At 62.1% G+C, this 446,638-nt stretch carries 458 protein-coding genes, 3 tRNA genes, 1 other RNA gene and 3 pseudogenes (1 of these 465 running past the window's edge); 230 read left to right on the top strand and 235 right to left on the bottom strand.

The window, feature by feature from the left end; genetic code table 11:
• The 9 genes from PMI07_RS04555 to PMI07_RS04515 form a co-directional block, all read left to right on the top strand.
• Positions 1-117: the final stretch of a feruloyl-CoA synthase gene (locus tag PMI07_RS04555; protein ID WP_007770589.1), read on the top strand. 1,740 nt of this gene lie to the left of the window's left edge; 117 of the gene's 1,857 nt are visible here — the last part of the coding sequence; its start codon lies beyond the left edge, outside the window; the stop codon is at positions 115-117.
• Positions 114-875, top strand: a complete 762-nt coding sequence (locus PMI07_RS04550) for an SDR family NAD(P)-dependent oxidoreductase (protein ID WP_007770587.1) — start codon at positions 114-116, stop codon at positions 873-875. The genes PMI07_RS04555 and PMI07_RS04550 overlap by 4 nt, the downstream gene beginning before the upstream one ends.
• A gap of 6 nt (positions 876-881) precedes the next feature.
• On the top strand, positions 882-2,489 hold the full coding sequence (locus tag PMI07_RS04545) for an acyl-CoA dehydrogenase family protein (protein WP_024163556.1): 1,608 nt from the start codon (positions 882-884) through the stop codon (positions 2,487-2,489).
• Between the two features lie 94 nt (positions 2,490-2,583).
• Complete coding sequence (locus PMI07_RS04540) at positions 2,584-3,492, top strand: LysR family transcriptional regulator (protein WP_007774168.1); 909 nt, start codon at positions 2,584-2,586, stop codon at positions 3,490-3,492.
• A gap of 200 nt (positions 3,493-3,692) precedes the next feature.
• Positions 3,693-5,030 (top strand): FAD-dependent oxidoreductase, encoded by a 1,338-nt coding sequence (locus PMI07_RS04535; RefSeq protein ID WP_007774167.1) that lies wholly within the window; start codon positions 3,693-3,695, stop codon positions 5,028-5,030.
• 10 nt (positions 5,031-5,040) lie between these two features.
• Entirely contained in the window at positions 5,041-6,312 is a 1,272-nt protein-coding gene (locus PMI07_RS04530) for an aconitase X catalytic domain-containing protein (protein WP_007774166.1), read from the top strand.
• Positions 6,312-6,758, top strand: a complete 447-nt coding sequence (locus tag PMI07_RS04525; RefSeq protein WP_007774165.1) for a DUF126 domain-containing protein — start codon at positions 6,312-6,314, stop codon at positions 6,756-6,758. Before PMI07_RS04530 ends, PMI07_RS04525 begins: the two co-directional genes overlap by 1 nt.
• Positions 6,759-6,839: 81 nt before the next feature.
• Entirely contained in the window at positions 6,840-7,580 is a 741-nt protein-coding gene (locus PMI07_RS04520; RefSeq protein WP_007774164.1) for an SDR family oxidoreductase, read from the top strand.
• A gap of 73 nt (positions 7,581-7,653) precedes the next feature.
• Positions 7,654-8,700, top strand: a complete 1,047-nt coding sequence (locus PMI07_RS04515) for an NAD(P)-dependent alcohol dehydrogenase (protein ID WP_007774163.1) — start codon at positions 7,654-7,656, stop codon at positions 8,698-8,700.
• On the opposite strand, the gene PMI07_RS04510 is transcribed toward PMI07_RS04515, so the two are convergent.
• The 11 genes from PMI07_RS04510 to PMI07_RS04460 all read right to left on the bottom strand — a co-directional run bounded on the left by PMI07_RS04510 (position 8,701) and on the right by PMI07_RS04460 (position 21,066).
• Positions 8,701-9,405: a ParA family protein gene (locus PMI07_RS04510; RefSeq protein WP_007774162.1), complete on the bottom strand. Its 705-nt coding sequence runs from the start codon at positions 9,403-9,405 to the stop codon at positions 8,701-8,703.
• A 116-nt stretch (positions 9,406-9,521) separates the two neighbouring features.
• Entirely contained in the window at positions 9,522-10,604 is a 1,083-nt protein-coding gene (locus PMI07_RS04505) for a chemotaxis response regulator protein-glutamate methylesterase (protein ID WP_007774161.1), read from the bottom strand.
• Between the two features lie 3 nt (positions 10,605-10,607).
• Complete coding sequence (locus tag PMI07_RS04500) at positions 10,608-11,471, bottom strand: CheR family methyltransferase (RefSeq protein ID WP_007774159.1); 864 nt, start codon at positions 11,469-11,471, stop codon at positions 10,608-10,610.
• A 47-nt stretch (positions 11,472-11,518) separates the two neighbouring features.
• Positions 11,519-12,010, bottom strand: a complete 492-nt coding sequence (locus PMI07_RS04495) for a chemotaxis protein CheW (protein WP_007774157.1) — start codon at positions 12,008-12,010, stop codon at positions 11,519-11,521.
• Positions 12,010-13,932, bottom strand: coding sequence for a methyl-accepting chemotaxis protein (locus PMI07_RS04490; protein WP_007774155.1), 1,923 nt, complete (start codon positions 13,930-13,932; stop codon positions 12,010-12,012). The genes PMI07_RS04495 and PMI07_RS04490 overlap by 1 nt, the downstream gene beginning before the upstream one ends.
• Positions 13,933-14,116: 184 nt before the next feature.
• Entirely contained in the window at positions 14,117-15,928 is a 1,812-nt protein-coding gene (locus PMI07_RS04485) for a methyl-accepting chemotaxis protein (protein ID WP_007774147.1), read from the bottom strand.
• 185 nt (positions 15,929-16,113) lie between these two features.
• Positions 16,114-17,820: a methyl-accepting chemotaxis protein gene (locus PMI07_RS04480; protein WP_007774146.1), complete on the bottom strand. Its 1,707-nt coding sequence runs from the start codon at positions 17,818-17,820 to the stop codon at positions 16,114-16,116.
• Between the two features lie 24 nt (positions 17,821-17,844).
• A complete protein-coding gene (locus tag PMI07_RS04475) occupies positions 17,845-18,360 on the bottom strand; it encodes a chemotaxis protein CheW (protein WP_007774145.1) in 516 nt (171 codons plus the stop codon).
• Positions 18,357-20,375 (bottom strand): chemotaxis protein CheA, encoded by a 2,019-nt coding sequence (locus PMI07_RS04470; RefSeq protein WP_024163555.1) that lies wholly within the window; start codon positions 20,373-20,375, stop codon positions 18,357-18,359. The genes PMI07_RS04475 and PMI07_RS04470 overlap by 4 nt, the downstream gene beginning before the upstream one ends.
• On the bottom strand, positions 20,372-20,740 hold the full coding sequence (locus PMI07_RS04465) for a response regulator (RefSeq protein WP_007762553.1): 369 nt from the start codon (positions 20,738-20,740) through the stop codon (positions 20,372-20,374). Before PMI07_RS04465 ends, PMI07_RS04470 begins: the two co-directional genes overlap by 4 nt.
• Entirely contained in the window at positions 20,737-21,066 is a 330-nt protein-coding gene (locus PMI07_RS04460; RefSeq protein WP_007762558.1) for a hypothetical protein, read from the bottom strand. Before PMI07_RS04460 ends, PMI07_RS04465 begins: the two co-directional genes overlap by 4 nt.
• A gap of 336 nt (positions 21,067-21,402) precedes the next feature.
• On the opposite strand from PMI07_RS04460, the gene PMI07_RS04455 reads away from it, so the two are divergent.
• The 6 genes from PMI07_RS04455 to PMI07_RS04430 all read left to right on the top strand — a co-directional run bounded on the left by PMI07_RS04455 (position 21,403) and on the right by PMI07_RS04430 (position 28,644).
• Positions 21,403-23,136, top strand: coding sequence for a hypothetical protein (locus PMI07_RS04455; RefSeq protein ID WP_051484077.1), 1,734 nt, complete (start codon positions 21,403-21,405; stop codon positions 23,134-23,136).
• A gap of 164 nt (positions 23,137-23,300) precedes the next feature.
• Positions 23,301-23,708 carry a 30S ribosome-binding factor RbfA gene (gene rbfA / locus PMI07_RS04450; RefSeq protein WP_007762563.1) on the top strand — a complete coding sequence of 136 codons (408 nt, stop codon included), beginning with the start codon at positions 23,301-23,303 and terminating at the stop codon, positions 23,706-23,708.
• Between the two features lie 12 nt (positions 23,709-23,720).
• On the top strand, positions 23,721-24,650 hold the full coding sequence (gene truB, locus PMI07_RS04445) for a tRNA pseudouridine(55) synthase TruB (RefSeq protein ID WP_007762566.1): 930 nt from the start codon (positions 23,721-23,723) through the stop codon (positions 24,648-24,650).
• Positions 24,651-24,805: 155 nt separating this feature from the next.
• Positions 24,806-25,075, top strand: coding sequence for a 30S ribosomal protein S15 (gene rpsO, locus PMI07_RS04440; RefSeq protein WP_007762572.1), 270 nt, complete (start codon positions 24,806-24,808; stop codon positions 25,073-25,075).
• A 338-nt stretch (positions 25,076-25,413) separates the two neighbouring features.
• Positions 25,414-27,546, top strand: coding sequence for a polyribonucleotide nucleotidyltransferase (gene pnp, locus PMI07_RS04435; RefSeq protein WP_007762575.1), 2,133 nt, complete (start codon positions 25,414-25,416; stop codon positions 27,544-27,546).
• A 90-nt stretch (positions 27,547-27,636) separates the two neighbouring features.
• Entirely contained in the window at positions 27,637-28,644 is a 1,008-nt protein-coding gene (locus tag PMI07_RS04430; protein WP_024163554.1) for a class I SAM-dependent methyltransferase, read from the top strand.
• A gap of 7 nt (positions 28,645-28,651) precedes the next feature.
• Here PMI07_RS04430 and PMI07_RS04425 read toward each other — a convergent pair whose 3' ends face one another.
• The 5 genes from PMI07_RS04425 to fabA form a co-directional block, all read right to left on the bottom strand.
• Complete coding sequence (locus tag PMI07_RS04425) at positions 28,652-29,047, bottom strand: type II toxin-antitoxin system HicB family antitoxin (RefSeq protein ID WP_007758180.1); 396 nt, start codon at positions 29,045-29,047, stop codon at positions 28,652-28,654.
• A gap of 9 nt (positions 29,048-29,056) precedes the next feature.
• Positions 29,057-29,239, bottom strand: a complete 183-nt coding sequence (locus tag PMI07_RS33920; RefSeq protein WP_007758179.1) for a type II toxin-antitoxin system HicA family toxin — start codon at positions 29,237-29,239, stop codon at positions 29,057-29,059.
• 79 nt (positions 29,240-29,318) lie between these two features.
• Positions 29,319-30,125 carry an enoyl-ACP reductase FabI gene (gene fabI / locus PMI07_RS04420; protein WP_007758177.1) on the bottom strand — a complete coding sequence of 269 codons (807 nt, stop codon included), beginning with the start codon at positions 30,123-30,125 and terminating at the stop codon, positions 29,319-29,321.
• A 4-nt stretch (positions 30,126-30,129) separates the two neighbouring features.
• Positions 30,130-31,353, bottom strand: a complete 1,224-nt coding sequence (fabB, locus tag PMI07_RS04415) for a beta-ketoacyl-ACP synthase I (RefSeq protein WP_007758175.1) — start codon at positions 31,351-31,353, stop codon at positions 30,130-30,132.
• 47 nt (positions 31,354-31,400) lie between these two features.
• Complete coding sequence (fabA, locus tag PMI07_RS04410; RefSeq protein WP_007758174.1) at positions 31,401-31,916, bottom strand: 3-hydroxyacyl-[acyl-carrier-protein] dehydratase FabA; 516 nt, start codon at positions 31,914-31,916, stop codon at positions 31,401-31,403.
• Positions 31,917-32,232: 316 nt separating this feature from the next.
• On the opposite strand from fabA, the gene irrA reads away from it, so the two are divergent.
• The gene (irrA, locus tag PMI07_RS04405) at positions 32,233-32,649 is read left to right on the top strand and encodes an iron response transcriptional regulator IrrA (protein ID WP_007758173.1); all 417 of its coding nucleotides are present in this window, start codon (positions 32,233-32,235) and stop codon (positions 32,647-32,649) included.
• 6 nt (positions 32,650-32,655) lie between these two features.
• Here the strand turns inward: irrA and PMI07_RS04400 are convergent, their stop codons facing one another.
• Positions 32,656-33,312, bottom strand: coding sequence for a trimeric intracellular cation channel family protein (locus PMI07_RS04400; protein ID WP_007758172.1), 657 nt, complete (start codon positions 33,310-33,312; stop codon positions 32,656-32,658).
• Between the two features lie 116 nt (positions 33,313-33,428).
• Here PMI07_RS04400 and PMI07_RS04395 point away from each other — a divergent pair, with 116 nt between their 5' ends.
• The gene (locus tag PMI07_RS04395; RefSeq protein ID WP_007758171.1) at positions 33,429-33,905 is read left to right on the top strand and encodes a hypothetical protein; all 477 of its coding nucleotides are present in this window, start codon (positions 33,429-33,431) and stop codon (positions 33,903-33,905) included.
• Between the two features lie 18 nt (positions 33,906-33,923).
• Here the strand turns inward: PMI07_RS04395 and PMI07_RS04390 are convergent, their stop codons facing one another.
• From PMI07_RS04390 to PMI07_RS04375, 4 genes are all read right to left on the bottom strand, one after another.
• Positions 33,924-34,712, bottom strand: coding sequence for a YdcF family protein (locus PMI07_RS04390; protein WP_007758169.1), 789 nt, complete (start codon positions 34,710-34,712; stop codon positions 33,924-33,926).
• An 18-nt stretch (positions 34,713-34,730) separates the two neighbouring features.
• Positions 34,731-35,447: a YoaK family protein gene (locus PMI07_RS04385; RefSeq protein WP_007758168.1), complete on the bottom strand. Its 717-nt coding sequence runs from the start codon at positions 35,445-35,447 to the stop codon at positions 34,731-34,733.
• A 110-nt stretch (positions 35,448-35,557) separates the two neighbouring features.
• Positions 35,558-36,769: a TIGR03862 family flavoprotein gene (locus tag PMI07_RS04380; RefSeq protein ID WP_155956373.1), complete on the bottom strand. Its 1,212-nt coding sequence runs from the start codon at positions 36,767-36,769 to the stop codon at positions 35,558-35,560.
• Between the two features lie 16 nt (positions 36,770-36,785).
• On the bottom strand, positions 36,786-40,412 hold the full coding sequence (locus PMI07_RS04375) for a hydantoinase B/oxoprolinase family protein (protein ID WP_007758166.1): 3,627 nt from the start codon (positions 40,410-40,412) through the stop codon (positions 36,786-36,788).
• 202 nt (positions 40,413-40,614) lie between these two features.
• Here PMI07_RS04375 and PMI07_RS04370 point away from each other — a divergent pair, with 202 nt between their 5' ends.
• Genes PMI07_RS04370 through PMI07_RS04355 form a run of 4 tightly spaced genes read left to right on the top strand, consistent with a single transcriptional unit; the run spans position 40,615 to position 44,110 of the window.
• Positions 40,615-41,199, top strand: coding sequence for a TRAP transporter small permease (locus tag PMI07_RS04370; RefSeq protein WP_007758165.1), 585 nt, complete (start codon positions 40,615-40,617; stop codon positions 41,197-41,199).
• 3 nt (positions 41,200-41,202) lie between these two features.
• Complete coding sequence (locus PMI07_RS04365) at positions 41,203-42,516, top strand: TRAP transporter large permease subunit (protein ID WP_007758164.1); 1,314 nt, start codon at positions 41,203-41,205, stop codon at positions 42,514-42,516.
• Between the two features lie 34 nt (positions 42,517-42,550).
• A complete protein-coding gene (locus PMI07_RS04360) occupies positions 42,551-43,531 on the top strand; it encodes a TRAP transporter substrate-binding protein (protein ID WP_037085202.1) in 981 nt (326 codons plus the stop codon).
• Positions 43,532-43,585: 54 nt separating this feature from the next.
• Complete coding sequence (locus PMI07_RS04355; RefSeq protein ID WP_037085199.1) at positions 43,586-44,110, top strand: winged helix DNA-binding protein; 525 nt, start codon at positions 43,586-43,588, stop codon at positions 44,108-44,110.
• Here PMI07_RS04355 and PMI07_RS04350 read toward each other — a convergent pair.
• Positions 44,107-44,931: an alpha/beta hydrolase gene (locus tag PMI07_RS04350; protein ID WP_007772198.1), complete on the bottom strand. Its 825-nt coding sequence runs from the start codon at positions 44,929-44,931 to the stop codon at positions 44,107-44,109. The genes PMI07_RS04355 and PMI07_RS04350 overlap by 4 nt on opposite strands.
• Positions 44,932-45,138: 207 nt before the next feature.
• Between PMI07_RS04350 and PMI07_RS04345 the strand changes: the two genes are divergently transcribed.
• From PMI07_RS04345 to PMI07_RS04310, 8 genes are all read left to right on the top strand, one after another.
• Positions 45,139-46,764, top strand: a complete 1,626-nt coding sequence (locus PMI07_RS04345; RefSeq protein ID WP_024163552.1) for an AMP-binding protein — start codon at positions 45,139-45,141, stop codon at positions 46,762-46,764.
• Between the two features lie 142 nt (positions 46,765-46,906).
• Positions 46,907-48,043 carry an ABC transporter substrate-binding protein gene (locus PMI07_RS04340; protein ID WP_007761467.1) on the top strand — a complete coding sequence of 379 codons (1,137 nt, stop codon included), beginning with the start codon at positions 46,907-46,909 and terminating at the stop codon, positions 48,041-48,043.
• Between the two features lie 9 nt (positions 48,044-48,052).
• Entirely contained in the window at positions 48,053-48,976 is a 924-nt protein-coding gene (locus PMI07_RS04335) for a branched-chain amino acid ABC transporter permease (RefSeq protein ID WP_007761468.1), read from the top strand.
• Between the two features lie 10 nt (positions 48,977-48,986).
• Positions 48,987-49,958, top strand: a complete 972-nt coding sequence (locus PMI07_RS04330; protein WP_155956393.1) for a branched-chain amino acid ABC transporter permease — start codon at positions 48,987-48,989, stop codon at positions 49,956-49,958.
• Positions 49,951-50,700, top strand: coding sequence for an ABC transporter ATP-binding protein (locus PMI07_RS04325; protein WP_007761472.1), 750 nt, complete (start codon positions 49,951-49,953; stop codon positions 50,698-50,700). Before PMI07_RS04330 ends, PMI07_RS04325 begins: the two co-directional genes overlap by 8 nt.
• A complete protein-coding gene (locus PMI07_RS04320; protein ID WP_037085195.1) occupies positions 50,697-51,383 on the top strand; it encodes an ABC transporter ATP-binding protein in 687 nt (228 codons plus the stop codon). Before PMI07_RS04325 ends, PMI07_RS04320 begins: the two co-directional genes overlap by 4 nt.
• 2 nt (positions 51,384-51,385) lie before the next feature.
• Positions 51,386-51,898, top strand: coding sequence for a MarR family transcriptional regulator (locus tag PMI07_RS04315; RefSeq protein ID WP_007761478.1), 513 nt, complete (start codon positions 51,386-51,388; stop codon positions 51,896-51,898).
• Between the two features lie 40 nt (positions 51,899-51,938).
• Complete coding sequence (locus PMI07_RS04310; protein WP_007761480.1) at positions 51,939-52,868, top strand: glutaminase; 930 nt, start codon at positions 51,939-51,941, stop codon at positions 52,866-52,868.
• 49 nt (positions 52,869-52,917) lie between these two features.
• On the opposite strand, the gene PMI07_RS04305 is transcribed toward PMI07_RS04310, so the two are convergent.
• The 4 genes from PMI07_RS04305 to PMI07_RS04290 form a co-directional block, all read right to left on the bottom strand.
• Positions 52,918-54,435: a tripartite tricarboxylate transporter permease gene (locus PMI07_RS04305; RefSeq protein WP_007761483.1), complete on the bottom strand. Its 1,518-nt coding sequence runs from the start codon at positions 54,433-54,435 to the stop codon at positions 52,918-52,920.
• 22 nt (positions 54,436-54,457) lie between these two features.
• Positions 54,458-54,952: a tripartite tricarboxylate transporter TctB family protein gene (locus tag PMI07_RS04300; protein WP_007761486.1), complete on the bottom strand. Its 495-nt coding sequence runs from the start codon at positions 54,950-54,952 to the stop codon at positions 54,458-54,460.
• Positions 54,949-55,893 carry a tripartite tricarboxylate transporter substrate binding protein gene (locus PMI07_RS04295; RefSeq protein ID WP_007761489.1) on the bottom strand — a complete coding sequence of 315 codons (945 nt, stop codon included), beginning with the start codon at positions 55,891-55,893 and terminating at the stop codon, positions 54,949-54,951. Before PMI07_RS04295 ends, PMI07_RS04300 begins: the two co-directional genes overlap by 4 nt.
• Before the next feature lie 235 nt (positions 55,894-56,128).
• Positions 56,129-57,145 (bottom strand): ABC transporter substrate-binding protein, encoded by a 1,017-nt coding sequence (locus PMI07_RS04290; protein WP_245277102.1) that lies wholly within the window; start codon positions 57,143-57,145, stop codon positions 56,129-56,131.
• A 234-nt stretch (positions 57,146-57,379) separates the two neighbouring features.
• Here PMI07_RS04290 and PMI07_RS04285 point away from each other — a divergent pair, with 234 nt between their 5' ends.
• From PMI07_RS04285 to PMI07_RS04275, 3 genes are all read left to right on the top strand, one after another.
• On the top strand, positions 57,380-57,889 hold the full coding sequence (locus tag PMI07_RS04285) for a DUF1993 domain-containing protein (RefSeq protein ID WP_007761494.1): 510 nt from the start codon (positions 57,380-57,382) through the stop codon (positions 57,887-57,889).
• An 83-nt stretch (positions 57,890-57,972) separates the two neighbouring features.
• Positions 57,973-58,650 carry a response regulator transcription factor gene (locus PMI07_RS04280; protein ID WP_007761495.1) on the top strand — a complete coding sequence of 226 codons (678 nt, stop codon included), beginning with the start codon at positions 57,973-57,975 and terminating at the stop codon, positions 58,648-58,650.
• Positions 58,647-60,059: a sensor histidine kinase gene (locus PMI07_RS04275; protein ID WP_007761497.1), complete on the top strand. Its 1,413-nt coding sequence runs from the start codon at positions 58,647-58,649 to the stop codon at positions 60,057-60,059. Before PMI07_RS04280 ends, PMI07_RS04275 begins: the two co-directional genes overlap by 4 nt.
• A 178-nt stretch (positions 60,060-60,237) precedes the next feature.
• Here PMI07_RS04275 and nagA read toward each other — a convergent pair whose 3' ends face one another.
• From nagA to PMI07_RS04255, 4 genes are read right to left on the bottom strand one after another with little or no spacing between them, the layout of a single operon-like run.
• Entirely contained in the window at positions 60,238-61,398 is a 1,161-nt protein-coding gene (gene nagA, locus PMI07_RS04270) for an N-acetylglucosamine-6-phosphate deacetylase (protein ID WP_007761500.1), read from the bottom strand.
• A complete protein-coding gene (locus PMI07_RS04265; protein ID WP_007761508.1) occupies positions 61,395-62,426 on the bottom strand; it encodes an SIS domain-containing protein in 1,032 nt (343 codons plus the stop codon). The genes nagA and PMI07_RS04265 overlap by 4 nt, the downstream gene beginning before the upstream one ends.
• A gap of 17 nt (positions 62,427-62,443) precedes the next feature.
• On the bottom strand, positions 62,444-63,208 hold the full coding sequence (locus PMI07_RS04260; protein ID WP_007761515.1) for a GntR family transcriptional regulator: 765 nt from the start codon (positions 63,206-63,208) through the stop codon (positions 62,444-62,446).
• Positions 63,205-64,092: an N-acetylglucosamine kinase gene (locus tag PMI07_RS04255; RefSeq protein WP_007761525.1), complete on the bottom strand. Its 888-nt coding sequence runs from the start codon at positions 64,090-64,092 to the stop codon at positions 63,205-63,207. The genes PMI07_RS04260 and PMI07_RS04255 overlap by 4 nt, the downstream gene beginning before the upstream one ends.
• Positions 64,093-64,300: 208 nt before the next feature.
• Here PMI07_RS04255 and PMI07_RS04250 point away from each other — a divergent pair, with 208 nt between their 5' ends.
• From PMI07_RS04250 to PMI07_RS04225, 6 genes are all read left to right on the top strand, one after another.
• The gene (locus PMI07_RS04250) at positions 64,301-65,215 is read left to right on the top strand and encodes an N-acetylmuramic acid 6-phosphate etherase (protein WP_007761527.1); all 915 of its coding nucleotides are present in this window, start codon (positions 64,301-64,303) and stop codon (positions 65,213-65,215) included.
• Positions 65,216-65,241: 26 nt separating this feature from the next.
• Positions 65,242-66,510 carry an ABC transporter substrate-binding protein gene (locus tag PMI07_RS04245; RefSeq protein ID WP_024163551.1) on the top strand — a complete coding sequence of 423 codons (1,269 nt, stop codon included), beginning with the start codon at positions 65,242-65,244 and terminating at the stop codon, positions 66,508-66,510.
• A gap of 196 nt (positions 66,511-66,706) precedes the next feature.
• Positions 66,707-67,657, top strand: coding sequence for a sugar ABC transporter permease (locus PMI07_RS04240; protein ID WP_007773654.1), 951 nt, complete (start codon positions 66,707-66,709; stop codon positions 67,655-67,657).
• Positions 67,658-67,671: 14 nt separating this feature from the next.
• A complete protein-coding gene (locus PMI07_RS04235) occupies positions 67,672-68,511 on the top strand; it encodes a carbohydrate ABC transporter permease (RefSeq protein ID WP_007773655.1) in 840 nt (279 codons plus the stop codon).
• A 181-nt stretch (positions 68,512-68,692) separates the two neighbouring features.
• Positions 68,693-69,754 (top strand): Gfo/Idh/MocA family oxidoreductase, encoded by a 1,062-nt coding sequence (locus PMI07_RS04230; RefSeq protein ID WP_007774668.1) that lies wholly within the window; start codon positions 68,693-68,695, stop codon positions 69,752-69,754.
• A gap of 26 nt (positions 69,755-69,780) precedes the next feature.
• Positions 69,781-70,782 (top strand): ABC transporter ATP-binding protein, encoded by a 1,002-nt coding sequence (locus tag PMI07_RS04225; protein WP_007774671.1) that lies wholly within the window; start codon positions 69,781-69,783, stop codon positions 70,780-70,782.
• A 2-nt stretch (positions 70,783-70,784) separates the two neighbouring features.
• Here PMI07_RS04225 and PMI07_RS04220 read toward each other — a convergent pair whose 3' ends face one another.
• The 6 genes from PMI07_RS04220 to PMI07_RS04195 are packed head-to-tail and all read right to left on the bottom strand — an operon-like array spanning position 70,785 to position 77,324.
• Positions 70,785-71,684 carry a PfkB family carbohydrate kinase gene (locus tag PMI07_RS04220; RefSeq protein WP_007774673.1) on the bottom strand — a complete coding sequence of 300 codons (900 nt, stop codon included), beginning with the start codon at positions 71,682-71,684 and terminating at the stop codon, positions 70,785-70,787.
• Positions 71,681-72,721: a sn-glycerol-3-phosphate ABC transporter ATP-binding protein UgpC gene (gene ugpC, locus PMI07_RS04215; protein WP_024163550.1), complete on the bottom strand. Its 1,041-nt coding sequence runs from the start codon at positions 72,719-72,721 to the stop codon at positions 71,681-71,683. The genes PMI07_RS04220 and ugpC overlap by 4 nt, the downstream gene beginning before the upstream one ends.
• Positions 72,721-74,235: an argininosuccinate lyase gene (argH, locus tag PMI07_RS04210; RefSeq protein ID WP_007755463.1), complete on the bottom strand. Its 1,515-nt coding sequence runs from the start codon at positions 74,233-74,235 to the stop codon at positions 72,721-72,723. The genes ugpC and argH overlap by 1 nt, the downstream gene beginning before the upstream one ends.
• 15 nt (positions 74,236-74,250) lie before the next feature.
• Positions 74,251-75,093: a carbohydrate ABC transporter permease gene (locus PMI07_RS04205; protein ID WP_007755469.1), complete on the bottom strand. Its 843-nt coding sequence runs from the start codon at positions 75,091-75,093 to the stop codon at positions 74,251-74,253.
• Entirely contained in the window at positions 75,090-76,043 is a 954-nt protein-coding gene (locus PMI07_RS04200; RefSeq protein ID WP_007755472.1) for a sugar ABC transporter permease, read from the bottom strand. The genes PMI07_RS04205 and PMI07_RS04200 overlap by 4 nt, the downstream gene beginning before the upstream one ends.
• 15 nt (positions 76,044-76,058) lie before the next feature.
• Positions 76,059-77,324 (bottom strand): extracellular solute-binding protein, encoded by a 1,266-nt coding sequence (locus PMI07_RS04195; RefSeq protein WP_081760634.1) that lies wholly within the window; start codon positions 77,322-77,324, stop codon positions 76,059-76,061.
• 249 nt (positions 77,325-77,573) lie between these two features.
• On the opposite strand from PMI07_RS04195, the gene PMI07_RS04190 reads away from it, so the two are divergent.
• The 3 genes from PMI07_RS04190 to PMI07_RS04180 are packed head-to-tail and all read left to right on the top strand — an operon-like array spanning position 77,574 to position 82,180.
• Positions 77,574-78,800 (top strand): ROK family protein, encoded by a 1,227-nt coding sequence (locus PMI07_RS04190; protein WP_024163549.1) that lies wholly within the window; start codon positions 77,574-77,576, stop codon positions 78,798-78,800.
• Positions 78,801-78,818: 18 nt separating this feature from the next.
• Positions 78,819-81,221 (top strand): PIG-L family deacetylase, encoded by a 2,403-nt coding sequence (locus PMI07_RS04185; RefSeq protein ID WP_024163548.1) that lies wholly within the window; start codon positions 78,819-78,821, stop codon positions 81,219-81,221.
• On the top strand, positions 81,218-82,180 hold the full coding sequence (locus PMI07_RS04180; protein ID WP_007773723.1) for a DMT family transporter: 963 nt from the start codon (positions 81,218-81,220) through the stop codon (positions 82,178-82,180). The genes PMI07_RS04185 and PMI07_RS04180 overlap by 4 nt, the downstream gene beginning before the upstream one ends.
• Before the next feature lie 100 nt (positions 82,181-82,280).
• Here PMI07_RS04180 and PMI07_RS34735 read toward each other — a convergent pair whose 3' ends face one another.
• The 3 genes from PMI07_RS34735 to PMI07_RS04165 form a co-directional block, all read right to left on the bottom strand.
• Complete coding sequence (locus PMI07_RS34735) at positions 82,281-82,457, bottom strand: hypothetical protein (protein ID WP_155956372.1); 177 nt, start codon at positions 82,455-82,457, stop codon at positions 82,281-82,283.
• A gap of 139 nt (positions 82,458-82,596) precedes the next feature.
• Positions 82,597-82,672, bottom strand: a tRNA-Ala gene (locus PMI07_RS04170).
• Between the two features lie 168 nt (positions 82,673-82,840).
• Entirely contained in the window at positions 82,841-83,230 is a 390-nt protein-coding gene (locus PMI07_RS04165; protein ID WP_007773726.1) for a TIGR02300 family protein, read from the bottom strand.
• Positions 83,231-83,480: 250 nt separating this feature from the next.
• Between PMI07_RS04165 and PMI07_RS04160 the strand changes: the two genes are divergently transcribed.
• From PMI07_RS04160 to rpsA, 3 genes are all read left to right on the top strand, one after another.
• Entirely contained in the window at positions 83,481-84,122 is a 642-nt protein-coding gene (locus PMI07_RS04160) for an FMN-binding negative transcriptional regulator (RefSeq protein ID WP_024163547.1), read from the top strand.
• Positions 84,119-84,778, top strand: a complete 660-nt coding sequence (gene cmk / locus PMI07_RS04155) for a (d)CMP kinase (RefSeq protein WP_007759763.1) — start codon at positions 84,119-84,121, stop codon at positions 84,776-84,778. Before PMI07_RS04160 ends, cmk begins: the two co-directional genes overlap by 4 nt.
• Positions 84,779-84,919: 141 nt before the next feature.
• Positions 84,920-86,626, top strand: a complete 1,707-nt coding sequence (rpsA, locus tag PMI07_RS04150) for a 30S ribosomal protein S1 (RefSeq protein ID WP_007759771.1) — start codon at positions 84,920-84,922, stop codon at positions 86,624-86,626.
• A gap of 78 nt (positions 86,627-86,704) precedes the next feature.
• Here the strand turns inward: rpsA and PMI07_RS04145 are convergent, their stop codons facing one another.
• From PMI07_RS04145 to PMI07_RS04135, 3 genes are all read right to left on the bottom strand, one after another.
• Positions 86,705-88,441: a hypothetical protein gene (locus tag PMI07_RS04145; RefSeq protein ID WP_037085180.1), complete on the bottom strand. Its 1,737-nt coding sequence runs from the start codon at positions 88,439-88,441 to the stop codon at positions 86,705-86,707.
• 142 nt (positions 88,442-88,583) lie between these two features.
• A complete protein-coding gene (locus PMI07_RS04140; protein ID WP_024163546.1) occupies positions 88,584-89,627 on the bottom strand; it encodes a hypothetical protein in 1,044 nt (347 codons plus the stop codon).
• A 169-nt stretch (positions 89,628-89,796) separates the two neighbouring features.
• Positions 89,797-90,420: a ribonuclease D gene (locus tag PMI07_RS04135; protein WP_007766328.1), complete on the bottom strand. Its 624-nt coding sequence runs from the start codon at positions 90,418-90,420 to the stop codon at positions 89,797-89,799.
• Between the two features lie 493 nt (positions 90,421-90,913).
• Here PMI07_RS04135 and PMI07_RS04125 point away from each other — a divergent pair, with 493 nt between their 5' ends.
• The 4 genes from PMI07_RS04125 (at position 90,914) to PMI07_RS04110 (ending at position 95,278) form a co-directional block, all read left to right on the top strand.
• Positions 90,914-92,665, top strand: a complete 1,752-nt coding sequence (locus tag PMI07_RS04125; RefSeq protein WP_007766329.1) for an alkaline phosphatase — start codon at positions 90,914-90,916, stop codon at positions 92,663-92,665.
• Positions 92,666-92,751: 86 nt separating this feature from the next.
• Entirely contained in the window at positions 92,752-93,216 is a 465-nt protein-coding gene (locus PMI07_RS04120) for a hypothetical protein (RefSeq protein WP_007766331.1), read from the top strand.
• 2 nt (positions 93,217-93,218) lie between these two features.
• A complete protein-coding gene (locus tag PMI07_RS04115; protein WP_007766348.1) occupies positions 93,219-93,908 on the top strand; it encodes an ABC transporter ATP-binding protein in 690 nt (229 codons plus the stop codon).
• Positions 93,905-95,278 (top strand): ABC transporter permease, encoded by a 1,374-nt coding sequence (locus PMI07_RS04110; protein WP_007766354.1) that lies wholly within the window; start codon positions 93,905-93,907, stop codon positions 95,276-95,278. The genes PMI07_RS04115 and PMI07_RS04110 overlap by 4 nt, the downstream gene beginning before the upstream one ends.
• Here PMI07_RS04110 and PMI07_RS04105 read toward each other — a convergent pair.
• The 9 genes from PMI07_RS04105 to rimP form a co-directional block, all read right to left on the bottom strand.
• Complete coding sequence (locus PMI07_RS04105) at positions 95,275-96,264, bottom strand: Ldh family oxidoreductase (RefSeq protein WP_007766356.1); 990 nt, start codon at positions 96,262-96,264, stop codon at positions 95,275-95,277. The genes PMI07_RS04110 and PMI07_RS04105 overlap by 4 nt on opposite strands.
• Before the next feature lie 52 nt (positions 96,265-96,316).
• Positions 96,317-97,348 carry an energy transducer TonB gene (locus PMI07_RS04100; protein WP_007766357.1) on the bottom strand — a complete coding sequence of 344 codons (1,032 nt, stop codon included), beginning with the start codon at positions 97,346-97,348 and terminating at the stop codon, positions 96,317-96,319.
• Positions 97,345-97,860: a TonB system transport protein ExbD gene (exbD, locus tag PMI07_RS04095; protein ID WP_024163545.1), complete on the bottom strand. Its 516-nt coding sequence runs from the start codon at positions 97,858-97,860 to the stop codon at positions 97,345-97,347. The genes PMI07_RS04100 and exbD overlap by 4 nt, the downstream gene beginning before the upstream one ends.
• Before the next feature lie 6 nt (positions 97,861-97,866).
• Positions 97,867-98,958, bottom strand: coding sequence for a tonB-system energizer ExbB (exbB, locus tag PMI07_RS04090; protein ID WP_197032463.1), 1,092 nt, complete (start codon positions 98,956-98,958; stop codon positions 97,867-97,869).
• Between the two features lie 340 nt (positions 98,959-99,298).
• Positions 99,299-100,057 carry a 2-dehydro-3-deoxy-D-gluconate 5-dehydrogenase KduD gene (kduD, locus tag PMI07_RS04085; protein ID WP_037085504.1) on the bottom strand — a complete coding sequence of 253 codons (759 nt, stop codon included), beginning with the start codon at positions 100,055-100,057 and terminating at the stop codon, positions 99,299-99,301.
• A 605-nt stretch (positions 100,058-100,662) separates the two neighbouring features.
• Entirely contained in the window at positions 100,663-103,488 is a 2,826-nt protein-coding gene (gene infB, locus PMI07_RS04080) for a translation initiation factor IF-2 (protein ID WP_024163543.1), read from the bottom strand.
• Between the two features lie 100 nt (positions 103,489-103,588).
• Positions 103,589-104,293: an RNA-binding protein gene (locus PMI07_RS04075; protein WP_007756425.1), complete on the bottom strand. Its 705-nt coding sequence runs from the start codon at positions 104,291-104,293 to the stop codon at positions 103,589-103,591.
• On the bottom strand, positions 104,290-105,906 hold the full coding sequence (nusA, locus tag PMI07_RS04070; protein WP_007756426.1) for a transcription termination factor NusA: 1,617 nt from the start codon (positions 105,904-105,906) through the stop codon (positions 104,290-104,292). The genes PMI07_RS04075 and nusA overlap by 4 nt, the downstream gene beginning before the upstream one ends.
• Before the next feature lie 66 nt (positions 105,907-105,972).
• Positions 105,973-106,563, bottom strand: a complete 591-nt coding sequence (gene rimP, locus PMI07_RS04065) for a ribosome maturation factor RimP (protein ID WP_007756431.1) — start codon at positions 106,561-106,563, stop codon at positions 105,973-105,975.
• A 222-nt stretch (positions 106,564-106,785) separates the two neighbouring features.
• On the opposite strand from rimP, the gene PMI07_RS04060 reads away from it, so the two are divergent.
• Positions 106,786-108,438: an MFS transporter gene (locus tag PMI07_RS04060; protein ID WP_051484076.1), complete on the top strand. Its 1,653-nt coding sequence runs from the start codon at positions 106,786-106,788 to the stop codon at positions 108,436-108,438.
• Here the strand turns inward: PMI07_RS04060 and PMI07_RS04055 are convergent, their stop codons facing one another.
• Together PMI07_RS04055 and recR are read right to left on the bottom strand one after the other, a co-directional pair.
• Positions 108,439-109,707, bottom strand: coding sequence for a lytic murein transglycosylase (locus PMI07_RS04055; RefSeq protein WP_024163542.1), 1,269 nt, complete (start codon positions 109,705-109,707; stop codon positions 108,439-108,441).
• Between the two features lie 323 nt (positions 109,708-110,030).
• Positions 110,031-110,636, bottom strand: a complete 606-nt coding sequence (gene recR / locus PMI07_RS04050) for a recombination mediator RecR (RefSeq protein WP_007769406.1) — start codon at positions 110,634-110,636, stop codon at positions 110,031-110,033.
• A 52-nt stretch (positions 110,637-110,688) separates the two neighbouring features.
• Between recR and PMI07_RS04045 the strand changes: the two genes are divergently transcribed.
• Entirely contained in the window at positions 110,689-111,300 is a 612-nt protein-coding gene (locus PMI07_RS04045) for an MOSC domain-containing protein (protein ID WP_007769408.1), read from the top strand.
• Here PMI07_RS04045 and PMI07_RS04040 read toward each other — a convergent pair.
• The 4 genes from PMI07_RS04040 to ffs form a co-directional block, all read right to left on the bottom strand.
• Positions 111,297-111,908, bottom strand: a complete 612-nt coding sequence (locus PMI07_RS04040) for a LysE family translocator (protein WP_007769409.1) — start codon at positions 111,906-111,908, stop codon at positions 111,297-111,299. The two genes, PMI07_RS04045 and PMI07_RS04040, sit on opposite strands and share 4 nt — an antisense overlap.
• Positions 111,909-111,937: 29 nt before the next feature.
• Positions 111,938-112,261 carry a YbaB/EbfC family nucleoid-associated protein gene (locus PMI07_RS04035; protein ID WP_007769411.1) on the bottom strand — a complete coding sequence of 108 codons (324 nt, stop codon included), beginning with the start codon at positions 112,259-112,261 and terminating at the stop codon, positions 111,938-111,940.
• Between the two features lie 18 nt (positions 112,262-112,279).
• The gene (locus PMI07_RS04030) at positions 112,280-114,166 is read right to left on the bottom strand and encodes a DNA polymerase III subunit gamma/tau (RefSeq protein ID WP_024163541.1); all 1,887 of its coding nucleotides are present in this window, start codon (positions 114,164-114,166) and stop codon (positions 112,280-112,282) included.
• An 86-nt stretch (positions 114,167-114,252) separates the two neighbouring features.
• Positions 114,253-114,349, bottom strand: an RNA gene (ffs, locus tag PMI07_RS33915) — signal recognition particle sRNA small type.
• An 86-nt stretch (positions 114,350-114,435) separates the two neighbouring features.
• Between ffs and PMI07_RS04025 the strand changes: the two genes are divergently transcribed.
• The 4 genes from PMI07_RS04025 (at position 114,436) to PMI07_RS04010 (ending at position 117,266) form a co-directional block, all read left to right on the top strand.
• Positions 114,436-114,843, top strand: coding sequence for an HIT family protein (locus tag PMI07_RS04025; RefSeq protein WP_007769494.1), 408 nt, complete (start codon positions 114,436-114,438; stop codon positions 114,841-114,843).
• Positions 114,840-115,817 carry an NAD(+) diphosphatase gene (gene nudC, locus PMI07_RS04020; protein ID WP_007769496.1) on the top strand — a complete coding sequence of 326 codons (978 nt, stop codon included), beginning with the start codon at positions 114,840-114,842 and terminating at the stop codon, positions 115,815-115,817. The genes PMI07_RS04025 and nudC overlap by 4 nt, the downstream gene beginning before the upstream one ends.
• Positions 115,818-116,129: 312 nt before the next feature.
• Entirely contained in the window at positions 116,130-116,825 is a 696-nt protein-coding gene (locus PMI07_RS04015; protein WP_024163540.1) for a YafY family protein, read from the top strand.
• Between the two features lie 69 nt (positions 116,826-116,894).
• The gene (locus PMI07_RS04010) at positions 116,895-117,266 is read left to right on the top strand and encodes a VOC family protein (protein ID WP_007771138.1); all 372 of its coding nucleotides are present in this window, start codon (positions 116,895-116,897) and stop codon (positions 117,264-117,266) included.
• A 172-nt stretch (positions 117,267-117,438) separates the two neighbouring features.
• Here PMI07_RS04010 and PMI07_RS04005 read toward each other — a convergent pair whose 3' ends face one another.
• The 3 genes from PMI07_RS04005 to PMI07_RS03995 all read right to left on the bottom strand — a co-directional run bounded on the left by PMI07_RS04005 (position 117,439) and on the right by PMI07_RS03995 (position 119,988).
• On the bottom strand, positions 117,439-118,221 hold the full coding sequence (locus PMI07_RS04005; RefSeq protein ID WP_007771143.1) for a DUF5677 domain-containing protein: 783 nt from the start codon (positions 118,219-118,221) through the stop codon (positions 117,439-117,441).
• Positions 118,222-118,339: 118 nt separating this feature from the next.
• The gene (locus PMI07_RS04000; protein WP_007771144.1) at positions 118,340-119,203 is read right to left on the bottom strand and encodes a prephenate dehydratase; all 864 of its coding nucleotides are present in this window, start codon (positions 119,201-119,203) and stop codon (positions 118,340-118,342) included.
• A gap of 11 nt (positions 119,204-119,214) precedes the next feature.
• Positions 119,215-119,988 (bottom strand): 3-deoxy-manno-octulosonate cytidylyltransferase, encoded by a 774-nt coding sequence (locus PMI07_RS03995; RefSeq protein ID WP_007771146.1) that lies wholly within the window; start codon positions 119,986-119,988, stop codon positions 119,215-119,217.
• 153 nt (positions 119,989-120,141) lie between these two features.
• Here PMI07_RS03995 and PMI07_RS03990 point away from each other — a divergent pair, with 153 nt between their 5' ends.
• Complete coding sequence (locus PMI07_RS03990; RefSeq protein ID WP_007771148.1) at positions 120,142-120,723, top strand: cytochrome c family protein; 582 nt, start codon at positions 120,142-120,144, stop codon at positions 120,721-120,723.
• An 86-nt stretch (positions 120,724-120,809) separates the two neighbouring features.
• On the opposite strand, the gene PMI07_RS03985 is transcribed toward PMI07_RS03990, so the two are convergent.
• The gene (locus PMI07_RS03985; RefSeq protein WP_037085173.1) at positions 120,810-121,754 is read right to left on the bottom strand and encodes an AEC family transporter; all 945 of its coding nucleotides are present in this window, start codon (positions 121,752-121,754) and stop codon (positions 120,810-120,812) included.
• A gap of 377 nt (positions 121,755-122,131) precedes the next feature.
• Between PMI07_RS03985 and PMI07_RS03980 the strand changes: the two genes are divergently transcribed.
• Positions 122,132-123,124: an adenosine kinase gene (locus tag PMI07_RS03980; protein ID WP_007771153.1), complete on the top strand. Its 993-nt coding sequence runs from the start codon at positions 122,132-122,134 to the stop codon at positions 123,122-123,124.
• A 56-nt stretch (positions 123,125-123,180) separates the two neighbouring features.
• Here the strand turns inward: PMI07_RS03980 and PMI07_RS03975 are convergent, their stop codons facing one another.
• Entirely contained in the window at positions 123,181-123,723 is a 543-nt protein-coding gene (locus PMI07_RS03975; RefSeq protein WP_007771155.1) for an SH3 domain-containing protein, read from the bottom strand.
• A gap of 253 nt (positions 123,724-123,976) precedes the next feature.
• Here PMI07_RS03975 and PMI07_RS03970 point away from each other — a divergent pair, with 253 nt between their 5' ends.
• Positions 123,977-124,981, top strand: coding sequence for a D-glycerate dehydrogenase (locus PMI07_RS03970; RefSeq protein ID WP_007771160.1), 1,005 nt, complete (start codon positions 123,977-123,979; stop codon positions 124,979-124,981).
• On the opposite strand, the gene PMI07_RS03965 is transcribed toward PMI07_RS03970, so the two are convergent.
• The 3 genes from PMI07_RS03965 to recF are packed head-to-tail and all read right to left on the bottom strand — an operon-like array spanning position 124,982 to position 127,420.
• A complete protein-coding gene (locus PMI07_RS03965) occupies positions 124,982-125,452 on the bottom strand; it encodes a GNAT family N-acetyltransferase (protein WP_197032462.1) in 471 nt (156 codons plus the stop codon).
• 14 nt (positions 125,453-125,466) lie between these two features.
• On the bottom strand, positions 125,467-126,252 hold the full coding sequence (locus PMI07_RS03960) for a molybdopterin-synthase adenylyltransferase MoeB (protein ID WP_007775195.1): 786 nt from the start codon (positions 126,250-126,252) through the stop codon (positions 125,467-125,469).
• Positions 126,253-126,295: 43 nt separating this feature from the next.
• On the bottom strand, positions 126,296-127,420 hold the full coding sequence (recF, locus tag PMI07_RS03955) for a DNA replication/repair protein RecF (RefSeq protein WP_007775193.1): 1,125 nt from the start codon (positions 127,418-127,420) through the stop codon (positions 126,296-126,298).
• Between the two features lie 393 nt (positions 127,421-127,813).
• On the opposite strand from recF, the gene PMI07_RS03950 reads away from it, so the two are divergent.
• The 3 genes from PMI07_RS03950 to PMI07_RS03940 all read left to right on the top strand — a co-directional run bounded on the left by PMI07_RS03950 (position 127,814) and on the right by PMI07_RS03940 (position 130,140).
• Positions 127,814-129,313 (top strand): globin-coupled sensor protein, encoded by a 1,500-nt coding sequence (locus tag PMI07_RS03950; protein ID WP_007775190.1) that lies wholly within the window; start codon positions 127,814-127,816, stop codon positions 129,311-129,313.
• Positions 129,314-129,383: 70 nt separating this feature from the next.
• The gene (locus tag PMI07_RS03945) at positions 129,384-129,941 is read left to right on the top strand and encodes a cupin domain-containing protein (protein WP_007775186.1); all 558 of its coding nucleotides are present in this window, start codon (positions 129,384-129,386) and stop codon (positions 129,939-129,941) included.
• Positions 129,934-130,140 carry a SlyX family protein gene (locus PMI07_RS03940; RefSeq protein ID WP_007775183.1) on the top strand — a complete coding sequence of 69 codons (207 nt, stop codon included), beginning with the start codon at positions 129,934-129,936 and terminating at the stop codon, positions 130,138-130,140. The genes PMI07_RS03945 and PMI07_RS03940 overlap by 8 nt, the downstream gene beginning before the upstream one ends.
• A 15-nt stretch (positions 130,141-130,155) precedes the next feature.
• Here the strand turns inward: PMI07_RS03940 and PMI07_RS03935 are convergent, their stop codons facing one another.
• A complete protein-coding gene (locus PMI07_RS03935; RefSeq protein WP_024163538.1) occupies positions 130,156-131,334 on the bottom strand; it encodes a low temperature requirement protein A in 1,179 nt (392 codons plus the stop codon).
• A gap of 101 nt (positions 131,335-131,435) precedes the next feature.
• Complete coding sequence (locus PMI07_RS03930) at positions 131,436-132,038, bottom strand: TetR/AcrR family transcriptional regulator (protein ID WP_007754309.1); 603 nt, start codon at positions 132,036-132,038, stop codon at positions 131,436-131,438.
• A 171-nt stretch (positions 132,039-132,209) separates the two neighbouring features.
• Here PMI07_RS03930 and PMI07_RS03925 point away from each other — a divergent pair, with 171 nt between their 5' ends.
• The 3 genes from PMI07_RS03925 (at position 132,210) to PMI07_RS03915 (ending at position 134,316) form a co-directional block, all read left to right on the top strand.
• Entirely contained in the window at positions 132,210-132,458 is a 249-nt protein-coding gene (locus tag PMI07_RS03925) for a hypothetical protein (RefSeq protein WP_007754307.1), read from the top strand.
• 61 nt (positions 132,459-132,519) lie between these two features.
• Complete coding sequence (locus PMI07_RS03920) at positions 132,520-133,128, top strand: LysE family transporter (RefSeq protein ID WP_007754304.1); 609 nt, start codon at positions 132,520-132,522, stop codon at positions 133,126-133,128.
• A gap of 204 nt (positions 133,129-133,332) precedes the next feature.
• Positions 133,333-134,316 (top strand): carbon-nitrogen hydrolase family protein, encoded by a 984-nt coding sequence (locus PMI07_RS03915; RefSeq protein WP_007754303.1) that lies wholly within the window; start codon positions 133,333-133,335, stop codon positions 134,314-134,316.
• Between the two features lie 66 nt (positions 134,317-134,382).
• Here PMI07_RS03915 and dnaJ read toward each other — a convergent pair whose 3' ends face one another.
• The 3 genes from dnaJ to PMI07_RS03900 all read right to left on the bottom strand — a co-directional run bounded on the left by dnaJ (position 134,383) and on the right by PMI07_RS03900 (position 140,167).
• Positions 134,383-135,516, bottom strand: coding sequence for a molecular chaperone DnaJ (gene dnaJ / locus PMI07_RS03910; protein WP_007754302.1), 1,134 nt, complete (start codon positions 135,514-135,516; stop codon positions 134,383-134,385).
• Positions 135,517-135,613: 97 nt separating this feature from the next.
• Positions 135,614-137,515, bottom strand: coding sequence for a molecular chaperone DnaK (dnaK, locus tag PMI07_RS03905; protein WP_007754301.1), 1,902 nt, complete (start codon positions 137,513-137,515; stop codon positions 135,614-135,616).
• A gap of 195 nt (positions 137,516-137,710) precedes the next feature.
• On the bottom strand, positions 137,711-140,167 hold the full coding sequence (locus tag PMI07_RS03900; protein WP_007754299.1) for a transglycosylase domain-containing protein: 2,457 nt from the start codon (positions 140,165-140,167) through the stop codon (positions 137,711-137,713).
• Positions 140,168-140,365: 198 nt separating this feature from the next.
• Between PMI07_RS03900 and PMI07_RS35290 the strand changes: the two genes are divergently transcribed.
• The 7 genes from PMI07_RS35290 (at position 140,366) to PMI07_RS03870 (ending at position 142,809) form a co-directional block, all read left to right on the top strand.
• A complete protein-coding gene (locus PMI07_RS35290) occupies positions 140,366-140,539 on the top strand; it encodes a hypothetical protein (RefSeq protein ID WP_007754297.1) in 174 nt (57 codons plus the stop codon).
• 150 nt (positions 140,540-140,689) lie between these two features.
• Positions 140,690-140,872 carry a hypothetical protein gene (locus PMI07_RS03895; protein ID WP_007754295.1) on the top strand — a complete coding sequence of 61 codons (183 nt, stop codon included), beginning with the start codon at positions 140,690-140,692 and terminating at the stop codon, positions 140,870-140,872.
• A 119-nt stretch (positions 140,873-140,991) separates the two neighbouring features.
• A complete protein-coding gene (locus PMI07_RS03890; RefSeq protein WP_007754289.1) occupies positions 140,992-141,192 on the top strand; it encodes a hypothetical protein in 201 nt (66 codons plus the stop codon).
• A 132-nt stretch (positions 141,193-141,324) separates the two neighbouring features.
• Positions 141,325-141,567 (top strand): hypothetical protein, encoded by a 243-nt coding sequence (locus PMI07_RS03885; RefSeq protein ID WP_007754288.1) that lies wholly within the window; start codon positions 141,325-141,327, stop codon positions 141,565-141,567.
• A gap of 92 nt (positions 141,568-141,659) precedes the next feature.
• Positions 141,660-141,857 carry a hypothetical protein gene (locus PMI07_RS03880; protein WP_007754287.1) on the top strand — a complete coding sequence of 66 codons (198 nt, stop codon included), beginning with the start codon at positions 141,660-141,662 and terminating at the stop codon, positions 141,855-141,857.
• Positions 141,858-142,150: 293 nt separating this feature from the next.
• Positions 142,151-142,363: a hypothetical protein gene (locus PMI07_RS03875; RefSeq protein WP_007754286.1), complete on the top strand. Its 213-nt coding sequence runs from the start codon at positions 142,151-142,153 to the stop codon at positions 142,361-142,363.
• A gap of 74 nt (positions 142,364-142,437) precedes the next feature.
• Positions 142,438-142,809, top strand: a complete 372-nt coding sequence (locus PMI07_RS03870) for a hypothetical protein (protein ID WP_007754282.1) — start codon at positions 142,438-142,440, stop codon at positions 142,807-142,809.
• Here PMI07_RS03870 and PMI07_RS03865 read toward each other — a convergent pair.
• A complete protein-coding gene (locus PMI07_RS03865) occupies positions 142,806-143,291 on the bottom strand; it encodes a YbaK/EbsC family protein (protein ID WP_007754265.1) in 486 nt (161 codons plus the stop codon). The genes PMI07_RS03870 and PMI07_RS03865 overlap by 4 nt on opposite strands.
• A gap of 470 nt (positions 143,292-143,761) precedes the next feature.
• Between PMI07_RS03865 and PMI07_RS03860 the strand changes: the two genes are divergently transcribed.
• Complete coding sequence (locus tag PMI07_RS03860) at positions 143,762-143,971, top strand: cold-shock protein (protein ID WP_007754264.1); 210 nt, start codon at positions 143,762-143,764, stop codon at positions 143,969-143,971.
• A gap of 490 nt (positions 143,972-144,461) precedes the next feature.
• Here the strand turns inward: PMI07_RS03860 and PMI07_RS03855 are convergent, their stop codons facing one another.
• From PMI07_RS03855 to PMI07_RS03835, 5 genes are all read right to left on the bottom strand, one after another.
• Entirely contained in the window at positions 144,462-145,850 is a 1,389-nt protein-coding gene (locus PMI07_RS03855) for a M20/M25/M40 family metallo-hydrolase (RefSeq protein ID WP_024163537.1), read from the bottom strand.
• A 176-nt stretch (positions 145,851-146,026) separates the two neighbouring features.
• Positions 146,027-147,211, bottom strand: a complete 1,185-nt coding sequence (gene arsK, locus PMI07_RS03850) for an arsenite efflux MFS transporter ArsK (protein WP_081760632.1) — start codon at positions 147,209-147,211, stop codon at positions 146,027-146,029.
• A 4-nt stretch (positions 147,212-147,215) separates the two neighbouring features.
• Positions 147,216-147,644, bottom strand: coding sequence for an arsenate reductase (glutaredoxin) (gene arsC, locus PMI07_RS03845; protein WP_007774873.1), 429 nt, complete (start codon positions 147,642-147,644; stop codon positions 147,216-147,218).
• Positions 147,641-148,339, bottom strand: a complete 699-nt coding sequence (locus PMI07_RS03840; RefSeq protein ID WP_007774874.1) for an MIP/aquaporin family protein — start codon at positions 148,337-148,339, stop codon at positions 147,641-147,643. Before PMI07_RS03840 ends, arsC begins: the two co-directional genes overlap by 4 nt.
• Before the next feature lie 5 nt (positions 148,340-148,344).
• Entirely contained in the window at positions 148,345-148,701 is a 357-nt protein-coding gene (locus tag PMI07_RS03835) for a metalloregulator ArsR/SmtB family transcription factor (RefSeq protein ID WP_007774875.1), read from the bottom strand.
• A 42-nt stretch (positions 148,702-148,743) separates the two neighbouring features.
• Here PMI07_RS03835 and PMI07_RS03830 point away from each other — a divergent pair, with 42 nt between their 5' ends.
• Positions 148,744-149,265 carry a DUF6428 family protein gene (locus PMI07_RS03830; protein ID WP_024163535.1) on the top strand — a complete coding sequence of 174 codons (522 nt, stop codon included), beginning with the start codon at positions 148,744-148,746 and terminating at the stop codon, positions 149,263-149,265.
• A gap of 33 nt (positions 149,266-149,298) precedes the next feature.
• Here PMI07_RS03830 and PMI07_RS03825 read toward each other — a convergent pair whose 3' ends face one another.
• Entirely contained in the window at positions 149,299-149,730 is a 432-nt protein-coding gene (locus tag PMI07_RS03825; protein WP_007761574.1) for a MarR family transcriptional regulator, read from the bottom strand.
• Between the two features lie 415 nt (positions 149,731-150,145).
• Here PMI07_RS03825 and polA point away from each other — a divergent pair, with 415 nt between their 5' ends.
• Positions 150,146-153,136 carry a DNA polymerase I gene (polA, locus tag PMI07_RS03820; RefSeq protein ID WP_007761573.1) on the top strand — a complete coding sequence of 997 codons (2,991 nt, stop codon included), beginning with the start codon at positions 150,146-150,148 and terminating at the stop codon, positions 153,134-153,136.
• Positions 153,137-153,145: 9 nt separating this feature from the next.
• On the opposite strand, the gene PMI07_RS03815 is transcribed toward polA, so the two are convergent.
• From PMI07_RS03815 to phnG, 16 genes are all read right to left on the bottom strand, one after another.
• Complete coding sequence (locus tag PMI07_RS03815; protein WP_007761572.1) at positions 153,146-153,442, bottom strand: hypothetical protein; 297 nt, start codon at positions 153,440-153,442, stop codon at positions 153,146-153,148.
• Between the two features lie 91 nt (positions 153,443-153,533).
• Complete coding sequence (gene phnN, locus PMI07_RS03810; protein ID WP_007761571.1) at positions 153,534-154,121, bottom strand: phosphonate metabolism protein/1,5-bisphosphokinase (PRPP-forming) PhnN; 588 nt, start codon at positions 154,119-154,121, stop codon at positions 153,534-153,536.
• Positions 154,121-155,260, bottom strand: coding sequence for an alpha-D-ribose 1-methylphosphonate 5-triphosphate diphosphatase (locus PMI07_RS03805; RefSeq protein ID WP_007761564.1), 1,140 nt, complete (start codon positions 155,258-155,260; stop codon positions 154,121-154,123). Before PMI07_RS03805 ends, phnN begins: the two co-directional genes overlap by 1 nt.
• Complete coding sequence (locus tag PMI07_RS03800) at positions 155,257-155,970, bottom strand: DUF1045 domain-containing protein (RefSeq protein ID WP_007761559.1); 714 nt, start codon at positions 155,968-155,970, stop codon at positions 155,257-155,259. The genes PMI07_RS03805 and PMI07_RS03800 overlap by 4 nt, the downstream gene beginning before the upstream one ends.
• A 112-nt stretch (positions 155,971-156,082) precedes the next feature.
• Positions 156,083-157,426: a phosphonate ABC transporter, permease protein PhnE gene (phnE, locus tag PMI07_RS03795; protein WP_007761557.1), complete on the bottom strand. Its 1,344-nt coding sequence runs from the start codon at positions 157,424-157,426 to the stop codon at positions 156,083-156,085.
• Positions 157,426-158,406 carry a phosphonate ABC transporter, permease protein PhnE gene (phnE, locus tag PMI07_RS03790; RefSeq protein WP_007761555.1) on the bottom strand — a complete coding sequence of 327 codons (981 nt, stop codon included), beginning with the start codon at positions 158,404-158,406 and terminating at the stop codon, positions 157,426-157,428. Before phnE (PMI07_RS03790) ends, phnE (PMI07_RS03795) begins: the two co-directional genes overlap by 1 nt.
• A 71-nt stretch (positions 158,407-158,477) precedes the next feature.
• A complete protein-coding gene (gene phnD, locus PMI07_RS03785) occupies positions 158,478-159,389 on the bottom strand; it encodes a phosphonate ABC transporter substrate-binding protein (RefSeq protein ID WP_007761547.1) in 912 nt (303 codons plus the stop codon).
• 81 nt (positions 159,390-159,470) lie between these two features.
• A complete protein-coding gene (gene phnC / locus PMI07_RS03780) occupies positions 159,471-160,328 on the bottom strand; it encodes a phosphonate ABC transporter ATP-binding protein (RefSeq protein WP_024163534.1) in 858 nt (285 codons plus the stop codon).
• 114 nt (positions 160,329-160,442) lie between these two features.
• Complete coding sequence (locus PMI07_RS03775; RefSeq protein ID WP_007758027.1) at positions 160,443-161,060, bottom strand: DapH/DapD/GlmU-related protein; 618 nt, start codon at positions 161,058-161,060, stop codon at positions 160,443-160,445.
• Complete coding sequence (gene phnL / locus PMI07_RS03770; RefSeq protein WP_007758029.1) at positions 161,057-161,767, bottom strand: phosphonate C-P lyase system protein PhnL; 711 nt, start codon at positions 161,765-161,767, stop codon at positions 161,057-161,059. The genes PMI07_RS03775 and phnL overlap by 4 nt, the downstream gene beginning before the upstream one ends.
• A 68-nt stretch (positions 161,768-161,835) precedes the next feature.
• A complete protein-coding gene (gene phnK / locus PMI07_RS03765) occupies positions 161,836-162,612 on the bottom strand; it encodes a phosphonate C-P lyase system protein PhnK (RefSeq protein ID WP_007758030.1) in 777 nt (258 codons plus the stop codon).
• Positions 162,613-162,853: 241 nt separating this feature from the next.
• Positions 162,854-163,735 (bottom strand): alpha-D-ribose 1-methylphosphonate 5-phosphate C-P-lyase PhnJ, encoded by an 882-nt coding sequence (locus PMI07_RS03755; RefSeq protein WP_007758036.1) that lies wholly within the window; start codon positions 163,733-163,735, stop codon positions 162,854-162,856.
• Between the two features lie 30 nt (positions 163,736-163,765).
• Positions 163,766-164,035: a hypothetical protein gene (locus PMI07_RS34730; protein WP_007758037.1), complete on the bottom strand. Its 270-nt coding sequence runs from the start codon at positions 164,033-164,035 to the stop codon at positions 163,766-163,768.
• Positions 164,032-165,141: a carbon-phosphorus lyase complex subunit PhnI gene (locus PMI07_RS03745; protein WP_007758038.1), complete on the bottom strand. Its 1,110-nt coding sequence runs from the start codon at positions 165,139-165,141 to the stop codon at positions 164,032-164,034. Before PMI07_RS03745 ends, PMI07_RS34730 begins: the two co-directional genes overlap by 4 nt.
• A gap of 91 nt (positions 165,142-165,232) precedes the next feature.
• Positions 165,233-165,835, bottom strand: a complete 603-nt coding sequence (phnH, locus tag PMI07_RS03740; RefSeq protein ID WP_007758040.1) for a phosphonate C-P lyase system protein PhnH — start codon at positions 165,833-165,835, stop codon at positions 165,233-165,235.
• Positions 165,835-166,308: a phosphonate C-P lyase system protein PhnG gene (phnG, locus tag PMI07_RS03735; RefSeq protein WP_007758041.1), complete on the bottom strand. Its 474-nt coding sequence runs from the start codon at positions 166,306-166,308 to the stop codon at positions 165,835-165,837. The genes phnH and phnG overlap by 1 nt, the downstream gene beginning before the upstream one ends.
• A gap of 84 nt (positions 166,309-166,392) precedes the next feature.
• Here phnG and phnF point away from each other — a divergent pair, with 84 nt between their 5' ends.
• A complete protein-coding gene (gene phnF / locus PMI07_RS03730) occupies positions 166,393-167,133 on the top strand; it encodes a phosphonate metabolism transcriptional regulator PhnF (protein ID WP_007758043.1) in 741 nt (246 codons plus the stop codon).
• 4 nt (positions 167,134-167,137) lie between these two features.
• Here phnF and PMI07_RS03725 read toward each other — a convergent pair whose 3' ends face one another.
• The 7 genes from PMI07_RS03725 to mepA form a co-directional block, all read right to left on the bottom strand.
• Positions 167,138-167,416: a type II toxin-antitoxin system mRNA interferase toxin, RelE/StbE family gene (locus PMI07_RS03725; RefSeq protein ID WP_007758045.1), complete on the bottom strand. Its 279-nt coding sequence runs from the start codon at positions 167,414-167,416 to the stop codon at positions 167,138-167,140.
• The gene (locus PMI07_RS03720; protein ID WP_007758046.1) at positions 167,413-167,694 is read right to left on the bottom strand and encodes a hypothetical protein; all 282 of its coding nucleotides are present in this window, start codon (positions 167,692-167,694) and stop codon (positions 167,413-167,415) included. The genes PMI07_RS03725 and PMI07_RS03720 overlap by 4 nt, the downstream gene beginning before the upstream one ends.
• 63 nt (positions 167,695-167,757) lie before the next feature.
• Positions 167,758-168,393, bottom strand: a complete 636-nt coding sequence (locus PMI07_RS03715; RefSeq protein WP_007758047.1) for a 2,3-bisphosphoglycerate-dependent phosphoglycerate mutase — start codon at positions 168,391-168,393, stop codon at positions 167,758-167,760.
• 24 nt (positions 168,394-168,417) lie between these two features.
• Positions 168,418-169,236, bottom strand: a complete 819-nt coding sequence (dapB, locus tag PMI07_RS03710) for a 4-hydroxy-tetrahydrodipicolinate reductase (RefSeq protein WP_007758048.1) — start codon at positions 169,234-169,236, stop codon at positions 168,418-168,420.
• A gap of 176 nt (positions 169,237-169,412) precedes the next feature.
• A complete protein-coding gene (locus PMI07_RS03705; protein WP_007758049.1) occupies positions 169,413-170,435 on the bottom strand; it encodes a glucokinase in 1,023 nt (340 codons plus the stop codon).
• Between the two features lie 8 nt (positions 170,436-170,443).
• Complete coding sequence (locus tag PMI07_RS03700; RefSeq protein WP_007758050.1) at positions 170,444-170,824, bottom strand: methylglyoxal synthase; 381 nt, start codon at positions 170,822-170,824, stop codon at positions 170,444-170,446.
• A gap of 120 nt (positions 170,825-170,944) precedes the next feature.
• On the bottom strand, positions 170,945-172,003 hold the full coding sequence (gene mepA / locus PMI07_RS03695; protein WP_007758051.1) for a penicillin-insensitive murein endopeptidase: 1,059 nt from the start codon (positions 172,001-172,003) through the stop codon (positions 170,945-170,947).
• Between the two features lie 245 nt (positions 172,004-172,248).
• Here mepA and PMI07_RS03690 point away from each other — a divergent pair, with 245 nt between their 5' ends.
• From PMI07_RS03690 to pncB, 9 genes are all read left to right on the top strand, one after another.
• The gene (locus PMI07_RS03690; RefSeq protein ID WP_245277101.1) at positions 172,249-174,039 is read left to right on the top strand and encodes an extracellular solute-binding protein; all 1,791 of its coding nucleotides are present in this window, start codon (positions 172,249-172,251) and stop codon (positions 174,037-174,039) included.
• Between the two features lie 145 nt (positions 174,040-174,184).
• On the top strand, positions 174,185-175,270 hold the full coding sequence (locus PMI07_RS03685; RefSeq protein WP_007758055.1) for a microcin C ABC transporter permease YejB: 1,086 nt from the start codon (positions 174,185-174,187) through the stop codon (positions 175,268-175,270).
• Positions 175,270-176,418 carry an ABC transporter permease gene (locus PMI07_RS03680; protein WP_007758056.1) on the top strand — a complete coding sequence of 383 codons (1,149 nt, stop codon included), beginning with the start codon at positions 175,270-175,272 and terminating at the stop codon, positions 176,416-176,418. Before PMI07_RS03685 ends, PMI07_RS03680 begins: the two co-directional genes overlap by 1 nt.
• Positions 176,419-176,481: 63 nt before the next feature.
• A complete protein-coding gene (locus tag PMI07_RS03675) occupies positions 176,482-176,778 on the top strand; it encodes a hypothetical protein (RefSeq protein ID WP_007758058.1) in 297 nt (98 codons plus the stop codon).
• Positions 176,778-177,275, top strand: a complete 498-nt coding sequence (locus PMI07_RS03670) for a type II toxin-antitoxin system VapC family toxin (protein WP_007758060.1) — start codon at positions 176,778-176,780, stop codon at positions 177,273-177,275. Before PMI07_RS03675 ends, PMI07_RS03670 begins: the two co-directional genes overlap by 1 nt.
• Positions 177,272-178,900, top strand: a complete 1,629-nt coding sequence (locus PMI07_RS03665) for an ABC transporter ATP-binding protein (RefSeq protein WP_007758062.1) — start codon at positions 177,272-177,274, stop codon at positions 178,898-178,900. Before PMI07_RS03670 ends, PMI07_RS03665 begins: the two co-directional genes overlap by 4 nt.
• Positions 178,901-178,927: 27 nt before the next feature.
• Entirely contained in the window at positions 178,928-179,878 is a 951-nt protein-coding gene (locus PMI07_RS03660; protein WP_024163533.1) for a glyoxylate/hydroxypyruvate reductase A, read from the top strand.
• Between the two features lie 81 nt (positions 179,879-179,959).
• Positions 179,960-180,289, top strand: coding sequence for a hypothetical protein (locus tag PMI07_RS03655; RefSeq protein ID WP_024163532.1), 330 nt, complete (start codon positions 179,960-179,962; stop codon positions 180,287-180,289).
• Positions 180,290-180,454: 165 nt separating this feature from the next.
• Positions 180,455-181,759 (top strand): nicotinate phosphoribosyltransferase, encoded by a 1,305-nt coding sequence (pncB, locus tag PMI07_RS03650; protein ID WP_007756698.1) that lies wholly within the window; start codon positions 180,455-180,457, stop codon positions 181,757-181,759.
• 84 nt (positions 181,760-181,843) lie between these two features.
• Here the strand turns inward: pncB and PMI07_RS03645 are convergent, their stop codons facing one another.
• Entirely contained in the window at positions 181,844-182,242 is a 399-nt protein-coding gene (locus tag PMI07_RS03645) for a DUF1236 domain-containing protein (protein WP_007756697.1), read from the bottom strand.
• A 322-nt stretch (positions 182,243-182,564) separates the two neighbouring features.
• Between PMI07_RS03645 and PMI07_RS03640 the strand changes: the two genes are divergently transcribed.
• From PMI07_RS03640 to PMI07_RS03630, 3 genes are all read left to right on the top strand, one after another.
• Positions 182,565-183,422, top strand: coding sequence for an alpha/beta hydrolase (locus PMI07_RS03640; RefSeq protein ID WP_007756696.1), 858 nt, complete (start codon positions 182,565-182,567; stop codon positions 183,420-183,422).
• Between the two features lie 97 nt (positions 183,423-183,519).
• Entirely contained in the window at positions 183,520-183,915 is a 396-nt protein-coding gene (locus PMI07_RS03635; protein ID WP_007756695.1) for a response regulator, read from the top strand.
• A 99-nt stretch (positions 183,916-184,014) separates the two neighbouring features.
• Positions 184,015-185,022: an NAD-dependent epimerase/dehydratase family protein gene (locus tag PMI07_RS03630; protein ID WP_007756694.1), complete on the top strand. Its 1,008-nt coding sequence runs from the start codon at positions 184,015-184,017 to the stop codon at positions 185,020-185,022.
• A gap of 21 nt (positions 185,023-185,043) precedes the next feature.
• Here the strand turns inward: PMI07_RS03630 and PMI07_RS03625 are convergent, their stop codons facing one another.
• Positions 185,044-186,471 carry a mannose-1-phosphate guanylyltransferase/mannose-6-phosphate isomerase gene (locus tag PMI07_RS03625; RefSeq protein ID WP_007756693.1) on the bottom strand — a complete coding sequence of 476 codons (1,428 nt, stop codon included), beginning with the start codon at positions 186,469-186,471 and terminating at the stop codon, positions 185,044-185,046.
• 31 nt (positions 186,472-186,502) lie between these two features.
• Complete coding sequence (locus PMI07_RS03620) at positions 186,503-187,927, bottom strand: phosphomannomutase (RefSeq protein WP_007756690.1); 1,425 nt, start codon at positions 187,925-187,927, stop codon at positions 186,503-186,505.
• 237 nt (positions 187,928-188,164) lie between these two features.
• Between PMI07_RS03620 and PMI07_RS03615 the strand changes: the two genes are divergently transcribed.
• Positions 188,165-188,494 (top strand): hypothetical protein, encoded by a 330-nt coding sequence (locus PMI07_RS03615; protein ID WP_007756688.1) that lies wholly within the window; start codon positions 188,165-188,167, stop codon positions 188,492-188,494.
• Positions 188,495-188,952: 458 nt separating this feature from the next.
• On the opposite strand, the gene PMI07_RS35945 is transcribed toward PMI07_RS03615, so the two are convergent.
• Complete coding sequence (locus tag PMI07_RS35945) at positions 188,953-189,081, bottom strand: hypothetical protein (RefSeq protein WP_280949761.1); 129 nt, start codon at positions 189,079-189,081, stop codon at positions 188,953-188,955.
• 296 nt (positions 189,082-189,377) lie between these two features.
• Positions 189,378-190,132, bottom strand: a protein-coding gene (locus PMI07_RS33910; protein WP_155956368.1) for an IS5 family transposase whose coding sequence is annotated in 2 segments (ribosomal slippage) — positions 189,378-189,799 and positions 189,799-190,132 — 756 coding nt in all. Because the reading frame shifts where the segments join, the coding sequence is not laid out codon by codon here.
• A gap of 1,009 nt (positions 190,133-191,141) precedes the next feature.
• Here PMI07_RS33910 and PMI07_RS35560 point away from each other — a divergent pair.
• From PMI07_RS35560 to PMI07_RS03580, 5 genes and pseudogenes are all read left to right on the top strand, one after another.
• Positions 191,142-191,561 (top strand): annotated as a pseudogene (locus tag PMI07_RS35560) (transposase); the annotation flags it as partial.
• Positions 191,562-191,665: 104 nt separating this feature from the next.
• Positions 191,666-191,848: pseudogene (locus PMI07_RS03595) on the top strand (transposase domain-containing protein); the annotation flags it as partial.
• Positions 191,848-192,015, top strand: coding sequence for a hypothetical protein (locus tag PMI07_RS35555; protein ID WP_024163529.1), 168 nt, complete (start codon positions 191,848-191,850; stop codon positions 192,013-192,015). The pseudogene PMI07_RS03595 and the gene PMI07_RS35555, both read left to right, overlap by 1 nt.
• A gap of 249 nt (positions 192,016-192,264) precedes the next feature.
• Positions 192,265-192,612 (top strand): hypothetical protein, encoded by a 348-nt coding sequence (locus PMI07_RS03585; RefSeq protein WP_155956367.1) that lies wholly within the window; start codon positions 192,265-192,267, stop codon positions 192,610-192,612.
• A 60-nt stretch (positions 192,613-192,672) separates the two neighbouring features.
• Entirely contained in the window at positions 192,673-193,890 is a 1,218-nt protein-coding gene (locus PMI07_RS03580) for a hypothetical protein (protein WP_007761832.1), read from the top strand.
• Positions 193,891-194,018: 128 nt separating this feature from the next.
• Here the strand turns inward: PMI07_RS03580 and PMI07_RS03575 are convergent, their stop codons facing one another.
• The 6 genes from PMI07_RS03575 to PMI07_RS35935 all read right to left on the bottom strand — a co-directional run bounded on the left by PMI07_RS03575 (position 194,019) and on the right by PMI07_RS35935 (position 197,911).
• Entirely contained in the window at positions 194,019-194,306 is a 288-nt protein-coding gene (locus PMI07_RS03575) for a hypothetical protein (protein WP_007761829.1), read from the bottom strand.
• Between the two features lie 72 nt (positions 194,307-194,378).
• Complete coding sequence (locus tag PMI07_RS33905) at positions 194,379-196,085, bottom strand: IucA/IucC family C-terminal-domain containing protein (RefSeq protein ID WP_155956366.1); 1,707 nt, start codon at positions 196,083-196,085, stop codon at positions 194,379-194,381.
• The gene (locus tag PMI07_RS34725) at positions 196,058-196,846 is read right to left on the bottom strand and encodes a hypothetical protein (protein ID WP_007761827.1); all 789 of its coding nucleotides are present in this window, start codon (positions 196,844-196,846) and stop codon (positions 196,058-196,060) included. The genes PMI07_RS33905 and PMI07_RS34725 overlap by 28 nt, the downstream gene beginning before the upstream one ends.
• A 26-nt stretch (positions 196,847-196,872) precedes the next feature.
• Complete coding sequence (locus PMI07_RS03565; protein ID WP_037085142.1) at positions 196,873-197,118, bottom strand: hypothetical protein; 246 nt, start codon at positions 197,116-197,118, stop codon at positions 196,873-196,875.
• Between the two features lie 134 nt (positions 197,119-197,252).
• Positions 197,253-197,486 carry a transposase gene (locus tag PMI07_RS35940; RefSeq protein ID WP_280949763.1) on the bottom strand — a complete coding sequence of 78 codons (234 nt, stop codon included), beginning with the start codon at positions 197,484-197,486 and terminating at the stop codon, positions 197,253-197,255.
• A gap of 200 nt (positions 197,487-197,686) precedes the next feature.
• Positions 197,687-197,911, bottom strand: coding sequence for a transposase (locus PMI07_RS35935; protein WP_280949760.1), 225 nt, complete (start codon positions 197,909-197,911; stop codon positions 197,687-197,689).
• Positions 197,912-198,112: 201 nt separating this feature from the next.
• Between PMI07_RS35935 and PMI07_RS03555 the strand changes: the two genes are divergently transcribed.
• From PMI07_RS03555 to PMI07_RS03535, 4 genes and pseudogenes are all read left to right on the top strand, one after another.
• Positions 198,113-198,826 carry a hypothetical protein gene (locus tag PMI07_RS03555; protein WP_007758265.1) on the top strand — a complete coding sequence of 238 codons (714 nt, stop codon included), beginning with the start codon at positions 198,113-198,115 and terminating at the stop codon, positions 198,824-198,826.
• 56 nt (positions 198,827-198,882) lie between these two features.
• Positions 198,883-199,752 carry an OmpA family protein gene (locus PMI07_RS03550; RefSeq protein ID WP_155956365.1) on the top strand — a complete coding sequence of 290 codons (870 nt, stop codon included), beginning with the start codon at positions 198,883-198,885 and terminating at the stop codon, positions 199,750-199,752.
• 243 nt (positions 199,753-199,995) lie between these two features.
• Positions 199,996-201,065 (top strand): annotated as a pseudogene (locus PMI07_RS36025) (EH signature domain-containing protein).
• A gap of 75 nt (positions 201,066-201,140) precedes the next feature.
• Positions 201,141-201,650, top strand: coding sequence for a hypothetical protein (locus tag PMI07_RS03535; protein WP_007758270.1), 510 nt, complete (start codon positions 201,141-201,143; stop codon positions 201,648-201,650).
• A 218-nt stretch (positions 201,651-201,868) separates the two neighbouring features.
• Here PMI07_RS03535 and PMI07_RS03530 read toward each other — a convergent pair.
• Positions 201,869-201,958, bottom strand: a tRNA-Ser gene (locus PMI07_RS03530).
• Positions 201,959-202,180: 222 nt separating this feature from the next.
• Here PMI07_RS03530 and PMI07_RS03525 point away from each other — a divergent pair.
• The 9 genes from PMI07_RS03525 (at position 202,181) to deoA (ending at position 211,136) form a co-directional block, all read left to right on the top strand.
• Positions 202,181-202,507, top strand: a complete 327-nt coding sequence (locus PMI07_RS03525) for a hypothetical protein (protein ID WP_007758272.1) — start codon at positions 202,181-202,183, stop codon at positions 202,505-202,507.
• Positions 202,508-202,865: 358 nt separating this feature from the next.
• Positions 202,866-203,858 carry a BMP family ABC transporter substrate-binding protein gene (locus PMI07_RS03520; RefSeq protein WP_007758274.1) on the top strand — a complete coding sequence of 331 codons (993 nt, stop codon included), beginning with the start codon at positions 202,866-202,868 and terminating at the stop codon, positions 203,856-203,858.
• 75 nt (positions 203,859-203,933) lie between these two features.
• Positions 203,934-205,457: an ABC transporter ATP-binding protein gene (locus PMI07_RS03515; RefSeq protein WP_007758275.1), complete on the top strand. Its 1,524-nt coding sequence runs from the start codon at positions 203,934-203,936 to the stop codon at positions 205,455-205,457.
• 91 nt (positions 205,458-205,548) lie between these two features.
• Positions 205,549-206,652 (top strand): ABC transporter permease, encoded by a 1,104-nt coding sequence (locus PMI07_RS03510; protein ID WP_007758278.1) that lies wholly within the window; start codon positions 205,549-205,551, stop codon positions 206,650-206,652.
• Positions 206,653-206,656: 4 nt separating this feature from the next.
• Positions 206,657-207,628, top strand: coding sequence for an ABC transporter permease (locus PMI07_RS03505; RefSeq protein ID WP_007758279.1), 972 nt, complete (start codon positions 206,657-206,659; stop codon positions 207,626-207,628).
• A 3-nt stretch (positions 207,629-207,631) separates the two neighbouring features.
• The gene (locus PMI07_RS03500) at positions 207,632-208,039 is read left to right on the top strand and encodes a cytidine deaminase (RefSeq protein ID WP_024163528.1); all 408 of its coding nucleotides are present in this window, start codon (positions 207,632-207,634) and stop codon (positions 208,037-208,039) included.
• Between the two features lie 10 nt (positions 208,040-208,049).
• The gene (locus PMI07_RS03495; protein WP_007758800.1) at positions 208,050-208,838 is read left to right on the top strand and encodes a purine-nucleoside phosphorylase; all 789 of its coding nucleotides are present in this window, start codon (positions 208,050-208,052) and stop codon (positions 208,836-208,838) included.
• A gap of 212 nt (positions 208,839-209,050) precedes the next feature.
• Positions 209,051-209,821: a deoxyribose-phosphate aldolase gene (gene deoC, locus PMI07_RS03490; RefSeq protein WP_007758799.1), complete on the top strand. Its 771-nt coding sequence runs from the start codon at positions 209,051-209,053 to the stop codon at positions 209,819-209,821.
• A gap of 4 nt (positions 209,822-209,825) precedes the next feature.
• Positions 209,826-211,136, top strand: coding sequence for a thymidine phosphorylase (gene deoA, locus PMI07_RS03485; RefSeq protein WP_007758797.1), 1,311 nt, complete (start codon positions 209,826-209,828; stop codon positions 211,134-211,136).
• Here the strand turns inward: deoA and PMI07_RS03480 are convergent, their stop codons facing one another.
• The 7 genes from PMI07_RS03480 to PMI07_RS03450 all read right to left on the bottom strand — a co-directional run bounded on the left by PMI07_RS03480 (position 211,137) and on the right by PMI07_RS03450 (position 216,558).
• Positions 211,137-211,652: a TIGR02281 family clan AA aspartic protease gene (locus tag PMI07_RS03480; protein ID WP_007758795.1), complete on the bottom strand. Its 516-nt coding sequence runs from the start codon at positions 211,650-211,652 to the stop codon at positions 211,137-211,139.
• Positions 211,653-211,776: 124 nt separating this feature from the next.
• Entirely contained in the window at positions 211,777-212,406 is a 630-nt protein-coding gene (gene upp, locus PMI07_RS03475; protein ID WP_007758794.1) for a uracil phosphoribosyltransferase, read from the bottom strand.
• 62 nt (positions 212,407-212,468) lie between these two features.
• Complete coding sequence (locus tag PMI07_RS03470; protein ID WP_007758793.1) at positions 212,469-213,485, bottom strand: adenosine deaminase; 1,017 nt, start codon at positions 213,483-213,485, stop codon at positions 212,469-212,471.
• Positions 213,482-214,702: a phosphopentomutase gene (locus PMI07_RS03465; protein ID WP_024163527.1), complete on the bottom strand. Its 1,221-nt coding sequence runs from the start codon at positions 214,700-214,702 to the stop codon at positions 213,482-213,484. The genes PMI07_RS03470 and PMI07_RS03465 overlap by 4 nt, the downstream gene beginning before the upstream one ends.
• 113 nt (positions 214,703-214,815) lie before the next feature.
• A complete protein-coding gene (locus PMI07_RS03460; RefSeq protein ID WP_007752684.1) occupies positions 214,816-215,409 on the bottom strand; it encodes a TadE/TadG family type IV pilus assembly protein in 594 nt (197 codons plus the stop codon).
• A complete protein-coding gene (locus PMI07_RS03455; RefSeq protein ID WP_007752689.1) occupies positions 215,409-216,047 on the bottom strand; it encodes a TadE/TadG family type IV pilus assembly protein in 639 nt (212 codons plus the stop codon). The genes PMI07_RS03460 and PMI07_RS03455 overlap by 1 nt, the downstream gene beginning before the upstream one ends.
• Before the next feature lie 100 nt (positions 216,048-216,147).
• A complete protein-coding gene (locus PMI07_RS03450) occupies positions 216,148-216,558 on the bottom strand; it encodes a pilus assembly protein N-terminal domain-containing protein (RefSeq protein ID WP_007752691.1) in 411 nt (136 codons plus the stop codon).
• A gap of 399 nt (positions 216,559-216,957) precedes the next feature.
• On the opposite strand from PMI07_RS03450, the gene PMI07_RS03445 reads away from it, so the two are divergent.
• The 9 genes from PMI07_RS03445 (at position 216,958) to PMI07_RS03405 (ending at position 225,834) form a co-directional block, all read left to right on the top strand.
• The gene (locus PMI07_RS03445; RefSeq protein WP_007752693.1) at positions 216,958-217,146 is read left to right on the top strand and encodes a Flp family type IVb pilin; all 189 of its coding nucleotides are present in this window, start codon (positions 216,958-216,960) and stop codon (positions 217,144-217,146) included.
• Between the two features lie 124 nt (positions 217,147-217,270).
• Positions 217,271-217,786 (top strand): prepilin peptidase, encoded by a 516-nt coding sequence (locus PMI07_RS03440; protein ID WP_037085473.1) that lies wholly within the window; start codon positions 217,271-217,273, stop codon positions 217,784-217,786.
• 112 nt (positions 217,787-217,898) lie between these two features.
• Positions 217,899-218,708: a Flp pilus assembly protein CpaB gene (cpaB, locus tag PMI07_RS03435; protein WP_007752698.1), complete on the top strand. Its 810-nt coding sequence runs from the start codon at positions 217,899-217,901 to the stop codon at positions 218,706-218,708.
• A gap of 58 nt (positions 218,709-218,766) precedes the next feature.
• A complete protein-coding gene (locus tag PMI07_RS03430) occupies positions 218,767-220,263 on the top strand; it encodes a type II and III secretion system protein family protein (RefSeq protein WP_245277100.1) in 1,497 nt (498 codons plus the stop codon).
• A gap of 6 nt (positions 220,264-220,269) precedes the next feature.
• The gene (locus PMI07_RS03425; protein WP_007752704.1) at positions 220,270-220,989 is read left to right on the top strand and encodes a pilus assembly protein CpaD; all 720 of its coding nucleotides are present in this window, start codon (positions 220,270-220,272) and stop codon (positions 220,987-220,989) included.
• 21 nt (positions 220,990-221,010) lie between these two features.
• Positions 221,011-222,306, top strand: coding sequence for a Flp pilus assembly protein, ATPase CpaE (locus PMI07_RS03420; RefSeq protein WP_007752706.1), 1,296 nt, complete (start codon positions 221,011-221,013; stop codon positions 222,304-222,306).
• Positions 222,307-222,321: 15 nt separating this feature from the next.
• A complete protein-coding gene (locus tag PMI07_RS03415) occupies positions 222,322-223,821 on the top strand; it encodes a CpaF family protein (protein WP_024163526.1) in 1,500 nt (499 codons plus the stop codon).
• A 12-nt stretch (positions 223,822-223,833) separates the two neighbouring features.
• Positions 223,834-224,847 (top strand): type II secretion system F family protein, encoded by a 1,014-nt coding sequence (locus tag PMI07_RS03410; protein WP_007752532.1) that lies wholly within the window; start codon positions 223,834-223,836, stop codon positions 224,845-224,847.
• Between the two features lie 12 nt (positions 224,848-224,859).
• Complete coding sequence (locus PMI07_RS03405) at positions 224,860-225,834, top strand: type II secretion system F family protein (protein WP_007752534.1); 975 nt, start codon at positions 224,860-224,862, stop codon at positions 225,832-225,834.
• Positions 225,835-226,134: 300 nt separating this feature from the next.
• Here PMI07_RS03405 and PMI07_RS03400 read toward each other — a convergent pair whose 3' ends face one another.
• Positions 226,135-226,971 carry a tetratricopeptide repeat protein gene (locus tag PMI07_RS03400; RefSeq protein ID WP_037085129.1) on the bottom strand — a complete coding sequence of 279 codons (837 nt, stop codon included), beginning with the start codon at positions 226,969-226,971 and terminating at the stop codon, positions 226,135-226,137.
• A gap of 141 nt (positions 226,972-227,112) precedes the next feature.
• On the opposite strand from PMI07_RS03400, the gene PMI07_RS03395 reads away from it, so the two are divergent.
• The 9 genes from PMI07_RS03395 (at position 227,113) to PMI07_RS03355 (ending at position 237,110) form a co-directional block, all read left to right on the top strand.
• Complete coding sequence (locus PMI07_RS03395) at positions 227,113-228,507, top strand: leucyl aminopeptidase family protein (RefSeq protein ID WP_024163524.1); 1,395 nt, start codon at positions 227,113-227,115, stop codon at positions 228,505-228,507.
• Positions 228,508-228,592: 85 nt separating this feature from the next.
• Positions 228,593-228,934, top strand: coding sequence for a MarR family winged helix-turn-helix transcriptional regulator (locus PMI07_RS03390; RefSeq protein ID WP_007773593.1), 342 nt, complete (start codon positions 228,593-228,595; stop codon positions 228,932-228,934).
• A gap of 36 nt (positions 228,935-228,970) precedes the next feature.
• Complete coding sequence (locus tag PMI07_RS03385) at positions 228,971-229,831, top strand: NlpC/P60 family protein (RefSeq protein ID WP_024163523.1); 861 nt, start codon at positions 228,971-228,973, stop codon at positions 229,829-229,831.
• A gap of 92 nt (positions 229,832-229,923) precedes the next feature.
• The gene (locus tag PMI07_RS03380; protein ID WP_007770880.1) at positions 229,924-230,286 is read left to right on the top strand and encodes a hypothetical protein; all 363 of its coding nucleotides are present in this window, start codon (positions 229,924-229,926) and stop codon (positions 230,284-230,286) included.
• Positions 230,287-230,442: 156 nt separating this feature from the next.
• Positions 230,443-231,591: an isovaleryl-CoA dehydrogenase gene (locus PMI07_RS03375; RefSeq protein WP_280949762.1), complete on the top strand. Its 1,149-nt coding sequence runs from the start codon at positions 230,443-230,445 to the stop codon at positions 231,589-231,591.
• Entirely contained in the window at positions 231,591-233,198 is a 1,608-nt protein-coding gene (locus PMI07_RS03370; RefSeq protein WP_024163522.1) for a carboxyl transferase domain-containing protein, read from the top strand. Before PMI07_RS03375 ends, PMI07_RS03370 begins: the two co-directional genes overlap by 1 nt.
• A gap of 240 nt (positions 233,199-233,438) precedes the next feature.
• Entirely contained in the window at positions 233,439-235,454 is a 2,016-nt protein-coding gene (locus tag PMI07_RS03365) for an acetyl/propionyl/methylcrotonyl-CoA carboxylase subunit alpha (RefSeq protein WP_024163521.1), read from the top strand.
• Entirely contained in the window at positions 235,447-236,304 is an 858-nt protein-coding gene (locus PMI07_RS03360; protein WP_007757946.1) for a hydroxymethylglutaryl-CoA lyase, read from the top strand. The genes PMI07_RS03365 and PMI07_RS03360 overlap by 8 nt, the downstream gene beginning before the upstream one ends.
• Positions 236,304-237,110 (top strand): crotonase/enoyl-CoA hydratase family protein, encoded by an 807-nt coding sequence (locus PMI07_RS03355; protein WP_007757945.1) that lies wholly within the window; start codon positions 236,304-236,306, stop codon positions 237,108-237,110. The genes PMI07_RS03360 and PMI07_RS03355 overlap by 1 nt, the downstream gene beginning before the upstream one ends.
• A gap of 46 nt (positions 237,111-237,156) precedes the next feature.
• Here the strand turns inward: PMI07_RS03355 and PMI07_RS03350 are convergent, their stop codons facing one another.
• From PMI07_RS03350 to PMI07_RS03335, 4 genes are all read right to left on the bottom strand, one after another.
• On the bottom strand, positions 237,157-238,113 hold the full coding sequence (locus PMI07_RS03350; protein WP_037085122.1) for a tripartite tricarboxylate transporter substrate-binding protein: 957 nt from the start codon (positions 238,111-238,113) through the stop codon (positions 237,157-237,159).
• A gap of 82 nt (positions 238,114-238,195) precedes the next feature.
• Positions 238,196-239,071, bottom strand: coding sequence for an amidohydrolase family protein (locus PMI07_RS03345; RefSeq protein WP_007757940.1), 876 nt, complete (start codon positions 239,069-239,071; stop codon positions 238,196-238,198).
• A gap of 19 nt (positions 239,072-239,090) precedes the next feature.
• Complete coding sequence (locus PMI07_RS03340; RefSeq protein WP_007757938.1) at positions 239,091-239,744, bottom strand: TetR/AcrR family transcriptional regulator; 654 nt, start codon at positions 239,742-239,744, stop codon at positions 239,091-239,093.
• A 138-nt stretch (positions 239,745-239,882) separates the two neighbouring features.
• Positions 239,883-241,817 (bottom strand): FAD-binding monooxygenase, encoded by a 1,935-nt coding sequence (locus tag PMI07_RS03335; RefSeq protein ID WP_007757936.1) that lies wholly within the window; start codon positions 241,815-241,817, stop codon positions 239,883-239,885.
• A 124-nt stretch (positions 241,818-241,941) separates the two neighbouring features.
• Between PMI07_RS03335 and PMI07_RS03330 the strand changes: the two genes are divergently transcribed.
• The gene (locus PMI07_RS03330) at positions 241,942-242,430 is read left to right on the top strand and encodes a MarR family transcriptional regulator (RefSeq protein WP_037085464.1); all 489 of its coding nucleotides are present in this window, start codon (positions 241,942-241,944) and stop codon (positions 242,428-242,430) included.
• Positions 242,431-242,581: 151 nt separating this feature from the next.
• Positions 242,582-242,833, top strand: coding sequence for a hypothetical protein (locus PMI07_RS03325; protein WP_007770498.1), 252 nt, complete (start codon positions 242,582-242,584; stop codon positions 242,831-242,833).
• Positions 242,834-243,864: 1,031 nt separating this feature from the next.
• On the opposite strand, the gene PMI07_RS03320 is transcribed toward PMI07_RS03325, so the two are convergent.
• The 4 genes from PMI07_RS03320 to PMI07_RS03305 form a co-directional block, all read right to left on the bottom strand.
• Positions 243,865-244,812 (bottom strand): flagellin, encoded by a 948-nt coding sequence (locus PMI07_RS03320; RefSeq protein WP_007770495.1) that lies wholly within the window; start codon positions 244,810-244,812, stop codon positions 243,865-243,867.
• Positions 244,813-245,027: 215 nt separating this feature from the next.
• The gene (locus PMI07_RS03315; protein WP_007770493.1) at positions 245,028-245,258 is read right to left on the bottom strand and encodes a type II toxin-antitoxin system CcdA family antitoxin; all 231 of its coding nucleotides are present in this window, start codon (positions 245,256-245,258) and stop codon (positions 245,028-245,030) included.
• 55 nt (positions 245,259-245,313) lie between these two features.
• On the bottom strand, positions 245,314-247,140 hold the full coding sequence (gene lepA / locus PMI07_RS03310) for a translation elongation factor 4 (protein WP_007770491.1): 1,827 nt from the start codon (positions 247,138-247,140) through the stop codon (positions 245,314-245,316).
• A gap of 82 nt (positions 247,141-247,222) precedes the next feature.
• Positions 247,223-248,476, bottom strand: coding sequence for an MFS transporter (locus PMI07_RS03305; RefSeq protein ID WP_007770489.1), 1,254 nt, complete (start codon positions 248,474-248,476; stop codon positions 247,223-247,225).
• Between the two features lie 174 nt (positions 248,477-248,650).
• On the opposite strand from PMI07_RS03305, the gene PMI07_RS03300 reads away from it, so the two are divergent.
• The 3 genes from PMI07_RS03300 (at position 248,651) to PMI07_RS03290 (ending at position 250,279) form a co-directional block, all read left to right on the top strand.
• The gene (locus PMI07_RS03300) at positions 248,651-249,226 is read left to right on the top strand and encodes an XRE family transcriptional regulator (RefSeq protein ID WP_197032459.1); all 576 of its coding nucleotides are present in this window, start codon (positions 248,651-248,653) and stop codon (positions 249,224-249,226) included.
• A gap of 31 nt (positions 249,227-249,257) precedes the next feature.
• Positions 249,258-249,779 carry a GNAT family N-acetyltransferase gene (locus PMI07_RS03295; protein WP_007770480.1) on the top strand — a complete coding sequence of 174 codons (522 nt, stop codon included), beginning with the start codon at positions 249,258-249,260 and terminating at the stop codon, positions 249,777-249,779.
• Positions 249,780-249,916: 137 nt separating this feature from the next.
• Positions 249,917-250,279, top strand: coding sequence for a hypothetical protein (locus PMI07_RS03290; protein ID WP_051484087.1), 363 nt, complete (start codon positions 249,917-249,919; stop codon positions 250,277-250,279).
• Positions 250,280-250,377: 98 nt separating this feature from the next.
• Here the strand turns inward: PMI07_RS03290 and PMI07_RS03285 are convergent, their stop codons facing one another.
• The 3 genes from PMI07_RS03285 to PMI07_RS03275 all read right to left on the bottom strand — a co-directional run bounded on the left by PMI07_RS03285 (position 250,378) and on the right by PMI07_RS03275 (position 253,422).
• Positions 250,378-251,451, bottom strand: coding sequence for a hypothetical protein (locus PMI07_RS03285; RefSeq protein WP_007770477.1), 1,074 nt, complete (start codon positions 251,449-251,451; stop codon positions 250,378-250,380).
• A 113-nt stretch (positions 251,452-251,564) separates the two neighbouring features.
• Positions 251,565-252,779, bottom strand: coding sequence for an MFS transporter (locus PMI07_RS03280; RefSeq protein WP_007770476.1), 1,215 nt, complete (start codon positions 252,777-252,779; stop codon positions 251,565-251,567).
• A gap of 34 nt (positions 252,780-252,813) precedes the next feature.
• Positions 252,814-253,422: a TetR/AcrR family transcriptional regulator gene (locus tag PMI07_RS03275; RefSeq protein ID WP_007770474.1), complete on the bottom strand. Its 609-nt coding sequence runs from the start codon at positions 253,420-253,422 to the stop codon at positions 252,814-252,816.
• Positions 253,423-253,611: 189 nt separating this feature from the next.
• Here PMI07_RS03275 and PMI07_RS35285 point away from each other — a divergent pair, with 189 nt between their 5' ends.
• Both PMI07_RS35285 and PMI07_RS03270 read left to right on the top strand, forming a co-directional pair.
• The gene (locus PMI07_RS35285; RefSeq protein WP_007770472.1) at positions 253,612-253,782 is read left to right on the top strand and encodes a hypothetical protein; all 171 of its coding nucleotides are present in this window, start codon (positions 253,612-253,614) and stop codon (positions 253,780-253,782) included.
• Between the two features lie 198 nt (positions 253,783-253,980).
• Entirely contained in the window at positions 253,981-255,195 is a 1,215-nt protein-coding gene (locus PMI07_RS03270) for an MFS transporter (RefSeq protein WP_007770470.1), read from the top strand.
• A 61-nt stretch (positions 255,196-255,256) separates the two neighbouring features.
• Here PMI07_RS03270 and PMI07_RS03265 read toward each other — a convergent pair whose 3' ends face one another.
• The 6 genes from PMI07_RS03265 to PMI07_RS03240 form a co-directional block, all read right to left on the bottom strand.
• A complete protein-coding gene (locus PMI07_RS03265) occupies positions 255,257-255,478 on the bottom strand; it encodes a hypothetical protein (protein WP_007770467.1) in 222 nt (73 codons plus the stop codon).
• 41 nt (positions 255,479-255,519) lie between these two features.
• Positions 255,520-255,762, bottom strand: coding sequence for a 30S ribosomal protein S21 (rpsU, locus tag PMI07_RS03260; protein ID WP_007770465.1), 243 nt, complete (start codon positions 255,760-255,762; stop codon positions 255,520-255,522).
• Positions 255,763-255,811: 49 nt separating this feature from the next.
• Positions 255,812-256,099 (bottom strand): hypothetical protein, encoded by a 288-nt coding sequence (locus PMI07_RS03255; protein WP_007770463.1) that lies wholly within the window; start codon positions 256,097-256,099, stop codon positions 255,812-255,814.
• Positions 256,100-256,225: 126 nt separating this feature from the next.
• Positions 256,226-256,435 carry a cold-shock protein gene (locus tag PMI07_RS03250; protein WP_007770461.1) on the bottom strand — a complete coding sequence of 70 codons (210 nt, stop codon included), beginning with the start codon at positions 256,433-256,435 and terminating at the stop codon, positions 256,226-256,228.
• Positions 256,436-256,806: 371 nt separating this feature from the next.
• The gene (locus PMI07_RS03245; protein ID WP_007770459.1) at positions 256,807-257,913 is read right to left on the bottom strand and encodes a TRAP transporter substrate-binding protein; all 1,107 of its coding nucleotides are present in this window, start codon (positions 257,911-257,913) and stop codon (positions 256,807-256,809) included.
• 145 nt (positions 257,914-258,058) lie between these two features.
• Positions 258,059-258,787 (bottom strand): SDR family oxidoreductase, encoded by a 729-nt coding sequence (locus tag PMI07_RS03240; RefSeq protein ID WP_024163519.1) that lies wholly within the window; start codon positions 258,785-258,787, stop codon positions 258,059-258,061.
• Between the two features lie 167 nt (positions 258,788-258,954).
• On the opposite strand from PMI07_RS03240, the gene PMI07_RS03235 reads away from it, so the two are divergent.
• Positions 258,955-259,848: an AraC family transcriptional regulator gene (locus tag PMI07_RS03235; RefSeq protein ID WP_024163518.1), complete on the top strand. Its 894-nt coding sequence runs from the start codon at positions 258,955-258,957 to the stop codon at positions 259,846-259,848.
• Positions 259,849-259,905: 57 nt separating this feature from the next.
• On the opposite strand, the gene PMI07_RS03230 is transcribed toward PMI07_RS03235, so the two are convergent.
• Positions 259,906-261,012: a TRAP transporter substrate-binding protein gene (locus tag PMI07_RS03230; RefSeq protein WP_007751818.1), complete on the bottom strand. Its 1,107-nt coding sequence runs from the start codon at positions 261,010-261,012 to the stop codon at positions 259,906-259,908.
• Positions 261,013-261,250: 238 nt separating this feature from the next.
• Here PMI07_RS03230 and mbfA point away from each other — a divergent pair, with 238 nt between their 5' ends.
• Positions 261,251-262,234 (top strand): iron exporter MbfA, encoded by a 984-nt coding sequence (mbfA, locus tag PMI07_RS03225; RefSeq protein ID WP_007751820.1) that lies wholly within the window; start codon positions 261,251-261,253, stop codon positions 262,232-262,234.
• Positions 262,235-262,389: 155 nt separating this feature from the next.
• Here the strand turns inward: mbfA and PMI07_RS03220 are convergent, their stop codons facing one another.
• The 3 genes from PMI07_RS03220 to PMI07_RS03210 all read right to left on the bottom strand — a co-directional run bounded on the left by PMI07_RS03220 (position 262,390) and on the right by PMI07_RS03210 (position 265,660).
• A complete protein-coding gene (locus PMI07_RS03220; protein ID WP_007751822.1) occupies positions 262,390-263,970 on the bottom strand; it encodes a histidine kinase dimerization/phosphoacceptor domain -containing protein in 1,581 nt (526 codons plus the stop codon).
• A gap of 140 nt (positions 263,971-264,110) precedes the next feature.
• Positions 264,111-264,635 carry a transglutaminase-like cysteine peptidase gene (locus tag PMI07_RS03215; RefSeq protein WP_245277099.1) on the bottom strand — a complete coding sequence of 175 codons (525 nt, stop codon included), beginning with the start codon at positions 264,633-264,635 and terminating at the stop codon, positions 264,111-264,113.
• A gap of 221 nt (positions 264,636-264,856) precedes the next feature.
• A complete protein-coding gene (locus PMI07_RS03210) occupies positions 264,857-265,660 on the bottom strand; it encodes an alpha/beta hydrolase (RefSeq protein ID WP_007751825.1) in 804 nt (267 codons plus the stop codon).
• Between the two features lie 180 nt (positions 265,661-265,840).
• On the opposite strand from PMI07_RS03210, the gene infC reads away from it, so the two are divergent.
• The 8 genes from infC to PMI07_RS03170 all read left to right on the top strand — a co-directional run bounded on the left by infC (position 265,841) and on the right by PMI07_RS03170 (position 272,102).
• Positions 265,841-266,377, top strand: coding sequence for a translation initiation factor IF-3 (gene infC / locus PMI07_RS03205; RefSeq protein ID WP_081760628.1), 537 nt, complete (start codon positions 265,841-265,843; stop codon positions 266,375-266,377).
• Positions 266,378-266,573: 196 nt separating this feature from the next.
• Positions 266,574-266,777 carry a 50S ribosomal protein L35 gene (gene rpmI / locus PMI07_RS03200; protein ID WP_007751830.1) on the top strand — a complete coding sequence of 68 codons (204 nt, stop codon included), beginning with the start codon at positions 266,574-266,576 and terminating at the stop codon, positions 266,775-266,777.
• 39 nt (positions 266,778-266,816) lie between these two features.
• Positions 266,817-267,221, top strand: coding sequence for a 50S ribosomal protein L20 (gene rplT, locus PMI07_RS03195; protein ID WP_007751833.1), 405 nt, complete (start codon positions 266,817-266,819; stop codon positions 267,219-267,221).
• 129 nt (positions 267,222-267,350) lie between these two features.
• Positions 267,351-268,433, top strand: a complete 1,083-nt coding sequence (gene pheS, locus PMI07_RS03190; RefSeq protein WP_007751836.1) for a phenylalanine--tRNA ligase subunit alpha — start codon at positions 267,351-267,353, stop codon at positions 268,431-268,433.
• A gap of 17 nt (positions 268,434-268,450) precedes the next feature.
• Positions 268,451-268,687, top strand: a complete 237-nt coding sequence (locus PMI07_RS03185) for a DUF4160 domain-containing protein (RefSeq protein ID WP_007751838.1) — start codon at positions 268,451-268,453, stop codon at positions 268,685-268,687.
• Complete coding sequence (locus PMI07_RS03180; protein ID WP_007751839.1) at positions 268,647-268,943, top strand: DUF2442 domain-containing protein; 297 nt, start codon at positions 268,647-268,649, stop codon at positions 268,941-268,943. Before PMI07_RS03185 ends, PMI07_RS03180 begins: the two co-directional genes overlap by 41 nt.
• A gap of 39 nt (positions 268,944-268,982) precedes the next feature.
• Entirely contained in the window at positions 268,983-271,406 is a 2,424-nt protein-coding gene (gene pheT, locus PMI07_RS03175; RefSeq protein WP_007751841.1) for a phenylalanine--tRNA ligase subunit beta, read from the top strand.
• Between the two features lie 78 nt (positions 271,407-271,484).
• Positions 271,485-272,102, top strand: coding sequence for a hypothetical protein (locus PMI07_RS03170; RefSeq protein WP_007751843.1), 618 nt, complete (start codon positions 271,485-271,487; stop codon positions 272,100-272,102).
• 15 nt (positions 272,103-272,117) lie between these two features.
• Here the strand turns inward: PMI07_RS03170 and PMI07_RS03165 are convergent, their stop codons facing one another.
• The 3 genes from PMI07_RS03165 to PMI07_RS03155 all read right to left on the bottom strand — a co-directional run bounded on the left by PMI07_RS03165 (position 272,118) and on the right by PMI07_RS03155 (position 274,561).
• On the bottom strand, positions 272,118-272,477 hold the full coding sequence (locus PMI07_RS03165; protein ID WP_007751845.1) for a nuclear transport factor 2 family protein: 360 nt from the start codon (positions 272,475-272,477) through the stop codon (positions 272,118-272,120).
• Positions 272,478-272,553: 76 nt separating this feature from the next.
• Positions 272,554-273,549 carry an aldo/keto reductase gene (locus PMI07_RS03160; RefSeq protein ID WP_007751846.1) on the bottom strand — a complete coding sequence of 332 codons (996 nt, stop codon included), beginning with the start codon at positions 273,547-273,549 and terminating at the stop codon, positions 272,554-272,556.
• Positions 273,550-273,610: 61 nt separating this feature from the next.
• On the bottom strand, positions 273,611-274,561 hold the full coding sequence (locus PMI07_RS03155; protein WP_007751847.1) for an aldo/keto reductase: 951 nt from the start codon (positions 274,559-274,561) through the stop codon (positions 273,611-273,613).
• Between the two features lie 191 nt (positions 274,562-274,752).
• Between PMI07_RS03155 and PMI07_RS03150 the strand changes: the two genes are divergently transcribed.
• Positions 274,753-275,739: a Gfo/Idh/MocA family oxidoreductase gene (locus PMI07_RS03150; protein ID WP_024163517.1), complete on the top strand. Its 987-nt coding sequence runs from the start codon at positions 274,753-274,755 to the stop codon at positions 275,737-275,739.
• On the opposite strand, the gene PMI07_RS03145 is transcribed toward PMI07_RS03150, so the two are convergent.
• Genes PMI07_RS03145 through PMI07_RS03130 form a run of 4 tightly spaced genes read right to left on the bottom strand, consistent with a single transcriptional unit; the run spans position 275,736 to position 278,186 of the window.
• The gene (locus tag PMI07_RS03145; protein WP_007751849.1) at positions 275,736-276,101 is read right to left on the bottom strand and encodes a hypothetical protein; all 366 of its coding nucleotides are present in this window, start codon (positions 276,099-276,101) and stop codon (positions 275,736-275,738) included. The genes PMI07_RS03150 and PMI07_RS03145 overlap by 4 nt on opposite strands.
• A gap of 7 nt (positions 276,102-276,108) precedes the next feature.
• Positions 276,109-276,471: a transporter gene (locus PMI07_RS03140; protein WP_007751850.1), complete on the bottom strand. Its 363-nt coding sequence runs from the start codon at positions 276,469-276,471 to the stop codon at positions 276,109-276,111.
• Positions 276,472-276,480: 9 nt separating this feature from the next.
• A complete protein-coding gene (locus tag PMI07_RS33465) occupies positions 276,481-277,179 on the bottom strand; it encodes a class I SAM-dependent methyltransferase (RefSeq protein ID WP_007751852.1) in 699 nt (232 codons plus the stop codon).
• Positions 277,176-278,186 carry a glycosyltransferase gene (locus PMI07_RS03130; RefSeq protein WP_024163516.1) on the bottom strand — a complete coding sequence of 337 codons (1,011 nt, stop codon included), beginning with the start codon at positions 278,184-278,186 and terminating at the stop codon, positions 277,176-277,178. Before PMI07_RS03130 ends, PMI07_RS33465 begins: the two co-directional genes overlap by 4 nt.
• A 126-nt stretch (positions 278,187-278,312) precedes the next feature.
• Here PMI07_RS03130 and PMI07_RS03125 point away from each other — a divergent pair, with 126 nt between their 5' ends.
• Complete coding sequence (locus PMI07_RS03125; RefSeq protein ID WP_024163515.1) at positions 278,313-280,166, top strand: hypothetical protein; 1,854 nt, start codon at positions 278,313-278,315, stop codon at positions 280,164-280,166.
• A 19-nt stretch (positions 280,167-280,185) separates the two neighbouring features.
• Here PMI07_RS03125 and PMI07_RS03120 read toward each other — a convergent pair whose 3' ends face one another.
• From PMI07_RS03120 to PMI07_RS03110, 3 genes are all read right to left on the bottom strand, one after another.
• Positions 280,186-280,416 carry a hypothetical protein gene (locus tag PMI07_RS03120; protein ID WP_007756785.1) on the bottom strand — a complete coding sequence of 77 codons (231 nt, stop codon included), beginning with the start codon at positions 280,414-280,416 and terminating at the stop codon, positions 280,186-280,188.
• A gap of 137 nt (positions 280,417-280,553) precedes the next feature.
• Positions 280,554-280,826, bottom strand: coding sequence for a hypothetical protein (locus PMI07_RS03115; protein ID WP_007756782.1), 273 nt, complete (start codon positions 280,824-280,826; stop codon positions 280,554-280,556).
• Positions 280,827-280,844: 18 nt separating this feature from the next.
• The gene (locus tag PMI07_RS03110) at positions 280,845-281,108 is read right to left on the bottom strand and encodes a hypothetical protein (RefSeq protein ID WP_007756777.1); all 264 of its coding nucleotides are present in this window, start codon (positions 281,106-281,108) and stop codon (positions 280,845-280,847) included.
• A gap of 303 nt (positions 281,109-281,411) precedes the next feature.
• On the opposite strand from PMI07_RS03110, the gene xseA reads away from it, so the two are divergent.
• Positions 281,412-283,019 (top strand): exodeoxyribonuclease VII large subunit, encoded by a 1,608-nt coding sequence (xseA, locus tag PMI07_RS03105; RefSeq protein WP_007756772.1) that lies wholly within the window; start codon positions 281,412-281,414, stop codon positions 283,017-283,019.
• Positions 283,019-283,612, top strand: coding sequence for an NAD(P)H-dependent oxidoreductase (locus PMI07_RS03100; protein WP_007756771.1), 594 nt, complete (start codon positions 283,019-283,021; stop codon positions 283,610-283,612). Before xseA ends, PMI07_RS03100 begins: the two co-directional genes overlap by 1 nt.
• Positions 283,613-283,662: 50 nt before the next feature.
• Here PMI07_RS03100 and PMI07_RS03095 read toward each other — a convergent pair whose 3' ends face one another.
• Genes PMI07_RS03095 through PMI07_RS03085 form a run of 3 tightly spaced genes read right to left on the bottom strand, consistent with a single transcriptional unit; the run spans position 283,663 to position 285,550 of the window.
• The gene (locus PMI07_RS03095) at positions 283,663-283,950 is read right to left on the bottom strand and encodes an addiction module antidote protein (RefSeq protein WP_007756770.1); all 288 of its coding nucleotides are present in this window, start codon (positions 283,948-283,950) and stop codon (positions 283,663-283,665) included.
• Positions 283,950-284,246 (bottom strand): type II toxin-antitoxin system RelE/ParE family toxin, encoded by a 297-nt coding sequence (locus PMI07_RS03090; RefSeq protein WP_007756769.1) that lies wholly within the window; start codon positions 284,244-284,246, stop codon positions 283,950-283,952. Before PMI07_RS03090 ends, PMI07_RS03095 begins: the two co-directional genes overlap by 1 nt.
• A gap of 50 nt (positions 284,247-284,296) precedes the next feature.
• Positions 284,297-285,550, bottom strand: coding sequence for an aminopeptidase (locus PMI07_RS03085; protein ID WP_007756768.1), 1,254 nt, complete (start codon positions 285,548-285,550; stop codon positions 284,297-284,299).
• 79 nt (positions 285,551-285,629) lie between these two features.
• Here PMI07_RS03085 and PMI07_RS03080 point away from each other — a divergent pair, with 79 nt between their 5' ends.
• Positions 285,630-286,442 (top strand): hypothetical protein, encoded by an 813-nt coding sequence (locus PMI07_RS03080; RefSeq protein ID WP_155956363.1) that lies wholly within the window; start codon positions 285,630-285,632, stop codon positions 286,440-286,442.
• A gap of 26 nt (positions 286,443-286,468) precedes the next feature.
• Here the strand turns inward: PMI07_RS03080 and PMI07_RS03075 are convergent, their stop codons facing one another.
• Genes PMI07_RS03075 through PMI07_RS03065 form a run of 3 tightly spaced genes read right to left on the bottom strand, consistent with a single transcriptional unit; the run spans position 286,469 to position 288,208 of the window.
• Entirely contained in the window at positions 286,469-287,356 is an 888-nt protein-coding gene (locus tag PMI07_RS03075) for an MBL fold metallo-hydrolase (RefSeq protein WP_007756765.1), read from the bottom strand.
• Positions 287,357-287,364: 8 nt separating this feature from the next.
• Positions 287,365-287,838, bottom strand: a complete 474-nt coding sequence (gene ybaK / locus PMI07_RS03070; RefSeq protein WP_007756763.1) for a Cys-tRNA(Pro) deacylase — start codon at positions 287,836-287,838, stop codon at positions 287,365-287,367.
• Positions 287,839-287,854: 16 nt separating this feature from the next.
• Entirely contained in the window at positions 287,855-288,208 is a 354-nt protein-coding gene (locus PMI07_RS03065; RefSeq protein ID WP_007756762.1) for an ArsC family reductase, read from the bottom strand.
• 175 nt (positions 288,209-288,383) lie between these two features.
• Here PMI07_RS03065 and PMI07_RS35280 point away from each other — a divergent pair, with 175 nt between their 5' ends.
• Together PMI07_RS35280 and PMI07_RS03060 are read left to right on the top strand one after the other, a co-directional pair.
• The gene (locus PMI07_RS35280; RefSeq protein ID WP_007756761.1) at positions 288,384-288,548 is read left to right on the top strand and encodes a hypothetical protein; all 165 of its coding nucleotides are present in this window, start codon (positions 288,384-288,386) and stop codon (positions 288,546-288,548) included.
• A gap of 147 nt (positions 288,549-288,695) precedes the next feature.
• Positions 288,696-290,123: a methyl-accepting chemotaxis protein gene (locus PMI07_RS03060; RefSeq protein ID WP_348626230.1), complete on the top strand. Its 1,428-nt coding sequence runs from the start codon at positions 288,696-288,698 to the stop codon at positions 290,121-290,123.
• Positions 290,124-290,243: 120 nt separating this feature from the next.
• Here PMI07_RS03060 and PMI07_RS03055 read toward each other — a convergent pair whose 3' ends face one another.
• On the bottom strand, positions 290,244-290,903 hold the full coding sequence (locus tag PMI07_RS03055) for a 2'-5' RNA ligase family protein (RefSeq protein ID WP_197032458.1): 660 nt from the start codon (positions 290,901-290,903) through the stop codon (positions 290,244-290,246).
• 275 nt (positions 290,904-291,178) lie between these two features.
• On the opposite strand from PMI07_RS03055, the gene PMI07_RS03050 reads away from it, so the two are divergent.
• Positions 291,179-291,736: a methylated-DNA--[protein]-cysteine S-methyltransferase gene (locus PMI07_RS03050; RefSeq protein ID WP_007756537.1), complete on the top strand. Its 558-nt coding sequence runs from the start codon at positions 291,179-291,181 to the stop codon at positions 291,734-291,736.
• A gap of 3 nt (positions 291,737-291,739) precedes the next feature.
• Here PMI07_RS03050 and PMI07_RS03045 read toward each other — a convergent pair whose 3' ends face one another.
• From PMI07_RS03045 to PMI07_RS02980, 14 genes are all read right to left on the bottom strand, one after another.
• Positions 291,740-292,330 carry a YqaA family protein gene (locus tag PMI07_RS03045; RefSeq protein ID WP_007756534.1) on the bottom strand — a complete coding sequence of 197 codons (591 nt, stop codon included), beginning with the start codon at positions 292,328-292,330 and terminating at the stop codon, positions 291,740-291,742.
• 69 nt (positions 292,331-292,399) lie between these two features.
• Complete coding sequence (guaA, locus tag PMI07_RS03040) at positions 292,400-293,977, bottom strand: glutamine-hydrolyzing GMP synthase (RefSeq protein ID WP_007751706.1); 1,578 nt, start codon at positions 293,975-293,977, stop codon at positions 292,400-292,402.
• A 61-nt stretch (positions 293,978-294,038) separates the two neighbouring features.
• Positions 294,039-294,692 carry a 5'-methylthioadenosine/S-adenosylhomocysteine nucleosidase gene (locus PMI07_RS03035; protein WP_007751704.1) on the bottom strand — a complete coding sequence of 218 codons (654 nt, stop codon included), beginning with the start codon at positions 294,690-294,692 and terminating at the stop codon, positions 294,039-294,041.
• Positions 294,689-295,138, bottom strand: coding sequence for a PaaI family thioesterase (locus tag PMI07_RS03030; protein WP_007751702.1), 450 nt, complete (start codon positions 295,136-295,138; stop codon positions 294,689-294,691). Before PMI07_RS03030 ends, PMI07_RS03035 begins: the two co-directional genes overlap by 4 nt.
• Positions 295,139-295,210: 72 nt before the next feature.
• Positions 295,211-295,663: a TspO/MBR family protein gene (locus tag PMI07_RS03025; RefSeq protein ID WP_007751700.1), complete on the bottom strand. Its 453-nt coding sequence runs from the start codon at positions 295,661-295,663 to the stop codon at positions 295,211-295,213.
• A gap of 37 nt (positions 295,664-295,700) precedes the next feature.
• Positions 295,701-296,783 carry a DUF1513 domain-containing protein gene (locus tag PMI07_RS03020; protein ID WP_007751697.1) on the bottom strand — a complete coding sequence of 361 codons (1,083 nt, stop codon included), beginning with the start codon at positions 296,781-296,783 and terminating at the stop codon, positions 295,701-295,703.
• A 4-nt stretch (positions 296,784-296,787) separates the two neighbouring features.
• Entirely contained in the window at positions 296,788-297,891 is a 1,104-nt protein-coding gene (locus tag PMI07_RS03015; protein WP_007751694.1) for an imelysin family protein, read from the bottom strand.
• Positions 297,891-299,429: a di-heme oxidoredictase family protein gene (locus PMI07_RS03010; RefSeq protein ID WP_024163512.1), complete on the bottom strand. Its 1,539-nt coding sequence runs from the start codon at positions 299,427-299,429 to the stop codon at positions 297,891-297,893. Before PMI07_RS03010 ends, PMI07_RS03015 begins: the two co-directional genes overlap by 1 nt.
• A gap of 51 nt (positions 299,430-299,480) precedes the next feature.
• Positions 299,481-300,758: an imelysin family protein gene (locus PMI07_RS03005; protein WP_007772697.1), complete on the bottom strand. Its 1,278-nt coding sequence runs from the start codon at positions 300,756-300,758 to the stop codon at positions 299,481-299,483.
• Positions 300,759-300,892: 134 nt separating this feature from the next.
• A complete protein-coding gene (locus PMI07_RS03000; RefSeq protein ID WP_024163511.1) occupies positions 300,893-302,182 on the bottom strand; it encodes an RsmB/NOP family class I SAM-dependent RNA methyltransferase in 1,290 nt (429 codons plus the stop codon).
• Positions 302,183-302,279: 97 nt separating this feature from the next.
• Positions 302,280-302,690 (bottom strand): septal ring lytic transglycosylase RlpA family protein, encoded by a 411-nt coding sequence (locus tag PMI07_RS02995; protein WP_051484075.1) that lies wholly within the window; start codon positions 302,688-302,690, stop codon positions 302,280-302,282.
• A 382-nt stretch (positions 302,691-303,072) separates the two neighbouring features.
• Positions 303,073-303,945, bottom strand: coding sequence for an SDR family oxidoreductase (locus PMI07_RS02990; protein WP_007767882.1), 873 nt, complete (start codon positions 303,943-303,945; stop codon positions 303,073-303,075).
• Positions 303,945-305,120, bottom strand: coding sequence for a tRNA epoxyqueuosine(34) reductase QueG (gene queG / locus PMI07_RS02985; protein ID WP_024163510.1), 1,176 nt, complete (start codon positions 305,118-305,120; stop codon positions 303,945-303,947). The genes PMI07_RS02990 and queG overlap by 1 nt, the downstream gene beginning before the upstream one ends.
• Positions 305,101-305,793: a glutathione S-transferase family protein gene (locus PMI07_RS02980; protein ID WP_007775165.1), complete on the bottom strand. Its 693-nt coding sequence runs from the start codon at positions 305,791-305,793 to the stop codon at positions 305,101-305,103. The genes queG and PMI07_RS02980 overlap by 20 nt, the downstream gene beginning before the upstream one ends.
• Positions 305,794-305,949: 156 nt before the next feature.
• Between PMI07_RS02980 and PMI07_RS02975 the strand changes: the two genes are divergently transcribed.
• Positions 305,950-306,756 carry an undecaprenyl-diphosphate phosphatase gene (locus PMI07_RS02975; protein ID WP_007763310.1) on the top strand — a complete coding sequence of 269 codons (807 nt, stop codon included), beginning with the start codon at positions 305,950-305,952 and terminating at the stop codon, positions 306,754-306,756.
• A 43-nt stretch (positions 306,757-306,799) separates the two neighbouring features.
• Here the strand turns inward: PMI07_RS02975 and PMI07_RS34720 are convergent, their stop codons facing one another.
• From PMI07_RS34720 to PMI07_RS02960, 3 genes are all read right to left on the bottom strand, one after another.
• Positions 306,800-306,952: a hypothetical protein gene (locus PMI07_RS34720; RefSeq protein WP_007763306.1), complete on the bottom strand. Its 153-nt coding sequence runs from the start codon at positions 306,950-306,952 to the stop codon at positions 306,800-306,802.
• A gap of 259 nt (positions 306,953-307,211) precedes the next feature.
• Positions 307,212-308,192, bottom strand: a complete 981-nt coding sequence (locus tag PMI07_RS02965) for a complex I NDUFA9 subunit family protein (protein WP_007763297.1) — start codon at positions 308,190-308,192, stop codon at positions 307,212-307,214.
• A 102-nt stretch (positions 308,193-308,294) separates the two neighbouring features.
• Entirely contained in the window at positions 308,295-308,582 is a 288-nt protein-coding gene (locus PMI07_RS02960; RefSeq protein ID WP_007763294.1) for a DUF1330 domain-containing protein, read from the bottom strand.
• A 65-nt stretch (positions 308,583-308,647) separates the two neighbouring features.
• On the opposite strand from PMI07_RS02960, the gene PMI07_RS02955 reads away from it, so the two are divergent.
• Entirely contained in the window at positions 308,648-309,700 is a 1,053-nt protein-coding gene (locus PMI07_RS02955; RefSeq protein ID WP_210164776.1) for a right-handed parallel beta-helix repeat-containing protein, read from the top strand.
• 3 nt (positions 309,701-309,703) lie between these two features.
• Here the strand turns inward: PMI07_RS02955 and pyrF are convergent, their stop codons facing one another.
• The 4 genes from pyrF to dnaN all read right to left on the bottom strand — a co-directional run bounded on the left by pyrF (position 309,704) and on the right by dnaN (position 312,820).
• Entirely contained in the window at positions 309,704-310,396 is a 693-nt protein-coding gene (pyrF, locus tag PMI07_RS02950) for an orotidine-5'-phosphate decarboxylase (protein WP_007763280.1), read from the bottom strand.
• A complete protein-coding gene (locus PMI07_RS02945) occupies positions 310,393-310,986 on the bottom strand; it encodes a histidine phosphatase family protein (RefSeq protein ID WP_007763278.1) in 594 nt (197 codons plus the stop codon). Before PMI07_RS02945 ends, pyrF begins: the two co-directional genes overlap by 4 nt.
• Positions 310,987-310,988: 2 nt before the next feature.
• Positions 310,989-311,582: a phospholipid N-methyltransferase PmtA gene (pmtA, locus tag PMI07_RS02940; protein WP_007763276.1), complete on the bottom strand. Its 594-nt coding sequence runs from the start codon at positions 311,580-311,582 to the stop codon at positions 310,989-310,991.
• A 119-nt stretch (positions 311,583-311,701) separates the two neighbouring features.
• Positions 311,702-312,820 carry a DNA polymerase III subunit beta gene (gene dnaN / locus PMI07_RS02935; RefSeq protein WP_007763274.1) on the bottom strand — a complete coding sequence of 373 codons (1,119 nt, stop codon included), beginning with the start codon at positions 312,818-312,820 and terminating at the stop codon, positions 311,702-311,704.
• A gap of 269 nt (positions 312,821-313,089) precedes the next feature.
• On the opposite strand from dnaN, the gene rsmI reads away from it, so the two are divergent.
• The 9 genes from rsmI to PMI07_RS02890 all read left to right on the top strand — a co-directional run bounded on the left by rsmI (position 313,090) and on the right by PMI07_RS02890 (position 322,110).
• The gene (gene rsmI / locus PMI07_RS02930) at positions 313,090-314,007 is read left to right on the top strand and encodes a 16S rRNA (cytidine(1402)-2'-O)-methyltransferase (protein ID WP_007763271.1); all 918 of its coding nucleotides are present in this window, start codon (positions 313,090-313,092) and stop codon (positions 314,005-314,007) included.
• A complete protein-coding gene (locus PMI07_RS02925; protein WP_007763268.1) occupies positions 313,994-314,377 on the top strand; it encodes a YraN family protein in 384 nt (127 codons plus the stop codon). Before rsmI ends, PMI07_RS02925 begins: the two co-directional genes overlap by 14 nt.
• A gap of 123 nt (positions 314,378-314,500) precedes the next feature.
• Positions 314,501-315,829 (top strand): sn-glycerol-3-phosphate ABC transporter substrate-binding protein UgpB, encoded by a 1,329-nt coding sequence (ugpB, locus tag PMI07_RS02920; protein ID WP_007763265.1) that lies wholly within the window; start codon positions 314,501-314,503, stop codon positions 315,827-315,829.
• Between the two features lie 66 nt (positions 315,830-315,895).
• Positions 315,896-316,780, top strand: coding sequence for a sn-glycerol-3-phosphate ABC transporter permease UgpA (ugpA, locus tag PMI07_RS02915; RefSeq protein WP_007763261.1), 885 nt, complete (start codon positions 315,896-315,898; stop codon positions 316,778-316,780).
• Positions 316,781-316,789: 9 nt separating this feature from the next.
• Entirely contained in the window at positions 316,790-317,638 is an 849-nt protein-coding gene (ugpE, locus tag PMI07_RS02910; protein WP_007763258.1) for a sn-glycerol-3-phosphate ABC transporter permease UgpE, read from the top strand.
• Between the two features lie 2 nt (positions 317,639-317,640).
• Complete coding sequence (locus PMI07_RS02905) at positions 317,641-318,741, top strand: sn-glycerol-3-phosphate import ATP-binding protein UgpC (RefSeq protein ID WP_007763254.1); 1,101 nt, start codon at positions 317,641-317,643, stop codon at positions 318,739-318,741.
• A gap of 109 nt (positions 318,742-318,850) precedes the next feature.
• Positions 318,851-319,354 (top strand): cupin domain-containing protein, encoded by a 504-nt coding sequence (locus PMI07_RS02900; RefSeq protein WP_007763253.1) that lies wholly within the window; start codon positions 318,851-318,853, stop codon positions 319,352-319,354.
• A 75-nt stretch (positions 319,355-319,429) separates the two neighbouring features.
• Positions 319,430-320,380, top strand: coding sequence for a glutathione synthase (gene gshB, locus PMI07_RS02895; RefSeq protein WP_007763252.1), 951 nt, complete (start codon positions 319,430-319,432; stop codon positions 320,378-320,380).
• 194 nt (positions 320,381-320,574) lie between these two features.
• Positions 320,575-322,110, top strand: a complete 1,536-nt coding sequence (locus PMI07_RS02890) for a YifB family Mg chelatase-like AAA ATPase (protein WP_024163509.1) — start codon at positions 320,575-320,577, stop codon at positions 322,108-322,110.
• 261 nt (positions 322,111-322,371) lie between these two features.
• Here PMI07_RS02890 and cysK read toward each other — a convergent pair whose 3' ends face one another.
• Entirely contained in the window at positions 322,372-323,340 is a 969-nt protein-coding gene (gene cysK / locus PMI07_RS02885; RefSeq protein WP_007761892.1) for a cysteine synthase A, read from the bottom strand.
• 130 nt (positions 323,341-323,470) lie between these two features.
• On the bottom strand, positions 323,471-323,941 hold the full coding sequence (gene dut, locus PMI07_RS02880) for a dUTP diphosphatase (protein ID WP_037085430.1): 471 nt from the start codon (positions 323,939-323,941) through the stop codon (positions 323,471-323,473).
• 98 nt (positions 323,942-324,039) lie between these two features.
• Between dut and PMI07_RS02875 the strand changes: the two genes are divergently transcribed.
• Positions 324,040-325,623, top strand: a complete 1,584-nt coding sequence (locus PMI07_RS02875; RefSeq protein WP_007761890.1) for a peptide chain release factor 3 — start codon at positions 324,040-324,042, stop codon at positions 325,621-325,623.
• Between the two features lie 14 nt (positions 325,624-325,637).
• Here the strand turns inward: PMI07_RS02875 and PMI07_RS02870 are convergent, their stop codons facing one another.
• Entirely contained in the window at positions 325,638-326,582 is a 945-nt protein-coding gene (locus PMI07_RS02870; RefSeq protein ID WP_007761888.1) for a threonine/serine dehydratase, read from the bottom strand.
• A gap of 62 nt (positions 326,583-326,644) precedes the next feature.
• Complete coding sequence (locus PMI07_RS02865) at positions 326,645-327,538, bottom strand: LysR substrate-binding domain-containing protein (protein WP_007761886.1); 894 nt, start codon at positions 327,536-327,538, stop codon at positions 326,645-326,647.
• Between the two features lie 111 nt (positions 327,539-327,649).
• On the opposite strand from PMI07_RS02865, the gene PMI07_RS02860 reads away from it, so the two are divergent.
• Entirely contained in the window at positions 327,650-328,357 is a 708-nt protein-coding gene (locus PMI07_RS02860) for a glutathione S-transferase family protein (protein ID WP_007761884.1), read from the top strand.
• Positions 328,358-328,453: 96 nt separating this feature from the next.
• On the opposite strand, the gene otsA is transcribed toward PMI07_RS02860, so the two are convergent.
• Together otsA and otsB are read right to left on the bottom strand one after the other, a co-directional pair.
• Entirely contained in the window at positions 328,454-329,830 is a 1,377-nt protein-coding gene (gene otsA, locus PMI07_RS02855) for an alpha,alpha-trehalose-phosphate synthase (UDP-forming) (RefSeq protein ID WP_007761882.1), read from the bottom strand.
• A 17-nt stretch (positions 329,831-329,847) separates the two neighbouring features.
• The gene (gene otsB, locus PMI07_RS02850; protein ID WP_037085085.1) at positions 329,848-330,663 is read right to left on the bottom strand and encodes a trehalose-phosphatase; all 816 of its coding nucleotides are present in this window, start codon (positions 330,661-330,663) and stop codon (positions 329,848-329,850) included.
• Between the two features lie 194 nt (positions 330,664-330,857).
• On the opposite strand from otsB, the gene PMI07_RS02845 reads away from it, so the two are divergent.
• Positions 330,858-331,652 (top strand): class II glutamine amidotransferase, encoded by a 795-nt coding sequence (locus PMI07_RS02845; RefSeq protein ID WP_007761877.1) that lies wholly within the window; start codon positions 330,858-330,860, stop codon positions 331,650-331,652.
• Between the two features lie 3 nt (positions 331,653-331,655).
• Here the strand turns inward: PMI07_RS02845 and coaBC are convergent, their stop codons facing one another.
• A complete protein-coding gene (gene coaBC / locus PMI07_RS02840; RefSeq protein WP_007761876.1) occupies positions 331,656-332,861 on the bottom strand; it encodes a bifunctional phosphopantothenoylcysteine decarboxylase/phosphopantothenate--cysteine ligase CoaBC in 1,206 nt (401 codons plus the stop codon).
• Positions 332,862-332,988: 127 nt separating this feature from the next.
• On the opposite strand from coaBC, the gene PMI07_RS02835 reads away from it, so the two are divergent.
• Complete coding sequence (locus PMI07_RS02835) at positions 332,989-333,348, top strand: hypothetical protein (RefSeq protein ID WP_007761872.1); 360 nt, start codon at positions 332,989-332,991, stop codon at positions 333,346-333,348.
• Positions 333,349-333,570: 222 nt separating this feature from the next.
• Entirely contained in the window at positions 333,571-334,131 is a 561-nt protein-coding gene (locus PMI07_RS02830) for a glyoxalase superfamily protein (protein ID WP_007761867.1), read from the top strand.
• 12 nt (positions 334,132-334,143) lie between these two features.
• Here PMI07_RS02830 and PMI07_RS02825 read toward each other — a convergent pair whose 3' ends face one another.
• On the bottom strand, positions 334,144-335,016 hold the full coding sequence (locus PMI07_RS02825) for a LysR family transcriptional regulator (RefSeq protein WP_024163508.1): 873 nt from the start codon (positions 335,014-335,016) through the stop codon (positions 334,144-334,146).
• 158 nt (positions 335,017-335,174) lie between these two features.
• On the opposite strand from PMI07_RS02825, the gene PMI07_RS02820 reads away from it, so the two are divergent.
• Positions 335,175-336,377 (top strand): MFS transporter, encoded by a 1,203-nt coding sequence (locus PMI07_RS02820; RefSeq protein ID WP_245277084.1) that lies wholly within the window; start codon positions 335,175-335,177, stop codon positions 336,375-336,377.
• On the opposite strand, the gene PMI07_RS02815 is transcribed toward PMI07_RS02820, so the two are convergent.
• From PMI07_RS02815 to ubiE, 4 genes are all read right to left on the bottom strand, one after another.
• A complete protein-coding gene (locus PMI07_RS02815) occupies positions 336,374-337,150 on the bottom strand; it encodes a hypothetical protein (RefSeq protein ID WP_007774596.1) in 777 nt (258 codons plus the stop codon). The two genes, PMI07_RS02820 and PMI07_RS02815, sit on opposite strands and share 4 nt — an antisense overlap.
• Positions 337,137-338,510, bottom strand: a complete 1,374-nt coding sequence (locus PMI07_RS02810; RefSeq protein ID WP_024163506.1) for a hypothetical protein — start codon at positions 338,508-338,510, stop codon at positions 337,137-337,139. The genes PMI07_RS02815 and PMI07_RS02810 overlap by 14 nt, the downstream gene beginning before the upstream one ends.
• Before the next feature lie 171 nt (positions 338,511-338,681).
• Positions 338,682-340,244 (bottom strand): 2-polyprenylphenol 6-hydroxylase, encoded by a 1,563-nt coding sequence (gene ubiB / locus PMI07_RS02805; RefSeq protein WP_007763385.1) that lies wholly within the window; start codon positions 340,242-340,244, stop codon positions 338,682-338,684.
• A 4-nt stretch (positions 340,245-340,248) separates the two neighbouring features.
• Positions 340,249-341,025 (bottom strand): bifunctional demethylmenaquinone methyltransferase/2-methoxy-6-polyprenyl-1,4-benzoquinol methylase UbiE, encoded by a 777-nt coding sequence (ubiE, locus tag PMI07_RS02800; protein ID WP_007763383.1) that lies wholly within the window; start codon positions 341,023-341,025, stop codon positions 340,249-340,251.
• Between the two features lie 152 nt (positions 341,026-341,177).
• On the opposite strand from ubiE, the gene mutM reads away from it, so the two are divergent.
• From mutM to PMI07_RS02770, 6 genes are all read left to right on the top strand, one after another.
• Positions 341,178-342,056 carry a bifunctional DNA-formamidopyrimidine glycosylase/DNA-(apurinic or apyrimidinic site) lyase gene (gene mutM, locus PMI07_RS02795; RefSeq protein WP_007763380.1) on the top strand — a complete coding sequence of 293 codons (879 nt, stop codon included), beginning with the start codon at positions 341,178-341,180 and terminating at the stop codon, positions 342,054-342,056.
• A gap of 49 nt (positions 342,057-342,105) precedes the next feature.
• A complete protein-coding gene (locus PMI07_RS02790; protein WP_007763377.1) occupies positions 342,106-342,879 on the top strand; it encodes an enoyl-CoA hydratase in 774 nt (257 codons plus the stop codon).
• Positions 342,880-343,068: 189 nt separating this feature from the next.
• Positions 343,069-343,335 (top strand): 30S ribosomal protein S20, encoded by a 267-nt coding sequence (gene rpsT / locus PMI07_RS02785; protein WP_007763374.1) that lies wholly within the window; start codon positions 343,069-343,071, stop codon positions 343,333-343,335.
• A gap of 855 nt (positions 343,336-344,190) precedes the next feature.
• Complete coding sequence (gene dnaA, locus PMI07_RS02780) at positions 344,191-345,756, top strand: chromosomal replication initiator protein DnaA (RefSeq protein WP_037085078.1); 1,566 nt, start codon at positions 344,191-344,193, stop codon at positions 345,754-345,756.
• Positions 345,757-345,761: 5 nt separating this feature from the next.
• Positions 345,762-346,379 carry a LysE family transporter gene (locus tag PMI07_RS02775; RefSeq protein WP_007763369.1) on the top strand — a complete coding sequence of 206 codons (618 nt, stop codon included), beginning with the start codon at positions 345,762-345,764 and terminating at the stop codon, positions 346,377-346,379.
• 9 nt (positions 346,380-346,388) lie between these two features.
• Positions 346,389-346,982, top strand: a complete 594-nt coding sequence (locus tag PMI07_RS02770) for a class I SAM-dependent methyltransferase (protein ID WP_007763367.1) — start codon at positions 346,389-346,391, stop codon at positions 346,980-346,982.
• Positions 346,983-346,993: 11 nt separating this feature from the next.
• Here the strand turns inward: PMI07_RS02770 and hemW are convergent, their stop codons facing one another.
• Genes hemW through rph form a run of 4 tightly spaced genes read right to left on the bottom strand, consistent with a single transcriptional unit; the run spans position 346,994 to position 349,989 of the window.
• The gene (gene hemW, locus PMI07_RS02765) at positions 346,994-348,187 is read right to left on the bottom strand and encodes a radical SAM family heme chaperone HemW (protein ID WP_007763366.1); all 1,194 of its coding nucleotides are present in this window, start codon (positions 348,185-348,187) and stop codon (positions 346,994-346,996) included.
• A gap of 6 nt (positions 348,188-348,193) precedes the next feature.
• Positions 348,194-348,838, bottom strand: a complete 645-nt coding sequence (gene rdgB, locus PMI07_RS02760; RefSeq protein ID WP_007763365.1) for an RdgB/HAM1 family non-canonical purine NTP pyrophosphatase — start codon at positions 348,836-348,838, stop codon at positions 348,194-348,196.
• An 8-nt stretch (positions 348,839-348,846) separates the two neighbouring features.
• Positions 348,847-349,254 (bottom strand): VOC family protein, encoded by a 408-nt coding sequence (locus PMI07_RS02755; protein ID WP_007763364.1) that lies wholly within the window; start codon positions 349,252-349,254, stop codon positions 348,847-348,849.
• An 18-nt stretch (positions 349,255-349,272) separates the two neighbouring features.
• A complete protein-coding gene (rph, locus tag PMI07_RS02750; protein ID WP_007763363.1) occupies positions 349,273-349,989 on the bottom strand; it encodes a ribonuclease PH in 717 nt (238 codons plus the stop codon).
• Positions 349,990-350,165: 176 nt separating this feature from the next.
• Between rph and hrcA the strand changes: the two genes are divergently transcribed.
• Together hrcA and grpE are read left to right on the top strand one after the other, a co-directional pair.
• Positions 350,166-351,245, top strand: a complete 1,080-nt coding sequence (hrcA, locus tag PMI07_RS02745) for a heat-inducible transcriptional repressor HrcA (protein WP_007763362.1) — start codon at positions 350,166-350,168, stop codon at positions 351,243-351,245.
• A gap of 116 nt (positions 351,246-351,361) precedes the next feature.
• Entirely contained in the window at positions 351,362-352,003 is a 642-nt protein-coding gene (gene grpE / locus PMI07_RS02740; RefSeq protein WP_007763361.1) for a nucleotide exchange factor GrpE, read from the top strand.
• A 138-nt stretch (positions 352,004-352,141) separates the two neighbouring features.
• On the opposite strand, the gene ptsN is transcribed toward grpE, so the two are convergent.
• The 6 genes from ptsN to lptC form a co-directional block, all read right to left on the bottom strand.
• Positions 352,142-352,606 carry a PTS IIA-like nitrogen regulatory protein PtsN gene (gene ptsN, locus PMI07_RS02735; RefSeq protein WP_007763357.1) on the bottom strand — a complete coding sequence of 155 codons (465 nt, stop codon included), beginning with the start codon at positions 352,604-352,606 and terminating at the stop codon, positions 352,142-352,144.
• Between the two features lie 77 nt (positions 352,607-352,683).
• Positions 352,684-353,259 (bottom strand): ribosome-associated translation inhibitor RaiA, encoded by a 576-nt coding sequence (raiA, locus tag PMI07_RS02730; RefSeq protein ID WP_007763351.1) that lies wholly within the window; start codon positions 353,257-353,259, stop codon positions 352,684-352,686.
• Between the two features lie 248 nt (positions 353,260-353,507).
• Positions 353,508-355,064, bottom strand: coding sequence for an RNA polymerase factor sigma-54 (gene rpoN / locus PMI07_RS02725; protein WP_024163505.1), 1,557 nt, complete (start codon positions 355,062-355,064; stop codon positions 353,508-353,510).
• Positions 355,065-355,245: 181 nt separating this feature from the next.
• A complete protein-coding gene (gene lptB / locus PMI07_RS02720; RefSeq protein ID WP_051484084.1) occupies positions 355,246-356,028 on the bottom strand; it encodes an LPS export ABC transporter ATP-binding protein in 783 nt (260 codons plus the stop codon).
• A gap of 36 nt (positions 356,029-356,064) precedes the next feature.
• Entirely contained in the window at positions 356,065-356,619 is a 555-nt protein-coding gene (locus PMI07_RS02715; protein WP_007759839.1) for an LptA/OstA family protein, read from the bottom strand.
• Between the two features lie 12 nt (positions 356,620-356,631).
• Positions 356,632-357,300, bottom strand: a complete 669-nt coding sequence (gene lptC / locus PMI07_RS02710) for an LPS export ABC transporter periplasmic protein LptC (protein ID WP_007759837.1) — start codon at positions 357,298-357,300, stop codon at positions 356,632-356,634.
• 204 nt (positions 357,301-357,504) lie between these two features.
• Between lptC and sppA the strand changes: the two genes are divergently transcribed.
• From sppA to PMI07_RS02695, 3 genes are all read left to right on the top strand, one after another.
• Positions 357,505-358,461, top strand: coding sequence for a signal peptide peptidase SppA (gene sppA / locus PMI07_RS02705; protein ID WP_007759835.1), 957 nt, complete (start codon positions 357,505-357,507; stop codon positions 358,459-358,461).
• 26 nt (positions 358,462-358,487) lie between these two features.
• The gene (locus tag PMI07_RS02700; protein ID WP_007759833.1) at positions 358,488-358,787 is read left to right on the top strand and encodes an integration host factor subunit beta; all 300 of its coding nucleotides are present in this window, start codon (positions 358,488-358,490) and stop codon (positions 358,785-358,787) included.
• A 103-nt stretch (positions 358,788-358,890) separates the two neighbouring features.
• The gene (locus PMI07_RS02695) at positions 358,891-359,226 is read left to right on the top strand and encodes a lipopolysaccharide assembly protein LapA domain-containing protein (protein WP_007759831.1); all 336 of its coding nucleotides are present in this window, start codon (positions 358,891-358,893) and stop codon (positions 359,224-359,226) included.
• A 16-nt stretch (positions 359,227-359,242) separates the two neighbouring features.
• On the opposite strand, the gene PMI07_RS02690 is transcribed toward PMI07_RS02695, so the two are convergent.
• Complete coding sequence (locus tag PMI07_RS02690; protein ID WP_007759830.1) at positions 359,243-359,698, bottom strand: carbon monoxide dehydrogenase subunit G; 456 nt, start codon at positions 359,696-359,698, stop codon at positions 359,243-359,245.
• A gap of 206 nt (positions 359,699-359,904) precedes the next feature.
• Between PMI07_RS02690 and PMI07_RS02685 the strand changes: the two genes are divergently transcribed.
• The 5 genes from PMI07_RS02685 to PMI07_RS02665 all read left to right on the top strand — a co-directional run bounded on the left by PMI07_RS02685 (position 359,905) and on the right by PMI07_RS02665 (position 365,158).
• The gene (locus PMI07_RS02685; protein WP_037085071.1) at positions 359,905-361,005 is read left to right on the top strand and encodes a class I SAM-dependent methyltransferase; all 1,101 of its coding nucleotides are present in this window, start codon (positions 359,905-359,907) and stop codon (positions 361,003-361,005) included.
• Entirely contained in the window at positions 361,002-361,862 is an 861-nt protein-coding gene (locus tag PMI07_RS02680) for an RNA methyltransferase (RefSeq protein ID WP_007759824.1), read from the top strand. Before PMI07_RS02685 ends, PMI07_RS02680 begins: the two co-directional genes overlap by 4 nt.
• Entirely contained in the window at positions 361,859-362,350 is a 492-nt protein-coding gene (gene lspA, locus PMI07_RS02675; protein WP_007759822.1) for a signal peptidase II, read from the top strand. Before PMI07_RS02680 ends, lspA begins: the two co-directional genes overlap by 4 nt.
• Positions 362,351-362,404: 54 nt before the next feature.
• Positions 362,405-364,186 carry an ATP-binding protein gene (locus tag PMI07_RS02670; protein ID WP_007759820.1) on the top strand — a complete coding sequence of 594 codons (1,782 nt, stop codon included), beginning with the start codon at positions 362,405-362,407 and terminating at the stop codon, positions 364,184-364,186.
• A gap of 99 nt (positions 364,187-364,285) precedes the next feature.
• Positions 364,286-365,158, top strand: a complete 873-nt coding sequence (locus PMI07_RS02665; protein WP_007759818.1) for a GNAT family N-acetyltransferase — start codon at positions 364,286-364,288, stop codon at positions 365,156-365,158.
• A 41-nt stretch (positions 365,159-365,199) separates the two neighbouring features.
• Here PMI07_RS02665 and PMI07_RS02660 read toward each other — a convergent pair whose 3' ends face one another.
• From PMI07_RS02660 to PMI07_RS02650, 3 genes are all read right to left on the bottom strand, one after another.
• Complete coding sequence (locus PMI07_RS02660; protein ID WP_007759816.1) at positions 365,200-365,589, bottom strand: type II toxin-antitoxin system VapC family toxin; 390 nt, start codon at positions 365,587-365,589, stop codon at positions 365,200-365,202.
• A complete protein-coding gene (locus PMI07_RS02655) occupies positions 365,586-365,843 on the bottom strand; it encodes a type II toxin-antitoxin system prevent-host-death family antitoxin (protein WP_007759814.1) in 258 nt (85 codons plus the stop codon). The genes PMI07_RS02660 and PMI07_RS02655 overlap by 4 nt, the downstream gene beginning before the upstream one ends.
• Positions 365,844-365,908: 65 nt before the next feature.
• Positions 365,909-368,206, bottom strand: coding sequence for an NADP-dependent malic enzyme (locus PMI07_RS02650; protein WP_007759812.1), 2,298 nt, complete (start codon positions 368,204-368,206; stop codon positions 365,909-365,911).
• 197 nt (positions 368,207-368,403) lie between these two features.
• Between PMI07_RS02650 and mutS the strand changes: the two genes are divergently transcribed.
• From mutS to murJ, 4 genes are all read left to right on the top strand, one after another.
• Positions 368,404-371,052: a DNA mismatch repair protein MutS gene (gene mutS / locus PMI07_RS02645; RefSeq protein ID WP_081760648.1), complete on the top strand. Its 2,649-nt coding sequence runs from the start codon at positions 368,404-368,406 to the stop codon at positions 371,050-371,052.
• Between the two features lie 162 nt (positions 371,053-371,214).
• The gene (locus tag PMI07_RS02640) at positions 371,215-372,246 is read left to right on the top strand and encodes an AraC family transcriptional regulator (RefSeq protein WP_007759808.1); all 1,032 of its coding nucleotides are present in this window, start codon (positions 371,215-371,217) and stop codon (positions 372,244-372,246) included.
• Positions 372,247-372,357: 111 nt separating this feature from the next.
• A complete protein-coding gene (locus tag PMI07_RS02635) occupies positions 372,358-375,195 on the top strand; it encodes a [protein-PII] uridylyltransferase (RefSeq protein WP_007759805.1) in 2,838 nt (945 codons plus the stop codon).
• 24 nt (positions 375,196-375,219) lie between these two features.
• Positions 375,220-376,788, top strand: coding sequence for a murein biosynthesis integral membrane protein MurJ (gene murJ / locus PMI07_RS02630; RefSeq protein ID WP_007759804.1), 1,569 nt, complete (start codon positions 375,220-375,222; stop codon positions 376,786-376,788).
• On the opposite strand, the gene PMI07_RS02625 is transcribed toward murJ, so the two are convergent.
• Positions 376,785-377,225 (bottom strand): DUF882 domain-containing protein, encoded by a 441-nt coding sequence (locus PMI07_RS02625; protein WP_007759802.1) that lies wholly within the window; start codon positions 377,223-377,225, stop codon positions 376,785-376,787. The genes murJ and PMI07_RS02625 overlap by 4 nt on opposite strands.
• Positions 377,226-377,596: 371 nt before the next feature.
• Between PMI07_RS02625 and PMI07_RS02620 the strand changes: the two genes are divergently transcribed.
• The 16 genes from PMI07_RS02620 to trmB all read left to right on the top strand — a co-directional run bounded on the left by PMI07_RS02620 (position 377,597) and on the right by trmB (position 391,686).
• Positions 377,597-378,004 (top strand): VOC family protein, encoded by a 408-nt coding sequence (locus PMI07_RS02620; protein WP_007759800.1) that lies wholly within the window; start codon positions 377,597-377,599, stop codon positions 378,002-378,004.
• 88 nt (positions 378,005-378,092) lie between these two features.
• A complete protein-coding gene (trpS, locus tag PMI07_RS02615; RefSeq protein WP_007759799.1) occupies positions 378,093-379,157 on the top strand; it encodes a tryptophan--tRNA ligase in 1,065 nt (354 codons plus the stop codon).
• A gap of 135 nt (positions 379,158-379,292) precedes the next feature.
• Positions 379,293-379,772, top strand: a complete 480-nt coding sequence (locus tag PMI07_RS02610; RefSeq protein ID WP_007756068.1) for a universal stress protein — start codon at positions 379,293-379,295, stop codon at positions 379,770-379,772.
• A gap of 115 nt (positions 379,773-379,887) precedes the next feature.
• Positions 379,888-380,454 (top strand): NifU family protein, encoded by a 567-nt coding sequence (locus PMI07_RS02605; protein ID WP_007756066.1) that lies wholly within the window; start codon positions 379,888-379,890, stop codon positions 380,452-380,454.
• 18 nt (positions 380,455-380,472) lie between these two features.
• On the top strand, positions 380,473-381,138 hold the full coding sequence (gene tsaB, locus PMI07_RS02600) for a tRNA (adenosine(37)-N6)-threonylcarbamoyltransferase complex dimerization subunit type 1 TsaB (RefSeq protein ID WP_007756064.1): 666 nt from the start codon (positions 380,473-380,475) through the stop codon (positions 381,136-381,138).
• A gap of 17 nt (positions 381,139-381,155) precedes the next feature.
• On the top strand, positions 381,156-381,650 hold the full coding sequence (locus PMI07_RS02595) for an N-acetyltransferase (RefSeq protein WP_037085416.1): 495 nt from the start codon (positions 381,156-381,158) through the stop codon (positions 381,648-381,650).
• A 41-nt stretch (positions 381,651-381,691) separates the two neighbouring features.
• Positions 381,692-382,120 carry a Fur family transcriptional regulator gene (locus PMI07_RS02590; RefSeq protein ID WP_007756061.1) on the top strand — a complete coding sequence of 143 codons (429 nt, stop codon included), beginning with the start codon at positions 381,692-381,694 and terminating at the stop codon, positions 382,118-382,120.
• Positions 382,117-382,920, top strand: coding sequence for a 1-acyl-sn-glycerol-3-phosphate acyltransferase (locus PMI07_RS02585; protein WP_007756058.1), 804 nt, complete (start codon positions 382,117-382,119; stop codon positions 382,918-382,920). Before PMI07_RS02590 ends, PMI07_RS02585 begins: the two co-directional genes overlap by 4 nt.
• 43 nt (positions 382,921-382,963) lie before the next feature.
• The gene (miaB, locus tag PMI07_RS02580) at positions 382,964-384,376 is read left to right on the top strand and encodes a tRNA (N6-isopentenyl adenosine(37)-C2)-methylthiotransferase MiaB (protein ID WP_007756055.1); all 1,413 of its coding nucleotides are present in this window, start codon (positions 382,964-382,966) and stop codon (positions 384,374-384,376) included.
• A gap of 24 nt (positions 384,377-384,400) precedes the next feature.
• Positions 384,401-385,456, top strand: coding sequence for a PhoH family protein (locus tag PMI07_RS02575; protein WP_007756049.1), 1,056 nt, complete (start codon positions 384,401-384,403; stop codon positions 385,454-385,456).
• 18 nt (positions 385,457-385,474) lie between these two features.
• Positions 385,475-385,984 carry an rRNA maturation RNase YbeY gene (ybeY, locus tag PMI07_RS02570; protein WP_007756047.1) on the top strand — a complete coding sequence of 170 codons (510 nt, stop codon included), beginning with the start codon at positions 385,475-385,477 and terminating at the stop codon, positions 385,982-385,984.
• 9 nt (positions 385,985-385,993) lie between these two features.
• The gene (locus PMI07_RS02565; protein ID WP_007756043.1) at positions 385,994-387,172 is read left to right on the top strand and encodes a hemolysin family protein; all 1,179 of its coding nucleotides are present in this window, start codon (positions 385,994-385,996) and stop codon (positions 387,170-387,172) included.
• 102 nt (positions 387,173-387,274) lie between these two features.
• The gene (gene lnt, locus PMI07_RS02560) at positions 387,275-388,882 is read left to right on the top strand and encodes an apolipoprotein N-acyltransferase (RefSeq protein WP_024163504.1); all 1,608 of its coding nucleotides are present in this window, start codon (positions 387,275-387,277) and stop codon (positions 388,880-388,882) included.
• Between the two features lie 152 nt (positions 388,883-389,034).
• Positions 389,035-389,454, top strand: a complete 420-nt coding sequence (locus PMI07_RS02555) for a helix-turn-helix domain-containing protein (RefSeq protein ID WP_007758684.1) — start codon at positions 389,035-389,037, stop codon at positions 389,452-389,454.
• A gap of 186 nt (positions 389,455-389,640) precedes the next feature.
• Positions 389,641-390,900: a methionine adenosyltransferase gene (metK, locus tag PMI07_RS02550; RefSeq protein ID WP_007758682.1), complete on the top strand. Its 1,260-nt coding sequence runs from the start codon at positions 389,641-389,643 to the stop codon at positions 390,898-390,900.
• 84 nt (positions 390,901-390,984) lie between these two features.
• The gene (trmB, locus tag PMI07_RS02545; protein WP_007758681.1) at positions 390,985-391,686 is read left to right on the top strand and encodes a tRNA (guanosine(46)-N7)-methyltransferase TrmB; all 702 of its coding nucleotides are present in this window, start codon (positions 390,985-390,987) and stop codon (positions 391,684-391,686) included.
• A 4-nt stretch (positions 391,687-391,690) separates the two neighbouring features.
• Here trmB and PMI07_RS02540 read toward each other — a convergent pair whose 3' ends face one another.
• The 4 genes from PMI07_RS02540 to rmuC form a co-directional block, all read right to left on the bottom strand.
• Positions 391,691-391,948, bottom strand: a complete 258-nt coding sequence (locus PMI07_RS02540) for a DUF1150 family protein (RefSeq protein WP_007758680.1) — start codon at positions 391,946-391,948, stop codon at positions 391,691-391,693.
• A 44-nt stretch (positions 391,949-391,992) separates the two neighbouring features.
• Positions 391,993-392,421 (bottom strand): Hsp20 family protein, encoded by a 429-nt coding sequence (locus tag PMI07_RS02535; protein WP_007758679.1) that lies wholly within the window; start codon positions 392,419-392,421, stop codon positions 391,993-391,995.
• A 324-nt stretch (positions 392,422-392,745) separates the two neighbouring features.
• Complete coding sequence (locus PMI07_RS02530; protein WP_007758678.1) at positions 392,746-393,645, bottom strand: ribokinase; 900 nt, start codon at positions 393,643-393,645, stop codon at positions 392,746-392,748.
• A 49-nt stretch (positions 393,646-393,694) separates the two neighbouring features.
• The gene (gene rmuC / locus PMI07_RS02525) at positions 393,695-394,900 is read right to left on the bottom strand and encodes a DNA recombination protein RmuC (RefSeq protein WP_051484074.1); all 1,206 of its coding nucleotides are present in this window, start codon (positions 394,898-394,900) and stop codon (positions 393,695-393,697) included.
• Between the two features lie 111 nt (positions 394,901-395,011).
• Between rmuC and def the strand changes: the two genes are divergently transcribed.
• From def to truA, 3 genes are read left to right on the top strand one after another with little or no spacing between them, the layout of a single operon-like run.
• A complete protein-coding gene (gene def / locus PMI07_RS02520; protein WP_007758674.1) occupies positions 395,012-395,527 on the top strand; it encodes a peptide deformylase in 516 nt (171 codons plus the stop codon).
• A gap of 58 nt (positions 395,528-395,585) precedes the next feature.
• Complete coding sequence (fmt, locus tag PMI07_RS02515) at positions 395,586-396,521, top strand: methionyl-tRNA formyltransferase (RefSeq protein ID WP_007758670.1); 936 nt, start codon at positions 395,586-395,588, stop codon at positions 396,519-396,521.
• Positions 396,521-397,285: a tRNA pseudouridine(38-40) synthase TruA gene (gene truA, locus PMI07_RS02510; RefSeq protein ID WP_007758667.1), complete on the top strand. Its 765-nt coding sequence runs from the start codon at positions 396,521-396,523 to the stop codon at positions 397,283-397,285. Before fmt ends, truA begins: the two co-directional genes overlap by 1 nt.
• Positions 397,286-397,299: 14 nt before the next feature.
• Here truA and PMI07_RS02505 read toward each other — a convergent pair whose 3' ends face one another.
• From PMI07_RS02505 to dapD, 4 genes are read right to left on the bottom strand one after another with little or no spacing between them, the layout of a single operon-like run.
• Positions 397,300-397,896: a hypothetical protein gene (locus tag PMI07_RS02505; RefSeq protein ID WP_007758665.1), complete on the bottom strand. Its 597-nt coding sequence runs from the start codon at positions 397,894-397,896 to the stop codon at positions 397,300-397,302.
• Positions 397,897-397,929: 33 nt separating this feature from the next.
• A complete protein-coding gene (locus PMI07_RS02500) occupies positions 397,930-398,541 on the bottom strand; it encodes a hypothetical protein (protein WP_007758663.1) in 612 nt (203 codons plus the stop codon).
• On the bottom strand, positions 398,525-399,721 hold the full coding sequence (dapE, locus tag PMI07_RS02495) for a succinyl-diaminopimelate desuccinylase (protein ID WP_007758661.1): 1,197 nt from the start codon (positions 399,719-399,721) through the stop codon (positions 398,525-398,527). The genes PMI07_RS02500 and dapE overlap by 17 nt, the downstream gene beginning before the upstream one ends.
• Positions 399,722-399,730: 9 nt before the next feature.
• Positions 399,731-400,585 (bottom strand): 2,3,4,5-tetrahydropyridine-2,6-dicarboxylate N-succinyltransferase, encoded by an 855-nt coding sequence (gene dapD, locus PMI07_RS02490; RefSeq protein WP_007758659.1) that lies wholly within the window; start codon positions 400,583-400,585, stop codon positions 399,731-399,733.
• A 136-nt stretch (positions 400,586-400,721) separates the two neighbouring features.
• Here dapD and PMI07_RS02485 point away from each other — a divergent pair, with 136 nt between their 5' ends.
• Positions 400,722-401,588, top strand: a complete 867-nt coding sequence (locus PMI07_RS02485; RefSeq protein WP_007758653.1) for an LOG family protein — start codon at positions 400,722-400,724, stop codon at positions 401,586-401,588.
• 73 nt (positions 401,589-401,661) lie between these two features.
• On the opposite strand, the gene PMI07_RS02480 is transcribed toward PMI07_RS02485, so the two are convergent.
• On the bottom strand, positions 401,662-402,318 hold the full coding sequence (locus PMI07_RS02480) for a hypothetical protein (protein ID WP_007758651.1): 657 nt from the start codon (positions 402,316-402,318) through the stop codon (positions 401,662-401,664).
• 110 nt (positions 402,319-402,428) lie between these two features.
• Positions 402,429-403,142, bottom strand: a complete 714-nt coding sequence (locus PMI07_RS02475) for a pyrimidine 5'-nucleotidase (RefSeq protein WP_037085403.1) — start codon at positions 403,140-403,142, stop codon at positions 402,429-402,431.
• A gap of 105 nt (positions 403,143-403,247) precedes the next feature.
• Between PMI07_RS02475 and PMI07_RS02470 the strand changes: the two genes are divergently transcribed.
• Entirely contained in the window at positions 403,248-404,150 is a 903-nt protein-coding gene (locus tag PMI07_RS02470; RefSeq protein WP_007758648.1) for a DMT family transporter, read from the top strand.
• A 71-nt stretch (positions 404,151-404,221) separates the two neighbouring features.
• Positions 404,222-404,998, top strand: a complete 777-nt coding sequence (locus PMI07_RS02465) for an isocitrate lyase/phosphoenolpyruvate mutase family protein (protein ID WP_024163503.1) — start codon at positions 404,222-404,224, stop codon at positions 404,996-404,998.
• Position 404,999: 1 nt separating this feature from the next.
• Here the strand turns inward: PMI07_RS02465 and PMI07_RS02460 are convergent, their stop codons facing one another.
• Positions 405,000-405,788, bottom strand: coding sequence for a hypothetical protein (locus tag PMI07_RS02460; RefSeq protein WP_007771512.1), 789 nt, complete (start codon positions 405,786-405,788; stop codon positions 405,000-405,002).
• An 84-nt stretch (positions 405,789-405,872) separates the two neighbouring features.
• A complete protein-coding gene (gene argB, locus PMI07_RS02455; RefSeq protein WP_007771514.1) occupies positions 405,873-406,760 on the bottom strand; it encodes an acetylglutamate kinase in 888 nt (295 codons plus the stop codon).
• Between the two features lie 351 nt (positions 406,761-407,111).
• Here argB and PMI07_RS02450 point away from each other — a divergent pair, with 351 nt between their 5' ends.
• Positions 407,112-407,669 (top strand): fasciclin domain-containing protein, encoded by a 558-nt coding sequence (locus PMI07_RS02450; RefSeq protein ID WP_007771517.1) that lies wholly within the window; start codon positions 407,112-407,114, stop codon positions 407,667-407,669.
• Between the two features lie 80 nt (positions 407,670-407,749).
• Here the strand turns inward: PMI07_RS02450 and yihA are convergent, their stop codons facing one another.
• The 4 genes from yihA to rpmH form a co-directional block, all read right to left on the bottom strand.
• Positions 407,750-408,397, bottom strand: a complete 648-nt coding sequence (gene yihA, locus PMI07_RS02445) for a ribosome biogenesis GTP-binding protein YihA/YsxC (protein WP_037085400.1) — start codon at positions 408,395-408,397, stop codon at positions 407,750-407,752.
• Between the two features lie 154 nt (positions 408,398-408,551).
• A complete protein-coding gene (gene yidC, locus PMI07_RS02440) occupies positions 408,552-410,357 on the bottom strand; it encodes a membrane protein insertase YidC (RefSeq protein WP_007771521.1) in 1,806 nt (601 codons plus the stop codon).
• Positions 410,357-410,749: a ribonuclease P protein component gene (gene rnpA / locus PMI07_RS02435; RefSeq protein ID WP_007771523.1), complete on the bottom strand. Its 393-nt coding sequence runs from the start codon at positions 410,747-410,749 to the stop codon at positions 410,357-410,359. Before rnpA ends, yidC begins: the two co-directional genes overlap by 1 nt.
• A gap of 28 nt (positions 410,750-410,777) precedes the next feature.
• Positions 410,778-410,912 carry a 50S ribosomal protein L34 gene (gene rpmH, locus PMI07_RS33895; protein ID WP_080719113.1) on the bottom strand — a complete coding sequence of 45 codons (135 nt, stop codon included), beginning with the start codon at positions 410,910-410,912 and terminating at the stop codon, positions 410,778-410,780.
• Positions 410,913-411,423: 511 nt separating this feature from the next.
• On the opposite strand from rpmH, the gene PMI07_RS02430 reads away from it, so the two are divergent.
• The 3 genes from PMI07_RS02430 to PMI07_RS02420 all read left to right on the top strand — a co-directional run bounded on the left by PMI07_RS02430 (position 411,424) and on the right by PMI07_RS02420 (position 415,337).
• Positions 411,424-413,451 (top strand): methyl-accepting chemotaxis protein, encoded by a 2,028-nt coding sequence (locus PMI07_RS02430; protein ID WP_037085061.1) that lies wholly within the window; start codon positions 411,424-411,426, stop codon positions 413,449-413,451.
• A 240-nt stretch (positions 413,452-413,691) separates the two neighbouring features.
• Positions 413,692-415,122 carry a HAMP domain-containing sensor histidine kinase gene (locus PMI07_RS02425; protein WP_245277098.1) on the top strand — a complete coding sequence of 477 codons (1,431 nt, stop codon included), beginning with the start codon at positions 413,692-413,694 and terminating at the stop codon, positions 415,120-415,122.
• Positions 415,123-415,260: 138 nt separating this feature from the next.
• A tRNA-Arg gene (locus tag PMI07_RS02420) sits at positions 415,261-415,337 on the top strand.
• A 65-nt stretch (positions 415,338-415,402) separates the two neighbouring features.
• Here PMI07_RS02420 and PMI07_RS33890 read toward each other — a convergent pair.
• Both PMI07_RS33890 and PMI07_RS02415 read right to left on the bottom strand, forming a co-directional pair.
• The gene (locus tag PMI07_RS33890) at positions 415,403-415,615 is read right to left on the bottom strand and encodes a hypothetical protein (protein ID WP_007766124.1); all 213 of its coding nucleotides are present in this window, start codon (positions 415,613-415,615) and stop codon (positions 415,403-415,405) included.
• Positions 415,616-416,053: 438 nt separating this feature from the next.
• Positions 416,054-416,971: a LysR family transcriptional regulator gene (locus tag PMI07_RS02415; protein WP_007766125.1), complete on the bottom strand. Its 918-nt coding sequence runs from the start codon at positions 416,969-416,971 to the stop codon at positions 416,054-416,056.
• Positions 416,972-417,090: 119 nt separating this feature from the next.
• On the opposite strand from PMI07_RS02415, the gene PMI07_RS02410 reads away from it, so the two are divergent.
• The 6 genes from PMI07_RS02410 (at position 417,091) to PMI07_RS02385 (ending at position 422,218) form a co-directional block, all read left to right on the top strand.
• Complete coding sequence (locus PMI07_RS02410) at positions 417,091-417,723, top strand: pyridoxamine 5'-phosphate oxidase family protein (protein ID WP_007766126.1); 633 nt, start codon at positions 417,091-417,093, stop codon at positions 417,721-417,723.
• Entirely contained in the window at positions 417,720-418,190 is a 471-nt protein-coding gene (locus PMI07_RS02405; protein ID WP_007766127.1) for a nuclear transport factor 2 family protein, read from the top strand. Before PMI07_RS02410 ends, PMI07_RS02405 begins: the two co-directional genes overlap by 4 nt.
• 35 nt (positions 418,191-418,225) lie before the next feature.
• The gene (gene mug / locus PMI07_RS02400; RefSeq protein ID WP_007766133.1) at positions 418,226-418,768 is read left to right on the top strand and encodes a G/U mismatch-specific DNA glycosylase; all 543 of its coding nucleotides are present in this window, start codon (positions 418,226-418,228) and stop codon (positions 418,766-418,768) included.
• Between the two features lie 73 nt (positions 418,769-418,841).
• Positions 418,842-420,377 (top strand): glycosyltransferase family 39 protein, encoded by a 1,536-nt coding sequence (locus PMI07_RS02395; protein ID WP_155956362.1) that lies wholly within the window; start codon positions 418,842-418,844, stop codon positions 420,375-420,377.
• 81 nt (positions 420,378-420,458) lie between these two features.
• On the top strand, positions 420,459-421,166 hold the full coding sequence (locus tag PMI07_RS02390) for an SDR family oxidoreductase (RefSeq protein WP_007766140.1): 708 nt from the start codon (positions 420,459-420,461) through the stop codon (positions 421,164-421,166).
• A gap of 14 nt (positions 421,167-421,180) precedes the next feature.
• Positions 421,181-422,218 (top strand): 4-hydroxyproline epimerase, encoded by a 1,038-nt coding sequence (locus tag PMI07_RS02385; protein WP_007766157.1) that lies wholly within the window; start codon positions 421,181-421,183, stop codon positions 422,216-422,218.
• A 4-nt stretch (positions 422,219-422,222) separates the two neighbouring features.
• On the opposite strand, the gene PMI07_RS33460 is transcribed toward PMI07_RS02385, so the two are convergent.
• Entirely contained in the window at positions 422,223-423,149 is a 927-nt protein-coding gene (locus PMI07_RS33460; RefSeq protein WP_007766160.1) for a tetratricopeptide repeat protein, read from the bottom strand.
• Positions 423,150-423,380: 231 nt separating this feature from the next.
• Between PMI07_RS33460 and pyrC the strand changes: the two genes are divergently transcribed.
• From pyrC to PMI07_RS02360, 4 genes are all read left to right on the top strand, one after another.
• Positions 423,381-424,424, top strand: coding sequence for a dihydroorotase (gene pyrC / locus PMI07_RS02375; protein ID WP_007766161.1), 1,044 nt, complete (start codon positions 423,381-423,383; stop codon positions 424,422-424,424).
• A gap of 120 nt (positions 424,425-424,544) precedes the next feature.
• Complete coding sequence (locus tag PMI07_RS02370) at positions 424,545-425,723, top strand: GGDEF domain-containing protein (protein WP_007766163.1); 1,179 nt, start codon at positions 424,545-424,547, stop codon at positions 425,721-425,723.
• Positions 425,724-425,807: 84 nt separating this feature from the next.
• Positions 425,808-426,503, top strand: a complete 696-nt coding sequence (locus PMI07_RS02365; protein ID WP_024163501.1) for an orotate phosphoribosyltransferase — start codon at positions 425,808-425,810, stop codon at positions 426,501-426,503.
• Positions 426,504-426,579: 76 nt separating this feature from the next.
• A complete protein-coding gene (locus PMI07_RS02360) occupies positions 426,580-427,506 on the top strand; it encodes a carbohydrate kinase (protein WP_007773739.1) in 927 nt (308 codons plus the stop codon).
• A 59-nt stretch (positions 427,507-427,565) separates the two neighbouring features.
• On the opposite strand, the gene pgi is transcribed toward PMI07_RS02360, so the two are convergent.
• The 3 genes from pgi to PMI07_RS02345 form a co-directional block, all read right to left on the bottom strand.
• Complete coding sequence (pgi, locus tag PMI07_RS02355; RefSeq protein WP_024163500.1) at positions 427,566-429,191, bottom strand: glucose-6-phosphate isomerase; 1,626 nt, start codon at positions 429,189-429,191, stop codon at positions 427,566-427,568.
• Between the two features lie 88 nt (positions 429,192-429,279).
• Entirely contained in the window at positions 429,280-430,494 is a 1,215-nt protein-coding gene (locus PMI07_RS02350; RefSeq protein WP_024163499.1) for an alpha/beta hydrolase, read from the bottom strand.
• Positions 430,495-430,662: 168 nt separating this feature from the next.
• Complete coding sequence (locus PMI07_RS02345; protein ID WP_007757994.1) at positions 430,663-432,360, bottom strand: long-chain fatty acid--CoA ligase; 1,698 nt, start codon at positions 432,358-432,360, stop codon at positions 430,663-430,665.
• A 274-nt stretch (positions 432,361-432,634) separates the two neighbouring features.
• Between PMI07_RS02345 and PMI07_RS02340 the strand changes: the two genes are divergently transcribed.
• Entirely contained in the window at positions 432,635-433,027 is a 393-nt protein-coding gene (locus PMI07_RS02340) for a PRC-barrel domain-containing protein (RefSeq protein WP_007757992.1), read from the top strand.
• 100 nt (positions 433,028-433,127) lie between these two features.
• Complete coding sequence (locus PMI07_RS02335) at positions 433,128-434,240, top strand: hypothetical protein (RefSeq protein ID WP_007757989.1); 1,113 nt, start codon at positions 433,128-433,130, stop codon at positions 434,238-434,240.
• Positions 434,241-434,245: 5 nt separating this feature from the next.
• On the opposite strand, the gene nadE is transcribed toward PMI07_RS02335, so the two are convergent.
• The 3 genes from nadE to PMI07_RS02320 are packed head-to-tail and all read right to left on the bottom strand — an operon-like array spanning position 434,246 to position 437,059.
• Positions 434,246-435,244: an NAD(+) synthase gene (nadE, locus tag PMI07_RS02330; RefSeq protein ID WP_024163498.1), complete on the bottom strand. Its 999-nt coding sequence runs from the start codon at positions 435,242-435,244 to the stop codon at positions 434,246-434,248.
• Positions 435,241-436,794: a class I adenylate-forming enzyme family protein gene (locus PMI07_RS02325; protein WP_007755269.1), complete on the bottom strand. Its 1,554-nt coding sequence runs from the start codon at positions 436,792-436,794 to the stop codon at positions 435,241-435,243. Before PMI07_RS02325 ends, nadE begins: the two co-directional genes overlap by 4 nt.
• A gap of 10 nt (positions 436,795-436,804) precedes the next feature.
• Positions 436,805-437,059: an acyl carrier protein gene (locus PMI07_RS02320; RefSeq protein WP_007755272.1), complete on the bottom strand. Its 255-nt coding sequence runs from the start codon at positions 437,057-437,059 to the stop codon at positions 436,805-436,807.
• A 157-nt stretch (positions 437,060-437,216) separates the two neighbouring features.
• Here PMI07_RS02320 and xth point away from each other — a divergent pair, with 157 nt between their 5' ends.
• Positions 437,217-437,990 carry an exodeoxyribonuclease III gene (xth, locus tag PMI07_RS02315; RefSeq protein ID WP_007755274.1) on the top strand — a complete coding sequence of 258 codons (774 nt, stop codon included), beginning with the start codon at positions 437,217-437,219 and terminating at the stop codon, positions 437,988-437,990.
• Here the strand turns inward: xth and PMI07_RS02310 are convergent.
• On the bottom strand, positions 437,987-438,826 hold the full coding sequence (locus PMI07_RS02310; RefSeq protein WP_007755277.1) for a GNAT family N-acetyltransferase: 840 nt from the start codon (positions 438,824-438,826) through the stop codon (positions 437,987-437,989). The genes xth and PMI07_RS02310 overlap by 4 nt on opposite strands.
• 24 nt (positions 438,827-438,850) lie before the next feature.
• Positions 438,851-439,801 carry a D-2-hydroxyacid dehydrogenase gene (locus PMI07_RS02305; RefSeq protein WP_007755280.1) on the bottom strand — a complete coding sequence of 317 codons (951 nt, stop codon included), beginning with the start codon at positions 439,799-439,801 and terminating at the stop codon, positions 438,851-438,853.
• Between the two features lie 135 nt (positions 439,802-439,936).
• Here PMI07_RS02305 and PMI07_RS02300 point away from each other — a divergent pair, with 135 nt between their 5' ends.
• Positions 439,937-441,043 carry an NAD(P)/FAD-dependent oxidoreductase gene (locus PMI07_RS02300; RefSeq protein WP_155956386.1) on the top strand — a complete coding sequence of 369 codons (1,107 nt, stop codon included), beginning with the start codon at positions 439,937-439,939 and terminating at the stop codon, positions 441,041-441,043.
• Positions 441,044-441,214: 171 nt separating this feature from the next.
• Here the strand turns inward: PMI07_RS02300 and PMI07_RS02295 are convergent, their stop codons facing one another.
• Positions 441,215-442,141 (bottom strand): dihydrodipicolinate synthase family protein, encoded by a 927-nt coding sequence (locus tag PMI07_RS02295; protein WP_007755285.1) that lies wholly within the window; start codon positions 442,139-442,141, stop codon positions 441,215-441,217.
• Positions 442,138-442,845 carry a ribonuclease activity regulator RraA gene (locus PMI07_RS02290; protein WP_007755288.1) on the bottom strand — a complete coding sequence of 236 codons (708 nt, stop codon included), beginning with the start codon at positions 442,843-442,845 and terminating at the stop codon, positions 442,138-442,140. The genes PMI07_RS02295 and PMI07_RS02290 overlap by 4 nt, the downstream gene beginning before the upstream one ends.
• A gap of 163 nt (positions 442,846-443,008) precedes the next feature.
• Here PMI07_RS02290 and PMI07_RS02285 point away from each other — a divergent pair, with 163 nt between their 5' ends.
• From PMI07_RS02285 to PMI07_RS02265, 5 genes are all read left to right on the top strand, one after another.
• Positions 443,009-444,040, top strand: coding sequence for a uroporphyrinogen decarboxylase family protein (locus tag PMI07_RS02285; RefSeq protein WP_007755291.1), 1,032 nt, complete (start codon positions 443,009-443,011; stop codon positions 444,038-444,040).
• Between the two features lie 231 nt (positions 444,041-444,271).
• On the top strand, positions 444,272-444,979 hold the full coding sequence (locus tag PMI07_RS02280; RefSeq protein ID WP_007755295.1) for an alpha/beta hydrolase: 708 nt from the start codon (positions 444,272-444,274) through the stop codon (positions 444,977-444,979).
• A complete protein-coding gene (locus tag PMI07_RS02275) occupies positions 444,976-445,329 on the top strand; it encodes an extradiol ring-cleavage dioxygenase (RefSeq protein WP_007755298.1) in 354 nt (117 codons plus the stop codon). Before PMI07_RS02280 ends, PMI07_RS02275 begins: the two co-directional genes overlap by 4 nt.
• On the top strand, positions 445,322-446,164 hold the full coding sequence (locus PMI07_RS02270) for a class III extradiol dioxygenase family protein (protein ID WP_007755301.1): 843 nt from the start codon (positions 445,322-445,324) through the stop codon (positions 446,162-446,164). The genes PMI07_RS02275 and PMI07_RS02270 overlap by 8 nt, the downstream gene beginning before the upstream one ends.
• Positions 446,154-446,495 carry a YciI family protein gene (locus PMI07_RS02265; RefSeq protein WP_245277082.1) on the top strand — a complete coding sequence of 114 codons (342 nt, stop codon included), beginning with the start codon at positions 446,154-446,156 and terminating at the stop codon, positions 446,493-446,495. Before PMI07_RS02270 ends, PMI07_RS02265 begins: the two co-directional genes overlap by 11 nt.
• The last annotated feature ends 143 nt before the right edge of the window (positions 446,496-446,638 follow it).

Genomic DNA, 446,638 nt, shown 5'->3' with positions numbered 1-446,638 from the left:
ACCGACAAGGGGTCGATCAACCAGCGCGCCGTGCTCGCCCACCGCGGCGATCTCGTCGAGGAACTGTATGCCGATGCGCCCGGCGTGATCAAGGTTGGCAAGGAGCTGGCGGCATGAGGATCGAAGGAACAAGCGCTGTCGTCACAGGCGGCGGATCCGGTCTCGGCGAAGCGACGGCCAGGCTGCTAGCGAAACTCGGGGCCGTGGTGCATGTCTTCGACCGCAACCAGGCGGCGGCCGAGAAAGTTGCGGGCGAGATCGGTGGCGTGGCGCTCTCTGGAGACGTGACCAGCGAGGACGATGCGGCCAAGGCACTCGACGTTGCGGCCAAGGCCGGTGATGGCTTGCGCATCCTCGTCAACTGCGCCGGAATCGGCACGGCGGGGCGCATCGTCGGCAAGAACGGCCCGATGCCGCTTGCCGATTTCGAGCGGGTGATCCGCGTCAACCTGGTCGGCACGTTCAACATGCTGCGGCTTGCCGCCGAGCGCATGTCGGGCTTGCCGGAGCGGGAAGACAAGGCGCGCGGCGTCATCGTCAACACGGCCTCGGTCGCCGCCTTCGAGGGACAGATCGGCCAGGCGGCCTATGCGGCCTCCAAGGGCGGCATCGTTTCCCTGGCCTTGCCGGCGGCGCGCGAATTCTCCCGTTTCGGCATCCGCGTCAACACGGTCGCGCCCGGCATCTTCCTGACGCCGCTGCTCTACGAGCTGCCGCAGGAGGCGCAGGATAGCCTTGCTGCCGCTATCCCCTATCCTTCGCGGCTCGGCGATCCCGGCGAATTTGCCGACGCGGTGCGGTTCGTGATCGAGAACCACTATATCAACGGCGAAGTGATCCGGCTCGACGGCGCGCTGCGCATGCAGCCGCGGTGACCGATCATGTCCTTCGCGGATCAGGCCGACCGGACACTGGAACTTCTCGCCCTGACGCCGGGCTGGCACCGGCTCAAGGAACTCCGCGAGGATTGCGACGACGAGACGGTCGCCGCGATCGTCGAGGAGGCGGCGAGTTTTGCCGAGGGCGTGCTGGCGCCGCTGAACGCGGTCGGTGATCGGATCGGTGCTCAGGTCATTGGTGGGCGGGTGAAGACGCCTGACGGTTTTGCCGATGCCTTCCGGCAATATGCCGAGGCCGGTTGGCTCGGCATGGACGTCGCCGAAAGGTTCGGCGGCCAGGCCGTGCCGCTGACATTGCACGCCGCCTGCGCGCCGCTGTTCGAGCGCGCCTGCGTGGCGCTGATGATGGCCGCCGGCTCGACACGGGCGGCCGCGCATCTTCTGGCGGAGGCCGCCGATGAGGCGACCGCGAAGGAATGGGTGCCGAAGCTTGCCGCCGGCGCATGGGCGGCCACCATCTGCATTTCCGAACCCGAGGCGGGTTCCGATGTCGGCCGGTTGCGCACCAGGGCCGAGTTCAACGATCGCGAATGGCTGATCACCGGCCAGAAGATCTGGATCTCCTTCGGCGACCACGACATGGCGGACCGCATCGGCCACTGCCTGCTCGCCCGCACCAACGACCAGCCGGGCACGCGCGGCATCAGCCTCTTCCTCGTGCCGAATCTGATCGACGGCGAGCCGAACGGCGTTTCGGTCGACCGGATCGAGGAGAAGATGGGTCTGCACGGCTCGCCCACCTGCGCCATGCGGTTCGAAGGCGCCAGGGGCATCATGCTCGGCCGCGAAGGCCGCGGCCTGCCGCAGCTTTTCACCATGATCGAGCTCATGCGGCTGCTCACCGGCTGCCAGGGGCTGGGCATCGCGTCCGCCTCGGCCGACATTGCCGAGGACTATGCCAAGGAGCGCCGCCAGGGCGGCCGGCCGGACCAGCCGCCGGTGCCGATATCGAGCCATCCGGATGTTCAGCGCCAACTGCATGAGATCCGCAGCGCCACGGAAATCCTGCGCGCGGCCATTCTGGAACTCGCCACGTCGATGGATATCGCCCGGCTGGAGCCCGAAACCGGGCTGGAGGATTTTACCGGCTGGATGTTGCCGCTGATCAAGAATTTTGGCGCGGCGGCCGGCTTCGAGACCGCGAATGCGGCGATCCAGGTGCTCGGCGGCGTCGGCTACAGCCGCGACTGGCCGCTCGAACAATACCTGCGCGATGCCCGCATCATGACCATCTACGAAGGTACGACGGGCATGCAGGCGCTGGATTTCCTGACCCGCCGCCTCTGGCGAGACGAGGGGCGGGGGCTAGCGCTGTTCCTGGAGAAGGCGCGTGATGAGATCGACGCCTATTCCGCCGAACATCCGCAGGCTTCCGAGACCGTTCTGGCCGTCCTCGACGGCTTCGAATTGTTGAGCGGCCGGATGACGGCGCTGCAATCCGATCCCGATGCGGCCCTCTACCGCGCCGACAGCTATATGCGGGCCGCCTGGGCGGCCGTTTCCGCCTGGATGGCGCTGCGCATTGCTGAAACCAGGGCGGTGGAAAGCCTTTCTGCGCAGTTTGCATTCCATAGCGCACGCTGCGTCTGAGCCGATCGCCTGCGCGTCATGTGGCCGAGTTGCGAAACCGCGGAAAATATGTGCGTGATGCCGGTTAGGATTTTTTCTCGAAACGAGAAAGACAGTGAACATACTTCTCGACATCGGCGCCTTCCTGGCAACGGCCCGCGCCGGCAGCTTTTCCGCCGCCGGGCGTGACCTGGGCGTCGCGACCTCGGTCATCACCAAGCGGGTCAAGCGGCTCGAAGAGCATCTGAACACCCAGCTTTTCGTGCGCACCACAAGGCGGCTGGCCCTGACGCTCGATGGCGAAAGGCTGAGGCCCCGCCTGCAGCTCCTGGTCGGCGAGATCGAGGAGACGCTGGCCACACCCAATACCCATGAACTGGGCCTGACCGGCTCGCTGCGCATCAAGGCGCCGACGACGCTGACCTCGATGTTCTTCGGGGATATCTGCGCCGCCTTCCAGGCGGTCAATCCGCGGGTGAAGATGGAGATCGTACTGATCGATCGCTCGGTCAATCCGCTCGAGGAAGGGTTCGACGTGGCGATCGGCGCGCTGCCGCAATCCTACGCCTACGTGATTGACCACCCGCTTTGCCCTTATCCGCGCGTCCTCTGCGCATCGCGGGATTATCTCGCCAGCCGCAAGCTGCCGAAGATGCCGACGGAACTGGTCGGCCACGCGTGCATCACTTTCCACACGATCGGCACGACCTGGACCTTTCAGATGGAGACAAGCACGCTCAATGTCGAGATCACCTCGAATTTCACCGCCAATGACAGCCGCGTCCTGCTCGCCGCCGCCCGCCAGGGGCTGGGATTGGCGATTCTGCCGAGATTCCTCGCGCAGTCGGATCTCGATAGCGGCATCCTCGAAGAGGTGATGCCGGAATTTCCGGTCGAGCCGCTCTGGGTCAAGGCCTCCGTGCCCAGGATCAAGATGAACAAGGTCGTGGTATCGGAGTTCGTATCCTACGTGCAGAAACGGTTCGCGGAAGGGGTGCCGGATCAGGTCATTCCGATGTTCTGAGAAGACCTCAGAGCGTGTCGGAAGCTTTCCGCGTCGGGGCTCACCATTCTGTCTGACGCCGAGCCGCGTGGATTTCTGGCCGTTACCTTTCTCGAAACAAGAAAGCTGATCGCATCACTTGCCGGGTTCAAGGCGAGGCGGCTTAGGTTACGATCATCCCCAAAGCGCCGGGAGGGCGCTGCGCTGTAGGGGAGGCTTCCATGGCGGAAACGCTGAGCAGGGAAACGCGGATCGTCAGGCGCGAGAAATCGGCGCCGTTCCGCAAGCTCAAGGCGGATATCTGCGTTGTCGGCGCCGGCATCGCAGGGATTTCGGCCGCACTCGAAGCTGCCAGGCTCGGCCGCAAGGTGGTGATCGTCGATGGCCAGGCGGCGCTCGGCGGCCAAGCGGTCAACTCGATCATCGCCACGTTCTGCGGCCTGTTTTCGAACGGCACGCATGGCTACCAGTTCACCTATGGCATCGCCGACAGGCTGCTCGCCCATCTGGAATCCCAGGACCAGTCGATCTATTACCGCCACGGCCCGAACACGACGGTCGTCTATTACGACGAAGTCGTCCTCGGCCGCTGGATGGAACAGAGCATTCTGGAAGCCGGTATCGAGGTCGTGCTCGGCGCACAGATCCTCGACGTGCATGTCGAAGGCCGCCGCGTCGTCCAGACCGATTTCATGACCCGTTACGGCGGCGTCTCGATCGAGGCGACCGGCTGGGTCGAGGCGAGCGGCGATGCGGCGCTCGTCTGGCAGGCCGGTTTCGCCTGTCGCCAGCCGGAAAAGGGCGGCGTCTTCGGCACCCAGATGGTGGTGCTCGAAAATATCGACGAAGCCAGACAGCCGACCCGCTACGAGATCGGCGACCGGATGAAGGAAAAGGCGGCCAACTACGGCCTGCTGCGCCGCGAAGGCCTCGGTTTCACCATTCCCGGTCGCGGCATCGCCGCCATGAACATGACGCATGTGGAAACCCCGCTCGATCCGGTCGAGGCTTCGAAGAAGGCGCTCGAAGGCAAGGATCAGGCGGCCCGAGCCGTGGAATTCCTGAAGACGGAATTCCCGGAATGCTTCGGCAATGCCCGCATCCGCTCCTTCGGCCTGCCGGGCATCCGCCAGACCCGCTGGATCGCCGGCAGCCATCACCTGACCGTCGACGAGATCAAGGCCGGCACCAAGTTCGACGACGCGGTCGCCCGCACCGCCTGGCCGATCGAACTGCATGACCACGGCGACGGCCATCACTGGATCACCTTCGACGAAGAGCACGCCCATTACATCCCGCTCGGCAGCCTGACGCCGGGCGAATGCGACAACATCGCCGCCGCCGGCCGCTGCGTCGATGCGGATTCGGCAGCGCTTTCGAGCATCCGCGTCATGGGCCCCTGCATCGCCATGGGCATGGCCGCGGCCAACGCGCTCGACCTTGCCGGAACCGGCAGCGTGCACCAGATCGATCGCGATGCACTGCGCGAGCGGGTTTCCGACAACGTCGAAAAGAAGCATTATCGCTGGACCGGCGCGGAAACGCGCGCCGCATCGTGAGGAGGGTCCGATGAATCTGACAGATCACGAAAAGGCCATGTATGACGGCGAGCACGGCCGCGCCAAGGCGCGCGCCATGGACCTGCTTGTCCGTTACGGCGAAGCGCTCGGCGCCGAACGGCTGGTCGAGACCAACAATGTCGCCGGCGCCTTCAATGCCTCGACCCCCTCGGTGCAGGCGATTGCCGAAAAGGGCATGGAGCACGTCTATTCCGAGCTGAACCTCGACAGCGACGAAGTCGTGGATGTGCCGCACATGGTGGCGCATACCTGCCAGCTGATCACCGGCATCGACAACGACAACTGGGAACTGCAGGGCGTCGACAAGTCGCTGGTCGACATGCAGCGCGCCAACGAGAAATACCTGGGGCGGCGCGGCGTCAACATGTTCGCCACCTGCACGCCCTATCAGGTCGGCAACGTACCGGTGAAGGGCGAACACTGCGCCTGGATGGAATCGTCCGCCGTCATCTACTGCAATTCCGTGCTCGGCGCCCGCACCAATGTCGAGGGCAAGGAAAGCACGGGCGCTGCAGCGCTCACCGGCCGCATTCCCTATTGGGGTTTCCACATCACCGAAAACCGCCGCGGCACCCATCTGGTCGAGCTCGATATCGAAGTCGACGACATGATGGATTGGGGCCTGCTCGGCTACTACATCGGCGAAGTGATCGGCGAGGAGATCCCCGTGCTGAAAGGCACCGGCCGCCAGCCCGACCTCATCAAGCTCAAGCATTTCGGCGCAGCCGCCGCGTCGTCGGGCGGGGTCGAGATGTACCATATTCCGGGCATCACGCCGGAAGCGGATTCGATCGAGGAAGCCTTTGGCGGTCGCAAGGTCAAGGGCACGTTCCGCTACGGTGCCAAGGAGCGGCGCGAGACCTACGAGAAGCTGCAGAGCTCGACCGAAAAAAAGGTCGATTTCATCATGCTCGGCTGTCCGCACAATTCGATCGACCAGATGGCGCTGATCGCCCATATGCTGGAGAACAGGAAGATCCATTCGGACGTGCAGCTCTGGGTGCATACGCCGCGTGCGATCAAACAGGTCGCCGAGCGCAACGGCTATATCGACACCATCCGCGACGCCGGCGGCGTTGTCATGAGCGACACCTGTCCCGCCATTTCCCGCCGTCTGCCGGCGGGGACCAAGGTCATCGCCACCGATTCCGCCAAGCAGGCGCATTACCTGCCGGCGATCACCGGCGTACAGGGCTGGTTCGGCTCGGTCAGCGATTGCGTCGATGCGGCCCTGACCGGCCAGTGGAACGGGAGGGTCTGATGGATATCGCAGCCGAAGCAAAACCCGAGACGATCGAACTCAAGGGCCGCAAGGTGGTGGCCGGCCGCGCCGAGGGCGAGGCGCTTGTCACCACCGAAACGATCTCCGGCTGGGGCGGCATCAATGAGCGCACCGGCACGGTGATCGAGCGGCGGCACGAGATGCGCGGCGTCTCCTTCGCCGGCAAGATCCTTGTCTTTCCGGGTGCCAAGGGCTCGTCCGGCTGGTCGGCCTATTTCCATATGACGCGATTGAACGGCGTCCAGCCGGCGGCGATGATCTTTACGCGGATGACCACCAAGATCGCGCTCGGCGCCGTCGTCACCCGCGTTCCGGCGATCACCGAACTCGATCAGGACCCGCTTTCGGTGATCGAGACTGGTGACTGGGTCGTGGTCGATGCCGATGCCGGCACGGTGACCGTGACCAGGAAATCTCGGAGGTGATATTCTCTCCGGCAAGCATGCCACTCGACGGCTGGGCCGATAGCCGACTATAAGGTCTACCATCACAGGTGGGAGGCAGGCATGTCGAAAGTAGCGATCGTAACCGGCGCGGGCTCGGGCGTCGGCAGGGCCGTGGCCCTCGGGCTTTTGAAAGCAGGCTATAGGACCGTACTTGCCGGCAGGCGCGAGAGCGAGCTGCGGGGCACGGCGGAACTTGCCGGCGGCGAGTCGCTCGTCGTGCCGACGGATGTCACCGATCCGGCCGCCGTCGACGCTCTGTTTGCGGCAACGCAAAAGGCCTATGGCCGGCTGGACCTTCTGTTCAACAATGCCGGCCGCGGCACGCCGGCCGTTCCGATCGACGAATTGCCGCTCGAAACCTGGCGGGCGGTCGTCGACCTCAACCTCAACGGCGCCTTCTATTGCGCCCGCGCCGCCTTCGGCATGATGCGGCGGCAGGCGCCCGGCGGCGGACGGATCATCAATAACGGATCGATCTCGGCCCATGTCCCGCGCCCCTATCAGGCCGCCTACACCGCCACCAAACACGCCATCACCGGCCTGACCCGCCAGATCGCGCTCGACGGGCGCGCGCTGAACATCGTCTGCGGCCAGGTGGATATCGGCAATGCCGATACGCCGATGACGGTGCGGATGAAAGAAGGCGCATTGCAGCCCGATCTTACGACTGCAGTGGAGCCCGTCATGGACCCGAAACACGTGGCCGATGCGGTGCTCTACATGGATGGTTTGCCGCTGGAGGCCAATGTCCTGTTCATGACGGTGATGGCAAACGGCATGCCTTACGCCGGACGCGGTTGAGAGCGCCCCAGGTCGCCTTGATCTCGCCCCGAAACTCGGCCAGCGTAAGAAGATGATCGGAAGGAGACATCCCATGCAGCAGGCCCTGGTGCTCGAGAAAAAAGACGTCCTCTCGCTGCGGGAGATTGAGCTTCCGACGGCAGTCGGTCCGGGTGACGTGAAGATCGCCATCGATACGGTCGGCGTCTGCGGCAGCGACGTCCATTATTATACCCACGGTGCCATCGGTCCCTATGTGCTGCGCGAGCCGATGGTGCTCGGGCATGAAGCGGCCGGCATCGTCATCGGGGTCGGCAGCGAGGTTAAGACCCTGAAGGTCGGCGACCGCGTCTGCATGGAACCCGGCGTGCCGAACCTTTCCTCGCGCGCCTCCAAGCTTGGTCTCTACAACGTCGATCCAGACGTCCGTTTCTGGGCGACGCCGCCCATCCACGGCGTGCTGACGCCTGAAACCATCCATCCAGCCGCCTTCACCTACAAACTGCCCGACAATGTCTCCTTTGCCGAAGGCGCCATGGTCGAGCCGTTCGCGATCGGCATGCAGGCCGCAAGCCGCGCCCGTATCCAGCCCGGCGATGTCGCCGCGGTGATCGGAGCCGGCCCGATCGGCATCATGGTGGCGCTGGCAGCACTTGCCGGCGGCTGCGCCCGCGTCTTCATCTCGGATCTGAGCCCGGACAAGCTGAAGATCGCCGGCCAGTATCCGGGCATTATCCCGGTCAACATCACCGAACGGCCCTTCGCGGAAGTCATCGCCGAGGAGACCGGCGGCTGGGGCGCGGATGTTGTGTTCGAGGCGAGCGGCAGCCCGAGGGCCTATGCGGGCATGCTGGACCTGGTGCGGCCGGGCGGCGCCTTCGTGCTGGTCGGACTGCCGGTCGAGCCGGTGCCGTTCGACGTGGCGAGCGCCATCTCCAAGGAAGTGCGCATCGAAACGGTGTTCCGCTACGCCAACATCTTCGACCGGGCTCTGGAACTGATCGCCTCGGGCAAGGTCGACCTGAAGCCGCTGATCACCGGCGTCTTCGATTTCAGGGATTCGATCAAGGCCTTCGAACGGGCCGCAGCCGGGCATCCCTCGGACGTCAAGCTGCAGATCGTGCTGAACGGCAAGGCCTGATCAGGCAGCGCGGACGAAGCGCTTCGACAGCGAAGCCGGCTTGTGAAGCGGCACGCGGCGGAGCATTTCGAGCGCGAACAGGCGGGCGTTCTGCCGGGCCTTGTCGAGATTGCTGATGCGGTTCTCGTCCATCGTGTAGAGCGTGCCGCCGAGATCGAAAATGTCGCGGAAGGCGGCGCGCTCGATGATCGGCGTGTCGAGCACTTCGACCTTGCGTTCGGCAAGCAGCATCTTGACCGCGAGCAGCGCGCGGGTGGTGACCATCGAATTGACGCGGGTCAGCACGACCGAATGCGGCACGCGAAGATTGGCCTTTTCTTCGAGATAGCGCAGCAGTTCGAGCACGTTGGCGCCGCCCTGGGCATCCATGGCGCAGCCCTGGATCGGGATCAGTACGTGGTCCGAAAGGCCGATCGCCTTGGCGAGCAGCGGGCTCTGCGCACCCGGCAGGTCGAGCACGAAATAATCGGTCTTGTGGCGGTTCTCGGCAATATGCCGGTCGATCGAGGCCTGCGTCACGTAGGAGATGACGTTGAGCTTGTCGTTGTGCGGCGAGAGCATGTGCCAGCGGGTGATCCAGTATTGCGGATCGGCGTCCAGGATGGTGACGCGGTAGCCTTGCTCAACGAGTTCGGTTGCAAGCAGGAGTACGGCGGTGGTCTTGCCCGCTCCGCCCTTGGTGTTGGCAAAGGTAATGACTGGCATCGTGGGTCCCTGTCCGGCTACGAGCGTCAAATCGCTCTCTCACCGCACCCTCATGATGCGTTGCCCTATTCTTGCCAAACATGGTTAACGAGGGGTGAAAGTTTAGATGGCAGATCTTACCGTCGGCGATCGGCGGCGAGGATTTCGCGGGCGATCTGTTCGAGCGACACGACCTTTTCGACCCCGCCATGGGCGATCGCCTCTTTCGGCATGCCGAAGACCACGGATGACGCTTCGTCCTGGGCCACCGTATAGGCGCCCGCCTGGTGCATCTCGTTCATGCCGCGGGCGCCGTCGTCGCCCATTCCGGTCATGATCACGCCCATGGCGTTGGCGCCGGCCGCGCGCGCGGCGGACCGGAACAGCACGTCGACGGACGGGCGATGGCGGCTGACGAGCGGGCCCGAGCGGATCGAAACCTCGTAACGCGCGCCGCGCCGTTCGAGCAGCATGTGTTTGTCGCCGGGGGCGATCAGCACGTGGCCGCGCAGCACCGGATCGCCGTCGGCTGCTTCCTTGACCTCGACTTCGCAGAGGCTGTTGAGGCGTTTGGCGAAGGCGGCGGTGAACTTTTCCGGCATGTGCTGGACGATGACCATGCCGGGAGAATTGGCCGGCAGGGCTTCGAGAAGCTCGCGCAGCGCTTCCGTTCCGCCGGTCGAGGCGCCGACGCAGACGACCATTTCGGTGGTCTTCGCCATGGCTCCGACCTTGGGCGGCGGAAGCACCGCATCGGCCGTGAGCTTGGCTGTCGTGCTGCCCTCGCCAATGCGCGACGGCCGCAATCGGCCGACCCGTGCGCGCGCGGCTCCCTTGACCGCGGTGCGGATCCGCTCGCCGGATTCGGCGAGATGGTCGGCCGCGCCGATCTTCGGTTTCAGGATGACGTCCACGGCGCCCGCTTCGAGCGCCTGCATCAGCGTTTCCGAGCCGCTTTCGGTCAGCGACGAACACATCACCACCGGAATCGGATGCTGCGACATCAGCTTGCGCAGAAAGGTGATGCCGTCCATCTGCGGCATTTCCACATCGAGCGTGATGACGTCGGGGATTTCCTCGCGCAGCTTTCGTGCCGCCATGAAGGGATCGCTGGCCGCCCCTATGACTTCGATATCCGGGTCCGCCGACAGGACGGCTGTCAGGGTCTGGCGGACGCTTGCGGAATCATCGATGATCAGAACTCGGATTTTGCCGCTCATGGTTCATACCCGCTTGAACACAGTATTGGCCACCTGCCGGATCGGCAGATCGAAGCCGGTCACGGTTTCCGAATGACCGATGAACAGATAGCCGCCAGGAAGCAGGGCTTCGCAAAGGCGCGACAGCACATGCTGCTGGGTCGGCTTGTCGAAATAGATCAGCACGTTTCGGCAGAAGATCATGTGCATCAGGTCGCCGACGGGATAGGCCTCGTCCATCAGGTTCAGCCGGGCGAAGCCGACGCGGGAGCGCAGTTTCGGCGAAATTCGCATCTCCTGCCGCCGGTTGTCGGATGGACGCATGACGTATTTGCTCATCATGTCGGCGGGCACGGGCGCCAGGAGTTCGCTCTGATAGATGGCCCGCTGGGCCTTCTGCAGCACGTCGGTCGACAGGTCGGTGGCAAGCACGAAATAGTCCCGTTCCGGCGCGGACGAGCTCAGAAATTCCGAAAGCACCATGGCCATCGTATAGGGTTCGGCGCCTGTCGAGCAGGCGGAGCTCCAGGTGCGGATGCGCCGGTCGGCATAGGTTTTCACGATGTCCGGCAAGGCCGTCTTCACCATGTATTCGAAATGCTTCGGCTCGCGGAAGAAATCGGTCTTGTTGGTGGTCACCGCGTCGATCAGGAAGATCGACTCCGCCTCGATGCCGCCGTGCTTGAACAGATAGTCGCAATAGCTGTCGAAAGTCGGCATGGCCGTGACGCGCAGGCGCCGGCGAAGCCGCCCCTCCAGCATGGTCATCTTGCTGTGCGGCATCTTGATGCCGCTATAGTCGTAGATGTACTTGGCCAGCAGGTCGAAGTTGCGCTTGCTCAGCCTGTCATCGAGCGGCTGGCTCCTCAATGCTACATTCACGCGCATACCCCCGTGCAACGAACCTATTCAATGACGCGATTTTTCCGGATCGCTCACGCGACCTGCGACTGAGGCCCCACATCGGCGAGTGCCGATCCGGAATCCGAAAACAGCCGTGCAAGGTCAACGACGACGACGAAGCCGGTCTCCCGGCGCACCACGCCGGCGATATAGTCGGAGCGCCAGCGCACGCCGATATCCGGCGCCGTCTCGATCTGCTCCTTGCGGAACGGTACGACCTCGAAGACCCGGTCTGCGACGAGGCCAAGCACCAGGGCGCGATCGGCGACCGGCACGTCGAGCACCAGGATGCGCGTATGCGGCGTTTTGACCGTTCTCGTCATGCCGAGGCGAAGACGAAGGTCGATCACCGGCACGCCCTGTCCGCGTACATCGCGCAGGCCGAGCAGATATTCGGGGCCGTGCGGAATCTTGAACGGTTCCTCGTGGTCGAGGATCTCGCGGACCACCTCGACGGGGACCGCGAAAATCTCATCGCCGAGGCTGAAGGTTACGAACTGGGATTCGGAGGATATGCCTGCCATTACGCGCTCTCCCTGAAGTCGTCGTCGTCCGCATCCGGGCCGCCCATCGACAGGTCGAGGGCAAAGCCTTTCACGCGGGCCTGTTGTGCTGTGACTGAATGCCCGGCCGGATAGGCCTTGGGCGTCGGCTGGGGTCTGGATTTCGCCGGTGCGGGCTTGGCGGCCGGGGCCGGCTGGCTCCGCTGCCTGGATCCGGCGCGGTCGACCTTGAAGAAGGCGATCGAGGCCTGCAGTTCTTCCGCCTGGGCGGCAAGTTCTTCCGAGGTTGCCGACATCTGTTCGGAGGCGCCGGCATTCTGCTGGGTCACCTTGTCGAGCTGCTGGATCGCTTCGTTGATCTGGCTGGCACCGATATCCTGCTCGCGGCAGGCGGCGGAGATTTCCGACACCAACTCGGCCGTCTTGTGGATGTCCGGCACCAGCTTGTTGAGCATTTCGCCGGCGTCCGTCGCGACCTGTACCGTTTCGCCCGAAAGCGCGCTGATTTCAGCGGCGGCAGCCTGGGACCGCTCGGCGAGCTTGCGGACTTCCGAGGCGACGACCGCAAAACCCTTGCCGTGTTCGCCGGCACGGGCAGCTTCCACCGCGGCGTTCAGGGCGAGAAGGTCGGTCTGGCGGGCGATTTCCTGGACGATCGAGATCTTCTCGGCGATCGTGCGCATGGCGCCCACCGCGCGGCCGACGGCCTGGCCGGATGCTTCGGCATCGCGGGACGACTGGCGAGCGATCTTTTCCGTCTGGGCGGCGTTATCGGCGTTCTGCTTGATGTTGGCCGCCATCTGTTCCATCGAGGCGGAAGCCTCCTCGGCCGACGATGCCTGTTCGGTGGCACCCTGGCTCAGCTGCTCCGAGCTTGCCGAAAGTTCCTGGCTGCCCGACGAGACGTTGTTCGATGCCGCAAGTGCATCGGCGACGACGCCGCGCAGGCGTTCCACCATGCTCTGCAGCGCAAGCCCGAGAATGTCCTTGTCGGACAGCGGCTTCGGCGAAATGGTCAGGTCGCCATTGGCGATCTGGTCGGCGACATGCGCCGTGGTGCGCAGGTTGGTGACCATGCTCTGCATGGCGAGCCCAAGCGTATCCTTGTCGGACAGCGGCTTGGCGTCGACGGAAAGGTCGCCTTCCGAGATGCGCTCGGCAATCGCCGCCGTATTGCGCAGATTGCCGGTCATCACGTTGACGGTATCGATCAGGTCCTTGACCTCGTCATTCGTCCTGACCTCGACCTTCTGGTTGAGATCGCCGATTGCCACTGCGTTGGCGACGGATGCAATCTTCTTGAGGCCATTGTTGATGCCGAGCGTGATCCAGAAGGCGGCGCCGATGGCGAGCAGGACGGCGGCGATCGAGGCGACGCTCAGGACCATCATCGTCGTGGAGAACAGATCCTGGTTCGCCTTCTCGGTATTTGCCATGCCCTTGCGCTGGATATCGAGGAGAACCTTGATGGCCTCGCCCATATCGGCGGTCATGGTGCGCAGATCGCCCATGGAGAGCGCCAGAGCGCCGGCTTGGTCGCCGCGTGCCTGGATAGCCTGCAGCTCGTCGGATCTCTGCTGGAACTGCTTGCCGATCGTCAGCAGCTTTTCCCAGTAGGGCTTGCCCTCCGCAGAGGCGATCGAAAGCCCTTCCTGAACGGCTTTGAACATCAGTTCCGTGTTGCCGTCCGCTTCCTTGTGGAATTTCGCGGCATCCGCCAGGTTGGTGGCCAGCAGCGCGTTTTTCTGAGCGCGTACCGCATCGACCTCGGCCACATTGGCAGTGAGCGCAAGTTCGAGACGGCGGACGGGGCCGTCGACCATCTTCGTGCTGGCCTCGTTGAGGTTGCCGAGGCTCAGGCTGCCATAGACCGCGATGCCAACCAGCAACAGCGTCAACAGGGCGAAAGCCAGTCCCAGTTTCAGTTTGATCGTAAACCGCATCTTAAATCTCCCAAATCCTTGAAAAAAGACGACAAAGCTGCCTTAAATTTCTGAGATGCGATCGAAAAAGTCCGACCGTAAGGCCGATAAGCCGGCAGCGGGGACTTCTTCGTTGTTCGCACCAACGCAGTGACGCTGGCTGTCGCGGGGCCGCTTGGCGGCCCGCTCAATGGTCGGGAAGCGCTCAGGCGCTTTCCCGGAAATCGTCGTCGTCAGAATCGGGGCCACCCATCGAAAGATCGAGGGCAAATCCCTTGGCGCGTGCCTGCTGGGCTGCGACGGAATGGCTGGCCGGCCGGGACGCAGAAGCTTTCGATGGCTGTTTTGCGCCGAGCTTTGCGGCTGCGTGAACCTTGGAGCCCTGCTGTGTCCGAGCCTTCGCGTTGGCGCGTTCGACCTTGAAGAAGGCGATCGAGGCCTGCAGCTCTTCCGCCTGGGCGGCAAGTTCTTCCGAGGTCGCAGACATTTCTTCCGAGGCGCCAGCATTCTGCTGGGTCACCTTATCGAGCTGCTGGATCGCTTCGTTGATCTGGGCAGCACCCACATCCTGCTCGCGGCAGGCGGCGGAAATTTCCGACACCAGTTCGGCCGTCTTGTGGATGTCCGGTACCAGCTTGTTGAGCATCTCGCCGGCTTCCGTTGCGACTTGCACCGTTTCACCCGAAAGCGAACTGATTTCGGCTGCCGCTGCCTGGGACCGTTCGGCAAGCTTGCGGACTTCCGAGGCGACGACCGCAAAACCCTTGCCGTGTTCGCCGGCACGGGCGGCTTCCACCGCGGCGTTCAGGGCGAGAAGGTCGGTCTGGCGGGCAATTTCCTGGACGATCGAGATCTTCTCGGCGATCGTGCGCATGGCGCCGACCGCACGGGAGACGGCTTGGCCACTGGCTTCCGCGTCCTTCGACGATTGGCGGGCGATCTTTTCCGTCTGGGCGGCGTTATCGGCGTTCTGCTTGATATTGGCTGCCATCTGCTCCATCGAGGCAGAAGCCTCCTCTGCCGAGGAAGCCTGCTCGGTGGCACCCTGGCTCAGCTGCTCCGAGCTCGCGGAAAGTTCCTGGCTGCCGGACGAGACGTTGTTGGCGGCTGCAAGCGCATCGGCAACGACACCGCGCAGGCGTTCGACCATGCTTTCGAGGGCGAGGCCCAAGGTATCCTTGTCGGAAAGCGGCTTCGGCGAGACGGTGAGGTCGCCGTTCGAAATCTGGTCGGCGATGGTTGCAGTGTTGCGCAGGTTGCCGGTCATCACGTTGAGGGTGTCGACCAGATCCTTGATTTCATCATTGGTCTTGATCTCAATCTCCTGGTTGAGATCGCCGATCGCCACCGCATTGACGGCATCCATGATCTTGCGCAGCCCTCTGCCGATACCGAGGGCGATCCAGAACGCCGTCGCCGCTGCCGTGATGACGGCCACCGCGGCAATCGAGATCATCAGGCTGCGGGTGGTCCAATAGGTGGCTTCGGCTGCATCATTGGCCTTCTGCATCCGGTCGCGGTTGATTTGTACGGATTCATCCAGCTGCGCGGTGAGTTCCGTGACCGTCTTGCGGCTTTCTCCGGCCGAGAGGGCGACTGCTTCCTGCATATCGCCGCGCTTGACGGCCGCGTCGACCTTTTCGTTCGCAGCGTGATTGGCAGTCGCGAGTGCCCGCGTTTCATCCCAGAACTGCTTCTGGTCCGATGACGCGGTCGACGCCAGTTCATTCAGCAAGGTCGTGAACTGCTGTTCCAGCTTGTCACCGTCGCTATAGAACTTTTCGATCTCCTGCGGCGAGGTGGCGAGCAGCATGTTCTTCTGCGCGCGAATGCGATTGAGCGACAGGATGTTCATCTGCTGGATTTTATCGAGCCGCGTCGCCGCGACCTCGGTGACGTAGGTCATGGCTTCATTGGCGGCGCCAAGACTATATATCCCATAGCCAGCCGTACCAACCAGCATGCTGACAAGAAAGCCGAAAGCCAATACCAGCTTGGCCTTGATCGTAAATCGCATAGCCCTATCCCCTCAAGGCAGTGATGTGCATCAGTTCAGTGCTTCCTCCCGAAAGGGGGGAAGCGGTGAAACGAGAAGACCGATACATTCACCCTTCTGCGATAGTCCGGCCATCCGGCCGTTCTCCCGCTTACATGCGGAAGACGATCCCGGTTCCTGTCAGCCCGGGATCATGTTCACTTGTCTCAGGCGCTTTCGCGGAAGTCAGCGTCGTCGGCGTCCGGCCCGCCCATCGACATGTCGAGGGCAAAACCCTTGGCGCGGGCTTGCTGGCTGAGCACCGAATGGTCGGCCTTGTGAGACTGCTGTGCCGCCGGGCGGTGCATCTGGGCCGGTCTCGAAACCGGCTTGTGGACGGCAGCGGTAGCCGGAGCCCGCTTGGCCGGCTTTTTGCCGCCGGCCTGATCGACCCGGAAGAAGGCAATCGAGGCCTGCAGTTCTTCAGCCTGCGAGGCAAGTTCTTCCGAGGTCGCCGACATTTCTTCCGAGGCGCCGGCATTCTGCTGGGTCACCTTGTCGAGCTGCTGGATCGCTTCGTTGATCTGGCTGGCACCGATATCCTGCTCGCGGCAGGCGGCGGAGATTTCCGAGACCAGTTCCGCAGTCTTCTGGATGTCCGGCACCAGCTTGTTGAGCATTTCGCCGGCGTCCGTCGCGACCTGTACCGTATCTCCGGAAAGCGCGCTGATTTCAGCGGCGGCAGCCTGGGACCGCTCGGCAAGCTTGCGGACTTCCGAGGCGACGACCGCAAAACCCTTGCCGTGTTCGCCGGCACGGGCGGCTTCCACCGCGGCGTTCAGGGCGAGAAGGTCGGTCTGGCGGGCGATTTCCTGGACGATCGAGATCTTCTCGGCGATCGTGCGCATGGCATGGACGGCGCGGCCGACGGCCTGGCCGGATGCTTCGGCATCGCGGGACGACTGGCGGGCGATCTTTTCCGTCTGGGCGGCGTTGTCGGCGTTCTGCTTGATGTTGGCCGCCATCTGCTCCATCGAGGCGGAAGCCTCCTCGGCCGACGATGCCTGTTCGGTGGCACCCTGGCTCAGCTGTTCCGAGCTTGCCGAAAGTTCCTGGCTGCCCGACGAGACATTGTCGGATGCGGCGAGCGCATCGCCGACGACGCCGCGCAGGCGCTCGATCATGGTGTTGACATAACCAAGCAGTTCGCCGATCTCGTCCTTGCTGGTGATCGTGGCAAACTTGGTCAGGTCACCGTCGGCGACGTTCTGTACTGCCGTCACCGCGTTGCGCAGGCCCCTGTTGATCGAAAGGGCGATCCAGAGGGCGGCCAGCACCGCGATCAGGAAGGCGGCGCCTGCGACCGAGATCATGATCAGGCGGGTCTGGGCATAATCCGCATCCGATTGTTCGTCGGCATCACCGAGTCGGCTTTCTTCGAGCTTGACCACGTCGTTGAGCAGGGCGTCGATATCGTTGGTGACGGAGCGTGCCTCGTTGGTGGAAATACGCAGCGCGGAGACTGTATCTCCGCCCAGCATCGAGGTGCGGATGCGGTCATCCTGCTTGCGGAACTCCGTCGTGAAACCGGCAAGCTTGGCCCAGAGGGCTTTGCCCTGCTCGGTTGCGCGGGCCTCGACCGATTTGAACGTTTGATCGAAAGCGCGGCGAGCCTCGTCGCTCTTCGAGATATATCCCTGCATCTCGGCAGGGTTTGCCGCCAGAAGCAGGTTTTTCTGCTGGCGGATCTGCTGGAGCTGCTCGTTGTTGAGGTTCTGAGCCAGTTTCAGGCGCAGGGCCGGCCCCTGCAGCACATTTTCGAGCGTATCGTTCAGGCTGCCGAGGCTGAAGATGCCGTAGGTGGCAGTCGCCAGCAGCATGACGATAATGAAACCGAATGCCGAGGCCAGCTTAAGCTTGATTGAAGCGTGCATTTTCTGACTCCATCGAAGGGGTGGTCAACCGTGGGAAGCCCCGGTCGCGGAATGGTCGTGTTGGGCGGAGAAGATCACCTGAAGATTGGGGAGGATGATGAATTCCGCCCCCCGCTTGACGAGGCAATCGATGAAATCCGGCCGCCAGCGCATGCCCACGCTCGGCGGCGGCTCGCCGGCGGCGCGGAGCAGGGTCGTAACTTCATGCACTTTGTCTGTACGGATGCCCGCAAGAACCGGTTCGCCATCGATGTTGATCGAGATGACGATGATCCGGCTGTCGATTGTCGGCTTCGTCGCTTCCATGCCGAATGCAAGCCGGATGTCGGCAAGTGGAATGACCTTGCCCCGGAAGTTGATGACGCTGCCGACGAAGGCTTTTGCGCCGGGCACCATGGTCTCGGGCAGGAGATCGAGGATTTCCTGTACGCTCACGGCTTCCAGCGCGAACATCTCGCCGGCGATGTCGAATGTCAGGACTTCCAGCTCTTCGCGGCCGTCCCAAAGGTTTTCGGAGATCTTTCTGACTGCTTCGTTCATCCGGCCGCGCGCAGATGCGCCTCCTGTTGTTGTCCTTCCGCCACGAGATGGCCGACGTCGAGGATCAGCGCCACGTCCCCGTCGCCGAGGATGGTCGCGCCCGAGAAGGTCGCGACGTCATGGTGCAGTTTCGACATGCCCTTGATGACGGTCTGGTGATCGCCGATGATCTGGTCGACGACCAGGCCCACCCGTTCGGAACCCGTCGAGATGACGACCACCTTCTGGAAGGGATCCGGCTTGGTGCCGGTACGGAAGAGGTCGCGAAGCCTGAGGAACGGCACGAGGCTGTCGCGTAGCGAGATGAAGCTGCGGCCGCGCGAACGCATGTCCTCTTCGATCGAGAGCTCGAGGCATTCCTCGACCGCCGAGAGCGGAATGACATAGCGGCCGGCGCCGACCCGCACGAGCAGGCCGTCGATGATGGCGAGCGTCAGTGGGATGGCGAGCGAGATCTCGGAACCCTTGCCCGGATGGCTTGCGACGTTGATCGTGCCGCGCAACGCGTCGATCGTCCGCTTGACCACATCCATGCCGACACCGCGGCCGGAGAGGTTGGTGACCGTCTGGGCCGTCGAGAAGCCGGGCTGGAAGATCAGCTGGTAGAGCTCCTGGTCGGTCAGGTTGGCGTTCGGCGCAATCAGACCCGAGGATTCCGCTTTGGCGCGCACCCGTTCCTTGTTGATGCCGCGTCCGTCGTCCTTGATGGTGATGATGACTTCGCCGCCCTGCTGGCGGGCGGAAAGCAGGATGTGGCCCGCTTCCGACTTGCCGGCCGCAAGGCGTTCCTCGGGCGTTTCGAGACCGTGGTCGCAGGAGTTGCGCACCAGATGCACCAGCGGATCGGCGAGGCGCTCGATGACGCTCTTGTCGACTTCCGTGGTTTCGCCCTCGGTCACCAGCTCGATCGTCTTGCCGGTTTCATGCGACAGGTCGTGCACCAGCCGGCGGAAACGGCTGAAGAGATGGGCGACCGGCACCATGCGCAGGATCATCATCGTGTCGCGCAACTCGCCGGAAAGGCGTTCCACGTCTTCCGAGACGGCCCGCAGCTGCAGATCGCCGCTGCCGCCTGCAAGCTGGCTGAGGCGCGACTGGGCGATGACGAGTTCGCCGACCCGGTCCATCAGCTCGTCGAGCTTTTCGGCGGGGACGCGGACGTTTTCGGAGGCCTTGTTCTGCTTTGCCTCGACAGGAGCCGGAGCGATCGGCGCAGGTGCCGCCGCCTGCGGGGCGGCAACCGGTGCCACCGCAACAGGCTGGGCGGGCTGGGGTGCCGCAGCCGGGGCTTCGGTCCTGGCCGGCGTCTTGGCCGCGGCAACTGGCACGTCCACCGTGACGACGTCGAGCTGCATCTCGTCCATGACGAAAATGAACACGTCGTCGATCGCCGAGCGCGGTTGGGTGGTCAGAAGCTCGACTTCCCAGGAGATATAGAGATCGGTCGGGGCCAGCAGGTCGAGCGATGGGATGGCGGAACGGTCTGCCACGATCGTGCATTCGCCAAGCTCGCGCAGTTCGTCGAGAAGCGGCAGCGGATTGGTGCCGTTTGCCATCGCGTTCTGCGGCAGGCTGAAGCGGATCTTGAAATGGTTCTGACCCGGCGCAGCCTTGGCGGGGCTGCCCGCACCCGGGCTGTTGGCGCCATCGACGGCGGCGCGCAGGTTGGCGAGAAGCGCTTCGCCGGTTGCCTCATGGTCGCCATTCGGCGTGTCGACCAGGGCACGCATGTGATCCTTGGCTTCCAGAACTGCGGTGACCAGTTCCTGGGTTGCCGGAACCTCGCCCTTGCGGACGCGGTCGAAGGCCGTTTCGCAGTGATGGGTGAAAGCGGCAAGGGCATCGAAGCCGAACATGGCGCCCGAACCCTTCAACGTGTGGAGGCCGCGGAAGACCGCGTCCACCTGATCCTTGTCGCCGAGGTTTACGTTCAGGTCGAGAAGCCCTGCTTCGATCTGTTCCAGAAGCTCGGCCGCTTCTGTCCTGAAAACCGCGATAGGATCGGGAAAGCTCATTTGCCAAGCACCTTTCGGACGATCTTGACCAGGCTTTCCGGGTCGAAAGGCTTGGTGAGCCAGCCGGTGGCGCCGGCGGCCTTGGCTTCCTGCTTGATGTCGTTGTCGGATTCCGTGGTCAGGAAGATGACCGGAACGCCCATATGGGCCGGCATCTTGCGCAGCTCTCGGATCATCGTCAGGCCGTCCATGTTCGGCATGTTGAGATCGGTGACGATCAGGTCGAACTGGCTGGCGCTGAGTTTGGCGATCCCGTCCATGCCGTCGACGGCCTCGGTGATCTGGTACCCGGCATTACTGAGCGCGACGCGCGTCGTCAGCCGGATGCTGGCGGAATCGTCGACTGTTAGGATGCTGGCGCTCATTGAATTCCCCCTTGATGAAGCCAGAATTTAAGGTCTTCAGCGGACATTCCTTCGAGGAAGCCGCTGCGCTTCAGGACATCGAGCGTTGGCCCGCTGGCGGGACGGGCCAACGCGATGTGTTTTCCGGCTGAACCGGCATAGATGCGTGCCGCTTCCATGAGTTGGATGAAGCTGATGTCCACTTGGCAATCATCGTCGAGTTCGATGGTTGCGGACGCAGTCTTGTCGAGAAATTGCAGCATTTCCTGCTGGACAATGGTGATTGCGCGAACGGTCAGGTTCTGCGGCAGGCGAAGATAATCCCCTTTAACATCGGAAGCAGGCATTCTTACCTCAATATATTTCCGAAAAAGCTGAAATAGCTGGCTAAATTTGGACTTACATCGTTAATCACGAGTTAATCCGCCATGGCGACTTTTCGCGAAACAATACTGATAGGTTGTATTTCGCCTCGCTTGGGGGCGGAAACATTAACCACAAGTCGCAAATGGGAATGCCGGATTCTACGGGAATTAACTCCTCGTCGCTCAGAGTGTTCTCACGCAGGACGGAACCATGCCACGAACTCGCTGGTGCGGGGCTGTCCCAAAACAACACAGACGAGTTCATCGTCGCGATCTTCAGCAGGCAGAGGTCCCGCGGGACCCGAAAGGTGAGGCAAAGTGGCTGTCAGGGCATCCATTTTCAACGTTGCAGAGAGTTCGACAGGCGTGTTCGCCTTTGTCGACCGGATGGAAACGGCACGCTCGCGTATCGAGGAACGCTTTCTCGATGGCGGGGCCGCACTTCTGTCGATCCTCGACGTGCTGAACAAGCTGATTGCGTCCCTCGACCAGTTGACCGGTTCGCTGGATGAAGGAACGGCCAATGCCACGATGGCCGAGCTGAAGAGCACGGTCGAGCGCCTGTCCCACCTGACCCGGCTCGAATCCGGACGCCAGGTCGGCTTCCAGGAAATTGCCTGCGCCGAGCGGAAGCTCCGGCCACAGATCGAGGACATGCAGGAAACGCTGCGCTATCTGCGCACGTTCGCCGTGACCGCCAAGATCACCGGCGCCGGCATTGCCGATTTCGCCGGCTTCGCGGAGGAAATCCTCGCAAGGATCCAGGAAGGATCACGCCAGGTCAACGATCTGGCCGGCAAGCTGAGTACGCTCGGTCACGGCCTGGGCCCAGTGATGACCAAGGGAAAGGCGATCCTCGCAAGCTATGACGAAACGGTGCCGCAGATCGTTTCGGGTCTTTCCAACGGTGCAACGGAGATCGGCAAGCACCGCAAGCTGCTTGTAGAACGCGCCGCGAGGGTACGTGCCGTCGCCGGCGGCATCCAATCGAAGCTCGCCTCGACGCTGTCGGCCATGCAGGTCGGCGACATTACCCGCCAGCGCATCGAACATTGCCAGTCGAGCCTGCGCATCCTTTCGGAATATCTGGAGTCGCCGGACGCCGCGGGGCTCAACGGCGACCAGCGCGAAAGCCTGTCGCTGATCATCCGCAAGCTCGTGTCGTTGCAGCTCAATCAATCCATCGCCGATTTCGATCGTGATACCGCAAAGATCGTCGCCATCGTCGCAAGCTTCCGGTCCGATCTGTCGCAGATCGAGGCCCTGCGCGCGACGATGACCGATACCGGCAGCGGCGACAACGACAATGCGATCCGGCAGCTCGAGAACGGCGTGGCCGCCGCCCGCGGCGCCGTGCGCGAAATCGAGGATGTCGCCCACCATGCCAGCGAGCTCAGCCGGTCGACCAGCGATACCGTCCGAGAACTTCTCGAGGGCATCAGCACGGTCAAGGTCGTGCGCACCGATATCCATTACATGGCGCTCAACACCAACCTGCGCTGCAGCAAGATCGGGGAAGAGGGCAGGGCGATCAACGTCGTGACCGCCGAACTGCGCAACTTCGCAGCGGCCCTCGATGAAACGGCCGAAAAGATCCTGACCGAGCTCCAGACACTCGAAATCGCCGCCAACAAGCTGACCAGCGTGCAGGCTGAAGAGGGCGAACAGAGCCTGGATCAGCGCCTTGAAAATGCGCTTGAAAACATCCGCTCCGTCGGCGACCGGATGGATGCCCAGATGCTGGCGCTCGGCGATCAGAGCAGGACAGCTGTCGGCGAAATGGATATCTCGCTCGCCCGGTTAAACTTCAACGCCGAACTCGGCGAAGTGCTGCGCTCCTGCGCCAACGAGATGGACCTTCACGAGGACGTCTTCGAAGCGCCGGGTCTCGAAGGGGCGCTTGCCGAAGTTGGTGGACGCATTGCCCGTCTTTATACCATGGTGACCGAACGCGAACTGCATGCCGCAGTGCTTGGCACCGCGCCGCCGGTGGAAGCCGCCGCCGTCGCAACCACCATGTCGGACGACGACATCGACGACGCCCTGTTTTGATGGGCGGGAGCCGGTTGGGAGCTGCATTCGGCAGCCCAGCCTGTTAAGATAAAGCGAAGGCGGCGCCTTGACCTTTGGGCGCGCCTGGGTCATGTGACCGCCTTTGCTGACGCAGCGCTTGGAATACGGGACGAACCCCGCAAGTGCTCTAGAAGAGAAACACAATGAGCAAGCCAACATCCTCGGCGCCTTCCCAGCGCATGCTTCGCGTTGGCGAACAGGTCCGCGCCGCCATAACCCAGGTCCTGCAGCGCGGCGAAGTGCGCGACGACCTCATCGAAAAGACCGTGATCTCGGTGTCCGAAGTGCGCATGTCGACGGACCTGAAGATCGCAACGGCCTATGTGACGCCCCTCGGCCTGCCGGATCATGCGGCGGTCATCGAGGCGCTGAACCGCAACGCCAAATACATCCGTGGCCGTATCGGCGGCCAGCTTCGGCAGATGAAATACATGCCGGAAGTCCGCTTCCGTGACGATACCAGCTTCGACAACTACAAGAAGATCGATGAGCTGCTGCGCTCGCCGGAGGTCCAGCGGGATCTCGACGGCGATAGTGAAGACAAAGAATAATCAAGAGAACGCATGTCCAAACCCCGCAAACCAAAGGGCCGCCCGGTTTCCGGCTGGCTGATCCTCGACAAGCCGATTGATTTCGGCTCGACCGAAGCCGTCTCCAAGATCAAGTGGCTGTTCAACGCCCAGAAGGCCGGCCACGCCGGCACGCTCGATCCGCTCGCCTCGGGCATGCTGCCGATCGCGCTCGGCGATGCGACCAAGACCGTGCCCTACGTCATGGACGGCCGCAAGATCTATGAATTCGCCGTCAGCTGGGGCGAAGAGCGCTCGACCGACGACCTCGAAGGCGAGGTGACGGCCTCCTCGGACACGCGTCCCGACGAACAGTCGATCCGCGATCTCCTGCCGAAATATACCGGCACGATCAGCCAGATCCCGCCGCAGTTCTCTGCCATCAAGATTGCCGGCGAACGCGCCTACGACCTCGCCCGCGACGGCGAGACGGTCGATATCCCTTCCCGTGAAGTGGAGATCTTCCGGCTGACGCTGCTTGGCGTGACCGCCGACAAGGCGCATTTCGAGGTGGAGTGCGGCAAGGGCACCTATGTGCGCGCGCTTGCCCGCGATTTCGGCCGGGACCTCGGCTGCTACGGCCATATCTCCGAATTGCGCCGCACCTTTGTCGCGCCGTTTGCCGAGGAAAAGATGGTGCCATTGGCCGATCTCGTGGCGCTCGAGGAAATCGAGGACCGCGAAGAGCGCCTGGCAGCGCTCGATGCATTCCTGATCGATACTGCCGAAGCCCTTTCCAGCCTGCCGCACCTGCCGATTACCGACGACCAGGCTCACCGGCTGAAGATGGGCAATCCGGTCATCCTGCGCGGGCGCGATGCACCGCTTGCGGAGGCGGAGGCCTATGCGACGGTCCGCGGCAAGCTGATCGCCATCGGCGAGATCGGTCAGGGCGAATTCAGGCCGAAGCGGGTGTTCGGCTGAGCGAAACATCCGCTCTTCCAATCCGGGCATGAATGGTTTATAGGCAGCGCCAGCAAGAAGGCGGCCTCTGGCACTCATTTTGCGTTCACGGCCAATGCTGGACGACATCCCGGCCTTTGGCGTCCCTGTTTCCTCTCAAAAGAAAGGATCATCCGATGTCGATCACTGCCGAGCGTAAGACTGCGCTGATCAAGGAATATGCAACTGTCGAAGGCGACACCGGTTCTCCGGAAGTCCAGGTTGCGATCCTGACCGAGCGCATCAACAACCTGACCGAACATTTCAAAGGCCACAAGAAGGACAACCATTCCCGTCGTGGCCTGCTGACGATGGTTTCGAGCCGCCGCTCGCTTCTTGACTATCTCAAGAAGAAGGACGAAGGCCGCTATACCAAGCTGATCACCAGCCTGGGCATTCGCCGCTAACAAATCTTCCGGCGGGACTGGCAACAGTGCCCGCCGGACGCCTTTTCGGGCCTGGTCCCGATGAAACGCTGGAACCGTGCCCTGAGACCTGCACGGTAAAAATCCCGGCGGACCCGGATGGGCCGGATCTGCCAAACAAACCGTTGACCTGTCATGGGGCAGGATTGCCGGATGCTTTCGGCCAAAGCCCTCGGGGCTTTAGCCGCGGCTCCTTTTGAGGAGACCGAAAACGCAAAGCCTCCCGTTGTCTTGCCCATGATGTGTCACATTGATTGCGGTCGACTGTGCGCTGCGCCCGATATCGGCGATGCGTGTGCTCCCGCATTGAAGGACAAGACATGTTCAATACACATTCCGTCGAAATCGAATGGGCAGGCCGCCCGCTGAGGCTGGAAACGGGCAAGATCGCCCGCCAGGCTGACGGCGCGGTTCTGGCCACCTACGGCGAAACCGTCGTTCTCGCGACCGTGGTATCCGCCAAGGCTCCGAAGCCGGGCCAGGACTTCTTCCCGCTCACCGTCAACTACCAGGAAAAGACCTATGCCGCCGGCAAGATCCCGGGCGGCTATTTCAAGCGCGAAGGTCGTCCGAGCGAAAACGAAACCCTCGTTTCCCGCCTGATCGACCGCCCGATCCGCCCGCTGTTCCCGGAAGGCTACAAGAACGACACCCAGGTCGTCGTCACGGTTATCCAGCATGACCTCGAGAACAACCCGGACATCCTGTCCATGGTTGCCACCTCGGCGGCACTCACCCTTTCCGGTGTTCCCTTCATGGGCCCGGTCGGCGGCGCCCGCGTCGGTTACATCAACGGCGAATACGTCCTCAACCCGCATCTCGACGAGATGGACGAGTCGGTTCTCGACCTCGTCGTTGCCGGCACCCAGGACGCCGTCCTGATGGTTGAATCCGAAGCCAAGGAACTCAACGAAGACGTCATGCTCGGTGCCGTCATGTTCGGCCACCGCGGCTTCCAGCCGGTCATCGACGCGATCATCAAGCTCGCCGAAGTCGCCGCCAAGGAGCCGCGCGAATTCGAACCGGAAGATCATTCCGAACTCGAAGCCGAAATGCTGCAGCATTTCGAAGCCGAGCTTCGCGAAGGCTACAAGATCACCCAGAAGGCTGACCGGTACGCTGCCGTCGACGCCGTCAAGGCGAAGGTGAAGGCCCACTTCTTCCCGGAAGGCGTCGAGCCGAAGTACAATGCCGAAGTCATCGGCGCCGTCTTCAAGCACCTGCAGGCGAAGATCGTTCGCTGGAACATCCTCGACACCAAGAGCCGTATCGACGGCCGCGACCTCGAAACCGTCCGTCCGATCGTCTCGGAAGTCGGCATCCTGCCGCGCACCCACGGTTCGGCCCTCTTCACCCGCGGCGAGACCCAGGCGATCGTTGTCGCCACCCTCGGCACCGGCGAGGACGAGCAGTACGTCGACAGCCTCACCGGCATGTACAAGGAACGCTTCCTGCTTCACTACAACTTCCCGCCCTACTCGGTCGGTGAAACCGGTCGCATGGGCTCCCCGGGCCGCCGCGAAATCGGCCATGGCAAGCTCGCATGGCGCGCCATTCGCCCGATGCTGCCGACGGTCGAGCAGTTCCCCTACACGCTGCGCGTCGTCTCCGAAATCACCGAGTCCAACGGCTCGTCTTCGATGGCGACCGTCTGCGGCACCTCGCTCGCTCTGATGGACGCAGGCGTGCCGCTCGCCAAGCCGGTTGCCGGTATCGCCATGGGCCTCATCCTCGAAGGTGAGCGTTTCGCCGTTCTCTCCGACATCCTCGGCGACGAAGACCACCTCGGCGACATGGACTTCAAGGTCGCGGGTACTGCCGACGGCATCACCTCGCTGCAGATGGACATCAAGATCGCCGGCATCACCGAAGAGATCATGAAGGTCGCGCTCGGTCAGGCACAGGGCGGCCGCAAGCACATCCTCGGCGAAATGGCCAATGCCATCACCGAGAGCCGCGGCCAGCTCGGCGAATTCGCACCGCGCATCGAAGTGATGAACATCCCGGTCGACAAGATCCGCGAAGTCATCGGTTCGGGCGGCAAGGTCATCCGCGAAATCGTCGAAAAGACCGGCGCCAAGATCAACATCGAGGACGACGGCACCGTCAAGATCGCTTCGTCTTCCGGCAAGGAAATCGAAGCGGCCCGCAAGTGGATCCACTCGATCGTTGCCGAGCCGGAAGTCGGTGCTATCTATGAAGGCACGGTCGTCAAGACCGCCGACTTCGGCGCCTTCGTGAACTTCTTCGGTGCCCGCGACGGCCTCGTGCACATCTCGCAGCTCGCTTCCGAGCGCGTTGCCAAGACCCAGGACGTCGTCAAGGAAGGCGACAAGGTCTGGGTCAAGCTGATGGGCTTCGACGAGCGCGGCAAGGTTCGCCTGTCGATGAAGGTCGTTGACCAGGCCACCGGCCAGGAAGTCAAGAAGGCTGAAGGCGAAGCCGCCGAATAAGGCCCTCTTCCTTCCGAGACATCGAGGCGCGGAAGCTCTTCCGCGCCTTTTGTTTATCTGCTGTTACGAGACGAACCCACGAGACGAAATATGAGCCGAGACGCCGTCAAAACCCTGTTCCACCCCTTTGACACCGAGGCAGTTCCCATGCCTGGCGAAGGCGAGCGTGTGCTCTTCCTGGGGGCGGAGGCGGGCAACGCCCTGCCTGAGGGGTTTGCTGCCGAGATCACCGCGGTACAGTCGTTCCGGCCTCTGTTCCGTGGCCTGAGCGAAGGCGCGTTTCCCGAGGCCGAGGGTGACGGCTACGACTTTGGACTGGTGCTCTGCGGCAAGCATCGCGGGGAGAATGAGAACCGCGTAGCAGAGGCCCTGGAGCGCGTCAGGGCGGGCGGCGTGATCATTGTGGCCGGCGGTAAGGAAGATGGCATCCAGCCGCTCCGCAACACGCTGCTGAAGCTCGGCATCGAACTCGACTACACGCCGAAATACCACGGCGTCGCCGTGTGGTTTGCCCGGCCCACCGATGCCGAGGCGGCGATCAAGGCGCTGAAGAAATCGACCGTCGTGATCGACGCCCGGTTTGAAGCAGCGCCCGGCATGTTCTCCCACGAGCGCGTGGATGCAGGCTCGGAACTGCTCGCAGGCCGCCTGCCGGCCGATTTCGACGGCAATGCCGCCGATTTCGGCGCGGGCTGGGGTTATCTGTCGGTGATGCTGGCGGAGAAGTCGAAGCGGGTGAACCGCATCGATCTTTTCGAGGCCGATTACCAGGCGCTGGAATTTGCCAAGCGCAACATCGCGCGCAACTGCCCGGACCTCAATGCCCGCTTCTACTGGCAGGATCTCGGCGCCGAGCCGCCAAAGGAAAAATACGATCTCGTCATCATGAACCCGCCTTTCCACGAGACGCAGGCGACCGATCCCGAACTCGGCAAGACGATGATCCGCACCGCCGCCGCGGCGCTCAAGAACGGCGGCCGCCTGATGCTGGTCGCCAATCGCGGCCTGACCTACGAACCAGTGCTGGCCGAAGGTTTCCGCGAGAGCGGTGAAACTTGCCGCAATGCACGGTTCAAAGTGCTGTGGGCAAAGAAGTAAGCCGACTCTAGGCCGCTTCGATATCCTTGCGGGCGGCGCTGGCCAGGAAGGCTGAGCGCGTCAGCCCGCGCTCCTTTGCGGCAGCGTCGATCGCGTCGAGCATGCCTTTTTCGAAAGTCACGTTGGCGCGCACGACACGCGTATCATCCTCGATGAACGGAATGCGCGCCAGGAACGCGCCCTTGGCAAGCTCTGCGCGGATCTCGCCGCGTGACATCAGCTCTTGATAGGAAGAGGGGGCCGGCAAGACGTCATCTTCCGCCCAGAGCCGAAGTGCTTCGATCGCGTTTGCAGTCAGGTCGTCCTCGATATCCGCCGCGGAGAAAACCGACGGCAGGTCCGGGAAGCTGATGCCGAAGGCGCTGCCACTGTCTTTATGTACGAGCGCGATGAAGTATTTCATCGATCTACCTCAAACCCATCCTGCCTGCTTGGCAATCGCAAGCGCGGTCCCAACAGGTAAATCTTTCTTCGGGTGCGGAACGATGATCGTTTGCGGGCCCTTGCGAAGCTTGTGGTGCGAGCCTTTTACAGAAACGAGTTCGTAACCGTCGCGCTTCAGCCTCGCGATGATCTTGTGACTGTTCCGCTCCACGGGCACACCCTTGCTATGCGAAGAAGATAGCGCGAGTGAGATGGGTAATCAAGATGCGCATAATAATGCGCATCTTGATTTATTCCGAATCCGCGTTCCGCAGCCGGTCGAGGCTCGGAAGCGACGTGATATTATACCCCGCGTCCACATAGTGGATTTCGCCCGTTACGCCGTGCGACAGGTCCGAGAGCAGGTAGAGTGCGGAACCGCCGATATCCTCGATGGTCGCGGTGCGGCGCAGCGGGGCGTTCTTCTGGTTCCAGGAATAGATCGCGCGAGCATCCGAAATGCCGGCGCCGGCAAGCGTGCGCACCGGGCCTGCCGAGATCGCGTTGACGCGGATGTCGCGCGGGCCGTAATCGGCCGCAAGATAACGCACCGAGCTTTCCAGCGCCGCCTTGGCGACACCCATGACATTGTAGTTCGGGATCACCCGCATCGAGCCGCCATAGGTAAGTGTCAGGATGGCGCCGCCATCCGTCATCAGGTCGGCTGCCCGCTTGGAGATTTCCGTGAAGGAGAAACAGGAGATCACCATCGTGCGGCTGAAATTGTCGCGTGTCGTGTCCGCGTAGAGGCCCTTCAGCTCGTTCTTGTCGGAAAAGCCGATCGCGTGCACGACAAAATCGAGCTTGCCCCAGCGTTCCTTGATCGCCGCGAACGTCGCGTCTACCGAGGCGATATCCTCGACATCGCAAGGCACGACGAAATCCGAATTGAGCTCGGCGGCGAGCGGCTTGACGCGCTTGCCGAGTGCTTCGCCCTGGTAGGTGAAGGCGAGTTCCGCACCCTGCGCGGCGACAGCTTTCGAGATCCCCCAGGCAATAGAGTGATTGTTGGCGACCCCCATGATCAGGCCGCGTTTCCCCTGCATGATTCCGGTCATGGAATTACCCGTTAAAGCGCTGGAAGACGAGCGTGGCGTTGGTGCCGCCGAACCCGAAGGAATTGGAAAGGACCGTATCGATCTTGGCGTCGTCGATGCGATTGCGCACGATCGGAACGCCTTCGAATTCTGGATCCAGGTTTTCGATATGGGCGCTTTCGCCGATGAAGCGCTCCTGCATCATCAGAAGCCCGTAGATCGATTCCTGCACGCCGGCGCCGCCGAGCGAATGGCCGGTCAGCGACTTGGTCGACTGGATGTGCGGGATCTTGGTCCCGAAGACCTGGCGGATCGCGCCGATTTCCTTGCTGTCCCCGACCGGCGTCGACGTGCCGTGGGTGTTGATGTAGTCGACATCGCCCTTCACGGTCGCAAGCGCCTGGCGCATGCAGCGGATAGCGCCTTCGCCCGACGGGGCGACCATGTCGTAACCGTCCGACGTCGCGCCGTAACCGACGATTTCCGCATAGATCTTCGCACCACGCGCCTTGGCATGCTCGAGCTCTTCGAGAACCAGCACGCCCGCACCGCCGGCGATGACGAAACCGTCGCGATCGACGTCATAGGCGCGCGAGGCCTTGTCGGGATCGTTGTTGTACTTGGTGGACATGGCGCCCATGGCGTCGAACAGGTTCGACATCGTCCAGTCGAGGTCCTCGTGGCCGCCGGCGAACATCACGTCCTGCTTGCCCCACTGGATCATCTCGGCGGCATTGCCGATGCAGTGCGCCGATGTCGAGCAGGCGGACGAGATCGAATAGTTGACGCCGTGGATCTTGAACCAGGTGGCAAGCGTCGCCGATGCCGTCGATGACATCGCCTTCGGCACGGCGAACGGGCCGATGCGCTTCGGGCTGTTGTTCTTGAGGGTGATCTCTGCGGCTTCGATGAGCGTGCGGGTGGACGGTCCGCCCGAACCCATGATGATCCCGGTGCGCTCGTTCTCGCCGATGTCCTTGTCTTCGAGACCGGAATCGGCGATCGCCTGTTTCATGGCGACATGGTTCCAGGCGCCGCCCTGGCTGAGGAAGCGCATCGCGCGGCGATCGACCAGCTCGGTCGGGTCAAGCGTCGGCCTGCCCCAGACCTGGCACTTGAAACCGTGCTCGGCAAAATCGGGAGAGAAGGAAATGCCGGACTTCGCCTGACGCAAGGATTCGGTGACTTCGGCGGCGTCGCTCCCGATCGAGGATACGATACCGAGACCCGTTACAACTACCCGTCTCATCTCATCAAAACCTTTTCTGCTCGTTCTGCTTTGGCCGGGACGCCGGATCAGGCGGCCTTTTCCTTCGACAGGCCTACACGAAGGTCGGTTGCCTGGTAAATGGTTTCGCCATCTGCCTTGAGCCAGCCATCCGCGGTGCCAAGCACCAGACGACCGCGCATGACGCGCTTGAAGTCGATGCCATATTCAAGCAGCTTGGTGTCTGGGCGTATCATGCCCTTGAACTTCACTTCGCCGGTCGACAAGGCCATGCCGCGTCCGGGCTCGCCGAGCCAGCCGAGGAAAAAACCGGTCAATTGCCACATGCCGTCGAGACCAAGGCAGCCCGGCATGATGGGATTGCCTTCGAAATGGCAGGGAAAATACCAGTCGTCGGGCCTGACGTCGTATTCGGCGCGAAGATAACCCTTGTCGAAGGTTCCGCCTGTTTCCGAAATGTCGGTGATGCGATGGACCATCAGCATCGGCGGCAGCGGAAGCTGCGCATTGCCCGGTCCGAACAGCTCACCATGGGCGCAAGAGAGAAGTTCTTCGTAAGAGAAGCTGGACTGCTTGGGTGCCATAAATTTCCGTTCCCCCCGTTGAACCTTAGACCTTTTGTTTCAGCAGCTTATTGCAAGATCGGTCGGAATTGAAGCGTAACGATGAACTTGCGCTCCGCCTGGGGATGGCAGCCGAGCCGCTGGAACATGCGTTTGTTCTGGTCCGCATATAGGAAGCTAAAGGCGCAAACCAGAGGCTTGTGACGGAAATTGCGCGTTTTTGACCCTGCTGCGCCAGGTATCCTCCGGAAACTATTGAAAGTGCTCGCCGTAAAAGTTATATCGGAAAGTCAAGATACCTGATATGGGCGAGAAACGGCAGGAGTTGACGGGCAATATGGCAGAAGCCGGTACGGACATCGAGACGAGACTGCGCCATTGCGGCCTGCGTCCGACGAGGCAGCGCGTTGCGCTAGCCGACCTGCTGTTCGCCAAGGGTGACCGCCACCTGACCGTCGAGGAACTGCACGAGGAAGCCACTTTCGCCGGCGTTCCGGTTTCGCTAGCAACCGTCTACAACACGCTGCACCAGTTCACCGAAGCCGGCCTCATCCGCGTCCTCGCAGTTGAAAGCGCCAGGACCTATTTCGACACCAATATTTCCGACCACCATCACTTCTTCGTCGAGGGTCGCAACGAGGTGCTCGACATTCCGGTCAGCAATCTGGAGATCGGCAACCTGCCGGAAGCCCCGGAAGGCATGGAAATCGCCCATGTGGATGTGATCATCCGCCTGCGCGAAAAGAAAGGCTGACGCTTCCTACTCTTTCCCTTTGTTTCCCCTCATGGCTTCGTCCTGGTCCCGTCCGGGCCGTGGCCTGTAGCGCGGCAATGTCCAGCCATAGTGGATCGCGCCTCCGCGCAGGCCGAAGGCAAGGGCAGCACCGAGCCCCGAACTCGCGTAGAGCGGCAGGCCGAGCGCATTCGCCGCGGTAAACCCGCAGGCGCCGGCAAGTGCGGCGGTAATGTAGATTTCCGGCCTCAGCAGCACCGAGGGTTCGTTGGCGAGAAGATCGCGCAGGATGCCGCCGAAGGCTGCCGTCAGCGCCCCGGTGACGATCGCGATCGTTGGCGATCCCGTGGCGGCGATCCCTTTTGCCGCGCCGATCACGCTATAGGCCGCGAGCCCGACCGCATCGAACCAGATCAGCAGGCGATAGCGCCATTCCACCCGGTGTGCTGTGCAGAAGACGAAGGCACCCGATATGACGCAGATCAGGATATAGGTAGGGTCGAGTACCCAGAAGACCGGGGTGCGGCCGAGGATGATATCCCTGAGCGTGCCGCCGCCGAGCCCCGTGACCGCCGCGAAAAACAGGAAACCGACCAGATCGAGCTGCTTTCGCGAAGCGGCCAGCGCCCCGGTCGCGGCAAAAAGCGCTATGCCGGCATAGTCGAGTATCGTCAGCAATGACATGTCAGACCTTGTGATCCAGCGTCGCGCAAGTGCAGACCGTTAACATAGCTGCCGATCGTTGCGTGCGTCATCCTTCGACGCGCGCCGTGAACAGATGAATTTGCAGGGGTCCGCCAGTGAAAAAGCTCTTGATCATTGTTGTGCAGGCGCTCGTCCTGGTGTTTGCGCCGACACTTGCCTTCGGTCAGCAGCCACAGCGTTTCAGCGATCCGGAAATCTACGAAAAGAATTACTTCCGCAAGGAATGCAAGACTGTCGACTACGGGCCGACCTTCATCAAGCGTTTCGACATCAACAACGACGGCATGCTCGACCTCGTTTCCAACCAATCCGACATGACCTGCGACGGGGTCAAGGGACCGCGCTGCACCGGCGAAGGCTGCCCCTACAATTTCTATGTCCAGATCAAGGAAGGCGGCTACGTCATGGTCGCCACCGCCCAGCTTTATACCTACGAGTTCGTTCAGTACTTCGGCAACATGGTCTTCGAATTGACGATGCATCCCCGCTTCTGCGGCCGCACCGACGCCGCGCCCTGCGAAATGCGCGTCCGGGTGCGCGGCCTCGATTTCAATATCCTGTCGAAAAAATAAAACGGTCCGGAACAGGGCTCATCCCGGAAAGATCTCGCCGATTCGCCCGGCGAGATAATAGGCCGTCAGGCTCATCCATTCCCGGGCAGCAGTCGTGGTCAACTGCGCATTCAGCGCCGGCTGGGTGAAATCCAGCGACAGGCCGACGACGCCGCTGGTGCGATAGTCGACCGGCCACGGCGTCACCTCCATCCCCGCCGCCCGGAACAGCCCCATCGCCCGCGGCATGTGGAAGGCCGACGTGATCAGCAGGCAGTGTTCGAGGCCCTGGGCCTTCAGCAGTCCGGCGGTGTTCAACGTATTCTCGTAGGTCGTGCGGGACGTGTTCTCCTTCACCAGTCGATCGGCCGGAATGCCGAAGGCGGAGAAGAACCGTTCGGAGGCCTGCGCCTCCCCTTCATAGGCGCCGCTGATCGAACCGTCGCCGCCGGAAATCAGGATGCGTGATGCCGGATGATTGCGGGCGAGCCGCAGCGCCTCCACGAACCGGTCGGCCGCCTGGTTGAGCTCGATGCCGCCACGCGCGGTCGTCACTTCGTTTTCGAGCACGCCACCGAGCACGATCATGCAGGAAACCGCCTGCGGCTCCTGGCCCCGCCTTGGAACGCGGTCTTCCAGAACCTGCAGCGCCACTGTGCCGGTCGTCGTGAAAAGCGTCACGAACAGCGCCAGTGCGGTCAGGAACGCGGCGAACCCGCCGAGCTTACGCCAGCCGATGAAGACCAGAAGTGCGGCGAGAACTGCGAGCAGAAAGGCGATCGAGAGAGGCTGGGCAAACACCCAGAAGAGCTTGGAAAGCAGGAACATCAAAAACTTTCGGAACGATCAGGCGCGGCGGCGGGTGGAGACGATCGGTTGCTGGAAATGCAGGTGCAGCGGACGCGGCAAAAGCGCCGTCGCCAACGCAACCGCAAGGGCCAGAACCGAAACGATCCAGAGCGCATGGCTGCCAGCATATTTCGTCAAAAAAGCACCGGTGACGGCACCGCATGCCATTCCGGTCCAGGGAACCGTCTGGATCAACCAGCCGGTCGGGTTGCGATCCCCGATCAACCAGCGGCCGATGCCGCGGCCGAAGCGGGAAAGCGCGCCCGTCACATAGGTCAGCCCGATCGGCAGCCCTTCGATATGCTCGACCGTTGCGTTGATCATGCCCATCGACAGCACGACCAGATAGAATTGCAGCCGCGGAAAACCGGTCGCGGGAACGATGGAAGCCGCGGCCAGCAGCAGCGAAACACCCGAGAGCACCACGAATGTGCGGCGCGCCGAAACCGTGTAGGCAAGCACGATGCCGAGCGCGTTGCCGAGAATGAAGACCCAGAGCGCGACAAAGAGGATGATCGCATGGCTGTAGTCGCCGTCGGCGAAGGCGATCGCCGCGCGGGTCGTGTTGCCGGTCATGAAGGAGACGAAATCGCCCGACAGAAGCAGGCCGACGGCATCCGTCATGCCCGCCACGAAGGAAATGGCGGCAACCAGCGCAAGACCTGTCACGGTACGCCGCCTGCGGATGATGCGTCTTCGTCTTTCCCTGGTCATGGAGGCCCTTCCTCCGCTCACTTTCTGCGCGAATCACGCCGTGAGGCGTTGATCCAGGACAATGTCGGATAAGTGGAAAAGAAATCGCAAATCGCGTGCAGAAGCCAGTCTTATCGCGCGCGCAGCCACTCCTCGATGCCTTGTGCTGCGGCCCGTCCCATCCCAAGGCAGGCGGTCAGCAGGTAGCCGCCCGTCGGCGCCTCCCAGTCGAGCATTTCCCCGGCGGCGAAAAGGCCCGGAAGCGGCTTCAGCATATAGTTTCCGTCAACATCGCTCCAGGCGACGCCGCCGGCGGACGAGATCGCTTCGGCGATCGGCCGCGGACGGAGAACGGGGATCGGCAGAGCCTTGATCAGCCTTGCCAATTCCTCCGGGGCCATCCGGTTGGCATCCGGAACGAGTTCGCGAAGCAACGCGGCTTTCACTCCCTGCAGCCCGGTGCCCTTGCGGAGCCGGTTGGAGAAACTCGCCTTGGCATCCTGCCGGGCAAGGTCGCGCGCCAGACGTTCCGTCGGGCGGCCAGGTGCGAGATCGACGGTCAAGGCTGCTCGGCCTTCCGCGAGAAGCCGGTCCCGAAGTGCTGCGGAATGCGCATAGACAAGGCTGCCTTCGATCCCGTGTTTTGAGACCACGAATTCGCCCTGGAATGTCCCGGCGTCGGACGTGGTCGAAACAGATTTCAGCGGCTCACCGGCAAATCGCTCGCGAAACGGCTCACTCCAGGCGACGTCGAAACCGCAATTGGCCGGCTGCAGGTCGGCGATCCTAATGCCCCTGTCTCTCAGCCACGGCACCCAGGCGGCATCCGAGCCAAGCCGCGGCCAGCTGGCACCGCCAAGTGCGACGAGAGCAGCATCCGGTTCCACGGTGATCGGGCCTTCCGGTGTTTCGAACCGATAACCGTTTTCGGCAAACCCCACCCAGCGATGCCGCGTCTTGAGCGCCACGCCCTGCGCCTCAAGCCGCCGCAGCCAGGCGCGCAACAGCGGCGAGGCTTTCATAACCTTTGGAAACACGCGGCCCGAGGTCCCCACGAAGGTTTCCGTACCCAGCCCCGCCGCCCAGTCCCGCACATCGTCCGGCGTGAACGCCTCCAGAGCCGGGCGCAGATGGGCAGAGGAGCTCCCGAATCGCTCCGCGAAACTCGAAAAATCTTCCGAATGGGTGATGTTCAGCCCGGACTTGCCGGCGAGCAGGAATTTCCGCCCGAAGGTCGGCATCGCCTCGTAGACCGTCACGGCATGACCGGCAGCGGAGAGAACCTCCGCCGCCATCAGCCCCGCCGGCCCGCCGCCGATGATTGCGATCTGCTTCGTCATGATCTCCGGTTACGGCAGATCAGTCCGCTTTGCCATAGCCTCCGGCCGTCGGCGTCTGCACCGTCACCGCTTCGCCGGCTTCGATGATCGTCTGGGCGCAGCCGCCGAGTTCTTCGAACGTGCCGTCGAGCCGCCGCACGGTTGTCTTCCCAAGCTCGCCGGTTTCACCACCGGCAAGCCCGTGCGGCTTGATCGTCCGGTGTGAGGAGAGGATGGCGCAGTCCATCTTTTCGAGGAAGCGGATCGTCCTTTTCGTTCCGTTGCCGGCCGAGAACCTGCCCCTGCCGCCGGAATTTTCGCGGATGTGAAAATCCTCGAGCAGGACCGGATAACGGGTTTCGAGGATTTCCGGGTCGGTGAGGCGGGAATTGGTCATGTGCACATGCACCGCATCCGTTCCCGCGAAACCGGTCCCGTCGTTGAATACACCGGCCGGCGAACCGGAGCACAGCGTCTCGTAATACTGGTAGGTTGCGTTGCCGAAGGTGAGATTGTTCATCGAACCCTGGCTCGCTGCCATCGCCCCGAGCGCGCCGAACAGCGCATTGGTCACGTGCTGGCTGGTCTCGACATTGCCCGCCACCACGGCCGCCGGATATTGCGGCTTCAGCATCGACCCTTCCGGGACGATGATGCGGATCGGCCGCAGGCATCCCGCATTCATCGGAATGGAACTCTCGACCATGACACGGAAGACATAGAGCACCGCCGCCCGGGTCACCGGTTCCGGTGCGTTGAAGTTGTTCTTCTTCTGCGGGCTCGTGCCGGTGAAGTCGACGGTCGCCTCGCGCTTGGCCCTGTCGACGGTGATCTTCACCTTGATCACGCTGCCCTGGTCGGTCGGGTAGGAGAATTCGGAATCGCCGAGTTTCTCGATCACCCGCCGGACGCTCTCCTCCGCATTGTCCTGCACGTGGCCCATATAGGCCTGCACCACGTCGAGCCCGAACTGCGCGATCATCTTGCGCATTTCGTGCACGCCTTTTTCGTTGGCAGCGATCTGGGCGCGCAGGTCGGCGACGTTCTGGGCGACATTGCGGGCGGGGTAGGGGTGGTTGGAGAGAAGATCGGTGATGCCGGCCTCGTCGAAACGGCCGCGATCGACGAGCAGCACGTTGTCGAACAGCACGCCTTCCTCATCCACGGTGGTCGCAAGCGGCGTCATCGACCCCGGCGCGGTACCGCCGACATCGGCGTGATGACCGCGCGAGGCGACGTAGAAGAGAATGTCCTTGCCCTCGGCATCGAAGACCGGCGTCACGACGGTGATATCCGGCAGATGGGTGCCGCCGTTATAGGGGGCATTCAGCGCAAACACGTCGCCGGGGCGGATCCTGCCCTGGTTCTGGGCGATGACGCTTTCGACGGAGCGGTCCATGGAGCCGAGATGCACCGGCATATGCGGGGCGTTCGCCACCAGCGCGCCGTCCGCGTCGAAGACGGCGCAGGAGAAGTCCAGCCGCTCCTTGATGTTGACCGAGGAAGCGGTGTTCTGCAGCGTCACGCCCATCTGTTCGGCGATCGACATGAACAGGTTGTTGAACACTTCGAGCAGAACCGGGTCCGCCTGGGTGCCGATCGGCCTGGCGCGGGAGAGTTCGGCGACGCGCTTCAGCACGACATGGTTCAGCTTCGTGATCTCGAACGCCCAGCCGTCCTCGACGACAATAGTCTGGTGCGGCTCGACGATCAGGCAGGGGCCGTTTGCGCGCGAGCCCGGCTTGATATCGGCGCGCCGATAGACAGGCGCTTCGCGCCATGCGCCGCCGGAGAAGAACTTTGTCTGTTCGGTCGTGGTCGGCTTGGCGTTGTCGATTTCGAATTCCGGCTCGTCGGAATCGGCACCGCCGCCGATCGCCTCGACCTCATAGGCCTCGAAAATGATCTCGCGGTTTTCGAAGATGAAACCGAACTGCTTCCTGTGCGCCGTCTCGAAGGCGACCGTCATCTCTGCCGCAGTGGCGAGTGTTACGGGCAAAGTCGTATCCGTGCCCTGATAGCGTAGGTGGGCGCGGTGAAGCACCTCGGTTTCGGAGGCAGTCACGCCCTGCGACGCCATTTCGTCCAGCACGCTGGCGGTCAGCTCGTCGCTTATGGCCCCGAGCGTTTCCAGCGCGGCCGCAAGCTCGTGCGAGACCGTGCGCTGGCGGGTGGCGCGGATATCCGCGAGCCCCATGCCATAGGCGGAAAGAATGCCCGAGAACGGGTGGATCATCACCGTCGAGATACCGAGCGCATCGGCCGTCAGGCAGGCATGCTGGCCGCCGGCACCGCCGAAGCAGGTCAGCACGTAATGGGTGACGTCGTAGCCGCGCTGGACGCTGATCTTCTTGACGGCATTCGCCATGTTCTCGACGGCGATCGCCAGGAACCCGTCGGCCACTTCTTCCGGCAAGCGGCCGTCGCCGATCACCTTCGCCATTTCCTCGAAGGCGGCGCGCACCGCATCCGCATCGAGCGGCTGATCGCGGTTGGGGCCGAAGATCGCCGGGAAGAGCTTTGGCGAGAGCTTGCCGAGCATGACATTGGCGTCAGTCACGGTCAGCGGACCGCCGCGGCGATAGGCCTTGGGGCCGGGATTGGCACCGGCGGAATCCGGGCCGACGCGAAAACGGCCGTTCTCGAAATGCAGGATCGAACCGCCGCCGGCGGCGACCGTGTGGATCGACATCATCGGCGCCCGCATGCGCACGCCGGCCACTTCGGTTTCGAACGAGCGTTCCAACTCGCCGTCATAATGCGAAACGTCGGTCGACGTGCCGCCCATGTCGAAGCCGATCATCCGGTTGAAGCCTGCCAACCGCGAAGTCTCGACCGCGCCGACCACGCCGCCGGCCGGGCCGGACAGGATCGCATCCTTGCCCTGGAACAGCCGCGCTGCGGTCAGCCCGCCGGAGGACTGCATGAACATCAATTGCGCGCCTTGGCTTTCGGTGGCGTCCAAGCCGGTGCCGAGTTCGCCGGCAACCTGCTCCACGTAGCGGCGCAGGATCGGCGAGAGATAGGCATCGACCACAGTCGTGTCGCCGCGCCCGACCAGCTTGATCAGCGGCGAAACCTCATGGCTGACGGAAACCTGGGTGAAGCCGATGTCGCGGGCGATCCCGGCCACCAGCTGTTCATGAGCCGGATAGCGATACGCGTGCATGAAGGCGATGGCGACGGCACGGAAACCAGCATCATACTGCTCTTGCAACTGGCCGCGGATTGTCTTTTCGTCCGGCGCCGCCTCGATCGTACCGTCGGCGCGGACCCGTTCGTCCACCTCGACCACATGCTTGTAGAGCAGTTCCGGCTTGATGATCTTCTTGGCAAAAATGTCGGCACGAGCCTGGTAGCCGATCGCCAGCGCGTCCCGGAAGCCGCGGGTCGTCACGAGCAGCGTGCGTTCGCCCTTGCGCTCCAGCAGCGCATTGGTGGCGACCGTCGTGCCCATCTTCACCGCGCCGATCGCATCGGCAGGGATGGCAGCCCCGGTCGGCACGCCGAGAAGCTCGCGGATGCCCTGCACCGCCGCATCGCGGTAGGCTTCCGGATTTTCGGACAGGACCTTGTGGGCCACGAGCGATCCGTCCGGCTTTCGGCCCACGATATCGGTGAACGTGCCGCCGCGATCGATCCAGAAATCCCACTTAGCCTCGGTCATAATCCGCCCCTCAAATCAAAACTGATACCTAACGAAAACATTTCGTCGATAAAACGTCAATGATTAGTTGACAGGAAATTGCTCATTGAAGCATCATGCTCGCTGAACGGGCAGGAAGCCGCCAAGAGCTCCACCCGGATAACCGGCAACCGAGGGGAGCCGACCATGCCGTTTTTTCGATCCTGTAAAGGGAGGATGAACCATGTCCTCCATTGATCCCCGCCACAGCATATTTCCGGATTGGCTCCGGAAAGGGCTGGATGCACTCTACCTGTTTTCCGGATATCTCGCCGGACTTTTCCTTGTCGCGATCTTCCTGCTGATGATGGCGCTTTCTGCCGGCCGCCCGCTCGATATCGACGTGCCGGCGGGTGACGATTTCGCCTCCTGGTGCATGGCGGCGAGCGCCTTTCTCGGCCTCGCGCACACGTTCCGCTCCGGCGAAATGATCCGCGTCGGCCTGCTGGTCGAGCGCTTCACCGGTACGGTCCGCCGTGTCGTCGAGATCTTCGCCCTCGTGATCGGCACGATCGCGACGCTCTATTTTGCCTGGTTCGCCTTCGACATGACGAAGACCTCCTACATGTTCAACGATCTGGCGCAGGGCGTCATCGCGGTGCCTTTGTGGATTCCGCAGCTCGGTTTCTGCGGCGGCCTGATCATCCTCGCGATCGCCTTCGTCGACGAACTCCTCCATGTCCTGTTCGGCGGCTCGCCGCGCTACGAGAAGCCGGAGCCGCAAACGGCCGAGGAAGTCATCGAGCGCGCCATCCAGAGCGGGGCGTGATCCATGAGCACGATCGAACTCGTTGAAATCGCCGGCATCGTCCTCGTCGCCCTGTTGGCGCTGCTGGCCAGCGGCGTCTGGATCGGCATCTCGCTGCTGATCTGCGGCTTTATTGCCATGCTCTTCGTGCCCGGCATCCCGATCGGCGCGGTGCTTGCCACCAATTCCTGGAGCGGCGGCGCGTCCTGGTCGCTCGCGGCGCTGCCGCTGTTCGTCTGGATGGGGGAAATCCTGTTCCGCACCCGGCTTTCGGAAGAGATGTTCCGAGGCCTCGCCCCCTGGCTCGGCTGGCTGCCCGGCCGCCTCATGCATGTCAACGTGATCGGCTGCGGCCTGTTCGGATCGATCTCGGGTTCGTCTGCCGCCACCACGGCGATGATCGCCAAGATCGCCCTGCCGGAACTCAAGAAACGCGGCTATGACGAGATGGTCAGCCTCGGCTCGCTCGCCGGTGCCGGCACGCTCGGCATCCTCATTCCGCCGTCGATCACCATGGTCGTCTATGCGGTGGCGGCGAATGTCTCGATCATCCAGATCTTCCTCGCCGGCTTCCTGCCGAGCGCCATCGTCATGGTGCTTTATTCCGGCTACATCATCGTCTGGTCGCTTCTGAACCCGGACAAGCAGCCGCCGGCACCGCCGAAGATGAGCTTCATGGAGAAGCTGAAGGAATCGGCCAACCTCATCCCCGTCACGCTGCTGATCGTCTTGGTCTTCGCGACGCTCATCCTCGGCTGGGCGACGGCGACGGAATGCGCCGCCTGGGGCGTGCTCGGCTCGCTCGCCATCGCCGCCTGGTCGCGGACGCTGACGATGAAGGCCTTCTGGGACAGCGTCATGGGCGCCACTAGGCTCACCTGCATGATCATGCTGATCCTCACAGGCGCCGGCTTCATGTCGATCGCCATGGGTTATACCGGCATTCCGAACGCGCTCGCCGCCTGGGTCGACAGCTTCAACCTCAGCCCCTATGCGCTGATCGCGGTGCTGACGGTCATGTATATCCTGCTCGGCGCAGCGCTCGACGGGCTGTCGATGATCGTGCTCACCACGGTTGTGGTCCTGCCGATGATCCAGCAGGCCGGTTTCGACCTCGTCTGGTTCGGCATCTTCCTGGTGCTGATCGTCGAAATGGCGGAAGTCTCGCCGCCGGTCGGCTTCAACCTCTTCGTGCTGCAGACCATGAGCGGCCGCGACAGCCTGACCGTCGCGCGCGCTTCGCTGCCGTTCTTCTTCCTGCTTGTGGCGACAGTCGCCATCATCACGGTCTTCCCGGAAATCGTGATGGTACTGCCGAAAATGGCATTCCCGGGTTAATCAGAGAAAGAAAAAGGGAACTGATATGAGGAAAATGATCTCTACTCTCGTTCGCTCGGGCCTTGTTGGCGCAGCGCTTCTGGCGGCTTCCGGCGCCGCCTTCGCCCAGACCGCCTGGGTCCTGCCGTCGGCCTATCCGCCGGCGAACTACCATGTCGAGAACCTGATGCAGTTCGCCAAGGACGTCGAAACGGCGACCAGCGGCAAGCTGAAGATCACCGTTCATCCGAGCGCCTCGCTCTTCAAGGCGCCGGATATCAAGCGCGCCGTTCAGACCGGCCAGGCCCAGGCCGGCGAGGTGCTGATCTCGCTGCACGAGAACGAAAACCCGGTCTTCGGCATCGACGTCGTGCCGTTCCTGGCAACCAGCTTCGATGCGTCGAAGAAGCTCTACGCCGCCTCCAAGCCGGCGATCGAAAAGGCGCTCGATGCGCAGGGCCTCAAGCTCCTCTATGCGACGCCGTGGCCGCCGCAGGGCATTTTCACCAAGAAGGATGTCAACAGCACCGCCGACCTCAAGGGGCTGAAATGGCGCGCCTATAACGTCGGCACGTCGCGCATCGCCGATCTGGTCGGCGCCCAGCCGGTCACGGTTCAGGCGGCCGAACTGCCGCAGGCTCTCGCAACCGGCGTCGTCGACGGCCTGATGACCTCGAGCGCCACCGGCGTCGATAGCAAGATCTGGGAATCGCTGACCCACTATTACGACACCCAGGCCTGGATCCCGAAGAACGTCATCTTCGTCAACAAGGCAGCCTTCGCTGGCCTCGATCCGGCCGTCCAGAAGGCTGTCACCGATGCAGCCGCTGCCGCAGAAACCCGCGGCTGGGCGCTCGGTGCCGAAAAGACGAGCGCCTACATGGAAACCCTCAAGAAGAACGGCATGAAGGTTCTCGAACCGAGCGCCGATCTCAAGAAGGGCCTGGCCGATGTCGGCGCCAAGCTGACCGAAGACTGGTCGAAGAAGGCCGGTGCCGACGGCGCCGCCATTCTGGACGCCTATAAGAAGATGTGATTTGAGAGGCGCCGCAGGCATCCGCTTGCGGCGCGCTCGCACTCGGGAGGAGAAATAGTGTCATCGGAAAAGAGTGAATTCGGCCCGATCGTATCCTCCGGGCACCTGGCGAGCGGGGCTTTGCCGGCGCTGTCGGAGATCGAGTTCGGCATGATCATGCTGAACCACGCCTTCAGCCGCTGGATGGTCCGCTGCATGTCAGCCGCCGGCGTGCCGGATCTGTCGCCGATCGACATCCTCGTCCTGCACAATATCAACAGCCGCAACAAGGCAAAGACGCTGGCCGATATCGCGCTGGTCCTCAACATCGAGGACACGCATGTGGTCACCTACGCGCTGAAGAAGCTCGAACGGCTGAAGCTGATCAAATCCGGCCGCCGCGGCAAGGAAAAGCTTGTCATGGTGACGGAAGCGGGCGCCGATGCCTGCAAGCGCTATGCGGCGGTGCGTGAGGAACTGCTCGTCAAATCGGTGCTTGCGACCGAGGTTTCGGGTGAAACCCTGTCAGCCATGGCAGCCCGCCTGCGCGCGCTTTCCGGCCATTACGACCAGGCAGCCCGCGCCGCCGCATCGCTTTAGGAAAACAGCGCATCCATCAGCGGATGGTCGGGGTCCGCCATGCCGTCGAGAATGGTGAAATGATGCCTGTCCGGCTCCTCGACGGCTTCCGTCTCGGCGCCCAGCCCCTTCCAGACGCTGGCAAGCAGCGCGTTCTGGCGGATGAATTCGGCGCGTTCGCCAGCCCCTACCCAGCAGGTCACCCGAGCTCCCGGAAGCGGCTCCAAAAGGACCGGACTTTCCCGGTAGGCTTCCTCGGCGTCAATCCGCTGCTTTTCGTTCATCTTCGTCTTCATGATCGGCCGCAGGTCGTGCACGCCGGACAATGAAACCGTATTGACGATGCGGTTGCGCACAGCCTCCGGCAGCGGCGACGTGGCGGAGATCATCCGCGTGACGAGATGCCCGCCCGCCGAATGGCCCATCAGCCGGATCGGGCCGCCGACCATGCCGGCGGCAGCCTCGATCGCCCTGCCGATTTCCACAGTGATGCCCGAAATGCGGTTCTCCGGCGCCAGCGTGTACATCGGCATGGCGACCGCATAACCGCGCTCCACCGCTCCGCTGGCAAACTGCGACCAGTAGCTGTTGTCGAGCCCGATCCAGAATCCGCCATGGACGAACACCACGAGGCCGGCCGGTTCGGTTGCCGGCAGGAAAAGATCGAAGCGGTTGCGCGGCTTCTCGCCATAGGAAAGACCGAGCCTGGCGCGGCCCGCAGCGGCAAGCGTCTCGCGATAAAGTCGTGCCGGTTCCACCCATGCCGCCGGCCAGCGGTCGCCCTGGGGAATGTTGATGCCGTTGGCATAGGCATTGTCCCAGTCGCTAATCCGATGCCGCATCTTAACTTTTCCCTTCGACAAAGCCTGATTTCCGGCGCCATACTGGCACCGCGCCGGCCCGCTTGGAAGCCTGCAGGGGCGCCCAAAACACCGCCCGCAGAAAATTATTACAAACCTAAAATTTCTCTCTTGCAACCAAAGAGAGGCGGTGCTTTTCTGGACAAAAGGCAAAAAGCCGCATCGATAAGAATATCTGGGAACGAAAATATGCTGGGACCGTCAGGCCATCTGGATACGTTTGCCCGCGACAATCTTCCGCCGCCGGATCAGTGGCCGGAAATCAAGCTCGATGGCTTCGATTATCCGGAATGGATGAATGCGGGCGTCGAACTCACCGACCGCATGGTCGAGCGCGGTTTCGGCGACAACACCGCTCTCATCGGCAACGGCCGCCGCCGCACCTACAAGGAGCTGTCCGACTGGACGAACCGCATCGCTCGCGCCTTGACCGAGGACTACGGCCTGAAGCCCGGCAACCGGGTGCTGATCCGTTCCGCCAACAACCCGGCCATGGTCGCCTGCTGGCTGGCCGCGACCAAGGCCGGCGCCGTCGTCGTCAACACCATGCCGATGCTGCGCTCCGGCGAGCTTGCCAAGATCATCGACAAGGCGGAGATTTCGATCGCGCTCTGCGATACGCGGCTGATGGACGAACTGGTCGCCTGCGCCAAGGAAAGCCGGTTCCTGAAACAGGTGATCGGCTTCGACGGCACGGCCAACCATGACGCCGAGCTCGATCGGGCGGCGCTCAACAAGCCGGTGCGTTTCGAGTCCGTGAAGACCGGCCGCGACGACGTCGCCCTGCTCGGCTTCACGTCGGGCTCCACGGGCGTGCCGAAGGCGACCATGCATTTCCATCGCGATATCCTGATCATCGCCGATGCCTATGCGAAGGAAGTGCTGGACGTGACGCCGGACGACGTGTTCGTCGGCTCCCCGCCGCTCGCCTTCACCTTCGGCCTTGGTGGTCTCGCAGTCTTCCCCTTGCGTTTCGGCGCGGCCGCGACCCTTCTGGAACAGGCCACGCCCCCGAAGATGATCGAGATCATCGAGACCTACAAGGCGACGATCAGCTTCACCGCACCCACCGCTTATCGCGCCATGCTGGCGGCGATGGATGCCGGCGCCGACCTCTCGTCGCTGCGCATCGCCGTTTCCGCCGGCGAGACCTTGCCCGGGCCCGTCTTCGACGAATGGGTGAAAAAAACCGGCAAGCCGATCCTCGACGGCATCGGCGCGACCGAGATGCTGCATATCTTCATCTCGAACCGGCTCGGCGATTCCAGGCCGGCCTGCACCGGCAAGCCGCTCACCGGCTACGAGGCGATCGTTGTCGACGACGACATGAACGAAGTGCCGCGCGGCACAATCGGCAAGCTTGCGGTCAAGGGGCCGATCGGCTGCCGTTACCTCGCCGACGACCGCCAGAAGGATTATGTCAGGGACGGCTGGAATCTTACGGGCGACAGTTTCGTCGAGGACGAGGACGGTTATTTCCACTTCGCCGCCCGCTCCGACGACATGATCGTCTCGGCCGGTTACAACATCGCCGGTCCCGAGGTCGAGGCGGCCCTCCTCAAACACGAGGCGGTGCTCGAATGCGCCGTGATTGGCGTGTCGGACGAGGCGCGCGGCACCATCGTCGAGGCGCATGTGGTGCTGGTGAAGGGAGCCGAGCCAGGCGAGCTGATGGTCAAGATCCTGCAGGATCATGTGAAGGCGGTGATCGCCCCTTACAAGTATCCGCGCTCGGTCGTCTTCACCGATGCGCTGCCGAAGACCGAGTCCGGCAAGATCCAGCGGTTCCGGCTGAAGCAGAAACCCTCAGCTTAACCATGGTGATTGGCGGTCGAATTTCGCCTTACATGTAGAGTGGAAGTTTCCACGCAAATGTGGAAGACAAAGAAGACCCGGCGGATGTCCAAGTCCGTCGAAGGCACCGGGAACAACACAAAAACAAACGGGAGTTCGTCACATGAAGAAAATGCTTGCTGCAGCCACTTTGGCGCTGAGCATGAGCACCACCGGCATGGCTTTCGCCGAGCCGCTGAAGATCGGCATGATCACCACGCTTTCGGGCGGTGGCGCCGGCCTTGGCATCGATACGCGCGACGGCTTCATGCTGGCGATCAAGAATGCCGGCAACAAGGACATCACCGTTGTTACCGAAGACGATGCGCAGAAGCCGGAACTGGCCGTGCAGATCGCCGACAAGATGATCCAGAGCGACAAGGTCGACGTCCTGACCGGCATCGTCTGGTCGAACCTCTTGATGGCCGTCGCCCCGAGCGCGGTGGCGCAGGGCAAGTTCTACGTCTCGACCAATGCCGCGCCTGCCGCGCTTGCCGGCGCCAACTGCAACAAGCTCTATTTCAACGCCGCCTACCAGAACGACAACCTTCATGAAGCCATGGGCGAATATGCCAACAAGGGCTACAAGAAGATGTTCATCCTCGCCCCGAACTATCCAGCCGGCAAGGATTCGCTGACCGGCTTCAAGCGTTATTACAAGGGCCAGCTCGCCGCCGAGGTCTACACCCAGGTCGGCCAAACCGACTACGCCGCCGAAATCGCCCAGATGCGCGCCTCCGGCGCCGACGGCATCTTCGTCTTCCTGCCGGGCGGCATGGGCATCGCCTTCATGAAGCAGTTCGCCCAGTCGGGCGTCAAAATCCCGGTCATGGGCCCGGGCTTCTCCTTCAGCCAGGACGTTCTGCCGGCAATCGGCGATGCGGCGGTCGGCGCCAAGGCGTCCGGCCAGTGGGCCCCGGACTTCGACAACGCCGCGAGCAAGAAGTTCCTGGCCGATTTCCAGAAGGAATATAACCGCCTGCCGTCCATCTATGCCGTCCAGGCCTATGACGCCGCCCAGCTCATCGTTGCCGCAGCGTCCAAGGCGAGCGTCAAGAACGCCGATGCTTTCGGTGCCGAACTTCGCAAGGCAGACATCCAGTCCCCGCGCGGAAAATTCAAGTTCAACACCAACCAGCATCCGATCCAGGACATCTACCTGACGGAAGTGATCAAGCAGAACGGCGTCATCACCAACAAGACGGTAGAGAAGATCTTCGCCGATCACGGCGATGCCTATGCCAAAGACTGCAAGATCTAAGGCCTGCCTGTGACTTTGGCACTTGCTCTCGAGCAGTTGCTCAACGGCCTGCAGCTCGGCGTCATGTTGTTTCTCATGGCTGCCGGGCTGACGCTGATCTTCGGCGTCATGGGCCTGATCAACCTTGCTCACGGCTCGCTCTACATGGTCGGCGCATTCGCTTGCGCCACCGTGGCGGCGTGGACCGGCTCATTCTGGATCGGCCTGATCGCCAGCCTCATCGCGGCGGCCGCGGCGGGCGCGATCGTCGAACTCGTGGTGATCCGCAGGCTCTATGACCGCGATCATCTCGACCAGGTGCTCGCCACCTTCGCGCTGATCCTGATGTTTTCGGAAGGCACGCGCTGGCTGTTCGGCTCCTTCCCGCTCTATCTCGATATTCCTCCCTTGCTGCAGGGCGCCGTCGCGCTGCCGGGTGGCACGGAATATCCGGTCTATCGCCTGGCGATCATCCTTGCCGGCGCGATCGTCGCCTTCGGCCTCTACCTGCTGATCTCCCGGACCCGTCTCGGCATGCGCATCCGCGCCGGCGAAAGCGACCGCGAGATGATCGGCGCCTTAGGCGTCGATATCCGCACGCTCTATACCGTGGTCTTCGCGCTCGGCGCGGCACTTGCGGGTCTCGCCGGCGCCATGGTCGGCGCGCTGCAATCGGTGCAGGTCGGCATGGGCGAACCGGTGCTGATCCTCGCCTTCGTGGTCATCGTCATCGGCGGCATCGGCTCGATCAAGGGCGCGCTTCTCGGCGCGCTGCTGGTCGGGGTCACCGATACGATGGGCCGTTTTCTCCTGCCGAAGATCCTGGCGCTGTTTGTCGCCCCGGCCCAGGCCGGCATGATCGGCGGCGCTGCGGCTTCGATGCTGATCTATATCGTCATGGCGGTCATTCTCGCGGTCAAACCGCGCGGCCTCTTTCCCGCGGCGCATGCGTGAGATCATGATCGTGACCCGCGAAAACCTCATCAACCTCATTCTGGCATCCCTGCTGCTCGCCGTCCCCTTTGCGGCGGACGCATTCGGCCAGCCGTTCTACATCACGCTTGCGACCCGCATCGCCATCCTCGCGCTCGCCGCCACCGGCCTCAATCTGGCGCTGGGTCTTGGTGGCCTCGTCTCTTTCGGCCATGCGGCCTTCTTCGGCATTGGCGGTTATGTCGCCGGCATCCTGGCGGCCCACGCCTTTTCCGGCGATCCGCTGGTGTTCGGCCTGCCCGGCTCGAAACAGATGTGGGTGATCTGGATCGTCGCGCTGATCCTCTCCGGCCTTGTCGGCCTGGCGATCGGCGCGATCAGTCTCAGGACCTCGGGCGTCTATTTCATCATGATCACGCTCGCCTTCGCGCAGATGGTCTATTATTTCGCGATCTCCTGGCCGGCCTATGGCGGCGAGGACGGGTTGTCGATCCTCGTCCGCAACCAGTTCCCCGGCGTCAACACCATGCGGCCGCTGACCTTCTTCCTGATCTGCTATGTCATCCTGTTGCTGGCGCTCGCCCTCTTCGCACTGATCCGCGCCTCGCGTTTCGGCACGGCGCTGCAGGCGGCACGGCAGAACGAGGTGCGTGTCGCGACCGTCGGCATCCAGCCCTATCGCATCCGGCTGACCGGCTTTGCGATCTCGGCGGCGGTCACCGGCCTTGCCGGCGCGCTGTTTGCCGATCTCAACCGCTTCGTCAGCCCGTCCATGCTGTCGTGGCACATGTCGGGCGAACTGATCGTGCTGATCATCCTCGGCGGCACTGGCCGGCTGTTCGGGCCGCTGGCGGGCGCCGCACTCTACGTAATCTTCGAATATGCGCTCGGCGGCCTCACCGAACGTTGGCAGTTCTTCCTGGGCCTCATCCTCCTCGTCGTGGTGCTGTTTGCGCGCGGCGGTCTTCTGGGCCTGCTTGCCGGAAAGGCCAGACATGGTTGAGCCGGTTCTCCAGATCTCCAACCTCGTCAAGAATTTTGGCGCGCTGCGGGCCACGGATGGCGTGACGCTCGATCTTCGCCCCGGCGAGATCCATGCCCTGATCGGCCCGAACGGCGCCGGCAAGTCCACGCTCATCCACCAGATCTGCGGCACGCTTAGGCAAGACAGCGGTACGATCCGTTTTGCCGGGCAGGACATCGGCTCGCTCGGCGTGGCCGATCGTGCCCGGCTCGGGCTTGGCCGCACCTTCCAGGTCTCGTCGATCGCACCGGATTTCTCGGGCCTGCGCAACGTCATGCTGGCGGTGCAGGCAAAGCAGGGTTCGAGCTTCCGTTTCTTCAAGCCCGTCATGCGCGACAGGTCGCTGATCGACACCGCCATGGCTATGCTGGAACGAGTCGGGCTGACGGCCCGCGCCCGCATCCCTGCTGCCGAGCTTTCCCATGGCGAACGCCGGCAGCTGGAAATCGCCATGGCGCTGGCCCTTGGCTCGAAAGCCTTCCTGCTCGACGAGCCGATGGCCGGCATGGGGCCGGAAGGCTCGAAATCGCTGACCCGCTTCCTCGATACGCTGCGGCAGGAAGCACCGATCCTGCTGGTCGAGCACGATATGGACGCGGTTTTCGCACTCGCCGACCGGATCTCGGTGCTCGTCTACGGCCGTATCATCGCGACGGGGACGGTCGAGGAAATCCGCCGTGACCCGACCGTGCGCACCGCCTATCTCGGAGACCACGCCTGATGCTGCTCGATGTCACCAGGATCGAAGCATTCTACGGCGCAAGCCAGGCGCTTTTTGGCGTCGATCTTGCGGTCGCGGAAGGCGAGGCCGTCGCCCTGATGGGCCGCAACGGCATGGGCAAGACGACCACCATCCGCGCCATCTGCAATCTCAACCCGCCCCGCGCCGGTGGCGTGAAGATCGGCGGCACGGACACCAAGGGCAAGCGGCCGCATCACGTCGCCAAGCTCGGCATCGGCCTCGTGCCGGAAGGCCGCCGCTGCTTCCCGAACCTCACGGTGCACGAAAACCTGGTCGCCGCCGCCCGGCCCGGCCAATGGACGCTGGAGCGCGTCAACGAACTCTTCCCGCGATTGTCTGAGCGTCATGCGCAGATGGCGAGATCGCTCTCCGGCGGCGAGCAGCAGATGCTGGCGATCGGCCGCGCGCTAATGACCAATCCGCGCCTGCTCATTCTCGACGAGGCGACCGAAGGCCTTGCCCCGGTCATCCGCCAGGACATCTGGAAGGCGATCCGGCGGCTGAAGGCCGAAGGCCTGTCCATTCTGGTGGTGGATAAGACGCTTTCGGAGCTTTTGCCGGTTGCGGACCGCTGCGTCATCCTGGAAAACGGAAGAAGCGCCTGGAGCGGCAGGCCGACGGACCTGACGACGGAACTGCAGGATCGATATCTCGGGGTGTAGGCATGGAAGCAGAAGCGGCAAGCGCCGACCTGGAACTGATCGCCCATGGCCCGCATGGGAAGAACAAGCCCGAGACGCGGCTGTGGCTGCGCATGCTCTCCACCACCAAACTGATCACAACCGAAATCCGCCGCCGGCTTCGCACCGAATTCAGTGCGACGCTTCCCCAGTTCGATTTGATGGCACAGCTCTATCGCGAGGCCGACGGCTTGAGACTTGGCGAGCTCTCGAAGCGCACCATGGTCACCAACGGCAATGTCACGGGTCTGGTGGAGCGGCTGGAGGCGGATGGTTTCGTGCAGCGCGTCACGCCGGACGGCGACCGCCGCGTCACGGTCGCCAAGCTGACGCCGGCCGGAACCGAGCTTTTTGTCGCCATGGCCGCCGCGCACGAAGGCTGGCTGCGCGACATCATGGCCGATGTCGACCCGGCGATGATTGCCTCATTGTGGTCGGAGATCGGCGCGGTCAAGGCTTCCGCCAGGAACCATCTTTCCGGCAGCGCCTTCGAATAGTAAGGCTCGTCTCGGGCGCGCAATAATTCGGGGTGAAGAGATGGCAGACCTGCAGGCGATCGTCGAGGAGATCCATGAGAAGCTGACGCCACGCCTCGGCGAAGGCAAGGTGGCGGACTATATCCCGCAGCTCGCCCATGTCGATCCGAAGAAGTTCGGCATGACGATCGTCACCGTCGATGGCGACGTGCACAAGGTCGGCGATTGCGACGAACCCTTCTCGATCCAGAGCGTCTCGAAAGTCTTCACCCTGACGCTCGCGCTAGGCAAACACGGCGAAACCACCTGGAACAGGGTCGGCCGCGAGCCCTCCGGCTCCGCCTTCAATTCGATCGTCCAGCTCGAGCACGAGGAAGGCAAGCCGCGCAATCCTTTCATCAATGCCGGCGCTATCGCGGTCAGCGATCTGGTGCTGGCCGGACACACGCCGCGCGAGGCGATCGGCGAGATCGTCCGCTTTGTACGCTATCTTGCCGATGACGACTCGATCGCCATCGACCCGGAGGTGGCGAAGTCCGAGCAGGCGACGGGTTTCCGCAACTTCGCGCTGGCCAATTTCATGCGTTCCTTCGGCAAGCTCGACCATCCGGTCGAACATGTCCTCGGCGTCTATTTCCATCATTGCGCGCTCGCAATGACCTGCACCCAGCTTGCCAAGGCCGGTCTGTTCCTCGCTGCCTCCGGCCGCAACCCGCTGACCGGGCACACCGTGGTATCAAGGCAGCGGGCACGGCGCATCAACGCGCTGATGCTCACCTGCGGCCATTATGACGGATCCGGGGATTTCGCCTATCGCGTCGGCCTGCCCGGCAAAAGCGGTGTCGGCGGCGGCATCATGGCGGTGGCACCTGGCAAGGCGTCCGTCGCCGTCTGGTCGCCGGGCCTCAATCACAACGGCAATTCGCTGCTGGGTTCGCTGGCTCTCGAAATGCTGGCCACTAGAACCGGCTGGTCGGTATTCGGGCAATAAAAAAAGCCCGGGTCGAAACCCGGGCTTTAGTCTGTTGGCAGCTTTATGATCAGTCTTCGCTGGCTGCCATCTGCGAAAGAGCATCGCCGCGTCCGCGTGCACGCAGGACGAGGGGAAGGATGAGGGCGAGTGCCGCCAGGCTCAGCAGCACGGCTGCGATCGGCGAGGTGAACAGCACCGTCACGTCACCCTGGCTGATCGCCAGCGCGCGGCGGAGCTGCTGTTCGGCAAGCGGCCCGAGAATGAGGCCGACGATCACAGGCGCGATCGGATAGTCGAAGACGCGCATGATGTAGGCGACGAGCCCGAAGACCAGCAGCATGCCGAGTTCGAACACAGAAGGGTTGGCACCGATCGTACCGAGCGTCGCAAACACCAGGATGCCCGCATAGAGCCACGGCTTCGGAATGGTCAGCAGCTTCACCCACAGGCCGACCAGCGGCAGGTTGAGGACGAGCAGCATCAGGTTGGCGATCAAAAGTGAGGCGATCAGGCCCCAGACGAGCTGCGGGTTGGTCGCAAACAGCAGAGGACCCGGCTGCAGGCCGTATTGCTGGAAGCCGGCGAGCATGATCGCCGCGGTCGCCGAGGTCGGCAGGCCGAGCGTCAGCAGCGGCACGAGCGTGCCGGCGGCAGACGCATTGTTGGCGGCTTCCGGACCGGCCACGCCTTCGATCGCACCATTGCCGAATTCTTCCGGATGCTTGGAAAGACGCTTTTCAGTCGCATAGGACAGGAAAGTGCCGATTTCGGCGCCGCCGGCCGGCATCGCGCCGATCGGGAAGCCGATCACGGTGCCGCGCAGCCAGGCTTTCCAGGAGCGCCCCCAATCCTGCGCCGTCATCCACACCGAACCCCGGATCGCTTCGATCTTGTCCGGTGCCGCTTCGCCCTGGGCGGCGATGTAAAGCGTCTCGCCGATCGCGAACATGGCGACCGCCATCGTCGTCACTTCGATACCGTCGAGCAGGTCGGGCACGCCGAAGGAGAGCCGGTTCTGGCCGGTCAGCTGGTCGATGCCGACGAGCGAGAGGGCAAGTCCGATGAAAAGCGAGGTGAGGCCGCGCAGCGTCGAATTGCCGAAGGCCGAAGAGACGGTGACGAAGGCCAGAACCATCAGCGCAAAATATTCGCGCGGACCGAAGACCAGCGCCAGCTTGACGATGTAGGGCGCGATGAAGGCTAGCGCGAGCGTCGCGATCAGGCCGGCGACGAACGATCCGATTGCCGCGGTCGCCAGTGCCGGGCCGCCGCGTCCCGCCCGGGCCATCTTGTTGCCCTCGAGCGCGGTGACGATCGAGGCGCTTTCGCCTGGCGTGTTCAAGAGGATCGACGTCGTCGAGCCGCCATACATGCCGCCGTAATAGATGCCGGCGAACATGATCAGCGAGCCGGTCGCATCCAGCTGGTAGGTAACCGGCAGAAGCAGGGCGACGGTCGTCGCCGGACCGATGCCGGGAAGCACGCCGACCATGGTGCCGAGCGTCACGCCGATCAGCGCGTAGAAGAGGTTCATCGGCTCCATTGCCGATGCGAGCCCCTGGAGAAGGAATTCGAATGTGCTCATGATCTTACTCTCGAGGGTCGCATCACTGGATCAGGTGTTCCAGCGGGCCTGCCGGAAGCGAAAGTTGCAGAACGCCGGCAAACAGCCACCAGATGCCAAGACAGACGACGATGCCGATCGGAATGCTGATCCACAGTTTGCGGGCGCCGAAACCTGCGGCGGCGAGGCCGAACAGCATGCCCGTGGCAATCGAGAAACCGGCGACCCGAATGAGGGCCATCTGCGCGACCAGGCCTGCGACAACCCAGACAACGGGTCCGAGCTCCTGCTTTTCCCGCGCAGGAAAGTCGCGTCGAAACGCGGCGAACACGGTCCAGATCGCAAGCCCTATCAGTGCAAAGGCAATCCAGTTCGGAACGGTGGCCGGGCCGACTTGGCTATAACCGCCCATATCCCGTAGCCGGTCGACATCCAGGAAGATGACGGCGGCGACGGCGACGAGGATGGCGGCAATAACAAGCGCCGCCCAATCGGGGCGGCGCTTTTCGGTGCTCGTTTTGTTGTTGTCGAGGCTCATTTAACCAGTCCGATGTCCTTCAGGATGGTTTCAGTGGCAGCGATGTCCTTGGCGAGCTGCGCTTCGAATTCCGGGCCGGAGAGATAGGTGTCGATCCAGCCCTTGGTCTTCAGGTTGTCCTGCCAGGTCTTGGACTTGGCGAGCTTTTCGACGTCGGCGGTCACGGCCTTCTTCTGCTCGGGGGTCAGGCCGGGAGCAGCGGCGACCATGCGCCAGTTCTGGATCACGACGTCAAGACCGGATTCCTTCAGCGTCGGGGCATTGATGCCGTCGAGCTTCTTGTCGGAGGAGATGGCGAGCAGACGCAGCGCGCCGGCCTTGATCTGTGATTCGAACTCGCCGTAGGACGAGATGCCGGCCGTGACTTGGCCACCGAGGATGGCGGCGAGTGCCTCACCGCCGCCGGAAAACGCGATGTAGTTGACCTTCGTCGGATCAACGCCGGCAGCCTTTGCGATCAAACCCGCCGTTATGTGGTCCGTACCGCCGGCCGAACCGCCGCCCCAGGAAACCGCGCCTGGGTTTGCCTTCAGCTTGGCGACGAGGTCGGCCACCGTCTTGATCTCGGACGCTGCCGGTACGACGATGACTTCATATTCGCCGGTGAGGCGGGCGATCGGGGTGACGTCCTTCAGGGTGACCGGTGACTTGTTGGTCAGGATGGCGCCGACCATGACGTAACCGCCGACCATGAGGGCGTTTGCATTGCCCTTCTGCTGGCTGGCGAACTGGGCGATGCCGATCGTGCCGCCGGCGCCCGGAACGTTCATGACCTGCACCTTGCCGGAGATCTTTTCAGTTTGCAGGGCGGTCTGCATGGTGCGGGCGGTCTGGTCCCAGCCGCCGCCGGGGGCGGCAGGAGCCATGATCGAATAGTCGGCCGCAGCGGCCGGGAGAGCGATTGCGCCCGCGAGAATGGAAGCGAGGAAGAAGTGTTTCAAGGGTATGTCCTCCGTTGGCGTCTTGATCCGACGCGAAGTTCGTTTGGCTGTGCGACAAGGAGAAAAGCCCAGGCGAGAACCGCTTGGTCAGATTCCTCCCATCGTCGATCAGGTCCCCGCCTCCAAACGGGGGCCGAATGTCCCTAAGCCAGCATATGAAGCTGACATTTACCTGACATCTTTCGCGTTCTTGAGATTTGGCAAGGGGCGAATGCCTCGAAATTGCCCGAATTGCCTATTGCAGGCGCAGAACTTCGTTCCAGCGGGAAATCAGCCGCGCCCGCTTCACCTGATCGAGATAGACCATCAGTCCGAGGCTGACCGGAACCGGCTTCAATTGCCCGCCGAGCATTTCCCTGAGCGTCGTGGCGGTATTATTGCCGGCGACTTCCGGGCTGACGGCGGGAATCTGCAACTCGCGGGCCATGATCGTCTGGCCCTCCTTCGACATGAAGAACTCGAGATAGCGCCTGCCGAGATCCGGAGCGTCGGCAGCCTGCGGCACCAGGCCGATGCGCGACATCACCACCGTATAGTCCTTCGGCAGCACGATGCCGACATCCGGATGACGGGAAGCCCAGTCTGCGGCATAGGAGCCGAGAATGTTGTAGCCGAGCAGGAAACGCCCGTCGGCAACGCGTTCCAGGATGGCCTGGCTGGTCGAATAGAGCTTCACGCCCGCAGCACCCATCGCCCGAATTACCGACCAGATGTCGCCGAACTGCTCCTGGTCGCGGGCCATGAACAGGAAACCGACGCCGGAACGCTCGATGTCGTAGGTGCCGATCCGGCCGTAGACCGCATCGCCCCGCTTCTGCAGGAATTCGACCAGTTCGGCCCGGGTCGAGGGCGGGGAAGAATCCTTGAAACTCGGCTTGTGATAGACGAACACGGCCGGTTCGAAGGTCAGCGCATAGGCGGTATTGCGCCAGTTGGCCCAGCCCGGCCATTGCCCGCTCATCGGCAGGTCGCTGCGCTGGGCGTAGCCATCATTGGCAAGCTTCACCTGCAGGTCCATGGCGGAGGAGAAGGCGAAGTCGGCCGTCTTGTTGCCGGCATCGGTTTCGCGCACGATCCGGTCGTAGATCTCGCCCGTCAACATGTCCTCGTAGCGCACCGCCACATCCGGATTGGCCGTCTGGAAGCCGGCGATCATCGGCTTGGCGAGCGGCTCGTCGAGCGAGGAATAGACCGTCAGCATCGGCGCGTCGGCCCGCCCGGAGAGCGCCTTGAACAGCGTCGTATCCGCCATGGCGAGGCCGGGGGAAAGGGCAAGACAGAGGAGTGGGAAAAGCAGCCTTTTCATCTGGCCACAATGCCCCACCGTGGCTGCGGCGACAAGCCGATAGGCAGACGCGTAACATTCCGGCCACAGGGGGCCTAATGCACCGTCTATCTGCTTGTTTTCCGATGCCGTGTCATTATCTGTGGGCGGTCTTTTCGCGCCGGAAGACCCGGCGTTTTGTCAGCACAAAAGGTCTCGCCCATGTCGCTCACCCTCTACGATATCACGGTGCCGGTCTTCATCCGCGCTTTCGGCAACCTCACGGAAATCCTCAAGAAAGGCGAAGCCTTCGCCGACGAGAAGGGCATCGCCCACAAGGAACTGCTGGAAACCCGGCTGGTCGATGACATGTACCCGCTGACCTCCCAGATCCAGCGCGCCAGCGACAGCGCGAAATTCGTGCCGGTCCGCGTCGGGCAGATCGAGAACATCCCGATGGCCGATAACGAAGCCACCTTCGCCGACCTGCATGCTCGCATCGAAAAAACCGTGGCGTTCCTGAACAGCGTCGATCCGGCCAGCATGGCGAACCGCGAGGACGCCGAAGTGATCATCAAGTCCCGCGGTGGCGAGACGAAGTTCAGCGGCCGCAACTACGTCCTGAGCTTCGCGCTGCCGAACTTCTATTTCCACGTCACCACGGCCTACGCGATCCTGCGCCACAAGGGCGTCCCGATCGGCAAGATGGATTACATCGGCCGTTCGCAGTAACGCTCGAAGTAACCACGGCATCAGCACATCCGTGACATCGCCGCTTCCGCGTTTATAATCATCTGCGGAAGCGGGGAGATTTCGTGCGTATTCTTCTGGTCGAGGACAATCAGGCGCTGGCCGAGGGGCTGTCGACGATCCTGCGCGGCAGCGGTTACGCGGTCGATGCGGTCGCCGACGGCGCTTCCGCCGAGGCCGTCGCCGCCGCCGAAACCTATGACCTCGTCATACTGGACCTGAACCTGCCGGAAATGGACGGGCTCGACGTGCTGCGCGCCATGCGGGCACGGGCGAACAAAGCGGCCGTGATGATCCTGACCGCCCGCGGCACGCCCGAGGAGAGGGTGAAGGGGCTCGATCTCGGCGCCGACGACTACATGATCAAGCCTTTCGACATCTCGGAATTCGAGGCGCGCATCCGCGTCCTGCTGCGCCGCCAGGCGGGCCTCAGAAGCTCGATAGTCAACTACGGCGGCGTCACCTTCGACCTGAATTCGCGGACATTTTCCAGCCTGGGCGTGACCCTCGATCTGCCTGCACGGGAAGTGGCGCTTCTGGAGCTGCTCTTCCTGCGCGCCGGCAAGGTGGTCTCCAAGGATGCGATCATGGCGTCGCTGACCGGTTTCGACGACGACCTGTCCGCCAATGCGATCGAGCAATATGTGAGCCGCCTGCGCCGGCGCCTGGGCCCGCACGGGTTGACCGTGAAGACCGCCCGCGGCATCGGTTATTATCTCGAAACCACGGCGCCCGGCGCATGACGGCGATCCCGCATGCCGCCCAACCGATGACGCCGACGGTTGCCTATTCCCTCCGCCGCCGTCTGCTCGCCTGGCTTCTCGCCTCGACGGCGGTGATCGGCACCGTCGCCATGGCCGATACCTGGGACGAGGCGGTGGATACCGCCAACGAGGTTTCCGACCGTGTGCTGGCCGGCTCGGCGCTGGCGATCGCCGAGCGGGTGATCGTCGCCGAGGACGGCACGCTCGAAGTCGACATCCCCTATGTGGCGCTGGAAATGCTGACTTCGGCGGCCCAGGACCGCGTTTTCTACCGTGTCGACGGTCCGCCCGGCACGTTCATCACCGGTTACCAGACGCTGCCGTCGATCCCTCGCCGCGAGGGCCAGGCGGCCGCTTTCGAGAATGCCACGTTCCGCGGCGAGCCGATCCGCGTGGCGGCGCTCGCCCGCTCCGCCTCTACCGGCATCAATTCGGTGCCCTTCACCGTCACCGTCGCGGAAACCACGATCGCCCGCCAGCAACTGACCCAGACGATCCTGATCCGCTCGGCGCTGCGCCTGCTGTTCATGATCGTCGGCGCCGCGATCATCGTCTGGGTGGCGGTGACGCTGTCGCTTCGGCCGCTCTACCGTTTCAGCGAGGCGATCGCCGAGCGCAGCCCGGACGATCTTCACCCGATCAGCGAGCGGGTGCCGAACGAAGTGCAGGGCCTTGTCGATACCGTCAATTCCTTCATGGTTCGGCTCGAAAGCGCACTGGAGGCGCTGAGGCATTTCACCGGCAATGCCAGCCACCAGCTGCGCACCCCGCTTACCATCATCCGCACCCAGCTGGCGCTCGCCGATCGCGGGACGGACCTCGCGGAGGTGAAGGAAGCGGCCCGCAAGGCGGACGAGGCGGTGGCGGATGCCGAGCGTATTATTGCCCAGCTCCTCCTGATGGCGAAGATTGACGCTGCCACCCGCTCCGCCTCGATGCAGGTTGTCGACCTGACGGCGCTGGCGCGCGGGGCAACGGCCGACAATGTCCCGCTCGCCGCCGATGCCGGCATCGATCTGGGCTTTGAGGGAGAGGGGGAGATCATCGTCTCCGCCGAACCGCTGCTGATCGGCGAATTGATGAAGAACCTGATCGGCAATGCTCTGCTTTATGCGGGAAAAGGCGCCGAGGTGACCGTTCGCGTCACGCCGGAAAACGGCATCGCAGTGCTCGAGGTGGAAGACGACGGCCCGGGCATCCCGCGCGAAAAGCGGGCTTCGGTGCTCAAACGCTTCGAACGCGGCGACCGCTCCGACAAGCTGGGCACCGGCCTCGGCCTGCCGATCGTCGAGGAAATCGCCCGCCTGCACGGCGCGACGATGACCCTCGCGGGGGGTCGCGAGGGCAGGGGGTTGAAGGTGGAGATACGGTTTCCGGTAGCCGGCTAAATTTGCACTAGGGTGTGGAGCAATTGCCCCTCATCCCCTACCGGGACCTTCTCCCCGCATGCGGGGAGAAGGAGGCTGGAGCGTCGGCAGTGCCACATATCCCTTCTCCCCGTCAGAACGGGGAGAAGGTGCCCGGCAGGGCGGATGAGGGGCTTGCTGGCGGAAAGAACCCGCGCGCCTACTCCTGATGAACCTTCGCCCCGCCGATCCAGGTGCTCTTCATGCCAAGCTCGTTGGTGAGGATCACGAAATCCGCGTCGAATCCGGGCTTCAGCGCGCCCTTGCGGTCGGCAAGCCAGGCCGCTTCCGCCGGATAGGTGGAGGCCATGCGCAACGCCTCCTCGACCGGCAGGTCGAGCGCCTCATGGGCAAACCGGACCGACGAAATCATGTCGATATCGGCGCCGGCAAGCGTCCCGTCGGCGAGCGTCAGACGGCCGTCCTGGCGCAGGATCTCGCGGCCGTTCAGCGTAAAGCTCTTCATGTCGGTGCCGATGGTCGACATCGCGTCGGTGACGATGAAGATCTTGCCCGGTCGGTTCTTGGCTCGCAGCGCGACGCCCATTGCCGCCGGATGGACATGGATGCCGTCGGCGATGATCCCGACATAGAGCGAGCCGATATCGAGCGCCGCGCCGACGACGCCCGGCTGGCGATGGCCGAGCGGGCTCATGGCGTTGAAGAGATGGGTGACGGTGCGAACGCCCGCCTCGGCATAGGTCCTGGCGGTTTCGTAGGTCGTGTCGGTATGGCCGAGGCTCACCATGAAGCCGGCCTGCGCCAGCCTTGCTGCCTGTTCCACTGTGACATTTTCCGGCGCGACGGTGATCATCGTCGCATCGAACACGCCTTTGCAGGAGAGCATCAGTTGGATGTCCTTCTCCTCCATCGGCCGGATCAGCTGCGGATCGTGGGCGCCCTTGCGCGCGACGGAGAGATGCGGGCCTTCGAGATGCAGGCCGAGAAAACCAGGCACGCCTTCGGCCTTCGCCTGCTTGCAGGCTTCGACCGTCCGGGACGTGATCTCGTAGGTGTCTGTGATCAGCGTCGGCAGCAGTGCCGTGGTGCCGAACTTGGCGTGCGCGGCGCAGATCTGCCTGAGACCGGCCACCGTCGGCTCCTCGTTCAGCAGCACGCCGCCGCCGCCATTCACCTGCAGGTCGATGAAGCCGGGCACGATCAGCCCGCCTCCGGCATCGATCCGGTCGATGTCTTCCGGCAGCTTCGGCGTGGACTGGATCGCCTCGATCTTGCCGTCCGCAAAAACGAGCGCGGCATCCTCGTGCCAGAAGGTGCCGTCGAAGATGCGGGCACCGGTAATGGCCTGTCGCGTGCTCATAACGTCTCGGTCACCTTCTTGAGCGCCACAGGCGCATCCGGATTGAAACCCTTGGCGCGCGACCAGGCTTCGACGAACCCGTAGAAAGGCAGGATGAGGGTAAGCGCGTCTGTCAGCGGATGGCCGGTCGCCACGAAAGGCAGCCTGCGGGTATCCCTGACCTTATCGGATGTAGCGAAAACGAGCGCACCCTTGGCCGAAAGGCTGTCAGCGATCTCGACGGCGGAAGCTTCGGCAGCGTCGCGCGCTGCAAAGGTGACGACCGGAAAGCGCTTTTCGACCAGCGCCACGGGGCCATGCAGCACTTCCGCCGCGGAATAGGCCTCGGCATGCATGTTGGAGGTTTCCTTGAACTTCAGCGCCGCCTCGCTGGCGATCGCCAGTGCCGGGCCGCGGCCGAGCATGTAGAGGGATTCCGCATCGCCGAGCTCATTGGCAAGTTCGCTCCAGTCGAGCTTGACCGCCTTTTCGAAATGCCCCGGCAGGGCGCGGATGGCGACTTTCAGCGCCTCGTCGCCGACCCATTCCGACAGCAGCGCAAGGCCTGCGACGATCGAGTTGACGAAGGATTTGGTCGCGGCGACGGCGAGTTCCGGCCCGGCGTTGATATTGACCGCATAGGCCGAGGCGCTGGCGATCGGCGAGGGAAGCGTATTGGTGAGCGCCACGGTGACGGCGCCGGCCTTGGTCGCGGCCTCGGCCATCGCGACGATATCCGGGCTCTTGCCGGACTGCGAAATGGCGATCGCCGCACCGCCGTCGAGCTTCAGCTTGGCGCCGTAGATCGAGGCAAGCGATGGACCGAGCGAGGCGACCGGCCGGCCGGCCGTCAGTTCGACCGCATATTTGATGAAGGTCGCCGCATGGTCGGAGGAGCCGCGCGCGATGGTGATCAGGAAGGCCGGGTCCTTTTCGCGCAGCGCGCGGCCGGCAGCGGCAAGTTCGGCCGCCGAACCGTCGAGCAGACGGGCCGTCGCTTCCGGTATCTCGTCGATCTCTTTGCGCATGTTCGTCATATTGGTCAGCATAACATCGTCCTCGAACGTCAGTTTTCGCCAAGCGAGAGCTCAGCCACGAAATCATAGGCATCGCCGCGATAGAGCGAGCGGGTAAGTTCCACCACCCGGCCGGATGCCAGATAGGAAACCCGCTCGATCGAAAGGCCGGCGGAGCCGATCGGCACGGCCAGCAGCCCGGCATCCGGGTTCTTCATATTGCAGGCCGATATCCGCTGTATGGCGCGCACCGGCCTCGCATCCTTTTTTTCGAGCTCCGCATAGAGCGAATTGGTCACGGCCGAAGGATCCGGCAGGAAGTCGGCGGAAATGCTGGCCCGCTCGATCGCAAGCGGCATATCGTTGCCGAGGCGTAGGCGACCCAGCCGGGCGACCTTCTCGCCGGGCGCAAGGCCAAGCATCATCATCTCCTCGGGCGAGGGGTGGAAAAGTCCGCGCTCCAGCCATTCGGATCGCGTCACCAGGCCCCGCCGTGCCATGTCTTCGGTGAACGAGGTGAGCCGAGTCAGCGGCTGCTCGACGCGCGACATCGGCTTGACCACGAACGTGCCGGAGCCGTGCTTGCGGGTGAGCAGCCCGTCCTTGACGAGATCATCGACCGCCTTGCGCACCGTGACCCGACTGACATTGGCGTAGTCGGCAAGATCGCGTTCGGCCGGCAGGGCGTCGCCATGGCCGAGCTTGCCGGTGCGGATCGCATCTTCAAGGCTCTGGCGCAGCTTCCGGTAAAGCGGCCCGGTGCCGGCCGATTGCAGGCCGTCGAGCGGCAGGATGGCGGCGAGCGTCTGGTTCATGCGCTGAGCTCCGCCCGCGCACCATAGGTCTTGACGGCAAGCGCCACCGCGCCGGTCAGCGCATCGGCAAGCGGCTCGGAAAGCCGGGCGCGATGCCGCTCGGCCAGATATTCGGGATAGAGAGGGGCGAGCCCGCCGAGCAGGCAGAGCCGGCCTTTGCCTTGGGTAAGGGCATTCACGGCATCGAGCGCCTCGTCGATGCCCGTTGCCCCGGTCTTGAGAATGCGGATAGCCGCCTCGTCTCCCCGCCGCGCAAACTCGAACACCTTGGGCGTGTGACGCCCGAAATCGCCGGGCTTCGCCAATCGGGCGAAATCGACCACCTTTTCCGGATTGTCGTCGAACTCGGCGAGGATCGCCTTCGACAGGCCCGTCATCGGGTGGATATTGTCATAGGCGAGCAGGCTTTCCTGCAGCGCAAGCTGGCCGAGCCGGGCGCCGCTGCCGAGATCGCTCACCTGGAAACCCCAGCCGGCGACCGAGTGAAGCCGGCCCTGGTGCCGGGCGATATAAACGGTGCCGGTGCCGACGATGCCGATCGCCCCGTCTTCGTCGCCGATCGCGCCCTGCAGCGCGATCACGCCGTCGGAAACGATATTCGATTGCCTGAAGGGCAGCCGCGCCTGCACATAACTCACCGCATCGCCGACATTGTTGCCGGCAAGGCCGAGAACGGCGGAGGCGGCGGAAAGCTCGGGCTCCAACCCGGCTTCGGAGAAAGCGAGGTGCGAAGCCTCGGCGATATGTTTCAGGGCCGTGTCGGGATCCGTCAGGATATTGGAGGCGCCGCTCTTGCCGCGGCCAAGGATGGTGCCATTTCCGTCAGCCAATGCCGCACGGCAACTCGTTCCACCACCATCGATTCCGATAAAATAGGCCGTCATGGATACCTCCACGGACGATAATACCAAAAAAGTACCAATAACCAAGCGTGATTTCAAAAATCTCAAACGGTAGGTTTCATATATTTGATATTGCTTCATTATTTTCCATGGTTTTTGCTGAGGTTATCAATCCGTTCATAAAAGTTAATTTTCCTTCTGGACAATTGGTATTTTTTTGGCATCATTTTGGACTAGAGGGAGAAACCGGATGAGCACAACTGCCACCGAGGCGAGACATGGGAAAGCGGAAGGGCTCGATACGCTCGCGTCCGCCGAAATCCTCGCGCTTCTCGCATCCGGCCAGCAGGCGGCTGCCAAGGTTGTCGATCAAGCCATTCCGGCGATCGCCAAGGCCGCCGATCTCGTCGCTGCAGCTTTGAAATCCGGCGGCAAGGTGATCTATGCCGGCGCCGGCAGTGCCGGCCTCGTGGCGATGGCCGATGCCATGGAGCTGCCCGGCACCTACGGCATCCCTCCGGAACGGATCGTCATCCTTTTTGCCGGCGGTCTTTCCGGCATAGCTGACCTGCCCGGCGGTCCCGAAGACGACGCGTCTCTGGGCGCGCGTGACGCCGACATCATCGAAGCCGCGGATTGCGTCATCTGCGTTTCCGCGAGCGGTTCGACACCCTATACGGTGGCGGTTGCCGAGACCGCGAAACGCCGGGGCGCAAAACTCGTGGCGATGGCCAACAATGTCGGCGCAAAACTGTTCGAGAGCGCCGATGCGGCGATCCTGCTCGAAACGCCGCCGGAAGTCGTCGCCGGCTCCACCCGCATGGGTGCCGCCACGGCGCAGAAGATCGCCTTCAACATGCTGTCGACGCTGTCAGCCATCAAACTCGGCCACGTGCATGACGGCCATATGGTCAATCTGCGCGCCGACAACGGCAAGCTGCGCATCCGCGCCGCCCGCATGGTGGCCGATATCGCCGGCATCGGTTTCAACGAGGCCCGTGACTGGATCGAGACCGCCGAGGGGTCGGTGAAAGTCGCGGTCCTGCTTGCGGCGGGCGCGGCCGATGTCGAGGCCGCCAAGGCCTTGCTTAGCCATTCAGAAGATGTGCTGCGCGTAGCGCTTGCCGAATTGCAGGCGTCCAAGAGTTCCATGAAACGCGCCTGAAAGGCGCATATAAAAGGGAGAACATCATGACACGCATATTGAAAAGCATTCTTTTTGCCACGACCGTACTCGCACCGGCGGGCTTTGTTGCCACTGGAGCGTCCGCTCAGACCGCCACGCTCACCATCGAGAGCTGGCGCAATGACGACCTGCCGATCTGGCAGCAGAAGATCATTCCCGCCTTCGAAGCCAAGAACCCGGGCATCAAGGTGACCTTCGCGCCAATGGCGCCGACGGAATACAATTCCGCCGTCAACGCCAAGCTCGAAGCCGGCACCGCGGGTGACCTCATCACCTGCCGTCCGTTCGACCTGTCGCTCGCCATGTTCCAGAAGGGCCAACTCGCATCGCTGAACGACCTGCCGGGCATTTCCAACTTCTCCGACGTCGGCAAGTCCGCCTGGAGCACTGACGACGGCAAGACCACCTTCTGCGTGCCGATGGCCTCCGTCATCCACGGCTTCATCTACAACAAGAAGGCCTTCACGGATGTCGGCGTCCAGATCCCGAAGACCGAGGACGAGTTCTTCGCGGTTCTCGAGAAGTTCAAGAAGGACGGCAAATACATCCCGCTCGCCATGGGCACCAAGGACCAGTGGGAAGCGGCGACCATGGGCTATTACAATATCGGCCCGAACTACTGGAAGGGCGAGGACGGCCGCAAGGCGCTGATCGCAGGCAAGGAAAAGCTGACCGACGCCGACTGGGTCGACCCCTACAAGACGCTCGCCAAATGGAAGCCCTATCTCGGCGACGGTTTCGAAGCCCAGACCTATCCGGACAGCCAGAACCTCTTCACCCTCGGCCGCGCCGCCATCTATCCGGCCGGTTCCTGGGAAATCGCGCCGTTCAAGGCGCAGGCCGATTTCGAAATGGGCGCCTTCCCGCCGCCGGTGAAGAAGGCCGGCGATACCTGCTACATTTCCGACCATAACGACATCGGCATCGGCCTCAACGCCAAGGGCAAGAACCTCGAAGCCGCCAAGAAATTCCTGTCCTGGGTCGCTTCGCCGGAATTCGCCGATCTCTACGCTAACGCCGCACCGGGCTTCTTCAGCCTGAACTCGACGCCGGTGAAGATGACCGACACGCTCGCTCAGGAATTCGTCTCCTGGCGCCAGAACTGCAAGCCGACGATCCGCCCGAGTGCGGCCATCGTCGGCCGCGGCCAGCCGAACCTCGACCTCGAAATGTGGCGCGTCTCGGCCAACGTGATCAACGGCACGCAAACCCCGGAACAGGCCGCTGCCGAAACCCAGAAGGGCCTCGACAGCTGGTACAAGCCGGCGAAGTAAGGCAGCCTCGCGTATCTGCCCCTCACCCTAACCCTCTCCCCGCTTGCGGGGAGAGGGGACTTGCCCCACGACCCCTTTGAGGGCACGGAAACGGCGCGGCATATCCCTTCTCCCCGTCAAAACGGGGAGAAGGTGCCGGCAGGCGGATGAGGGGCGATTCGCATACTCCGTTAAAAAAACACCGGAACCCAGATCCATGAGCGATACCGAAATTGCCGATATCGAAACGGTGCCGGTGAAACGCCCCACCCGCTGGCATATCGCCGTTTTCCTGGCACCGGCATTCCTGGTCTATACGGCGGTGATGATCCTGCCACTGATCGAGACCCTGCGGTTATCGTTCTTCAACATCGTCGAAGGCCAGCTCGCCTTCGTCGGTTTCAGCAATTTCCAGACCCTGTTCGGCGATCCGCGCCTTTCCGCCGATTTTTGGAACGCGCTGCGCAACAACGTCATCTTCTTCATCATCCACATGGCTGTGCAGAACCCGGTCGGCATCGCGATTGCCGCCATGCTGTCGCTGCCCGGCCTGCGCTTCGCCGCCTTTTACCGCTCGGCGATCTTCGTGCCGACGCTGCTGTCCTTCGTCATCGTCGGTTTCATCTGGAAGCTCATCCTGTCGCCAATCTGGGGCATCGCGCCGAGCCTGATGGATCTTGTCGGCCTGAAATGGGCCTTTGCGCCCTGGCTCGGCAAGGCCGAAACCGCGCTCATCGCCGTCTCGCTGATCTCCGTCTGGCAATATGTCGGCATCCCGATGATGCTGATCTATGCGGCGTTGCTCAACATCCCCGACGAGGTGCTGGAAGCCGCCGAATGCGACGGCATTACCGGCTGGAGCCAGTTCTGGAAGATCAAGCTGCCGCTCATCCTGCCCTCCATCGGCATCGTTTCGGTGCTCACCTTCGTCGGCAATTTCAACGCCTTCGACCTCATCTACACGGTGCAAGGGGCGCTTGCCGGCCCCAACGGCTCGACCGACATTCTCGGCACGCTGCTTTACCGCACCTTCTTCGGCTTCCAGAACCAGATGGGCGACCGTTCCATGGGCGCGACGATCGCTGCCGTGATGTTCCTGATCATCCTCGCCGGCGTCGCGCTCTATCTTTTCGTCATCCAGCGGCGCATGCGCCGCTACCAGTTCTGAGAGGAGCGAAAGACATGTCCAAAGCCCGCTCCGCCCCCGTCCGTGCCGCCTTCATCCACCTGGCGCTGATCGCCTATACGCTGGTGGCGCTGTTTCCGGTCTTCCTGACGCTGGTCAATTCGTTCAAGAGCCGCAGCGCGATCTTCAGCCAGCCGATGGCCCTGCCGACCCCCTCGACCTTCAGTTTGATCGGTTACCAGACCGTGCTGAGCCAGGGCAATTTCGTCGGTTATTTCCAGAACAGCCTGATCGTTACCGTCGCCTCGATCGCGCTCGTCTTGCTATTCGGCGCCATGGCCGCCTTCGCGCTCTCCGAATACCGTTTCCGCGGCAACACGCTGATGGGCCTTTATCTCGCGCTCGGCATCATGATCCCGATAAGGTTAGGCACCGTTGCGATCCTGCAGGGCATGGTCGCCGCCGGCCTCGTCAACACGCTGACCTCGCTGATCCTGGTCTACACGGCTCAAGGGTTGCCGCTTGCGATCTTCATCCTGTCGGAATTCATGCGCACCGTCTCGGACGACCTGAAGAGCGCCGGCCGCATCGACGGGCTCTCGGAATACGCGATCTTCTTCCGCCTCGTCCTGCCGCTGGTGCGCCCCGCCATGGCGACGGTCGCGGTCTTCACCATGATCCCGATCTGGAACGACCTCTGGTTCCCGCTGATCCTGGCCCCCGGCGAGGCCACCAAGACGGTGACCTTGGGGGCCCAGATGTTCATCGGCCAGTTCGTCACCAACTGGAACGCCGTGCTCTCGGCCCTGTCCCTGGCGATCCTGCCGGTCATGGTTCTCTACGTCATCTTCTCGCGGCAACTGATCCGGGGGATTACGTCGGGGGCGGTGAAGTGACGATGTCTAAATCCGAGGAGCCGTTGCTCCCCCTCATCCGCCTGCCGGCACCTTCTCCCCGCTGGGGAGAAGAGATATGCCGCGCCGGCTCCGTTATCCTCTCCCCTCGGGGAGAAGGTGGCCGAGCGAAGCGGAGGCCGGGTGAGGGGGCGACACGGCACGCCGCCAAAGGAAAAAGCCAATGACCTCCACCCGCCCCATCCGCGTCCTCGTCGCTGGCCTCGGCAACATGGGCAGGAGCCACGCGCTCGCCTACCACGACAATCCGGGCTTCGAGATCGTCGGTCTCGTCAACCGTTCGCGGCGCGACCTGCCGGCCGGGTTCGAAGCCTATCCGATGTTTTCCGATTTCGAGCAGGCGCTGAGCGAGACGAAGCCGGATCTCTGCTCGATCAACACCTATTCCGATACCCATGCGGACTATGCGGTGATGGCTTTCGAGGCCGGCTGCGACGTCTTCGTCGAAAAGCCGCTGGCGACCACCGTCGCCGATGCCGAACGTGTTGTTGCAGCCGCGAAGAAATACGGCCGCAAACTCGTCGTTGGTTATATCCTCCGCCACCATCCCTCCTGGATGCGGCTGATCGCCGAAGCGAGAAAGCTCGGGCCGCCCTTCGTCTTCCGCATGAACCTCAACCAGCAGTCCTCCGGGCCTAAGTGGGACGTCCACAAGGCGCTGATGCAGACCACCTCGCCGATCGTCGATTGCGGCGTACACTACGTCGACGTCTGGTGCCAGATCACCGATGCCAAGGCCGTCGAAGTCCGCGGCATGGGCCTGCGCATGACGGAAGAGGTCGCACCGGACATGTATAATTACGGCCACATGCAGGTCCTGTTCGAGGACGGCTCGGTCGGCTGGTATGAGGCCGGCTGGGGGCCGATGATGTCGGAAATGGCCTTCTTCGTGAAGGACGTGATGTCGCCCAAGGGATCGGTCTCGATCCTCGTCGATGCCAAGGCGAAGTCCGACGATATCGATACGCACACCAAGACCTCGGTCATCCGCGTTCATTCGGCCGAAACCGGCCCGGACGGCCAGTTCGTACGGCGCGACGAGGATCTCGCCATGACCGGCGAGCCGGATCATCAGAAACTCTGCGATCTCGAACAGGCCTATGTGCTGAAGGCCATCCGCGACAATATCGATCTCACCCGGCACATGGACGACGCCGTCCAGTCGCTGCGCATCTGCCTCGCGGCGGATGAGAGCGTGCGCACCGGCGCGCCCGTCCGCCTGTAAAAGCCTAGTTTTTAAGGAAAACGCCCTTGGGTTCGCTTCAACTGAAATCCATCCGCAAGGCCTTTGGCAGCAACGAGGTGCTGAAGGGCATCGATCTCGAGGTCAAGGACGGCGAGTTCGTGATCTTCGTCGGCCCCTCGGGCTGCGGCAAGTCCACGCTGCTGCGGGTGATCGCCGGCCTCGAGGACGCCACGTCCGGCTCGATCCGCATCGACGGCCAGGAAATGGCGACGACCCCGCCCGCCAAGCGCGGCATCGCCATGGTCTTCCAGTCCTACGCGCTGTATCCGCACCTGACGGTCAAGGACAATATGGGCCTCGGCCTGAAACAGGCCGGCACCGAAAAAGCCGAGATCGACACCCGCGTCGCCAAGGCCTCCGGCATGCTGTCGCTCGATCCCTATCTCGCCCGCCGCCCGGCGGAACTCTCCGGCGGCCAGCGCCAGCGCGTCGCGATCGGCCGCGCCATCGTCCGTGAACCGAAACTCTTCCTGTTCGACGAGCCGCTGTCGAACCTCGATGCGGCGCTCCGCGTCCAGACCCGCCTGGAGATCGCCGGCCTGCACCGGCGTCTCAAGGCGACGATGATCTACGTCACCCACGACCAGGTCGAGGCGATGACGCTTGCCGACAAGATCGTCGTCCTCAATGCCGGTGCCATCGAACAGATCGGCTCGCCGATGGAACTCTACAACAAGCCGGCCAACGTCTTCGTCGCCGGTTTCATCGGCTCGCCGCAGATGAATTTCATCCCGGCGGAAAAGCTGGGAGATACGGGCGCCAAGACGATCGGCGTTCGCCCGGAACATGTCGCCCTGTCACGCGAAAGCGGCGACTGGAAGGGCAAGGTCATCCATGTCGAACACCTCGGCGCTGACACGATCGTCTATCTGGAAACGGAGGCGACCGGCCTTCTGACCGTCCGCCTGTTCGGCGAACACGCCTATGCGCCCGACGACATGGTGTTTGCGACGCCGGACAGGACAAGCCTGCACCGCTTCGACGCCAACGACCGCGCCATCGCCTAAAACTAGTCGTTGCTGGCAAGCAGCTTGGCGCCGCCGGCCGCCTGGATGGCACGGCTGCCGAACCGGATGCCGGCACGCAAGGCGGCTTCTTCCGACGCCTCGTTCAGCCAGGCGTGGATGAAGCCGGCATTAAAGGCATCGCCGGCGCCGGTCGTATCGATCACCGGCACGGTTTCCGCCGGCGCATGCAGCATCCGGCCGTTGGACATCAGCCAGGCGCCTTCGGCACCACCCTTGAGGAGGACGAGCGGAAAGGCGAGAGACAGCTTGGCGAGCGCAACTTCCGGATCGGCCGACCCGGTGATCGCTTCGGCCTCTTCGAGATTGGGCAGGAACAGGTCAACGCCCTCGCAGGCCCGCAGCAGGCCGCGGTCATAGATCAGCGTTGCATCCCAGCTCGGATCGAGCGAAACGGTCAGGCCCTTGTCCTTGGCGCGGGAAACGAGGTCCGGGATCTCGTGCAGCGTCGCATATTCGGCAATGTGCAGGTGGCGGACTTCCTCCCAGTCGAGAGCCGCTTCGAGCGTCGCGGGAAGCGCAGGCCCGGCGCGGCGGGTGAGGAAGGCCCGGTCCTGGCCGACCACGGCCGCGACCGTCACCTGTGGCCCGGCATCTTCCGCATGTTCGATGAAACGCAGGTCGACGCCGCTGTCCCGGATCTGCTCCTCGACGCCCGTCGATAGCGAATCCGTGCCGAGCCGGGCGGCAAGCGCCACCTTGCGGCCCGCATGGGCAAGATGCGCGGCCGCGATGAAGGCGCCGCCGCCGGCTGCGATCTCCATGCCGCTGGCATAGATCTCACGGCCGAGCACCGGCAGGTGGCCGAGGCCTGTAAAAATCAGGTCGCAATAGATCCGACCGATGCTCAGCACCGCGGATCTGGTCTCTGCATGCGTCATCATGAACGGCCCAGAAATCTCTCTGTGCTGGCATCGAAGAGGTAAAGGTCACCCGGCGCGGCTTCGCAGGTGAGCGTGCTTCCGACCGCCGGCACGAATTTTTCGCGCACGGTGGCGATGATTGGGGTGTCGGCGACATCCAGGTGCACCAGGGTTTCCGGCCCCAAGGGTTCGACCGCCGAGACCGTTCCGGTCACGGTAAAACCGCTGCTGCCGGTGACTGTCGCATGCGCGATCAGGTCGTGCGGGCGCACGCCGATCAGGATATCTCCGACGCGTGCCATTTCCACGCCCGACCCCGTCCGGCGGCCGCGCACGAGATTCATCGACGGGCTGCCGATGAAGCGGGCGGTGAACACATCGACCGGGGCATCGTAGAGCTCCGAAGGCGTGCCGACCTGCAGGATCACGCCGTCCTTCATCACCACGATCCGGTCAGCCATCGTCATGGCCTCGATCTGGTCGTGGGTGACGTAGACGGTCGTGGTCTTCAGCTTTTGATGCAGCCGCTTGATCTCGATACGCATCTGCGCGCGAAGCTGGGCGTCGAGATTGGAAAGCGGTTCGTCGAACAGGAAGGCGGAAGGATCGCGCACCATGGCGCGGCCGATCGCGACGCGCTGGCGCTGCCCGCCGGAAAGGGCAGCCGGACGACGATCAAGCAGAGCTTCGAGGCCGAGGATCTTGCCGGCGTCCTCGATCCGCTTGTCCTTCTCGGCCTTGCTGAGCTTCGAGGTATAGAGGCCGAAACCGATGTTCTGGCGCACGGTCATATGCGGGTAGATCGCATAGTTCTGGAAGACCATGGCGATGTTGCGCTGTTTCGGCTCGCGCTCGTTGACCACTTCCGAGCCGATCTTCAGCGTGCCGCCGGAGATTTCCTCAAGGCCGGCGATCATGCGCAAAGTCGTCGACTTGCCGCAGCCGGACGGGCCGACGAAGACAACGAATTCGCCATCGGCGATCGAGAGGTCGATGCCCTTGACGGCCTCGACCTTGCCGTAACGCTTCACCAGTTTTTCGAGTTCGATCGTCGCCATCAGCGGGCTCCCGTCAGGGCGGTGAATTTCTGGTTCAGTTCGGCCGCGGCCCTTGCCTCATGCTCCGCGGCCTTCTTGGCTTCGGCCTCGAAGGCGGCGAGCTTGTCGCGATAGGCTGTTATCGCGGCCTGCATCGGCTCTGGCGCGGGCCCGCCGAAACGGGCGCGCACGGCGACGAAATGCTCGGGCGAGACAATCTCCCTGAACTTCTGGAGATCGACGGAAGGCTTACGGCTGGCCGAATGTTCGAAGGCCTTGAGGAAGGGCTCGTAACCGTCATTGGGCAGGTCGCCCTTGGAGGCGACGACGCTCTTTGCCGTTGCTGCAGCGATCTCGTGCGCCTCGCGAAAGGACAGTCCTTCGATGCGCACCAGCGAGTCGGCAAGCTCGGTAATCGTGATGCAGGACCGGCGGATATTCTGGTCGACGCGCTCCGGATCGATGCTGATCTGGCTGATCAGCGCGGCCAGCAGGTCGAGCACGCGCGACGCCGAGGCGAAGGCCTCGTAGCCCATGCCCTGAGTCTCGCCTTCGCTGTCGTTCATGTCGGTGAACGGCGTGTTGTGCATCACGTCGAGCACGGTGCGCGCCCGGCCCATCGTCTGGCTGGCGAGGTGGCGCAGGTGTTCGATCGGCACCGGGTTGCGCTTCTGCGGCATGATCGAGGAGATCTGCACCAGCGCGTTCGGCACGTAGATCTGCCCGACCTCGAAACTCGTCCAGAACTGAAAATCCTGTATCAGCCGGCCGAGATGCAGGAACATCAGCTCGATCGCCGAATAGGTCGAGGTCGTGTAGTCCACGGCCGCGATGCAGCTATAGGAGTTGCGCAACGGCGCGGAGAAGCCGAGCAGTTCGGCAACACGGGCGCGGTCGATCGGGAAGCCGGACGTGGTGATCGCGGCCGCCCCCATCGGCGACAGGTCGACGATTTTCCGGGCCTCGGCAAATCGCTCGATATCGCGGATCAGCACTTCGATCGCGGCCGAGAGATAATGCCCGAACGTCGTCGGCTGGGCCGGCTGGCCATGCGTATAGGCAACGATCAGCGTCGCCTTCTCGCGCTCGGCGGCATCGATCATCGTGGCGAGCAGTTTGCGGGCCTTGCCCATCAGCGCATCGATCTTGTCCTTCAGGCCGAGCTTGAAGAGCGTGTGGTCGATGTCGTTGCGCGACCGGGCGGTGTGCAGCCGCCCGGCGATATCGACGCCGATACGGGCCTTCAGCTCTTTTTCGATCAGGAAGAAGAAGTCCTCCACCTCGCCGGTGTAAACGAGCGTCGACGGATCGATTTCCGTGTCGATCGCCTCCAATGCGCCGGCGATCTTGGACGCGATTTCCTTGTCGAGGATACCGGTCTCGACGAGCATCACGAGATGGGCGCGGTCGATCCGGCGGAAACCGTCGACATGATGGCTCTTGGCGCCGTCGAAGAGCGGCCGAAGCACCGTTTCCTTGTAGACCGGATCGGGGAACGTGCTGGTGTCGGAAAGGCGCGGGTTGATGTCCGCCATGGCTTTATCCTTGCATTATCCCTTTAGGCCCGCCAGCATCACACCGCGGACGATGTAGCGCTGCAGGACGAGGAAGACGAGAAGGGTGGGAAGGGTGGCGATCGCCGCCCCCGTCATGATCATTTCCCACTGGATGGACTGCTCGACCGCGAAGCTCGAAAGTCCGACCGGCAGCGTATAGAGTTCCTTGCTGGTGGTGACGATCAGCGGCCAGAAGAACGCCGTCCAGTTGCCGAGGAAGGTGAAGATGGCCAGCGCCGAGAGCGCCGGCGTCACCAGCGGCAGCGCCACTTTCCACCAGATCTGGAATTCGTTGAGCCCGTCGACGCGCGCCGCCTCGATGAAGTCGTTCGGCACGGTTTCGAAGAACTGCTTCATCAGGAAGGTGCCGAAGGCCGTCATCATGCCGGGGAACATGATGCCCCAGTAGCTGTCCAGCCAGCCGAGCTGGCTCGACATCAGGTACCACGGGATGACCAGCATCTCGGTGGGGATCATCAGCGTCGAGAGGATCGCGAGGAAGATGAAATAACGCCCGCGGAACTCGAATTTGGCCAGCGTATAACCGACGAGGCTGTCGAAGAAGCAATTCGACAGGGTGACGATCACCGCGATCAGCGTCGAATTGAAGAACCAGCGCATGAACCGCCCGTCGGCGAGCACTGAGATATAGTTCGCCAGCGTCGGCGCCGCCGGGATGAGGCGCAGGTCATAGATCTGGTCGGCCGTCTTCAGGGACGTCGAGAACATGAAGGCGATCGGCGAGACCATGATCAGGCCGCCGATGAACAGCACGGTCCAGGTGACGATCAGGCCGGGCCGGATCCTGCCGTGGCTGAGGCGAGTGGCTTCGCTCATTTCTTTTCCCTCAGGATCCAGAGCTGCAGCAGCGAAACGATCAGCAGGATGGTGAACAGCACCACCGTCTGCGCCGCGGCGTAACCCATTGCGTAGGAGTTGAAGGCGGTCTGGTAGATCATCAGAACCAGCGGCTTGGTCGATCCGAGCGGTCCGCCGGGATCGTTGGTGGTCATGTTGTAGACCTGGTCGAAGATGCGCAGGAAACCGATCGACGAGAACACCACGAGGAAGACGGTGGTCGGTTTCAGGAGCGGCAGGGTGATCTTGCGGAGAATCGCCCATTCGCCGAGCCCGTCGATGCGGGCCGCCTCGTAGAACGTGCCCGGAATGGCGCGCAGGCCAGCCATGAAGATGATGATCTGGAAGCCGAGGCCGGCCCAGATCGCCGTCACCATGATCGAGAACAGCGCCTGGTCGGTCGAGCGGATGAACGGCTGCTGCGGAATGCCGAGCATGCTGAACACGTCGTTGATGACGCCGATCGGCGGCGGCTGGTAGAACCAGCGCCAGACCCAGGCCATGGCCGCCGCCGTGGTCAGGAACGGCAGAAAATACAGCGCCCGGATGACATTGTGCATGAAGCGGACGCGATCGAGAAAGAAGGCGATCGTGAAGGCGGTGACGAGGCTGATCGGTGTGCCGATGATCAGGTAGGTGAACGTGTTCTTGAACACCTTCCAGAACTGCGGATCCTTGAAGAGCTTGATGTAGTTGGCGAATCCGATGAATTTCGCCGGCCGCAGCAGGTCCCAGTTGGTGAACGACAGGTAGAAGGCCTGGAACGTCGGATAAAAGCGGATGATCGCGTAGAAGAGGATCGGCAGGGCAAGGAAACTCCAGACCCAGACGAGGCGCCGCGTTCGCATGGAAAAGCGGTCGCCAAAGGATGTCCCTGGGGATCCGCCGGGGCGGCCGGACGCCGCCCCCTGCTGTTCAATCGCTGCCATGATCGGCTCCGTATCTTACGGCTTGGCCGAGTCGATGATTTCCTGCTCGGCCGCGGCCGCCTGCTTGATCGAGTCCTCAACGGACTGACCCTGCAGCAGTACGCGGTTTGCCATGTCGATGGCGTTCTGGCGCTGGCCCTGCTCATCCATGAACAGCGTGGTGTGAGCGTATTCCAGGCCCTTCAGGAACGGCGCGTAGATTGGGTCCTTCAGGTTGGCTTCCGTCAGGGCGGCCGCGCGAAGCGCCGGCAGCTCGCCGACGGTCTTCAGCCAGATGTCCATGGCAGCAGGAGAGGTGATGTAGGCCAGGAACTTCTTCGAGGCTTCGAGCTCCTCGCCCTTCGCCTTGGCGCTGATGCCGTTGGCGAAATAGCTGGCATAGTTGGAACGCACGCCCTGCGCATTGGCCGGCAGTTCGGTCACGCCCCATTCGAAATCCTTGATGCTCTTGAAGGCGCCGAGGCGGAAGGTGCCGTCGATGGTCATGCCGGCCTTGCCGCCGCGGAAGGCCGCCTGGCCTTCGTCCATGAAGCCGGCCGCGCCGATCTTCTTCTCGAGCTGCAGGCTGGTGTAGAACTTCAAGGCCTTGATGCCGGCTTCGCTGTTATAGGCGACCTTCTGGTCGTTGTCGGTGTAGGGCACGCCGCCGAACTGGCGGATCAGCACTTCACGCCACCACTGGTGGTCCTGGCCGCCCATGTCGAGCGTCGAACCTTCGACGATGAGGTTTCCGGAAGCATCGCGCTTGGCGATCTTCTGGGCCGCGGCGACATAGTCGTCGAGCGTCTTCGGCGGGTTGTTCGGGTCGAGGCCGGCCTCGGTGAAGAGCTTCTTGTTGTAGAATAGGGCGAGCGAACGCACGGCGGTCGGCAGGCCGTAATAGTCGTCGCCACGCTTCATCGCCTTGACGATCGGGAAGAAGTCGCTCTCGATCTTGGCATGCGGGAAGGCGTCCTTCGGCAGCGGGGCGAGGAGGCCGCCGGCGACGAACTTGTCGAGCCAGCCGTAGAAGAGCTGCATGACGTCGGGACCGTTGCCGGCCATGTTGGCGGCGATCACGCGCGTCTGGTAATCGGCATAGGGGAAGGTAACCTGCTTGACGGTGATGCCCGGATTGGCCTTCTGGAACTCGGTGATGAGCTGGTCCATCGCCTTCACGCGCGTGTCGAAGACATACTGCCAGTATTCGATTTCCACCGCCTGCGCGGCATTGAATGCGAACGTGCTGAAACCGGCGACGAGTCCGGCGAACAAAGTTGCCTTGCGCATGTGAGCCTCCATTTGCCCCGCCGGGTGCACCGGTCTTGGGGTCTGATTGTTCCCTGCATTCGGACGCGACCTGCAGCCCGACGCGTTTATTGGTTTTCGGGAGGCACTCCTCCCTTCCAAGCACTGCGGCGCTTTGCCCCAGCCCTCCCCTTACGCTTTCCTGAGTGAGGTCGTTTGTCAATAAGATAATTTACTTGAATTATTCTATTGCCGGATGCCGTTTTCCGGCGTTATGAATTCTGCCAACCTAAGGTGGGCGAGATGACCATACACACGATCGGCACACACCCGGTGGCTATCGGCAAGAACCCCGAACGGAGCCGCGAGCACAATCGCCGCGTCGTGCTGGATGTGGTGCGCCGCCACGGTTCGCTCGGCCGCGCCCATATTGCCAAGCTCACCCAGCTCACCCCCCAGGCCGTCGCCAATATCGTCGATGAACTCGCCGGCGAGGGCCTGCTGATGGAGATGGGCCGGCTGAAATCCGGCCGCGGCCAGCCGCCGATCCAGTTTGCGGTCAACCCGGAAGGCGGCGCCACCATCGGCGTCGAAATCGCCGCCGATCACATGGTGACGGTGGCGCTCGATCTCTCCGGCGGCTTGAGGGCAAAGCGCATCACGCCGCTGAAAGATACCACCCCCGGGCACATCCTGCCCGCATTCGCAGCGGAGCTTGCCGCGGTCACGGAACTGGTCGGCGCAAAGCTGCTCGGCACCGGCGTCGTCATGCCCGGCCCGTTCGAGATCGACGGCATGACCTCGGTCGGCCCGACGACGTTGCCGGGCTGGGCGGGGCTCGACGCCGCCCAGGCGCTCAGCGAAGCCTGCGGCCATGCGGTGATCGTCGAAAACGACGCGACGGCGGCAGCCGTCGGCGAGCGGCTGTTCGGCGCGGGTCTGGCGATCTCCAATTTCTGCATGATCTATTTCGGCGTCGGTATCGGCCTCGGCATCATCCAGGACGGCGCCCCCTATCGCGGCGCCTTCGGCAATGCCGGCGAAATCGGCCATGTCACCGTCGTGCCGAAGGGCAGGCCCTGCCCCTCCTGCGGCCAGCTCGGCTGCCTGGAAGGTTATGTTTCCGCCTATGTGCTGAAGGAAAAGCTGAGCTGTGTCGGTATTTCCGACACCGAGTTTTCCGATCTCGAAAAGCTCCATGCCGACCGCCATCCGGTCGTCGAGGAATGGATCGACGAGGCTGCGACCTATCTCGGCCCGATGGTCGCCATGCTCGAAAACATCCTCGATCCGCAGACCGTCATCCTCGGCGGCGCGTTGCCGGATGCGATCATCGAGGACATCGTCGCCCGCATGGGCAACCTGCCGACCTCGGTCGCCAGCCGCAGGCAGCGCGATCTGCCCCGCGTCCTGCGCGGCCAGACGGGACAATTGACGGCAGCACTCGGCGCTGCCGCCCTTCCGCTTTTCGACATGGTGACGCCCAAGCTTGAAACCTCGCTTGCGGCGCCTGCCGATATTTCCGCCTGACCGATTGGAGAACCTTTCATGCTGACCGCCCGCGAACGCATCGAACGGCAGATGGCCGATCCCTCGCTCGTCCGGCTCCATCGCAAGCTGACGCGGCTGAAGTCGACGGTCACGATGATGAATACCGGCGCCCATCCCGACGACGAGCAGAACGGCATGCTCGCCTGGTTCCGCCTCGGCCTCGGCATGCGCGTCATCATCGCCTGCTCGACGCGCGGCGAGGGCGGTCAGAATGCGCTGGGTCCGGAACGTCTCGGCCCGCTCGGCGTGATTCGCTCCCGCGAGCTGGAAGAGGCCGCCCGCGCGATCGACAGCGACGTCTCTTGGCTCGGCCACGGCCCCACCGACCCGGTCCACGATTTCGGCTTCTCCAAGGATGGCGATGCGACCTTCAACCGCTGGGGCGAGGCCCGCACCATCGAGCGGCTGGTGCGCGCCTACCGCATGGAACACCCGGACATCGTCATCCCGACCTTCCTCGATGTGCCCGGCCAGCACGGCCATCACCGCGCCATGACGCGGGCCGCCGAGACGGCGATTACGCTCGCAGCCGACCCCACTGCATACCCCGAACATTTCGCCGAAGGCCTGAAACCCTGGAAGGTCGCCAAATATTACCTGCCGGCTTGGTCCGGCGGCGGCGATACCTATGACGACGAAGTGCCGCCGCCGGATACGACGGTCACGGTTCTGGCCAAGGGTCGCGACCCGGCCACCGGCGCGGACTATGACCGGATCGGCGAATGGTCGCGTTATTATCACGCGTCCCAGGGCATGGGCCACTGGCCGAAACGCCCGGAAAAGGACTGGCAGCTGCATCTGAAGCTCTCCGCCACGCGCTCGAAATCCGAGCAGTCGGTGCTCGAGGGCCTGCCGGCATCGCTGACCGTGCTTGCCGGCTTCGCCGGCCTGCCCGCCAATGTGGCGGAAGCCCTGCGCTTCGCGGACGCCGCCATTGCCGTGGCGTCAGCGGCCTTCCCGGACCGCGATGCGATCATCAGGGCGCTGACCGAGGCCGCCGGCTGGCTGGACATCGTGGCCTCCGCCGCACCGGAAGAGTTTGCGACCCTGCAGGGCCACCGCATCGCCCGCAAGCAGACGGAAGTCGATGCCGCCATCCTCGATGCGGCGGCGATCTTCGAACGCGCCTATGCCGATCCCTCCGTCATTTCTCCAGGCGGGGCGGCGGCGCTCACCGTCGAGCTTGGCGAAGGCGCTTCGACGCACAAGGTCGATGTTGTTCCGGTTCTCCCCGCCGGCGTCTCGTCCTCCATTCAGTCGCTCGCAAACGACCGCGTATTTGCGCTGACGGCAGCATCGGATGCGCCGCTTTCGGGCCTCTACCTGCCCGCCTGGTCGGCGCTTGGAGGCAACGGCCATGCGCATGTGAAGGTCTCGGCAGAAATCGGGGGCCGCACGGTCTCCGGCACCTTCGATCTCGAAGAGCCGTTCGCGGTAACGCCCGCCCAGTCGCTCACCCTGCTGCCGGATGCGCTGCTCGTGCCCCTCGGCACGAAACAGACGGAATGGCCCATCAAGGCCAATGTCTCCGGCACCAATGCGCCCGTCTCCTTCAAGACGCCTGCCGGCTGGGTGATGAAAAAGACCGATGGCGGCTGGACTGCCTCTGCGACCGATGCGGCCAGGCCCGGCCTTGTCGAGCTCGAACCGCAGATCGACGGCCGCCCGGCCTTCCAGGTCACGCCGATCGCCTACCGGCATATCGGCCGCACCAGTTTTCGCGCGCCCGCTACGCTGAAAATCCTGTCGGTTGATCTGAAGCTGCCCGAAGGCGCGCGGATCGGTTATGTCGGCGGCGGCGCCGACCGCATCGGCCTGTGGCTCGCCCGCATGGGCCTCGACGTCACCGAACTCGACGCCCAGGCACTCTCCGGCGATCTGTCGCGCTTCACCACGATCGTCGTCGGCATCTTCGCCTTCGGCATCCGCAAGGACCTTGCCGCTGCGACCGAGCGCCTGCACCGTTTCGTCGAAGAGGGCGGCCACCTCGTTACGCTGTATCACCGCCCGACGGACGGCTGGGATCCGAACGAAACCCCGCTCCGCCGCATCGAGATCGGTTCGCCGTCGCTGCGCTGGCGGGTCACCGATCCGAGAGCCGAAGTCACCGTGCTGGCGCCCGACCACATTCTCCTCAAGGGCCCGAACGCCATCGGCCCGGAAGACTGGCAGGGCTGGGACAAGGAGCGCGGCCTCTATTTCGTCTCCCGCTGGGATGACGTCTATGAGCCGCTGCTGGCCATGCATGACGCCAACGAACAGCCGCTCAAGGGCGCGCTGATCTCCGGCGTCATCGGCAAGGGCCGCCACACCCATACCAGCCTCGTGCTGCACCACCAGCTCGACAAGCTCGTTCCCGGCGCCTTCCGGCTGATGGCGAACCTCGTGCAGCCGGCGTGAGCACGGAGGCCGCGCCAGAGCCGGAAGCCGAGCGGGCCTCGAACGCCCGCACCGGCATCGGCTGGCTGCTTCTCGACATGACGCTGGTCTCGGGCGGCATGACGGCGCTGGTGAAGGCGCAAGGGGCGACCTATCCGGCCTTCCAGCTCGTCTTCATCCGGGCGATGATCGGTCTCCTGTTCATCCTGCCGCTGATCTGGCGGCACCGCGCCGAAATGCGCCGGGTCAAACACCCGTGGCGCAACATTTTCCGCATTTCCTGCAATGCGGTGGCGCTCACCAGCAATTTTCTCGCCATCACCATGCTGCCGCTCGCCATGGTCAATGCGGTCGGCTTTTCCCGGCCGCTGATCACCATGGCCATGGCGGTTGCGATGCTCGGCGAAACGGTGAGCCGCATCCGCTGGCTCGGTGCGGGCTTCGCCTTCATCGGAGTGCTGATCGTCATGGCACCCGGCACGTCGAGCTTCGATATCGAAGTTCTGGTCGTGCTGGTCTCGGTCGTTTTCGGTTCGCTGGCGATCATCCAGACCCGGGCGCTGAAGGACGAGAACACCACCGTGATGATGGTCTTCTACACGGTCGGCCTCGCGGTCATCACCGCCGTGCCTGCCGTCTTCACCTGGCAGCCGGTCATGCCCTTCGACTGGATCCCGCTGCTCGGCATCGGCTTCCTCGCCCAGCTCGGCCAATATTGTTTCCTGCGCGCCTATCGGATCGCCGATGCCAGCGTGCTCGCCCCCGTCGGCTATCTGTCGATCGTCTTCGTGACCGTCACCGGCTACGTCTTCTTCGACGAAGTGCCCGAGGTGAGGGTGGTGATCGGCGTGATGATTATCCTGGCCGCACTCCAGGGAGCTTCCTGGCTCGACCGCCGTCGCGGCCGCGCCCTGAGCAGGAGGACCTTGAGCAATGGTCCCTCTTTGAGCGAAGGCCCCTTGAGCGAAGACCCCCCTTGAACAAAGGGATGTGATGCGGCGTGAACGTCATCGGGCTATGATTGGCGAACTTTATCCGCTTCCGCACGTTTCACAGGAACAGGAGGTGCTCATGGTCGCTCTAATGTTCGTTATGGCAATCGTCGCAGTTCTTGCCGGCATATTCGCAGTCGTCATCCAACAGATGGCCAGGGCGCGCCGCCAGCAATATCTCGACGAGCTTGCCGTCGACAGCCTGGCATGCACGAGCTTGCCGGAGCTGGAACGAAAGGCCGAGCGCCAGAAGGTACTTCGCCACCGCTCTCAACAGATCTCCCGCAAACGGAGCCATAGGCCGCGAGCGCATCGCCCGAACCCGACTTTGATGGCGAGATGACACGAACGCCAAGCAGGCGTTCTGGCCCGGGCGATCAACTTCTACATGTCTCGGAGATATTTGGTGGAGCTAAGCGGGATCGAACCGCTGACCTCTTGCATGCCATGCAAGCGCTCTCCCAGCTGAGCTATAGCCCCATCAGGGTGGTCCGGTATTTTCCGGTCCTGGGAACTCCCCCGAGGCGCTTATGAAGGCTTTGCCCGGCGGAGTGGCGGCTTATTACTTCCGGTTTACGGAGAGTGCAAGCCGAAATTTGTCCGCCCGGCAATTTTTATTGAATTGCCGGGCGTTACCTTGGAAACGGATCAGACTTCGTCGTCGTCGCCGGTCACGCCGATGATGCCCGACATGTCGTCGTCATCTTCGTCTTCGTCGGCTTCCAGGAAGGTATCGTCGTCATCATCGCCGATATCGACATCGTCGTCATCGCCGATATCCGGGATGTCGTCGCCGCCGGCTGCCTCGTCGCCCTCTTCGAGCGAGACGAGTTCGACTTCCGGATTTTCGGTATCGACTTCCTGGACGTCTTCCTCCTCGGCCTGTTCCATCTTCTTGGCGACGCTGTTTTCCTCGAAGAAGGACAGCGGCCAGGACTTGCCGGTATAGGGAGAAACGACCGGATCGCGGTTCAGGTCGTAGAATTTTTTGCCGGTATCGGGGTCGGTTCGCTTGGTTCCGAGTTCCGCTTTTGCCACAGTCAGAGCCTCATGGGATGGCCGAATAGTTCGGCGCGCCGCTTGGATCGCGGCTTTATAGGGTGAAAATCTAAGCCGGTCCCCATAAGGCCTGTGCTCTTTGATGTCAAAGACAAACTTTTCATGAACCCCATAAGGGTGAAAGCGGTGACCGATCGCAGGCGTTATGTTAGTCACGGGGGGTAAAATTTCCGCCGTGACGGGCAGGCCCGCCGCCCGCTCCGGATGGAAGCGACAAGAGGTAAAGAGCATGTACCAGCCGCCGCATTTTCGCGAAGAGGAGCTTGGCACGCAGCACGCGCTGATCCGGGCTCATTCGCTCGGTTTGCTGGTGACATCCGGCAATTCCGGCCTGCTCGCCAATCCGGTGCCGTTTCATCTCGATGCCGGGGCTTCGGCAAAAGGAACGCTCCGCCTGCATCTCGCCCGCGCCAACGGCCAATGGAAGGACATCCGCGACGGAGCCTCGGTTCTCGCCGTCTTCCAGGGCGCCGATTCCTACGTTACGCCTTCCTGGTACCAGACCAAGCGCGAGACCGGAAAGGTCGTGCCGACCTGGAACTATGCGATCGTCCAGGCAAGAGGCCCGGCCCGCATCGTCGAGGACGCCGACTGGCTGCTGTCGCAGATCAATGCGATCACCAGCCAGCATGAGGGGAGCCGCGCCATGCCCTGGGCCGTCACCGATGCGCCGGACGATTTCATCCGCGCGCAATTGAAAGGCATCGTCGGCATCGAAATCGAGATCGCCGCGATCGAGGGCAAGTGGAAGGTCAGCCAGAACCGCCCCGTCGGCGATCGCGAAGGTGTTGCGGCAGGGCTTGATGAAATGCCCGGGCAGGGCGATATGGCGGATCTCGTCCGCCAGTATGGAGCCATGCGCGAAGCATGAGTTTGAATTTAAAGCCTGCAATGATCATCGCCATCGACGGCCCCGCCGCAGCCGGCAAGGGCACGCTGTCCCGTCAGATCGCCGACGCCTACGGTTTTCACCATCTGGATACGGGACTGACCTATCGCGCCACCGCCAAGGCGCTGCTCGATGCCAGCCTGCCGCTCGATGACGAGAAGGTCGCCGAGAAGATGGCGCGTGAGGTTGAACTCGCCGGCCTCGATCGCGATATTTTGTCCAGTCACGCGATCGGCGAGGCGGCCTCGAAGATTGCCGTCATGCCGTCCGTCCGCCGGGCTCTGGTCGAGGCGCAGCGCGCTTTTTCCCTGAGGCAGCCGGGAACGGTGCTCGACGGCCGGGATATCGGCACGGTCGTCTGCCCCGATGCGCCCGTGAAACTCTATGTCACCGCATCTGCGGATGTGAGGGCGAAGCGCCGGTACGACGAGATCGTCGGCAAGGGCGGCGAGGTCGATTATGACGCGATCTTCTCCGATGTGAAGAAACGCGACGAGCGCGACATGGGCCGGGCCGACAGCCCCCTGAAGCCCGCCGACGATGCGCACTTGCTTGATACCTCGGAAATGAGTATAGAGGCCGCGTTTCGGGCAGCGAAGACCATCATCGACGCCGCTCTGAAAAGACAATTGAAATAGAATAGCCCGAAGTTTAAGTCCCCGCGCCGGATTGCCTCCCCCGGATAACTCCGATGAGGGAGGCGGACATGAACCTTTGGGCATGTGCAACACGAACCACCGGCGCTGTATGGGCCCGTATCGGGTACCTCAGGAGATTTCATGGCAGTATCTAACCCCACGCGGGAGGACTTCGCAGCCCTCCTCGAAGAATCCTTCGCTACCAACGATCTGGCCGAAGGCTATGTCACAAAGGGCATCGTCACCGGGATCGAAAAGGACATGGCCGTCGTTGACGTCGGTCTCAAGGTCGAAGGTCGCATTGCGCTCAAGGAATTCGGTGCCAAGGGCAAGGACGGTTCGCTGAAGGTCGGCGACGAAGTCGAAGTTTACGTCGAGCGCATCGAGAACGCGCTTGGCGAAGCGGTTCTGTCGCGCGAGAAGGCTCGCCGCGAAGAAAGCTGGGTCAAGCTCGAACTCAAGTTCGAAGCTGGCGAGCGCGTCGAAGGCGTCATCTTCAACCAGGTCAAGGGTGGCTTCACCGTCGATCTCGACGGCGCCGTTGCCTTCCTGCCGCGTTCGCAGGTCGACATTCGTCCGATCCGCGACGTCACCCCGCTCATGCACAACCCGCAGCCCTTCGAAATCCTCAAGATGGATAAGCGCCGCGGCAACATCGTTGTGTCGCGCCGCACGGTTCTCGAAGAGTCCCGCGCCGAGCAGCGTTCTGAAATCGTTCAGAACCTCGAAGAAGGCCAGGTTGTTGACGGCGTCGTCAAGAACATCACCGATTACGGTGCGTTCGTTGATCTCGGCGGCATCGACGGCCTCCTGCACGTCACCGACATGGCATGGCGCCGTGTGAACCATCCGTCGGAAATCCTGTCCATCGGCCAGCAGGTCAAGGTACAGATCATCCGCATCAACCAGGAAACCCACCGCATCTCGCTCGGCATGAAGCAGCTCGAGTCGGATCCGTGGGATGGCATTGCCGCCAAGTATCCGGTCGGCAAGAAGATTTCCGGTACCGTCACGAACATCACCGACTACGGTGCATTCGTCGAACTGGAGCCGGGCATCGAAGGCCTCATCCACATTTCCGAAATGTCCTGGACCAAGAAGAACGTCCATCCCGGCAAGATCCTGTCCACGACGCAGGATGTTGACGTGGTCGTTCTCGAAGTCGATCCGTCCAAGCGCCGTATCTCGCTTGGCCTGAAGCAGACGCTCGAAAATCCGTGGCAGGCATTTGCCTACAGCCATCCGGCCGGCACTGAAGTCGAAGGCGAAGTCAAGAACAAGACCGAGTTCGGCCTGTTCATCGGCCTCGAAGGCGACGTTGACGGCATGGTCCATCTCTCCGACCTCGACTGGAACCGTCCGGGCGAACAGGTCATCGAGGAGTTCAACAAGGGCGACGTCGTCAAGGCTGTCGTTCTCGATGTGGACGTCGACAAGGAGCGTATCTCGCTCGGCATCAAGCAGCTCGGCAAGGATTCGGTCGGTGAAGCCGCCACTTCCGGCGACCTGCGCAAGAATGCCGTCGTGTCGTGCGAAGTCATCGCCGTCAACGACGGTGGTGTAGAGGTTCGTCTCGTCAACCACGAAGACATCACCTCCTTCATCCGCCGCAACGACCTGGCACGCGATCGCGACGATCAGCGTCCGGAGCGTTTCTCGGTTGGCCAGGTCTTCGATGCCCGCGTCGTCAACTTCTCCAAGAAGGACCGCAAGGTCATGCTGTCGATCAAGGCTCTCGAGATCGCAGAAGAGAAGGAAGCAGTCGCTCAGTTCGGTTCGTCCGACAGCGGCGCTTCGCTCGGCGACATCCTTGGCGCGGCTCTGAAGAACCGCGGCAACAACGAGTAATCGACGCCTCGCAAGAGATCGAAAACCGCCGGACGCAAGTCCGGCGGTTTTTTCATGCGCGGTTTTTATGAATGGAATTCAAGTCCAGCCGGCCATGCGCCAGTAGAGGTCGTTCGCCCGCTCCGCATCTTCCGTGGCTTCCTTCGAAACCTCGTCGCCTTCGTCCTCGCCGTGGTCGTCGGCCGGGCCTTCTTCGCTGAACGCCTGCTCGCCGGCCGATTGCTGCTGTTCACCGTCCTCGTCGGTCTGCGAGATCGCCTTTGTCTTGCGCTCCTCGGGGTCCCGCTCGCGCTCCTCCGGCGGGTAGGGGACATAGGGCAGGGCAACGCCTTCGCGAAAGGCGGGTGGCAGGGCGATCGGGAGAGCGAGCTGCTCGGCGAGTTCCGTCGCGCCTGCGGCCTGACTGCTTGCGTTCGGGGTAGTACCGGCGGTCCGGCTCGTTGAACCGGTGCTTGCCGGTTCATCCGCGGCCGGTGGCGCGGGCTTTGCCATGGCTTCATTCGCCTGCATGGCGGATTTTCCGATGAGGTCCTTGTCGGTCAATTCCTGCAATGCCTGCTGTTCCGGCAACTGCCTTGCCGCAACCGGCAGACCGTCGAGAAGGTCGCTGGTGGCGTCGGCAAGCACTTCCGCCAGCCATATGGTCGTGGCGCCGTTCGCCATCTTCTCCGCATTGAGCGCACGCGCGCCGCCTTGCTGTTCGAGGCCGCGCTGGGAAAGCCGGGCGAGAGCCGGGCCGTCATAAAAGACGGGTTGAGCCGTGCGCCGATCGCCTGGAACTGCGGTCGCAGTCTGTCGGCCTTCGTCCGGCCGCGCTGCCGTCGGGCTCTCCGGCGCCTCTTCGGTCCGCGCGGCGGCAAACTCCGGTGTCTCGCTTTCAGCGAGTTCGGCCGCTTCCTGCGCGGATGCGGGTGCCATACCCGGATCGGTTTCGGCGCTCGCCTGCAATGGGTTCTCGTCGGTGGGGGCCGCCAGGGCCTCGACTTCGGCGGAAAGCGTGGCCGCATCCTGAGTGGCGCTGGAAATTGTCGTCGCAGGCGATGCTTCCGCATCCTGCGTGGCTGCGTCTGCGGCAATCTCTTCCGGCAAATCTCCGTCGATCGCAGCTTCCTCGCCGGGTTGCGCGGCCTGGGCCTCGGCCTCTGCCGTCGGTGCGGAAGTCTGGCCGGATGCTGTTGGCGCGGCGTTTGCCGGCGGCGGCAGCGGGCCCGGCACCTGTTCCGCCCCGGCATTCTGGCGATAGGAGCTGACGACGGCCTTTGCGGCGAGATCGCGGTCGAGCAGCTGGGCGGTCTCCAGTTGCATGGCGACGCGTGCGGCCTCGGGACCGGCCGGATTATTGAGGATTTCGGCGAGAAGGCGGAGCGAAATGCCCTTGACCAGCTGGTTGAGCGTGCGTTCGAGAGCTGCCTTTTCGGCCGGGTTCATCGCCTTGACCGCTTCGGAAAGGCGCTGGGCATAATCGGCCAATGCTTCGCCTTCGCGGCGCGGCACCTTGATCAGCCGGCCGATGGTTTCGGCGAAGACGGAAAACCCCTGGGCGAGCTGGAGCTGCGCCGAAAGCGAAAGGACGTCCAGCCGCCCCGCAGACATCGGCGAGGAACCGATCAACCCGCTGTTCGCCACGGTATTGGCCACGTCGATCCGCTGACGCAGAATGGGTTGCTGCGATGGTGTCTGGTAGTCGACGAATGAACTGGTACGAACCGGGGGCAGCATCGTCCGCTCCAATGTCTGATAGAGACGATAGGACAGCTCGGCCGAACGGGTTCTTGTCTTTTCGCAACGAGCGGCGTTGCGACCGGAACGCCTCATGGCGTCGCCAGTGCCGATACACAGACATGACTGTGCGGCAAAAAGGTTAACAATTCGCTAACAGGTTTCGCCTTCCGCTGGGAGGTCAGCGAAAATGATCCATGGCGGGACAGATGAGGGGGAGATCGGGTTTATTGCAGGATCACGCAGCCAGCTTCTTCAACAGTTCATAGATGCCGATCTCGTCCACGCGCACGGGCACGATGTCGGCCTGGGATTTCTCGGCGGCCTCGGCGGCAAGCTCCTCGATCGCTTTCGCCGCCATTTCATTGGTCGGCGCTTCATTGTCTGCCAGGATCGCGTCGGAGGCGGCGGAGTCGTCCTCGGCGGAACTGTCGTCGGAAACGAGGCTGTCGGCCGCGTCGCCCGTATCGGAACTGGCCACCTGTTCGGCGGCCGCAGCGAAAAGCGCCAGCAGCGCGGTATCGTCGACGGATGCCGTATCGGCTGTGCCGCCGGCCGCCGGTTTTGCCGCCTCGTCATTCTTCTTCTCGATGACGTCCTGAACCTTCTGGACGTCATCGAGCTTCTTGCCGGCTTCCGCCGCTTGGATGTCGTCCTGGCGCTCGGCGCGGGTTTCGGCATCTTCGACTCGGGTCGGATCGTAGCCCTGCGGACCGAGCTTCAGCTCTTCGAGCGTCTTCGGGTCGGCGACATCCTCGAGCCGCTGCACGACACGCTCGACTTCCGTGTCCAGCTTGCCGCCATTGGCCTTGCGGTTGAGGCCGTCCATCAGGCGCTGGTTGTCGTCGCCATAGGGGTTCTTGATCGCCGCCAGCAGCGTATCGATCGAGATACCCATGTCCTTGAGGCCGAGGTCTTCCTCGAGCTTGGCCGCGCCGGCCGCTCCGAGATCCTTCAGCGCGTCTTCCAGCGCCTTGCCGAGCTTGTAGGACGAGCGCGCTTCGTCGGTGTCGATGCCGAGCTTGGAAGCGAGGCGGTCGACGAGCTCGATCTTCAGCTCGTTCGGGTCAGTGCTGTTGACGCCGAAAAGGGCGGTGGTGATCTTGTCGCGGGCGCGCCTGGCGTCTTCGCTGGCGCTGATGCGGGCTTCGGCAACCGGATCGCTCTTTTTGCCGGTCCGCTGCTCTTCGTCCTTCTTGCGCTGATCCTCGATGCTGTCGAGCATCGACTGCATCATGTTGGTCGCGGCAAGCCCGTAAGTCTGCTGGGTAGGAAGCAACATGGCCCGAAATCCGGTCTCGTCGAAAGATACACCGCGGGCAAAACTAGATTTGAAGGGTTAACGAGACGTTACCGGGCAGCTAGTAGTTATGCCGCTCTTTATCACATTCGGACGCAGGCCGTTTCGCTGTCACCCGGATTGCACGGCACGATGATACCGTCCCCCGGCATCAGCTATGGGCGAAAATGTCGGCCTCTTCCCAGCCGAGCAGATCCAGCTTCGCCCGCGTTGGCAGGAATTCGAAACAGGCCTGGGCCAGTTCGGCGCGCTTGTCGCGAACGAGGCGGTGGCTCAGCTTGTCTCGGAGCGCATGCAGGTGGAGCACGTCGGAGGCCGCATATTCGAGCTGCGCCGGCGAAAGCACTTCGGCCGCCCAGTCGGATTGCTGCTGCGCCTTGGAAACGTCGACGTCGAGCATCTCCTTGAGATTGTCCTTGAGCCCGTGCCGGTCCGTATAGGTGCGGGCCAGGCGCGAGGCGATCTTGGTGCAGAAGACCGGCGTCGTGGTGACGCCGAACGTGTGGAACAGAACGGCGATATCGAAGCGGCCGTAATGGAAGATCTTCTGGCGCGCCGGATCGGCCAGCATGGCGACGAGATTGGGGGCCTGGCTCTGCCCGGCGGCGATCCGGATCACGTCGGCCGAACCGTCTCCCGGCGAAAGCTGCACGACGCAAAGCCGGTCGCGGCGCGGCACGAGACCGAGCGTCTCGGTGTCGATGGCGATCGCTCCCGTATAACGGGCCGCGTCTGCTGCCGGAATATCGCCTTCGTGATATCTGATCTCTGCCATGTCCGACTCCGTCTGCCTGTCTGTCAGGCACCGCTATAGACCACGTTTTTCGCCAGGGATACGGTGATCTGGCAAGCTTGAGTGTCCCGCGGCGGTGAAAGGTGTCTCGTTGAGCGACGGAACGGTCCTCGGGCATTTGCTCAGCCTTGCATACAGCGCATTGCTGCATTGCAACAGGGTGGGTTGGCGTGCTTAAACGATTAGCCTATATCTTAGTCATCGAGCGACGCACTCCTCCTCCCAGTGTTGCTCGATACGGATCGACAACATCCTCCTCCTCCCAGTTGTCGATCAAGTTTAAAGCCTGGCGCACCTCCTCCCGCGCCAGGCTTTTTCCGTTTCCGGAGCAGGCTTTCCCCTCAAGAACGTTGCTTTTCCGCCTCATGACAGCCATGCGGCCAGGCGCCTCGATCTATGGTTGGCGTCACGTAGGTGTCATGCACCGCCGGTATACGAAACCTCGCCTTCCCTTTGAACTTTTCGTGAGGTTACTATGCGCAAGATTTTTGCCGCCCTGGTCGTTTCGACCGTGCTCGCCGGCGCCGCCCAGGCTGCCACCGTTTATCCGCTGGATCGCGCCACGATCCTCACCGCCTCACCCTTCGATTTCAAGGTCGAATTCAACTCGGTCGTGAAGCCGGAAGACGTCAAGATCACCGTCAACGGCCAGGATTACAAGACCGTTCTCGGCAAGGAAGTCCAGTTCGTCGCGGAAGAAAAGAACAAGGACAAGGTCCTCGGTTCTGCCGTCATCCTGCGCGGCCTGACCATCGCCACCGCCGGCGATTACAAGGTCGAAGTATCCGCTGGTTCGGAAACCAAGAGCGTCACCTGGAACGTCTACGGCACAGGCGCTGCCCCGAAGGCCAAGAACGTCATTTTCTTCCTCGGTGATGGCCTTTCGGTTGCTCACCGCACCGCTGCCCGCATCATGTCCAAGGGCATGACCGAGGGCAAGGCCAACGGCCGCCTCAATCTCGACGATATCCCGCCGGCTGCCTTCATCGGCACGTCCGCGACCAACGCTGTCGCCACCGATAGCGCCAACACCATGTCGGCCTACATGACCGGCCACAAGACCGCCGTCAACGCGATTGGCGTTTATGCCGACCGCACGCCGGACTCGCTGGACGACCCGAAGGTCGAGACCATTGCCGAAGCTCTTCGCCGCCAGACCGGCAAGTCGATCGGTATCGTCGCGACGTCTGAAGTCGAAGACGCCACGCCGGCTGCCGTCGTTTCCCACACCCGCAACCGTAACGACAAGGCAGACGTCGTCGGCATGCTGCTCGACGCCAAGCCGGACGTCGTGCTCGGCGGCGGCTCCGCTTATTTCCTTCCGCAGGCCACTGCCGGTTCCAAGCGCAAGGACGACAAGGACTATATCAAGCTCTTCAAGGACGCCGGCTACAGCGTCGCCACCGACAAGGCCGAGCTTGCCGCCAACATCAATGCGAACGGCCTGCTTCTCGGCCTCTTCCATCCGGGCAATATGGACGTCACGCTTGACCGCGAGTTCCTGAAGAAGGGCACCGTCGACAAGTATCCGAACCAACCGGGCCTGGTTGACATGACCAAGGTCGCTCTCGATCGCCTCTCCAAGGACCAGGACGGCTTCTTCCTGATGGTCGAAGGCTCCTCGATCGACAAGATGTCCCATCCGCTGGATTGGGACCGCGCGGTCATCGATACCATCGAATTCGACAAGGCGATCGGCCTTGCCCGCGAATTCCAGAAGACCAATCCCGACACCCTGATCGTCGTCACCGGCGACCACACCCATGGCGTTTCGATCATCGGCACCGTCGATGACGAGAAGCCGGGCACCGAAATGCGCGAAAAGGTCGGCACTTACGCGGAAGCCGGCTTCCCCAACTACAAGGACGAGAACGGCGACGGCTATCCGGACAAGATCGACGTTACCCGCCGCCTGTTCCTCAACGCCAACAACGGCCCGGATCATTACGAAACCTTCCGCCCGAAGATGGAAGGCCCGTTCGTTCCGGCGATCCAGAACGAAAAGAAGGAATACGTTGCCAACGAACAGTACAAGAATGTCCCGGGCGCCGTCTTCGTTCAGGGCAACATCCCGAAGAGCGGCGACAGCGGCGTTCACTCCGTTGACGACGTCTTGCTGCAGGCCACCGGCCCGGGCGCGGAAGGCTTCAAGGGCTATATGGAACAGAGCGACGTCTACAAGGTTCTCGCCGACGCGCTCGCTCTCGGCAGCAAGCAGACCAACTAAGGTCTGAACCACCTGCCGCACCACCCGTGTTAAAAACAATGCTCCCGGCCGGAACTCGGCCGGGAATACCGTTTCAGGAGGGTTTCGTGGAAAAGCTCTTTTCCCTGGGTTTCAACCGCCGTTCCGTGCTCGGTCTGGCTGCCGCCGCCCCGCTGCTTGCGGCAACCCGTTCCGCGGTCGCCGCCGATTCTCTCGGCTTTGGCGAACTCTATGGCAAGTACAGCGTCCTTGGCCTAGAATTTTCCGAAAAGGTAAAAAAGCTGGCCGGTCGGCAGGTCGCGATCCGCGGTTTCATGGCGCCGCCATTGAAGGCCGAAGCCGCTTTCTTCGTGCTGACCGAAGTGCCGATGGCGCTCTGCCCCTTCTGCTCGTCCGATGCGGACTGGCCGGACAATATCATCGTCGTCTATCTCGACGAAAAACAGACATTCACCCAGCCCAGCCAGACGATCGAAGTCCGCGGCAAGCTCGAATTCGGCTCCTGGACCGATCCCGAAACCGGTTTCGTCAGCCTGCTGCGCCTGCGCCAGGCCGAATACGGTACGGTCTGACCATGCTCGAACTCGCCGTAGACGGACTGGCGGTCGCCTTTCCCGGCCTCGATGCACCCGTGCTTGTCGTTGAACATCTGGCGCTCAGGCCGAGCGAACATGTGGCGGTGACCGGCGGTTCCGGTTCCGGCAAGAGCACGTTCATCAATGTCATCACCGGGCTCGAACGCCCCACGTCCGGCAAGGTCCTCTGGAGCGGCAAGGATATTACCCGGCTTTCGGAGACGGCGCGGGATCGCTGGCGGGCCGAACATGTCGGCCTCGTCATGCAGGATTTCCATCTGTTTCCCGGCCTTTCGGCGGTCGAGAACGTGCTTCTGCCGGCGCGGTTGGCGCGGGTTGCCGATAAGGCGCTGATCGCGCGTGCGCACGATCTCCTCAACGGTGTGGGCCTTTCCCGCCCGGACCAGAAGATCGAGACCATGTCGCGCGGCGAGATGCAGCGGGTCGCCATCGCCCGTGCGGTCCTGCGCAAGCCGGGCGTGATCGTTGCCGACGAACCGACCGCCAGCCTCGACGTGGAGGCCGGGGAAACCGTTGGCCGGTTGCTGCTCGACATGGCGACCGAGACGAAAAGCATGCTGATCGTCGTCTCCCATGACCAGCGGCTGATCGATCGCCTGGACCGCCGCATCACGCTGCGCGCCGGCCGCATCGTTGCCGACAGTTTTCGCGAAGAGGTGGCGGCATGATCCGCTTCATTGCGGCCGACCTGCGCCGCCTCTGGCTGGGGGCCGTGGTCGTCGTGCTGCTGGTGGCGCTTGCCACGGCGCTGGGCGTCACCGTCACGCTCCAGGAACGCGCTCTGCGCCTCGGCAGCGCCCGCGCCGCCGACAAGTTCGATCTGGTCATCGGCGCGGCGGGCAGCGAGACCCAACTTGTGCTCTCCTCGATCTTCCTGCAGCCGGCACCGCTGCCGCTGATGCCGGGCGAAGTGCTGGCGAAGCTCTCGAAGGATCCCCGCGTTGCCTGGGCGGCGCCGGTCGGCTTCGGCGATTCCTTTGCCGGCTACCCTTTGGTCGGTACGACCCGCGCGCTGATCGGAAGCACCGTTTCCGGCTTTGCTGAAGGCCGCATGTTCGAGAAGGAGGGCGAGGCGGTGGTCGGCGCGGCGGTGAAGCTGCCGGTCGGCGCCGAAGTCAAACCCATGCACGGCACGGCGCAGATGGGCGGCGAGACCCATGCGGGCGTCGTATACCATGTGACCGGCAAGCTGCCACCGACGGGCACGCCCTGGGATCGCGCCATTCTCGTGCCGATCCAGGCCGTCTGGCATGTCCATGGCCTCGGCCACGATCACGGGCATGAGGAGGAAGAAGAACATCACCAAGGCGAAGCACAGGTGACGCAGGCAGCGGCCGCCACGGATGAGCATGGCCACACGCCGCTGGAAGCGGCGCGCGAACATGCCGAAGATCATCAGCACGAAGGCGAGGCCGCTGCCGCTGGCCGTCCCGATGAGGATCACGATCATCACGGCGGCATCGATGCGGACGCTGTTATCGACGAGAATTTTGCGGCAGATGCGCCGGGTCTTCCCGCCGTCCTCGTAAAACCGAAGACGATCGCCGATGCCTACAAGCTCCGACAGGAATATCGCAACGGCAATACGCTTGCGGTTTTCCCAGGCGAAGTGCTCACCGGGCTCTATGCGACGCTCGGCGATGCCAAGATGGTTCTGAGCGCCGTGGCCGCCGGCTCGCAAGGGCTGGTGGCGGCGGCGCTGGTTCTGGTCACCGTCACCCATATCGGCCAGCGGAGGCGCCAGATCGGCGCGCTCCGGGCTTTTGGCGCGCCGCGGCTCTCGGTGTTCGCTATCGTCTGGCTCGAACTTTTCCTGCTGGTGGCACTCGGCATCGGCCTCGGCTTCCTGACCGGCCTTGCCGCCGCCCGGCTGATTGCCAATGCCTTCACCGTCAAGAGCGGCATCGTCCTGCCGGTCGGCTTTACGGGCGAAGACCTGCGCCTAGCGCTGATCCTGCTCGCCGCGTCGGCGGTGTTGTCCGCCGTGCCTGCCATCCTCGCCTACCGCCAGTCGCCCGCAGCAGCCCTGCGGGCCTAGGCCAGGGCCTTAATCGCCGCGATCACTTCGTCTTCGACGTCCAGCCCCTGCTCGATCGCCGTCCGGCGGGCGTTCTGGCCGCGCCGGCCGGGCAGGCGCACGCCCTCTTCGGAAGCCATCTCGTGAGCCAGTTCGGCGATCCGCTCCGCCGCCGACGCGGTGCTTGCGGAAGGATCGATGACAACAAGCGTCTGGCCGACCGAGGGCGGTAGGCCTTTCTCGTCCATGAACGAGCTTGCCTCATAGGAGAAGTTCGAGCCGGTCAGGCCCGCCGACAGGATCTCCACCATCAGCGCCAGCGCCGCACCCTTGGCGCCGCCGGAGGGCGCCATCAGGCCCTTGTGGGCCGCGTGCGGATCGGTGGTCGGCTTGCCGTCGGCGTCGAAGGCCCAGCCTTCGGGAATGCTCTCGCCCTTCTGGCGCGCGGCCATGATCTTGCCGGCGGCGACGGTCGAGAGCGCCAGGTCGATGACCAGCGGATCCTCGCCGGCGACCGGTGTCGCAAAGGCGATCGGGTTGGTGCCGAACAGCCGCTTCCTGCCGCCCCAGGCGGCCATGGAGGCCGGCGCATTGGCAAACATCAGCGCCACGAGGCCGAGCTCGGCAAACCGCTCCACGGTCAGCGCCATGACGCCCGCATGATGCGAGCGATGGACGGCACAAAGCGCAATGCCCTGTTCCCGCGCGATTGCAGGCAGTTCGGCAACCGCGATATCGAAGGCCGGGTAGGCGTAACCGAATGCAGCATCGACGACGAGCACCGCCGGCCGCGGCCGGGTGGCGATGGCCTTGGCCTTGCCATCCACCTTGCCGGTGCGGGCCTGGCCGATATAGGCGGGAACGCGGCGCAGCCCGTGGCCATATTGCCCGGCAGCTTCCGCATGCACGAGCGCATGGGCGACGGAGCGAGCGGTGTCGGCGATAACGCCATTGGCTTCGAAAACGCTCTGAACGAGCGTTTCGGCTTCGGTAAGGGTCATGTGCATGCTGGAAATCCAGATCAGGTCAGGGGGCGAACACCGCGAGGAAATCAGGCGGTTATTCGCACTTTACCGGCTGGCTGAGTGAACTTGCAACACCGGAGGGCGGCGCAGGGATTGGCGAAGCACGCCGGACAGCCGACGCGACATAGTCATCGATAGACGCGTTGCCCGATGACCCCGCAACCGAGACACTGCCGATGTTGCCACTGCCGTCGAAGCTGAAGCGGACCGTCACGACGCCGGTTCCATTGCCGGGGCATTTGCGGGCGTACCGCGCAATCTTCGTTCTTACGCGCGTCATCCACTGCTGCGGCGAGACCGACGCAGAGAAGAGGCTCGTGGAGTTCTGGATAGCGGCCGTGCGGTCCGATTGCTTGGCCTGGATCTTCGCCTCGGCCATGTCCGGCCGGGCCTGCTGCTGTTGCTGCTTAGGCTTCTGGACCTTCTTCACCGGCTCCTTCCTGGGCTCCGGCTTTTTCGGCTGTTCCGGCGGCTTTTCCGCGACCGGCGGCGGCAGGGGCCGCATCGCCGGCAACGGCACTTCGACATTTTCCAGCGCCGCCGTCATCTGTTCGTCGACCGGCTTGATCTCTTCGATCGGTTCCGGCGGCGGTTCGGGGATGGTTTCGGTGACCTGGGGCTCCGGCTCCGGCGGCGGTTCCGCCACGGGCGGCTGCACCGGTTCGGGCTCGACCGGCTCGGCAACTTCCTGCGGCGGCGGCTCGACCGGCTGCTCAACAGGTTCGGCAACAGGCTCAGGCATCGGCTCGGGTTCGGGCTGAGGCTGCTCGACGGGCTCCGGCTGCGGTTCCTCGATCGGCTGGGTCTGCTCGCTCACCACCTGCTCCTGCTCCTGCATATCAGGAGAGATCTTTTCCTCTTCGGTATTGGCGGATTCCGGCTCCGGCGCGAGCTCGATCATGATCGCCGCGGGCGGTGCGTTGTCGGCGAGCACCTCCGGTTGTTCGCGCATCAGATAGGCCGCGGCGCCGAAATGCACCGTCAGCATCAACAGCCCGGCAGCACCCCACAGCGCCAGCTCGCCGACGCGTCCGCCCGGACCTGCCTGCGAGACGACGAGGCTCATGGGTTGCCTCCGGCTGCCGGAATGGTAGGTGCGGCTGGCGGCGCCGCGACAGGAACACCGCCGGCCGGGGCGGCTGCCGGTGCCGGCGGACCGGGCAGCGTTTCGAGGCCGACGAGCGCGATCTTGAGGTAACCGGAATCGCGCAGGAGGTTCATGACCTCCATGAACTGGCCGTAGTCGACCGCCTTGTCGGCACGCAGGAACACGCGAGTGTCCTTCTTGCCTTCCGTGACACGATCGAGGGTCGCCGCAAGCTGCTCGCGCTGCACGGCGTCATTGCCGATATTGAGGCTCAGGTCTTCCTTGACCGTCAGGTAGAGCGGTTCTTCCGGCCGTTCCGCAGGCTTGGCGGTTGAGGCGGGAAGATCGACATTGACGTCGACGGTCGCCAGCGGCGCCGCCACCATGAAGATGATCAGCAGCACCAGCATGACGTCGATGAACGGCGTCACGTTGATCTCGTGGTTCTCGGAAAGCTCGTCGCCGTGCTGTTCGCGGATGCCGCCGGCCATGGTTGATCAGCCCCCTGCCACCAGCGAGACCGGCGCCTTGCGGCCGCCCGGGGGAACCTTGCGGAAATCGAGGTCGCGGCTCACCAGCCGTTCCACACCCGCTGCGGCATCCGCCAGCAGCTGGCGATAGCCGGTGATGGAGCGCGCGAAGACGTTGTAGATGACAACCGCCGGAATGGCCGCAACGAGGCCGATCGCGGTCGCAAGCAGCGCTTCCGCGATGCCGGGCGCGACGACGGCGAGGTTGGTGGTCTGCGATTCCGAAATGCCGATGAAGGCGTTCATGATGCCCCAGACGGTGCCGAACAACCCGACGAACGGGGCGGTGGAGCCGATCGTCGCGAGCACGCCGGTGCCGCGCGACATGCGCCGGCCGGCATAGGCCTCGATGCGGGAAAGCGCCGAGCCGACCCGCTCCTTCACGCCGTCGCCATGGGCATGGTCGATTGCGGCCTCGGAGAGCTGCATTTCTTCCGCGGCGGATCGGAGCATCAGGGCGGCCGGACCGCCGCGGCCACCGGCTGCGCCGACGGCTTCCGAAAGCGTGCGGGAGATGCGGATGACCTTCAGCGTCCGTGCGGCGCGGGCGCGGGCGCCCGCAAGCTCCAGCGTCTTTGCGAGCCAGACGGTCCAGGTGACCAGCGAGGCGAAGGCGAGCCCGATCATCACGCCTTTGACGACCCAGTCGGCCGCCATGAACATGCCCCAGGGCGAAAGGTTGTGCGGCAGGTCCGAACGCCGTTCGGGCTCAAGGAACTGCGTGAACATGTCGATCGGCTGGCGCGCCGCCGGTGCCTGGGCCGATGCGGGCTGGGCGGTATTGTTGGCTGGCGCTTCGGCCGGCGCGGCCGGCTGCGGCGCGGAAGCTTCCGGCTGCGTGGCAACGGGGTTGGCCGGCTGTGCGGCGGTCGGAGCAGCGGGCGGGAACGCAGCCGGGGGTGCTGCCGGCTCGGGCGCCGTGCGGGCGCTTGGCGGCGCTGCCTGCGTGGCAGGAGCAGGAGCCGCTGGAGTTGGGTGTGCACCGGAAGGCGACGTCGCCTGCGGCTGCGTTGAAGCATCGGGAGCAGGCGCCTGCGCCATCACCGCGCAAGCCGTCATCGCCAGGGCCGCGAGAGCGATCGGTAACCGGCTCCTGATCGGCTGGCGCATCGAAAAAGCGGGCTTCAGGGCAGCGGGCATGGCAGGCGATACTCCGGACTATTCGGCATGGCGGACAACGCTGGGGCGCAGGTCGGCAATGTCGGAAACGGGACACCGGAACGCCGCCGGCCACTGCCGCCGGGTTCGCGATGTTGCAGCTACCGGATAATAAACATGAGTACAAATGGCAACTAATAAATATTGAGAATGCCGATCAAATTAACGCGGGATCGGGGATCGTTACCCCGTTTGCGCATGGATGGGCCTTCCCTTGCCGAAAAATGAGGCCGGTCGGCGGCTAACGCGCCAGCCAGCCGCCATCGACCGGCAGCACGATGCCATGGATATAGTCGGAGGCCGGCGAGGCGAGGAACACGGCGGCACCGCCGAGTTCTTCCGGCTGGCCCCAGTGTCCGGCCGGGATGCGGCCGAGGATCGCCGCGTTGCGGTCCGGATCGTTGCGCAGCGCCTCGGTATTGTTGGTCGAGAAATAGCCCGGCGCGATGGCGTTGACGTTGATGCCCTTGCCCGCCCATTCGCAGGCGAGCAGCCGGGTCAGGCCGGCGAGACCACTCTTCGAGGCGGTATAGGAAGGAATGCGGATACCGCCCTGGAAGGAGAGCAGCGAGGCGATGTTGACGATCTTGCCGCCCTTGCCCTCGGTGATCAGCCGGCGTGCGAATGCCTGGGAGAGGAAGAACACCGTCTTCAGGTTCACGTCCATCACCGCGTCCCAATCGGCCTCGGTGAAATCGATCGCGTCGGCCCGGCGGATGATCCCGGCATTGTTGACAAGGATATCGGCGCGCCCGGTCCAGGCGACCGTTTCGCTGATGATCCGATCGACCGGTTCGAGCGTCGAAAGATCCGCCTGGATCGACAGGCTGCGCCCGCCCGCCGCGCCGACCGCTGCTTCCGTCTCGGCCATGGAGGAGCGGCCGACCAGCGCCACATCCGCGCCGGCCTGCGCCAGCGCCACGGAAATCGCCTGGCCGAGACCGGTATTGGCGCCGGTGACGATCGCCGTCTTGCCCGTCAGGTCGAATGAAACAGCCATGTTGTCCTCCTCGGAACTGGAAAATGCGGATATAGCGCAGATGCTTATCGTCGCGAGCCCCTCGGTAGAAGCTGAAAATTTTTTCCACGTCACGGGTTGATGTCGAAAGCGGGGTAAAAGCGTTGGGTGCGTGGCGCGCTGGCGGCGGCGGCGTATCAGGCCACGAACATAGCTGATGTAACGTTCGGCTGTTGTGTCGTTGGGAAAAATTCGCCGGGGCAAAAGCAGATGCCCGCCGTCATAGAAAAGAACCAGCCAGTTGCCCAGCGTTATCAACTTCCTGAGCCGTTTCGTATCCAGTTCGATCAGCAGGCCGTCGCCCTGCGCCCGGACGATGTCGGGTCCGAATTCCGCCTTTATGGAGCGAATCTCGCGCTTCTCAGAAACAATAAGCGGGGAAGGGGCCGTCTTTCGGAACCTCTTTGCCAAGGCATCGTAAAACCCCAGCAATCCCATCAGCTTCTGCCGCCTCTCGAAATGGTATTGCACGACGAGATCGATGCCCTCCCCGAGTTCCGCATCGGAAAGCACGTAGTCAAAATGCCAGGAGCCGTCCGTGAAACTCACGGACGGCTCCTGAAACTGCTGAGGCTCGTCGCCGGAGGTCACAGCGTGCGCGTGATATGCTCCACGCGGAAGCATTCGATCGTATCGCCGACGCGCATGTCCTCGTAGTTCTCGAAGGCCATGCCGCATTCCTGACCCATCGGCACTTCGCCGACTTCGTCCTTGAAGCGCTTGAGCGTCTTGAGCTTGCCTTCGTGGACAACGACGTTGTCGCGGATAAGGCGGACGCCGGCTCCACGCTCGACCTTGCCTTCGACGACACGGCAACCTGCGACCTTGCCGACCTTGGTGATGTTGAACACTTCCAGGATCTCGGCATTGCCGATGAAGGTTTCGCGGCGTTCCGGCGAGAGCAGGCCCGACATCGCCGACTTCACGTCATCCACCAGATCGTAGATGATGTTGTAGTAGCGGATCTCGATGCCGTTGCGCTCGGCGACCGTACGGGCCTGGGCGTTGGCACGGACGTTGAAGCCGATGATCGCGGCGTTGGAAGCCTCGGCAAGCGAGATATCCGATTCCGTGATGGCGCCGGCACCCGAGTGAACGATGCGGGCACGAACTTCGTCGGTGCCGAGCTTGTCGAGCGAGGCGATGATCGCTTCGATCGAACCCTGCACGTCACCCTTGATGACCAGCGGGAATTCCTTGAAGCCGGTATCCTGCAGCTTGCTCATCATCTGTTCGAGCGAACCGCGCTGACCGGACTGGCGGGCAGCCGCCTTGTCGCGGGCAAGACGCTGGCGATATTCGGAAATCTCGCGCGCGCGGCTTTCGTTCTCGACGACTGCGAACTTGTCGCCCGCAGCCGGCGTGCCGGAAAGACCGAGCACTTCGACCGGAGTCGCCGGACCGGCTTCCTTGACGTGGTCGCCCTTGTCGGTGACGAGCGCGCGAACGCGGCCCCACTGATCGCCGGCAACGATGATCTGGCCCGGCTTCAGCGTACCCTTCTGGACCAGGACGGTCGCAACCGCACCGCGGCCGCGGTCGAGCTGGGCTTCGATGACGGTACCTTCCGCCGTACGGCTCGGGTCGGCCTTGAGGTCGAGGATTTCGGCCTGCAGCAGCACGGCTTCGAGCAGCTTGTCGAGGTTGGTCTTGTTCTTGGCCGAAACCTCGACGTCGAGCACTTCGCCGCCCAGAGATTCAACGAAGACTTCGTGCTGCAGAAGCTGCTGGCGGACCCTGTCCGGCTTGGCTTCGTGCTTGTCGATCTTGTTGATCGCCACGATGATCGGAACACCGGCCGCCTTGGCGTGGTTGATGGATTCGATCGTCTGCGGCATCACGCTGTCGTCGGCCGCGACCACCAGGATCGCGATATCCGTCGCCTGCGCACCACGGGCACGCATCGCCGTGAAGGCGGCGTGGCCGGGGGTGTCGATGAAGGTGATCTTCTGGCCGTTCTGCTCGACCTGATAGGCGCCGATATGCTGGGTGATGCCGCCGGCTTCGCCGGAGACCACGTTCGCATGGCGGATGGCGTCGAGCAGCGAGGTCTTGCCGTGGTCGACGTGACCCATGATGGTGACGACCGGCGGGCGGGAAACCAGCTCGCCTTGGTCGTCCGCCTTGTTGAAGATGCCTTCTTCGACGTCGGATTCCGAGACGCGCTTGACGGTATGGCCGAATTCGCCGGCGATGATCTCGGCGAGGTCGGCGTCGATGACGTCGCCCGGCTTCATCATCTGGCCTTCCTTCATCAGGTACTTGATGACGTCGACGGCGCGTTCGGACATGCGCTGCGACAGTTCCTGAATGGTGATGGTTTCCGGCAGGATGACTTCGCGCATGACCTTTTCGCGCGTTTCCTGCATCTGGCTGCGGCGGAACTTCTCCTGCCGGCGGCGGGTCGCGGCCATCGAACGGCCACGGGCATTCCCGTCTTCGTCCGTGCTGACCGTGGTCACCGTCAGCTTGCCGCGACGGCGTTCGTCCTCGGTCTTCGGGCGGGCCGGAACCTTAGCGGGAGCCGGAGCGGCGACGCGGCCACGGCCGGGGGCGCCACGCGGCGGGCCGCGATCCTCGTCTTCTTCGTCGGCGCCCTTGCGGCGACCGGCAACCGGCAGTGCAGCGGGCGCAGCACCGGGTGCTGCAGGCCGCGGAGCCTGCGGACGTGCCTCGCCCGGACGGCCCGCAGGGGCTCCGGTGGCGGCGCGCTCGACGGGCTTTTCGGCAACTGCGGGTGCGGCGGCAGGAACTTCTGCCGGGGCTTCGACCGGCTCGACCTTAGGTTCGGCGGCGCGGCGGGCAGCCTCGGCGGCTTCCTCGATCTTGCGGCGTTCTTCCTCGACCTTGCGGCGTGCCTCGTCTTCAGCGCGCTGCTTGGCCTCGATGACTTCGCGGGCCTGCGCTTCCATCAGTGCGCGGCGACGGGCTTCCATCTCGCCGGCGGAGAGGTCGTGCAATACGGCACCGCCCTGGCGTTGCGGCTGGCGCTGCGGTTGGCCGGACTGCTGCGGACGCTGCGGCTGGTTGGGCTGCTGCGGGCGCTGCGGCTGGCTGGATTGTGGCGGACGCTGGCCATGCTGCGGCTGTTGCGGCCGCTGGTTCTGCGAGCCGGGCTGGTGGATGCGCGGCGCGGGAGCAGCCGCCTGCGGCTGCGGCGGACGCTGGGGAGCGACCGGCTGCTGCGCAACGGCCTCTACCACCCGCGGCGCGGGCGCCGGGGCTGCTGCAGGCGTGATTGCAGGCTTTTCGTCCAGCGGCCGGGTCGGCCGCCGCTTCACTGTCTCGACGACGACGGCCTTGGTGCGGCCGCGACCCATGTCCTGACGGACGGTACCCTGGCTCATCCCAGATGGCTTCAGTGTAAGGGTCTTCTTTACGCCGAGTGTCTTATCGTCTTTGTTGTCGGTCATTCCGTTCCTGTTCCTTCGGACAGGAACGGATGGAAGCCATCAGAACCCGTCGTTTAATCCGTACATCCAAAATGGCGGCCGGCATTCGCCGGTGACCGCGTCATAGTTTTCGCTGGCCAGCGCCGCCATCTGCTCCGGATTGACCGACATCGCGGTACCTTTCGAGCATGGTTGCGCGCTTCACTACACCCTCACCCGCCTGCCCTGCAAGCGCGCAAGCATGGATAAAAGCATTCTGGCCCATCACTTCGTCCAATTCCGCGCTGGTGAAGAGCGAAAAGGACGGAATGTCTTCCCCGGTATTGGAACCGAGCTTCCAGGCCTTGCGGGCCTGGTCTATTTTCCTCACTCCATCGGCGGCCGCATCGGCCGCATGGAATACTGCGAGCGCCGCGCCGGAGCGCACGGCGGCATCTACCTTGGTGGCGCCGGTGACGAACTGGCTCGCCTTGCGGGCCATGTTCATCATGCCGACGAGATCGGCCGCGAGCAGGCGATCCACCAGCGCGCCGAGATCCACATCCGCCTTCGCCTCGGCCTTGAGGGCCCGGGCGAAGAGCTTTTTCTGAACCGCCCGGTCGACGAGCGACCGTTCAGCCTTGATCCAGCAGCCACGGCCCGGAAGCTGGCGCTTCAGGTCGGGCACGACCTGGCCGTTCGGGCCAGCCACGAAGCGGATCAGCGTTTCCGGCGATCCCGCCTCGCGGGTGACGATGCAGGTACGGCCGTTCACGACGATCTCGCCCAGGTCATCATCGACAGGTCCGTCATCGTTCTCTTCCGGCTCATTCGCGAGCGGGATCATTCCTGCTCTACGGCGTCCGCCTCCTCCGCTTCAGCTTCCGGCTCGGGGGCACCCTTTGCGAGATCTTCCTCGGTAATCCAGCCTGCCGACAGGCGGGCCTGGACGATCATGTTCTCGGCTTCGACGCGGGAAACGTCGAACTTCGAGAACAGGCCTTCGAACTTCTTCGTCACGCCGTCCTTGCGTTCGCTCCAGCCGACGAGGTCGTCGGCAGCGCAACCGGCAAAGTCCTCGATCGTCTTGATGCCGTCTTCGCCGAGCGCGACGAGCATCTGGGCGTTCAAGCCGTCGATCTGGCGCAGTTCGTCCTCGACGCCGAGTTCCTTGCGCTTGGCATCCATCTCGCTTTCGATCCGCTCCAGGTATTCGCGGGCGCGGGTCTGGATTTCGGTCGCGGTGTCTTCGTCGAAACCGTCGATCGAGGAGATTTCGTCGAGATCGACGTATGCCAGTTCCTCGACCTGGGCAAAGCCTTCCGAAGCCAGCACCTGGCCGACCATTTCGTCGACGTCGAGCGCGTCCATGAAGAGGTTGGTGCGCTCGTTGAATTCCTTCTGGCGGCGCTCCGACTCTTCGGCTTCCGTCATGATGTCGATGTCCCAGCCGGTCAGCTGCGACGCGAGGCGGACGTTCTGGCCGCGACGGCCGATGGCAAGCGACAGCTGCTCGTCCGGAACCACGACTTCGATGCGCTCGGCATCCTCGTCGAGAACCACCTTGGCGACTTCTGCCGGCTGCAGCGCGTTGACGATGAACGACGCCGGATCCTGCGACCACGGAATGATGTCGATCTTCTCGCCCTGAAGCTCGCCGACCACGGCCTGGACGCGCGAACCGCGCATACCGACGCAGGCGCCGACCGGATCGATCGAGCTATCGTTCGAGATGACGGCGATCTTGGCGCGCGAACCCGGATCGCGGGCGACCGACTTGATCTGGATGATGCCGTCGTAGATTTCCGGCACTTCCATGGTGAACAGCTTCACCATGAACTGCGGATGGGTACGCGACAGGAAAATCTGCGGGCCGCGCTGTTCGCGACGGACATCGTAGACATAGGCACGGACGCGATCGCCGTAGCGCATGTTTTCGCGCGGGATCATTTCGTCGCGGCGGATGATGCCTTCGCCGCGGCCGAGGTCGACGATCACGTTACCGTATTCGACGCGCTTGACGGTACCGTTGACGATTTCGCCGACGCGGTCCTTGAACTCGTCGAACTGACGGTCACGCTCGGCTTCGCGCACCTTCTGCACGATCACCTGCTTGGCCGACTGGGCGGCGATGCGGCCGAAATCCATCGGCGGCAGCGGGTCGGCAATGAAGTCGCCGATCTTGGCATCGACATTGCGGTCGAGCGCCAGCGCCAGCGGGATCTGCGTGCCGTAGTCTTCGGCGTGCTCGACGACTTCCAGCAGGCGCTGGAGCCGGATTTCGCCGGTCTTGGAATTGATATCGGCGCGGATGTTGGTTTCCGAGCCGTAGCGGGAGCGGGCAGCCTTCTGGATGGCGTCGGCCATCGCAGCCAGCACGATCTCCCGGTCGATGACCTTTTCGCGCGCCACTGCATCCGCGATCTGCAGAAGTTCAAGCCGGTTCGCACTCACTGCCATTGTCGTTGGTCTCCGTAGGTCAAAAGATGAGGCCTCTGCTCGAAAGGGCCCCTGGTCTCTGTTCGTTTATTCGTCGTCTTCTTCGCCGTTCTGGTTCGCGGCCTGCGCCTTGGCGAGCTTGTCGGCCCGAAGCGCGTCGCGGATCAGATCGTCGGTCAGAATGAGCTTTGCCTCGGCCAGTGCCGAAAACGGGATCGTCACCCGCGGTTCCTCGCCATAGGCGACCTGATCCCGCTCGATCGTAAAACCGTCCGTATTGCTTTCCGTGATCTTGCCGCGGAACCGCTTGCGGTTGTCGATCATGATCGACGTTTCGCATTTGACCAGATGGTTCAGCCAGCGGGTAAAATCCGACTTGCGCACCATCGGACGGTCGATGCCCGGCGAGGACACTTCCAGATGATACTCCCGATCGATGGGATCTTCTACATCCAGAACCGGCGAAATCGCCACGGACACCGCTTCGCAGCCGTCCACATCCATGGTCCCGTCATTGCGCTCGGCCATGATCTGCAGCGTCGCGCCGTTCTGGTTCAGCATCCGGACGCGCACCAGGCGGTAGTCCATGGCCGTCAGGACTGGCTCGATGATTTCGGCGACCCTCAGGTCAAGCCCGGTCTCGATGATGAGCCGCGGCTCGTATTCGGTTTGCGGCATAAGCTCTCCGGCAATCATTGCCCCATGGCTGGGCCCAATGTCTGGGTTACAGTGATCGCCTAACAAAAAAGAGCGGGTCCGGTGGGGCCCACTCTTCATCGGACGATCAAGAATATGGGGTGCATATACGCTTTCAGCCCCCCGATTGCAAGAGTCGCATATTCCGGGGCTTTGGCGACTGGAATTTGGTTCCGTCAGGTCTATAACCGTTCGGGACGACGCATGAAAAGAACGAGGACAAAAGTGCCCGATCGGATATCGACCCTGGCTCCCTTCAGGCACCCGACATTCAGAACAATCTGGATCGCCAGCCTCGCCTCCAATTTCGGCAGTCTGATCCAGGCCGTCGGCGCGGCGTGGATGATGACCTCGATTACCGATTCCGAGGACATGGTTGCGCTGGTCCAGGCCTCGACGGCGCTGCCGATCATGCTCTTTTCGCTGATTGCGGGCGCGCTGGCCGATAACGTCAACCGCCGCACGCTGATGCTGACGGCACAGTTCTTCATGCTCACCGTCTCGCTCACCCTGACGGTCTTCGCCTATCTCGACCTCCTGACGCCCTGGCTGCTTCTGACATTCACCTTTCTTCTCGGCTGCGGCGTGGCCCTCAACAACCCGGCCTGGCAGGCCTCGGTCGGCGACATGGTGCCTCGCGAGGTGCTGCCGGCCGCGGTGACGATCAACAGCGTCGGCTTCAACATCACCCGCAGCGTCGGCCCCGCGATCGGCGGCGCGATCGTTGCGGCTGCTGGCGCTGCCGCGGCGTTCGCTGTCAATTCGATGAGCTATTTCGCCTTGATCTACGCCTTGATCCGCTGGAAACCGGAAAGCCGCGACAATGCGCTGCCGCGCGAGACGCTGCTGCGGGCGCTTTCGGCAGGCCTCGGCTACGTCGTCATGTCGCCGAACATTCTCAACGTGCTGTTCCGCGGCCTTATCTTCGGCCTTTCGGCGAGTGCCGTCCTGGCGCTTCTGCCGATCGTCGCGCGCGATCTGGTCTCCGGCGGCCCGTTGACCTATGGCATCATGCTCGGCGCCTTCGGGGTCGGCGCGATCGCCGGCGCCATGGGCAATTCGCGGCTGCGCGAAAAGCTGTCGAGCGAATCGATCGTCCGCCTTTCCTTTCTCGGTTTTGCCGCGAGCGCTGCAATCATCGGCCTGAGTTCAAGCACGGCGCTGACGGCGCTCGTCCTCCTGGTGCCCGGTGCCTGTTGGGTTCTGGCTCTGTCGCTGTTCAACACGACAGTGCAGCTTTCGACGCCGCGCTGGGTGGTCGCCCGCGCGCTATCCTTCTATCAGACGGCGACTTTCGGCGGCATAGCCGGCGGAAGCTGGGTGTGGGGCATCCTGTCCGACACCTTCGGCGTCTCGATCGCGCTGACATTGTCGAGCCTTGTCATGCTGCTTGGCGCCGTCATCGGCATGCGTCTGCCTCTGCCGCAGTTCAGCGATGCCAATCTCGATCCGCTCAACCGGTTCAACGTGCCGCTGCTGGGCCTCGACCTGCAGCCGCGCAGCGGGCCGATCGTCTCGCTGGTGGACTACATTATCGCCGACGAGGACGTGGCCGAGTTCCTGGCGCTGATGTCGCAGCGACGCCGCATCCGCATCCGCGACGGTGCGCGGCAATGGGCGCTGATGCGCGATCTGGAACATCCGGAAATCTGGACGGAGACCTATCACACCGCCACCTGGGCCGATTACGTGCGCCACAACCAGCGCCGTACCCAGGCGGATGCCGAGGTCTGGGATGCAATCCGCGTTCTTCATCGCGGCGAAGAAGACCCGCGCGTCCACCGGATGATCGAGCGTCAGACGATCCCGCCGAGCGACGATATCTTCCACAAGTCGCCGCCCGACCTGCACCACTGACTACCTGATCTTTCCCTTGAGCGACGGATCGGGGAAGCAGGTCGGGGCAATCCCGTTCTTCGCCTGCCAGTCGCCGAGCGACCGGCGGGTCTTGTAGCCCGGCAGGCCGTCGACATTGCCGACATCGTAGCCCTTGGCGACCAGCGCCTTCTGCATGGCGAGAACGTCCGAGCGCAGCATCTTGCCGACATCGCCCCAGGATGCCTGGAACGGTCCGGCGCCGGAAGCGATCCGATCGGCCAGATTGCCGATGAACAGCGCGTAGAGATCCGAGTTGTTGTATTCCTTGATCACGTAGAAGTTCGGCGTGACGACGAATTCCGGCCCGTTGCGCCCCGCCGGCACCAGCATCATGCCATCCGCCTTGAGATCTGCCGCGGGAAACGCCTTGCCGGTAACGCGGGTGATGCCTGTCGCCGCCCAGGCCGAGATCGGCTTGGCGAGATCCGGCCCTTCCTGCGCACAGGAAACCTTTGCGGGGATCGTCACTTCGAACCCCCAGTCGCGGCCGCGTTGCCAGCCTTCCTTCTGCAGATAGTGGGCAATCGAGGCGAGCGCATCCGGTACCGAATTCCAGATGTCGGGACGGCCGTCACCATCGAAGTCGACGGCGTATTTCAGATAGCTCGACGGCATGAACTGCGGCTGGCCGAGCGCGCCGGCCCAGGAGCCCTTCATCGTGCCCGCATCCACATCGCCCCGCTCGATCATTTTCAGCGCCGCGATCAGTTCCTCGCGGAACATGTCCTTGCGGGTCGACATGAAGGCCTTGGTCGCCAGCACCTGCACGGCGGAATAGGGCATCCGCGCCTTGCCGAACCCGGATTCGCGGCCCCAGATGGCGACGACGATCTCGCCCGGGACGCCATAGGTCGCCTCGATCTTCTTCAGCGCCGCCGAATAGGTTTCTGCAAGCCCGCGGCCGGTGGCGGCGAGCCCCTGCAGGCGTTTTTCGGAAAAATAGGCCCCCGGCGAGGAAAACTCCGCCTGGCTCTGGTCCTGCTGTTTCGGCGGCTCCGAACCCGGTGGCACCAGGTCCGGCAGGTCCCAGTTCAGCGTCACGCCCTGAAAGGCGGCCTTCAACGTCTTCTCGGAAATCCCCGCTTTCCTGGCCACCGGTCCCAGATCGCCGGCGATCCATCGCTGGAACTGCTTTTCGACATCGGGACGGTTCTGGGCGAGAGCGGGGAGGGGGAGGAGGGTTGTGAATATGGCGAAAACCAATGCGAGGACTCGCCTGGAGGCACCCCCCTCTGTCCTGCCGGACATCTCCCCCTCAAGGGGGGAGATCGGATGGGGGTGACGTTCTGCCCAAATCACAGCAAGCGATTGGAAGAAGTACGGTATGCGTCGCCTGATGGAGTTCGGCGTGGGATTCTTAATAGGAAGCGAAGGGCGTGCCTCTGGCCGATCTCCCCCCTTGAGGGGGGTGAGGCACGGTCCGGCGAAGCCGGAGCGATCGATCCAGCGAATCGATCGCAGTGCCGAACGCCCGGCAGGGCAGAGGGGGGCGAGCTTGCTCAACGTTATCCTCATCAAGGCTCCAACCAGCGAGGCAGATGGGGTACGTCTCCACATACTCTATGCTTCCTTTAAATCGCCGTCCGCGCCCGAAGCGCCGCCGTCAGCGTGCCCTCGTCGAGATAATCGAGCTCCCCGCCGACCGGCACCCCGTGCGCCAGCCGGGTGATCTTCACGTCGATCCCCGAAAGCTGGTCGGTAATATAGTGTGCCGTGGTCTGCCCCTCGACCGTCGCGTTGACGGCGATGATGATCTCGCGGATGACGCCTTCGTTCACCCGGTCGATCAGCCCGCGGATGTTGAGATCGTCCGGCCCGATGCCGTCGAGCGGCGACAGCGTGCCGCCGAGCACGTGATAGGCGGTGTTCATCGCGCCCGCCCGCTCCAGCGCCCAGAGATCGGACACGTCCTCGACGACGATCAACATCGTCTGGTCGCGGCGGATGTCGGTGCAGACGGTACAGGGATCGACCGTATCGACATTGCCGCAGCGCGAGCAGATCTTCACCTTGTCATAGGCCTCGCCCATGGCGCTTGAAAGCGGTCCGAGCAGCTGTTCCTTCTTCTTGATCAGGTGCAGCGCCGCCCGGCGCGCCGAGCGTGGCCCAAGTCCGGGGACCTTTGCCAGAAGCTGGATGAGTTTTTCGATTTCGGGGCCGGTGACTCGCTTTGCCATGTTCTCCCTTTAGCCCATATGCTTGAAAAACGGAATCGCGGAAGGACCGCTCATGAAACTTCTCGCCATCTGTCTCGGTCGTCCGGAAAAGCTGCCGGGCAAGAGTTTCAAGACCGGCATCTACAAGTCGGCCGTCAATGCCGCCGTCATGATCGACAACCTCGGCCTCGTCGGCGATGCGGTCTGCAACACGAAACACCACGGCGGCGAAGACCAGGCGATCCTGCTCGAGGGGTCGCTGACGCTGGACTGGTGGGCGGCGGAACTTGGCCGGGATCTCCCGCCTGGTACCTTCGGCGAGAACCTGATCGTCGAGGGCCTCGACAACCGCGATGTCGCCGCCGGCGACCGTTTTTATATCGGCGAGGTCGTCCTCGAAGCGAGCTGCGCCCGCTCTCCCTGCAACACGTTCGCGGTGAAGATGGGCGACCCGACATTCGTCAAGACCTACAAGAACGGCGGCCGTCCCGGCATCTATTGCCGGGTCATCAAATCCGGCATGGTTTCGCCCGGCGATCCCGTCCGCCGCGAACCCTATGCCGGCGAGCGGGTGACGATCGCGGAAATGCTGGCCGCCGTCGGCAAAAACCTGTCAGACGTTGAAAAAGCCCGTTTTCTTGCGGCCCCCATCGGCAGCCGCTGGCGGCCGACCTTCGAGAACTAGCGCGTCGCGATCGCCGCGGCCGCACTCGCCTTCGCGCCGGCCGAAACCCGGTTGGCGATCTGCACTGCACGGCGGCTCTTCAGGAAGCCGCGTGCCTTTCCGGCGAGGAACATCCAGGAGAGGTTGACCGTCATCAGCACCAGGAATTGGCAGGCGAGGAGCTCCGCCCAGCCCAGCGTATTGATCGCATGGATGTCGATGATCGAGGGCAGCAGCGCGATGTAGAACATCATGATCTTCGGATTGCCGAGCGCCACCGACAGCGCCGCGAAGAACAGTTTGAGGCTCGACCGCGCTTCCGGCAGCTCTGCCTCGGACGTATCCGGCGAAGCCGTCCACATCTTCCAGGCGAGATAGAGAAGATAGGCGACCCCGAGCCATTTGATGGCGACGAAGACGTGGTTGAACGTCTCGGCGATCGCCGAAAGTCCCGCGACCGCCACCGTAAGCCACACCGCATCGCCGACCCACATGCCGATCAGGAAGGGAAACACGCCGCGCGTGCCCTTCGAGATCACCCGCGCAACGAGCGCGGCGATGCTGGGGCCGGGCGTGCCGGCGGCGATGAACAATGCACCGGCAAAGACGATCATGGATGTCAGCGTCATCGGAACCTCCCTAGTCCATCAGACGAGGATCAGAACGGCATCTTGAAGCCGGGCGGGATCGGCAGGCCGGCGGTCAGTTCCTTGGTCTTTTCGGCGGTGATCGCCTCGGCACGCTCCTTGGCGGCCTTGTGGGCGGCGACGATCAGGTCTTCGAGGATCTCGACGTCGTCTTCCTTGAACAGCGACGGATCGATCTTCAAGGCCAGCATCTCGCCCTTGCCGTTGAGATGGACGGTCACCAGCCCGCCGCCGGATGTGCCTTCGACGTCGAGAGCGGCGATTTCCGCCTGCATCTGCTCCATCTTGGCCTGCATTTCCTTGACCTTGCCCATCATGCCCATGATGTCGCGCATCTGTCTCGTCCTCTTCTCTTATAGCTCGATGTCGTCGCCGGGCAGGATGTCGCCCTCTTCGGATTCCGCGGTCGCCGCTGCCGGCAGGTCCTCGGTCTCGCTCTCATCCTCTTCGCTGACGCGGATACGCACGTCGGTAATCCTGGCGCCGGGGAACTGGGCGAGGATCGCCGCCACGTCCGGATCGGCGCGGGCGTCGGTGAACTGCGCTTCCCGCACGCTCTTTTCCGATTCGACCAGGGTCGGCTCGCCGGCCTCGTTGCTGAGCGTCACCCACCAGGTGATCCCGGTCCATTCCTCCAGCCGTGCCTTCAGGTCGCCGGCAATGGTCTTCGGCGCATCGCCGGAAAGGTTGATCTCCAGCCGGCCCGGCTCGAGCTTCACCAGCCGCACGAAATTGCGCAACAGCGCCTTCAGCCGCGGATCGCGGTTCTTGGAGCAGAGATCGGCGATATCCGATATCGAGTTGACCGCAACCTTCGGCACCGGCTTTTCGGCCGGCTGTTCTTGCGTGCTGCCGACGGGGATTTCCCGCGGCATGGTATTCGGCACGGCCTGCAGCATGGCGGTCGGCCCGCCGGCCGGAATACGCGGGGCCGACATTTCCGTGCCGCGCGCATTGACCGGCGATTGCGGCGGCGAAACGGGCCGCCCGCCGCCATTGCCGTTCGGAACCGGCGCCCGCTGGCCGTCGCCATTGGAAAAATCCGCAAGCCTGCGCGCGGCATCTTCCGGCGAGGGAAGATGGGCCGCATGCGTCAGCCGGATCAGCACCATTTCGGCGGCACCCGCCGGGCGCGAGGAGTTTTCCGCTTCCGGAATACCCTTCAAGAGCATCTGCCAGATGCGCGACAGGGTGCTGACCGCCACGCCGTCCGCAAATTCCCGGCCGCGCACGCGCTCCACTTCGCTGATCGAAGGGTCGTTGGCGGCGTCCGGGATATATTTGAAGCGGGTGGTCAGGTGGGTGAAATCGGCAAGGTCGGTCAAGACCACGACCGGATTGGCGCCAGCCTCGTATTGCGCCGTAAATTCCGAAAGCGCCGCCGTCACGTCGCCGCGCACGATATGTTCGAAAAGGTCGACGATGCGGGCGCGGTCGGCAAGCCCCAGCATGCCGCGCACGGTTTCCGCGATCACGCTGCCGCCGCCATGGGCGATCGCTTGGTCGAGCAGCGACAGGCCGTCGCGCGCCGAACCCTCGGCGGCGCGGGCGATCATCGACAGCGCCTCCTGCTCGGCCGGGATGCCTTCCTTTTCGAGGATCGTCGTGAACAGCCCTACCAGATCGGCGGCGCTGATGCGGCGCAGGTCGAAGCGCTGGCAGCGCGACAGCACGGTGATCGGAACTTTTCGGATTTCGGTCGTCGCGAAGATGAACTTCACATGTTCCGGCGGCTCTTCGAGCGTCTTCAGCAGACCGTTGAAGGCCTGCGTCGAGAGCATGTGCACTTCGTCGATGATATAGACTTTGTAGCGCGCCGAGACCGGGCGGTAGCGCACCTGCTCGATGATTTCGCGGATGTCGTCGATGCCCGTATGGGAGGCGGCGTCCATCTCGATCACGTCGACATGCCGGCCTTCCATGATCGCCTGGCAATGTTCGCCGGGGATGCGCAGGTCGATGGTCGGTTTGTCGATATCGGGCGTCTTGTAGTTCAGCGCGCGGGCGAGGATGCGGGCAGTCGTCGTCTTGCCGACCCCGCGAACGCCGGTCAGCATATAGGCCTGGGCGATGCGGCCGGTCTCGAACGCGTTGGTCAGCGTGCGGACCATCGGCTCCTGGCCGACCATCAGGTCCGAAAAATCCTTGGGGCGGTATTTGCGGGCGAGCACTCGGTATGCGCTGCCGGCAGCCGCGTTTGCGGCAGGAGTGCTTGGAGATGTGGGCCCGGTATCGCTCATTCAGTCCTGCCAGCCTGCGCGGGCCAATCCTGAGCACGGTCTTGACCGGGCCGGAAGCTGACCAAGATGGTAGTACACGTAAAAGGGTGGGAGGCTGGCACGGCGACCCGTGCCTGGCTCGTTAGGGCTGCTTCCTTCCGGACCTGACCCGGTTGGCGAGTGGCTCGTCCACCACCAACCTCCCACCGTCCATATCGTCAATAACGCTTCCAAATGCAAGCCAACCCTGTAAAAAACTGCTATCGAACAGAAAAACAAGGGAGGAAAGTTTGAGCGAATTCGAACTGGACGGGAGGATAACCCGCGATTCCGATCTTGTGACGGCGCTGGACCTCTGCCAGCTGCGCATCCAGAACGACAGCCGCTGGCCCTGGCTGGTCATGGTGCCGCAACGCCCCGGCATGACCGAGATCTTCGATCTTTCGCCCACGGAACAGGCGCTGCTCTCCGCCGAGGTCAACAAGGTGGCAGCAGCCCTGAAGACGGTGACCGGCGCCACCAAGATCAATGTCGGCGCACTCGGCAATATCGTCCGCCAGCTGCATGTCCATGTCATTGCAAGGTTCGAAGGCGATCCGAACTGGCCCGGCCCGATCTGGGGTTTCGGTCAGGCGGCGCCTTATGGCGAATCACAGAAACAAGATTTCCTCAACAAACTGGTTGAAGCGCTTTCATGACCGCGACCCTATTCGAGACCGACGCACCCCATCCCGAACCGAGCACGCTGACGGCGTTTTCCGGCAACAAGCTGGATCGGCGGGCCGAGTACCGAGAAGACGATTGCGTCGAAAAGGCGCTCGCCGTCGAGGGCGCCCATATCCTCGCCTTCACCGGCAGCCGGGTGATCCTCAAGCATGACAGCCAGATCCTCGACCCGCTGTTTTCTCCCTATGAGCTTGCGGAACTGAAGCCGGATTTCGATAACGCCGTGCTGCTCGGTTACCACGAGACCGGCGAGCCGCGCATCGCCGTCCCGGTGCTGATCGCGGCAGAGGAACTGGCGGGCCACTACAAGCCGACCGAGGCCCGCGCGCTCTTTCGCGACCAGCTCATCGAAGGCGAACTGCAGGGCGAGATCGCCCAGGCTGTCGCGCTGCTCAACTGGAACGCCGCCAACAGGTTCTGCGGCAAATGCGGATCGCCGACCGAAACCAGGATCGGCGGCTACAAGCGCGTCTGCACCCAGTGCCAGCACATGACCTTCCCGCGCACAGACCCGGTGGTGATCATGCTCACCATCGACACCGAGCGCGACCGCTGCCTGCTCGGCCGCAGCCACCATTTCCAGGAGGGCATGTATTCCTGCCTCGCCGGTTTCGTGGAGCCTGGCGAGACGATCGAGGATGCGGTGCGCCGCGAGACCTTCGAGGAATCCGGCATCGAGACCGGCCGGGTGCGTTACCACGCCTCGCAGCCTTGGCCGATGCCGCATTCGCTGATGATCGGCTGTTACGCCGAGGCGAAATCCACCGAGATCAGGATCGATCCACAGGAAATGGCCGATGTCCGCTGGTTCGAGCGCGCCGAGGCCGCCGCCATGCTCGATGCTGGGCCGGACGCCCCGCTTTTCGCGCCGGTCAAGGGCGCCATCGCCCACCGCCTGCTGCGAGACTGGATCGAGTGGGGTGACGAACGGTCAAGCGAAGCTTGAGCAATCGATCCAGCGAATCGATTGCAGTGAGGAACGCCCGGAGCGCAAGCGAAAGGCAGAGCGGTCAAGCGAAGCTTGAGCAATCGATCCAGTGGATCGATTGCAGCGAGTGAGGACTGGTCGGCGAAGCCGACGGAATGATCCAGTGAATCATTCCGAAGGACGAACGCGCTGAGCCAAAGCGAAGCGCCGGCCGGTCGGCGAACTCGACGCAATGACCCGGTGAAACATCCCGCGAGACGAACACCCGAAGCGGGGCCGAGCGGCAAGGCCCATGTGAGTGGCCAGGAAAAGACACGGGGGCACAATTTCATGACCGTTGCCCGCTCCGAGCGCCTTCTGGCTCTTCTCCAGACGCTCCGGCGCTACCGCCAGCCGGTCAGCGGCGCGAAACTCGCCGCCGAGACCGGTGTCAGCCTGCGCACGCTCTACCGCGATATCGCCAGCCTCCAGGCGCAAGGGGCCTTCATCGAAGGCGAGGCGGGTCTTGGCTACGTATTGCGGCCTGGCTTCATGCTGCCGCCGATGATGTTTTCGCAGGAGGAGATCGAGGCGCTGGTGCTCGGCTCCCGCTGGGTAGCGAAGACTGCCGATGCGCGGCTGGCCGCCGGCGCCGTCGATGCGCTCGCCAAGATCGCCGCCGTGCTGCCGCCGGACCTGAAGGAGGAACTTGACAATTCGACGCTGCTTGTCGGCGCGCCGCGACGAAGCGAGGACCGGGCAGATCTCGCCCTGATCCGAAGGGCTATCCGCGCCGAGCACATCCTCGAACTCGCCTATGAGGACGAAAAGGGGGCGCTGACCCATCGAAAAGTCTGGCCATTCGCCCTCGGCTTCTTCGACAGCGTCAGGGTCATGATCGCCTGGTGCGAACTGAGGCAAGACTTCCGGCATTTCCGCACCGATCGCATTTCGTCGGCGGTTTCGACCGAAACGCGTTATCCGCGCCGCCGGCCGGTCCTGCTCAAGGAGTGGCGGCAGGCCGAGGGAATTCCGCCTCAGCCATGAACGCTGCTGCCATTATCTGACAGTAGGGTGCGATAATCTCCGGTCAGTCCCAACCAAAGGAGAACTGACATGATCCACCCTGATTTCACCATCCTCTTCGTCGACAATCCGCTCGCCAGCGCCGATTTCTACCAGTCCCTGTTCGGCACCGAACCCGTGGAAAAATCCCCGACCTTTGCACTCTTCGTGCTGAACACCGGCATGAAGCTCGGCCTGTGGTCACGCCACACCGCCGAGCCCTCGGTAACCGCTGGCACCGGCGCCTCGGAAATATGCTTCAAGCACGGCGATGCCGCCGGCGTCGACAAGGTCTATGCCGACTGGACGAGCCGCGGCCTGCGCGTGCTGCAGACGCCGGTAGAGATGGATTTCGGCTATACGTTCGCCGTCACCGATCCGGACGGACACCGGCTGCGGGTCTATGCGATGAGCGCCGCGTAAGCGCGAAAGGAGGTCGGCAGCGGCGGGCGTGACACCCCCTCTGCCCTGCCGGGCATCTCCCCCTCAAGGGGGGAGATCGCAAGCGACCTTAACGTTTGCCGGGAGAGCAACAGGTAGTTGTTTTGGGAAGTCAGCGCCCGGCCATCTCCCGCCCTCATCAGACAGTGGAAACCTATTTCTCTTTGTCAGCCTCGTGGTCAGAAGGCGCGGTGCTCGTCGTGGTGTTTGAGCGTCGTTTGAAGTCCTCAATAAATGCCCTATTCCGCTCCCTCAGTTCTTCGATCGCGGGCCGGGCTTCGGTTCTGAAGTAGTCGTGTATGAGGAAAGTGCTGTGGACAAGGATGCCGAGGTAGGTGCTCGACGTCCAGACTAGGTCCTCGGTGGTGGGCAGGTCGAAAATGACCAGCTCTGGTTGGTTGCCATCGCTCAATCTTAGATGACGGGAGATGAGCGCCCTGATGTTGTTATGGGACTCATTGCACAGATTGTTGTAGATCGACCGATAAGTGTTCTCCATTCCCGCTTTTCGGAAGCGATCGAACGCGTTGAGGGAAGGTGTGGCAGCCAAGGCGGCAAGGTCGTCTTTGTGCTGCTGCAGGAGAGCTGCGGCTTCAGGATTGTCACGGAAGCTTTGTAAGAACGGGCTTCCTCCGGCTAGACCGTGCCGCCCTAAGATAATCCACTGTTCGTGGAATGACGCTTTCATATGGCCGAGATAGGTAACATCCCCGCATAGATTGACGAGGTCGACATAGGCCTCGAGGGTCGCTCGCAAGATAATATTCAAGGTCGCGTTGGCCTCTCCTCGCCGGAGAATTAGAACGTCATGCGTCTGCTCAACTATGGAGGCATACAGCGAGACGATCGTTCGGTGGAGTTCGCTACGTTTGTCGAACATTACCTTGGGTAAGTGAGCAACGGCCTCTTGATACGTCTCATGCAAAAATTCGAACATGCGATCTCCCTCTTTGCGGAGTATGTCGCACCAGTTCCCGGCGCTTCGCTTTGGCTCAGCGCGTTCGAGGCTCAACACGCTCCACTGGAGCGTTTTGCTGGGAAAAGTCCATCGCCTCTCACCCCTTCTGCAGCGCCCCGCGCATCGGGTGGCCCTTGTACGTGCCGAGAACCCGCACCTTCTCCGAGAAGAACCGCAGCTCTTCCAGCGCCCGCCGCACCGGCGCGTCGTCCGGATGGCCTTCGATATCCGCGTAGAACTGGGTCGCCACGAATTTGCCGCCGAGCTGGTAGCTTTCGAGCTTGGTCATGTTGATGCCGTTGGTCGCAAAGCCGCCCATCGCCTTGTAGAGCGCGGCCGGAATGTTGCGGACGTTGAACACGAAGGTCGTGACCAGCACCTCGTCGGGATTGTTCCGCTGCACCCATTTTTCGTCGCGCGAGAGCACCACGAAGCGGGTCACGTTGTCGTCCCGGTCCTCGACATTTTCCGCCAGGATTTCAAGACCATAGAGGTCGGCCGCAAGCCGCGGCGCGAGTGCAGCCATGGTGCGGTCGCCCTTTTCGGCCACCATCTTGGCGGAGCCGGCCGTGTCGCCGGCGACGACCGCCTTCCAGCCGTTCGAACGGATGATCTTGCGGCACTGGCCGAGCGCATGGATATGGCTGTGGACGGTGCGGATTTCCTCGCGCGTCACGCCGGGCAGCACCATCAGCTGGAAGCGGATCGGCATGAAATATTCGCCGATGATATGCAGCCGCGATTCCGGCAGGAGGTGATGGATGTCGGCCACACGGCCGGCGATGGTGTTCTCGATCGGGATCATCGCCAGGTCCGCATCGCCGTTTTCGAGCGCCTGGAACGCGTCCTCGAAAGTCGGGCAGGGGAGCGGCTCCATGGTCGGGAACATGTCGCGGCAGGCCATGTCGGAATTGGCGCCGAAATCGCCCTGGAAGGCGATGCGATTGGTGAGTGCGTTCATGGGGTTATCCGTTACGAGGAGGCGCGCGCGGCCAGGCGGCCGGAAAGGATCGCACGGGCCTTTTCAAGGTCGGCGGGAGTATCGACGCCTAAGGGAACCGAGTCAACGATCTCGGCATCGATGCGCATGCCGGCTTCGAGTGCCCTGAGCTGCTCGAGCGATTCGCGCTTTTCGAGCACGGACGGCCCGAGCGACACGAATTTTTCGAGCGCCCCGCGGCGATAGGCATAGAGGCCGATATGGTGATAGAGCGGGCCGTTGCCATAGGGCGCCGTCGCGCGGGTAAAATAAAGCGCCTTCAGCCGGCTGGCGGAAATCGGCGAACCGACGATCTTCACCACGTTCGGATTGGTCTTCTCGTGCTCGTCGGTGATCTCGACCGTCAGCGTGCCGATATCGGTCGAAGGGTTTTCCTGCAGGGGCCTGAGCGAGCCGCGCACCGCGTCCGGCTCGATCGTCGGCAGGTCGCCCTGCACGTTGATGACGAAGTCCATCTGCGCGTCCGGATCGGCTTTCTGGACCGCTTCGAAAATGCGGTCCGACCCGGACTGATGGTCCTGCCGGGTCATCACCACGTCGAAGCCTGCGGCGGCCACGGCGTCGTAGACGTCCTGGTGGTCGACGGCGACGATGATTCGCCCGACCTGCGCTTCCTCGGCCCGTTTTGCTACCTGAACGATCATCGGCAGGCCGCAAATATCAGCCAGAGGTTTCCCCGGCAGGCGCGTCGACGCCATTCGTGCCGGGATCAACACCAGCGTCCGGTCAAAAGCCGAATTCTTCATGGAAAGACCCTTCTATTCCCGCGTAAACAGTGTCAAAAAGTCTCACGCGCGGGACGATAATCGTGTTGCAACAGCCATGCAAAAGACATAGGTTCCGCGCGATTTCAAGATGGTCCGCTTTCTCATGAGGCGGTTGCGAAGGAGCATTTGCGGATGAACCCCTATGTCAATATGGCGGCAGGCGCCCTGCTTGCTACTGTTTTCGTCATGATGTCGGTGTCCATTGCCTCGGAAGGCATTTTCCACTCGGAGGTCCCCGAGAAGGCCGGTTTTGCCATCGTTGCCGCCGAAGAGCCCGCAGCCGGTGAAGCCGCAGCACCCGCTGCTGCCGCCGTTCCGATCGCACAGCTTCTGGTCAAGGCCGATGCCAAGGCTGGTGAAGCCGTATTCAAGAAGTGTCAGAGCTGTCATTCCGGGGAGAAGGGCGGACCGAACAAGGTCGGCCCGGATCTCTGGAGCATTGTCGACCGTCCGGTCGCCGGACATGAGGGCTTCTCCTATTCGGCCGGCATGAAGGAATTCTCGAAGGCCGGCGCCGAGCACTGGACCTTCGACAACCTCAACCACTTCCTGACCGCCCCGAAGGCTTTCGTGAAGGGCACGGCGATGGGCTTCGCCGGCCTCAAGAACGACACCGAGCGCGCCAACCTCATCGCTTATCTGCGCACGCTGGCTGATTCGCCGGTTGCGCTTCCGGACCCGAATGCAGCCGCTCCGGCGCCCGCCACCAACTGATCGGCGACGTCAAGAATTCCAGACAAAAATGCCCGGCGTCAGTCGGGCATTTTTGTTTTCAGCACCTGGATCCGATGCTGATCGGCTCAGCCGAGCAGCCAGGCCCAGAAGCCGACGGTGAAGACCCCGAATGCGGTGGTCATGCTGATCACCGATGCCGCAAGGCTGTGTCCCGAGCGGAAGCGCTGGGCGATCAGCCAGGCGTTGATGCCGGTCGGCACCGACGCGGTCAGCACCAGTGCCGTGGTCCAGTCCTTGGGCAGGGCAAGCAGATGGCTCATCAGCAAGACGAGTGCCGGCAGCAGCAGCAGCTTGAGCACCGCTGCGGCCCCCGAAAGGCCGATATCGCCGCGGATCGGATATCGCGTCAGCGCCATGCCGATCGACAGCAGGGCAACCGGGCTCGCCGCGGCGGAAAACTGGTCGACGACGATGGCGATCGCGGACGGCAGGTGCAGGTCGAGGAAATTGAAGGCGACACCGACGATAAGGGCGATGACCAGAGGGTTGCGGGCAAGGTTGGATCCCACCTGTTTCAGGACGTCCAGAACGCCGCGCTTTTCTCCGCCATCCACCTTGGCGGCCGCACCTTCCATCAGGATCGTACCGACCACCATCATCAGCGGCAGGTGGATGGCGAGCAGGATGGAAATCGCCACCAGCCCGTCCTTGCCGACCACATGCGCCACTAGCGGCAGGCCGATGAAGACGTTGTTGGCAAACGAGCCGGACATGCCGGCGATCACGCCGACCTTGGCATCCCGGCCGAAAAGGCGGGTGGTGAGGATGTGACCGACCGTCCAGGTCATGGCGACGCCGAGGAAATAGGCGGTCCACAGCCGGAACGGCGAGGCGCCCTCGAAATGCGCATCCGCGAGCGTCCGGAAGATCAGCATCGGCACGGCGATCTTGAAGACGAATTCACCGAGCGCATCCCCGGTCTCCTCCTTCAACAATCCGGTTTTCGCAGCCATCCAGCCGATCAGGATCAGGATGAAGAGGGGCACGACATTCAGGAACACGGAGGACAAGGGGGAGGCTTTCTGTGGAGATGTTTTCATGCGTCTAACGCATGTCGCGGCGTGCGACAAATGCGTTTAATGCAGAGGAGCTGTTTGAAGGGGGAGGCGTGGCGGCAGGCGCCCAACAAAAAAGCGGGGCAATCCCCGCTTTCCTCCTGGTCTCGTCCAGGACATCCGGTGGTCGGCCGCCAGTTCATCCGTGGTCGGCAACACAACCGGATGCCCCAGGTCTATAACCTGTGATCGTGACAGCGGAGTGACGGCCCGGTGACGGCTAGGCAAAACGCCCTGGATTGCCGGCCTTGCGGTTATTTTCCCTTCCAATCGGTTCAAAACCCGAATACCGGTTTTCGCGACAAACTGTTTCCCAAGAGGATCAAGACCGGATGCCCAAGTTCGACGTGCTCACCATCGGCAATGCCATCGTGGATATCCTCGCCCGCTGCGACGACAATTTCCTGAACGACAATGCGATCACCAAGGGTGCGATGAACCTGATCGATGCCGAACGTGCCGAACTCCTCTATTCGAAGATGGGCCCGGCGGTCGAAGCATCCGGCGGTTCGGCCGGCAACACGGCTGCCGGCATTGCCGGTTTCGGCGGCAAGGCCGCCTATTTCGGCAAGGTCGCGGAAGACCAGCTCGGCCAAATCTTCCAGCACGACATCCGTGCCCAGGGCGTGCACTACCAGACCAGCCCGGAAGGCAACAATCCGCCGACCGCCCGCTCGATGATCTTCGTCACGCCGGATGGCGAGCGTTCGATGAACACCTATCTCGGCGCCTGCGTCGATCTCGGCCCGGAACATGTCGAAGAGGACGTCGTCGCCGAAGCCAAGGTCACCTATTTCGAAGGTTACCTCTGGGATCCGCCGCGCGCCAAGGAAGCGATCCGCGAATCGGCCCGCATCGCCCATGAGCACGGCCGCGAAGTGTCGATGACGCTGTCCGATCCGTTCTGCGTTGGCCGCTACCGCGCCGAATTCCTCGACCTGATGCGCTCGGGTACGGTCGACATCGTGTTCGCCAACAAACAGGAAGCGCTGTCGCTCTACGAGACCGAGGATTTCGAGCTGGCGCTGAAGAAGATTTCCGAAGATTGCAAGCTGGCGGCTGTGACGCTCAGCGAAGAAGGCGCGATCATTGTTCGCGGCCAAGAGCGCGTGAAGATCGATGCCTATCCGATCAAGGAACTGGTCGATACGACCGGCGCCGGCGACCTTTTCGCGGCCGGCTTCCTGTTCGGTTATACCCAGGATCGTTCGCTCGAGGATTGCGGCAAGCTCGGCTGCCTTGCGGCCGCCATCTGCATCCAGCAGATCGGCCCCCGCCCGATGGCGTCGCTCACCGAAGCAGCGGCGCGCGAAGGCCTTATTTAAGGCCTCGCCGGGAAGGCCTCATCTGAGGCCTCCATCAACGCCTTCCTGGGGACGTCTTATTTGAAGGCCTCGCCGGGATAGGCGCCCCAGATTTCGGCCTGGGCGATCCAGCCCTCGGCGCCGCTGGTTTCCGCGCGGCACCAGTCGCCATTGCATTCCTTGATCTGGAGCACGACGCCCGGCTCCAGCTTGGCGATGATGGCGGCCGTACCCTGCGGGTCGCGGCGCATGTTGACGTAGATGTCCTTGCCCTTGCCGCGCATCCACGGGGCGGCGAGTGCGGTTCGCTCGCCGGAAAGCAGGGCCTGGTTCACCCAGCCCTCGGTGCCCTCGGCATCGCGAACCCGCCGCCAGTTTTCGTATTCCTGGATGATTTCCATCGGCGTGCCGGACTTCATATACATCCAGGACACCGCATAGTCGGTGCTCGGGCCGATGCGGATGTTGACCTTTCTCGACTTGAGGCTGACGAAACGCGGCAGCGGCAGGCCGCTCGGACCCTTGGCCGCGCCCTGAGCGTAACTCGGGGCGGATGCGGACAGGGAGGCGACAAGCCCGAAGGAAAGAGCGATGAAGGAGGAAAGAATGGCGCGACGCATGTGTTTGGTTCCGGCTGAGCGATCTCGGGCTTTCGGGAACCTCGCGAGGTTTTGTTTGTCTTCGCTGACGGGTCTGGTAGAAAACGCCCTGGATGAACTGAATATCGCGCGACTTGGTTAAGGACCTCCTAAAGCATGCCGCCCGAAAGCGCGTACCGGTTTCGGGATAACGAGATGCGTCGAACAAAAGCTTGGGGCACGAAACCTGAATAGGTTCAGGTTCCGTGCCTTAAGGCGTCAGGCAGAGAGTTTCATGACGGCGAAGAAGAAACCCAAGGTCTATATCACCCGTAAGCTGCCGGATGCGGTGGAAACCCGCATGCGAGAGCTGTTCGAGGCCGAGCTCAACATCGATGACACGCGCCGTTCGCGCGACGAGCTGGCGGCTGCGATGAAGTCGGCCGACGTGCTGGTGCCGACCGTGACGGACCGTATCGACGAGGCGCTGATCGAGCAGGCAGGGCCGCAGCTGAAGCTGATCGCCAGCTTTTCAAACGGCTTCGATCATATCGACGTCGATGCCGCTGCGAGAAAAGGCATCACCGTGACCAACACGCCGAACGTGCTGACCGAAGACACCGCCGACATGACCGTGGCGCTGATCCTCGCCGTCAACCGGCGGCTTGTGGAAGGAGCGCGCATCCTCACCGACAAGCCCGGCGAGTGGAGCGGCTGGAGCCCCACCTGGATGCTCGGCCGGCGGATCTGGGGCAAACGCATCGGCATCGTGGGCATGGGCCGCATCGGCACTGCGGTCGCGCGCCGCGCCAAGGCTTTCGGCCTGTCGATCCATTATCACAACCGCAAGCCCGTCAGCCCGGCGACGGAAGAAGAGCTGGAGGCGACCTACTGGGACAGCCTCGACCAGATGCTTGCCCGGGTCGATATCGTCTCGGTCAATTGTCCCTCGACGCCGGCGACGTTCCATCTTCTGTCGGCGCGGCGCCTGGCGCTGATGCAGCCGGGCTCGATCATCGTCAACACCGCCCGCGGCGACATCATCGACGAGGCGGCGATGATCCAGCTTTTGCGCGACAACAAGATCGCCGGTGCCGGTCTCGACGTCTACCAGAACGAGCCGGCGGTGAACCCGAAACTCGTCAAGCTCGCCCATCAGGGCCGCGTCGTGCTGCTGCCGCATATGGGCTCGGCGACGATCGAAGGCCGGATCGACATGGGCGACAAGGTAATCATCAACATCCGCACCTTCTTCGACGGTCACCGTCCGCCGAACCGGGTGCTGCCCGGCCGCAACTGATCAGTCGAGGCGCTTCTGCATCTCGATCGAGGTGATGCGGGTAAAGCCCGGATGGGAATTTTCCGCCGTCCTGGCGAAACCCCATCCTGCGAAGGTCGCGTGATTGGCGGTGAGTTCGATGCGGGTTTCCAGCCGCAGTGCCGGCAAGCCTTTTTCCCGGGCAATCCCTTCCGCAACGGTCACCAGCCGGCGGCCGATACCCTTGCCTTGGCTCGCGGGGGCGATGGCGAGCTTGCCGATATAGAGGAAGCCCGGTTCCGGCTTGCAGAAGACGCAGCCGACGAACCTGCCGTTTTCGGTCGCCGCAAACGCAATCTCGTCGCGGGCCTTCCGGGCAAGCGAAGCGAGCGTCAGCCGATGTGCGGAAGAGGGGGGATCGATGACCCCGTCCATATAGGCGAAGGACGAGAGGATGAGCGCCAGAAGTTCGTCCCAGCGCTTGAACGCTTCGTCGATGCGGGCAATCTCGATCGCCGGCATCTCGCTCACTCGGCGGCAGCCTTGGCTGTGCGGCGCTTGTATTTGATCATGTCGAAACGGGCCGACAGCGAATCGTAGAGCATCAGCCGTCCGACCAGCGGTTCGCCGATGCCGGTGACGAGCTTGATCGCCTCCATCGCCATGAGGGTGCCGATAACGCCGGTCAGAGCGCCGACGACGCCGGTCTCGGCGCAGGACGGGATCAATCCCGCCGGCGGCTTTTCCGGAAAGAGATCGCGATAGCCGGGATAAAGAACGCCGTCCGGTCCCGCCTCATAGGGTTTCATCACCGTCACCGACCCGTCGAACCGGCCGACCGCGCCTGTCACCAGCGGGATCCGGGTGCGTTCCGCGGCATCGGCGGCCGCGTAGCGGGTATCGAAATTGTCGGAACCATCGATCAGCAGGTCGAAAAGGGCGAGCTTGCGTGCCGCCCATTCGGCGGAAAAGCGTTCCTCGAAGTCAACGACGCGGACATGCGGGTTGAGACGGGCGATCGCCTCGCGGGCGCTCCTCGTCTTCAACTCGCCGATCGTGCCGGTATCGTGGATGACCTGCCGCTGCAGGTTGGAAAGGGAAACCCGGTCGTCGTCGATGATCCCGAGCGTGCCGATGCCGGCGGCCGCAAGATATTCGAGGATCGGCGCGCCGAGCCCGCCGGCGCCGATCACCAGGACGCGGGCATTCTTCATCTTCTGCTGCCCCGTACCGCCGATTTCCGGCAGCAGGATATGGCGGCGGTAGCGCTCGATCTCGTCTTGGCTCAGTTTTTCCGGTGTCAGGCTTTCCATGACGCAACCATATCACCGGCCGTCGGGCCGTGTAAGATGGATTTCAATCGCCGATGCCGCCATGCGCGACGGTAAAAAACTGCGCCCGGTCGGCCAGCGCGGAAAACATCGAGCGGTCGGTGCCGGTCATGAAGGACTGCCCTCCGAGACCGTGAACGAGATCGAAGAGTGCGGCCCGCCGGCCTTCGTCGAGATGAGCGGCGATCTCGTCGAGCAGCAGGATCGGCGCATACCCCGTCATGTCGGCGGTGAGCCGTGCATGGGCAAGCACGAGGCCGATCAGCAGCGCCTTCTGTTCGCCGGTCGAGCAGCGCTCGGCCTCCATGTCCTTTTCGCGGTGACGCACCAGCAGGTCGGAGCGATGCGGCCCGTCGAGCGTCCGGCCCGCTGCGGCATCGCGGTTGCGGCCGTTGCGCAGCATGTCGAGATAGTCTTCCTCGAGATCGGCTGCCGGTCGGTCCATCGCACCGTCCATGAAGCCCTGGAGTGCCAGCACCGGCGTCGGGAACGGGGTTTCGCCGGAATTGCCGGATAGGGCCCTCAGAAGCCCGAGCATCTCCTGTCGGGCCGCGGCCATGGCGATGCCGAGGCCGGCCATCTGTGCCTCGATAGCGGACAGCCAGGAGGGGTCGAAACGGCCCTCCGACAGCAGTCGGTTGCGGCTGCGCATGGCCCGTTCGAAATCGCTCGCCCGCCGGCCATGGGCGGGATCGAGCGACAGGACGAGGCGATCGAGGAAACGGCGGCGGTCCGATGAGGCACCGGTGAAAAGCCCGTCCATCGCCGGCGTCAGCCAGAGGACGCTCAAGTGATCGGTAAGCTCCTCGGTCGATTTGGCCGGCGTACCGTTGATCCTGAGCTTGCGGGCGACGCTCTCGCCTTCACCCGGCTCGATGCCGGTGCCGATCGAGACCTCGCCATCCATGCCGTCGATATCCGCGAAGATGGTGAAACCACCGGCAGCCCCGACGCGCGTCACGTCGGACAGCACGGCCCGGCGCAGCCCGCGACCCGGCGACAGGAAGGAGACGGCTTCGAGCAGATTGGTCTTGCCCGCACCGTTCTCGCCGGTCAGCACCACATGCCGCCCGTCGAGCGGCAGCGCCGCTTCCGCGTAATTGCGGAAATCGGTGAGCTTCAGCCGGGAAAGGGAGGTCTTCTGCGCCATCGGGAATCTTCGGATTCGTCGTGAAACAGGAGCTAAGGGCTCGAAGCCCCGATGGCAAGCTCTCGCTTTCGGGGAGGCTTTTTAGGTGGCCTCGCGCCAGCCGCCGCCGCCATGTTTTACAACCTATCCGGTCGGCCGTCGTCGAATGATCTCGTTGATTGAAAAGACGAATCCCGATCCGTACCTTCCCTACGAAAGGTTGTCCCGCCGGGAATTTCCCGCCCAGCCTTCGACACCGAAACTCCCCGAGTGCAATGCCAACTTATGATTACTCAAAACCTAGGGGGTATGGCTAACAGCCCGTTAAAGCTTCGCTCCTAGAGATGCCTGAGCACGCATATGCATCTTCTGTCCGGATGGCCGCGTGGATCCTTTTAACTCCGGAGACCTCCCATGAAAGACCAGAACCACAAAGCCGATCTCGCCGAGCGCCTTGACTTCATCGGCCTTGGCCAGGAGCAGCGCCGGTCTCTGGCCGAGATCCGGCCGGCCATCAAGGACGCGATCGGCGGTGCGCTGGATGCCTTCTACCGCAAGGTAAAGGGTAATCCGCAGACCGCGAAGTTCTTCTCCAACGATGGCCATATCGCCCAGGCCAAGAGCCGCCAGGTCACCCATTGGGATGCCATCGCCTCCGGCAAATACGATGGCGCCTATGTCGACGCGGTCTCCACGATCGGCCGAACCCATGCCCGTCTCGGCCTCGAGCCGCGCTGGTATATCGGCGGTTATGCGCTGATCCTCGACGGCATCATCCGCGCCGTGGTCAGCCAGGAGATGAGCGGTTTCTTCCAGGAGAAGAAGGCGAAGGTGCTTTCCGAACATCTCTCCTCCGTGGTCAAGGCGGCCCTGCTGGACATGGACTACTCCATCTCGGTCTATCTCGAGGCGCTGGGCGACGAGCGCAAGCAGGTGGAAGCCGAACGGGAAAAGGCCAAGCTCGAGCAGGACGCGGCGCTTGCGGCGCTCGAAGCGGCGCTGACGAGCCTTTCCGGCGGCGACCTGACATCCGAACTCTGGCAGGAACTGGCGCCGAGCTTCGCCGGACTGCAGCAGAACTACAATTCCTCGATTTCCGAACTCGACGCGGCAATGCGCGAGATCAGCAGCTCGGTCGAGCACGTGCGCGCCGAGGCGGGCGGGATTTCGTCTGCGGCCGAGAACATGGCCAAGCGCACGGAGCAGCAGGCCTCCGCGCTCGAACAGACGGCGGCGGCACTCGAAGAGATCACCACGATTTCCGGCCAGGCCGCGCAGCGGACCCGCGAAGTGCAGGTGATCGTGCGTGAATCCGCGTCCGAGACGGTCCGCTCCGGCAAGGTGGTCGAGGAAGCGATTGCCGCGATGGGCGACATCGAGCAGTCCTCGCAGAAGATGACCCAGATCATCGGCGCCATCGACGAGATTGCCTTCCAGACCAATCTTCTGGCACTGAACGCCGGTGTCGAAGCGGCCCGTGCCGGCGAACAGGGCAAGGGTTTTGCCGTCGTCGCGCAGGAAGTCCGCGAACTGGCGCAGCGCTCCGCCGCGGCCGCCAAGGAAATCAAGGAACTGATCGACCAGTCCTCGACGGACGTCCATCGCGGCGTCGAGCTCGTCAACAAGACGGGACAGGCGCTGGTCGGCATTGGCGGACGTGTGAAATCGATCGACGAACATATCTCGTCGATCGCCCGCTCGGCCCAGGAACAGGCTTCCGGCATCGAGGAGATCAACTCCGCGATCCGCAACATGGACCAGATCACCCAGCAGAATGCCGCGCTGATGGAAGAGACCAACGCCTCGACCCAGAGCCTGGTCGGCATCAGCGGCCGGCTGGCGGCGCTGCTCGGCCGTTTCAAGACGAGGGCTGTGCGCGAGACCCGCACTGAGCGCCCGCGCCTTCGCGCCTGATCTTCGACCTGAAACATGGACCGGGCGGTTCCGGTCGGCTAATGTGCGGGCTCCAAAAGGAGCCTGCGACATGACCGATCCGACCCGTGACGGGGACCGCCCTTCCTGTATCCGCCACTGGAGCGAGGTGGAAAAGCCCCAGGAGAAACACTATCGCGGTGATGACGAGCTGATGGGCTTCGGCGCCGCGCTCGCCCGGCAGTTCGGCCTGAGGCGGCTAGGCATTCATCATCATCGCCTGCCACCCGGCCGCCGCACCTCCTTTCCGCATGCGGAGGAGCTCGAGGAAGAATTCATCTACGTGATCGAAGGCAATCCGGAGGTCTGGCTGGATGGCGAGGTCTATCCCCTGAAACCGGGCGACTCGGTCGGCTTCCCGGCCGGTACGGGGATTTCGCATACCTTCATCAATAACACGGATGCGGAAGTGCGCCTTTTGGTGATCGGGGAGGCCAACAAGGACGAAAACCGGCTTTTCTATCCGAAGAATCTCGACCTGAAAACGATCCGCCCCGACTGGTGGGACGACGCACCGGAGCGGCCACTCGGGGACCATGACGGCATGCCGGACAAGGTGCGCGCCGCAAAGGCCGCCAAGAAAGTAGCAAAGGAAACGACGGGTGAGTGACGAGGAAAGGCTGGTCAAGCTCGAGGAGCTGGCCGCCCATCAGGCCAAGGTGATCGAGGAACTGTCCGACCAGCTCGCCGAGCAGTGGAAGGTGATGGAGCAGACCCGCGCCAAGCTCGACCGGCTAACCGAGCGGTTTCTTTCGCTGGAGGAATCCTCGCTGGAAGCGCCTTCTATCACCAGGCCGCCGCATTATTGATCACCCGATCGCCGCTCAGGCGGCACGGGGCATGCGCCGTTTGAGCGCGACATATTCCCAGGTGGCGACGAGGAGCAGGATCGCTGTGGCGAGGACCTGCATCGCGAAATTGGCAATGAAGGGTACCAGCAGGAAGCAGGCGGCGAGAAGGACGATGCCGGCGATATGTGAATAGGGCATGATGCGCGACGAGACCGTCTTCATCCCGGCCATGCCGGCAAGGAACAGGATCGGCCCGCCGAGCAGCGCCAGCGCGTGGACGTAGGAACCTCTTTCATCGGGATGCGAAAGGCTGAAATCCTCGCCGACGGCGGTGAGGATGATGCCGGCGACGATCGGCAGGTGGCCGTAGGTGAAGAGATGCTGGGCGGTGGCCTGCGGCTCGGCGGTCTCTTCCGCCTTGTCGGCCGCCTTTTCCTGGCCGTCGTGAAAGTAGATCCACCACATGGCGACGGTCGAGAGAAACGCGCAGCAGAGCACCAGCGGCGTGCCGGCATTGTCCATGTGGCTCGCGGCGTTCTTGCCGGTGGTCAAAATGGTCTCGCCGAGCGCGATGATGACGAACAGAGCGCAGCGTTCGGCCAGATGTTCGCCGTTGATGTCGAGGGTTTCGGGCGGCGAGGCGCCGATCGACGGCACCCAGTAGCGCATCGCCGGCCCGGCATATTCGATGGCAAGCGCCGCGATCCACAGGATCACCCGCATCTGCGGCTCGACAAGCCCGCCGGCGATCCACAGCGCGCTTGAAATGATCAGCCATATGGTGATCCGGAAGAAGGTCATGAACGAGGCGGCATCGGTTCCGCGGAAGGCATAGAGAGCAAACAGCGAGCGGATGAGCTGCATCGCCGAATAGGCGAGCGCGAAGGCGAGCCCCATGTCGGTGAAGGCTTTCGGCAGCGCGATCGCCAGCACGATGCCGCAGAACATCAGCGCGAAGAGCAGCAGCCTGACGGGTTCGATTTCGGTATCGAGGAGGTTCGTGACCCAGGTCGTGTGGATCCACACCCACCAGAGCGCGAAGATGAAGAGGATGGCCTCGGCGGCGATGCCGAAGCTGAAATCCGAGGCAAGCGTCTCGGAAAGCTGGATCAGCGCGAAAACGAAGACGAGATCGAAGAACAGCTCGGGAAAGCTCGCCTTGGTCGATCGGCCGTCGTCCTTTCGAAGCCAGTGGTGCTCTGTCTCGCTCATCCGGTTCCTTAAGGTCGCTGCGGGACGTGATTGCGGCCCGCGCTGCTATTTAGGGCGCTGCCCGCCAAAGCCGAGGTGGGGTCGCACGATGTGCCGGAGACTTATGTGACCTCGAAGCCATGGACGAGGTGTCGAACCACGAGGCGCAGCTCTTCCGGCGTCATATCCAGCCGGTCGGTGAGCAGTCGTTTCCACGCAAAGCTCGTTATGATCTCCATGGCGAGCTCCGGTACGACCCAGTCGGCCACGTCGCCTCGGGCCTTTGCCCGGCGAAATATCTCGCCGCCCTGCCGATATCGGTCTGCCATGTAGGCGGCGACCGCCTTGCAGGCCGCCGGATCGGTCTGGGCCTCGGCGATGACCGAGCGGAAAACGGCCCCCCCATGGCCAGCGCTCCAGAACTCGAACAGCCCGCTCAAGAGCTGGAAAATATCGGTCTCGATCGTGCCGGTATCAGGTGCGATGTCGACGTATTTCTGGCGATGGTAGACATCCAGAAGCAGGATCGCGCGGTTGGGCCACCACCGATAGATCGTCGGCTTGCCCGCATGGGCTCGCCTGGCGACGGCCTCGATCGAAAACGATCCCAGCCCATTCTCGACGAGGATCTCCTCCGCCGCCTGGAGAATGGCATCCTGGCTGGCGGGATTGCGTTGTGCGCCGATCGATGTGCGGCGGGCCTCCGCGGCCGTTTTTCCCGTCATGAAGATCCCCCAAGCAAAGTTTCAATCGGCATAATACGAATCCCGCTTGAACGAAACGCCTCGTTTCGTTATATGCATCAATCGAAACGGGCCGTTTCTATAGATGCCCTTATGACCACAGCAACTTTCGCCCTCAGTTCCGATAGCGGAAACCAAGCCCCGGAGGCCCAATTGCAGCCCACGCCCGCCCGCGTCAATCCTTCGAAGGCGCGTCTCGCGATCGTGATGATCCTCGCGGTCTACCCGTTGATCACGACGCTTCTCTATATTCTCACGCCGCTCACCGAGGGTTGGGCCGTGTGGCATCGAACGATCCTGATCGCGCCGATCATGGTTCTGTCGATCGTATTTGTCATCGCGCCGGCGATCCAAAAATATCTCGGCTGGTTTGTGGTCCGCATGCCGCGGCCGATAAACTAAGCGGATTGATGGGTATCAATCGGTGTGCTGAAAATGCTGATAGAGAAGGAGGGGCCGGACCATGCCGGCCACTTCGACAGGCAGTTGCATGACCGTTCCGGAATTTACCCTCGCCATCCTCCTGCTTCTCTGCACGCCAGGGCCGACCAATACGCTGATGGCGCTTGGCGGGTATGCGCGCGGCTGGCTGAAGGGCCTGCCCCTGATCGCCGGCGAACTCGGCGGTTACCTGCTGGTGATCGTGCCGGTGGCGACGCTTGCCGCGCCTTTCTTCGATGCCTACCCGCAGGCTTCGGTCTGGGCGAAGCTCGCGGCGGGCGTCTGGGTGCTCTATTTGGGGTATCGTTTATGGACGTCCGAAAAACAGGCGAAGGACGCCGTGGAAATTTCCGTCCGGCAGGTCTTCGTCACCACGGTTTTGAACCCCAAGGCGCTGATCATCGCGCTCGTCATCATGCCGCATGGCGGCCTCACCCAACTCGCGCCCTGGCTTGCGCTGTTTGCCGGACTGGTGCTCCTGGCCGCCAATGGCTGGATCGCCTTCGGCAGCCTGATGCGGCGGACCGACCGTTTCGAGGTGAAGCCGTTCGTCGTGCGCCGCATCGCCGCCGCCTGCCTCGTGCTCTTCGCCATGATCCTCGCCAGCGCGTCGATCCAGTCGCTGGCCTGACATAGACGTCCCCGACCCGAGTTGACGAATCAAGGCCGCCTCTGCATCTTGGCTCTTGCGTGGCCCACGCCGAACCTCCCCGGACCTTCCCCAGCATGGTCCTGAAACGGAGGCAAAGGGACTTCAGTCTCGGGTCGCTATCTTGGTCCGACCGTTTCGGATGTGGTTGCTGGGGAACTCCGTCCGGGGCGTGAAAGGCTCAAGATGACCCAGAACGGAAATTTCAAGCGCCGTGTCCGTGCCCGTGCCGCAAAGACGGGCGAATCCTATACAGCAGCCCTCAGCCATATCCGCGAGAGTGCCCCGAGTGATCCAGGGTCGCAGGCCAGATCGGTGCGCCTGGCGGTGGCGCAGACTACGCCCTATGTCGATCCCCGCAGCGCCGCCGAGCTTCGTGCAAGCGGCGAGGAAATGCGCCGCCTGATGCGCGAGGCACAGAAGGCAAGCGTCAGGGTGATACACTTTCCTGAAGGTGCGACCTGCTCTCCCAACAAGCGCATCATGTCTTCGACCGGCCGCGATCCGGTCGGGCCGTCCGACTGGAGCCGGTTCGAATGGACCGTCCTGCGCGAAGAACTGGATGCCACGAGGGCACTGGCCCGCGAACTCGGGCTGTTTGCGGTGATCGGCTCCGTGCACCAGCTCACCCAGCCGCACCGGCCGCATAACAGCCTTTATGTCGTCTCCGACAGGGGAGAGCTGGTGACGCGCTATGACGAGCGCCTGCTGTCGAACACCAAGATCTCCTTCATGTACACGCCGGGTTCGACGCCGGTGACCTTCGAGGTCGATGGCGTCCGCTTCGGCTGCTCGCTCGGCATGGAAACGCATTTTCCCGAAATCTTCAGGGAATACGAGCAGCTCGATGTCGATTGCGTCCTGTTCTCGACCACTGGCGCAACGCCTGCCTTCGCGGCCGAGGCGCTGGGACATGCGGCGAGCAACAGATACTGGGTGAGTTTCTCGGTGCTCGCCTATCCCGGCTTCATGCCGCCTTCCGGGATCGCCGCTCCGAGCGGCGAATGGGTGGCCCAATGCCGGGCAGATGCGACGCCTTCGCTTGCAATCGTCGATATCGACCACAATCCGGGGGAGATCGCCCGACCCTGGAGGCGAATGGCGCGTGCCGGCATCTATGAGCCGCATATGGTGAACGACCCGCGCAGCGGCGGCCGCGACACGTTCTAGGCCCCCATGAAAAAGCCGTCCGCAACGATTTGTTGCGGACGGCTTTAAAGTTTGGGCTCCAGAAGCTCAGTTCTCGAAGAATTCCTTCATCCGGGCGAAGAAGCCCGTCGATTCCGGATTGTTCTCCTTCGAGGACAGTTCCTCGAATTCCTGCAGCAGTTCGCGCTGCCGCTTGGTGAGCTTCTGTGGCGTTTCGATCTGGATCTGGATGTAGAGATCGCCCGTCTGCGAGGATCGCAGTACCGGCATGCCCTTGCTCTTCAGGCGGAACTGTTTGCCCGGCTGGGTACCTTCCGGCACCGTCACGCGGGACTTGGTTCCGTCGAGCGTCGCCACGTCGAACGTGCCGCCGAGGGCGGCCGTCGTCATGGAGATCGGCACGGCGCAATAAAGGTCCGCGCCGTCGCGCTGGAAGAACTGATGCGGCTTCACCGACAGGAAGATGTAGAGATCTCCCGCAGGTCCGCCGCGCGTGCCGGCCTCGCCTTCGCCCTGCAGGCGGATGCGGGTGCCGTCCTCGATGCCGGCCGGGATGTTGACCGACAGCGAACGCTCTTCGGTGACGCGACCCTGGCCGTGGCACTTGGAGCAGGGATCGGTGATCGTCTGGCCGCGGCCGTGGCAGGTCGGGCAGGTGCGCTCGACCGAGAAGAAGCCTTGGGATGCGCGCACGCGACCGGAACCCTGGCAGGTGCCGCAGGTCTTCGGCTGCGTGCCGGGCTTGGCGCCCGAACCGGAACAGACGTCGCAGGTGATCGAGGTCGGAACCCGTATCTGCGCCGTCTTGCCGGCAAACGCCTCTTCCAGCGTGATTTCCATATTGTAGCGGAGGTCGGCGCCGCGTTCGCGACCGCCCGACGATCGACGGGCGCGTCCGCCGCCCATCATTTCGCCAAAGATGTCTTCGAAGATGTCGGAGAAGCCACCGGCGCCCGCGCCCGAGAAGCCGCCGCCACCGCCGCCCATTCCGCCCTGCTCGAAGGCGGCATGGCCGAAGCGGTCGTAGGCCGCACGCTTCTGGGGATCCTTCAAGGTCTCGTAGGCCTCGCCCAGCTCCTTGAACTTCTTTTCGGCTTCTGCGTCGCCCGGATTCTTGTCGGGATGATATTTCATCGCGAGCTTGCGGAAGGCGCTTTTCAGCTCCTTCTCATCGGCGGTCTTGCCGACACCCAGCGTTTCGTAAAAGTCTGCTTTTGCCATGGAGGTAACCGGCTCCGGAAAGGATTCCGGCTGCACGAAGGCAGCCGGATACTCTAGTCAACTATGGTCGAGGTCTGGCCATCAGGCAACCGGCGGATCAGGCGGACTTCTTGTCGTCCTTGACTTCCTCGTAGTCGGCATCGACGATATCGTCCTTGCCGCCCTCGGAGCCCTCGCCACCTTCGGCCTGCTGGGCCTCATAAATGGCCTGACCAAGCTTCATGGACACTTCCATCAGGGTCTGAGTCTTCGCCTGGATGTCGTCGGCGTCCGGTTCCGGAGCCTCGATGGCGGTCTTCAGCGAAGCGATCGCATCCTCGATCGCCTTGCGGTCGGTCTCGGAAACCTTGTCGCCATATTCCTTCAGCGACTTCTCGGACGAGTGAACGAGGCTTTCGGCCTGGTTCTTGGCTTCGACGCCGGCGCGGCGCTTCTTGTCGGCTTCGGCATTGGCCTCGGCGTCCTTGACCATCTTCTCGATTTCGGCGTCGGAGAGACCACCGGAAGCCTGGATGCGGATTTGCTGTTCCTTGCCGGTGCCCTTGTCCTTGGCCGAAACCTGGACGATGCCGTTGGCGTCGATGTCGAAGGTGACTTCGATCTGCGGCATGCCGCGCGGCGACGGCGGCAGGCCGACGAGGTCGAACTGGCCGAGCAGCTTGTTGTCGGCAGCCATTTCGCGCTCGCCCTGGGACACACGGATCGTCACGGCCTGCTGGTTGTCCTCGGCGGTCGAGAAGACCTGGGACTTCTTGGTCGGGATCGTCGTGTTGCGGTCGATCAGGCGGGTGAAGACGCCACCGAGCGTTTCGATGCCGAGCGACAGCGGGGTCACGTCGAGCAGCAGAACGTCCTTGACGTCACCCTGCAGAACGCCGGCCTGGATGGCGGCGCCGAGAGCGACCACTTCATCCGGGTTGACACCCTTGTGCGGCTCCTTGCCGAACAACTGCTTGACGACTTCCTGGACCTTCGGCATGCGGCTCATGCCGCCGACGAGAACCACTTCATCGATTTCGGCCGCGGTGACGCCGGCATCCTTGAGGGCTGCCTTGCACGGTGCGATCGTGCGCTGGACAAGATCGTCGACCAGGCTTTCGAACTTGGCGCGGGTCAACTTCAGCGTCAGGTGCTTCGGACCGGAAGCGTCCGCCGTGATGAACGGCAGGTTGATTTCGGTCTGCTGCGAGGACGAAAGCTCGATCTTGGCCTTTTCCGCAGCTTCCTTGAGGCGCTGCAGGGCAAGCTTGTCGTTCTTCAGGTCGATGCCCTGGTCCTTCTTGAACTCGTTGGCAAGATATTCGACGAGGCGCATGTCGAAGTCTTCACCGCCGAGGAAGGTGTCGCCGTTGGTCGACTTCACTTCGAAGACACCGTCACCGATTTCGAGGACCGAGATATCGAACGTGCCGCCGCCAAGGTCGTAGACGGCGATCGTCTTGCCGTCCTTCTTGTCGAGGCCATAGGCGAGTGCTGCAGCAGTCGGCTCGTTGATGATGCGGAGAACTTCAAGACCGGCGATGCGGCCGGCATCCTTGGTTGCCTGGCGCTGCGCGTCGTTGAAGTAGGCCGGAACGGTGATGACGGCCTTTTCGACCTTTTCACCGAGGTAGGATTCAGCGGTTTCCTTCATCTTCTGAAGGATCATCGCGGAAACCTGTGCGGGGGAATAGTTCTTGCCCTGGGCCTTGACCCATGCATCGCCGTTGTCACCCTTGACGATATCGAAGGGAACCAGGCCCTTGTCCTTTTCAACGGTCGGATCTTCGTAGCGGCGGCCGATCAGGCGCTTCACGGCGAAGAGGGTATTGGTGGGGTTGGTCACCGCCTGGCGCTTGGCCGGCTGGCCGACGAGGCGTTCGCCGTCATCGGAAAATGCGACCATGGAGGGCGTGGTACGCGCGCCTTCGGCGTTCTCGATCACCTTCGCATCTTTGCCGTCCATGATGGCGACGCAGGAGTTGGTGGTTCCGAGGTCGATGCCAATTACTTTTGCCATTTCTTCTCTCTCCTTTAAGCGAACTATCGGAACCCCTCAAAGGCATTCCATTGACAGTTCCTCGACTGGGATGGTTCGCAGCATCGGCTGCGGTCATGCGGCGTATATAAGGACGGGTTTTTAGGACTGCAAGGCGAGAAATCGCCTGTATCCGAGCAAAAAGAAGACTTTGCCGAGCAATACCGTGAATACGCTTCACTGACCCATGATCAGGTCGAAAAGCGTGGTCTGCCGGGGCTGTCCTCTGGAGCCCGCAACACCGACGTCGCCGGGCGGAACAGGTCCGCCGCCGATCGCTCCGGGCGGCACGGGAGCGGGCGAATCATAGGGGCCGCGATACTGACGATAGTCGCGAACCGGGACGTCGCCGGGCGGTATCACGTCGCCCCGGCGGCTGCGGTCGCCGTAGACCTGGCGATTGTCGTAGCCCGGATTGTCGCCGTAGACGGGCCGAACGCGGGCCGGCTCCCGTTCGATCGAGGCGGAATCCTGGACGGGAGCGCGCGGCGCCGGCGGATAGTCGGCGGGCAGCTCCGGAGTCTGGCGGGCGCCCGGCAGGATGCCGGAAATGATATCGCCAATGGTGGTCGAGGGCGATTCCGGCTGGGCGGCGGCAGGCGGCGGCAGATCGAGGCCGCGGCCGGTGCCGAACAGCGGCGTCGGCGTATAGCCCTTCATCGCTGCCGTCATGTATTCCTTCCACGCTTTTGCCGGAAGCCCGCCGCCGGTCACCTTTTTCATGAAGGCGCCGTCGTCGTTGCCGAACCAGATGCCGGTCGTCATGATGCTGGTGTAACCGACGAACAGCGCGTCGCGGAACGACTGGGTGGTGCCCGACTTGCCGGCCGCCTGCCAGCCGTCGATCTTCGCGGCCTTGCCGGTGCCTTCGTTGATGACGCGGTTCATCATGCCGTTCATCGTCGCGGCCACCGGTTCGCTGAGCACGCGCGGCGGATTGGCGTAATCGGCTTCGTAAAGCACCTTGCCATCCGGATCGGTGATGCGTTTGACGATATGCGGGGTCGCCTTGTAGCCGCCGTTCATGAACGAGGCATAGGCCGAGGTCAGCTCGACCAGCGAGACTTCCGAGGTGCCGAGCGCGATCGAGGCATTCGCCTGGATGTCGGAATCGATGCCGAGCCGGTGGGCTAGGCTTACCACCTTGTCGGGGCCGACCTGCATGACGAGCTGTGCGGCGACCGTATTCAGCGACTGCGCGAAGGCCGAGGCGAGCGTCACGGGACCGCGGTATTTCTCGTCGAAATTCTCCGGCGACCAGTTGCCGATCTTGACCGGCGCGTCGTTGACCATCGAGTCCGGCCGGGCGCCGGCTTCGAGTGCCGAGGCATAGACGAAAGGTTTGAAGGCCGAACCCGGCTGGCGCTTGGCCTTGACGGCGCGGTTGAACTGGCTCGTCGCATAATCGCGGCCGCCGACCAGCGCCCGGATCGCGCCTGTCGCATCGACCGAGACGAGGGCTGCCTGCGACGCGTTGAGCTTGCCGCCTTCCTTCTTGAGAACGTCGTTCAGCGACTTTTCGGCGGCAGTTTCGAGGCGCATGTCGAGCGTCGTTTCGACTGTCACGTCGACCTTCGGCTCGCCGATCAGGCTCTTCACCTCGTCGACGACCATGTCGGCGGCATAATGCTGGGCGCCGGTCCAGTAGCTCTTCGCCTTGGCCGGCGGCTGCGACATGGCGGTCTTGAGGTCGCTGTCGGTGACATAACCTTCCTCGCGCATCGTGCCGAGCACGACCTGGGCGCGGGCCTCCGCCGCCTTCGGATCACGGGCGGGCGACAGGCGGGATGGGGCCTTGAGGAGGCCTGCAAGCGTCGCCGCCTCGCCGAGGTTCACGTCGCGGGCGGACTTGTTGAAATAGCGCCGCGAGGCGGCCTCCACGCCATAGGCGTTCGAACCGAAGAACACCCGGTTCAGATACATGGCGAGAATCTGGTCCTTGGTGAACTTGTGCTCCAGCCAGAAGGACAGGAGCACTTCCTGGATCTTGCGCTCGAACGTGCGGTCCGGCGACAGGAACAGGTTCTTGGCGAGCTGCTGGGTGATCGTCGAGCCGCCCTGGATCGGCTGGCCGGTCAGGTTGTTGACCAAGGCGCGCGCCAGGCCCAAGGGATCGACGCCGAAATGCGAATAGAAACGGCGGTCCTCGATGGCGATCACCGCCTGCGGCAGGTAGGGCGACATTTCCTCGAGCGCCAGGGCTTCGCCGCCAGTCGAGCCGCGATTGGCGACGACCGAGCCGTCGACCGCGGTGATCTTCATGTTCGGCGGCCGATCCGGGATCGACCAGGTGCTGGCGGCCGGCATCTTGGCGCCGTAATAGAGCACCAGCCCGCCGACGGCGATGCCGCCCCAGATGCCGAGCACGAAACACCAGTAGACGAGCCTCCTGAGCGACGCGAAGAACCCGCCGCCCTGGCGACGGGGCGGAGCCTTCCTGTTGCGCGAGGAACGGGCACGTTCCGGGCGCTCGGACCGCTCGTCGCGGTCTTCGCTTTCGGCTCTCGATGGACGTCTGCCAGGCCGGCCGCTGCCCACGACCCGTTCGTCCGCGTCGAGGCGGAAATCGTCGCTCGGTCGCGAACCCTCGAAGGACGGTTCAACGCGTTTGTCTGATCTGCCTCTGGCTGCCATGGTGAGCCGGCATACCCCCGTTACGCGCCTGTCAAAACAGGCTGTTACTCGAATGTCTGATCGCCCAAGCTTTGGCTGGACTCTAAATGCGGCGATTTAAGGAGGCGTAAAGGAATGGTTTATCGGCCGTTACTTCTTGAACCGCTTGACTTCCATCTCCATTTATGAGAACAAATAGAGAACATTTGGAGGGTGCTGATGAGCAGAACCGAACAGGTGATCGAACGTGCCATGGCCGCAGTCGCGGCATCCAGGGCCCTGCGCGAAGCTGAAGCGCAGCGTCGGCAAGAGACGTTTCAGAAGATACAGATCGCCAACCAGCGACGCCCGAATATTCCCAAAGGCATCCAGCTGCCGCTGGACCTTCATTGAGATGTGGCAACGCCCTTCAATGCCGGGCGTTGGCCCATGTCACAAAAGCTACCCCGATACCGTATCCAACCTTAAAAAAATCCGATTCCTGATGGAACAATGAGGCAAGATCCGCGTTACGACGGATTCGACCTTGGAGGAGGGGAGGATATGCAGAAAATCGTCGAGGCAGTCGTCCGCAATGGCGACCAGCGTGTGCCGGTCGGTCTGGTCACCGTCAAGCAGGCGCTTCAGATGCCTGAAAGGGGGGTGCTGGAGTTCAGTCACCCCGCCTATGAGGCCGGAAAGACCGATATCTTCGTCAACCGCGAAACCCTTTCAAAGCTGATGTGATCGCGGCAGGCGACGAAAAACAGGCAGCATGATGGCAGCTCGAAACGCGAATTCGTGATTTCGGGTTCATCGCGTTGCGGGCTACCTTGGCGACCGCAACCACAGCGAAGGAGAATGGCATGAAGACAGTTCTCGTAATCGCCGCCGTGCTCGGCCTGTCGTCCACCGCAGCTCTTGCGGAATGCGCCGGCCATGTCACGGCTTCCGCCACGGTGGACAAGGACATCACCACGGCAAGCATCGCGGCTCCGAAAATGGACCCGCGCGAGGAAGCCGCCGTGCTGAAGCCGTCCGAAGGACAGGCCAAAGTCACCGAATAATCGTTTGGCCCGCGCCGGCTTCTCGTCGGTGCGGGCTTTCATTTCCTTTAAATAAGGCCGGCTCTCTCAGATAAGGATCTGGAGAGGGAACCTCGCGTTGCGCTCGGTGTTGTTTCCGAAAAGGAGACTCCCATGGCCAAAAAACCTCTCGCCGCCGGCTTTACCGGTGATGTTGCCGAAGAGACAGGCGTTAGCGCTCGCACGAAATCTGCCGTCCGCCAAGTCAGGGATGAGGCGGGAATGGTTGCCGCCCATGCTGTCGATCATCCGGCGGCTACCGGCTCGGCAATTGCCGTCATCGGCCTGCTCGGCCTGGCGATCGGCTACATGCTCGGCATGTCGTCCGCCTCCCGCGACCGGCGCTGGTATCGTTAGGAGAGTGGGGTTCTCGCGGGAATACGCGCTGTTCTCGGAACTGCGGCGCGGCTCAGCCGTTGGTCACCTGACAAGAAGAAGGAGACCAACCCATGCCCAACCGAGACCCCATTCCCACACCGAGCCCTGAAACGCCGCGCGGCCCGACGCCGACAGGCGGGGTTCCCGACCGGATCCAGGAAAAACCACCGCTGACGCCGGCGCAGGATCCTGCCGACAGCAAGAACCCGCAGGATCCGACGCTCGATCCTGCTCTATTGCCGGGCGGCGATCCTGCCGGCATGGCATAGTCCGCCGTCAACCTTTTGCCGCGTCCGTGGACGCTCGCGGGGACCCGCATAGGTAGTAGTCCGTACGGGTCCACCCTTATATTGCACCCCTCTATTATTGTTATTGTCAATTTATTAGCCAAGGCTCAGAATCCCGTCTCCTGTGGCTTGTAGATCTTTGGCCCTCGGGCGCCGACAAGGCCGGCGCAAGACTGTCGCAATAAAAGGCCGCTGGTATTTCCTCCGGCCGCCGTTGCTGAACAGGGCGAGGGGAAGGGTCCGCCGGTCGGGCACCGTATGATCGGGAGGGTTATATGCCTACACAGATGGTCCGAAATCCTGTCAATCCCGAGCAGCTCAGCCTGCTGCAGCAGGTGTTTGACCAGGCCTGCGCCGAGCACGAGATCGACAAGGCAAGCCCCGATGCGGAGGCGCTTGCACTGATTCTGGTGAACTCCCTTCAAAAAGGCTCGGACGACAAGGAAAAGCTCGCGGCGCTTGCGGAGGCGCTTGCCAAAAGCCGATAGGCTTCTTGCCCGAATGGGGAACCTATCGGGCGCTGGACAGTTGAACGATCTCTCGCTCAACCCAGGAGGCCGGTATGGCAGAGCCAATCAGAAATCTGAATACACCCGTTAAGTCGAATACACCCTCTTTCGACCATGAACCCAGCGAAAACGTCCGGACAGAGATTGCGACGCTTCGTTCCGAGATCGCCAATCTGCGCGAGATGCTCGCCGAAAAGACCGGCGCTGCCTATGACAAGGTGGCCGAGCGGGCCGGCAGTGCCGCGAGCTATGTCCAGCACGAGGCAAGCTCGGTCGCCGGTACCATCCGCGAACATCCCGCAGCCACCACGACGCTGTTCACCCTGATCGGCGCAATCGGTTTTGCGATCGGCTACGTGGTTGCGACCGCTTCGGCGGAAAGCAAGCACGCCTGGTATGACCGTTATCTGAGCGGCCGTCTCTAAGCGGCATCGCCGCCCGAAACCGGATCCTGACCGACATCGACCCAGGTCGCTGCGGTCAGGTCCGCCATACGTTCGGGGCTGATGCGCACCGCGGCATTGATGGCGCCGGCTGCGGGAACCACTTCCGGGAATCTCTTCAGCGACACGTCGCAATAGATCGGAATCGGCGAAGGCAGTCCGAACGGACATACGCCACCCACCGGATGGCTGGTGATGTCAGCCACCTCGTCGCCGCCCAGCATGCGCGGTTTGGCACCGAAATGATCCCGGAACTTGCGGTTGTCGAGACGGCTGGTTCCCGACATCACCACCAGAGCCGTCATTTCGCCGGAACGCACGCAGATCGTCTTGGCAATCTGCTCGGGCGCCACCCCGTGGGCGGCGGCTGCGAGCGGCACGGTCGCCGAACTTTGTTCGGTTACGATGACATCGATGTCGGGGGCATGGACGGCAAAAAAGGCGCGGACGGATTCGAGGCTCATGGCTCGAAATTGACGCAGGATAGGGCGCGCCGCAAGTGGGCAATGGAGCTATGCGAGAATTGCAATGCTGCACTGCGATATCGCGACTGTTTTTTAAGCTCTGATCCTCTATATTCAAATCATCGAAGGCGCACTCCTCCTCCCAGCGCCTTGGATGGGACCGACAACACCTCCTCCTCCCAGTTGTTGGTCAGTATCGGAAACCCGGCGCACCTCCTCCCGCGCCGGGTTTTCTGTTTTATGGCCCTTGAAATCGCTGGTGATTTCCCTTTTCAAAGCGCCGCTTACTTTTCCCGATCTTGACCTTTTGGCGCTAAGCCCCTATTTGGTTCGCCATCGATATTTGTTTGATAGCCAGCACTAAGCGCCTCGCGGCGTTTGCGACGATCTCTCTTCAAATACGAAACTTCAACGTTCCACGCGCTCGGGCGTGGAATAGTCGGTCATATTTGCAAGGGAAAGGCATCGTTATGGCTACCGGTACTGTAAAGTGGTTCAACGCAACCAAAGGCTACGGCTTCATTCAGCCTGACGACGGTTCGCAGGACGTATTCGTTCACATCTCTGCCGTTGAGCGCGCCGGCCTCGGCCAGCTCAAGGACGGTCAGAAGATCTCCTACGAACTGGTCAGCGACAAGCGTTCGGGCAAGGTTTCCGCAGACCGCCTCCAGGGCGCATGATCTGCTGAAGACCTTGAGGTCTTGATAGTGCGAAAGGCCGGCTCGTCCGGCCTTTCTGCTTTTTGGAAATGCCGCGTTTTCATTGTTTAGAAAAATTCTAAACTTTACCTCTTGTAAATGGAAATCGCAGTTCCCACTTACCGTACAATAGCGTTTCCGACGCACCGCATGGTCGGGCTCCAAAAAAGCTTCAGCGACCATGTGTGTTACGGCAAATACGGGCGACCGTGCCGTCCTGAGGCAGTTTCCATATCCGCGTTAACGGAATGTTTACCGAGCCAAGAGACGATGACCGCTAGAGCCGTGGTGATCTGAGAAGGTCGAAAGCGGCCGCGTCGGAAATGCTTGTCCCATCTAGAGTGACCACGGATGTACTGGCACCAATGAATGGGGGTGGAAAGGTCGGGCTTGCCCCGGCCTTTTTGTTTTCAAGGGCCTGATGCGGAGACGCGTCAGGCCCTTTTCAGTTTCAGGCACTCTCGGCTCCAGTTCAGGCCGCGAGCGCCGCGATGATGCGCGCCCAGGAGCGGATACCCTTGTGGAAGGAGCGCAGGTCGTATTTTTCGTTCGGCGAGTGGATGCGGTCGTCGCTGAGGCCGAAACCGACGAGCAGCGATTCCATGCCGAGCGTCTTCTGGAAATCCCCGACGATCGGGATCGATCCGCCCACACCGACGACCAAAGCCGGCTTCGGCCATTCTTCCGAAAGCGCCGTCTTCGCCTTGGTGAGCACCGGGGAGTCATAACCGAGCTGGATCGCCGGCGAGCCGCCATGCTTCAGGAACTCCACCGAGCAATCGGCAGGGATCTTCGAGCGCACATAGGCGCGAAAACTCTCGCGGATCTTTTCGGGATCCTGCCCGCCGACGAGACGGCAGGACACCTTTGCCGAAGCCTTAGAGGCGATGACGGTCTTGAAACCCTGGCCCTCGTAACCGCCGCTGATGCCGTTGAATTCGCAGGTCGGCCGCGCCCAGAGAAGTTCGAGCAGCGACCGGCCCTTTTCGCCGGCCAGTTCCGACAGCCCAACTTCCCCAAGAAAGTCGTCGCGTCCGCTGACCAGGCTTTCCCATGCAGCCTTGATGTTGGACGGGGTCTCCTCGATGCCGTCATAAAAGCCTTCGAGCGTCACGCGGCCGGCATCGTCATGCAATCCGGCGAGGATTTTCGACAGAATCTGGATCGGGTTTGCGGCTGCACCGCCATACATGCCGGAATGAAGGTCGCGGTTGGCGGCTGTAACGATGATTTCCTCGCCGACCAGACCGCGCAGCGACGCGGTAATCGCCGGCGTATCCGTGTCCCACATGCCGGTATCGCAGACGAGCGCGTAGTCTGCCTTCAGCTCGGCAGCATTGGCATCGAGGAAGGGTTTGAGCGACGGCGAGCCGGATTCTTCTTCGCCTTCGAAGAGGATGGTGACCCGCACCGGCAGCGAGCCGTGCACATCCTTGTAGGCGCGGCAGGCTTCGACGAAGGTCATCAACTGGCCCTTGTCGTCGGCAACGCCGCGGCCCGTCACAACCTTGCGGTCGGCGCCAAGTTCCTTGACCTTGGGATCGAAGGGATCGTCTTCCCACAGCTCGATCGGATCGATCGGCTGGACGTCGTAATGGCCGTAGAACAGCACATGCGGCGCGTCGGCGCTGGCGCCCGGGTGATGGCCGACGACCATCGGATGGCCGGCCGTATCACGAACCGAGGCCTCGAAACCGAGATCCTTCAATTCGGCCACCAGCCATTCGGCAGCCTTGCGGCAATCCGGCTTGAAGGCGGGATCGGTGGAAATCGACTTGATGCGAACGAGGCCGAACAGGCGCTCGAGGCTTGCGGGAAGATTCTGGTCGGCGCGGTCGAGGACGGAGGAAAGATCGGTCATGCGGAATCCTGTCTTGAGATGCGAGACCCTTGAGCCCAGGAGGCGGGAAGCGGCCCATCGTTTCGGATGCCCGACCTTGTTAGCAAGTCAGGGGCGGCGGAGACAATGGCAAAGACGGCAAGGGCGGTCGGATGGTCAGAGAGGCCGGCTCTTCCATCCCGCGCAGGACAGGCGTCTTAGCCGGAACGCGTAGCCCTGCGGGCGAGCCTCTCAATCGCCTGAAAGGCAGGAACGGCAAGCGTGCCGAGCGCCGCCGTGATCGAAAGCGACCAGAGAAAGCCCAGCCATTGCATGGAGAGTGCCAGGACGAACGGGGCGATTGCCGAGACGATCAGTCGGGCCGACATCATCTTGCCCTGCAGTTTGCCGTAGCCGTCGCTGCCGAACAATGTCAGCGGGAGGGTTCCGGTGACGATGCTCAAGAGCCCGCTGCCCATGCCGAAGATGACGGCAAAAAGCATCGCTCCGGGCACAGACGGCGCCGTCAGGACAAGGACGAGAACGCCCGCCGGAAGCAGCGCCGCCGCGATCAGCGCGAGGCGAAGGGGGGGCAGGTTGCGGCCAAACGTCATGTTGATAAGCCGGCTAAGAACCTGGGAGGGGCCGAACAAGGTGCCGACAAGGGCAGCGCTCGTGCCGAGGCCGAGGCCCGAGAGCAGCGGAACCATGTGGACGAGCACAGCGGAGCCCACCAGCGACTGCAGCGAAAAACCGGCGACCATCAGAGTGAAGCCGATGAACCGCTGCTCGGGCGTCAAAATGCCCTCGGTGCGGGCGGGGAGGGGGGCAGATGTCGCCTTTCGCCGCGTGGCACCATGCGAAAGCCAGGCATGCAGCGGCAGGCAGACCAGGAGGTTGAGCGCCGCGAAGACCAGATAGACGTTTTGCCAGGAGAGATGGGCATGCAGCGCGGCGGTGATCGGCCAGAAGATCGTCGAAGCGAAGCCGGCAATCAGGGTGAGATAGGTGATGCTGCGTTGCGCGACCTGCGGCCGAAGCTGCACCAGGAGGGCGAAGGCTGCGCCATATTGCACGAGATTGGCGGCCACCTCGATCGCAATCAGCGCCACGACGAAGGTGGCCTTGCCGGGCGCCATGGCGCAGGCCACCAATGCGGCAGCCGCGGTGGCCGAGCCGATGGTCATTACCCGGCCGGCGCCGATCCGGTCGAACAGGGCGCCGAGCCACGGAGCGGTGAGCCCACCGATCAGAAGCGCGACTGAAAGCGCCCCGAAGATCCATTCGCCGGACCACGAGAAATGCGCCGCCATGTCAGGCGCAAGGATGCTGAAACTGTAATAGAGGGTGCCATAGCCGATGATCTGCGTGACGCCGAGCGCGACGACCGCGGCAACGGGCATGCGTTCAGACAATGCGCCTGCCCTCGGCATCCAGTACCTGCTCGCCGTCTTCCTTGGCGAACGGTCCCTTGTGACTGTCCGGCAGAATGTCCAGGACGAGTTCCGACGGCCGCGCCAGGCGCGTGCCCCGGGGCGTGATGACGAACGGGCGGTTGATCAGGATCGGATCCTTCAGCATCGCGTCGAGCAATTGATCATCGGAAAGCGCCGGGTCGTCGAGACCGAGCTCCGCATAGGGCGTGCCTTTTTCGCGGATCGCCTGCCGCACGGTGAGACCCGCATCCGCGATCATTGCGGCGAGCTGGTCGCGCGCCGGCGGGGTCTTCAGGTATTCGATCACGGTCGGCTCGATGCCGGCATTGCGGATCATGGCCAGCGTGTTGCGCGAGGTGCCGCAATCCGGATTGTGATAGATGGTGACGTCCATGGTCATTCTGCGCCCTTTATGTGTGCGAGCGGTTGGGTGAGAGGTTTGGTCTCCGAAAGCAGCCAGCCGGTCAGCAGCAGAGCCGCCAGCGCACCCACGCTCTCGGCCAGGATGAAGCCCGGAAGGTCGGCAGGCCGGATTCCGGCAAAGGTATCGGTGAGCGACCGCGCCAGCGCGACGGCCGGATTGGCAAACGAGGTCGAGGCGGTGAACCAGTAGGCGGCGGTGATATAGAGGCCGACCAGCCATGGAATAGCCTCGGAACGGAACCGGATTCCGGCGAGGATCGTGAGGACCAGCCCGAAAGTGGCGACCACTTCCGCCAGCCATTGGCCCGGTCCGGTCCGGATCGTGGCGGATACCTGCAGGAGCGGTAGATCGAACATCGCATGCGCCAGGATGGTCCCGGCGACGCCGCCTGCGATTTGCGCGAGGATATAGAAGAATGCCACACGGGCGGTCATCTCGCGCCTGAGGGCAAACACCATGGTGACCGCCGGATTGAAATGCGCTCCGGAAATCGGCCCGAGCAGCGTGATCAGGACGACAAGAATTGCGCCGGTCGGAAGGGTATTGCCGAGCAGCGAAACCGCCGTGTCCTCCGACAGCCGGTCGGCCATGATGCCGGAACCGACCACGGTCGCGACCAGCATGGCGGTGCCGAGGGCTTCGGCTGTCAGGCGGCGGGGCAGGTCGAACATGGCTCTCAGCCCTCCACCGGGACAGATCCAGGGGCGCAGCAGGCGGCCACCTCGGCGGCAGGCGCGCAGATTTCCGGATGCCCGGCGCAGCAATCTTCCATCAGGAAGCGGACGAGGCCGCCCAGCCCTTCGAAATTGGCGGAATAGATGATCGAGCGGGATTCCCGCTGCTGGGAGATGAGGCCGGCCCGGTCTAGTTCCTTGAGATGGAAGGACACGTTCGACGGCGATACGTCCAGCCGCTCGGCGATCGTCCCGGCCGCCATGCCGGCCGGTCCGGCGACGACCAGCATCCGGACAATCTGCAGGCGGGTGTCCTGCGACAGGGCTCCGAATGATGCGAGGGCTTGACGTTCATCCATATTTCAACAATCCTTGAATCATTGAAATAAGGAGTAACGCAGATGAACGCGATAGACAAGCCGGTTCTGCAGGACGACATCAGCCTGGGCCTTCTGCTCGACACATTGGCGGGCGCCAGCGACCAGCCGCTGGTCTTCCACTACGACGGACGGCCGGTAAAGCCGGGCTACCATGTCACCGAGGTCAAGGCGGGGCAGTTCTCGGCACTCGATTGCGGCGCCAATCCGGAAACCTGGTCGGAAATTTTCGTGCAGCTCTGGGATATCGAGGAAGATGACCGCACGCATATGACGGCGGGCAAATTTTCCGCGATCATCCGCAAGGTGTCCGAGCATGTGAACATCGACGGGTCGGCCAAGTTGACGTTCGAAGTCAGCGACGGGATCCGGCCGATGCAGCTCTACTGCGCTTCGACGCCTGTCCTTCGGAACGGAGCATTGCATGTGGAACTGGCCGCGCGCCCAGCGAGCTGCAAACCCCGCGACCGGTGGCTGGCGGAGGAAACCCGCGCAGCGGCAGCATGCTGCGGACCGTCCGGCCGAGCCAGCGCCTGCTGCCCGTGATCACGCAAGTCGGCCACGAGGACGTCCTTGGCTTTAGATCTTGCGGGCGTTCTCGACGATCATCCGCATGTATTCGATCATCAGTTCCTGCTCGAAGCGACGGAATCCCGAGAAAAGCGCGGCATCCGCTTCGGCAGCCGCTTCGACGGCCTGGACTTCCAGCTCGCGGCCGAGCGGGGTCAGTGTGATGATCTGCGCGCGACGATCGTTCGGATGGGGGGTGCGCTGGATGAGCCCGTCGCGCTCCATGCGGGCGAGCGTGTTGGCAAGAGTCGCCTGTTCGACTTCCAGCTTGTCGAGGAGCTGCTTCTGCGTGAGGCCGTCTTCCTGCCAGAGTTCGAGCAGCACGGGAAACTGGCCGGGAGAAAAGCCAAGCACCATGGCTCGCTTCTGCAGAGAGCGCGCAAAGCCTTTGGCGAGTTGGCCCGCCAGGTATGTCGCCGAATGCGAGCGGTCGAATCCCATGGCTTGGTCTTCATCCCTCCCTGAACGAGCCCGTTTGCGAGCGCTATCCACTGGATATATCGCACGCCATGCTTTTGCCAAGCCTGTGCGAAGATGGGGAAAATGACAAGTCTTTCCTGCGAAAGGACAATAAAAAACCGCCACGGCAGGGAGGGGACGGCCGTGGCGGTTCTGATGGAAGGACAAAGGCCCGGAGAGGGGGATAGGCCTTTGTCCGGCCTGGTGCGGCGGGGGACAAGCCGGCTGCCAGACTGCGGCGTGATCAGTCGCCGGTGACAATGAAATGTGGGGCCGAACGCGGGTTTTCAAGAGATATGCATATTACAAATCGGTAACGTTCCAGTGAGGCGCGGGAGGTGCTGCGGGGCTCAAGTTTTCGTGGACGGATGAAGTGCCCCACGCTATTCCTTGCGCCATGAAAAAAGGCGATCATCTTTTCCTTATCGACGGTTCAGGCTTCATTTTTCGCGCCTTCCATGCGCTGCCGCCGCTCACCCGCAAATCCGACGGCCTGCCGGTCGGCGCCGTCTCCGGCTTCTGCAACATGCTGTGGAAGCTGCTGACCGATGCGCGCGACACCTCTGTCGGCGTGACGCCCAGCCATTTCGCGGTCATCTTCGACTATTCGGCCAAAACCTTCCGCAAGGAACTCTACGACGCCTACAAGGCGAACCGTTCGGCGCCGCCGGAAGAGCTGGTTCCGCAATTCGGCCTGATCCGCCAGGCGACCCGCGCCTTCAACCTGCCCTGCATCGAGACCGAAGGTTTCGAGGCTGACGACATCATCGCGACCTATGCCCGCCAGGCAGAAGCGACCGGCGCCGATGTCACGATCGTCTCGTCCGACAAGGACCTGATGCAACTCGTGACGCCGAATGTCCACATGTACGACAGCATGAAGGACAAGCAGATCGGCATTCCCGACGTCATCGAGAAATGGGGCGTGCCGCCGGAAAAGATGATCGACCTGCAGGCGATGGTCGGCGATTCGGTCGACAACGTGCCGGGCATTCCGGGCATCGGCCCGAAGACGGCAGCCCAGCTTCTCGAAGAGTTCGGCGATCTCGACACGCTGCTTGCCCGCGCCGGCGAGATCAAGCAGGTGAAGCGCCGCGAGAACATCGTCGCCAATGCCGATCTGGCGCGCCTGTCGCGCCGGCTCGTCTCGCTTCGGCTCGACGTGCCGCTGGATCTCGATCTCGATGCGCTGGTGCTGGAGCCGCAGGACGGCCCGAAACTGGTCGCCTTTCTCAAGACCATGGAATTCGGCACGCTGACGCGGCGTGTCGCGGCCGCCTGCAACTGCGATGCCGATGCCATCGAACCTGCCGTCGTGAATGTCGAATGGGGTGAGGCCGCCCGCGGCCCGGATCTCGATGCCGGCGGTGCGGCAGCGGTCGATACCGGCGAGGCGGCGGCCGAAGCGCCTGCAAATCCGGCCAAGGCGCCGGTCGCCAAGGGCACCGGAGAAGCCACGCCTTCGGAATTTGCCAAGACCCGCATCGAAGCTTTTGCCAATGCCAAGCTCGACCCCAGCTGCTACGTGACCATTCGCGACCTCACGGTGCTTGACGACTGGATCAAGGCCGCGCGGGAAACCGGGCTCGTCGCCTTCGATACGGAAACCACGTCGCTCGATCCGATGCAGGCGGAGCTGGTCGGCTTTTCGCTGGCGCTTGCCGACAATACGGCCAACCCCTCAGGTCTCGAAGTCCGCGCGGCCTATGTACCGCTCATCCACAAGACGGGGGTCGGCGACCTGCTGGGTGGCGGGCTTGCCGAAAACCAGATCCCGACGCGCGAGGCTCTCGCACGGCTGAAGCCGCTTTTGGAGGATCCGTCGGTTCTGAAAGTGGCTCAGAATCTGAAATACGACTATCTTGTAATGAAGCGCCACGGCATTACCGTCGAGGGTTATGACGACACGATGCTGATGTCCTATGTGCTGGAGGCCGGCAAGTCGAACCACGGCATGGATGCGCTGTCGGAACGCTGGCTGAACCACAAGCCGATCACGTTCAAGGAGGTCGCGGGCAGCGGCAAGGCCGGCGTGACCTTCGACTTCGTCGACATCGACAAGGCGACGGCCTATGCGGCGGAAGACGCCGACGTGACGCTACGTCTGTGGATGGTGCTGAAACCGCAGCTGGCCGCCGCGGGACTTACACGCATCTATGAGCGGCTGGAGCGACCGCTGGTCTCCGTGCTCGCCCGCATGGAAGAACGCGGGATCACCATCGACCGGCAGATCCTGTCCAGGCTTTCCGGCGAGCTCGCCCAGCGCGCCGCCGCCTTCGAAGACGAGATCTACGAACTCGCGGGTGAGAAATTCACCATTGGCTCGCCGAAACAGCTCGGCGACATCCTGTTCGGCAAGATGGGTCTGCCGGGTGGCGCCAAGACCAAGACTGGTCAGTGGTCGACTTCGGCAAGCGTGCTCGAAGACCTCGCGGCGGAAGGTCATCCGCTGCCGCGCAAGATCGTCGACTGGCGCCAGCTCACCAAGCTGAAATCCACCTATACCGATGCGCTGCCGGGTTACGTCCATCCCGAGACGAAACGGGTCCACACCTCCTATGCGCTCGCTTCGACGACGACCGGCCGCCTGTCCTCCTCCGAGCCGAACCTGCAGAACATTCCGGTGCGCACGGCGGAAGGCCGCAAGATCCGCACCGCCTTCATCTCGACACCCGGCCACAAGCTGGTTTCCGCCGACTACAGCCAGATCGAGCTGCGCGTGCTGGCCCACGTCGCCGACATTCCGCAGCTGCGTCAGGCCTTCTCCGACGGGATCGATATTCACGCGATGACGGCCTCGGAAATGTTCGGCGTGCCGGTCGAGGGCATGCCGAGCGAAGTACGCCGCCGCGCAAAGGCGATCAACTTCGGCATCATCTACGGCATTTCCGCCTTCGGGCTGGCCAACCAGCTGTCGATCGAGCGTTCGGAAGCGGGCGATTACATCAAGAAATATTTCGAGCGCTTCCCGGGCATCCGCGATTATATGGAAAGCACCAAGACTTTCGCCCGCGAGAACGGCTATGTTGAAACCATCTTCGGCCGCCGGGCGCATTATCCGGAGATCAAGTCCTCCAACCCTTCGGTGCGCGCCTTCAACGAACGGGCGTCGATCAACGCGCCGATCCAGGGTTCGGCCGCCGATATCATCCGCCGCGCCATGGCGAAGATGGAGCCGGCGCTGGAAACGGCCGGGCTGAACGGAAGGGCCCGCATGCTGCTGCAGGTGCATGACGAACTGATCTTCGAGGTCGAGGACGAAGAGATCGACAAGACCCTGCCGGTGATCATCTCGACCATGGAACACGCGGCCATGCCGGCGATCTCGATGCGGGTACCGCTGAAGGTGGATGCCCGCGCCGCCAGCAACTGGGACGAGGCGCACTGAGCTTGAGGCTCAGTGTTCCCGCGGATAAAGAGACAGAAGCGCGGTCGACAGCAGCTCGTCGGCATAGGTGCAGGCGGTGAGCCGCGCATCGTCGTGCATATTCATTTCGTGGCAACGCTGGCGAACGGTCTCGAGAATGAGATTGCTGATCCCGCGGGCATGTTCGACATCCGCGTTTTCGGACGTATCCATGGCGAGCGCCAGGGCCGTCATGGAGACGATTTCCAGAACAACGATGCGCGCTTCCAGATCGACGGCTGCTGCCCCATCGGGATGTTGCCCGTCACGCGGCTTGCTCTGGCCCATAACATTTCCTTCTACTAATATAAGGAAGGTCACATAGAGCCGGATCAGGGACTTTAAAGAACAGCGAGCAAGTTTTTCGCTAAAATTGTCTCTAGTCTGCAAAACATCCGTTGAGAGCCTCGACCAAGGCCCTGCCGGCATCTTCCAGCGATCCGCTATTGTCGATCGTCACCACGTGATAATCGCCGGTGACTGCAAGCGAGCTTCGTTCGAGCCGGCCAAGGATTTCCTCGCGCGTCTCCCGTCCGCGTGCTTCGAGCCGAGCCGCGAGCACGTCCAGGCTGGCGGTGATATTGACGACCACCAGCGAGGTATAGGCTTGCCTGAAGCGGGCGAGCGCGGAACGCGAACCGTTGGCGATGACGAGCTTGCCTTGCGCGACAGCGTCCCTGGTTTCGACCGGAATGCCGTATCGCAGTCCATGCGCAGCCCAGGAGACCGCGAAGCGGCCGGCCCGTTCCAGGGCCTCGAATTCGGTTTCGGAAACGCCGTCATGGTCTTCGCCGCCAGCGGCGGCGTCGCGGGTGATGACCCGCCGCGCGAAGACAACGTCATCGCGCCCCTCGAAGAACCGGGCGGCATAGGCCATCAGCGTGTCCTTGCCGGCGCCGCTCGGGCCGACGACGGCGACCATGCAGCCGCTTCGAGCCCGCTCCGTTCCTGCCGGTGCGGTGTCCATCAGGCGACCCGCCGGCCTTCCCGCCAGACGGCGCGGGAGACCGGAACGCCCTCTTCGTGATGGACGCGGACGATATCGGCGCGCAGACCCGTCGCGATCCGGCCGCGATCGTCGAGGCCAACGGTGCGGGCGGGCGTCGACGTCACCATCGCGAGCGCCTTCGGCAGCGAGATGCTCTCCACCTCGTCGGCCAGCACGAAAGGCGCATGCAACAGGCTGAGCGGTACATAGTCGGAGGAGAGCACGTCGAGCACGCCGCGCTCGGCAAGGTCGCGGGCGGCGATATTGCCGGAATGCGACTTGCCGCGAACGATGTTCGGCGCCCCCATCAGCACGCTCATTCCCGCTCCGTGCGAGGCCTTGGCGGCATCGAAACTGGTCGGGAATTCCGCCAGCCGGACGCCGTTGTCGATCGCCTCGTCCACATGGGAGAGCGTCGCGTCGTCATGGCTTGCGACGGTGATGCCGCGCTCGGCGCAAACCTTCGAGATCGCCGCGCGATGCGGCGTCGCGTTGCGTGCCGATTCTCCCTGGCGTTTGGCCACGAAGGCGGCGAATGCCTCGTCGCTGAGGCCGCGCTTCTTCTGGTAGTACAGGGTGTACTGATCCATCGTCTGGAACTGCCGCTGGCCCGGCGCGTGATCCATCAGCGAGACGAGCCGCACATGCGGATCGTTCTCGAAGTCGACGAAATGCTCCATGCAATTGTCGGCGGAGACCTCGCAGCGCAGGTGCAGGAAATGTTCGGAGCGCAGGCGGCCGTCCGCGCCGGCGGCGGCAATCGCATCCGCCATGGCGCGCATCTCGCCATTCGCAAAGCCGCCGTCCTCGTCGGCGCCCATGCGCAGGCAGTCGAAGACGGTGGTGATGCCGGACGTGGCAATCTGTGCGTCATGGGCCTGGATCGCCGCCGTGGTGTTCCAGCGCACGCCCGGACGTGGCGAATAGTGCTGTTCCAGATGATCGGTATGGAGTTCGACCAGGCCGGGGATCAGGTAGTCGCCCTCGAAATCCTCGCCGGTATGGACATTGCCTTCCGAAACGTCGGTGATCTTGCCGTTCCGGATCTGGACGGAGCCGGAGATCACGCCGTCCTCGAGCACGATGCGGGCATTGGTGAGCACGAGTTCGACGGTCATGATGCGGTCTTTCTGTTTTCGAAGCCGGACGCCAGCGCAAGCCAGCGGTGGGCGATAAAGGGAGCGCCGCGCTCGGGCTCGACGAAAATGGCGAGCCCATCGACGGTCAGTGGCGCGTTGGCGAAATCGGCGAAGCGGCGGTCGAGCTCGCGGCGCATGACCGGCGCCTCCTCGGTCGGGACCTGGCCGGTCAGCGTCATGTGGAAGCGGAATTCGTCCATCACATAAGGATAACCCCAGCGCACGAGATTGGCACGCTGAGCCGAACTCAGCGTGTCGGGCTTGCGCCGGGCGATATCGGCTTCCGACAGCGGCGCGCGAAAATGTTCGAATTCTTCGACGACGCGTCCGGCGTAATGCTGGAGCTCGGGGTAAATCGTATCGGGAACCAGCGCGAAGAACCGCCCCAGCTGGCCGACGATGACGTTCGGGATGTCGAAGACCGGCGTCTCTGCGGCGAACCGCTCGGCGGCATGGATCAGCTCGGCTTCCGTCCGGTCGGGATGCAGTTCGAACGGCGCCTTGAGCGTCGCGTGAAAGGCGTAGCGGCGCGGATCGGCGGTCAGTTCATGGACGGTGTCGCGGGACAGGCCTTCGACATCGGGCGTCGGAAACGTCTCGGCGGTGAAGGCGTCGCGGCCGAGCCAACGCGCAGCCGCTTTCGTCAGCGGATGGTTTTCAGCGGGCGAAAAATACAGAGCGTAGCGCAAGATGGGATTCCGGAATCAGGAGAATGCCGGCCGACCTTACCTGTCCGCCGGCTCGCAAAACAGGACCCCCGGCTAAAAGATTTCCATGACAGAATGATGATAATCCGGCCTGTCAGTGACCCTTTTTACCCATGACGCGCGAACGCAGTGCGTTCGAGAGGTTGTCAAAGACGAAGACCACCAGAAGGATCAGCAGCACCATGTAGGCGACCTTGTCCCAGTCGGCATTGGTCTTCATGGATTCGAGCAGTTTCAAGCCGATGCCGCCCGCGCCGACGGCGCCGATCACGGTCGCCGAACGGGTGTTGGACTCCCAGAAATACAGCGATTGCGAGATGAAGATCGGCAGGACCTGCGGCACGACGCCGTATCGTTGTACGATGACCGGGGCTGCACCCACCGACTTGACGCCCTCGCGCTGCTTGTCGTCGACGTTCTCCAGCGCTTCCGAATAGACCTTGCCGAGCGCACCGGTATCCGTGAAGAAGATGGCGGCGATCCCCGGCAGCGGCCCCGGGCCGAAGGCGCGGGTGAAGAACAGGGCCCAGATCAGCATGTCGATGGAGCGCAGGAAGTCGAAGAGGCGCTTCATGCCCCAGTTGACCGGCCGGCTCGTGGTGATGTTGCGCGCCGCGACGAAGGCGAGCGGGAAGGCGAGGAGGGTGGCGAACAGCGTGCCGACGAAAGCCATGACCAGCGTCTGCATCAGCTTGGAGAGAATATCGCCGTGCTGCCAGCTGCCATTGTTCAAGAAATTGTCGAGCGCCAGCGAGGCGTTGGACTGGGCCGGATCGATGCGCTCGCCGAAGAACATCAGCCCGGCCACACCGGTGAAGCTGCGGCCCCAGAACGGCGATTGCGTGTCGAAGAAGAAATTCGCCCAGCCGAGGAAGCGCCGTTGGACATAGACCTGGTTGCTGCGGATTTCCGCCTGGCCGGCAAAGCCGAACCGGACATTGACCTTGTTATCGTCCTGCACCATCCGCGCCGGCGCACCGGCCGGCAAAATCGCCCGGTCCCCTTTGATCGCTACGGGATAGAGCTTGCCGTCGATATAGACGTCGACCTGGCTCGGGGTTACGTCGAGCCGGTCGTCGTTACCGAAGATCACGGTGTAGCCGCCGTTGGAGGCAGGCTTCAGCCAGTCGATCGCCGCACCCTCCGGATATTGCCGGCGGCTCGTCCATTGCGGGACGACCTGACCGTTCTGGAAGCGCAGGCGGGGCTGCGCGCGCCATGAATACCAGTCCTGGAGGTAGATCCCCGCGCGGTCCCAGTTGCCGTTCACGAAGGTCGGGATGACGTTGAAGAAGGAGAAGCAGAAGGCGAGGTAGACGAAGACCGCGACGGCGGCGATCGCCAGGCCCCAGCGCTGCATGAAGCTGCGGTGAAAGGCTTCCGGATAGGCGTCGAGCAGGCGTTCGCGATCGGCGGCATTGACGGCGAGATTGGACATCAGGCAGCTCCCCGGCCGAATTCGAACGATTGCTTGCCGATCAGCCGGCGGCGCAGCCAGGCCGAGAACTGGTCGACGCAGATGACGGTAACCAGCAGGAGGATGATGATCGCATAGGTCTTGGCGGCGTGGTCGCGGCCGATCGACAGGCTGAACACTTCCCCGATGCCGCCGCCGCCGACGGCGCCGATAATGGTCGAGGCGCGCACGTTGATTTCGGTCCGCAGCAGCGTGTAGGAGACGAAATTCGGCAGGACCTGCGGCAGGATCGCGAAACGGACGCGCTCGAGCCAGCTGGCGCCGGAGGCCCGCAGGCCCTCGTCAGGCTTCATGTCGGCATTCTCGACCACTTCGAAGAACAGTTTTCCGAGCGCGCCGATCGTGTGGAAGGAAACCGCGATGATCGCCGCGATCGGACCGATCGACAGGATGGCGGCCAGCAGCCCGGCGATGACGATTTCCGGGAAGGCGCGCATGATTTCCATGATCCGCCTCACACCCCAGCGCACCGCCCGCGAGCCGACGAGGTTGGAAGAGGCGAAGAAGCAGAGCAGGAAGGCGCCGGTCGAACCGAGAATGGTCGAGACGATCGCGATATTGAGGGTGATGGCGAGCTGATAGAAGAAATTCGGAATGTAGAAACTGTCGGTGATCCACACGCGGTCGCTCGTGTAATCGAACTTGATCGATCCGTCGGCATAAGGCGACGGCAGGTCGAACATCGCGCGAAAGATTTCCAGCGGGCTGTTCGGCACGAAGCTTTTGATGAAATCGAAGAAATAGGGAAGGCGTTCGAAGAACTTGCCGGAATTGGCGTTGTTGGCGAAATCCAGCGACGCAGCGAGAACGATCAGGAAAACGACGATGGAGACGACGGTATAGATCCGCCGGGTCCGCACCTGTTGCTGATAATGATCGAGGATGGTGCGGGAGCTTTCCTGCAGCCCGCTGAACTGAGCGGGTCCGGCCACGTGCGCCATTCTGGGCATCCTTGTTGAACGAGCGGCGGCATCGTCATGATACCGCCGCAGGATATTGGTCAGACGTTGGATCAGCCGCCGATGACAGCCTTACGAGCGTCGATGATGGTCTGGTAGAAGGACTGGTCGACCGGCGACCAATCGACGTAACCGCCGCCCGTGAACGAGTCGAAGCAAGCCTTGTCCTTCTTCGGCAGCTCGGCGAAGTAGGCAGTGACCTTCTTCTTCATGTCGTCCGAAAGCTTGTTGGACACCATCAGCGGGCCGTTCGGGATGAGCGGCGACTTCCAGACCTGAACGACGTCGTCCATGTCGAGCAGGCCCTTGGTGACCATCTGGTGCAGGTTGCCCGAGGTGTAGCCCTGGGCCCAGTCGCCCTGAGCCGAACCGAAGGTGGTGCCGACATCGAACTTCTTGTCGAGAACGCCGAGAACGAGGTTCTCATGGCCGCCGCCGAAACCGGTTTCGGAGAAGTATTGCTTGACCGGCATACCGACGTCCTTCGGCAGGGCGACGTTCGGGACGAGGTAGCCCGAAGTCGAGTCGGGATCGGCGAAGCCGATCTTCTTGCCCTTGGCGTCGGCGAGCGTCTTGATGCCCGAATCCTTGCGGGCAACCATGATCGAGTAGTAGCCGGTCGAACCGTCGGCCTGTTTGGTGGTCAGGACCGGGGTAACGGCGTTCGGGTCCTTGATGTAGATTGCTGCGTAGGAAGCCGCGCCCATGACGGCGAGATCGATCGTGCCGCCGAGCAGGCCCTGGATGACGCCGTTATAGTTCGGCGACGGGAACAGCTTGACATCCGAAGCGCCGGTTGCGGCGATCAGGCCCGGCTTGACGCATTCGGTGCGGCGGACCTGGTCAGCTTCGTTTTCGCCGCCATCGAGACCGATGCGCAGAACGGGTGCGCTCTGGGCGTGGGCCTGGCCGGCGACGGCAGCAATGGCGATCGTCGCCATCAGGATCTTGCGGAATGCAGACATGAAAGTCTCCTTTGGTGATTGGATGGTCAACCCCGGAAAGGGCGTCAGTCTTCCGGCCGCGGGTCGGCAGCCGGAAACGGGTCAGCGCATGGCGGCGGCTTCGGTCACCATGCCGGATGTGTCGATCGCGGCCGGAGCCTCGCCGCGGCGGGTGGCGGCAAGGCTGGTCGATGTCATGGATTCGTCGATCCCGGCGCCATCCCTGTCGGAACCGTAGATCTCGCGCACTGCATTGGCATTGAGTTCCTGCGGCGGGCCGTCGAAGACGACGCGGCCGCCCGCCATGCCGATGATCCGCTCGCAATAGCTGCGGGCCGTATCGAGCGTATGCAGATTGGTGATGACCGTGATGCCTTCGCGTTCGTTGATGTCGCGCAGCGCATCCATGACAATCTTGGCGTTGAGCGGATCGAGCGAGGCGATCGGCTCGTCGGCAAGCATCATTTTCGGTGCCTGCACCAGAGCGCGGGCGATCGCGACGCGCTGCTGCTGGCCACCCGACAGCGTTCCGGCCGCCTGCAGCGCGGTCTGCTCGATGCCGAGTCGTTCCAGGGCCGCCATCGCCATGACGCGCTCGTCCCGGCTGAAGATTTTCAAGAGGCTCATCGTCGTCGAGCGGTGATTGAGACGGCCGAGCAGCACGTTGGTCATCACGTCGAGACGCGGCACCAGGTTGAACTGCTGGAAGATCATCGCGCAGTCACGCTGCCAGTTGCGCAGCGCCCGGCCCTTCAGGGAGGAGACTTCGGCGCCGTTGAAATAGATGGAGCCGGAACTCGGCTCCTGCAGGCGATTGATCATGCGCAGCAGGGTCGACTTGCCGGCGCCCGAGCGCCCGATGATGCCGACCATCTGGCCCTGGGGAATCTCGACGTTCACGGCGTTCACCGCGATACGGTCGCCGAAACGGCGGGTGATGTCCCTCAACTCGAACTTCATGCTCTCTCGCCAATGCAGCCTTTTTCTGAGAGCTCGATAGCGATGGTTGATGAAGTCTGAATGTCGGTTTTATGTCGGTTTTATTATATCCCGAAAACGCGCGTCACGCTTTCGTTATGTGGCATGACGGGACACGAATTCCTCTGCCGAAAGTGCCCGGAAATCATCGAGAGCAGCCCTCAGTTTCAGGTGATCCCAGTCCCACCAGGCAAGCCGGTCCATCGCTTCGCCGACCGCTTTTGTGAAGCGCTCGCGGATGAGTTTTGCCGGCACGCCGCCGACGATCGTATAGGGCGCGACGTCCTTTGAGACGACCGCGCCGGCGCCGATCACCGCACCGTTGCCGACGGTGACGCCCGGCAGCACGGTCGCGCCATGGCCGATCCACACGTCATGGCCGATCGTGACGCGATGGTCGCGCCGCCATTCGAAAAAGCTCTGCTCGTTTTCCGCATCGTCCCAGTAATTGGCGGCGCGATAGGTAAAATGGTGCAGCGTCGCCCGCCAGGTCGGATGGTTGGTGGCGTTGATGCGCACCGAGGCCGCCATGTTGACGAACTTGCCGATCGTCGCACACCAGATCGAGCCGTCCTGCATGATGTAGGAATAGGCGCCGATCTCGGCCTCGCTGATGCGGCAGCGCTCGGAAACTTCCGTATACGGGCCGAGCGTGGAATTGCTGACGTTTGCCGTTTCGTGGATTGCGGGCTCGAGCCCTACCTTGACGCTCATGCTGCGACTGCCTTTCGGGGGGAAAACTGGGAGACGTCGAGAACGCGGTCGGCAACTGCCTCGCGCACTTCCTCGTCGTGGAAGATGCCGAGAAGGGCGACGCCCTCACGCTTCTTGTCGGCGATCATCTCCACGACGACGCGCCGGTTGACAGCGTCGAGCGAAGCGGTCGGCTCGTCGAGGAGCAGGATGCGGTGGCTGGTGATGAAACCGCGGGCGATGTTGACCCGCTGCTGTTCGCCGCCCGAGAAGGTGGCGGGCGGCAGGGTCCAGAGTTCCCGGGGCAGGTTAAGCTTGCTGAGTAGCTCGGCCGCTTTCTCACGCGCTTCCGCGGCGGCGATGCCGCGGGCGACGAGTGGTTCGGCGACCACGTCGAGCGCGGAGACGCGCGGCACGGTGCGCAGGAACTGGCTGACATAACCGAGCGTATGGCGGCGCACGTCGAGCACGGTGCGCGGATCGGCGCGGGCGATATCGACGAGCCGGTCCTTGTGATCGACGAGGATCTGCCCGGCATCGACGGCATAGTTGCCGTAGAGCATCTTGAGGATCGAGCTCTTGCCGATCCCAGACGGGCCGCCGAGCACGACGCATTCGCCGCTTGCTACGGAAAAACTCACATCGTTGACGACCGGCAGATTGATGCCGTCGCGCAGATGCATGGTGAAGCTCTTGAAGACTTCGGAAACGACGAGAGGGGTGGCCATGACTTTATCCTTGTTTGCGCATGGTCTTGTCCGAAAACCGGCGACCACTTTTCGGGACCATGCGCCCCTCAGACCTGAAGAATGGAAGAGACGAGAAGTTGGGTATAGGGCTCGCGCGGATCGTCGAGCACCCGGTCGGTCAGCCCGTGCTCGATCACATGGCCGTCCTTCATCACCATCATCCGGTGCGAGAGCAGGCGGGCGACCGCGAGGTCGTGGGTGACGACGATCGCCGACAGGCCGAGATCGTTGACGAGGCCGCGCACCAGATCGAGCAGGCGGGCCTGGACCGAGACGTCGAGGCCGCCGGTCGGCTCGTCCATGAAGACGAGGCGCGGGCCGGTCACGAGATTGCGGGCGATCTGCAGGCGCTGGCGCATGCCGCCGGAAAAGGCGCGCGGCTGGTCGTCGATGCGGTCGGTACCGATCTCGACGCGGGTCAGCCAGTCGCTCGCCGTCTCGCGGATCTTGCCGTAATGCCGGTCGCCGACCGCCATCAGCCGCTCGCCGACATTGGCGCCGGCCGAGACCGTCATGCGCAGGCCGTCCGCCGGGTTCTGGTGCACGAAACCCCAGTCGGTGCGCATCAGGAAACGCCGTTCGGCCTCGCTCATATGGTAGAGGTCGCGGAAATTGCCGTCGCGCATCCGGTATTCGACGCTGCCGGTCGTCGGCATCAGCCGGGTCGACAGGCAGTTGAGCAGCGTCGTCTTGCCCGAACCGGATTCACCGACGATGGCGAGCACTTCGCCCGGCCACAGCTCGAAGGAAACATCCTTGCAGCCTATCCGGCTGCCGTAGAATTTCGAGACGCCGCTGACTTTGAGGAGGGGGGTATCGGTCATGGCGTCTTGTCCTTGAATGTCGGCGTGTGCGGTCCACCCCCCTCTGTCCTGCCGGACACCACTGCCTTCGCCGTCATCCTCGGGCTTGACCCGAGGATCCAGGCCGTCGCGCTCCAAGCGTCGAAATTTGGAGAGCCACTGAGGCAAAAGAGTGTGGATCCCCGGGTCAAGCCCGGGGATGACGGGAGGTGGGGAGGGGGAGATGTCCGGCTGGACAGAGGGGCGTAAGCCGCAACCACCATCATTCGGCGGCCTCCTTGGCGGGCGCCAGCATGGCGCCGACATGGCCGTGTTCGCGGCGGTCTTCGCAATTGTCGGTATCGGAGCAGACGAACATGCGACCGCCCTTGTCGTCGAGTACGACTTCATCGAGATAGACGTTCTCGGCGCCGCAGAGCGCGCAGGGCTTGTCGAACGTCTGGATCTCGAAGGGATAATCCTCGAAGTCGAGGCTGACGACGTCCGTATAGGGCGGCACCGCGTAGATGCGCTTTTCGCGGCCGGCACCGAAGAGCTGCAGCGCTTCCGAGCGATGCATTTTCGGATTGTCGAACTTCGGCGTCGGCGAAGGATCCATCACGTAACGGCCGGCAACCTTCACCGGATAGGCATAGGTCTTCGAGATGCGGCCGTTATGGGCGATGTCCTCGTAAAGCTTCACATGCATGAGCCCGTATTCTTCCAGCGCATGCATCTTGCGGGTCTCGGTCTCGCGCGGCTCGAGGAAGCGCAACGGTTCCGGGATCGGCACCTGGTAGACGAGGATCTGGCCCTCGGCGAGCTTGTGCTCGGGAATGCGGTGGCGGGTCTGGATGATCGTCGCATCCTTGGTATGGGTGGTGACGGCGACATTGGCGACCTTCTGGAAGAAGGCGCGGATCGACACCGCATTGGTGGTGTCATCGGCACCCTGGTCGATCACCTTCAGCACGTCTTCCGGGCCGATGATCGCGGCCGTCACCTGCACGCCGCCGGTGCCCCAGCCATAGGGCATCGGCATTTCGCGGGAGGCGAAGGGAACCTGGTAACCGGGGATGGCGATCGCTTTCAAGATCGCACGGCGGATCATCCGCTTCGTCTGCTCATCGAGATAGGCGAAGTTGTAAGTGGCGAGGTCCGTCATCTTGGAGTATCCTGTGACTGCATGAACCAACTAGAAGGAAAGGCTGTCATGGACGCCATCACTTCGAACGGATTGCTCGGCGCTGCCGTATTTGCGGCTTTCATCGCCTTCGGGATCATTTTGCCCTTCTATGTCATCAAACCACGCAGACGCGCCGCGGCTGGCGGCAGCACCGGGGATGCCGGTTATGTCGGCGGCACCGCTGATGGCTGCAGCAGCGCCAGCGCGGGCGGCGATGGTGGAGGGGGTGGCGGTGACTGAACTGCGTCCGGTGGTGTAGGCCGCCTCGGCGGCAATCATTCGGCTGCCTCCTGAAGCTCGCCCCTGTCACCCTTGCGGGCCGCCTCGATGTCCAGACGCATCTTGCGTACCAATGCGAGTTCCGCCTGGAAGTCGACATAATGCGGCAGCTTCAGATGCTCGACGAAACCGGTCGCCTGCACGTTGTCCGAATGCGAGATCACGAATTCCTCGTCCTGCGCCGGCGCGCTGATGTCTTCGCCGAGCTCTTCGGCGCGTAGCGCGCGATCCACCAGCGACATTGACATCGCCTTGCGCTCGCTCTGGCCGAACACCAGGCCGTAGCCGCGGGTGAACTGCGGCGGTGCCTTGGACGAACCCTTGAACTGGTTGACCATCTGGCATTCGGTGACGCGGATGCGGCCGAGCGAGACGGCAAAGCCGAGTTCGGCAACCTCGATCTCGACTTCCACCTCGCCGATGCGGACTTCGCCGACGAACGGGTGGTTGCGGCCGTAACCGCGCTGGGTGGAATAGCCGAGCGCCAGCAGGAAGCCCTCGTCGCCGCGGGCGAGCGCCTGCAGCCGCAGGTCCCGGCTCATCGGAAATTCCAGCGGCTCGCGGGTGAGGTCGCCGGCCTGATGATCCTCGGAAAACTCGCCATCGCCCTCGATCAAGCCCTCATGGGCGAGAATGTCCGAGACCCGCATGACGTGCTCTTGCGGCGTGTCGCGGCGCTCCGGCTCGTCGACCGGTTCGTCGGTGAGCAGCGAAGGGTCGAGCAGGCGGTGGGTATAGTCGAATGTCGGCCCGAGAAGCTGGCCGCCCGGCAGGTCCTTGTAGGTCGCCGAAACGCGCCGCTCGACCTTCATCGCCGCCGTATCGACCGGAACGGAAGAGCCGAAGCGCGGCAGCGTGGTGCGATAGGCGCGCAGCAGGAAGATCGCCTCGATCATGTCGCCGCGCGCCTGGCGGACGGCAAGCGCTGCGAGCGCCCGGTCATAGAGCGAGGCCTCGGCCATCACGCGGTCGACGGCGAGGCCAAGCTGCTCGACGATCTGCTCGATGGTGACGGAAGGAAGCGAACGATCACCCCGACGCCGGTCGGCCAGCAGCCTGTGAGCGTTGTTGATGGCGGCCTCGCCACCCTTGACGGCAACATACATGGTTCATTCTCCTGGCCATCGCCGGCATCCCATCGGAGATGCGGGGGAAGGGTTGGTCACGCGGCCCAAAGGCCAAAAGTCAGGCATCCGTTCATTGCGTGGCGATCCGCACCGTTCGCGGCAGGCACAACAGCTTCTTGCCTGCGGTCAGGATGACATCCACGCCGCGCGGGAAAAGCGCCCGATTGTCGGCCCAGAGCCGCGGAAAGACTTCCGGCAGGCCCTTCACCATGACGGTGGTCGCATGCGGAATGCCGGGGCCGGTCAGCGTCAGCGGCTGGCCTTCGCCAAGTGCCGAGACCTCGATCACCAGCGTCGTGGACCGGTCCGGATATTCCTGGGTGCCGGCCGAAAACAGGCCGAACGAGGCGAGCGTCGCGCCGGCTTCCACGAAGGCGAAACGGGCCTCCGCCTTCTCCCGGGTGATCGGCGCTCCGGTGTGGAAGCCGATCCATTCGCCGGTGGCCGATCTGGCAAGGCCGGCGCTCAGCCACACGGGCGTTTCATGGTCGCAGAGCGTCACGGCGATCGCCCCGGCTGCTCCTCCAAGCGGCTCGGGTTGACCGACATCCGGTCCGACGGTGCGGATCGTTCCCGGACGGGCCATGCCGTCCATCAGCATGCGGAACACGCCCTGGGATTCGAAAACCGGCTCTCCGAACCCGCCGGAAAGCGCTTGCGTCTTAATGTTCATCAGTCCTCCCCCCGTACCATGGTGAAGAAATCGACGCGGGTCGCTGCCGTCTCCTCTGCCTTTTGTTTGTCCTCCACCGCGATGCGCGCCTCGATGGGGCCGAGCAACGTGGTCTCCACGGAATTGCGCGTGCCGGCCTCCTGCCAGAGCGCGTCGAAAATGGCTGCGAGCCGGACATTCTCCTTAGACGTGCCGAGCGCCTGCGCATGGCCGGCGGTTCCGGAAGCCAGAAGCACGGTCGCGCGCGTCACCGTTGCCTCGCCGAGATTGAAGGGCGCGCCGCCGCCGCCGATGCGGCCGCGGACCATCACAAGCCCGGTTTCAGGTCCGCGCACCGGCTTGACCTCCGGTTTGGCCGGCAGTTTTTCCCAGGCGGCATGCAGTTCATTTGTCATCGCGCGCGCAAGCAGGCCAACGGCGCGACGGCGCGCGGCGATTTCTGCATTCGGCTCGATTTGTTTTGCCAGGTCCATTGCCAAGCTCCATAATGTCTATTAATATAGACAACCATACAAATCATATGTACTCTTAACTTTTGCATATAACAAGCGTGTGACATGGATACGGGGCAGACAAACGTTCACCGGCAAAACGGCGTGGCGCTCTGGCGGCAGATCGCCGACCGGATTCGCGCCTCGATCGCCAATGGCGACTATGACGCAACGGGCAAAGTGCCCCCGGAATTCACGCTCGCCGCACAGTTCGGCGTCAACCGCCATACGGTGAGAAGCGCGCTTGCCGCGCTCGCCCAGGAAGGCATCGTCCGTTCCGTGCAGGGACGCGGCACGCTGATCGAGCGCAAGGAGCGTCTGAACTTCCCGATCACCCGGCGCACCCGTTTCAGCGAGGGCATCGGCGACCAGGCGCGCGAAAAGGAGGGCCTGCTGCTTCATTCGGCGGAAGAACCGGCGTCCGCTGATCTGTCCGCCCGCCTGCAAATCCCCGAAGGTGCGCCGGTGATCCGGCTGGAGACGCTGCGGAAGGCCGACCGCCGCCCTGTCTCCCGCTCGACCGCCTGGTTTCCGGCCGATCGTTTCGGCGGCATCAAGGAAGCCTATGGCAAGACCGGCTCGATCACCGTGGCGTTCCGGATGCTCGGCCTGTCGGACTATCTGCGCGTCTCGACGGAAGTGACCGCAACCCATGCGGACGGGGCGGATCTCGCCGACCTGCAGCTATCGCCGGGCGCCATCATCCTGGTCGCCCGCGCGCTGAACACCGATCCGGAAGGCGTGCCGGTGCAATATGCGGTGAGCCGTTTTCCCGCCGATATGGTGCAGTTCACGATCGAGAATTGAGTGGTTATGCCGGTGGCCACTGGCGGGCGGTGTGGATGATGGCCAAAATCCGCACCGCGTCTGCTTGCACGTCATAAACGATCAAATAACTAGGGTGGGCAAGAAGCTCGCGCGTTCCGGTTATGCGGCCGGGGCGTCCCGAATAGGGATGGCGGGATAGTTGCTCTGCCGACATTGCGAATTGATCGTCCATGGCTACCGCGGCCATTGGATTTTCAGGACGGATGTAATCGAAGATTGTTCTGCGGTCGCGCCGGGCTTGCTGCGTCCAGAGAAGCTTCATTGAGTGGAGGACTTCCGCGCCTCTTCGCGCAATGCGGCGAATTCAGCTTCGACATCGTCCCCGGAGAGAAGGTTGCCGGCATCTGCCGAGTCTATTGCCGTTTTGACCTTTCGGCGAAACCAAACGTCGTAGTCCGCCGCTTCTTGCTGTTGCATGACATAGTCGCGCATGAATTTGCGCAACAACTGCGCGCTTGTCTGATCCTGGGCTTTCGCGGCCTCGGTGAACGCGGCCTTCAGCTCTTCGTCGACGCGGAACGTGAATGTGGCTTCAGTCATCATCAAATCCATGTGCTACGCTGTCAATACAGTGTAACACATGGATGCTGTGAAAACAAAAGCTCAGTGCGCGCCGGACATATCGCCGAGAACGTCCTTCGAAGCCACGGTCGAATCCGCCTTCAGCACATAGACCATCGGCACGCCGGTCGCGAGGTTCAGCGCAAGGATCTCTTCCTTGGTGAGGCGGTCGAGCACCATCACCAGCGCGCGCAGCGAATTGCCATGGGCGGCGACGAGCACCTTTTCGCCGCGCAGCACGCGGGGCAGGATTTCCGTCATGTAATAGGGCCAGACGCGGGCGCCGGTGTCGCGCAGCGATTCGCCGCCCGGCGGCGGCACGTCATAGGAGCGGCGCCAGATATGCACCTGTTCCTCGCCCCACTTGGCGCGGGCATCGTCCTTGTTGAGGCCGGAAAGATCGCCGTAGTCGCGTTCGTTGAGCGCCTGGTCGCGGATCGTTTCGAGGTCCGGCTGACCGACTTTGTCGAGCACGATCTTCAACGTGTTCTGGGCGCGCTTCAGCACCGAGGTAAAGGCGATATCGAACTTGATGCCCGTGGCGGCCAGCGCCTCACCACCGGTTTCGGCTTCCTGGATGCCGAGCGGGGTAAGGTCGACATCGCGCCAGCCGGTGAACAGGTTCTTGAGGTTCCATTCGCTCTGGCCGTGGCGAACGAGGACGAGAGTACCGCTCATGAGATGATTTCCTCCGGGAAGATTTTAAGAAAGCCCGAGCACGTCGAGCATGGAATAGTGGCCGGGCTTCTTGTCGCGCGCCCAGAGCGCTGCGGCAACCGCGCCGCGCGCGAAGATCGAGCGGTCGCGCGCGCTGTGCGAGAGCGTCACGAGTTCGCCTTCGCCGGCAAGGACGACGGAATGGTCGCCGACGACAGAACCGCCGCGCAGCGTCGCAAACCCGATCGTGCCGGTCGGGCGGGCGCCCGTATGGCCGTCGCGCACCCGGACGGACTGGCTCGCGAGATCGATGCCGCGACCCTGTGCCGCCGCTTCGCCGAGCAGCAGCGCCGTGCCCGAAGGCGCATCGACCTTGTGCTTGTGATGCATTTCAAGAACCTCGATATCCCAGCCCGCGGCGGGCAGGGCCTTTGCCGCCTGCGCGACGAGCACGCCGAGCAGGTTGACGCCGAGGCTCATATTGCCGGATCTGACGACGCGTGCATGACGGCCCGCCGCCTTGAACTTTTCCTCGTCCTCGACTGAGCATCCGGTCGTGCCGATGACATGGACAATGCGCGCCTGCGCGGAGAGGACCGAGAATGCGACGCTTGCCACTGGGGCGGTGAAATCGAGTACGCCCTCGGCGTCGAGAAAGGCCTTCAGCGGATCGGTGGTTATGGTCACGCCAAGCGTCCCGACGCCCGCGAGCTCTCCGGCGTCCTTGCCGGCAAAGGCCGAGCCATCGCGCTCGATCGCCGCGTGCAAGGTTACGCCATCGGTTTCATGGATAATCCGGATCAGGGTCTGCCCCATCCGGCCCGCCGCACCAACCACCACGAGTTTCATGTCATTTGCGGTCATGGGCGGCGCAGTCCTTGCTTTTGTCGGTCGGTCTTTTGGGGCGATTACAGCTTGTTGAAGCGAGCGTAAAGACCGCTTGCGCACTGCGCAAGCATCTCTTGCATGCCGCCTCTAGCGACACTGCCCCCGCGCTCCACGATTATCCCGTCCGCTTCGATCCGCGGCAAGGCCTTGAATTAGCGCTGCCAGCGGCGGCCGTCCATCGAGATGCCGTAGGCGGAAGGTGTGCGGGCGAAGCTGGCAAGACCGGCGAGTGCCGCCTGCGGATGGGTCACCACGAAGGTGGGGACCGTGCTCATCAGCTCCGTATGCGGCGCCTTGTCCTCGAAGGCGGCGCGGAATTCCGGGCCTTTCAGGGCCGGAATGATCTTCTGCGAGATGCCGCCGGCAAGATAAACGCCGCCGCGTGCCATGAAGATCAGCGCCATGTCGCCGGCGACCCGGCCGAGATAGGTGGCAAATAGCGAAAGCGTTTCGACGGCCTGGGAATTGCTGCCGTTCAGACCGTGGGCCGTGATGTCCGCCGGATCGGAAAATGCAGGCTGCAGGCCGTCGGCCACGCAGACGGCCTGATAGATGTTGACGACGCCGCGCCCGCTCAGGATTTCTTCCGCAGAAACGCGGCCCTCGATGCGCTTGAGATGCGGAAAAATCTCGAAATCCCGCTGCGAGCGCGGGCCGACATCCACATGTCCGCCTTCGCCGGGAACCGGAAACCACATGTGTCGGGCATAGACGAGGCCGGCGACTCCGAGGCCGGTGCCTGGACCAAGCACCACGCGCGATGCCATATGCGGCTGGCTGTTGACGCCGAGCGTTTCGCGGTATTCGTCGGACAGGGCCGCAACCGCGAGCGCCTGCGCTTCGAAATCGTTGACGACCAGCACGTCCTCGAAACCGAGATCGGCGATCATACCCTTCGGCCTCACCACCCAGTCGCAATTGGTCAGATCGATCTCGTCGCCGTCGATCGGCCCCGCGATGGCAAGGATCGCCGAGCGCGGCTGCACCGAACTCGTATCGAGCACCACCTTCTGGATCGCGTCGTCGATGGTCGGATAGTCGGCGGTGCGCACGTTCGGAAACGGCTTCGGTTCCGCATAGGCGTCGAGGAGGATGGAGAAGCGCGCATTGGTGCCGCCGATATCGCCGATCAGGATCGGAAAAGGCAGCTTTTCGGTCTTCATGCTATCGGCCATCGGGAAGCTTAGTCCTTCTGAAAGTCGATGAGTTTTTCGGCGGTGGCGCGGTTGAGCGCCATCGGAATGTCGTAGACGGTCGCAAGCCGCGTCAGCGCCTTGACGTCGACATCATGGGGAAGCGCGCTCAAGGGGTCGATGAAGAACACCAGCATGTCGACCTCGCCGGTGGCAATCATCGCGCCGATCTGCTGGTCGCCGCCGAGCGGGCCGCTCTTCAGCCGCGTCACTTCGAGGCCCGGACAGGCATCCTGAACCCGGCCGCCGGTCGTGCCGGTGGCGACGATGCGGAACCGCGACAGCGCCACCTGGTGATGGCGGGCGAAATCCGCCATGTCATTCTTCTTCTGGTCGTGTGCGATCAACGCGATGCAGGGCTTGGCCGACATGATTGGGTGTCCTCGCCAGAACGGTTTTCAATCGATTTGTAACGCGTTCTAGCGTGCCGCTTCGCTCTTGGGAAGGTAGCGGAGAGGCCAGCGTTTTCGATTGCCGGCCTCATCCTAAAACTATTGCAGCGGGCGCGGCGTCGGAACCGGCACGTCGTCGGATGCGGGCGGCGGATCGTTGATGATTGCATCGATATTCTTGGCCGGCGCCGATGCGGCCGGCTGTGCCGTATAGGCCATCGCGCTGCCGCCGAAAGTCGCGTCTTCTTCGGAACGCGCAGGAGCGGCGATAACCGCCGCACAGGCCTTCGGCAGGTCGGAGAGCATCACCTGGCGTGGCTTGACCGGTTTCTTGTTCGGGTCCGGCTTCGGCGGTGGCGCCCACGGCTCCTTGGTGAACCACCAGGCAAACCCCTTGCTGTTGCAGTCGTCCCCCTTCGGCACCGCGGCCTGTTTCTGGCAGGTCGAGGAACCCGGCGGGCAGGAGATGCGGATATGGAAATGTTCGTCATGGCCGTAGATCGGCCGCACCTTGCCGAGCAGGTTCCGGTCGCCGGTCCAGGTTTCGCAGAGCTTCTTCTTGATCGCCGGGTTGACGAAGACGCGCTCCACCTGCGGATAGCTCGCCGCCTGCATGACGAGCTTGGCGTGGGTGCTGGTCCAGCGGCTGGGGTCGACGGTGAGGAACTTGCTCTTGTCGAGCATGGAGGTGAACGGCAGGCTTTCGCGCTGCTGCACGGTCAACGGTTGGGCTGGCTTCGGGGTGAACCAGATATCCGCATCGAGGCCGATCTGATGCGAGGAATGGCCGTTGATCATCGGACCGCCGCGCGGCTGCGAAATGTCGCCGACGAGAATGCCGGAACCCCAGCCGAGCCTTGCGGCGTCGCCGGAGAACTGTTCGAGCAGCGCGATCATCTCCGGATTGCCCCAGCGGCGGTTGCGCGAAAGGCGCATCGCCTGCCAGGTCGGCCCATCGGTCGGCAGCGCCACGGCGCCCGACATGCAGCCCTTTGCATAGAAGCCGAGCGGCTCCGCCTCCGCCTTGCTCGGAAGCCTCATCCCCCCGAAAATCTGTTTCGCTGGCGTGCCTTCCTGCGCTGCCGCTGAGCCGGTGAAGCTGCCGCACAGAAGCGCGGTCACCGTCAGTCGCAGAATTGTACCCGAAATCGATTTCATGCCCATCCGCCGCAAATCACCTGATCGCTTTCAAACTAACGTGAAACAGGATTTTGGTGAAATGGAGATGGTGGTGGCCCAGCCGATTTTCCGGAAGATAAACCGCCGATAAATCGGATGTGAGTTTGGAACTCCTGTTTTTTGCCGCCTTTTGCCCTATGCTTCAGCGCAACAAAGAAACTCGCAAGGGGTAAGGTATGGTCTTGGCTCGGCTGAAGGTAGGCTTCGCGATCGCTCTCACTGCAATGTCCCTGGGGACATCGGCGGCGACGGCCCAGGAGCCGAAATGGCGGCATGGCATGGCTGTCATTGGTGACCTGAAGCTGCCGGAAGACTTCAAGCAGCTTCCCTATGTCGATGCGAACGCGCCGAAGGCCGGCGAACTGCATCTCGGCGATGAGGGCACGTTCGACAACCTCAATCTGGTGATCGACAGGGGTGCCGTGGCCGCAGGTGCCAGCATAATCTACGACACGCTCATGAAGCGGTCGGAGGACGAGGTTTTCGGCACCTATGGCCTTTTGGCCGAGGCCGTGTCCTATCCGGACGATGTATCTTCGGTGACGTTCCGGCTGAGGCAGGAGGCGAAATGGGCTGACGGCCAGCCGGTCACTCCGGAAGACGTGATCTTCAGCCTGGAGAAGCTGAAGGAGCACAGCGCCCTCTATTCCGGCTACTATCGCCATGTCACTGCTGCCGAAAAGACCGGCGATCGCGAAGTGACCTTCCGCTTCGACGAGAAGAACAATCGCGAACTGCCCTCGATCGTTGGCGACTTCCCGATCCTGCCGAAGCATTGGTGGGAAGGCAAGGATGCACAGGGCAGGCAGCGCGACATTTCCCGCACCACGCTGGAGCCGCCTATGGGGTCCGGTCCCTACAAGATCGGGGCCGTTCAGCCCGGCTCCACCATCCGTTACGAACTGCGCGACGATTATTGGGGCAAGAATCTGCCGATCAATCTCGGTCAGTATAACTTCCGGACGATCAGCTATACCTATTTTGCGGATGCCGACGTGGAATTCGAGGCCTTCCGGGCCGGCACGCTCGATTACCGCCAGGAAAACAGTTCGAGCCGCTGGGTCACGCGTTACGATTTCGATGCGGTGAAGGACGGGCGGGTAACCAAGGAGGCGCTGACCAACCCGTTCAAGGCTGTCGGCGTCATGCAGGCTTTCGTTCCGAATATGCGGCGCGACATCTTCAAGGATGCGCGGGTCCGAGAGGCGCTGAACTACGCCTACGACTTCGAGGATCTTAACAAGAACCTTGCCTATGGTGGCCTGAAGCGGGTCGACAGCTTCTTCTGGGGCACCGAGCTTGCGTCCTCCGGCCTGCCGCAGGGAAAAGAGCTGGAGATCCTCAACGGATTGAAGGACAAGGTCCCGGCGCGGGTCTTCAACACCCCGTACACCAATCCTGTCGGCGGCGACCCGAACAAGGTGCGCGATAACCTGCGGACGGCAATCAACCTGCTGAAGGAGGCGGGCTGGGAGCTGAAGGGCAACCGGATGGTCAATGCGAAGACCGGGCAGCCCCTGGGCTTCGAAATACTCTTGAGCAGCCAGTCGCAGGAACGCACCGTGCTGCCCTACGTGACGAGCCTCAAGAAAATCGGCATCGACGCCCGGCTGCGAACAGTGGACGCATCGCAATACATCAATCGCATCCGCAGCTTTGATTACGACATGATGTACGGGGTGTGGGCGCAAACCATGAACCCCGGCAACGAGCAGGGGGACTACTGGGGATCGGCCTCCGTCAACCGGCCTGGATCACGCAACTATGCTGGCATCGCCGATCCCGCGGTGGATCAGCTGATCACCATGATCACCTTCGCGCCGAACCGGGAAGATCAGGTGGCGGCCATCAAGGCGATGGACCGTGTGCTGCTCGCCAACCACTATGTGGTCCCGATGTTCTATTCCGGCGAAGCGAGGATCGCCTACTGGAACCGCATCACGCATCCGCAGAGACTGCCGGAATACAGCATAGGTTTCCCCGAGACCTGGTCGGCCAAAAGTCCTGCGAAGTGAAGGATTAAGCGCGGACTTGCGCCGCCGACCGGCACCTGTTCCAAATGAACCCATATGATTCGCACCGGAAAAGAGGAAAGAGCCATTTGATCGGCATTGGGATATGCGCTGAGACGAACGCCGGTACGCCAGGCAGGGAGCTCTGATGGGCGCCTATATTCTCCGCCGTCTCCTGCTGATGATACCGACCATCGTCGGCATCATGGCGATTTCGTTCCTTGTCGTGCAGTTCGCCCCGGGCGGGCCTGTCGAGCAGGTGATTGCCCAGATCCAGGGCCAGGATACCGGCGACCGGCTTTCCGGCGGGGGCGGCGACGTCCTCCAGCAACAAGGCGGCGGCGATGAAAGCCGTTACCGCGGTGCCCAGGGCCTCGATCCGGAATTCATCGCCAAGCTCGAGAAGCAGTTCGGTTTCGACAAGCCGCCGCTGACGCGATTTCTCGACATGATGTGGAATTACATTCGCTTCGATTTCGGCGAGAGCTTCTTCCGCAATACCTCGGTCCTGGATCTCATCATCGACAAGATGCCGGTATCGATCTCGCTCGGCTTCTGGATCCTGATTGTCTCCTACCTGATCTCGATTCCCTTGGGCATCCGCAAGGCGGTCAAGGATGGCTCGACCTTCGATGTCTGGACCTCCGGTGCGATCGTCATCGGTTATGCGGTGCCGAGCTTCCTGTTCGGCATCCTGCTGATCGTGCTTTTCGCGGGCGGTTCCTTCTTCGACTGGTTCCCGCTGCGCGGTCTGGTTTCGGACAATTTTTCTGAGCTCTCCTGGTGGGAAAAGATCATCGACTATTTCTGGCATCTGACATTGCCGTTGATCGCCATGTCGCTTTCGGCTTTCGCCACCACCACGCTTTTGACCAAGAACTCGTTCATCGACGAGATCAAGAAACAGTATGTGACGACGGCGCGCGCCAAGGGCCTCAACGAGCGGCAGGTGCTCTACGGCCACGTCTTCCGCAACGCCATGCTGATCGTCATCGCCGGCTTTCCCGGCGCCTTCATTTCCGCCTTCTTCACCGGCTCGCTGCTGATCGAGAACATCTTCTCGCTGGATGGGCTGGGTCGCCTTGGTTATCTCGCAATCGTCAACCGCGACTATCCGATCGTCTTCGGCACGCTCTACATCTTCTCGCTGATGGGCCTGTTCGTCAGCCTGATTTCCGACCTGATCTATACCTGGATCGATCCGCGCATCGATTTCGAGCGGAGGGATGTCTGATGGAGGCAACCGCCGCAAAGACCGCCGTGCAGACGGCGCCGCCGCGGAAGCGGCCGTGGATCACGCCAACCAACCGGCGGCGGCTCGCCAATTTCCGCGCCAACCGGCGCGGTTATTGGTCCTTCTGGCTGTTCATGGTCCTTTTCGTCCTCAGCCTGTTTGCGGAACTCATCGCCAACGACCGGCCGATCATCGCCTCTTACAAGGGCGAAATCCTTTATCCGGTCCTGGTCGATTATCCGGAGGAAAAGTTCGGCGGCTTCCTGGCGACGACCGATTACCGTTCCGACTACATCCAGCAGGAGATCGAAGGCAACGGCTGGATGGTCTGGCCGCCGATCCGGTATTCCTACCAGACCGTCAATTCCAACATACCCCATTCCGCCCCGACCGAGCCCTTCTGGCTGATGGAGAAGGCGGATCGTTGCGCCGCCTATCCGCAAAAGGATCAGGACCCCAACTGCATGCTCGGCAACCTCAACTGGCTCGGTACCGACGACCAGGCGCGCGACGTCGTCGCCCGCATGATCTACGGCTTCCGCATCTCGGTCCTGTTCGGCCTGGTGCTGACGATCTGCTCGGCGGTGATCGGTGTGACGGCCGGCGCGGTGCAGGGCTATTTCGGGGGATGGACGGACCTTCTGATGCAGCGTTTCATCGAGATCTGGTCGTCCATGCCGGTTCTCTACATCCTGCTGATCATCGCCTCGATCCTGCCGCCCGGCTTCTTCGTCCTGCTCGGCATCCTCCTGCTTTTCTCCTGGGTCGGTTTCGTCGGCGTGGTGCGCGCCGAATTCCTGCGGGCCCGCAATTTCGAATATGTCCGCGCCGCCCGCGCGCTCGGCGTCGGCAACTGGACGATCATGTCCCGGCATCTCCTGCCGAACGCCATGGTCGCGACGCTGACCTTCCTGCCCTTCATCCTGTCGGGTTCGATCGCCACGCTGACCTCGCTGGACTTCCTGGGTTTCGGCCTGCCGCCCGGCTCCCCGTCGCTCGGCGAGATGATTTCTCAGGGCAAGAACAACCTGCAGGCGCCCTGGCTCGGCTTCTCCGCCTTCTTCACCATGTCCATCATGCTGTCATTGCTGATCTTCATTGGGGAAGCGGTACGCGATGCCTTCGATCCGAGAAAGACGTTTGGGTGAGTGCGGGTCGTAATTGCGCGAGGGATGCGCTAGATTATCGGGTATGCCAGCGAGCGTGACGCCATGAACAAGATCGTCAGAGAGCACTATCCAGTCGCCAATCTTCCCGAGGATCTGCGGGAGGGACTGGCGGCTGACGCGACCGTGAAGATCGTTGTTGAGGTGGAAGATGCCGCGATACAAAACGATATCGGCAGATATCCCGGTTTCAAGGATTTCCCGATGGTCGAGCGAAAGCCGATGAGCATTGCAGATACGCTGGAAGCCATCAGGAAATACAAGGCTGAAGGCAGGCCGTCTGTCAGCGTCGAAGAAGCTGTCTCCCGCATACGCGAATTACGCGATGAATGGGAAGATTGATGCACGGGCTCGGAAAAATCTATCTCGATACGAATATCTTCATTCTGGCATTTGAGAACAACAGCGAAATCAGCGCCGCGTTGGGCAGTCTTCTTTCGATAGACGACCATTCTCAGCGTTTCGCCACTAGCGAACTGACATTGTCCGAATTGTTGGTCAAACCGTACCGAGACGGAAATGATAGCGCCATCGACAAATATGAAGGGCTGATTCAAACAAACGAATGGCTCGAAGTGCTCCCCGTTGGCAGGCAGATGCTATGGTACGCCGCGATCCTAAGATCTCAAAACGTGGGGCTGAAGCTTCCGGACTCGATCCATATTTCTACCGCATTCGGAGCCGGCTGTACGCACATGCTTACCGCCGATATGGGCCTGAAAAACATCTACGAAATTACGCATTTCCGCTTCGGTCTGACGAAAAGTAGCTCACCTTTAACCGTCCTTCGGCCAGACGAAACGACGCTCCGTTCCCTCATCGAAAGCCTGGGCCGATGACAGAGCCGCTTCTTTCCGTTCGCGATCTCTCCGTCGCCTTCCATCAGGGCGGCGATACCTCGATCGCCGTCGACCGGGTCTCCTTCGACATCCACCCCGGCGAGGTGATGGCGCTGGTGGGGGAATCCGGCTCCGGCAAGTCGGTGACGGCCAATTCCATCCTCAAGCTGCTGCCCTATCCCTCCGCCAGCCACCCGTCGGGCCAGATCCTGTTCGACGGCAAGGACCTGCTGAAGGCGTCTGAGCCGGAACTGCGCCACGTGCGCGGCAACGACGTCACGATGATCTTCCAGGAGCCGATGACCTCGCTCAACCCGCTTCACTCGATCGAAAAGCAGATCGGCGAGATTCTCGAGCTCCATCACGGAATGAACGGCCAGGCAGTGCGTATCCGCACCCTCGAACTCCTGAACCAGGTCGGCATACGCGAGCCGGAAAAGCGTCTGAAAGCCTATCCGCACGAGCTTTCCGGCGGTCAGCGCCAGCGTGTGATGATCGCCATGGCGCTCGCCAACCGCCCGAAACTGCTGATCGCCGACGAACCGACCACCGCGCTCGACGTTACCGTGCAGGCGCAGATTCTCGACCTTCTGCGCGGCCTGAAGGGCGAGCACGGCATGTCCATGCTGTTCATCACCCATGACCTCGGTATCGTCCGCAAGTTCGCCGATCGCGTCTGCGTCATGACCAAGGGCAAGATCGTCGAGACCGGCACGGTGGAGGACGTCTTTGCCAATCCGCAGCACACCTATACGCGCCATCTGCTCTCCTCCGAGCCCCGCGGCGAGCCGCCTCCGGCCGATCCGTCCAAGCCGGTGGTGATGGAAGGCAAGGACATCCGCGTCTGGTTTCCCATCAAGGCGGGTTTTCTGCGCAGGGTGGTCGATCATGTGAAGGCCGTCGATGGTGTCGATCTGCAACTGCGCGCCGGCGAGACGCTCGGCGTTGTCGGCGAATCCGGCTCCGGCAAGACGACGCTCGGTCTCGCGCTTGCAAGGCTCATCTCCTCGCAGGGCCGCATCGCCTTCGTCGGAACGGATATCGACAAGTTCTCCTTCAAGGAGATGCGCCCGTTCCGCGACCGTCTGCAGGTGGTCTTCCAGGATCCCTATGGATCGCTGAGCCCCCGCATGTCGGTCGGCGATATCGTCGCCGAAGGGCTCAAGGTCCACGAAAGGTCGCTCTCCGCCGATGGCCGGGACGAGCGCGTCGCCTGGGCTTTGGCCGAGGTCGGTCTCGATCCCGCGACCCGATGGCGTTATCCGCACGAATTTTCCGGTGGCCAGCGCCAGCGTATCGCGATTGCCCGCGCCATGGTGCTGAAACCGCGTTTCGTGATGCTCGACGAGCCGACATCTGCGCTCGACATGACCGTCCAGGCGCAGGTTGTCGATCTCTTGCGCGACCTGCAGAAGAAGCATGATCTCGCCTATCTCTTCATCAGCCACGATCTGAAGGTCGTGAAGACGCTCGCCAACCACGTGATCGTCATGCGGCTCGGCAAGGTGGTGGAAGAAGGTCCCGCCGACCAGATCTTCCAGGCGCCGAAACAGGATTATACCCGCGCGCTGATGGCGGCCGCCTTCCATCTCGAAGCGGTCGAAACCGAAGCCCTCAATCAATAGTTCCCAATAATCAAGGTCAATCCGTCCATGCCCGCCAAACATCCGGTCGTCATCGATCTCAAGTTCGAACGCCGCGAGATCGATGCAGCACTTGCCAATGCGTTCGCCGGTCGCCAGGTGCTGCGCGCTTCCGATCCGGGTGTCGATCTTTCGCAGGCCCGATACGCGGTGATCTGGAAGCCGGATCCGAACCTGTTCCAGCGGGCGCCGAAGCTGGAGGTCCTCTTTTCCGGCGGCGCCGGGGTCGACTATATCCTCACCATGCCCGATCTGCCGGATATCCCGATCGTCCGTTTCGTCGATGAAAGCCTGACGACGCGGATGAGCGAATGGGTCGTGCTGCAGGCCCTGAGCCACCTGCGGCAGGTGCCGGCCTATCTCAGGCTGCAGCGTGAACGCCAGTGGCGCGAGCTCTCGCAGCCGGAAGCGAAGGATCTGACCGTCGGCGTCATGGGCCTTGGCGTGCTCGGCCTGGATTCGGTCAGGAAGCTCAAGGTCATGGGTTTCGATGTTGTCGGCTGGTCGCGCAGTAAAAAGACCATCGAGGGTGTCGAAACCTTCGACGGCGGCGAGCTCGATGCTTTCCTCGCCCGCACGGACATTCTGATCGGTCTTCTGCCGCTGACGCCGGATACGCTCGGCATCTTCGACGCGTCGCTGTTTGCCAGGCTTCGCCAGGGCGGCGCCCTGGGCAAGCCGATCTTCATCAATGCCGGACGCGGCGGCAGCCAGGTGGAGACCGATCTCGTTGCCGCGCTCGATAACGGCATTCTCGGTGGCGCGTCGCTGGATGTCTTCGAGAAGGAGCCGCTGGGCGGGGATAGCCCGCTCTGGGCGATGGACAACGTCATCATCACCCCGCACGCCGCTTCGGCGTCCGACGTGCGGGCGCTGTTTCGCAATGCCGAAGCCCAGATGGAGCGTCATGAGGCGGGTGCGCCTCTGCAGCACGTCGTAGACCGCAAGGCCGGCTATTGACCCGAAAGGGGAACATTCATATCCCCTGACCGTTCCTTGTTCACGAGCCGGGGCATTCCGGCCGAATAAGGAGCGAAATCAATGAACACCCATTTCGATCCCAAGGAAGCCAACCCCCGTCATCCGAACCCGAGCGGCTCGCCGCCGGTGGTGGAAACCGCCACGGAAGCGCGTCAGGGCAGTTGGGGTGCGCCGGTGCTGAAGGTACTGATTGCCGGCCTCATCCTGGCAATGGTCGCCTGGGCTGGCGCCGAGTGGTACGGTCGAAGCACCGCACCTCCGGCAGAGCAGACCGCAACGCCGCCGGCCGGCAGCACGACGCCGCAGAACCCGAATGCGCCGCCGACCGCCAGTCCCTCCACTCCGCCGGCTGCCACGCCTCCGGCAACCAATTCCCAGACCGGCAACTGACCGGCCTCATCCCTGATTTATTCGGCCGCGAGCTTTCGCGGCCGAATTGCGTCTGGACTTAGTCTGCATTTTTTTCGATAAAAATGCTCGGAGGTTGATCAGCCGCTGCCTCCCTATGCATCGAATCGGCGGAGCCGGCCCGAGAGGGCCGGGGCAGGGGCAGGCATGACAAAGACCGATATCGCCAGCAGGGTGTATAATCACACTTGGAAGCTCGACCCGATCATCCGCAGTCTGATCGATACGGATTTCTACAAGCTCCTGATGCTGCAGATGATCTGGAAGCTCTATCCGGATGTCGACGCCACCTTCTCGCTGATCAACCGCACGACCAGCGTCAAGCTGGCGGAGGAGATCGACGAGGGTGCGCTGCGTGAACAGCTCGACCATGCCCGCACGGTCGGTTTGTCCAAGAAGGAGATGATCTGGCTCGCGGGTAATACCTTCTATGGCCGCAAGCAGATCTTCGAGCCGGAATTCTTGAACTGGCTGTCCACCTACAAGCTGCCGGAATACCAGCTTTCGAAGCGCGACGGCCAGTACGAACTGACCTTCCACGGCAAGTGGATGGAAACGACGCTGTGGGAAATTCCGGCACTCGCGATCATCAACGAATTGCGTTCCCGTTCCGCCATGCGCTCGCTTGGCTTCTTCACGCTGGACGTTCTCTATGCGCGGGCCAAGGCAAAGATGTGGGAAAAGGTCGAGCGGCTGCAGGCATTGCCGGGCCTGCGCATCTCCGATTTCGGAACGCGCCGCCGTCACAGCTTCCTCTGGCAGCGCTGGTGCGTCGAAGCGCTGAAGGAAGGCATCGGCCCGGCCTTCACCGGCACCAGCAACGTCCTGCTGGCGATGGACTCCGATCTCGAAGCCGTAGGCACCAATGCGCACGAACTGCCCATGGTGGCAGCGGCTCTCGCCGAGACCGACGAGCAGCTGCGCGCCTCGCCCTATCAGGTCCTGAAGGACTGGAACCGGCTTTACGGCGGCAACCTGCTGATCGTCCTGCCGGATGCCTTCGGCACGGCGGCATTCCTGCGCGATGCGCCGGACTGGGTGGCCGACTGGACCGGTTTCCGCCCAGACAGCGCGCCGCCGATCGAAGGCGGCGAAAAGATCATCGCCTGGTGGGAGAAGATGGGCCGCAATCCCAAGGACAAGCTGCTGATCTTCTCCGACGGGCTGGATGTCGAGGCCATCATCGACACCTACCGGCATTTCGAAGGTCGCGTGCGCATGAGTTTTGGCTGGGGCACCAACCTCACCAACGATTTCGCCGGCTGCGCGCCGTACGAGATCGCCGGCCTGATGCCGATCTCCATCGTCTGCAAGGTGAGCGAGGCGAATGGTCGCCCGGCGGTAAAACTCTCGGATAATCCACGCAAGGCAACCGGAGACCCGGCCGAGGTGGAACGGTACCTGAAATTCTTCGGTCAGGAAGACCGCGTCGACCAGGTCGTCCTGGTCTGATTGAAACGCTCAAACCACAACAGGCCCCGCCGAAAGTTGGCGGAGCCTGCTGTTGTTGGTTGGCTGGAGCCGCTGATGCCTGGCCTATCGGAGAACCTGAACCACTGTATGGGTCTGGGGATCGACGATCACGCGCTGGTTGTTGACCACCGTATAGGCATATTTCGGATTGCTTGGCACCGGGGTTACGACCACACTCTGCGGGATCGGCTTGCCGACAGCGATCGGCTGTTCGACCACCACCGATGTGGTCGGCGCAGGCTGTTCCTGAACATAGGTGACAACCTCGCGCGGCGGCGGATCGATCGCTGTGCCGGCGATGGCGCCAGCGACACCGCCCACGGCAGCGCCAACAGGGCCGCCGATGATTGCGCCGGTCACTGCGCCGCCGGCAGCGCCGTTGACGGTGCCCTGCTGTGCGCCGGCCTGGGTTGCGAAGGAAGCGGCGAGAATGGCGCAGGACGCCAGGATGATCTTCTTCATGGGTCTTCTCCTTTTCGTTGAACTTCCGAAGGGCTAACCCACCAGTTTCCGACTGGTTCCTGTCTATCGGTCACCTTTCGTAAGCGGCTGAAATCTTGGGCGAGGACGCATTCGGAAGGAAAAGTCGCCTGGAACCGCAGGCGAGAGCGATCTTTCCCGGTAAGCGGCTGCTTAATGTTTGCTTTCTCAGCCACGCCGCAACTAACGCCCCGTTCATGGTGTTGGCGAACAAGTCTGGTCGGTCTTCCCGTATTTAAGCCTTTCTTTGCGAGAGCCGCTCAGGCTCTGACAAAACAATGGCCGGATCGGCAGGGGCGGCAACGTGAAAGCGACGGACAAGAAGATCGATACAAGGCACGGCCGCATCCGGGTCAGCGATACCGAGGGCTCGGGCCTGCCGCTGCTTCTGCTCCACGGAGCCGGCACCTGCCGGAAAGTCTTCGAGCGGCAATGCCGCCCACATCTCCTCGAAAGAACGCGCATCATCGCCCTCGACCTGCCGGGACACGGCGATTCCGATGACGCCGAGGATCCGGAAATCGCCTATTCGCTTCCTGGCATGATCGACACGATCGACGAGGTGCTTGTCAATCTGGGTGTGCGCCAGCTGGCAATATTCGGATGGGGGCTTGGCGGCCACCTGTCCATCGAGATGCTTGGCCGAAGCCGTCTGGTCGAGGGCCTGCTGCTTGCCGGCACGCCACCCGTCTCCCGCGGGCTGATCGGCGCCCTTCGCGGCTTCCACCCTTCGGTCGATCTTCTCTTCGCCACCAAGCCGCATTGGTCCGAGCGCGAGTTCAAGCGCTTCGAGCAACTTTGCCTCGGTCACAGCGCCACGCCGGATATTCGCAACGCCATCGCGCGCGCCGACGGTCAGCTCCGGTCGATCTTCTCGCAGAGCATCATCCGCGGTGACGGCCATGACCAGCGTCGCACCGTCCTGGATGCCCAGGTGCCGGTCTTCCTGGTCAACGGCGCGGACGATCCCTTTGTCCGCCACGGCTATATCGCCGGGTTCCAGGACCATGCCCACAACCGTTTCGTGGAATTGATCGAAGACGCGGGCCATGCTTCGTTTCGCGAAAAACCCGAACCGTTCAACGCGATTCTCGACCGATTCGTCGACACCGTCCTGGAAAACCGAACGACCAAGGTGCCCCGCGCCGTGGCTTCACGATAAGCGGGCTAGATCAAAAAATCGATGCCGGGACCACTGATCCTATTGCCAAGTAGCGATCGGAGTCTATTTGCCTCCTTCAGTCTGGGAGGATCTGCCTGTGGAATATCGTTTCCTGATCGTCGAAGACAGTCTGCTGGTCGCCATGGATATCGAAGACGCCATCCATCGCAGCGGCCATGACGTCGTCGGAATAGCACCCGACATGACCGTGGCGCTGAACTATACGCGGGACACGGACATCGCCTTTGTGGACGTGCGCCTTGCCGATGGCGAGACCGGCCCGGAAATCGCCAAGACCCTGGCGGAATATGGCATCGTGGTCATCATGATCACCGGCAATCCCGGGCTCGTGGCGGGGGGCGTTTCCGGTGTCCTGGGCGTGATGGCCAAGCCGATGACCGACCAGGCGTCCATGGATCTCATCCAGTTCGCTGTCGACCGCAAGAATGGCCGGCCGGGCACGCCGCCGGCGCGGTTGCGCCTGTTCCACTGAGGGTCGGGGCCGCGACACTGAAATAACTTCCCGCCTCTTGGATGACAGGACCGGATATCCGCGCTATGGGATCGGCCCCAGAGCGACAGTGGGGCATACATGCGTTATTTCATCACCGGAACGGCAGGCTTTATCGGTTTCCATTTGGCGCGACGCTTGCTGGAGGATGGCCACGAGGTTCTCGGCTTCGACGGGATGACGTCCTACTACAGCCTGCGCCTCAAGGAGGCCCGCAACGCGGGGCTTGCCCAGTTCCCGGCCTTCCGCCCGGTCATCGGCATGCTGGAGGACAAGTCGCTGCTCGACACGTCGGTCGAGGACTTCAAGCCGGATGTCCTGATCCACCTCGCCGCCCAGGCGGGCGTGCGCTACAGCCTCGAAAATCCCAAGGCCTACCTCGACTCCAATCTCGTCGGCTCCTGGAACATCCTCGAGATCGCCCGCAACTATGGCGTCGGCCATCTGATGCTCGCCTCCACATCGTCGGTCTACGGCGCCAATCCGGACATTCCATTCCGGGAAACCGACCGGGCCGACGAACCGCTGACCTTCTATGCGGCGAGCAAGAAGGCCATGGAACTGATGGCGCACAGCTACGCGCATCTCTACAAGGTGCCGATCACCGGCTTCCGCTTCTTCACGGTCTACGGCCCCTGGGGCCGGCCGGACATGGCGCTCTTCAAGTTCGTCAAGGCGATGATCGAGGATCGCGAGATCGAGATCTACGGCGAAGGCAAGATGAGCCGCGACTTCACCTATATAGACGACCTGGTGAATTCGATCATCGACCTATCCAAGGTCTATCCGGGGGAAGACAACCGCGTCCCCGGCATCGATACGCTCTCCCATCAGGCCCCGTTCCGCGTCGTCAATATCGGCGGTGGCCAGCCGTCGGGCCTCCTCGATTTCGTCGAGACCATCGAACGGATCCTGGGAAAACCGGCCAGGCGCAAGATGCTGCCCATGCAGAAGGGCGATGTGCCGAGAACCTTCGCCAGCCCCGATCTGCTCGTGGCGCTCACCGGCCGCAAGCCGGAGATCGGCCTGGAGGAAGGCGTCAAGGCCTTCGTGCAATGGTATCTCGACCACCGGCACGAGATCGACTGAGCCGAGGCTCGGCCAAGTGGCTCAGCCGCGCCCGAACTCGTCGACGATGCGGATGATGTCGTCCTCGCCGAGATAGGATCCGGTCTGCACTTCGATCATTTCGAGCATGATCTTGCCGGGATTGGCGAGCCGATGCACCTCGCCCTGCGGGATATAGACGGACTCGTTTTCCCTGATGATCCGGGTTTCCTCGCCGATCGTCACTTCCGCGGTGCCCTTGACGCAGATCCAGTGTTCGGAGCGATGGTGATGCTTTTGCAAAGACAGCTTCTTGCCGGGCGTCACGAACAGCCGCTTCACCTGGAAACGATCGCCGTTGAGCACCGACGTATAACCGCCCCATGGCCGATAGGCGGTCGGATGGGTTTCGGTCAGCGCCGCGGTGGCCTTGGCGGCGGCGAGCTGCTTGACGATCTTGCCGACATCCTGACTGTCTTCCAGCCGGCCGATATAGACCGCATCCTCGCTGGCGATGACGGCGACGCCATCCAGCCCCTGTACCGCGAGATGACTGGTGCGCGACATGACGAGCGAGTTCGTCGTGTTGATCAGGGTGGCGTTGCCTGAAGCGACGTTCCCGGCCTCGTCGCGGGCGCCGAGTTTCCAGACCGCGTCCCAGCTTCCGAGGTCGGACCATGTGAACGAAGAGGGCACGACCGCCGCATTGGAGGTCTTCTCCATGAGCGCGTAGTCGATGGAGATATCCGGGCTTGCGGCAAATTCCTGGGCGTCGAGGCGGGTGAAGTCGAGGTCGCTCGACGCCTTGGCCAGTCCTGCACGGGCGGCTGCCTCTACCTCGGGCACGAAGATGCCGAGTTCGTTCAGCACCTGGCCGGCCTTGAACATGAAGATGCCGGAATTCCAGGCAAAGCCGCCGGCCGACAGCATCTTCTCCGCCTCGGCCAATACCGGCTTTTCGACGAAACGCTTCACCTTGCAGGCGCCGGCAGGCAGCGCCTCGCCGATCTCGATGTAACCATAACCGGTGGCGGGTTCCGTCGGAGCGATGCCGAAGGTGACGAGCTTGCCGGAAAGGGCCGTTTCTCTGGCGATGCGGATCGCATCGAAATAGCCGGCATCGGCGGTAATCTCGTGATCCGAGGCGAGCACCTGCAGGACGGCGTCCTCGCCGAACCGGCTTTCGACGAAAGCGGCAGCGGCGGCGACCGCCGGGGCCGTGTTGCGGGCGACGGGTTCGAGCAGGATGCCGGAGAGCTTGATGCCGAGTTCGCGGGCCTGTTCGGCGACCAGGAACCGGAAATCCTCGTTGGTGATGACGACCGGAGCCTCATAGAGTTTCTGGTCCGAAACGCGCGACAGCGTCGCCTGGAACAGCGTCTTGTCGCCGATGAACTGGATGAACTGCTTCGGCGCACTGGCGCGTGACAGGGGCCAGAGCCGGGTTCCCTTGCCGCCGGCCATGATGACGGGGATGATCTTGCTGTTCATTCCAATATCTCCGGCAGTTTTCGTCCAAAAATTATCGTTCAGGCTTTGCAGCCCAGGCGCGGATGAGGTTCAGCCCCTCATGCAACAAGGCCTTCGCCTCGTCTTCCGTCCCGGCCTCCACATAGCAGCGCATTTCAGGTGCGTTGCCCGATGGCCGGAAATGCACGATTCGCCCATCTCCGAGCGTCACCCGCAGACCATCGATATCGCTTTTGGCCGCGACTGTCGAAATCGGCGCGAGGAAGGCTGCAAGATTGTCGTCGGATTGTCTGAGATAGGCCATCAGCGCGGCACTGGTCTCGACCGGGAAATTCTCCAGCCGGTCGGCGGCCGCAAACGGGAGCCGGAAGGCGGCGGCGACTTGGGACAGGGACTTCCTTTCACGGGCAGCGAGAACAAGCGTTGCCAGCACCGGCAGAAAACTGTCGCGGGTCGGCAGCGCGGCGAGAACGCCTGCGCCTGCATCGAAAGGCGAGGCGGTCAGAAACCCGCCATTGGCCTCGAAACCCACGACGCCCGTTCTCCCTGCTTCGAGTGCTGCGAGCATGCCGGCGATCACGAAAGGCGATCCGACCTTGGTGCGGACGACCTCGAAATCCCCGGCCGCCTCAATGCCCGAATTGGAGGTGACCGGCGTCACAACGATGCGCGCTTTCAGAAAGTTCGCCGCGATCAGGCCCAGAAGGTCGCCGCGCAAAGGCTCTCCGGTTTCGTCGGAAACCAGCGGTCGGTCGCCGTCGCCATCGGCCGAGACGATCGCATCGAGCCCGTGTTCTCGCGCCCAGCCCTTGAGGAGGTCGATCGTCTCGGTTGAGACCGCTTCCGTATCGACCGGAATGAAATCTTCCGAGCGGCCGAGCGGCACGGCGTCTGCGCCGTAACCTTCAAGAACCTGCACCATGAGATCGCGGGCGACCGTCGAATGCTGGTAGACGCCGACCTTGAGGCCGGCGAGCGCGCCTTCGGGCAGCATCACCGCATTGCGCGCGAGGAACAATGCCCCGGCTTGCGCTGAATGATCCGGCGCTTCGCCTGCCATCGCATCGATCTCGCTTCTGTCGAGTTCGGCGGCGATCGCCGTGATCCGCGTTTCGTCCCGTTTGTCGATCTCGCCGTCGGGTCGGTAGAACTTGATGCCGTTGCGGTCTGCGGGGATGTGCGAGCCGGTGATCATCAGCGATGCGGCCTTGAGCTGAAGTCCGTAGAGCGCCAGCGCCGGTGTCGGGATCGCGCCACAGTCGATCGGCGAAAGGCCGGCTTGTCGGAGTGCGCCGATGCAGGTGGCGGCAATGCCGGGGCTCGACGGACGAAAATCGCGGCCGACGAGCACTGCAGCGCCGGGCTTTGCGGCGCCCGTTTCCAGGAGATGCCTGGCAAAGGCCTGGGTGTAGAGCGATGTAGCCCGTCCCTCCAGGTCGATCACAAGGCCTCGAAGGCCGCTCGTTCCGAATTTCATCCGATACCCACCAAGGAGATTCCAGCCCTGATCGTCCTAGTTCATTTCCTATGAAAATAAAGCCGAAACTGGCAATACCTCAAATCGGCGGTGATTGGGGCCGAAGGAGCAGGTTTCCGTAAAGCTTGGCGAGCCAGGCGGAATGGTGCTATCATTCGGGCACAATCAGGCCTTGTCCGGATGGCCAGGTCTTTTTCGAGTTCGGCTGCTTCGGGTTCGAAGCTTGGGAGAGCCGTCATGGGAGCGAATATCGTAAAAAGCGTCGCCTTCGTGGTGTCGATCGCCGGTCTGGCGCTTCTCATGGCCGTGGGCGAGCCGACCGAAGACGAGACGTGCCCCGGAAGCCTCGCCTTCGAGAAATCCCGGCAACTCGTCGAAGAGCGCCCCGACGTCATCGATATCGCCTGGAGCAATTTCCGCTGGGTCGACGATTGCCGATTCGCCATGGGCGGCTATGCGGACATCAATACCGACAAAGGCCTTGACCGCAGGGATTTCGAACTCGTGGTCGCTTTCGATCCGCAGCTGCGCCGCTGGCAGCAGGTCAGCTTTTCGACGTCGCAATAACGCCCGGCGCGCGCAGCTATGTCGGGGCCGCACCGTTCGGGATTTATCTATCTGCAGACGCGCGTGGTCCTGGTGACCCACCGCCCGTGATGGCGGTACTGGACGCTCCTGACCCTGCAGTGAGGCCGGTAATGGTGCCTGGAATACTGCCGGTAGTAAGGGCGATGGTAGCGATGGTATCCCGGCCGATAATGGTGCCCAGACGGCCGGTAGCCCCGATCACCGATCGTTATGCTGAAACTGTCGGCAAGGGTCGGGGCCGCAGTCGTGGTGAGACATCCAAGCCCGATGATGCAGGCGGCAATGAATTTTTTCATCTTCTCCTCCTTCAGATTGGCCGCTGGATTGGCGGTTTCTGTGAGGGTAGGCCGCGGAAAATGAACGAAAGCTGACCGCTGCGTTCATGTCCGGCAACACCCCCGGCTTTGCTCGGCCGGTGGTCACGAGCAGGGCTTGCGTCAGGGGTTGGCGGGCGCGTCGACATGCGTGTCTCTGACGAGCGGCTCGTCCGCGGCATCGTCGTCCATGGCTGCAATGCTCAGAACGCATGCGACGAGACCGGCGATAAGTAGCAATCCATATGGCATCGGCGTTTCCTCCGTTGCCCCCAGCGCCGAATACACGACCCAAAGCTTAAGCATCGCCTAAGATATTTGGTTAACGAGGCGAATGTGACCGTTGTTGGTACATGTCGAGGGAACGCCCGCAGTCCAGCTTGCAAGGCTGATCGGCTAAACTACTTCTATCAGCGGTAGACGCAGTAAAATGGCGGACAAGATGTCCGCCGCGATAATTCCTAAATTGCGCTGCAATATTCGCATAAACTATTGTTTTAACATGGTAATAACGAAAACCAGTGAATTTAGGCTCAGGACTCGTTAAATCACATCCAGAAGATGACGGCTGCAGCGATGCATATGCTTGAGAAATAGGTGTGTGCGCAGCGGTCGTATCTGGTGTGAATCCGCCTCCAGTCCTTGAGCCTGCCGAACATGTTTTCGATCTTGTGGCGCTTTTTGTAGAGCGTCGGATCATGTGGGATGACGCTCTTGCGGTTTGCCCGAGATGGAATGCAGGCCGTGATCTTGCGTGCGGCCAAGGCGTCTCGAAACCAGTCGGCGTCATAGCCCTTGTCGGCCAATAGGGTCTTGGCCTTGGGAAAGGCGGCGAGCATTTTCGCTGCCCCTTTGTAGTCGCTCATCTGCCCTTCGCTCAGAAGCAGGATGAGCGGTCGACCATGACCATCGCAGACGGCATGCAGCTTGGAGTTCAATCCACCTTTGGTGCGTCCGATACGTCGGGGAACATCCCCTTTTTTAGCAGACTGGCTGCGGTGCGGTGGGCTTTCAAGTGGGTCGCGTCGATCATCAACTGCTCGGGCCTGCCGCGTCTAGCGGTCAGTTCGGCCAAAATCCGGTTGAACACGCCGAGCCTGCTCCAGCGGATGAAGCGGTTGTAGATCGTCTTGTGCGGGCCATATTCCTTGGGCGCGTCGCGCCACCGTAGCCCGTTGGGTAAAACGAAAATAATGCCGCTCAAAATCAGTCGATCGTCAACGCGCGGAATACCGTGGGACAGCGGGAAGTACGGCTCGATCCGACGCATCTGCGCCTCCGACAACAACAGCAAATCACTCATCGCAGGGCTCCTTTCGATCCGAATGAATCAAAGCCACCGCGACGCTGCAAGCTATTTAATGGCTCCTGAGCCTAGGCGTGCTCGGAGGCACCTGTTGCAAATTGTCTATACTATCGCGGGCGTGTCGAGTTCGAGCCTGACGGGAACGGGTAGGCATCAAACGCAACTGAAGTAACAAAGAAAAATCCTGCTTGCAATATCGCAGGCAACTGCGGTACTACCCGCTTGGGTGGAATTTAGGGGAATGCACATGGGTTCTGTGCCGAAGGCACGAGTCGCATAGTCCTTTCTAGCACGACTGGGAGGCCTCTCCATTCCTAGGGGCAAATGCCGTAGATCTGGCGGCGCTAACACTTTATGAATATTAGAAAAATTGCGTCATGTGGCCGCAGTCAACCGGTCGATATTGAGAGCATGCCGTATGTTTGACCCATTTGGATTGTTATCGGTGGGACCACTACCGATAGCATTGGTAACAATCGGTGCGCTACTCTATATCAGAAACACAATCAGGCGCATAAACGTTCCACTAGCAACTTTTGCGTCGTCCCTTTTCATTTCTACTTTTATTTCATCTTTTCTATTTTTTACTTTCGCGGCAGCGTCATCTTTATTTTTATTGGCGGCTCAATGTTTCGGCACTCTGATATATTTTTGCTTGCTTGGGTACTCCTTCAGCACGGCAGAGATTGGAAAAAGAAAAATACTGGAGAGGACGGATGTTAGTCGTGGTCGTTTAGCGCTGTTTCCCTTTGTCGCACTCATTGCGGTATTTGTTTTGGATTGTCTGCCGTTTCTGGTTGAGCCGAAATGCTATGGCGCGCGATGCACGATTTTCCGATCAACTATAGGATATGATCGCGACTTCCAACTCTACTACGTCGCTTCACTTTTCGGCGTGATGGTTTTGTCGACAGCAATTTTATCCGTGCTGCATCTTCTTAGAACCCCCAAATAACTGTTTATAAGGATTGGACGTGGCCGACCTCGCCACATCTGACACGGTGGACTCAGCGCGAGGCCGCGCCACCCCAAGCAGGACTGCGAGGTCGTCGAGGCGTTCAAAAAAACTTCCCTCGCACCCTCGCGGCGCATCCCGCGGGCGTGACGCGCAAGAAGAAGATCGAGATCTGGTTCCAGGACGAGGCCAGGATCGGTCAGAAGAATGGCCTCGTCCGACAATGGGCGCGCCGCGGCACGCGCCCGATCCAGCCTGCAGACAGGCTACGAGAGCGCCTACCTGTTCGGCGCGATCTGCCCGGCTCGGGGCATGGGTGCGGCACTTGCGCTGCCATTCGCTGACACAGACGCCATGCAGGGGCACCTCGACGAGATCGCCCTCCATGTAGCCCGAAACGCTCATGCCGTGGTGCTGCTTGATCGCGCCGGATGGCACACTACTGCAAATCTCGTTTTGCCGGTGAGCGTCCGGCGAGCCGGTTTTGGCGGGGTGCGGAATTAGCGCAAGTTACGACACAGATGATTCATTTGTGTCGTAACAGGGGATGAATGGCCAAGGTTGAGATCCTGACGGGCGGTGAGCGCATCGCCAATATCCTGACCATTATCGAGACGGCCAAGCTACATGGCCACAATCCGGAAACTTATCTCACCGAGGTTCTCGGCCATATCAAGGACTGCCCGAAGGACCGTCTCGAAGACCTGTTGCCATGGAATATGGTGCCGGTAACCACCGCTCTACAAAAGGCTGTCTGATGGCTCGTTCGACGCACATCTATACGATCGAAGACGTCGCCACCATGATCGGCGAGAACCTTGAACTCCTCCAGGAAATCGCTGCCAACTCCGACAATATCGACTACGGCGAAATGGTCCACGTCCATAACGGAACCGAGGACGGCACCATCGGCTTTACGAGGTGAGGCATTGAAAGCCTTCAAGAGTTCCTCGCCGAAATCAGGTCATGGGACGGAGGTGTCCGCGAGTTCCTGACCGATGAAAACTGCGATCCAGAAATCATCGCGCGCGTCATGGCTGATGAGTCCAAGCTATCGGTCTAAACCGAAAAATCCGTTGGCCATCGCTCACCGACAACGAGCGCCGTAGCCATCTCATCAAACGGTCACCGAAACCCGATACCTCTCATAGCCTCAAAGAGAATTTCTTTCTGCTTGAATGGGCATTGGCCGGAGCGCAATTCCATTTCAGCATTGGCAGGGCGAAAATCAACGCAACGGGTTTTCACCAATATCCGCCCGTTGGACGTCGAGCTGGCGGCGAAGAGCGCCAATTATTTGACTGGTTCAACTGATCCCAAGGTCGTCGGCAAGGGTAAACCCTTCAATCTCGAGGTTGCCTTGTCCTACATGCTGGATTCACGCCGCACAGGCATCAGCACGTGCGTAGGCTTGGCGGCCGTGGCTGTGCTTCACAAATCAAGGATCGGCAGCGATCAGGGACGGCTGAACGGGCACGATCAAGCTACGAGGCTCTTTGTATTCCACTTTCTGTTGAATTGAAAAAACAAATTATTGGCGCTTGATTGCACGTTACCCCTGAAATTGGCGGAGGAGACGGCAATGCAGCGAATTGCTTTAAGTGCAACAATCCTCTTATTCTCGGTGGCGTCAGCATTCTCCCAGAACACATCACCTGACGAGATGGTAAAAAGAATTCAGTCTGGCTCGATCGACACAAATATCAACACCTATGTTGTTGAGCAAGCGACGGTTCATTTTGCGCTTGGGTATATCAAAGCGGCAGATCCCGACTGCGGGTTTGATGCGGACATCATCCTTGCAAATGAAGTGCTGGCAACAAACTACATATATCCCATTCTGCAAAAACATCTCGTGTTTGTGGACGAAAATGGCAAGGACGCACGTACAACGTCCCCGACGGAGCTGGTGAGACGGGCAGGCATCCTTTCCGCAAGGCTCGTCGTCTATCAAAAAACGTCCGAAGTGAAAGGGCGCGAGTTCTTTATACTGCAGAAGAAGATCGCGGGATGCTCAGGTGAACAGACCAAGCGATTCTTCTCCAATGCCTACGCGCTCGTTACCGGCGGCCGACTGCCATACGTTTCCGATCCAAAATTTACGACGACTCTTGAGGAGACGACCTATGAGACCGGCGATGCGGCCATGGATTGCTATTATCGCTTAAGCCCACAAGACCGCTACTCTATCAAGCAGTTCCAGTTCGCCGCCACCAAGCAGAATGTCAAAAAATTCGCGCTGGGGCCGATAAATCCCGAAATACGGAGCCTTGGAGGCTACCAGTTCATGAGATCGTCCTGTCCAGCAAACCCGGACCCTTGGACAGAATCCACGAGAGGCAAACTTAAGGAAAAGGCTTTTGAGTCTAAAGCGGCTTCAAAAGCCGAACGAATGGCGGACTACTACCTTCAGATCTTGGTCGAGCACAAGCAGAACCATAAGTTTGCAACTGATACTGAGCGAGACATGATCAAGGATGAAATCATCAAATACGAGTCATTTGCTGTAGCCCCGGAGGAAGTTACGCGGGAGGCCAAAAGCTTTAGGGATAGGTTCGACGGGACGATGTCGTGCTTCTTTGCGGACAACGAAATCAGGCGTAACAGGTTCATTGATAAATTCGGGTACGCCGTACGGCTCGATCACCTACCTCACCCACATCAGAAGCCCGGTTTCAAAACCATCGTGGTCCGCGGAACAGCTTACTTAGCCAGTCCCTACAATGGTCGCGGAGAAATATTGAATAGCCTTAAACTCAATTGGAGCTGGAACGGCAGCAGTTGCGTACAGCCAAGCTAGTCGAACGCAGCGTGATGGATTGGCGGGTATTTTTGCACGCCGAAACGCCGATGGCTTAAACGCTTGACCTCGACTTCGCGAACGCGTCTGCTGCCCGGATCACCTCCGCAGCGAAGCCAGTGGTTGACTTATTGCAGGGTCTCCTTGTCGGGCACTATACCAACCGAGTTCATGAAAGCCGCCAGAATGTCCGCGCTATCTTGCGGGAGGTCGGAGTAAGCCTTGCCTTCAACGATCACGGTTCGTCCAGTCGTGGTGTCGAATATCTCCCACGTGAATTCGCCATACTTGCGAATGTCGTAGCGTATGTCGGGCTCGCTCATGTCTGAAAATGACAGGGGGGCCAAGACGTCAAGGGCGAGCAGGCGTAACCCGGGGGTGTACTCCCGAATGACACGCTGCCAGTTGCAGCTCATCTCAAACTCTGGTGGGCCGACGAAGCCGGAATAGGGCCGAAGAACAACGTGGGGGCGGAACGTCAGTTACCCTTAAAAAGACAGGGCTTTGAAAGAACGGTCTAGTGAGTTTGTCTCCAAGGACCAACGCGTTTGCATGTCGCGAGCAATTCTCGAAGTGAGAATGTCCTTCCTAAAATACGATTCTTGCCGAAGTTGTCGAGCCAAGAACACCTCATCGCCTTCTAGCCGTTCGACAACCCCTGCCCATGCACAATCCAGCAAATCCTTCTGGAATAAATCGCGGATGCCAAAAGTTTTGACCGCACAAAATATAACCTGAGCAAGATGCCCAAAAAACATCGAAAAAAGGAGCCTACGCCCTCCCTCCGAGAAATGCGGCATATCAGATAGGTCAGCATCGAAAGCCTCAATCTCCGATATCCCATAGTCATGATCTCTATCCAGTATTACTGAATCCATATCCCGGACGATAAGCCGCACAGGAAGGCCATCATGTATTTCAATGATCGAATTTTGGAGGTGCGGCTCCAGTGCCAGTCGTAGTTTTGAAAAAGCATATAGCCCTGCTTCAATTAAAACATTTATGTACCTCTCCAGAAACTGTGTAACATCTAGAGAAGACAGTTTGCACTTTACAAACTTTGCGAAGGCTTCGGGACTGCAAAATATATTTATAGCGGGTATGATTTCGGCGCCAGACATTGCATCCACGGGCGCGCGTACGATCATGCAAGCGTGCTGTCCTATGATTTCGTTGCGATGGCCGAGCGTTGACGTATCGTACTGGAAGCCAAGTTTTTTGAATGGGGACCGTAGGTTAGAATGCCGCGCGATACACGATGTGACCTGAGAATACCGAAGATTCTTTCCATATATTAATCGATGTTCGCCAGTTATCGTTGCATTAATTGGAAGCTTTACATCAAATTTTGTGCCATCAAGGCGAAACGTTCTTTGAGAAGCTAATGGTATACCGGGAATCGTTCCGACCTTCACGAGGTGGCGCTCAGAAACTAGTGCTTGAACAACATGAGAGAGTTTCAGTTGCCACGGATGCACAATAAGCTGAGGTCGCTCGGTAGGGATAATTTGCCCCGCGCCCCAAAGCATTCGGGATTCAGCCTCGGTAAGGCCTAGCTGTGATCTGAAAATCGCGTCGCTCATTGCGAATACAGGAAGTTGGACTACGTGTCCCGTAACAGGAGAGCAAGCTTCAACTAACTCAGAATTTGGACCCACCCGCAACGCGGGGAATGGATAGTAGTGATGACCTTCATGGGCGCACTCTATCGCGGACTCGCCGTGAGGCGAAGTTTTGTGCAGCAAAGTATTAAACAACATATTTGCAAAACTATTCTGGAAGTCTGCATTTATATAAGAAACTTTATTTTCAAATTCCGTATGAAGCGATAGCTTCACTAAAGAATTGCAGAACATATTTACGGTTGATACTTTTAAACTGATCTCGCCATCGCAGAACAAAAACGGCGAAGCGAATAATATCTTACCAAATGGAAATATCTCAACCACTCTGCAGCATATAGATGGATCTCTCCCAATTTTGACGTGCTTTTCTCCATTTAATTCAACAGTTGACCAGATCCCCCATTTGTCTTCGTGAACGAGCGAGCAAATTATTCCAGATATGCATTTATATAATGACTCGTTGTAGGCAGTCTTGAAATCACGCGTGCTGATTTGTTTAGATTTACTCCAAGACCACGTATCCCAAACGTTCATAACTGGCCTTAATTTACGCGGGTTCGCATCGCGCAACCATTACACCTGTGGCAAGAAGGGAATGTCAAAGTAGAAACTTCATCGTTGGTTATTTTGTTGAAATCTCTCATTCTTTGAGAAAAGAGCTCTACAGTATCATCGGGGCCAAAATCTTTTGACAATTCATCAATCATTTTCGCTGTATATGCGATATGCTTTGTTTCGTCACAAATAAGAACATCGAGAAGGCGGATCAACCTCGACTGAGATTCCAGTGGCGCATAAGCCAAGAGTATAGGCCGCTGAATTAACTGATGTATTCTAGTTCTTATTTCTGCAATATTCATCTGTATCAAATCATCGATAGTTATATCATGCGCGAAGGCTGAATTTTTCCTGGCTGACAAGAAATCAATTTCTTCATAAAAGGGTATCAGAGAATGCAATTCGACACGTAAGCTCGCAGGAATTGAGCCGGGAAAAACCAACTCGGTAATTGCGATGTACCATCGGGCGTGACGAGCTTCATCAATCGAATGTTCCTTCACCAATGCCCGCGAAGGTCCTTTGCTCGTCGATGCGGCAAGATCTCTCAATCGCGATGAGCCGTCTCCTTCTGCGAGCGCATTCGCGATCAGGGTCTCGGCAAGCCAATTTGGATCAAAGGCCACCGCCCGATAGGCATCCCCATAGGGCTTCATCCCGAAAGGCGGCGGCTCTCTCAAGCACGCAAGAACTAAAGCCCTTTCATATGTAATTAGCGGGGGCGTCCCCACCTCGCGAAGAGCATCAATTGTTTGATTGGCTACGATACTCACCTGCGCCCCCGCATGCTGCCGTATTGTTAAGCTGCCTTAATCATAAATGGAGCGTTAACTGCAACAAAGGCCGTCCCTGAGCCTTGGAAGGTTTGGCCCTCATCCGCGAAAGATGCATTGTCAACGACAAGCTTTCCCTTTCGAATTTGGCCAGATAGACGAACTTTTCGTTTTCCAGCCAAATGGGCAAGTGCCTTGGCGTCCTCGTCTTCTAAATCGAACGTAATTGAGGTATCGGTGCTTGCAATAGTCCCCGTGCCAGTTTCACTCATCGCATCCTCCTTGTTTGGTGAAAGTACGCAGTTGTATACTCTCACAAATACACGCCGAAGCAAGTGGAATGTGATAATGCTCGCTCACACTCAAGATAGGGGCGCGAAATGACCTAGGCTCAGGACTCGTTAAATCACATCCAGAAGATGACGGCTGCAGCGATGCATATGCTTGAGAAATAGGTGTGTGCGCAGCGGTCGTATCTGGTGTGAATCCGCCTCCAGTCCTTGAGCCTGCCGAACATGTTTTCGATCTTGTGGCGCTTTTTGTAGAGCGTCGGATCATGTGGGATGACGCTCTTTGCGGTTTGCCCGAGATGGAATGCAGGCCGTGATCTTGCGTGCGGCCAAGGCCGTCTCGAAACCAGTCGGCGTCATAGCCCCTTGTCGGCCAATAGGGTCTTGGCCTTGGAAAGGCGGCGAGCATTTTCGCTGCCCCTTTGTAGTCGCCTCATCTGCCCTTCGCTCAGAAGCAGGATGAGCGGTCGACCATGACCATCGCAGACGGCATGCAGCTTGGAGTTCAATCCACCTTTGGTGCGTCCGATACGTCGGGAACATCCCTTTTTTAGCAGACTGGGCTGCGGTGCGGTGGGCTTTCAAGTTGGGTCGCGTCGATCATCAACTGCTCGGGCCTGCCGCGTCTAGCGGTCAGTTCGGCCAAAATCCGGTTGAACACGCCGAGCCTGCGCCAGCGGATGAAGCGGTTGTAGATCGTCTTGTGCGGGCCATATTCCTTGGGCGCGTCGCGCCACCGTAGCCCGTTGGGTAAAACGATAATAATGCCGCTCAAAATCAGTCGATCGTCAACGCGCGGAATACCGTGGGACAGCGGGAGAGTACGGCTCGATCCGACGCATCTGCGCCTCCGACAACAACAGCAAATCACTCATCGCAGGGCTCCTTTCGATCCGAATGAATCAAAGCCACCGCGACGCTGCAAGCTATTTAATGGTTCCTGAGCCTAGAGGACATCGCTGAGCAGCAGCTCGCCGTGATCATCGAGCAGCGCGACCAGTCTCGGAGACTCAATGACGAACTGATCACTGCTATAACGGAGCCGCTGCAGAAAGCCGTGGGATCGAGTGCAAGCCAAGTCGATCAAATGGTGAGCAAGCTTGCAACCTCGTTGTCCGACGGTCTTGTCGCTGCGATGACCATCACCAGCGACCGTTTGGAGTCGGCCTCGTCGAAGCTTGCAGGACTGGCAAATGAGATCAGCTCGGCGGCTGCCCAGTTTTCCTCCGCCGCTGAACGCACTGCCGTTGGTCTCGACGGTGCTGCTCAGCGCCTTGAGGCCGTATCGGAAAAGCTGTCGAACGCTGGTAGCGAACTTGCTGACGCCGCAGCACCGATGGTGCAAACTGCGTCAGAGACTGCAACCGCGACAAGACAGATTGCGAACGCAAGCACTGAGATGGTGGACGCAGCCAGAACTGCAATTTCCTCTGAAAAGGACGTGGCTGTCACAGCGTTGAACACCATTCGCGATCAAATCAAGACCTTCGAGGCACGAGCAGCATCCTACGACGGTCAGCTTGAGAAGGCATTCCGGTCCTTTTCCGAGGAAATCGCTCGTTCCATCAGTGAGGTCGAAAACCATTCGAACAATGTCCATGGACAGTATGCCGATGCGCTAGCGACCCTTCAGGCCGTGATCGAGAACGCCAAAGCTTTCCAGCCTGAGAGTCAGAGGCCCGCCCAGTGAGAGGCGCAAATCGAACCCACAAGAGCGAAGAGGAGGAGGAGTCTGTCTTCGTCTCGATGGCGGACATGACCATCAGCTTTCTTTTCATTCTGATGATCCTACTAGCATTCTTTGCGAGCCAATTCAGCGTCCAGGATACCGTACCGCGATCCGAGTACGATCAGCTCAAGAAGGAGAAGGACAAGCTGGAAAAAGAGGTGAGGGAGGTTGCGGATATCGTCGACGCGCCCGACTTATCGGTTGCCGCGCGTGTGCGGGAGATGAAGGAAGAGCTGGAGAGGCTGCGTCGACTTCTGAAACAGCCCGAACGCACGAATGCTATGGAGGCATACAACACCGCGGTCGCTGATACGCGCAGAAATCTCCTGGCCAATCTCAAAGACCGCATCAATGAACAGATACCCGGAGTCAACGTAACAGTGAGCGCAAATTTTGATGCCTTGCAGTTCCGCGGCGATGGTTTGTTCGATTCCGGCAGTGCGACGGCGACGGCAGCAGGCGAGAACCGTATGCGCCAGATCGCCGGTATCCTTGATTCAACGCTCTCCTGTTACGCAATGGGTCCGCGCAAGAATTTCAGGGTTGAGTGCAATCCTGCTTATGCATTGATCGATGCTCTTCAGGTCGAAGGGCACACCGACAATGTCGGCTCCGACACCTTGAACATGGACCTGAGCGCGAAGCGGGCATCCTCGATTTACACCTTGATGACGCAGCAGAAGCCCGATCTCATTCAGTTCCTCAACCGGAACTCGCAACCCGTTTTGTCGGTCGCTGGCTTCGGCAAGGGGAGGCCGATGCAGGATAACCAGACGAAGGCCGGTCAAGATGCCAACCGACGGATTGACCTGCGCTTCATCATGGTCGTCCCGTCAAGAGAGGCGGATATCGAAGGTATCAAACGCGCGCTCGCCGGGAGCCAATGATATGTCGCTTCTTGAGGCACTACGATCCCGGCCAAGAGTGAAGACGCGTAGTAGCTGGGAGACAGAGAAGTTTGATGCTGCAGCACTTGCCGTGAGCGTGGCATTTCCTGGCTACGAGAAAACCCCGACACTTTCGCTCACGGAAATTATGACCCGCCTCGATGCGAGTGTGGTCGATGGGACTTCGAAAGCATAAAAATCGGTGACGTAGGATTGGCGATCAAAGCAGCCTTCTCCCATCAGATGAAGGTACCGGAGCGCGTCTTTAAATTCCTTCACGGCGAACTTGAAGCCACAACGAACCCTGTATTTCTCCAAGCTCTATGCGAGGCCTACATCGAATTTTGGCGACCTGGAGCTGAGGAGACCTCCTGGATAGCGAACGTCATTCAGAGCCGAGCAAACTTCCTGCCGCCAAACTGGGTGAGGTGCTTTCGGGCCTTACCTGACGTGTTGCACCCTTCGGCCGCTCCCGAACGCATTGCCGACGCGATGGTAAGGCAAGCCGATGCTTTTCAATGGCTGGTCACAAGCGGTATCGCCGCCCCGCATTCGGGTGAATTAATGCGGCTGACCCACCTCGCTTGGCTCAACGCTTTGCCAGAAACGAACACGATTGAGCGCGCGAACGGTATCCTAGCGTGGATGTTTCCCGCCGGTCGAGCGGCGCTCGAAGGTGAGGCAGCGGCGAAGAGCATTGAGAAGTTCCTGCAGCCGTGGATCAGAGCTAGACCGGAGCCAGAGATGCAGTCGCTGCTGCTCAATACCCTCCTTGACGCCTATGGTGATCCCCGCAATCAGCGAACCGAGTTCTGGCCGTTGGTCTCCACGCCGCATCGGCGAGTAATCATCCGTTGGTTGGCGGCCAGAGCATGGATGCGCTGCTATCCATCATCACAAAGTCGACGGCCAACCATATGTGGCCGCCCCGGCATGGCTTTTGGAAAGGCCTTTATGACAAAGGCCTAATCGATGAAGCATGGGTCGCGCTTTCTCCTGGCGCGATAGACGATGCCGAAAAGATGTTCAAAGCAACCGGCGATCCCGTTTACACTATGACGAGCAAGCAGACTGCGAAGTCAAGAAAGGACACCTGCCTCTTGATCATGCGGATCGGCTCCTACACGGTGCTTGAAGGTTCACATAGCTACAGGCTTCACGTTTTTCTTTCCGCAGATCCCGCTGCTCCCGAGCTCTACCAGGATGAATACGATGCAGAGGCTTTGACCTTGGAAGTGGGGCATCCAAATACCTGCACACATGATGCTTATGGAGGATGGATGAGATGGGCCGAGCAGCGCCTTCTGAGGTGACGAGCGCGGATAGCCTTCTTGCAATCACTTCGCTCAGCTTTCAAAGTCAGATCGCCCCATTCAAAAGGAGCTTTTATGAACGCTCGTCTGTTGACAGCCATAAAGATCGGTGAAGCCGCCAAAGCGATTTTGCTAAAGACCCACAGCTTCCCCAGTCGAGGATCTGAAGAACCTGAGGATGTTGGACAACGCGAACATGTTGGCGTTGAGCCGATGCTTTTAGCGCTGTCCATGGAGTTGGCACTCAAGGCGTGGTTCGTTTTTGACTTCGATGATCCCAAAATTGCCAAATCTCACGACCTCGCCAAGCTGTTTGACATGCTTAGGCCCGAAAGTCGGGAGAAACTTGATGCGGAATTCAAGAGATCAGTGGCGCCATATCATCCCAACTTCCTCCATATTGACTACAGTATTCGCCACATCCTGTATCAGCACAAAGACGCGTTCACAGATTGGCGCTACTTCCATGAGCCAAAATCCACGGCGTTCGATCGGGGTGCTTTCGAGGCAACGCTAGAAATGGTGCTCAAGGAATTTGACAAGAGATATCGCAGTGAGCGGGCGGAGCCACTTTGGCGATCCTGAGTAGGTCCACATTGGGGATTGAGTGTCCGCTTTGAGGAACTTGCGGGCAGTCTAACGACCGAATCGCGGGCGCATTGCAGCAGAATGGAGGTCGATTGGTCGCTCCCCGCGTCACTTGAACGGTGCGGATCTACCGATCGCACAATGTGGGGCGAAATGTGGGGTAAGTGTGCCTATATGCGGCGATTCTCAATGAAACAATAGCTTGTGATGGCCGATGGCGGACAAGGTGGGATTCGAACCCACGGTACGCTTTCACGTACACACGCGTTCCAGGCGTGCGCCTTAAACCACTCGGCCACCTGTCCTTGGTTGCTTTGCGTCGTCTGAGAAGCAAAACGTTGGAACGGCCGCGATATATACCGATCAATTCCCCGGGATCAACCCGAATCTGAAGGTTTTTTGACAGCGGGCGGGAAAACCCCGTTGGCCGCGTTGCCAAGCCTTGGCGCCCGGACTATTTCTTCTGCCATTAAGGCCGTCGTGCCGGAGGCGGCGCGACCGCGATCAACGACGCGGGCTTGTTCGGGATGGCAGTCATACGGTTCGTTTTCCATCTGCTGAGCGCGCTTGCGCTGGCTGCTGCGATCGTTGCCGGCACGCTGGATTCGATCCAGTCCGTTTCGGCCTCCTCCGTTGTGCTGACCAGCCTCGGCAATGCCTGGCTCAATCTCGATCCGGAAAGCCTGACGCTCGCTGAAATCACTGCGAATACCTATCTTGGCCAGGATATCTGGCGGCCTTTCATGGCTCCGGTGCTGGCGCAGCCGGCATTCGCGGTGTTTCTGGCGATCGCGCTGATCTTCTGGATGGCCGGATACAGCAGGCCGCATTTCGCCGGGCGGTTTTCCGCCTGAGGCCAGACCGATTTCTCTCGGCGCCCGAGTTCTGTCGGGGCGGGGACACCCCTGGTCGTGTCGCCAGCGAAGCTTGACTGCTATCGTGGATTGCGCGCCACGAACGCACCCGCCGCGCTCGACTACGGTTGGAACGGTGTCTCAAAGCCGTCTGTTTGTGCAGTTTTCCCGCAACATTGTCGAAGTTTTCAGCAGCTTGGAAGTTTTTTACCAGTTGAAAAAAATCTCGTGAATTTTTCCGAAACCCGTGCAAGAGTGACCGAAGCCAGACCCTTGAAAAAAAAGGGCAGGTGGCCGCAGACATGCCCGGGGAACGGGATTGCGGGAGGACCTAACAGCTAAAAAACAGGGCTGCACGATGAAGAAAACCCTTTTGAGCCTCATTGCCATGGCCGCCATGTCGGCAACCGCGCTTGCCGCGGAGATCAAGCCGGCGCTGGTCTATGGCACGGGCGGCAAGTTCGACAAATCCTTCAACGAAGCCGCTTCCGTCGGCGCCGAAAGGTTCAAGAAGGAAACGGGGATCGACTTCCGGGATTTCGAACCGACCAGCGACACCCAGGGCGAGCAGGCTATCCGCAACTTCGCAAGCCGCGGCTTCAACCCGGTGGTCGCCGTATCGTTCGCCTGGACCTCCGCCATGGAGAAGGTCGCGGCCGAGTTCCCGGACACCAAGTTTGCGATCGTCGACTCCGTCGTCAACCTGAAGAACGTCCGCTCTGTCGTCTATAAGGAAGAAGAAGGTTCCTACCTCGTCGGCCTTCTCGCCGGCATGGCGTCGAAGACCGGCAAGGTCGGCTTCGTCGGCGGCATGGATATCCCGCTGATCCGCAAGTTCGGCTGCGGTTATGTCCAGGGCGTCAAGGCGGCCAAGCCCGATGCGCAGGTCTTCCAGAACATGACCGGCACGACCGGTGCTGCCTGGAACGACCCGGTCCGCGGCGGCGAGCTCACCAAGAACCAGATCGACCAGGGTGCCGACGTCGTTTATGCGGCTGCCGGTGCGACCGGTCTCGGCGTGCTGCAGACCGCTGCCGACAACAAGAAGCTGTCGATCGGCGTCGATTCGAACCAGAACCACCTGCATCCGGGTTCGGTCCTGACCTCGATGGTCAAGCGCGTCGATCTCGCCGTCTACAATGCCTTCAAGGACACCAAGGAAGACAAGTTCACGGGCGGCATCCAGGCTCTCGGCGTCAAGGAAGACGGCGTCGCCTACGCGCTTGACGACAACAACAAGGCGCTGATCACGCCCGAGATGAAGGCTGCTGTCGAAAAGGCCAAGGCCGACATCATCGCCGGCACCGTCAAGGTGCACGACTACATGTCGAACAACGCCTGCAACAAGTAAGGCGGGTTTTGAGGGGCGCAGGGCGACGATAATCGCCATGCGCCCTTTTTGCATATCAGGCGGAAGGGCGGACCATTGAGCCTCGATTCTCCGAAGGAGCCCGCGATCGAGCTTGTCGGCATCGACAAGAAGTTCGGCACGGTACACGCGAACAAGAACATCAATCTGACGGTCGCCAAGGGCTCGATCCACGGTATCATCGGGGAGAACGGTGCCGGCAAGTCGACCCTGATGTCGATCCTCTACGGTTTCTACCAGGCCGACCACGGCGAGATCCGCATTTCGGGAAAGCCGGTGACGATCCGTGACAGCCAGGCGGCGATCGCCGCGGGCATCGGCATGGTGCATCAGCACTTCATGCTGGTCGAGAATTTCACCGTCCTGGAAAATGTCATGCTCGGCGCCGAAGGCGGCCAGCTCCTCGCCAAGGGCGTTGCGAGCGCCCGCAAGGAGCTGAAGCGTCTGGAAGACGATTACGGCCTCGAGGTCGATCCTGATTCGGTCATCGAGGAACTGCCGGTCGGCAGCCAGCAGCGCGTCGAAATCTTGAAGGCGCTCTATCGCGGCGCCGAAATCCTCATCCTCGACGAGCCGACCGGCGTGCTGACCCCTCCGGAGGCCGACCACCTCTTCAAGGTCCTGCGCGTGCTGCGCGATCAGGGCAAAACGATCATCCTCATCACCCACAAGCTGCGCGAGATCATGGCGATCACCGATACGGTCTCGGTCATGCGCCGCGGCGAAATGGTCGCGACCCGCAAGACCGCCGAAACGACCGTCGAGGAACTTGCCGAACTGATGGTCGGCCGCCGAGTCCTGCTGCGCGTCGAAAAGGGCGCCGCCAATCCGGGGGCGGTCCTGATGTCGGTGAGGAACCTGACGGTCAGGGACAGCCGCGGCGTTACCATGGTCGACAACGTCTCCTTCGACGTGCGCGCCGGCGAGATCGTCGGCATCGCCGGCGTTGCCGGCAACGGCCAGTCTGAGCTTCTCGAAGCGATTGCCGGCATCCGCAAGCCGTCAGCCGGCGAGATCTTCATCGATGGCAAACCCGTCGCAGGTGTTGACCCGGCGGGCCTGCGCGAACTCGGGCTCGCGCATATCCCGGAAGATCGCCACCACATGGGCCTGGTCCTGAAATTCGAGGAATACGAGAACTCGATCCTCGGTTACCACCGTGATGCGAAATACGGCCGCGGTCCGTTCCTGGATCTCGATGCGATGCGCAGGGATGCCGAGGAAAAGATCGGCAAATACGATATCCGCCCGCCGAACCCGCGGCTGCGGACCGCCAATTTCTCCGGCGGCAATCAGCAGAAGATCGTCGTGGCGCGCGAGATCGAGCGCGATCCGAAAATGCTGATCATCGGCCAGCCGACCCGCGGCGTCGATATCGGCGCCATCGAATTCATCCACAAGCGGATTATCGAGATGCGTGATGCCGGCAAGGCGGTGCTGCTGGTCTCGGTCGAACTCGACGAGATCCGTTCGCTCTCCGACCGCATCCTGGTGATGTTCGCGGGCAAGATCGTCGGGGAGAAGTCGAGCGAGGCGGGCGAACAGACGCTGGGCCTGATGATGGCCGGGATCGCCGCATGATGTCTGGAGTAATGACGCTGACAGCAATGGCCCATCTGGAGCATCGAATGACTGAGCTTGCTGCCGCGGCAGGGCGGACGGGGGCAGGGGCATGAGCACCGTATCCGTGCCGCTTCCCGCCTGGATCAATTACGGCCTTATCCCGCTGCTCAACCTCATCCTGGCCTTCTTCTTTTCGGGCCTCGTCGTCTGGGCGATCGGGGAGAGCCCGTTCGAGGCGCTGCAACTGCTGCTGATCGGCGCGCTCGGCCGCGGCGAAGGCATCGGCTTCACGCTGTTCTACACGACGAGCTTCATCTTCACCGGCCTGTCGGTGGCGGTCGCCATCCATGCCGGCCTGTTCAACATCGGTTCGGAAGGCCAGGCCTATCTCGGCGGCCTCGGCGCTGCCCTGGTGGCGCTGGCGATGGACCGCTACGTGCCCTGGTACGTGACCATGCCGTTCGCGGTGATCGGGGCCGCCCTGTTCGGCGCGGCCTGCGCCGCCATCCCCGCCTGGCTGCAGGCCAAGCGCGGCAGCCATATCGTCATCACCACCATCATGTTCAACTTCATCGTCTCCTCGCTGATGAACTACATGCTGGTGCGCCTGCTGATCGTGCCGGGCAAGATGGCGCCGGAGACCCGCACCTTCCTGCCCGGCGGCCAGCTTCCCAAGCTCGACTGGCTGATTGCCATGTTCGGCGGCAAGCTCGGCGCCGCACCGCTCAACTTCTCCTTCCTGATCGCGCTGATCATGTGCTTCCTGGTCTGGGTGCTGATCTGGCGCACCAAGCTCGGCTATGAGATGCGCACGCTCGGCATCAGCCCGACGGCGGCGAGTTATGCCGGCATCCGTTATTCCAAGATCGTCATGATCACCATGCTGATCTCGGGCGGCCTTGCCGGCATGATGGCGCTGAACCCGGTCATGGGCGCTTCCGCCCGGCTGCAGATCGAATTCGTCGGCGGCGCCGGCTTCGTCGGCATCGCCGTCTCGCTGATGGGCCGCAACCACCCGGCCGGCATCATCCTGGCGGCACTGCTCTTCGGCATCCTCTATCAGGGCGGCGCGGAACTCTCCTTCGATATGCCGAGCATCACCCGTGACATGATCGTCGTCATCCAGGGCATGGTCATCCTGTTTGCCGGAGCCTTGGAGTACATGCTCCGCCCGGTCATCGTCCGGGCCTACCAGCAATTCACCGGGAAATAGGCTCATGGATTATTTCGATATTTTCGTCAGCATCCTCGGCTCGGCGATCCGCCTTTCGATCCCGCTCCTGTTCACAGCACTTGCCGGGCTGTTTTCGGAGCGTGCCGGCATTTTCGATATCGGGCTCGAAGGCAAGATGCTGGCATCCGCCTTCGCGGCTGCCTGCGTCGCCTATTGGACCGGCAATGCCTGGCTCGGCCTGCTCGGCGGCATCGGTATATCGATCGTGTTTTCCTTGATGCACGGCTTTGCCTCGATCACCAATCGCGGCAACCAGATCGTTTCCGGAGTGGCGCTGAACTTCGTGGCCGCAGGTCTGACGATCGTGCTCGGCCAGGCATGGTTCAGGCAGGGCGGGCGCACGGGGCAGGTGCCGCCCGAGGGCCGGTTCTCCTCCATCATCCTGCCGGGCGCCGATATGATGCGCGACGTGCCGATCATCGGCCCGCTTTATGCCAATGTCATCTCCGGCAACAATATCCTCACCTATATCGCCTTCCTGATGGTACCGATCTCCTGGTGGGTTCTCTATCGCACCCGCTTCGGCCTGCGCCTGCGCGCCGTCGGCGAAAATCCGGGCGCGGTCGACACCGCCGGCATCTCGGTTGCCTGGATGCGCTATCGCGCGCTGATCGTCGCCGGATTCCTGTGCGGCTTTGCGGGCACTTACCTGTCCATCGCCCAGTCGGCCGCTTTCATCAACAACATGTCGGCCGGCAAGGGTTACATCGCGCTCGCAGCGCTGATCTTCGCCAAGTGGAAGCCGGTGCCGGTCATGCTCGCCTGCCTGCTCTTCGGTTTCCTCGATGCATTCGCGAACTTCATGCAGGGCAAGTCATTGCCGCTGATCGGCGAAGTGCCGGTACAGATTTTCCAGGCGCTGCCCTATATCCTCACCTGCGTATTGCTTGCCGGCTTCATCGGCACCGCCCGTCCGCCCAAGGCCGGCGGCGTGCCCTATACCAAGGAGCGCTGACCGATGTCTCCCGAATCTTCATCGAAAGAGCTTTTCGAAGCCGCCCGTGGCGCGATGGCCAAGGCCCACGCCCCCTATTCCAAGTTCCCGGTGGGTGTGGCGCTCCGCGCCGATGACGGCAAGGTCTATCTCGGCGCCAATATCGAGAACATTTCCTTTCCCCAAGGCTGGTGCGCCGAACCGACCGCGATCGGCGCGATGGTGATGGGCGGGGGCAAGAAGATCGTCGAACTGGCGGTGCTCGCCGAAAAGCTGGCGCTCTGCTCGCCCTGCGGCGGCTGCCGGCAGAAGATTGCGGAATTTGCCTCCGCCGAGACGCGCGTCTATCTCTGCGACGATCTCGGCGTGCAGAAGACCGTCACCATGGCGGAGCTCCTCCCCTATGCTTTCGAGACGGACGTGATCGGCTGAGGAGGCAGACATGAAGGACTTGATCGATCTGCTCGTCGACCGCCTGGACGGCCTGGTGCCGCGCCATGCGATCGTGCTCGGCTCCGGCCTCGGCTCGCTGGTGAACGAGGTAACGGAGGCTGTCCGCATTCCCTATGGCGCTCTGGAGGGCTTTCCGGCGAGCGGCGTCACTGGCCATGCGGGCGAGATCGTCGCCGGTTATCTAGGAGCCCAGCCGGTCATCATGCTCTCCGGACGGGCTCACTATTACGAGCACGGCGACGCCAAGGTCATGCGCTTTCCGATCGAGGTGATGAAGGCCCTCGGCGTCCAGTCGCTGATCCTGACGAACTCGGCCGGATCGATCAGGGAAGATATGCCGCCGGGCTCGGTGATGCAGATTTCCGACCACATCAACTATTCCGGCATGAACCCGCTGATCGGTGAGGAAGGCGACGGGCGTTTCGTCGGCATGACCACCGCCTATGATGTGGACCTGGCGCTCGACATGCGCAACGCGGCGATCCGTTGCGGTGTCCCGCTGTTCTCGGGCGTCTACATGTGGTTCTCCGGCCCGAGCTTCGAGACGCCGGCGGAAATCCGCATGGCGCGAACCCTCGGTGCAGACGCGGTCGGCATGTCGACGGTGCCGGAAGTCATCCTGGCGCGCTATTTCGGGCTCAAGGTCGCGGCCGCCTCGGTCATCACCAATTTCGGTGCGGGCATGACCGGCGCAGAACTCAGCCACGCGGAAACCAAGGACATGGCGCCCATCGGCGGGCAGCGCCTGGCGACTATTCTGAAAGAAATGTTGGCCTGATTACACGATATATTTCAATCGGATACGTCTCGTGGGATTATGTGTCACCCGGGTGCGGCTTGCATCTAATCGTTTGAACGATAAATATGGGCGAGCCGCATGACCCGGAAATCGGACAGATTTTGACGGGGCCTGCGTCGCCTTTGAATTTACCGCGTCCCCGGCGCGCCACAGGCGCACGGTGCGGTAAGCAAGCCGGGGAGGCACTCGACATGGAACTCCTGAGCCCGCGTGAGGCGGCAGCCTTCGCGCTATCGCTTCTCGACCTGACGAACCTGCGTGACGACTGCGACAATGCCGCGATCGAGAAACTGTGCCTGCGGGCGCAGACGCCCTATGGCAATACGGCGGCAATCTGCATCTGGCCGCGTTTCGTCGCCCATGCCCGCCAGATTTTAGGCCCTGAACATCCGGTCCGCATTGCGACCGTCGTGAATTTTCCGTCCGGCGATTTGGCCGTCGCGACCGTGATCGAAGAGACGCGGCAGGCGATCGAAGACGGCGCCGACGAGATCGACATGGTCATTCCCTATCGCAAGCTGCTTGCCGGTGACGAGGCGGCGGTGACCGAAATGGTCGAGGCGGTCCGCGCTGCCTGCCCGAACGCCACTCTGAAGGTAATCCTGGAGACGGGTGAACTCAAGGACAGCGCGTTGATCCGCCGCGCCTCCGAACTGGCGATCGCCGCGGGCGCCGATTTCATCAAGACCTCGACCGGCAAGGTTGCAGTCAACGCGACGCTCGAAGCGGCGGACATCATGCTGCAGGCCATCCGGGATTCGAAGAAGCGGGTCGGTTTCAAGCCTGCCGGCGGGATCTCGACCGTTGCGGACGCCGATCTCTACTTCCGGCTTGCGGAAACGATCATGGCCCCCAACTGGATCATGCCCTCCACCTTCCGTTTCGGCGCATCGGGGCTGCTCGATGATATTCTCGGCGTGTTGAGCGGCAGCACCACTGTGCGCGCATCAAGCGGCTACTGACACGATGATCCCGCAGGAAATCATCCGCCGCAAACGCGACGGAAAGGTTCTCGCCGGCGAAGAGATCGCGGCCTTCATTGCGGCCCTGACCAAAGAGGAAATCTCCGAGGGACAGGCGGCCGCCTTCGCCATGGCTGTCTTCTTTCGGGGCATGTCCCGCGATGAGACAGTGGCGCTCACTCTTGCCATGCGCGATTCCGGGACGGTGCTGATTTGGGACAGCCTTGGCCGGCCGGTAGCGGACAAACATTCGACCGGCGGCGTCGGCGACAATGTCTCGCTGATGCTTGCGCCGATCGTGGCGGCCTGCGGCCTTGCGGTTCCGATGATTTCCGGCCGCGGGCTTGGTCATACCGGCGGCACGCTCGACAAGCTGCAGTCGATTCCCGGTTATAACGTGATGCCGGACGAGGCACTGTTCCGGAAGGTCGTCGACGAGGTCGGCTGTGCCATTATCGGACAGACGAGCGATCTCGCCCCCGCCGACCGCCGGCTCTACGGCATCCGCGACGTGACGGCCACTGTCGAATCCGTACCGCTGATCACAGCCTCCATCCTCTCCAAGAAGCTCGCGGCCGGGCTCGGCAGCCTCGTGCTCGACGTGAAGGTCGGCAACGGCGCGTTCATGGAAAGCTTAGGTGAGGCGGAGACGCTGGCCCGCTCGCTGGTCGAGGTGGCGAATGGGGCGGGCGTGAAGACGGCAGCGCTGCTGACTGACATGAACGAGCCGCTGGCCGATGCGGCCGGCAACGCGCTCGAGATCGTCAACTGTCTCGATTTTCTCGCCGGACTGAAAGCCGGTACGCGGCTTGAAGCCGTCGTTCTGGCGCAGGCCGCGGAAATGCTGGTACAGGCGGGTGTGGCGCATGACCTGTCGGAAGCCGAGGAGAATGCGCGGCTGGCCCTGAGTTCCGGCGAAGCGATGGTGCGTTTTGCGCGCATGGTCCATGCGCTCGGTGGTCCGGCGGATTTCTGCGAGCGGCCGGATACCTATCTTGAGCGCGCGCCGGTGCGGCTGCGCGTGCCGGCGCCGGGGGATGGCTACCTTGCCGCCTGTGAGACCCGTGCCATCGGCCTTGCCGTGGTCGAGCTCGGCGGCGGTCGCAAGCGCGCGGCGGATCCGATCGATCATCGCGTCGGCATCAATGAGCTTCTGCCGCTGGGAACGCAGGTTTCTGAAGGCGAGCCGATCGCCATGGTGCATGCGAAAAGCCGTGAAGATGCCGAGAGGATTGCCGAGGATCTCGCGCGTTTCTATACGATCTCGGACGCCCCACCCGCAGCCACGCCCGTCATCTTGAAGCGCATCGACTGATCACTGGATCAGTTTCAGGTTCCCGCCTTCCACCTGGAAGGATTTCAGTTTCTTCAGGAAACTCATGCCGACCAGCGTGCTGGCCAGCGCCTTGTCGCGCAGTACGAAGGCATCGACGTCTTTCACGCGCACGCCGCCGATTTCGATCCGGTCGAGGACCACATGCGCCGCCTCGGTGCCGCCATTGGCGGTATTGACCGTGTAGCGGAAATCCAGCCCGTTGGCGCTGTAGCCCAGTTTGCGCGCTGTGCTCTCGTTGATCGCCACCAGCGATGCCCCCGTATCGACGAGGCCGTCGACGGGTTTGCCGTTCATCCGGAACGTGCCGTTGAAGTGCCCGCGGCCATCCGCTTCCAGCGTCACGCTGCCAGACGTCACAGAAACCGGCATGGCCTTTGCCGGCGCCTCGACCCCGACAGTCGCCGCCGACGGATGATCGGCACGCTGGATCAGTGCGGGGATCTGTGTCGCCAGCAGCGCCGTAACGGCTGCAAAAATGACGGTGCGCAGGAGCATGAACAACCCTCTCGGCATGAACCGGATATCGCCTTCCTGCATACTCGACAAATCATAAGAAAACGGCCCGCGAAATCTCCGCAGGCCGTTCATTTCAAAGCTTGGTAAGCGAATTCTAAATTACTTACTTCGTACCGTACATGCGGTCGCCGGCGTCACCGAGACCGGGCACGATATAACCCTTCTCGTTGAGGTGGCTGTCGATCGAAGCCGTGTAGATCTTCACGTCTGGATGCGCCGCGCGGAAGTTTGCGATGCCTTCTGGGGCCGCGAGCAGGCAGAGGAAGCGGATATTGTGTGCTCCGCGTTCCTTGAGCTTGTCCACGGCGGCGATCGAGGAATTGCCGGTTGCCAGCATCGGGTCGACGACGATGATCAGCCGTTCGGCGATATCTTCCGGCGCCTTGAAGTAATATTCCACCGGCTGCAGCGTCTCGTGGTCGCGGTAGACGCCGATATGCGAGACGCGGGCAGAAGGCACCAGTTCCAGCATCCCTTCGAGAAGCCCGTTGCCGGCGCGCAGGATTGAAGCGAAGACCAGCTTCTTGCCCTCGACGATCGGCGCCTGCATTTCAACAAGCGGCGTCTCGATCGTTTCCATCGTCAGTTCGAGGTCGCGGGTTACCTCGTAGCAGAGCAGCATCGAGATTTCCCGGAGCAGCCGCCGGAAACCCGCCGTCGAGGTTTCCTTCTTGCGCATGATCGTCAGCTTGTGCTGCACCAGCGGATGGTCGATGACAGTGACGCCGTCCATGAGCTTCCCCTTTTCTGTTTGCCTGTTTCTTCTTTCAGGAAAAAGGCCCGTTCCGCAACCCGTCAGGCGCGCCTGGCGGCCTCATCCCCAGCCTCTGGCCCGTTCCGGGCATCCAACCGGGCGATCAGTTTCGCCCTTGTCGATCCATCCACGAAGGCAGCCTCGATCGCGGTGCGCGTCATCGCGTCGATCGCCTCGTCCGACATTCCCATGATCCCCGAAGCGATGTCGTATTCGCGGGCGAGCGAGGTATGGAAGAAGGGCGGGTCGTCGGAGTTGATGCAGACGCGCACGCCGGCCGCCTTGAGGCGCTTCAGCGGATGGCTGTCGAAATCCGGAAACACGTTCAGGGCGATGTTCGAACCTGGGCAGACCTCCAGCACGGTGCCAAGCTCGGCAAGCCGTTCCACCAGTGCCGGATCCTCGATCGCCCGCACGCCATGGCCGATCCGGGAAGGCTTCACCAGATCGAGCGCGTCGGAAACGCTGAAGGCACCGCAGACCTCGCCGGCGTGGATCGTCAGTCCGAGGCCCGCATCGCGGGCGATATCGAAGGCGCGGGCATAGTCGGCTACGCGGCCCATGCGTTCCTCGCCGGCCATGTTGAAGCCGGTCACCAGCGGGTTTTTCGCTCGTGCCGCATATTCGGCGGCCGAGACCACCCGGTCCGGCCCGAAATGCCGTTCGCCGGTGACGATGATCCGCGCCTCGATGCCGGCCTTTTCGCGTGCCGCATGGATGCCGTCGCAGATGCCGGCCAGATAGGCATCCGCCCCGAGCCCGATCCGGTCTCCATGGTCGGGAGAGACGATGATCTCGCTGTAGATCGTGTTGGCGGCGGCGAGTTCCAGAAGATAGGTTTCGGTCAGCAACGCATAGTCGCCGGCGGTTTTGAACAGTGCGGCGACGGCATCGTAGCAGACGAGGAATTCGGAAAAGTCCGACCAGACATAGGCGCCGTCGCGCAGCACGTTGCTCGCATCGACGCCGTATTTTTCTGCCTGGAGTGCTGCCAGGGCCGGCGGCGTGGCACCCTCGATATGGCAGTGGATCTCGGCCTTGAGGAGGTGTCTGGTCAAAGGAAGCTCCATCCGTTGGGGCCGGGCGGGATCGAGAGATGCGCAGCAATGGTTTCGGCAATGTCCGCGTAGGTCGATCTGATACCGATCGAGCGGGAGCGGATGCCAGGCCCGAACGCCATGACCGGCACCCGCTCGCGGGTGTGGTCGGTGCCGCGCCAGGTCGGATCGCAGCCATGGTCGGCGGTGAGGATGACGAGATCGCCGGGCTTCAGCCGCCGGTGCACGTCCGGCAGAGCGCGGTCGAAAGCTTCGAGCGCCGCCGCATAACCTGGCACGTCCCGTCGGTGGCCGTAGAGCATGTCGAAATCGACGAAATTGGTGAAGACGAGATCGCCGAGGGTCGCCTCGTCCATGAGGGAAAGCGTCGCCTCCATCAGCGCCGCATTGCCGTTCGCCTTGATGACCCGCGAAACCCCCTGGTGCGCGAAGATGTCGCCGATCTTGCCGATGGCATGCACCGACCGGCCGCCCCGGATCAGCCGGTCGAGCAGCGTCGGCTCGGGCGGCGGCACGGAGAAGTCGCGGCGATTGCCGGTGCGCTGGAACGTGGCCGACGTTTCGCCGAGGAAGGGTCGGGCGATTACCCGGCCGATATTCATCGGATCGAGCAGCACGCGTACGGTTTCGCAGAGCTTCAGCAGCCGGTCGAGGCCGAAATAGGTTTCGTGAGCGGCGATCTGGAAGACGGAGTCGGTCGATGTATAGCAGATCGGCTTTCCGGTGCGGATATGCTCCTCCCCGAGCCGGGCGATGATTTCGGTTCCGGATGCATGACAATTGCCGAGAATGCCCGCAATGCCGCCTTCGCGGCAGATGTCGTCCACCAGTTCGGGAGAGAAGGCGTCGCCTTCGCTAGGGAAATAACCCCAGTCGAACATGACAGGCGTACCGGCGATTTCCCAATGGCCGGACGGCGTATCCTTGCCGCGGGAGATCTCGTTGGCGGCTCCATGCAGGCCGAAGATCCGCTCCGGCATGGGCATGCCGACAGGATAGTCGCCGCTGGCGAGCTTGGCGATTTCCAGAAGGCCGAGCGACGACATGTTCGGCAGATGCAGCGGACCTTCTCTCAGGCCTGCCCGGTCGCCGACGCCGGCAGCGCAGAATTCCGCGATATGCCCGAGCGTGTTGGAGCCGAGATCGCCATATTCGTCCGCATCGGGGGCACCGCCCACGCCGAAGGAATCAAGAACGAACAGGAACGCACGCGCCATCGGTCACCCGGAAGTTTGAATATCGTCCGCCCGGCAGTTCTCTTAGCCGGCTCGAATCGGGATTCATATAGCCGTGGGCATGCATTAGCAAAGGGGATAACGTCCAGTGCGCCTCAGCAATTGGTGCAGCTGACGTTGTTTCCGAGGCGCTGGCGGTAGAAATATTCCCGCGCAATGGTGAGGTCCTGGACGCTGTTCGGCAAAAGACCGGGCATGAACATCAGGAGCTCATGGTGGACCGAGACTTCGGCCCGGACAAGAAATGAATTGGCGGTGCGCATATCGGACGGCACCTGGACCGCCGAACCAACAACATAGGGCCTGCCGCTATCCTGGTCCCATGACCAGGCGACGGTCGGATTGCCAGTGGCATCGAGTGTCACCCCGGTGACCTTGATGTTGAGCGTATCGGGCGTGTAAGGCGCAAAGAGACTTGCGGTGACGTCCTTCATCGTTGTCAGCATCGTCTTGTCGACGCTCGTTTCCCGGGTCACGAGATCGGCGATCGTGCTGGCGCTGCGCGTCACCCGCTTGGAAACGCTGAGGCCGATGGTGATCTCGAAGGACGTGATATAGAGGCTGAGAAGCAGCGGCGCGATCAGCGCGAACTCCACCGCGCCGACGCCGCGCCTGTCGGTCGCGAACTGCTTGAGGCGGATCAGCAGGCCGCGATATCGCTTCTGTGGCTGAGGCTTTTGGTCTTCCATCACGGATAGTCCTCGACTCGGAAGGCGGATGTCTCGACGATCAGGAAATAGCTCGGGCGCCCGCCGTCCGCTGGCCGGACGTTGGTGATATAAGGGCGGATCAGATCGGTGACGACGTCCCAGCGGTAATAGGCGCGCAGCATGTTGATGCTTTTCGCGGGGCCTGGTGCATAGGCGAAGGAAGACGTATCGAGCTCCCCGAAAGCGCCGCCGGACGTCGAGCGCGGAATTGTCGTCGGAATGAGGGCAAAGCTGGCGAACGAGCGCACATCGAGCTGAAGCTTATCCGGCGTCGTGATTTCGTCCTCGCTGCACTTGATCAGGATCGATACTTCATCGCAGAAGGCGCGGCGGAATTCCGTCTGGTTCTTGTCGGTGCTGCGATTGAGCCCGTAGGTGATGTTGCCGGTCCTGAGCTTGCGCGCCATCGTATCGACGGCATTGGCGACAAGCTGTTCTCCCGTATAGGCAATGAAGGTTTCGACGATCGCAAAGACGATCAGGAAATAGGGAATGGCCAGCAGCGCGAATTCGATTGCGGCTGCTCCATCCTTGGAGCGGATGATCCGCCGCCATGCGCCTTTACCTCTCACAGGTATTGGCGCACCGCTTCTGGTATCGTCATGATCCTGGCACATGGTTTCCGTCCGACAGCCCGGTTTGAGCATGCCGATCGTACGGTTGGATTATTGAGATTCCGTTGCAGCGATCGTCCGCAGTTTAACCATCTGTCCCCGATCAGGGCGTACCGGTGTTCTTGAACTCGGCGTGCTGCTCGCAATTGGGTGTGCAGGAGAGGATGGAGCGTTCCGTTTGCCGGAAGACGCGCACCGTGTTCCCCTCGTCGATGGAAACAAGGATGCGTTCGTCGGCGATCGCATTGCCCTCGGCGTCCAGCAGCACGAGATTGGTCGTGCCGAAACTGCGGCCGGTGAGGACGATCGTCGTGGAATCGGCAACGGTGGCATCGGCAACGTTGGAATTGCCGACGATGACCTTGCTGACCGGCCTGTCGAGCTTCAGCACGCGCGCGTGATTCATGAATACGCGAAGAAGATCCGGTTTATCCTGCGCAGCCGCTTGCCCTGCACCGGCGAAGACGACACCGCACAGGGTGACGAGTCGAACCATGACGCTACGGAACAGCATTGGAGGCGGCCTTTAGGTGCGGTTTGTTGTCCGCCAAGAATGGATGCGATTGGTGAATGAAGGGTTAAGCGGCACAGGAGGGCGTTTTTGATCTCCTCTTAACCATTGCCGATTGGTCGGGATTTCGGCTGGTCGGGTCAGTTTCAGATTTCTTGCTGGCAATTAACGCAATGAAAAAAAACGTACATTAGGGGTTTTTTAGAGGGGTGAGCGGCCGCTCGAATGCCACCTTTTTTCTTTCCCCTTCGTTTACCACGCAACCGGCAATCCTCCATTAACGGGAGGGTAACGATGTTCCTTAAGCCGATAGCAATCGTCCGTCTGTAGATTGCAGTCATCCGAACAACGGAAACAGTTGTCGGGAAGTGCTGAACAACAAATGTGGATTAGGAGAGTTCCATGTCGAAGATTTTCGCTCGTTTTATGAAAGATGAGTCTGGTGCGACCGCCATCGAGTATGGTCTCATCGCAGCCCTCATCTCTGTTGCTCTGATCGCCGGCGCGACGACCCTCGGCGGTTCGCTGAACAACCAGTTTGCCAACATCGCCACGAAGCTCAGCTGCGGCAACAGCGCTACCTCGTGCTGATATTACAGCGGCTGCAGCTCAGCCGTATCGCCTCAGCTCTATGATTTATGCGAGAGTCGCCAATCGGCGGCTCTCGCAATCTGTTAAGTGCACCGGCTGTGAGATCGGGTGAACCATGGCTGATATGGCTATCGCCATACTAATTCTAACGGTACTTCCGCTCGCGCTGGCCATTGCCGCGGTCAGCGACCTGTTCACGATGACCATTCCCAACCGCATTTCAGTGATCGCGGTCCTTGCGTTCCTGGGCCTGGCCCCGTTTGCGGGGCTGCCTTGGCCGGTGATCGGCCTGAACCTCCTGGCTGCGCTCTTGGTGTTTGCCGTATGCTTCGCGTTATTCGCCTTGAATGTCATGGGCGGCGGCGATGCGAAGCTCCTGACCGCGACTGCCATATGGTTCGGCTTCAATCATTCGCTTCTCGTCTTGCTGGTCACCGTCGGTTATGTCGGCGGCGCTGTGACCCTTGTTTTCCTCCTTCTGCGCTCGCAGGCTGGATCGGTCATGGCGATGGGCATTCCGCTGCCGGCATCCTTGGTCAATGCCAAGAAGATCCCCTACGGTATCGCCATCGCGATTGCCGGCTTCCTGACCTTCGAGCAGGCCCCGATATATTCGTTGGCCATGAAGGCGCTTCAATAGAGGTCCGCGATGGAAAGATCGCGTTAACCAGAATTGTAAGCTTCTCATTAACTATAATTACACCATTGGAGGCCATGCTTCGGGGGAATTAGTGTTCCCTCAAGGAATGGCCATGAAGCCCACCCGTATCATTATTCTCGCGGTTGCCGTGGTGGCGGCGGGCCTTGCCGGCATGCTCGCCATGCGCCTTTCCGGCACGAAGGCACCCGAACTGGTGGAAACCGTCATCCAGAAGGAGCCGACGGTCAAGGTGCTCGTTTCGGCCGAGAACCTGCCCGTGGGCAGCCGCCTGAATGACAAGTCGATGCAGTGGATGTCCTGGCCGTCGAGCGGCATCGTCGACGGGTTCATCACCGATTCGACGCGGCCGAACGCGATGACCGAGCTTCAGGGCGTCGTGGTCCGGATGCCGATGTTCAAGGGCGAGCCGATGCGGGCCGAGAAGATCGCCGATTCCTCCAGCCGAATCATGTCCTCGCTGCTGCCGTCCGGAAAACGGGCCGTCGCCACTGAAATCTCCGTCGCCACGGGCGCCGGCGGCTTCGTGCTGCCGAATGATCGCGTCGACATCATCATGGTGCGGGAGAACAAGGACAGCGGCAACTACATCACCGAAAACATCCTCAGCAACGTTCGCGTCCTGGCGATCGACCAGCAGGTCCAGGAAAGCGAGGACGGCAAGAAATCTGTCGTCGGCACGACGGCGACGCTGGAACTGACGCCGGACCAGGCAAAGGTCATTGCCGTAGCCCAGCAGATGGCTCAGCGGCTGACGCTTGCGCTGCGCTCGGTCGCGGATTCGCAGGAGGCCGACACGGTGGCTCCGGACTATTTGCTGCATGGGGGCGATGGCAAGGCGGATATCCAGGTCATCAAATCGGGGGCGATCGTCAAGAGCACGGCGACGGTGCAGGCGAAATGAACGGAGCGTTCAAGTGAACAGTCTGAAACACAAGATTCGTAGCTCGGCAGCGGCAGGCATGGCTTTTTGCCTCGCCTTTTCCGGCGTTTCGCTGGATATTGCCCCGATCAGCCTCGAACCGGCTCAAGCACTGGCGGCCGAAAACACCGTCGTTCGTATCACCGACGGGGGCCCCGGCATACGCAAACGGCTGCAGCTCGGCCTCAACAAGGCATTGGTTGTCGATTTGCCTTCCGATGCCCATGACATTCTGGTCGCCGACCCGACCATGGCTGACGCGGTGACGCGCACCTCCCGCCGTATCTATCTTTTCGGCAAGACTGTCGGCCAGACCAATATCTTCGTATTCGGACCCAACGGCGAGGAGATCGTCAGCCTCGACGTGGCAATCGAGCGCGATATTTCCGGCCTCGAGCAGAACCTTCGCCGGTTCCTGCCGGATTCGAATATCAAGGTCGAGATCATCTCCGACAACATCGTGCTGTCCGGCAGCGTCCGGACGCCGCAGGATTCGGCGCAGGCCGAAAAGCTCACCACCGCCTTCCTCAAGGGCGGTGAGGCGACCACCCGGAATATCACGGCTCAGGGCAATAACGGCGATGCGGATATCTTTGCCGAAACCCGCCAGCAGTCGCAGATCGTCAACCTCCTGACGATCGAGGGCGAGGACCAGGTCACGCTGAAGGTCACGGTTGCGGAAGTCAGCCGGCAGGTGCTGAAGCAGCTCGGTTTCAACGGTTCCGTGACAGGCCCTAAAGGCTCGATTTCCTTCGCCAATCCCGCCAATCTGGGAAATGCCGTCGGCTTGGCTGCTCAAGGCGTTATGTCCGGCAACATCGGCAATGTCGGTCTTTCGACTTACATGAACGCCATGGAACAGGCGGGCGTCATGCGCACGCTTGCCGAACCCAGCCTGACTGCCATTTCCGGCCAGCAAGCGAAATTTTATGTGGGCGGTGAATACCGCCTGCCTGGACAGCAGGAAGTCGATGGCCAGCAGGGCACCGTGACGCAGTCGGTCGACACGGTCGATTACGGCATTGAGCTCAACTTCAAACCGGTGGTCCTGTCGCCCGGACGCATCAGCCTGGTGATCGAAACCAACGTGTCGGAACCGACCTACGAAGGGTCGGCCGTGACGGGCAACGGCGCTTCGCTGCGGATCCCCGGCAATACCTACATGTCGATCCGCAAGCGTGAGGCTTCGACCACGGTCGAACTGCCCTCCGGCGGCTCGATCGTCATTGCCGGCCTGGTGCAGGACAATGTCCGCCAGGCGATGTCCGGCCTTCCGGGAATTTCGAAGGTTCCGGTGTTCGGGACGCTTTTCCGCAGCAAGGACTTTGTCCGCAACGAAACCGAACTCGTGATCATCGCGACGCCTTATCTGGTCCGTCCCGTTGCGCGCAGCGAGATCGCCCGGCCTGACGACAACTTCAATCCGGAAAACGATGCCGCGACCTTCTTCCTGAACCGCGTCAACAAGATCTACGGCCGCAAGGAACCCGTCGCGGCGGGCCAGTATCACGGCGCCGTCGGCTTTATCTACAAGTGAGCGGTCATGGACATTGAAACCCAGAAATTCTCCGCCGAAGGACAGGATGCCATGACCGAGGGTACGACCAGGTTCCGTCGCAGCAAGATAGCCTTGGCGCTCGTGGTGTCCGGCCTGCTCCTGTCGGCCTGCGGCAACAGCCAGCTTACCACCGGCTCCATCCCCGACGACTATCGCACCCGACATCCGATCGTGTTGGCGGAAGGCCAGTCGACGCTGGATATCCCGGTCGCATCGGGCGATGTCCGCCTGACGACCGGAATGAAGGATACGGTCAAGGGGTTTGCGCAGAACTTTATGTCCTCGCCGGCCGGCGTGATCCAGATCCAGGTGCCTTACGGCTCGTATAATTCCGGTGCCGCCCAGCATCTGGCGGGCGATATCCGCCGTGAACTGTCGCGTTCCGGCATCAAGCCGCAGCGGATCCTGATGAGCAGCTACGCTGCCTCGCCGAATGGCGATGCCGCGCCGATCCGGCTTTCCTACGTCACGACCAAGGCGATGACCGGCCAGTGCGGCGAGTGGCCGGCGGACCTGTCGGACAACACGTTCGGGAACAAGAACTGGTACAATTTCGGCTGTGCCAGCCAGAACAATCTCGCAGCCCAGGTCGCCAGCCCCACGGACCTCATCGCCCCGCGCGCCATCACGCCGATCGATGCGGCGCAGCGCGCCAAGGTCATCAGCGATTACCGCGGGGAATCCAGTGGCACCACGACGCCCTAAGCCAGTGAACCGGAGAACACGATGAGCGCGATCAACTACGAAATCCGCACTCCCGGCCAGGGTGAAGGGTTTGCCGAGGACGCCGACCGTCCGGGCGATTTCGATGCGTTGCGTCCGCTGCCGCGCATCTCGATCCATGCCTTCTGCGAGAGCGAGACCATGCAGCGCGTGGTCGATCGCATGGCCCGCGACCGCCGCATGGCCAAGGTCAACCTGCGGGTGACGATCGGCGGCACCAGTGCTGCCGCCAACATGTTCTCATCCACCCCGACCCCGAACCTCATCATCCTGGAAACCGAGTCCGAGCCGAAGAACCTGCTCGATGAGCTCACGCCGCTTGCGGAAGTGTGCGACCCTTCGACCAGGGTCATCGTCGTTGGCCGTTACAACGATATCTCGCTCTATCGCGAGCTGATCCGCAACGGCATTTCCGAATATCTCGTCGGTCCCGTGCAGATGCCGGACATGCTGGCGTCGATCTCAGCGATCTTCGTGGATCCCGAAGCGGAGCCGCTCGGCAAATCGATTGCCTTCATCGGCGCCAAGGGGGGGGTCGGCGCCTCGACCATCGCGCATAACTGCGCCTTCGGTATTTCGAGCCTGTTTTCGACCGAAACCATCCTCGCCGATCTCGACCTGCCCTTCGGCACGGCCAATATCGATTTCGATCAGGACCCCGCACAGGGCATCGCGGAAGCCGTCTTCGCGCCGGAACGTCTGGACGAGGTCTTCCTGGATCGGCTTCTCACCAAGTGCTCGGAGCATCTCTCGCTGCTTGCGGCCCCGTCGCTGCTCGATCGCGCCTATGATTTCGATCGCAACGCGTTCACGCCGATCATCGAGCTCCTGCAGCGCAGCGCTCCGGTCGCAGTCCTGGATGTTCCGCACGGCTGGACGGAATGGACGCGGGCAGTTCTGTCGGAGGTCGATGAGGTGGTGATCTGCGCGGTTCCCGATCTCGCCAACCTGCGCAACACCAAGAACATGATCGACGCGTTGAAGAAGCTTCGGCCGAACGACCGTGCGCCGCATCTGATCCTCAACCAGGTCGGCATGCCGAAGCGCCCGGAGATCGCCCCGAACGATTTCATCGAGCCGCTGGAGATCGAGCCGATCGCCATCCTGCCTTTCGATGTGCAGCTGTTCGGCAATGCTGCCAATAGCGGCCGCATGATTTCCGAAATCGACGCGAAGTCGCCCGCCGCCGAAACCTTCTCGCAGATCGCCCATGTCGTCACGGGTCGCATCGCGATGAAGAAGGTGAAGAAGGGCGGGCTTGGCAAGATGCTCGGCATGCTCGGGCGCAAGAAGGCATAACACCAGGAAACCGGTATGTTTGGAAAACGCGGAAACGAGGGATTTGGGAAGAGCGGCAGCGTAGCGCCGCCGCCGGCTGCTGCATCCGCTTCGGCTGCGCCTGTCGTGACGCGGTCCGCCGCCCCGGAAGTCCTTGCCGAGCCGGTGCGCGATCCCGTTACCCAGCGGCAGCAGATTTCTTCGCCGCCGCCGCTTGCGCCGCAATCGGCAGCCCGCAAGCGCCCGGCGCGCACGGAGCTCTACTACGATACCAAAAGCCAGGTCTTCTCGGCCCTGATCGATACGATCGACCTGTCCCAGCTCGCCAAGCTCGATGCCGAGAGCGCGCGCGAGGAAATCCGCGATATCGTCAACGATATCATCACCATCAAGAACTTCGCGATGTCGATCTCCGAGCAGGAGGAACTGCTCGAGGACATCTGCAACGACGTCCTGGGTTATGGTCCGCTGGAGCCGCTGCTGGCGCGTGACGACATCTCCGACATCATGGTCAACGGTGCCGGACAGACTTTCATAGAAGTCGCCGGCAAGACGATCGAATCCGAGATCCGCTTCCGCGACAATTCCCAGCTCCTGTCGATCTGCCAGCGCATAGTCAGTCAGGTCGGCCGCCGCGTCGACGAATCCTCGCCGATCTGTGACGCGCGCCTGCCGGACGGTTCGCGTGTCAACGTCATCGCGCCGCCGCTCGCCATCGACGGGCCGGCGCTCACCATCCGCAAGTTCAAGAAGGACAAGCTGAACCTCGACCAGCTCGTCAAGTTCGGCGCGATCACCCCGGAAGGCGCCGTCCTTTTGCAGATCATCGGCCGCGTCCGCTGCAACATCGTCATTTCCGGCGGTACCGGTTCCGGCAAGACGACGCTGCTGAACTGCCTGACCAATTACATCGATAAGGAAGAGCGGGTCATTACCTGCGAGGACACCGCAGAGCTGCAACTGCAGCAGCCGCATGTGGTGCGCCTCGAAACCCGCCCGCCGAACATCGAAGGCGAGGGCGAGATCACCATGCGCGATCTCGTCAAGAACTGCCTGCGCATGCGTCCCGAACGCATCATCGTCGGCGAAGTGCGCGGACCTGAAGTCTTCGACCTTCTGCAGGCGATGAACACTGGCCACGACGGCTCGATGGGTACGATCCACGCCAACACGCCGCGCGAATGCCTGAGCCGTATGGAATCGATGATCGCCATGGGCGGTTATTCGCTGCCGGCCAAGACCGTGCGCGAGATCATCACCGGCTCGATTGACGTGATCATCCAGGCGGCCCGCCTGCGCGACGGTTCGCGCCGCATCACCCAGATCACCGAGGTCGTCGGCATGGAAGGCGACGTGATCGTCACCCAGGACCTGATGCGCTACGAGATCGATGGCGAGGATGCGAATGGCCGCCTGATTGGCAAGCATATGTCGACCGGCATCGTGAAACCGCATTTCTGGGATCGCGCCCGCTATTACAACGAGGAAAAGCGCCTTTCCGCGGCCCTCGACTCGATGGAAAAAACCAAGGACTAAGGAGCAGGTTCCATGTTCGGGCTGGATATCAACGTCGTGGCGATCATCGCCCTCGTGGCGGTCGCCGCGGCGGCGGTCTGTTACGGGCTGTTGTTCTCCCGCATGGAAGTGGAAAAGAAGGCCGATAGCCGGCTCAACCGGGTCAAGTCTGCGGAAACCGACCTGAACAAGGTCAAGGCCGCCCGCGACCGCGTGCAGGAACTCTCCAAGCGCCGCAAGTCGATGCAGGATTCGATCAAGGATCTGGAGAAGAAGCAGGAAGAAAAGAACAAGAAGATGGGCGACGGCAGCTTGAAGTCCAAGCTCGCCCAGACCGGCCTGTCCCTGACGATGGGCCGCTTCTATATGTTCAGCATCCTTTTCGGGGTCTTCGTTTTCCTGGTGACCCTGATCGCCGGCCTGCCGCTGCTTGGCGCCGTCGGTGCCGCCTTCGTCAGCGCGGTTGGGCTGCCGCGCTGGATCGTCGGCTTCCTGGTCAAGCGCCGCCAGAAGAAGTTCCTGGAGGAATTTCCGAACGCGCTCGACGTCATGGTGCGGTCGATCAAATCCGGCCTGCCGCTCAATGATGCCATGCGCCTGATCTCGTCAGACGGCCAGGAGCCGGTGAAGACGGAATTCCGCCGGGTGATCGAATCCCAGCAGGTGGGCCTCAGCATTCCGGAAGCCTGCACGCGCATGATGATGACGATGCCGCTGCCGGAAGTGAACTTTTTCGCGATCGTCATCACCATCCAGAGCCAGGCCGGCGGCAACCTGTCCGAAGCGATCGGCAACCTGTCCAAGGTTCTGCGCGAGCGCAAGAAGATGAAGGCCAAGGTTCAGGCGTTGTCGATGGAAGCGAAAGCTTCGGCTGTCATCATCGGTGCGTTGCCCTTTATCGTGTCGCTGCTCGTCTATCTCACATCGCCGCAATACATCTCGATCATCTTTACCGATCCACGCGGTCACCTGATCCTTTTGATCTCAGGCGTCTGGATGTCGATTGGCATCTTCGTCATGCGCAACATGATCAACTTCGATATCTGAGGGGATTGAGCGATGGGACTGGCAACGGCGCTGACCGATCCGACCACGCTGATGGCCATTCTGGTGGCCGTGGCGGTTTTTGCGACCCTCTACACGCTGGCGAGCCCTTTCCTCGAAAGGGGAAGTCTCGACAAGCGCATGAAGGCCGTCTCCACCGAGCGTGAGCAGATCCGCGCCCGCGAACGCGCCCGCATGAATTCCGAACAGTCGAAGACCTCGCTGCGTGCCCAGAACAACCAGTCGGTCCGCCAGATCGTCGAGCGTTTCAATCTGCGCAAGGCGCTGGTGGACGATAACACCGTCAACAGGCTGCGTGCCGCCGGCCTGAGGTCGCAGAACGCCCTCAACATGTTCCTGCTGGCGCGTTTCCTGCTGCCCTTCGTCTTTCTCGCGGCCGCCATCGTCTGGATCTTCGTGCTCGGCAACCTTGCCACCCGGCCATTCCCGATCCGCATGCTGGCAGCGATCGTCGTCGCCTATATCGGTTTCTACGCGCCGAACATCTACGTTTCCAACCGCGTGAACAAGCGCCAGGCCTCGATCAAGCGGGCTTGGCCGGATGCGCTCGACCTGATGCTGATCTGCGTCGAATCGGGGATTTCCATGGAAGCGGCGATGCGCCGCGTGGCCGAGGAAATGGCTCAGGCGTCGCCGCCGCTGGCCGAGGAAATGGTGTTGACGACGGCCGAACTCTCCTTCCTGCAGGACCGCCGCACCGCGCTCGAAAATCTCGGCATCCGCACCCAGCTCGATATCGTCAGGGCCGTCACGCAGGCGCTTATCCAGGCGGAACGGTACGGCACGCCGATCGCCTCGGCACTGCGCGTGCTTGCCCAGGAAGGCCGCGACGAGCGGATGAACGAGGCGGAAAAGAAGGCGGCCGCCCTGCCGCCGAAGCTCACCGTGCCGATGATCCTGTTCTTCCTGCCGGTTCTGATCGCCGTCATTCTCGGCCCGGCCGGCATCCAGGTCGCCGACAAGTTCTGATGGACTTGGCCGTGGCGCCGTGCTGACCGTGAACGCCAGCTGAATTCCGGCTTCAGACCGCATTCAGCAGCGATCCCTCAATATCTCCTTATCGCACAAAGGTCCGCCTGCTGACGCAATGCGGATCGCGCGCTACATGATTTTGGAGGATACCCGATGCTGACAAGACTTTGCGTGAACCTCGTCCTGATCGGTGGAATCATTACCGTCATTTCACGCCTTATCTAAAAAGGCGCCTCGATCCCGAAAACAAGAAAACCGGCGTGAAGCCGGTTTTTTGTCGGGAATGCGGGAGCCCGGTCAGTTGGTATTGTTGGGCTTGCCCTTGCCATCCTTGTCGGCGAGCTTTGCCCAGGAATTCTGCTGGGAGAGCATCGAGCGCAGATAGGTGACGTTGGCATCCGCCTGCTGTTGCGAGAGTTCCCGCCGGGCGATCTGTTCGGCTTCCGCGAAACGGCCCTGCAGACCGACGACGAGCGCAAGGTTCTGGCGGACGCGGCTGTCGGCGGCCGGCTGGCCGGCGGCATTGCGCATGTAGGTTTCGGCCGTTTTCAGGTCGCCGGAAAGCACGTAGGACATTCCCAGATTCGACATCACGCTCGGCTCGTTCGGCTGGGCATCGAGCGCCATACGGTATTTCTGGCGGGCCTCCGCAGAGCGGCCGAGCTGGTCGAGCACGGCGCCTTCGGCGGAATAGAGCCGCCAGTCGGGATGATCGGGTGTCTGGGCGCGGTTGATGGTTGCCAGCGCCTGCTCAAGCTGGCCTGCGCCGGCCTGTGCTTTGCCGTAGGCTGCCAGCACGTCGCGGTCGGCGGGATGGGCGATCGCCACCTGCTGCATCACGGCGAGCGCCTGCGCGTTCTTGCCCGTCATGCCGAGCACCGTCGCATATTGCAGCCCGATTTCCTTGTTCTTGGGGTCGCGGGCGTAACTCGCACCGACCGATTTCTCGGTGCTCGCGAGATCGTTGGCGTTCATTCCGTCCATGGAGGCGGCCGCCGCCCTTGGGATCGAGCCTGTCGTTGCGACATCGCGCTTTGTCGCACAGCCGGTGACCGAGAGAGCGGCAAGAAGCGCGAAGGCGGCGGTCTGGGCGAGGCGGGTCTTGCGAGGCGTCAGGGCTGCGGAAGCGGTCATGGGGTGCGGTCTCGTTCGGTCCGGTGCCACGCCTTCCGAATGCGGAGCGGGCAGATAGCGCATTTCCACTCCAGCAATAAACTGTTAACCCTAACAGATCGTTAAGACGAGCGATTCCAGCAGCTTCCGAAGGCTTCCCCCATGACCCCCTATCAATATATCGAACGTCCCTCTCCCTTCAGCGCGAAAGGAGCGGCGACCAGGCCGGTCCATGCCGTGACGCCGGCCGACCTCGAGGCAGGCAAGCTTGATGCGGCGGCGCTCGCCTGGGCGAAGGCGGCAGGCTTCAAGGCAGAGGCCGGCGCGCTGCTTCTGGTGCCGGCGGCTGGCGGTGAGGTGGGCAGCGCCCTGCTCGGCCTCGGCAGCGACCCCGGCGAGGCGCCCTTTATCACCGGAAAGCTCTCGAAGCTCCTGCCCGCAGGCGACTGGCATGTCGAGACCTCGGCGCTTGGCGATGCGCATCTGGCCCTCGGTTACGGGCTCGGCACCTATGGTTTCAGTCGTTACAAGTCCGAAAAGCAGAAGGATGTCCGGCTCTCGATCCCGGGCACTGCCGATGCCGCCGATGTCGAGCGCCAGCTTGCCGGCGTTTTCCTGGCGCGCGACCTGGTGAACATTCCGACCAACGAGATGGGACCGATCGAGCTCGAAGCAGCCTTCCGGGCGCTCGGCGAACATTATGGCGCCACCGTCACCTCGATCGTTGGTGAGGACCTCCTTCAGCAGAACTTCCCGCTCGTCCATACGGTCGGTCGAGCTAGCGTCTCGGCCCCGCGCCTGCTCGAAATGCGCTGGGGCCGGAAGGGCCATCCGCGCGTCACGCTGGTCGGCAAGGGCGTCTGCTTCGATACCGGCGGCCTCGACATCAAGGGTGCCGCCAACATGGCGCTGATGAAGAAGGACATGGGTGGTGCTGCCAACGTCATGGGCCTCGCCCTGATGATCATGGATGCGGGCCTTGAAGTGGACCTGCAGGTTCTGGTGCCCGCAGTCGAGAACTCCATTTCCGGCAATGCCTTCCGCCCCGGCGATATTTATAAAAGCCGCAAGGGCATCACCGTCCAGATCGACAATACCGATGCGGAAGGCCGGCTGGTCCTTGCCGACGCGCTGGCTTACGCGGACGAAAACCCGCCGGACTTGATGGTCGACATGTCGACGCTGACGGGTGCCGCCCGTGTTGCGCTCGGCGTCGAACTCGCCCCCTATTTCACCGATGACGAAGCGCTTGCCGGCAAGCTGATGGATGCGGGCCGCGCTGAAGCCGACCCGATGTGGCGCCTGCCGCTGTGGATGGGTTACGACAAGGACATCCGCTCCCGCGCCGCCGATATCACCAACTCGCCCTCTGGCGGCATGGCGGGCGCGATCACCGCAGCGCTGTTCCTGAAGCGCTTCGTCACCGCCACCAAAAGCTGGGTGCATTTCGATATCTACGCCTGGGTCGCGGCCGAAAAGCCGCAGGCACCGGTCGGCGGCGAGGCGTTTGCGATCCGTGCGCTCTACCGCACGATCCGCGACATGGCGGCGAAATAAAACGGCTCCGAAACAAACCGGTAAGACCTTCGGCTTAAAGTTCGCCCGATATTGAACCAAGGCCGATTTTGAATCGAGGGTCGTGATGCCGGTTGAACTGACCGCCACGGAAGCGCTGGGCCTCTGGCACCGGGTATCGCTGGAGCAGGTGCGCCGCGACAGCCGCGATCTGACATTGCGCCAGATGTCCATTCTGCTGCATATTTACCTCGTGCCGCCGCCGCATACGGTGCGGGGGTTGGCCGCGACGCTCGGCGTTACCAAGCCGGTCATCACCCGCGCGCTCGACACGATGGGCGAGATGGGCCTGGTGGACCGCGAGCGCGACGAACGCGACCGCCGCAACGTGGTGATCAAGCGCACGGTGGCAGGCGCGCTCTATCTGGAAAAACTCGGCGACCTGATCATCCGGGAAGGCCGTCACTGACGGGTTTGAAGTGAAGGCGCCGGAGGGGAATTTGACATGACGAAAATACTCGACAGACGCCTGCACGCCTTCCGACCCGATCTCGCCGACGAGACGCTGAAGGGCAGCGTCGAGGCAGGCCAGTTCGTCCACGGCGAACCGGCGCGCATCGCCGTGCCCGTGGCCCAGTTGCGCCCAGCGCCGGATCTCGCCCGCGGCATCGATACCGAGCTTCTACTGGGCGAAACGGTCCGGGTCTTCGACCGCGCCGACGGTTTTGCCTGGGTGCAGGCCGATCAGGACGGTTATGTCGGCTACCTGCCGGAAGGCATGCTCGGCAGCCTGGACGAGCCGACCCATCGCATCGCCGTGCCGCGCACCTTCCTTTATCCCGAAGCCGAACTCCGCAAGCCGCAGGTCGGCGCACTCTCCTTGGGCAGCCGCATCACTGTCGTCGGCGAGGCGGAAACCCGAGGCACCCGTTATTTCGTCCTGGCGAGCGGCGAGGCGGTGATCGCCCGCCATTGCCTGCCCATCGCCGAGACCCTGGGCGACGACTATGTCGCCGTCGCCGCAAAATTCATCGAGACGCCCTATCTCTGGGGCGGTCGTTCCGGTTTTGGCCTGGATTGCTCGGCGCTCGTGCAACTGGCCTTGATGATGACCGGCCAGTCCGCCCCGCGCGATTCCGACATGCAGGCCTCGATCGGCAAAGAGATCACGCGAGGGGAACTTCGCCGCGGCGATCTCGTTCTCTGGAAGGGTCACGTCGGCATCATGGAGAATGCCGAGACGCTTCTCCATGCGAACGGCCATACGATGAGCGTCGCCCGCGAGAATTTCGAGGCGGCCGTCGAGCGTATCGGCTGGCTCTATCAGCAGCCCACCGGCTATCGCCGCCTGGATAACGGCAGATGATCACGCAAACGTGGTCCCGTACCCATAGAATGGTCAACTTGCCGTCCATATCTTGGAATCATCTGCAGGTTTCGTGGATGAGGAGTCGATTGATGCTCAAAGGTGCATGGATACTGCCGGCCGTGATGCTCGTGGCGCTGCTTGTCGCCGCGCTGTTTCCGGTCGAGGTATTCGCAGCCGAGCGGCAGGCCTTCCCGCAGGATACGCAGACCTTTTTCCGCAACCTGCCCGGCGTCGTGCCGGAGGAAGAGCGGGTCAAGAAGGACGCGGTGAGCTGCACCACCGATATCGAGAACGTCTATCGCGGCCGCGGCGGCTTCGACATCCTTTATGGCGATGTCATGCCGACTCGGATCTACCGCTGCAAGACGCCCAGCGGCGTCACCTATACGGGCACCCGCATGCCGAATACCCAATGGGTCCCCGGCCTCAATCCGCTTCACCTGCCCGAATAGGGTAATCATCGTACAAAGGCGGCGCGCCCGAAGACCGTATCTTGCGATGTCGCGCAAGAGGCCTCTCGGCCATTGACGACCAGCCGCCGCTGCCCCACTACTTTCTGATATACGGAACTTGGCACACCGGGAGGATGGAAGGTGTTCCACGCAAGCATGAACTTCGCGCTCGGCGAGGAGGTCGATGCCGTTCGCGACACGGTCCACCGTTTCGCACAGGAAAAGCTTGGTCCCCGCGCCGACGAGATCGACCGCAGCAACGAATTTGCCCGCGACCTCTGGCCGGAACTGGGTGCGCTCGGCCTGCTCGGCATCACCGCCGATCCGGATTTCGGCGGCTCCGGCCTCGGTTATCTTGCCCATGTGGTCGCCGTCGAGGAACTGGCCCGCGCCTCGGCCTCGACCTCGCTCAGCTACGGCGCCCATTCCAATCTCTGTGTCAACCAGATCAACCGCAACGGCAATGCCGAGCAGAAGGCGCGCTACCTGCCGAAACTCTGCTCGGGAGAGCATGTCGGGGCGCTCGCCATGTCCGAGCCGGGTGCGGGTTCCGACGTCGTGTCGATGAAGCTCCGCGCCGAGAAGCGCGGCGACCGCTATGTCCTGAACGGCAACAAAATGTGGATCACCAACGGCCCGGATGCCGATGTGCTGGTGGTCTACGCCAAGACCGATCCTTCGGCCGCCTCGAAGGGCATCACCGCTTTCCTCGTCGAAAAGGGGTTCAAGGGGTTCTCGACCGCCCAGAAGCTCGACAAGCTCGGCATGCGCGGCTCCAACACCTGCGAACTGGTGTTTGAGGATTGCGACGTGCCGGCCGAAAACGTCATGGGTTCGGAAGGCGGCGGCGCCCGTGTCCTGATGTCCGGTCTCGATTACGAACGCGTCGTGCTCTCCGCCATCGGCATCGGCATCATGCATGCCTGCCTCGACGTGGTCATGCCCTATGTCCATGAGCGAAAGCAGTTCGGCCAGCCGATCGGCGAGTTCCAACTGATCCAGGCCAAGGTCGCCGACATGTACACGGCGATGAATTCCGCCCGGGCCTATGTCTATGCGGTGGCCGCCGCCTGCGATCGCGGTGCGGTGACGCGGCAGGATGCCGCCGCCTGCTGCCTCTACGCCTCCGAACAGGCGACCCAGCAGGCGCTGCAGGCAATCCAGATCCTCGGCGGCAACGGTTATATCAACGACTTTCCGACCGGCCGGCTGCTACGCGATGCCAAGCTGATGGAAATCGGCGCCGGCACGTCGGAAATCCGCCGCATGCTGATCGGCCGCGAGCTCTTCAAGGAAACCGCCTGATGGCTGTCATCCGGTCGCAGGTCAACCTCAGGAGCGAAGCCGCCGAAGCCAACCGCGCCGCCATGCAGGCGAAGATTGCCGAGGTCGAGGCGGCCGTTGCGCTCGCCGAAGCCGGCGGCGGCGAGGAGGCGAAGGCAAGGCATGTGAAGCGCGGAAAACTGCTTCCGCGCGAACGCATAGCCCGGCTGCTCGATCACGGCTCGCCTTTCCTGGAGGTCGGCGCCACCGCGGCGCACGGCCTTTACGGCGGCGCCAGCCCGGCGGCCGGCATCGTCACCGGCATCGGCCGCGTCGAAGGCCGCGAGGTGATGATGGTCGCCAACGATGCCACGGTAAAGGGCGGCACCTATTACCCGATGACGGTCAAGAAACACCTGCGCGCCCAGGAGATCGCCGAGGAAAATCGGCTGCCTTGCGTCTATCTGGTCGATTCCGGCGGCGCCAACCTGCCGAACCAGGACGAGGTGTTTCCCGACCGCGATCATTTCGGCCGCATCTTTTTCAATCAGGCCCAGATGTCCGCCAAAGGCATCGCCCAGATCGCCGCCGTCATGGGTTCCTGCACGGCGGGCGGCGCCTATGTGCCGGCGATGTCCGACGAGGCGATCATCGTCAAGGATCAGGGCACGATCTTCCTCGCCGGCCCGCCGCTGGTGAAGGCCGCGACAGGCGAGGAAGTCTCGGCCGAGGACCTCGGCGGCGGCGATGTCCACACAAGGCTCTCCGGTGTGGCGGATCATCTCGCCCGCGACGACGCCCACGCTTTGGCGCTGGTTCGCCGCGCCGTTGCCGGCTTGAACACCCGCAAACCCGAAACCTTGGTGCTGGCGACCCCCGAGGAGCCGCTTTACGACCCGGAAGAAATCGCCGCGATCGTCCCGTCGTCGCTCAGCACGCCCTACGACATCCGCGAAGTGATCGCCCGGCTGGTCGACGGCTCGCGTTTCGAGGAGTTCAAGGCACGGTTCGGCATCACATTGGTCTGCGGTTTCGCGCACGTCTTCGGCATCCCCGTCGGCATCATCGCCAACAACGGCGTGCTGTTTTCCGAAAGCGCCCAGAAGGGCGCGCATTTCATCGAACTCTGCTCGCAGCGGAAAATCCCGCTCGTCTTCCTGCAGAACATCAGCGGCTTCATGGTCGGCCGCAAATACGAGGCGGAGGGCATTGCCAAGCACGGCGCCAAGCTGGTGACCGCGGTTGCGACCACCTCGGTGCCCAAGGTCACCATATTGGTCGGCGGCTCCTTCGGCGCCGGCAATTACGGCATGGCCGGCCGGGCCTATTCGCCGCGTTTCCTGTGGACCTGGCCGAACAGCCGCATCTCGGTGATGGGCGGCCCGCAGGCGGCCGGCGTGCTCGCCACCGTCCGACGCGACGCGATCGAACGCGGCGGTAAAACATGGAGTGCGGACGAGGAGGTTGCTTTCAAACAGCCGGTGCTCGACCAGTTCGAGGAGCAGAGCCACCCGCTTTATGCCTCCGCAAGGCTCTGGGATGATGGGATCATCCATCCGGCCAGGACGCGTCAGGTCCTGGCTCTCAGCCTCTCCGCCGCGTTGAATGCGCCGGTTGAAGAGACACGCTTCGGCGTGTTCCGGATGTGAGGGGCGGATGATGAGTTTCTTAGTTCCTTCCCACGATCTGTTCGGTGATATCGTGCGAGGCCGGCACCGTGGTCGTTTCTTCCCCCTTGCGGGGAAGATGTCAGCGGAGCTGACAGATGGTGGTGGTGCCAGGACCTCGACGTTGGCATGCGCCGAACCACCCCCCTCTGTCGCCTCTGGCGACATCTCCCCCGCAAGGGGGGAGAAGGGGAGTTCGTTGCGCCCGCCGAGGACCGGCCGATGCTGAGAAAAGTCCTCATAGCCAATCGCGGCGAGATCGCCTGCCGCATCATCCGGACCTGCCACCGGTTGGGCATCGCCACCGTCGCCGTCTATTCCGACGCCGATCGGGATGCCCTGCATGTGTCGCTTGCCGGCGAGGCGGTCCATATCGGCCCGTCCCCCGCAGCCGAAAGTTACCTGCGCGGCGATACGATCATCGAAGCGGCGCTGCGGACAGGCGCCGATGCCATCCATCCCGGTTATGGGTTTCTCTCGGAAAACCCGGATTTCGCCGACGCGGTGACATCCGCGGGCCTCCGGTTCATTGGCCCATCGTCCGATGCGATCCGCGCCATGGGCCTGAAGGACGCCGCCAAGGCGCTGATGGAAAAGGCCGGCGTGCCCGTCGTGCCGGGTTATCACGGCGCCGAGCAGGATCCGGATTTTCTCTTAGGTGAGGCCGACCGCATCGGTTTCCCGGTCTTGATCAAGGCGCGCTCCGGCGGCGGCGGCAAGGGCATGCGGCGGGTCGAGGATGCCGAGGCTTTCAAGGAAGCGCTTGCCTCGGCGCAGCGCGAAGCGTCGGCCGCCTTCGGCGATGCCGCCTGCCTGATCGAGGCATATATCACCCATCCTCGCCACATCGAGATCCAGATATTCGGAGACGACCACGGAAATGTGGTGCATCTCTTCGAACGCGACTGCTCTCTGCAGCGCCGCCACCAGAAGGTGATCGAGGAAGCCCCGGCGCCCGGGATGTCCGACGAGATGCGCACCGCCATGGGCGAGGCGGCGGTGAAGGCGGCGATGGCGATCGGTTATTCCGGCGCCGGCACGATCGAGTTTATCGCCGATGCTTCCGAGGGGCTGAAACCAGACCGTTTCTGGTTCATGGAGATGAACACGCGCCTGCAGGTGGAGCACCCGGTCACCGAGGCGATCACCGGCGTCGACCTCGTCGAATGGCAGCTGCGCGTCGCGTCCGGCGAGCCCCTGCCGCGCCTGCAGGACGAGCTTTTCATCAGCGGCTGGGCCTTCGAGGCGCGGCTTTATGCGGAAGACGCCGAGCGAGGCTTTCTGCCCGCCACCGGTCGGCTCACCCATCTCGACCTGCCGGACGAACTGGCGCGCGTGGATAGCGGCGTGCGCGCCGGCGACCGCATCTCGCCTTTCTACGATCCGATGATCGCCAAGATCGTCACTCGGGGTGCGGACCGCCAGACGGCGCTCTCGCTGCTGTCGTCCGCCCTTTCCGAGGTCCGCGCCACCGGCGTCACCACCAATGCCGCGTTCCTTCGCCGGCTAACGATCCAGCCCGATTTTACCGAAGGCAGCCCTGATACCGGCCTCATCGACCGCCATCTGGCCGAATTGACGATCGGACGGGCTGCGTCTCGCGAGGCCATGGCGCTTGCCGCCCTGAAGCTTTCCGGCGCACTCGAGCCGAAAACCGTCAGCGATCCCTGGGGCCGCTTATCCGGGTTCCGGTTATGGTCCGAAGCGTCCGATTTCGTCGAACTGGATTATCGCGGCCAGCATGTCCCCATATCGTTCGGATCGATCGGGGAGGGCGCCTATGCGGCCATTGTCGACGGCAAGCCGGTCGATTTCGGCCTTTCACGCTTGGGTGACGACGCCTATCTGCTGGAGATCGACGGCCGCAAACGCCGTGTCCATCTCGTGTCCGGCGAACATGACGTGACGATCTTCGGCGACGGCGAAAGCTGGCACTTCGGCCTCATCGATCCGCTCGCCGGCGAGGACGAGATTACCGGCGGCGGCGATCGCATCTTCGCTCCCATGCCTGGCCTCGTCAAACTCCTGCGCGCCACGCCGGGAATGGCAGTCGCGAAGGGCGAGACCCTGGCCGTCATGGAAGCGATGAAGATGGAGCTGACGCTGTCCGCGCCCCGCGACGGAACGGTCGCCGAAGTCCTGGTGCCGCAGGGCGAACAGGTGATCGAAGGCGCCGTGCTGCTGATCCTGGAGCCGGAAGATGGAGAGCCCGAGGATGGGGAGCCGGAAGATGGCTGACTTCGTCCGCATCCACGAAATGGGCCCGCGCGATGGCCTGCAGAACGAGAAGCGGCTCATTTCCACCGCCGACAAGATCCGCCTCGTCGACCTGCTCTCCGCTTGCTGCTTCGAAAAGATCGAGGTGACGAGCTTCGTGCGCGCCGACTGGGTGCCGCAGATGGCAGACGGCGCCGAGGTCATGGCCGGCATCGTCCGCCGCCCTGGAACGCTGTACACCGTGCTGACGCCGAACGTGCGGGGCTATGCGGCGGCGGTCTCGGCCAAAGCGGATGAAGTCGCCGTCTTCGCCTCGGCGTCGGAAGGTTTCAGCCACCGCAACATCAATTGCAGCATCGCCGAAAGCTTTCAACGGTTCGCGCCGCTGATCGACAGCGCCCGCCGCGACGGCATCCCGGTCCGCGCCTATGTCTCCTGCGCCGTTGATTGCCCCTTCGACGGCCCGACGCCGCCGGCGCAAGTTGCACGGGTGGCTACCGAGCTTCATGCGCTCGGTTGCAGCGAGGTGGCATTGGCCGATACGATCGGCACCGGTACGCCGGACCGGGTCGCCGCCATGCTCGATGCGGTGCTTGATCTGATGCCGGCGACACGTCTTGCCGGGCATTTTCACGACACCAATGGCCGGGCGCTCGACAACATCACCGTCTCGCTCGAAAAAGGTCTGCGCGTTTTCGATGCCGCGGCGGGCGGGCTTGGTGGCTGTCCTTACGCTCCGGGTGCGGAAGGCAATGTCGCAACCGGCAAGACGGTCGATCATCTGCATACGCTGGGTTTCGAGACCCGTATCGACCGCGGCCTGCTGGCCGAAGCGGAAGATTTCGCCAGGAGTTTGAGAGGAGCGCGCTGATGGGCGCTTACGACACGCTGACATTGGAACGGGATGACCGCGGCGTCGTGACGCTGACACTCGCCCGGCCCGAAAAGCACAATGCCATGAATGCGCGAATGATTGCCGATCTGGCGGATGCGGCCGGCAAGCTTGCGGCCGACGAGGCGGTGCGCGTCGTGGTTCTCGCATCCGCCGGCCCCACCTTCTGTGCCGGGGCCGACCTGCAGTGGATGCGCGATCAGGCGGCAAGAGACCGTGCCGGCAAGATCGAAGGTGCCACGGAACTGGCGTTGATGCTGAAGGCGCTGGATGATCTGCCAAAGCCGCTGATCGGCCGGGTGCAGGGCAATGCCTTCGGCGGCGGCATCGGCCTGATGGCCATCTGCGATATCGTCATCGCGGCCGAGAATGCCCGGTTTGCACTCACCGAAACCCGGCTCGGGCTGATCCCGGCGACGATCGGCCCCTATGTCGTCCGGCGCATCGGCGAAGGCCATGCCCGTCGCCTGTTCCTCAATGCCCGACGCTTCGATGCGGTGACCGCTCGCGAGATCGGACTTGTTTCCGCCGTCCGTCCAGCCGACGAACTCGACCTGGCAGTCGAGGAAGAAGTTGCCGCATTCCTCGATTGCGCTCCGGGCGCCGTCGCCAGCGCCAAGAGCCTCGTTCAGAATCTCGCCCGCCAGACGATCGAAGATCCGGTCGCCTACAGCACGGGCCTGCTCGCCGATCGTTGGGAAAGCACCGAAGGCCACGCCGGCATCGACGCTTTCCTCAACCGGCGACCGATGCCCTGGATGCCCCTGAAGGGAGGCGAGGATTAGAGCCTCGGACTGCGGGAAGGGAGATGATCCGGGGACCAATCGTGGGTTACTGTTTCGGGATGCCGGCTTTCTGGATCACGTCCGACCATTTCTGGATGTCGGCCTTCAGGCGGCCACCGATCTCCTCGGGCGTGCTGGAACGGGCTTCGACGCCGAGATCCGCAAAGCGCTTCTGGAGAGCGGGGTCGGCCAGCACTTCGACAAGCGTGGCGTTCAGCTTCTTGATCGCTTCCGGCGGCGTGCCTTTGGGTGCGAAGATGGCATTCCAGGAGGTCACGTCGAAGCCTTTGACGCCTTCTTCCGCGGCGGTCGGAACGTTCGGCGAGAGGCTGGAGCGTGTCGGTCCGGAGGAGGCGATGGCGGCCGCCTGGTTCTGCTGCAGCGCAGCTTTCAGCGCCGTCTGGCTGTCGATGATGACGTCCAGTTCGCCGCCGAGCAGCGCGACCTGGAGATCCGGCGTGGCCTTGTAGGGCACGATGGTGAAATCGATCCCGGATGTCGATTTGAAGAGTTCCGCGGCCAGGTTCTGGCTGCTGCCGACATTGATGGTTCCGACGTTGAGCGCGCCCGGCTTGGCTTTGGCGGCTTCCAGAACATCCTTGAGGGATTTGAATTTGCCGCCGGACTTGGTGACGAACACGAAATCGAAATAGGCAAGGCTCGATACTGGTACGAAATCGGCGACCGGATCGAATTGCAGGTTCTTGAAGAGCGGTACGCTGATCGCGGTTCCGTTCGAGAGAAGCGCGAGCGTATAACCGTCCGCCGGGGCGTTCAGTGCCGCCCGTGCCGCGACCGAACCGCCGGCACCCGGCTGGTTCATGATCACGATCTGACGGCCGAGCTTCTTGCCGAGCGACTCGGCCACCAGGCGTGCCGTGATGTCGGCGATCCCGCCGGGGCCGAAAGGCAGCACAAGCGTGATGTCCCTCGAAGGATAGGCGTCCTGCGCAAGGGCGCCGGTCGGCAGCATCAGGGTCAGGGCGACGGCCAGAGATTTCATCCATCGTGCCGGCCGCCCGAATCGTCCCGCTGACCTCTCCGTAGTTGTGCAATCCATTCTTTCCTCCTCCTTGTAAGGCCGCTCAGGCGGCGAAACCGTATAGACGTGCGGGATTGTCGACGAGCAGCCGCCGCCGATCCTCTTCCGCCAGCGCGAACCTGGGCACGAGATCCACGAGATCAGCCTCGTCAACCGGCTCCTTGAGGTTCGGATGCGGGAAGTCGGTACCCCAGAGGCTCCGCTCGGGGCTCGCCTTGACCAGCGCTTTTGCGAAAGGCACCGCCGTATCGAAGGGAAAACGGGAAATCCGCTCCGACCCGCAGACCTTGATCCAGCAGTTTTCCCGCCGTACCAGGTCCAGCAGCGTCTGAAACGCCGGCTGGTCGGTGCCGAGGCTGGTGTCGACGCGCCCCATGTGATCGATGACGAAGGGGACCGGCAGGCGGGCGATCATGTCGGAAAGCGGAACGATGTCGCTCCCGTCTAGATGCAGCACCACATGCCAGCCGCGACCCTTGATGCGGTCGATCACCCGGTTGAAGACGTCCAGGTCCGGTGCCCCGCCGAGATGGCGTACGAAATTGAACCGCACGCCGCGCACGCCGCCGTCGTCGAGCGTCTGGTAGGCGCGGTCGTCAAAACTGTCGTCGACGATCGCGACGCCGCGGTAACGATCCGGGCGCCAGGCGATCGCGTCGAGCATGGCGTGATTGTCGGTCCCGTGGCAGCTCGCCTGAACGATGACGGCGCGGGCGATGCCAAGCCGCTCGTGGAGCTTTGCCAGCGCCTCTTTCGGGGCATCATCCGGCGTATAGCTGCGGTCGGGCGCATAGGGGAAAACGGCTCCCGGACCGAAAACGTGGCAATGGGCATCGCAGCTGCCGTCAGGCAACAGGAAGTCCGGCTTCCGCCGTGCAATGCCAGCCCCGTGACCGCTCTCCTGCCGATCTTCGTTCATTCTTCTTCCCTCATGTAAGTCAGGCGCGCTCGGATTGCCTGGTTTCGACGCCGAGGCTTCGAAAGCTCGCATAGCTCGCCTCGACGATTTGGTTGACGGCGGCTTCCCGATCGTTTCCGTCGACCGTGCCGCCCGAAAGACGCGTCACGCGGTCCGGATTGATCAGAGCGTAATAGAGCGATCCGAGCAGGAACTGGCTGCGCCAGACGAGCCCGCTCAACGGCGCGCCGGGAACGCAGTCGGCCAGAGCCTTGAGAAAGGCACGGCTCGTCTCGTCGAACGCGTCCGCGATGATCGCCTGGGCGTCGGGGTTTCCTTCCGCCGACAGCACCGCCCGCATCCGGGTGAATTCGGCACCGCCGCCATCGCCCTCGGACGAGGAAACGAAAGCCGGCACGACATAGGCGCGCAGGATGGCCATCAGCCGCTGATCCGCATCGCTGATCCGCAGCGCCTCGCCCAGCAGTTCGCGGCGGCGGGCGTTCATCGGCACCGTGTGGCGCTCGTAAACCTCCCGCAGCAATTTCGCCTTAGAGCCGAAATGGTAGGTGAGGCTGCCGACATTGGCGCCGGACGCCTTGGCGATATCCCGCAGCGACACGGCATTGTAGCCACTGCGAGAAAACAGGGTCACGGCGTTTCTGAGCAAGGCTTCCCTCAAATTCGGGCGCATGGAGATCCATAGTCAATTGTCCGCGCAATTTGTACAGTTGTACAAATTGCGCGTCAATCGAAAACAGCGCGATGAGGGCGGAGATTGTTTGAGGTGGGAATTGGTCCCTAAAAAACCAATTCCCACACCGGAAGCGGGCTAGTTCTGCGGCACCATGAAGCCGTTGAAGAATGCCGACAGCTCGGCATATCCGTCGAGCGGCAGCACATGCGCGACATACTGGTCCGGCCGCACCAGGACCATGCAGCCCTGTTCCCGATCGATGCCGCGCATGTCGAAGATATCGTGGCCGCCCCTGAAGTCGGGGCAGAACATCTTCTCGTAGTCGCAGAGCCCGTAGCGCCCCTTCCGGGGCAGGAGGAAGGCTGGCATGGTGTCTACGGCGAGCGTGCGATGGGCCTGCTGGAAGACGGCGCGGACATCGATCACCGAGTCGATGTCCTGGCCGGTCGGCGTATGTCTCTTCACCGGCGAGGCGGGGGAGTCCGCCAGGAAATCGCAAAGCGCCCGCAGCCGCGAAGATGGCTGGGCACGATCCTCCGCCCCGGCAAAGGCATAGATGCGCCAGCGGCCGTCGGCTTTCGCGGCATGGCCGAGTTGCGTAGGCCTGGCATCGACCAGCCGGATCACCGGCGCCGAATGGAACCGCGTACCGATCGTCAGCCCCTTGGCGAGATGCTGATGGGTCGCTTCGCCGGTCAGCACCGACGGCGTGTAGCGGGTGGCTGTGCCGGCCGTATAACGCCCGGACCGGACGAAATATTTCTGGACTTCCGCCGGCTCGACGCCTTCGCCATCCGGATTGTCGGGGGATTTCAGCGGCGCGCTCAGCATGGCCGACCATTCGCGGTCGAAGTCGATCAGTTCCTTGGCGATGGTCTGGCGTTCGGCGGAATAGCTGTGCAGCAGTTCGGGCCTGCTCCGTCCCTGCAGGACGGCCGCCAGTTTCCAGCCGAGATTGAACCCGTCCTGCATCGAGACATTCATGCCCTGGCCGGCTTTCGGGCTATGCGTATGGCAGGCGTCACCGGCAATGAACACGCGGGGCAGACGCTCTCCGATCGCGTCTTCGGCCACGTCATCGAACTTGTCGGTAAGGCGCTGGCCGATCTCGTAGACCGACCACCAGGCGACCTCCTTCACCTCGAACGTGTGGGGATGCAGGACACGCTGCACGGCCGCGATCAGCTTGTCGACGGTGATGTTCCGGCTCGCGACCCGCTCGTTTTCGTTGAGTTTGTCCATCTCGACATAGATGCGGACCATGTAGCCGCCCTCGCGCGGGATCAGCACGATGCTGCCTTCGCCGGCGGACTGGATCAGCGCCTTGAGGCGGATGTCGGGAAAACTGGTGACGGCAAGCACGTCCATGACGCCCCAGGCGTGATTGGCGGAATCGCCGTGCAGCGCCCGGCCGATCGACTTGCGCACCGTGCTGCGCGCCCCGTCGCAGCCGACCACGTAACGGGCCTTGACGATCTCGACCTCGCCTTCGTGGGAGGGATCGAGACGCTCCAGCCTTGCGGTCACCGGATAGTCGGAGGCGGCGGGGTCGGTCTCCAGATCGATCAGGCGCCGCGAATAATGCGGTTCGAGCCTGGTCGGCGATTTGCGCATGACGTCGAGGAAGAAATCCTGCACCCGCGCCTGGTTGAGGATGACATGCGGGAATTCGGAAAGCCCGTCCTCCGTGTCGTCGATCCTCCCGCTGCGGACGATGTTCTCGCGCTTCAAGTCGTCGGGCTTCCAGAAAGAGGTCTCGTTGACCCAGTAGGATTCTCTCAGCACCCGCTCGGCAAAGCCAAAGGCGTGGAACATTTCCATCGTGCGGCAGGCAATGCCGTCCGCCTGGCCGCGCAGCAGCGGGCCGGATCTCTGGTCGACGATGCAGGTCTTGATGTCGGAAAAGGCCGAGAGCTGTGCGGCAAGCGTCAGGCCCGCCGGCCCGCAGCCGACGATCAGCACATCGACTTCGGTGGGAAGCGGTCCTTTATCAGCCGGAGCGCTGTATCGATCCTCCAGGTGAAAGATTTCCGGGTCGCCGGGCTCGAACCCATTCAGATGGAATTGCATGGAACCAGTTTCCTCCGCATGTTTCTTGATGGCGTCCGCGGAAATGGATTCGGCGGATCCAATATTGATCAGTATGCTGATTATCAGTACACATGTCAAGCTTGCGATGGTTTTGGAGAGTTCGGTGAAAGACAACGATGATATGCCGGGGCATCTGGCCCGCCGGTTCCAGCAGATCGCCGTGGCGGTCTTCCACGCCGAGGTCGATCAAGCCGGCTACGATCTGACACCTGTTCAATACGCGGCGCTCGCCGCGATCAGCACCAATCCCGGGATCGATCAGGTCACGCTGGCCGGGCTGATCGCCTATGACCGGACGACGATTACCGGGGTCGTCGACCGGCTGGTGCAGAAGGGTCTGCTGGTGCGCAATGCCAGCACCAAGGACCGGCGCGCCCGCGAGCTGCAGATCACCGACGATGGGCGAAAGACCCTCGACGGAATAGCGCCGGCGGTGGAGGCGGCGCAGGAACTGATGCTGCGCGGCCTGACGGCAGCAGAAGCCGACGAACTGCTGCGGCTTCTGCGCAAGGCGATCGCCGCCGGCAACGAACTGAGCCGGGCGCCGCTGCGCGAAGTTCCCGAGGCCGGCCAGGGCAGGCCGGTCAAGTGACCCGCTATCGACGCCGCTGCGGGCAAGGCCGCCCGGCTGCCGGGCAAGCCGCACATCCAATCCCGTTTCGTTAACCTTTTGTTGACCATATTCCCCGAGCCTTGCCATCCACGCATCACGCGTTCGGTCCGGTTACAGCAAGGAGAAGAGCATGACGCTCGTGACATTGCCCAACAAGATCATGCGAAACAGCCATCACACGCTTCTGGTCATGCGCGACGGCGGCACATGCCAGGCCGTCTGCGTGGTCAACGACGGCAGGATCGGCGATGTGCGTTCGAAACTGGGTCTCATCGAAACGATCGCCAGCAGCAAGCTCGATCACGGCGAGGTGGCTTTCGACGGGCGCGTCTGGATTACCCATTCCGACATGCCGCGCCCGCTTCATGCAGGCCGTCACTGACAAAGGCTGGAGCTGGCAGGACGGCATGGTAATTCCTTGGCGATCCTCGGTTTCTTTTCGTCATCCTCGGGCGACCCTCGGGTTTAACCCGAGGGCGAGGATCGGACGGGGCGCTGAAAGCCGCCTCGTAAGGTAAGTAATAAGTGACACCTCTCAGCGCCCCGCTCGGCGGTTGATATCCGCGACTTCGGTCCCTCTGCGATGACAGGGGTTGTGGGAACGGTTGCGTGCCTCTCCTGGAGAGGGCGTCACGCACGCTCTCAGGTTACGATGCCGCAGGCCATGACTGCCGCCCGGCATCGTCTTCCACCTGCGCCGCACAATCCGGGTTTTTGAAAAAAACCTCGGACGCCGCACGGCGCGGCCCCGATCACCCTGTGTGCCGCACAGGGTGATCGGCGCTCCATGATGGAAAACGAAACGAGAAGTCGGTCCGACAGCTTCTCACCCGTCCCACGTCGCCGGAGGGAGACCATTTTCCGCGAACCCGGACCGTGAGATTTTGCGTCTCACCCTCACGACCCGCGCCTGTCCCGCCTCGCCGGCACGCCTGCCGGTGTATCCGTGACGGAACGGGGGGATTGTAGGCACGGGTTGGGAAGGCGGGGATGCGATGGAGGCTAAGTGTTTGATGGGCTGGCGGGGAGGTGTCGAATGTGCCCGGATAGGTCGACATCTGGAGGGTGGATCCTCGGGTCAAGCCCGAGGATGACGACGGAGAGGTGGGGCAACGGAGTCCAAAACAAACGTCGAGAATTTCTTACTCATGCTGTTGGTCACCTTGGCACTACCTCCAACGCCGTCATCCTCGGGCTTGACCCGAGGATCCAGCTACCGTGCGTCCTACACGGCGAGAGACACGTCACGCCGGTCGCAGGTTATCAGGAGTATTCCGACGGCCACCGACGCGGCACCGGATTCATGTCACAGCGACAGAAATGTGAGCATGCCGTCCCGCGGCGTCTCCCCTCTGCGGGAGAAAGCCATATCCGGCCCCCGGGCAAGCTCGAGGGCCGGATATCGGGGAGGTATCAGCGGAAGAGGTCGAGAATGCGCTTCGACTGTTCGTTGACGATGCTGAGGCCGATCGTCTGGAGCTGCTGCTGCACCTTCGTGGCGGCAAGCTTGACGGCGCTCTCCTCCATATTGGCATCGACGAGGCGCCCGACACCGCGGTCGATCGTATCCTGCAGCTTGGAGAGGAATTCCGTATTGGCGCTGATGCGGCTCGACGTGGAGCCGAGTTTGGCGCCGGCGGAGGTGAGGCTCGAAAGCATGCTGTCGGTGGCGGAGATCATGCCGTCCAGTTCGTCTTCGGTCGTTGCGTTCGAGATCTTGATTTCGCTGGCGGTTGCCGATCCCTGCGATCCCGTATCGAGAAGATAATATTCGTAAGCAGTGCCATTCTCCGTCGTGCCCGAATAGGCCTTGGTCAGAAGACCGTTGGCAGCGTCGCCGCTGCTGGCCAGTGTCGTCGAGGCGGTATCGAAATCGATCGTGTTGACGGCGGCAGTGCCGTCCGGATTGGTCGATGTCGACGCAAGCAGCGACTTGACCCCCGGCGCCCCGGCGGAACTCAGCCAGTTTTCACCATTGAAGGACGACGATTCAGCGACCGTCCCCAGCTGATCCTTGAGTTGGCTGATCTCCGCATTGATGGCGTCGCGATCCACACCCGGCGAGCGTGCCAGGATGAGTTTCGCCTTGATCTCGGAAACCAAGCTGGTGGCGGCCTCCATGCCGAGCGATGCCGTATCCGTCATCGCGGCGGCAAGGCCCGATGCGTCCTCGACTGCCGAGAGCGACATGCCCGTCGAACGCATGGAGGTGGCGATCGACCAATAGGCGGCGTTGTCGGATGCCGTATTCACGTTGCGGCCGGAAGCGACCTGGATCGTGTTGCGCTCCAGCGCTTTGGCGGAACCGGTCAGCAGCAAAAGCGCAGATGCGGCCGACGAATTATAGGAAATGCTGCTCATGAAGCTTCTCGCAGGTGGGAAGGACACGTTACGGGCTCAGGCAGTGAAGATCGGCATCATGCCTTTGAGCCGTCGCCATATCGGCGCACGCACTCATCACCTGCAATCACCTTGCACGAGCCGGATTTCAAAGCATTTGCAGGATTTATTAAGGTTTTAGTGATTGGCGGATTTTTTGAAGGGCGGCGGCGCGGCGATAAGATCAAACCGCATCGTCAGAACTGGCGATACTTTGCATGCGGGAGGCCGTGTTTCTCGACATACTCATTGTGAAACCGGATTGCCTCGGCACTTTCCAGCCGCCAAAGGTGCTCCCGCTCTGCCTTGATAGCCTTGGCCATACCTTCCTCAGCTGCGCGCGATATGTCTATCTTCAGCGCGCAAGCTTCAGAAACAAGATTAGCGTCCAGCGAGAGCCGAGTTGACTTGCGGGCGGGCTGGGACATTCCAACCTCCAAGTTCATGCACAAAATATATGCGCATGAACTGTCATTGGAAAGATCAATCGTCCTTCATCTTCAAGGCCGCGATGAACGCTTCCTGCGGGATGTCGACCTTGCCGAACTGCCGCATGCGCTTCTTGCCTTCCTTCTGCTTGTCGAGCAGCTTGCGCTTGCGGGTGGCGTCGCCGCCGTAGCATTTTGCGGTCACGTCCTTGCGCATCGCGGAGATCGTTTCGCGGGCGATCACGTTGCCGCCGATCGCCGCCTGGATCGGGATCTTGAACATGTGCCGCGGGATCAGGTCCTTGAGCTTTTCGCACATGTCGCGGCCGCGCTTCTCCGCGGCGGAACGGTGGACCAGCATGGAGAGCGCGTCGACCGGCTCGCCGTTGACCATGATCGACATTTTCACGAGATTGCCCTCGCGATAGCCGTGCAGATGGTAGTCGAACGAGGCATAACCCTTGGAGATCGACTTCAGGCGGTCGTAGAAATCGAACACCACTTCGTTGAGCGGCAGCTCATAGGTGAGCATGGCGCGCTTGCCGACATAGGTAAGTTCGGTCTGGATGCCGCGCCGATCCTGGCAGAGTTTCAGGATGCCGCCGAGATAATCGTCCGGCGTCAGGATCGTCGCCTTGATCCACGGCTCGCGGATTTCGGAGATGCGGACGACATCCGGCATGTCGGCCGGATTGTGGAGTTCGCGCTCGGTGCCGTCGCTCATCGTCAGCTGGTAGACGACCGAAGGCGCCGTGGCGATCAGGTCGAGGTCGAACTCGCGCTCCAGGCGTTCCTGGATGATTTCGAGATGCAGCAGGCCGAGGAAACCGCAGCGGAAGCCGAAGCCGAGCGCTGCCGAGCTTTCCATCTCGAAGGAGAACGACGCGTCGTTGAGGCGCAGCTTGCCCATCGCGGCGCGCAGGTCCTCGAAATCGGCCGCATCGACCGGGAACAGGCCACAGAACACCACCGGCTGAGCCGGTTTAAAGCCGGGAAGCGCCTTGGCGGTCGGGCGCTTGTCTTCCGTGATCGTGTCGCCGACGCGGGTATCGGCCACTTCCTTGATCGAGCCGGTAAAGAAACCGATCTCGCCCGGGCCGAGGCTGTCGACGGCCAGCATCTTCGGGGTCAGCACGCCGACGCGCTCCACCTGGTATTTGGCGTCGGTGCCCATCATGCGGATGGTCTGGCCCTTGGTCAGCACGCCGTCATGGATGCGCACCAGAACCATGACGCCGAGATAGGTGTCGTACCAGCTGTCGACCAGCAGCGCCTTCAAGGGGCCGGTTGCGCCGAGTTCGCTCTTCGGCGGCGGCAGCTGGTGGACGATCGCTTCGAGCACGTCCGGAATGCCGAGGCCGGTCTTCGCCGAGATCAGCACCGCCTGCGACGCGTCGATGCCGATCACTTCCTCGATCTGTTCGCGGATGCGGTCGGGTTCGGCGGCCGGCAGGTCAATCTTGTTGAGGACGGTGACGATCTCGTGGTTGTTGTCGATCGCCTGGTAGACGTTGGCGAGCGTCTGGGCCTCGACGCCCTGGGATGCGTCGACGACGAGAAGCGACCCTTCGCAGGCCGACAGCGAACGCGACACTTCATAGGCGAAGTCGACATGGCCGGGCGTGTCGATGAGGTTGAGGATATAAGTCTCGCCGTTGTTCGCCTTGTAGTGCAGGCGCACGGTCTGGGCCTTGATGGTGATGCCGCGCTCGCGCTCGATATCCATCGAGTCCAGCACCTGTTCCGACATGTCGCGCTCGGCAAGACCGCCGGTCGTCTGGATCAGCCGGTCGGCGAGCGTCGACTTGCCGTGGTCGATATGCGCCACGATCGAGAAGTTGCGGATATGGTCAAGCGGAGTGCGGGTGGAATTGGTGCTCATGGCTCGCGCATATAGCAGCGCGAATCCCTGTCGCAAAGCGGAAAGATAACCCTTCGTTGAGGATAAAGCCCGGCAGCGTGGGCTATTTGGCGGGTATTTCCGCCTCCGGGCCGGTCATGACGGAGGCATTCGGGAACTGGGCGCTCCGCACCCCGCAATTCTCCCGCTCGTCGGCAGGCACGCCCTCGCGTTCCTTGAGGCGCCAGATGACGTAGGCTGCATAGGCGATCGCCACCAGGATCACCGCATAGATGAAGGTATGCTGGCCGAAAGCCGGGGTGAGCAGCGTCACGCCGAGGGGCACGATGGTGGCTGCCGTCGACCATGCCACCAAGAGCGTCGAGGAGAGCGGCACGAAATCGTCAGGATCGGCCCGGTCGTTGGCATGCGCATTGGCGACCGAATAGACGGTCTCGACCGCGCCGCCGAAGACGAGGAAGACGAGCATTAAAATGATCATCATCGAGAAGGACACGAACAGCGCCGAAAAACCCGCCGCGACGATCAGCGCGCAGGTGATCAGCAGCACGAAACGGCGGTCGATGCGATCCGACAGCATGCCGAGCGGATATTGCACGAACAGCAGACCGGTCTGCATCACCAGCATCAGCAGCGCCACATCCGTCTGCGCGACGTGATTGGTGGTGGCATAGATCGGCACGAAGCCCTGGATCACCATCGAAAGGCCGCCGGACGCGAGCACGCCGATCAGCCCGACCGGCGAGATGCGCCAGGCCATCTTGATGTCGACATTGACATTGGCCGGCGCCGGCGGGTTCGGCAGGCGGGTGAGCCCGATCGGCAGGATGGCGAGCGCGGTGACGAAGACCACCGCAAGCGGCGCGAGATTGCCGTCCGCGGGAATGCGGCCGAACAGCCAGGCGCCGACGCCCAAGCCCAGCACGAAGGCCATGTAGAAGAAGGACATCGCCCGGCCGCGCCATTCGTTCGAGGCGGCGTGGTTGAGCCAGCTCTGGGCGATGATGAAATTGACGTTGGAGGCCGCTCCATAGACGCCGCGCGCCAAAACCCACCAGATTGGCGGCGGGTTGATGGCGATCAGCACCGCGGCGATGATCACCATCGCCATCGAGCAGGAGAACAGTCGGGCATGCCCGACCCGACGGATCAGCGGCCCGCCGACGATACAGCCGACCAGGCCGCCGAAGGCGAGCGTCGGGACGGCGGCGCTGGCGGCCCAGGTGTCGCCCGTCTGCGTCAGCACGAAAGGCACGTAGGCAGACATGATACCGCTGCCGACGGCGGCGATCGTCATCGAGACGACGATGCTGGCGATCGACAGGGGCGATGCCGTCTCGATTGTCTGGCCGTTCATCTGATCCCCCGCAAGCACGGGCGTCGGCAGTTCCTGCCGGCTTGAGGCCCGATGATGCTCCATAGCCGATGGACCATGACGGGAGCTATCGCGGAAGCGCCATTGCTTGTAAAATTCGACGGTTCCATCATCGTACCACTTGATTCCATCATAAGAGAATGCAATTCTCAAATCATGGAAGCGACGGATCATGACATCGAGAACGCCATCAGCGAGCGGCTGAAGAGCCTGCGCGCCCGCGCCGGATTGACGCTCGACGAATTGGCGAGCCGCTCCGGCGTCAGCCGCGCGATGATTTCCAGGATCGAGCGAGCGGAGGCGAGTCCGACCGCCGCGCTGCTGGCAAGGCTGGCGGAAGCGCTCGGGCTCTCACTCTCCGCCTTCTTCGCCGATGACGAACCGCTAAGCTCGCCGCTCAGCCGCAGGGCGGAGCAGAAGCTGTGGCGCGATCCGCATACGGGTTATCTGCGCCGCTCGGTTTCGCCGCCGGGCACGCCGAGCAGGGTGGATATCGTCGAGGTGGATTTCCCCGCCCATGCGCGGGTCAGCTTTCCGCCGCGCGAGGAAAGCCGGGTGATGACCCAGCATGTCTGGCTCTTCGAAGGTGTGCTGGAGATGATCATCGGCGAAACCGTCCACAGGCTGCAGCCCGGCGACTGCCTCTACATGGACATCGGCGATGCCTTCGACTTCCACAATCCATCCGACCAGCCGGCCCGCTATGCCGTCATCCTCGACCGCGGTCGCTGAACCTTTCCAAGATGCCAGGAGCCTTCATAAGATGAACCTCACCATCCGCATCCTCAATGCCAGCGAAACCCGCGCCGTGATCGCCGATCTCTCCGAGACCCTGTCCGATTGCGTCAAAGGCGGGGCTTCGCTCGGCTTCATGCTGCCCTTCGAGCCCGAGGACGCGGTCGGCTACTGGCAGGAGATTGCCGATGCGGTCGAAAAAGGCGGCATAATCCTCGCTGTGGCCGAAGTGGAGGGCAAGGTCGTCGGCACGGTGCAGGTGGGCCTTGCCTCGAAGCCGAACCAGCCGCATCGCGGCGACCTGATGAAGCTCCTCGTGCATCGCTCCGCCCGCGGGCTCGGCCTGTCGCGCAAGCTGATGGAGGCCGTGGAAGCGGAAGCCGCACGGCGCGGCCGCACGCTTCTGGTGCTCGACACCGCAACCGGCAGCGATGCGGAAAAGATCTATCCGCGCTTCGGCTGGGAGCGGGTCGGCGTCATCCCGGATTATGCCCTGTGGCCGCAAGGCGGTTTCTGCGCCACCACGCTGTTCTACAAGCGCGTTGCTTGAGGCCGCGAAGAAAAAATCCGGCAAGAGAAGTCCATCCAGCTCGATTTATTCTTGCAAATCAGGGCATATGAACCTGCGCCGATTGATCAGGCGCTTTCATGGGGGACGTTATGCTGATTTTTAATTCGCTGCCGGCGATGCGCCGCGCAGCTCTGCTGGTTTTGACCGCAACCATCTGCTCCACGGCCGGACAGGCGCTGTCTGCGGATGTGAGCTTCATCATGCGCAACGAGCATCCGAACGCCGTCGAGGTCGAGCTCTACAGCCAGGACCGCAAACATGTCTGGCCGGGCGGCAACCAAGTCTATTACCTGGATGACGGCGAATCCAAGCAGATCCACCTCTCCTGCCAGCAGGGCGAGAACATCTGCTACGGTGCCTGGGTCTCCGGCGACAAGCAGACCTATTGGGGCACGGGTCCGAACAACAAGGAAGCCTGCGAAGACTGCTGCTACGTCTGCGAAGGCGGCGAGACCGAGGAAATCAATCTCGTCGAGTAAGCTGGGTCTGAAGCAGGATCGGCCGTTCGGCGGCCGATCCCTTCGCTGCTGTCCAATCTGCCGAACGACGAATGCGCTGAAGAGCGCGCGCACTTCGCTCAGCGGCGGGGTCCGAGGCCTCGCTCGAAAGCCGCAACGATGAGGCCCGTCAGTTCCCGGTGGATATCGGCCCGCGTTCGGTTGGAGTTCTCGTCGCAGATCGGATCGGGTTCTTCGACGGATTTCAGGAACTCGGCCGCACCCGGTTTGCAGACGGGCAGGAAGCTGAAATGGTTGGCGCCGTTCACCTGCGCGTAAGTGGCGTTCGGGGCCTGTTTCGCCAGCGCGTCCGAAAGCACCGCGACCGGGATCTGCCCGACACTGCCGAGATTGATGAAGGCCATCGGAATATCGATGGCTCTCACGCTGCCGGCCGTGAAAGCCGTCGCAAGGCCGGGATCGACCATGACGGCCGCAGTGATGCGCGGATCGCGGTTCGATCGTTCGAAGCGTGTCCTGCCGATGCTTTCGAGATCGAATTTTTCGACCGCGACCTGTTCGCCATCGGCAAAACCGCGTCCCCCTTGGAACCACATGCAATCCATCATGGCCGGATAGTCGTCGCAATACCGTTTGTAGGCATCGAGATCGGCACGTGCGCCGGCAAGCTCCATCGCCGTACTGCCGCCGAGCGAGAAGCCGAGAACGCCGATATGCTCCGTGTCGATTGCCGCCTTCCAGGGGGCTCCGCCAGTCAATGCGGTGATGATGTCGGAAAGGTCCTGAGTCCGTTCCCAGATCTTCGGTGTCGCGGCCGGCGTGGAATCGCCGCTCGTGGTGCCGGGATGGTTGGGACCGGCGACGATGAAGCCGGCCTCGGCGAGCCGGGTGGCAATCCAGGCCATGCCTTCGGCGCGGGAGCCGGAGCCATGGGAGAGAAGCACGAGCGGAAAGCGGCCGCTTTCGAGGGACGCGTTCTTGGATGCAGGCAATCCCTCGAAAATCCGGTTGTCGCCGATGGGCGTGGTTTCGCCGTCACCCTTTGACGGATACCAGACGGTTACAGCAAGTGCCCGGTCGTGTTCGGGCGAAACCACGCTGATTTTCCGGACCCCGACGGGATCGGCGGCAAGGACGGGTGAACTGCTGATACCTGCCAGCAGAAAAGCAAAAAAGCGAAGGGTGGGGCGCATGGAAGCCTCGTTCGATCTGAGAAACGAAGGCTGACCCCTGGCAGGAGGATGGCACGGTTGACGACCTCGATCACGTTCGAGGTCGTCCTGGAACGTGATCTTGTCCTATCGCCTCAAGCCTTGGCGCGCTTTTCCGTCAGGAAATACAAGAAGGCGATGACCGGCAGGGCAAGGCCGAGCGAGGAGGCGAGCAACCAGCCGCCTTCGGCAAAGGCCCAGGCGCCGACGGCCGAACCGATTGCGCCGCCGCAGAAGAAGGTCGCCATGTAGAGGCCGTTCAGCCGGCTTCTCAGGTCCGCGCCGAGATTGTAGATCGACCGCTGGCCGATCACGAGCGTCATCGTCACCCCGAAATCGAGCAGGATGGCGGCAACGGTCAGCAACGCGAGCGCGATGATCGAGCCCTCCGGCGCGATATGGGTGATCAGGAAGGCGACGGCGACGGCAGCGATGCCGAAGATTGTCGCGGGCCGGCCAAGATCCCGGTCGGCCAGGCGTCCGGCGATCGGCGAGGCGATGGCTCCCGCGACACCTGCCAAGGCGAACAGCGCAATGCCGGCCTGGCTGAGTTGGAAGGCGGGGCCGGCGAGAACCAGCGGCGTCACCGTCCAGAACAGGCTGAAAGTGGCGAACTGGCAGGCCTGGTAGAATGCCCGGCGGCGCAGAACCGGTTGGGTGGCGTAAAGGCTGCCCATCGATGCGAGCAGGGCGACATAGGAGAGCTTCGTCTGCGGCATGCGCTTCGGCAGCCGGGCGGCGAGCACGAACCCGAGCACGATCATGACAGCCGCCGACAGGAAGAAGACGATGTGCCAGGAAGAGAACTCGGCAATGAAGCTCGAGACCGGCCGCGCCATCATGATGCCGATCATCAGTCCGCTCATGACATTGCCGACCACGCGGCCGCGATTGGCGTCGTTGGTCAGGCTGGCGGCAAACGGCACGATCATCTGGACCGCGGTGGAGCCGACGCCGATCGCCAGCGATGCTGCAAGGAACGGCACCGACGCGGTCGACAGGCCGGCGCCGAGCAGTGCCACGGTGACCACGCCGATCATGGTGAGGATCAGCCGGCGGTTTTCGAGAAGGTCGCCGAGCGGCACGACCAGCAGCAGGCCGAGGCCATAGCCGATCTGGGTGAGGGTGACGATAAGGCCGGTTGCATGCGCCGGCAGGCCGATCGAGGTGGCGATCGGGCCTGCGAGCGGCTGGGAATAATAAAGATTGGCGGCGATGAGCCCGCAGGCCGCGGCCATCACGAAGGTCATGGCGGCGGACAGTCCGGAAGCGGCCGCCGGCGGGGCCATCGTTGCGGTATTGGTGGTCATGAGAAGCTCCTTGGGAGGAAGGATCGGATAAAAGTCAGTCGAGAAGTTTCATGGCCGTATCGACCACGGAAAAGGCACGGTCGCGGTTCGGGCCGGTTTTGCCCAGCACCCTCAGGCCCTGAGTAACGGAGAGTAGCAGGCGGGCGGTTGCGCCCGGATCGATCGCCTGCGCAATGGAGCCATCCGCCTGGCCCTCGCGGATCAGGGTCTCGAACAGGGCTTCGCTGCGGCCCATGGAACGATCGACCCGCTCGGCGGCCTCCGCATCGTAGACCGCAAGCTCGATCGCCGTTCCGACGACGAGGCAGCCGCGCCGGCCGTTCTCCCCATGCGAGGCTTCGGCATAGAAGCGCAGCATGCGGGAAACCCTGTCGCGGCCGTTGATCCCCTGTGCAAGTTCCTGTTCGAGAACCGCATTGCGGACCTGCTTGTAGCGGTCGAAGCTCGCGAGAAAGATCGCCTTTTTGTCCTTGAACGCCTTGTAGAGGCTGCCGGCGGCAAGCCCCATGGCGTCCTTCAGTTCCGAAATCGAGGCCGCGTGATAGCCCCTTTCGGAAAAGACGATGACCGCCTTGTCGAGCGCTTCTTCGATTTCGAATTCGCGGGGGCGACCCGGCGGGCGCGTCGCGGTGTTGATATCCATGATGCCGGCTTAATTTGGAAACGATCGTTCCCCAATAGAAGCATGTTTGCGTTTCGTCAAGGGCAGAGCCTGTTCGCGGCGTGGGAAGCTTCGGTGTCGGTTGTCGCGCCGATCCGGACGATTAACGGGGAACACTTGGCCTTCCGGGTGGTTACACCTCCGTCACCAACCCCAAAGCTGGAGGCAGACATGAGCAAGAGTGACGTAGAACAGGCCGTGAAACGCGCCAAACGCCAGGTCGAGAACACCAGTTCCGGTGGCCACCTCGGCGGCACCTATTATGGCCAGAACCCCGACGGCAAGACGGCATCGACGAACACCAATGTCGGCAAGAACCGTCCGAATGCCGGCAGCAGCTAGAACGTCACCACGATACGAGCTTTGGAAAGCCCCGCCGCGTGCGGGGCTTTTTGTTATATGATCCCAAAAATCCGGTTGCGAAAAAATCGGTTGGTGTGTCGGCAGGGAGGGGCCTCACACGTCCTGGGTTCAAGGATGGCATTGCGATGTCGCGCAATCCGTCCGGATCTCGGAACCTGTGACATATGGGGAGTAGACATGAGTAGCAATTATCGTTGGGTCATTGTCGCGGCCGGCGCCCTGATGGGCTGTGTCGCCGTCGGCACGATGTTCTCGCTGGCCATCTTTCTGGAGCCGATCGCCAAGGCGACCGGTTGGTCCCATGCGGGCATTTCGAGCGCCATGACGCTCAATTTCGTGGTGATGGGCCTCGGCGGCTTCATGTGGGGCACGTTGAGCGATCGTTTCGGAGCGCGCATCGTCGTGCTGATCGGGGCCGCACTTCTCGGCTTGGCGTTAGTGCTTGCCAGTCAGGCGCAGAGCCTCCTTGCCTTCCAGCTGATCTATGGCTGTCTGATCGGGCTTGCCGCGAGCGCTTTCTTCGCGCCGATGATCACCGTCACCATGTCCTGGTTCGATGAGCACCGCAGCCTCGCGGTCTCCCTGGTATCCGCCGGCATGGGCATGGCGCCGATGACCATTTCGCCGTTCGCGCGCTGGCTGATCACCGCCTATGACGACTGGCGCGTGGCGATGCTCTTCATCGGCATCGGCGCCTGGATCCTGCTTCTGCCGACGGCTTTCCTGGTGCGCAATCCTCCGGCCGTGGCGGCCGCGGGCGGCATGGCGTCTGAACCTCAGGCCGAAGGTGCCGGCATGCCGCTGTCGCGGGTGTTCCGCTCGCCGCAGTTCCTGGTGCTCGGGTTTACCTTCTTCGCCTGCTGCGCGGCCCATTCCGGACCGATCTTCCACATGGTGAGCTACGCGATGTTCTGCGGCATGGCGCCGATGTCGGCCGTCAGCATCTACAGCGTCGAGGGGGCGGCGGGTCTGGGCGGCCGCATTCTGTTTGGGCTTCTGGCCGACAGGCTGGGCGTCAAGCCGGTGCTGATCGGCGGGCTGATGATCCAGGCGGCGGTCATTGCGGCCTACACGATGGCCAGCGATCTCAGCCAGTTCTACATGCTGGCAGTGATCTTCGGCGGCACCTATGGCGGCGTGATGCCGCTTTATGCGGTGCTCGCTCGGGACTATTTCGGGCCGAAGATCATGGGCACCGTATTCGGCGCCGCGACCATGCTGTCGAGCATCGGCATGGCCTTCGGGCCTCTGGCCGGCGGCTGGGCCTTCGACCACTTCGCCAATTATGACTGGCTGTTCTTCGGCTCGGCGCTGGTCGGCCTCGGGGCCGTGGCGATCGCTCTCGCCTTTCCACCGCTGCCGCGCCAGCCGGCGCAGCTTCAGGCGGCCTGAACAGCTCCCGGACTGTGAGCCACACAGCAAAAAGCCCGGAAAGTTCCGGGCTTTTTGAAATTCAGTGATCGGCCGGGGCCTTGCGGCCCTTGGCTCGAGCCGGAGCCGGTGCTGGCTCCGCAGCCTCGCGTTCAAGGCGAAGCTGCTTCAATTTCTCGGTCTTCTTTTCCCGCTGGGTCGCTTCCGCCGAAATGATGGAGCGCGCGGTGTGATCTGTCGCAGCAGCCTTGTCACGCGCGGAAAGCTTGGTGGGATTGAAGAATTCGTCCTTGGTCGCGGCCATAATATCCTCCTTCCTGATGGGATGTCCGTGCGGTCAACAGGTTATGCGCGCGCCGGGCGGACGACTTTCTTGGGCGCCGGCAGGAGGCCTTCGCGCTGCATCTTCTTGCGGGCCAGCTTGCGGTAACGCCGCACGGCTTCGGCCTTTTCGCGCACCCGCTTTTCGGAGGGCTTCTCATAGGCGCTGCGCGCCTTCATCTCACGGAAGACGCCTTCGCGCTGCATCTTCTTCTTCAGCACCCGAAGTGCCTGCTCGACGTTGTTGTCTCGGACTAGAACCTGCAAACTATATCCTTCCACTGCGGGCAGATCCCGCTTTCGATCAAAGGGTTGATTACTTACCAATACGGATGCTGGACGCTTTCAGCCAGGGCCCGCCTGCGTCGTCGGCGGAAACATCGTCCTTCTTGGCGGACGATGCCGTCTCCAAGGTGTCGATATCACTTTCGACGATCCGGCGCTCGAAATTTTCGCTGCCGAAGCGTACGCGATACTGATTTTCACCCCGGTCGGCCGCCGGCAGAAGGCCCACGACGCGGCATGTCCGGTCGCCAGTGGCGGTCCGGGTCAGGCCTGCCTTGAGGACGATGTTATCGCCTATGGCATAGACATTTGCGCTCATCGTGTTCTCCTTGGACCAGCCGAAAGCCGGAGCAAAACAAAAAGGCCGGGCGTTACCCCGACCTCTTCCCGTCATTCAAGCCGTCGCTGCCAGTACATCCGTGGTCAGCAGAGGCGAATGACATCCTTATGCGGCCCGAAGGTTGTCGGCCGAGCTCTTGCCGGACTTGCGGTCGCGAACGATCTCGTAGGAAATCTTCTGACCTTCCGTCAGGGAAGACATGCCGGCGCGTTCGACAGCCGAAACGTGAACGAAAACGTCCGTTGCGCCGTCATCAGGCTGAATGAAGCCGAAGCCCTTGGTGCTATTGAACCACTTCACGGTGCCAGTATTCATAACGATTTCCTTTCAATCGCCAGAGACTGCGGACAGTATTTCGCCCGCTTTAATCGATATTTGATAGGAAATCTGACTGAGCACCAGGCCCGGGAACAAAGGTCGCAAGCAATTTTCGATTACATCAATATAAGCTTTATCCGTTGATAATCAATGCTCCCGCAGCGATTTAATTTCGCGGGGGCTTGTCGGCGGTGCCGATTTTCTCATTCAACGATATGATTTTACGATGCTTTATTGAAAAGCGCAACCGTCCCCGCTGCCCAGGAAGACGGTTCGTAGCCGCTGCCGAGGCATCCGCAAATAGGCTTTCAAAACAAAAAGCCCGAAGGGTCGCTCCGGGCTTTTGGCACATCATCGCGACACGGCGGTCACAGCGTGCCGGCGCGCTGCTGCGTCATCATATAGGTATCGTAGGAATATTCGGCAATCTGCGCCCAGAGATAGGCGTCCTTCTTGAAGGCCTGCTGGCTGTCATAGATCTTCTTGAAGGCCGGGCTCTTGGCCGAGAGCTCGGCATAGGTCTCCATCGCCGCCTTGAAGCAGACGTCCATGATCTCGCGGCTGAAGGGTTTCAGGATCGCGCCTTCGGCGACGAGCTTCTTCAGCGCCGTGGCGTTATGGGCATCGTAATTGGCGAGCATGCTCATATTGGCGGCGGCGCAGGCATCGGTGAGGATCTGCTGGTAGCTCTTCGGCAGGGCCTTGAACTTTTCGAGGTTGAAGAAGGCATGCATGGCCGGGCCGCCTTCCCACCAGGCCGGGTAATAATAGTATTTGGCGACCTTCACGAAGCCGAGCTTCTGGTCGTCATAGGGACCGACGAATTCGGTGGCGTCGATCGTACCCTTTTCGAGGGCGGCATAAACGTCGCCGCCGGCGATCTGCTGCGGGGTGACCCCGACCTTCTGCATGACCTGGCCCGCGAGGCCGGCAATGCGCATCTTGAGGCCCTTCAGGTCGTCGATCGTGTTGATTTCCTTGCGGAACCAGCCGCCCATCTGGGTGCCGCTATTGCCGGCGGGCAGGGCGTAGAGATTGCGCGGGGCGAGGAACTCGTTGATCAGATCGTTGCCGCCGCCGGCCGTGAACCAGGCATTCGTCATGCGTGCATTGAGGCCGAAGGGAATGGCGGTGCCGAGCGCGAACGCCGGGTCCTGACCGATATAGTAGTAGGAGCACGTATGGGCCATCTCGACCGTGCCGTTGGCCACCGCATCCGCCGCCTGCAGCGGCGGCACGATCTCGCCGGCCCCGAAAGTCTGGATGGTGAACTTGCCATCGGTAGCGTTCTTCACGCTGTCGGCGATCTGGTTGGCGGCGTTGAAGATGATGTCGAGGCTTTTCGGGAAGGACGAGGTCAGCCGCCAGCTCACCCTCGGGGTTTCCTGGGCGACTGCCGGAGCAGCCAGCGCGGTCGCGGCAGCGGCGCCGACCCCGGCCGTGGCAGCCTGCTTGAAGAAACGTCTGCGGTCCATGAAATCCTCCTTGAAGCGAAGTGTATGCGGCCTGTCCCGGCCCTGTCGGTTTCGCTCATAATCCTTTCATTTCGGGAACGGCAAGGAAATTCCAAAAACTCGCACTGGTGGCCGGCCCAACGTCGGGCCGGCCGGGTCGCGGCATTTACCAGGGAAGTGTCTGGTCGTCGAAGAAATAGCCCGCCGTCGGACCGTCCGGCCCGAGCATGGCCAGCCGCACCGGCGCTTCCGCCGCCTGTTCGACGGTGCGATAGCCCGAATGGCCGTTCATGTCGGTCTTCGTATAACCCGGATCGGCGGCATTGACCTTGATGCCGAAGGGCTCTGCCGCCTTGGCGAGCGATACGGTCACGGCATTGAGCGCCGTCTTGGATGAATTGTAGCCGAGCGCATTGATGCCGTAGAACTGGTTCTGTGGGTCGAGCAGAGCCTGGAGCGAACCGAGTTCGCTGCTCAGCATGACGACACGTCCCGCGCCGGATGCCTTGAGCAGGGGCAGTGCAGCCTGGGTGAGGCGGATCGGGCCGAACGTATTCACCTCGTAGACGGCTTTTACCACTGTGATCGGCTCATCGAAGGGCTGGTGCGTAAAGCTGTCGGCGATGCCGGCATTGTTGATGAGCGCATCGAGATGGTCGGTCTGTCGGCTGAGTTCCGCGATAGCCGAGACGACGCTTTCGTCGCTGGTGACATCGAGCTGCAGGACATGCGCGTCGAGCCCCTGGTCCCGCAGTTTCTGCGCAGCTTCTTCGCCGCGACCGACATCGCGGCTGCCGAGCCAGACGCGATATCCCTCGGCGGCGAGCCGTCTTGCGATCTCGAAGCCGATACTTCTGTTGGCGCCGGTGACGAGTGCTGTCTTCTGTTTGGTCATGTGCAAAACTCCTGTAGTTGCTGGCCACAGATGGCAGCGGGCGACCACCGGGCGTGAGCCAAGAACTGCCGATTTCTTGCCTAATCCTCCCGACCGAGGCTTCCACATGCGTGGGGGCTCTTGCGCCCGCGCCAGCCAATCGGCATCTCAGGGGTATGACGAAGCCCATGGATGAAATCCGCGATCTGGTCTCGCGACGCGCTGTCGGCCGCCGCACCGAAACGCTGGTGCCGCGTCTTGTGATCATGAAGGGCACGAACCCGACCAGCATGCTGCCGAGCGTCTACGAGCCGATGCTTTGCCTCGTGCTGCAGGGATCGAAATGCGTGGTGATCGGCGACCAGGCGATGCATTACGATAGTGCGAGCTATTTCGTCTCGTCCGTCGAGGTGCCGGCCTCCGGGCAGATTGTCGATGCAAGCCCGGAACAGCCCTATCTCGCCCTCAGCCTGACCCTCGACATGGCGGCGATCGCCGAAATCCTGATCGACATGCCGGATGACGCCATTGTGTGCAGCGGTGCATGTTTCGGGGTGAGCCCCGTAACGCCGGAATTGGCGGATGCCTTCCTACGTTTTGCCCGGCTGACCGAACGGCCGCAGGATGTTCGTGTGCTCGGTCCGCTGATCGAACGGGAAATCCTCTACCGGCTGTTGCAGGGGCCACAGGGCGCTGCGATCCGCCAATTGGCGCGGCCGGAAAGCCGGCTTGGCCATATCCGCAGGACGATCGGCCATATCCGCACGCATTTCGATGCGCCGCTCAGGGTCGACGAATTGGCGCGGCTCGCGGGCATGAGCGCCTCGGTCTTTCACCGCCACTTCAAGGAAGTGACCGCCATGAGCCCAATCCAGTACCAGAAGAGCATCCGCCTGCACGAAGCTCGCCGCCGGCTGCTGGCGGAAGCGGGCGATACGGCGCGGGTCGCCTTTTCGGTCGGCTACGAAAGCGTCACCCAGTTCAACCGCGAATACTCCCGCCAGTTCGGCGCCTCGCCGGCCCGCGATGTCGGACGCCTTCGCGACAGGATGGCTGGCGATATCGAGCTGGTCGAGGGCTGATAGACAAAAAAGCCCGAAGCGATGCTCCGGGCTTTTGATGAAACGAACGGACGCTGATTACAGCGTGCCCTTGCGCTGCTGCACCATCATGAAGGTGTCGTAGCTGTATTCGGCGATCTGGTTCCAGAGATAACCTTCCTTCTTGAAGGCCTGCTGGCTGTCGTAGATCTTCTTGAAGGCGGCGTTCTTGGCGTTGAGTTCGGCATAGACTTCGAGCGCAGCCTTGTAGCTGGCTTCGAGGATTTCCGCGCTGAACGGCTTCAGGACAGCACCTTCCGAAACGAGCTGACGCAGCGCCTTGGCGTTGTGGGTGTCGTAGCGGGAGAGCATGTTCTGGTTGGCATTGGCGCATGCATCCTTGATCATGCGCTGGTAGCTCTTCGGCAGGGCGTTGAACTTGTCCTTGTTCATGAAGGCGTGGACGGCCGGGCCGCCTTCCCACCATGCCGGATAATAATAGTATTTCGCGACCTTCACGAAGCCCAGCTTCTGGTCGTCATAGGGACCGACGAATTCGGTGGCGTCGATCGTGCCCTTTTCCAGCGCCGCATAGACGTCGCCGCCGGCGATCTGCTGCGGCGTGACGCCGAGCTTCTGCATGACCTGGCCTGCAAGGCCGGCAATGCGCATCTTCAGGCCCTTCAGGTCTTCGATCGTGTTGATTTCCTTGCGGTACCAACCGCCCATCTGGGCACCGGTATTGCCCGCCGGCAGCGCGAAGAGATTGTAGCTGCCGAGGAAGTCGTTGAGCATCTCGTTACCGCCGCCGACCGAGAACCATGCATTGGTCTGGCGGGCATTGAGACCGAAGGGAACGGCGGTGCCGAGCGCAAACGTCGGATCCTTGCCGATATAGTAATAGGCGCAGGTATGCGCCATTTCGACGGTACCGTTGGAAACGGCATCTGCCGCCTGCAGCGGCGGAACGATTTCGCCGGCGGCGAAGGTGTGGATCGTAAAGTTGCCGTCCGAGGCTTCCTTGACGCTTTCGGCGATGTCGGTGGCGGCGGACCAGAGGATGTCGGTATTCTTGGTGAACGACGAGGTCATCCGCCAGGTGATCTTCGGGGATTCCTGGGCGATGGCCGGTGCAGCAAGCGCGGTCGCGGCAGCGGCGCCCACGCCGGCGGTCGCGGCCTGCCGGAAGAAGTTTCTGCGGTTCATGGGATTATGCCTTCTAAACTTTGGAGGTGCCCGGATTTTTGCCCGCGCAGGGCCGCTCATAATCCTTTCATTTCGGGAACAGCAAGCAAAAAATCCAAAAGATTACGCTGCGCCGCAGCAAAGCTTTCCGGATATTGCGTTTTGTTTCCTCGGTACCTTTCGATTGGGCGGAGGGCAGAAATCCCTTGAAGTTTTCGAGTGAGGCTTTAGTTTAGAATTATTCTAATAAGAGGTTTCCATGCTCGCCCGCCTTCTCTCCAGTTCCAAGCGCCCCTTCGCCTCCCTCAACGAGAAGGAAATCCTGGCGCTCGCCATCGCTTCGGAAGAGGAGGATGCGCGGATTTATCTCGCTTATGCGGACAATCTCAAGGACCAGTTTCCGGCATCCGCCAAGGTGTTCGAGGACATGGCGGAGGTCGAGCAGACCCACAAGAACATGCTGATCGAGATGTTCCGCTCCCGCTTCGGCGAGCGCATCCCGCTGATCCGCCGAGAGCATGTGCGCGGTTTCTACGAACGCAAGCCGGACTGGCTGACCCGCAACCTGCCGCTCGACAATATCCGGGAACAGGCGGAAGCCATGGAGAGTCAGGCTTTCCGGTTTTATACCGAAGCGGCAAAGCAGGTCTCCGACGCCTCGACGCGGCAATTGCTGGGCGATCTGGCGATCGCCGAACAGGGGCACGAGGATATCGCCCGCATGCTCGGCGACAAGCATGTGGCGGGCGATGTGAAGACCGAAGAGGATGAGACCGCCCGCCGCCAGTTCATCCTCACTTACGTACAGCCGGGCCTGGCCGGGCTGATGGACGGTTCGGTTTCGACATTGGCGCCGATCTTTGCGGCGGCCTTTGCGACGGGCGACACGTGGTCGACTTTCCTGATCGGCCTTTCGGCTTCGGTCGGTGCCGGCATTTCCATGGGCTTTACCGAAGCCGCACATGACGACGGCAAGATTTCCGGCCGCGGTTCGCCGGTCAAACGCGGACTGGCCTCCGGCATCATGACGGCGCTTGGCGGCCTCGGCCACACGCTGCCCTATCTGATTCCGGATTTCTGGACCGCGACCATCGTCGCCGCGATCATCGTCTTCTTCGAACTCTGGGCGATCGCCTTCATCCAGAACCGCTACATGGAAACGCCGTTTCTCCGGGCCGTCGTCCAGGTGGTGCTCGGCGGTTCGCTGGTCCTGGCCGCAGGTATTCTGATTGGGAATGGGTGAGAAGCGGTCGGACAAAGCCCGAGCAATCGATCCAGTGAATCGATTGCAGCTTCGAACACACTCAGCCAAAGCGAAGGACCGGGATAAGGCGCGTCCAACTCCCTGAGCTCAATCGAGCGGGCAAAAGTCTGCTGGTAAGACTCCCGGAGCCGTCCTCAAGCCGCCGCCTGCGGCGCCCGTACCCTCGGTACCTCGAGCGAAAACACGGCGCCACCGTCGTTGCGGGTGGTGAACTGCCCGCCGAGCTGCTTGACGAAATTGGCGATCAGTTTGCTGCCCATGCCACCGACCCGGCTGAAGGCCTCGATGCCCGGCCCGTCGTCGCGGATGACGAGGCTCAGATTGTCGCCGTCTTCACGAAGTTCGACGGAAAGCCTGCCGCTCTGGCGGCCGGCAAAGGCATATTTGAAGGAGTTGGAAACGACCTCGTTGATGATCATGCCAAGCGGCAGAGCCTGTTCGCGGTCGACGGTGAGCGCCTGCAGCTTGAGGTCGAGCACGACAGGCGTCTCATAGCCCGAGGCGATATCGTTGATCAGCTTGGTCGCATAGGGCGCCACCTCGACCTGTTCGAACTGGTCGTTCTGGTAGATCTGCTCGTGCACGGCGATCATCGCGGCGATGCGCCTCGCCATGTCGTCGCGCGCTTCGACCGGCAGCGCCTGCAGTCGCACGAGCGCCAGCACCGCCTGGAGATTGTTCTTCACCCGGTGATGGATCTCCCGCAGCAGGAAACGGTTGCGCTCCACCGCCTGCTCCAGATCCTCGTTGCGTGCGGCGGTGCGATAGAGAAGGCGATTGATCCAGAAGGCACCGACGACCAGCAGCGCCATCAACGGCAGCATGATCAGCGCGTCCGACAGGAGATTGCGCCAGAACTGGTCGAGAACTTCCTGCCGTTCGATTGCCGCAAGGGCGATGAGCGGCCATCCGGAAACCTTCCAGAAGGCGACGATGCGGGCATAACCGTCGATCTGCGAGACCGGATTGTGATAGAAGCCGGAAAGGCTATCACGGGTCATCGGGTACCATTCGGTCGTGCTGAGATCGATCGGGCGCGTTACCGCCGGGCGTCGTGCCATCAGCCAGCCGTCGTCCCTGATGATCGAAATGGTGGAGTTCGGCCCGAGCCCCATCGAGGCCCAGAAACTGTTCAGGCTCTCGTTCGGAATGGTAATGCTGGCGACGCCCCGGAAAATCCCGTCTCGGTCGATCCGCCGTGCGATGGTGAAGGATGGCTTGCCGGCACGTTCGTTGTCGAGCAGCCGGGTGAAAGTCAGCTCCTCGCCTTGCTTCAGCCTCCCGAAATAGGCGCGTTCGCTGTGATTGTCGGATGCATTGCCGGCGCCACTCCCCTCAGCGCTGGAAAAACGCATGATGCCCGTGCCATCCAGAAGCGAATACTGAAAACCGGCCGGCAGTTGGCCGACAGCCCGCGACAGATCGGCCGCAAGGTCAGGCGAGGCGTCGATCGGCCGGCTGGCCACCTCGGTTTCGATGCGCCGCAGGGCCTGGTCGCTGGCCTCGATCATCCACTCGAGGTGGGCGGCGACCACATGCGCGGACGAGAGTGCGCGCGCTTCGCCTTCTTTCAAGGCATTCCGGTAGTTTTCAAGGACGATAAGGCCGGCGACCAACAGCAGGACAACGAGGAATACACCGGTCAGCAGGATCGGGAGGGTGGGCCTCGTCGCACGGACCGTGCGGGGCAAACCTGCTATCACCTCGTCACGCACAACCCGCTCCGGTTTCAGAGATTCCCTCCTAGCAGGTTGGCCGCATTGAGGAAATGTCTTCCGATTAGGCGATACTAAAAACATTCGCCCGCAATCTCAACGGTTGCGGGCGAATGTCAATCAATACTTAAAGATGCGGGTTATTTTAACGCGCCGACCAGCAGGTCGCGGCCGTTTTCGATCGTGACCCAGCGGCCCGTGTTGAACGAGGCCTGGCGCTTCAGGAAGGTGTAGGGCGTCGCATACCAGGGCCTCACCTCGTTATCGAGATTGTCCAGGATGAAGTCGCCATCGGAGGTCCGCAAGGTCAGGACCGCATGGCCTTCGCCGTCCGGCTTGCGGACGACGGTCATCAGGAGGTCGGAAAGGGCAAAGCCTTGCGCTGCCAGTTCCTTGCGCTTTTCAAGCGCATAGTCTTCGCAATCGGCGAAATTGCTCGGATAGCTCCAGACCTCTTCGCGGCCGTAGACTTCCTTGTCGGTCTTGGCGATGTAGCGGGCATTCACGGCCCGGTTGATCTGACGGACGGTGGCCCAGCCTTTTGCGCTGATCTTGGGGGAAGGAGCGGACCGGCTCTTGATCGAACATTCCGCCGCATATTTCTGGCAGAATTCGTAATGGCCGATCGGCTGGGAGGTAACGGCGCCGGTGACCATCGCGGCCATTGGCCTTGGAGCCGGAACTGCAGCACTCACTGGTACAAGTACGCTAACTAGGATCACGGCGAAACGCCGTGCCTGCAAGGCTATCTTCATGGACCCGTCCCTTCAAATCCTAATGAAAGGTTAAGGGCGGACGGGAGAAAGAGTCAATCGGTGACTTTTGTTAACGGCTCACCGTTCGTATTAATGGTTAAGGCTGCAACATTTTTGTCTCAGCCCAAAATTTAATCATTAAGTATTAGGGCCGAGACCGCAACTTTCAACTTTTCGATGTCCTGCGGCCTGGAAAGCCGGTGATCTCCGTCCCGGATGAGCGTCAGGACGACGTCGTCGGCCGGCAGGAATTCGACCAGCTTCAGCGCGTGGGCATAGGGCACGTCCGGGTCCTTCATGCCCTGCAGGATGTGGACCGGGCAGCCGGTCTCGATAATGCCCGTCATCACCAGGTTCCGACGGCCGTCCTCGATGAGGTCGCGCGTATAGATATTGGGTTCGGGACTGTATTCGGAGCGCTCCTCGAAATAGCCGCGCTCGGCAAGCGACTGCCGTTCGACCTCGGTGAGATTGGGTTCGATGAGCTCGACGGTGAAATCCGGCGCCGGCGCGATCAGCACGATGCCGTCGACCTTCGCAGCCTTTTTGCGTTTCCTTAATTCCTGAACCAGGCGCAGCGTGATCCAGCCGCCCATCGAGGAGCCGACCAGGATGACCCGTTTCGGCTTGATGTCGTCGAGAACGGCGATCGCCTCTTCCAGCCAGCGCGAGATCGTGCCGTCGCGGAAGGCGCCGCCGGAAACGCCGTGGCCGGAATAGTCGAACCGGATCGCCGCAAGCCCCAGTTCTCCGGCAAGCGCATCGAGCTCGACGGCCTTGGTGCCCGCCATGTCCGACCGGTAGCCGCCGAGCCAGACGAAGGTTGGCCCGGACTTCTTCTTAAGAGCTGCCCGATGGACGATCGCGATCTCGCGCGCAAGCGGTCCGGAGCCGACGGTGATCGTCTTACGGGTGAGATTGGCTGCGTCGGTCATGGCGGAATCCTCGGGCTTTGCCGCGCCTATAAAACAGATTCTTAGGCATCGGACAGCAGGTGATTTTTTCGATAGGCTGTGCTATTGACTTCGCCGTAGTGATCACGACATTGCCGTCGGCCGCAACCGGGCGGGCAAAAATCGTCACTGCGTTCCGAAACAACCCAGGAGAATACGACCATCCGCAGACCATTCAAAACCGATGCCCCTGTTAAGGACGGGCCGCGCTCTAACCGGGAAATTCGCATTCCGAAGGTCCAGCTTATCGATGCCGAAGGCCTGAACCTAGGTATCGTTCCGACCGAGCAGGCCCTCAAGATGGCCGAGGACGCCGGCCTTGATCTCGTCGAGATCTCGCCGAACACCGAACCGCCGGTGTGCAAGATCCTCGATCTCGGCAAGCTGAAATATGCGAACCAGAAAAAGGCCGCCGAGGCCCGCAAGAAGCAGAAGATCGTCGAAATCAAAGAAATCAAGATGCGCCCGAACATCGACACGCATGACTATGACGTGAAGATGAAGGCGATGAACCGCTTCTTCGAAGACGGCGACAAGGTCAAGGTGACGCTGAAGTTCCGCGGCCGTGAAATGGCCCACCAGGAACTCGGCATGAAGCTTCTGCTTCAGGTGAAGGACGACACCACGGAAATTGCCAAGGTGGAAGCCGAGCCGAAGCTCGAAGGCCGCCAGATGATGATGGTGCTGGCGCCGAAATAAGCGCCCACCACCTGTTTTTCGCGGATCAACCGGCATTTCGGCCGGGCTTTTGCCGCGTTTTTCTTTCCCATTGCGCTTTCGACCGACTGCGGTTATAAGCGCGCGTTCCGAACGGTCCGGCAGGGCATGCCGTGGCTGTTCTAAATGCTTGAAACCAGCCTCGTCTGCGGTTTCGATACAAAACTGGAGTAGCAAAATGCCCAAGATGAAGACGAAATCGGCTGCCAAGAAGCGGTTCAAGATCACCGCCACCGGCAAAGTCGTTGCAGCAGCCGCTGGCAAGCGCCACGGCATGATCAAGCGGTCCAACAAGTTCATCCGCGATGCGCGCGGAACGATGATCCTTGCCGAACCCGATGGCAAGAAGGTTATCAAGAACTACCTGCCGAACGGTCTCTGAGACCCTCGTCACTTTTGGATCAGTTAAGGAGATCATGACATGGCACGCGTAAAACGGGGCGTCACTTCCCGCGCTAAGCACACCAAGACTTTGAAGGCAGCCAAGGGCTTCTACGGCCGCCGCAAGAATACGATCCGTGCAGCCAAGGCTGCCGTCGATCGTTCGCGTCAGTTCGCCACGCGCGACCGTCGCGTCAAGAAGCGCAATTTCCGCGCCCTGTGGATTCAGCGTATCAATGCTGCCGTCCGCGAATTCGGCCTCACCTACGGCCGCTTCATCGACGGCCTCAACAAGGCTGGCATCGAAGTCGACCGCAAGGTTCTCTCCGACATGGCAATTCATGAGCCGGAAGCATTCGGTGCTCTGGTTGCCGCTTCGAAGAAGGCTCTTGAGTATCTCAAGGACGCCGGCACCACCAACGAGTTTGAAAGCGCGGTTCGTTAACCAGCGCTTCCCAAGCTTATTAGCTCTACTGATTTTGGGAAACCCGCGCTGGTTACGGCTGGCGCGGGTTTTTCTTTTGCCCGTCACGTCCTCGCACTACACCTCGCCGAGCATCAAACGGAAGAAATCATGTCCGATCTGGAAAACCTGAAAACTTCGCTTCTGGCGGAAATCGCCGGCGCCAGTGACGAGGCGGCGATCGAGGCCGTGCGCGTCGGCGCGCTTGGCAAGAAGGGCTCCGTCTCCGAGCTCCTGAAGACGCTGGGCTCGATGTCGGCCGAAGAGCGCCAGACCCGCGGCGCTGCGATCAACGCGCTGAAGAACGAGATCACCGAGGCCATCACCGAGCGCAAGACGGTGCTGAAGGATGCGGCGATCGAGGCGCGCCTCAGGGCAGAGACCGTCGACGTCTCGCTGCCGGTGCGCTCCTCGCCCGCCGAGCGCGGCCGCATCCATCCGATCAGCCAGATCGTCGATGAAATCACCGCCATCTTCGGCGACATGGGCTTCTCGATTGCCGAAGGTCCGGACGTCGAGACCGACTACTACAACTTCACGGCGCTCAACTTCCCCGAAGGCCACCCGGCCCGCGAGATGCACGACACCTTCTTCTTCCAGCCGGATGAGAATGGCGAGCGCAAGGTCCTGCGCACCCACACCTCGCCGGTGCAGGTCCGCACCATGGAAGCGCAGAAGCCGCCGATCCGCATCATAATTCCGGGCAAGACATATCGCCAGGACAGCGACGCCACCCATTCGCCGATGTTCCATCAGGTCGAAGGCCTGGTCGTCGACCGCAAGTCGCATGTCGGCAACATGCGCTGGATCCTCGAAGAGTTCTGCAAGGCTTTCTTCGAGGTCGACAGCGTCACCATGCGCTTCCGCCCGTCCTTCTTCCCGTTCACCGAACCGAGCTTCGAAGTGGACATCCAGTGCGACCGCTCCGGCCAGATCGTCAAGTTCGGCGAGGGCACCGACTGGATGGAAATCCTCGGCTGCGGCATGGTGCACCCGAATGTGCTGCGCTCCGGCGGGCTCGACCCGGACGAGTTCCAGGGTTTTGCCTGGGGCATGGGGCTGGACCGCATCGCCATGCTGAAATACGGCATGCCGGACCTGCGCGACTTCTTCAACGCCGACGTCCGCTGGATGAACCACTACGGTTTCCGCCCGCTCGACATGCCGACGTTGTTCGGCGGGTTGAGCGCCTGAGCCAGAGAGCCTGACAAATGCCGACCCTGCTGATTTGGCATGGATACAAGTTCCGGTTCTACGCTTTGGATGTGGGCGAACCGCCGCCCGTCCATATCGTCAAGGATTCAAAATCCCTGAAGGTCTGGCTGAGGAATTTGGAAGTCGCGCAGAATAAAGGGTATAGTGACCAGGAAATTGCGAAGCTGCTGAAGGTAGCCTCGGAACATCGTGATGAATGGCTGGGCGTTTGGCATGACTTCTTTGGCCTTTGAAACTGACGAGATGCGGCCTGTTCGGGCCTGGTGTGCCGACGGTGAAGTTCATGTGGCGCTTGCCGACGGTCGCGTCATCGCGACGCCTCTCTGGTGGTATCCGTTCCTATCGAAGCTGACCGACAACCAGCTGAACGACATCGAGTTGATGTACGAAGGAATCTGGTGGACCGCTGTCGATGAGGGCATTTCGGTGAAAAGCATGTTCCTGGGCATAAAGGCACCCGGTGCCAAGGCACCGGAAAAGGCCGCCTGATCCGATTTTCCTGATGATTTTGAGACGAGAACAAAGACAATGAAATTCACGCTTTCCTGGCTGAAGGATCATCTGGAAACGGATGCAACTCTCAATGAAATCTGCGAGCGCCTGACGGCGATCGGGCTCGAGGTCGAGGATGTCGATGATAAGGCGGCTTACAAGCCGTTCGTCATCGCCAGGGTCCTCTCCGCCGAAAAGCACCCGTCCGCGGATCGCCTCAAGGTACTGATGGTCGATGCTGGCGACGGCAAGCCGGTGCAGGTCGTCTGCGGCGCGCCGAACGCGCGCGCCGGTCTGGTCGGCGCGTTTGCGCAACCCGGTACTTACGTTCCGGGCATCGACGTGACGCTGGCCGTCGGCAATATCCGCGGCGTCGAAAGCCATGGCATGATGTGCTCGGAAAAAGAGCTCGACATGTCGGACAATCACGACGGCATCATCGATCTGCCCGAGGATGCGCCGGTCGGCACGCCGTTCGCATCGTATGCCGGTCTCGACGATCCGGTCATCGAGATCAACCTGACGCCGAACCGTCCGGACTGCACGTCGATCCACGGCATCGCCCGCGATCTGGCGGCGTCGGGCCTCGGGACGCTGAAGCCGCAGGCAAAGCCGGACTTCAGGACCGAAGGCGAGACCTCGGTTGGCCTCAAGATCGTGCTCGACGACGAACGACTCTGCCCCGGTTTCGGTCTGCGCCTGGTGCGCGGTGTCAGGAACGGCCCGAGCCCGCTGTGGATGCAGCAGCGGCTGAAGGCGATTGGCCTTCGCCCGATCAACGCGCTGGTCGATATCACCAACTTCATGACCTTCGACCACGGAAGGCCGATGCACGTCTTCGACGCCGCCAAGGTGAAGGGCGGCCTGACGGTGCGCCGCGCGCTGGATGGCGAGACGGTGCTGGCGCTCGATACGCGCGAATACAAGCTGAACCCCAATAACGTCGTCATCGCCGACGACAACGGCGTGGAATCGATCGGCGGCATCATGGGCGGCGAACATTCCGGTTGCGACGAGAATACGGTCGACGTTCTGATCGAATCGGCACTCTGGGACCCCATCAACATCGCCAAGTCCGGCCGCTCGCTCGGCATCATCACCGATGCGCGCTACCGGTTCGAGCGCGGCGTCGATCCGGAATACATGGTTCCCGGCCTTGACCGCACCACCCAGCTGGTGCTGGAACTCTGCGGCGGCGTGGCCGCGCAAGCGAAAGTCGTCGGTTACAAAGGTTATCAGCCAAAGGTCGTCGATTTCCCCTATTCGGAAGTGAAACGCCTCACCGGCCTCGAAGTCTCGACCGAGGAAAGCCGCCATATCCTGACGCGTCTCGGTTTCGCCGTCGAAGGTTCCGGCAATCGTGTTTCCGTCACCGTTCCGTCCTGGCGCCCGGATGTCGACGGCAAGGCTGATCTCGTCGAAGAGGTCATGCGCATCCATGGCGTCGATCAGATCAAGCCGGAGCCGATCGAGAAACTGTCGAGCGTCAATGGCAAGATCCTGACGACCCTGCAGATCCGCACCCGCACCGCCAAGCGGGCGCTTGCCTCGCGCGGCATGCTGGAAGCGGTCACCTGGTCGTTCATTCCGGAAGATCAGGCAAAGCTCTTCGGCGGCGGCGCTCAGGCGCTGAAGCTGGCCAACCCGATCGCATCAGACATGTCCGACATGCGGCCGTCGCTGCTGCCGGGCCTGCTCTCCGCTGCACAGCGCAATGCCGACAAGGGCTTTGGCGACGTGGCGATCTTCGAAGTGTCCGGTACTTACGAAAACGACAGGCCGGAAGGCCAGCGCCGCGTTGCCGGCGGCATCCGCCGCGGCACGGCTTCCATCAACGGCACCGGCCGTCTCTGGTCGAACAACGCCAAGGGCGGCGGCAAGCCGGTCGATGTCTTCGACGCCAAGGCCGATGCGCTGGCGGTGCTCGAAGCCTGCGGCCTGCCGATGGGCAATGTGCAGATCGAGAAGGGCGCCCCGGAATGGTATCATCCGGGCCGTTCCGGCACGATCAAGATGGGCCCGAAAGTCGTGCTCGGTTATTTCGGTGAATTCCACCCGAAGACGCTGGGCGCCCTGGACGTCTCCGGCGCGCTCTGCGGTTTCGAAGTCTTCCTCGATGCCATGCCCGAGCCGAAGAAGAAGGCGACCCGCACCAAGCCGCCGCTGGAGCTTTCACCCTTCCAGGTGGTCAAGCGCGACTTCGCCTTCGTGGTTTCGAGCGATGTGGAGGCCGGCGCGATCGTCAAGGCGGCGGTGACCGCCGACCGCAAGCTGATCACCGGGGTCAATGTCTTCGACGTGTTCGAAGGCGCGTCGCTCGGCGAGGGCAGGAAGTCTGTGGCTATCGAAGTGCTGATCCAGCCGGTCGAGCGCACGCTGACCGACGAGGATTTCGACGCGCTGACCGGCAAGATCGTTACCAATGTCGAAAAGACCACGGGTGGGACCTTGCGCGCCTGAAACGGGTGGCCTGAATCACCTCCGAAAGATAGCCTGCCGCACGGATGATGTGGGGCGGGCTTTTTTGTTGGAGGAACGATGCGCACGCCGGGATCGATGAAGGGGCTGGAGGAACTCGGCCGGGTGCGGCTGTCGAAGAATTTCTTCTTCCGCGATTTCCTGTTCTCGGAGATCGCCAATTTCTACGCCATCCCGAACATGCCGGAAGACCCGGACCTGGCGATTGAGGCTGGCCGGCACCTCTGCGAGGAACTGCTGGAACCGCTGCAGGCGACTTTCGGGCGGTTACACCTGCGCTCCGGTTATCGCTGCGCCAAGGTCAACGAATTCGGCAACCGGAACAACCTCAACTGCTCCTCCAATGCCAACACGGCGGCCGACCATATCTGGGATCGGCGTGATGCCAAGGGTTTCATGGGGGCCACCGCCTGCGTCGTCTTCCCATGGCTGATCGACAACTATCACGACGAGGGCGACTGGCAGAAGATGGCCTGGTGGATCCACGATCATCTGCCCTACAGTTCCATCATGGTTTTCCCGAAACTCTGGGCCATGAACATCCAGTGGCATGAAAAGCCCGCCCGGCGAATCCGCAGTTTTGCCGAGCCGCGCGGCGTCCTCACCAAGATCGGAATGGCCAACAACGAAGGCGATCATTCCGCGCACTACATCGGGTTTCCGGCCCTTGAACGGTAACCGATGGCTAACGGTTTAGGAATGCAGGTAATAGAGCTTGTTGACGATCATCCAGCGGCCGTCGATCTTCAGAAGCGAAAGATAGTCCGAAAACCGCATGCCGGCGAACTGATCGACGACCTTGACCGTTGCCGCATCGCCGGTGACGTCGAGCGTTTCGATCTGGATCAGCGGCTGCGTGCCGGCGGGGGCTGCACCTTCTGAGGTGACCGCCCCGATGAAATCGTCGAGCGACAGCCACTCGACCGCCCCATCGTAATTGCCGATGATACACGCCTTCGGATGAAACGCTTTTCGAAGCGCAGCCTCATGCGCAAACGTCATTCCGTCCACATAGAGATGGATCACGGCCTGAACGGCCCGTTCCTCGGACATCGATCTCCTCCCGTGTTAGCTTCATCATGCTAACACGGGAAGATGGAAATCCAAGGTTGCGTTAGCAAGGGCAAACTTAACGATTGGTCCAGGCCATGGCCTGTGCCGCATAGCGGGTGCCGGAGAATTTCTCCGGAGCCAGCAGGTCGCCGAGCGTCTTGAGCTCATCCGCCGACAGCGAAATCTCGGTGGCGGCGACGTTCTGTTCCAGGTGAGGGATCTTTCTGGCGCCCGGGATCGGCACGATGAAATCCCCCTGGGCGAGAACCCAGGCTAGCGCCAGCTGCGCGGCGGTGACGCCCTTCTGGGCGGCCATATCCTCCAGCATCTTCACCAGGGCGGCATTGGCGGCCATGTTCTCGGCGCTGAAGCGCGGCAGCGTGTTGCGGAAATCGTCGGGGCCGAAATCCTCCGGCTTCTGGATCTTGCCGGTGAGGAAACCGCGGCCGAGCGGGCTGAACGGTACGAAACCGATATCGAGTTCGCGGCAGGTATCGAGGATCTCGCCTTCCGGCTCGCGGGTCCAGAGCGAATATTCGCTCTGCAGGGCGGTGATCGGATGAACCGCATGGGCACGGCGGATGGCGGCCGCACCCGCTTCGGAAAGCCCGAGTGCACGCACCTTGCCTTCCTTGACCAGTTCGGCCATCGCGCCCACCGTATCTTCGATCGGCACGTTCGGATCGACACGGTGCTGGTAGAAGAGGTCGATCACCTCGACGCCGAGGCGTTTCAGCGAGGCCTCTGCCACTTCGCGCACATGTTCCGGCCGGCTGTCGAGACCGGACATGGCCCGGGCGTCGGATGCGTTCGGATCGATCCTGAAGCCGAACTTGGTGGCGATGACGACCTTGTCGCGGAAGGGTTTCAGGCCCTTGCCGACCAGTTCCTCGTTCTTGAAAGGACCGTAGACCTCGGCCGTATCGAAGAAATTGACGCCGAGATCGACGGCGCGGTGCAGCGTCCTGATCGCTTCCTGTTCGTCCTGGCCGCCGTAACCATGGCTCATGCCCATGCAGCCGAGACCGACGGCAGAAACGGTCAGTTCTTTTCCGAGCTTCCTCATTTTCATGAGAGCCTCCTTTGTGATCGCAGAAAAACTGGCGGGCGTCTTGCGGCGCCCGCTGGATGCATCAGGCGCCGGCTTCGTTGAGCAGTTTCATCTGGTCGGCCGAAAGCGCCAGATTGCCGGCGGCGATGATCGCGTCGAGCTGGCCGACGCTGGTGGCGCTGGCGATCGGCGCGGTGACGCCGCGGGTCTGGATGAGCCATGCGAGCGCGATCGAGGCGGGCTCGGCATTGGTCTCGACCGAGACCTCGTCGAGAGCTGCGAGGATGCGCAGGCCCTTGTCGTTGAGATAACCGAGCGCCCGGCCGCCACGTGCCTTGCCTTCGGTATCGGCCTTGTCGCGATACTTGCCGGTGAGGAAGCCGGAGGCGAGGCCGTAATAGTTGATGACACCGATCTCCTGGCTGACACAAAGGTCGGCAAGCGGGCCTTCGAACGTATCGCGGTCATAGAGATTGTATTGCGGCTGCAGCACGTCGTAGCGGGGCAGGCCGGCTTTGGCCGCGGCGTCGAAGCTCTCCCGCAGCAGCTTGACGTCGTAGTTGGAGCAGCCGATCGCGCGGATCTTGCCTTGTTCCTTCAGCTTGGCGAAGGCGCCGAGCGTCTCTTCGTGGCTGACCGTGTCGTCCGGCCAGTGGGCGAGGTAGAGGTCGATATAGTCGCTCTGCAGGCGGCGCAGGGAATTTTCGACCTCTTCGAGGATCCATTTGGCCGACAAGTCCTTCTTGCCCTGGCCCATGTCCGAACCAACCTTGGTGACGATGACCGCCTTGTCGCGCGAGATGCCACCGCTTTTCAGCCACTTGCCGATGATTGCCTCGGACTCGCCGCCCACATGGCCCGGCACCCAGCGATTGTAGGAATCGGCCGTATCGACCGTGTTGAAGCCGGCGTCGAAGAAACGGTCGAGAACGTCGAATGAGGTCCTCTCGTCGGCGGTCCAGCCGAAGACGTTGCAGCCGAGAACGACGGGCGAAATGGAAAGGCCGGTCCGGCCGAGTGCGCGCAGCTCCATGATATTCCTCCAAAATTTTTTAAGTGAGTGGACGGGCTCGAGAAAGGAGCCTGAGATTAGCCGATGTTCCGCTGCCGACCAGTCCCTATTTTGGGCGGACGATCACATTTTCAAGCGCCGCATCCGGCCTGCCGTTGCGTGGTTGTCGACGGGCCAATAAGGTGCGGCAACAACGCCATAGGGAGGCTCACATGCTGCGTTTCGGAATCCTGTCGACTGCCAAGATCGGTCATGAACAGGTGGTGCCGGCGATCCAGGATGCGGAGAACTGCGTCGTCACCGCCTTTGCCAGCCGCGATCTCGCCAAGGCGCGGGCGCTCGCCGACCGTTTCGGCGCCCCGCATGCCTTCGGTTCCTACGACGAGATGCTGGCCTCCGACGTCATCGACGCCGTGTATATCCCGCTGCCGTCCAGCCAGCATGTCGAATGGTCGATCAAGGCCGCCGAGGCCGGCAAGCATGTGCTTTCCGAAAAGCCGATTGCCATCAAGGCAAGCGAGATCGAAGATCTGATCAAGGTGCGCGATCGCACCGGCAAGCTGATCTGTGAAGCGTTCATGGTCACTTACGCACCAGTGTGGCTGAAAGTGCGCGAACTCCTGCGCCAAAAGGCGATCGGCGAGCTGAAACACGTGCAGGGCTCGTTCAGCTATTTCAATCGCGACCCGTCCAACATGCGCAACATCCCGGAACTCGGCGGCGGCGCCCTGCCGGATATCGGCGTCTATCCGACGATCACCACACGTTTCGTGACCGGCCAGGAGCCGCAGCGGGTGCAGGCGCGGGTGGAGCGCGATCCGGGTTTCGGCACGGATATCTATTCCAGCGTCAAGGCGGATTTCGGTTCGTTCGAAATGACCTTCTATATCGCCACCCAGATGGCTGCCCGCCAGCTGATGGTCTTCCACGGCACCGAGGGGTATATCGAGGTCAAGTCACCCTTCAATGCCGGCCGCTGGGGTGCCGAGGAAATCGAACTTACCAACCAAAACCACGCGGTGTCGCAGATCTTCCGCTTCCCGGACAGCCGGCAATACAAGCGCCAGGCGGAGGCCTTCGCGAAGGCCGCCAAGGGCGATCCGGTCGAAGTCGTGACGCTCGAGAATTCGCTGGCGAACCAGAAGTTCATCGACGCGATCTATCGCGCCGGCGGGCACGACGGCTGGGAAAAGGTCTAGTTCCGCCAGCGGCGGATGCGATATAGCCCGAAGCCGCCGAAGATGAGTGTGCAGGCCCAGGAAAAGCCGAGATGCACGAGCGGCTGCACATGCGGCGCGCGCGAAGCCAGCGCTGCAAAAACTCCATAGTTAAGGACAAGGCCGACCGCAACGAGCGGCCAGAAACCCGGCTGGCGTGCTTGATCCCGAGCTGTGGGAACTATCCCGTGCAGGATCAGCGCGGCAACCAGGCCCACCCCGAGCGATATCAGTCGGTCTACAAGCGTGCCGGCCTCGGTCGCCGTGGTCAGCAGCTGCAGGAGCAGCGCATCGACGAAGATCGGGGGCACGAGGAGAAGCGCGAACCGGGCACGGCGGGTCATCGCGCGGTCAGCCGTTGATGGCCAGGAGACCGGCGAAGATCAGCACGGTTCCGAGCGCATATCGAAACGTCAGCGGCTCGCCGAAGAACAATTGCGCCAGCAGCGGCACGAAGCAGAATGTCAGTCCCATGAACGAATAGGCGAGCGTCAGCGGCACGGACTTCAGCACATAGATCCAGACGATCGTGCCAAAACCGTAGAGCGCCAGTGCGGCGAGCAGCACCGGATTGGCGGCGAGCGCCAGGAGCCCGCGCAGCGAGAAGTCTCCGGCAGTGGAACTGGTCATCTTGAACAGAACCTGCCCCATGGCGATCAGCAGCGGCGTTCCGAGAAGCCCGAGCCAGGTGATGGGAGAAAGCGAGGCGAACATAAAACGTCCTCAGCCCGGCCGGTCTTCGCTGTAGAAGATGTCGCGACCTACGTCCTCGCAGACATAGACCTCAGGCACCGGATGCGCGGCGCGCAGGAAAGAATGCGTGTAGGCGAAGAAGTTGAAATGCGGGTTGAACGTGTAGCGGGATTCCCGCTCGCGCGGCACGACGATGATCAGCCGTCTTTTCGCGATCCGCCGCAGTTCCGCAATCGCCTTTTGATATTCCAGCACATGCTCGATCACATGGGTACAGACCACGGTGTCGAATTCGCCGTCGGCAAATGGCAGGTCCTCGATCTTGGCGGCGATATATTCGACGCCCTCGATAGCGGCTGCATCCTCGACGACGAAATCGACGCCGACGAGACGCTTGAGTTCCGGATGGGCGGCGCGGATATGGGTGAGCAGCGCGCCGGTGCCGCAGCCGACGTCGCAGACGCTTGTTCCGGTGATCATCGAATTGATCCGCCGGATGCAGGCCGCCGAATTGTCCGTGCCTTCATGGACGCGCGGATGGTTGCGGTAAAGGTCCGCATATTCCTCCGCCGTTAGGAACGGCGCCCGCTCGCGAAAGCGGGCGAGGTGGCTGATATGGTTGCCCCAGACGCGCTTGGCGAGCCAGAGGAAAAGCGGCGAATCCCGCAGGATCGGCGGCAGCAGGTCCTCGATGACGAAGCGGATGCGGTTGGTGGTTTCCCGGTTCATGCCGCTTTGGTCCTGCGCCGCTCGGGCTTGGCGGGCGGGGCCGCCGCAATCGGGGCCGAGGCGGTAGCGTGGATGCTTGCCGGCAGGCTCATATAGTGGATGCGGAGCTGTTCGGCGCGGGCGCGGGACACGGAATCGAGGATCAGCCCGGCGGTGAAGACTAAGAGCGAAACCAGCATCAGCACCAGCGAGAAGACCCAGGTGGGCATCCGCTCCACCAGGCCGGTCTGGAAATAGGCGACGAGGACGGGGGCCATGAAGATCAGGCTTGCCGCCATGAAGGCGCCGCTGATCAGGCCGAAAAACGCGAACGGCCGCGTCTCCTTCATCAGCATGGCGAACATCCAGAGGATTCTGGCGCCGTCCTTGAAGGTCGAGAGCTTGGAATGGGAGCCTTCCGGGCGCCTTCCGTAGTCGAGTTCGATCTCGCAGACCGGGAGCTTGAGCAGCGAGGCATGCACCGACATTTCGGTCTCGATCTCGAAGCCGCCGGAGACAGCCGGAAAGCTCTTCACGAACCGGCGCGAGAAGGCGCGGTACCCGGAGAAGATGTCGGTGAAGTCCGAAGCGAACATCGTCCGGTAGAGGAAGTTGAACAGCCGGTTGCCCGCCGCATGACCCTGCCGCCCCGCATCCGCATGCACCCCGCGGCGGGTACCGACCACCATGTCGGCGCGCTCGGTGAGTAGCGTGCGGACCAGTTCCTCCGCATCCTGCGGCGCATAGGTGCCGTCGCCATCGGCCATGATGTAGACGTCCGCCTCGATGTCGGCGAACATGCGGCGCACCACATGGCCCTTGCCCTGCCGACGCTCGCGCATGACGAGGGCGCCTGCGAGCATCGCCTGAAGTGCGGTGCCGTCCGTGGAATTGTTGTCGTAGACATAGATCCGGGCACCCGGCAGCGCCTCGCGGAAGCCGCGCACCACGCCGGCGACGGTCATGGCCTCGTTGTAACAGGGCAGCAGGATCGCAATGTCGAAATGGCCGGTGAGGGCGTCGGTCATGTTGCTCACTCGATACACGGAAAACCGAACGCGGGAAGTCTCCCGTGCCGCGGGCTTTACTATTTCTTGGGAAGGTTAAGGCTAGGTTTCCTCGACCCTCGAAACAGGCGAAAAGTCCGGACGAAGATGACGGAAAACACGGCAGACAGATTCTTTCCGAGGGCGCCAGGCCAGGTCGCCATGCCGCTCTTGTCGCGGCTTCTGCCCGCGGTTGGTCTTTACGCGGTCATCGTCGCCGTCGCGGCTCTTGCGTTTTTTCTCCCCGACGCGACCGACTACCTCGGGTCCGACAATGACGATGTCATGCGGCTCGTCGAAATCCGGGATTTTCTCGGTGGCCAGAACTGGTTCGATCTCACTCAGTACCGGCTCGGCCTTGAAGGCGGCACGCTGATGCATTGGTCGCGGTTGATCGATCTGCCGATCGCGCTGCTGATCCGGTTGTTTTCGCTCTTCCTGACGCCGGACAAGGCCGAAGCCGTCGTTGTCACGGTCTGGCCTCTCCTTCTGGTGCCGCTGCTGCTCCTGCCGCTTGGCCTGGCTGTCCGTCGCTTGGCCGGCGTTGCGGCCATGCATATTGCGCTCGGCCTCGGAGCATTCTTCGTCCTCGGCTGCGTCCGCTTCAAGCCCGGTTCCATCGACCATCACAACGTCCAGCTCATGCTCGTCATGTGGATCGCTGCCATGCTGGTTGATCCACAGCGGCGGGCATCGAGCTATGTCGTCGCTGCCATCGCCTGCGCGCTGGCACTGGCGATCGGCGTCGAAACGACGCCTTTTGTTGCCGTCGTCTGCGTCTGCGTCGCGCTTCAGTGGGTTTGGCATGGCCAGCCGTTCTCCCGGCCGGCCCGTTCTTTCGGCCTGTCGCTGGCCCTCTCCGTCTCGGCGGTCTTTTTCCTGACGATCCCGCCTCGTGCGTATGCGGTCGTCACCTGCGACAACTTTTCGCTCGGCTTCTATGCCCTTTCCGCGCTGGGAGGAGCCGCGCTCTTTCTCCTCGCAAGCCTGCCGAAACAGCCCTCACGTCTCGTCCGTGTCGGCTTGGCCGGCATTACCGGCGGGCTCATCCTTCTGACGGCCCGGATCATCGCGCCGCAATGCCTCGGCGATCCGCTCGGCACGCTCGATCCGCTGCTGGTGGAGCTTTGGCTGAACGGCGTGACGGAAGCGCGTTCGTTCCTGGCCGAAACCCGGCTCGAGCCGGAAATGGTGGGCGGGTTCTACGCCGTCGGGCTCTTTGCGATGGTGGTCTGCCTTGTTCGCAGCCTGAGGCGCGAGGAGACGGAACTCCATCTCGTGCTGCTGGCGCTGATCGGGGCGTCGTGGGGCATCGCGCTGCTGCAGGTGCGCGGTGCCTTCTTTTCCAACATGCTGGCCATCCTGCCGTTGTCACTGCTGATCAGCGACCTGCGACGCGCCTCGGCAGCCAATCCGGAAAATCCCAGCACGGCCTTTGCCTATATCAGCACGGTGCTCATGTCCGTGCCGGTCGTCTGGGCCCTGGGCGGTGTACTTGCGGTGCATGGCTGGAAACAGGCGGCCGACATGCGGACGCTTTCGAGGGCGGGCATTTCCGACGGCGAAGTCGGGGAGTGCGGCGATCCGGCGGATATGATGGCGTTGAACGCGTTGCCTACCGGTGTCATAGTCGCACCCTCCAACAGCGGCGCCGACATCTTGCGCTTCACCCCTCATCGGGTACTGTCAGGCCCCTATCATCGCAACCAGAAGGGCATGCTGACCGAACTCTATATCGGGATGGCCCAGCCGGGTGAGGCGAAAGCCTTCCTGAGGGGGGCCGAGGTGACTGCGCTTGCCTTCTGCAAGACAGATCCGCAGACCGACGCCCTGATCAGGCGCAAGCCGGACGGGCTCTATGCCAACCTCGCTCGCGGCCAGGTGCCAGATTATCTCCAGCCGTTCGGACAACCGAACGCCGACGGCTTCCGCCTCTACAAGGTGCTGCCGGACAGGAATTGATTGCGGAGATAAAAGGTCTTCAGGCCGTGCGGCGGGTATCCAGGGCAAAAAGGCCTGCCAAGAACGCGATCAGTCCAGCATTGTAGCCGATAATGGCGATCAGGAGATTGAAATAGGACGCCGGGCCGGGCGAAACGGCGGTCGCAAGCGCGAATGTCGCGGCGATCATGACAGCGATTAAAGCGATCGAGAATGCGGACCGCATCATGCCGACACAAATGCCTATCGATGCAGCGGTCAGGAAAAGCACTCGAATATCTCCTCATCTGCTTCAAGGGAACGAGCGTATTAGCAACGTGCTAATAAATGCTTTCGTTCCAATGCATGTCAGGCGCCAAGGCACGCGACGACTTTGATACGATCTGATTCGGTGCGGTTAAGCCATGTTCAGTGGCTCCGGCATTCGCCTGAAGCGTCGCGATCCACAAGATATTGTGCCAGCGAGCGTGGCAGTTCTCCTCGCCAGATGAGCCGGACATGGTAGCCCGGGACCGGGCAGGTGAGGGCGATGGCCTCGCCCTCGAATTCGGCCGTTTCGCCCGTCGGCTTGCGGATGATGCCGTCACCGGAGATGGCATCGAACGCAATGCCGATCTCGCCGAGCACGGACACGGCCTGCCGCCTGTCCTCGAAGCGCAGCAACAAGGGTCTAAGCCGCATCGCTGCCCACCTTTTTCCTCAGACGAGCCCGGCGATCGCCACCGCCGTCGTGCCGGTCGCCAGCACACGGGTCACCCGCAACGGAAGCAGGCCGCCGGCCGGTACGTTCGAAAGTGTCAGCACTTCGCCCGACAGCATGCGCACGGACAGGTGACCGCCGGTGCCGACATAGAGAGCGCGCGTGGTCTCCGGCAGGTCGGCGCTGTCGCTGGGCGTGATCGCGAAACCGGAGGAGGCGGGGCCGGAAAGCGAGGCTTGGGTATTGGCGAAACGGTCTGGCATGGACGAAATCTCCTTGAATATCGCTTGCCGTCATTGTCGCTCTCCTCTCTCCGGCGGGGAAAATGCGAGGCTTTAAAAAAGCGCCGTGCCGGAAGTTTCCTGCCTCTCCAGAGAAGGAAATGTGGCGTGCCCGGCAAAAGAAAAGATGCAGCGTCAAATACTTGGGCGCAAAAGGGCGAACGGGCAGGCGCTCACGCATCGCCGCAAGAACCTGTCGAAACGGCTCTCTTGCGGGCTGCATCATCCCCGTTTCAACTGCTTGGAACTGGTGAAATCGCCGCGCTCTTGCTTTAGAAGAGAAGGATGACCAGTTTGCTCGACAACGATTCGCCCACGAACCTCACCGAATTTTCGGTGTCGGAACTGTCCGGTTCGATCAAGCGGACGGTGGAGAACGCGTTCGACCACGTACGCGTGCGCGGCGAGATTTCCGGTTATCGCGGCCAGCATTCCTCCGGCCACGCCTATTTCTCGCTGAAGGACGATCGCGCCCGGATCGACGCCGTGATCTGGAAGGGCACCTTCCCGCGCATCAAATTCCGCCCGGAAGAGGGCATGGAAGTGATCGCCACGGGCAAGATCACCACGTTCCCCGGCTCCTCGAAATACCAGATCGTCATCGAGAACCTGGAGCCGGCGGGTGCCGGCGCGCTGATGGCGCTGCTCGAAGAACGCCGGCGCCGGCTCGGCGGCGAAGGACTGTTCGACCAGAGCCGCAAGCAGCTTCTTCCCTTCCTGCCGCAGGTGATCGGCGTCGTGACCTCGCCGACCGGCGCCGTCATCAGGGATATCCTGCACCGTATTGCCGACCGTTTTCCGGTGCATGTCATCGTCTGGCCGGTCAAGGTGCAGGGGGAGGGGTCCGGCGACGAGGTGGCTGCGGCGATCCGCGGCTTCAATGCGATGGCGCCCGGCGGCCCGATCAGGCGGCCGGACGTGCTGATTGTCGCGCGTGGTGGCGGCAGTCTCGAAGACCTCTGGAGCTTCAACGACGAGGCGGTGGTGCGCGCCGCGGCGGACAGCGAGATCCCGCTGATCTCGGCCGTCGGCCACGAGACCGACTGGACGCTGATCGACCACGCCGCCGATGTCCGCGCGCCGACCCCGACGGGTGCCGCCGAAATGGCCGTGCCGGTCAAGGCGGACCTCGAAGCGCAGGTCGCGAACCTCGCCGCCCGCCTGCGGGGTGTCGCAAGCCGCCAGATGGACCTGCGGCGGCAGTCCGTTCGAGCCCTGGTTCGCGCGCTTCCCTCGCTCGATCAGCTGCTCGCCTTGCCGCGCCGGCGTTTCGACGAGGCGGCGGCCGGCCTCGGGCGTGGGCTGGAGCGCACGACGGTGGTTAAGCGCCGCAGTTTCGAGCGGGCTTCTTCCGGGCTGCGGCTGGAACTCCTGACCAACCGGCTGGCCCAGCAGCGGCAATTGCTGGCCGACCGGCTGACGCGCAGCGACCGCTGCCTGGAGCGGCAATTGCTGAAGGAAAACAATCGTGTCGCCAGGGCCGGTGTCTCTCTTTCCGCACTGCCCGCAAGATTACTCGGCCAGTTGCAGCGCGAGCGCCAGCATCTCGCGTCGATGGCCCGTCATGCGGATACGGCGATCTCGCACACGCTGATACGCAGCCGCGCGGCGATCACCGCGCAGGACCGCGTGCTGCAATCGCTCTCCTACAAGAACGTGCTGAAACGCGGCTTTGCCGTGGTGCGCGGCGAGGATGACCGGCCGCTGACGCGTGCTGCCGGCATAGGCGAGGGCCTGGCGATCTCGGTGGAATTCGCCGACGGTCGCATTGCAGCGATGACAGGTGAGGGTGGCGATCCTGCGGTTGCGTCCGCCGTGTCGTCTCAGCCCAAGAAGCGGCCAGCCAAATCGGAGCCGACCGGAGATGCGCCGAAACAGGGTACGCTTTTCTGATGCATGTCCTCCTGGTGCTTGCCCATCCGCTGCCGGAAAGCTTTGCGCATTCGGTCGCCCGTTTGGCGCGCGAGACACTGGAGGCAAACGGCCATACGGTCGATGTGCTTGATCTCTATGCCGAAAATTTCGATCCACGGCTGACGGGAAAGGAACGGCGCGGTTATTTCGATGTGCCCTATGATACGTCGGAGGTCGCGGGTCTCGTGGCGCGGCTGCAGAAGGCCGAGGCACTGATATTCGTCTTTCCGCAGTGGTGGTTCAACCTGCCGGCGGTGCTGAAGGGTTTCTTCGATCGGGTCTTTGCGCCAGGCGTCGCCTTCCGCCACGACAAGGCAGGCGGAAGGATCACCCCGCTGCTCACCAACATCCGCCACTTCTGGGCCTTCACCACGACCGGTTCACCCTGGTGGGTGGTGAAATTCTATATGGGCGACCCGGTGCGCCGTCAGCTCAAGCGCGGCATTGCGATCTTCTGCAACAAAAAAGTCGATTTCCGCATGCTGGCACTGCACGACATGGACCGGGCCACGGATGACAAGCGCAGGCGGCATCTGGAGCGCGTGAAGGCCGCGCTTCGGGATATACGATAGGGACAATATGACTGCGCCGCCGCCGGCAGTAATCTGGCGCGAGGCTCAGGTCAGGAATGGACCTTAGCGGTCAATTCGATACCCAGTGACTTCATCACCGCAATCGTCGTCCTCAGCGTCGGGTTACCCGTGGCGCTGAAGGAGCGATAGAGTTGCTCCCGGGACAGGCCCGTGTCCTTGGCGATCTGGGTCATGCCTTTGGCGCGGGCAACCACTCCCAGGGCATGCGCGATATAGGCCGCATCCTCGGTCTCGAAAGCTTCGGCCATGAACATTGCGATTGCCTCATCCGAACCTAGGTCTTCGGCGGGATCGTAAGCGGTCAGTTTTTCAGCCATCACTCACTCCATTCCATCGCGAGCCGCTTTGCAGCCTTGATGTCCTTCGCCTGGCTGCTTTTGTCGCCGCCGCACCGGAGAACAATCAGCAGATTGCCGCGCTGCTGAAAGTAGATGCGGTAACCCGGCCCATGATGGATGCGCAGTTCGCTGACACCTTCACCGAAAGGAGCCACATCACCGGCATGCCCGAAGGCGAGCCGGTCCAGACGCGAGGCAATCAGTGCCCGAACACGCTCGTCCTTCAGACGCGTGCGCCACTTGAGGAACGTCTCCGTCTGCTTGAGCTCGAACATTGACGATCCGTAGTTTAAAAACTACGGATCGTCAATGTTATGAGGCGAAATCAGGCCCACTCGCCCTTGCGCATCACCGGCACCTTCGAGCCGTCGGCACGAAGGCCGTCGATGTCGACCTTGTCGGAGCCGATCATCCAGTCGATATGGATCAGGCTCGAATTGCCGCCCTGTGCCTTGATCTGGTCCTGGCTGAGCGATGCGCCGTGGAGGAAGCATTTCGAATAGCACTGGCCGAGCGCGATATGGCAGGAGGCGTTTTCGTCGAACAGAGTGTTGTAGAACAGGATGCCGCTCTTGGAGATCGGCGAGGAATGCGGCACCAGCGCCACTTCGCCGAGCCGGCGGGCGCCTTCGTCCGTATCCAGCACCTTGTTCAACACTTCCTCGCCCCTTGAAGCCTTGGCCTCGACGATCCGGCCGCCTTCGAACTTCACCTGGATATTGTCGATCAGCGTGCCCTGGTGCGACAGCGGCTTGGTGCTGGAGACATGGCCTTCGACCTTCAGCGCATGCGGCGTGGTGAAGACCTCTTCGGTCGGGATGTTCGGGTTGCAGGTGATGCCGTTCTTGGCGGTGGAGGCGCCGCCATGCCATTCGTGGCCGTCGGCAAGGCCAACCGTCAGATCGGTGCCCGGGCCGGTGAAGTGGAGTGCGGAAAAGCGCTCGCCGTTCAGCCAGGTCGAGCGCTTCTTGAGGTTGGCGTTGTGCTCTGCCCAGGCGGCGATCGGATCGGCGAGATCGACGCGCGAGGCGGCGAAGATCGCATCCGCCAGCTTGCCGACCGCGACGTCTTCCGGAACGTCCGGGAAGACCTGCCGCGCCCAGGAGGGGTTGGGATAGGACACGATGTTCCAGTTGATGTCGAAATTGGCGATCTTTTCGAGCGCCGGCTTGTAAGCAATGGAATTGGCCTTGTTGGCGCGCGCCACCTTGGCGGGATCCTGGCCGGAGAGCATCATCGGGTTGTCGCCGGAGATGGCAAGCCGCGCGGCACCGTTGGCATAGGCCTGGGCCATGCCGTCGTAGAGCCAGCCGGACGCCTTGTCGAAACTTCCGTCAGGCGCGTATTCGTAGCGTGCCAGCGTCGTTTCCTCGTCGGAATAGAAGGTCGTGACGATACCGGCGCCGGCCATATAGGCGTGTTTGGTGAGGAGCCGCACGAGCGGCAAAGCGGCGATCGGTGCCGTGATCACCAGATCCTGGCCCTTCTCGAGGCGCAAGCCCACCTTGATGGCGACTTCCGCCAGCTTTTCGAGCTTCTGAGGATCGACGACGGTTTGAAAATTCGGCACGATTGTCATGATAGACCTCACCTGATTTCTGTGATCGAAGAGACTTAAAGAGGTTTGGGGCAAAATTGAAGCTCAGGGATCGATGTTCATGAAAACCGTCTTGCCCATATGCGCCGTGCTCTTCGGCGCCTCGGCTTCCGCCTGTCTTGCGGCCGATTTTGCGGCGACCATGTTCGATCATCAGGTGGCCATCGCATCCGATGACAATGAGGAGAAACTGACGATCGACGGCAGGCAAGTCCATTCCAACCGGTTCCTGCTGATCGACAATGTCGGTGTGGTCGCAGGTGTGCCGTTCGTCGTGGTCGTGAGTTCGGACGGCGGTAACGCATGTCCGGGTTCGCCTCTGGTCCTATCCTTTCCACAAGGCGAGGAGCCGCGTGTCGATGAGCCACTGGACGATTGCCGCGGCGCCGCTTCGATTGCGACAGAGGGCGATCATCTCTTGCTTGCGACGGAAGCCATCCCCGGTCAGCCGAGCGTGCGCTGGACCTGGACGCCCGGAAAAGGCTTCGCCGAGGTCGGCAAGGTCGCCTTTCAGCCGAATGCGACGATGGGTTGGGATGACATGAAGAAGGCGGGGCACCCATCCGAACTTCTCGGCATAGGCCCGATCGCCGATGCGGCAAACGCCATGCTCGGCGAGCATCGACAGGAATTCGAGAGCTCCATCACCGGACCCGGCAGTGGAGCGTTCAAGAACGGTTTTTATATCGGCGAAGCCTGCATGCCGCATATGTGCACCGAGGCCGAGGCGCTGATAGCTGCGGATATTTCGGCGAGAAAGCTCTATCTTGCTTGGAAACCCGCGGGCAAGAAGATCATCCTGCGCCCGGCGGTCCGCAGATGGCCGGCGCCGGCGCTCGCTGCCCTCAAACAATGGTCGGCAAAGTGGCCATGACGGTTTGACGGCTGTTTTCTGGCCGGTCAGCGCTGCAGCGCCGCTTTAACGGCGGCGATATTGCTGGTGTGAACCTCCTCGTAGGGCGCGAAGTAAAGCACGGTGCCGGAGGCGATTTCTTCCTCGACGAAAGATCTCAGAGAGGGATCGATGTCCTGGCCGGCGGCGACGGCGCCCGCCATTCGGCGCAGATAGGCGCGGTTGGCGTCGACCAGGGTCGAACCATAACCGCCGGAAGCGATGCGCTCCGCATCGCCATGGGCCGGCAGGATGTTTGCGATCGGCCAGGAGCGCATCCGCGCGAGTTCGCCGATATGCGTACCGATCTCGGCCGCTTCCGAGATATAGGTGACAGTGTCTTCCAGCGTATCGCCGGCGAGCAGAAGCCGTTCTTCCGGCAGCCAGATCACGTTGCCGTCGGCACTGTGGATGGCGAAATGGTGCAGTTCGATCCTGCGGCGCCCGACCGTAAGGTCCAACCGGCCATCGAAGAGGGTGGTCGGCATGACAAGTGGTGCGATCGGCGGATTGGCGTTTTCGATCTTCCCGCGGTTCTGCGTGAGTTTCTCGGCCGTCAGCGTGAGCGCGATGATCTCGCAATCGGAGAAGATCGCATTTCCGGCAATATGATCCTTGTGCCAGTGGCTGAGCACGACGCGGATCTTCGTGACGCCAAGTGCTTCCAGATGTGTGCGGATCGCTTTCGCATGATCGAGCGAAATATGCGTGTCATAGACCAGCGCCTCGCCCTGATCGACGATCGCATAGGAGGCGACGCCGAGCGAATAGGCGCCGTCATCCAGCCAGTTTGCGGTTTTCGCATGGAGCCGTTTGCCGGGCACGCGCCCATCGTAATAGGCGAATATGCCGGGGTAGGGTTCGAGAATTCGAAGGGTCGAGGTCATTTCAGTCATGATTGCATTCACGCCACCAGCGGCGCGGCGACCGCCTTCAGTGCATCGCGGGCCGCCTTGGGGTCGAGCCGCACCTGCAGCCCGCGCTGGCCGCCATTGATGAAGACATGCGGCTCGTCGAGCGCCGCGATCTCGATCGCGGTCGGCACGAGCTTCTTCTGGCCGAAGGGGCTGATGCCGCCGACATGGTAGCCGGTCGCCCGTTCCGCATCGGCGGGTTTCATCATGTTCGCCGACTTGCCTTTGAACGCCGCAGCGAGCTTCTTCATTGAAACCTCGCGGTCCGACGGCACCACGACGCAAACTGCCTTGCCATCCACTTCCGCCATCAGTGTCTTCAGCACACGACGCGGTTCCTCGCCGATCGCCTCCGCCGCCTGCATCCCGATCCGGTCCGCATTCGGATCGTAGTCATAGGTGACGGTGGTAAAGGCGATCCCTGCCTTTTCGAGCATCTGGGTGGCGCGGGTTGTCTTGGACATGGCTCGAATCCTGGGTTCAGATCTCGGCAAAGGCCTCTTCGTAAATCTCCGGCTTGAAGCCGACGATCAGCTTTCCGCCCGCTTCCAGAACCGGCCGCTTGATCATCGAAGGCTGGGCGAGCATCAGCGTGATCGCCTTTTCCTGGTCGAGGTCAGCCTTGTCGGTTTCGCCGAGTTTCTTGAACGTGGTGCCGGCGCGGTTGAGCACGATTTCCCAACCGGCTCGGTCCGTCCAGGTATCCAGATGGGCGCGGTCGATACCCTCGGCCTTGTAGTCGTGAAAAGCATAGGTGACGCCTTTGCGGTCGAGCCAGTCGCGCGCCTTCTTCATCGTGTCGCAGTTCTTGATGCCGTAGATCGTGATTGCCATCGCAGCCTCTCATTCCATGCCTGATCGATACCAAGAGCAACCCTTGCCGTGCAAGCTGCCCAGCCTGGTTAATAGTTGTTATGTGACAGTTGCATGGCTCCCCTGTTTTGTTGTGCATTGCACAAAAACAGTACACCCATCATATTTTAGCAGAACCAAAAAAGGAGAGTTTCACATGTCCGTACAGACCAAGAGCCGTCGTGGCGTCATCGGCCGCGCCTTCGCAGTCATGAGCGCAGCAATTTCGGTTTCGGCCGCCGTTGAAAACCATCGCCGCCCAAGCAACCGCGACCTGAACACCCTTGGCATTGATCCCAAGGCTTTCGATCGTCTCGGCTAATCCGTTTTTCCCGGCTTCATCAGGCGGGGGGGGGCTGCGTATCTCAGCCTTAAGTATAAGTCTCCGCGGGATACTCGCGTAAACTATCCGTTAACCATGGATATCCTATAGTCTCCTAATATTCCGGGAGATGTAGATTTGGTTGCGCTGGTCATCAAGGAAGAAGCGCCGTCGAGGCTTGTGCCTGTCGACGGCGGGGAGTTGAAGCGGTCCGTCGCCAAGCTGGCGAACGAGGCTTCTGCGCTTGGGCTTCATCTGGTCGATATTGCCGGTGCCATCCAGGATACCGCGTCGCAATCTTCGGAACATGCGACATTGCTTGGTCGCCTGACCCAGTCCGCTCAATCGATTGCGGATGCCAATGGCCATGTCGCCCGCTCCTTGCACGAATCCGACAAGCTGACGGCGAATGCGCGCAAGGTGCTCGGCGAACAGGCTGAGCAGCTTTCCGGCTCGATCGCCGCGATCGACAACATGGTGCATGCCTCGCAGGAGATCGGCGCCGAGATCAAGCTGTTTTCCACGGCTCTCGGAGACGTCGGACGTTTGGCGGACGCGATCGGCATGATCGCCCGGCAGACCAACCTCTTGGCGCTCAACGCCGCCATCGAAGCGGCGCGTGCGGGCGAGGCGGGCAAGGGTTTTGCCGTGGTCGCCGCGGAAGTACGCGCGCTGTCGCTGCAGACGTCCCAGACCACGAGTTCAATCCAGGCCACGCTCGACCAGTTGAACAGCCGCATCGACCGGCTTGTGACCGCCGGGGAAGGTGCCAGCCAGTCGGCCGAAGGCGTCAAGGCCACCGCCATGAAGGTTCAGGGCTCATTCAAGGGTGTCGAAGGCGTCATGACCCAGATCCTCGACAACGCGTCCTCGCTTGCCGGGACGACCGAGGCCGTCGACCGGCAATGCGGCGAGTTCGCCTCTTCGATTGCTTCCGCGGCAGGTGCGATCCTGAAATCCAACGACCAACTGCAGCAGACCTCGTCCCGTGTCGGCGAGGTGGTGACGATTTCCGAGCGGATGATCCAGACGACGGCGAGCGCCGGCATCGAGACCCCGGACAGTCCCTATATCCATGCCGTGATGGCCTATGCCGCCGAGGTCTCGTCCGTCTTCGAGGCGAGCGTGAAATCCGGCCGCATCGATCTCGGGTCATTGTTCGACCGGCAGTATGTTGCGATCCCGGGCAGCGATCCCGTCCAGTACATGACGCGCTTTACGGAATTCACGGATGCGGTTCTGCCGCCGATCCAGGAAGAGGCAGCCGAAAGCGACGCGCAGGTCGCGTTCTGTGCTGCCATAGACGAAAACGGTTATCTGCCGACCCATAACCGAAAATTCTCGCAGCGCCAGCGTCCGGGCGACGTCACCTGGAACACCGCCAACTGCCGCAACCGACGCATCTTCAACGACCGCGTGGGCCTGGCCGCCGGCCGCAGCAAGGAGCCCTTCCTGCTGCAGACCTACCGCCGCGACATGGGCGGCGGCCAGTTCGTGCTGATGAAGGACATTTCTGCTCCGATCACCGTCAATGGGCGTCACTGGGGCGGGCTGCGCCTGGCGATCAAGGTCTGATATCGGGGATGACGTGCGTCACCCCCCGAAGGCAACGTCCCGCTCTCTCCTCCAAGGGATGATCGCCCATAGGACACGCGCGCTCGCGCCGGCCCGACACATTTCACGAATTCTTTTCGGTCAGATCATCATGCGGAGCTGCTCCGGCCGCGCCGGATAGGCAGGGGCATTCGGATCGAAGCTCCATCTTCCGAATTCCTCGTGCCGTGTCTGGCCGTAGTGGCTGTAGATGAGCATGAATTCCCCGGCAATCCAGGCGTAGTTCCGCTCGACAGGCATCGTCTCTATGCGACCGCAGCCATAGATCAGTGTCACGTGCGGGGCAGCGTCGGCCATCCGGAAACTCGGCAGGTTGTGGCGCGAAAGAGCACTCCGCAGCATCTGGGCGAACTGGTTGACGACCGGATTGCCCCTGGCACGATAGAGGGCGAGATGACGCTTGCCTCCAAACAGGCCGCTGCTGTCGAGGGTGATTGGAACGGGCCTCGCCTGGAGACCGGCCGCGACCATTCTGGTTGCCTCGATGAGCGCCATGGGCGGCTCGTCGAACTGTTCCATGCAGAGCAGGCTCATATGGAGAAGATGGGCGGGGTAGGCCTCGCGGGTATTCTGGTTCGCCGCATGAAGCGTGGCGGCGCCATGCATGGCGAGACCCAAGGGAGCGGAAGGCTTCAGCACGAACATCAGCTTGCTCTTGGGTCGAACAGGCCGGGCCGGTTTGGAAAGCCAGCCTTCGCCAAAGGGGAGCGAAGGCTGGCCAGCGTGCTTGCGCAAGCTCATCTTGCTACCGTCATAGTAATGCGACCTCATGCCGTTGAAAGAAGCCTAGCGGGACTCCGCGGATGTGTAAAGAACAAACGCGGAACAATTGCAATCATGGTTAATCCGAAAGTCGATTCGCTAATGATTTCAAAGGACAACCCGCTAAAAGACGCCGTCGTTTGTGGCCTCAACCAACAGTTCTGTGAGAACAGTGCTCGTCGCGGCAAGAAACGGGTTGAATCCTTGAACCCAAGGCCTGATTTTATGGTCAATCGAAATGCGGAGGTTTCCTCATGACAACGCATCAATACCTGATTTTCGAAACGGCCGGCGGCTTCTGCGGCATCGCCTGGAATGACGTCGGCATCACCCGTTTCCAGCTCCCGACCAAGAGCGCGGATTCGACCGAAAAGCTGCTGCGGCGCCGGTTGCCGGAGGCCGAGCCCGGCACGCCATTCATCGAGGTGCGCGAAGCCGTCAGCGCCGTGAAGCGTTATTTCGCGGGCGAAGAAGTCGACTTCTCGAAGGTGAGGCTCGATCTAGAAGGCCAGGATGATTTCTTCAAGCGGATCTATGCCGCCGCCCGCCGGGTGGGCTGGGGGCATACGACGACCTATGGCGCGATCGCCAAGGAACTCGGCGCCGGTCCCGAGACCGCCCGCGACGTTGGCCAGGCGATGGCGAAGAACCCCGTGGCACTGATCATCCCATGCCACCGCGTGCTTGCCGCCGGCGGCAAGATCGGCGGCTTTTCGGCGCCCGGCGGATCGACCTCGAAGACCCGTATGCTGGAACTCGAAGGTGTGCGCCTGACGCCGCCCGAGCCGGCGCAACAATCACTGGGGTTCTGATTGTCAATGCGTCAGGAATTTGTAGGCGACGTAGGCGACGATCAGCACTCCCGCCGCCACCATGGTAATCAGGCCCAGCCGCTTTTCGATGAAATGGCGGATGTCCTCCCCATAACGGCGCAGCAGCCAGGCAAGCAGGAAAAAGCGGGCGCTTCGGGTGACGATCGCCGAGACGACGAACAGGCCGAGATTGACATGTGTCACACCGGACAGGATCGTCACCACCTTGATCGGCGGCAGGTGCGCCAGGCCTGACGTTACCAGCAGCAGCACGACCGTTTCATAGGTAATGCCGGCCTTGAGCTCGTTGAAGGTGCTAAGTTTGCCCCAGAACTGCAGGATCGGTTCTGCCAGCGCATCGAAGGCGAAATAACCGATGCCCCACCCCGCAACGCCGCCGAGCACCGAAAAGACCGTCGCGATCAGCGCATAACGCCAGGCGCGCTCCGGACGGGCGAGCGCCATCGGCAGGAACAGCACGTCGGCCGGCACCAGGAAAACCGAGCTTTCGACGAAGGCGATGACGGCGAGCCAGACGGCCGCGGACCTGCGGGCGCTGAGCGCCATCGTCCAGTTATAGAGGCTGCGAAGCATGGGCGGGAATCCGACAGGGACCAGAGGTTCGGCTGTCGCAGGAAAACTGCGGCAGCCGGAAGCGCTTGGCTATTCCCATTCGATCGTGCCGGGCGGCTTGCTGGTCACATCGTAGACGACGCGGTTGATGCCGCGGACTTCGTTGATGATGCGGGTCGCGGTGCGGCCGAGGAAGTTCATGTCGTAGGGGTAGAAATCCGCCGTCATGCCATCGACCGAGGTTACGGCGCGGAGCGCACAGACGAAGTCGTAGGTGCGGTAGTCGCCCATGACGCCGACGGTCTGCACCGGCAAGAGCACGGCAAACGCCTGCCAGATCGTGTCGTAAAGGCCGGCCTTGCGGATTTCGTCGAGATAGATCGCATCCGCCTTGCGCAGGATATCGAGCTTTTCGCGGGTGACGCCGCCTGGGCAGCGGATCGCGAGGCCCGGACCGGGGAAGGGATGGCGGCCGATGAAGCTTTCCGGCAGGCCGAGCTCGCGGCCGAGCGCGCGAACTTCGTCCTTGAAGAGCTCGCGCAGCGGCTCGACCAGCTTCATGTTCATCCGCTCGGGCAGGCCGCCGACATTGTGGTGGCTCTTGATGGTGACCGAAGGTCCGCCGGAGAAGGAGACGCTTTCGATCACGTCCGGATAGAGCGTGCCCTGGGCGAGGAAGGCCGGAGAGCCCTTGCCATCGGCGGCGATCTTGGCGGCTTCCGCCTCGAAGACCTCGATGAACAGGCGGCCGATCGTCTTGCGCTTCACTTCCGGGTCGGTGACGCCCTCGAGCTGGCCGAGGAACAGATCGGAAGCGTCCACATGGACAAGCGGGATGTTGTAGTGGTCGCGGAACATGCTGACGACCTGCTCGGTTTCGCCCATCCGCATCAGGCCGTGATCGACATAGATGCAGGTCAGCTGGTCGCCGACCGCCTCATGGATCAGCACGGCCGCGACGGAGGAGTCGACACCGCCGGAAAGGCCGCAGATGACACGCTCCTTGCCGACCTGCTCGCGGATCTTGCGGATCATCTCGGCGCGATAGGCAGCCATCGTCCAATCGGACTTCAGGCCGACGATCTTGTGCACGAAATTGGAGAGCAGCTTGGCGCCGTCGGGCGTATGCACCACTTCCGGATGGAACATGGTGGTGTAATAGTGCCGGCTCTCGTCAGCCGCGATCGCGAAGGGCGCGTTCTCGGAGGTCGCGATGACCTCGAAGCCTTCCGGAAGCTGGGTGACACGATCGCCATGGCTCATCCACACCGGATACCGGCCACCGACCTCCCAGAAACCTTCGAACAGCGGGCTCTTCGCCTTGATCTCCACGTCGGCGCGGCCGAATTCCGCTGCGTGTCCGCCTTCGACGACACCGCCGAGCTGGGTGGCGAGCGTCTGCTGGCCGTAACAGATGCCGAGAATCGGAACGCCGCTGTTGAACACCGCCTGCGGTGCGCGGGGGCTGCCTTCGGTGGTGACCGATGCAGGGCCGCCGGAGAAGATCACGCCCTTGGGCTTGAGCCTCTCGAACGCCGCGCCGGCGTTCTGGAAGGGGTGGATTTCGCAGTAGACGCCGGCTTCACGGATGCGACGCGCGATGAGCTGCGTCACCTGGCTGCCGAAATCGATGATGAGAATGCTGTCGGGATGAGCTATCTGGGTCATGCCGAGCCTTTAAAGAAACTTCCCCTTTCTGGCAACGGGGAATGAGGCGAAAATCGCGCGTTCAGAGAGCGATCGCGCCATCCTCCAGCCCCTCGAACAGGCTGTCGACCGCATCCGCCAGCTTCCGGTCGATCACATGCAGGTATTCGGTCCAGTCGCCGACATGCTTCAGCTCTTCCTTGCCGTCGGAAATGCCGCGCAGGCCGATCAGCGGCAGGCCGAAAAGCTGGCAGCAGCGCAGCACCGCGAACGTCTCCATGTCGACCATGTCGGCGCCGACGAGATCGTAGGCGGCGCCCGAGACGATATTGCCGCCGGTCGACAGCGAGGCTTGCCTGACACCCGGGATGCGCAATGGAAGCGGTATGATCGCCGGATGGTCGAGGAAGGGCGTGCGGCCCTTTTCGAACCCGAGCGGCGAGGCATCCATGTCGCGATAGGCGACCGACAAGGCCTGGTAGATTTCCGTCTGCTCGAGGTTGCGGGAGCCGGCGGAACCGAGCGAGACGACGAGATCGGGCAGATCGTCCGTCGCTTCGAGCCGGGTCAGCGCATGGGAAAGCACGACAGCGGCCTCCACCGGCCCCACACCGGTCATCAGCGGCTTGATGCGGGATTTGAGCGCCGGGCCGTATTCGGCATCGACGGCCATCACGAAGAGAATGGATTTGCCGCCTGCGAGGCTAGGTTCGCCGAGGGGAAGAGGAGAAGTCATCCGGTTACGTCCTCTCGGCCACGGATCACCATCATGGTGCCGGTCATGGAAGCAATGAGTTTGGCGGGGCCGTCTCCGATCGCATAGGCGCGGCCGTCCGCGACGATGATCGTCGAGCCCGGCTTGGTGATTTCACCGCGGAACAGGAAGCGTTCGCCGCGGCCGGGCGACATCAGGTTCACCTTGAATTCGATGGTGAGGATCGATGCTTCCGGTTCGATGACGGTATAGGCGGCATAACCGCAGGCGGCGTCGAGTGCTGCCGAAATCACGCCGGCATGCAGGAAACCATGCTGCTGGGTGAGCTTGATGTCGAAAGGCAGCTCGATCTCGATCATCGCCTGTTCGACGCGGGTAAGCTCCGCGCCGAGCATCGCCATCGCGCCCTGGCGGCCGAAGCTTTGGCGCACCCGTTCGCGGAAATCGCCCGTATCTTTCCCGTTCATGTCCCGTCCCTTTTCGCAGTTGCGAAATTGACATGCCGGGAGATGTTCGGCAAGCCGTCCGATGGAGCGCGCTTAATTGAGGACGACAATCGACAGGTTGAGGAGCGTCGCGAAGGCGACCCAGAGCGCATAGGGCACGAAAAGCCAGGCGGCCCTGCGGTTTTCCCTCCAACTGGCGGCGATGAACAGCAGGATCGAGACCAGCAGCGGCACGATGACGACGAGGCCGAGAACCGGGCTCTGCAGTCCGAAGAAGGCCGGCGACCACAGAAGGTTGAGCGCGGCCTGTATGGCAAACAGAACGAGGCGCCGGCCGTTGTTCTCGTCATACCATATTTCGGAAAGGGCGACGCCGATCAGGACATAGAGGACCGTCCAGACCGGCGCGAAGATCCAGCCCGGCGGATTGAAGAAGGGTTTGTCGAGCGCCTGATACCATTCACCGGGCTGGTTGCTTGCGCCGCTCAGGGCGCCGAGTGCGACGCAGGCGACGATGAAGACGATCATAACGACGGTTTTGCTCATCCCGCCGCAACTAGGGCGCTCCGGCGGCCAGGAAAGGTCAACCCAGCCGGACGATGTGCTGGTCCCAGGCGACCTTGCTGCGCGTCTCGTTGAACTGCCCGTCATAGGAGGAAACGGCGATGCCATGAGCTGCGGGCGCGACGCCGGCAGCCTCGCGGACGGTTTCTTCCTTCACCACTGCCCCGGTTTTCGCGTCAAGCGTGACCGCGGCCCCGCCGACGGGCGAGGTGAGGCCAACGACGCCGTCGCGCCGGTTGACGGCGATGGCGCCGATATAGTTGCCGAGGCGGAGGGTCGTCTCCTCGGGCAGCGGGACGAAGGACAGGTCCTCGCCCTTGGAAAACCAGCCGGCAAGCGGCGGCAGGGCGTTGCGCGCACCTTCCCACTGGCAGGCGAACCAGATGCGGCCGTTCTCAGTGATGTCGAGATGGCGGGTGGAGAGTTGCTTCAGCGAAGCGGGCAGGCGGTGCCGCTGGATGAGGGCGCCGGTCTTCGCGTCGAGCAGAACCAGCGATGGTTCCATGCGGTCGACATTGAGCTTGGTGCGGCCGAAATCCGGATGGGTCTCGATGCCGCCATTGGCGATGACCAGCAGCTTGCCGTCGTCGGAAACGGTCATGTCGTGGGTGCCGATGCCATGGGCGTCGAACTCGCCGATGCGGCGGAACCTGTCCCGCGCATCGTAGACGCCGATCATGCCGCGATTGCCGTCGAAATCGTTTTCGCTGGCGTAGAGGAAGCGGCCGTCCGGCGAGAAATGACCGTGCCCGTAGAAATGCCGGCCTTCCGGCGAAGTGATCATTACCGGTTCGGCCTGCCGCGACGGGTCGAACACCATCGCGAACGTGCCCGGGCGGCGGGCGAAGGCGACAGTGCGACCGGTCGCAGTACTATAGGCCATGCCGTGGGCGCGGGCGGGAAGCGCCACGCGGTCGATGATCTCTCCGCGTTCCGAGACGGTGGCGACGCCGAAAGAACCGTCCGGCGCACGAAAACCCGAGGCATAGACCGCATCAGTGCGTTCGAGCGCCATCAGCGAGCGCGGCGAAAGGGCGGCGGTAAAGGCGATCCCCGCCGCCTTCAGGAAGCCTCGCCGATCGATGGCCTCGCCGCGCCACATGGTTTCAGTCGCCATCCGCGAAGGAAAAGCCGGAGCTGAGGCCGATCGCGCCGCCGTAGCCGTCATTCAGCTTGGCGATGACGTCTTTTCCGTCCGCCAGCAGCGTATCGAGCTTCTTGCGCTCGGCGGCATTCCCGACTGCCTTTTCGAGATCCGGCGTGATCTTGGCAGAAAGCTCGATCATCGACTTCAGCTGCGCCTGGGTGGCGGCGACGATCGGCCGGTCCTTCTCCTTCAACAACTCAACCATGCCGGATTTTTCGAGCAGGGTCGAAAGGCCTTCGAGATTGCCCTTGATGGTCGGCCAGGTGTTTTCCGAGCGCCAGAACAGCGCCTGCTTTGGGAATTTCGCCTTGTCGGCGCCCTTGTAAAAAGTTTCGATCCGCTGGTCGCGCACCGCTTCGGCGCCATGCACGAGAATGCCGAGCAGCGCCGTGATCGCCTCGCCGCCGGTGCGGAAATTGAGGTTGTCCGGCCCCGGCTGCTCCCAGGCCTTCTGGATCCCGTCGGGGGCATCCCAGATATCGGAAAGCTCCTTGGCGACATTGGCGATATTGCCGGCGATAGCCGCGCCATAGCGGCAGCGGTAACTGTTCTTCGCCTTGAGAAGTTCGTCGGAGCCGGTGCCGGCAAGAACATATTCCAGTGCGCCAAAACCCTGCATGGCGACGCTCTTGGTGCCGAGCGTGGCGGGGTCTGTGGCGGTCTCGTCGACCTTGGACAGGACCGACTGAACCTGCTTCAGTCCCGTACTCTTCCGATCCGGGTAAAAGAGAATGCGTTCGAAGCGGTTCTGCTCGATGACGGGACCGACGCGAACCACTTCGATATGCGCCCAGCTGACCGCTCCGTCACGGAAGGCGCCCTTGGCGGCATCGTAATTCGCCTTGGACGGCACCTCGCAAAGCGCCTTCATCGCCGTCGTCATCTTGCCCGCGGATTCGTAGAACGCGTCGTAGCCCGGCCGGATGAACCCGTCGACCGCCGCCGTCATCACCTTGGTGACATCAGCCATCGGCAGATCCACGGAGGGCGCGGGTTCACCTTCCTGGGCAAAGGCGGTGGCAGGAAGCAGCGAGACGAGTCCGGCAAACAGAATCTTGCGCATCAGAGCGACTCCAGGAATTTGAGGAGGGCGGCACGGTCTTGTCTTGAGAGTGCGGCGAAGGCATCGCGGGCTTTCTGCGCTTCCCCGCCATGCCAGAGAACGGCTTCGGTCAGGTTTCGCGCCCGGCCGTCATGCAGGAAGAACGTATGGGCGTTGACGGTTTCGGTGAGGCCAATGCCCCAGAGCGGCTGAGTCCGCCATTCGCTGCCGGTGGCGATGCCCACCGGCTGGCCATCGGCCAGGCCTTCGCCCATGTCATGCAGCAGGAAATCCGAATAGGGCCAGATGAGCTGGAAGGCATGCGCCTTGTTGCCGGCATCGCGGCTGGTCACGAATTTCGGCGTGTGACAGGCGGAGCAGCCGGCCTGGTAGAAAAGTTCCTTGCCCTTCAGCACCGTCTTGTCGCCGATGTCACGGCGGGCCGGCACCGCGAGGTTTTCGGAATAGAAGGTCACGAGCGGCAGAACCGGATCGGGCGCTTCGACCGACCCGAGCCGCTGCTGCACGCCGGTCGGCATGGCGAGGCATGCAGCCTCCGCCTTGGTGCAGTCGCCGTGGTCAAACGGATTGTCGGGAGTGGAGATGCCGAGATCGCCGGCAAAGGCGGAGGAGGTCTGGTCGCGGACCGACGCATTCTGCCCCTTGAAGCCGAAACGGCCCAGCTTCAGTTCGCCGGTCTTGTGGTCGCGCACCATGGCCGGCTTGCCGGAAATCCCGTCGCCGTCCCTGTCGTCTGGGTCGGCCAGGCTAAGAATGTCGGCGTCGTGGATCGCCTGGATCAGCCCCATGCCGATCATCGGCGGAGCGATGCGTGGCGACAGCGTCACGTCATCTTCCATCGCGCCGTAACCGAGGTCGGTTACCGAATAGCTCGGCTTGCGCAGGTGGACGATTTCGCCGTCGCCGAGCTTGACCGGGATTTCCTGGTAGGAAATCTGCATCCGGCCTTCGGAGGCGAGGCCGGACACGGCGAGGTCCTGCAGCTGCTCGCCATAGATCGCGTCGGGGAAATTGAGCTTCCTGTAATCGGCGACCGCTTCGCGCTCCTCGTCGGTGCGCGCCGGACGAGCGAGACGGAAGAACATCGAGGTCGCGTCGGCACCGCCTTCGGGTGGATGGCCGCGGCCGTCCTTCAGGTGGCAGCTCTGACAGGCGCGGGCATTGAAGAGCGGGCCGAGCCCGTCGGAGGCCTGTGTCGAAGAAGGGGCCGAGACCCAGAGTTTGGTGAACAGCGCATTGCCGAGCTTGAACGTCCCTTCTTCCTCGAAGGTGATGTTGGCGGAAAAATGCGAAAAGGCGTCACCATTGACATCGGCGCGGCTGGTCGCGGCCCCGGCGGACATGGTCTCGAACGGCTCGGGCTTGGAGAAATCCGTCGTCGGGCGGGTAACGCTCTCGACACGTTTCTGGTCCTTCGGATTGAGATCCGTGCGGAAGGTCGGGAAAAGAGCATCGCCACCGATCGCGATCAGCGGCGTGAGAAGGAGAGTGCCCGAAAGGATCGGCAACAGGAAGACGAAAGACTTGGGCGTTCTCATGGGAAATCGGGCCGCAGGCTGAAGGTCAGCCGCGGCCCGCCTTTTCATTGCTTATTTGAAGACGGCATCAGGATTATCGAGGCTGTCGGAACCTTCAAGCTCTACTTTGCCAAGCTTCAGCGACGCAATGACGCGCTCGACGCTCTTGCTCTGGTCGATCAGGCCGTCGATCGCCTTCTGGACGACCGCGTTGCCCTCTTTATTGCCTTCGCCGATCATCTGGTCATAGGCCTCGACCTTCTTTGCGCGGTCGGCCATGGCGTTCATGGCCGCGAGCGTCGCGTCGAGCTTGCCGAGCATTTCGGTGTCGAGCGACTTGTCGGTCGCCGCAACCAGTTCGGAGAGCGAAGGCCCGGTCATCTTGGTGCCGTCGACGCGGGTATATTCACCCGTATAGGCCGACTTGATGCCGATCGCGTCGTTGAGATGCGAGTTGTAGGTGTTGTCGGAGAAGCAATCGTGCTCCTCTTCCGGGTCGTGCAGCAGCAGGCCGAGCTTCATGCGCTCGCCGGCCAGTTCGCCATAGGAGAGCGAACCCATGCCGGTCAGGATGGCGGTCAGGCCCTTCTTGGAATTGGCCTCGACGTTTTTGGTTGCCTTGCCCTTCGGGCCCCAGGCGGTGACCATGTCCTTGAGGTCGGAGACGAGCAGGGCGGACGCGGCCTTCAGGTAATCGGCACGGCGATCGCAATGGCCGTTGGTGCAATTGGTCTTGTCGTAGTCGGTATAGGAGCGCTTGCCGGCGCCCGGTCCGGTGCCGTTCAAATCCTGGCCCCAGAGCAGGAATTCGATGACATGGTAGCCGGTCGCGACGTTCGCCTCGATCTCGCCGGCCTCATTGAGGCTGCGCAGCGTCTTGGCGTCGAACTTCGAAAGGTTGAGCGTCTTGCCGTTGACCTTGATCTTCGGGTTGGCGATGACATTCGCGGTATAGAGTGCGTTCTCGTCGCTCTCGGTGCCATAGGAGGCATCGACATAGTCGATCAGGCCTTCATCGAGCGGCCAGGCATTCACCTTGCCTTCCCAATCGTCGACGATCGGATTGCCGAAACGATAGACTTCCGTCTGCTGGTAGGGAACGCGGGCGGCGAGCCAGGCGTCCTTGGCAGCCTTCAGCGTCTCTTCGCTGGGCTTGGCGATCAGCGCGTTGACCGCCTTGTCGAGCGCCTGCGCGGTCGTCAGCGAGTCCTCGTATTTCGCATGCGCCAGCTCGGCATAGTGCTTGAGGACGGCGGCGGATGTGGTGGCGGCCTGCGCCTCTGTCACGACGAACGCCGCGGAGGCGGCGAAAAGCGCCAGGGCGGCGCCAAGAACGGTCTTGCGGATCATGTCCCTCTCCTTCACGGCCCGGATCTCTCCCCGGCCGTCAAAGGGTTCATCGCGCAATTGGAAACTGGTGTCAAACTATCTAGTTTAGAATAATTTGAAAGTAGAACTCTACTTTGACTTTGGTCTCGACGCACTCAAACTTTGCGTTGCATGCGGCAGAAAAAGAATCCGTCCGTATCGGTACTTGCAGGCGTGAGCGTCACAGTCAGCGCATCCTTCGAGCGAGGTTGCGGGGCATCTTTTTCGAAGATGCTGTCCCAGTGCTCCGCCGCGGCGACGATCGAAAATTCTGGGTTTTCGGCACAGAAGCGGGAAACCTGGGCGTCGTTCTCCTCCGGCAGGATCGAACAGGTGACATAGACAAGTGCGCCGCCCGGCTTCACGAAGACGGCGGCTTCGGAAAGCGCCTCCTGCTGCTGGGCAATGCGCTCGTCGAGGTTCTTCGGGGTCAGCCGCCATTTGGTGTCCGGACGGCGGCGCCAGGTGCCGGTGCCGGTGCAGGGCGCATCGACCAGGACCGCATCGAGCTTGCCCTGCAGGCCACTCAGCTGTCGAGCGTCGTCATGGACCTGGACATTGCGGGTGCCGGCGCGGCGCAGCCGTTCGATGATCGGTGCCAGCCGCTTGCGGTCGGCGTCATAGGCGTGGATCTGGCCCTTGTTGTGCATGGCGGCGGCCATGGCGAGCGTCTTGCCGCCGCCGCCGGCGCAATAGTCGAGGACCTGATGATGTTCGCCCGGCTGGACCAGGTCGGCGACGATCTGCGAGCCTTCGTCCTGAACTTCGAACCAGCCTTTCTGGAACGAAAGCTCGGCAGTGACGTTGGGCAGGCGGGATGCTCCTTCGCCCGCGGCAATCCGGATGCCGTTGCGGGCGATGCGCGAAGCCTTGGCGTTCGAGCGTTCCAGTGCCTTGACGACCTTCTCGCGTGACGCCTTCAACGTGTTGGCGCGCAGATCGAGGGTCGGGCGGCCGGCCAATGCCTTGGCCTCGATCAGCCAGTCCTCGCCGAAATTGGCTTCGAAGGATGGCTGGATCCAGTCCGGGATGTCCCCCTGAACATGGAGAGGCGCATCACCGAGATTGCGGGAGGCGAGTGAAGAGAGGTTCGCCTCCGTCGGAGCCGGCGGTGCGAAGCGGTCGTCCGTGAACTCGGCCTGGAGCGCCTCGGGGGTGAAACCCCATTGCCGGATGAGAACCGCGTAGGCGAGGGCAGTCGGGCTCTCGTCGTCCATCAGCCAGGCATGCGAAAGACGCATGCGCAGTGCGTCGTAGACGATATTGCCGATTGCGGCACGATCGCCGGAACCGGCGAAACGATGGGCGAGACCCCAATCCTTGAGGGCGTCGGCGACAGGACGCTTGCGCGTCTCGATGTCCGCCAGCACCTCTATGGCACCGGCAATTCGTCCGCCCAATCGCATGTCACACTCCGTGTCGGTTGCACCCGTATGGCACGGGTCGTAACCGCGATTGCGCGATAGGGCAAGAGGTCGGCCTCAACCATCTCTTCGGACAGCCTCAGCCGTCGATCGCTTTCAGGCCCTTGCCCGAGACTTTCTGGTTGCCGGCATCGACGATCTGGTAACAGACCTGGGCGGTACCGGAGCTGATCATGCCGATGTTCTTGGCCGCGGCCTTGGACACGTCGATCACCCGGCCGCGGATGAACGGGCCGCGGTCGTTGATGCGTACGACGACGCTTTTGCCGTTGCGCTTGTTCGTCACCATCACCTTGGTGCCGAAGGGCAGCGTCCGGTGGGCGGCCGTCATGAGAGAGGCGTTCATTCGTTCCCCGGATGCCGTCTTGGATCCGAGGGCATACCAGGATGCGTGACCGCACCCGGGCGCAGCATTGGCCTGCGCGGCGCCGAGAGTTGCAAAAGCAGCAATGGAGGCCGCGGCGAAAGTCGAGCGTCGAATTGTTGTCAAGTCGGTCGTCCCCGTTCGTTTTGTCCCTGCACGTTGCGTGCAAAACGGCTAAGCGGGGCGAAAAGTGGCGAAAAAGTGGGGCTCGCGATCACGGAACGTTACAGTCTGTAATATTTGTGATTAGATTTACGCGGATCTTTTTAAGAAGCCAGCTAACTTTCTCCGGAAGAAAACCTTTAAAAACAGTCAGAAAGCGGAATGTAGTTTCAGCGAGACTCGCAAAGAGTCTGCGATCACGAAAATTGCAGAAAAAAATTTGTCGTGATGCGAGGTCTATTGCCTCATTTGGGCAAATTTTGTGGCGCTCAGCCGTAAGGATTAAGAAATAATAACTAGATCAGCCGATAGGGATGAAAATTTCAACCGTTTCAAAATGGGAATTTCAACCTCGCCAGCGGCCCGAGATCCACATTTCGGCGAGCGACATCCGGTAGTGCGGGAAGCGGAATTCAAACCCGGCCGCGCGGATCTTGGCGTTCGAAACGCGCTTGTTGGCGCTATAGAAGGAGCGCGCCATTGGCGTCATCTCGGCGGTGTCGAAATCCTGTTCCGGTGGCGGCTCGATGCCCATCAGCCGTGCCGCTTCGACGATGACATCCTGCGGCGGACCGGGCTCGTCGTCCGTGACATTATATATGCCGCCGAGATTGCCCTTCGCGAGGAAGAGCGCCGCACCGCCTATGTCTTCGACGCGGATCCGGTTGAAGACCTGGTCTCTCTTTATAATGCGTCGCGCAGTGCCACGGGCAAGGTTGACGAACGCGTTGCGGCCAGGCCCGTAGATGCCGGAGAGGCGAAGGCTCGCCACGGGCAGGCCGGCGGCCCGCGCCAATGCAGTCCAGGCCTCTTCCGTATCGACCCGCTCGATCGACCGGCCCTGGATCGGACTGCCCGGCGTCTCCTCGGTGACCCACCCGCCGCCGTGATCCCCGTAGACGCCGACGGTAGAGAGATAGCCGATCCATTCGAGCCTCGGGCAAAGCTCCCGCAGTCGCCCGGAGACGAGCTTCAGCAGCGGATCGCCTTCCCTGCCGGGTGGGATCGACTGCACGAGATGCGTGATCTCGGACAATTTGGCCAGCAGCTCGTCGCTGAATGGGCTGCCGTCGAACACGAAGGCCTCAATGTCTCGCGCCGCAAGCTCCAGCGCCTTGTCGACCGTCCTGACCGTGCCGGAGACCGGATGGCCTTCGGATTTGAAGGTTTCGGCGATCGCCTGGCCCGAGTAGCCGCATCCGAAGATCATCACACTCATCATGCCGCTCCCGCCAATCGCCATTCTTCCAGCACGTCCGGATCGTCTTCCGCGCCGCGTGCCTCGGCAAACCGCGCAAAATCGTCCTCCGCCATCAGCCGCTTCAGAGCCCATATAGCCATGCCGCGTACCGCGGGCGAGGGGTCGCCCGCAAGTTCGAGACATTGCCCAACGAGCCTGGCATCACCGGAATTGCCGGCAGCGATCAGCACATTGCGGATGAAACGGTCCCGCCCGATGCGCTTGACCGGCGAGCCGCTGAAAAAGGTTCGAAAGGTCGCATCGTCCAGAGTCAGCAGATACGCGATCGACGGTTCCTTCAGGTCTTCGCGCGCCTGCAGCTTCATTTCGGAGGCGCTTGCCGCGAACTTGTTCCAGGGACAGGCCGCAAGACAGTCGTCGCAGCCATAGATGCGGTTGCCGATCAATGGCCGGAATTCCGGATCGATCGGGCCTTTGTGTTCGATCGTCAGATATGAAATGCAGCGGCGGGCATCGAGCCGATAGGGCGCCGGAAAGGCAGCCGTCGGACAGGCGTCGAGACAGGCGCGGCAGGAACCGCAATGGTCTGTTTCAGCCTCATTGACAATAAGGTCCGCCGTGGTGAACAGGCTGCCGAGGAACAGCCAGGAGCCATGGGTGCGGCTGACAAGATTGGTGTGCTTGCCCTGCCAGCCAAGCCCGGCCGCTTCCGCGAGCGGCTTTTCCATCACCGGTGCAGTATCGACAAAGACCTTGACGTCCTCGCCGGCGCGCGCCGCAAAGCGCGTGGCGATCTCCTTCAGCCGGCCCTTGATGACGTCATGATAATCGCGATTGCGCGCATAGACCGAGATTGCCGCCTTGTCCGGTTTGTCGAGAATGCCGCGCGGGTCTTCGTCCGGCCCATAGTTCAGCCCGAACATGACGATCGAGCGGACTTGGTCCCACAGAACCTTTGGGTCGGCGCGTCTCGCGCGCGTCTCCGCCATCCAGTCCATGCTGCCGTGGTGGCCGTCGGCCAGAAAGATCTCCAGCCGTTCCGGCGCCTGCGGAATGCTGTCGGGCCCCGTGATTCGGCAAAGATCGAAACCCTGGGCCGCCGCTTCCTCGCGAATGAAGGCGGTCAGCTTCTCCCGCCGTCGAAGCGCCCTGTCTTCCTCCCGCGCGGCTGCGTCAGAAATCAAGGTCCGCATAATGGGATACCGGGGTGAGGCCGCGGATGCGTTCGGAGAGCATCGGCCGGAAGGAGGGGCGGGATTTCAGCCGCTGATACCAGTCCTTGGCGACCGGCGTCTCCGACCAGTCGATTTCTCCAAGATAGTCGAGGATAGAAATCGAGGCGGCGGCGGCAAGGTCGGCATAGCTCAGCCGGTCGCCCGCGAGCCAGGGCCGTGAACCGGCAAGCCAGGAGAGATATTTCATATGCTGGCGGATATTTGCGCGGGATGTGCGCAGCACCTTCGAATCCGGGGCGCCTCCGCCTTGAGCCGTCGTCATCTGCAGCTTGAAGACCCGCTCCCGGGTCAGCGGCCGGGTGACATCTTGCTCCATCTTCTGCAGGAACCATTCCGTCAGACGGCGGATTTCGGCGCGTTGCCACGGGTCTTCGGCCAGCAGCCGGCGGTCGCGCTTCAGCACGCCATGCGTTTCGTCGAGGAATTCCAGGAGCACGGAAGGGCCACAAAGCACTCTCATGCTGTCGTCGACATAGACCGGGAGAGTGCCCGCAGGATTGAGCGTCAGGAATTCCCGCCGTTTTTCCCAGGGCTGCTCTTCCACCAGATCCGCCTGGAAGCCGTATTCGGCGAGAATCAGCCGGACGAACCGCGAGGCCGAAGACATGGAATGATGATAGAGCGTGGGCATGGATATTTGAACTTCACGAATTTCGTATAGGAGGGGTGGGGGCGCCTCGCGCGCCCGCCTGACATATGGCAGCTATATGGATTTGGTAGGCCCAAGACAAGCAACGGCTCATAAACTGCTTAAAACTGCCCTTATCTGCTCAATAAAGGATTAAGAATGGCGGATCAGTCCATCATCAGTGCGCTCGTCCTCGGTTTGATCGAGGGTCTCACTGAATTTCTTCCCGTTTCCTCGACCGCCCACGTTCTGCTGGCCGGCCATTTCCTCGGTTTCCAGTCGCCTGGCAACACCTTCGCGGTGCTGATCCAGTTGGGCGCCATCCTGGCCATCCTGCTCGTTTATGCCCGCAAGCTGCTGCAGATCGCGGCCGACCTGCCGACCAGCCCCAAGGCGCGTCGTTTCGTCGCGACGGTGCTGATCGCATTCCTGCCCGCGGCGGTGATCGGCGCTCTGGCACATGACTTCATCAAGGCCGTGCTGTTCGAGACGCCGATGCTGATCTGTATCATGCTGATCCTCGGCGGCTTCGTGCTGCTTGCCGTCGACAGGATGAAATTTCAGCCGAAATATCACGACGTGATGGACTATCCGCCTTCGCTCGCCTTCAAGATCGGGCTTTGCCAATGCGTTGCGATGATCCCCGGCACCTCGCGTTCCGGCGCGACCATCGTCGGCGCATTGCTGCTCGGCGCTGACAAGCGCTCGGCGGCCGAATTCTCGTTCTTCCTCGCCATGCCGACCATGCTCGGCGCCTTCGTGCTGGATCTTTACAAGAACCGCAATGCGTTGAGTTTCGACGACGGCGCGCTGATTGCGGTCGGGTTTATCGCCGCCTTCGTCACCGCCATCTTGGTGGTGCGCTCGCTGCTCGATTTCGTGTCGAGCCGCGGTTATGCGCCGTTCGCCTACTGGCGAATCGTCGTCGGCGCCCTGGGCCTGATCGCGCTGCTGCTGGGAGCATAAGAAGAAGGCGGCTCGAAAGGCCGCCGACTCTCAAATCGTTTTCTTAGTGATGGATGGATGCCGTGCTGCACGGATCGACGCCGTATGCGGGCGTGCATTCGCTCTTGCCGGCGGCACCCGTCGTCGGGGCCATGAAGGAGCCCGCGAGGATGATCAGTGCTGCACACGCAAAAAAGAGGGCGATGGGCTTGCCCATGGAGGAATGCCTTTCGATGGATGATTTTATCGTCACGGTTGCGCCGCTTGTTGTGTGAGGGTGGATTTATGGGTTGGATTAGAGGAATTCAATAAAGGATTTTGCTGAACCGGCTATTAACGCGACTGCTTCGGCCACTGCGACCTTTGTGCCACTATCCTTGCCCGAAACATGAGCGACAACAACGGGGTGCCCGATTTTTCAGCGGGCACGACCGGTGTATCGGAGCGAAACAAATCGCTGGATGTGGTTAATGATATCAGGCCGCGCGGCCGGAGCCGGTGTACTGGCCCTGCGGGCGATACTGCACAAGGTAGGATGGCAGGATAGAGGACGCGAGCGTCGGGCGGATGCCTATCCCCTGCAGGGTGCGGCCTTCCGCGGCGGCGGCGTCAGAGACGACATTATCGACCTTCAGCAGCTTTACCTGATCGCTGGTGATCGGCGGCTGGACGAACGGGATGAGCGACGCGATGCTGCCGATCAGCGAAGCGATGCCGAAGGGCAGCGAGACGAGCGCGTTGCTGCGGTTGGTGACGCGCAGCACCGTCTCCAGACACTGGCGGAAGGTCATCACTTCGCCGCCGCCGAGCTCATAGATCTTGCCGGACGCGATCGTGCCATCGACGGAACGGGCGACGGTCTCGGCGACGTCCTCGACATAGACCGGCTGGAACTTCGTCTTGCCGCCGCCGATCAGCGGCAGGGCAGGGAAGGTGCGGGCCATGGACGCGAACTTGTTGAAGAAGCTGTCTTCCGGGCCGAACACGATCGAAGGCCGCAGGATGATGGCATCCGGCAGCGTCGAGAGGATCGTCGCCTCGGCGCGGCCCTTGCTCTGGGCATAGGAAGATTCCGAATTGGCATCTGCGCCGATGGCCGAAATATGGGTGAGCTTGGCACCGGCCGCACGCGCCGCATCAACGACCGCGCGGGCGCCAAAATCCTGGACCGCGTCGAACGTGTTGCGGCCGCTTTCGAACAGGATGCCGACGCAGTTGACGACATGCGAAGCGCCTTCGACGGCCCGCAGAACCGACTGACGGTAGCGCAGGTTTGCCTGGATCAGCGAGACCTGGCCGACATAACCGGCCGGCAGCAGGAAGCCGGCGAGATCCGGCCGGCGGACGGCAACCCGGACGCGATAACCGCGCTTCACGAGCGCGCGCACCACATGCCTGCCGACAAAGCCCGATCCTCCGAAAACGGTGACGAGCGGCGGAAGGTTGTTGATGGTCATGGCGTGCTCCGGGAGCCTGTGGGACGAGATGAGTGCTGTTTAACCGAATCGCGGCACGGGTGGAAGTGTCTCCACTGCCGCACCGCCCGTGATAACTGGTTCTTAAAGGCCGTCGAGGACGACGATTTCGCCGTCCGCCACTTCCTGGCGGATCTTGATGGCAATCGCGTATTCCGGCGAATTGTAGCAGTCGATGGCGGCCTGCATCGAGGGAAACTCGATGATCACGTTGCGGGTGCGGGACTTGCCCTCCATTGCCGCCATTGCGCCACCACGGGCGAGGAAGTTGGCGCCGTATTTTTCGAAGGCGGGCGTGGCCGCTGCGATATAGTCCTTGTAGCGTTCCGGGTCGCGGACATCGACGCGAGCGACCCAATATCCCTTGGCCATGGTATCTCCTCCAATGTGTTTTCGGTTCGGATGACTTCAGGCAAATTCCCGGGCGAGTCAATATGATGAGCTTTGTCCCATATCTGGCGCCAGGCGCCCTTCTCGCCCTGTTGCTGCCGGTCGGGCTGGTGTCCGGGCGTGCTGAAGCGGCAGCTTGCACGGCGGATGTCTATGCAGGGATCCGCGCCCCGGCTGCGGCTGGAACAGCGCCGGTAGCGCTCGGTTGCGATCTGTCGCTTGCGAAAAATGATGTGATCACCGCGCCCATTGTCTTTTCCGGCAGCAGGGCTTCCGGCGTCACGCTCGATTGCAACGGCGGGACGCTCGACGGCACGGCTGCGAAGAGAGACGTCCTGCTGATCCAGTCGGTTGAGAGGCCAGACGGAAGCTGGGACGTGCCGCGCGGTACCCATATCCGGAATTGCACGATCAGGGGCGGCATCCGTATCCGGGGTCTCGGTGCCAATGGCGAGGCAGAAAATGTACGGCGGTCGTCTCTGGAGGCCGGGCATACGCAGCGAGCCCAGGCCGCGGCCCCGAGCGGCATCACGCTGAGCAACATCACCCTGGAGGCGAACGGCAGGATCCCGCTTTACGCGGCACCCGGCGTGACCGGCATGACAATCGAGAATTCCCGCATCACCGGAACGAGCGCGTCAACGGCCATCTATCTCGATGCGGAATCGGCGGGCAACCGCATCATCGGCAACACGTTCACCATAAGCACGGCGAAGCGGGAAATGATCGCGGTGGACGGCTCGGCGGACAACCGCATAGAGAACAACGTCTTCGACAATCCGGTGACGGGTGGCATCTTTCTCTATCGGAACTGCGGAGAAGGCGGCACCATCCGCCATCAGGCTCCGGAGCGTAATCTCATCACCGGAAACACGTTTCGCTATCGGAATTTCTGGGGGGCGAGGCCGGCGGTTTGGCTTGGGAGCCGGCAGGGCGCAAGGTCCTACTGCTTCTCGAGCCCCGGCCATCCATTCGGCAGCAGCCTCAGCCCGCTCGATTTTGCGCGGCACAACACCGTGACCGGCAATCACCTGGCCGGCGGCGCACCGGAACTCATCCTGGACCACGACCGGGAGAATATCGTCTCCGGCAACGATTAGCCGTCAGAGCACGCCCTGCATTTCGGCAAGGATCGCTTGCGCCGAGGCCTTCGGATCCTGTGCCTTGACGATCGGACGGGCGACGACGAGATGGCTCGATCCGGCGCGCAGCGCATCGGCCGGCGTCATCACCCGCTTCTGGTCGCCTGCGTCCGAGCCCGCCGGGCGGATGCCGGGCGTGACGATCGCCATGTCGGGACCGACGATCTTGCGCACCGCAGCCGATTCCTCGGCCGAGCAGACGATACCGCCCATGCCCGCCGCCAGAGCCTGTTCCGAGCGGCGCAGAACCAAGGTGTGCGGGTCGTATTCGTAACCGGCATCGACGAGGTCCGTCTCGTCCATGGAGGTCAGCACGGTGACCGCGAGCAGGCAGAGCTCGGAACCCTTCGCAGCCTCGACGGCGGCGCGCATCGCCTTCGGATAGGCATGCAGGGTGAGCATGGTCACGCCCATCTTGACGATGTTCTCGACGCCCTTCGCCACCGTGTTATCGATGTCGAGCAGTTTCATGTCGAGAAAGACCTGTTTGCCGTCTTTCACGAGGTCGCGGGCGAATTCGAGGCCGCCGGCAAACACGAGCTGGTAGCCGATCTTGTAGAAGGAAACGGTGTCGCCGAGTGTGGAGACCATCTTTTCGGCTTCACCGATCGTCGGGATATCGAGACCTACGATGAGGCGATCACGTGCGTTCATGCCTGAAACCCTTCCCATTTTTCGATGGGCGTCCAGTCGCATGAGACAGTTCGATCCGCAAGAGTGAAGCAGAAGAGATTTCCGCCGCCGCCCGGCTGGTCCCGATCGCGGGCGATCGGCGAGCCGGTAAGATGGCATTTCAAAAGCGTGCCCACTCCGCCATGGCCGACGAAGGCGATCGGCATGCTGGGATCATGGTCGGCGAGAATTCTCGTCACGGCGGAAACGATGCGTTTCTGCGCATCCACGGCGCGCTCCCAGCCTTTGAAGCTTTCCTCCGGGTGGGCAAAAAACCAGTTCGCCGCGTCCTCGAACAGCGGCGGCGGCAGGAAACCGGTCGCCGAGCGGTCGTTCTCATGGGTGTCGTGCGCGATCTCGATCGAAATCCCCGAGGCGGCGGCGATGATTCCGGCGGTCTCTATCGCTTTCACCTCGTCGCTGGAGATGATCCGGCCGAGCTTTTTTGCCCAGTCGGACTGTGCAGCCTCACGGGCGCGGGCGGCGCCGACATCCGAAAGCCCCCATTGAGGCACCGGAACGTCCGGATCGATACGGACCTGCGGATGGGTGATGTAGAGACCGAATGTCATGATCAGCCGCGGCTATAGGTCCAGAGCTGAGCCGGGGGAATATTGCGGACCACGAAGTCGTAATGCTTGATCCGGTAGCGGTCGGGCTGGGCGATGATCGGCGAGACGGGGCCGTAGGTGATCTGCATCACGGGCCGGCCGGCAGGGATGCGGTCGAGCAGGTCTTCGAGCATCGCGATGCGGCGCTCCATCGGGAAGCTCAAAAGCGGGATCGCCGAAACGACGCTGTCGAAGGTCTTGTCCTTCCAGGCACCGAGCGTGCGCTTCAGGTCGAAGGCGTCGCCGTTGATGAAGTTCACACCCGGATAGGTGCGGACGAGATGCTGGAAGAAATCGGTCGAATATTCGACGGAGACGAGTTTCTCAGGCGAGATCCCGTGCTTCAGGATCGCCTTGGTGATGATGCCGGTGCCGGGTCCGAGCTCGAGGACGGGCAGGCCCGAGGCCGTGTCGATGACGCTGGCCATACGTTTGGCGGTGACGGAGGAGGTGGGGCAGATCGCGCCAACCCGTTTCGGGCCGTCGATCCAGCCTTTGAAGAACCGGATCTCGTCGTCGAACTTGCGGCCAAGCCGCTCCTTCAGGCGCAATTCCATTTTTTTATCCTCTCCCTTTTGCCCCATGTGGACCATCATGCCGCAAAAGCAAGGAAAAATGTCGCACCGGGAAAACCGCATGAAAAAGGCGGCTGGAGTTTTCCAGCCGCCTGGATGATTTAAACGCGCATCGGCATCAACACATAGAGCGCATCGTCGCCCGCCGTGTCGCGTACCAATGTCGGAGAACCGGCATCCGCCAGCATGAAGATCGCATCCTCGCCCGAAAGCTGGGCGGTGATGTCGAGCAGGTATTTGGCATTGAAGCCGATTTCCATCGGATCATTGTCGTAACCGACCGCAACTTCTTCCGTAGCACTTCCCGAATCCGGGTTGTTGACCGTCAGCATCAGCTGGCCGTCGGTCAGCGACAGTTTCACAGCGCGGCCCCTTTCGGAGGAAATGGTCGAAACGCGGTCGACGGCCCTGGTAAAGCTCTGGCAATCGACGCGCATTTCCTTGTCGTTGCCCGTCGGGATGACCCGCTGGTAATCCGGGAAAGTGCCGTCGATCAGCTTCGAGGTCATCACGACCGAGCCGATTGTGACGCGGATCTTGGCATCCGAAACCTCGACCGTGACGACCGCTTCCGGATCATCGACCAGTTTCTGGAGCTCGCCGACTGTCTTGCGGGGAATGATGATGCCCGGCATTCCTTCCGAACCGGACGGCGCCTGCACATCGGCGCGGGCCAGACGGTGACCGTCGGTGGCGACCGCGCGAAGCTTCAGGTCCCCGTCGGCTTCGATCGTGTGGAAGAAGATGCCGTTCAGGTAATAGCGGGTCTCCTCGGTGGAGATCGCGAACTGGGTGCGGTCGATCAGCATTTTCAGATCGGTCGCCTTCAGCTTGAACGTATGCGTGAAGCTGCCGGCGGTGAGATCCGGGAAGTCCGATTCCGGCAGGCACTGCAGCGAGAACTTCGAACGGCCGGATTGCACCGTCATCGAGCCGCCATCCGGATTGGTGGCAAGCAGCACTTCGGAACCGTCCGGCAGCTTGCGGACGATTTCGTAAAGCAGGTGTGCGGGAACCGTCGTGGCGCCGGCAGTCTCCACCATGGCCGGCAGGGCCTCGGTGATTTCGAGATCGAGGTCGGTCGCCTTCAGGTCGAGACCGGCGCCGGACGCGCGCATCAGCACGTTGGAGAGAATCGGGATCGTGTTCCGACGCTCCACCACGCGATGCACGTGGTTCAGCGACTTCAGAAGGTTGGACCGCTCAAGAGTAATACGCATGGACGCAATCGCTTTCGACCGTGACGATCCGGCAGGGCCGGACCCTGATTTTCTGCCGGCTTTGGGCCAGCCGGATGATGTGGACCGGCAAAATGGCAGACAACGCCTTCGAAAAGCAAGAGGTGAACAAGGCGTTAGCAAGTCATTTCACATCTGTCCTACGTGCTGCACACAGAAAATATGCGTTCTCAACAGCTTGCGCTTTACTTGCCGAAGCCCGCCGGCTTGCCCATAAAGGCACATGACCATCCTTTTGCGCGTGACATTCCTTGACCGATGACCTGAAGAGCAGCCAGCGCGGCTATCGCGTCGCCAACACTTTCGTTCCCGCGCGACCGCTGGAGCCGGCGCTTTATCTGGTCGCAACCCCCATCGGCAATCTCGGCGACATCACGCTGCGTGCGCTCGAAACGCTGTCCGGCTCCGATGTGCTGGCCTGCGAGGACACCCGGGTGACCCGCGTGCTGCTCGACCGCTACGGCATCGTCAACCGGCCCTACGCCTATCACGAGCACAATTCCGACGAAGTCGGACCGAAGCTCATCGCGGCGCTGGAAGAGGGGAAGTCCGTGGCGCTGGTCTCCGATGCCGGCACCCCTTTGGTCTCCGATCCCGGCTACCGGCTCGGCCAGATGGCGATCGAGGCCGGCTACAAGGTCGTACCGATTCCCGGTGCCTCGGCGCCGCTCGCGGCCCTCGTCGGTTCCGGCATGCCGTCCGACGCGTTCCTGTTCGCCGGTTTCCTGCCGGTCAAGGACAAGGGCCGGCGGGACCGATTGGCCGAGCTTTCCAAGGTGCCGGCAACATTGATCTTCTTCGAATCGCCACATCGCATCGGCGCAACGCTTGCCGCCGCCGCCGAAGTGCTCGGGACCGGCCGGCGTGCTGCGGTCTGCCGGGAATTGACGAAGACGTTCGAGGAGTTCCGCCGCGGCACGCTGGAGGAGCTCGCCGCCTACTACAATGACGATCGCGTCGTGAAGGGGGAGATCGTGCTGCTCGTGGCGCCGCCGGAGGCCGAGGAGCCTCCCGGGGAGATCGAGGTGGACGCGCTATTGCGCCAGTTGGCGTCTGCCATGCCGGCCGCCAAGGCCGCCGCCGAAGCTGCCCGCGTGACGGGACTTCCGCGCAAGGACCTCTATCAGCGGCTTCTGGACCTGAAAGGCGAGGCAGGTGGCGGAGAGTGACCCAGGCCTGAAACGCGGCAAAGCCGAGCGGCAGAAGGCTCAGCGATGGGGTCATCTCTCGGAATATCTCGCCGCCCTTTATCTATTGGCCAAAGGCTACAAGGTTCTGGCGATCCGCTACCGCACCAGGCTCGGTGAGATCGATCTCATCGTCCGCAAGGGTGATCTGGTGGCCTTCGTCGAGGTCAAGGCGCGGCTCGGGGAACAGGAGGCGATCGACGCAGTCGGTTTCACGACGCAGAAGCGCATTCGGGCCGCAAGCGATCTCTGGCTTTCGAAGCGGAAAGATGCCGCAAGACTGTCACAACGTTACGACGTGGTCGCCGTACTTCCAGGTCGTCTGCCGCGGCATTTTGCGAATGCTTTCTGACGCTGATGTGAAATTATTGCATGGCTGTGCAATGTAATGTTTCTGACATAAAACTGTTAAGGGCCTGTCACAGCCGAGCCCTATTGCGATCCTCATCCCAACAAAGGTGGAGAGGACGTTCAAATGTTCAAAAAGCTCTCGATGGCCGCGGTCGCGGTCGCTCTGTCCGCGACTTCGTCGCTTGCTGCAACCGAAGTCACCTGGTGGCATGCCATGGGCGGCGAGCTCGGCAAGAAGCTCGAAGAAATCGCTCAGAAGTTCAACGACAGCCAGAGCGACTACAAGGTCGTTCCGGTCTTCAAGGGCACCTATCCGGAAACCCTGACCGCCGCTATCGCCGCCTTCCGCGCTGGCCAGCAGCCGGCAATCGTTCAGGTCTTCGAAGTCGGCACCGGCACGATGATGGCCGCCAAGGGCGCCGTTTATCCGGTCTACAAGCTGATGGCCGACAACAAGGAGCCGTGGGATCCTAAGGGCTTCCTCGCACCGGTCGTAGGTTATTATTCGGACGCACAGGGCAACATCCTGTCGATGCCCTTCAACTCCTCCACCCCGATCATGTACTACAACAAGGACGTCTTCCAGAAGGCCGGCCTTGATCCGGAAGTTGCCCCGAAGACCTGGGCCGAACTGGCCACCATGGGCAAGAAGATCGTCGATTCCGGCGCTGCTGCCTGCGGCTTCACCCTGTCCTACGCTGCGACCTGGGTTGGTCTCGAAAACTACTCCGCCATCCAGAACCTGCCCTACGGCACGCTTCAGAACGGCTTTGGTGGCCTGAAGACCGAGTTCAAGTTCAACGGCAAGGAACAGGCTGCATTCTGGGATAACCTGAAGAAGCAGCAGGACGCCAAGGTCTTCAAATACGGCGGCCCGGGCGGCGGTGCTGAAACCGCTCCGATGTTCTACGCGCAACAGTGCGCCATCTACATGGGCTCTTCCGCTTCGCGCGCCGGCGTCATCAACAACGCCAAGGGCTTCAAGGTCGGCTTCGCACCGATGCCTTACGACGACACCGTCACCAAGGATCCGAAGAACTCGATCATCGGCGGCGCCACGCTCTGGACCCTGAACGGTCAGAAGAACCCCGACGTCTACAAGGGCGTTGCCAAGTTCTTCACCTACCTCTCCAAGCCGGAAGTTCAGGCCGATTGGCACCAGTTCACGGGTTACCTGCCGATCACCAACGCTGCTTACGAGCTTGGTCAGAAGCAGGGCTATTATGAAAAGACCCCGGGTTCCGACATTGCCATCAAGCAGATCACCCGCGGCACGCCGACCGACAACTCCAGGGGCCTTCGCTTCGGCAACCTGACGCAGATCCGCGATTTGATCGACCAGCAGTTCGAAACCGTCCTGTCCGGCAAGAAGACCGGCCAGCAGGCTCTCGACGATGCTGCCAAGGCTGGCAACGCCATCCTGCGCGAATTCGAAGCTTCGAATTCGAACTGAGCCTCGCCTTAACCTTCAAGCCCTTCCCGATCCCCGGGGAGGGCATTTCCTTGGGCACGCCTCGCCATGCAAACCAAGCGCACCGTTTTTCACAGTCGCATCCTGCCGTATTTCCTGCTCGCGCCGCAGCTGATCATCACGCTCATCTTCTTCGTATGGCCCGCCGCCCAGGCGATCTGGCAGTCGTTTCTGCGCCAGGACCCATTCGGCCTGAAGGTGACGTTCGTCTGGTTTGCGAATTATACGCGTTTGCTGGACGATCCCGACTATCTCAATGCGCTCGGAGCGACCTTCGTCTTCTCCGTCGGCGTGACGGTTCTGTCGATGGGACTGTCTTTGATGTTTGCCGTCGCCGTGAACCGCCTGCTGCGCTCGGGTCGGTTCTACACGACGCTGCTGGTCTGGCCTTATGCGGTGGCGCCGGCCGCTGCCGGCCTGCTCTGGTGGTTCATGTTCAACCCCAGCGTCGGCATCATTCCCTATCTCCTGAGCTTCCTCGGATACGAATGGAACCATCGTCTTCATACCGGCGATGCCATAGTGCTGATCATCATTGCCGCCGCATGGAAGCAGATCTCCTACAATTTCCTCTTCTTCGTGGCGGGCCTCCAGTCCGTGCCGCAATCCCTGACCGAAGCCGCGGCCATCGACGGCGCCGGTCCGTTCAAGCGTTTCTGGACCGTGGTCTTCCCGCTGCTGTCGCCGACGACCTTCTTCCTGGCGGTCATCAACATCACCTACGCGATGTTCGACACGTTCGGCATCGTCGATGCGACCACCTCGGGCGGGCCGTCCCAGTCCACCAACATCCTGGTCTACAAGGTCTATGCGGATGGCTTCATCGGCCTGAACCTCGGGCCCTCCGCCGCGCAGTCGGTCATCCTGATGCTGATCGTGGTTGTCCTCACCGTCGTCCAGTTCCGCTGGATCGAGCGCAAAGTGCAGTATTGAGGTTTACTGATGGTCGAGAACCGCCCCTTCCTGAATTTCCTGACCCACCTGGTCCTCATTCTCGGCGTGCTGATGGTGGTCTTCCCCGTCTATCTCGCCTTCATCGCTTCGACCCACGGTCCGACCGACTTCATGAGCGGTATCGTTCCGCTGCTGCCCGGCGATCGGTTTTCGGCGAATTATGGCTATCTGCTCGGCACCGGTGAATCGACCGCCGGCGCACCGCCCTTCCTGCTGATGCTGGCAAACAGCCTGGTGATGGCGATCATGATCGCCGTCGGCAAGATCGCCATCTCCATCATCTCCGCCTTCGCGATCGTCTATTTCCGCTTTCCGCTGCGGGTGCCGGCCTTCTGGCTGATCTTCATGACGCTGATGCTGCCGGTGGAAGTGCGCATCCTGCCGACCTACAAGGTGGTCGCCGATCTCGGCATGCTGAACTCCTATTCCGGCCTCGTCATCCCCGTCATCGCGTCGGCGACCGCCACCTTCCTGTTCCGCCAATTCTTCCTGACGGTGCCGGAGGAAATGATGGAGGCGGCCCGCGTCGATGGCGCCGGGCCGCTGAAGTTCTTCCGCGATATCCTTCTGCCACTGTCGCGCACCAATATCGCGGCACTCTTCATCATCATGTTCATCTACGGCTGGAACCAGTACCTCTGGCCGATGCTGATCACCACCGAACCGCACTATTACACGGTCGTCATGGGCATCAAGCGCCTCGCCAGCGTGCTGGATGGCGACAATCAGTGGAACCTGGTGATGGCCGGCGTCATCCTGGCGGGCCTGCCGCCCGTCCTCGTCATCATCTTCATGCAGCGCCTATTCGTCAAAGGCCTGGTTGAAACGGAGAAATAACAATGGCTTCCATCGATGTCGAAAACGTCGGCAAGGTTTATTCCGGCGGTGTACGCGCGGTCACCGATATCAAGCTGAACATCGCCGATGGCGAGTTCATCGTGCTGGTCGGCCCGTCGGGCTGCGGCAAGTCCACGCTCCTGCGCATGGTCGCCGGGCTGGAGACCATTTCCGAAGGCGAAGTGAAGATCGGCAGCCGGGTCGTCAACAATGTCGAACCGGCCGATCGCGACATCGCGATGGTGTTCCAGAACTATGCGCTCTATCCGCATATGACGGTCTATAACAACCTCGCCTACGGTCTGAAGAACCGCGGCACGCCGAAGGCCGAGATCGACGCCCGTGTCGCGGAAGCCGCCCGCATGCTGGAGATCACCCAGTATCTGGAACGCAAGCCCCGCGCGCTGTCCGGTGGCCAGCGCCAGCGGGTCGCCATGGGCCGCGCCATCGTCCGCAAGCCGGCCGCCTTCCTGTTCGACGAGCCGCTCTCCAATCTCGATGCGAAACTGCGCGTTTCCATGCGCGGCGAGATCAAGCGCCTGCAGCGCCGTCTCGGCACCACGTCGATCTACGTGACCCACGACCAGCTCGAAGCCATGACACTGGCCGACCGCCTCGTTGTCCTGAACGGCGGCCAGATCGAGCAGATCGGTGCACCGCTGGAAGTCTACCACGCACCGGCCTCCACCTTCGTTGCAAGCTTCATCGGCTCGCCGGCCATGAACCTCGTCAAGGGTGAACTGCATGGCGACAAGCTGGCGATCGGCCCGGCGATGATCGGCCTCAACGGTTTCGCACCGACTTCGGGCGCCGTTACCGTCGGCGTCCGCGCCGAGGATCTGCGCATCGCTCGCGACGACGAGGAGGCTCTGCCCTTCCGGCTCGAATATACCGAGGAACTGGGCGCCCAGCGCCTGATCCATGGCACCGTCGGCGATCAGCAGATCACCGCGGCCGTTTCGCCGGAAATTGCACTTTCCCCGGAAATGCGCATCGCCGTCGATGCCAAGCGCCTGCACTTCTTTTCGATCGATACGGGCAAGCGCCTGCCGGGCCACGTTCCGGCCGAGGCAAAGTTCGCACCGGTCGAACCGGTCCTCTGAGGCAGGTTTCGGAAATTCGGGCCGATCGTTAAAACTCTAACATCGGCCTGAACGACCGGCTTACTCTTTGCCGTTACCATCCCCGGAGTTAACAGCTTCCGGGGGAAAGATGAGTTGGCACGTCCTCGCCGCGACCGCAGCGGCAATTGCATTTCGGTCCAAATCCTACGCACCTGAGAAGCCGAAGGTGAAGCCGTTCATCGGCGCCTGCCCGCATTCTCTGGAAATGAAGCCAATGCCGATCGAGCCCACTTGGGTGCTCGCCGGCGATCCGCAGGCGCGTGCCGGGTCCCATTCCACAGCAGAAGACGATTGCGCCACCACCGGTGTGTGGGAATGCACCGCGGGCGAATTCCGCTGGTATTTCCACTGGGATGAGACGGTGGTGATCCTCGAAGGCGAAGTGCACGTGACTGCCGAAGATGGCACGCGGCGCACCCTGACGGCAGGCGACGTCGCCTACTTCAAGGGCCGGACCTGGGCCACCTGGCGCATCGACAGTTATCTGAAGAAGGTCGCCTTCATCCGCAGGCCTTTCCCGAAGCCGATCGCCATGCTCTTCCGTCTGCGCAACATGTTGCGGGCAAAGACGCAGGTCGGCATCGCCGCGTGATATTGGCCTGATTGCGGTTGCCTTTGGAGGCTCGCCATCCTACATCAGGCGGGCCAATCCTAGGGGGCTGAAGTCATGTCGAAAATCCGCAAGGTCGCGTTCCAGATGGACCACATCTCCGGCATCAATATTGCCGGCGATTCCACCTTTGCCATGGCGCTAGAGGCGCAGGCACGTGGCTTCGAGCTGTTTCATTACACTCCCGACCGCCTGACCATGCGCGACGGCAATATCTTTGCAGCCGTCGAGCCGTTGCAGGTGCGCGATATCAAAGGCGATCATTTCACGCTCGGCGACAAGGAACGCATCGACCTCTCGGAGATGGATGTCGTGCATCTCCGCCAGGATCCGCCCTTCGACATGGGTTACATCACCTCGACCCATCTGCTCGAGCGTATCCACCCGAAGACGCTTGTCGTCAACGACCCGGCCTGGGTGCGCAATTCGCCGGAGAAGATTTTTGTCACCGAATTCGCCGACCTCATGCCGGCAACGCTGATCAGCCGCGATGCGAGCGAAATCGCCCGTTTCCGTGAGGAGATGGGCGATATCATCCTGAAGCCGCTTTATGGCAATGGCGGCGCTGGGGTTTTCCATTCCGCCCGTGACGACCGCAATTTCACGTCGCTGCTCGAAATGTTCGGCCAGATGTATCGCGGCGAACCCTATATCGCCCAGGCCTATCTGCCGGCAGTACGCAAGGGCGACAAGCGCATCCTTCTGGTGGATGGCGAGCCGGTCGGTGCGATCAACCGGGTGCCTGCCGAGCATGACAGCCGTTCCAACATGCATGTCGGCGGCCGTGCAGAGGCGACCGAAATCACGCCGCGTGAAAAGGAAATCTGCAGCCGGATCGGACCCGCATTGCGCGAACGCGGCTTCCTGTTCGTCGGCATCGACGTCATCGGCGATTATATGACCGAGATCAACGTCACATCCCCGACGGGTATTCGCGAGGTCAAGAAGTTCGGGGGCGCCGACGTCGCAAGCCTCCTCTGGGATGCAATCGAGGCCAAGCGACCCTGATGGGGTCCAGCGTTTCGGATACGGATCGCCTTTGTTCTGCCGCTGCAACCGAGCACAACCTGAACGCAGCGTAGACGTGAAATTGTTCAGTTAATGTTCTTGTTTCATTCCGGTTTCTATGCCAGATTGCAATTGCTGGCTCGGAAAGCGTGTATCGCTGACGTCCCGGACATGATGTTAGGGGTGGGGCGGATATGGTTGCGCGCGTCAGCACAGTGGCATTCCAGGGCATAGAAGGCGTTCCGGTCGATGTGCAGGTCATGATCGGACCCGGCAAGATCAACATGCATATCGTCGGCCTGCCGGACAAGGCGGTGGCCGAGAGCCGAGAGCGGGTGCAGGCCGCGTTGCACGCCTCCGGCCTCGCCATGCCGCCGAAGAAGATCACCGTCAATCTGGCGCCGGCCGACCTACCGAAAGAGGGTTCGCATTTCGACCTGCCGATCGCGCTGGCGCTGATGGCAGCCCTTGGCGCTGTCCCCGGAGATGCGCTCACCGGCTACGTGGTGATCGGCGAGCTGAACCTCGACGGTACGCTTGCGCCGGTCGCCGGCGCCCTTCCGGCGGCGATCGCGGCCAACGCCTTGGGCAAAGGCCTGATCTGCCCGGCTGACAGCGGCGCGGAAGCCGCCTGGGCCGGCGCGGATATCGATATCGTCGCACCGCGCAGCCTGATCGCGCTCGCCAACCATTTCCGCGGCACCCAGGTCATCTCGCGGCCACAGGCGGCCATCCGCGCCTTGCCTGCCAACTTGCCGGATCTCGTCGACATCAAGGGTCAGGAAAGCGCCAAGCGGGCGCTGGAGGTCGCGGCCGCCGGCGGGCACAACCTTCTGATGGTCGGCCCTCCCGGGTCCGGCAAATCCATGCTGGCGGCGCGACTGCCCTCCATCCTGCCGCCGCTTTCGGCCGCCGAGCTGCTGGAAGTGTCGATGATCCATTCGATCGCCAGCCAGCTTTCCGGCGGCAAGCTTTCCGACCGCCGGCCTTACCGCACGCCGCATCATTCGGCCACCATGGCAGCGCTCGTCGGCGGCGGCCTGCGCGCCAGGCCCGGAGAAGCGTCGCTCGCCCACCACGGCGTGCTGTTCCTCGACGAGTTTCCGGAATTCTCGCCCCAGGCATTGGATGCGCTCCGCCAGCCCTTGGAGACCGGCGAATGTATCATCGCCCGCGCCAATCACCGGGTCTCCTATCCCGCCAGCATCCAGCTCGTCGCGGCCATGAACCCGTGCCGCTGCGGCATGGCGGGCGAACCGGGCCATACCTGCGCGCGTGGGCCAAAATGCATGTCGGACTATCAGGGCCGCATTTCAGGGCCGCTGATGGATCGGATCGATATCCGCATCGATGTGCCCGCTGTGTCCGCTGCCGATCTCATTCGCCCGATGCCGGCGGAAAGGAGCGCCGAAGTCGCCAAGCGCGTGGCGGCTGCGCGCGAAAGGCAGCGGGAACGTTTCGAACATGCCGGTTTCCCACGGGTGCTTACCAATGCCCGCTGCTCGACGGCACTGATCGAGAAGATCGCTGAACCCGATCCCGGCGGTCTTCAATTGCTCAGGGATGCAGCGGAAAAACTCAAGTTCTCGGCGCGCGGATACCACCGCATCTTGAAGGTGGCCCGCACGCTCGCCGATCTCGACGGCAAGGATATCGTCGGCCGCATCCATCTCGCCGAGGCGATTTCCTACCGCATGGCCGGCGAACGGCTGGCGACGGCCGCGGCGTGAGGCAGACGGTTAGGGATGGGGTTGCGAGGGCCGGGAGGTAGCGATGAATTTGCTCTGCGGCCAGGCAGGTCGTCACCGATGACCAAGCTCCATTGAGGCGGACCGCCGCTTAGGCATACCCGGCATACCCTTCCGTCGTCATCCTCGGGCTTGACCCGAGGATCCATCCGCCTGGCGACGCGCCCTAACGTAGTCAACCCTGGTGGGCTTGGCCGTGGATCCTCGGGTCAAGCCCGAGGATGACGACCTGAAGAAGTGCAGCTAACCACCCAACCCTTCAAACAGTGCCGTCGAGAGATAGCGTTCGGCAAAGGACGGAATGATGACGACGATAGTCTTGCCGGCATTTTCCTCCCGGCTGCCGACTTCGATAGCGGCCTGCAGAGCCGCACCGGACGAGATGCCGACTGGAACACCTTCGAGCCTCGCCACCAGGCGGGCCATTTCCATGGCCTCGCCGCTGTTGACGGTGACGATCTCGTCATAGATGTGCGTGTCGAGGATCTTCGGCGCGAAGCCGGCGCCGATGCCCTGGATCTTGTGCGGGCCGGGCTGGCCGCCGGAGAGTACGGGCGATTCCTCCGGCTCGACGGCGATGACCTTGAGCGCCGGGTTGCGCTCCTTCAGTACCTGGCCGGCACCGGTGATCGTGCCGCCGGTGCCGATGCCGGAGACGAAGATGTCGATCTTGCCGTCGGTATCGTTCCAGATCTCCTCGGCCGTCGTCTTGCGGTGGATGTCCGGGTTGGCCGGGTTTTCGAACTGTTGCGGAATGATCGCGTCGGGCAGCGAGGCGGCAAGTTCTTCCGCCTTGGCGATCGCACCCTTCATGCCTTTCGGACCTTCCGTCAGTACCAGCTCGGCGCCGAGCAGGGCGAGCATTTTGCGCCGCTCGATCGACATGGTTTCCGGCATGGTGAGGATCAGCTTGTATCCCTTGGCGGCGGCAGCGAAGGCGAGCGCAATGCCGGTATTGCCGGATGTGGGCTCGACCAGCGTCGTCTTGCCGGGCGTTATCTTGCCCTGGGCTTCCAGGCTCTCGATCATCGCCACGCCGATGCGGTCCTTCACCGAAGCGATCGGATTGAAGAACTCGAGCTTGGCCAGAAGATTGGCCTTCACGCCCTTTTCCTTGGCCAGCTTGTCAAGGCGCACGATCGGCGTGTCGCCGATGGTTTCGGTGATCGAGGAATAGATTCTGCCGCGTCCCGGCTTTCTGGTCTCTGCCATGGTGCTCTCCCTGAGGTTTGGAGAGAACGTAGGGCGTGTTCCCGGCGAAAGCCAGCAAGGCGGAACCCGACGGCAAGCGAAATGGAAATTTTGTTCCCGGAAGTCGTCGGGAACGAAAACGCCGTTTCGTTCAGAGGCCGGTCGAGCCGAAGCCACCTGCGCCGCGAGCGGTCGCGGTCGCCTCGGAAATCTCGGCAACCCGAACCTGGGTGACGGGAGCGATCACCATCTGGGCAATGCGCATGCCGCGAGTAATCACGAAATCCTCGTCGCCGAGGTTGATGAGCAGCACCTTCACCTCGCCGCGGTAATCGCTGTCGATCGTGCCCGGCGTGTTGAGGCAGGTGATGCCGTTCTTGAAGGCAAGGCCGGAGCGTGGCCGTATCTGCGCCTCGAAACCCTCCGGAATCTCGAAGATGAAGCCGGTCGGCACCAGCCCCCGTTTACCGGGCGCGATCGTCAGCGTCATGCCGTCTTCGACGGCGGCGCGCAGGTCCATGCCGGCGGCGCCTGCGGTTTCATAGGCCGGCAGGTCGAGGCCGGAACCATGCGCGAGACGGATGAGGTTCAGCTTCGGCGAGGAGGGGGAGTGGATGTTCATCATGTCATTTGCCGACTCGGTGTCGCTCCGGTCAAACACGAATTGAAAGTTATCCACGGAGACGTTAGATACGCGGCAACGTAAAGGATCTAGAAAAAATGCCCGAAACGATTGCCGAGGCGGTTTCCCGCCGTCGCACATTCGCAATTATTGCCCACCCGGATGCGGGCAAGACGACGCTGACTGAAAAACTGCTGCTGTTCGGCGGCGCGATCCAGCTCGCCGGCGAAGTCAAGGCGAAGAAGGATCGCATCCAGACGCGGTCCGACTGGATGAAGATCGAGCGCGAACGCGGCATCTCGGTCGTTACCTCGGTGATGACCTTCGAATATGACGGCAACGTCTTCAACATCCTCGATACGCCCGGCCACGAAGACTTCGCCGACGACACCTACCGCACGCTGACGGCGGTGGATGCCGCGGTCATGGTCATCGACGCCGCAAAAGGCATCGAACCGCGGACGCTGAAGCTGTTCGAAGTGTGCCGCATGCGCGATATCCCGATCATCACCTTCATCAACAAGATGGACCGCGAAAGCCGCGATCCCTTCGAGATTCTCGATGAGGTCGAGGAAAAGCTGGCGCTTGATACCGCTCCGGTCACTTGGCCGATCGGCCGTTCAAAGACCTTCTGCGGCTCCTACAATCTCGCTGACAACACCGTCCGCGGTTCGGATACGGACGTCAAGGCGATCCCGGTCAACGGGCCTCAGAGCGTTGCCGACCGTCTTCCGGAAAACGAACGCGCCGCCTTCGTCGAGGAGACCGAGCTGGCGATCGAGGCCTGCCGTCCGTTCGACCGCCAGGCTTTTCTCGAAGGCCACATGACCCCGGTCTTCTTCGGCTCGGCGCTGCGGAATTTTGGCGTGCGCGATCTCATCGATGCTCTGGGTGACTTCGCTCCGCCGCCGCGCGACCAGGTGGCGGACATCCGCACCGTGCATGCGACCGACGAGAAGATGACAGCCTTCGTTTTCAAGATTCAGGCGAACATGGATCCGAACCACCGCGACCGTATCGCGTTTGCGCGCATCTGCTCCGGCAAGCTGGAGCGCGGCATGAAGGCACGGCTGTCGCGCACCGGCAAACAGCTCGGGCTGACGGCACCGCAGTTCTTCTTCGCCTCGCAACGCCAGCTCGCCGACACCGCCTATGCGGGCGATGTGGTCGGCATCCCGAACCACGGTACGCTGCGCATCGGCGATACGCTGACTGAAGGCGAACAACTCGTCTTCCAGGGCGTGCCGAACTTCTCGCCGGAAATTCTTCGCCGCGTGCGGCTGGAGGATGCCATGAAGGCGAAGAAGTTGAAGGAAGCCCTGCAGCAGATGGCGGAAGAGGGTGTCGTTCAACTCTTCTCCCCGGAAGACGGCTCGCCGGCCATCGTCGGCGTCGTCGGCGCCCTGCAGCTTGACGTGTTGAAGGAGCGGTTGCAGGGCGAATACGGCCTGCCGGTTTCTTTCGAAATGTCGCGCTTCTCGATCTGCCGCTGGATTTCGGCGGACCAGCCCGCCGATCTCGAAAAATTCCTGACGGTAAAACGCGGCGATATCGCCCGCGACCTTGACGGCGATCCGGTTTTCCTGGCGCAGGACAGCTTTTCGCTGCGTTACGAGTCAGAGCGCTTCCCGGCGATCAAGATGGTCGCGATCAAGGAATATCAGGTCGCCAAGGCGGCCTGACACATCGCGATGTCTTAGCCGAACTTGACGGCCGTGGTGTTGGAACCGCAGACGAGCACGCAGACGCGCTCATCCGGACCCGGGACATATTTGCCCGATAGCAGGGCGGCGAAAGCCGCGGCCCCGCCGGGTTCGGCCACGATCCGTGCGCCGGCCCAGAGCGCTTTCTGAGCGCCGAGGATTTCGTCGTCTGTTACCAGTACCGGCGGCTGCACGTATTTCTGCGCGACGGGGAACATCAGTTCACCCACCTGTTTCGGCGCAAGCGAATCCGCAGCGATGCCGCCGGCCGGTGCATCCACCGGGTGGCCGGCCTTGAAGGCTTCGTAAAGCGTCGGCGCGCCGTCGGATTCCACCGCGACGATCTTGACCCTGCCGCGGAACCAGGAGGCGATGCCGCCGATCAATCCGCCGCCGCCGACCGCCACCAGCAGCGTCGTCATCTCGGGCAGGTCGTCCTCGATCTCCTTGCCGAGCGTGCCCTGGCCGAGCAGGGTTTCCACCTGGTCATAGGCATGGGCGGCGATTGCGCCGCTCGTCGCCACATAGGTCTGGCTGGCGGCCAGCGCATCGTTGTAGCGATCGCCACCGACCACCAGTTCCGCGCCATAGGAGCGGATGAGATCGATCTTCGCCTGCGATGCCACGCTCGGCACGAAGATATGCGCCGGCACGCCGAGCCGCATCGCCGCATAGGCGACCGCCGCCCCGTGATTGCCGCCGGATGCCGCGACGACACCCGCCGGCGGGACGTTGCGCGTCAACAGATTGGTGAAGGCGCCGCGGGCCTTAAACGAGCCGGAATGCTGCAGCAGTTCGAGCTTCAGGTCGATCGGCAACGGTGCCCCGCCGAAGTCCTGCATATCGACGCGCATGACCGGCGTGCGGCGGATGTGCGGGCGGATGAGCTTCTCGGTCTCCGCGATACGTTCGGGCGTGACGGTGTTTTCGATCGACATGATGGCCTCTTGGGAATGGGACGGCCATGGGTAGCCGCCAAACCGCCGAAATGAAAGACCCTTCAGGTGCCTATCCGTTCGCTCAAGAAATCGACCACGGCGCGCACCGCGGGAAGCTGCCCCCGCCGATGCGGCATCAGGATCGTCGTGGTGATGCTGCCGGCGGTCCAGTCCGGCAGAAGGCGCACGAGCCTGCCTTCAGCCAACGCCCCGCGGCAGACCGATGTGGGCAGGCAGGTGAGGCCAAGCCCGGCCAGCGCTGCCTTCATCATCACCATCGGCTCGTCGGCGGAAAAGATCGGTTTCGGGCTCGCCGACACCTCCTCGCCGCTGTCGGACGTGAGCCGCCAGCTATTGTCCGCCTGGCCGGCCGTCACGGCCCTGTGCCCAGCCAGATCCTCCGGCCGCAACGGCTCGCCATGGGTGCGAACATAGTCCGGCGAGGCGACGACGAAGAAAGGATGCGTCGCGAGCTTCTTCTGCAGAAGCGTCGAATCCGGCAACGGCGCCTGGTGGCTTCGCACCGCGATGTCGAAACCCTCCTGCACGATGTCGACGAACCGGTCGCTGACATGCAGCGACAGATGCAGCTTGGGGTAACGCATCGAAAGTTCGGCGAGATGATCGGCGAGCACGAATTGCGCGGTCGGCACCGCGGCCGTCATCCGCACGATGCCGCTCGGTTCGCCGAGATGGGTGCGCACAATGGTCTCCGCCATCTCCGCCTCGATCACCGATGCCTGCGCGTGCCGGAAGAAATCGCGGCCAAGATCGGTCAGCGAGAAACTGCGGGATGTCCGCTGGATCAGCCGCACGCCGAGCCGGTCCTCGAGTTCCGCCACGCGCTTGCTGACGGTGGACTTCGGCACCCCGAGCCGGCGCCCGGCCGCGGAAAAGCCGCCATGCTCCACCGCCTGAACGAAGAAATAGAGATCGTTGAGGTTGGGTGAAACCATTTTCAGCTTCCAGATATGTGGACTTAAAGACGAGAAATAGATGTCTACCGCGCCAGCGTCCATGAAATCATATTGGCGGCGTCTCAAAGTTTCAATCCAGGGAGTAATAAAATGACACCGATCCTGTTTTACGGCGTGCCGGAAGGATGTTCGTTCGGCTCGATCGTCGCGCTCGAATGGACCGGCGCACCCTATCGGCTGTGCCGTATCGAAATGCCGTCCGTGGTTTCGAGCGATGTCTACCGACCGGTCAATCCGATCGGTGAAACACCGTCGCTGATGCTGCCGGATGGCCGGGTGATGAGCGAGAGCATGGCGATCCTCAACCACATCGCCGCGCGCACCGTGAACAAAGGCTGGGGCTTCGATCCGAAATCGGAGAAGTTCGACCGGCTGAATCAGATGCTGGCTTTCCTGAACACCGGTTTCTTCAATGCCTTCGGCCCGCTCTGGCACACGGTCGAGCATGAGTTGGAGCCGCAGGCCAAGCAAGCGCTTCGTGCTTACGGCATCGCCAAGGTGGAAAAGGCGCACGCGCATCTCGAAAAACTTCTCGCCGGCCGCGACTGGCTGCTCGGCGACGAGAAGAGTCTTGCGGACGCCTATTTCGTCGGCATTGCCCGCTGGAACGATTTCCACCAGGTCGTCGACCGGCAGCAGTTTCCGTCGCTCAACGCGCTTTATGAGCGTCTGCAGCAGGACCCGGCGGTACGGTTCGCCTGGGCCATCGAGCATCAGGAGGAGGTGCAGACCACCGGCCAGTTCCTCGGCCATGTGAGCCTCGAGGAAGCGCTCGGATCTCTGAAGCAGGCGGCGTAAATCGGCAGCGAGAGTGTTCGAAGATGTGACCACGCCCCCATTGCCAATATCACTGGCGCATGCGCGGTGGTGGTGGCCTTCACGACATCGATCGCATCACTCAGCGGTGAGGTCCTTGAGGAAGTCGTCGCACCAGCGGGTGACGTCGTGTTCGAGAAGATGTTCCACCATCCGGCCCCATCGCTCCTTGCGCTCCTCGATCGGCATGTTGATGCCGCGCGCGATCGCGTTCGCGGTACCTTCAATGTCATAGGGATTGACCAGCAGCGCCCCTCGCAGTTCCCGCGCTGCACCCGCGAAACGCGACAGCACCAGGACGCCCGGGTTTTCCGGATCCTGTGCCGCGACATATTCCTTGGCGACCAGGTTCATGCCGTCGCGCAGTGGGGTGACGAGCCCGATCGTGGCGAGCCGATAAAGCCCTGCCAGAACAGGCCTGCCGATCGAGCGGTTGATATAGCGGATCGGCACCCAGTCGACCGTGCCGATGGCACCGTTCACGCGGCCTGCCTGCTCGGCCACCATGCGCTGCATCTGCTCGTATTCCGGCACTTCCGAGCGGGATTTCGGCGTGATCTGCAGGTAGGTGACGCGGTTATGATGGGCGGGATTGGATTTGACGAAGTGCTCGAAAGCATCGATCCGCTGGGTGATGCCCTTGGAATAATCGAGCCGATCGACGCCGATGATCAGGTCGCGGCCCTCGACGCTCTGCTTGGCCTTGCGAACGATGACATTGCTCGCGGCCTTCTTCGCATATTCCGCAAACATCGCTGTCTCGATGCTGATGGGATAAAAGCCGCCCTTGAAGGTCCGCCCGTAGGAACTCAGCTTCCCCCCTTCCAGCGCGTCGCCGATGCCTTCACGCACGAGCCCGCCGACGAAATTGGCGAGGTCGTGGTCTGTCTGGAAACCGACCAGATCGTAATACGACAGCCCCTTCATGATCTCCTCGTGGACGGGCATGGTGAAGAGCACGTCGGCCGGCGGCCAGGGAATATGCAGGAAGAAACCGATCTTGTTCTTGAGGCCCATCTGGCGCAGTTCCGCGGCGAGCGGGATCAGGTGATAGTCGTGTATCCAGATGACGTCGTCTTCCTGGATGAGCGGCGCCAGCTTGTGGGCGAAGAAGCGGTTGACGCGGAAGTACCCCGCCATTTCCTTGCGCCCGTATTCCGCCAGATCCATCCGGTAATGACAGATCGGCCAGAGCACCCGGTTGGCAAATCCGTGATAATATTCCTCGACATCCGTCTTGGTGAGATCGGTGAGCGCATAGGTGATGTTGCCGTGCTGCTGCATGTCGAGCGGCGCCGGCTCCTTCGCGCCGCTGGATTTGCCGGACCATCCCATCCAGATGCCGCCGTGCTCCTCCAGGGCGGCCTGTAGCGCGACGGCCAGGCCACCGGCGGGGGCATCACCGCTCTTTTGCGGAAGGGAGACACGGTTCGAAACGACGACAAGTCGGCTCAAGATATAGTCCTTTCAACTCAGGCGGAGACGGGTCTTGTGTCGCTCGCCAGGGCAGTGATTGCTGCGCGCAGAGCCGCAGCCGAGGGGAGGGTGAATTTTGCCAGCGTTTCCGTCTCCGTTTCCGCAATGCGGATGGAGTGGCCGCCAAGCGCGTTGGCGGCGCGGAACATCGCCTCGTCGGTCAGGTCGTCGCCGATGGCGATCGGCTTGCGGCCCTTGAACGGCGGTTGATCGAGAAAGGCCTGCAATGCGTGGCTCTTGCTCGCCCGGGCGGGCCGGATCTCCATCACCATCTTGCCGTGCTGGAGCGTGAAGTCTGGGCCTGCCATATCGAGGTAACGCGGCATAGCCGCTTCGACCGCCTCGCGCTGCTCCGGCGCCCGGCGGTAGTGGGCGGCGACCGCGGCACCCTTGTCCTCCACCAGAACGCCCGGCCATTGGCTGGCTTCGCGGACAAGCGCCGCCTTCAGATCCTCGAACGCGGCCCCGACTTCGATCCGGCTGATCGCGCCGGAGGGATCGCGGCGCTCGGAGCCATGCAGGCCTGCGATCGGGAATCTATACGGGGTGAAAAGCTGGTCGGCATAGGGAAGCGCCCGGCCCGTGACGAGCGCCAGCGCACCGCCGAGCTTCATGGAAAGACGATGCAGGTTTCCCGGCAGGTCCGGCGGTACGATGATCCCGTCCGGGGTCTCTGCAAGGTCGATCAGCGTGCCGTCGATATCGAGAAACAGAGCCCATCGCTCCGGTTCGAGCATGAGCCTTGCGAGAATGGGATCGCCCGACGGGAGCATTTCTGCTGTGGCTGGGCTCGACTGTTCTTCACGCGACATGTGCAGCTATCTAGGCCGCCAAACCGCCGCGGCAACCTCGAAAGAACACACCCTGTCGCAAAAAGTGATACGCCCTTTGCCAAAAAACTGTCATGAAGCTATCGAATTCATGTTTCGTTAAGCATTTGTCGAGACGCTGAACTTCTTGGATTTTAAGGCCGCGGACGGGCGGCAATGGCGGAGCAGAAAGACCCATGTGTCGTTGGGCAGCCTATCGCGGCGAACCTCTTTATCTCGAAGAACTCGTATCCTCGCCGGCCCATTCCCTGATCGAACAGTCCCATTGCGCAACCCGCGCCAAGACGGCGACCAATGGCGATGGTTTCGGCATCGCCTGGTATGGCGACAGGCCGGAGCCCGGTCGTTACCGCGATATCCTGCCCGCCTGGTCCGATTGCAATCTGAAGAGTCTCGCACGGCAGATCCGTTCGCCGCTTTTCCTCGCCCATGTGCGGGCAGCGACCAATGGCGGAACGCGCCGCGACAATTGCCATCCTTTCGTTCATGGCCACTGGTCGTTCATGCATAACGGCCAGATCTCCGGCTTTGAGCGCATCCGCCGATCCATGGAAGGCATGCTCTCCGATGCGCTGTTCGAAGCCCGCACCGGCACGACGGATTCCGAGCTGCTGTTTCTTCTGGCCCTCGAATTCGGCCTCGATGCCGACCCCTTCAGCGCCATGGAGAAAGCGATCGCCACCGTCGAGGACCTGTCGCTCGAAAAATCCGGCGAGGCGCTGGTGCGTTTCACCGCCGCCTATTCCAACGGCCGCGAACTCTATGCCGTGCGTTACGCCACCGACCACAAGCCGCCGACGCTCTATGCGGCGCCAATGGGCGGCAAGACGGGCTATTGCCTTGTTTCCGAGCCGCTGAACGATGACGTCGATACCTGGGTGGAAATCCCGGACGGCAGCGCCGTCGTGGTTGGCACCGACGGCATGCAGGCCTCGCTCTTCCGGCCGAAGACGCTCTCCGAAGCGGCCTGAGATCTATCCGAGTTTTGAGGCGATCAGCGCTGCTAGGCGTTCCGCCACCTCGTCCTTGCCGAGGTCCGGCCATTCTTCGACGCCATTGGCGCTGATGATCTTCACCCGGTTGCGAGAGCCGCCCATGATTCCGGTTTCCGGTGACACGTCATTGGCGACGATCATGTCGGCGCCCTTGCGTTCCCGTTTCGAACGGCCGTTCTTCTCGACATCCTGGGTCTCGGCGGCAAAGCCGACCACCAGCTTCGGCCGCTTTTCGTGATGGCCGACAGTCTTGAGGATGTCCGGGTTTTCGGTCAGCAACAGCGGAGGCGGGGCTTCACCCGGCTGCTTCTTGATCTTCTGGCCGGCGGACGAGGCGATGCGCCAGTCGGCAACGGCTGCCACCATCACCGCGATATCGGCCGGCAGGCGCGAGATCACTGCTTCCAGCATCTCCTCGGCGCGTTCCACATGCACGGTCTCGACGCCGGCCGGGTCGGGAATGGTCACGGGTCCGGAGACCAGCGTCACATGCGCGCCGAGCTTTGCAAGTGCCGCGGCAATCGCGTGGCCCTGCCGCCCGGAGGAGCGGTTGGCAATGTACCGCACCGGATCGATCGGCTCGTGGGTCGGACCGGATGTAACAATCACCTTTTTGCCGGCAAGCGGCTTTGGCGCGCCGTCCAGTAGTCTGACCGCTGCCGCGACAATCTCCAGCGGCTCCGCCATCCGGCCTGTGCCGGCCTCGTTGCTTTCGGCCATCTCGCCCGCCTTCGGGCCGATCAAATGGATGCCGTCAGCCTTCAGCGTTTCGACATTGCGCTTGGTCGCGGGTGCCGTCCACATTTTCGGGTTCATGGCCGGCGCGACCAGAACCGGCCGGTCGGTGGCGAGCAGCACGGCGCTCGCAAGATCGTCCGCCAGCCCATGCGCCATCTTGGCCATCAGGTCGGCACTGGCGGGCGCGACGATGACGAGGTCGTTGTCGCGGGCAAGCCTGATATGGCCGACATCCTGCTCGTCCTCGCGGGAAAACAGATCGATATAGACATGGCTGGCGGAAAGCGCGCCGACCGCGAGCGGCGTGATGAATTCCTGGGCTGCCCTAGTCATTACCGGCCGGACGGAGGCTCCCCGCTCGCGAAGCCGGCGAATGAGATCGAGGCTCTTATAGGCCGCTATGCCGCCGGAGATGATCAGAAGGATGCGCTTGCCAGAAAGTTCCATGCCTGTACCCGATACCAGAATGGCCGGAAACTAAGCCTTTGGCCGCCGAGTTGCAATTGCCTTCCGCATCGGGGGTTCGGCGGAACAGTTGGCATGGATGGGAGTTCGGCGGCAAAGGAGAGCCGTCATGAAAAAGAAGATCGTTCCGAAGAAGGTCGCCGGGTTCAAGGTGCCGAAGTCGGTGCGCCAGTCCTCGCTGCTGCGCAACATGCTGGCGAGCCGCACCGGCCGGCAGATGCTCGCCAAGGCGCTCGTCGCCGGCGCCAATGCCGCGGCCGCGGTCCTGACCGATGACCGCGCCGACATCCGTAAGCCCAGCAAGACGAAAGGCCGCAAACGCGCGCTTGCCGCGGGCGTCGCCAGCGAGGCGATCGAGAGCGCGACCGCCGCAGCTGCGGACATCGTCACCAGTCCGACACGCCCGCTCTTCAAGGCAAGTGCCAAGGCGAAGGAGGGTCGCATTTTCCCGGAACCGGTCACGCACTGACGCGAAGGCAATCTCGACATCTTGCGCTGAATTCTAGACTGCGCTAGTCCTGTTTGCGGCCGGATGCGGCCAGCCGCCCGCGGCGCTCAGGCGTCAAGGTGAACGCATCCCACCGCCTCTCATCCTTTGCCAATCCGGCCAGCGATGACGAACGGATCAGTAACGCGGGCGCTGATTGATGGGACCTGACGGTCTTTGTTCGTCTGTTGAGAGGATGACGAGATGCGCGATTTCCGCGATGCAAAACTGATGGCGAAAAGCCTGCGAGAGGCGCTTGCCGAACGTAAGGTAGAGCTGAAGCATAGCCAGGTCTTGGAGCTGGTTGCGACCCAGTTCGGCTACGACAACTGGAATATTCTTGCTGCAAAGATCGACGCAGCAGAGCCGCAGCAAAGAAAGCCGGATGCGGTTTCGATCCAGCCGGCAATTCCGATCTTCCGGATCTTCTCCGTCGACAAGGCGATGGAATTCTATCGCGATTTCCTGGGCTTCACTGTGGATTGGGAGTATCGCTTCGGGGAGAAATTCCCGCTCTATTGCCAGATTTCCCGCGGCGGCATGCTGATGCATCTGTCCGAACATTCGGGCGATGCCTCTCCTGGGGCGAGAGTCTTCGTGCCGATGACGGGGGCGCGCGCTTTCCAGCAGGAACTGATCGGCAAGAACTACCCCTACATGAAGCCAGGGCTGGAACAGGCGGAATGGGGTCTGGAGGTGACGGTCATCGACCCGTTCAGCAACCGCATCACCTTCTGCGAGCGGGAGATCAAGCCCCAGGCATGACTTGGAGCTTGATCAGACAAGGCCCAGCATATTGAGCGCGATCGGGGAGCGCTGTGCCTTGAGCACGGCGAGCCCCAGCCGCGCGATCAGCGGCGGGCCATCGATCGGCCGGTAGACGACGCCCTCGATCGCCAGTTTCGCGATCGAGGCAGGCACGATCGACACGCCGAGATCGGCGGCCACCAGGTTGACCACCGAAGGGATCTGCGGCGCTTCCTGCGTCACCTTGAGCTCGAAGCCCGCCTCCCGGCAGCCGCGCACGATATCGTCGTAGAGGCTGAGGCCGACGGTGCGGGGGAAGAGAATGAAGGGTTCGCCGGCCAGTGCCAGAAGCGGCACGCGAGCATCTCTGGCCAGCAGATGGTGCGCCGGCAACGCGATCAGCATTGGTTCGTCCGGCAGTCGTTTCAGCCGTACTTCCTTTGGGTCCTCAAGCCCGGGACGGATGAAAGCGGCATCGATTTCACCACGGATCAGTTTTTCCATCAGCAGGTTGCTGTTCATTTCGCTGAGTGCCAGTGCCACGTCAGGCCATTGGCTGCGGAAGCGTCGGATGACCCCGGTGACCAGGGGATTGAATGCCGCGGATGCCGTAAAGCCAAGCGCCAGACGGCCGGTTTCGCCGCGTGCCGCGCGCTTGGCCGCGAGTATGGCATTGTCGGCCGCGGCTAATGAGGCCTTGGCTTCGACGAGAAAGGCGATGCCCGCCGCCGTCAATTCCGCGCCATGCGGCACGCGATGGAACAGGACGGCGCCAACCTCGATTTCAAGGATACGGATCTGCTGGCTGAGCGGCGGTTGAGCGATACCGAGTTTGGCAGCCGCACGGGTGAAATTGCCTTCCTCGGCGACGGCTAGGAAATATCGGATATGCCGGAGCTCCATATGTGAAACCTATCAAGATTGCCTTTTCCATATATTGGACAAATCAAAACCCGCTGGCTACCTTTTGTCTATCGAAAGGTTTTCTCATCATGCCGAGCACCGCCGACCTCCGGGTTGACGCACCTGCGTCCCCCGATGTCCATCTCGCAAACTCCGTTGTGAACGAAAGAGAAAAGCAGTTTCTGGTGCGCGGCACGCCGGCCTATCGCCGGGCCAGCCTCGCCTTCTTCCTTTCGGGTTTCTCGACCTTCGCGCTGCTCTATTGCGTGCAGCCGCTGATGCCGATCTTTTCGCAGGAATTCGGGGTAAGCCCGGCGTCCAGTTCGCTGTCCCTGTCGCTCTCCACCGGCTTTCTCGCCGTGGCGATCTTCTGCGCAGCGGCCGTGTCCGAGCGTTTCGGCCGCCGCAGCCTGATGTTCGTCTCGCTGCTCGGCGCCTCGCTCTGTACGATCGCCTGTGCCGCCATGCCGGATTGGTACATGCTGCTGTTCATCCGGGCGCTGGAAGGTTTCCTGCTGGGCGGCGTGCCGGCGGTCGCCATGGCCTATCTGTCGGAAGAGATCGACCCGAAGGGGCTTGGCGCCTCGATGGGCCTCTATATCGCCGGCAATGCCTTCGGCGGCATGGCAGGCCGTGTCGTCACCGGCATGCTCGCGGAATATCTCTCCTGGCGTCCGGCGCTCGCCGGCATGGGCGTGCTCGGCATCGCTGCCGCGATCGGTTTCCTGATCCTGCTGCCGCCCTCGCGCAACTTCGTGCCCCGCAAGTCCGATACGCGCTACCATGTCCAGGCCTGGCTCGGACACCTAAAGAACCCGACGCTCGCACTTCTGTTCGCGATCGCCTTCCTGATGATGGGCGCCTTCGTGACCATCTACAACTACGCTGGCTTCCGGCTGGTCGCAGCACCCTACAATCTCAACCAGACCGAACTCGGCCTGATCTTCACGGTCTACCTGTTCGGCATTGTCGCTTCATGGGCAGCCGGTCATCTGGGCGATCGCTTCGGCCATTTCCTGGTCATGCCGCTCGGCATGCTCGTTGCGGTTGCCGGTGTCGGTATCACGCTCGCCTCGCCACTCTGGCTGATCATCCTCGGCATCGTGCTTCTGACCTCGGGCTTCTTCATGGCCCACTCGGTGGCGAGTGCCTTGGTCGGCAAGCTGGCGCGCGGCACGAAAGGCCATGCCTCGTCGCTCTACCTGTTGGGCTATTATCTAGGCTCCAGCGTCGCGGGCTCGCTCGGCGGTCATTTCTGGAGCGCTGACGGCTGGTGGGCGGTCGCGGCCTTCACTGGCGTCATGTTGCTCCTCTCGCTGTTCGCCGCATTGCAGGCGAAACGGATCGCGGTGAGACGCTAGATTTTCTTCTTCGCCGTCGCGAGCAGCTCGGTCGTCAGCCTGAAATCCGTCATTTCCTTCGGCGTCAGATAGTAAAGCCGGTCCGGCGGTGTTTCGAGCGCATGGATCCAGAGCCCAGCGGCGATGCCCATCTGATCGAGATGCCGGGCGACCTTCGCGGTGGTCGCCTGGGCGGCGGACATAGCCTGTTCTGCCGAAGGCCTGTCCTTGGCTCCGTTGAACACCTGGTGCACGCCGATCACCGCATCCTTTTCCGCCAGACGGCTGATGCCGCCGGCAAATACGACCGGGCAGGATGAGGCGCAGAGCGCTTTCGACGCGACCTTGGTGTCGAGCTTCCTGTCGCGGATCAGCTTCGACATGGCGAGCGCATCGTCCACCGAGCCGCCGGGCGAATTGAGCGTTACCGTCTTCACATATTCGCCGCGGGCCTCGATCTCCTTGGCGAAGCGGCCGGTAGCGCCGGGATCGATCGTCCCTTCGGCGAGCAGCACGCCACCTGTGGTGAGCTCGAAAGTCATTGGCTTGCGCAGGACTTCCCTGGGGCTGGCGGGCTGTACCGGAGGTGCTGCCGGCACGCCCTCGGTCAAGGCCGGCGGCAGCACCGGCTGGTCTTCGTGCATCGGATCGAAGCCGGGCAGGGCCGCGTTCATCGCCGTCATGTCGCGAATATCGACGACGAGGAAAACCGCGGCGGCCGAGAGCAGGATGTAGAAGGCGCCGCGCATCAGCACGCCCTCATCGAGCCTCCTGATCGCCTCACCGATCCTCATGCGTCCGGTCCCGGCTGCGTGATTTGAGGTCGATGGCGGTGATGTTGTTCGGCTCGGGGGTGGGCTCTGAACCAGGCCCAGGCTCTGTCTCCGCCTCCGCCGCCACGCCCGTCCTTGGTGCCGGCATTTCGCTTCCGGGTTCCGTCTTGGCGACGGCCTGTTCGATGTTCATGCCGCTGGCGGTGACGGCGCGGTGTACGTCCAGCGCCCGCAGAAGTTCGGCCGCGGTGATCCGTTCGGCGAACGGCAGATCTTCCTCCTGGCGGCGGATCGCGCCATGGACGGTGGCCAGGATGAACACCATCACGCCGGGCAGGAGGTCGATGGAAATCGCCCCGGCCCAGGCGGGAATGAAGTCCTGCGCATAATGCAGCACGGCTTCAGCGGACGAGAGCGGCACGAAGCGGCGTTCCTGAACCGGCGGACGGGCGAGGATCTCGTCTGCGGCCTTGGCAAGCGCCTTGGATTGTGCGGTGACCGAGGTACGGACGGTGTCCATCACCTGGTTCTGGCGGTTGACGAGATCGGCAGCACCTCCATCCGGGACCGGCGCGATGAACCCGACCGACAGGTCGTCCGCCGCGCGGCGGATCGAGGGCGCGATCGAAGTCTGCGCCAGCGAGGTGATGACACCGGTCAGGGCCACGGCTTCCGTGGAGAACTGGTCGGCGCGGGGCTCGATCGTACCCGGTGCGGAAACCAGAGAGCGCATCGTCTCCAGCCGCTTCTGGCCTTGAGCAAAAAGGTCGTTCACCTGCTCGCGCGAGGCGTTGATGCCGGTTGCGAGCGACTTCATCTGCGCCGACATCTGGCTGAGAAGCTGCACGACGCTGCCCGAACCGGTCGTGCCGGTCAGCGAGCCGGACTGCCGTTCCACGCCTGCAAGCTGGGAGAAACGTTCGGATGCGCGCTGGATATCCGGCAGCAGGCTTTGCGCCGCGAGCGCATTCTGGTGGGCGCGGTCGAGATCGGCCGTGTAGTCCTCGACCGTCTCGGAAAGATGCTGCTCGACGGCCGCGGAGCCGGCAAGTGCTGCCGCATTCAGCCAGCTCGACATCGCAAGGATCATCGCCGCGCCGATCGCCATGACGCCGAGCATGGCCGTGCGACCGGCACGGGTCGTCACATGCGGATAGAACCGCGCCATATAGGACCAGAAGGCATAGATGCCGACCGAGACCGAGGCCGAGTAGATGACCGCCGCAAAGAATACGGCTGTCGGCGACCCGTCGAGAATGCTGCGTGCGCCGAGATAGGTGTAGACGCCGGAAGCAAGCGCCAGCACGGCGAGCGCGAAACGAGTCATCGTCTCGACGGCAGCGACACCGTCATGCAAGCGTTGAGTTGCGCCTAGCGCCATGAACTGTCTCCGTTAGGCGAAATTCCAAAAGGCCAAGCCCAAAAGGAATGTATTCCTTAACAGAGAATGAGAACTCGGCGGAATAAAGGCCGATTTAGAGTTGCAATATGGGGAAAGCCCTGTGAAGCAGGGGTTTCCATCATCAACGAGCTAGACGAAGGCGCGCTCGGCTCAACCGAGAGTGAAGGCGAGATAAAGCAGCGACAGCGCGATGATCCAGAGTGCGACGCGCCCGGAGCGGTTGTGGCGCGCTTCCGACTTGCCGATCGCCTCCGTCGTCTCCGGATCGAAGCGCAGGCCGTGCTCGCTCATATGCACGAGTTCCTGGTGCAGTTTCTCCGTCTTGGCGGCAATCTCGGGCAGGGCTTCGGCAAGTTTGAGGGCCGCTTTGACGCCGTCGCGCAGATCCGAGACGATGCGTTTCGGCCCGAGATTGTCGCGGATCCACTGACCGACGACCGGTTCGGACGCTTTCCACATGTTGAAGCGCGGATCGAGCATGCGCGACACGCCTTCGACCACGACCATGGTCTTCTGCAGCAGGATCAACTCCGTACGGGTCTGCATCTCGAACAGGTCGGTAACCTCGAAGAGAAGTGCCAAGAGCCGCGCCATGGAGATCGTTTCGGCCGGCTGGCCGTGGATCGGCTCGCCGATCGCGCGGATCGCCTGGGCGAAGCTCGCCACGTCGTGATGGGCCGGCACGTAACCCGCCTCGAAATGCACTTCCGCGACGCGCATGTAGTCGCGGGTGATGAAGCCGTAGAGGATTTCGGCGAGGAAACGGCGCTCCTTCTTGCCGAGCCGCCCGACGATGCCCATGTCGACCGCGACGATCGTGCCGGCGGAATCGACGAACAGATTGCCGGGATGCATGTCCGCATGGAAGAAGCCGTCCCGCAGCGTATGGCGCAGGAAGGACTGGATCAGCACTTCGGCGAGCTTTTCGAGATGGTGGCCGGCGGCGCGAAGCCCCGCCAGGTCCGACATCTTGACGCCGTCGATCCACTCCATGGTGATCACGTCGCGGCCGGTGCGTTCCCAATCGACCAGCGGCACTCTGAAGCCCGGATCGTCCTTGGTATTTTCGGCGATCTCGGACAGCGCTGCCGCTTCCAGGCGCAGGTCCATCTCCACCTTGGTGGTCTGTTCGAGCGTCCGCGTCACCTCGACCGGTCGCAGCCGGCGGCTGGAGCGCATGAAGCGTTCCTGCATGCGCGACAACAGATACATGCTCTCGATGTCATGCGCGAAGCGCTGTCGCACGCCCGGGCGCACCACCTTGATCGCCACTTTCCTGTCATTGACGACGCCAGGATGGACCTGGGCGATCGAGGCGGCCGCAATCGGCTCGCCGAAGGAGGAATAGAGGGCGCCGATCGTCCGGCCGAGCGATGCCTCGACCGCTGATTTCGCGGTCTCGGTCGGGAAGAAGGCCATCTGGTCCTGCAGCATGGCGAGATCGACGGCCCAGTCGACGCCGACCACATCCGGGCGGGTCGCAAGGAACTGGCCGATCTTGACATAGGAAGGCCCCAGCCGATCGACGGCACGGGTCAGGCGTTCGCTGCGCGCCTGCGTCTTGGAGCGAAACCGCGCCAAGGGCTCAAGCAGCGCTTTGACGAGGCCGACGGAAGGCGGCATGTCCTGGGTCGGCAGAGCCGACACCACACCCTCGCGCACCAGGACCCAGCCGACGCGGGCAAGCCGGAAATAAGCGCCGATCGTGCTCATGCGTTCAGAGTTTCCAGCCGGAATGCAGCGCTGCGATGCCGCCGGTATAATTCGTGTAGGTGACGCGCGAAAAACCCGCATTGCGGATCATCGCCGCGAAATTCTCCTGGTTCGGGAATTTGCGGATCGATTCCACCAGATATTGATAGGGTTCGGCATCGCCTGTGATCATCTTGCCGAAGCGCGGGATCGCCTTGAACGACCATTCCTCGTAGAAGCGCTCGAGAAGCGGCATCTCGACCTCGGAGAATTCCAGCACCAGCAGCCGCCCGCCGCGCTTCAGCACGCGATAGGCCTCCTGCAGCGCCACATCGATATGCGGCACGTTGCGGATCCCGAAGGCGATCGTATAGGCGTCGAAGGAATTGGCCTCGAAGGGAAGCGACTCGGCATTGGCCTCGACGAAGCTCAAGTTTTCCGAGAGATGCTTCTTTTCGGCCCGCTCGGCGCCGACCGCCAGCATCGAGCCGTTGATGTCGAGCACGGTCACGTGCGCCTTACGGTCGGAAGCCTCGACGATCCGGAAGGCGACGTCACCGGTGCCGCCGGCCACGTCCAGGGTTTTGTAGCCGGCATCCTTTCTCGGATTGAGCGAAGCGATCAACGCATCCTTCCAGACGCGGTGCATGCCGGCCGACATCACGTCGTTCATCACGTCGTAACGCTTGGCGACCTTGTGGAAGACGTCGTTGACGAGGCCCTGCTTCTCGCCATCCGCGACCTTGCGGAAGCCATAGGATGTTTCCATCCCGCCGTCGGCGCTGGTACGGGCTTCGGTCATCGGCGAACTCCTAACGTCTCTCTTCTGGTCGGCGACCATAGCGAAGTCGCGCATCCCGCGCTATCTGTGGCGCGTATTCATAAGATGGGTGCGACATCCGGTCCGGTCTATAGACCAGGCGCGATATCGTTGAAACAGGAAGTTAGTCAATCATGCCCGAATTGCCAGAGGTGGAAACCGTCCGGCGCGGTCTCGCCCCGGCAATGGAAGGCGCCGTGATCGCAAGGCTGGAACTCAATCGTCCGGACCTGCGCTTTCCGTTGCCGGAGAATTTTGCCGAAGCGGTGGAGGAGCGCCGCATCATCTCGCTCGGCCGACGCGCCAAATACCTGCTGATCGACCTGGAGGACGATCTGACCGTGATCAGCCACCTCGGCATGTCGGGATCGTTTCGGATAGAGAACGAAATCCCCGGCGAATTCCATCATCCGCGTTCGAAGGATCAGAAGCACGATCACGTGGCCTTTCATCTGAAGCGCAATGAAGGGCGGCTGCGCGTCATCTATAATGACCCGCGCCGGTTCGGCTTCATGCAGCTGTGGAAGCGCAGCGAGCTCGATCTTTACCCGGCTTTCGCCGAACTCGGACCGGAGCCGACCGGCAATGCGCTCGATGCCGATTACCTGGCGGGCAGGCTGGCGGGCAAGAGCCAGCCGCTCAAGGGGGCGCTCCTCGACCAGACGGTGATCGCCGGTCTCGGTAATATCTATGTCTGCGAGGCGCTGTGGCGTTCGCATCTGCTCCCGACCCGGGCTTCGGGGAGCGTCGTGACCAAGACCGGCAGACCGAACAAGGAACTGATCCTGCTCAATCAGTCGATCCGCGAGGTGATCGCCGATGCGATCGCCGCCGGCGGGTCATCGCTCCGAGACCATATCCAGACGGATGGCTCGCTCGGGTATTTCCAGCACTCCTTCTCCGTTTACGACCGGGAAGACGAGGCTTGCCGCACGCCCGGCTGCGGCGGTACCGTCGCGCGCATCACCCAGGCAGGCCGCTCCACCTTCTATTGCCCCACCTGCCAGAAATAACCTGCTGCCAGAAATAACCGCTGCCAGAAGCATAAAGAGGAGACACCAGATGAGCTACGAAACCCTGCTGACCGAAACTCGGGGCGCCGTCGCGCTCATCACTCTCAATCGCCCGAAGGCGCTGAACGCGCTCAATTCGACTGTCATGGCCGAGCTGACGCAAGTGCTTGCCGCATTCGGCAAGGATGAGGCGATCGGTGCGATCGTGCTCACCGGCTCGGAAAAGGCCTTTGCCGCCGGCGCCGACATCAAGGAAATGCAGGGCATCGATTTCGTCGAAGCCTATGTGAACGACTTTATTTCCGGCTGGGAGGCGATTGCCGCCACCCGCAAGCCGATGATCGCCGCGGTCTCCGGCTTTGCGCTCGGCGGCGGCTGCGAACTCGCCATGATGTGCGATTTCATCATCGCCTCGGAAACCGCAAAGTTCGGCCAGCCGGAGATCACGCTCGGCGTCATTCCGGGCATGGGCGGTTCGCAGCGGCTGACCCGCGCCGTCGGCAAAGCGAAGGCGATGGATATGGTCATGACTGGTCGGATGATGGATGTGGCGGAAGCGGAGCGGGCAGGGCTCGTGTCGCGCATCGTTTCGCCGGAGCGGCTGATCGACGAGGCGGTCGAGGCGGCCGCGAAGATCGCTTCCTTTCCGCGCGCCGCGGTGCTGATGGCCAAGGAGGCCGTCAACCGTTCTTTCGAGGCGACACTTGCCGAAGGTCTGCGTTTCGAACGCCGGCTCTTCCATTCGCTGTTTGCGACCGCCGACCAGAAGGAAGGCATGGCGGCCTTCGTGGAAAAGCGCAAAGCACAGTTCTCGAACCGCTAGATCGCAAAAGGGGTTGGCCATCCGCCAAAATGCGCGTTGACTGGGGCGGGTATTCCGGTTATATGCCCGCCCACAGTTGGGAAAGCCTGATCACGGCTTCCTCTATTGCTCCCGAATTGCTGGATTGATGGTCGCAAGGACCGGCGCGGCAACGGCGGAGTTTGGTTCGAATTCGTAGAGAGGCATGAAATGGCCAATACAACTTCGGCGAAAAAGGCGACCCGCAAGATCGCACGCCGTACCGCAGTCAACAAGTCCCGCCGCTCGCGCGTTCGCGGCTTCATCCGCAAGGTCGAGGAAGCTATCGCTACGGGCGATGTGGCCGTCGCTGCCGAAGCGCTCAAGGCTGCCCAGCCGGAGATCCAGCGCGCCGCTTCCAAGGGCGTGCTTCACAGCAACACGGCATCCCGCAAGGTGTCCCGTCTTGCTGCACGTGTGAAGGCCCTTTCGGCCTAATTAATTTCACAAACTGTATCATAATGAAGCCTGGTCCTTTCGACCGGGCTTTTTGTGATTCTCTCAGGCCTCCTTATATTTATCCGGCTCATTAACAATTTCGTGTCACCTGCGTGACAGAAAATAGTCAGTGAAATCAGTGCGTTGTGGGAGGTCTGTGAGTCTGTGGGTGACTTTGGTGATGGCTAAAAGCCCCCAGGTCGAGTCAAGAACATTTTTATTTTTTCTGTGAACAAACGTTCAGAATGTATGTCCTTTTTGAATCCCATTGATTCAACAGCGATTCTCCATGAATGGCTCTGTGACATTCAAATCACGCTCGCGGAGTCAACGCCCGGCTCTTAATTTTGCGTAAAATTCATCATTGATCTTGGCATTTGATCCTGCCTAAATGGCCTTCAGCAAGGGGCGCGGGGATTACTTCAAAGGGCTGCCGATAACCGTCATGTGTACGACGGCTGGTAGACTTTTGCCCTTTGCAACGGGATCAACTCGCCCGTTTTCCTGATAACCATCGGTTGCGGTCCGGAAATTGGCATTTCCGGAAACGGTCGGTTTTTGTCAATGCGATCCGGTCCGGTATCCGGATGAAGGAGGTGGAAGAGGTTCGGACGGCTCATGATGAGGATGAGGGCGTTCGTTTATGCGGGGTGGCTCCTGCAAGCGCAGACCGTTTACGAGGCGGGCTGGGCGGGACTTTTGATCGGCTGCGAGGACGAGAGAGAGTTTTTAAAAGGGGACGGGCGGCGACGGTTCTCAATGATTGGGAATGGTTTGCTATGCCTTGAAACGAAGTTTGTTCTGGCGGCGTTAACGAGAACCGCCAGGCGACGAGATTTTGGAAGGCGGCGAATTATGCATATGAATACTATCTCAGCCCGTGCAGGTAATGGGGACCACGCGCGGCAGGCATTTGATCCAAGTTGCTCCCAGGCGGCAGGGGAAACGACGGAAATGAAGCATGATGCTCTTTTTGAGCGGTTTAGCGCGCGTCTGAAGGCACAGGTCGGCCAGGATGTTTATGCAAGCTGGTTCGGACGTTTGAAGCTGCATTCCGTCTCAAAGAGTGTTGTTCGGCTCACAGTGCCGACGACGTTTCTGAAGTCCTGGATCAACAACCGTTACCTCGATCTCATCACCACCATATTCCAGGCGGAAGACGCGGAGATCCTGAAGGTGGAAATCCTGGTCCGCAGCGCGAGCCGCAGCACCAAGGCACCTGTAGCAGGAGAAGAGCGCAGTCTTGTGCCGGAGCCGGCAGTTGCTGCATCCTTCCCACGCACTCAGGGTCCCCGCGAGATCGGCAAGATTGCCGCTTTCCCGCTGCCGTCAGCTTCTCCTGCGCGTTCGGCCAATGTTCCAGGCCCGCTGTTCGGCTCACCGCTCGACAGCCGCTTCACCTTCGATACCTTCGTGGAAGGCCCGTCGAACCGGGTAGCACTTGCGGCAGCCAAGACGATCGCTGAAGCCGGCGCCAGCGCGGTTCGTTTCAATCCGCTCTTCATCCATTCGGGTGTCGGCCTCGGCAAGACGCATCTTCTGCAGGCGATTGCCAATGCGGCGGTCGGCAGCGAGCGCATGCCGCGGGTCGTCTATCTCACGGCGGAATATTTCATGTGGCGTTTTGCAACCGCGATCCGCGACAATGACGCGCTGACGCTGAAGGACTCGCTGCGCAATATCGACCTGCTGATCATCGACGACATGCAGTTCCTGCAGGGCAAGATGATCCAGAACGAGTTCTGCCATCTTCTGAACATGCTGCTCGACAGCGCCAAACAGGTGGTGGTTGCCGCCGACCGTGCGCCCTGGGAGCTGGAATCGCTCGATCCGCGCGTCCGCTCGCGCTTGCAGGGTGGGGTGGCGATCGAAGTCGAGGCGCCGGACTATGAAATGCGTCTCGAGATGATCAAGGGCCGTCTTGCGACTGCCCGTCAGGACGACCCGTCGCTCGATATCCCTGCGGAAATCCTGAGCCACGTGGCTCGGAATGTGACCGCCAGCGGTCGCGAGCTGGAAGGCGCGTTCAACCAGCTGCTGTTCCGCCGTTCCTTCGAGCCTTCGCTCTCGATCGAGCGCGTCGATGAACTGCTCGCGCATCTGGTCGGTGCCGGCGAAGCCAAGCGGGTCCGTATCGAGGACATCCAGCGCATCGTCGCCCGCCATTATAATGTGTCGCGCCAGGAACTGGTCTCGAACCGCCGCACCCGCGTCATCGTCAAGCCGCGCCAGATCGCCATGTATCTGTCGAAGACGTTGACACCGCGGTCCTTCCCGGAGATCGGCCGCCGTTTTGGCGGCAGGGATCACACGACCGTCCTGCATGCGGTCCGCAAGATCGAGGAACTGATTTCGGGTGACACGAAGCTCAGCCACGAGGTAGAACTCTTGAAACGGCTGATCAACGAGAACAACGCTTAAAATATATGTTTCTACTTTCTGTCGCAACAATCTGGGCCGTGGCGTGCATAACGCCAGGGCCCAATACGCTTTTGGTCATGCGCTATGCGCTGACCGCTCCGCGACGCGTGCCGATCCTGGCGGCGATGGGGACAATCACCGGCACGCTCTGCTGGGGATTTGCCGGCTGGCTGGGGATCAACGCGCTCTTCCAGGCCGCTCCCTTTGCCTATGTGGCGCTCAAGATTATCGGCGGGCTTTATCTCGTCTGGCTCGGATTGAAGATATTCCTCGACGCACGAAAAACGCGCCAGTCGGCTGATATCGTGACGGCACGGATCGAGGTTCCGCTCAAGACTGCCTACCGCATGGGGCTGGCGACCAATCTCGCCAATCCGAAATCGGCGCTGTTCGTGGCCAGTCTTTTTGCCGCCACCATGCCGGTCGGCACGCCTTTCCTGTACGGCCTGGCGGCGATTGCGGTCATGGTCACCGTCTCGACGATCTACTATACCTTCCTGGTCGCGCTGATCACACATCGCACGGTGGCAGCAGCCTATCTGAAGGCGAAGAAAAAGATCGATCTCGGCGTCGGCATGGTCTTTGTCGGTTTCGGTACCAAACTGCTGATGTCGCAGCGCTGAGGATTGCGAATGGCCACCGAGAAGGATCCGACGGCCAGCTTTTATAGCGAAAACGCGGTGACCTACGCGGCCAATTCTGCGCCGAGTACACGCCGCCTCGATGTCTTCCTGTCAAAACTTGCGCCCGGCGCTGTGATCCTGGAACTCGGCTGTGGTAGCGGCCGGGATAGCGCGGTGATGATCGAGCGGGGCTTTGACGTCACGCCGACGGATGGCACGCCCGAAATGGCGGAGCAGGCCGCCAAACATCTGGGCAGGCCGGTCAGCGTGCTGCGTTTTGGGGATATCGATGCGGTCTCGGCTTTCGATGGCATCTGGGCGAACGCCTGCCTGCTGCATGCGCCGCGGGTGGAGCTCGGCGGCATCTTCGGCCGTATCCACCAGGCCCTGCGTCCGGGCGGTGTCTTCTATGCGAGCTTCAAGGCAGGAGAAGCGGAAGGCCATGACGGCCTCGGACGTTACTACAACTACCCGTCCAAGGCATGGCTAAGTGCGGCTTATGAGACTTTCGCCTGGGCCTCTGTCGATATCGATGAGGTGCAAGGCAGCGGCTACGACAAGAAGCCGACCGACTGGCTGCATGTCCTGGCGGTAAAAGCTTAAGCGCCGGACTTTCAGCAGGCGAGATCGGCCACCACGGCGTCAAGGATCAGCATGCCGGACGGCGTGCAGCGTAGCCGCGAATTGCCGAGCCGCTCGATGAAGCCGTATTCCAGCAGCCGTTCTTCGCGGATCGGGTCCGGATCGCGGCCGGAAAGCTGCTGCCAGCGGGCGAGGTCGACGCCTTCTCGCAGACGCAGGCCCATCAGCAACAATTCGTCGGCCTGTTCGTCGTAGCCGAGGATTTCCTCGTCCAGCATGCCATGGCCGATGCGTTCCACCTGTTCCAGCCAGGCTTCCGGGCGCCGCTCGGTGGAGGTGGCGATCTTGTTCCTGCCGCGCATCAGGCGGCCATGGGCGCCGGGGCCAATGCCGGCATAGTCGCCGTAGCGCCAATAGGTCAGGTTGTGGCGGCTTTCCGCGCCGGGCCGGGCGTGATTGGAAACCTCGTAGGCCGGCATGCCGAACCGCTCGGTAATCTCCTGTGTCGCCTCGTAGAGTGCCGCCGACTGGTCGTCGTCCGGCACGATCAGCTTGCCGGCCTTGTGCAGGCCATAGAAGGGCGTGCCTTCCTCGATGGTGAGCTGGTAGAGGGACAGATGGTCGACCGCGTAGGAAATCGCTTCCTTCAGTTCCGCTTCCCAGGCCTCGACCGTCTGTTTCGGCCGGGCATAGATGAGATCGAAGGACATGCGCGGAAAGATGTCCCGCGCCAGTCTGATCGCCTTCAGGGCGTCGGCAACGTCATGCAGCCGGCCGAGGAACTTGAGGTCCGGGTCGTTGAGCGCCTGCACGCCTAGCGAGACGCGGTTGACGCCCGCGTCGCGATAGCCGCGGAAGCGTGTCGCCTCGACGCTGGACGGATTGGCCTCCATGGTGATCTCGATACCGTCAGGCACATGCCAGTGCTTGGCGATGCCGTCGAGGATCGCCGAAACCGTCGCAGGGTCCATCAGCGACGGCGTACCGCCGCCGAGGAAGACGCTGGTCACGGTCTTTGGCCCGCTCATGCGCCGCATCACTTCCATTTCCTTGAGGAAGGCGGCGGTGAAGCGCGGCTGGTCCACCGGCTGGTGGCGCACATGGCTGTTGAAGTCGCAATAAGGGCATTTGGCCGCGCAGAATGGCCAATGCACATAGACGCCAAAGCCCGGCTCGCCTGTATCAGGCAGAAGCGTATCGCGCAGAAGAGGAGCGGCTGAATTCAAAGCGCCTCAAGCCTCCAGGCAGGTTTCGACGAAACGCTTGAAGGCACGGGCGCGATGCGACAGCGCTTCCGGTTCGCCGGGTTTCCAGCCATGTTTCTGATCACTGCTCATTTCACCGAACGTAGTCTCATAACCTTCCGGTTGGAAGACCGGGTCATAACCAAAACCCTGGGTGCCGCGCGGCGGCCACACCACCGTGCCTTCCACCTCGCCGCGGAACATTTCCGTGTGTCCGTCCGGCCAGCCGAGGCAGAGCACGCTCACAAAGCGGCAGCTGCGCTGTTCCGGCTTCGTCGCACCGCGCTCTTCCAACGCCTTCTCGACCTTTTCCATCGCCATCTGAAAGTCGCGGCTACCATCCTCGCGCTCCGCCCAGTTGGCAGTGTAGACGCCCGGTGCACCATCGAGCGCGTCGATAACGATGCCGGAATCGTCCGACAGGGCAGGAAGACCGGAGGCTTTGGCAGAGGCGAGAGCCTTGATCGCCGCGTTTTCTTCGAATGTCGTGCCGGTTTCATCAGGCTCTTCGAATTTCAGCTCCGCGGCGGATTTCGCCGAGAAGCCGAATGGACCGATCAGTTCGGCGATTTCGCGGATCTTTCCGGCATTGTGGCTGGCGACGACGATGGTCTTGGTCTCGAGCTTGCGCATGACAATTCCTATTCGATATTCCAGAGCCTGGGCTCTGCGCATTCCAGGCTGTTGCCGGCCGGATCGCGGAAATAGATGGAGCGGGCACCGTTCGGCCAGCAGAAATCGCTTTCGATGGCAATACCTGCCTTGTTGAGCTTTTCCTTGATCAAGTCAATCGCCTCGCCCGTCATGCGAAAGCAGACATGTCCGGGTCCGGTCGCGCCATGTGGTGGTACGGGCAAGGCGCCGGTCGAAGGCGGCTTTATCGTTTCCGCAGGATTGAAGATCAGCAGGATGCCCGGGCCGCAGCGGAAGAATACATGCCGGTTGCCGGCGCGCAGCACCTTTTCAAGGCTGAGAATGCCGCCGTAAAATGCTTCGGCGGCATCGAGATCATCGGCATAAAGTGCGGTTTCGAGAATGCCTTCGATCAAACCGCACCTCTTTCAATATCAGGCAATCGCCTGCTTCTGCATCGCAATCAGTTCCTGGGTACCATCCTGAGCAAGAGCCAGCAGCTTCAGGAACTCTTCCTGGCTGAACGGCTTGCCCTCGGCCGTGCCCTGCACTTCGACGATGCCGCCGGTGCCGGTCATCACGAAATTCGCATCCGTCTCGGCAGCCGAATCCTCGATATAGTCGATGTCGATCACCGGCTGGCCGGCAAAGATGCCGCAGGAGATTGCGGCGACGTGGTCCTTCAGTACCTTGTCGACCTTCGTCATCGAGCGGGCTTCCATCCACTTCAAGCAGTCGTAAAGCGCGATCCAGCCGCCGGTGATCGAGGCCGTGCGCGTGCCACCGTCCGCCTGGATGACGTCGCAGTCGATGGTGATCTGCTTTTCGCCGAGCGCTTCGAGATCGATGACGGCGCGCAGGGATCGGCCGATCAGGCGCTGGATTTCCTGGGTGCGGCCGCCCTGCTTGCCGCTAGCGGCTTCGCGCTTCATGCGGTCGCCCGTGGCGCGCGGCAGCATGCCGTATTCGGCCGTCACCCAACCCTTGCCGCTGTTGCGCAGCCACGGCGGCGTCTTTTCTTCCAGGCTCGCGGTGCACAGCACATGCGTGTCGCCGAACTTCACGAGGCAGGAGCCTTCCGCATGTTTGGAGAAATTGCGCTCGAATGAGACCTTGCGCATCTGGTTCAACTGTCTGCCTGAAGGCCGCATGTTTCACTCCTGGATTTCTGTTTCCGCCTTCTACGGCCCCGGCCCGGCTTTTGCAAAGAAAAAGGCCCGGTGCGTTTCTAGGGCGGTTGATTGTGGCTGCTGTGATTTTCCCTTTGGAGAAGCCGCGGCGAATGACTATATTTTATCGAAAGATCAACGGAACGGTGAAGGTCTAGATGGGATTTTCCGCATCGACGGGTAGAGACAGCGGCTCTGTGCTCGATGATCGTTCGCGCGAAATTTTCCGCCGCATCGTGGAAAGCTATCTGGAAACCGGCGAGCCGCTCGGCTCCCGCAATCTTTCCCGCCTGCTGCCCATATCGCTGTCGCCGGCTTCCGTGCGCAATGTGATGAGCGATCTCGAGGAACTCGGCCTCATCTATTCCCCGCATATCAGCGCCGGTCGCCTGCCGACCCAGTCTGGGCTCCGTTTTTTCGTGGATGCCTTCATGCAGGTCGGTGACCTGTCGGCGGAGGAGCGCGCCAGTATCGACCGGCAGATCCGGCCTGCAGATCGCGATCAGCCGATCGAGAGCCTGATGGCCGAAGCAACACGTATGCTGTCGGGCGTCTCGCGCGGCGCCGGCATCGTCATCACCACCAAGAGCGACCCGGTGCTCAAGCATGTCGAGTTCATTCGCCTGGAGCCGACCAAGGCGCTCGCGGTGCTGGTCGGCGATCATAACCAGGTGGAAAACCGCATCATCGAACTTCCGGCTGGCGTAACGTCGTCGCAATTGACAGAGGCGGCGAATTTCCTCAATGCCCATCTGAGCGGCCAGACGCTGCCGGAACTGCGTGGCCAACTGAAGACACTCAAGGACCAGGTACAGGGCGAGCTTTATGCGCTCTCGCAGGAACTGGTCGAACGCGGTCTTGCGGTCTGGTCGGGCGACAGCGAGGAAGGCAAGCCGACCCAGCTCATCGTCCGCGGCCGTGCCAATCTGCTCGAAGGTCTGGCGGATGTCGCCGATCTCGATCGCCTGCGGCTGCTTTTCGATGATCTCGAAAAGAAGGACAGCCTGATCGAGATCCTCGATCTCGCCGAAAAGGGGCCGGGCGTGCGGATCTTCATCGGCTCGGAAAACAAGCTGTTTTCCCTCTCGGGTTCCTCGCTCATCGTGGCGCCCTATCGTGACGGCGAGGACCGGATCGTCGGTGCCGTCGGCGTCATAGGCCCGACGCGGCTCAATTATTCCCGCATCGTGCCGATGGTGGACTACACGGCCCAGCTCCTTGCAAGGCTGTCGCGCTGAATCCGCGACGAGGGCCCCCCAAGTTTCCCACCAAGCCTTGATTTTTTCACCTTTAACCTCGATATCGGGCACAAATCAAAGCCCGTAATCTAAGCCACGAATAACCGGAGACCGTCATGACCGACGAAACCAACAAGAACGGACCTGACGCAGCTGCCGCGGAGAACACGGCGGAAGCTGTTGCATCTGCTCTTGAGGACGCGGCCAACCAGAAGAATGCCGAGGCGCCCGTCGCCGAACCGGATCCGCTGGAATTGCTGAAGGCCGAGAATAACGAACTGCGCGACCGTTTCCTGCGGCTTGCCGCCGAGATGGACAACCTTCGCCGCCGCACTGAACGCGAAATCAAGGATGCAAAGTCCTATGCGGCCGCCGGCTTTGCGCGCGACATGCTCGCCGTTTCTGACAACCTGCGCCGGGCGCTGGACGCGGTGCCGGCCGAGATGCGCGCCGGAGCCGATGCGTCGCTGACCACGCTTCTGGAGGGGGTCGAGCTGACCGAACGCTCCATGCTGTCGGCGCTGGAACGCCACGGTGTGAAGAAGATCGATGCGGAAGGTCAGAAGTTCGACCCGAACTTCCATCAGGCGATGTTCGAAATCCCGAACCCTGCCGTCCCGAACAATACTGTCGTCCAGGTCGTCCAGGCCGGCTTCACGATCGGCGAACGCGTCCTGCGCCCCGCCATGGTCGGTGTCGCCAAGGGCGGCCCGAAGTCGGAAGCCTCTGCGGAAGCTGCCGGCGAGAAGAACGCCTGAGATCTTTGAGAAGCGGGCGTAAACCCGCTTCTCGCTTACGCCCGATGTTAAACATTAAACAGCGGCTGAAAACAAAACCGCGCGGCGCATTGTCAGCGGCCGCGCGGTTCGTTTCGTCCCCACGAAATGTATGTGCCGTCAGGCGGCGTGGTTTGCCTGCTCCTCGTTGAGGAAGGCGTAGATCGCCGAAGCGGAATCGGTCTTGCGCAGCTTGGCGACGAGGTCCTGGTCCCGCAGCACGCGGGCGATGCGCGACAGGGCCTTCAGGTGGTCGGCGCCGGCCCCTTCGGGTGCGAGCAGCAGGAACACCAGATCGACCGGCTCGTCATCGAGCGCTTCGAAATCGACCGGTGCTTCAAGGCGCGCGAAAATACCCTTGATGGAGGAAATGCTGCTCAGCTTGCCGTGCGGAATGGCGATGCCATGGCCGACGCCGGTGGAGCCGAGCCTCTCGCGCTGCAGGATGATGTCGAAGATTTCTCGTTCGCTCACACCCGTCAGCTTGGAAGCCTTGGCCGCCAGCTCCTGCAATAGCTGCTTTTTGGAATTTACCTTCAGGGCAGGAATAATCGCATCTTGCTGCAGCAAATCTGCCAATGCCATTTCTCGTCATCCTTCGTGCCGCAAGAGCTTGTGCCCTAGGCGAAGGGGAGCGCCGTCTCCGACGCTCTCCCCAAGTTTTAGTTCTTGATATTGGTGGAATCGATCCAGCCAATATTGCCGTCAGTGCGGCGGTACACAATGTTCAGATGTTCCTTGCCGGGGCTGCGGAACAGGAGAACAGGCTCGTCTGTCATATCAAGTGCCATGACGGCACTTGCGACCGTCATCGTCTTCAACTGCTTCGAGCTCTCCGCGACGATAGTCGGCGCGAAATCCTCCGGCACTTCCTCCCCTTCATCCGGTACGCTGTCCATAACAGTGTAGGCAACTTCCGCATAACCATTCACATGGTTGCCGGCATGATGATCCTTGAGCCGCCGCTTGTAGCGGCGCAGACGTTTTTCGATCCGCTGTGCTGCGGCGTCGAAACTGATCTGCGGATCATTCGCCTCACCAGCCGCATGCAGGACGATCCCGGTATCGAGATGCACCTTGCAGTCGGCAGAAAAGCGCGAACCAGCCTTTTCCACGATGACTTGGCCTGAATAGCCTCCGTCGAAGTATTTTGTAACCGCTTCTCCGATTTGGTCCTCGATCCTTTGACGGAACGAATCGCCAATTTCCATATGCTTACCGGATACACGCACACTCATGGAGTTCTTCCTTCTTGTCGTGACTTGCGTTTTTCAGTCTACGCCAAGCCGTCCCCTCATCCAAGCCGTTCGCATGCGACTGGGCTAAAATGCTGCAAGCGATGCCTGTCTGGATGTTGGGATGCGTTTCGTGCCATGTCCCGTGCAGTTGCGGCGGGCTTCTAGCGCCCGATGTTTTAAATGTCAACGGCAGCGGGCCTCGGGATTTCTACGTAGACCTGTGGAAACCGGGTGTTTCGGCCGGAGATTCAGAACGCCGCGACACCGGCGATCGCACGCTTTTCGCGACGGCGCTGGACGGAGGAGGGGATGTTCATCGCCTCTCGGTATTTCGCGACGGTCCGGCGCGCGAGTTCCACTCCGCCGCGTTTCAGGTTGATGACGATATCGTCGTCGGAGAGGACGGCATCCGGTGTTTCCTGGGCGATCAGCAGGCGAATCCGGTGGCGTACGGCCTCCGCCGAATGGCTGTCGCCGCCTTCTTCCGCCGAGCCGATCGACACCGTGAAGAAATATTTGAGTTCGAACAGTCCTCGCGGCGTCAGGACGTACTTGTTGGAGGTGACTCGGCTCACCGTCGATTCATGCATCTTGATCGCTTCCGCGACGGTCTTGAGGTTGAGCGGCCGCAGATGATCGACGCCGTGCATCAGGAAGGCATCCTGCTGGCGGACGATTTCGGATGCCACCTTCATGATCGTCTTGGCCCGCTGGTCGAGGCTGCGTGTCAGCCAGTTGGCATTCTGCATGCATTCGGAAAGGAAATTATGATCCTCGCCGTTTTTCGGGCAGTGTTTGGAGACCGTCTGGAAATAGGTGTGGTTGACCAGAACCCGCGGCAGGGTATCCGGATTGAGCTCGACCATCCAGCTGCCGTCCGGGGCGGCCCGCACGACGATATCCGGCGAAATCGTCTCCGACATGCCACGCTCGAAACCGGCGCCTGGTTTTGGATTGAGCCCACGAATTTCCGCCAGCATGTCGATCAGGTCTTCGTCGTCCACTCCGCAGATCTTCCGGAGCGAGGCGAAGTCGCGCTTGCCGAGTAGCTCCAGGTTCTTGATCAGCGCATCCATGGCCGGATCGAGCCGGTCCTTCTGCCGAAGCTGGATCGCCAGACATTCGCTGAGTGAACGGGCGAAGACCCCCGGCGGATCGAGCGTCTGCAGCGACCGCAGAATGGCTTCCACATTCTCGGTGCTTCTGCCGAGGCGAGCGGCTATTTCCCCCATGTCGCCCAGCATGTAGCCGGCCTCGTCGAGCTGATCGACGAGATGTTGCGCAATCAGGCGGCTGGCCGCGTCGACGATCAGGAAGGGGATCTGCTGGTTCAGATGATCGCGCAGCGTTACCTGGCCGGCAACGAAGTCGTCCAGGTCGTAATCTTCGCCGAACTCTCCGCCCGGCATGGACTTCCATTGGCTGAGCAGCTCCGGCGCATCGGCGCGCCGCGCCGGGCCATCGTCGGGAAAGACGTTCTCGAAGCCCGTATCGAGCCCTTCGCCGAGCCGTTCCGCACTGATGGAAGAGGAGCCTTCGTACCAATCGCTGTCGACCTCGGCTGCTGCCGAAGTCTCGCGCCCTTCGGTCGGGGCAAAGTCGTCTTCAGCGCCGAAGCCTGTTTCCGCGTCGTTTTCGCTCTCGGCTGATGTAATTTCGAGCAGCGGATTCTTTTCGACTTCCTGGGCGATGAACTGGTTGAGTTCGAAATGCGTCATCTGCAACAGCTGAATGGATTGCATCAGCTGCGGCGTCATCACCAGCGATTGGGTTTGGCGTAGGAAAAGATTAGCGGATAAACCCATGGCGGACGCGAAACTCCCCTGCAATCCCCTTGAGCCACCCGGTCATGGAGTGGCGGAAGCGCGCCTCTGGCCGCGCCTCCACGAGGCCAAAATTGCATCTGGCACAAGAATTGCTTTTTTGAGAGATTTGGTCAAGCGTTGCAGTGCGGGAAAGTAAATTTCTGTGCTCGCGTTGCAGCGCCTAGAGACTGAATTTGTCGCCGAGGTACAGACGGCGAACATCCGGGTTGTTGACGATATCGTCTGCCCGGCCATGCGTCAGCACTTCGCCCGCATGGATGATATAGGCCCGGTCGATCAGGCCCAGCGTCTCGCGGACGTTGTGATCCGTTATCAGAACCCCGATCCCGCGCGCCGTCAAGTGGCGTACGAGATTCTGGATGTCGGAGACCGAAATAGGGTCGACGCCGGCAAAAGGCTCATCGAGCAGCATGAAGGCCGGGTCGGTCGCAAGCGCCCGGGCAATTTCAAGACGCCGGCGCTCGCCGCCGGAAAGTGCCACGGCCGCCGATTTCCGGAGCTGGCTGATGTGGAACTCTTCCAGCAGTTCGTCGAGCTTGCTTTCCCGCTTGTCCCTGTCGGGCTGGTGCACTTCCAGGACCGCACGGATATTCTCCTCGACGGTCAGGCCGCGGAAGATCGAGGCTTCCTGCGGCAGATAGCCGACGCCGAGGCGCGCACGGCGATACATCGGCATATGGGTGACTTCGTTGCCGTTGATCGCGATCATGCCTTCGTCCACCGGCACCAGGCCGGTGATCATGTAGAAACAGGTCGTCTTGCCCGCACCGTTCGGCCCGAGCAGCCCGACGGCCTCGCCACGGCGCACGACCAGCGACACCCCGTTGACGACGCGGCGCGTATCGTAGGTCTTCGAAAGCCCGTGCGCGACCAGGGTGCCCTCGTAGCGCGCTTTATCGCGTACGACGAAGGGTTCTGGCGCGGACGGCTTCCTTGCCGACAGACTGGAGAGGAACGGTATTTTCACGTCAAATGTCTATTATTGCTTCGGCCGGGATTTCGGATCGAGCAGAATCTCGACGCGCCCGCCACAGGCATCAAGCTTGGCCTGGCCGGTTTCCATCAGCACGGTGAGCTTGCAGCCCTTGAAGACGTTGGGACCTTCGGAGAGCACGACCTGCTTGCCCGAAAGCACGAAGGTCTGGGCTGCCATGTCGAACTCGCCCTTTTCGGCGGTCGCCTGCTGCGTGCCCGAGGTCAGGAACACCGTGTCGTCGAGGAAGATCTTGTCGATATTGGCATTGCCCGAGGTAACCGATGAGCCTTCGCCGGTATAGAGGACCGTCATCTTGCCGGCCTTCATCGTGGTCGTGCCCTGCACGACCTGGACGTTGCCGGTGAAATAGGCCTTCTTTTCCTGCTCCTTGATCTCAAGCTGGTCGCTCTGGATCTGGATCGGCTGGTCGCCGGAAAGCTTGAGGCCTTCCATCTGGCTGGTGGTCGTCTGGGCCTGCGCGGTCGCCGCCAGACAGGAGACGAATCCTGCCGCGATCAGAACTGCGGTATTGCGTGTAAGAAGGCGGCGATGGGTCATGACGGCCGGGCTCTACTTGCCTTGGTTGCGGATGGTGGCTGGGTCGAGATGAAGGCGAACCTGGCCCTTGAAGGTGATGGTTCGTCCCTTATCCGTTATCTTTAAAGACTCTGCAACAATAGAGCCCTCTTTCATGGATATATCGACGTGCTCGGGTGAATCCATCACACCCGCGTTGATATCGAGATGGGCGGACTTGAACCGGGCGGTGATCCCGTTGCTCAGATTGACATCGAACGGGGAGTTGAGATCGAGCATGTCGGCACCACGGTCGAAATCCGCGGTGGTCGCAGTCACCCGCGCGATCACGTCGTCATTGACCGGTACGGCGGCCTTGACGTCCTCGAGCGTGATCATGTTCGAGTTCTGGATATCCTGCAGCGCGCGGTTGGCGGTCATCGAGTAGCTGATGCCGTCCTTGTTGCGGCCCGATATCGCCGGCCGCTCCATGACGATCTTGCCGTTTTCGATGCGGGCGTTTTCGATCGAAAGGTTTTCGGGCAGGTAGGCACGGATGATCGAAATCCCGATGAAGGCGGCCGAAATCACGCCGGCTAGGATCGGCAGCAATATCTTGAGCTTGTGCACGAGCGCGGAATGCGCAAGCGCTGCCTGATAGGCATCCGCATGCGGCTCCAGCGCCGCTGCAAAGCCTGCCGTTTTTCGAATATGCTGCAGCATGAGTGCCGGATAGTTCCTTAATAGCCCGTCTCCGTCCTCGTCTCGTCATACCGATGAGACGGGTGGGAGCTTTGCTTTGTCCGCCAATATGGTTTTTATTCATCAACAAACAATAACGGACAACATAAAAACGTGATGTGAGCTGCTGCAAAACACGCTAGAGAGCCTATTTAGCAACGACGGCGCATCTCGAAGGGTGATTTCATGGATCAAATGGCAATTGCGGACCGGCGTTCCCTGCGCCGCAAGCTGAGTTTCTGGCGGGTTGTCGCACTTGTTTTCCTGGTTGGCATGGGATTTGCGCTTTACCGGGTCGTTGCCGGCGAGAGCGCCGGATCCGCCGTGCCCCATGTCGCCCGCATCGAAATCTCCGGCTTGATCACCGACGACAAGGAATTGCTGGTGCGCCTCGACAGGATCGCTGAAAGCAGCCAGGCTAGGGCGCTGATCGTCTCGATCTCCTCGCCGGGCGGAACCACCTATGGCGGCGAGCGCATCTTCAAGGCGATCCGCAAGGTTTCCGAAAAGAAGCCGGTCGTATCCGACATCCGCACGCTGGCCGCGTCGGCCGGCTACATGATCGCCACAGCCGGTGACCAGATCGTCGCGGGCGAAAGCTCGATCACCGGCTCGATCGGCGTGATCTTCCAGTATCCCCAGATCGACGAAGTGATGAAGAAGATCGGCGTCTCGCTCGAGGAGATAAAGTCCGCGCCCCTGAAGGCCGAGCCGTCGCCCTTCCATCCGGCAAGCGAAGAAGCCAAGACGATGATCCGCAACATGGTGATGGACAGCTACGCTTGGTTCGTCGACCTGGTTGCCGACCGCCGCAAGATGCCGCGTGACGAAGTCCTGAAGCTCGCGGACGGCACCATCTTCACCGGTCGCCAGGCGCTCAACGTCAAGCTGGTCGACAAACTCGGCGGCGAGGAGGACATCCGCGATTATCTGGAATCCCGCGGCGTCTCGAAAGGCCTGCCGATCGTCGATTGGAAAGAACGCAAATCCTCCTCGTCCTTCTGGTTCGCGAGCGCTGTCAGCGAGTTCTTCAAGCTCTCCGGTTTCGGCCAGGCGCTCACTCCCGACGCGCTTCGCGCCTTCGGCGCAGACAAGTTGTTTCTTGACGGTCTTGTCTCCGTTTGGCAGGTTGGGCGCGGTTAAAAATCTAAACTTTTCAGGGGGCAACCGTGATCAAGTCAGAACTGGTGCAGATCGTTGCGGCTCGCAATCCGCATCTCTACCACCGCGACGTCGAGAACATCGTCAATGCCGTGCTCGACGAGATCACAGATGCCCTGGCAGGCGGAAATCGCGTCGAACTGCGTGGCTTCGGTGCGTTTTCGGTGAAGAACCGTCCCTCCCGGTCCGGTCGCAATCCGCGCACCGGTGAGAGCGTTTTCGTCGAGGAGAAATGGGTTCCTTTCTTCAAGACAGGCAAGGAACTGCGAGAGCGCCTGAACCCGGGCCTCGATGACGAAGAAGATTGATCTCTCCGGCGCGGCTTTCCGCCGCCCTTGAAACCCCACAAAGCGCGCCTATTCTGCAACAGACGCTGGTAAAACAGCAGACAGTCTGCTGCCGGAGATTCACATGGATAAGTTCAAAAAGATCGTCTCGCTCGTGGTCTTCGTACCGCTCGGCATCGTTCTGATCGTGCTCGCCGTCGCGAACCGTCAGATGGTCACCCTGGCGCTCAATCCCTTCCGGCCGGAAGACGGCATGCTGGCGGTGAGCGCACCCTTCTTCCTGTTCCTGTTTCTGGCCTTGCTGATCGGGATGTTCATCGGCTCGTTCGTGACCTGGTGGAGCCAGGGCAAACACCGCAAACAGGCTCGCGTCGAAGCGCGCGAAGCGGTTCGGTGGCAGAACGAGCACAAGGCCGCCGTCGCGGGACGGCCGGCCTCGGCTCAACTTCCTTCGAAATAAATTCAGGCGAAGTAGATTAGGCCTGAGCCGCCTTGGCAACCACGGCCTTGTTGAAGTCCGCGAAGAACTGGCCGGCGAGCTTCTGCGAGGTCGAATCGATCAGCCGTGAGCCGAGCTGCGCAAGCTTGCCGCCGACCTGCGCCTTGGTGGAGTAGCGCAGCAGGGTGTCGCTGCCGTCTTCGAGGAGTGTAACGGTCGCCGAACCCTTGGCGAAGCCTGCGATGCCGCCCTTGCCTTCGCCTGAAATCGTGTAGCTTTCCGGCGGGTTGATGTCGGAGAGGGTGACTTCGCCGGAGAAGCTCGCCGAGACCGGACCGACCTTCAGCTTGACCGTCGCGGCAAGCTCGGTCGGAGACCTCTGTTCGAGGGTCTGGCAACCGGGAATGCACTGGCGAAGGATTTCCGGGTCGTTCAACGCCGCCCAGACCACTTCGCGAGGTGCCGCAATACGTTCTTCGCCGCCCATATCCATGTGATGATCCTCCAAGAGTGCGTTTCTCAGGCCTTATTGCAAGGTCCCGATCCTTTGCCAAGTAGGACAAAGGGAGGGACAATATGCGCAATGTAGTATCGTATGACAAGGTGGCGGCTTGCAGGATTCTTCGATAAGAGCCGCTTTGAAGAACGGCTGCCAGATGTTATCTGCTGCCCAAGACCAGAACCAAGCGGATGAACGCATTGAAGAACAAGGAAAGGCGGCCGGTCCAGAAGACCCGGAGCGAAGGGGGCAATCGCCCCTCTTACGGGCATGACGGCGCCAAGAGATCAGCTCCCGTCAAGCAGGCCCCCCGGCTGCAGGAAAAGACAGCCAAACCGGCCCCGGTGGCAGCGCCGGTGGAAACCCGCGCGCTTTTGCCCCGCAGCGGCGAGCGACCACCCGAGCGTGTGCCGGTTATCCTCGAATCCTCGGGCGCTGGTGATTTCCACCTGATCGACAGTGGCAACGCGCTGAAACTGGAGCAATACGGTCCCTACCGCATCGTCCGGCCGGAAGCGCAGGCGCTCTGGCAGCCATCGCTTGCCGGCCATGTCTGGGAAAAGGCGGACGCCGTCTTTACCGGTGATACGGACGAGGACGGCATGGGCCGCTGGAGATTCTCCGAGGCGCTCGGTGAAACCTGGCCGCTATCGCTGCTCGGCGTTGATTTCCTCGGCCGCTTCACCTCCTTCCGCCATGTCGGCGTCTTCCCGGAGCAGATCGTTCACTGGGAGTGGATGAAGAGCCGCATCGAGGAGGTGAAACGCCCGGTGAAGGTGCTGAACCTGTTCGGTTATACCGGCGTCGCATCGCTGGTGGCGGCGGCTGCCGGGGCGGAAGTCACTCATGTGGACGCCTCCAAGAAAGCGATCGGCTGGGCGCGCGAAAACCAGTCGCTCGCCCGCCTGGACAAGGCGCCGATCCGCTGGATCTGCGAGGATGCGATGAAGTTCATCCTGCGCGAGGAGCGTCGCGGCAACCGCTACGACATCATCCTTACCGATCCGCCGAAATTCGGCCGCGGTCCGAACGGCGAGGTCTGGCAGCTTTTCGATCACCTGCCGCTGATGCTCGACATCTGCCGCGAACTGCTGTCGCCAAAGGCGATCGGCCTGGTGCTGACCGCCTATTCGATCCGGGCCAGCTTCTATTCCATCCATGAGTTGATGCGCGAGACGATGCGTGGCGCCGGCGGTGCCGTGGAATCGGGCGAACTCGTCATCCGCGAGGCGGGGCTGGACGGCAAGACGCCGGGCCGCGCGCTTTCCACATCCCTTTTCAGTCGCTGGGTGCCGGCATGACCGACGATTTTCAGAAGTCCGGAGCAAGACGGGTCGGCCAGGTGAAGGAAGTCACCTCGCTTTCCAATCCGATCATCAAGGACATCAAGGCGCTCACCAACAAGAAGGACCGCGAAGAGAGCGGCACCTTCATGGCCGAAGGCCTGAAGCTCGTCATCGATGCGCTCGAACTCGGCTGGACGATCCGCACACTCGTCTATGCCAAGGCAGCCAAGGGCAAGACGCTGGTCGAGCAGGTGGCGGCAAAGACCGTCGCCCATGGCGGGCTGGTGCTGGAGGTGAGCGAAAAGGTGCTCTCCTCCGTCACCCGCCGCGACAATCCGCAGATGGTCGTCGGAATTTTCGAGCAGCGCTGGAAGAGGCTCGACGATCTGCGGCCGGGCAGGGACGAGACGCTGGTGGCGCTCGACCGCGTCCGTGACCCCGGCAATCTCGGCACAATTATCCGCACGGCCGATGCGGCCGGCGCTTCCGGCGTCATCCTGGTCGGCGAATGCACCGATCCCTTTTCGCTGGAAACCGTACGCGCCACCATGGGTTCGGTTTTCGCCATGCCGGTTGTCAAATGTTCGGCTGAGGAGTTCCTCACCTGGCAGAAGCGTTCCGGCACACAGGTCGTGGCCACCCATCTCGCCGGCGCCGTCGACTACCGCACCGTGGATTATGCGAAGAAGCCGGTCGTGCTGCTGATGGGCAACGAGCAGTCCGGCCTGCCGGACAATCTTGCCAAGGCGGCCGATCGTACGGTTCGCATTCCCCAGCAGGGCAGGGCCGATTCGCTCAACCTTGCCGTCGCCTCTGCCGTGATGCTCTTCGAAGCCCGCCGCCATCTGCTGACCCTGGACGACAAGAAATGACCGGACGCGTAGCCCTCCTTTCGCGGCCTCTAATGGCGCTGATCGTCATCGTCATCGCGGTCGCCCTCGATCAGGTGGTGAAGATCGCCGTCGAGAACAATCTTCCGATGCAGGAGGCGGTGCCGCTGCTCCCGGTGCTGGCGCTCTACCGAACCTATAACCTCGGCGTCGCCTTCTCGCTGCTGTCCGGCATGGAGCGGGAATTCATCGTCGGCATGCGGGTGCTGATCGTCGCCTTCGTGCTCTGGCTCTGGCGCCGCACGCCGAAGGATCGTCCTTTCGCCCACAGCGGCTTCGCGTTGATCATCGCCGGCGCGATCGGCAATCTGATCGATGGCTTCGCCTATGGCCATGTGATCGACTACATCCTGTTCCACACCGAGACTTGGGCGTTTGCCGTCTTCAATCTGGCGGACAGTTTCATCACAATCGGGGCGGGGCTGGTGATCCTCGACGAGCTGTTCGGGCCGAAAAAGGTCGATCAGTAAAATTTTACCTGATTGCTCTAAGGATTGGGAAAGAAACCTCGTTAGTCTTTCCCAATGCGAGATATCGCCGACATACATGAACGTATCTCCAAGGCGTTCGCCTCTTCCGCCGCGGCCGATATGGCCGAACCGGTGGCGGAAAAGGTCGTGCCCGCGTTAGGATTGCGGCAGGGTGAGGAGGGGAGCGCACCGCGCAGCGCATTTGCCTCGCTCTTTTCCCGGATCTCCGAATGGCGCCGCCAGCGCACCGTCCCGCGGCTCCAGCATGCCCTGAAGAACGCCGAGGCAGCGAGCGCCGCCAAATCCCGACAGATCGCCACGGTCGTCCATGAGATCCGCACGCCGCTCAACGGCATTCTCGGCATGACCCATCTGCTCGGCCAGACCAAGCTGACTGCGGAACAGCAGAATTATCTGAGCGGGATCCGCCAGTCCGGTTATGCGCTGGTGCAGCTCGTCGAGGACCTGCTCGATTATTCGACTCTGGAAGCCGGCCGTTTCCGGCTCAACAACCGGGCGGAAAACCTCCGCCACCTGATCGAAAACGTCGTCGAGATGCTGGCGCCTCGCGCCCATGAAAAGCGCATCGAGATCGCCGCGACAATGGCTGCCGATCTGCCCGATCTTCTCGATTTCGACCCGGGGCGCATCCGGCAGGTGCTGTTCAACGTCATCGGCAATGCGGTGAAGTTCACCGCCCATGGCGGCGTGCTGGTGCGCGCCCTGGTTGAAGAAGGCAATGTCTCGATCGCCGTCGTCGATACAGGCCCCGGCATGGCGCCCCAGGAAATGGCGCGGGTTTTCGGGGAGTTCGAGCAGGCGGGCTCAGCCGAGGCACGCAGCGGCGGCACGGGTCTCGGGCTTGGCATAGCATCCCGTATCCTGACGGAATTCGGCGGGTCGCTTTCCGTCACCAGTCAGAAGGGGGCTGGCAGCACGTTCACGATCCGCTTCCCTCTGCATTTTGCGGAAACCGCGCAATCGGGTGCAGGCGAGCGCAATCAGTTGCTCGCCATGTCCCGGGTTCTGCTTCTGGCGCCCGAAGGACCGGCGGCCAAGGCGACGGTGGCGACGATCGAAACGCTTGGCGGTCGCTGCCGGCATGTCGCCAATACGGCCGACGCCCAGATGCTGATCGACCGCGCCGAGGCCGGCCCGGCTCCCTATACCGACCTGATCGTCGATCACCGGCTTGCCTCCGACTATGCCAACGAAAAGGCGCATGCGCCGCTCCACCGTATCCTGCTCGTCAACCCCGAGGAACGGGCCTCTCAGCCTCAGGATTTCTTTGACGCCTGGCTCATCCGGCCGCTTCGGGAAAAGTCCCTGATCGACGTGCTGAGCGGCCGCCTGCGTGGCTTCGGCACGCGCGACGCGCTGAACGACAACCAGGCCATGCCGCCACCGCCCGTCATCGAAAAGCATGGCGAAGGGCTTGATGTGCTGCTCGGCGAGGACGATCCCGTCAACGCGCTCATCATCCGCTCGGTCCTCACAAAAGCAGGCCATCGGGTTCGCCTGATCGAGGATTTCCCCACATTGATCGAGGTTGCGCTCGACCGGGACACGCCGCTCGATCTCATCGTTTCCGACATGCACATGCCCGGCGGAGATGTGTTCAGCCTCCTGGCGGCTCTGCGCGCCGACGAGCAGAACGGCCTCCGGTCGCTGGTCCCGGTGATCGTGCTGACGGGTGAGAGCCGGGAGGCGACGCATCGGGAGGCGCTTCTGAACGGCGCAAGCCGCGTTCTGGCAAAGCCGGCCGATCCGCTGGCGCTGCTGGAGGAAGTCCGAATTCTGGGAGTTCTCTCCGCCGAGCGCCAACAGGCGCGTTGACGCGACCATCCGTGGAACCTATTGTGACAGTGAATGTCACGTTCTTGTCGCAGAGAAGTGATTTAAGGCGGTGATCAAACCGGGACGGGGAGAATCACCTTGGCAATTGAACTCCTGAACCGTGAAGTGATACCTGAAACAACCCAGGCGCCGGCCTCTGCTCCGGTAAGCGGCGATGTCTTCGGCCGCATTGGCACGCTCGAAACGCGGCTTGCCCGCAGCGAGCGCGAGATCGATGCCGCTCAGGCGGTCCGCTATCGCGTATTCGTCGAGGAAATGAACGCGACCTTGAGCCCGGAGGCCATGCGCAGCCGCCGCGATGTCGATGCCTTTGACGCGATCTGCGATCATCTTCTGGTCGTCGACAACGCAATCGAAGGCGATATCGAAGACCAGATCGTCGGCACGTACCGCCTGCTGCGCCAGGAAGTGGCGCTTGCCAATAACGGCTTCTATTCGGCATCGGAATTCGACATCGAACCGCTGCTCGCCCGTCATCCCGACAAGCAGTTCATGGAACTCGGCCGCTCCTGCGTCCTGCCGGACTACCGCACCAAGCGCACTGTGGAACTGCTCTGGCAGGGCAATTGGGCCTATTCCCTGAAGCACGGCATGAACGCCATGTTCGGCTGCGCGTCCTTCCCGGGCGTTTCGCCTGAAGAGCACGCCATGGCGCTGTCCTTCCTGCATCATACGGTCTCGACCAAGGGCGACTGGGCGGTTTCGGCGCTGCCGGAACTCTATCGCTCAATGGATCTGATGCCGATGGAAGGGGTCAACGCCCGCAAGGCACTTTCCCTGTTGCCGCCGCTGATCAAGGGATATCTGCGCCTCGGCGCCATGGTGGGCGACGGTGCTGTCATCGACCACGCCTTCAACACGACCGACGTGCTGATCGTCCTGCCGATCTCCTCGATCTCCGACCGCTACATCAGCCATTTCGGCGCCGATGCGGGGCGTTTCGCGAGCTGAGTTATCAGCAAAAATGATGGCCTTCGCCCATACGACGAAAATTACCTTACGAGCTGAATCGTTCCACTATATCGCGCGATCGTCTCATCTGAGGTCAGGAGCAGCATACCTTCCGAAATGCTCTGCGCGATCAGCATCCGGTCGAATGGGTCTTTATGGATGGGCGGCAGGCCCGCCAAGGCAAAAGCGTGCCGGCTGTTTAGAGGGAGCTCTTCATATTCGTTGTCCAGCAGCTCGGAATAGAGCTGCATGACATCGACGTGGTAATCGATCTTTCCGAGTGCGCTCTTGATTGCAAGTTCCCAGAGGCTTGCGGCGCTGAAAAAGAAACGGTGTTCGCCATCTTCCAAAAGGCGCTCAACGATTTTAGGTAACCTCGGCGACTCTTCGGATATCCAGACAAGAAGGTGCGAGTCGAGAAGGATCCTCACTTGTGCTCGCCATAGAACATGTCTTCGATCTCCTTGGCGAACATCGTGTCGAAGTCGTCCGGAACCGAAATCTGGCCCTTCAGGAAGCCGATCCGGCGTTTCTTCTTCGGTTCTTCCGAAGGCACCTCTTCCAGAGGCACGACCTTCACCATCGGCTTTCCGGCCTTGGCGATGACAAAAGCTTCGCCGTTCGCCGCCTCTTCAACGAGACGCGACAAGTGAGTCTTGGCTTCATGGATATTGACGGTCTTCATGAGCAGCGACCTCAAGTGGACTTAGTTCACTGAACTTAGTCCACTTGGAGTTCGCTTTCAAGAAACTACGTTCCGGCGTTGTAGGCCGCGATTGCCGCCATGTTGACGATATCGCTGTCCTTGGCGCCCATCGAGGTGATTTGCACCGACTTATCAAGACCGACGAGCAGCGGGCCGATCACGGTCGAAGCGCCGAGCTCCTGCAGCATGCGGGTCGAGATCGAGGCGGAGTGGATCGCCGGCATGACCAGTACGTTGGCCGTGCCCGAGAGGCGGCAGAACGGATACTGCTCCATCCGGTGCGGGTTGAGGGCCACGTCCGCGGCCATCTCGCCGTCATATTCGAAATCCACGCGACGCTGGTCGAGGATCTTGACTGCCTCGCGGACCCGCTCCGAACGCTCGCCGATCGGTTGGCCGAAGGTGGAATAGGCGAGCATGGCGACGCGCGGCTCGTAGCCCATGCGCTTTGCGACACGCGCAGCTTCGATGGCGATATCCGCAAGATCTTCCGCGTTCGGCATGTCGTGCACGGCGGTGTCGGCGACGAAGATCGTCCGGCCGCGCGAGATCACCAGCGACACGCCGATCACCTTGTGCCCCGGCTTCGGATCGATGCAGCGGCGGACGTCCTGCAAGGCCGTCGCATAGTTGCGGGTCGTGCCGGTCACCATCGCATCCGCATCGCCGATTGCCACCATGGTGGCCGCGAAATGGTTGCGGTCGTTATGGATCAGGCGCTGAACGTCGCGATAGAGGAGCCCCTCGCGCTGCAGCCGCGCATAGAGGTGGTCGATATAGGCATCGACCCGATTGGACAGGCGTGCGTTGACGACTTCGATGCCGGGGCGGTCGAGATCGATGCCTGCCTTTTCCGCCGTCGCGCGGATGATATCGTCACGGCCGAGAAGGATGGCAGTGCCGAGCTTCTGGCTGGTGAAGGAAATCGCGGCGCGCATGACCTGCTCTTCTTCGGCCTCGGCGAATACGACCCGCTTGGGGAACCGGCGGACACGTTCGTAGATGCCCTGCGTCGTTGCGGCGATCGGATCGCGGCGGGCGGAAAGCTCGCGGCCATACGCGGCAAGATCGGCGATGTTCCTGCGGGCGACGCCGCTTTCCATCGCCGCTTCGGCGACGGCGACCGGGATCGCCGAGATGAGGCGCGGGTCGAAGGGGACGGGGATGATGTATTGCGCACCGAAACGGGGGCGGTTGCCCTGGTAGGCGGCGGCAACGTCATCCGGCACGTCTTCGCGGGCGAGATTGGCAAGCGCCTTGACGGCGGCGATCTTCATCGCGTCGTTGATCTGGCTGGCGCGGACGTCAAGTGCGCCGCGGAAGATATAGGGGAAGCCCAGCACGTTGTTGACCTGGTTCGGATAATCCGAACGGCCGGTCGCCATGATTGCGTCGTCGCGAATGCGGGCGACCTCTTCCGGGGTGATCTCCGGATCCGGGTTGGCCATCGCGAAGATGATCGGCCTGTCCGCCATCGAACGGATCATCTCTTCGGTAAAGGCGCCCTTCTGGGAAAGGCCGAACACGACATCCGCGTCCTTCATCGCCTCTTCCAGGGTCCGTTTCGTGGTTTTTGCCGCATGGGCGGATTTCCACTGGTTCATCCCCTCGGTGCGGCCCTGGTAGATGACGCCCTTGGTGTCGACCAGGATGATGTTCTCCGAAGCAAAGCCCATCGCCTTGATCAGCTCGATGCAGGCGATGGCTGCCGCGCCGGCGCCGTTGCAGACGAGTTTGGTGGTCTTCAGGTCGCGGCCGGTCAGCTCCAACGCGTTGATCAGGCCGGCGGCGGCGATGATCGCCGTTCCGTGCTGGTCGTCATGGAAGACCGGAATGTCCATCAGCTCGCGCAGGCGGCTTTCGATGATGAAGCACTCCGGCGCCTTGATGTCCTCGAGATTGATGCCGCCGAAGGAAGGGCCGAGGAAACGCACGCAGTTGATGAATTCATCGACGTTCTCGGTATCGACTTCAAGGTCGATGGAATCGACGTCGGCGAAGCGCTTGAACAGTACTGCCTTGCCTTCCATCACCGGCTTCGAGGCGAGCGCCCCGAGATTGCCGAGGCCGAGGATCGCCGTGCCGTTGGAAATGACGGCCACCATGTTGCCGCGCGTCGTATAGTCATAGGCGGTTGCCGGGTTTGCGGCGATTGCCAAGACCGGCACGGCGACGCCTGGCGAATAGGCCAGCGACAGGTCGCGCTGGGTCGCCATCGGCTTGGTGGGAACCACTTCGAGTTTACCGGGGCGGCCTTCCGAATGGAAATCGAGTGCTTCCTGTTCGGTTACGGAAGCGCGCGAACGTGCGGCCTTCTCCGTGGCCTTGTCCTTAGCAGGCATGTCTCCTCCAGCTTTTTGTGGGCAGCCGTCCTCTAGGCCGCAGCAGATGTTGTCTTTCAGGTGTCTTCATCGATAGTGTCGCAAGTTCCAGCGCGCAACAAAAAATCGGTTCCGTGACCCAGTTTGAAAGATTCCCCATCGACGCCCTGAATACTGCCGAGCTTGCCTCGGAGGAAAGCCGCGCCTCGGCGACGCCGATGATGGAGCAATATATCGAGATCAAGGCGAACAATCCGGGTTCGCTGCTCTTCTATCGCATGGGCGATTTCTACGAGCTGTTCTTCGAGGATGCGGTCGATGCGTCCCGCGCTCTCGGCATCACGCTCACCAAGCGCGGCCAGCATCTCGGTCGCGACATCCCGATGTGCGGCGTGCCGGTGCATGCCGCCGACGACTATCTGCAGAAGCTGATCTCGCTCGGTTTCCGCGTCGCCGTCTGCGAACAGGTGGAAGATCCGGCGGAGGCCAAGAAGCGCGGCTCGAAGTCGGTGGTGAAACGCGATGTCGTGCGGCTGGTGACACCCGGCACGATCACCGAGGAAAAGCTGCTTTCGCCCTCCGAGTCGAACTACCTGATGGCGCTCGCCCGCATCAAGGGCGCGGCCGAGCCTCTCCTGGCGCTCGCCTGGATCGATATCTCGACGGGTGTCTTCCGGCTCGCCGAGACCGATCAGTCGCGGCTGCTTGCCGATATCCTGCGCATTGATCCGCGTGAGCTGATCCTGCCGGACACGATGTTCCATGACGCCGAGCTGAAGCCGGTCTTCGACGTGCTCGGCAAGGTCGCGGTGCCGCAGCCGTCCGTGCTCTTCGACAGCGCCAGCGCCGAGGGCCGCATAACCCGCTATTTCGGCGTCGGCACGCTCGAAGGTTTCGGCAATTTTTCCCGCGCGGAACTGGCCGCTGCCGCTGCCGCCGTCGCTTATGTGGAAAAGACCCAAATCGCCGAACGACCCCCGCTCGGCCGCCCGGAGCGCGAAAGCGGCGCCTCGACGCTGTTCATCGACCCGGCGACCCGCGGCAATCTGGAATTGACCAAGACTTTGTCGGGCGAGCGTGAAGGCACGCTTCTGAAGGCGATCGACCGCACGGTGACCGGCGGCGGGGCTCGCCTGCTCGCAGAACGGCTGATGTCGCCGCTGACCGATCCAGACCGCATCAATCGGCGCCTCGATTCCATCTCATTCCTGCTGGAAGAACCGTCTCTCTGCAGTGAGCTGCGCTCCGGGCTGAAGCATGTGCCGGATATGCCGCGCGCCTTGTCGCGCCTGGCGCTCGACCGTGGCGGCCCTCGCGATCTCGGCAGTATCCTGCAGGGGTTGGAAGCGGCCCGCGGTGTCGCGGCCTTCCTCGACCGGGCGATGTTGCCCGAGGAACTGGGGCAGGCGCTCGACGACCTGAAGGCTCTGCCGCTTCATCTGGAATCCATGCTCGGCAATATGCTGGCGGAGGAACTGCCGCTTTTGAAGCGCGACGGCGGCTTCCTTGCCGAAGGCGCTCATTCCGAGCTCGACGAAGTCCGGGCACTGCGCGACCAGTCCCGGCGGGTCATCGCCGCACTCCAGCTCCAATATGCCGAGGAAACCGGCATCAAGTCGCTGAAGATCAAGCACAACAACGTGCTCGGCTATTTCATCGAAGTGACCGCCGGCAATTCTGGCACGATGACCGATACGCCGGAAGGCAAGGCCCGATTCATCCACCGCCAGACCATGGCAAGCGCCATGCGCTTCACGACGACGGAACTTGCCGATCTCGAAAGCCGCATCGCCAACGCCGCCGACAAGGCGCTGACCATCGAGCTCGAAGCCTTCGACAAGATGGTCGCGGCGGTGACCTCGGAGGCTGAGGCGATCAAGGCCGGCGCCCGGGCGCTGGCAGTGATCGATGTCGCGGCGGCTCTTGCTATGCTCGCCGACGAGTGGAGCTACCGTCGCCCGATCGTCGACGCCTCGCGGATGTTCGCGATCGAAGGCGGCCGCCATCCGGTGGTCGAGCAGGCGCTGCGCAAACAGTCCGTCGGCCCGTTCATCGCCAATGATTGCGATCTCTCGCCGCACAATGGCAGCGAATTCGGCGCGCTCTGGCTGCTGACTGGCCCCAACATGGGCGGCAAGTCGACTTTCCTGCGCCAGAACGCATTGATCGCCATCCTTGCGCAGATGGGCTCGTTCGTGCCGGCGACGTCGGCCCATATCGGCATCGTCGACCGGCTCTTCTCCCGCGTCGGCGCGTCCGACGATCTGGCCCGCGGCCGCTCCACCTTCATGGTCGAGATGGTCGAAACGGCCGCCATCCTCAATCAGGCGAGCGACCGTTCGCTGGTCATCCTCGACGAGATCGGCCGCGGGACTGCGACGTTCGACGGTCTGTCGATCGCCTGGGCCGCCGTGGAGCACCTGCACGAGGCAAACAAGTGCCGTGGCCTCTTCGCCACCCATTTCCACGAGCTGACGGTGCTGTCGGAAAAGCTGAACCGGCTTTCCAACGCCACGATGCGGGTGAAGGAATGGGATGGTGAGGTGATCTTCCTGCACGAAGTCGGCCCCGGCGCTGCCGACCGTTCCTACGGCATCCAGGTCGCGCGACTTGCCGGTCTTCCCGACTCGGTCGTCGCCCGCGCCCGCGACGTGCTGACCAAGCTCGAGGATTCCGACCGTAAGAACCCAGCGAGCCAGCTGATCGACGACCTGCCGCTCTTCCAGGTCGCGGTCCGCCGCGAAGAGGCAAAACGCGCCGGGCCGTCTAAGGTCGAGGACGCGCTGAAGGCCATCAACCCGGACGACATGACCCCCCGCGAAGCTCTGGACGCCCTCTATGCGCTGAAGAAGCAGCTGAAGGCCTGACGTTCCGGCAGGGATTCCAGAGTGTGCAGTCCTGAGTTATCCAAAGGTGGGGAATCGCGCCGGGCATAGCCTTGCCCGAACTTCGATCCGCATGCCTTTCGACCTCGAACGTGATAAAGGCCTTCAAGATCATGATTTAGGCCGCTTTCATCGGGGCTCCACGTGCTGTCCGTTCCTTTGCCCTTTCTTGCCGGCCTTGTTTTTGCGTTGACGCTCTACCGCAGCTTGAGGGGCGTCGAAGCGCCGGGCTCGCGTCGTTACTTCTTCGCTTTTCTCATTCTCTATGCCCTGCAGGGCGTGATCGTCGGCCTGCACTTCGGTTACGGCGTCAAGGCGCTTGCGCCGGTTCAGCCGATCACCGCCGCGATCATGCCGCCGCTTGCCTTCCTGGCGTTCCGTGCGTTGATGGACGAACCTCTCGAAAAGCCCTGGCTGCATATCCTGCCGCCCCTGGCTGTCGCCGCCTCTATCGGTTTTCTGCGCCATCTCGTCGATCCGTTGTTGCTGGTGATCTTCTTCGGCTACGGCATCGCACTCTGGCGCCTGACGCTCTTAGGTGGTGCGGACGTGATGGCGGAAGCCTCGCTTCCGCGCATGAGACCGGCTCTGCGCGCCGCCCGATTGACCGCGGGCCTGATGCTGTTCTTCGCCCTCAGCGACGCCTCGCTGGCCGTCTACACCAGTATCCACGGCGCGGGCGATGTGCCATTGGCTGTCACGATCATGAATCTGGCGGCGATCGCAGCTGTGATCGTCTACTATTTTTCACCCGATTTTTCGTCGGCCAAACCGGCTGCAGCTTCGCCTTCGATAGAACCGACGGAAGAAGACAGGGCCGCACTATCCCACATTGAGGTGGCTCTGGAAGAGGGCGAGCTTTATCGGAGCGAGGACCTGAGCCTCGCAAAGCTTGCCCGCAGAGCAAGGCTCCCCGCCCGTGAGGTCTCGGCCGCCATCAATCGCGCGACGGGGCTGAATGTCTCGCAATTCGTCAACAACCGCCGCATCGCCGAAGCCTGCCGCCTTTTGCGGGAAACCGAACTGACGGTGATCCAGATCATGCTCGACGTCGGCTTCTCGACGAAGTCGAACTTCAACCGTGAATTCCGCCGCGTGACGGGCATGAGCCCCAAGCAATGGAGGGTCGAGGCAAGGGCCGCACAAGACGGCGGTGCCAGAAAAACACGGGCTTGAACTTCGAAGCAGGAAGCAACAACTTTGAAACGTCCGATGATGATAATCGTTGGTCAAGGTGCCCTAAAAAGACTATAGCCCCCTCCGCAGGCCGGGCACCGGCAGGATAACATGGCCAGACACGACATCGATTTTTCTGAACTTCTCGACGTGGCCCGTCTTCGGGCCGATTGCCGGACGATCGTCAAGGACGAGGATCGCCCCCAGCTCGAATTGCGGGCGGCACTTCTGCCGCTGCTGCGCCGGGCAAGCGTCGAGGGCCGCGAAAAGGCTCGCCAGCTTCTGGCCAAGGACGGCAGCGGGCTGAATTGTGCCCGCCGCATCTCCTGGCTTCAGGACCAGCTGATCTGCGTTCTCTACGAGACGATTGCTGACGGCCTCTATACAGAGGGTACCGATATCGCCGTGGCGGCCGTTGGTGGTTATGGCCGCGATACGTTGGCGCCGGGTTCGGACATCGACCTCCTGTTCCTGCTGCCCGCGCGCAATACCGAGACCATGCGCAAGGCCGTCGAGTTCCTGCTCTATCTCCTGTGGGACATGGGCTTCAAGGTCGGTCATGCGACCCGCACCGTCGAAGAGTGCATCCGCCTGTCGAAGACCGACATGACGATCCGCACCGCCATTCTCGAAAGCCGCTATATCTGCGGTCGCGAGGCGCTGGTGAAGGAACTCGAGAGCCGTTTCGACAACGAAATCGTCGCTGATACCGGCCCGGAATTCATCGCCGCCAAGCTTGCCGAGCGCGACAATCGCCACGAGAAGGCCGGCGATACGCGCTATCTGGTCGAGCCGAACGTCAAGGAAGGCAAGGGCGGCCTGCGCGACCTCCATACGCTCTTCTGGATCGCCAAATATTACTACCGGGTCCGCGAGACGACCGAGCTGGTAAAACTCGGCGTCCTCTCCCGCGAGGAGGCGCGCTCGTTCGAGAAGGCCGACGACTTCCTCTGGGCGGTGCGCTGCCAGATGCATTTCCTCACCGGCAAGGCAGAGGAGCGTCTCTCGTTCGACATTCAGCGCGAGATCGCCGAAAGCCTCGGCTATCACTCGCGCCCCGGCCTTTCCGCCGTCGAGCGCTTCATGAAGCACTATTTCCTCGTCTCGAAGAATGTCGGCGATCTGACCCGCATTCTCTGCGCGGCGCTGGAAGAGCAGCAGGCGAAGGCCGCTCCCGGCCTCACCAATCGCGTCATCTCGCGCTTCACCAAGCGTCTCCACAAGATCCCCGGCACCGTGGAATTCGTGGTGGACCGCGGCCGCATTACGCTGGCTGATCCGAACGTCTTCAAGCGCGATCCGGTCAATATCATCCGCTTTTTCCATGTGGCCGACATCAACGGGCTGGAGCTTCATCCGGATGCGCTGAAGCGCATGACCCGCTCGCTGGCGCTGATCGACAACGATGTGCGCGAGAACGAGGAGGCGAACCGGCTGTTCCTTTCCATGCTGACCTCGCGGCGTGACCCGGCGCTGATGCTGCGCCGCATGAATGAGGCCGGCGTGCTCGGCCGCTTCATTCCGGAATTCGGCAAGGTCGTAGCGATGATGCAGTTCAACATGTATCATCACTACACCGTCGACGAGCACCTGATCCGTTCGGTCGAGGCATTGTCGGAAGTCGACAAGGGCAAGGCTGCCGATATCCACCCGCTCGCCAACAAGGTGATGCCGAGTGTCGAGGAGCGCGAGGCGCTTTACGTCGCCGTGCTGCTGCATGACGTCGCCAAGGGCCGCCAGGAAGATCACTCGATCGCCGGCGCCCGCATCGCCCGCAAGCTGTGCCCGCGTCTCGGCCTCAATGCCAAGCAGACCGAACTCGTCGTCTGGCTGATCGAAGTGCATCTGCTGATGTCGATGACGGCCCAGACCCGCGACCTGCACGACCGCAAGACGATCACCGACTTTGCCGAGAAGGTGCAGTCGATGGACCGGCTGAAGCTGCTATTGATCCTGACCATCTGCGATATCCGCGCCGTCGGCCCGGGTGTCTGGAACGGCTGGAAGGGGCAGCTGCTGCGCACGCTCTATTACGAGACCGAGCTGCTGCTCTCGGGGGGCTTCTCGGAAGTCTCGCGCAAGGAGCGCGCCAAGGTCGCCGAAGAAGAGCTCTTCAAGGCATTGGCCGAGTGGAGCGCCAAGGACCGCCGCACCTACTCGAAACTGCACTACCAGCCTTACCTCCTGTCGGTCTCGCTGGAGGATCAGGTCCGCCATACGAAGTTCATCCGCGATACCGACAAGGCGGGCCAGGCGCTCGCCACCATGGTGAGGACGGACAGTTTCCACGCCATTACCGAGATCACCGTTCTGGCGCCTGACCATCCGCGTCTGCTGTCGATCATCGCCGGCGCCTGCGCCGCAGCCGGCGCCAACATTGCTGACGCGCAGATCTTCACGACTTCCGACGGCCGGGCGCTCGACACTATTCTGATCAATCGGGAATTCCCGGTGGACGAGGATGAACTGCGCCGCGCCGGCACGATCAGCCGGATGATCGAGGACGTGCTCTCGGGCAAGAAGCGCCTGCCGGAAGTCATCGCGACGCGCGCCAAATCGCGCAAGCGCAACAAGACCTTCACCATTCCGCCGTCGGTCATTTTGTCGAACGGCCTGTCGAACAAGTTCACGGTCATCGAGGTGGAATGCCTCGACCGCACCGGCCTGCTGGCGGATATCACCGCCGTGCTTGCCGATCTCTCGCTCGACATTCATTCGGCACGGATCACCACCTTCGGCGAAAAGGTCATCGATACCTTCTACGTCACCGATCTCGTCGGCCAGAAGGTCGTGAACGAGAACCGCCAGGGCAATATCGCAGCGCGGCTGAAGGCTGTGATGTCCGAGCAGGAGGATGAACTGAGAAGCGGCATGCCGACGGGCATCATCGCCCCGGCTCCCAATCCGGACCTGGCGCCCCAGCCCCGCAAGTCCAAGGCAAGCATGTGAGTTCCCTGCGATGAGCCTCGCCCAATGAGCCTTGTTCGAAAATTCGCGACAGTCGGCGGAGCGACCCTCGGCAGCCGGATTTTCGGTTTTGCACGCGAGACCTTCATGGCCGCGGCGCTCGGCACCGGCCCGATGGCTGACGTCTTCTACGCCGCCTTCCGCTTCCCGAACCTCTTCCGCCGGCTGTTTGCCGAGGGCGCCTTCAATGCCGCCTTCGTGCCGCTGTTTTCGAAGGAGATCGAGGAGAACGGCGTCGAGGGAGCAAAGCGCTTCTCGGAAGAGGTTTTTGGCGTTCTCTTCTCGGCTCTGATGATCATCACCATCGTCATGGAACTGATGATGCCGTGGCTGGTGGAATGGATCATCGCGCCGGGTTTCGCCGGCGATCCGGAAAAGATTTCCATCACCATCCGCCTGGCAGCGGTGATGTTTCCCTATCTGATGTGCATGTCGCTGACGGCGATGCTGAGCGGCATGCTGAATTCGCTGCACCACTTCTTCGCCGCCGCCATCGCCCCGGTCTTCCTGAACGTGGTGATGATCGGCGCATTGTTCTACGGCCTCTGGATCCATGCCGATCCGCTGACGATTGCCTGGTATCTCTCCTGGAGTGTGCTGGCGGCCGGTATCCTGCAGCTTGCCGTCGTCTATGCCGGCGTGCGCCATGCGGGCATCAATATCGGTTTCCGCCGACCGAAGATGACGCCGAACGTCAAGCGCCTTCTCGTGCTGGCGGTACCGGCGGCCGTCACCGGCGGCATCACCCAGATCAACCAGATCATCGGCCAGGCGATCGCGTCCGGCAAAGAAGGCGCAATCGCCGCCCTCCAATATGCCGACCGCATCTACCAGCTTCCGCTCGGTGTCGTCGGCGTCGCCGTCGGCATCGTGCTTCTGCCCGAGCTTGCCCGCGCCTTGAAAGGCGGGCACCTCAAGGAAGCCGCCAATATCCAGAACCGCTCGATCGAATTCGTGCTGTTCCTGACCCTGCCGGCTGCCGCCGGCCTCTGGATCCTGTCCGACGCGATCATCCGCGTGCTCTATGAGCGCGGCGCCTTCTCGGCCGAAAATACCTCGATCGTCGCCGCCATCCTCGCGATCTACGGCATCGGCCTGCCCGGCTTTGTGCTGATCAAGGCGCTGCAACCGGGCTTCTACGCCCGCGAGGACACCAAGACTCCGATGCGGTTCACCATGCTCTCGGTCGTCATCAATTCGGGCCTGGCTATCTCGCTTTTCCCGCTGATTGCCGAACGCGGCATTGCAACGGCCGAGGCTGCGGCCGGCTGGACCAACACGGTGCTGCTGTTTACGACGCTCGTCTGGCGGGGCCATCTCACCTGGGAATGGGCGCTCGCGAAGCGTACGGCCCTGCTGCTGGTCTCGACCGGCATCATGTCGGCGGCGCTGGTCTATGCGCTCCGCCATGCCGGGCCGTGGCTGACCCCGGATGCCTCGCTGATCCATCAGGTCGCGGCACTCGGCGGCCTGCTCGTCCTGGCGATGGTCGTCTATTTCGCCAGCGCCTTCCTGATCGGCGGCGCCGACATCGGCATGCTACGCCGGAACATCAAGCGGAAACCGAAGACCTAACCTCGCCTGCGTCGCCCGCAATACGCCCATTGGCGTTTCGGCCCGACATCCACGTGCACGATGCCGTTGCAATACCGGCCTATGCCGCCGATGCCCGGCGCGCTGGCTGCTGCTGCAAGGATGGTCCGCTCCGACACGCCCGGCACCCGGATATCCGCCGCATAACAATGGCTGTGCTGCGATCTGCCGGAATGCGGCCGGTGGCCGGACGTGACCATCGGCTTGTGGCCGGTCTTCTGCGCGATATGCGCGAGGATGGCTCCCAGCTTTTCCGGGAAACAGCTCGTACGGACGCTGATCCGCTGTACGGTGTAAAAGGCTGAATAGTCATGCTTGAAGGAAGTGCTTCGGCGTTTTTGGTTTTCGCCAGCTTCGGCAGTGACATTGAGGCCTAGCGCCAATAGGCAGGTAAGCGCGACGCGAAATATGATGCGCATGATATCCCCCGAGGACAGACCGTGTCGTTCATGACCGGTTAACCGTGGTACGCTTGGGTATTTCCTTTCCAAAAGGGGCGCGAATAAGGAGACTTTTGCTCAGAATTGGGATTATGGCTGCCTAAAAGACTAACATTCATTAATCTATTCGGAGGCGCCAGGAGAAAAATTTTGCCTTTAGGCGTATTGACTTAGGAGTTGTACGCCTAATGAGGTAGGCGTTTCGTGGCCCTACCTCGAATGATATGTGGACCGCTCTTTTGTCGCTGTAGTGCTTCGCGAGACCTCCTCAAATGGAGCTCCTCGCTCCGCTAAAATCGCCACGGCCGGCAACCTGCAGCGGCCAAATCAATCGAATTCGGAGTTCCCCCATGCCCGTCCAATCGCTGTTTCTCGTGGCCCTGATCGTCGATGATTACGATGGGGCGAAGGATTTTTATTGCGGCGTGCTCGGCTTCGAATGCCTGGAGGATAGTGTGCAGCCGGAGGGCAAGCGCTGGGTCGTGGTGAAGCCGAAGGGGAGCGAGGGCGCTGCCCTGCTGCTGGCCAAGGCCGCCACCGACACGCAGAAGGCCGCGATCGGCAACCAGGCCGGCGGCCGGGTCGGGTTCTTCCTGAAGACGGACGATTTCGCTCGCGACCATGCCGCCATGACCGCCAGAGGCGTCCGCTTCCTCGAAGAGCCGCGGCACGAGATCTACGGCTCGGTGGCCGTGTTTGCCGATCCTTACGGCAACACCTGGGATCTGATTGAACACGCAGTTCCCCGAGCCCCTTGATCCTCCGCGCTTCGCCGTGCATAAGCCCGCGCGTTAGCAACATGACCCTTCGGGTCTGGGGCCCTCCACCAGCCTAATTGAGGACGATATGAACAGCTTCAAGCCGCTTGTCTTTTCCGGCGTCCAGCCGACCGGCAATCTCCATCTCGGCAACTATCTCGGCGCGATCCGCAAGTTCGTCGCGCTCCAGGAAAACAACGACTGCATCTATTGCGTCGTCGATCTGCACGCGATCACCGCCCAGCTCGTTCATGACGATCTGAAGGGGCAGATCCGCTCGATCGCCGCCGCCTTCATCGCTTCGGGCATCGACCCGAAGAAGCATATCGTCTTCAACCAGTCGGCCGTGCCGCAGCATGCGGAACTCGCCTGGGTCTTCAACTGCGTCGCCCGCATCGGCTGGATGAACCGCATGACCCAGTTCAAGGACAAGGCCGGCAAGGATCGCGAGAACGCCTCGCTCGGCTTGCTCGCCTATCCGAGCCTGATGGCGGCTGACATTCTCGTCTACCGCGCTACCCACGTGCCGGTCGGCGACGACCAGAAGCAGCACCTGGAGCTTGCCCGCGATATCGCCCAGAAGTTCAACATCGACTTCCAGGAAAAGATCCGCGCGGCCGGCACCGGCGTCGACATGGTCGTCGGCGAGGAGCCGATCCATGGCTTCTTCCCGCTCGTCGAGCCGCTGATCGATGGGCCTGCGCCGCGCGTCATGTCGCTGCGTGACGGCACCAAGAAGATGTCGAAATCCGACCCGTCGGACCTGTCGCGCATCAACCTGATGGACGACCCGGAAGAGATCGCCAAGAAGATCCGCAAGGCGAAGACCGATCCGGAAGGCCTGCCGAGCGAACTCGAAGGCCTCAAGGGCCGCCCGGAAGCCGACAATCTCGTCGGCATCTACGCAGCCCTTGCCGACAGGACCAAGGCGGACGTGCTTGCCGAATACGGCGGCCAGCAGTTCTCGGTCTTCAAGCCGGCACTGGCCGATCTCGCAGTCCATGTCCTCGCGCCCATCACCTCGGAAATGCGTCGCCTGATGGACGACACGACCCATATCGATGCGATCCTCAAGGATGGCGGCGAGCGTGCCCGCGCCCGCGCCGAGAAGGTCATGGGAGACGTCTTCGACATCGTCGGCTTCCTGCGCTGAGACTCTCGCCGCAGCTCAAGTCACGCAAAGATTGCATACCCGCCACGGCATTCGTGGCGGGTTTTCATTTTTTTCGGTTGGTATAAGTTCCGCATCACGACTGCTTCGGTCGACTACATGCGAAGGAGGGGCGGCATGGTTTCAAAACGGCTTTCGCGGCTTGAAGGGCACCGGCGCAAGTTCATGGCGGTCATCGACGGCACGCCGGAATGTGAAAAGGCGGTCCACTACGCGGGGCGCCGCGCCAAGAACTCCAACGGCGGTCTCGTCCTGCTTTTCGTCATTCCCGAGGGCGATTTCCAGCAATGGCTGGGCGTCGAGCAGATCATGCGTGCTGAAGCCCGCGAAGAGGCGGATGCGGTGATGGCCAAGGCCGCCCAGAAAGTGCGCGAGACGATCGGCATCGATCCGGAAATCGTCATCCGCGAAGGTAACGCCAGCGAACAGATCATCCAGCTGGTCGAGGAAGACCGCGATATCGCGGTCCTCGTGCTGGCGGCCGGCTCCACCAAGGAAGGGCCGGGACCCCTGGTATCCGCCGTTGCCGCCTTCCCGATTCCCGTCACCGTGCTGCCCGACACGCTGACCGCCGAGGAAATTGACGCGCTGGCATGATTGCGGACTTGATCTTGCGCAGGCAAAGGAGCACTTGAACGAAAAGCTGATACGGCTTATCTTCTTTTGAAGAGTTCTAAATTTGCGAGGGGCGCTGTGCCCCAGGAGAGACGAGATGTTCATTCAGACGGAAGCCACCCCCAATCCGGCGACCCTGAAGTTCCTGCCTGGCAAAGTCGTTATGGATAAAGGCACCGCCGATTTCCGCAACGCCGGCGAGGCGGAAGCATCTCCGCTGGCCGAGCGGCTGTTCGGCATCTCCGGCGTCACCGGCGTCTATTTCGGCTACGACTTTATCACCGTCACCAAGGAAAGCGCCGAATGGCAGCACCTGAAGCCGGCGATCCTCGGCTCGATCATGGAGCATTTCATGTCCGGCGCGCCGGTCATGGGCGGTGCGTCCACGCTTGCTGAAGCGTCCGACGTGGAGGGCGAGTTCTTCGACGAGGACGACGAAACGATCGTCGCGACGATCAAGGAACTGCTGGAAACCCGCGTCCGCCCGGCCGTTGCCCAGGACGGCGGCGACATCACCTTCAAGGGTTTCCGCGACGGTACGGTCTACCTTAACATGAAGGGCGCATGCTCGGGTTGCCCGTCGTCAACGGCCACCCTCAAGCACGGCGTGCAGAACCTGCTTAAGCATTTCGTTCCGGAAGTGCAGGCCGTCGAAGCGCTCTGAGCCCGCCGGCACCGTTGAATGATTGTTCTGGCCATCGATACCGCCGGGGTGGATTGCTCCGCAGCGCTTTATGACAGCGCCGCGGGCAAAGTGCTGTCGGCGGTCACCGAAACGATCGGCAAGGGTCATGCCGAAAGGTTGATGGCGGTCATCGACGAAGCGCTCACCGCCGCCAGCTTTCCTCTCAAATCGGTCGAACGCATTGCGGTCGTCATCGGACCCGGCTCGTTCACCGGCATTCGCGTCGGCGTTGCGGCCGCCCGTGGTCTGGGCCTTGCGCTCGGCGTCGAGTCGGTCGGCGTAACCACGCTCGAGGCCCTTGCGGTCAAGTTTCTTGGCGAACATCCCGGCCACCCGGTCGTGGTCGCCATGGATGCCAAGCGCAACGAGGTCTACACCCAGGCTTTTTCCGCCAAGGGTGAGGCGTTGGGCGAACCCGCGGCGCTTTCGCCGGAGAGCGTTTCGGCACTCGCCAACTCGCTTTCGGCAGTGACGACCGGTTCCTGGGTGGAGCATTCCCTTGGTAAGGGAGCGGCCGAGAATGACGGGCGGGATCGCTTCGATATCGCCGTCGTCGCCCGCATCGCTGCCGAAAAACCTGCGGATGCGCAACGTCCTAAACCGTTGTATCTTCGTGGGCCCGATGCGAAACCGCAGACCGGTTTCGCGCTTGCCCGTTCGTGAATGTACAGACTGCGCCGATGTTCGACGATTACCTGACCTGGAAGCCGTATTTCGAAGTCGTGCCGATGGAGGCCGGCGATTGCCTGGAAATCTCCGAGCTGCATGGCCAGCGATTTCCCCGCCAATGGAGCGATGGCGAATTCCAGAACCTGCTCCTGCAGCACAATGTCTTCGGTTTTATCGCCCGCCAGACCAATGCGTTCTTTTCGAAGCCGCTCGGCGGTTTCGTTCTGTCGCGTGAGGCGGCCGGCGAGGCGGAGATCCTGACGGTCGCCGTCAATGAGAAATTCGGCCGGGCGGGGCTCGGCTGGCGTTTGATGCAGGCGGCCTTGCGCGAGGCGGCGTCGCGAGGCGGAGAGAGCATGTTCCTGGAAGTGGAGGCAGCCAATCGCCCGGCCGTCGAGCTTTACCGCAAGCTCGGATTCCAGAAAGTCGGCGAAAGGCCAGCCTATTATGCCGGGCCGGATGGGACGCGCTCCACGGCGCTTGTCATGAGCCGAGTTCTTCGCTAGTCCGTTAGTTTCTACGGGAACGTTTCGAAGGCCAAAACGACATGACAGACCTTTCCAAAACCCTGGAGGAGCTGTGTGCCGAAAAGGGCATGCGAATGACGGATCAACGCCGTGTGATCGCGCGTATCCTGCAGGACTCCGACGACCATCCGGACGTGGAGGAGCTCTACCGCCGCTCCTCGAAAGTCGATCCGCGTATTTCGATCTCGACGGTCTACCGCACGGTAAAATTGTTCGAGGACGAGGGGATTATCGAACGTCACGATTTCCGTGACGGCCGCTCGCGTTACGAGACCGTGCCTGAGGAACATCACGACCACATGATCGATCTCAATACCGGTAATGTCATCGAATTCCGCTCGGCGGAAATCGAGGCGCTGCAGGAGCGCATCGCCCGCGAGCACGGCTTTCGTCTCGTCGGACACCGGCTGGAGCTCTATGGCATCCCGCTGGACAAGGACGATAAGTGATTACTTGGGCGCGGATCGGCTTCGTTTTTGTCGCTCTTTTCGCAGTCACGCTGATTCTTTGGCCGTTCCAGCTCCTCGGCCTCGCCTTCGATCTCAAGATCCGCCGCTATATCCCGCGTTACTGGCATAGGACCGCCTGTTTCCTGCTTGGCATCCGTATTCATGTTCACGGAAAGCTGGAGCGTTGCCGGCCGCTGATGCTCGCCTGCAATCATGCGTCGTGGAAGGACATTCTCGTGCTCGGCGCGATCGCCGACGTCGTTTTCATTGCCAAGATGGAAGTGTCGGAATGGCCGGTCTTCGGCACGCTCGCCAAGCTGCAGAAGAGCATCTTCGTCGCTCGCGAGCAGAAGCGCAGTGCCGGCGAACAGGTGAACGAGATCGCCGAGCGCATGGCGGCTGGCGAGATCGTCGTGCTCTTTCCGGAGGGCACCACCTCCGACGGGAACCGGCTTCTGGAGGTGAAGTCTTCCCTGTTCGGCGCCGCCGCCGCCGCGGTCCAGCATTCACCGGAAGGTGTTGTGCATGTCCAGCCGGTGGCGATCGCCTATACCCGCGTCCACGGCATGGCGATGGGCCGTTACCATCGCCCGATTGCCGCCTGGCCGGGCGACATCGAACTCGTGCCGCATCTGCTCGGCGTCCTGAAGGAAGGGGCGCTCGACGTGGACGTGGCCTTTGGCGAGACTGTCGAATTCCGCGCCGGAGACAATCGCAAGCACCTGAGCCGGACGGTGACCAGCCGCATGCGCCGCATGCTGATCCGCCATCTGCGGGGGCGCGACTACGAAGTGCTCTAGGAAACGCTTCATTTCCGGGTCTTCTTGGGGTATGGAGCGAGCCATGAACGAACACGTCTCCCTTTCCACGTCCGCCGACGAGCCGGTCCAGCGCTCGAATTCCCGCAAGGTCTTCATCAAGACCTACGGCTGCCAGATGAATGTCTATGATTCAGGCCGCATGAGCGATGCGCTGGCGGGCGAAGGTTACGTGCCGACCGAAGAGATGGGCGAGGCTGACCTCATCCTCCTCAATACCTGTCATATCCGCGAGAAGGCGGCCGACAAGGTCTATTCGGCGCTCGGGCGCCTGCGCGACATGAAGAAGGCGCGGGCTGCCGAAGGCCGGGAGCTGATGATCGGCGTCGCCGGCTGCGTCGCCCAGGCCGAAGGCGAGGAAATCATCCGCCGCGCGCCGGCCGTCGATGTGGTGATCGGCCCGCAGACCTATCATCGCCTGCCGGAAGCGCTGAGGCGCGCCCGCGGCGGCAAGCCGGTCGTCGATACCGAATATGCGGTCGAGGACAAGTTCGAGCACCTGCCGGTTACCGAAAAGGCGAAGATCCGCGCCCGCGGTGTCACCGCCTTCCTCACCGTTCAGGAAGGCTGCGACAAGTTCTGCACCTTCTGCGTCGTGCCCTATACCCGCGGTTCGGAAGTCTCGCGCCCTGTCCAGCAGATCGTCGACGAAGCCTGGCGGCTGGTCGATGGCGGCGTGCGCGAGATCACACTGCTCGGCCAGAACGTCAATGCCTGGCGTGCCGAAGGCCCGAAAGGCGGCGAATGGAGCCTGGGCGATCTTCTCTATCGCCTGGCGGAAATTCCCGGCCTCGCGCGTCTGCGCTACACCACCAGCCATCCGCGCGACATGGACGATCGGCTGATCGAGGCCCATCGCAATCTGCGCACCCTGATGCCCTATCTGCATCTGCCGGTTCAGGCGGGTTCGGATCGCATCCTGAAGGCCATGAACCGCCGGCACACGAGCGCTGAATATCTGCGCCTGATCGAGCGCATCCGCGAGGCTCGGCCAGACATCGCCATCGCCGGCGATTTCATCGTCGGTTTCCCCGGCGAGACGGATCGGGACTTCGAAGATACGTTGCGCCTCGTCGAGGACGTGAACTACGCCCAGGCCTATTCCTTCAAATATTCGACCCGTCCCGGCACGCCCGGCGCCGACCTCGGCGATCAGGTGCCGGAAGAGGTGAAGGCGGAGCGGCTCGAAAGATTGCAGGCCCTGCTCTTGAAACAGCAGGCCGAATTCGCCAAATCCTGCGTTGGAAAGGTCATCGATCTGTTGCTTGAAAAGCCCGGTCGCATGCCAGGACAGATAATCGGACGTTCTCCCTGGCTTCAATCTGTGAATGTTGATGCAAAAACATCGCAAATCGGTGACATTATCCAGGTACGAATCAGTGGAACCGGCCCGAACAGCTTGTTTGCCGACCCGGCAGGGAGTTTAATAGGAGCCTGAGCAAATATCGAGGAGCTTGCCTACTTGAACGGACGTGAATTGGTTTCCTCATCCGCGCGCCACCCCCGCACCGCCGCTACCGACGCCAATCACTTTGTCCTGACGTTCGAGAACAATAGGTTCGCCAGCGAGCTTTTCGGTCAGTTCGATCAGAATCTCAAACTTCTCGAAGAGCGGCTTCATATCGATGCCAGGGCACGTGGCAACTCGGTGGCCATCTCCGGCGATCTGACCGCCACCAACCAGGCGCGCCGGGCGCTGGATTTCCTCTACGAACGCATCCAGAAGGGTGGCTCGGTCGAAACTTCCGATGTCGACGGCGCGATCCGTATGGCGCAGGCGGCAGATGACCAGCTGCAGCTGCCGACGCTGGAGAAAAAAGCCAAGCTCTCCATGAGTCAGATTTCCACCAAGAAGAAGACGGTCGTCGCACGCACTCCGACCCAGGACGCCTATATGCGGGCGCTGGAGCGCTCGGAACTCGTTTTCGGTGTCGGCCCGGCCGGTACCGGCAAGACCTATCTCGCCGTCGCCCATGCCGCCCAGCTTCTGGAGCGCGGCGCCGTCGATCGCATCATCCTGTCGCGTCCGGCCGTCGAAGCAGGTGAGCGCCTGGGCTTTCTGCCGGGCGATATGAAGGACAAGGTCGATCCCTATCTGCGGCCGCTTTATGATGCCCTCTACGACATGATGCCGGGCGACAAGGTGGAACGGGCGATCACCGCCGGCGTCATCGAAATCGCGCCGCTCGCCTTCATGCGCGGCCGCACGCTCGCAAATGCCGCCGTCATCCTCGACGAGGCGCAGAACACCACATCGATGCAGATGAAGATGTTCCTGACCCGTCTCGGCGAAAATGCCCGGATGATCATCACCGGCGACCCGAGCCAGGTCGATCTGCCGCGCGGCGTGAAATCCGGCCTTGTGGAAGCCCTGCAGATCCTGAAGGGGGTCGAAGGTATTTCGGTGATCCGCTTCAAGGACACCGACGTGGTCCGCCATCCGCTGGTTGGCCGCATCGTCCGGGCCTATGACGCGCAATATGCCGTCCACGAGGAAAGCGAGGAAGTCGACCGGTAATGGTCGGCTCCAAACCTTATGCCGCAACTCGACATACAGATCAGCATTGAAGACGAGGGCTGGCCCGAAGAGCCGGCCCTTCTGGCCTTAAGCGAAAAGACGCTCGGCGCCGCCGCCGAATTCCTGGTCGGGCAAGAAAAGCAGCCGTTCCCGAAAATTGCGCCGGAACTGTCGCTGGTCTTTACCGACGACGCGGCGATCCAGGAAATTAATGCCGAATGGCGCGGCAAGGACAAGCCGACCAACGTCCTGTCTTTCCCCGCCTTTCCGCTTGAGCCGGGCAAGATGCCGGGGCCGATGCTCGGCGATATCGTCATCGCTCGCGAGACGGTTGAGCGGGAAGCGGTTGATCTCGACAAGAGTTTCGAGGATCATCTGACCCATCTGCTCGTCCACGGTTTCCTGCATCTGTTCGGCTACGACCATATGGAAACGGACGAAGCGGAAAGAATGGAAGCGTTGGAGACTCGCATTTTGGCCGTGCTTGGCCTATCTGACCCCTATGCGGGGCAAGACCCGATAGTATAGTCTGGATCAATGAACGACTTTTCGACAAACCCGACCCGCGAGGGCAAGGACGCCGACTCAAGTTCCTCGGAAGAGGGCAGTAGTCCGTCTCGAGCGGAAGCCCAAAAACACCAAAGCTCTTTCTGGTCGCGCGCGCTCAGGCTCCTCAGGCCGTCGCAGGGCGAGAAGCTCCGCGAGGACCTCGCCGATGCTTTGATGACCGATTCCAATATCAGCAATGCCTTTTCGCCCGAGGAACGGGCGATGCTGCACAATATCCTCCGCTTCCGCGAGGTCCGGGTCGAAGACATCATGGTACCCCGCGCCGATATCGAGGCGGTCGATATGACCATGACCATCGGCGAACTGATGATCCATTTCGAGGAAACCGGTCGCTCGCGCATGCCGGTCTACAGCGATACGCTCGACGACCCGCGCGGCATGGTCCATATCCGCGATCTCTTGTCCTATCTTGCCAAGCAGGCGCGCAACAAACGCCGCACCAGTGCGCGCGCGGCGCCCGCCCAGCCGATGCCGCTGGCAACGGACAAGCCGGAGAAGGCGGAAAAGACAGTGCGCACGCCGCGGCCCGCCTTCGACCTCGGTCGCGTCGACCTGGAGCAGACCGTTGCGGAAGCCGGGCTGATCCGCAAGATCCTGTTCGTGCCGCCTTCAATGCTCGCCTCCGACCTGATGCAGAGCATGCAGGCGGCCCGCACCCAGCTCGCGCTCGTCATCGACGAATATGGCGGCACCGACGGCCTCGTCACCCACGAGGACATCGTCGAAATGGTGATCGGTGACGTCGAGGACGAGCATGACAACGAGGAAGCCATGTTCTCGCGCACCAGCGAGGATGTCTTCGTCGCAGACGCGCGTATCGAACTCGAGGAGATCGCCGAGGCGATCGGTTCCGATTTCGACATTCGCGATCGCCTCGAAGACGTCGATACGCTGGGAGGGCTGATCTTCTCCGCTCTCGGCCGTATTCCGGTGCGCGGTGAGGTGGTGCAGGCTGTGCCTGGCTTCGAATTCCAGATCCTGGAAGCCGATCCTCGCCGAATCAAGCGCGTACGGATCCTGCGCAAGCGGACGCTCGCTCGCCGCCGTCAGAAGGGCGAGGGCGAAATGCTGCTGACCGATCAGACGCCGACCACCGTGCTGCTGCCTGCGCCATCCGCGCCGGATACCGACCGGCCCAATCACTAGACCTGAATGATCCCTGAGCTATCCGAGCCTCTTTGACCTCAGGACAAGCCCGCCATTTTTTGAAACACTGCAGCGGCTGATTCGGGGCGGAAGGGAACATAGATGGTGCGGCTGGCGGGCAGGATCATGCTTCTCTGGGGCTTCCCGCGCGTCGTGGTCGCTTTTCTGGCAGGCGCGCTCGGCGCGCTCGCCCTGCCGCCCTTCGGCTTCTTTGCGGCGCTCTTCATCTCCTTCACGCTGCTTGTCTGGCTGATCGACGGTTCCACCGGCAACCCGGATGGCGGATGGTTCGGGCGGTTCCGTTCGGCCTTCTGGATCGGCTGGGTCTTCGGTTTCGGGTATTTCGTCGCCGGCCTCTGGTGGCTCGGCAATGCGCTGTTGGTGGAAGCGGACGAATTCGCCTGGGCGCTGCCGCTCGCTGTTCTCGGCCTGCCGGCCTATCTCGCCCTCTTCTACGGCCTCGCGACGGCCATCGCCCGCATCTTCTGGTCGGATGGTTTCGGGCGGATCGCTTCGCTCGCCTTCGGTTTCGGCCTTGCCGAATGGCTGCGCGGCCTCGTTGCCACCGGCTTCCCCTGGAACGCGATCGGATATGGCGCGATGCCCATGCCGCTGATGATGCAGTCCGCGGCCGTGCTCGGCATTTTCGGGGTGACGGTGCTCGCCGTCTTCGTGTTTTCAGCACCCGCCCTGGTCGCCACCGGCAAGGGCATGAAGACCGGGTTGGCACTGACGGCCCTGCTATTGGCCGCTCATCTCGGTTATGGCGCCTATCGGCTTCACGTCGCCGACGCGGCACCGGCACCGGCACCGGCCGCCGACAATCAGCCGGTCGTCCGCATCGTCCAGCCGGTGATCGACCAGGCGCGAAAACTGGATGATGCCGAACGAGCGGCGATCTTCGAGGAACATCTGGCGCTGTCCGCCCTGCCGCCGGAGAGCGGTGGCAAGCGGCCGGATATCATCGTCTGGCCGGAAACCTCCGTGCCCTTCATTTTGACTCAAAACCCGGATGCGTTGACCCGTATCGCCGAGGTGCTGCAGGATGGCCAGGTCCTCATCACCGGCGCGGTGCGCTCGGAAGATGCAGGCGCGGGCATTGCGCCGCGTTTCTACAATTCCATCTATGTGATCGACAGCGAAGGCCAGATCGTTTCGGCGTCCGACAAGGTGCACCTCGTCCCGTTCGGGGAATATGTCCCCTACGAGGATCTCCTGCGCAACCTTGGAATTCCCGACGCCATCGCCATGCCGGGCGGGTTCAGCGCAGCGCCCGTCCGGTCAATGCTGACCCTGCCGGGCGGCATGACCTTCTACCCGCTGATCTGCTACGAGGCGATCTTCCCGGACGAAATCGGGCAGGACGTGGAGCGGGCGAGCGCACTTCTGAACGTCACCAATGACGGCTGGTTCGGAGCGACGCCGGGACCCTACCAGCACTTCCAGCAGGCTCGAATCCGCGCGGTCGAAAACGGTCTGCCGCTGATTCGCGGGGCGAATACCGGCGTTTCAGCGGTTGTCGACCCCTTCGGAAGACTAATACGGGGTATGGACTACAATCAAAAAGGCGTGATAGACGCAACCTTGGGCAGTATTTCAATCCCGCATTGGGACTTGGCCGCTCGGGAAAGGCACTTCTGGTTGGTTCTTTCACTCATGTTGTTGATTGCAGCCGTCTCGCGCGTTGGTTTTAATTTTCGGACGAATTGACCAAAAACCCCTAAAATTGCATAGTGGTCTCAGCCTTTCGTCTCGCCATATGCTTCAAACGTTGAGCCTGTTGTGACCAGCCGCGCGAAGTGTATCTCCACACGCAGACCGGGTTGTGAGGATTAAACAACAAACGTCGTCAGGACATCGTTATGATTGAAAACAAAAAGAAGCCGAACCCGATCGATATTCACGTCGGAAGCCGGATTCGCCTTCGCCGGACCATGCTCGGGATGAGCCAGGAAAAGCTGGGCGAAAGCCTTGGCATCACTTTTCAGCAGATTCAGAAATACGAGAAGGGCACCAACCGCGTTGGCGCCAGCCGTCTGCAGAATATTTCCAGCATCCTCAACGTGCCGGTATCCTTCTTCTTCGAGGATGCGCCGGGCGATCAAGGTGGTGGTCAGAGCGGGATGGCGGAAGCCTCGAGCTCCAACTATGTGGTCGATTTCCTCTCCTCTTCCGAGGGCCTGCAACTCAACCGGGCTTTCGTGAAGATTTCCGACCCGAAAATTCGTCGGCGTGTGGTTGATCTCGTAAAGGCTCTGGCAGCGGACGCCGAGGTCGAATAAGGCTCATTCGATATCAACACGGAAGCGGCCTCAGGGCCGCTTTTTTGTTGCCTTTGTGAGGCATCGGAGTGTTGCGGGAATGCTTGGCTTGTACACATAAAGATATATTTATGTCGTTGTACGCTTGTGTTTGTCGCCGGAAATCACTAACACAGATGCGTTCGTTTCTTTGAGGGGAATCCCGTAATGCGCGCAAGTTATCTGTTCACCAGCGAGTCCGTCGCCGAGGGCCATCCGGACAAGGTTTGTGATCGTATCTCCGATGAAATTGTAGATCTTGTGTACCGCGAAGCGGCCAAGACCGGCGTCGATCCCTGGACCGTGCGCATTGCCTGCGAAACGCTCGCAACCACGAACCGCGTGGTCATCGCCGGCGAAGTCCGTCTGCCGCCGAGCCTGATGAAGAAGGACAAGAACGGCAAGGACGTCATCAATCCTTCGAAGTTCAAGTCGGCCGCCCGCAAGGCTATCCGCGACATCGGTTACGAGCAGGACGGCTTCCACTGGAAGACCGCCAAGATCGACGTGCTGCTGCACTCCCAGTCCGCTGATATCGCGCAGGGCGTTGACAGCGCTGCCGACAAGCAGGGCGATGAAGGCGCGGGCGACCAGGGCATCATGTTCGGTTACGCCTGCAAGGAAACGCCGGACCTCATGCCGGCGCCGATCTACTATTCCCACAAGATCCTGCAGCTGCTCGCGATCGCCCGCAAGAAGGGTGAGGGCGATGCCGGCAAGCTCGGCCCGGACGCCAAGAGCCAGGTGACCGTGCGCTACGAGAACGGCAAGCCGGCCGCCGTCGACTCGATCGTTCTTTCCACCCAGCACCTCGACGAGAGCTGGGATTCCAAGAAGGTCCGCCAGGTCGTCGAACCCTATATCCGCGAAGCGCTCGGCGACCTGCCGATCGACAAGGATTGCAAGTGGTACATCAATCCGACCGGCAAGTTCGTCATCGGCGGCCCGGATGGTGACGCAGGCCTGACCGGTCGCAAGATCATCGTCGATACCTATGGCGGTGCGGCTCCGCACGGCGGCGGCGCATTCTCCGGCAAGGACACGACCAAGGTCGACCGTTCGGCTGCCTATGCTGCCCGTTATCTGGCGAAGAATGTCGTCGCTGCCGGCATTGCCGACCGCTGCACGATCCAGATTTCCTACGCTATCGGCATCGCCCAGCCGCTGTCGATCTATGTCGACCTGCACGGCACGGGCAAGGGCACGACGGAAGATCAGGTGGAAGCCGCCATCCGCAAGGTCATGGACCTGTCGCCGACCGGCATCCGCCGCCATCTCGACCTCAACAAGCCGATCTATGCCAAGACCTCCGCTTACGGTCATTTCGGCCGCAAGTCCGGTCGCGACGGCTCCTTCTCCTGGGAGAAGACCGACCTGGTGAAGCCGCTCAAGGATGCGCTGAAGGAAGATACCCTCAAGGCTGCCTGATCGGCCTTTACGGATAGCTCCATAAAACTGTAAAGCGGGTGCCTCCTGACGGAGACGCCCGCTTTTATCGTGAGAGACCAGCCTATGACCGAACCGCAGCACCCGAGCCGCAGCACCGAAGCCTTTTTCGGACGCCGCAAGGGCAAGCAGCTCCGCGAGCGCCAGGCGGAAGGCATTGCAACTCTGCTGCCCGCGCTGAAGCTCGATCTCCAGGCTCCCGCGCCGGCGGTGCTTTCAGAGATATTTCCCATTCCGGTGGGGGAACTGCGGCTGGAGATCGGCTTCGGCGGCGGCGAGCACCTCGTCCACCGCGCACAGGAAAACCCGAAGACCGGTTTCATCGGCGTCGAGCCCTTCGTCAATTCCATGGCGAAGCTTCTATCGCGCGTCGACGAACTGGGACTGAAGAATATCCGGGTCTATGACGACGACGCGACACAGGTGCTGGACTGGCTGCCGGATGCCTCGCTCGATCGCATCGACCTGCTCTATCCGGATCCTTGGCCGAAGCGGAAACATTGGAAAAGACGGTTCGTGTCTGAGGTCAATCTTGGCCGCTTCCACCGCGTGCTGAAGCCGGGCGGCCTGTTCCTGTTCGCATCCGACATCGACACTTACGTCAACTGGACGCTCATCCATTGCCGCGACCATGGCGGTTTTCAATGGCAGGCGGAGCAATCCTCGGACTGGCTGACGCCCTTCGCCGGCTGGCCCGGTACGCGATACGAAAACAAGGCCCGCCGGGAAGGCCGCTCCTCGGCCTATCTGACGTTCAGGAAAACCTGAAAGGTCAGTGCAGGCTGACGGTCTTCAGGTCGTCTTCAGCAGCCTTGAAGAAGGTGCTGGAGCGATTGTCGGTCAGGAGAATCGGCGTACCATCTGCGCCGAACAGGGCCCAAAGATCGAGACTGGGGTCGATATCCGGGGCTTCGGGAAAGCAGCGGGACACTTCTTCCGACCGCATTTTGCGAATATATCCGACTTCCCCAGCACCCAGATGAGCAAGTTCGGACAGCGTCAAACGCGTATTCGCTTCTTTCAGGAGCATTCCAGCCTCCAGCATTGAGGGGCAACGGCATTGGCGCCGTTGACCTACTCTGAGACGGAAATGTTAATTTTTCGCACCATGCGTGCGGGTTCGGGCCGGATAAGGTCAACGGACAGCAAACCGTTCTTGAGCGAGGCGCCGGAAACCTGCATTCCGTCGGCGAGCACGAACATACGCTGGAACTGCCGCGCAGCAATGCCGCGGTAAAGATAGTCTCGATCGCTCTGCTCCGTCTGGCGTCCGCGGATGACGAGCTGGTTTTCTTCCGTCGTCACATCGAGCTCGGTTTCGGAAAAACCGGCGACGGCCAGCGTGATTCGCAGTCGCTCAGGTGCCCCGGAAGCGTCTGCGCGGATACGTTCGATATTATAGGGCGGATAACCGTCATTCGCCTTGGCAAGGCGTTCGAGGGTCTTTTCCATGGCGTCGAAGCCCAGAAGCAGAGGGCTCGCAAACGGCGTCATTCGGCTCATCGTCCAGTCCTTGCAACAAGCGACCATGTCGGCACCCGTCGTACGGCCCGCCAACTCAGCCGTTATATGGGAGGTTGCTGCGGCGACCGCAAGGATGCGCGCCGGGACCAATGGTCACGGTTGCGCCATGCAGGCTATGTACTACTTGACAGAACGCAAGGTTGTGAACCACTAGCCGCGGGAAACGGGAGCAATCATGCAGCGCAGCAAGATCATCATCGATACAGATCCGGGCCAGGACGATGCGGCGATCATGCTTGCTTTTGCAAGTCCCGACGAGATCGAGGTGCTCGAAAACGCCGCCCGATGCTTGGTCAAAGCAGTTCAGACCCTGGCGTCGACGGCCCCGGCAGGCGGGATCGACGGCTGGGCGCCACGGCTGAGGCAGGCGAGCGAACCGGCCACCGCTGCCCGGCGAAGCGCTTTCGCAAAATCGAGCCCCTGTTCCAGGCTGGCGGCCAGATAACCGCAAAACGTGTCGCCGGCGCCGACCGTATCGACCGGTTCGATCTTCAGGCCCTCGGCGGTGACGATCTCTCCGTCGCGGATCGCGATCACGCCATCGCCCCCGAGCGTGACGACGAATGTCTGGCCGGTTTCCGCATGCAGTTTCTTCAACGTCGCCTGGCGGGCCTCTGCGTCAGGGATCGGGGCTCCTGTCAGCAACTCGAATTCCGTTTCATTGGCGACGACTATATCTGCGAGCCGGGCAAGCCGGGCCGCGTCGCCGGTGAGCGGCGCGGTGTTGATCATCGTTAGAACGCCTTTGGCGCGCGCCGCATTGAGCGCGGCTTCCACCGTCCCGGCCGGGATTTCGAGCTGAAGCATCAGGATGTCGCCGGTCTTCATGACATCGACAGCTGCCTCAGCCTGCGCCGCGCCCACCGTGCCATTGGCGCCAGCCACCACGACAATCATGTTTTCACCCGTGCCGCCCACCAGAATAAGAGCCGTGCCGGTAGGTTCGCTGACGCGAGCGACCGCGGAAAGATCGACCTTGGCGTCATCAAGAAGCGCCAACGCCGGCGCGGCGAAACCATCTTCGCCGACGGCTCCGGTCATATGGACGGTGCTTCCGGCGCGGCGTGCCGCGAGCGCTTGGTTGGCGCCCTTGCCGCCGGCGGCCGTCGCAAAGCTTGATCCCTCAACCGTCTCGCCCGGCTGAGGCAGACGTTCGGTGGTGGCGACGAGATCCATGTTGATGGAGCCGAGGACGGTGATCATGGGCAGGCCTGCTTGCTGAATAAAAGTCGCGCGACACTGCCCCAGAGCATCACTCCTCGTCAACCACCCGCAGCTTGAGAAGGCCGGTGCGGCTTTCCACCACCTTGGCCTGCGGCAGATCGCGAGTTACCTCGGCTTCCACAGGCGCCTCCAGTTCCAGAGCCTCGATCTTGGCGCCGCGGCGGTTGAGTTTGTCGGTGGACGTCAAGATCTGCTCGACATCCTTTTGCGCGGCAAAGAAATGTGCCTGCAGCTTGCGGGTACGGTCGTCGAGGCGGGAAAGATCCTCGATCAGCAGCGCGACCTCGCCCTGGATGAGATGCGCCTGCTCGCGCATCCGCTGGTCCTTCAGCACGGCCTGGATGACCTGGATCGACAGCATCAGCAGCGAAGGCGAGACGATGACGATCCTGGACCGCTGTGCCTTCTGCACTGCACTCTCGAAATGCTCGTGGATCTCGGCAAAGATCGATTCCGACGGCACGAAGAGGAAGGCCATTTCCTGCGTCTCGCCCGGGATCAGGTATTTTTCCGAAACATCACGGATATGCACCTCGAGGTCGCGCTTGAAGGCCTGGCTCGCGGCTCGCCGGGCCTCCGGCGCGGTGGCCTCGCGAAAGGCATTCCAGGCTTCGAGCGGAAATTTGGCATCGATCACCAGGGGCGGAGCGTCGTTCGGCATCCTGATCGTGCAGTCGGGCCGGGTCCCATTCGAAAGCGTGGTCTGGAAGCCATAGGCGCCCATCGGCAATCCGTCGGCGACGATCGCTTCCATGCGGCCCTGACCGAAGGCTCCGCGCGTCTGCTTGTTCGACAGGATCGCCTGCAGGCCGACGACGTCCTTGGCCAGGGTCTGGATATTGTTCTGGGCGGCGTCGATCACCGCCAGCCGTTCCTGCAGCCGCTGCAGGTTCTCGTGCGTCGACTTGGTCTGTTCGGTGATCGTCGCGCCGATCCGGTGCGTCATGCCGTCGAGCCGCTGGCTGACAGACTGGTTGAGCTCCGATTGCCGTGTCGAAAGCGTTTCCGCCATGGCCGACAGCCTGCCTTGCATCTCGCTCTGGGCTCTCAGGAGTTCGGAAAGCCGGGCCTCACCTTCCATCGCCCGCAAGTCCGCATCTTCCTGCCGCCGATATGATGCACGGCGCGCCAGAAAGAGCCATAACAGCAGCAATACGGCACCAGACATCACCGCCACGACGGCAGCGCGTGGATCGTCGAAAAGAGCGTGAAGGTTCGCTACGAGATTATTCATAGCGGGAAGCTAACAGAATTTTGCCGCTTGAAAAGATCAAAACGTGAACATTCTGCTTCCTCAGGCCGTAATTTCTATTTCTTCGGAAAAAAAGATGGGTTATGGGAAGCCATGACGATCAAGCCTCTGATTATTCTGCCTGACCCGATCCTGCGCCAGGTTTCCAAGCCGATAGAGCGCGTCGACGCGGAGCTTTTGAAGCTCGCGGACGACATGCTCGAGACCATGTATGACGCACCGGGCATCGGCCTTGCTGCGATCCAGATCGGCGTGCCACGCCGCCTCCTCGTCGTGGACGTCGCGCGCGAGGGCGAGGAAAAACAGCCGCAGGTTTTCATCAATCCGGAGATCGTCAGATCCTCCGACGAAATCGCGGTCTATGAAGAAGGCTGCCTTTCCATTCCGGAATATTATGCCGAGGTGGAGCGCCCGGCGACCGTCAGCGTCAGGCATCTGGGCCGCGACGGCAAGGAATATGTGGTAGAGGCCGATGGCCTGCTCGCCACCTGCCTGCAGCACGAGATAGATCACCTGAATGGCGTGCTTTTCATCGACCATATTTCCCGCCTGAAACGCGAGATGGTGATCAAGAAATTCACCAAGGCTGCCAAGTCCAAGGCGGTCTGATTCGTCGCTCAGGCGATCCGAAGCAAGAAGGCGCGGTCTTTCGGGACGCGGAACGTCCATGTCTCTTCGCATCATCTTCATGGGAACGCCGGAATTTTCCGTGCCGACGCTGCAGAGCCTCAAGCATGCGGGCCATGAGATCGTCGCGGTCTATACCCAGCCGCCGCGTCCGGGTGGCCGCCGCGGCCTTGATCTCGTGAAGTCGCCGGTGCACCAGGCCGCCGAACTGCTCGGCATTCCCGTCTTGACGCCGGTGAATTTCAAGGATCCCGAGGAGCGCGAGAAATTCCGCGCATTTAATGCCGATGTGGGAGTCGTCGTCGCCTATGGCCTGTTGTTGCCGGAAGCGATCCTGACCGGCACCAAGCTCGGGTGCTATAACGGTCATGCTTCGCTCCTGCCGCGTTGGCGAGGTGCCGCGCCGATCCAGCGGGCGATCATGGCCGGCGATGAGAAAACCGGGATGATGGTCATGCAGATGGAGAGGGGCCTCGATACCGGCCCCGTTGCGCTGACCAGGGAAGTCGAAATCGGCGACACCATGACCGCCGGCGAACTGCACGACAGGCTGATGCTGGTCGGCGCCCGTGCCATGGTCGAGGCGATGGGCAAGCTCGAGGCCAACGACCTGCCGCTGACGCCGCAACCGACCGAAGGCGTGCTTTACGCCGCCAAGATCGACAAGGGCGAGACACGCATCGATTTTTCGAGGCCGGCACGCGATGTGCACAACCACATCCGCGGCCTGTCGCCATTTCCCGGCGCATGGTTCGAGGCCGAGATCAACGGAAAGCCGGAGCGCGTAAAGGTTCTCGGGTCGGAAGTCGGCAAAGGGCAGGGTGAGGTCGGAACGGTTTTGGACGAGACGTTGACCACTGCCTGCGGCGAAGGGGCCGTGCGCCTCCTGAAATTGCAGAAGGCCGGGGCTAAACCTCTGGCGGCGGCGGAGTTCCTGCGCGGCACGCCGCTCGGGCCCGGCACGAGGCTCTCCTGATGCCGCGATTCCGCATGACCGTCGAATATGACGGCACGCCCTATGTCGGCTGGCAGAAACAGGAAAACGGCCATTCGGTTCAATCGGCACTTGAAAAAGCCATCCTGGCGCTGACCAGGGAGACGGTGCTGGTCAAGGGCGCCGGGCGCACCGATTCCGGCGTTCATGCGCGCGGACAGGTCGTGCATATGGATCTCTCGCGGCCATGGGAGCCACACAAGCTGCGCAATGCGCTGAACGCCTATCTGGGCATGGCGCACGAGAAGGTCGCGGTCATTGACGTGCAGGCTGTCGATGACGCGTTCGATGCCCGCTTTTCGGCCGTGCGCCGGCACTATCTCTACCGTATCATTTCGCGGGCCGCGCCATTGGCGCTGGAGGCGAAGCGTGCCTGGTGGGTGACCCGGGATCTGGACCACGAAATCATGCATGCTGCCGCCCAGACACTGGTCGGAAAGCATGACTTCACGACGTTTCGTTCGGTTCATTGCCAGGCGAAAAGCCCCGTCCGCACACTGGACCTGCTGGACGTGACGCGCAGCGGCGATCTGATCGAAATTCGCGCGACGGCGCAGAGTTTTCTGCACAATCAAATACGCTCGCTCGCCGGCACGCTGAAACTCGCCGGCGAAGGCCGCATGACGCCGGCGGACGTTCGCGCAGCGCTGGACGCGCGCGATCGCAAGGCCTGCGGCCCGGTCGCCCCGCCGGAAGGCCTTTATTTCATGAAGGTGGAATATCCCGGCGACCGGACGGAGCCCTGAAAGGCCTCAATCCGTCAGAGCGGATAGATGCCGAGGAAACGCTGCAGCGCTTCCGTCAGCAGCATGCTCGGCACGATCAGCACCAGCACCAGTGTGGTGATCATCAGCGGCTGCGGCCCGCAGATCATCCGCATCACCCGTGATACCGAGATGACCATGACGATGAGCAGCGCGAAGTGAACCAGCGCCAGCGCGGTATCGAAGCCGGACGGCAACAGAAAGCGCAGGCTCAGCAGGCCGTAGAGATAGGTGAAGGGAACCGACAGCCAGTTGACGCTGACGACGACCGCGGGAAACTTCCGGGCAATGCCGAGAAGCGAGCAGAGTATGCCGGCGAGGATCAGCGGCACCAGCCAGTTGAAGATTTCCAGCATCGCCATGCGAACGAAGAAAATCCCGCCGATCCGGGCGCCCGGCGGCATGCCTTCGAGCAGATAGTCGCGCCACCACAGCCACGAGATGAACGCACCCGGCAGGCACCAGATAAATGCCCAGAACGAGCGCATCATCCCGCGATCGGAAATGTCGAGCAGGCGGAAACCCTGCGCATCACCGCGGATCAGCAGCCAGAGGCCGCTGAGGTAGAGTCTGACTTCAGGGTAGGAAGGCATCGCGACCTCCCTGCGAAACGGTGAAATCACGCATCAGGTTATGGAAACCCCCATGATATTCTCCAGTTCGCGCGCAACAAGCATATCGGTCAGGGCCACGAGCCCAAGGGTCGCGATCCGGATCATCACGGGGCCGCCCATGACTGTTCTGAGAATGCACCAGGCTAGAAAAAGCGCAGCGACCAGAATGGTTGCCGCCAGAACGATCGAACCGTAACCGGCAAGCCCCATGGCGCCATTCTGCGCGTGGGATAGGTAGGCGATGGCCGCAGAGGTCGCATAGGCGAGCGGCACGGCAAACCAGTTGCGAACCACCATCAGGATCGGCACCAGCGGCATGAACCGAAGCACGAACCCGAGAGCGATGAGCGCCGCGGCCGGCACAAGCCAGTAGGCTGCTTCCAGGACGAGCATTTTCAGGAAAAAAATGAAGGAATAGTCTTCGCGCTGGGGAAAGTGGCGAAGATATTCCATCCGCCGAAAAATCCAGCCGACGATCAGCGCCGGCGCACACCAGGCGATCGCCCAGAAGGAGCGCAGCACGCCCTCATCGGAAATGTCGAACGGCCGCAGACCGCGCGCATCGCCGCGGATCAGCAGCCAGAGGCCGCCGAAGTAGAGCCTGACTTCATGATAGGAGGGCATTATCGAACCAGCGGGAGATGAATGTCCCATAGATTTGGGTAAGCGTCTCCAGATCGGCAAGGGCCACGCGCTCGTCGATCATGTGCATGGTCTGTCCGACCAGGCCGAATTCGACGACCGGGCAGTAATCCTTGATGAACCGGGCGTCCGACGTACCGCCGGTCGTGGAAAGTTTCGGCACCTTGCCGGTCACGCTTTCGACAGCGCCGGAAAGCGAGGCGATCAGGGCATTGTTGCGCGTGAGGAAAACGTGGCTTGGACGTTCCGCCCAGGTGATGTCGTAGCGCGCCGGATCTCGATCCGGGCGAAGTGGACCGGAGGCAGCCGCCGCATCCAGCCGTCGGACGATCTCCGCCTTGACGGTATCGGCGGTCCAGGTGTCGTTGAAACGGATGTTGAAGGCGAAGGTGGCTTTTGCCGGAATGACGTTGGTTGCCGGATTGCCGACATCGACCGATGTCACTTCCAGGTTGGAGGCAGGGAATTCCGGCGTGCCGCCGTCGAAGGGCGGGTCCATCAGCGAAGATGCAAGCGGCAGGAGCCCGCGCACCGTATTGTCGGCAAGGTGCGGATAGGCCGCGTGGCCCTGGACGCCGAAGACGGTAACCTTGCCGGAGACCGAACCGCGACGGCCGATCTTGATCATGTCGCCGAGCACATCGGGATTGGTCGGCTCGCCGACCAGGCAGGCATCCCAGCTCTCGCCCCTTTCGGCCGCCCATTTGAGCAGCTTCTCGGTACCGTTGACGGCCGGGCCTTCCTCGTCGCCGGTGATCAAAAAGGAGATCGAGCCTTTTGGCGCACCGTGCTGCTCGATATGGCGTGCGACCGCCGCGACGAAACAGGCGATGCCGCCCTTCATGTCCACCGCGCCGCGACCGAACAGCTCACCGCCGACAATCTCGGCGGCAAACGGCGGCCGGCTCCACGACGTCTCGTCCCCCGGCGGCACCACGTCCGTATGCCCGGCAAACATCAGATGCGGGGCATCGCTGCCGAGCCGGGCATAGAGGTTCTCGATATCCGGCATGCCGGGCTCCGTCGCCACCATGCGCTCGACCTTGAAACCGAGTGGAAGCAGCATGGCTTCGAGTGCCGCAAGCGCGCCGCCCTCGGCGGGTGTCACCGAGGGGCAGCGGATGAGCGTCTGAAGATTGGCGATGGGATCGGCAGCGGACATTTGATCAGATCAGTCGCGCAGCAGTTCGTTGATGGCGGTCTTGGAGCGGGTCTGCGCATCGACGCGCTTGACGATCACGGCGCAATAGAGGCCCGGCCCCATGTCTCCGTTCGGGAACGGCTTGCCCGGCATCGTGCCGGCGACGACGACGGAATAGGGCGGTACTTCTCCATAGCTGATCTCGCCGGTGGCACGGTCGACAATCTTGGTCGACTTGCCGATGAACACGCCCATGCCGAGTACCGAACCTTCGCGAACGATGCAGCCTTCGACGACTTCCGAGCGGGCGCCGATAAAGCAATTGTCCTCGATGATGGTCGGGCCGGCCTGCATCGGTTCCAGCACGCCGCCGATGCCGACGCCGCCCGAGAGATGCACGTGTTTGCCGATCTGGGCGCAGGAACCGACCGTCGCCCAGGTGTCGACCATCGTGCCTTCGTCGACATAGGCGCCAAGGTTGACGAAGGACGGCATCAGGATGACGTTCTTGCCGATATGGGCCGAGCGGCGCACCACCGCGTTCGGCACGGCGCGGAAACCGGCGGCGCGGAACTGGTTTTCACCCCAGTTCTCGAACTTGGAGGGCACTTTGTCCCACCAGGTGGAGGCGCCGGGGCCATTCTTCACCACTTCCATGTCGTTGAGGCGGAAGGAGAGCAGAACGGCCTTCTTCAGCCACTGGTGCACAGTCCAGTTTCCGTCTTCGCCGCGGGTCGCAACGCGCGCCCTACCGTCGTCCAGCAGGTTGAGCGCTTCCTCGACGGCATCGCGGATTTCCCCTTTGGTCGAAACCGTGACGCTGTCGCGGTTGTCGAAGGCGGTCTCGATAGTCTTTTCGAGGGAAGAGAAGTCGGGGCTGCTCATGGGAAATCCTTAAACGTCACTCGGTATCGTGATGGTGGGAGAGGTGGCCATTTGGTGTCATTTGATCTAAGCGACCGCCACTCAAGCGTCAATGTGAATTGGCGTCAATGCATTTGACGCCGGAAGGATCATGCGAATGGCAAAGGCGAAGAAGGATGGCCCGCGAGGCAAGGACGGAGTCTGGGATCCGCTGAAGGACAACAAGGCGGACAAGAATGCCGCCGCCGTCCTGCCAAAGACGCCGCAGACGGAATCGCATTCCTATCGTCTCGCCTATGCGGATGACGAATTCTTGAGCCGGGAGGAACTTCGCCCCGTCCGTCTCCAACTCGAGTTGATGAAGACGGAAATGGCGCTCGCCGAGCGCGGCATCAAATCGACCGTCGTGCTGTTCGGCGGTGCACGCATCCCGGCGCCTGGCCAGAGCGCCTGGGCCGCCCGCAACGAGACCCAGCGGCACAATCTCGAAGCAGCTTCCGTTTATTACGAGGAGGCGCGCAAGTTCGCGGCGCTCTGCGGCAAGCACTCGGCAGGCTACAATCATCAAGAATATGTGGTGGTGACGGGTGGCGGGCCGGGCGTCATGGAGGCTGGCAACCGTGGTGCGGCGGACGCCGGTGCCCCGAGCATCGGCCTCAACATCATGCTGCCGCACGAACAGGCTCCGAACCGTTACGTGACGCCGGAGCTCAGCTTCAACTTCCACTATTTCGCCATCCGCAAGATGCATTTCCTGATGCGGGCCAAGGCGGTCGTCGTTTTCCCGGGCGGGTTCGGCACGCTGGACGAAATGTTCGAGGCGCTGACCCTCATCCAGACCAAGCGGATGGAACGCATACCGCTGATCCTGTTCAGCGAAGCCTTCTGGCGCGGCATCATCAACTTTGGCGCACTCGCGGAATTCGGCACGATCGCCCCGGACGACCTCAACGTCATCAATTTCGTGGAGACCGCGGAAGAGGCGTGGAAGATCATCTCGGATTTCTACGATATCGAAAAATAAAAGAACCCGCCCCTTGGGAGAAGGGGCGGGTCCTTTGGACGACTGTCGGGACTAGTTCCAAGGGGGCGGAGAACTAGAGGGGGCGGTCCGGCAGGTCGTCGATGGAAATGGTTCCATCCTTGTTGGTGTCCATGCGGGCGAACAGCTTGTCGGATGCGGCGGAGGCTTCCGCCTTGGTGATCTTGCCGTCGCTGTCTTCATCGATCATGCGGAACATGCCCTGGCCCATCATCTGGCGGCCATGCGGCCGCTCCCCGCGGGCATCTTCTCGACCCCAGCCATGGCGGCCCTGGCCATCACGGTTCCAGGCGGAATGATCGCGGTCGCGGCGATGGTCGTCACGTCGGTCGGCCATGTCGCGGTCGGACGGCTCATCCTTCTTGTCCGCGGTATTGGCGACTTCCGGCTGGTTGTTCTTGCGGAACTCTTCCATCTTCGCCTGGCGATAGTCGAACATCTCGCCGCGCGTCAGCGAACCGTCCTTGTTGGCGTCGATTGCCGTGAAGAGCTTGTCCTGGAAGGCGGTCATCTCGTCCTTGGAGACCTTGCCGTCCTTGTCGGCATCGGCATTCTTCAGCAGGCGGACGAACATCATGTCCTGCATCATGGCGCGGCCGGGGCCATCATGGCGCCCGGGACCATCACGCCCTGGGGCTGCAAAGGCAGGAATGGCTGCGCCGGCGATCAGCGCTGCTCCAAGGGTCGCCAGAACGATCTTCTTCGCGGTCATTGTGGTGGTCTTTCAGGTTGTTTCGATAGCCTGAAGATAGGGACCGCAACCCGTCAAAACCACTTAAACATCCGTAATGTGTATGAATTTTTAGTAATGCCGATAAAACCTTAGCTGATATTGAGGCCCTTGAGGAAGCCGGTCAGATCGTCAGTCACGTAGTCGATGTGATCGTCCTCATCGGTAAGCTTCTCCCAACGTTCCATCAGCACCGCATCGAGATTGCGCGGCACGAGAAGGATGGTGCGCATGCCGAGTGCCTTCGGCACCTGCAGATTGCGCGGCAGGTCCTCGAACATCGCTGCCTGTCTCGTATCGACCCGGTGCAGGCTGGCGAACTTGTCGTAAGTCGCGCCTGCCGGTTTCGGCACATAGTCGGCGGCGACGATGTCGAAGATGTCATCGAAATTATCAAGAATGCCGAGCGCCCTGGCTGCGGCTTCCGCATGCGGCACGCTGCCATTGGTGAAGATGAACTTGCGGCCGGGAAGGGCCTTGATCGCCTCGCCGAGCTCCGGATGCGGCAGAAGCGCCGAATAATCGATCGCATGCGCCTGTTCGAGAAACCCGTCCGGATCGACGCCATGGTTCAGCATCAGGCCCTGCAACGTCGTGCCGTGCTCATGGTAATATTGCTTCTGCAGCGCTTTCGCTTCCGCCGGTTCGAGCTGCAGCAGTTCCTGCACATAGGCAGTCATGTTCTTGTCGATCTGCGCGAACAGATTGATGTGATGCGGATAAAGCGTGTTGTCGAGATCGAATACCCAGTCGCGGACATGGGCGAAATCGGCGGGATTGGGCAAGGTCTGCGGCTTTTTTTCCATAGCCGCTTTATGCACCGGCTCGGCGGCAAAGAAAACGAAAAAGACGAACGCTTTCAGCCGAAGCCGACCTTGGCGATCTGCCGGAACGCATGATACCGCCAGCATATGGAACTCTGGATCCCCATAACGATTGCTGCAGCCTTCCTGCAGAATTTGCGCTCTGCCCTGCAGAAGCATCTGCAGGGTTCGCTCGGCACGCGCGGTGCGAGCTTCGTGCGCTTCGGCTACGGTTTTCCGATCGCCATCCTCTATGTCCTGTGCCTGCACCATTTCGCCGGTTATCCGTTCCCGGCATTGAACTGGACCTTCGCTTTATGGGCGGTGATCGGCGGCCTGGCGCAGATCTTTGCGACCATGATGCTGGTACATCTCTTTTCGCTGCGGAATTTTGCGGTCGGCACGGCCTATTCCAAGACCGAGCCGGTGCAGGCCGCCATATTCGGCTTCATCCTGCTCGGCGAAAAGCTGACGCCGGGCTCGGTCGCGGCAATCATCGTCGGCGTCATCGGCGTAATGACGATCTCGATGGCGCGCATGCCGCTTTCCTGGCGCAACATGCTCGTCGCCATGACCAGCCGCACCGCCATGATTGGCATAGCCTCGGGCGCAGTCTTCGGTATTTCGGCCGTTTCCTATCGCACGGCTTCGCTGTCGCTCGGCGGCCCGGGGCCGGTCATGGAAGCGGCCATGACGCTCGCCTGCGTCACGACCTTTCAGACGGCCTTCATGCTCGTCTGGATGTTCTGGAAGGACAAGCGCGAGATCGTCCAGGTCATTCTCTCGTGGCGTTCATCCTCTCTTGTGGGAATGGCAGGCGTCGTCGGCTCGGCCGGCTGGTTCACCGCGATGACCCTGCAGCAGGTGGCCTATGTCCGCGCACTCGGCCAGATCGAGCTCGTCTTCACCTTCATGGCCTCCTACTTCCTCTTCCATGAAAGGGTAAACCGCATGGAGGTTTTCGGCTGCCTGCTGATCGTCTGCGGCATCCTGGGGTTGATCTTTTCCTGATCGACGCCCGATTTGCGGCGGCGTCCGTCGTCGAATCCGGTTAGGGTAGGCGATCAACGGGAGGATCATCCATGTCTCAGAACGACAAGGCCGCCGCGTTCGGCGCACTTCACCGGAAGGGTAATCCGGTCATCATCTATAATATCTGGGATGCCGGCACCGCCAAGGCGGTTGCGGATGCTGGCGCGAAGGCGCTCGGCACCGGAAGCTGGTCTGTCGCAGCAGCGCAAGGGTACGCCGACGGCGAAAACCTGCCGCTCGAAGCGCTGCTGGCGGCGGTGAAATCTATCACGGCGGCGGTGAATCTGCCGCTGTCGGTGGACTTCGAAGGCGGTTATGCAGAAGACCCCGCCGAACTGGTGAAGAATGTCGGCAAGGTCATCGAGGCTGGCGCGATCGGCATCAATTTCGAGGACCAGGTCGTCGGCGGCAGCGGCGTCTATCCGGTGGACCGGCAGGCCGAGCGCATCCGTGCCATCCGGGCATTGGCGGACACTCGGGATATGCCCTTCTTCGTCAACGCACGTACCGATCTCTTCCTGCAGGAGGGCGATCAGGGCAAGCATGCAGCACTTCTCGATGAAGCGATCCGCCGCGCCAAGGCCTATGCCGAGGCCGGAGGCAACGGCTTCTTCGCGCCGGGGCTGGCCGATGAAGGGTTGATCGAGACGCTATGCAAGGCCTCGCCGCTTCCGGTCAATATCATGATGTTCAACGGAGTCCCGTCGCCGAAACGCCTCGGTGAACTCGGCGTCGGCCGGGTCAGCTACGGCCCCGGTCCCTACCGGGCGATGATGGCGAAGCTGAAGGAAGACGCAGCGGCGGTTTTCACCGAGGCCGGTATCTGAATCAGGTGCGGCCCCAGGCCTGGCTTTCGCGGTAGGAAGCACGAAGCGCATAGGTGAGGATGGCGATCGTCACCCATAGGCGAATATATGAAAATACAAACACGAGGGATAGGTAGAGGCCGTTCCTCAGGGCGGGCAGTTGCAGGCTTTGATAGATGGGCTCGAGCCGTGGCACGAACGTGATCTGGATGATACCGATCCCATAAAACGCAGCAACGATCATCAAGGCCGCGACCGCCATATGTCGCCACCTGCCTGCCAATTGGCGTGCGGCGGCCTGGAAGGTTGGCTGCCGGCCGAGGCCTTTTTCCACGACCATCAGAAAAACGAGAATGGCAACGAAAGCGCTCCAGAACGGAAGATAGGTACCGGGCCACGGATGGACGATGTTATCGAGGCCGAGCCAAAGCACAGCGGCATAGTTTGGGTGGAGGCCAAGGCCGATGGCGCTCAGTACGGCCAAGAAGAACAATGCCAACAGCCGCCAGACGACTGAACGGGCCAGTTGATATTGTTCCTTGAAAGCCAAGCGCTCGAGATTGACCTCTCCGCCGGCCAATTGGATCATTCGGTGAGCCGCGAGAAGAAAAGCGATCAAAAGTGCATATTCGACGATGATCATCAGTGCTAGGCCAATGAAACCGGCCTGCGCACGCCCATGCATGCGCAATGCCGTTGCCAGCAGCAGCCAGGGAACTGAGTGCAGGATGAGGTAGGGGCCAAAGCTCGCCCGCTGGACATGAAGCTTTTGCCCGCCTCGGGCCTTTTTCAAAAGATCTTGGCCGGACAAATGAAACTCCCGAAGCGAATGCAATCGGCAGTTTAGTGTTCAATCCTCAAACGACAGTAAAGCCGATATCTAAATTGCCTCAGATCAGGGGACGATCAGCGTGCCGGCGCCGTGCTCGGTGAAGATTTCGAGCAGCACCGAGTGGGCGGTCTTGCCGTTCAGGATGACGACGCCCTGCACGCCGGCCTTGATCGCCTCGATGCAGGTCTCGACCTTCGGGATCATGCCGCCGGAGATCGTGCCGTCCTTGATAAGGGCCTGGGCCTGGGCGACCGTCAGTTCCTTGATCAGCTGCTTGTCCTTGTCGAGCACGCCCGGAACGTCGGTGAGAAAGAGCAGGCGGGTGGCGCTGAGTGCGCCGGCGATGGCGCCAGCAAACGTATCGGCATTGATGTTATAGGTCGCGCCATCGCGGCCCGGGGCGACCGGGGCGATGACGGGGATCATTTCCGACTTGGCGAGCAGGTCGAGCAGGGTGCGATCGACTTCCACCACTTCGCCGACGAAACCGAGGTCGAGGACCCGCTCGATATTGCTGTCGGGATCGATGATGGTCTTCTTTGCCTTCTCGGCGAAGACCATGTTGCCGTCCTTACCGCAAAGGCCGATCGCCCATTCGCCGGTCTGGTTGATCAGCGCGACGATTTCCTTGTTGATCGAGCCGGCGAGGACCATTTCGACGATCTCGACCGTCTTCTGGTCGGTGACGCGCAGGCCGGCTTCGAACTTGGATTCGATACCCATCTTCGTCAGCATCGCGCCGATTTGCGGGCCGCCGCCGTGAACGACGATCGGGTTGACGCCGGACTGCTTCAGAAGCGCGATATCCGCGGCGAACGCCTTGCCGAGTTCGGTGTCGCCCATGGCGTGGCCGCCGTATTTCACGACGATCGTCTTGTTTTCGTAACGCTGCATATAGGGCAACGCCTGTGCCAGAAGCTTGGCCTGAAGTTCGCTTTCGGAAGCCGTCATCGGATACCCCTGAATATCAAGTGGGGCCTTTTAGCGCATGTTTTTGACATAGGAAATAATCAGTGCGCGATATTGTCGTTCAATCGGCGAGCTGAGCCCGCCAAATGGAATGCCGGCTTCCGGCCGTAAACACCTTCCGGCAAGTGCAGGCCTGCTTGACTGCATGCAAAGCAAAAAATTCCCTTCAATGAAAACAGCGGCTTAAACGTTTTTTGGCGGCTTTCGCATCGCGGCTGAAACTCTTCTCCCACGCCTTCCGTCTCTTGCAATGTCTCCGCAGATGTCGGGACGCCGGGCCTTGGAGGCGCGCATCCGCGCCGGGGCAAGTCGATTTTTTAAGAGGAAGCCATCATGTTGAAGACCGCACTCCGCACGCTCGCCATCGCGACCGTTCTGTCCGCCACCGCTGTGACCGCCTTTGCCGCCAATCCGAAGGTCGGCGGCGCCGCGATGTACGAAGAGAAGAACATCATCGAAAATGCCGTGAACTCCAAGGACCACACGACGCTCGTCGCCGCCGTCAAGGCTGCCGGCCTGGTCGAGACGCTCCAGGGCAAGGGTCCGTTCACGGTCTTCGCGCCGACCAACGACGCATTCGCCGCCCTGCCCAAGGGCACGGTCGAAACGCTGCTGAAGCCGGAAAACAAGGCTCAGCTCACCAAGGTGCTGACCTGCCATGTGGTCGCAGCGAACGCCCTGTCCACGGCCATCGACAAGATGATCAAGGACGACAAGGGCACGCATGACGTCAAGACGGTCGGCGGCTGCATTCTGAAAGCCAAGGAAAGCATGGGCAAGATCACGCTGACCGACGAAATGGGCGGCGTGTCGCATGTCACGATCGCCGACGTCAAGCAGTCGAACGGCGTCATCCACGTGGTCGACAAGGTTCTGCTGCCGAAAATGTAAAAGCCGACCGCCCTCGCTTTTACATCAGGATCCGGTCGTCTCACCTCGGGGGCGGCCGGATCTGCCGTTTTTGGGGCAACTCAGACCGGACGGCCGACCGTTTCGGCGATCGCCTGGCGCAGTTCGTCGATCCCCTTGCCCTTTTCGGACGAGGTGGAGAGTACGAACGGGAAGGCGGCGGGACGCTTGCGGATTTTTTCCTGCGTCTCCTCCAACAGCTTCACCACGGCCGGCTCCTTGATCTTGTCTGTCTTGGTCAGCACGATCTGGTAGGAGACGGCGGCCTTGTCGAGCAGGTCCAGCACTTCGTCGTCGTTCTTCTTGACGCCGTGACGGCTGTCGATCAACAGATAGACGCGCTTCAGCGTCGCGCGACCGCGCAGGTAATCGAAGACGAGCTTGGTCCAGGCATCGACATTTTCCTTCGGCGCCTGGGCGTAACCGTAGCCGGGCATGTCGACCAGCGCCATCGGCGGCAGGTCGCCGCTTGCGCCCGAATAGCCGTCCGGTACGAAATAATTGAGTTCCTGGGTTCGGCCAGGCGTGTTCGATGTACGCGCCAGGGCCTTCTGGCCGACGAGCGCGTTGATCAGCGACGACTTGCCGACATTCGAGCGGCCGGCGAAGGCCACTTCGAGCGGGCCCTCCGGTGGCAGGAATTTCATGGATGGCACGCCGCGGATGAAGATCCAGGGGCGGCCGAAAAGCGGCTTGTCGTCCGTGCTCATGTCTGCCGGCATCGGTTCTGGTCGTCCTGTTTTGTCGAAGGGCACGGCTTCAAGCTTTTGGCCGGCAATGTCAAGCTTTCGGGCAATCTGGCCCTTTTCCTGAAAGAAAAACCCCGGACAAGCCGGGGTTTCTCATTCGTTTGTCTTGCGGGCGCTATTTCGTTGGCGCCGGTTTTCGGCGGAAGAGGCCCTTCAGATTGTCGAAGAGCTCGACCTTGGCGCCGTGGCGTTTCATGATGATCGCCTGCTGCGTCACCGACAGCGTGTTGTTCCAGGCCCAGTAGATGACGAGGCCGGCCGGGAAGGAGGCCAGCATGAAGGTGAACACCAGCGGCATCCAGGTGAAGATCATCGCCTGGGTCGGGTCCGGAGGCGTCGGGTTCATGCGCATCTGCACGAACATCGTGACGCCCATGACAAGCGGCCAGACGCCTATCATCAGCGCATGCGGCACGTCGTAGGGCAGCAGGCCGAACAGGTTGAAGAGCGAGGTTGGGTCCGGTGCGGACAGGTCCTGGATCCAGCCGAAGAACGGCGCATGCCGCATTTCGATGGTCACATAGATGACCTTGTAGAGCGCGAAGAAGACGGGGATCTGCAGGAGCACCGGCCAGCAGCCGGCGATCGGATTGATCTTTTCTTCCTTGTAGAGGGCCATCATCGCCTGCTGCAGGCCCATACGGTCGTCGCCGAACTTGGCCTTCAGCTCTTCCATCTTCGGCTGCATGCGCTTCATGTTGGCCATGGAAGCGTATTGCTTGCTGGCGAGCGGGAAGAACAGCGCCTTGACGACGATGGTGGTCAGCAGGATCGCCACACCGAAATTGCCCACGTGACGGAAGAAGAAGTCCATCAGCTGGAACATCGGCTTGGTGATGAAGTAGAACCATCCCCAGTCGATCAGGCGGTTGAACTGCGGAACGGCGAACTCCGTCTCGTAACGCGAGATCAGCGGCACTTCCTTGGCGCCGGCGAAGACGAGGTTCTTGAGCTCGGTGGACTGACCCGGCTGAACCGTCAGGTCGTCGCCCTTGTAGTCCGCCTGGTAGCTCGCCTGACCGCCGTTGAAATGCGAGAAGCGCGCCACATAGGGCAATGTCTGCGGCGGCACGAGGGTGGCGGCCCAGTACTTGTCGGTGATGCCGAGCCAGCCGGTCGTCGCCTTCTCGTTGGTGAACTGCTCTTTTTCGATATTGGCGTAGGTGTGCTCGTTGAGGCTGCCGCTCTCGCCCATCACGCCGATGAAGCCTTCATGGATGACCCAGACGGATGGAGTTGCAGGCTTGTTGTTGCGCAGTACGCGGCCATAAGGCGTCAGCGTCACCGGGCCGGCCGTCTTGTTGTCGATCTTGTCGGCAACGGTCAGCATGTAATGGTCATCGACCGAAATCGTACGCGTGAAGGTCACGCCCTTCTCGTTGGTGAAGGTCAGCGTCACCGGCGTCTGCTGGGTCAGCTTGTCGCCGCTTGCGAGCGTCCACTGCGTGCCGGTGCCGGGAGCGGTGCCGATCGATTCATTCGGGATATAACCGACTTCCGTGAAATAACCGTCCGCCGTGTCGGACGGCGAGAACAGCGTGATGATCGGGCTCTTGTCATCGACGGTTTCGTGATATTCGCGCAGCTTGAGGTCATCGAAACGGGCGCCGGTCAGGTTGATGGAGCCGATCAGGGCAGGCGTCTCGATCTGCACGCGCTGTGACCTGGAGAGTGCCTGATCGCGGGAGAGCGCAGCAGTTGCCGGGGTCGCGCCGGGCAGGTTCCCCAACACGCCGGAACCACTCTGAGCGCCGGGGCTTTCCGGCGAAACAGGCTGGGCGGTTTCGCCCTGCAGCGCGCGGCTGGCCTCTTCGGCGCGCCGTTGGGCTTCCATCCTCGGGTTCATATAGAGGAACTGCCAGGCAAGAACGATCAGCACCGAGAGCGCGATCGCGATGAAGTAATTGCGGTTCTTTTCCATCATGCTTTCCTGGAACGGGTCTCCTCGGACCGCTTTGGTCTCGGCTTGCTTTCGATACGTTCGATAAGCTGGGCCGTCATATCCGCAAAGGGGGCCGTAAGCACCTCCCGCCGCGCGACAATCACATAGTCGTGTCCGTTCTTCATTGCAAATCCGGCAGATTGCCTCACCACCTCGCGGAGGCGGCGGCGCATGCGGTTGCGTTCGACCGCGTTGCCATGTTTCTTGGTAACGGTGAAACCGACGCGCGGCGCTTCGTCCGGCTGGTTTCGATCAAGGACTTCCAGAAGGAAGTTCCGGCCCCGGCGGGATTCCCCCCCCCGGACGGCAAGGAACTGCGGCCGGCTTTTAAGCCGCCCGACAGTTTTCTCGTTCTTTGTCTCAGTCGTCATCGCCCGGTCGTCTCGGGCATCTCAGGCCTTAGGCCGAGAGACGCTTGCGGCCACGGGCGCGACGTGCGGAGAGAACCAGACGACCACCTTTGGTGGCCATGCGGGTACGGAATCCGTGGCGGCGCTTGCGAACAAGCTTGGACGGTTGATAGGTACGCTTCATTTATTTTAATACCGCGGTGTGCGGCCCTTCTTGGAGTTTGCCGTCATCACGACGGCAAGAGCGCTTCGGAAAAACGATCTGCGCAAGCGACTGCATGCGTGCAAGCCCGCCGGAGCTGAACGTGGGCGGCTTATAAGAGGACTCCGCCGGAAAAGTCAATCGCTGCCGGGATTTTTGGCCTCCTGGAGAAGGCGTCCGGCGTAGGTGCGTTCCGAAAGGCTGAGACGCCCTGCAACTCATTAAGGATTGTGACAATCTGCAATTGTCTTTACGCTCTCTGAAATGAGCGATAAAAATTCGTGGCAACGTTGCGGATTGTCTCACATGCGAGAATTTTTTCTCGTTTTAATCCCGCCACGGCAAAATACTGCTGCTTTTGCTCGAGAGCTGGGCGATTGCCACTCAAACATTGTTAATGCCTCACTGCTAAATTTAGCACTACGTGATGGAATTCTGGCAGCCTTGCCGCCTGGTCTCCGTCTCCATGGTTGTGTTTTGCAGGGGGACTGCAGTGAAAATTAGAGCCAAGATCAATCTCCTCGTCGGCCTGATGAGCCTCGTGGCCTGCGTCATCGGGGGGCTATCGCTCTTTGCGGTGGAAGAATATCGCGATCAGACGCAGCAATATGCCGATGTCGCGGATCGTGCCTACAAGGGCGAGCATCTCAACCGCCTGGTCACGGCTGTCGTGATGGACGCGCGCGGTATCTACGCGGCGAAGGACAATGAGGCAGCCAAGCAGTTTGGCGATGGAGTCCTGAAGTCCCTCAACGACATGGAAAAGCTGATCAGCGCGTGGCGGCCGATGGTTCCGGCCGTACAGAAGGAGACGTTCGACAAGCTGATCGCCCGCTCCAACGAATTCAAGGCGTTCCGGACCGAGACCGTCCGCCTCAGCCAGACGGAAGGCCCGCCGGCGGCGAATGTCCAAGGCAACAACGAGGCGAACCGCGCCAACCGCAAGGCCTATCAGGCTGAAATCGACGCCGTCGTGAAGATGGACCGGACCGAGCTCGACACGCTGAGTGCCGGTATGGATGCGTTCGGCAATATGGTGTTCTATTCGGTCCTCGCCGCCACGCTTGTCGGCGTCGCCGGTGGAATGGCCTTCGGCCTCTATCTCGGTCGCAAGGAACTGAGCCAGCCGATCCTCGGTCTGACGTCGTCGATGAAATTGATCGCGGATGGCGACTACAATACCGATGTGCCATCGGCCGGACGTCGGGACGAAATCGGTGACATGGCTGCCGCCGTCGAAGTCTTCAAGAAGAACGGCATCGAAGTCGCTCGCATGAATGCCTCCGAAGCGACCTTGCGTGGCAAGAGCGACGATCTGCAGGCGCGCATGGCCGCCGTTGTCGCAGCCGCGGCGGAGGGAGATTTCACCCGCCGTATCAACATGCAATGGGGCGAGGAGAGCCTCGACCATTTCGCCCGCGACGTCGACATGCTCGTCGAGAGTGTCGATGCCGGGGTGTCGGAAACCCGGCGCGTGGTGAAGAGCCTCGCCGAGGGCGACCTCACCGACAGCATGCGAGGCAACTTCAAGGGCGCTTTCGCGGAGCTTCAACACAATGTCAACGGCACCATGGACACGCTGCGTGGCACGATGCGGAATGTCCGCACTGCCACGGGCTCCATCAACGGAAGCGCCGCCGAGCTGAGCCGGGCGACCAACGATCTGTCACGCCGCACCGAACAGCAGGCCGCCGCGCTGGAAGAAACGTCAGCCGCGCTCGCGGAGATCACCGCCGTCGTCAAGAGTTCGACCGAGCGGGCACATGAGGCGACCGTCATGGTCGGCGAGGCCAAGCAGAGTGCGGTCCAGTCGGGCGAGGTAGTGCGCAGCGCCGTCGACGCGATGGGCCGGATAGAGCAGGCCTCCCGCGAGATCGCCCAGATCACCAACGTCATCGACGAAATCGCCTTCCAGACCAATCTTCTGGCACTCAACGCCGGCGTCGAGGCGGCCCGTGCAGGCGAAGCCGGCAAGGGATTTGCGGTCGTCGCCCAGGAGGTCCGCGAGCTCGCCCAGCGCTCGGCAAGTGCCGCAAAGGACATCAAGGCGTTGATCAGCAAGTCCGGCGAGGAAGTCGCCGGAGGCGTGATGCTGGTCCAGAAGACCGGCGAGGCGCTTTCGGAAATCGAAACCCGCGTGCTGCGCATCAACGACCATATCCATTCGATCGCCGTCGCTTCCCGCGAGCAGGCGACGGGGCTTGGCGAGGTCAGCACCGCCGTCAACCAGATGGACCAGGTGACGCAGCAGAACGCCGCCATGGTGGAGGAGACGTCCGCAGCGACCCAGACCCTGTCCTCCGAGGCCGACAGCCTGTTTGCGCTTGTCTCCAACTTCGACATCGGCCAGGAGAGCGAGCGCGTCGCCCAACCGGTCAGGGCCCCGCGGCCCGTCGCGGCAGCTCCTGTCCATCGGCCGCGCGTCTCTCCGGTGAAGGCGATGACGGGCGCACTCTCGCGGGCTTTCGGCGGGACGGCCACCGCAACGGCAGCCGCTGCCGGAGATTGGGAAGAGTTCTGATCCAATTTCGCATGTCGACCGAATAAGGAAGCGGAGACGGGAAACCGTTCTCCGCTTTCTCTTTTGCACTGCGGTAAAGGGGACTGGTAAAAAACTGCCGAACCTCTAAAATAGCCGATCATCCCAGAGCCTGCTCCGATCCGGCGGGCTGGGTATTCGGAAATGGAGATCCGCATGGACGACGAGGTTCATACCTCGGGGCGCTCGGGGTCCTCGCCGGAAGGCGCGGGGCCGGAAACCATGCCGCGCCTTTTCCGCGGCCTCTCCGGCAGGCTTCTCTGGCTCACCGTCATCTTCGTGATGATGGCCGAAGTGCTGATCTTCGTCCCTTCCGTCGCCACCATGCGGATGAACTGGCTGCGCGATCGTCTGGATACCGCCGCCGCCGCCGGCATCGTCATCGACGGACTGCAGCCCGCCGAGCTTCCTCGCGCGGTGCAGGACGACACGCTGCTTGCGACCGGCACCAAGGTGATCGCGCTGCGCAAGGATGGCACGTCGCGCCTGCTGGCTGCCACGGACACTCAGCCGCAGATCGATGAAGTCTTCGATCTTGCGAATGTCCCGATAGCATCCTCGATGCGCGACGCACTTGACACGCTCGTCTTCGGCGGTGGCCGCGTCATGCGCGTCTATGGTCCGATCGGCGACAGCGACATGATCATCGAGCTGGTCATGACCGATGACGCACTGCGCAAGGACATGCTGAAATATTCGAAGACGATGTTTCTTCTGTCGCTGCTGATATCCCTGATCACCGCGGTGCTGATCTTCCTCGCCATCAACCGCATGATGATCATGCCAATCCGGCGGCTCACCCACAGCATGCAGCTTTTCTCGGAGCAGCCGGACGATCCTGGCCGCGTCTTTAGCGCCGATCGCTCCCGGGGCGAGCTTGCCGTCGCCGGCCGGCACCTCACCGCCATGCAGGCGCAATTGCAGCGCACCTTGAAACAGCAGAAGAACCTGGCCGATCTCGGCCTCGCGGTGTCGAAGATCAATCACGACATGCGCAACATCCTGGCCTCGGCGCAGCTGATGTCGGACCGGTTGACGGATGTCGACGATCCGATGGTGAGGAGCTTTGCTCCGAAGCTGTTGCGCACCATCGACCGGGCGGTGGGTTACACGAGCGAGGTCCTGGCCTATGGTCAGGCCTCCGAGGCAGCCCCCCGCCGCCGCCGCATCCGCTTTGCCGCCCTCGCGCAGGACGTGCGCGACATGCTGGCGATCGATCCGGAAATAGGCATCGAATTCCTGGACCAGATCGCCGCCGATCTCGAAGTGGACTGCGACAGTGAGCAGATTTTCCGCGTCATCCACAATCTCTGCCGGAACGCGATCCAGGCGCTGGTGAATTTCGATCCGCAGGATGCCGCGATGGTTCGCAGGGTCACGGTTTCCGCCCACCGGGTGGGCAGCGTCGTCAGCATTACCATCGACGACACCGGTCCCGGCATGCCGCGAAAGGCCCGCGAGAACCTGTTTTCCGCTTTCCGCGGCTCGGCGCGGTCGGGCGGCACCGGCCTCGGCCTGGTCATTGCCCGCGAGCTGGTCCTGGCCCATGGCGGCACCATAGCGCTTGTGGAAAAGCCAGGCCCCGGCACGCAGTTTAGAATTGAGATTCCCGATCGTCCGGTCTCGCTGGAGGACTACCGGGTTCGGGCCTGATGCAAATAAATGTTGCTTCTCAACGGTTTGAGCGAGAAGTGACAGCAAAATGACGTTGCCCTTGGTAAAATCGCTTGCAATCGCAATGCGGACGTTTTAGAGGATCGCCACGCAAGCGGTGACGCACTGCTTGCAAACGCACCCGTAGCTCAGCTGGATAGAGCACCAGACTACGAATCTGGGGGTCAGGAGTTCGAATCTCTTCGGGTGCGCCATTTCCTCCAATTCTCTCTGAACATTGTTGCGAGTTGGTCGGCTGCCGGTGGCAACTCGCGCTCGCCTAACTCCCGCGACGCCGCATTGATGATATGAGATAACCCAATGCAAACGTCATGGCGGCAACCGCGATTCCGGTGCTGATCACGCCCGCCGGCGTTATTCTGGCGCTGCCCTGCAGGGTAATGTTTTTCCCGACGCGCAGATCGAAAGTGGATTTGATTTCCTCAGGATGTGAGGGGAGTGCGGTCGGAGGTTCTTCCTGAATAACTGTCATTTTGAAGCTCCAGTACAAATGTGCCGCGGCCGAATATCCATTCTAAGATAGGGTAGATGCCACGAACGACGATATCCGTCTTCGTTTGTGCTTCGCATAATTGCACACCTCGGCAACGGCGTACGATTTGGAGCATCGAGTCGATGAGCAGCTCTTCTCGTGCAGGTGCTGAATTCGCGGTTTCTCCAGGCTGCCGCGAGGGCGAAATGACCGCTTTGATCGTTCTCCCGCCTTGCGAAATACCCATGCCCCATGGACGGTGACAGCGGCAACCGTGCCCGACGCCAACAGGAAGAAAAGAATCCCGGCGGCAATGGTGGTGACGGTCCAGGTGAACTATGTTGGGGATCAGTTTTTCTTTGAAATCGCTTCCGGACCCGGGCGCGTATGCCAAGAAAAGGCGCGAGGCAGCTTAACGGCTGGCTGCCGACGTCGACTTCAGGCGGCGGAGCCGATCCCAACGAGCGCCTGGCGGAGCTTCGGTGCCGCAAAATCCAGGAAGCTGCGCATCTTGAGCGGCATCTGGCCACGCGCGGCGTGGATAAGGTGGATGGGCGGCGGCTCCGGCTCGAAGGATTCCAGGACGATCCGGAGCGCGCCGGCTTTGACCGCGTCCGCCACCTGATAGTGGAGCAGCCGCGTTGCCCCGACATTGCGCATCGCGGCCTCTGTCGCGGCTTCTGCGGTCGAGACCGAAAGGCGCGATGCAGCCACTACCTCAGCGGCCGTAGTCGATCCTGCCGGCAGTAGGTGCCGGGCGGGTAATGGCGTCGGTCCTTCGAACGTCACCCACGGCATCCGTCCAAGGTCCTCCGGCGTCTGTGGAACGCCATGAGCTGCAAGCAGGGCAGGGCTGGCGCAGATGACCATCCGCATCGATCCGATCCGCGTCGCAACCATCGTACTGTCCGGCAGCTGCCCGATCCGGACGGCCATGTCGATATGATCGTCGACGAGATGAACGTTGCGGTCCGCGAGCAGCAAGCGGATGTTGATCTCGGGAAACAGCGCCAGGAAGTCGGTGACGATCGGCAGGACATGCAACCGCCCGAACAGGATCGGCGCGGTGACGACCAGTTCACCCTTCGGCGCCGTGAACTCGCCGGCCGCCTCGCGTTCCGCATCCTCGACCTGTTCAAGAATACGCCGCGCGGCCGCCGCATAAGTGACGCCCGCATCGGTCAGGGTGAGTTTGCGGGTCGTACGGATCAGCAGACGTGTGCCGAGCGAAGCCTCGAGCTCAGAAACCTTCCGGCTGAGCGTCGGCACGGGAACCCGAAGCGACCGGCTTGCCGCGGACAGGCTACCCTTGTCCACCACTTCCAGCAGCATCGACATGGCTTCGAATCGATCCATTCGCTTTTCCATTTTTTGGTAAGATGAGTTCCAATCTTACTGTATTCCGAGGATTTGTGAAAAGAGGCATTGTCGCGCCAACCCGCCGATGGCGGCTCCCGACCTGAAGGAGGTCCATCATGTCCTATGGCTTTCTCGACATTGCTATAACGCCCAGCGTCCGGGCCGCGCAAAAGGCAATGGGTGTCGATCACATCTGGCAGAATTTCAACGGCGATCGCGAGTTCGACCGCCTAACGGAAAACGAAGCCGCATTCATCGCCGCCCGCGACAGCTTCTACATGGCGACGGTTTCGGAGACCGGTTGGCCCTATGTCCAGCACCGGGGCGGCCCGCGTGGCTTCCTGAAAGTGGTCGATGACCGGACCCTGGCTTTTGCGGACTATCGCGGCAATCGCCAGTATATCAGCACTGGCAATGTGGCGGCGAACGATCGGGTAAGCCTCTTCCTGATGGATTACGCCCATCGCGCCCGGTTGAAGATTTATGCCCGTGTCGAGGAGGTGGCGCTCGACGCGGATCCTGATCTGACTATGCTGGTCACCGACCCGAACTACCGAGCCAGGATCGAGCGCATCTTCCGGCTGCGGCTGGAAAGCTTTGATTGGAACTGCCCGCAACATATCACTCCCCGCTTCACGGAGGGAGAAGTCAACGAGGCGGTCCGTCCACTCAGGGACCGCCTTGCCGAGCTCGAATCCGAAAACGCCGACCTGCGCGCTCGCCTTGCAACCCTCGGAGATATCCAATGAGCGATCAACGTCCGCCTCTGCCGCCTTTCACGCCGGCAACGGCCGTCGAGAAAGTCCGCCTTGCGGAAGACGGCTGGAACAGCCGCGATCCGGCACGCGTGGCGCTTGCCTATACCGTCGATAGCTACTGGCGCAACCGCGCCGAATTCGTCGAGGGGCGCGAGGCGATTGTCGGGTTCCTCACCCGCAAGTGGCAGCGCGAGCTGGATTACCGGCTCATCAAGGAACTCTGGAGTTTTGGCGAAAACCGCATAGCGGTACGCTTCGCCTACGAGTGGCACGACGACAGCGGTAACTGGTTCCGCTCCTACGGCAACGAGAATTGGGAATTTGACGAACATGGCTTGATGCGCCGGCGCTTCGCCTCCATCAATGACGCGCCCATGCCTGAGACTGGCCGGCGATTCCGCTGGCCGCTCGGACGGCGGCCAGACGATCATCTCGGCCTCAGCGATCTGGGCTTCTGACCCTCAAATGATTCTTAGGGATATCTTCACCCACCATGGAACTGTCGTCCTTCGACATCCTTGCCCCGGAACTGCCGGTCGTCTTCTGTGGCATAAACCCCAGTGTGCAGGCGGCAGCCACCGGCCATAATTTCGGATCAGCGTCCAATCGCTTTTGGCGTGTGCTCCACCTTTCCGGCTTCACGCCTGAGAGGGTGCCGGCGGAAGAAGACCGGCGCGTGCTGGAATTTGGGTGCGGCATTACCGCCGCCGTCTCGCGCGCCACCCGCAGTGCAGCCGAACTCCGGCACAACGAGTTCCGGAAATCCGCAGAAGCGTTCAAAGGGAAGATTGCCCACTTCCGGCCGGAGACCATCGCGTTTCTCGGGAAGGCGGCCTATGAGGCGATCGAAGGTGGCAAGGTTGGTTGGGGTCCGCAATCCTCGCGATTCTGTGGTGCAAGCGTGTGGATCTTGCCGAACCCGAGCGGCCTCAATCGCAGCTTCAGCCTCAGCGATCTTGTCGAGGCCTACGCGGTACTAAGAATTGACCGCTCATCCTCTCTGGCGCGCTGGATCAATCGGAAATCTCCCGAGTGAGCGCGGTTTCTATTGATCCGCGCCGCCGGCCGTGTCACCTGCTGCCACATGATGTTTTCCTCAAGAAGCGAAAATGGATCGTGAGAGCATGGACGCGGTGCGTTCCGAAGAGTTGAAAAAGCCTGGCCGGCTGGCGACGTTTCTGGCCGGTGGTCTCTGGCCGGCGGCGCTTTTTCTCGGCGCCTATTTCCTGCTGAGTATCGCTGTTCGCCTGATCCTGCCCAACGCACTGACGTTGGACGAGGCGGAGCAGACGCTGTTCTCACAATATTGGCTCGCTGGTTACGGGCCGCAGCCGCCTTTCTACAACTGGGTTCAGAATTCCTTTGTCAGCGTCATTGGCACCTCGCTCTTCTCGCTGACCCTGCCGAAATTCCTGATGCTGCTGCTGTGCTACGTGTTTTTCGGCATGGCGGCCCGTGAGCTCGATACCCGACCCGGCTTTGTGGCGATGGCGATGCTGAGCCTGCTCACCCTGCCGCAGCTCTCCTATATGCCGCAGCAGGACCTGACGCATACCGTCGCAGCGCTGATGGCGACGTCTCTGTTCCTCTACGGGCTTTTCCGAACGCTTGTCCGGTCGGACTGGCAGGGCTACGTGATCCTTGGGCTGGCGATTGGCATCGGCACGATCTCGAAATACAATTTCGCGCTGCTGCCTGCCTCCGCCATTGTTGCCGTGTTCTGCGACAGGGAGTGGCGCACCCGTCTTTTTGATCCGCGAGTCCTGCTGACTGCGATCGTCAGCCTGATAATCGTCCTCCCCCACGCCCTCTGGCTTCTCGACAATCTCGATCTCGCGACAGCCGGCACGATCGGCAAGATGGTCGAGGCGAATGCCCCGCACGGCATTGCCCGTATCGCACGCGCCCTCGGCTCGCTGGTGCTCGCTTGTCTGGCGTTCGGCGCTCTGACTGTCGTTATCTTCGCGGTCCCCTTCAGAAAGGACTTCAGGCGATCGCTGACCGCCGGCGACCGCTGGACGCACCTTCTGGGGCTGATGATGGCAGTGGGCCTGTTGGGTGTCGTATTGGTGATCCTTTTCACGGGCACGACCAAGATCACGGAGCGTTGGCTGGATCCCTATCTGCTGCCTCTGCCGCTCTATCTCCTGGGGAAGCTGGAACGAGCGGGCATCGATACCGCGCGCCATCTCAAGCGCTTCGTCCCCGTATTCGGCGTCATCATGCTGGTGACATTGGTCCCGCTGGCGGGCAAGACTTTTACCGGCGGGCTCACCGGCGCCTACACCCGTATCAACTATCCCCTCGCATCCGTCGCCGAAACACTGAAATCCGAGGGCCGGCCGGCGGTGATCGTTGCGGCCGGCATGCACCTGGCCGGCAACATGCGGCTGCAGTTTCCGGATGTGCCGGTCATCAATTCCGAGCAACCGATCGCCGGCTTCCCGGCTCCGGACGCCATGAAGGGGCCGGTTCTGGCGGTCTGGACCGATGGCGGGGCTGGGACGGGTTCGCCGCCGCCGATCGATCTTTCCTCCGTCGATGCCCTCGGACTGACTGCATCGCCTGCGAAATCCCTGTCGCTGCCCTATTATTACGGCGACGGCAAAATGCGGCTGAACCTCGGCTATCGCTGGCTTCGTTGAAGACGGTAGGCAAAGCCTTAGTGCTGATATATCTGTTCGAAAAGCCCGCTTGCAGGCGGGATGACACTCAAGGAGATTCCGATGGCTGAGACGGAAAAGGTCGCGCTGATCACCGGCGGCGGGCGCGGCATGGGTGAGGCGATCGCCCGCGAACTGCACGCCCAGGGTTACAAGCTCGCGCTGATGTCGCCTTCCGAAAGCTGCGAGAAACTGGCCGCTGAACTCGGCGGGGTCGCCTCCCGCGGCGTCGCGGAAAAGGCCGAGGACATACAGGCGATCTTCGACCTCGCCATGAAGACCTACGGCCGCATCGATGCGGTGGTAAACCACACCGGCCATCCGCCGAAGGGCGATCTGCTCGACATCAGCGACGAGGACTGGACGCTCGGTTCCGACATGATGATCCTGTCACTGGTGCGCCTGGCGCGCCTGGTGACGCCCGTCATGCTGAAACAGGGCAAGGGCGCCTTCGTCAACATCACCACGTTTGCGGCCTTCGAGCCCTCACTGATCTTCCCGGTCTCCTGCACCTATCGCGCTGCGGCCGGAGCCTTCACCAAGCTCTATTCGGATCGTTATGCGGCCGACAACATCCGCATGAACTGCATCCTGCCGGGGTTCATCGACAGCCTGCCGCACAAGCCCGGCACCGAGGAAAAGGTGCCCATGAAGCGCATGGGGCAGGTCGGAGAGGTCGCCAAGACCGCCGCCTTCCTGCTGTCGGATGGCGCCGGTTACATCACCGGCCAGAATATCCGCGTCGACGGCGGCATCACCCGTCACGTCTGATCGGAGTAGCCGAAATGAGATGGAAACGTACGATCCAGCTGCTGGACGTTCATTGCGAGGGTGAGATCGGCAAGGTCGCCATCGGTGGCGTGCCGAAGATTCCGGGCGAAACGGTCGCGGCTCAGCTTCATTGGCTGAACACGGATCCGAAGGGCAACGAGCTTCGCCGCTTTCTCTGCCTCGAGCCGCGCGGTGCGCCGATCGGCTCGGTCAATCTACTGCTGCCGGCGAAGCACCCCGATGCCGATGCGGCCTTCATCATCCTGCAGCCGGACCAGGCGCATGCGAGTTCCGGCTCGAACTCCATCTGCGTCACCACCGCACTTCTGGAATCCGGTATCGTCGAGATGCAGGAGCCTGAAACCATCGTGACGCTCGAAACCGCGGCCGGTCTCGTGCGCGCGACCGCCACGTGCCGCGACGGGCGCTGCGAAAAAGTGAAACTCACCATGGTACCGTCCTTCGTGCATCAGCTCGATGTGAAGGTTGAGACCCCTTCATGGGGCGAGATCACGCTTGATCTTTGTTACGGCGGGATATTCTACGGACTGGTGGATGTCGGCCAGATCGGCATGACCATCGAAAAGGGCAATGCGGCAGCGCTCGTCCAGGCCGGTATGGTGCTGAAGGATCTGATCAACAGGCAGATCGAGGTCGTGCACCCGGAAATCCCGGCGATTTCGGGCGTCGCTTACGTGATGTTCCGCGATACGGAAGCCGACGGTACGGTGCGGACGTGCACCACGATGTGGCCGGGCAGGGCAGACCGTTCGCCCTGCGGCACCGGCAATTCCGCCAATCTGGCAGCGCTCCATGCACGCGGCAAGGTGAGGGTGGGAGACATCTTCAAGTCGCGCTCGATCATCGGTTCGCAGTTCGAGGTGGGGCTGGCATCCGAAACGGAAGTCGCAGGAAAGCCGGCGATCATCCCGACGATCACCGGCCGCGGTTTTACCTTCGGTCTGCATCAGATCGCCCTTGATCCGTTCGACCCTCTGTCGGATGGTTTTGCGATGACCGACGTATGGGGGCCTTCCGCCGGGGAAATCTGAGTTATCAGATGTCCTTGCCGATGCCGGCAGGCTGTTCCATGTCGCCCGGCTTCAGCACCAGCGAATTGACGCCTTCGGTCATCGCCGGTTCGCTCGGGCCGGGGACGACACCCAGTTCCTGCATCTGCATGAACTTGTAGGCGCCGAAGACATCGCCGTTTTCGGCGGCCTTGCCGTACATCTGGGCAGCCTTGAGGGCATTCGCTTCAATGCCTTCGCCGGCCTCGTACATCAAGCCGAGATTGATCATCGCATCGGTATTGCCGCGCTGGGCTGCAAGGTCGTACCAGGCGATCGCCGTCTGGTCGTCCTGCTCCACAAGCTGGCCTTCGTCATAGATCGCACCGATATTGAAGGCAGCGGTATCGTCGCCTTCCGCTGCAGCCTTCTGGAACCAGGTCAGCGCCCGCTGGACATCCGGCTGGGTGCCGAGGCCATCGCGATAGGCGACGCCGAGATTGTAGGCAGCAAGGACGTTGCCGCTATCGGCCGCCTCGGTATAGAGCTGGAATTCCGACTGTTCGTCGCCCAGTCGGCCCATCAGCATGCCGAAATTCACCTTGGCGGCGGCATAACCCGCCTGGACGGCAACATCGTAAGCGCTCATCGCCTGGTCGGCCTGCTGGGTCTTGTTGAGAGCCCGGCCGAGCTGATAGGCGAAACGCGGATTGCCGGTCGCATCAAAGGCCATGCGGCAGGCCTCGACGGCGGTGCCGTCGATATCGGAAATCCCGACCGGCGCAAATTCGCCGTTACGTTGCTGATCGTAAGGGCTGCCGGCAAGACGATCGCATTCCGTCTGCATCACCGAGGCAAGCTGAAGGCTGGCGCGTTCCTCGGCGCCGGGCGAAACCGTCAGCGCGCAAAGCGCGACAGCAGTACCTGTGGCAATCGCAAAACCCCTGTTGACTTTGGATAGGCGGGATTTCATTGTCCGCTCCGATTTACTGATTCTTCAGATTGCTTAACGAACGCCGGAAGCTGGCGCCGGTTCCGTGCGCCCTTCATGTTTCGTGCGCGGGAGGCCTTTGGGCCCCGCACATTTGCGTGAGAATTACCACGCGTCTGGCCTGGCGGATTGCAGGTTCCTCTCATGATCGGATTGTTTTGTCCGAACCATTGATGTTATGGCGGACGGATCGATCACGTCCGGAAGCCTCCCATGAAAACGCTTACGCTCCGCCGCCCCGATGACTGGCATCTTCACCTGCGCGACGGCGACGTCCTGCAAGCGGTGATCGGCGATACGAGCCGGCATTTCGCGCGCGCCATCATCATGCCCAACCTCGTGCCGCCGGTGGTGACGACGACGGATGCCAAGGCCTATCGCGAACGCATTCTCGCCGCCCTTCCGGCCGGCGACCGCTTCGAGCCGCTGATGACGCTCTATCTGACGGAACACACCGATCCGGACGATGTGGAAGAGGGCAAGAAGAGCGGCCTGATCTCGGCCGTAAAACTTTATCCTGCCGGTGCGACGACCAACTCCCATGGCGGCGTGCGCGATTTCAACAAGGCGATGCCGGTTCTGGAGCGCATGGCGAAGATCGGCCTGCCGCTCTGCGTGCATGGCGAAGTGACCACGCCGGAGGTCGACATCTTCGACCGAGAGGCCGTCTTCATCGAGACCGTGCTCGATCCGCTGCGCCAGCGCCTGCCGGAACTGAAGGTCACCATGGAACATGTGACGACCGCCGACGGCATCGATTACATCAAGTCGTCGAAGGGCAATCTTGCCGGCTCGATCACCACCCACCACCTGATCATCAACCGCAATGCCATCCTGGTCGGTGGCATCCGCCCGCATTATTACTGCCTGCCGGTCGCCAAGCGCGAGAACCATCGCCTCGCGCTCCGGGCGGCGGCGACGTCAGGTGATGCGCGCTTCTTCCTCGGCACCGATTCCGCGCCCCATGTCGATCCGCTGAAGGAATGCGCCTGCGGGTGTGCCGGCATCTATACCTCCGTCAATACGATGAGCTGCCTTGCCCATGTGTTCGAGGACGACAATGCGCTCGACAAGCTGGAGGCGTTCACTTCGCTCAACGGCCCGGCCTGGTATGGCCTGAAGCCGAACGAAGAGACGATTACGCTTGAAAAGCGCGACGAACCGGCGAGGTTTCCCGACAAGCGCGACAGCGGTGCGGGGCCGATCACGGTCTTCGATCCGATGTTCCCACTCCACTGGCAAGTGGTTGAGAAGTAAAGTCTGACCCCAATCCGGTTGATGGTATTTGGAATGACCCGGTAACCTTTTGGATAGAATCCGGGTTTAGCGTGGTGCCCAAGATTTTCCCGCCGGGATCTACCCGAAGAGAAGCTAGGCATGATGCTCGACTACCATTCTCTTCTGCTCGCGCTGGGCGTCTCGGCGGCGTGCCTGATGGTGACGCTGTTCGGCACATGGTATTCGCGTCGCACCGATTCCTTCCTGCTCACCCTCGTCGTCGCGCTCTGCCTCACCGTTTCCGGCATTTTCGCCTATAGTTCCTATACCGTCGAAGCGGGCGTCGTCGGCGCCTCGATCGCCTATACCTTCCTGATGGCGGGATTCAGTACGATCTATGCGGCCTCCGTGCAGTTTCGCAGCGGTGTGCGGCCCTGGATAACGGCCGTTGCCCTCACGGCCGCCTCCGTGACATTCGGCGTGCCACTGATGATAACCGGCCTCGACGGCCTTGGTTTCATCGTCATGAACCTGGCGACGGCGGTGCTGCTTCTCGAAACGGCCAGACAATATTGGCGGGCACGCCGGGAGGCGCCGGGACCGCTCATCGGGATGGCGGTGCTCTACGCCGCCACCGCCGTGTCTTTCGCCCTCTGTGCTGCCGTCCTGATTGATGGACAGCAATGGGTGCTGGGCCACGCGCCCGACAATTGGGCCGAAAACCTCAATATCGGCGTCTGCATCGCTGGCATGACCGGCATCGGAGCGCTTTCGCTGGCGCTCCACCAGTGGCGCATGGCGGCCCACCATCGTCACGAGGCGATGACCGACGCGCTGACGGGGCTCCTCAATCGCCGCGCGCTCTTCGAGCAGCACGCCCATCGCACTCTCGGTTCGTCGACCGCCGTCATCGTTTTCGATATCGACCGGTTCAAATCCATCAACGATCAGCATGGCCATGCTGCCGGCGACCAGGTGTTGAGGCTGTTTGCCGAAGACCTCGTAAGCGGCGTGAAAACTCGCAATACCGTCGCGCGGCTGGGCGGCGAGGAATTCGTGATGATCCTCGACGGCGTCCTTCCCGGACGGGCTGAGCGGATCGCCAACGACATCTCCCGTCGCTTCGCCGCCCGCGAGATGACCCTCGGCGAGGCCGTGCTGAAGTGCACGGTCAGCGCCGGTGTCGCCGTCGGGGCTCCGACGGGCCAGCCTTTCGAAACCGTGCTCAGCCTTGCCGACAACGCGCTCTACGAAGCAAAGCGGGCCGGCCGCGACCGCGTGGAGGTCGCAGGTTATCTGCGTCCCGTGGACACGAGCGAAACACGCACCACCGCCTGATCCCCTCTTATTTTCTGCATCGTCTGGCGTACTCTGCCGCATGCTGCTATTGCGGCGCGTGGTTTTGACAAAAGGAGCGGGCGCATGATTCAAACCACATTTCCGGACCGCGGCGTAATGGCCGAACTGATGGCAAAGATGCTCTGGGAGATCGGAGCGGTCCATTTCAGCGCCGACAAGCCCTACAAGTTTGCCTCCGGCCTGATGAGCCCGGTCTATATCGACTGCCGCAAGCTGATTTCCTACCCCCGCATCCGTTCCGCGATCATGGATTTTGCTGCCGCCACCGTCATGCGCGAAGCAGGTTTTGAAAAGTTCGATTGCATCGCGGGCGGCGAAACGGCAGGCATCCCCTTTGCCGCATTCCTCGCCGAGCGGCTCGGCCTGCCGATGATCTATGTCCGTAAGGCGCCGAAGGGCCATGGCCGCAACGCGCAGATCGAAGGCCATATGCCGGAGGGCGCGCGTGTGCTGGTCATCGAGGACCTGACGACCGCCGGCGGCAGCATGTTCAAGTTCATCGATGCGATCCGCGCCGCGGGGGCCACGGTTGATCATGGTATTGCGCTCTTCTTCTACGATATTTTCCCGGAAGCCTATGAGCGCTTTTCCAACGGCCAGGTGAAGCTTCACCACATCGCCACCTGGCGTCATGTGCTCGCGGCAGCCCGCGAGGACAAGCTTTTCGACGAAAACACTCTGTCGGAAGTCGAGGCCTTCCTCGATGCGCCGTTGGCCTGGTCGGGACGCAATGGCGGCGTGAGCGAGATTGCGCTCTGATTTTTTGCTCTGGCCTTTTGGCAAAAGCTCGCTTAATCGATTGAAAAATTGCTGAGAAAGCGCGCGGGAGGATTTTATGATTTTGTGCTGCGGCGAAGCCCTGATCGACATGCTCCCGCGTGACACCACGCTGGGTGAAAAAGGTTTTGCGCCCTATGCCGGGGGCGCGATCTTCAACACCGCGATTGCGCTCGGCCGACTCGGTCAGCCGACTGCATTTTTCACCGGCATCTCCGACGATTTGATGGGCGACGTCCTGCGGGAAACGCTGTCGAAGAGCGGCGTGGATTACAGCCTTGCAGCGGTTTCGTCCCGCCCGACGACCATCGCCTTCGTGAAACTCGTCAATGGCCAGGCGACCTACGCCTTCTATGACGAAGGCACAGCCGGCCGGATGATCACCGAGGCTGACCTGCCTGCGCTGGGCGATGATTGCGAGGCCATGCATTTCGGTGCGATCAGCCTGATCCCCGAACCCTGCGGCGGCACCTACGAGGCGCTGATGGCTCGCGAGTACCGGAAGCGGGTCATTTCCTTCGATCCGAACATCCGCCCGGGCTTTATCAAGGACAAGCCGAAACACATGGACCGCGTCCGCCGCATGGCCGCCATGTCCGACATCATCAAGTTCTCCGATGAGGACCTCGACTGGTTTGGCATGCAGGGCGACCACGATACGCTGGCGGCGCATTGGCTGGATCATGGCGCCAAGCTGGTGGTCCTGACCCGTGGCGCGGATGGGGCTACCGGCTATACCAAGAGCTTCAAGGTATCGGTGCCGAGCGAACGCGTCACAGTGGTCGATACCGTCGGCGCGGGTGACACCTTCGATGCGGGCATTCTGGCCTCGCTGAAGATGCAGGGCCTGCTGACCAAGCCGCAGGTCGCCAATCTCGTCGAGGCTCAGGTCGCCAATGCTCTGGCACTGGGCGCAAAGGCCGCTGCCGTCACGGTATCGCGGGCGGGCGCCAACCCGCCTTTCGCCCATGAAATCGGCCTCTGAGGTCCCGCCCTCAATTCGCAAATGGAAATAGTTCGGCCCCATGATGAGGGGCCGACGCGTCATTTCCGGGCGGCGAGCAATGCCTTTACCAGCCCTTGCGTCGAGGCGTCGTGGCCGCCGGCGCTTTCTTTGCCTTCCACGACGGGCAGCAGGCCGGTCGCCAGTTCCTTGCCGAGTTCAACGCCCCACTGGTCGAACGAGTTGATGCGGAAGAGCACGCCTTCGACGAAAACCCGATGTTCGTAGAGCGCGATCAGCCGGCCGAGCGCAAACGGCGTCAGCTTGTCGTAGACGAAGGTGATCGACGGGCGATTGCCGGTGAAGACGCGGTGCGGCGCGATGAAATCGGCCTGTTTGTCGTCCATGCCCTTCGAGGTGAGCTGTGCCTTGGCTTCCGCCACGGTGCGGCCCTTCATCAGCGCTTCCGACTGCGCCAGGCAATTGGCGATCAGCAATTCGTGCTGGTGGCGCAGATGCGGCTCGAAACTGTTGGCGGCGATCATGAACTCGGCCGGGATGACCGTCGTGCCCTGGTGGATGAGCTGGTAGAAGGCGTGCTGCCCGTTGGTGCCGGGCTCGCCCCAGACGACAGGACCCGAATTTCCTTCCACCGGCGTGCCGTCGATCGTCACGCCCTTGCCGTTCGATTCCATGTCGAGCTGCTGCAGGTAGGCAGGGAAGCGCAGGAGCCGCTGGTCATAGGGCAGGATGGCGCGCGACGGATAACCGAGAACGTTGCGGTGATAGAAGCCGATCAGGCCGAGCAGCATCGGCAGGTTCTGGCGCACCGGCGCGGTGCGGAAATGTGTGTCCATCGCATGCGCGCCGTCCAGGAACTTGCCAAAGTTCTCCGGGCCGACGGCGATCATCAAAGGCAGGCCGATCGCCGACCAGATCGAATACCGTCCGCCGACCCAATCCCAGAAACCGAAGATGCGGTCGCTGTCGATGCCGAACGCCGCGACCTTGTCGAGCGCGGTAGAGACGGCGCAGAAATGATGACCGACGGCCGCTTCCCCGAGCTTGTCGGCGATGAAGGCGCGCGCCGAGGCGGCGTTGGTCATCGTTTCGATGGTCGTGAAGGTCTTGGAGGCGACGATGAACAGCGTCGCTTCCGCATCGAGCAGCTTCAGCGTGTCGGCGATATGGGCGCCATCGACATTGGAGACGAAATGCGCACGCGGTCCGTCATGGAAGGGCGCGAGCGCCAGTGTGACCATGACCGGGCCGAGGTCGGACCCGCCGATGCCGATATTGACGATATCGGTGATCTTCTTGCCGGTCGCGCCCTTCAGCGTGCCGGAGCGGATGCCGTCGGCAAATTTGCCCATCGCGGCGAGCACGCCGTTCACGTCCGGCATCACATCCTTGCCGTCGACCATGACCGGCGTATTGGCGCGGTTGCGCAGCGCCGTGTGCAGAACGGCGCGGCCTTCGGTGAAGTTGATCGCGACGCCCGAGAACATCTCCTCGCGCTTCTTGGCGACGCCGCCGGCGTCTGCCAGCTTTTCGAGAAACACCATGATGTCGTCGTTCACGGCCGTCTTGGAATAGTCCATGAGAAGGTCGTCGAACGTGGCGCTGAACTTCGCGAAACGCCCGGAATCGGCTGCGAAGGCGGCGCGGATATCCGTGGCATTGGCTTTTGCGACGGTGGATTTCAGGTCTTGGACGATGGCCTGCATGGGTGATTCCTCGACACTCGGAATGGGATGAGCGGGAACCTATTCCGTTTCCGTCCCAAATCAAGCGCAGTCCAAAGTGAAGTCGTGTTTATTGCCCGACGGCCGTCGTCACCGTGTTGCCGACGGCATTGCCGAGCCGGTCGACCTGGTCGTTGTAGGTGCGTCGCGTCGCCGGATCGAAGATCGCGATCGGCGTGCTGACGGCGACGCTCGCCGCACCGCCGACCGTCTGGGCGGCACCCAATGCCACGGCGCCAAGCCGGTCACCCAGGCCGACATCCGAGTCGCTTACCGTCTGGCCGGCGATCAGCCGGTTGCCGATCAGCTTCACCACTTCCGGGCTCTCGGCGAACTTGCCGTGGTTCAGGCGATCGCCGGTTTTCAGCGCGGTGAGGTCCAGGACGACGATGCCGGCCTTCTCGAACTCGGTGCGATAGGGCTCGACGGTCGGATCCACCTGGCCGAGCCGGTCGATATTGCCGGAAATCCGCCGGGACAGGCTGAGCGCCCGGTCGTCGCGGGATACGAACAGGGTGAAATGCGGCCGCTTCTCGCCGATCTCGGCAAGCTGCTGGCCGAACACGTCGACATCGAGGTCGGGGGAGGCGAGGATGACGTTCTGGATCTTCGGCGCCACGCGGCCGTCGCGGATTGCCATCTGGCGAAGCGCTTCGACGGTCAGCCACGATCCCATCGAATGGGCCATGAGGGTAATCTCGCCCACACTCGGCTCCTTGGCCAGCCGGCGCAGCATCTCCTCCAGTGCGTCGCGGGAATAGTTGGTGCTTTCCTTGTCGTAATTATAGGCAAAGATGCTACCGCGAGACGGCCAGGTGAACAGGACCGGTGCCACATCCGCGTTCGAATCGTGGACGATCTGTGCGAAGCGATAGACCGCGTCCTCGTAGCGGTTGTTGAACCCGTGCACGAAGACAAAAACCCGACGGCTCTTGCCCAGATGGCCCTTGAGCCACGACTGCGCGGCCTGCGGCTGCAGGGGCGTGACCGAGACCGTCGTAAACTCCTTGGCCGGATTGGCCGGCAGCTTCGACGGCCACTGCACCTGCCCGACCTCGCGAGCCTTGTCCGGCGGAATGGAGACGGCAATCTCGGTGACGACAGGTTCCTTGCCGCGCTCCCCGGAAAACAGCACGCCGGGCGTTTCGGTCGAGCGTCGCGTGGTCGCCACCAGCACATCGACCTTCGACGTTCCGGCCGCCTGCGTCTGGGTTGGAATGAGCACACCTTCGGGACGCCCCGCACAGCCTGCAAGGACGCTCAATACCGCGACGACGGCAAACATACGAAACAAAAATCCGGTGCGGCTTTCCAAGCGAACTCCAACATTGCCTTGCCCAGCCCCTTGAGAGAGGGCTAATCAAGGATTGCAGGATCGTCCACCGCTAACGCAGGAAATTCGGCTCCGCGACCGACGCTTGGTCGTTCTCTGTCGCACCGGTGCAACGGTAGGTTAGCCGCGCAACTCGCGCCGCAGGATCTTGCCGACATTGGATTTTGGCAGTTCGGTGCGGAATTCGATGAAGCGGGGGCGCTTGTAGCCGGTCAGGCTGGCCACGCAGTGGGCCTTGAGGTCCGCCTCTGTCAGGTTCGGATCCTTCTTGACCACGAAGAGCTTCACGGCTTCGCCGGAATGCTCGTCCGGCACGCCGACCGCAGCGCATTCCAGCACGCCGGGATGGGTTGCCACGACTTCCTCCACCTCGTTCGGATAGACGTTGAAGCCGGAGACGAGGATCATGTCCTTCTTCCGGTCGACGATCTTCGTGTAACCCTGGCGGTCCATGTAGCCCATGTCGCCGGTCCGGAAATAACCGTCGGTCGTCATCACCTTGGCGGTTTCGTCCGGCCGGTTCCAGTAGCCGGCCATCACCTGCGGACCGCGGATGCAGATCTCGCCGACATCGCCGAGTTCCACTTCGGAACCGTCGTCGTTGCGGATCGAGATTTCCGTGGACGAGATGGGAAGCCCGATCATGCCGCTGAATTCGGTGGCGTCGAGCCGGTTGGCGGTGGCGACCGGCGAGGTTTCGGACAGGCCATAGCCCTCGGTGATCTGGCAATGGGTCATCTTCAGCCAGCGCTCAGCCACAGGCCGCTGCACCGACATGCCACCGCCGAAGACGAGCAGCAGCGAGGAAAAATCGAGCTTCTGGAAGTCCGGATTGTTCATCAGCGCGTTGAACAGCGTGTTGAGGCCCGGGAAGATATGGACCTTGTATTTCTGCAATTCCTTGACGAAGGCCGGGATGTCGCGCGGATTGGCGATCAGGATGTTATGGCTGCCGGTGGCGACGCCCATCAGCGAATTCACCGTCAGGGCGAAGATATGGTAGAGCGGCAGCGCGCAAAGGAATTGGATCTGTTCCGGGCGCGGTTTGTTGAGGAAAGCGGTTTCCAGCCACAGGCCCATCTGCTCCTTGTTGGCGAGCAGGTTCGCATGGGTGAGGATCGCGCCCTTGGAAACGCCGGTGGTGCCGCCGGTATATTGCAGGAAGGCGATGTCGCGTGCCGAAACCTCGACCGCATTCATCGTCTTTCGGGCGCCTTCCGCGATCACCTGCTTGAAGCTCAGGGCCGATGGCAGCGACCATTCCGGCACCAGCTTTTTCACCTTGCGCACGACCAGGTTGACGATATGGCCCTTCAAGCCCAGCATGTCGCCCATCGTGGCGATGACCACATGCTTGATCTCCGTCTGGGGCAAAGCCTGCTGCACGGTATGGGCAAAGTTTTCGAGAACGAAGATCGCCTTGGCGCCGGCATCCTTGAGCTGGTAGGCCAGTTCGCGCGGGGTGTAGAGCGGGTTGACGTTGACGACCACCATGCCGACGCGAAGAATGCCGTAGACGATCACCGGGTTCTGGAGAATGTTGGGCAGCATCACCGCCACCCGGTCGCCCTTCACAAGGCCCTGGGCTTGCAGCCAGGCACCGACCTTGCGGCTTTCCGCTTCGAGCGCTCGGTAGGTGAGTGCCTTGCCCATGCTTGAAAAGGCGGGGCGGTCGGCATAGCGCGCGCAGCTGTCCTCGAACAGTGCTCCGAGCGATTGATGCTCCAGCGGCGGGATTTCGGCCGGCACGGTCGGCGGGTAGGAGGCAAGCCAGATCTTGGGCGGATTGGCACCGGTACGTGCGGTGACTTCGTTCATGCTGGACCTCCTCTATCGTTTTTCTTGTTGCTCCGCGCTTTCCCGGCGCGTGCGGGCCAGGTCCTCCACCTTCCCGCGAACAACAGCTTATGCCATGCCGCTGCAGCATCAAGCCATCGGCACAGATTTAAACAGCTATCTAACTTTGACGTAAACGTCAACGAGAGGCTGAAGCCGGCATCCGAGCGTATTTGAACCGATAGCGGAACATCCGGAAGGGTCGGGCGTTTCCAAGCGTAACAAAATGCATGAGGAATCACAAAGGAGGCGCGCAATGTTGCATCACGAACCACGAGCCGGACAGGATCCCTATGTCAAGGACACTCCGTCGCTGATCGCCAGCGACAAAGTCGAAGGGACAAAGGTCTATGGTGCCGACGGCAAGCATATCGGCTCTATTGCCCGAGTGCTTCTCGAAAAGCGCGGCGGCCGCGTCGGATATGCGGTGCTGAGCTTTGGTGGCTTTCTCGGTATCGGCGACGATTATTACCCGCTCCCTTGGGAAAAGCTTCGCTACGACGAACAGCTCGACGGCTATCGCATCGACCTGACCAAGGACCAGATCACCGGTGCCCCGCGCTACCGTGATCTCGACGACGATACCTGGTACAACGACAAGGGCCGCACGATTTACGACTACTACGGCGTTGCGCCCTACTGGATGTAATCGTTCAGGTGCAGGAATTTCGGGAGGCTCCGCTTTGCGGGGCCTCTTTTCGTTTATTTAATTCTCCTCCTGCAAGGTCCCCTGACAGAAGGGGACAGCGATGACGGGAAAGACGGAAGCGGGTACGGTCCGCGATTTCGAGCGCGGCGACATCAAGGCCGTGGCGCAGCTTTTCCAGGAAACGTTTCGCAAGTCCAAGACACCGTCTCCCTCGCTGATCACCTACTTGGAAGAAGCCTTCTTCGACCACCCCTGGGCTGATCCGGATATGCGCTCCAAGGTCTTCGTACAGGCGGATGGAAGGGCCTCTGGTTTCATCGGTGTTTTCCCTTCTCGGTTGGAACTCGACGGCCGGCCGCTCCGCGCGGCCTTCGCCGGCTCGATGATGGTCGAGAACCCGAAGGAAAACCCGCTTGCCGGCGCACGCCTGCTGCGATCCTTCCTTGCCGGTCCGCAGGATATCTCGCTCACAGAGACCGCGAATTCCACAGCACTCGGCATGTGGCAGAAGGCAGGCCATCCGCTCGATCCCGGCTATAGCATGAACTGGCTGCGCATCCTGCGTCCCGCCTCGGCGGCGGTCGAAGTGTTGGCCAGGCGGCTCCGTCCAGCAAGTCTCCTGCGTCCCTTTGGCCGTATTGCCGACCGTGGTGCGGCCCTTATCCGCGCGACGCCGCTTCGTCCAGCCGAGCGCGGCGCGTCGAAAATCACCTTCCGTGATGTCACGCGCGAGGAATTCGGCAGCGTCCTTCCGACACTCGCCCCGATTTACCCGCTTCGCCCGCGCTGGGACGATGGCTCGTTGCCATGGTTTCTGGGTCAGGCGGAAAACAAGCGGAATTTGGGTTATCCCGAATGGCGCGTCGGCTTTGCTCCCGACGGACGACCGGTGGCAGCTTACGTCTACTTCGCCAGTCCTGGTGAGATCGGCTGGCTGCTGCAGGCACTGTCGGTGCCGAATGCGACAGCCGACCTTGTCGATGATATGTTTGCCCACGCTTACGAAATGGGATGTTCAGGCATCCGCGGCGCCGCGCATCCGTGGTTGATACCGGCCTTGATGAGCCGCAAGACGATGTTCTACGGCCGCTCGTTTTATGTCGCGCAGGCACGCGACAAGAGCCTGCTGGAGCCGATCAAGTCCGGCCAGGCGCTGATCAGCGGGCTCGCCGGCGAAAGCTGGACCCGCCTGATCGGCGACCGGTTGGACTGAGCTTCTCAGCCGAGCATCGTCACTGGCTCGGCATGCAGATATTCCGCCACCTTCCGCTTCGAGGCGATATTACGCCAGACGGCATCGACCTCGTCCGGCGTCAGTCCGGCAGCCTCGCCGACCTCTTCCCGCGCAATCCCGTTGTCGAGACCGTAGAGGCAGAGATCCATCCGGTCATAGGGCAGGGAGAAATAATATTCGTCCTGGCCCTGCGGCAGCGACCAGGTATCGGTCGTCGGCGGCCGGCGGCGGATGTCGGCGGGCACGCCGAGCGCCTCGGCAAGCTGGTAGACTTGGCTCTTGTAGAGATGTGCTATCGGCTTGAAGTCGGCGGCGCCATCGCCGTTCTTCACGAAGAAGCCCTGGTCGTATTCGAGCCGGTTCGGCGTGCCGGCGACGGCGAAGTTCAGCCGGTCGGCGTGGTAATATTCGATCTGCTTGCGGGTGCGCTGCTTCATGTTGGCGGCAGCGATCATGCCGAGATAGACCTCGAGCGGCATGCGGTGGCGGCTCTGCTCGCCGTCGGGATTGGCGACCACTAGCCAGGAAATGTTGTAGCCGCGGCCGGTCAGCGCATTTTCCAGCACCACCTTGCAGCCCCAGCCTTCGCCAAATTCCGGCACGATCTGGCGGATGAAACCGTCGCGGCGGGTATAGCAGCCGGCGGCGGCAAGCGCCGGGCCGATGTCTTCGAGCACGGTCTCGATGCCGACCGCCTCCGCCAGAGCCCGGCCGAGCTTCAGGCTGTCCGGATCGGAATCATGTTCTGGCATGAAGATGCCCGTCACCTTGCCCGGCCCGAGCGCACGGGCACACAGAGCCGCGGTCACGCTGGAATCGATGCCGCCCGAAAGTCCGAGCACCGCGCCGCGTTTGCGCAAGGTTTTGAGCACCGTCTCGCGCAGCCAGCCGCAGATGCGTTCGATCTCGGCCTCCGCATCGAGCTTCAGCGTATCGGCCGAGAATTTCTCCGCCCCTTGGGCGCGCTTCAGGCTCTGGTTCATGCGACATTCCCCTGTGTGACAGTGTTAGTTTCATCCGCGCCGAGCCGGATCTTGCCGGTCGCCGTGCGCGGCAGCGCATCGCGGAATTCGACGCTTTTCGGCACCATGTAGTCTTCGAGCGCTTGAGCGCAGTGACGGATGATCTCGCGCTCGGTGAGCGTCACGCCATCCTCAACCACCACGTAGGCGCGGATAACCTGGCCGAAGATCGGATCGTCTATGCCGCCGGCCGCCGCTTCCTTGATGCCGGGCAGGGCATAGAGCGCGCGCTCGACTTCCTGCGGGCTCACCTTCTCGCCGCGTGTTTTGATGATGTCGTCACGCCGGCTGATGAAATAGAGAAAGCCGTCGGCGTCCGTGCGGAAGAGATCGCCGGTGTGCAGGCGTCTGCCGCCCGCCACCGGCGAAAGCGCACGCACCGAGGTCAGGCCGTTGCCCCAGTAGCCGGACATCACATGTGGCCCTTCAATAACCAGTTCGCCGATCGCGCCGGGCCCGGCCGGGCACCCGTCCTCGTCGATCACGAAAGCCTTGGTGCCCGGAATGGCGCGGCCGACCGAGAGCGGCCGGCGGAGCACTTCTTCGGGCGGCAGGTAGGTGGCGCGCAGGCATTCGGTCTGGCCGTACATCAGGAAAAGCCGGGTGTCGGGAAAAAGCTGCTGCAGCCGTTCGGCAAGAGCGGGCGGCATCGCCGCCGCGGCGCTGGTAATGGTGCGCAGATGCGGCAGGAAACCCGGCTCCAGATCCTTCATGCCGGTAATCAGAGCGGCCATCGGCGGCACCAGCGGGAAACCGGTCGCCTTCACTTCGACCAGCCGCTCAAGAATCTTGCGCGGGAAGGCGAAGCTTTTCTCGAGCACTAGCGTGCCGCCGGCCATCACCATCGTCACCACCTGGGTGATGCCATAGCCGAAGGACAGCGGCAGGACGCTGAGCACGACGTCGTCGGCCGTGTTGCCGAGATAGGCAACGATCGCTTCGCAGGCGGCTTCGACATTGGCGTGGGTGAGCATCACGCCCTTCGGCTGGCCGGTGGAGCCTGACGTGTGGATCAGCAGCGCCAGGGCTTCGGCATTTTTGAATTCCCTGAGCGGAACAGGAATCTCGCCGCTGACCAGGTCTTCGAACCGCAACGTATAGCCAGGATCTTCGCTGGCATCGGCCTGCGCGACGATCGTGAGCGGCCGCATCTTCGTCATGGAGATGGCCGTATTCACGGTTGCCCGCTGGCGGGCCTGGGTAATGATCGCCGAAGCCTCGGTGCTGTTGAGAATGACGGAGAGCTTTTCGGCCTTGATCGACGGATAGAGCGGGCAGGGCACGGCACCCGCCTTCCAGATACCGAAGAAGCTGACGACCGCTTCATGGCCGTTGTCCAGCACCATCAACACCCGGTCGCCGGGCTTGATGCCGCCGCGGGCAAGGCTTGCGGCGAGCCGATCGGACGAGGCGTCGAGTTCCGCATAGGTCAGCCGGATGTCGCCTGCGATGAGCGCAGGCTTGGTCCCGAAACGTCTGGCGCTGTCGCGGAGCCTGGCCTCTATGCGCATCGGCCCGGCCTCAGGCCGCTGCCAGTTTGGTCGCGAGGTAGCTGGTCATGTTGTCGATGCTGTCAAGGTTTTCGGGAATGATCTCCTCGTCGGCGACGGTGATACCGTAGGTCTGCTCCAGGAAGGCGATCAGTTCGAGCACGCCGGTGGAATCGATCACGCCGCTTTCGAGCAGCGACTGGTTGTTCGAAACCTCTGCGTCGGCGCGGAACAGGAAGTTCTCCGCAATGAACTCACGCACGCTATTTTCGAATGCTTCCGCCATCGCCGGGCCTCTCCACAAACAGATTTGCCGCGCGGATGAGGCGCGGTCGGTTGAAAGGCATCTTCCGGGCTATCCCTGAATGTTTTGCTAATTTCTAAAACGCTTTTGTCCATAAGCTTAACTGCATCCAAATTCCGGCATCGACGTTGATGCATCCATGAAGATCGCGACCTTCAATGTGAACGGCGTCAACGGTCGCCTCGGCCTGCTCCTCGAATGGCTGGAGGAGGCACGGCCGGATGTCGTCTGCCTGCAGGAGTTGAAGGCGCCGCAGGAGAAGTTTCCGGCAGGTGCGATCGAAAAGGCGGGCTACGGCGCAATCTGGCACGGCCAGAAGAGCTGGAACGGCGTCGCCATCCTCGCCCGCGATGCCGATCCGATCGAAACGCGCCGTGGCCTGCCGGGCGATCCCGAAGATCTTCACAGCCGCTATATAGAAGCCGCGGTGCGGGGAGTACTCATTGCATGCCTCTATGCCCCGAACGGCAATCCCGCCCCTGGCCCGAAATTCTCCTACAAGCTTGCCTGGTACGAGCGGTTTCTGACCCACGCCCAGGCGCTTCTGGATACCGGTGCGCCCGTCGTCCTTGCCGGAGACTACAACGTTATGCCGACCGATCTCGATGTCTACAAGCCGGAACGCTGGCGGGAGGACGCGCTGTTCCGGCCGGAGGTACGAGAGGCCTTTTCCCGGCTGCAGGAGCAAGGCTGGACAGATGCGATCCGCAAGCTGCATCCGGGCGAGCGCATCTATACGTTCTGGGATTATTTCCGGAATGCCTGGGGCCGCGATGCGGGCCTGCGGCTCGACCACCTTTTGCTCAGCCCCTCGATCGCGGACCGGTTGCAGGCGGCCAGCGTCGACCGTCACGTTCGCGGCCGCGAACATGCCAGCGACCATGCCCCGGCCTGGATCGAACTCGGCGACTAGGCCAGATCGATCGCCATTTCCGACTGGGTGAGAGTGCTTTTCCGCCAGCCGATCCGCCGCATGAAGCGGTCGATCAGGCCATCCGGCACATTCTCGATGATGAAAAGCCTGCGGCCCGGATAACGAGCGGCGAGCGCATCGGTCAGGGCCCGGCCAAGCCCCTGCCGGCGATGGGCGGGATCGACGGCGAGGCCGTAAAGCCGGATATCCTTACCCGTATCATCCAGAAGCACGGCAGCCTTGCCGTCGAGCGCGAACCCTTTCATCGGCGGCCCGGCTTTCTGGAAACTGCGCGGATCCGTCTGCCAGGTGAGATCGGCGTCCGCGAACCTCGCGAGCATCCCGGCAGCCATCCCGAGCTCGCATTCCTCGGCCGGCGCCACGTCCGGCACCGCAAGCTTGCGGCTGCGGCCGAAGCCCACGAGTTTACGTGTAATCACAAAACCGAGCGACAGATAGAGATCGCGCGCCCGCTCATTGGTGTTGATCACTTCCAGAATGAGCTTGCGGTCACCGCGCGCCTTCGCGGCCTCGATCGCATCCAGCATCACGCTGCGCCCGAAACCCTTGCCGCGGATGGTCGGCCCCATGCCGATCGCGCCGACCCGCGAAAGATCGCCCCGCCGGCCGATCAGCAGAATGCCCGCCGGCTTTTCGCCGTCGAAATAGACGAAGCTCACGTCGGGATCGACATGATCGCGTTCGATGCGCAACTGCAGCGACGGGACCGTCACGTTCATCGGCACCACATAGCCGGAAAAACCGGTGGTGAAGCCTTCAGCCGCATCTTCCAGGCTGCATTCCGACAGGCGGCGATGGGAAACGGCGGATGTCATGACCTCTCTCCCGACCTTGTCGCCTCACAGTACGTTGGACGGCGAGCCCTTTTCGAAGTTCTCGACATGGTTGATCACCTGCGCCCAGAGCGTCTGCATCGCCTCATCGCTCGCCCAGGCCACATGCGGGGTGAGGATGAAGTTCGGTCGTTCCAGGATCGTCAGCAGCGGATTGTCCGGTGCCGGCGGTTCCTTGGTCAGCACGTCGAAACCGGCGCCGCCGATCAGGCCCTCGTTTAGCGCCGTCACCAGATCCGCCTCGTTCACCAGCCCGCCGCGGGCGGTGTTGATGATCAGCGGATGCCGTTTCATCTTGCGGAATTCGGGCAGGCCGATGAGGTTGCGGGTCGCGGGCGTCAGCGGCATGTGGAAGGTAATGATATCGGCGGTTTCCAGCACCTCGTCAAAGGTGGTGTAGCCGGGCTCGACCTTGTCCGCATCTTTCCGGGCCGCGAAGATCACCTTCATGCCAAAAGCTTCGGCGATCTTCGCCACCGACTTGCCGAGCGTGCCGCGCCCGAAAATGCCGAGCGTCGAGCCGGCAAGATCCTTGATCGGATGGTTGAAGAAGCAGAACTGGTTGGCGCGCTGCCATTCGCCGGCGATCACGTCCTGGCGGAAGCCGACGATCGAGCGGCGGAGGGCAAAGATCAGGCCGAACGTATGCTCCGGCACGGTGTTGACCGCATACCCGCGCACGTTGGAGACCGTGATGCCGCGATCCTTGGCAAAGGCGAGATCAATCACGTCGTAACCGGTTGCGGCGACTGCGATCATCTTCAGCTTCGGTGCAAGGGCGATTGACTGTTCGCGCACCGGCGCTTTGTTGGTGATGACGATATCCGCGTCGGCGATGCGGGCAGCCACATCCTCCGGCACCGTCTTGCCGTATTCCACCCATTGATGCGCAAAGGCGGGCCGGGTGATCGTCACCGACGGGCCGATCGTGTCACGGTCCAGAAACACAACCTTCATCGCGAAAATTCCTGCATGATTCAAATCCTCCCCAATCGAATCCAAGGCGGCCGAAGCGCTAGCCGCGATGGATTTCTCGTATATCATCCCGCCTGTCATCCGGAAGGCCAAAGTGCGGAGAATGTCATGAGTGAGGTGCTTGCGCTCGACTGCGTCGTCATCGGCGGCGGCGTGGTAGGGCTTGCGGTCGCCCGCGAACTGGCGATGGCTGGCCGCGACGTCGTGGTTCTCGAAGCCGAGCCGATGACCGGCAGCATCACGTCTTCCCGCAACAGCGAGGTCATCCATGCCGGGCTTTATTACCCGACCCGCAGCCTCAAGGCGGAACTCTGCGTTTCCGGCAAACGGAAGCTTTACGACTACTGCCGCGATCGCCACGTCCCGTACAAAAGATGCGGCAAACTGGTCGTCGCCTCGAACGAGGCCGAAGTCGCCTATCTCGAAAAACTGCTGAAGCAGGCGGAAGCCAACGGTGTCGACGATTGTCGGCTGATCGACAGCGCCGAACTTGCCTGCCTCGAGCCTCACATCACCGGTTTTGCCGCGCTTGTCTCCCCTTCGACCGGCATCATCGACAGCCATCGGCTGATGGAAGCCTATATTGCCGACATCGAAGCCCATGGCGGCAGCGTCGTGCTGAATTCGCCCGTCCTTGGTGGCGAGCTTCTGGCCAATGCCCTGCGGCTTTCGATCGGCGGTCGCGATCCCGTGGAGATCGAGGCGAAACTGGTGGTGAATGCTGCCGGGTTGAGTGCCTGGACGATCTCCGAGGGCATGATCGGTCTCGACCGGAAAACAGTGCCCCAGCGTCACTATGCGAAAGGCTGTTATTTTTCTCTGGCCGGCCGCGCGCCGGCAGAGCGGCTGATCTACCCGGTGCCGGAGACCGGTGGGCTTGGCGTTCACCTGACACTCGATCTCGCCGGTCAGGCTCGTTTCGGCCCGGATGTCGAATGGGTGGAGACGATCGACTATGATGTCGACCCGCATCGCGCCGACAAGTTTTACGGAGCCATCCGCCGTTATTGGCCGGACCTGCCGGACGGCGCCCTGCAGCCGGCCTATTCGGGCATGCGGCCGAAAGTCGTCGGTCCGAATGGGGGAGGGGGTGGCGACTTCGTTATTCAGGGGCCCGAAACGACCGGCCACCCGGCCTATGCCGCGCTTTATGGCATCGAAAGCCCTGGCTTGACCTCGTCCATGGCAATCGCGGAGAGGGTTAAAAGCTTGAGCTTGGGTTGAGGCCGGAGTCGGAAACCCCCTCATCCGCCTGCCGGCACCTTCTCTCCGATGGGGAGAAGAGGTATGCCGCGCCGGCTCCGTTCCTCCTCTCCCCAGCGGGGAGAGGGTCGCCGAGCAAAGCGGAGGCGGGGTGAGGGGAGCCACTGGATCGACCTCACTGATGAGGGTTTCTCAGAATGCGGCGCGCCTGTCGTGTTTGGCGAGACGGGTGAGCAGATAGTCAACTTCCGCCTTGGCGGCGGGGCTCAGCATCTGCGCCGGCTTGCGCTGCGCATCCGACGTGATGACGCCGCGCCGTTTCAGCACGTGCTTGCGGATGGCCAGACCCACTCCGGCCTGCTGCTCGTAGCGGATCAGCGGCAGATGCGCGTCGAACAGGTCATGCGCCTCGTCGCGCTTGCCAGCGGCGAAGAGGTTGACCAGTTCCGTCAGCATGTCCGGGAAGCCGTAACCGGTCATCGCGCCGTCCGCACCGCGTTCCGGTTCGAAATCGAGGAACAGACCCCCATTGCCGCAGAGGATAGAGAAGGGGCGCAGTTCGCCGGCCTTCTGCATGGCCCGCAGCTTCGAGACCTTTTCAAGCCCCGGCCAGTCCTCGTGCTTCAGCATCAGGCAGGACGGGTGGTTGGTGATGATCCTGGCGATCACGCCCGGCGACATCACCACAGTGAGCGTCAGCGGATAATCCTGCAGCACCCAAGACACATCCTCGCCGACCGCTTCGACGGCGCCGGCGAAATAGTTGACGATCTGGTCGTCGGTGCGCAGCGCCGGCGTAGGCGCGATCATCACGCCCGCGGCCCCCATGTCCATCGCGTCGCGGGCGAGCGAGCGCATCCCGGCAAAGCCGGGCGCCGAGACGCCGACGATGATCGGCACCTTCGCCCGCGAGACGACGCGCTTGATGATGGCGCGGCTTTCGTCCGGCTCCATCTTCGGCGCTTCGCCCATGATCCCGAGAATGGTGATACCGGTGCAGCCGCTCTGCTCATAAAAATCCGTCAGCCGATCGATCGAGGCAAAATCGATCGATCCGTCTTCGAAGAACGGCGTGGTGGCGATGGCGTAGACGCCTTTGGATTCGATTCCGAACGTCATTGTTGTGCGTCCTTCCAGGCCTGGTAGCGGGCTTTCGTTTCTGCATTCATGGGGTAGAGGCCGGGCAGCGGCACGCCCCGGTCCACTTCGGTCATGATCCAGCCTTCCATGCGTTCCTGCTCGGGCGCTTCGGCGACGACTGCATCGAGCAGCTTGGCCGGGATCAGCACCGCGCCGTCCTCGTCCACCACGACGATATCGTCCGGGAAAACGGCGACACCGCCGCAGGAGATCGGCTCCTGCCAGCCGACAAAAGTGAGGCCGGCGACGGAAGGCGGGGCGGCGATGCCGTCGCACCAGACCTTCATGCCGCTGCCGAGCACGCCTTCGGCGTCACGCATCACACCGTCGGTCACAAGCCCCGCCACGCCGCGCTTGGCCATGCGGGAGCAGAGAATGTCACCGAAAATGCCGGCATCGGTAACGCCGAGCGCATCCGCGACCGCAACGCAACCTTCCGGCATCGCCTCGATCGCCGCGCGGGTGGAGATCGGCGAGGCCCAGCTTTCCGGCGTCGCGAGATCCTCGCGGGCGGGGACGAAACGCAGCGTGAAGGCCGGCCCGACGACGCGGCCCTGGCCCGGTCTCAGCGGCTTCGTGCCGCGCATCCAGACATTGCGCAGGCCCTTCTTCAAAAGCACCGTGGTCAGCGTGGCGGTGGAGACGCCTTTCAGCGTCTCGATGATCTTGGGGTCCAGCGGCATGAATTCTCCTTGGAATTTAAAAGGCCGCCTTGGCAGGCGGCGCGCGATATTCGTTCGCAGCTTTCCGTTCGTCAAGGAAACTAACGGACCCATCGTCATTGACACGACCACGATCCGTTGGAGTATAACGGCTTTCAACAATGGCACATGGGAGGATGAGACATTGCTTTTTCCAACGACACTTGTCGGCAGTTATCCGCAGCCTGAATGGCTGATCGACCGCGCCAAGCTTGCGGGCCGTTTCCCACCGCGCGTCCGCGCCAGGGAACTCTGGCGCATCCCCCAGGAATATCTCGCCGAGGCGCAGAATGACGCGACGATCATGGCGATCAAGGCGCAGGAGGAGGCCGGCCTAGACATCATCACCGATGGCGAAATCCGCCGCGAGAGTTATTCCAACCGCTTTGCGACTGCGCTCGAAGGCGTCGATCTCGACAATCCGGGCTCGGCGCTCGATCGTTCCGGCCATCCGAATCCCGTGCCGCGCATTACCGGCAAGATCCGCCGCAAGCATGCGGTCGAGGCCGAGGACGTGAAATTCCTGCGCAGCCACACGGACCGCAAGATCAAGATCACGGTTCCCGGCCCATTCACCATGTCGCAGCAGGCCCAGAACGACTTCTACAAGTCGGAAGAGGAAGCGGCCTACGATTACGCCGATGCGGTGAACGCCGAAATCCGCGATCTCTTCGCCGCCGGTGCCGACGTGGTGCAGATCGACGAGCCTTATATGCAGGCCCGCCCGCAGAAGGCCGAGCAATACGGCCTGGCTGCGCTCAACCGCGCGCTTGACGGCGTCAAGGGCACGACCGCCGTCCACATCTGCTTCGGTTATGCGGCGATCATCCACGAGCGCCCGACCGGGTATTCGTTCCTCAACCAGCTCTCCGGCTGCTCCTGTCATCAGGTATCGCTCGAAACCGCGCAGTCGAACCTCGACTGCTCGACGCTGACAGGCCTTTCCGGCAAGACGCTGATGCTCGGCGTCATCGACCTGTCGGACATGAATATCGAGACCCCGGAGACCGTCGCCAACCGTATCCGCCGGGCGTTGCCTTATGTCGAAGCGAAGAACATCATCGTGGCGCCCGATTGCGGTATGAAATACCTGCCACGCGACGTCGCCTTCGGCAAGATGAAGGCGATGGTCGAGGGCGCCAAGATCATGCGTCGGGAATTCGGCGAAGCCGTCTGATTTCTATTCGACGGCCTGGATAAAAGGGCGATTGCCACGGCAATCGCCCTTTTTGTTTTGTGATTTTCGCTGTCGCGTACACGTGATTTATAAGTTTGCATCCCAAATTCACAAAATAGTGCCATTATACGCTTAAATGTGCGCCTATTGTATCCTAATTAAAATTGATGTATACATTGGGTGGAGGATTTTCAGGCGGGATGGGCCGATGAACTCCTCGATAGGAAGATCATGACGACCCTTGTTCTTATACCCGGGCTTGTATCGGACGCGATCGTCTGGGCGCCCTTGGCCGAAGCGGCGTCTGGCTTCATGCCAGTTCATCACGCGGATCTCTTCGACGGCACATCGATCACCGGTATGGCTCGAACGCTTGTCGACGAGACGGCTGGCGACATCGTCGCTGTAGGCCACTCGATGGGCGGCCGCGTCGCCATGGAAATGGCGCATATCGCGCCGGATCGGGTTCGCGGTCTCGTGCTGGCGAATACCGGTCATCATCCCAAGCGCGAAGGCGAGGAGATCAAACGTCAGCAGATGATCGATCTCGGCAACCGCAGCATCGAGGAACTGGCGCAGCAATGGCTGCCGCCGATGGTCGACCCGGCCCGGGTGGGTGACCAGGACCTGATCGGACGCCTCCACGCCATGGTTCTCAGGGCAGGTTCGCAGGTTCATGAGCGCCACATTCACGCCCTGATCGGCCGCCCGGATGCCAACGCCTATATCGCCGATCTTACCTGTCCGATCCTGCTTGTCGCCGCTCGCCAGGATGGCTGGAGCCCGATCGCACAGCACCAGGAAATCGCCGACGCCGCGCCGGATACCGAACTCGTCATCATCGAAAATGCCGGGCATTTCGCTCCCGTCGAACGGCCTGTGGAAACGACCGCCGCCATCACCGAATGGCTGGCGCGCAGATTTGGAGAATCCCTATGAGTGAAGCAGCAGCCATGATACCGGATACCCCGCTCTTCGACCGGGCGGGCTCGATCCGCGGCTACCGGATCAACAAGATGGCGATGGCGCTTGGCCAGCCCGCCAACCGCGCAGCGTTCAAGGCCGACGAGGAAGCCTATCTCGACAGTTTTGGCCTGAGCGCCCACGAAAAGTCGGCGGTCATGGCCCGTGACTGGCACGAGATGGTGCGCCTCGGCGGCAACCTTTTCTTCATCCTGAAGATCTCGGCTGTCGATCCGACCCCGATCACCAGGATCGGTGCGGCCCAGGCCAGCATGGAACACGAAGACTTCCTGCATCTGAGATTGGGGAAAAAGCGCAATGGCTAAGATCATCGGTGGGCTCGGAACGAGCCACGTTCCCTCGATTGGTGCTGCGCTCGACAAGGGTCTGCGCGACACGCCGGACTGGAAGCCGTTCTTCGACGGTTATGAAGTCGGCAAGCAATGGATGCGGGACGCCAAGCCCGATATCGCCGTCGTCGTCTTCAACGATCACGGCAATACCTTCTTCCTCGACCGCGTGCCGACTTTTGCCGTCGGCGTCGCCGAAACTTACAATCCGGTCGATGAAGGCTGGGGGCCGCGCGCCATCCCGGCATTCGAAGGGGCGGTGGATTTCTCCTGGCATTTCGTCGACAAGCTGGTCGAGCGTCATTTCGACCCGATGGTCTGCCGCGAGATCGAGGTGGATCACGGCCTGCAGGTGCCGATGGAGCTTTTCTTCGGCCGGCCGGAAGCCTGGCCGGTGAAGGTTCTGCCGATCTGGGTCAACACCATTCAATATCCGATCCCGACTCCACAGCGCTGCTGGGAAATGGGCAAGGTCCTGCGCGAAGCGATCGAAAGCTGGCCGGGCGACGAACGCGTCGTCATTCTCGGCACCGGCGGCCTGTCGCACCAGTTGCAGGGCGCTCGCGCCGGTTTCATCAACCAGGCCGCCGACCGCGCCTGGCTTGACGGCATCGCCAGCAATCCGGAACCCTATCGCGCCATGAGCCGCGAGGATTATGTCGAGCAGTTCGGCTCCGAAGGCGCCGAGCTGATCATGTGGCTCGTCATGCGCGCCGCGATGAACAGCGACGTCAACCTCATCCACAAGCACTACCACGCTCCTGCCTCGATGACCGGCGCCGGCATGGTCGTGCTGGAAAATGCGGCCTGATCCGATGTTCTTCCTGATGCGCTGCCTGCACCATAAGGGCCAGGACGCCGCCCGCGATACCCACCGCCCGTCCCATCGGGCCTGGGTCCAGTCGGGCGGAGAAGGCCTTGCTGCGGTCCTGATCGGCTCCGCCCTCGTCGATGACGGCGGCTCGTCGATCGGCAATTTCGGTATCCTCGAGGCTGCGAGCCTCGAGGAGGCGCAGGCCTTTGCCGAAGGCGATCCCTTCAATCGCGCCGGCATTGTCGCGGCGATCGAACTGACACAACTGCCGGACACGTTCCAGGCAGCCCGGATCAGCGATCCGATGAGCCCGCGGAAGAACAAGTAGCGCTGTTTCCAACGAAACGGCAGATTGGAAAAGGCGGCGCCATCCACGTCAGGATCGCGTCGCCTTTTGTCGTTTGGCTCAACGCACGGGAAGATTGCCGCAGCCGTTCAGTCTTTGTGAAGGACTGGCAGCCAATGTGTTGC

It is taken from the genome of Rhizobium sp. CF080 (genome assembly GCF_000282095.2).
Taxonomy (GTDB): domain Bacteria; phylum Pseudomonadota; class Alphaproteobacteria; order Rhizobiales; family Rhizobiaceae; genus Neorhizobium.
This window is presented reverse-complemented; position numbering and strand designations above follow the sequence as displayed.

Bases quoted from the DNA above. Each gene is read 5' to 3' on its own strand.
- PMI07_RS04550 (WP_007770587.1), top strand. From the start codon at position 114: ATGAGGATCGAAGGAACAAGCGCTGTCGTCACAGGCGGCGGATCCGGT.
- PMI07_RS04545 (WP_024163556.1), top strand. From the start codon at position 882: ATGTCCTTCGCGGATCAGGCCGACCGGACACTGGAACTTCTCGCCCTG.
- PMI07_RS04535 (WP_007774167.1), top strand. From the start codon at position 3,693: ATGGCGGAAACGCTGAGCAGGGAAACGCGGATCGTCAGGCGCGAGAAA.
- PMI07_RS04530 (WP_007774166.1), top strand. From the start codon at position 5,041: ATGAATCTGACAGATCACGAAAAGGCCATGTATGACGGCGAGCACGGC.
- PMI07_RS04525 (WP_007774165.1), top strand. From the start codon at position 6,312: ATGGATATCGCAGCCGAAGCAAAACCCGAGACGATCGAACTCAAGGGC.
- PMI07_RS04520 (WP_007774164.1), top strand. From the start codon at position 6,840: ATGTCGAAAGTAGCGATCGTAACCGGCGCGGGCTCGGGCGTCGGCAGG.
- PMI07_RS04515 (WP_007774163.1), top strand. From the start codon at position 7,654: ATGCAGCAGGCCCTGGTGCTCGAGAAAAAAGACGTCCTCTCGCTGCGG.
- PMI07_RS04510 (WP_007774162.1), bottom strand. From the start codon at position 9,405: ATGCCAGTCATTACCTTTGCCAACACCAAGGGCGGAGCGGGCAAGACC.
- PMI07_RS04505 (WP_007774161.1), bottom strand. From the start codon at position 10,604: ATGAGCGGCAAAATCCGAGTTCTGATCATCGATGATTCCGCAAGCGTC.
- PMI07_RS04500 (WP_007774159.1), bottom strand. From the start codon at position 11,471: ATGCGCGTGAATGTAGCATTGAGGAGCCAGCCGCTCGATGACAGGCTG.
- PMI07_RS04495 (WP_007774157.1), bottom strand. From the start codon at position 12,010: ATGGCAGGCATATCCTCCGAATCCCAGTTCGTAACCTTCAGCCTCGGC.
- PMI07_RS04490 (WP_007774155.1), bottom strand. From the start codon at position 13,932: ATGCGGTTTACGATCAAACTGAAACTGGGACTGGCTTTCGCCCTGTTG.
- PMI07_RS04485 (WP_007774147.1), bottom strand. From the start codon at position 15,928: ATGCGATTTACGATCAAGGCCAAGCTGGTATTGGCTTTCGGCTTTCTT.
- PMI07_RS04480 (WP_007774146.1), bottom strand. From the start codon at position 17,820: ATGCACGCTTCAATCAAGCTTAAGCTGGCCTCGGCATTCGGTTTCATT.
- PMI07_RS04475 (WP_007774145.1), bottom strand. From the start codon at position 18,360: ATGAACGAAGCAGTCAGAAAGATCTCCGAAAACCTTTGGGACGGCCGC.
- PMI07_RS04470 (WP_024163555.1), bottom strand. From the start codon at position 20,375: ATGAGCTTTCCCGATCCTATCGCGGTTTTCAGGACAGAAGCGGCCGAG.
- PMI07_RS04465 (WP_007762553.1), bottom strand. From the start codon at position 20,740: ATGAGCGCCAGCATCCTAACAGTCGACGATTCCGCCAGCATCCGGCTG.
- PMI07_RS04460 (WP_007762558.1), bottom strand. From the start codon at position 21,066: ATGCCTGCTTCCGATGTTAAAGGGGATTATCTTCGCCTGCCGCAGAAC.
- rbfA (WP_007762563.1), top strand. From the start codon at position 23,301: ATGAGCAAGCCAACATCCTCGGCGCCTTCCCAGCGCATGCTTCGCGTT.
- truB (WP_007762566.1), top strand. From the start codon at position 23,721: ATGTCCAAACCCCGCAAACCAAAGGGCCGCCCGGTTTCCGGCTGGCTG.
- rpsO (WP_007762572.1), top strand. From the start codon at position 24,806: ATGTCGATCACTGCCGAGCGTAAGACTGCGCTGATCAAGGAATATGCA.
- pnp (WP_007762575.1), top strand. From the start codon at position 25,414: ATGTTCAATACACATTCCGTCGAAATCGAATGGGCAGGCCGCCCGCTG.
- PMI07_RS04430 (WP_024163554.1), top strand. From the start codon at position 27,637: ATGAGCCGAGACGCCGTCAAAACCCTGTTCCACCCCTTTGACACCGAG.
- PMI07_RS04425 (WP_007758180.1), bottom strand. From the start codon at position 29,047: ATGAAATACTTCATCGCGCTCGTACATAAAGACAGTGGCAGCGCCTTC.
- fabI (WP_007758177.1), bottom strand. From the start codon at position 30,125: ATGACCGGAATCATGCAGGGGAAACGCGGCCTGATCATGGGGGTCGCC.
- fabB (WP_007758175.1), bottom strand. From the start codon at position 31,353: ATGAGACGGGTAGTTGTAACGGGTCTCGGTATCGTATCCTCGATCGGG.
- fabA (WP_007758174.1), bottom strand. From the start codon at position 31,916: ATGGCACCCAAGCAGTCCAGCTTCTCTTACGAAGAACTTCTCTCTTGC.
- irrA (WP_007758173.1), top strand. From the start codon at position 32,233: ATGGCAGAAGCCGGTACGGACATCGAGACGAGACTGCGCCATTGCGGC.
- PMI07_RS04400 (WP_007758172.1), bottom strand. From the start codon at position 33,312: ATGTCATTGCTGACGATACTCGACTATGCCGGCATAGCGCTTTTTGCC.
- PMI07_RS04390 (WP_007758169.1), bottom strand. From the start codon at position 34,712: ATGTTCCTGCTTTCCAAGCTCTTCTGGGTGTTTGCCCAGCCTCTCTCG.
- PMI07_RS04385 (WP_007758168.1), bottom strand. From the start codon at position 35,447: ATGACCAGGGAAAGACGAAGACGCATCATCCGCAGGCGGCGTACCGTG.
- PMI07_RS04375 (WP_007758166.1), bottom strand. From the start codon at position 40,412: ATGACCGAGGCTAAGTGGGATTTCTGGATCGATCGCGGCGGCACGTTC.
- PMI07_RS04370 (WP_007758165.1), top strand. From the start codon at position 40,615: ATGTCCTCCATTGATCCCCGCCACAGCATATTTCCGGATTGGCTCCGG.
- PMI07_RS04365 (WP_007758164.1), top strand. From the start codon at position 41,203: ATGAGCACGATCGAACTCGTTGAAATCGCCGGCATCGTCCTCGTCGCC.
- PMI07_RS04360 (WP_037085202.1), top strand. From the start codon at position 42,551: ATGATCTCTACTCTCGTTCGCTCGGGCCTTGTTGGCGCAGCGCTTCTG.
- PMI07_RS04350 (WP_007772198.1), bottom strand. From the start codon at position 44,931: ATGCGGCATCGGATTAGCGACTGGGACAATGCCTATGCCAACGGCATC.
- PMI07_RS04345 (WP_024163552.1), top strand. From the start codon at position 45,139: ATGCTGGGACCGTCAGGCCATCTGGATACGTTTGCCCGCGACAATCTT.
- PMI07_RS04340 (WP_007761467.1), top strand. From the start codon at position 46,907: ATGAAGAAAATGCTTGCTGCAGCCACTTTGGCGCTGAGCATGAGCACC.
- PMI07_RS04325 (WP_007761472.1), top strand. From the start codon at position 49,951: ATGGTTGAGCCGGTTCTCCAGATCTCCAACCTCGTCAAGAATTTTGGC.
- PMI07_RS04315 (WP_007761478.1), top strand. From the start codon at position 51,386: ATGGAAGCAGAAGCGGCAAGCGCCGACCTGGAACTGATCGCCCATGGC.
- PMI07_RS04310 (WP_007761480.1), top strand. From the start codon at position 51,939: ATGGCAGACCTGCAGGCGATCGTCGAGGAGATCCATGAGAAGCTGACG.
- PMI07_RS04305 (WP_007761483.1), bottom strand. From the start codon at position 54,435: ATGAGCACATTCGAATTCCTTCTCCAGGGGCTCGCATCGGCAATGGAG.
- PMI07_RS04300 (WP_007761486.1), bottom strand. From the start codon at position 54,952: ATGAGCCTCGACAACAACAAAACGAGCACCGAAAAGCGCCGCCCCGAT.
- PMI07_RS04290 (WP_245277102.1), bottom strand. From the start codon at position 57,145: ATGGCGGATACGACGCTGTTCAAGGCGCTCTCCGGGCGGGCCGACGCG.
- PMI07_RS04285 (WP_007761494.1), top strand. From the start codon at position 57,380: ATGTCGCTCACCCTCTACGATATCACGGTGCCGGTCTTCATCCGCGCT.
- PMI07_RS04275 (WP_007761497.1), top strand. From the start codon at position 58,647: ATGACGGCGATCCCGCATGCCGCCCAACCGATGACGCCGACGGTTGCC.
- nagA (WP_007761500.1), bottom strand. From the start codon at position 61,398: ATGAGCACGCGACAGGCCATTACCGGTGCCCGCATCTTCGACGGCACC.
- PMI07_RS04265 (WP_007761508.1), bottom strand. From the start codon at position 62,426: ATGCTGACCAATATGACGAACATGCGCAAAGAGATCGACGAGATACCG.
- PMI07_RS04260 (WP_007761515.1), bottom strand. From the start codon at position 63,208: ATGAACCAGACGCTCGCCGCCATCCTGCCGCTCGACGGCCTGCAATCG.
- PMI07_RS04255 (WP_007761525.1), bottom strand. From the start codon at position 64,092: ATGACGGCCTATTTTATCGGAATCGATGGTGGTGGAACGAGTTGCCGT.
- PMI07_RS04250 (WP_007761527.1), top strand. From the start codon at position 64,301: ATGAGCACAACTGCCACCGAGGCGAGACATGGGAAAGCGGAAGGGCTC.
- PMI07_RS04245 (WP_024163551.1), top strand. From the start codon at position 65,242: ATGACACGCATATTGAAAAGCATTCTTTTTGCCACGACCGTACTCGCA.
- PMI07_RS04240 (WP_007773654.1), top strand. From the start codon at position 66,707: ATGAGCGATACCGAAATTGCCGATATCGAAACGGTGCCGGTGAAACGC.
- PMI07_RS04235 (WP_007773655.1), top strand. From the start codon at position 67,672: ATGTCCAAAGCCCGCTCCGCCCCCGTCCGTGCCGCCTTCATCCACCTG.
- PMI07_RS04230 (WP_007774668.1), top strand. From the start codon at position 68,693: ATGACCTCCACCCGCCCCATCCGCGTCCTCGTCGCTGGCCTCGGCAAC.
- PMI07_RS04220 (WP_007774673.1), bottom strand. From the start codon at position 71,684: ATGATGACGCATGCAGAGACCAGATCCGCGGTGCTGAGCATCGGTCGG.
- ugpC (WP_024163550.1), bottom strand. From the start codon at position 72,721: ATGGCGACGATCGAACTCGAAAAACTGGTGAAGCGTTACGGCAAGGTC.
- argH (WP_007755463.1), bottom strand. From the start codon at position 74,235: ATGGCGGACATCAACCCGCGCCTTTCCGACACCAGCACGTTCCCCGAT.
- PMI07_RS04205 (WP_007755469.1), bottom strand. From the start codon at position 75,093: ATGAGCGAAGCCACTCGCCTCAGCCACGGCAGGATCCGGCCCGGCCTG.
- PMI07_RS04200 (WP_007755472.1), bottom strand. From the start codon at position 76,043: ATGGCAGCGATTGAACAGCAGGGGGCGGCGTCCGGCCGCCCCGGCGGA.
- PMI07_RS04195 (WP_081760634.1), bottom strand. From the start codon at position 77,324: ATGGAGGCTCACATGCGCAAGGCAACTTTGTTCGCCGGACTCGTCGCC.
- PMI07_RS04190 (WP_024163549.1), top strand. From the start codon at position 77,574: ATGACCATACACACGATCGGCACACACCCGGTGGCTATCGGCAAGAAC.
- PMI07_RS04185 (WP_024163548.1), top strand. From the start codon at position 78,819: ATGCTGACCGCCCGCGAACGCATCGAACGGCAGATGGCCGATCCCTCG.
- PMI07_RS04160 (WP_024163547.1), top strand. From the start codon at position 83,481: ATGTACCAGCCGCCGCATTTTCGCGAAGAGGAGCTTGGCACGCAGCAC.
- cmk (WP_007759763.1), top strand. From the start codon at position 84,119: ATGAGTTTGAATTTAAAGCCTGCAATGATCATCGCCATCGACGGCCCC.
- rpsA (WP_007759771.1), top strand. From the start codon at position 84,920: ATGGCAGTATCTAACCCCACGCGGGAGGACTTCGCAGCCCTCCTCGAA.
- PMI07_RS04145 (WP_037085180.1), bottom strand. From the start codon at position 88,441: ATGAGGCGTTCCGGTCGCAACGCCGCTCGTTGCGAAAAGACAAGAACC.
- PMI07_RS04140 (WP_024163546.1), bottom strand. From the start codon at position 89,627: ATGTTGCTTCCTACCCAGCAGACTTACGGGCTTGCCGCGACCAACATG.
- PMI07_RS04135 (WP_007766328.1), bottom strand. From the start codon at position 90,420: ATGGCAGAGATCAGATATCACGAAGGCGATATTCCGGCAGCAGACGCG.
- PMI07_RS04125 (WP_007766329.1), top strand. From the start codon at position 90,914: ATGCGCAAGATTTTTGCCGCCCTGGTCGTTTCGACCGTGCTCGCCGGC.
- PMI07_RS04115 (WP_007766348.1), top strand. From the start codon at position 93,219: ATGCTCGAACTCGCCGTAGACGGACTGGCGGTCGCCTTTCCCGGCCTC.
- PMI07_RS04110 (WP_007766354.1), top strand. From the start codon at position 93,905: ATGATCCGCTTCATTGCGGCCGACCTGCGCCGCCTCTGGCTGGGGGCC.
- PMI07_RS04105 (WP_007766356.1), bottom strand. From the start codon at position 96,264: ATGCACATGACCCTTACCGAAGCCGAAACGCTCGTTCAGAGCGTTTTC.
- PMI07_RS04100 (WP_007766357.1), bottom strand. From the start codon at position 97,348: ATGAGCCTCGTCGTCTCGCAGGCAGGTCCGGGCGGACGCGTCGGCGAG.
- exbD (WP_024163545.1), bottom strand. From the start codon at position 97,860: ATGGCCGGCGGCATCCGCGAACAGCACGGCGACGAGCTTTCCGAGAAC.
- exbB (WP_197032463.1), bottom strand. From the start codon at position 98,958: ATGACGGCTTGCGCGGTGATGGCGCAGGCGCCTGCTCCCGATGCTTCA.
- kduD (WP_037085504.1), bottom strand. From the start codon at position 100,057: ATGGCTGTTTCATTCGACCTGACGGGCAAGACGGCGATCGTCACCGGC.
- infB (WP_024163543.1), bottom strand. From the start codon at position 103,488: ATGACCGACAACAAAGACGATAAGACACTCGGCGTAAAGAAGACCCTT.
- PMI07_RS04075 (WP_007756425.1), bottom strand. From the start codon at position 104,293: ATGATCCCGCTCGCGAATGAGCCGGAAGAGAACGATGACGGACCTGTC.
- nusA (WP_007756426.1), bottom strand. From the start codon at position 105,906: ATGGCAGTGAGTGCGAACCGGCTTGAACTTCTGCAGATCGCGGATGCA.
- rimP (WP_007756431.1), bottom strand. From the start codon at position 106,563: ATGCCGCAAACCGAATACGAGCCGCGGCTCATCATCGAGACCGGGCTT.
- PMI07_RS04060 (WP_051484076.1), top strand. From the start codon at position 106,786: ATGAAAAGAACGAGGACAAAAGTGCCCGATCGGATATCGACCCTGGCT.
- PMI07_RS04055 (WP_024163542.1), bottom strand. From the start codon at position 109,707: ATGTCCGGCAGGACAGAGGGGGGTGCCTCCAGGCGAGTCCTCGCATTG.
- recR (WP_007769406.1), bottom strand. From the start codon at position 110,636: ATGGCAAAGCGAGTCACCGGCCCCGAAATCGAAAAACTCATCCAGCTT.
- PMI07_RS04045 (WP_007769408.1), top strand. From the start codon at position 110,689: ATGAAACTTCTCGCCATCTGTCTCGGTCGTCCGGAAAAGCTGCCGGGC.
- PMI07_RS04040 (WP_007769409.1), bottom strand. From the start codon at position 111,908: ATGACGCTGACATCCATGATCGTCTTTGCCGGTGCATTGTTCATCGCC.
- PMI07_RS04035 (WP_007769411.1), bottom strand. From the start codon at position 112,261: ATGCGCGACATCATGGGCATGATGGGCAAGGTCAAGGAAATGCAGGCC.
- PMI07_RS04030 (WP_024163541.1), bottom strand. From the start codon at position 114,166: ATGAGCGATACCGGGCCCACATCTCCAAGCACTCCTGCCGCAAACGCG.
- nudC (WP_007769496.1), top strand. From the start codon at position 114,840: ATGACCGCGACCCTATTCGAGACCGACGCACCCCATCCCGAACCGAGC.
- PMI07_RS04015 (WP_024163540.1), top strand. From the start codon at position 116,130: ATGACCGTTGCCCGCTCCGAGCGCCTTCTGGCTCTTCTCCAGACGCTC.
- PMI07_RS04010 (WP_007771138.1), top strand. From the start codon at position 116,895: ATGATCCACCCTGATTTCACCATCCTCTTCGTCGACAATCCGCTCGCC.
- PMI07_RS04005 (WP_007771143.1), bottom strand. From the start codon at position 118,221: ATGTTCGAATTTTTGCATGAGACGTATCAAGAGGCCGTTGCTCACTTA.
- PMI07_RS04000 (WP_007771144.1), bottom strand. From the start codon at position 119,203: ATGAACGCACTCACCAATCGCATCGCCTTCCAGGGCGATTTCGGCGCC.
- PMI07_RS03995 (WP_007771146.1), bottom strand. From the start codon at position 119,988: ATGAAGAATTCGGCTTTTGACCGGACGCTGGTGTTGATCCCGGCACGA.
- PMI07_RS03990 (WP_007771148.1), top strand. From the start codon at position 120,142: ATGAACCCCTATGTCAATATGGCGGCAGGCGCCCTGCTTGCTACTGTT.
- PMI07_RS03980 (WP_007771153.1), top strand. From the start codon at position 122,132: ATGCCCAAGTTCGACGTGCTCACCATCGGCAATGCCATCGTGGATATC.
- PMI07_RS03975 (WP_007771155.1), bottom strand. From the start codon at position 123,723: ATGCGTCGCGCCATTCTTTCCTCCTTCATCGCTCTTTCCTTCGGGCTT.
- PMI07_RS03970 (WP_007771160.1), top strand. From the start codon at position 123,977: ATGACGGCGAAGAAGAAACCCAAGGTCTATATCACCCGTAAGCTGCCG.
- PMI07_RS03960 (WP_007775195.1), bottom strand. From the start codon at position 126,252: ATGGAAAGCCTGACACCGGAAAAACTGAGCCAAGACGAGATCGAGCGC.
- recF (WP_007775193.1), bottom strand. From the start codon at position 127,420: ATGGCGCAGAAGACCTCCCTTTCCCGGCTGAAGCTCACCGATTTCCGC.
- PMI07_RS03950 (WP_007775190.1), top strand. From the start codon at position 127,814: ATGAAAGACCAGAACCACAAAGCCGATCTCGCCGAGCGCCTTGACTTC.
- PMI07_RS03945 (WP_007775186.1), top strand. From the start codon at position 129,384: ATGACCGATCCGACCCGTGACGGGGACCGCCCTTCCTGTATCCGCCAC.
- PMI07_RS03935 (WP_024163538.1), bottom strand. From the start codon at position 131,334: ATGAGCGAGACAGAGCACCACTGGCTTCGAAAGGACGACGGCCGATCG.
- PMI07_RS03930 (WP_007754309.1), bottom strand. From the start codon at position 132,038: ATGACGGGAAAAACGGCCGCGGAGGCCCGCCGCACATCGATCGGCGCA.
- PMI07_RS03920 (WP_007754304.1), top strand. From the start codon at position 132,520: ATGCCGGCCACTTCGACAGGCAGTTGCATGACCGTTCCGGAATTTACC.
- PMI07_RS03915 (WP_007754303.1), top strand. From the start codon at position 133,333: ATGACCCAGAACGGAAATTTCAAGCGCCGTGTCCGTGCCCGTGCCGCA.
- dnaJ (WP_007754302.1), bottom strand. From the start codon at position 135,516: ATGGCAAAAGCAGACTTTTACGAAACGCTGGGTGTCGGCAAGACCGCC.
- dnaK (WP_007754301.1), bottom strand. From the start codon at position 137,515: ATGGCAAAAGTAATTGGCATCGACCTCGGAACCACCAACTCCTGCGTC.
- PMI07_RS03900 (WP_007754299.1), bottom strand. From the start codon at position 140,167: ATGGCAGCCAGAGGCAGATCAGACAAACGCGTTGAACCGTCCTTCGAG.
- PMI07_RS35290 (WP_007754297.1), top strand. From the start codon at position 140,366: ATGAGCAGAACCGAACAGGTGATCGAACGTGCCATGGCCGCAGTCGCG.
- PMI07_RS03895 (WP_007754295.1), top strand. From the start codon at position 140,690: ATGCAGAAAATCGTCGAGGCAGTCGTCCGCAATGGCGACCAGCGTGTG.
- PMI07_RS03890 (WP_007754289.1), top strand. From the start codon at position 140,992: ATGAAGACAGTTCTCGTAATCGCCGCCGTGCTCGGCCTGTCGTCCACC.
- PMI07_RS03885 (WP_007754288.1), top strand. From the start codon at position 141,325: ATGGCCAAAAAACCTCTCGCCGCCGGCTTTACCGGTGATGTTGCCGAA.
- PMI07_RS03880 (WP_007754287.1), top strand. From the start codon at position 141,660: ATGCCCAACCGAGACCCCATTCCCACACCGAGCCCTGAAACGCCGCGC.
- PMI07_RS03875 (WP_007754286.1), top strand. From the start codon at position 142,151: ATGCCTACACAGATGGTCCGAAATCCTGTCAATCCCGAGCAGCTCAGC.
- PMI07_RS03870 (WP_007754282.1), top strand. From the start codon at position 142,438: ATGGCAGAGCCAATCAGAAATCTGAATACACCCGTTAAGTCGAATACA.
- PMI07_RS03865 (WP_007754265.1), bottom strand. From the start codon at position 143,291: ATGAGCCTCGAATCCGTCCGCGCCTTTTTTGCCGTCCATGCCCCCGAC.
- PMI07_RS03860 (WP_007754264.1), top strand. From the start codon at position 143,762: ATGGCTACCGGTACTGTAAAGTGGTTCAACGCAACCAAAGGCTACGGC.
- PMI07_RS03855 (WP_024163537.1), bottom strand. From the start codon at position 145,850: ATGACCGATCTTTCCTCCGTCCTCGACCGCGCCGACCAGAATCTTCCC.
- arsK (WP_081760632.1), bottom strand. From the start codon at position 147,211: ATGCCCGTTGCCGCGGTCGTCGCGCTCGGCGTCACGCAGATCATCGGC.
- arsC (WP_007774873.1), bottom strand. From the start codon at position 147,644: ATGACCATGGACGTCACCATCTATCACAATCCGGATTGCGGCACCTCG.
- PMI07_RS03840 (WP_007774874.1), bottom strand. From the start codon at position 148,339: ATGTTCGACCTGCCCCGCCGCCTGACAGCCGAAGCCCTCGGCACCGCC.
- PMI07_RS03835 (WP_007774875.1), bottom strand. From the start codon at position 148,701: ATGGATGAACGTCAAGCCCTCGCATCATTCGGAGCCCTGTCGCAGGAC.
- PMI07_RS03830 (WP_024163535.1), top strand. From the start codon at position 148,744: ATGAACGCGATAGACAAGCCGGTTCTGCAGGACGACATCAGCCTGGGC.
- PMI07_RS03825 (WP_007761574.1), bottom strand. From the start codon at position 149,730: ATGGGATTCGACCGCTCGCATTCGGCGACATACCTGGCGGGCCAACTC.
- polA (WP_007761573.1), top strand. From the start codon at position 150,146: ATGAAAAAAGGCGATCATCTTTTCCTTATCGACGGTTCAGGCTTCATT.
- PMI07_RS03815 (WP_007761572.1), bottom strand. From the start codon at position 153,442: ATGGGCCAGAGCAAGCCGCGTGACGGGCAACATCCCGATGGGGCAGCA.
- phnN (WP_007761571.1), bottom strand. From the start codon at position 154,121: ATGGACACCGCACCGGCAGGAACGGAGCGGGCTCGAAGCGGCTGCATG.
- PMI07_RS03805 (WP_007761564.1), bottom strand. From the start codon at position 155,260: ATGACCGTCGAACTCGTGCTCACCAATGCCCGCATCGTGCTCGAGGAC.
- phnE (WP_007761557.1), bottom strand. From the start codon at position 157,426: ATGTCCAATCTCGCCGTCAATGCCGCCGATCGCGAACGCCTGCTCGAC.
- phnE (WP_007761555.1), bottom strand. From the start codon at position 158,406: ATGGCGCACGTGGCCGGACCCGCTCAGTTCAGCGGGCTGCAGGAAAGC.
- phnD (WP_007761547.1), bottom strand. From the start codon at position 159,389: ATGTCTGCATTCCGCAAGATCCTGATGGCGACGATCGCCATTGCTGCC.
- phnC (WP_024163534.1), bottom strand. From the start codon at position 160,328: ATGAAGTTCGAGTTGAGGGACATCACCCGCCGTTTCGGCGACCGTATC.
- PMI07_RS03775 (WP_007758027.1), bottom strand. From the start codon at position 161,060: ATGAGCGTCAAGGTAGGGCTCGAGCCCGCAATCCACGAAACGGCAAAC.
- phnL (WP_007758029.1), bottom strand. From the start codon at position 161,767: ATGGCCACCCCTCTCGTCGTTTCCGAAGTCTTCAAGAGCTTCACCATG.
- phnK (WP_007758030.1), bottom strand. From the start codon at position 162,612: ATGACCGATACCCCCCTCCTCAAAGTCAGCGGCGTCTCGAAATTCTAC.
- PMI07_RS03755 (WP_007758036.1), bottom strand. From the start codon at position 163,735: ATGACGGACCTCGCCACTTACAACTTCGCCTATCTCGATGAGCAGACG.
- PMI07_RS34730 (WP_007758037.1), bottom strand. From the start codon at position 164,035: ATGATTGCCGCCGAGGCGGCCTACACCACCGGACGCAGTTCAGTCACC.
- PMI07_RS03745 (WP_007758038.1), bottom strand. From the start codon at position 165,141: ATGTATGTTGCCGTCAAGGGTGGCGAGGCCGCCATCAACAACGCTCAC.
- phnH (WP_007758040.1), bottom strand. From the start codon at position 165,835: ATGAACATTAAGACGCAAGCGCTTTCCGGCGGGTTCGGAGAGCCGGTT.
- phnG (WP_007758041.1), bottom strand. From the start codon at position 166,308: ATGGACCTGGCAAAACAAATCGAGCCGAATGCAGAAATCGCCGCGCGC.
- phnF (WP_007758043.1), top strand. From the start codon at position 166,393: ATGGATACGGGGCAGACAAACGTTCACCGGCAAAACGGCGTGGCGCTC.
- PMI07_RS03725 (WP_007758045.1), bottom strand. From the start codon at position 167,416: ATGAAGCTTCTCTGGACGCAGCAAGCCCGGCGCGACCGCAGAACAATC.
- PMI07_RS03720 (WP_007758046.1), bottom strand. From the start codon at position 167,694: ATGACTGAAGCCACATTCACGTTCCGCGTCGACGAAGAGCTGAAGGCC.
- PMI07_RS03715 (WP_007758047.1), bottom strand. From the start codon at position 168,393: ATGAGCGGTACTCTCGTCCTCGTTCGCCACGGCCAGAGCGAATGGAAC.
- dapB (WP_007758048.1), bottom strand. From the start codon at position 169,236: ATGACCGCAAATGACATGAAACTCGTGGTGGTTGGTGCGGCGGGCCGG.
- PMI07_RS03705 (WP_007758049.1), bottom strand. From the start codon at position 170,435: ATGGCCGATAGCATGAAGACCGAAAAGCTGCCTTTTCCGATCCTGATC.
- PMI07_RS03700 (WP_007758050.1), bottom strand. From the start codon at position 170,824: ATGTCGGCCAAGCCCTGCATCGCGTTGATCGCACACGACCAGAAGAAG.
- mepA (WP_007758051.1), bottom strand. From the start codon at position 172,003: ATGAAATCGATTTCGGGTACAATTCTGCGACTGACGGTGACCGCGCTT.
- PMI07_RS03690 (WP_245277101.1), top strand. From the start codon at position 172,249: ATGTCCCTGGGGACATCGGCGGCGACGGCCCAGGAGCCGAAATGGCGG.
- PMI07_RS03685 (WP_007758055.1), top strand. From the start codon at position 174,185: ATGGGCGCCTATATTCTCCGCCGTCTCCTGCTGATGATACCGACCATC.
- PMI07_RS03680 (WP_007758056.1), top strand. From the start codon at position 175,270: ATGGAGGCAACCGCCGCAAAGACCGCCGTGCAGACGGCGCCGCCGCGG.
- PMI07_RS03675 (WP_007758058.1), top strand. From the start codon at position 176,482: ATGAACAAGATCGTCAGAGAGCACTATCCAGTCGCCAATCTTCCCGAG.
- PMI07_RS03670 (WP_007758060.1), top strand. From the start codon at position 176,778: ATGCACGGGCTCGGAAAAATCTATCTCGATACGAATATCTTCATTCTG.
- PMI07_RS03665 (WP_007758062.1), top strand. From the start codon at position 177,272: ATGACAGAGCCGCTTCTTTCCGTTCGCGATCTCTCCGTCGCCTTCCAT.
- PMI07_RS03660 (WP_024163533.1), top strand. From the start codon at position 178,928: ATGCCCGCCAAACATCCGGTCGTCATCGATCTCAAGTTCGAACGCCGC.
- PMI07_RS03655 (WP_024163532.1), top strand. From the start codon at position 179,960: ATGAACACCCATTTCGATCCCAAGGAAGCCAACCCCCGTCATCCGAAC.
- pncB (WP_007756698.1), top strand. From the start codon at position 180,455: ATGACAAAGACCGATATCGCCAGCAGGGTGTATAATCACACTTGGAAG.
- PMI07_RS03645 (WP_007756697.1), bottom strand. From the start codon at position 182,242: ATGAAGAAGATCATCCTGGCGTCCTGCGCCATTCTCGCCGCTTCCTTC.
- PMI07_RS03630 (WP_007756694.1), top strand. From the start codon at position 184,015: ATGCGTTATTTCATCACCGGAACGGCAGGCTTTATCGGTTTCCATTTG.
- PMI07_RS03625 (WP_007756693.1), bottom strand. From the start codon at position 186,471: ATGAACAGCAAGATCATCCCCGTCATCATGGCCGGCGGCAAGGGAACC.
- PMI07_RS03620 (WP_007756690.1), bottom strand. From the start codon at position 187,927: ATGAAATTCGGAACGAGCGGCCTTCGAGGCCTTGTGATCGACCTGGAG.
- PMI07_RS03615 (WP_007756688.1), top strand. From the start codon at position 188,165: ATGGGAGCGAATATCGTAAAAAGCGTCGCCTTCGTGGTGTCGATCGCC.
- PMI07_RS35945 (WP_280949761.1), bottom strand. From the start codon at position 189,081: ATGCCATATGGATTGCTACTTATCGCCGGTCTCGTCGCATGCGTTCTG.
- PMI07_RS35555 (WP_024163529.1), top strand. From the start codon at position 191,848: ATGGCTCGTTCGACGCACATCTATACGATCGAAGACGTCGCCACCATG.
- PMI07_RS03580 (WP_007761832.1), top strand. From the start codon at position 192,673: ATGCAGCGAATTGCTTTAAGTGCAACAATCCTCTTATTCTCGGTGGCG.
- PMI07_RS03575 (WP_007761829.1), bottom strand. From the start codon at position 194,306: ATGAGCTGCAACTGGCAGCGTGTCATTCGGGAGTACACCCCCGGGTTA.
- PMI07_RS03565 (WP_037085142.1), bottom strand. From the start codon at position 197,118: ATGAGTGAAACTGGCACGGGGACTATTGCAAGCACCGATACCTCAATT.
- PMI07_RS03550 (WP_155956365.1), top strand. From the start codon at position 198,883: ATGGCGGACATGACCATCAGCTTTCTTTTCATTCTGATGATCCTACTA.
- PMI07_RS03535 (WP_007758270.1), top strand. From the start codon at position 201,141: ATGAACGCTCGTCTGTTGACAGCCATAAAGATCGGTGAAGCCGCCAAA.
- PMI07_RS03525 (WP_007758272.1), top strand. From the start codon at position 202,181: ATGGCAGTCATACGGTTCGTTTTCCATCTGCTGAGCGCGCTTGCGCTG.
- PMI07_RS03520 (WP_007758274.1), top strand. From the start codon at position 202,866: ATGAAGAAAACCCTTTTGAGCCTCATTGCCATGGCCGCCATGTCGGCA.
- PMI07_RS03510 (WP_007758278.1), top strand. From the start codon at position 205,549: ATGAGCACCGTATCCGTGCCGCTTCCCGCCTGGATCAATTACGGCCTT.
- PMI07_RS03505 (WP_007758279.1), top strand. From the start codon at position 206,657: ATGGATTATTTCGATATTTTCGTCAGCATCCTCGGCTCGGCGATCCGC.
- PMI07_RS03500 (WP_024163528.1), top strand. From the start codon at position 207,632: ATGTCTCCCGAATCTTCATCGAAAGAGCTTTTCGAAGCCGCCCGTGGC.
- PMI07_RS03495 (WP_007758800.1), top strand. From the start codon at position 208,050: ATGAAGGACTTGATCGATCTGCTCGTCGACCGCCTGGACGGCCTGGTG.
- deoC (WP_007758799.1), top strand. From the start codon at position 209,051: ATGGAACTCCTGAGCCCGCGTGAGGCGGCAGCCTTCGCGCTATCGCTT.
- deoA (WP_007758797.1), top strand. From the start codon at position 209,826: ATGATCCCGCAGGAAATCATCCGCCGCAAACGCGACGGAAAGGTTCTC.
- PMI07_RS03480 (WP_007758795.1), bottom strand. From the start codon at position 211,652: ATGCTCCTGCGCACCGTCATTTTTGCAGCCGTTACGGCGCTGCTGGCG.
- upp (WP_007758794.1), bottom strand. From the start codon at position 212,406: ATGGACGGCGTCACTGTCATCGACCATCCGCTGGTGCAGCACAAGCTG.
- PMI07_RS03465 (WP_024163527.1), bottom strand. From the start codon at position 214,702: ATGGCGCGTGCGTTCCTGTTCGTTCTTGATTCCTTCGGCGTGGGCGGT.
- PMI07_RS03460 (WP_007752684.1), bottom strand. From the start codon at position 215,409: ATGGAAGACCAAAAGCCTCAGCCACAGAAGCGATATCGCGGCCTGCTG.
- PMI07_RS03455 (WP_007752689.1), bottom strand. From the start codon at position 216,047: ATGTGCCAGGATCATGACGATACCAGAAGCGGTGCGCCAATACCTGTG.
- PMI07_RS03450 (WP_007752691.1), bottom strand. From the start codon at position 216,558: ATGCTGTTCCGTAGCGTCATGGTTCGACTCGTCACCCTGTGCGGTGTC.
- PMI07_RS03445 (WP_007752693.1), top strand. From the start codon at position 216,958: ATGTCGAAGATTTTCGCTCGTTTTATGAAAGATGAGTCTGGTGCGACC.
- PMI07_RS03440 (WP_037085473.1), top strand. From the start codon at position 217,271: ATGGCTATCGCCATACTAATTCTAACGGTACTTCCGCTCGCGCTGGCC.
- cpaB (WP_007752698.1), top strand. From the start codon at position 217,899: ATGAAGCCCACCCGTATCATTATTCTCGCGGTTGCCGTGGTGGCGGCG.
- PMI07_RS03430 (WP_245277100.1), top strand. From the start codon at position 218,767: ATGGCTTTTTGCCTCGCCTTTTCCGGCGTTTCGCTGGATATTGCCCCG.
- PMI07_RS03425 (WP_007752704.1), top strand. From the start codon at position 220,270: ATGGACATTGAAACCCAGAAATTCTCCGCCGAAGGACAGGATGCCATG.
- PMI07_RS03420 (WP_007752706.1), top strand. From the start codon at position 221,011: ATGAGCGCGATCAACTACGAAATCCGCACTCCCGGCCAGGGTGAAGGG.
- PMI07_RS03415 (WP_024163526.1), top strand. From the start codon at position 222,322: ATGTTTGGAAAACGCGGAAACGAGGGATTTGGGAAGAGCGGCAGCGTA.
- PMI07_RS03410 (WP_007752532.1), top strand. From the start codon at position 223,834: ATGTTCGGGCTGGATATCAACGTCGTGGCGATCATCGCCCTCGTGGCG.
- PMI07_RS03405 (WP_007752534.1), top strand. From the start codon at position 224,860: ATGGGACTGGCAACGGCGCTGACCGATCCGACCACGCTGATGGCCATT.
- PMI07_RS03400 (WP_037085129.1), bottom strand. From the start codon at position 226,971: ATGACCGCTTCCGCAGCCCTGACGCCTCGCAAGACCCGCCTCGCCCAG.
- PMI07_RS03395 (WP_024163524.1), top strand. From the start codon at position 227,113: ATGACCCCCTATCAATATATCGAACGTCCCTCTCCCTTCAGCGCGAAA.
- PMI07_RS03390 (WP_007773593.1), top strand. From the start codon at position 228,593: ATGCCGGTTGAACTGACCGCCACGGAAGCGCTGGGCCTCTGGCACCGG.
- PMI07_RS03385 (WP_024163523.1), top strand. From the start codon at position 228,971: ATGACGAAAATACTCGACAGACGCCTGCACGCCTTCCGACCCGATCTC.
- PMI07_RS03380 (WP_007770880.1), top strand. From the start codon at position 229,924: ATGCTCAAAGGTGCATGGATACTGCCGGCCGTGATGCTCGTGGCGCTG.
- PMI07_RS03375 (WP_280949762.1), top strand. From the start codon at position 230,443: ATGAACTTCGCGCTCGGCGAGGAGGTCGATGCCGTTCGCGACACGGTC.
- PMI07_RS03370 (WP_024163522.1), top strand. From the start codon at position 231,591: ATGGCTGTCATCCGGTCGCAGGTCAACCTCAGGAGCGAAGCCGCCGAA.
- PMI07_RS03365 (WP_024163521.1), top strand. From the start codon at position 233,439: ATGCTGAGAAAAGTCCTCATAGCCAATCGCGGCGAGATCGCCTGCCGC.
- PMI07_RS03360 (WP_007757946.1), top strand. From the start codon at position 235,447: ATGGCTGACTTCGTCCGCATCCACGAAATGGGCCCGCGCGATGGCCTG.
- PMI07_RS03355 (WP_007757945.1), top strand. From the start codon at position 236,304: ATGGGCGCTTACGACACGCTGACATTGGAACGGGATGACCGCGGCGTC.
- PMI07_RS03350 (WP_037085122.1), bottom strand. From the start codon at position 238,113: ATGAAATCTCTGGCCGTCGCCCTGACCCTGATGCTGCCGACCGGCGCC.
- PMI07_RS03345 (WP_007757940.1), bottom strand. From the start codon at position 239,071: ATGAACGAAGATCGGCAGGAGAGCGGTCACGGGGCTGGCATTGCACGG.
- PMI07_RS03340 (WP_007757938.1), bottom strand. From the start codon at position 239,744: ATGCGCCCGAATTTGAGGGAAGCCTTGCTCAGAAACGCCGTGACCCTG.
- PMI07_RS03335 (WP_007757936.1), bottom strand. From the start codon at position 241,817: ATGCAATTCCATCTGAATGGGTTCGAGCCCGGCGACCCGGAAATCTTT.
- PMI07_RS03325 (WP_007770498.1), top strand. From the start codon at position 242,582: ATGACGCTCGTGACATTGCCCAACAAGATCATGCGAAACAGCCATCAC.
- PMI07_RS03320 (WP_007770495.1), bottom strand. From the start codon at position 244,812: ATGAGCAGCATTTCCTATAATTCGTCGGCCGCATCTGCGCTTTTGCTG.
- PMI07_RS03315 (WP_007770493.1), bottom strand. From the start codon at position 245,258: ATGTCCCAGCCCGCCCGCAAGTCAACTCGGCTCTCGCTGGACGCTAAT.
- lepA (WP_007770491.1), bottom strand. From the start codon at position 247,140: ATGAGCACCAATTCCACCCGCACTCCGCTTGACCATATCCGCAACTTC.
- PMI07_RS03305 (WP_007770489.1), bottom strand. From the start codon at position 248,476: ATGAACGGCCAGACAATCGAGACGGCATCGCCCCTGTCGATCGCCAGC.
- PMI07_RS03300 (WP_197032459.1), top strand. From the start codon at position 248,651: ATGGAAGCGACGGATCATGACATCGAGAACGCCATCAGCGAGCGGCTG.
- PMI07_RS03295 (WP_007770480.1), top strand. From the start codon at position 249,258: ATGAACCTCACCATCCGCATCCTCAATGCCAGCGAAACCCGCGCCGTG.
- PMI07_RS03290 (WP_051484087.1), top strand. From the start codon at position 249,917: ATGCGCCGCGCAGCTCTGCTGGTTTTGACCGCAACCATCTGCTCCACG.
- PMI07_RS03285 (WP_007770477.1), bottom strand. From the start codon at position 251,451: ATGCGCCCCACCCTTCGCTTTTTTGCTTTTCTGCTGGCAGGTATCAGC.
- PMI07_RS03280 (WP_007770476.1), bottom strand. From the start codon at position 252,779: ATGACCACCAATACCGCAACGATGGCCCCGCCGGCGGCCGCTTCCGGA.
- PMI07_RS03275 (WP_007770474.1), bottom strand. From the start codon at position 253,422: ATGGATATCAACACCGCGACGCGCCCGCCGGGTCGCCCCCGCGAATTC.
- PMI07_RS35285 (WP_007770472.1), top strand. From the start codon at position 253,612: ATGAGCAAGAGTGACGTAGAACAGGCCGTGAAACGCGCCAAACGCCAG.
- PMI07_RS03270 (WP_007770470.1), top strand. From the start codon at position 253,981: ATGAGTAGCAATTATCGTTGGGTCATTGTCGCGGCCGGCGCCCTGATG.
- PMI07_RS03265 (WP_007770467.1), bottom strand. From the start codon at position 255,478: ATGGCCGCGACCAAGGACGAATTCTTCAATCCCACCAAGCTTTCCGCG.
- PMI07_RS03255 (WP_007770463.1), bottom strand. From the start codon at position 256,099: ATGAGCGCAAATGTCTATGCCATAGGCGATAACATCGTCCTCAAGGCA.
- PMI07_RS03250 (WP_007770461.1), bottom strand. From the start codon at position 256,435: ATGAATACTGGCACCGTGAAGTGGTTCAATAGCACCAAGGGCTTCGGC.
- PMI07_RS03245 (WP_007770459.1), bottom strand. From the start codon at position 257,913: ATGGACCGCAGACGTTTCTTCAAGCAGGCTGCCACGGCCGGGGTCGGC.
- PMI07_RS03240 (WP_024163519.1), bottom strand. From the start codon at position 258,787: ATGACCAAACAGAAGACAGCACTCGTCACCGGCGCCAACAGAAGTATC.
- PMI07_RS03235 (WP_024163518.1), top strand. From the start codon at position 258,955: ATGGATGAAATCCGCGATCTGGTCTCGCGACGCGCTGTCGGCCGCCGC.
- PMI07_RS03230 (WP_007751818.1), bottom strand. From the start codon at position 261,012: ATGAACCGCAGAAACTTCTTCCGGCAGGCCGCGACCGCCGGCGTGGGC.
- mbfA (WP_007751820.1), top strand. From the start codon at position 261,251: ATGCTCGCCCGCCTTCTCTCCAGTTCCAAGCGCCCCTTCGCCTCCCTC.
- PMI07_RS03215 (WP_245277099.1), bottom strand. From the start codon at position 264,635: ATGGCCGCGATGGTCACCGGCGCCGTTACCTCCCAGCCGATCGGCCAT.
- PMI07_RS03210 (WP_007751825.1), bottom strand. From the start codon at position 265,660: ATGACCGACGCAGCCAATCTCACCCGTAAGACGATCACCGTCGGCTCC.
- rpmI (WP_007751830.1), top strand. From the start codon at position 266,574: ATGCCCAAGATGAAGACGAAATCGGCTGCCAAGAAGCGGTTCAAGATC.
- rplT (WP_007751833.1), top strand. From the start codon at position 266,817: ATGGCACGCGTAAAACGGGGCGTCACTTCCCGCGCTAAGCACACCAAG.
- pheS (WP_007751836.1), top strand. From the start codon at position 267,351: ATGTCCGATCTGGAAAACCTGAAAACTTCGCTTCTGGCGGAAATCGCC.
- PMI07_RS03185 (WP_007751838.1), top strand. From the start codon at position 268,451: ATGCCGACCCTGCTGATTTGGCATGGATACAAGTTCCGGTTCTACGCT.
- PMI07_RS03180 (WP_007751839.1), top strand. From the start codon at position 268,647: ATGAATGGCTGGGCGTTTGGCATGACTTCTTTGGCCTTTGAAACTGAC.
- pheT (WP_007751841.1), top strand. From the start codon at position 268,983: ATGAAATTCACGCTTTCCTGGCTGAAGGATCATCTGGAAACGGATGCA.
- PMI07_RS03170 (WP_007751843.1), top strand. From the start codon at position 271,485: ATGCGCACGCCGGGATCGATGAAGGGGCTGGAGGAACTCGGCCGGGTG.
- PMI07_RS03165 (WP_007751845.1), bottom strand. From the start codon at position 272,477: ATGTCCGAGGAACGGGCCGTTCAGGCCGTGATCCATCTCTATGTGGAC.
- PMI07_RS03160 (WP_007751846.1), bottom strand. From the start codon at position 273,549: ATGAAAATGAGGAAGCTCGGAAAAGAACTGACCGTTTCTGCCGTCGGT.
- PMI07_RS03155 (WP_007751847.1), bottom strand. From the start codon at position 274,561: ATGGAGCTGCGCGCACTCGGCCGGACCGGCCTTTCCATTTCGCCCGTC.
- PMI07_RS03150 (WP_024163517.1), top strand. From the start codon at position 274,753: ATGCTGCGTTTCGGAATCCTGTCGACTGCCAAGATCGGTCATGAACAG.
- PMI07_RS03145 (WP_007751849.1), bottom strand. From the start codon at position 276,101: ATGACCCGCCGTGCCCGGTTCGCGCTTCTCCTCGTGCCCCCGATCTTC.
- PMI07_RS03140 (WP_007751850.1), bottom strand. From the start codon at position 276,471: ATGTTCGCCTCGCTTTCTCCCATCACCTGGCTCGGGCTTCTCGGAACG.
- PMI07_RS33465 (WP_007751852.1), bottom strand. From the start codon at position 277,179: ATGAACCGGGAAACCACCAACCGCATCCGCTTCGTCATCGAGGACCTG.
- PMI07_RS03130 (WP_024163516.1), bottom strand. From the start codon at position 278,186: ATGACCGACGCCCTCACCGGCCATTTCGACATTGCGATCCTGCTGCCC.
- PMI07_RS03125 (WP_024163515.1), top strand. From the start codon at position 278,313: ATGACGGAAAACACGGCAGACAGATTCTTTCCGAGGGCGCCAGGCCAG.
- PMI07_RS03115 (WP_007756782.1), bottom strand. From the start codon at position 280,826: ATGCGGCTTAGACCCTTGTTGCTGCGCTTCGAGGACAGGCGGCAGGCC.
- PMI07_RS03110 (WP_007756777.1), bottom strand. From the start codon at position 281,108: ATGCCAGACCGTTTCGCCAATACCCAAGCCTCGCTTTCCGGCCCCGCC.
- xseA (WP_007756772.1), top strand. From the start codon at position 281,412: ATGACCAGTTTGCTCGACAACGATTCGCCCACGAACCTCACCGAATTT.
- PMI07_RS03100 (WP_007756771.1), top strand. From the start codon at position 283,019: ATGCATGTCCTCCTGGTGCTTGCCCATCCGCTGCCGGAAAGCTTTGCG.
- PMI07_RS03095 (WP_007756770.1), bottom strand. From the start codon at position 283,950: ATGGCTGAAAAACTGACCGCTTACGATCCCGCCGAAGACCTAGGTTCG.
- PMI07_RS03090 (WP_007756769.1), bottom strand. From the start codon at position 284,246: ATGTTCGAGCTCAAGCAGACGGAGACGTTCCTCAAGTGGCGCACGCGT.
- PMI07_RS03085 (WP_007756768.1), bottom strand. From the start codon at position 285,550: ATGACAATCGTGCCGAATTTTCAAACCGTCGTCGATCCTCAGAAGCTC.
- PMI07_RS03080 (WP_155956363.1), top strand. From the start codon at position 285,630: ATGAAAACCGTCTTGCCCATATGCGCCGTGCTCTTCGGCGCCTCGGCT.
- PMI07_RS03075 (WP_007756765.1), bottom strand. From the start codon at position 287,356: ATGACTGAAATGACCTCGACCCTTCGAATTCTCGAACCCTACCCCGGC.
- ybaK (WP_007756763.1), bottom strand. From the start codon at position 287,838: ATGTCCAAGACAACCCGCGCCACCCAGATGCTCGAAAAGGCAGGGATC.
- PMI07_RS03065 (WP_007756762.1), bottom strand. From the start codon at position 288,208: ATGGCAATCACGATCTACGGCATCAAGAACTGCGACACGATGAAGAAG.
- PMI07_RS35280 (WP_007756761.1), top strand. From the start codon at position 288,384: ATGTCCGTACAGACCAAGAGCCGTCGTGGCGTCATCGGCCGCGCCTTC.
- PMI07_RS03055 (WP_197032458.1), bottom strand. From the start codon at position 290,903: ATGAGCTTGCGCAAGCACGCTGGCCAGCCTTCGCTCCCCTTTGGCGAA.
- PMI07_RS03050 (WP_007756537.1), top strand. From the start codon at position 291,179: ATGACAACGCATCAATACCTGATTTTCGAAACGGCCGGCGGCTTCTGC.
- PMI07_RS03045 (WP_007756534.1), bottom strand. From the start codon at position 292,330: ATGCTTCGCAGCCTCTATAACTGGACGATGGCGCTCAGCGCCCGCAGG.
- guaA (WP_007751706.1), bottom strand. From the start codon at position 293,977: ATGACCCAGATAGCTCATCCCGACAGCATTCTCATCATCGATTTCGGC.
- PMI07_RS03035 (WP_007751704.1), bottom strand. From the start codon at position 294,692: ATGACTTCTCCTCTTCCCCTCGGCGAACCTAGCCTCGCAGGCGGCAAA.
- PMI07_RS03030 (WP_007751702.1), bottom strand. From the start codon at position 295,138: ATGAACGGGAAAGATACGGGCGATTTCCGCGAACGGGTGCGCCAAAGC.
- PMI07_RS03025 (WP_007751700.1), bottom strand. From the start codon at position 295,663: ATGAGCAAAACCGTCGTTATGATCGTCTTCATCGTCGCCTGCGTCGCA.
- PMI07_RS03020 (WP_007751697.1), bottom strand. From the start codon at position 296,783: ATGTGGCGCGGCGAGGCCATCGATCGGCGAGGCTTCCTGAAGGCGGCG.
- PMI07_RS03015 (WP_007751694.1), bottom strand. From the start codon at position 297,891: ATGCGCAAGATTCTGTTTGCCGGACTCGTCTCGCTGCTTCCTGCCACC.
- PMI07_RS03010 (WP_024163512.1), bottom strand. From the start codon at position 299,429: ATGAGAACGCCCAAGTCTTTCGTCTTCCTGTTGCCGATCCTTTCGGGC.
- PMI07_RS03005 (WP_007772697.1), bottom strand. From the start codon at position 300,758: ATGATCCGCAAGACCGTTCTTGGCGCCGCCCTGGCGCTTTTCGCCGCC.
- PMI07_RS03000 (WP_024163511.1), bottom strand. From the start codon at position 302,182: ATGCGATTGGGCGGACGAATTGCCGGTGCCATAGAGGTGCTGGCGGAC.
- PMI07_RS02990 (WP_007767882.1), bottom strand. From the start codon at position 303,945: ATGAGTGTGATGATCTTCGGATGCGGCTACTCGGGCCAGGCGATCGCC.
- queG (WP_024163510.1), bottom strand. From the start codon at position 305,120: ATGCGGACCTTGATTTCTGACGCAGCCGCGCGGGAGGAAGACAGGGCG.
- PMI07_RS02980 (WP_007775165.1), bottom strand. From the start codon at position 305,793: ATGCCCACGCTCTATCATCATTCCATGTCTTCGGCCTCGCGGTTCGTC.
- PMI07_RS02975 (WP_007763310.1), top strand. From the start codon at position 305,950: ATGGCGGATCAGTCCATCATCAGTGCGCTCGTCCTCGGTTTGATCGAG.
- PMI07_RS34720 (WP_007763306.1), bottom strand. From the start codon at position 306,952: ATGGGCAAGCCCATCGCCCTCTTTTTTGCGTGTGCAGCACTGATCATC.
- PMI07_RS02965 (WP_007763297.1), bottom strand. From the start codon at position 308,192: ATGACCATCAACAACCTTCCGCCGCTCGTCACCGTTTTCGGAGGATCG.
- PMI07_RS02960 (WP_007763294.1), bottom strand. From the start codon at position 308,582: ATGGCCAAGGGATATTGGGTCGCTCGCGTCGATGTCCGCGACCCGGAA.
- PMI07_RS02955 (WP_210164776.1), top strand. From the start codon at position 308,648: ATGAGCTTTGTCCCATATCTGGCGCCAGGCGCCCTTCTCGCCCTGTTG.
- pyrF (WP_007763280.1), bottom strand. From the start codon at position 310,396: ATGAACGCACGTGATCGCCTCATCGTAGGTCTCGATATCCCGACGATC.
- PMI07_RS02945 (WP_007763278.1), bottom strand. From the start codon at position 310,986: ATGACATTCGGTCTCTACATCACCCATCCGCAGGTCCGTATCGATCCG.
- pmtA (WP_007763276.1), bottom strand. From the start codon at position 311,582: ATGGAATTGCGCCTGAAGGAGCGGCTTGGCCGCAAGTTCGACGACGAG.
- dnaN (WP_007763274.1), bottom strand. From the start codon at position 312,820: ATGCGTATTACTCTTGAGCGGTCCAACCTTCTGAAGTCGCTGAACCAC.
- ugpB (WP_007763265.1), top strand. From the start codon at position 314,501: ATGTTCAAAAAGCTCTCGATGGCCGCGGTCGCGGTCGCTCTGTCCGCG.
- ugpA (WP_007763261.1), top strand. From the start codon at position 315,896: ATGCAAACCAAGCGCACCGTTTTTCACAGTCGCATCCTGCCGTATTTC.
- ugpE (WP_007763258.1), top strand. From the start codon at position 316,790: ATGGTCGAGAACCGCCCCTTCCTGAATTTCCTGACCCACCTGGTCCTC.
- PMI07_RS02905 (WP_007763254.1), top strand. From the start codon at position 317,641: ATGGCTTCCATCGATGTCGAAAACGTCGGCAAGGTTTATTCCGGCGGT.
- PMI07_RS02900 (WP_007763253.1), top strand. From the start codon at position 318,851: ATGAGTTGGCACGTCCTCGCCGCGACCGCAGCGGCAATTGCATTTCGG.
- gshB (WP_007763252.1), top strand. From the start codon at position 319,430: ATGTCGAAAATCCGCAAGGTCGCGTTCCAGATGGACCACATCTCCGGC.
- PMI07_RS02890 (WP_024163509.1), top strand. From the start codon at position 320,575: ATGGTTGCGCGCGTCAGCACAGTGGCATTCCAGGGCATAGAAGGCGTT.
- cysK (WP_007761892.1), bottom strand. From the start codon at position 323,340: ATGGCAGAGACCAGAAAGCCGGGACGCGGCAGAATCTATTCCTCGATC.
- dut (WP_037085430.1), bottom strand. From the start codon at position 323,941: ATGAACATCCACTCCCCCTCCTCGCCGAAGCTGAACCTCATCCGTCTC.
- PMI07_RS02875 (WP_007761890.1), top strand. From the start codon at position 324,040: ATGCCCGAAACGATTGCCGAGGCGGTTTCCCGCCGTCGCACATTCGCA.
- PMI07_RS02870 (WP_007761888.1), bottom strand. From the start codon at position 326,582: ATGTCGATCGAAAACACCGTCACGCCCGAACGTATCGCGGAGACCGAG.
- PMI07_RS02865 (WP_007761886.1), bottom strand. From the start codon at position 327,538: ATGGTTTCACCCAACCTCAACGATCTCTATTTCTTCGTTCAGGCGGTG.
- PMI07_RS02860 (WP_007761884.1), top strand. From the start codon at position 327,650: ATGACACCGATCCTGTTTTACGGCGTGCCGGAAGGATGTTCGTTCGGC.
- otsB (WP_037085085.1), bottom strand. From the start codon at position 330,663: ATGTCGCGTGAAGAACAGTCGAGCCCAGCCACAGCAGAAATGCTCCCG.
- PMI07_RS02845 (WP_007761877.1), top strand. From the start codon at position 330,858: ATGTGTCGTTGGGCAGCCTATCGCGGCGAACCTCTTTATCTCGAAGAA.
- coaBC (WP_007761876.1), bottom strand. From the start codon at position 332,861: ATGGAACTTTCTGGCAAGCGCATCCTTCTGATCATCTCCGGCGGCATA.
- PMI07_RS02835 (WP_007761872.1), top strand. From the start codon at position 332,989: ATGAAAAAGAAGATCGTTCCGAAGAAGGTCGCCGGGTTCAAGGTGCCG.
- PMI07_RS02830 (WP_007761867.1), top strand. From the start codon at position 333,571: ATGCGCGATTTCCGCGATGCAAAACTGATGGCGAAAAGCCTGCGAGAG.
- PMI07_RS02825 (WP_024163508.1), bottom strand. From the start codon at position 335,016: ATGGAGCTCCGGCATATCCGATATTTCCTAGCCGTCGCCGAGGAAGGC.
- PMI07_RS02815 (WP_007774596.1), bottom strand. From the start codon at position 337,150: ATGAGGATCGGTGAGGCGATCAGGAGGCTCGATGAGGGCGTGCTGATG.
- PMI07_RS02810 (WP_024163506.1), bottom strand. From the start codon at position 338,510: ATGGCGCTAGGCGCAACTCAACGCTTGCATGACGGTGTCGCTGCCGTC.
- ubiB (WP_007763385.1), bottom strand. From the start codon at position 340,244: ATGAGCACGATCGGCGCTTATTTCCGGCTTGCCCGCGTCGGCTGGGTC.
- ubiE (WP_007763383.1), bottom strand. From the start codon at position 341,025: ATGACCGAAGCCCGTACCAGCGCCGACGGCGGGATGGAAACATCCTAT.
- mutM (WP_007763380.1), top strand. From the start codon at position 341,178: ATGCCCGAATTGCCAGAGGTGGAAACCGTCCGGCGCGGTCTCGCCCCG.
- PMI07_RS02790 (WP_007763377.1), top strand. From the start codon at position 342,106: ATGAGCTACGAAACCCTGCTGACCGAAACTCGGGGCGCCGTCGCGCTC.
- rpsT (WP_007763374.1), top strand. From the start codon at position 343,069: ATGGCCAATACAACTTCGGCGAAAAAGGCGACCCGCAAGATCGCACGC.
- dnaA (WP_037085078.1), top strand. From the start codon at position 344,191: ATGCATATGAATACTATCTCAGCCCGTGCAGGTAATGGGGACCACGCG.
- PMI07_RS02775 (WP_007763369.1), top strand. From the start codon at position 345,762: ATGTTTCTACTTTCTGTCGCAACAATCTGGGCCGTGGCGTGCATAACG.
- PMI07_RS02770 (WP_007763367.1), top strand. From the start codon at position 346,389: ATGGCCACCGAGAAGGATCCGACGGCCAGCTTTTATAGCGAAAACGCG.
- rdgB (WP_007763365.1), bottom strand. From the start codon at position 348,838: ATGCGCAAGCTCGAGACCAAGACCATCGTCGTCGCCAGCCACAATGCC.
- rph (WP_007763363.1), bottom strand. From the start codon at position 349,989: ATGCGGCCTTCAGGCAGACAGTTGAACCAGATGCGCAAGGTCTCATTC.
- hrcA (WP_007763362.1), top strand. From the start codon at position 350,166: ATGGGATTTTCCGCATCGACGGGTAGAGACAGCGGCTCTGTGCTCGAT.
- grpE (WP_007763361.1), top strand. From the start codon at position 351,362: ATGACCGACGAAACCAACAAGAACGGACCTGACGCAGCTGCCGCGGAG.
- ptsN (WP_007763357.1), bottom strand. From the start codon at position 352,606: ATGGCATTGGCAGATTTGCTGCAGCAAGATGCGATTATTCCTGCCCTG.
- raiA (WP_007763351.1), bottom strand. From the start codon at position 353,259: ATGAGTGTGCGTGTATCCGGTAAGCATATGGAAATTGGCGATTCGTTC.
- rpoN (WP_024163505.1), bottom strand. From the start codon at position 355,064: ATGGGTTTATCCGCTAATCTTTTCCTACGCCAAACCCAATCGCTGGTG.
- PMI07_RS02715 (WP_007759839.1), bottom strand. From the start codon at position 356,619: ATGACCCATCGCCGCCTTCTTACACGCAATACCGCAGTTCTGATCGCG.
- lptC (WP_007759837.1), bottom strand. From the start codon at position 357,300: ATGCTGCAGCATATTCGAAAAACGGCAGGCTTTGCAGCGGCGCTGGAG.
- sppA (WP_007759835.1), top strand. From the start codon at position 357,505: ATGGATCAAATGGCAATTGCGGACCGGCGTTCCCTGCGCCGCAAGCTG.
- PMI07_RS02695 (WP_007759831.1), top strand. From the start codon at position 358,891: ATGGATAAGTTCAAAAAGATCGTCTCGCTCGTGGTCTTCGTACCGCTC.
- PMI07_RS02690 (WP_007759830.1), bottom strand. From the start codon at position 359,698: ATGGATATGGGCGGCGAAGAACGTATTGCGGCACCTCGCGAAGTGGTC.
- PMI07_RS02680 (WP_007759824.1), top strand. From the start codon at position 361,002: ATGACCGACGATTTTCAGAAGTCCGGAGCAAGACGGGTCGGCCAGGTG.
- lspA (WP_007759822.1), top strand. From the start codon at position 361,859: ATGACCGGACGCGTAGCCCTCCTTTCGCGGCCTCTAATGGCGCTGATC.
- PMI07_RS02670 (WP_007759820.1), top strand. From the start codon at position 362,405: ATGCGAGATATCGCCGACATACATGAACGTATCTCCAAGGCGTTCGCC.
- PMI07_RS02655 (WP_007759814.1), bottom strand. From the start codon at position 365,843: ATGAAGACCGTCAATATCCATGAAGCCAAGACTCACTTGTCGCGTCTC.
- PMI07_RS02650 (WP_007759812.1), bottom strand. From the start codon at position 368,206: ATGCCTGCTAAGGACAAGGCCACGGAGAAGGCCGCACGTTCGCGCGCT.
- mutS (WP_081760648.1), top strand. From the start codon at position 368,404: ATGATGGAGCAATATATCGAGATCAAGGCGAACAATCCGGGTTCGCTG.
- PMI07_RS02635 (WP_007759805.1), top strand. From the start codon at position 372,358: ATGGCCAGACACGACATCGATTTTTCTGAACTTCTCGACGTGGCCCGT.
- murJ (WP_007759804.1), top strand. From the start codon at position 375,220: ATGAGCCTTGTTCGAAAATTCGCGACAGTCGGCGGAGCGACCCTCGGC.
- PMI07_RS02625 (WP_007759802.1), bottom strand. From the start codon at position 377,225: ATGCGCATCATATTTCGCGTCGCGCTTACCTGCCTATTGGCGCTAGGC.
- PMI07_RS02620 (WP_007759800.1), top strand. From the start codon at position 377,597: ATGCCCGTCCAATCGCTGTTTCTCGTGGCCCTGATCGTCGATGATTAC.
- trpS (WP_007759799.1), top strand. From the start codon at position 378,093: ATGAACAGCTTCAAGCCGCTTGTCTTTTCCGGCGTCCAGCCGACCGGC.
- PMI07_RS02610 (WP_007756068.1), top strand. From the start codon at position 379,293: ATGGTTTCAAAACGGCTTTCGCGGCTTGAAGGGCACCGGCGCAAGTTC.
- PMI07_RS02605 (WP_007756066.1), top strand. From the start codon at position 379,888: ATGTTCATTCAGACGGAAGCCACCCCCAATCCGGCGACCCTGAAGTTC.
- tsaB (WP_007756064.1), top strand. From the start codon at position 380,473: ATGATTGTTCTGGCCATCGATACCGCCGGGGTGGATTGCTCCGCAGCG.
- PMI07_RS02595 (WP_037085416.1), top strand. From the start codon at position 381,156: ATGTTCGACGATTACCTGACCTGGAAGCCGTATTTCGAAGTCGTGCCG.
- PMI07_RS02590 (WP_007756061.1), top strand. From the start codon at position 381,692: ATGACAGACCTTTCCAAAACCCTGGAGGAGCTGTGTGCCGAAAAGGGC.
- miaB (WP_007756055.1), top strand. From the start codon at position 382,964: ATGAACGAACACGTCTCCCTTTCCACGTCCGCCGACGAGCCGGTCCAG.
- ybeY (WP_007756047.1), top strand. From the start codon at position 385,475: ATGCCGCAACTCGACATACAGATCAGCATTGAAGACGAGGGCTGGCCC.
- PMI07_RS02565 (WP_007756043.1), top strand. From the start codon at position 385,994: ATGAACGACTTTTCGACAAACCCGACCCGCGAGGGCAAGGACGCCGAC.
- lnt (WP_024163504.1), top strand. From the start codon at position 387,275: ATGGTGCGGCTGGCGGGCAGGATCATGCTTCTCTGGGGCTTCCCGCGC.
- PMI07_RS02555 (WP_007758684.1), top strand. From the start codon at position 389,035: ATGATTGAAAACAAAAAGAAGCCGAACCCGATCGATATTCACGTCGGA.
- metK (WP_007758682.1), top strand. From the start codon at position 389,641: ATGCGCGCAAGTTATCTGTTCACCAGCGAGTCCGTCGCCGAGGGCCAT.
- trmB (WP_007758681.1), top strand. From the start codon at position 390,985: ATGACCGAACCGCAGCACCCGAGCCGCAGCACCGAAGCCTTTTTCGGA.
- PMI07_RS02540 (WP_007758680.1), bottom strand. From the start codon at position 391,948: ATGCTCCTGAAAGAAGCGAATACGCGTTTGACGCTGTCCGAACTTGCT.
- PMI07_RS02535 (WP_007758679.1), bottom strand. From the start codon at position 392,421: ATGAGCCGAATGACGCCGTTTGCGAGCCCTCTGCTTCTGGGCTTCGAC.
- PMI07_RS02530 (WP_007758678.1), bottom strand. From the start codon at position 393,645: ATGATCACCGTCCTCGGCTCCATCAACATGGATCTCGTCGCCACCACC.
- rmuC (WP_051484074.1), bottom strand. From the start codon at position 394,900: ATGAATAATCTCGTAGCGAACCTTCACGCTCTTTTCGACGATCCACGC.
- def (WP_007758674.1), top strand. From the start codon at position 395,012: ATGACGATCAAGCCTCTGATTATTCTGCCTGACCCGATCCTGCGCCAG.
- fmt (WP_007758670.1), top strand. From the start codon at position 395,586: ATGTCTCTTCGCATCATCTTCATGGGAACGCCGGAATTTTCCGTGCCG.
- truA (WP_007758667.1), top strand. From the start codon at position 396,521: ATGCCGCGATTCCGCATGACCGTCGAATATGACGGCACGCCCTATGTC.
- PMI07_RS02505 (WP_007758665.1), bottom strand. From the start codon at position 397,896: ATGCCTTCCTACCCTGAAGTCAGACTCTACCTCAGCGGCCTCTGGCTG.
- PMI07_RS02500 (WP_007758663.1), bottom strand. From the start codon at position 398,541: ATGCCCTCCTATCATGAAGTCAGGCTCTACTTCGGCGGCCTCTGGCTG.
- dapE (WP_007758661.1), bottom strand. From the start codon at position 399,721: ATGTCCGCTGCCGATCCCATCGCCAATCTTCAGACGCTCATCCGCTGC.
- dapD (WP_007758659.1), bottom strand. From the start codon at position 400,585: ATGAGCAGCCCCGACTTCTCTTCCCTCGAAAAGACTATCGAGACCGCC.
- PMI07_RS02485 (WP_007758653.1), top strand. From the start codon at position 400,722: ATGGCAAAGGCGAAGAAGGATGGCCCGCGAGGCAAGGACGGAGTCTGG.
- PMI07_RS02480 (WP_007758651.1), bottom strand. From the start codon at position 402,318: ATGACCGCGAAGAAGATCGTTCTGGCGACCCTTGGAGCAGCGCTGATC.
- PMI07_RS02475 (WP_037085403.1), bottom strand. From the start codon at position 403,142: ATGGAAAAAAAGCCGCAGACCTTGCCCAATCCCGCCGATTTCGCCCAT.
- PMI07_RS02470 (WP_007758648.1), top strand. From the start codon at position 403,248: ATGGAACTCTGGATCCCCATAACGATTGCTGCAGCCTTCCTGCAGAAT.
- PMI07_RS02465 (WP_024163503.1), top strand. From the start codon at position 404,222: ATGTCTCAGAACGACAAGGCCGCCGCGTTCGGCGCACTTCACCGGAAG.
- argB (WP_007771514.1), bottom strand. From the start codon at position 406,760: ATGACGGCTTCCGAAAGCGAACTTCAGGCCAAGCTTCTGGCACAGGCG.
- PMI07_RS02450 (WP_007771517.1), top strand. From the start codon at position 407,112: ATGTTGAAGACCGCACTCCGCACGCTCGCCATCGCGACCGTTCTGTCC.
- yihA (WP_037085400.1), bottom strand. From the start codon at position 408,397: ATGAGCACGGACGACAAGCCGCTTTTCGGCCGCCCCTGGATCTTCATC.
- yidC (WP_007771521.1), bottom strand. From the start codon at position 410,357: ATGGAAAAGAACCGCAATTACTTCATCGCGATCGCGCTCTCGGTGCTG.
- rnpA (WP_007771523.1), bottom strand. From the start codon at position 410,749: ATGACGACTGAGACAAAGAACGAGAAAACTGTCGGGCGGCTTAAAAGC.
- rpmH (WP_080719113.1), bottom strand. From the start codon at position 410,912: ATGAAGCGTACCTATCAACCGTCCAAGCTTGTTCGCAAGCGCCGCCAC.
- PMI07_RS02425 (WP_245277098.1), top strand. From the start codon at position 413,692: ATGCCGCGCCTTTTCCGCGGCCTCTCCGGCAGGCTTCTCTGGCTCACC.
- PMI07_RS33890 (WP_007766124.1), bottom strand. From the start codon at position 415,615: ATGACAGTTATTCAGGAAGAACCTCCGACCGCACTCCCCTCACATCCT.
- PMI07_RS02415 (WP_007766125.1), bottom strand. From the start codon at position 416,971: ATGGATCGATTCGAAGCCATGTCGATGCTGCTGGAAGTGGTGGACAAG.
- PMI07_RS02410 (WP_007766126.1), top strand. From the start codon at position 417,091: ATGTCCTATGGCTTTCTCGACATTGCTATAACGCCCAGCGTCCGGGCC.
- PMI07_RS02405 (WP_007766127.1), top strand. From the start codon at position 417,720: ATGAGCGATCAACGTCCGCCTCTGCCGCCTTTCACGCCGGCAACGGCC.
- mug (WP_007766133.1), top strand. From the start codon at position 418,226: ATGGAACTGTCGTCCTTCGACATCCTTGCCCCGGAACTGCCGGTCGTC.
- PMI07_RS02395 (WP_155956362.1), top strand. From the start codon at position 418,842: ATGGATCGTGAGAGCATGGACGCGGTGCGTTCCGAAGAGTTGAAAAAG.
- PMI07_RS02390 (WP_007766140.1), top strand. From the start codon at position 420,459: ATGGCTGAGACGGAAAAGGTCGCGCTGATCACCGGCGGCGGGCGCGGC.
- PMI07_RS02385 (WP_007766157.1), top strand. From the start codon at position 421,181: ATGAGATGGAAACGTACGATCCAGCTGCTGGACGTTCATTGCGAGGGT.
- PMI07_RS33460 (WP_007766160.1), bottom strand. From the start codon at position 423,149: ATGAAATCCCGCCTATCCAAAGTCAACAGGGGTTTTGCGATTGCCACA.
- pyrC (WP_007766161.1), top strand. From the start codon at position 423,381: ATGAAAACGCTTACGCTCCGCCGCCCCGATGACTGGCATCTTCACCTG.
- PMI07_RS02370 (WP_007766163.1), top strand. From the start codon at position 424,545: ATGATGCTCGACTACCATTCTCTTCTGCTCGCGCTGGGCGTCTCGGCG.
- PMI07_RS02365 (WP_024163501.1), top strand. From the start codon at position 425,808: ATGATTCAAACCACATTTCCGGACCGCGGCGTAATGGCCGAACTGATG.
- PMI07_RS02360 (WP_007773739.1), top strand. From the start codon at position 426,580: ATGATTTTGTGCTGCGGCGAAGCCCTGATCGACATGCTCCCGCGTGAC.
- pgi (WP_024163500.1), bottom strand. From the start codon at position 429,191: ATGCAGGCCATCGTCCAAGACCTGAAATCCACCGTCGCAAAAGCCAAT.
- PMI07_RS02350 (WP_024163499.1), bottom strand. From the start codon at position 430,494: ATGTTTGCCGTCGTCGCGGTATTGAGCGTCCTTGCAGGCTGTGCGGGG.
- PMI07_RS02345 (WP_007757994.1), bottom strand. From the start codon at position 432,360: ATGAACGAAGTCACCGCACGTACCGGTGCCAATCCGCCCAAGATCTGG.
- PMI07_RS02340 (WP_007757992.1), top strand. From the start codon at position 432,635: ATGTTGCATCACGAACCACGAGCCGGACAGGATCCCTATGTCAAGGAC.
- PMI07_RS02335 (WP_007757989.1), top strand. From the start codon at position 433,128: ATGACGGGAAAGACGGAAGCGGGTACGGTCCGCGATTTCGAGCGCGGC.
- nadE (WP_024163498.1), bottom strand. From the start codon at position 435,244: ATGAACCAGAGCCTGAAGCGCGCCCAAGGGGCGGAGAAATTCTCGGCC.
- PMI07_RS02325 (WP_007755269.1), bottom strand. From the start codon at position 436,794: ATGCGCATAGAGGCCAGGCTCCGCGACAGCGCCAGACGTTTCGGGACC.
- PMI07_RS02320 (WP_007755272.1), bottom strand. From the start codon at position 437,059: ATGGCGGAAGCATTCGAAAATAGCGTGCGTGAGTTCATTGCGGAGAAC.
- xth (WP_007755274.1), top strand. From the start codon at position 437,217: ATGAAGATCGCGACCTTCAATGTGAACGGCGTCAACGGTCGCCTCGGC.
- PMI07_RS02310 (WP_007755277.1), bottom strand. From the start codon at position 438,826: ATGACATCCGCCGTTTCCCATCGCCGCCTGTCGGAATGCAGCCTGGAA.
- PMI07_RS02305 (WP_007755280.1), bottom strand. From the start codon at position 439,801: ATGAAGGTTGTGTTTCTGGACCGTGACACGATCGGCCCGTCGGTGACG.
- PMI07_RS02295 (WP_007755285.1), bottom strand. From the start codon at position 442,141: ATGACGTTCGGAATCGAATCCAAAGGCGTCTACGCCATCGCCACCACG.
- PMI07_RS02290 (WP_007755288.1), bottom strand. From the start codon at position 442,845: ATGCCGCTGGACCCCAAGATCATCGAGACGCTGAAAGGCGTCTCCACC.
- PMI07_RS02280 (WP_007755295.1), top strand. From the start codon at position 444,272: ATGACGACCCTTGTTCTTATACCCGGGCTTGTATCGGACGCGATCGTC.
- PMI07_RS02275 (WP_007755298.1), top strand. From the start codon at position 444,976: ATGAGTGAAGCAGCAGCCATGATACCGGATACCCCGCTCTTCGACCGG.
- PMI07_RS02270 (WP_007755301.1), top strand. From the start codon at position 445,322: ATGGCTAAGATCATCGGTGGGCTCGGAACGAGCCACGTTCCCTCGATT.
- PMI07_RS02265 (WP_245277082.1), top strand. From the start codon at position 446,154: ATGCGGCCTGATCCGATGTTCTTCCTGATGCGCTGCCTGCACCATAAG.